Raw genomic sequence first — 450260 nt, forward strand, 5'->3', positions numbered from 1 at the left:
CGGCTCAGCGTCGGGCCGCTTTGCGCTGCGATTTCGCGGGGCGGGCGAACGCCGCAATGGGATCGTCTTCGGCGGTCGCGGCCTCAGTCTGCACCGGCGCTTTTCGAGCGGTTTTCTCGCTTGAACGCGGCTTGGCAGCCGATGACCGCGCGTGCGTCATTTCCGAATACGTCATCCAGTGCTCGGAGTATTTCGCGCTGGCGGGCAACGCGGTGATGAGAAGCGCGGCGGCGACCGGCATCAATAGAAGTCTGGGTGTTCGCATGGTTGTTACGGCTGGATTCAAACTCGCGCTCGTGGCGACGCCCGCGCCGCTTTGAACGGTTCAGTACGCCAAGATCAGTCGAATGCGCAGACGTTCGCCGTGGCGATGCCACGCAGCGTTCACATGAGCAATGAGCACTGCGCGCATGTCCCACCTGCATCGCGTGTTCACATCCGATGAGCTTCTTATGAGACGAAAAGGAGCTGTATTTAAGCAGGCTTCGTCGGTAAAAAACGCTCAGACGAATCCTAATGCCTCGACGTGCGACGATCCTTTACTTTCGATTGCCGACGGTCAGCGGCTTGTGTGTTCGATGGAAGCATCGCGCAAGCCCGCGCCAGAATCTGCGCCAGCGGCTCTCCGTCGCGATGCGCGATGCATCCAGATCGCGCCGCCAGGTGTCGTTCTCCTGATCCGTGCGCGCCTGAGTGACGAGTGTCCCGAAGTACATGGCGGTCTCCTTTGCCGATATCGATGATGGAAGGCATTCAGGATGCCGATGCTTCGTCATCCGCGAAACCCGGATGACGGCGGGCACACGACGCGGGGAGCGAACCCGCCGCGCGGAGATGGATGAAAGGAGGGGGCTTACCGGCGCGCGTCAGACCGGATGAGGCAGCGCGCGCAAGCGCTCGAGCGCGGCGCGCGATTCGTCGCGTGCGGCGCGGTTCAGCCAGCGCACCGCTTCGTCGATGGCTTGCTTGTCGTTCAACGCCGGCGCGACGCGCCGCACCACCGCCTCGCTCGCGAGCACATCATGGAGCCGCAGCAGCGCCGCTTGCGCCGCGAGCAGCTGCGGCATCGTGTGCCGATGTCCGCGCTCGAGAACCGGCGCGAAAAGCTCCAGAAGACATTGCAGTTTCGTCGCCGCTTCCTCGATGCTGCGCAAGGTTTTCGCATCGACACGCTTCATCCTGGCCGCGCGATGTTCCCGCTTGCTGAGCAGATCATCGGCGAGCGAGACGCGCTGACGCGCGAATTCCTCCAGCGTGCGATCCTCGGCACGCGCCTCCAGGCGCCGCCGCGCATCCGCGAGCGCGCGACGCAGCAGCACGTCGACGTGCGCCTTGCGCAGCGTCACGCAAGTCATCGCCGATGCCTCGCGCCGCTCCCGCCGCAGTGTGCGCACGACCGGCCCGAGGCGCGCGCAGTTCTCGTGCGCGTGCGTGAGCAGATCGCAGGCAGCCTCGAATTCATGTGGCTCCCCGGCGATATCCGCTAGACGTTTGAAGCGCTTGCGTACCACGCGCGCTTCCTTCTCGTCGAGCAGCGGCTCGAACGCCCACCACAGGGCGCGCAGTCGCCGCAGCGTCGAACGCAATCGATCGAGCAACGCGGCGTCGGCGCGCCCGGTCATCAGTTCGGTCTGCTGGAACGCTTCGCTTGCGAGCGGGGCCGTCAGCATGACGAAAGCATCCGCGACCGGCTGATCGCGAAGCGAAAAGGGATCGGACACGCGCGCCGCGGCGGGGCGGGGATTGAGCGAACTGCTGAGGCTCGCTCGTGCAAACGCTGGGTCGAAGTTCAGTGTCATCGTCTCGGTATGCACTTATGTCGCGCGGCGTTTCGTTTTGTTCGCGTTTCTGGCCGCGCGCCGGTGGTCCCGCCGGCAGTTCAATGGGTGTGCTGGCCGGAAAACATAGACATGCAGAATGTCATCCGTGTGACAGCGCAGCGAACCCTCGATGAAATCGTTCTCGCGCCGATATCGGACGACTCTGCTGCGCGTGGTGAAAGCTTTACATGAACAGTTGACACAAAAGATTCACAATTCGCCGCGTCGGCGGAACGTATGCTTGGCACCGCCACGGTAAACGCGCGAGGCGATCCATGCCGGACATCGCATTTCCTCAGCAAGGCGGCGTGTCCGAACGCGCCCGCCGCACCAGCCTCCTCGTTTTCCTTATCATACTCATCGGCGGCATCGGTTATGTCGGGATGCATCTCGCGTCCGATCTCCAATCCGTCCGGCTGAGCTCCGCCTTTCCTTATTTCCTGCTTGGCATCGCGCTCCTGATCGCGCTCGGCTTCGAATTCGTCAACGGCTTTCACGACACCGCGAACGCGGTTGCCACCGTCATTTACACGCACTCGCTCACGCCGAATGTCGCGGTGGTCTGGTCGGGCGCGTGGAATTTCCTCGGCGTGCTGGTGTCCAGCGGCGCGGTCGCGTTCGGTATCCTGCAATTGCTGCCCGTCGAGCTGATCCTTCAGGTCGGCAGCAGCGCGGGCTTCGCGATGGTCTTCGCACTGCTCATCGCCGCGATCATCTGGAATCTCGCGACGTGGTATTTCGGCCTGCCGTCGTCGAGCTCGCATACGCTGATCGGCTCGATCATCGGCGTCGGCCTGATGAATCAGCTGTTGCGCGGGCCGAACGGCACGAGCGGAGTCGACTGGTCGCAGGCGGCGGGCGTCGGCAAGGCGCTGCTGTTTTCGCCGATCGTCGGCTTCATTTGCTCGGCGCTCCTCTTGCTTCTGCTGAAGGCGCTCGTGCGCGTGCCGGCACTGTACAAGGAGCCGAAGAAGAATCATCCGCCGCCTTTCTGGATTCGCGCGCTCCTGATTCTGACCTGCACGGGCGTGTCGTTCGCGCACGGCTCCAACGATGGCCAGAAGGGCATGGGCCTCATCATGCTGATCCTGATAGGCACGGTGCCGACGGCCTACGCCCTCAACAAGGCGGTGAGCCCGGCCGAGACGCAGAACTTCGTCGCCGTGGCGCACGAGGCATCTGTGACTTTCGCGAAATACCTGAACGGCGCCCCGCCTTCCGCCGATGCGCGCGAGGACACGCAATCCTATGTGCGCACGCGCCAGCTTTCAACGGCGACCTTGCCCGCCGTGAAGCAGCTCACCGATATCATCGCGAATCAGGTCGGCTCGTCGGGGTCGCTTGCGGCGGTGCCGCAGAACATGGTCGATAACGTGCGCAACAACATGTACCTCGTTTCCGAGGCGATCCGCCTGATGGAGAAGGCGAACGCGCCCGTCTTCGCGCCGGCGGACCGTGCGGTGATCGACAACTACAAGAAGCAACTCGATCACGCGACGAAGTTCATCCCGACGTGGGTGAAGGTCGCGGTGGCGATCGCGCTCGGGCTCGGCACGATGGTCGGCTGGAAGCGGATCGTCGTGACCGTGGGCGAGAAGATCGGCAAGCAGCATCTGACGTACGGGCAGGGCGCTTCGGCCGAAATGGTCGCGATGCTGACTATCGGCGCCGCCGACCTCTACGGTCTGCCTGTCTCGACGACGCACGTGCTGTCTTCGGGCGTTGCCGGAACAATGGCGGCCAACGGTTCGGGGCTGCAATGGAACACCGTGCGCAGCCTCGTGCTCGCGTGGGTGCTGACGCTGCCCGCGTCGATAGCGCTGGCCGCCGCGTTGTACTGGGTCTTCAGAAATTTCTTCTGAGGCGCTGACGCTCAGGCGTTCGCCGGGCGGCCGGTCTTGACCGTTTCGAGCGCCTTGATCGCTTCGACGAGGCGCTTTTCCGTGGCGGCGTCGAGCAGTGAAAGGGCGGCACGCAGCAGTTCGCTCTTCTTAACGCGCACGCCGTTTTTCAGGCACTTCTCCTTCAGCGTGGCGATCTTTGCGTAGTCCGACTTGGGCATAGTGAAGCTGTCGCGCACGACCTTTTCCTTCTTCACGCGCTTCGCTTTCGGCTCGGACTTCGGCTGGCTCTTCACGGTTTGATTCGTGGCGGCAGCTTCGGCTGCGGGCGTCTTCGCGGATTGCTTCGCGGCCGGCGTTTTCGCTGCTTGCTTCTTCGCTGCTTGCTTCTTCGCGCTCTTCGGTGCCGTGGCCGGGGCTGTCACGCTCGCTTTGGGCTTCTTCGCGGTTGCGGTTGCGCTGGCTTGCGGTTTTTTGGCACCTTTGCCTTCGGGCTTCGCCGGCGCCTTGTCCGCGGCGCCCTTCGGGAAATGGAACGCCTTCTTCGTCGGCGCCTTGACTTGAGGTGTGCTCATTCGTTCTCTCCTGTCTGTGGAGAAAACAGTATATACGGTTTATGATCGCGTGCGCCGTGCGGCGCGATCCGTGGTCGCGTCTCGAAACGCTTTGCGCTTCAACGGGATGGGCGCGCGGCCTTCGAGACGAACAGGAAATCGGTATGTTGTAAGAACTCGAACAGCAAGCCTCAGGGGTCGCTCGGGCCCCCCCGACACAGCGCACCGGGCAATATAGCCAGATGCGTGCTGGAATCCAGCGCGTCGCCACCGGAATGTCAACGACACTGCGCCAGTACCGGGGTGTATGGTTCGACACCTGCTTGCACCATTTGCGGGATGCTCTGGCGAAGGCAACGGAGCGTTACGAAAAATGCGTCCCTTCAGTGCTCGTCCAATTTGATATGGATTACATACAACGCTTACCGGCGATTCCCGACATCGCTCGCGCAGCAAGTTAATATATCGAACATCAGCAACCCCTTTTCCCCGCTTCACGCGGGGTTTTTTTCGGGATAACGAATCATGAGAGATGATCAAGGGCGCGATGTAGCAGTCCTTAATGGAATGACGGATCACGGCGGAACCATTATCGAAGCCGCCGAAACGTTCACAGTGAAAGGCGCGCGCGTCGCGCTCGATGGGCATTTGACAGAGTGCCCAAAATGCAGCGGCACATTCCCGATCCTCGCGAGCGGCAGCATGACCCATCGGGGCAGGCGTGTCGCCCACCTAGGCGACAAGACCGCGTGCGGTGCAACGCTGATCGCGGGGTAATACATGGCAGAAGAGGTACAGATGCATGTGCTCGGGTTGCACTGCGACGCGCTGCCCGAGCCGGATTATTTCGGCACGCCGTTCCTCACGCCAACGCGCATTCGCGGCACCGAAGGGCTGAGTGAACTCTTCGAATATGTCGTCACCGCACGTATATCGGACGGGCGCCAGGACTTGCTTACGACCGACCAGAACTTCGACATTGCGGCGATTGTCGGGGCCGAAGCCACGGTATCGATCGAAGTCAACGGCAACCTCGGCGCGTACACGCGTGAGATCACCGGCCTTGTCAGTGCGGCGCGCATCGTCGGTCCCGATGGAAGCTCGATGATCTACGAGTTGACTCTGCGCCCGTGGCTGCACCTTGCCACGCTGAACCAGACGAGCCGGGTGTTCCTCGGCATGAACGTCGTCGAGGTCACACGCGAGGTGCTGAACGGCTACGCGTACCGGGTCGATTACCGCATCAGCGCGTGGGAATTCTCGAATGGCATGTTTCCCAAACGGGACTACCAGCGCCAAGCCTTCGAAAGTGATTACCAATTCTTGTGCCGCTTATGGGAAGAATGGGGCATCTGGTTCTGGTTCGAGCACACCGAGGGCTTTCATCGTCTGGTCCTGTCGGATTCGATGAGCACTCATCGGCGTCACGAGCTTGCCTACGAGACACTGCGCTTTCACGCTGCGTCGGACAACTGGCTTGACGAAGAGCACATCGACCGGCTTTCGTTGACCAGCGAGATAACCACCGCGCACGTGGCGATCAAGGACTACGACTACACACGCTCAGGCGGCGTGCGGGCCTTTCCCCCGATGGAGCACTTCGCGGAGGATCAGCGCGATCTGAACTACCCCCGCGCTGAACACTATGACTGGGGCAACTTCAGTCAGCCGCTCGAAGGCGGGCTCGCGAACGCCCCGAACGACCCCCTCGCCGAAGCCCAGTATCTCGCACACGTGCGGCTCGATGCCCTGCGCTGCGCGGGCGCACGCGCGCATGGGCATGGACATCTCACGGGACTCATTCCGGGCCGGTACTTTCAACTCATCGGCTACCCGCAGAAAAAGGCCAACGCCGAGTATCTGGTCGTGTCCTGTACGCTCGACATTCACGAAGTCCATACGCGTTCAGGCACGCAACCGCTCGTCTGCGATGCCGACTTCGAACTGCAACCGATGTCGGTCTACTTCCGCGCGCCGCAGAAGACCCCCAAACCGCGCATCAGCGGCCCTGAACATGCCGTCGTCGTCACCGCGGACGACCAGTACGAACACTGGCTCGATGCGATGAACCGGGTAGCGGCCGAGTTCTTTCAGATACGCCGCGCGCGCCGCGAAGCCGGTGTTGGCGAAATCGGTGAACACGCCGTCGACGCCCAGCCGGAAGAACGTCAGATACTCGGCGTTCGGATCGCCGTTGTAGCTGGCCGCGAGATACTTCTTTTCGTTGCGGAACGTGAAGACGTGCACGAAGAGCCCGGCCTTGTGCGCATCGCTGATGACGCTCGTCGGCGTTTGTATCGCCGCCTGCGAGGTCGAGCCGGCGAAGGGCGTGCCGTCGGGATTCGTCGCGGGGAAGGGCGATATCCTGAGCGGCACGATCTGCGGCTTCCACGGGCCGATGCCGTCCGCATAGGTTTTGATCTGCGCGAGGCCGGCGGGCGTGAGCATCGCGTCGAACCAGCGCGGGTCGCCGGCGACGGTCCAGTCGAACGGACGGCTGTCGGTGATTTCGTTGTAGATGACGGCGCCCGTGCGGTAATCGACATCGTAGCCGTCGATCAACTGCACGATCTTCGTGTTCAGGCCGTGCGAACGCATGTACTGGAGGCTGCCCGGCTCGAAGCTCTGCACGAACACGGCCGCGCCGCGGCTGTTTAGGCCGTTGTCGTTCAGGATCCTGATGAGCGCGTCCTCCAGCGGATGACTGCCTGCCGGCCCGCAGCCGTTCGCGATCGCCTGCGCATTGTTCCAGGTCGGATTCTTCGTTTCGGGATACACGGCGATCGCGCGGCCGCTCGCCGCGCTCCTCGCCTTCGCAATGTCGATGATCTGCTGGAACGTGAGAATCGGATACTTCCCATTGAATTCGGCGGGGCGCTCGTTCGCTGCATCGTAGGTCGTGCCGCCCAGGAGCGTGCCGAGTTCGGCGGCGGTGAAATCCGTGATCGACCAGTCGCCGGTGTGGTCCTCGCCATCGACGACCAGCGATCTCAGCACCGATTTCGGATCGGCGGGGTTGGTCAGGTCGGTCAGATACTGAGACGGGCCGCTGCCGGGCGTGCTCGCCCATTTCACGTTCACGAGCACGCCAGGCACGTTGCGCTTTCTCGCGGCGACCGAAGCGTTCGTCTTCGCGACTTCCGCGACGTTGGTGTTATCGGAGAGCCACGGATTGTGCCGGGCGACGAGCACGCAATCCTTCGACAGATGCAGGTCCTCTTCGAGCGCGTCCGCGCCGCTGTCGGCGGCGAGTTCGTACGAGGGCAGCGTTTCCTCGGGGCGCAGCCCCGGTAATCCGCGATGACCGATGACGAGCGGCATCCGGCCGTCGAATGTCGAGAACGCGGCCGGCGCGCCCTGCGCGGGTGCCGATGTCGCGGTTCCGTCGCCATGACAGGCGGCGAGCGCGAAAGAGAAGACCAGAGCGGCCCGCGCCGCGATCGAATGCCTGCGATGCTGTCGCCCGAGCTTCATTTCGCTTCCCGTCAGCTTCGAATTGTCCCCGCGCATTATTACGACCGCCGGGTGACGTTTGTATGACTAAGGAAGCGAACCCTTACTTGTCGGGCGTGCTGCTTTCCGAATCGAAGAACGCCGGCGCGCGCCGGTCATTGCTTGATCGTGCCCGTCGACTGCGAGCCTTGCGACGGGCCCGTCGACATGCCTTGCTCACGCTGCTGCATCAACGTGCCGCTGCCCGACGTGCCGGACTGGACGCCGCCTTGCGATGAATCTCCGGCGCGCGGGGCCGGCACGGGCTCGTTCTTGCCCGGCTGCATCTGCTGCTGGCGCTGCATCAACTGATCGCGCGACATTTCCTGCGAAAGCGCGGCAGTGCTGGCGAGCGCGAGTAGCGCGCCAGCGATCACGGTGGTGGTTCTCATGTCCGTCTCCTTGGGGGCGACGCGACGCGCGCCGCTTACTTGCTGGTCAGCATCGAACGTGCCGCACCGGAGCACATAGGACTGGCCTTATTTACGTCCCAAACGACGGCAAAACGACCGCAAACGGATAGCATATTCATCCGGCGATCAAGGGAAACGGATCTCCTGCGATTCGCGATCCAAATGATCAAAGCCGCCCGAATCCGGTTCGAGAGGCTGAGTGCCACGGAGTATGTCATGTTGATTTCACTGAACGGTTTATTGGAATGGCGCGATCGCTTGCCGGAACAGTCGGGCGAGGAAGCCAACATGATTCGCGCGTTGATTGCATGCCGCGAAGCGGAATTGCGCACGCGTATCGCCGATTTGATCGCGACGGTCAGCCAGTCCGAAAACTGGAGATTGCAGCGCTGTGCGGCTATTGCGCGGCGTGTCGAGCAGGCCGGCGTTGCGCATCTCGAATCGGTTCACGACTTCTTTCGAATTCGCAGCGCGGGTGAGCGGCACATCGACGCGCCTGCCGTGCTTTTCGATTTTTTCGCGGATGAGCGAGCAGCGGCCGACGATCTGCGTGTCCCGATGCAAATGACTGTCAGTATGCAGGTTCCGCCCGCGCCGTCTGCGCGCATCGCGAACCTGCACGGACTGATGGGCAGCCTGGAATCGCGCGTCTCCAAGACGCCGGGGCTGGCGTGCGGCGTTCAGGGAATCAGGCTCATGCGCATGGTCGCGTTGATGTCGCAGGCGCGTTCCGCCCGGATCGAGAAAATGACATTGAGCGGCGCGCAGGCGGTTTATCACCACTCGTGACATTCAAATAGTTTCACCCGGCGTTTTAAATTTTTCGTCGCGTGATTTTGCGTCGATTTAGTCGAGGTTTCCGGAAGCCGTATGGAACGTTTTTAGCGCTTCGTTTGAAACGCAGAACGTCTCGCCTATACTTGAATCACCAGCTGATTCGATCAGCGACAATGCGAAATCGTTCGTTATGCGGAGCAATCCCGGGCTGCATTCACGAAATTCGAATAACGCGTGTTGCGGTTCTGATTTTTCGTCCATCATTCATGAAGGCTGATCCTTGAAGAAAGGGATTAGCCAGGGAGCCATCGTGAAAAGCCTCCTGAGCAGAAGAGGTAGCTTGCTCGACAATGCGCCATCGTTTCTCGCGCGCCAAAGGGTGAACAGCCCAATCCGTTTTGCCGCGCCGGAGATCAATGCCGAAGACGTGTCCGCGGACGAGGACGAAGGCGTTGCAACGCCTTCGTCTCCCACTCGGGTGACGCCTCTGCGGCCGGCCGCCGTTCCGACAACGCAATCGGGCGTGCAGACGTTGCAGGCCACGCAGAACACCGAAGTCGAATGGCTCGTTCAGCAGGGCTCGCTCACGACCTTTCGCACGTTTCGGAGCTTTGCCTATTCCGCGAGCCTGCTGTTTTATCCGCGCGAACTGATCTATTACGCCGTGCTGTATCACGAGGACGCCGTATGGCGCGTGCTCAAGGCCGGCGACAGCGAGGCGGCCGAGCCGGCGTTTCGCCATTTCGTCGAACAGGCGATGCGTCTCGCCGACGCCGAGATGCGGCGCGCGCATCTCGAAGCGCAGAACGAGCAGTTCTCGCGTCTCATCGCGGAGTCGGAGGCACATATCGAACGCGTGCGTGTCGACTTGCAACGGGGCAACGGGCAGGATCAGCGAGTCGCGTTGAAGCAGCAGGAAATCCGCAAGGAGCTGGCGCAACTGGAAGGGCAGCGCGCGGCGGCCCAGGCGCAACTGAACAAGTTGCAGCGTCAACTTCATCAGTTGAACGCAACTGTCAATGACAGGGTTCCTCACCTGCCACCCGTGCGGTCACGATAAACCTTGCGGGAATCATAAGAAGAATGTCCCGCCATATCGCGTAAAATCGCCCCTTCGCGCAGCTAATCGAGTCGTTCGGCATACTCCGCGCTGACTTTCGATATATAGCTGCTGAGCCCGCGCCCGGCGCGGGCGAGCCGCTTCATTTCCTCGACGCGCGTGCGACCGGGCACGCGATAGTCATACAAGTAAGTCCCGCCGTTGACGAAGCGCACCTTGATGCCGTCGCGCAGGATGTCGAATGCTTCGACGCCCGAATTGCCGGCGAGATTCCGATAGGGTTGCATGGTGTCTTCATGCTCGATCACACGCAAACGATTGCGTGTTCGAAGCAGGCCTCAAGTTTCGTTGGCCGGGACCGTTAAAGGTGTCATGGATAAAGATCAATTCCCGTTCCTCGACTCGGACGATCCGCACTTTCAGCACGCACGCGCGCTGAGCCTCTCGGTCGGTGCGATTCGCCGCGCGCAGGGCAAGTGCAACCCGAACGACTTTCCGGTCGGCTCGCTCGAATGGCACTTCGCCATCGAGGACTTCGCGGGCGACGTTCTCCGCGCGCTGATGGACGAGACCGAAGGGGTCGACATTCAGGTCGGAGAGCGTCCCCGCGACTGAGCGGACGCACGCGCCCGGCGTCATCCTGGCCGCCGTTCGGCGGCGATACCCCATTCGTTACAGCTTTACGCCGCCTGATTCGGGCGCGTCCACGCCGCCGGGCGGAATCGCTCCGGTCGCGCTGAGGTTGCTCGCGCGATCGTTCGACCAGTACGGCTCGCGCCCATAGTGCTGATGCACAGTGCTCGCCCAGACGCGATCCGCCATCGACGGCCACGAATCCTTGTCGAATCCCGGCGAGTTGCGCACTTGCTCTGCGGTCGCGTCGATCCGGAAGCAGCGGTTGTCGGTGTCGAGCGTGAGCGCGCTCCAGGGCACGGCAAGCAGCTTGTCGCCGATACCGAGAAAGCCGCCACTCGACAGCACTGCATACGCGATGCGCCCGTTCGTCACGTCGAGCATGATTTCCTTCAGCGAGCCGACGTCGTGTCCGTCGCTGCTTATCACCGAATTGCCGTCGAGTGTGCTCGCGGCCATCACATCGGGTCCGGGGCCCGCGGCCGTTGCCGCGCCCTTGCCGACGATCTTCGCTCCGCCCGAAGACGGCTCCATCGATTGACTCATGATCCGCTCCTTTTCGACCGGTTGTGTGGATGCGTAAAGGCGTTTCCCTTCGCGCATTCGAATCAGCAACGGCCGTACCCATGGGCGTCACGGGCGTTTCATGGGCGTCTGTTAAGCTCGGAGTTCGTTCAATCCGCCCGCTGCCCATGATCGCTTTCGAGGAATTGCTCGCCGTCGCGTACAGGAAGGAGCGCATGCTGAGCCGCAGGCTGGCGAAGGGCGCTGCGATCTCCGAGCATGCGGCGCTCGTCAGGACGTTGGAAAGGGCGGCAGGCGGGCAATCCTTGCGCGATTTCGTCGATGCGCGCCGCGCCGCGCAAACCCGCAACGCCGATGCCCAGCGCTCGCGCGAGGTGCGACGCGCCGAGCGGGCGGGCCGAGCGAAGGCGCGAAAGACCGGCGCCGAGACGAGCGGATGGCGCGGCTGGTTCGACGGTTCCGCGCTGCCGAATCCCGGGCGGCTGGGAATGGGCGGCGTGCTGATCGGGCCGGCCGGAGAAACGTTCGAGATCGGCGTTGCCGCAGGCATGGGCGACAGCAGCGCGGCGGAATATCTGGCGCTCATCGCGGTGCTCGAAGCGGCGCTGCGGGAAGGCGCCGCGGATGCCGTGATCTACGGCGACAGCCGCGTCGTGATCGACGACATGAGTGCGCCGGACGGTGCGAGCATCCGCTCGCTCGCGCATCACGCGGCGCGCGCTCGCGCGCTCATCGCGCAGATCGGCGAAGTGCGGCTGCAGTGGATTCCGCGTGCGCGCAATGTCCGCGCGGACGCGCTTTCGCGCCAGGCGCTCGATCCGGCGCGCGCGGCGGGCCGGGCGGCATGACTCCGGCTTGAACGAAGCGTGAGCCGGCGGCTTCGATACTCACTTCAATTCGCGCACATCCGCCGTCGGCGTATCGCCGAACGCATCGCTCAATAGATAATCGATCACCTTGCGCGCCGACTGCCCGGGCGTGGCGAGGTGGCCGTCGCGCTTGAGCGCGTCGAAGCGTTCTCGCATCGGGAAGCGCTCGAGATTCGTGCCGCGGATTTCCGCCTGCATGTCGGTGTCCACGACGCCGGGCGCGACGCTGCAGATGCGCAACGCGCGATTGCTGTCGAGCGCGACCGCGCGCGCGTGGTGGTCGAGCGCCGCCTTGGTCGCGCAGTACACGCTCCAGCCGGGATAGGCATTGCGCGCCGCTCCGCTCGAGATATGAACGATGCGCGTGTCTGCCGCCTGCGCGCTCGCCTGCACGACGGCCGCGGCGAGCATCATCGGCGCGGCGACATTCACGCTGACCGCGCGCGCGACGGCGGCCGGTTCCTGATCGGCAAGCGCGCCGACCGGCGCAAGCATTCCCGCGTTATTGATGAGCAGCACGCGTTCCGCGCCCGAGACGAAGCGGGACAGGGCATCGCCGGACAGCCATTCGCTGACTGCCGTCAGATCGGCGAGATCCAGTTCGACCTCGTGCAGCTTGCCGGGATGGCGCGCGGCGAGTTCGCCGTTGCGCTTGCGCGAGATCGCGAGCACTTCGACGCCTTGCGCGAGCAGAAGCTCCGCGAGCGCGGCGCCGAGCCCGCGGGTATGACCGGTGAGAATGGCGCGGGTCGAGACGGACATGGGCTTGATCGGATGGTTGATGTCGCCTCGATTCTAGCGACAAGCGTGCTCGCGCGTTGACTACGCTCAAGAGCGCCGATCCGGCAAGACGGAGAAACGTGAAAATCGGAAGTTCGTTGGTTCCTGGACACAGAAGCGGGAGGCGACGCATTTTTGACTGACAAGCTCTGTAACAGAACTGACAATCGTTCTTGAATCGAGAACCGCCGGAGACTTCCATGCCCCTTTGCCCGAAAGCGCCACGAGCCGCGTCCATGATCTCCGAAGCGGGTCGTCCCGCCGCGCGCTCGCTGACGTTTTCGATGGCGGTGTGCGCGACGTTCATCGGCCTGCCTGGCGCGGCGTGGGCGCAAAGCTCGGTGCAGCTCTACGGCGAGTTGGATGCGGGCGTCGCCTATGTGAACAACGTGGGCGGGCATTCGCAATATCGTCTGACGTCCGGCACGATCGACGGCAGTTACTGGGGCCTGCAGGGTTCCGAGGATCTGGGCGGCGGCGCCCGCGCGATCTTCCGGCTCGAGCGCGGCCTCTCCGTCGCAACGGGCGAAGGCCTCAACGATCATCCGATGTACGTCGGCATCGGCACCGATACCCTCGGCACCGTCACTTTCGGCCGTCAGTACGATTCGATCCACGACTATTTCCAGACCTTCACGCTGACCGGCAACACCGGCGGCACGGCGTTTGCGCATCTGCTCGACAACGACAACGCCAACAACTCGTTTCTTGCCTCGAACTCCGTCAAGTACACGAGCGGAAACTACGGCGGCTTCAGCTTCGGCGGCCTCTACGCGTTCTCCAATCAGGCGGGCGCGTTTGCGAACAACCGCGCGTACAGTGTCGGCGCGAACTATTCGGCGGGCGCCTTCAACGCGGGCGCGGCGTATCTGCACAACAACGGACGCGGCAACACGACGAGCGGCGCCTACGATTCGCTCGCGCTGCCCGGCTCGGCGAACACGGTCTTCAACGCCAACGTCGAGCGGCAGAACACGTTCGGCGTCGGCATGAGCTACGAGATCGGCGAATTCACGTTGGGCGGCGCGTTCTCCCGCGCGATCAACTCCGGCGTCACCAATGCCGACACCGGCGACCTGCTGCCGTCGCTCGCGCTCAACAACTATGAAATCAACGGCATCTACAAGCTGACGCCGGCCATCCAGTTGTCGGGCATGTATGTGTACACCAATGGCGGCGGCGCGCACTGGCACGAAGGTGCGCTCCAGGTCGACTATCTGCTGTCCAAGCGCACGGATATTTATCTCGAGTCGATCTATCAGCGCGCATCGTCGGGCGCGCCGGCGGTGATCAACACGAACGATCCGTCGAGCGGCCGCAATCAGCTGATGCTGAGCACGGGCATTCGGCATCGCTTCTGACGCTTCAGAACGCGTAGCGCGCGTGCTAACTTAGCGGTCTCGTGTCCGCCGGTTCGCAGGTGTCCCATGTCGCTCCAGACTTTCTCGCTTTTCCTGCCGGCGTGTTTCGCCATCAATATGGCTTTCGGGCCGAACAACGTGCTGTCGCTGTCGAACGGCGCGCGCGACGGCGTGCGCGCGTCCGTGCTGGCGTCGTTCGGGCGGCTCGTCGCGTTCGCGATCATGATCGCCATTGCGGGACTCGGACTCGGCGCGCTGCTGCTCGCGTCGCAGACGCTCTTCACGGCAATCAAGCTCGCGGGCGCCGCCTACCTCGTCTGGATCGGCGTGAAGCTGATCCGCTCGGGGCCGTCGCTCGTCGTGAAGGAAGAGGGCGCGCCGCGCGGCCCCGTGAGTCTCACGCGGCTCACGAAGCAGGAATTCTGGGTTGCCGCCGGCAATCCTAAGGCGATACTCGTGTTCACCGCGTTTTTCCCGCAGTTCGTCGACCGCAGCGCCTACGCGACGAGCTTCACGATCCTCGGCGCGACGTTTCTGCTGCTCGAACTGGTGGCAATCGTCATCTACGCCGCGTTGGGCGCGCGCCTCGGCTCGCTGTCGCGCGGCGCGCGCGGCTTTACGTGGTTCAATCGCGTGAGCGGCGCGCTCATGATCGGCTTCGGCGTGATGCTGGCGTTCGTGCGTCGGCCGGCGAGCTGAATGTCCGCGCTTTCGGCATCGAGTTAATCGCACGGGTTATTACATTGAGTTATCGCGAATAGCGGCGCATTAAGTCTTCAGGGCTATCCCCGAGTGACCCGAATCAAAAATGACAACACAATGCGTCACTCGCGAATCGCAATAAGCTTGCGATTTGCTTAAATCAACTGACACGCATGGAAGCGATCCTTCTGTGCGTGCGAATCCGCAACGGTCGAATTCACGCCACACGCGAGAAGCCGATCGCGGAAAACGGAAGCTCGATGAAACCTCAATTCCCCGCACGCCTGGCGACATTGCGTCGCGCGCCTGTCTGCCGCCCCTTCCTCGCTATCGCCTTCCGCGCCACTTCTGCGCTACCGCCATTTCCTGCCTGTCAGCAAGCGAGCGTCTGCAATTTGCGATAATCACGCGTTTTGCCCACGGATAATCGCCCGCGTACTCATCCGATGATCGCGCGGGGAATTCGCGCGACTCGCTCGTACTGTCATCGAAAGTAATCGGCGCATTGCAATTCGCCGATTCGCTCATCGCTGTTTGAAGGATCTTTTCCGATGCTTAATCAATCGTCCGGCCCCTCGCAGACGCGCTCGTTCTCGACCGTCTTCCTGATCGAAATGTGGGAGCGCTTCGGCTATTACGGCATGGCCGCGCTGCTCGTGCTGTTCATGATCGACAAAATCGGTTTCGCCGACGATCACGCCAACCTGACCTGGGGCGCGTTCACGGCGCTTGTGTTCTCCGCGCCGTCGATTGGCGGCTGGATCGGCGACAAGGTGCTCGGCGCGCGCCGCACCATGACCGCGGGCGCGATCGTACTCGCGCTCGGTTACCTGATGCTTGCGCTGCCGGTCGACACGCTCGGTTTCATGTACGCATCGCTCGGCGTGATCGTGGTCGGCAACGGACTCTTCAAGTCGAACGCGGCGAATCTCGTGCGCCGCATCTACGAGGGCGACGATGCGCGCATCGACAGCGCGTTCACGATCTACTACATGGCGGTGAACATCGGCTCGACCTTCTCGATGCTGGCGACGCCGTGGATCAAGGACCACTGGGGCTGGCACACCGCGTTCGCCGTGTGCTGCGGCGGCATGGTGCTCGGTCTCCTCAACTTCGCGCTGATGCGCAAGACGCTCGCGCACGTCGGCTCCGCACCGGACGATGAGCCGATCCGCTGGAGCCGCGTGTTGGCCGTCGCGGCGGGTAGCGTGGCGCTCGCGGCAGCGACCATGTTCATCCTGCAGCACAAGGCGGTGGCGGTCGCGTGCGTGTACGCGGCGGGTGTCGCGATTCTCGCGATCTTCGGCTACATGCTCACGAAGTGCGACCGCAGCGAGCGCGCGGGCCTCGTCGCCGCGCTGATCCTGACACTTCAGGTGATCCTTTTCTTCGTCTTCTATCAGCAGATGTCGACTTCGCTCACGCTGTTCGCGCTGCGCAACGTCGATCCGTCGTTCTCGATTGACGGCGTCGAACTGTTCACGTGGAGCGCGGCGCAGTTCCAGGCGCTCAATCCGATCTGGATCATGCTGCTGAGCCCGATTCTCGCGTTCGTCTATACGCGGCAGGCGCGCCGCGGCCGCGATATTCCCGTGGCGGCGAAGTACGCGCTGGGCTTCGTCGTGGTGGCGGTCGGCTTCTTCGTGTTCGGGCTGAGCGGACGTTATGCCGTGGAAGGGCGTGTGTCGTCGTGGTTCATGGTGGCGGGCTACGGCCTGTATTCGCTCGGCGAACTGCTCGTGTCGGGCCTCGGCCTCGCGATGATCGCGCGCTATGTTCCGGCTCGCATGAGCGGCTTCATGATGGGCGCGTATTTCGTCGCGACGGGCGTGTCGCAGTATCTCGGCAGTGTCGTCGCGAATTTCGCGCGCATGCCGTCCGGTAACCTGGAGCCGCTGCAATCGCTGCCGCTCTACACGCAGCTCTTCTTCGGACTCGGCTGGCTCGCCGCGGGCGGCGCGGCGGTTGCCGTGGCGCTGTTGCCGCTGCTCGGCAGGCTGTCGCGCGCGCATCAACGCGCGGCAGAGGAGGCTGTCAAAACCGGCGCGGCGGAGCGCATGCAGCCGGCGGCGACGTTGGGTGCAAACAACGTTTGACTTTGCAGAATACTTCGGTCTATAATTTCTTTCTCAGACGCGGGGTGGAGCAGTCTGGCAGCTCGTCGGGCTCATAACCCGAAGGTCGTAGGTTCAAATCCTACCCCCGCAACCAGTTTCATCAAGCAAAGAGCCCGGTACAGCCGGGCTCTTTGCTTTTGTGCGCCTTTCGTACGTATTCTCGCCGTAGCGATCAGATCGATGCGGCCGCATCGGCAAAAGCCCGCATGGGCACAAGCGCATCGCCCAAAAACGCTCCCATAACACTCTCATAGCGCTCCAATAGGGCTCCAAATGGCGCCCAAATGGCGCCCCATAAGCACGAAAAGCCTGCATGAGCATTGACTCATGCAGGCTTTTTGCGATCTTGCCAACCTTCATCGATCGGGGCGCATTCGTGTTTTGCGCCTCTCCGCGAGCTTTCACGCGACCTGCGCGCGAAACCGCGACCGGCCGATTCAGGCTGCGATGCCGATGCCGGTTCTATCCGGACAGACGAGGGCGGAACGCCCCGCGTCGATCAATAGAACTTCTTCGGCAGTTGCGCGCGACGGATCTGCTTGCGCAGACGAGCGACAGCAGCAGCTTTCTTGCGCTTGCGCTCGGTGGTCGGCTTTTCATAAGCCATGCGCGACTTGAGCTCTTGAATCAGGCCCGTGCGTTCGACGGTACGGCGAAAACGACGCATGGCGACGTCGAAAGGCTCGTTCTCTTTCAACAGTACTTTAGTCATTGAAATCTCGGTTGATCTGGCCCTGCCAGAATTTGGGGCAAAGCGCAATTGTACACTTTTTGAGAGTCACCCTGCACGTACTTTGTACGAAAGCATATACATGCGGACTCGGGATTCACATCGTAGGTCGTTGAATCGAGACGACAATCCCGAAATACCCGCGCTCAGAAGCCGCGCGGGCGCACGGGACGCGAATCGGGCGTGGCTTCGCGCGCGTCCGGCTGGTCGATCATCACGTCCGATCGAGCGAGCGCGACGCACGGCAGAATCCAGCCTTCGGCCTTTTCTTCGGCGGTGAGGCCCGGCCATTCGATGCGATACGCGATCTCGCCATCGACGAGCCGGCACATGCACGCGCGGCAGGTTCCGTTGCGGCACGATCGCGGCAACGTCAAACCCGCCCGCAACGCGGCTTCGAGCAGTGTCTCGCCGTCCTTCACCGCGACGAAGTGCCCGGCCGGCTCGATGACCATCGCGAACGCGCGCGGCTCGTCCGTCACGCTTCCACCTCGACGCCCGCGCGGCCGTTGGTGAGATCGCGCAACTCGACGGCGGCCGGCTCGCGCGCCGCGGCGGCCATCCGCACGACGAGCCGCACGGTCATGCCGTATTCGCTCTGCACGAGTTCAGCTTCGTTTTGCTCGATCCAGCGCCGCACGCGCGCTTCGTCGGCATAGTCGATTTCGATGCGCAGCAAGCCGCGCTCGATGCGCTCGACGCGCTCGGCCAGTTGCATCGCGCTGGCGATCGCATCGGTGTAGGCGCGCACGAGCCCGCCCGCGCCGAGCTTGATGCCGCCGTAATAGCGCACGACGGCGGCCAGCACGCCATCGACCTCGTGATGACGCAGCACTTCGAGAATCGGGCGCCCGGCGGTGCCGGATGGCTCGCCGTCGTCGGACATGCCGGATTGCCCGCCCGCGAGCAGCGCCCAGCAGACGTGCGTCGCGCCCGGATGCTCGGCGCGCAGGCGCTCGAGTTCGCGCATGGCTTCATCGCGGTCCGCGACGGGAATCGCGAGCGCGATGAAGCGGCTCTTGCGGATGTCGATTTCGGCGCTGACGGAAGAGGCGAGGGTATAGGTGGGCAAGGCGTGGACCGCGTGAAATGCAAATGCTGAATCTTAGCCGTTCAGCGCAATGGATCCGTCCGCGACGTCCGTGGCACCGTTCAGCGCGCGTTGCATCAGCACGGAATCGACCCATCGGCCGTGCTTGAAGCCGACATCGCGCAGCACGCCGACATGCTCGAAGCCGAGCCGCGCATGCAGCGCGATCGAACCGGCGTTGCCGCTGTTGCCGATCACCGCGATCATCTGACGCCACGGTCCGCGCTCGCACCTTTCGATGAGCGCCGCGAGCAGCGCGAGACCGATCCCGCGCCCGCCGTTGCCATCGGCGACATAGACCGAGTCCTCGATGGTATGCCGGTAAGCCGAGCGCGGCCGATAGGCCGACGCGTACGCGTAGCCCGCCACGACGCCATCGAGTTCGGCGACGAGATAAGGCAAGCCCGCCGCGATGATCGCCGCGTGGCGCGCGCGCATGTCGTCGACGGAAGGCGCAACTTCCTCGAACGTCGCGAGCGCGTTCCTTACGTAATGCGAATAGATGTGCGTGATTGAGTCGAAGTCGCCGGGCGCGGCGTCGCGCACGAACGGAACGAACGGCACGAACGGACGGGCGGTGTTGAGTGTGACCATGATGCGATGTTCCGGCAGAAGAAAGGCGAATATGAAGCGCCGATTTTCGCACGGCGCGCCATCGGCAAAAAAAGGGCCTGCGGGCCGTGCGGAAGCCCACTAAAAGGGTGAGTTTTCGGGCAAAGAAATCGTTGAACCGGGGGATGCGCGCCCCCTACACTAAGTCGTTTGTCCGAGACTGCGCGAGGACGGCTTTGAAACGAGCCGGCGGCGTCGAGCAGGGAGAAAAAAACGCGCGCGCGGCAGGTCTCGCGCCGCGGACCATAACAGGCAATGAACAAAATTCAACGTGGGGCGCTGGCGGCGCTTCTGATCGTTATCGTGGTGATTGCGGCGCTGGCGCCGGCGGGGATCGGCTTTTTGTTCGCACAGCGCAGTCAGCGGCATGAGGAAGCAGAGCGTCTGAACACGTTCGCCGAGGCCGCGCTCTTTCGCGCCGAGGACGTGACGCGGCGTCTGTCGGGCGCGCTCGGGGAGATCGGCAAGGTGGCCGCGGCGCCTTGCTCGCCGCATTATCTGCAAGAGCTGCGGCGCATCGCGCTCACACACGAGCAGGTGCGCGATGCGGGCGCCTACGATCACGACGGACGCTGGCAATGCTCGTCGCTGCTCGGCGCGGTATCGGCCGGCCCGCCCGACAGTCTCACGCTGCCGGCGCCCGACTGGCGCTCGCGCGACGGCGAGATGGCCTGGTACGGTCTCTCGCGTCTGCCGGGGGCCAAGGATTCGCTCGTGATGGGCCGCGACGGTGTCTATGTCGCCGCCGATCCCTCGCTCTATGTCGACAGTCTCGACGCGCCCGGCGATCCCGCGAGCGGCGTCGCCGTCATCAACACGGACGTGAGCCGCGTGATCGCGACCACGCCGGCCACGGACACCGCCGCCATACTCGCCGTCTATCGCACCGCGCCGCCCGTGCGCGACTGTTCGCCGTACGTCGTGCGGCGTTCCGCGTCGATGCCGCTCGCGGTCGTCGTGAGCGCGCCGCATCAGTCGGTGCGCCAGCGCTTGCGCACGCTGCCGTGGGGCTGGCTGCTCGGCGGTCTCGCGGCGGGGCTCGTGCTCGCGAGCTGGGCGGCGCTGTTCTTCGTGCGCCGGCTTTCTCCGCGCGGCCAGCTGAGCGATGCCGTGCGGCGCCATCAGTTCATCGTCGCGTATCAGCCGATCGTCGATCTCTCCACGCGCCGTTGTGTCGGCGCGGAGGCGCTCGTGCGCTGGAAGTATCACGACCGCATCGTGCGGCCCGATCATTTCATCCCGCTCGCGGAGCATCGCGGGCTGATCCAGGCGATCACCGATCAGGTGCTCGACACCATCCTCCTCGAACTCGGCGAGTTTCTTAAGCGCTACCCGGAGTACTACGTGTCGGTGAACCTGTCCGCGCCCGATCTCACGACGCACCGCTTTCTCGACGTGCTCGGCCCCGCGATCGCGCGGCAGGGCGTGCGGCCCGAGCAGATCCGCATCGAGGCGACGGAGCGCAGCTTTCTCGATGCCGACGCCGCCAAGGAAGTCATCAGCGCGTTCCGCAAAGCGGGCCACGCCGTCTATCTCGACGACTTCGGCACGGGCTACTCGAGCCTTTCGCATCTGCAGACCTTTCGCATCGACGGCCTGAAGATCGACAAGTCCTTCGTCGATACCGTCGGGCAGGATGCGGCGTCGAGCAGCGTCGCGTCGCACATCATCGACATGGCCGCGACGCTCGACGTCCAGGTGATCGCCGAGGGCATCGAGCACGAGGAGCAGGCGGCCTATCTCCAGGCGCGCGGCGCGCAGTTCGGGCAAGGCTGGCTCTTTTCGGCGCCGCTTTCAGCCGCGGAGTTCATCCGCTATGCGGGCAAGACGCGCGGCGCTTGATCGGCACCGAATCGTCCTCATTTAGGATGTTTCCAGACGAGGCCCGACCATGAACGACCAGACAGCCACCGTTTTCCTGCGCGACGTGCGGCATCCGCTGCTCGCGCTTCATCGCAGCGTGCTGGCGCATCTGCGTGCGCGGCACGAGACCGAGTTCGGGCCGGTGTCGCCGGGCGAGTTTCTGCAGATCGTGATCAACGGCTCGGCGTATCGCTGGCTCACGCCGTTCTCGACGCTGATCGCCGCCATCGACGATGTCCTCGACGACGACGAAGCCACCGCCGATGACCGCATCGGGCATGCGCGGGCCGTCGTCGACATGTTCAGCGCCGGCACGCGCGATCCCGTGTTCGCGGAGCAGTTCCTGCCCCTGCTGCAGGACAGCCCGGACATCGCCGTGGCGAACGGGCAGCTCGCGCAGCTCGTGCGTGGCGTGGCGCAGAAGTAGGCCGCCACGTTCTATCGAAAATGCGACCTGAAAAGCGCAAGTTTCGTCCGGCGCGCGGATGCGGGTTTTCCTGCCTGTCGCGCGCGGGCAGCGTTGCGCGGCGGGCGCCTGCCCCCGTAGCCGCTCGCCCAGGTCGCGTGCTGCATCGCAACAAAGAAGGTTCTTCACATTTGAGCGATTGATTTTCGCTTGCGAGTATCGCCGCCAGTCGACGGAGCGCCACTGACACGCGCTCCGCTTCTTTCAACGAAAGACGATGGAGGCGCTTCTTGATTCTGCACGGCTTCGGTCCGCTCCTTTGGGCGGGCGCCAAAGAGACGCTCGCGCTCGCGGTGCTATCTCTCGCGGTATCGGTGCTCCTCGGCCTGGCGGGCGCATCGGCAAAACTCTCCCAACACGCGCTGTTGCGCGGCATCGCGACCGCGTACACGACGCTCATCCGCTCGGTGCCCGATCTCGTCCTGATGCTGCTGCTCTTCTACAGCATCCAGATCGCGGTCAACAATCTCACCGATGCATTCGGCTGGGATCAGTTCGACATCGATCCGTTCACGGCCGGCGTGCTCACGCTCGGCTTCATCTACGGCGCGTATTTCACCGAGACGTTTCGCGGCGCGTTTCTCGCCGTGCCGCGCGGTCAGCTGGAAGCGGGCAGTGCCTACGGCATGAGCGGCATGCGCGTGTTCGGCCGCATTCTCTTTCCGCAGATGATGCGTTTCGCGCTGCCGGGCATCGGCAACAACTGGCAGGTGCTCGTGAAGGCGACGGCGCTCGTGTCGATCATCGGTCTCGCGGATGTCGTGAAGGCCGCGCAGGACGCGGGCAAGAGCACGTTCAACATGTTCTTCTTCATCCTGATCGCGGCGCTCATCTATCTCGCGATCACGAGCGCGTCGAATCTCGTGCTGATGGCGCTGGAAAAGCGCTATTCCATCGGCGTGCGGCATGCCGAACTCTGACCCCTGCTAGCGAGCGAAAGACATGATCCAGATCCTCGCCGAATACTGGCGCCCGTTCCTGTACTCCGACGGCATGCGCGCATCGGGCCTCGTCGTCACGTTGTGGCTGCTCGCCGTATCGATCGTGCTCGGCTTCTGCGCGGCGGTCCCGCTCGCCTGCGCGCGCGTGTCCCGAAACCGCTGGCTGTCGACGCCCGTGCGCATCTACACCTACGTGTTCCGCGGCACGCCGCTCTATGTGCAACTGCTCTTGCTCTACACGGGCATGTACAGCCTCGAATTCGTGCGCACGCAATCGTTGCTGGAAGCGTTCTTCAAAAGCGGCTTCAACTGCGCGATCCTCGCCTTCGCGCTCAACACCTGCGCCTACACGACCGAAATCTTCGCGGGCGCGATCCGCGCGACGCCCCACGGCGAAGTGGAAGCCGCGCGCGCCTACGGCATGAGCACGTTCACGATGTATCGCCGCGTGATCCTGCCGTCCGCGCTGCGCCGCGCCTTGCCTTTGTACAGCAACGAAGTGATCCTGATGCTGCACGCGACGACCGTCGCCTTCACGGCCACCGTGCCGGACATCCTGAAGGTCGCGCGCGACGCCAACTCGGCGACCTATCAGTCGTTCGAATCGTTCGGCATCGCGGCGCTGCTGTATGTGGCGATCTCGTTCGCGCTCGTCGCGGCCTTCCGGCGCGCGGAGCGGCGCTGGCTCGCGTACCTGCGGCCGGCTGGCGCGGCGCGCGCGTCGCGCGCCGGGTGAACGGAAGCACTGAGCGGTAGAATTCGAACCCATGGAAGAGACTGTGTCATCACCCGAGGAGAAAGCGTTGGAGCCCACCGCCAAAGACGTCGCGACGAAGCTCGTCGCCGAGGACATTCACAAGCGCTACGGGGACAACGAAGTGCTGAAGGGCGTCTCGCTCGCCGCGAAGGCGGGCGATGTCATCAGCATCATCGGCGCGAGCGGCTCGGGCAAGAGCACGTTCCTGCGCTGCATCAACTTTCTCGAGCGGCCGAATTCCGGACAGATCATCGTCGACGGTGAAGCGGTGCGCACGAAGACCGATAAAGCCGGCAATCTCGAAGTCGCGGATCACAAGCAGTTGCAGCGCGTGCGCACCAAGCTCGCGATGGTCTTCCAGCACTTCAACCTGTGGTCGCACATGACGGCCATCGAAAACGTGATGGAAGCGCCTATCCACGTGCTCGGCGTGTCGAAGAAGGAAGCGGAGGACCGCGCGCGCGAGTATCTGGAGAAAGTGGGCCTGCCGCCGCGCGTCGAGAAGCAGTATCCGTCGCATCTGTCGGGCGGGCAGCAGCAGCGCGTCGCGATCGCGCGCGCGCTCGCGATGCATCCCGACGTCATGCTCTTCGACGAGCCCACGTCCGCGCTCGATCCCGAACTCGTCGGCGAAGTGCTGAAGGTGATGCAGCGTCTCGCGGAAGAAGGCCGCACGATGATCGTCGTCACGCACGAGATGGGCTTCGCGCGCAACGTGTCGAATCACGTGATGTTCCTGCATCAGGGACGCACGGAAGAAGAAGGCGCGCCTTCGGACGTTCTGACCGCGCCGAAGAGCGAGCGTCTGCGCCAGTTTCTTTCGGGCAGCCTGAAATAACGTGACGCGGCAGGTTGCGATCGTCGCGCTCCCGCCCGTGTCGATGAGCGGCATCGGGCCGATCATCGACAGTCTTGCGCTCGCCAACGAGATCGACGGGCATCGTCTCTACGAATGGCGCATCTGTTCCTGGGACGGCCGCCCGGTGCCGCTTTCCGGCGGCGCGCAACTGCCAGCCGACTGCGCGTTCAACGACGCCGTGCGCTGCGACTGGCTCATCGTCGTGTCGGAGCGCTATCAGCAGTTCGCGGACTACCGGCTCTTTCTCGCGAGTCTCGCGCGCGTGGCGCCGCGCACGCCGCTCGTCAGCGGCATCCATCACGGCGTGTGGTGGCTCGCGATGGCCGGTCAGCTTTCGCAATATCGCGTCGCGGTGAACTGGGAAACGTATCAGCAATTCACCGAACAGTTCGAGCGCGCGATCGTCAGCCAGCAGATCTTCGAGATCGATCGCGACCGCGCCACATGTTCCGGCGGGCAGGCGAGCATCGATTTCATGCTCGCGATGATCGCGCGCGATCACGGCCCGGATCTCGCGGAGCGCATCGCGGATTCGCTCGGCATCGGCACGTTGCGCGCGGGCACCGAGCGTCAGCGCATTCCGTTCGTCACCGCGCCGGGCGAGCGCCATCCGCGTCTGAACGATGCGCTTCAACTGATGGAAGCGAACATCGAAGATCCGCTCGCCACCGATGAAATCGCGAATCTCGTCGGCATTTCGCGCCGGCAACTGGAGCGGCTCTTCCGGCAATATCTCGGCGCGATGCCGTCGAAGTATTACCTCAATCTGCGGCTGACCAAGGCGCGCACGCAGTTGCAGCGCACGAGCAAATCGGTGGTGCAGATCAGTCTCGCGTGCGGGTTTTCGTCGGCGGCGCATTTTTCCAATGCGTACCGCGACCGCTTCGGCGTGACGCCGCGCGAGGAGCGCCGCAACTGGATCGAGAAGCAGCGCGGCGGCGCTATCGACGAGCCGCGCGGCGGCGCGCTGATCGAGCCGCCCGGCGCGTGAGTAGTGTCGCAAAAACCCCATCGAAGCATGTCGCGAACGCGCAAGACGGAACGCGCGCGATTGCCTAATATCGAACCAATCACAAAACCGCTGCACGAACCTGACGAGGAGTCGCTCATGACCGACATCAATGTGAATCGCGGTACGTTCGACGAGGTAATGGTGCCGGTGTTCGCACCGGCCAATTTCGTGCCCGACCGGGGCCGCGGCTCGCGCGTGTGGGATACCGACGGCCGCGATTACGTGGATTTCGCCGGCGGCATCGCGGTGACGGCGCTCGGCCACGGCCATCCGGAACTGCTCAAGGTGCTGCACGAGCAGGGCGAAAAGCTCTGGCACATCGGCAACGGCTACACGAACGCGCCGGTGTTGCGCCTCGCGAAACGCCTGACGGATCTCACCTTCGCCGACCGCGCGTTCTTCGCGAATTCCGGCGCCGAAGCGAACGAAGCGGCGCTGAAGCTCGCGCGCCGCTATGCGATCGACAATCACGGCGAGGACAAGATCGAGATCATCTCGTTCACGCAGTCGTTTCATGGGCGCACGTTCTTCACGGTGAGCGTCGGCGGCCAGCCGAAGTATGCGGAAGGCTTCGGCCCGCAGCCGCAAGGCATCCGTCATCTGCCGTACAACGATCTGCCGAAGGCGCTCGAAGCGATCGGCCCGAAGACCTGCGCGGTGATCGTCGAGCCGGTGCAGGGCGAAGGCGGCGTGCTGCCCGCCGATCCCGCGTTCCTCAAGGGCCTGCGCGAAGCGTGCGACAAGCACGATGCCCTGCTGATCTTCGACGAAGTGCAGACCGGCGTCGGCCGCACGGGCACGTTCTACGCGTACATGCAGTACGGCGTGACACCCGATATCCTCACGAGCGCGAAGGCGCTGGGCAACGGCTTCCCGATCGGCGCGATGCTCACGACGAACGAGATCGCCGCGCACTTCAAGGTCGGCGTGCACGGCACGACTTACGGCGGCAATCCGCTCGGCGCATCGATCGCGGAGAAGGTCGTCGAACTGATCAGCGATCCGCAAGTGCTCGAAGGTGTGAACGAGCGCAGCCGCGCGATCAAGGCGCATCTCGAACGCATCAACCAGCGCTTCGGCCTGTTCAGGGAGATTCGCGGGCGCGGCCTGCTGATCGGCGCGGAGCTGAACGACACGTACAAGGACCGCGCGAAGGACGTGCTCAATGCGGCCGCGGCGAACGGCGTCATCATGCTGATCGCGGGGCCGAACGTGCTGCGCTTCGCGCCGTCGCTCATCATGCCGATGGCCGATCTCGACGAAGGCTTCGCGCGCATCGAGAAGGCGATCGAGCAGGTCGTCGGCGTGGCAGCCGTCAAGTAACGAACAGGAACCGACGATGCTCTTCGTTCGTCCCGCAAGACTCTCCGATCTCGACGAGCTCGAACGCATGGCGCGCGCCGCACAGCCCGTGCTGCACTCGCTGCCGCGCGACCGGCGCGCGCTGGAAACGCGCGTCGCGCTTTCGGAAGACTCGTTTCGCGCCGAAGTCGAATTTCCCGGCGAGGAGTTCTATCTCTTCGTGCTCGAAGATTCGCAGACGGGCCGGCTGCTCGGCACATCGAGCATCGTCGCGTCGGCGGGCTATTCCGAGCCGTTCTACGCGTTTCGCAACGATGCGCTGATCCACGCGTCGCGCGAGCTCAAGGTGAATCGCAAGATCCACGCGCTCACGATGTCGCACGAGCTGACCGGCATGAGCCGCCTGACGGGCTTCTATATCGATCCGTCGTTGCGCACGGGCAATGGCGAAGCGGCCGCGCATCTGCTGTCGCGCGCGCGCATGATCTACATCGCCGCGAACCGCAAGCGCTTCTCCAGCGAAGTTTTCTCGCTGATGCTCGGCGTCACCGACGATGCCGGCGCCTCGCCATTCTGGGATGCGGTCGGCCGCAAGTTCTTCGGCCGCGACTTCGAGCAGGTGGAATCGGAATCGGGCGGACGCAGCCGCACGTTCATCGCGGAAGTGATGCCGAGCTATCCGCTCTACGTGCCGCTGCTTCCGGGCGAAGCGCAGCGCGTGCTCGGCGAGCCGAACGAAAGCACGCTGCTCGCCTACGACATCCATCTGGAAGAAGGCTTCGAGCCGGACCGCTTCGTCGATATCTTCGATGCCGGCCCGGTGCTCACGATCGCCGTCGACAAGAGCGCGTCGGCCAGCTCGGGCGAGTTGCGCGCCGTGCACGAAGCGGCGGCATCGGGCGGTGCGCCGTACCTCGTCGCGGCGGGCGGGGCGCACGAGTTCCGCTGCATCGTGACGGATCTCGCGGGAACGCGCGCAGACGGCGCCGCGCTTAACCCCGCCGCCCGCGCGGCGCTCGGCGTGGAGGACAAGGACACGGTGCGTTGCGTGCCGTTGCATCAGGCATCGGGAGAACTGCAATGATCGTCGTGCGTTGCACGCAGCCGGGCGATGTCGACGCGCTCGTCGCGCTCGCTCAGGAAACGGGTCCGGGGCTCACCACGTTCAAGCCCGATCGCGGCGCGCTCGCGGCACGCGTCGAACGCGCGCGCCGCACGCTGACCGGCGACGCGCAAGCCTTCGAAGCGGGTTACTTCTTCGTGATGGAAGACACCGCGACGGGCGATGTCGCGGGCGTGTGCGGCATCGAAACCGAAGTCGGTCTCGAGCAGCCGTTCTACAACTATCGCGTGTCGACGGTCGTGCATGCGAGCCAGGACATGGGTGTGTGGACGCGCATGTCGCTGCTCAATATCTCGCACGATCTGACGGGCTATGCGGAAGTGTGCTCGCTCTTCCTGAGCCCGCGCTATCGCACGGCGGGCGTGGGCGGCTTGCTTTCGCGTTCGCGCTTCATGTTCATCGCGCAGTTCACGGACCGTTTTCCGCAGCGCCTGTGCGCGGAGTTGCGCGGCCATTTCGACGAGAACGGCGAGTCGCCGTTCTGGAACGCGGTCGGCTCGCACTTCTATCAGATCGATTTCAACGAAGCGGATTACCTGAGCTCGCACGGCAAGAAGTCGTTCGTCGCCGAGCTGATGCCACGCTATCCGGTGTATCTCGACCTGTTGCCCGAATCCGCGCAACACGCGGTCGGCGTCACGCACAGGGACACGGCGCCCGCGCGCAAGATGCTCGAAGCGGAAGGGCTGCGTTACGAGAATCACGTCGATATCTTCGATGCGGGTCCGGTGCTCGAATGCCATATCGCTGACTTGCGCACGGTGCGCGAGAGCGTGATCGCGAACGTGAAGATCGGCGATCGGCCGGCGACGGACAGCGGCGCGAAAAGCCTCGTATCGAACACGCTGCTCGAAGACTTCCGTTGCGGCGCGACGACCGGCGCGGTGGAGAACGGCTTCTTTTTACTGACGCGAGACGAAGCGGCTGCATTGCGCGTGCAGGAAGGCGACAACGTGCGCGTGCTGACTTCTTATCCGCGCGCGAAACAAGAGAGATGACATGAACCATTTGTACATCGGCGGTGACTGGCAGGAAGGGAAGGGCGCGGCCTTCGCGTCGCGCAATCCGGGCACCGATGAAACCGTGTGGCAAGGCAGGAGCGCGTCGGCGGAAGACGTGGACCGCGCGGTGTCGTCGGCGCGGCGCGCGTTTGCATCGTGGTCCGCGCTTTCGTTCGATGAACGCGTCGCGATCGCGAAGCGCTTCGCCGCGCTGCTCAACGAGCACAAGGACGCGCTCGCCCACGCCATCGGGCGCGAGACCGGCAAGCCTTTGTGGGAAGCGCGCACGGAAGTGGCGTCGATGGCCGCGAAGGTCGATATCTCCGTGCAGGCGTACCACGAGCGCACCGGCGAGAAGCGCGCGCCGATGGCCGATGGCGTCGCGGTGCTGCGGCATCGTCCACATGGCGTCGTTGCCGTGTTCGGGCCGTACAACTTTCCGGGGCATCTGCCGAACGGGCATATCGTGCCGGCCTTGATCGCCGGCAATACGGTCGTGTTCAAGCCGTCCGAGCTTGCGCCGGGCGTCGCGGCGGCGACCGTCGCGTTGTGGATTCAGGCGGGCTTGCCAGCGGGCGTGATCAATCTCGTTCAGGGCGAGAAAGATACCGGCGTCGCGCTCGCGAATCACCGGCAGATCGACGGGCTTTTCTTCACCGGCAGCTCGGATACCGGCACGCTGTTGCACAAGCAGTTCGGCGGCCGGCCCGAGATCGTGCTCGCGCTGGAGATGGGCGGCAACAATCCGCTCGTCGTCGCGAACGTCGAAGATATCGACGCCGCCGTGCATCACACGATTCAATCGGCGTTTCTGTCGGCGGGGCAGCGTTGCACGTGCGCGCGGCGTCTCTTCGTTCCCGACGATGCCTTCGGCCAGCGCTTCATGCAGCGTTTCGCCGACGTGAGCGCGAACATCGGCGTGGGCACATACGACGACGAACCGCAGCCGTACATGGGCGCGGTGATTTCGGCGCGCGCGGCGGCGCGTCTCGTCGGTGCGCAGGCGCGTCTCATCGAAGCCGGCGCGCGGCCGGTGCTCGAAATGAAGCAGCGCGCGGCGAATCTCGGCTTCGTGTCGCCCGCGATTCTCGACGTGACGAACGCCCGCGGCGTGCCCGACGAAGAGCACTTCGGGCCGATGGTGCAGGTCACGCGCTACAAGACCTTCGACGAAGCCATCGAGCGCGCCAACGACACCGCGTACGGCCTCTCGGCGGGCCTCCTCGCCGACGACGAAGCCGCATGGAAGCACTTCCAGCGCACGATCCGCGCGGGCATCGTCAACTGGAACCGGCCGACCAATGGCGCGTCGTCAGCGGCGCCGTTCGGCGGCATCGGGCGTTCGGGCAATCAGCGGCCGAGCGCGTATTACGCGGCGGACTATTGCTCATATCCGATGGCGTCGGTCGAAAGCGCGCAATTGCAGATGCCGGCGAGCGTATCGCCGGGACTTACGTTCTGAAGAGCGGGAATGAACATGCTTGCAACCGAAGCAAATTTCGACGGGCTGGTCGGCCCGACGCACAACTACGCGGGACTTTCGTTCGGCAACGTCGCGTCGCGCAGCAACGAGAAGTCGGTGGCGAATCCGAAGGCCGCCGCGAAGCAGGGCTTGCGCAAGATGAAGCAGCTCGCGGATCTCGGTTTTCATCAGGGCGTGCTGCCGCCGCTCGAACGTCCGTCGGTCAGGCTGTTGCGCGATGTCGGCTTTTCGGGCGACGACGCCACGGTGATCGCCCGCGCCGCGCGCGAAGCGCCCGAGCTGCTCGCGGCGGCGAGCTCCGCATCGGCGATGTGGACGGCGAATGCCGCGACCGTGAGCCCCTCGGCGGATACGGACGATGGGCGCGTGCACTTCACGCCGGCGAATCTGGCCGCGAAGCTGCATCGCGCGATCGAGCACGGCGAAACGCGCCGCTCGCTCGCTGCGATCTTCGCCGATGAAGCGCGCTTTCGCATCCATCACGCATTGCCCGGCACGCCCGCGCTCGGCGACGAAGGCGCGGCGAACCATACGCGCTTTGCGCGCGAGTACGGCGAGAAGGGCGTCGAGTTCTTCGTGTACGGACGCAGCGAGTACGGCCAGGGACCGCAGCCGCAGCGTTATCCCGCGCGCCAGACGCTCGAAGCGAGCCGCGCGGTTGCTCGCCTGCACGGTCTTTCCGACGATGCCACCGTGTTCGCGCAGCAATCGCCCGATGTGATCGATGCCGGCGTGTTCCACAACGACGTGATCGCCGTCGGCAACCGCACGACGCTCTTTTGCCACGAGCGCGCGTTCCTCGATCAGCACAAGGTCTATGACGAACTGCGCGCGAAGCTCGATGCGCACGGCACGCCGTTCACCGCGCTCGAAGTGCCGGCGAGCGAGGTGAGCGTGGAGGACGCGGTCTCGTCGTATCTCTTCAACAGCCAGTTGCTGTCGAGCGCGGACGGGCGGCAAGTGCTCGTCGTGCCGCAGGAATGCCGCGAGAACGCACGCGTGGCGGCGTATCTCGATTCGCTCGCGTCGCGCCAGACGCCGATCGACGAAGTCCTCGTCTTCGATCTGCGCGAGAGCATGAAGAACGGCGGCGGTCCGGCCTGCCTGCGTCTGCGCGTCGTGCTCAATGATGCCGAGCGCGCCGCGGTCAACCCGCGCGTATGGATGAACGACGCGCTCTTCACGCAACTCGACGCGTGGATCGACCGGCACTATCGCGACCGCCTCGCGCCTGCCGATCTCGCCGATCCGAAGCTGCTCGCGGAATCGCGCGCGGCGCTCGACGAACTGACGACCCTTCTCGGACTCGGTGCCGTCTATGACTTCCAGCGCTGATTCGTCCTTGCTCGAAGACTTTCTTGCGTTCACGCTGGCGGGCGAGCGTCCGGCGGCGGGTTCGGGCAACGCGGCATCGGGCGTGCGCTGGACCTGGCAAGGCGCAGGCGTGTTGCTGCTCGAACCGGCAGCTAAGCCTGCAATGGAGCCGACGCACAGCGTGCTCGCATCGGCGGGCGTGCATGGCGACGAAACCGCGCCCATCGAAATGTTGTCTGCGCTGGTCGCGGATATCGCCCGTGGAAACGCGCCGCTTTCCGCGCGCATGCTCGTGATCCTCGGCAACGTCGATGCGATGCGCGCGGGCGAGCGCTATCTCGATGACGATCTGAATCGCCTTTTCAGCGGCCGTCACGCGCGTTTCGAGACGAGCCGCGAAGCGCCGCGCGCAATCGAACTGGAAACCGCCGCGTTGAATTTCTTCAATGGCGCCGCGCATCCGAAGTGGCACATCGACATGCACACGGCGATTCGCGCCTCGGTGTTCGAGCAGTTCGCGTTGTTGCCGCACACCGGCGCGCCGCTCGCACGCGCGATGTTCGACTGGCTGCGCGATGCGCGTCTGCAGGCGGTGCTGTTGCATCGCGAGAAGGGCAACACGTTCACGCACTTCACGGCGCAGGAAGCGGGCGCGCTCGCGTGCACGCTCGAGCTCGGCAAGGTGCGGCCGTTCGGACAGAACGATCTCGCGCGTTTTGCCGCATCGGATGCGGCGTTGCGTCGCCTGATCGCGGGCGAACCGGCACGGGAGAACGCACCCTTGCGCGTGTTCAGCGTCGTCGCGCAGATCGACAAGCACAGCGAGCACTTCGTGCTCAACGTCGCGAGCGATGTGCCCAATTTCACCGCGTTTCCCGCGGGCACCGAACTCGCGCGCGACGGCGATTATCGCTATCGCGTGTCGCACGACGAGGAGCGCATCGTGTTTCCGAATCCCAAGGTGAAGCCGGGATTGCGCGCGGGCCTGATGGTCGTCGACACGACCGAGGCCACGCTCGCATCGCTCGACTGACAGCGCCTTCATCCGCTCACGCGAGTCGTCGGCTTGCATGAGCGCGACACCGGCTTGCCAAATCACATCCCTGTTCCGTTCGCCGCTGTCGCGCTGCGCGCGCGCTACAATCGCGCCCCGTGTTTGATGCGACGCATCAATCCACGCGCGCCGGTTTGAACGTGGATTTTTGTGCCGCGATGCTTCATCGGCTGCGCGAGGCGGCATCAATACACAGGGTTCGAACTGCAAATGGAAGGAGATGGAAGTTGAAGAAATCGCATCTGATCAGCCGCAAGCTCGCCGCGTTCGCGGTGCTGGGCGCAACCGTCGCCATGGGCGTCGTGGCGCTGAACGCGCAAGCGGCCGATAACATGAAGGAATTGCGCTTCGGCGTGGAAGCGTCGTATGCGCCGTTCGAATCGAAGTCGCCGGCTGGCGAGCTGCAGGGCTTCGATATCGACATCGGCAATGCGGTGTGCGCGAAGCTGAAGATGAAGTGCGTATGGGTCGAAAACTCGTTCGACGGCCTGATTCCCGCGTTGCAGGCGCGCAAGTTCGACGGCATCAACTCGGACATGACGATCACCGATAAGCGCAAGCTCGCCATCGACTTCACCGATCCTATCTACACGATCCCGAATCAGCTGGTCGCGAAGAAGGGCAGCACGATCCAGCCGACCGTCGACGGTCTGAAGGGCAAGCGCGTCGGCGTGCTGCAGGGCTCGATCCAGGAGACGTACGCGAAGGCGAAGTGGGCGCCCGCGGGCATCGATGTGGAGTCGTATCAGGCGCAGGACCAGGTCTATGCGGATCTGGCGTCGGGCCGTCTGGATGCGGCGTTCCAGGATGCCGAGGCAGCGTCGAAGGGCTTTCTGAAGCAGCCGCAGGGCGCGGGTTTCGCGTTCGCGGGCCCGGCTGTGTCGGATGACAAATTGCTCGGCTCGGGCGTGGGCTTCGGCGTGCGCAAGAACGACAAGGCGCTGAAGGAAGCGATGAATCGCGCGCTCAAGGAGCTGAAGGCCGATGGGACCATCGATCGCTTTGCGGCGAAGTATTTCGATGTGAAGGTGGTGTTGAAGTAAGGCGGCGCGCTGAAAGCGAAAAGCCCGCGCGGAGCGATCCGGCGCGGGCTTTTTTTGTTATAAGGCGCGGCATGTCGTTCAACTCGACGGCGCAATCACCACCGTGCACGTCGTCCCCGCGCTCAACAGCACGCCATCCGGCACCTCATCAATATGCACGCGCACCGGCACGCGCTGCGCGAGCCGCACCCAGTTGAACGTCGGGTTCACATCCGCGAGCAGTTCGCGGCTTTGCGGATTGTCGCGGTCATAGATGCCGCGCGAAATGCTTTCCACATGCCCCTTCAGCTCGCCGCCGCTCATCAGGCGGATCGACGCCTTGTCGCCGATGCGCACATGCGGCAGCTTCGTTTCCTCGAAGTAGCCGTACACCCAGAACGAGTGACTGTCGACGATCGCGAGCTTGGCCGCGCCCGCCGTCGCATAATCGCCGCGGAACACGTTCAGATTCGTGACATAACCGTCGACCGGCGAGAACACCTTCGTGCGCTCGAGATTGAGCTTCGCCGCATCGAGCGCGGCCTGCGCCTGCTGCAACTGCGCTTCGGCGGTCGATGCGGTCTGCATCGCGTTTTCGCGCGCTTCCTTCGACACGACCTGACTGTCCATGTCGGCGCGGCGCGCGGCATCCGCGCGGCGCATGCGCAGCTCGGCCGCGCGCGCCGCGACGTTCGCCTGCGCCTGCTCGACCGCGATCTGATAGTGCGACGGATCGATCTCCATCAGCAGATCGCCTTTCTTCACGAACTGGTTGTCGCGCACCGGCAGCTGCACGACCGCGCCCGACACGTCCGGCGCCACGTTGACGACATCCGCGCGCACGCGTCCATCGCGCGTCCACGGCTCGTCCATGTAATGCACCCACAGCATGCGCCCGATGACGAGCGCGACCGCGAAGATGGCGATCGTCAAAACCAGGCCAATGATTTTCCTGAGAATCATGATGCAACTCTTTTTCAGCTTGTATGAATGTGATGTTCAGCGATACGCGACGAGCCCGAGCGTGCCGCAGATGCACACGAGCAGGCTCGCGCGAAACAGCGCCGGATGCCAGACCACGCGATAGAGGCCGGTCATCGCGAGCACGCGGTCGACGATCCACGTGATCATCGCGCCGGCGATGAAGAGCAGGAGGATCGTCGGCACATAGGCTTCGAGGATCGCGACGTTACGCGGCAGCATGGGGCGCTCCTTCGGGCGTGTGTTTCCGGGCAGGCGCAAATTGCGCGAACGGGGATTCGTGATCGAGCAGCGCCGTGCGAACGAAGTGCAGATGACTCGCGATGCGCTGCAGCCGGTGCCGCTCCTCGCGCGGCGGATCGAGCCGCGCGAGCAGGTCTCGCGTATCGGCGATCGCGCGTTCCGTCGATGCGAGCGCGAGGTCGAAACGCCGTGCCTTCGGCCGATCGAAAAGCCGCGCGACGGCATCGAGCGTTGCATCGACCGAGCGGCGCCACGGCATCGACGCGGCATGGTGCGGCTCGCCCGACAACCCGGCAATTTCGCGCCGCAAGTCGATGACCGCATTGCCGAACTCGAGCACCGCGAAGAGCCATTGCAGCGCATCGCGTTGCAGATCCGGCCGGCCCTCGGCGAGCGCGTTGATCTGCGCGAGCAGATCGCGCGTGCGGCTTTCGAAGTGCGTCGTGAGACTGGCGAGCCGTCCGCGGCGCGCGCTCACCACTTCGCGTCGCAAGTCGCCGAGCAGCAGATGACGCAGCCACGGGGCATCGGTGGGCAGCAGCACGGCGAAGGCGATCGCCGCGACGATCATCGAAAGAACGAGCGCGAGCGCATCGTTCATGAAGCCGGTCGGATCGTAGTGGACGAGATTGTCCGGCCCCGCGAGAAAGCAGAAGAAGATGCAAAAGCCGATGCCCACACCCGCGAGCGCGCGCCGCGTGGTCAGATACGCGCCGAACATGAGCGCGGGCGCGAGCGCGGCGCACATCATCGCGAAGCCGTCGATATGCGGAAACACGCCGAACACGACGGTCATCCCGGCAATCGCGGCGAGCGTCGTGCCGACCGCCATTTGCGCGGACATCAGCGCCGGGCGCGGCGAAGAGGACGCCAGCGCGCACACGGCCGCCGCGTTGAGGACCATCGTGCCGCCGCTCGGCCACGCGGTCTCGATCCAGAACGCGGAAAGGATGAACATCACGACCGCGCCGCGCAATCCGGAGATCGCCGCCGCGAGCATGTTGGTTTTCGGCACGTAGCGCGCGATCCAATGCTCGCGCTCGTGCGACGGCGATGTCAGCGATGCATAGGTTTCGGCGTACGCGAGCATGTCGTCGACGAAGCGATAGAGCAGTTCGGACGCGGTGTCGAACTCCAGTTGCGCGAAGTCTGGATTCGTCCCGAGCGCGGTGCGCGCCGCGCGCACGCGCTTGGGCAGCGCCGCCTTGTATTCGCGCAATTGCGCGGCGGCGTGCGCGGCGTCGCCGGCGTTTCGAACCGGCTCGCCCGATACGGAAAAGAGCGGCGGCACTTCGCGAAAGAACGGCTCGAGCGCGGCGATCGTCGTCGCCGACGCGTTCTCGCGCAGCCGGTTCATCAACTGATGCAGCGCGTGAAAGCGCGTCGATGCGCTCATGAATTCGCTGTTCAGACGCGCGAGCCGCCCGCCGCGCATGCGCGACTCGGGATTCTCGAACACGGCGACACTGCGCGCGGCCTCGAAGCCGACGATGTCCGACACGAACGCGAGATTGGTCCGCTCGATCTGCGCGCGCTCCATGTTGCCCGACAGCGCGCGGCACACGTACTCGACGAACTGCGAGAAGCGGCGGCGCACGGTGGTGCGGACCTGCTCGCCCGCATGCTGCGGAAAGATGAGCGCGCTGACCGCGCCGGAACACACGATGCCGAGCGTCACTTCGCCGACCCGCGTGAGCGCCGACAGATACGCGCCGTCCGGATGCTGCGCGGCCGGAATGCCGATCAGCGCGGCGGTGTAGCCCGCGAGCACGAAGCCATACGAACGGAAATTGCGATTGCGCGCCGCGCCCGCCGTGCAAATGCCGACCCACAGCGCGGTCGCCGAGAGGAACAGCACCGGCTGCTGCGAGAACAGGCTGATGAAGATCATCATCACGACGAGGCCGACCATCGTCCCGCAGAAACGATAGAAGCTCTTCGCGAGCACCATGCCGCTTTGCGGCTGCATCACGACGAATACGGTGGTCATCGCGGTGCGCGGCTGCTGCATGTCGAGGCGCATCGCGATCCAGAGCGACAGGAGCGCCGCGAGCACCGCCTTGAAGATGTAGATCCACGCGAGGCCGTCGGTGCGCGCCCAGTCGGCGAACGCCTGCACGAGCGGCCCGCGCGATAGCTTGTCGAGAGTGGTGGAAGGAGTGGACATGCGCGTTGCCTTACTTCTGCGCGCTCTGGGCTTCACCGGCACGGCTGAACGGCCCGATGTGCTTCGACGGCGCGAGCGCGGTCTGTTCCGGCCCGTTCGACGGATCGTCGATGCCGCCGCCGAGCGCCGACGTGAGCGTGGCGTAAGACGCGAGCCGTTGCGCGCGCACGCGCGCCTGACCGTCCTGCGCCTTCAGCAATTGCGTCTGCGCAATGAGCACGTTCAGATAATCGGTGAGCCCGCGCTTATAGCCTTCGTTCGCGAGATCGTAGTTCTTGCGCGCGGCGGCGACCGAGCGGCCGGACGCTTCGAGCTGCGTGTCGAGCGAATGCACGCGCACGACCTGATCGGCGATGTCCTTGAGCGCCGCGACGAGCGTCGCGTTGTAGTGATCGACGGCCTGATCGTATTGCGCCGATGCCGCGCCGAGTTGCGCGCGCAGGCGGCCGCCTTCGAAGATCGGCAGCGAGATCGCCGGGCCGAAGCTGTAACCCGATGCCTTGCTGGTCAAAAAGCTCAGCAGCGCGCCGCCCGCGAAGGCCTGCGTGAGCGAGGCCGCGAGATTGATGTTCGGATAGAAGCCGGCCTTCGCGACATCGATGCCGCGCGCCTCTGCCGCCACCATCCAGCGCGCCGCGACGATGTCCGGACGATGGCCGACCAGTTCCGCAGGCAGCGCGGACGGCAACGGCAACGGCGTCGCCAGCGACAACTCCGGGCGCGTCAGCGCTTCGCCCGCGCCCGGACCTTCGCCCGCGAGCGCGGCCAGTCGATGGCGCGCGAGCTGGATCTCTTCCTTGTAGACATCGACCTGACGCTCGTATTCGGGCAACGGCGTTTCCGCCTGGCTCACTTCGAGCTGCGTGCCGAGGCCGCCCTTGAGACGGCGCCTCGCGAGATCCGCGATGCGCTCCTGTTGCTGGAGCGTGTCTTGCGCGATATCGAGCAGCGCGAACGACTGCGAAAAGCCGATGTACGCGCGCACGATGTTCGTTTCCAGTTCGAGCTGCGCGGCGCGGGCATCGGCGGCGCGCACGTGGGCGACATCGAGCGCGCGCTCGGCGTTGTTGTCGTCGCGGCCCCAGAGATCGAGGTTGTAGGAGAGCGTGAGGCCGGCGGTGTTGTCCCAGGTCGTCGTGTCGGCGAACGGGCCAGGGCCGTAGAAATCGTTATTTGGCCAGTTCTTGCGAGAGACGCTCATCGCGCCGTTCACGTGCGGCAAAAGCTCGGAGCGCGCGACGCCCGCCTGCTGCTGCGCCTCGCGCACGCGCGCCGCGGCCATTGCAAGCGTCGGGCTGCCGCTGGTCGCACGCGCGATCCAGGCGTCGAGCTGCGGGTCGCGGTAGGCGCGCCACCATGACTGCTCTGGCCACTGCGCGTCGGCATTGGCTGCGCGAATCGCGCTGCCGGCATCGAGCGTGGAGGCATCCTTGAGCGAATCCTGCGGCGCGATCTTGCCCGTGCTGGCGCACCCGGCAATTGTTAATATTGCTGTAAGAACCGCGGCTGAAGCAGTCTTACTGAATACTCGCCCTCGCACGATTCACTCCCAAATTCGAATTAGATTCCAGGAAGTGATTATATTTTTGCGAAGATTGTCGAATAACCAGTAAGAATGCAAAGCATTCTTACGGAAGATGTGATAATCGTCGTTGCCGATCGTGCAACAATTCACTACATATATAGTTCTTGAAGTCGGGAAAACGCCATGGACACGCTCCAAAACATGCGCGTATTCGTGCGGGTCGTCGAAGCGGGCAGCTTCACCGCGGCCGCGCAGCATCTCAATACGACGACGGCTTACGCCTCGCGAGCCGTCTCGGATCTCGAAGCGCATCTGCGCACACGGTTGCTGAATCGCACGACGCGGCGTATCGCGCTCACCGAGGCGGGCGAGCGCTATCTGCAGCGCTGCGAACAGATCCTCGCCTATGTCGATCAGGCGGAAGCCGAGGCGAGCGACGCCCACGCGCGTCCGTCCGGCAAGCTGAAGGTGCATTCGATGACGAGTTTCGGCCAGCACTACATCGTGCCGATGATCTCGCGCTATCAGCAGCGCCATCCGTCGGTGCAGGTCGATCTGACGCTCGCGCAGCGCGTGCCGGACCTGCTCGACGAAGGCTACGACGTGTCCGTCGTGCTCGCCTCCGATCTGCCCGATTCCGGGCTCGTCTCCGCGCGGCTGGGCTCGGTGTACAGCATCGCGTGCGCGTCGCCGGCGTATATCGAGAAGCACGGCGCGCCGCACGTGCTGTCCGATCTCGTGCGCCACACCTGCCTGCATTTGATGACGCCGGTGTTTCCGCCGGACCGCTGGGTCTTCGACGGCCCGAACGGTCAGGAGACGGTGAGCCTCGGCGCGTCGACGTTCACGGTGAATGTCGCCGAGGCGATGGTCGCGGCGATCCGCGAGAGCATGGGCATCGGCGTGCTGCCCACATCGTCCGCGCTGCCGGGGCTGCGCGCGGGCACGCTCGTGCGCGTGCTGCCGCAATACACGATGCAGGAACTGAACGTCTACGCGCTCTATCCGTCGCGCCAGTATCTCGACGCGAAGATCCGCACGTGGGTGGAGTTTCTGCGCGAGGCGCTGCCCGACACGCTCGCCGCGGACGCCGAATCGCTGAAGGAATTCGTCGTCACCTGAGAACGCGCGTGAAGGCGCGTTCCGTTACGAAAAAAGTCGCGGCGCAACACTTGCTTACTCATGAATCGTCCGCAGCTTGCTATTTTCAGCACTGTTCAATCGCATTTTTTACGGGGATAAGTCACATGAGTACGCCACTCCTGCTCGCACTCGCCGCGCTTATGGTGCTGATCGCCGTTCCGGCGTCGCGCGATCTCTTCAACGCCATGCGCGCGCAGTCGGAACGCGACCCGAAGCGGCGTCTGGTGCCGGTGCGCATCGACGACGATCGCGACGCGCGCGCACGCCGCACGCGCGATCCGTACGACCGCTGAGCGTTCTTCAGACGGCGTTCAAAGCAGCGTTTCCAGTGGCTCGATGAGCCGCGGCTCGTCGTTGGTCGCGCGATTCACATCGGTCGATACGCGATGCCACACGAAGTGCGACGCCGGCACGCCGTCCGCCCCGACGAGCGCGCCGAGATCGTCGAGCGATTGCACCCGGATCGAGCCAGCGAAGCGCTGCGGCGGGCGAAAACACGAGCGGGCGGCGGTCGTGCACGTCGACCAGACCCTCGTCGGCGGCGGCCGTCACAATGACGAAGCCCGCGCCGGGCGCAGCGGCGTCTTCGTCGCGCAGGATGCTGGTAAGCGCGGCGAGATACATCGGCTCGCCGTCGGCGCGCTGAATGAAGTAGGGCTGCTTGAAGGGCTTTGCGGCCGGATCGCCCGGACGCGGCTCGACGCGCCATTCGAACCAGCCATCGGCCGGCACGAGAATGCGCGCTTTCTTCCACAGATGCTTGAAATACGCGCTCGTCGCCGCCGTCTCGACGCGCGCGTTGATGCATTGCGGCAGCTTCTTCTGAATGGCCCACGGCGGACAATAGCCCCAGTGCACCGCGCGGATGGTTTCGTCGGGATAAACGGCGAGCGGATGCGTGCCGGGTGAGAGGTTATAGCCGGGGCGTCTGTCGGCGGCATCCACGAGCACGAACGGATTTCTCAGATGCAGGCGTTGCGCATAATGCATCGGCAGTCGGTACTGGCTGATTCGGCCGCACATGGCATTCCTCCGCTAGGTCCAACACGGTTCCGTGCTTCTTTTTCGTCGATGCTCAGATTTCGACGACCTTGTCCCACGCGAAATCGGGATTTTCCCACCGTTGCTCGCGTCGGCTGAAGTAGCCGCGGGGATTGCACACGACGCGCGTGCCGTTCACCACGTAATCGAACGACGTATGCGTATGCCCGTGTATCCACAGCGACGCGGGCGCGCGAGCGAGCGTCGGCAAATGATTGACGAAGCCCGCCGAAACGAGATCCTGCGCATAACGCGGCGCGAGGCTTTCGCGCATCGGCGCGTGATGCGTGACGACGATCGTCTGGCCCGCGAACGGCTTCGCAAGTTCGGCTTCGAGCCACGCGCGTGCCTGCTCGTGCAGCGCGAGCGAATCCTCGGGCGCGAACTCGCGAGGCTCGCCGTCCGGCTCGGGCCACGCAAGCTGAATGAGGCCCTTGTAGTCGAGCATGACTTTCGTGCACGCTTCCTTGGCGCGCTCGATATCGGCTTCGCCCGAGCCGAACAGCGCGAAGTCCGTCCAGAGCGTCGTGCCGAGCACGCGCCACGCGCCCCGGCGATCGACCAGCGAGGCGTTGTTCAGATAGTGCACGTTGTCGACGCTGCGCGCGGCATCCAGCATTGCCGCCTCCATCGCGCCGAACTCGGCGTCGTAGTACTCGTGATTGCCGGGCACGTAGATGACGGGCACGTCGGGATCGAAATTCTCCGCCGCCCAGCGCAGGCCTTCGGCGTGGTTGTGAATGTCGCCCGCCAGCACGACGAGATCGGCCTCGGCATAGGGAATCGCCAGCGGCTCGTCGCATTCGAGATGCAGGTCCGACAGCACGCGAATCTTCATGCGGCGTTCTCCTTGGCAGGGAACGCGTTCGAGCGGACGACCTTGCCGGGGTTCATCAGGTTGTCCGGATCGAGCGCGGCCTTGATCGCCTGCATGAGGCGCACCTCCACCGGCGACTTATAGTGCATTGCTTCATCCACCTTCAACTGGCCGAGCCCGTGTTCGGCGCTGATGCTGCCGCGATGCCGGGCCACCTGGTCGTACACGAGCGCATTGATCGGCGTCTGATATTCGTTGAGAAAGCGCTTCTGATCGACGCCCTCGGGCGCCTGGACGTTGTAGTGCAGATTGCCGTCGCCGAGATGGCCGAAGGTCACCATGCGCGCGCCGGGCACGGCCTTCGCGATGATCGCATCGGTTTCGTCGATGAAGCGGCCGATGCTCGAAATGGGCACGGCGATGTCATGTTTGATGTTCAGGCCTTCCTCCGCCTGCGCGAGCGGAATATGCTCGCGCAAGTCCCAGAACGCCTGCGATTGCGCGAGATTCTCCGCGACGACCGCATCTTCGACGATGCCTTTTTCCAGCGCTTCTTCCATCAACCGTTCGAAGAGGGCGCGGGCGTGCTCGTCGCTTTCGCTGTCGGAGAGTTCGAGCAGCACGGTCTGCGCGTGCGGCTCGCCGAACGGATAGCGCAGTTGCGGGAAGTGCCGCCCGACGAGGCGCATCGAGAAATCCGACATCAGTTCGAAGCCAGTCAGGAGCGCGCCCGCGTGATGCTGCGCCATCGAAAGGAAATCGAGCGCAGCGTGCGGCGATGCAAGGCCGGCGAGCGCCGTGACCTTCGCGACCGGCGCGGGATGCAGCTTCATGACGGCTGCCGTGATGATGCCGAGCGTGCCTTCCGCGCCGATGAAGAGGTCGCGCAGATCGTAGCCGGTGTTGTCCTTGCGCAAGCCTCGCAGGCCGTCCCAGAGTTCGCCCTGCGGCGTCACGACTTCGAGGCCGAGACACAGTTCGCGCGTGTTGCCATAACGCAGCACGCCGGTTCCGCCGGCGTTCGTCGACAGATTGCCGCCGATCGTGCAGCTGCCTTCCGCCGCGAGACTCAGCGGAAAGAGGCGCTGTTCGCTTTCGGCGCGCGCCTGAATTTCGGCGAGCACGACGCCCGCTTCCACGGTGATCGTATTGTTGTGCGGGTCGATGCCGCGAATGCGATTGAGCCGCTTCAGGCTGATGACCGCCTGTGCGCCGCTCGCGTCGGGTGTCGCGCCGCCGGCGAGACCGGTGTTGCCGCCCTGCGGCACGATCGCGATGCGATGCTCGCGCGCGAGCCGCACGACGCCGGCGACCTGCGCGGCATCGGCGGGCAGAAGCACGGCGCACGCCTTGCCGCGATAGCGCTTGCGCCAGTCGACGAGATAGGGCTCGGTATCGTGGGCGTCGGTCAGGACATGCGCCGCGCCGAGCAGTTCGGTGCAGGCGGTGATAAAGGCTTGAGATGCGGTCATGGGCAGAAAAGCAGGGATTCCGGTAGAGCGTAGTCCACAGTATCGCGCAGGGCCGCCGCGCGCGAAGCCTCGTCCGAATGGCATAGGCACGTGCGACATGCGCCGCTTCGCATCATTCCGTGCTACAAAGCATCACGTCCCGTTGCTACGGACGTCGAAAAAGCGAACGAACTAGCTTTTTTTCGCACGTGCGTTCATGCGGGCCGTCCGCTTGAACGGCGCGACGTAACCCAGCGCGCAGACGAAGAAGGCGAGCGCGAGCAGCGCTTCGAGCCAGGCGAGCGATGCGGAAAGCCCCGCATCCGTCATGCCCCGCACGACGCCTTCGGCGAGATAGAGCAGCACGAGCATCGAGGCCCATTGCAGCGTGTAGAGATTCCTGCGCGCGACACCGGGCAGCGCGCACGCGAGCGGCAGCGCCTTCAGCGCGAGCGCCCATGCGCCGGGGCGCAGCGGCGCGAGCCACAGTTCCCACAGGAGCGCGAGCGCGATCAGCGCGACGAGGCTCGCGAGCGCGCCCGGCGCGAATACGGCGTTCGGCCGCGAGCCGGAAGCGGCGGGCGCGTTCATTGGCCGGGTCATGCGGCGCGGGCGCCGCGCACGAGATTGAGCGCGGTGCGCGCGAGCCGTGCGCCGAGCGCGATGGCGAGCGCTTTCTCGTCGGCGGAAATGCCGTGGCGCTGGTTGTCGTCGCCGCCCGCGCGCGCATGATGCGACGCGCCGTAGGGCGTGCCGCCGCTTTGCGTCGTGGTGAGCCGCGATTCGGTGTACGGGATGCCGACGATCATCATGCCGTGATGCAGGAGCGGCAGCATCATTGAGAGCAGGGTGCTCTCCTGGCCGCCGTGCAGGCTGCCGGTCGACGTGAAGACGCTTGCCGGCTTGCCCGCGAGCGCGCCGGAAAGCCACTGCGGCGTGGTGCCGTCGAGGAAGTATTTGAGCGGCGCGGCCATGTTGCCGAAGCGCGTGGGCGAGCCGAGCGCGAGTCCGGCGCATTCTTCGAGATCGCGCAGTTCGGCGTAGGGCGGGCCGTCGGCGGGAATGTCGGGCTGGGACGCTTCGCAGACGGTCGAGACGGGCGGCACGGTGCGCACGCGCGCCTGCATGCCGGGCACGCTGTCGACGCCCTGGGCGATCGCGAGCGCAAGCTCGCGGGTCGCGCCATGGCGGCTGTAATAGAGCACGAGGATGTCGTTCATAAGGCTTTTTTAGTGAACGGCTATTATAGGTATTGGGCGATTTTCGTGGCGAAGCACGGCTTCGCGCGCCGGAGGTCGCCACGACGGGAGAATGCGTTTGCAGCACCTTTCCATCGATTTCGCAGCGGTCAAGCGGCTCGCCAGCTTCGTCGCGCGGCGCATCGGCGAAGACCGCGTCGCGCAAGTGGCGGGCAGCCTCACATTCACGAGCGTGCTGTCGCTCGTGCCGCTCGCCACGGTTGCGTTCGCGCTCTTCACCGCGTTCCCGATCTTCAGTTCGTTCCAGGCGTCGCTGCAGGATTTCCTCGCGGTGCACCTGATGCCGCCGCAGATCAACGACCAGATATTCAAGTATCTGAACCAGTTCGCGTCGAAGGCGAAGGGGCTCACGACCGTCGGCATGATCATCCTCTTCGTGACCTCGGTCATGACCATGATGACCGTCGAGTCCGCGTTCAACGTGATCTGGCGCGTGAAGAAGGCGCGCCCGATCGCGCAGCGCGTGCTCGTTTACTGGTCGATCATCACGCTCGGGCCGATTCTCTTCGGCTGCAGCCTGTCCATCTCCTCCTATGTGTTCGCGCATTCGGTCGCATACGCGGGCTCGCACAATCTGATGCCGCCGATCGTCGAATGGGCGTTGACGGGCGTGTCGCTGCCGCTCACGGGGCTCGCCTTCACGATGATTTACGTGTACATGCCGAACTGCAAGGTCGAATGGCGCGATGCGATCGTCGGCGGGTTGATCGCGGCGATCGCGTTCGAGTTGGGCAAGCGCGGCTTCGGCTCCTACGTGCGCAGCATTCCGACCTATACCGCCGTGTACGGCGCGTTCGCCGCGCTGCCGGTGTTCCTGCTGTGGGTCTATCTATGCTGGATGATCGCGCTCGTCGGCGCGATGGTCACGTCCGCGCTGCCCGCGATTCGCACGGGGCAGTATCATCGGCGCGATTTTCCGGGCAGCGATCTGCTCGATGCGCTCGAAATCCTCGCGCGGCTCGTCGAGGCGCGCGACGAGGGCAAGCCCGGCTACACGGCGCTGCAGTTGTCGAGCATGGCGCGCTGCGATCTGGATACCTCCACGCGCCTGATCGCGCGGCTCGATGCGCTCGGCTGGATCGGCCGGCTGGAAGATTCGCGCATGCCGCGCTATGTGCTGATCGCCAATCCGAATCAGATCACGGTGACAATGCTCTTCGAGCAATTCGTCATCGACCGCGCCGAGTTGGAGTATCAGTTGAAACTGGATGCGGCGCAGGTGGATTGCGGCGCGCTCATGAATGCGCTAGCGAACGAGAAGCTGGAGATCACGCTCGGCTCGCTGATCGCTGCGCGGGCATCGGCGCTGACGAACGCGCGCCTGCGCGAGCATCCGCGCTCCTCGATGCCGGAGCAGCCGGCGTGAGCGTCCGGCTTGCGCGTATCAAAGCGAAATCTTGCCGACGCAGATGTCCTTGAACATTACCCAGTCGCCCATCAGGCTGTAGACGGGATGACGGAACGTCGCCGGGCGGTTCTTCTCGAAGAAGAAATGGCCGATCCATGCGAAGCCGTAGCCGCACACGACGGCTGCCGGCAGCCAGAGCCAGTCGCCGGTGGCGATGGCCATCGCGACGCAGCCGATCACGCCGAGCGAGCCGATGAAATGCAGTCTGCGCGAGACCGGATTGCGATGCTCGTCGAGGTAATAGGGATAGAACTCGGCGAAGTTCGCGAAATGCTCTCCGTGTGCGGTGTGCGCCATGACGGCCTCCGTGACGATGCCTTGCTGGTCTCGCGCGGGCGGTGCGCGCCCGTCTGACGATCAGACCAGCAAGATTCATTCTGCGACTGCCATGCGCGCCGTGCAAGCGGGCGTGGCGCGGTTTCGCGGCCCGCCGCACAGGCGGTTCAGACCGCGCTGGCCTTCTATTGCGTTTTGGCGCAGCCGAGCGCGAACGCGAAAAGCGTGTCCAGCGTCGCATCGGGCTGCTCGGACATGAGCGCGTGCCCGGCATCGAGTTCGACCGTGCGCACCTGCGCTCCAGCCGTCGTCAATGCGCCGATCAGCGGGCGGGCGGCGCGCGGCGGCGTCATCACGTCGCGCTTGCCGCTCACGATGCAGACCGGGCAGCGCACGGCGGCCGCGCGCTCGAGCGCATCGGCGTAGGTGTTGCAGGCGCTGAAATCGGTATGGAAGAGCTGCGCCTCGCCGCGCAGGCTCACACGCTCCATGAGCCGCTGATTCACACCTAGCAGCCAGAAGCCCGGCGCGGGACTCGAAGGCTTCGCGGCGATCGTCGAATGTGACCACTGATTGACCATGGCGATCGCCTCGGGCTCGTGCTCGCGGGCGGCATCGAGCAGCGTATCGGAGACGGTCATCGGCGCGGCGGTCGCGAGGAGCGCGAGACCCATCGCTCGGGCGGGATAGCGGCCAGCCGCCTCGAGCGCGATCAGCGAGCCCATGCTGTGGCCGACGAGAATCGCCTGCCGCACGTTCGCCGCATCCAGCACGGCGATCACCCAGTCGGCGAGCGCGCCGATGGTGGAGAGCGCGGGCCCGTCGCTGCGCCCGTGCCCCGGCAGGTCGAGCGCCAGCACACCGAAGCCGTGGTGCGCGAAATAGCGCGTTTGCAAGGCCCACACGCTGTGATCGTGCTCCGCGCCGTGGATGAACACGATGGCGGGCCGCGCGGCGTCGAAAGACTTGCCGCCGGTATAGGCGTAGGCGGCGCGGCCGTTCAGATCGAGCATCATGCGCGGCTCCCGAGCGGCGCGGCCGCGCCTGCGTCCTGACCGCTTTCGGCGGCTTTCTGGGCGGCCTTCAGCCCGCGCTTGAGATCGTCGATGAGATCGTCCGGGTCTTCCAGTCCGATCGACAGGCGGATGCACCCCGGCCCGATGCCCGCGGCTTCGAGCGCGGCGGCATCCATGCGGAAGTGCGTCGTCGAGGCAGGATGGATCACGAGCGAGCGCGCATCGCCGACATTCGCGAGATGCGAGAACAGCGTCAGCGTTTCGATAAACTTACGCGCCGCCGGCACGCCACCTTTGAGATCGAAGCTGAACACCGCGCCCGCGCCGCGCGGCAGCAGGCGTTCGGCGAGCGCGTGATCGCGATGCGTCGGCAGTTCGGGATAGGCCACGCCGTCGACCGCGGGCGAGCCCAGCAGGAAGTCGATCACCTTGCGGGTGTTGGCAACGTGCCGATCCATGCGCAGCGGCAAGGTCTCGATGCCTTGAAGCAATTGCCACGCGGCTTGCGGGTGCAGGCATGCGCCGAAATCGCGCAAGCCTTCGCGCCGGGCGCGCAACAGGAACGGCGCGACGGTGCTCTCTTCGGCGAAGACCATGCCGTGAAAGCCGTCGTACGGCTCGGTGAACTCCGGAAAGCGTCCGCTCGCGGCGAAGTCGAACATGCCGCCGTCGACGAGCACGCCGCCGATCGTCGTGCCGTGCCCGCCGAGAAACTTGGTCGCGGAGTGATAGACGAGGTCCGCGCCGTGCTCGAAGGGGCGCAGCAGATAGGGCGTCGTGAATGTGGAATCGACGAGCAAGGGCACGGCATGCTCATGCGCGATCTCCGCGACGCCCGCGATATCGAGCACGTCGAGCCCCGGATTGCCGAGCGTCTCGCCGAAGAAAAGCCGCGTGTTCGGCCGCGCCGCCGCGCGCCACGCATCGAGATCGTGCGGCGGGACGAAGGTCGTCTCGATGCCGAAGCGCCGCAGCGTGTAATGCAGCAGGTTGTGCGAGCCGCCGTAGAGCGCGCTCGATGCGACGATATGCGAGCCCGCGCCCATCAGCGTGGCGATAGCGAGATGCAGCGCCGCCTGGCCGCTCGCCGTGCCGATCGCGCCGACGCCGCCTTCGAGCGCGGCGACTCGCTCCTCGAACACCGCGACGGTCGGGTTCGAGATGCGCGAATACACGTGCCCCGAGCGTTCCATGTTGAAGAGCGCGGCGGCGTGATCGGAATCGCGGAAGGTGAACGAGGTGGTCTGATAAATCGGCGTCGCGCGGGCGCCGGTGGCGGGGTCGGGTGCGGCGCCCGCGTGCAGCGCGAGCGTGTCGAAACGGTTGGCTGGCATCATAGGCGGCCGGCGCGGTTAGGCGGGCGGCATGCGGCGGAAATGAGGGTCAATCATCGTAACATCGGGCGCGCGCCGCAAAACCTAGGGCGAACGCGTGGCCGCCGATCGCGCAAAGCCTTGTCCGTTCGGCCGATGCGCGTGCCAGAGCCATCGCGCGATGTCTATAGAAGAATTAGACACTTAGCCATTCGGCACTGCAATTGGCGCGCAACGTGTCTTCTACTTTCGCTTTTGGCTCGCACTACCACATCGCAAGATGCAAGCGACGCCCTGAGAAGGGCCATCGGTTTCGGTAGTCTGAAAGATCCAGCTTGTGAACAGGGTCGGTGAGTGGGTGCTTCGTGAGATGACTCCGCGTCGTAGTTGTGAATCGCCGGTGTATAGGACTTATCTAGTAGTTGGTTATCCGAAGTATCGGTATAAAACTATCTTCCAAGGCGATTCGAGGACCCCGCTTCATGTCGATGCTGGCAGTCAACCACCTGACGCCGGTGGTCGGAATCGACGTCCACATGGTGATCGTGCCGCCGGCGCCCAGCCCCATTCCGCTGCCGCATCCGCACGTGGGCGTGGTGCTCGATCTGCGCGAATACGTCAATGCGGCGATGGCGGTCATCGGCAGCATCGTGTTCAGCTTCGTCGAGGAACAGGCCGAGGCCTTCGTGCAGGCCCACGAGCAGCAGATCGAGCAGCTCATGCGCAGCGATCTCGTGCAATCGGGCATGGGCGCGGTGAACGCCGTCATGAGCAACGACGCCGTGCAGGCCGGCATGGGCGCGATGAACAAGCTCAACGCGCTGCAGAACAAGCTCAACGACGCGCTGGGCGGCAACGTCGGCCAGGGCGGGGGCGGCGCGCCGATCTTCATCAACGGGATGTTGCGCGCGACCGCCGGCACCCACACGTTTCACGTGCCGGGTCTGCATTTCCCACTGGGCGCGAGCTTCGCGGCATCCGATGCGAAGGGCCCGTCGCAGGATTCCGAATCCTTCATGGGCAGCCGCACGGTGCTGGCCAATGGCGATCCGATGTCGTTTCTCGCGCTGCCCGCGCTCAGTTGCTGGTGCGCGGGCATGCTGCCGATGTCGCACAACAGCGCGCACACCGACCGCAAGTACATGTCGCTGCCCACCTCGGTGATGCTGCCGATCCCGGCCGAGCGTCCGGTGCTCGTGGGCGGGCCGCCCGTGATGAACATGATGGCGGTGGCCGCTGCGCTCTTCAAGGCGTTTCGCGGCTCGAAGCTCGCGAAGAAGCTGTTCGCGAAGTTTCCGTCGGGCTTCATCAAGTGCGTGATCTTCGACGCGGAGCCGGTCAACTCGATCACCGGCGAAGTCGTGGTGCAGCAGAACGACTTCACGGTCGAGGGCCGATTGCCGCTGGTGTGGGACCGCTATTACGCCAGCCACGACGATTTCGCGGGCGCGCTCGGTCACGGCTGGCGCAGTCCGGCCGACATTCGTCTCGAGCTGGTGCGAGAAGGCGCGCAGTTTGGCGCGGCGGTGTATTTCGCGGATCACGCCACGGCGTTCGACGAACTGCCTGCGCAGTCGGGCTGGACGGAGCGTGTCTACGATCGCCAGCATGGGCATGCCCTCTTTATTGAGGATGACGAAATTCGTATCCGCACCCGCGCCGGAATCGAGTACGCGTTCGCCTTGCCTCGGCAGTGGCGCGAACGCGTGCCGAGCGTCGCGGAGGGCCGCACCTTCGGCCTGCCGCTCGCGCGCCTGTCGGATCTGAACGGCAACGCGTGGCACATCGAGCGGCGTGTCGAGCCGCGCGACGGCAGCCTGTCGATCCGCTTCATCGAGCATGGCGGCGAGCAGCCGACGGGTCGCGAAGTGCTCGCCGGCCCCGGCAGCGTGAGGGGCTGCATCGGCGCGGTGGTCTTGCGCGATGCGCAGGGCGGCACGCACCCACTGGCGACGTATCGTCAGGACGAGCAGGGCAACCTGGGCGCGGTGCGCGACGCGCACGACGTGCCCTACAGCTTCGAGTACGCAGGCCCGCACCAGATGGTGCGTCACACGGACCGCAACGGCCTGTCGTTCTACTACAACCACACGCGCCATGTGGACGGCATCTGGCGCGTCGATCACGCGTGGGGCGATGGCGGCCTGTACGACTATCGCTTCGAGTATGACCTGGCGCATCTGGAGACGCGCTTCACCGACTCGCTCGGGCATGTGACGGTGCTGCAGTACAACGACCAGCAGTGGCCGGTGGCGCGCATCGACGGATTGGGCGGCGTGCGCAGCTACCAGTACGACAGCCAGGGGCGAACCATCGCGGAAGTCGATCCCGGCGGCCACACCACGCAGTGGGAATACGACGCGTACGGCAATCTGCTGACGCATCGGCTGGCGGACCGCACGGTGGTGCGCACGGAGTACGACGCGGATCATCGTCCGGTGTCGATCACCGATCCCGAAGGCGGCGAGTGGCAGCAGTCATGGGATGCGCAGGGAAACCTGATCGCGCAGACGACGCCCTCGGGTATCGCAACGGCCTTCGCCTACGATGCGCGCGGCCAGCTCCGGCAGGTCACCGATGCCGCGCGGCGCACCACGACGCTCGACTACGACGGCTGCGGCCACCTGTCGAGCCTGAGCGATGCGTTGGGCCGCATCACGCGCTTCACGCACGATGCGCGTGGCAATCTGCTGCGCCGCGAATCGCCCGGCGAGGAGTCCACGCGTTATGTGTGGGACGCGAAGGACCGCCTGGTGGCGTGCGAACTTCCGGGCGGGCGGCAGGTGCGCTGCGAGTACGACCGTGAGGACAATCTGATCCGCTACACGGATGAAGCGGGGCAGATCACGCGCTTTGGCTACTACGGGCAAGGGCAGTTGCAGACGCGCACGGACCCGGACGGCAGCCTCACGCGGTATCACTACGATACGGAAGAGCAGCTCATCGGCGTGAGCAATCCGCTGGGCCAGACCTGGCAGCTCAGGCGCGACGCGGCGGGGCGGCTGATCGAGGAGATCGACTACTACGGGCAGTCGCGGCGCTATGCATATGATGCGTCGGGCCACCTGAGCCGCACGGTCGATCCGCTGGGCACGGTGCTGGCGATCGCGTGCGATCCGCTCGGGCGCATCACGCGTCGAAGCGCGGACAGCGGCGCGGTGGAGGAATATGCGTACAACCGTCGCGGGCAGTTGATCGAAGCGCGCAATGCGCATGGCGTGGTGGCACGCGCGTATGACGTCGATGGCCGGATCACCTGCGAGACGCAGCAGCAAGACGGGACGCTTGGCACGGTGGAATACGTGTACGACGCGGCCGGGGAACTGGTCACGCAGCGGCGTGAATTGCGTTCATCGGCGAGCGAGGCGGCGTATCGTCAAACGCTGACGTACGGTTACGACGCGTTGGGGCAGGTACAAACGCTGAAGATCGGCGCGCACGAGCCGATTCGCTTCACGCATGACATGGCGGGTCGGCTGAGCGGGCTGCGGCTGAGCGCGCAACTCGATCAGCTGTACGAGTACGACGGCGCGGGACGGCTTGCACGGCAGACGGCAAGGGCGGCGGGGCAGCGCGATGCGCAGGTGGCGTACGAGTACGACCCGAGCGGCAATCTGGTGACGCGCAGCGATAGCCGGCTCGGGGTGGATCGGTATCGCTACGATCCCTTGGGGCGGATTGTCGCGCATACGGATCCGGCCGAGCGCGTGCGTCACTTCGTGTACGACGCGCAGGGCGATCGTTTCCGCACGGTGCGCGAGGATCGGGACGGGCGCGAACTGCGTCAGGCCGATGGCGCGCATTGGTGGATGGATGCGGCGGGGCAACTGACCGAGCGTCACGATCGCGAGCTGGGCGTGCAGCGTTTCGAGTGGGATGAGTTTGGACGCTTGGCGCGGTTCGAGAACACGTCCAACGAGCGCTGGACGTATCGCTACGATGCGCTGGGGCGACGGATCGGCAAGCAGGCGGCGGAGGGGCGCATCGCGGGGAGGACGCATCGCGAGCAGGGTTCGCGCACGCACTTCCTGTGGGACGGCGATGTGATGGTGGGCGAGGTGCGCGAGGCGCCGGCCTGTGCTGGACAGGCTCGGTTCTATGCGTATCATGAAGGCGGCTTCGAGCCGCTGGCGATGCAGGGGTTGGAGCGGCAGGCGGATGGCGCGGGTAGTGGGCAGGTGGTTGAGACGGGGTTATTCTTTTACGAGAATGAACCCAATGGTGCGCCGAGCAGGCTACGAAACGAAGCAGGCGAGGTCGTCTGGGAGGCGCATTATGGTGTGACCGGTGGGGTGGATTGGGTTGAGGCGCGAGGCGTCGAGCAGCCGATTCGGCTGCAGGGCCAGTACTTCGATCAAGAATCGAACCTGCATTATAACCGGTTCCGTTACCACGATCCGCAGACGGGCATATTCATCAGCCAAGACCCGATCGGACTTATCGGCGGAGAAAATCCATATGAATTGAGCCCTAACGTATTTGGATGGATTGATCCGCTAGGACTTTGGAAAGGTCAGCCCCGTGGTAAGGGTGGCCGCTTTGGTCATGGTAAGGACCCTAATTCCAAGAAAAATCAAAAAGGATGCGGCAAAAGCAATCACGGAAATTCGCGGAACAGTAGCGTTGATGCCACGCTTTATGGCAAATATGATAAGGATGGAAACTTTCTGAAATGGGGCATTTCGCAAGATACCAAGACGCGATATACAAGCACAGAATTGAACGGCGGCTACGTTATTGAGTACAGGAAGGGGCCGAGGGATAAAATACTTGATTTGGAGCGAGCGTTGACTGAACGCTTTCCAGGACAAGATAATCGCGAAAGCTGGGCCGGGAAAATTGGACCGGACTCTACTATTGGATCATGGCTATCTAAGCCGTTGTAGCGTTGCGATCCATGTTATTCGGACGAAGACTGGAAGGAGGACTGGTGATTGAGATAAGCGGCCAATATGGTGACCCGCAGTGCGCACCACTTTTTTTCCCTCTTCAAAGGGAACTAAATGATTTATTTAAAAAATATTGCATTGGTGATTATTTCGATTCTCTGGAAAAGCTTTCTATAGTATTCAGAGTTTCTGGGGAGATAACAGACTTTGAAGGGGATGGGCCGGAAAAATTTAAATTTATCAGGAAGAAGTCTGAGTTTACTATAGATCTCACTTTCCCTAGATTTAAGTGGATGGATAAAAGCGAGATGGAGCTGAGGTTGTTGATTAAAGGTGGGTTGGTCGGCTGTTTTAATATTTTTATTAACAAGTCTATCGAATTTAAAGAGATAAAAAATAAAAATGGTTTGTTGCAGGATATTGGCTTCGTTCTGAAGGATTTCGTGCCGTTAGATTAGCTTGAATATCTGCCCCTAAAAAATAACAGTACAACCGCTATCGGTACTACGATCCGCAAACGGGCATCTTTATTAGCCAGGATCCGATTGGGCTCGCCGGTGGTCTCAATTCGTATCAATTTGCGCCTAATAGGTTTGGGTGGGCAGATCCTCTAGGACTCACAGAAGCTTGGATATCCAAAGATTTATATTCAAAGCTATCCGAGGTTGAGCGAGCCGTATTTGAGGATGCTTTGAAGAGGGGCATGGTCACTCGTGCCGAAGGAGTTGCTGGTATAAAAAGACTGAAAAACAAGATTTTCCAAAAGAAATCCTACGATTTTGAATTGAAAATCACAGGGCAGAATGGTAACAAGAGATTATATGGAAATCTTGAGGAAGCAGAGCTGAAGTCAAAGAAGGGATGCGGGAAAAAAAGAAAATAAGTATGAGTGTATTTCGTGCATTTGATAAAAATCATCAGTGATTTTATTGTGAAAAATGACGAATTAGATATTGTGAAAAATTGACGTCATAGTGACGATATTTTTTTGACTTATTGAAAAAAGGATGTTTGCTCGAAAAGCTTAATGTGTTCTTTCTGGATTATGCTTTTGCGACACCGGATCGAGACGGATTTATTGTGACGGTTAGTACGGGCGAAGAAGAGAATGTATTTGTTTCAGAGAAGAATGAATTTTCGTTGTACGCAATAAGATCAATATCCGTTGTTGAGAATGGGGATATTTATTTTCATGTTGTTTTGAATTTAAAGGATGAGCGAAAAGAAGTATTTTTTTGACACTGTATTTAAATAGCAATCTTTCTTTGTATGGCAGTGATTTGAGAAGATAAAGCATTTTTAATGCTACCGATTCCGTTACCACGATCCGCAGACCGGCATCTTCGTTGGCCAAGATCCGATCGGGCCTGTTGGAGGATTCAATCCATACGAGTTTGCACCTAATGTATTTGGATGGATTGATTGATCCGTGGGGACCTGCAAAGGCTTGGATATCCAAGCATACATATTCGAAGCTTTCCAGAGGAGAGTGGGAAGCATTTGAAGCCGCGCTGAGTAAGGGGATGATTGCTCGCGCTGAAGGGGCGACTGGTATAAAGCAGGTGAAAGGCAAGAAGTGCCGAGGTTGCGAATATGAATTCGAACTAAAGGTCCTTGGTGCGCGTGGGGATAAGAGGTTGTACGGAAGTGCGGAATATGTCGAGCTAAAACCTAAGAAGGGATGCGGGAAAAGAAGAAAGTAAGCATGATGGTATTTCGGGATTCGATAGGCAGGCATGAGATAAAACTATGTCAACATAGTGCTTGAAGTTCGCAATGTTAATAGTAAATCGTTCTTTTTGATCACGTGCCTAAACGACCACCTCGCCCTATGCGACATAATCGCAACGAAGTGAAGGCTAGAGAACGAAAAACAGATGAATTGCATAGGGCCGCGAAGAGCAGTCCTTTGTCTTTTTCGAGTGTTGGACACCCTCACGGCCCACGCTTCGTGGCCCGCCATGCTTCGTGCAACGGCCCGTCCGCCCCCGCCTGCCTTTCTTTTTGCAGGCCTTTCCGATAGCATCGAACCATGGTTTCATCATCGTTTGAGCATTTGAACAGGCATTTCGCGAGGAGACAGTCATGCGAGTCAGCGACATTCTGAAGGTGAAGGGCAATACGCTGTTCACCGTGACACCCGATACGCCGCTCTCCGACGCGATCGACACGATGGCGGCGCACGACATCGGCTCGCTCGTCGTGATGGAGTATGGCGATCTCGTCGGCATGCTGACCTTCCGCGAGATCATCCTGACCTTGCACAACAACAGCGGCTCGGTCGGCACCACGACGATCCGCAAGATCATGGACGACCATCCGCTCACCTGCACGCCGGAAACGGATGTCAACGAAGTGCGCCGCATGATGCTCGAGCATCACGTGCGCTATCTGCCGGTCATGGACAAGCGTCAGTTGATGGGCGTCATCTCTTTCTATGACGTGGCGAAGGCCGTCGTGGAAGAGCAGGGCTTCGAGAATCGTATGCTGAAGGCGTATATCCGCGACTGGCCGGAGCAGCAGGAAGAGGCTCGCTGAGATTCGCTATCATGCCGCGAGGCTTCGTGCTTCGCGGCGAGACGGTCGGACCAATGCCTTGCGCAGAACTCATCATCCGCAGCGCGCCCCAATGGCGCGCTTTTTTTCGTCTGGCCCAAAGGCTCGATGCTGAGTTCCGGCCCGGTTTTCGTTCCATTCGGATTCGATCGCGGTACAGGCGCGATCAACGCCGAACTTCATTATTCCGTAAGACATGAGTGACAAACCGTTGCGCGCCGCGTCGCGCACTTCCCAACGTTCGCACGCCGAGGGCGAAAGCCAGTTTCGCCTGTTGCGCGAGCGCCGCTTCGCGCCGTTCTTCTGGACGCAGTTCCTCGGCGCGATGAACGACAACGTTTTCAAGGTCGGCTTCACGTCGCTCGTGACGTTTCAGGCCGCGCGTTTTTCCGGGGTCGATCCGAAGACCGCCGCGTTTCTCATTTCCGCGATTTTCATCGTGCCGTTCGTGCTCTTCTCGGCGACGTCCGGCCAGATCGCCGACAAGTACGACAAGGCCGTGCTCGCGCGCCTCGTGAAGAGCTTCGAGATCGTCGTGATGCTGATCGGCGGGGCGGGCTTTCTGCTGCACAGCGCGCCTTTGCTCTATGCCTGCACGTTCCTGATGGGCGTGCATTCAACCGTCTTCGGGCCGGTGAAGTATGCGTATCTGCCGCAGCATCTCGACTCGCATGAACTCGTCGGGGGCAATGGGCTCGTCGAGATGGGCACCTTCGTCGCGATCCTGATCGGCACGATCATCGGCGGGGCAGCGGCGGGGGCGTCGGAGCATGGCGCGATGCTGCTCGCGGTGGCGTGCATCGCGTTCGCGATCATCGGGCGTGTCGCGTCGGCGTTCGTGCCGAAGTCGGAGGCGTCGCAGCCGGATCTGCGCATCAACTGGAATCCGTTCTCGGAGACGTGGCGCAACCTGAAACTCGCGAAGGCCGACCGCACCGTTTTCCTGAGCCTGCTCGGCATTTCGTGGCTGTGGTTCGTCGGCGCGACCTTTCTCACGTCGTTCTTCAATTTCGCGAAGGACGTGCTGTGGGCCGATCCCGACGTCGTGACCATTCTCCTCGCGACGTTTTCCATCGGCATCGGCACCGGATCGCTGCTGTGCGAACGGCTTTCGAAGCGCCGCGTCGAGATCGGGCTCGTGCCGCTGGGTTCGATCGGCATCAGCGTGTTCGCGATCGATCTGTTCTTCGCGAGCCATCGCATCGCGCCCGCCGGACACCTGCTCAACGTCGGCGAATTTCTGCTCGCGCTGCCGCACTGGCGCATTCTCGCGGACCTGTTCCTGCTCGCGATGTTCGGCGGCTTCTACAGCGTGCCGCTCTATGCGCTGATCCAGGCGCGCAGTCAGCCGACGCATCGCGCGCGCATCATCGCGGCGAACAATATCCTCAACTCGTTCTTCATGATCCTCTCGGCGCTGATGGCGCTCGCGCTCACATCGTTCGGCGTCGGCATTCCGGGCCTGTTTCTCGCGACCGCGCTGCTCAATGTCGTGGTCGCCGTGTACATCTATTCGCTCGTGCCGGAGTTCCTGCTGCGCTTCATCGCGTGGATTCTGGTGCACACGTTCTATCGCATCCGTCTCGTCGATGCCGGGCGCATTCCGTCGCAGGGCGCGGCCGTGCTCGTGTGCAATCACGTGAGTTTCGTCGATGCGCTCGTCATCATGGCCGAGAGTCCGCGGCCGATCCGCTTCGTGATGGATCACCGAATCTTTCGCACGCCGTTCGTCGGATGGCTGTTCAGGCACGTGAAGGCGATTCCGATCGCGCCCGCGCACGAGGACGCCGACATGCTCGAACGCGCGTATGCGGCGGCGGGGCGCGCGCTGGAAGAGGGCGATCTCGTCTGCATCTTTCCGGAAGGCAAGCTCACGCGCACGGGCGACATCAATCCGTTCCGGCACGGCATTTCCGAGATCCTGCGACGCCATCCGGCGCCCGTCGTGCCGATGGCGCTGCGCGGCCTCTGGGGCAGCGTGTTCTCGCGTCACGAAGACGCACAATGGCCGCGTCCGATCCATAAAGGCGCGATGACGCGTCTGACGCTCGCGGTCGGCGAGCCTATCGCGCCCGAAGACGCAACGCCGCAGCATCTTCAGGAAGTCGTGACCGCGCTGCGGGGCGCAAGGCGCTGAGCGCGATGGCGCTGGCATAATATCGGTTTCCCCGACACTTTTTTTCAGGTCGACGCTCATGTCCGGCAATACCCTTGGCACGCTTTTCACCGTCACGAATTTCGGCGAGTCGCATGGTCCGGCGATCGGCTGCGTGATCGACGGCTGCCCGCCGGGCATGGCGCTCACGGAAGCCGATATCCAGGTCGAACTCGATCGCCGCCGCCCCGGCACCTCGCGTCATGTCACGCAGCGGCAGGAACCGGATCAGGTCGAGATTCTCTCCGGCGTCTTCGAAGGCATGACCACCGGCACGCCCATCGCGCTGTTGATCCGCAACACCGATCAGCGCAGCAAGGACTACGGCAACATCGCGCAGACGTTCCGCCCGGGTCATGCGGATTACACGTACTGGCAGAAATACGGCGTGCGCGATTATCGCGGCGGCGGGCGTTCCTCGGCGCGTTTGACCGCGCCGACGGTCGCCGCTGGCGCAGTCGCGAAGAAGTGGCTGCGCGAGAAGTTCGGCCTGGAGACGCGCGGCTGCATGAGCGCGCTGGGCGAGATCGAGATTCCGTTCGCCGACTGGCAGCATGTGCGCGAAAACCCGTTCTTCTCGCCGAACGCCGAGATCGTGCCGCAGCTCGAGGAATACATGGACAATCTGCGTCGCGACGGCGATTCGGTCGGCGCGCGCATCCAGGTGACCGCGACGGGCGTGCCGGTCGGTCTCGGCGAGCCGCTTTATGACCGGCTCGACGCCGACATCGCCCACGCGATGATGGGCCTGAACGCGGTGAAGGCGGTCGAGATCGGCGCGGGTTTCGCGAGCGTCGCGCAACGCGGCTCGCAGCACGGCGACGAGATGACGCCCGAAGGCTTCGCGACGAATAACGCGGGCGGCATTCTCGGCGGCATTTCGAGCGGGCAGGACATCACGGTGACGATCGCGATCAAGCCGACGTCGAGCATCCGCACGCCGCGTCAGTCGATCGACAAGGAAGGCGCGAGCGCGACCGTGGAAACCTTCGGCCGTCACGATCCGTGCGTGGGCATCCGCGCGACGCCGATCGCCGAGGCGCTGCTCGCGCTGGTGCTGATGGATCACGCGCTGCGCCATCGCGCGCAATGCGGCGATGTGGTCGTCGGCACGCCGAAGATCGCGGCGCAAGCGCCCGCCAAATAAGTCGCAGCATAAAAAACGGGCGCCGGTCTCAACGACCGGCGCCCGTTTTCATTTGGCGACGCGGAAAATCACATGTTCGGATAATTCGGCCCGCCGCCGCCTTCCGGCGTGACCCACACGATATTCTGCGTCGGGTCCTTGATGTCGCAGGTCTTGCAGTGCACGCAGTTCTGCGCGTTGATCTGCAGGCGCTCGCTGCCTTCGTCGGACTTGACGAACTCGTACACGCCCGCGGGGCAGTAGCGGCCTTCCGGTCCGGCATAGGTGCGCAGGTTCACGTTGACCGGCACGCTCGCATCCTTCAGCGTCAGATGCGCGGGCTGGTTCTCTTCGTGGTTCGTGTTGGAGATGAACACCGACGAGAGACGATCGAACGTGAGCTTGCCGTCCGGCTTCGGATAGACAATGGGCTTGCACTGCGACGCCGGCTTCAGCATCTCGTGATCCCAGTGCTGATGATGCAGCGTCCACGGCACGTTGCCGCCCATCACCTTTTGCTCCAGGCCGACCATGAACGTGCCGAGGTACAGGCCCTTGCTCATCCACTGCTTGAAGTTGCGCGCGCGGTGCAGTTCGGTCTTGAGCCAGGACGTATCGAACAGTTCGGGGTAGGCGGTGAGCTCATCGTTCTGACGGCCCGCCTGCACGGCTTCGAATGCGGCCTCGGCGGCCATCTTGCCGGACTTGATCGCCGCGTGGCTGCCCTTGATGCGCGATGCGTTCAGGAAGCCCGCGTCATCGCCCGCGAGCGCGCCGCCGGGGAACGTGAGTTTCGGCAGCGACATCAGACCGCCGGCCGTGATCGCGCGCGCGCCGTAGGAGATGCGCTTGCCGCCTTCGAGGAACGCGCGAATCGACGGATGCGTCTTGTAGCGCTGGAATTCCTCGAACGGCGAGAGATACGGATTCGAATATCCGAGCCCGACGACGAAGCCCACGACCACCTGGTTGTTGTCCATGTGGTAGAGGAACGAGCCGCCATAGGTATCGGGTTCGAGCGGCCAGCCGGCGGTGTGGATCACGAGGCCGGGCTTGTGCTTGACCGGATCGATCTCCCACAGCTCCTTGATGCCGATGCCGTACACCTGCGGATCGGAATTCTGGTTGAGCCTGAACTTCTCCATCAGCTGACGGCCCAGATGCCCGCGCGCGCCTTCGCAGAAGAGCGTGTACTTCGCGTGCAGTTCCATGCCGAGCTGGAAGTTCTCGGTCGGCTCGCCATCCTTGCCGACGCCCATATTGCCCGTCACGACGCCGCGCACCGCGCCGTCATCGGCGTACAGCACTTCGGCGGCCGGAAAGCCCGGGAAAATCTCGACGCCGAGTGCCTCGGCCTGCTGCCCCAGCCAGCGCGTGACGTTCGCGAGACTGATGACGTAGTTGCCGTGGTTCTTGAAGTTGTCGGGAAGCAGCCAGTTCGGCACCTGCTTCGCGTCGTTCTGCGACAGGAACAGGAAGCGGTCTTCGGTCACTTCGACATCGAGCGGCGCGCCTTTTTCCTTCCAGTCGGGGATGAGTTCGGACAGGCCGCGCGGGTCCATCACCGCGCCGGAGAGGATGTGCGCGCCGATCTCGGAGCCTTTCTCCAGGACGCACACGCCGATCTCGACGCCTTTTTCCTCCGCCAGTTGCTTCAAACGGATGGCCGCCGACAAACCGGCTGGTCCGCCGCCGACGATGACGACGTCGTATTCCATCGATTCGCGGGGACCGTATTGCTCGATGAGGCTCGCCGGGGTCATCAATGCTCCTATGTGCCGTTAGAATGCCCTTTCGGGATCGCGTATTGTCAGGGAAGGTCAGGCGCGCTGCAACCAAAGCTCGCCATTTTAGCACGATCGTACTATTATCGCGGCACCCGTGCTATCGGTGTCAACGCTGACAGCCCGCATCGGCGCAAGCGCGCGCCAGCCAGGGCTTATCCAACCATAGAACAAGGAAGCACAATGGGCCGTTCGATCAACCTGGAAGGCAAGGTCGCGCTGATCACCGGCGCGTCCAGTGGTTTGGGCAAGCGTTTCGCGCAGGTGCTGTCGCAGGCGGGCGCCAAAGTGGTGCTCGCCAGCCGCCGAACGGAGCGTCTTAAGGAGCTGCGCGCCGAAATCGAGGCGTCGGGCGGCGCGGCGCATGTCGTGTCGCTCGATGTGACCGACTACCAGAGCGTGAAGGCAGCGGTCGCGCACGCCGAGACGGAAGCGGGTACCATCGACATCCTTGTCAATAACTCGGGCGTGTCGACCACGCAGAAGCTGACGGACGTGACGCCCGCCGACTTCGAATTCGTCTTCGGCACGAACGTGCGCGGGTCGTTTTTCGTCGCGCAGGAAGTGGCCAAGCGCATGATCATGCGCGGCAACGGGGCGGCGAAGCCTGCTTACCGGATCATCAACGTGGCGTCGGTGGCCGGCTTGCGAGTGTTTCCGCAGATCGGCCTCTATGCGATGAGCAAGGCCGCCGTCGTGCAGATGACCAAGGCGATGGCGCTCGAATGGGGCCGCCACGGCATCAATGTGAACGCGATCTGCCCGGGCTATATCGACACCGAGATCAATCACCACCACTGGAAGACCGAGCAGGGGCAAAAGCTCATTGCGATGCTGCCGCGCCGCCGCGTGGGCTCGCCGGGCGATCTCGACGGCCTGCTCCTGCTGCTCGCCGCCGACGAATCGCAGTTCATGAACGGTTCGGTGATCTCGGCGGACGACGGTTTCTCGCTCTGAGGGACCGGTTTCTTCACACTGAACACTGAATACAGGTAAAGCAGTCAATGAGCACCGACCACGACTTTCACACCGTCATCGACTTGTCCATGCCGATCCGCTGGGGCGACATGGACGCCTTCGGCCACGTCAACAACACCGTCTATTTCCGTTACATGGAGCAGGTGCGGATCTCGTGGTTCGAGCAGGTTGGCATCGCGGGCGGCAACGGCGAGGGGCAGGGCCCGGTGATCGTGAACGCGTCGATGGAGTTCCTGAGGCAGCTTCATTATCCCGGCGATGTGATCGGCCGGATGTCCGTCGGCAAGCCGGGGCGCAGCAGCTTCGATACGCGCTTCGAGCTGTATCGCGCCGATGCACCCGGCGTGCTCTACGCGCGCGGCGCGGCGAAGATCGTGTGGATCGATTATGCGGCGGGCAAGTCCGTGCAGATTCCCGATCTGTTGCGCCAGACCTTCGAAACCGGTTCGCCCATCGCGCTTTAATCGCGTCTTTCAGGTGCCGAGCAGCCGCTGCAGCAGTTCGGTGGCATTGCCCGTGTCGTATTTCCTCATGAGCCGCGCGCGGTAGATATCGACCGTGCGCGGGCTGATATCGAGCACGCGTCCGATCTGCTTGCTCGTCTTCCCCGTCACCAGCTGCGCGGCGATTTCCCGCTCGCGCGGCGTCAGTTCGATCGCGACGCGCCGCGTCGAGCTCAGGTCCTCGAAGGTCCAGACGCCTGCCGCGTGCGGCGCGCCCTGATCGAGCGCGCGCCCGTTCACGTGACACCAGAACAGCTCGCCGTTTCTGCGCCTCATGATCCGGTCGTCGCTGTACGTGCCTCCCTTGCTGATATGCGCGGCGATGCGCTCGCCTATGCGCGCGAACTCGTCGGACGATGGATACAGCACCTCGAACGACTTGCCGATGAGCGCCTCGCGCGCGAAGCCGAAGATCGCGCAGACCTGCTCGTTGCAGTCTTCGATGGTCCGCTCGCGCGAAAGCACGAGCCCGACGGGCGCGAGATGAAACGCGGTTTGATAATCCAGTGCACGCATGTGATATCGGGCGCGCGGCGCGTGAGTTTCGCGGCGAAATGCCGCCGGGAACCAAACGCGCGCGGGCAATGACTTATGTATTTTTGCGTATTGTGCCGGATCGACCGGCCAGCGTACTCTTGTGCGACGCCAAAAGGCCGCCCGACGCGCTGATGAGCGCACCGCGGCGGCACTAATAAGCCGATTTTCAGTTGGTTTCAAACATGGAAGGGACACTCAGATGAACAAGGTCTATCCCAGCGCGAAGGCGGCGCTCGAGGGCATCGTCAAGGACGGGCAGACATTCGCCGTCGGCGGTTTCGGGCTGTGCGGCATTCCCGAGGCGCTCATCGCCGCGCTGCGCGACTCGGGCGTCAAAGACATCACCTGCATCAGCAACAACGCGGGCGTCGATGGCTTCGGCCTCGGTTTGCTGCTCGAGACGCGCCAGATCAAGAAGATGATTTCGTCGTACGTCGGCGAGAACAAGGAGTTCGAGCGGCAATATCTCGCCGGCGAACTGGAGCTCGAATTCACGCCGCAAGGCACGCTCGCCGAGAAGCTGCGCGCGGGCGGCGCGGGCATTCCGGCGTTCTTCACGAACACCGGTTTCGGCACCGTGATCGCCGAAGGCAAGGAAACGCGCCAGTTCGGCGAGAACCACTACGTGCTCGAGCATTCGCTGACGGCGGATGTCGGTCTCGTGAAGGCGTGGAAGGCCGACAAATCCGGCAACCTGATCTATCGCCGCACCGCGCGCAACTTCAACCCGATGTGCGCGATGGCCGGCAAGATCACCGTCGTGGAAGTGGAAGAGATCGTCGAGACGGGCGAACTCGATCCGGACGCGATCCATACCCCCGGCATTTTCGTGCAGCGCATCGTGCTGAATGCGCATCCGGAAAAGCGCATCGAACAACGTATCGTCCGCGCGAAAGGAGAGTAATCATGGCTTGGACTCGTGACCAGATGGCCGCGCGCGCGGCGCAGGAACTGCAGGACGGCTTCTACGTGAACCTCGGCATCGGCCTGCCGACGCTCGTCGCCAACCACGTGCCGGAAGGCATGGAAGTGTGGCTGCAATCGGAAAACGGGCTGCTCGGCATTGGGCCGTCGCCGTATGAGGACGAAGTCGACGCCGATCTCATCAACGCCGGCAAGCAGACCGTGACGACGCTGCCGGGCTCGTCTATCTTTTCGTCGGCTGATTCGTTCGCGATGATCCGCGGCGGCCACATCAACCTGGCGATCCTCGGCGCGATGCAGATCAGCAAGAAGGGCGATCTCGCCAACTGGATGATCCCCGGCAAGATGATCAAGGGCATGGGCGGCGCGATGGATCTCGTCGCCGGCGTGAAGAAGGTCGTCGTGCTGATGGAGCACGTCGCGAAGGGCGACCAGCACAAGATTCTCGAAGAGTGCACGCTGCCGCTGACGGGCGTGGGCGTCGTGAATCGCATCATCACGGATCTCGGCGTGATCGATGTCGTCGACGGCGGGCTCAAGCTCGTCGAGCTGGCAGACGGCGTGACGGTCGAGGAAATCCAGAAGAAGACGGGCGCGCCGCTCGATGTCACGAGCGTGAAGTGACGCTGAAGTGACGTCGCGGTGACATGAGCGCCGTTCTCACGGCGTGAGCGCGAATCAGGGCGGGCGAGGCTTTTCAAGCCTCGCCCGCTTTGTTTTTGCGCGCTCGGCCGTATCTGCATTGCGCGAGCGGGGTCGTCCGTTCGGCCAGCGGCGCTCGATCAGACCCGAGGGGCTTTACAATCGTTTCGACACTTGCCACCAGGGACTCTCCATGACCGCATCCATCGTCGTCGAAGCAGTTCATTCGGATCTGAGCGAGCCGCGCCAGCGCTTCGTGCAATGCGCGAGCCCGGCGGGTCTGCATCGCATCGCCTATACCGAGTGGGGCGATCCGGCGAATCCGCGCGTGCTCCTCTGCGTGCACGGCCTGACGCGCTCGGGCCGCGACTTCGACAAGCTCGCGCAGGCTTTTTCGCACGACTATCGCGTGGTGTGCCCGGATGTGGTCGGGCGCGGGCTGTCCGAGTGGCTAGCCGATCCGCGCTATTACGGCGTGGCGCAGTACGTCGCCGATATGGTCACGCTGATCGCGCGGCTGAACGTGGAGACGGTGGACTGGTTCGGCACGTCGATGGGCGGGCTCATCGGCATGGCGCTCGGCGGGCTGCCGAACACGCCGATCAGGAAGATGCTGCTCAACGATGTCGGGCCGCATATCGAGCCGATCGCGCTTCAGCGCATCGGCGAATATCTCGGCAAGGCGCCGCGCTTCGCGTCGCTCGACGAAGGCGTGCGTCACGCGGCGGCGCTCGCGGCGTCGTTCGGACCGTTGACCGACGAAGAGTGGACGAGCATCAACACGCCGCTTCTGCACGAACGCGATGGCGCTTGGGGTTTTCGCTACGACCCGCGCATCGCGCAGCCCTTCGCGTCGGCCACCGACGAGCAGAACGCGGCCGGCGAGGTTTTCCTTTGGCAGTCGCTGGCGTCGATCAGGACGCCGGTACTCGTCGTGCGCGGCGAAACATCGGATCTGCTGTCGCGCGAGACGGTCGCGCAGATGGTCGAAAAAGGCCAGGCCGTGACGAGCGCCGAGGTTGCCGGCGCTGGGCATGCGCCGGCCTTTCTTGCTGAAGATCAAATCGCTATCGCCAGGGGGTTCTTTCTCGAAAATGGCGGCAGCGGGGCATAATATTGGGCTGGGCGTGCGTCGCCCATGCCTGTTTTTTCATCATTCATCGATCAGGAACACACAATGGCAGTCATTCGTCATCACGTCGGCCCGCGCCTGTCCGAGATCGCGATCCACAACGGCACTGTGTATCTCGCCGGCCAGATCGCCGAGGACACCGGCCAGGACATCACCGGCCAGACGCGCGAAGTGCTCGGTCACGTCGACCGCTTGCTCGAAGAAGCGAACAGCGACAAATCGCACCTGTTGTCGGTGCAGATCTATATCTCCGACCTCGTGCATTTCGACGGCATGAACGCCGTGTGGGACTCGTGGGTTGCCGAGGGCAGCACGCCGCCGCGCGCCACGGTCGAGGCGAAGCTGGCCAATCCGGCATGCCTCGTCGAAATCGTCGTGGTGGCGGCACAGCGCAGCTGATGCGTTGGCTGGCATGAAGTAGTGGCATCGCCCGTATGACCGAGACCGCCGTTCCCGCCGAAACGCTGCCCGAGCCGTCCATCGACGACGCGCTCGCGTTCGTGCGCGAGCACGCGAAGGACGCGCGTGTCTCGACGGGCGAACTGCTCGCCGATCACGCGGCGGGCACCGCGCGCATCATGCAGACGCTCAACGTCGATTCGCACGCGGTGGCAGCGGCGGCGCTCTTCGTTCTGGCGCCGCATCTCGACGATCCCGAGAAGGTCATCGGCGAGCGCTTCGGTCCGGAAGTGCAGCGGCTCGTCGGCGATGTGAGAAAGCTGTTGCGGCTGGGCTCGGTCAGCTCCCGCGCGACGCTCGCGGAACTGCCCGAGAACACGCGCGATGCGCAGGCCGCGCGCCGCGCGCAGGTCGAGGCGCTGCGCAAGATGTTGCTGGCGTTCGCGCAGGACATCCGCGTCGTGCTCATCAGGCTCGCGTCGCGCGTGCAGACGCTGCGCTATCACGCCGCGCACAAGATCGATCCGTCGCCGGACGTGCCGCGCGAAACGCTCGAGATCTATGCGCCGCTCGCCAATCGGCTCGGCATCTGGCAGTTGAAGTGGGAACTGGAGGATCTGTCGTTCCGTTTCGAGGATCCGGTCACCTACAAGCGCATCGCGAAGCTGCTGGACGAAAAGCGCGTCGAGCGCGAAACCTATGTGACCGAGGCGATCGCACGGCTGCAGAAGGAGCTCGACACCGCGCACATCAAGGCCGATGTGAGCGGGCGGCCGAAGCACATCTACAGCATCTGGAAGAAGATGCGCGGCAAGCAGCTCGACTTCACCGAGCTGAACGACGTGCGCGCGTTTCGCGTGATCGTCGGCGACATCAAGGATTGCTACACGGTGCTCGGCATCGTGCACAACCTGTGGCAGCCGGTGCCGCGCGAGTTCGACGATTACATCTCGCGTCCCAAGCCCAACGGCTACAAGTCGCTGCATACGGTCGTGATCGGCGACGATGGCCGCGCGTTCGAAGTGCAGATCCGCACCTATGAGATGCATCAGTTCGCCGAATATGGCGTGGCCGCGCACTGGCGCTATAAGGAAGCGGGCACGCGAGGGTATGCCGGGCAGGTGACGGCGAGCGAGAAATACGACGAGAAGATCGCGTGGCTGCGCCAGCTTCTCGCGTGGAAGGATGACGTCGAGGGCGAGGGGGAAGGCGAACAGCGGGGCTGGCAGCATCTGCGCGACGCCACGCTCGACGACGACCACATTTACGTGCTCACGCCGCAGGCGCGCGTGATCGCGTTGCCTCAGGGCGCGACTGCCGTCGATTTCGCGTATCACCTGCACAGCGAGCTTGGGCATCGCTGCCGCGGCGCACGCGTCGACGGCGCGATGGTGCCGCTCAACACGCCTTTGCAGAACGGGCAGACGGTCGAGATCGTCGCGGTGAAGGAAGGCGGGCCGTCGCGGGACTGGCTCAATCCGCAGCTCGGCTATCTGCACAGCGCGCGGGCGCGGCAGAAAGTGCGGTCCTGGTTCCTCGCGGCGGACGCAGCGGAGAATATTGCCGCCGGACGGACGATCGTCGAAAAGACTCTTCAGCGCGAAGGGAAGACTTCGGTCAGCCTGGACCAGCTCGCGACGAAGCTCGGTTTCAAGACGCCGGAAGACCTTTACGCGGTCGTCGCGAAGGAAGAGTTCAGCCTGCGCAACATCGAGCACGCGCTCTCCGACACACCACCGCCCGAGCCCGAGCCGGAAGCGCCCGAGCAATTCGAGAAGCGCAGCAGCGGGCAGAGCGTCGCGCATGGCGCCTCGACGGGCGTGCTCGTCGTCGGCGTCGACGCGCTGCTCACACAGCTCGCGCGCTGCTGCCGTCCGGCGCCGCCCGATCCGATCGCCGGCTTCGTCACGCGCGGCAAGGGCATGTCGGTGCATCGCACCGATTGCGCGACCTTCAAGCGCATGGCGCAGCGCTCGCCCGAGCGCGTGCTGCACACGACATGGTCCGCCGACGTGATGAACGGTCGCGGTTCGTCGGTGTATCCGGTGGATCTGGCGGTGGAATCGGCCGACCGGCAAGGTTTGCTGCGCGACATTTCCGAAGTCTTCGCGCGCGAGAAGATCAATGTGATCGGCGTGAAGAGCCAGAGCCGCAGGAACATCGCGTATATGCAGTTCACTGTCGAAGTGTCGAATGCGGCGCAGATTCAGCGCGCCTGCACCCTGCTCGGTGAAGTGCAGGGCGTAATCCGCGCGTCGCGGAGGGCGTAGTCAATACGAGCGTTGAACGGATCGGCGAATATTTTCGATTTTTCTGAAGATAAGCACTTGCCAAGTTCAGAAACGCTCCATATAATCTCACTTCTTTCAGGCTCGTAGCTCAGCTGGTTAGAGCACCACCTTGACATGGTGGGGGTCGTTGGTTCGAGTCCAATCGAGCCTACCAACGAAATCGAAGCTTCGGCGAATGCAAGTTCGCCAGAGTTTCAAACCGCAAGAAGCGCTCAGCGCAAAAGGCGAAAAGAAAATGGCACGTCGAACGTTGACCGAAACAACTTCGGAGCGACGCTAGTCGAGGACCTAATTCGCCTTCTGCCAAATTGTTTCGCGGTATGTGTGAAAAGTGAATGCGGCCCCTCGATAGCGGGGCCGCATTTTTTTTGCCTTTCGATTTTCGATGTGAAATCGCGCGGCAATGCTTAATCGAAATCGCCCGGCGTGTGCCGGCGTCTTGGAGAACGATATGGTATCGGTACGTTTGCCTGATGGGTCGGTCCGACAATACGACCACCCGGTGACCGTCGCGGAAGTCGCGGCTTCGATCGGCGCGGGCCTTGCCAAAGCGGCGCTCGCCGGCAAGCTCAACGGCGAGCTCGTCGATACCTCGTTTCTGATCGACAAGGACTCGTCGCTCGCGATCGTCACCGACAAAGACCCCGAAGGCGTCGATGTCGTGCGTCACTCGACCGCGCACTTGCTCGCATACGCGGTCAAGGACCTGTTTCCCGAAGCGCAGGTGACCATCGGGCCGGTCATCGACAACGGCTTCTATTACGACTTCTCGTATCACCGTCCCTTCACGCCCGAAGATCTCGAGAAGATCGAAAAGCGCATGCAGGAGCTCGCGAAGAAGGACGAGCCGGTGTCGCGCCGCGTGGTGTCGCGCGACGAGGCGGTGGAGTACTTCAAGAGCATCGGAGAGAAGTACAAGGCGGAGATCATCGAGTCGATTCCGGACAGCGATGAAATCAGGCTCTACGGGCACGGCAACTTCATCGACCTGTGCCGCGGCCCGCACGTGCCGTCCACCGGCAAGCTGAAGGTCTTCAAGCTGATGAAGGTCGCGGGCGCATACTGGCGCGGCGACTCGAAGAACGAGCAGCTTCAGCGCATTTACGGCACCGCGTGGACCAAAAAGGAAGATCAGGACCAGTACCTGCACATGCTCGAAGAAGCCGAGAAGCGCGATCACCGCAAGCTCGGCAAGCAGCTCGACCTGTTCCATCTGCAGGATGAAGCGCCGGGCATGGTGTTCTGGCATCCGAAGGGCTGGTCGCTGTGGCAGCAGGTCGAGCAGTACATGCGCCGTCGCGTGAACGAGGCCGGCTACCTCGAGATCAAGACCCCGATGGTGATGGACCGCTCGCTGTGGGAGGCGTCGGGTCACTGGCAGAACTATCGTGAAAACATGTTCACGACCGAATCGGAAAAGCGCGACTACGCGATCAAGCCGATGAACTGCCCGGGCCACGTCCAGGTGTTCAATCACGGCCTGCGTTCGTACCGCGATCTGCCGCTGCGTTACGCGGAATTCGGGTCATGCCATCGCAACGAGCCGTCGGGCGCGCTGCACGGCCTCATGCGCGTGCGCGGCTTCGTTCAGGACGATGCGCACATTTTCTGTACCGAAGACCAGTTCATCGCGGAATCGATCGCGTTCAACACGCTGGCGATGAGCGTCTACAAGGATTTCGGGTTCGATCACATCGACATCAAGCTGTCGCTGCGTCCCGAGCAGCGCGCGGGCACCGACGAAACCTGGGATCGCGCGGAGCAGGGCCTGCGCGAAGCGCTGACCGCGTGCGGCCTGCAGTGGGAAGAGCTCGCCGGAGAAGGCGCGTTCTATGGTCCGAAGATCGAGTACCACATCAAGGACGCGCTCGGCCGTTCGTGGCAGTGCGGCACGCTGCAGCTCGATATGGTGCTGCCGGAGCGCCTCGGCGCGGAGTACGTGGCGGAAGACAACAGCCGCCGCCGTCCGGTGATGCTGCACCGCGCGATCGTCGGTTCGATGGAGCGCTTCCTCGGCATTCTGATCGAGCACCATGCTGGTGCAATGCCGCCGTGGCTCGCGCCGATCCAGGCCGTTGTGCTGAATATTGCCGAAAGTCAGGCTGAATATGCCGGTAATCTGGCCCAATCGTTGCAAAAACAAGGGCTTAGAGTGGAGTCCGATTTGCGCAATGAGAAGATTAGCTATAAAATACGCGAGCACACGCTGCAAAAGGTTCCGTATTTGCTGGTCGTCGGGGACAAGGAGCGTGATGCGCAAACCGTAGCCGTGCGTGCTCGTGGCGGTGTCGATCTCGGCGTGATGCCGGTCGACGCATTCCTCGAACGTCTGCAGCAGGAAGTGCGGGCGTTCAAGTAAGTCACTCGCAGCGCGGCTTGTTTTTTCATTTTTAGAGGAAACGTAACATCGCTACTGATAAGTCGTCACATCGCATCAACGGTGAAATTACCGCACCGGAAGTGCGCTTGGTCGGAGTGGACAACGAGCCGCTCGGTATCGTGAAACTGGCCGAGGCTTTCCGTCAGTCGGAACAGCTCGATGTGGATCTCGTCGAAATCGCGCCGCAGGCCTCGCCGCCTGTCTGCCGTTTGATGGACTACGGCAAGTTCAAGTATTCGGAAGCGAAGAAGCAGCACGAGGCGAAGTTGAAGCAGAAGATCGTGCAGGTGAAGGAAGTCAAATTCCGCCCCGGCACGGACGACGGTGACTACAACGTCAAGCTGCGCAACCTCACGCGCTTCCTCGAAGACGGCGACAAGACGAAAATCACGTTGCGTTTCCGCGGTCGCGAAATGGCGCACCAGGAAATCGGCATGCGCATGCTCGAACGCCTGAAGACGGATCTGGACGAATACGGCCAGGTCGAGCAGATGCCGAAGATGGAAGGGCGCCAGATGATCATGGTGCTTGCCCCGAAAAAGAAGGGTAAGTAACCGTAGGCAGTAAGGTGATGGATCGCGCGCCGTCGAAAGGCGGTTGGCGCGGCATTGCCGGCAGTTTCAGATCGGCGTCATTCACGTGACGCGGGTCATGAAAAGCGGCGGTTCTTCACTGAGCCGTTCGCACACAAGTGGAGCGTGGGTTTCGAAGGGCGGGAAGCGGTCTTGGCCAGCATGGAAGGATCAACCGCACACCCATGACCATCTAATAAACTGGAGTTGTTTCATGCCGAAGATGAAGACCAAGAAGAGTGCTGCAAAGCGCTTCGTGGTGCGTCCGGGCGGTACCGTCAAGCGCGGTCAAGCGTTCAAGCGCCACATTCTTACCAAGAAAACCACCAAGAACAAACGCCATCTGCGTGGCGCCACGGCCGTTCATGATTCCGATCTGAACTCCGTCCGCGCAATGCTGCCGTTCGCCTAACCTCAACTGACACTCCAAGGAGAGCAACATGCCTCGAGTAAAACGTGGGGTTACCGCACGGGCCCGTCACAAGAAGATCATCCGTCTGGCCAAGGGTTACCGCGGCCGTCGCAATAACGTCTATCGCATCGCCAAGCAGGCGGTCATGCGCGCAGGCCAGTACGCCTACCGCGATCGCCGCAACAAGAAGCGTGTGTTCCGCGCACTGTGGATCACGCGTATCAACGCGGCGGTGCGTCAGCACGACATGACCTACAGCGTGTTCATCAACGGCCTGAAGAAGGCTTCGATCGAACTCGACCGCAAGGTGCTGGCTGACATGGCTGTGTTCGACAAGGCTGCTTTTGCTGCGATCGTGAAGCAGGTGAAAGCCGCCGTTGCAGCCTAATTGCGAAATTAGTACTGCGTGGTTCGCCTGAGCGTCATCGAGCGGTAGACGGTGGCGCGAAGGCAGAAAACGGGGCTCTCACCGAGCCCCGTTTTTGTTGGTCGGACGGTTTTGCTTATTTTCGCGGTCCGCATGCGCGAAGCACTGCGTGGATGAGCAAAACCGAACCTCAGTTTGAATTCGACGTTAAAAGATGGGATCAATGGATCTGGACCAGATTGTCGCCGACGCGAAAAGCGCCTTTGAACACGCCGCCGATACCACCACGCTCGAAAACGAGAAGGCCCGGTTTCTCGGCAAGTCCGGCGCGCTGACCGAATTGCTGAAGGGCTTGGGCAAGCTCGACCCGGAAGCGAAGAAGACCGAAGGCGCGCGCATCAATCAGGCGAAGCAGCAGGTCGAGGCCGCGCTGAACGCGCGCCGTCAGGCGCTCGCGGATGCGTTGCTCAACCAGCGTCTCGCGGCGGAAGCCATCGACGTCACGCTGCCCGGCCGCGGTGCGGGCGCGGGCACGCTGCATCCGGTGATGCGCACGTGGGAGCGCGTCGAGCAGGTGTTCCGCACGATCGGCTTCGACGTCGCCGACGGTCCCGAGATCGAAACCGACTGGTACAACTTCACCGCGTTGAACAGCCCGGAGAACCATCCGGCGCGCTCGATGCAGGATACCTTCTATGTCGACGGCAAGGACGCCGATGGCCGGCCGCTCCTGCTTCGCACGCACACGAGCCCGATGCAGGTGCGCTACGCGCGCATGAACAAGCCGCCTATCAAGGTGATCGTGCCGGGCCGCACGTATCGCGTCGACAGCGACGCCACGCACTCACCGATGTTCAACCAGGTGGAAGGCCTGTGGATCGAAGAGAACATCAGCTTCGCGGACCTGAAGGGCGTCTACACCGATTTTCTGAAGAAGTTTTTCGAGCGCGACGACATTCTCGTGCGCTTCCGTCCGTCGTACTTTCCGTTCACGGAGCCGTCCGCCGAGATCGACATGATGTTCGAACACGGCAAGAACGCGGGCAAATGGCTGGAAATCTCCGGCTCGGGTCAGGTGCATCCGACCGTCATTCGCAACATGGGCCTCGACCCGGAGCGCTATATCGGCTTCGCGTTTGGCAGCGGCCTCGAGCGTCTGACGATGCTGCGCTACGGCGTGCAGGATTTGCGTCTGTTCTTCGAGAACGATCTGCGTTTCCTGCGCCAGTTCGCGTAACGCGACTGCTTTGCCTGCGACGTTCGGCGCTCATGAGATGCCGGACGAGAGACTCCAAACATTTCGAACGTAGACACACATGCAATTCCCAGAATCCTGGCTCCGCAGTTTCGTCGATCCCAAGCTCTCCACCGACGAACTCGCGCACGCGCTGACGATGGCCGGCCTCGAAGTCGAAGACCTGCGCCCGGTCGCGCCGCCGACCACGAAGATCGTCGTCGGGCAGGTGCTCGAAGTCGCCAAGCATCCCAATGCCGACAAGCTCAACGTGTGTCAGGTCGACGCCGGCACGGGCGAGCAGCTGAACATCGTGTGCGGCGCGCCGAACGTGTCGCCGGGCATCAAGGTGCCGGTTGCGCTGATCGGCGCGATGCTGCCGCCGGCCGAAGCGGGCGGCGAGCCGTTCGCGATCAAGCCGACGAAGCTGCGCGGTGTCGACAGTCAAGGCATGCTGTGCTCGGCGCGCGAACTCAAGCTGTCGGAAGACCACAGCGGTTTGCTGATCCTGTCCGCCGATGCGAAGGTCGGCCAGAACATTCGCGAGGCGCTCAATCTCGACGACACCGTGTTCGAGATCAAGCTCACGCCGAACAAGGCGGACTGCCTGTCGGTGTTCGGCGTCGCGCGCGAGACCGCGGCGATCACCGGCGCGCCCTTGAAGCAACTGGAGATGCCCGCCGTCGAGACGAAGCTCGACGAAAAGCTGCCCGTGAAGGTGCTCGCGCCCGACCTGTGCGGCCGCTTCTCGGGCCGCGTGATCCGCGGCGTGAACGCGCACGCGAAGACGCCGCAGTGGATGGTCGAGCGCCTCGAGCGCGCGGGCCAGCGCAGCATTTCGGCGCTCGTCGATATCTCCAACTACGTGATGCTCGAGCTCGGCCGTCCGACGCACGTGTTCGACCTCGACAAGATCCACGGCGCGATCGAAGTGCGCTGGGGCAAGAAGGGCGAGTCGCTCAAGCTCCTGAATGGCAATACCGTCGAGCTCGATGAAACCGTCGGCGTGATCGCGGATGACCGTCACGTCGAAAGCCTCGCGGGCATCATGGGCGGCGACAGCACGGCCGTCTCGCTCGACACGACCAACATTTATCTCGAAGCCGCGTTCTGGTGGCCGGACGCGATCCGCGGCCGCGCGCGCAAGTACAACTTCTCGACCGATGCCGCGCATCGCTTCGAGCGCGGCGTCGATTATTCGACGACGGTCGAGCACATCGAACGCATCTCGCGCCTGATTCTCGATATCTGCGGCGGCGAAGCCGGTCCGGTCGACGATCAGATCGTCAACGTGCCCGATCGCAACCCGGTGTCGATGCGCGTGTCGCGCGCGCACCGGATCATCGGCGTGGAAGTCGGCGCGGAAGAGATCGCGCGGATTTTCGAGCGCCTGAACCTCGCATTCGAACGCGATGGCGACACCTTCAAGGTCACGCCGCCGCCGTATCGCTTCGATATCGAGATCGAGGAAGACCTGATCGAGGAAGTCGCGCGCATCTACGGCTTCGAGAAGATTCCGGCGCGTCCCCCGGTCGCGCGCAGCGAGATGCGCATCACGAACGAAACGAAGCGTTCGATCCACACGCTGCGCCATGAAGTGGCCGCGCGCGATTATTCGGAGACGGTGAACTTCAGTTTCGTCGATGCCGAGTGGGAGAAGGACTTCGCCGGCAACGACAACCCCATCCGGCTGCTGAACCCGATCGCGAGCCAGCTCTCGGTCATGCGCACGACCACGTTCGGCAGCCTGATCGAAGTGCTGCGCCACAATCTGAACCGCCGCGCCGAGCGCATTCGCGTGTTCGAGGCCGGCCGCGTGTTTCATCGGGATGCGTCGGTGAAGGCGGGCGAACTGGCTGTCGAAGGCTTCGCCCAGCCGAAGATGATCGGGGCTCTAGCCTATGGTCCGGTGATCGAGGAGCAATGGGGCGCGGCGTCGCGCAACGTCGATTTCTTCGACGTGAAGGGCGATGTCGAAGCGCTCTTCGCGCCGGTCGTGCCGCGCTTCGTGAAGGCCGAGCATCCGGCGTTGCATCCGGGACGCTCCGCGCGCATCGAAGTGGCGGGGCGCGCGGTCGGCTGGATCGGCGAGCTGCATCCGCGCTGGCTGCAGAAGTACGACCTGCCCAATGCGCCGATCCTCTTCGAAATCGATGCCGAAGCGCTGATGGATCGTGCGCTGCCGGCGCCGTCGGAAGTGTCGAAATTCCCGCCCGTGCGGCGCGATATCGCGATTGTCGTAGATCAACACGTGGCGGTTCAGGCGCTTCTCGACGAGCTCGAAAACGCGCGCTCGGAGCCCGCTTGCAGGCACGTCACGAGGGTTGCGCTTTTCGATGAATTTCGTCCAAAATCAAGTACTTCCGGTGGCTTGGGAGCGCATGAGAAAAGTCTTGCCTTCCGTGTAACGTTGCAAGATACTGGCGGCACGCTTCAGGACGAAACGGTCGATACGGCTATTAAAACGCTGGTGGATCGCCTGGCTCGAGTACACGGCGCGCGGTTGCGCGGATAGCCTGCAGTTGGCCCGTCCGTCTCAATCGCCAAGTCTTAATGCGTCAAGCGCCGTTTTACCGATATGAACCAAATGAACTCGAGTGATTTCGAAGCCCTTCTTTCGGCGCAGCGTAGCGCCATGACCCGAGATACCCTGACCTCGAGCGCGTCCAGCGACACGCCGACGCTCACCAAAGCCGAACTGGCCGAGATGCTGTTCGATCACGTCGGTCTGAACAAGCGCGAAGCCAAGGACATGGTCGAAGCCTTCTTCGAAGTCATTCGCGATGCACTGGAGAGCGGCGAAAGCGTCAAGCTCTCCGGCTTCGGCAACTTCCAGCTGCGCGACAAGCCTCAACGTCCGGGCCGCAATCCGAAGACGGGCGAGGCCATTCCTATCGCCGCGCGGCGGGTCGTCACGTTTCATGCAAGTCAGAAGTTGAAGGCGCTGGTCGAAACGGGAGCGGAGACGGATCTCACTCGCTGATCTCCACACGGCGCGCGGACATCCGCGCGCCGCGTTGCTTGCCCACCGCGCTTCAATCGACATCACTTATAACGATGGTTGATCGACGATGGAAAAAGTCGTCTTGCCTCCGATCCCCGCCAAGCGTTACTTCACGATTGGCGAAGTCAGCGAGTTGTGCGGCGTCAAGCCTCACGTGCTGCGCTATTGGGAGCAGGAGTTCACGCAACTGAGGCCGGTCAAGCGTCGCGGCAACCGCCGCTACTATCAGCATCACGAAGTCCTGCTGATCCGGCGCATCCGCGAGTTGTTGTATGAACAAGGCTTCACGATCAACGGCGCGCGCAACCGGCTCGATTCGCAGGGGCGCGCGAGCGGCGAAGAAGCTGAGATGAGCGAAACGGAGGCCGCGGCGCAAGCGCAGCCAGCCGTCGATGTCGATCAACTGCGCAAGGACATTCTTCAGGTAATCGACCTGCTGGGCGGATGAGCGCCGCCGCTATCCACTCCACGATGCCGCGATTCGTCGCGGCATTTTTTTTGCCCGCGTTTTCGCGGCGCCGTCGCTCTGCATGCGTTCGATGGCGGCAGTAGCATAGTCTCTTGCTCTTTCCTCGTTGCCGCGCCGGGTGTGCCCGCCGCGGTCTTGTCACGTCGATTCAGGAGGGCTTATGCGAGTGCTGCTCGTTGGCGCAACCGGTATGTTGGGCACGGAGATCAAACGGATTCTCGAAACCTCGCACGAAGTGATCGCCGCGAGCCGCAAGGGCTCGGAGGTATCGGTCGATTTGTCGGACAAGGCGAGCATCGTCGCGATGTACGGCAAGGTGGGAAAGGTCGGCGCGGTCGTGTGCGTCGGCGGCGCGGCGAAATTCGCGCCGCTCGCCTCGCTCGGCGACGACGACTACGCATTCAGCCTCGCCAACAAGCTGATGGGACAGGTCAATCTCGTGCGCTGCGCGATCGGTCATGTGGATGAAGGCGGATCCATCACGTTGACGAGCGGCACACTGGCTCAGCAGCCGATGGTGGGCAGCTCGGCGGTGAGTCTGGTCAATGCGGGCATCGAAGGTTTCGTGCGCGCGGCCGCGCTCGAACTGCAGGGCAAGATGCGTGTGAACGTCGTGAGTCCGGGATGGGTCGCCGAAACGCTGACGTCGATGGGCAAGGATGCTTCGGAAGGCATCGCGGCGGCGGACGTCGCGAAGGTGTACAAGCGTGCCGTCGATGAAACGATGACCGGGCAGACGCTGCTCGCGGCTAAGACTTGATTCCGGCGCGGAAGCACTTCTTCGGACCGGCTGCTTGCGATGCCGGCAGAGCCATTTTCACCGACCAGTACACAATGCTCGGCCCGACGCCCCAGGGCGGATAGATGCGCCAGTCGCCGACGCCATGGTGAAAGAAGTAGAGCGCGAAGAAGCCGCCGCGCTTGGGCGCGCTCACGCACACATAGCGGCTGCCCCCAGGATAGATTCGACCGAAGCGGGTGACACGCGCACGGCTGCCTGGATCGAACCATCTTGCGACTTCGGCACGCAAGGCGGAACCGGCTCGATCGGATCGGGTGCGCCGCGATTGAGCGGGCGCTGGGACAGACAAAGACATGGGGCGCCGTTCCTTATGTGTCACCTTAAGATTAGGACTTAAATCACTGACACACAAGTGTTTTTTCGCGTTTTACGTCTGAATATACGACGCTGGACGCCGGCGAAAGTGTCAGACGTTCAAGCCCATCATCGCGGTCGTGTTGGTCAGGGCTTCGTCCTGTGCGCGGACCTTGAGCATGGCGTCGGCGAGGCGGTAGTAGAACTGAGCGCGTTCTTCGAGCAATGCGGACGACGCGTCGATCGGAAGCGCTTCGTCGGCCATGTCGCCCATTAGCGCCTGAGCCGCGAAATAGTCGCGTAGCGACATGCCGTAACTGCCGTTGCCGGGAAACGCGCGCGGGTTGTTGAGCTTGTTATACGCCATTGTTTTTGCTCGTCATGTTCTGTACGACGACCCGAATGGGCAAAAGAAAAAAGGCTCTCCGGCCAGAAGCCGGAGAGCCTTTAATATCTGGTCGGGGCGAGAGGATTTGAACCTCCGACCACCTGCACCCCGTTTTGTTAATCCTGATTTTTCGGACATTCCCGCGTCTTTCCTTAAAGCTCGTTAATTCACGTATAACCAGTGATTTAAACAAGCTTTCTCTTTCCAAACGTTCCCGCTCTTTTCGGGTGATTCTTCGAGGTGGTGGCGGTACGGAAGCAGAGAGTCAGCGATGAAGGTCTACACGGTCAGGGAATTTGAGGCAATTACGGCGGCGCGCAAGGGCGAAACCATCAGGGAGCCGGGCGGGCTTGTCGGCAAGGTGCATGTATCGAAGGTGGGTGGCGTGACCTTGTCATTCGTCTTCGAGTACAAATTCGCGGGCACCAAGCGCCGGTTCGGTTGCGGCACTTGGCCCACGGTCAAGCTTGTCGACATTCGCCGCACACATACCGATCCGCGCGCACTGGTCAACAGTGGCGTCGACCCGCGTGAAGGGCGGGATGCGGTCAAACTCGAGAAGCAGGTTGCCGTCGAAACGCGGATTGAAGAAGCGCAAGCCGTGTTATCGCGCCCGACCTTCGAACAGCGCTATGACGAATGAAAGCGTGCCGCGCTTTTCAAGCGCAAGGACGGCGGCGCGGAAACTGACCGGGCATTTCAGAAGGACGTTATTCCGGCCGTCGGCGCGAAGGTGCTTGAAGACGTGCGGTGCTCTGACCTGATGGCGGTTCTTGACGGCATTATTGCGCGCGGTGCGAACCGGATGCTAGGCGACCGGCTCGAACTGATATTGCGCGCCGATGCCGGAAATGTCCTCATGCTGCCGATTAACACTGCGTGACCACTTGCCCGACACTCCCGAACGTTTCCAGATGTGGCGCATTGACACGATAGGCGCGGCGGTTCGGTTATAGACCCCGAGCCCCTTTGCGCGTCTTGCTCGGCTTAGGTTGTGTGCGCGGCCAACAACATTCAAGCCCCTTGACTCCGCTTTGATGCGGTCAAGGGGCTTCGTCGTTAGATGCTTTTTGGTATTCCTGCAAAGACCCGTACGAACGGGTCTGTGTGTTATTGATCCGGTTTTGCGCAGCAGTTTTCAGGGCATCCGATGCTCAACTGGATAAATGCTGATCGGCCTTCTGATCGATAACTGTTTGGATTGCCAACAGAGCCAACTTCGCTCTTTATCTCAACTGGCGCAATCGACAACCCAAGATCCAAAGCAAGCTTCGCTGTTTCTATCGCTCGACGGCGTGCAAGTGCATTTGCATCACTTTCGGTCGGCATCGCATCACCGGAAATCGAAAGCCATTCCTGAAGAGGATACTTCGAAAGCATCTCGGTTGCCCACGCTCGAAAGAGCTGCACCTGATCAGCAGGGATTTCAGAGCGATCCTTATCGAATGGTATAGAAAAATATTGTGCAGGCCGATTCGTTGATCCATTACACGCTGCATGGGACTCCATGCACAGTAACGCGAAACCGAGTATGGCCGTTTTAAGGCATCTTCTCATCATAGGTAACGAAGGCAGCAAGGGAGTCAGCATTTTTTAGCGCCAGTTCTTGGTTGCTTTGCCCCCAAAGAGCAAGCGGAGTTGAGATTACATACCGTGGATCACCGCTACCGAAGGTGTCAACGAAATGAGTTACTTCGTGGATAAGCGTCGAAACTCTTGAATCTTGAAATTCTCTGAAGTCTGTAAGCACGTTGCAAAACTGAAGACCAATCGCGATCCGTCTATTCTGAATATTTGGGCAGCACACGTGTGCAGCCTCACCGTCTAAATTATTCAAGTTTGGGGCACGACCTAGCGCACGGTCTTCGTCCGAACCTGATCGAATCAGATGAGTCGGTTTCAACTCCAACATGATGCTGCTTACCTTCGAAAAACCATCTAGAAGATAAGCTCTCGTAGCCTCATCATCTCGCCCAAACCACTTCCGCATTCGTTCCTTTGTCTTGCTGTCGTTGCGCCGAAGATCATCCAGACGCCTTCTTAAAAGAACATTCGACCATTCAATCAGGCGCTTCGCCATTTCGCGAAACTCGCTGTTGGTCATGTTCGGGCAAATGCGCTCGGTGTCGACATACACGTCTACGGACGAACCCTCGACCGTGTTCGTCACCGACGAATGCACTTCAAAAAGTTCTCTCGTCATTAGTCTGCTTCCCCAATTTTTATCGTGATTTTTTCGGCGGAGCTAGTCCTGATGCGCTGCGTCTTTCCTGATTGGTCTGTTACCCCTTCCACAATCACCCCGCTAGGGCTAGTCAAGCGATAGAACACGTTCGCAAGCGGTCGACCAGTTGCGCGGTCGCGGAGCACGTACGCTTCATCGAAGACGGAAGCGACCGACGGAGAACTTATAAAAGCTGTAGGCGTTGCTGCGCCACTGCTGGGTTCTCCACCGCCCGTAATGAGAAATTCCCAATTTCCCGAGAGCACACGGTTTTGTCCACACGGGCACAAAACCCGATCCATGTGCTTGACGGTTGGGAGCCCATCATCGAGCCAAGTGTCCGCCGTTCCTAAAATGGGAAACGCCCCTTTGCAGGTTCCGCATGTTGCGAGGTCATTGCGTCGGGCCAGTGTCTGACCATTTGAGGCATACCATGAAGAAGAGCCGCCCATGACGCGGCCCCCTGTGGTCGTCAAATCGTCTTTTGCGACGAGTCTGTCAGTCATGTAGATCCCGCAGCGTAGTCAGGCGCACGTAGGTAGGATCGAACAGGCCGGGAATAATGCGGTCGTGACGAATGAAGAGGCCCGATCGATCCTGAAGCGACTCAACAATTCGGTCGCCGTTGCTCAGGCGACTGCCGACCAACGCAACTGACCTGTCAACGTTATCGGCTGCCGCGCAAGCCCCATCGACGATGGTTGCTTCACTGCCATCATCATAGGTAACCGTATCGCCAACACGCGCGAGCCGATGACCAACGATCGTACCGGTGCCCGTTGCGCGCGTTACCAGTCCACAGCGCTCGGTGCGGGAACCAAGCGTCGCGAAGAAATTGATCCTTCCGTTATCCTCTGAAATCTCGATATCTTCTGTCGTTTCGTTATGCTTGCTTTCTTGCACAGATCAATCTCCCGCTTTTCGATGCCACCCGAATGGGTGGTCTGGCAAGCATAGCGGGTCTCAGATGCAAGCTTGTCAAGAGATGTCATGCGGATTTCGGCCATTCCGCGAGCGGAGTTCGTTCGCGATCGCTTGGCCTTCGTGCCATTTGTCTCGGCTCGTACAGATGCGATTTGCGAAGTAGTCGATAGGCGTGAGCCGCACAACCGGATCACGTCGCCGTGACGCGCTGTCGAGCCTCACGATGTGCGCGGGGGGCGTGTTTATTCGGCGTTGCTCAGTGTCGGCGCTGCGAATTGCCGTGATACTCGCATCGGCGTTCGCCGGGATCGTCACGCACGATAATGGCGCATTCGGCAAGTAGCGCGGGTCGGACCGGTTTTCGTTCCTTTGTCTTCCCACAATGCCCCCATCGTCTGAAAGGGCATTTTGCGGGCGTTCCGGACGTTTTCGAGCGTGCCCGCCGTCGTAGTGGCAGTAGGGTGGCGGTATGGCGCTGTAAGCAAAAAAGGACTTAGCCCTGTTGAGAGCTAAGTCCTTGATTTATCTGGTCGGGGCGAGAGGATTTGAACCTCCGACCACCTGCACCCCATGCAGGTACGCTACCAGGCTGCGCTACGCCCCGAAAGAGCGAAAGTATATCAGAGAGAAACGAATAGTAGAACTGCTTCGACGAATTTCGGTGATGCACTTACCAAATTCACTCGCAACGCGTCAGAGCGTCAACTCCGAGCGCGTATACGGCGAGGTTTGAATTTGCACCGGGTGCTCGCGATCCGTCGAACTACGGCCACGAGCCGCCTCGCGCGCGAAGCGCTGCCTCCTGCGAAACCGCAAGGCCAGCAGCAACGACACTACACAGGGAACCAGATAAGTGAAGACCCGGTCGGCCCATGCCGTCTTCGATGCGAGGCTTTCGTACTCGGTCCGTTCGTGGAAGGATGCGGATGCGAAGACCATCGTCAGGACGAAATCCAGCAGCATCGCCGTGAAGCACAATGCCAGGAAAAGCAGCGCGCCGTTCCACTTCAACGAGCCTTGACTCGCATTCAACGCACGGCAGATGAAGAGCGTCAGGCCGAGCAAGGTCAGGCTGAATGCCAGCGGAAGCCAGGGAAAATCCATACGCATATGCCTCGCGTGCGGGTAATGGGAATGAACCCGGCGGCACGCAAGAGCAGAGTCTGTCGCGTCTCGACGGCCGGTCCGGAAGCGGGCGCGATGATTACACGCAGACGAAGACGAAAGAATAAGAGTTATCCTAATCACATTGGCCGATCGGCCAGCGATTCCGAGAGGAAGTCGATGAAGGTCCGCACCTTCGTCGTCATATATTTACGGCTCGTGTAGACCGCGTACACGGACGGCGCGAACGCGGTGTAGCTCGGCAGCACGCGTACGAGCGAACCCGACGCCAGCTCGGGCTCGACGATCCACGCTGGAAAGTACGCGAGCCCGAGGCCGGCGCGAACGAGCTGCAGCGCCATCGACGTATCGTTGGTCTTCAGCACGGCCTGGTTCTTCACGGTGAACGTGCCGTCCGGACCCGTCAGCGTCACGGAATCGATGCTCGTGTAAGTCGGCAAGACGAAGCGATGCCGCGCGACATCGTCCGGATGACGCAGCTTGCCATGCTGTTCGAGATACGCGCGCGAGCCCGCAAGCACGAAGGGCATCTTGCACAGCGGCCGCACGATCAGCGAAGGCGAGGGCTCGGAGGTTGCGCGTATCGCCATGTCGTAACCTTCCTCGACCAGATCGACGAAGCGGTTCTCCAGGCGCAGATCGACGAGCACGCCCGGATAGCGCGCCTGATACGCGACGAGCAGATCGGCGAACTTGCGATTGGCGAACCAGCCCGGCGCGGTGACCTTGAGCACGCCCTGCGGCTGCGCCGTCTGCACCCCGACGGCGGCTTCGGCGGCCTGCAGGATGTCGAGCGCCTCGCTGCACTGCTCGTAGTAGACGTTGCCGGCTTCCGTGAGGCTCAGGTGCCGCGTCGTCCGGTTCAGGAGCCGCACGCCCAACTGGCGTTCCAGATTGGCGACGTGCTTGCTCGTCATCGCGGTCGAGATGTCCAGCCGCTCCGCGGCCTTCACGAAGCTGCCTGCCTCCACGACCTCGCGGAATACGCGCAAGCTGGTCAGAGCATCCATCGATCATTTCCTGTTGGGAAACAAAACGCCAATGTTAGCCGGATTTATCGACGGACGATGTCTGCATAGACTGGCCGCAATCCTTCTTCACGGAGTTTTGCCATGTCCACTCAGGTTCGTTCCGTTTCGCCCAGCGTGCCCGCGATGGCGAGCCACGCGCATGCGCTCTTGCGCATCGTCGCGTCGTATCTGCTGCTTACGCACGCGAGCGCGAAGCTCTTCCACGTTCCGCACATCGCCATGTTCGACGGCCTGCCGCTCTTTTCGCTGCTCGGCGCGGCGGGAATCATCGAACTGGTGGGCGGGGTGCTCGTGCTCTTCGGCTTCCTGACGCGTGCGGCGGCGTTCGTGCTGTCGGGCGAGCTGGCGTTCGCGTATTTCATCGGCCACGCGCCGAAGGGCAACTTCTTCCTGCCGCTCCTGAATCAGGGCGAGCCGGCCGTGCTGCTCTCGTTCATCTTTCTGTTCATCGCGGCGGCGGGGCCGGGCGCGTGGAGCATCGACAGCCGGCGTTGAAGCCTATTTCGGCCACTCGTCGAGCTCGTCGTTGAACAGCGAAGCGACGACGCCGCGCAGCCACATCGTGCGCGCGTCGTTGTGAAACTTGCGATGCCAGTGCTGCTTGAGATCGAAGCGCGGCAGCGGGAGCGGCGGCTCGGCGAGCGTGATCGACGCATGTTCGGCAACATACGCGAAGCCGATCGCATGCGGCACCGTCGCGATCAGATCGGTGCGCGACAAAATGAACGGCAGGCTCATGAAGTGCGGCGTCTCGAGCACGGCGCGGCGCCGCACGCGCTCCTTGTCGAGATAGTTCTCGAGAATCTCCTGGCTGCGGCCCTCGGCGCGCACGACCGCATGGCCGCATTCCATGAAGCGTTCGAGCGTGAGCGGCGCGTTCGCGAACGGATGATCGCGCCGCATCAGGCAGATGAAGCGGTGCGAGAACAGCCGCTGCTGAAAAAAATTGTTGCCGCGCAAGTCGGGAAAATAGCCGACGGCGAGGTCGATATCGCCCGTTTCGAGCCCGCGCTCGACATCCCCGTGCGATGCCGACACCGAGCGCAGATTCGCGTTTGGCGCCTCTTTCGCGAACGCCTGCAAGAGCCGCGGCAGGAATACGATTTCGCCGACATCCGATAACGCGATCGAAAAGGTATCCGCGCTCGCCGACGGATCGAAGTGCTGCCGGTCGAGCAGGCCGCGCTCGATGCGCGCCAACGCCTCGCGCGCGGCGGGCACGAGCGCGATGGTGCGCGGCGTCGGCTCCATGCCGCGCGATGTGCGCACGAACAGCGGATCGTTGAAGTATTCGCGCAGCCGCGCGAGCGCCGTCGACACACGCGGCTGGGACACGCCGAGCCGTTCGGCGGCGCGGCTCACGTTGCGCGTCTCCTCGATGGCGACGAGGTACGGGATCAGATTCAGATCGAGGTCGGTCATGGCGTCATGCTCCTTCCACGTCAATGCAGGCCGTCACCCACGCCGCGCAACCATGTCGGACACGCGCTGCGCGGCTTCCTGCAGCGGCTCGAGAAACGCCTTCACCATCTGCTTCGCGTTCTTGCGCTGCGCATTGCCGCTGATATTCAGCGCCGCGATCACACGGCCCTGCCGGTCGCGGATCGGCGCGGACATCGAAATCAGTCCTTCCTCGAGTTCCTGATCGACGATCGCCCAGCCCTGGCGGCGCACGAGGGCGATGGCTTCCTTGAGCGCGCTCTTGTCGACGATCGTGCGCGGCGTGCGCGCGACGAGTGCGCTCGAATCGAGCACTTCGTCGAGGCGCGATTCGTCGAGCGCGGCGAGCAGCACGCGGCCCATCGACGTGCAGAACGCAGGCAGGCGGCTGCCGATGGACAGGTTCTGCGTGATGATCTTGTGCGTCGGCACCCGCAGCACGTAGACGATTTCCGCGCCGTTCAGCACGGCCGCGGAGCAGCTCTCGTGCACCTGCTCGACGAGATCTTCCATCACCGGCTCGGCGAGATTCCAGAACGGCATCGAGGTCAGATACGCGAAGCCGAGATCGAGGATCTTCGGGGTGAGCTGAAAGAGACGTCCGTCCGCTTCGACATAGCCGAGCGACTGCAGCGTCAGCAGGATGCGGCGCGCGCCGGCGCGCGTGAGGCCGGTCGCGGCGGCGACATCGGTCAGCGTCTGCGCGGGACGAGTCGCATCGAACGAGCGGATCACCGCGAGTCCGCGCGCGAACGACTGGACGTAAGCGTCGCCGGGACGCGATTGCGCGTCGTGCGGCTCGGCATCCGGATTGAGCGTGGCTGAATTCTTCATAGGGCAGATCGTGAAGGGCGCGAACGGCCGGCGACTCCGTGAAAACCCGCAGTTCGCACATGCTTCGTTGACACGACAACGAATGCGGGACTACCATGCCGATGTTCGCTAAACGAATCCATGTTCGCATGACGAACATTTTGACGCAAGTCTGATTTCGAGCAGGTAAACCCCGAGTTCGGGACGGGCGCACGAAGGCAAATCGGCGTCCAGACTGGAGAAGAACGGCAATGATCAACAAGATTTTCGATTCGCTCGCTTCGGCCGTCGCCGACGTCCACGACGGAGCGACCATCATGATCGGCGGTTTCGGCACGGCGGGCATGCCGTCCGAGCTGATCGACGCGCTCATCGAGCAGGGCGCGCGCGAGCTCACGATCGTCAACAACAACGCCGGCAACGGCGACACGGGCCTGGCGGCGTTGCTGAAGGCCAAGCGCGTGCGCAAGATCATCTGCTCGTTTCCGCGCCAGACGGATTCGTATGTGTTCGACGCGCTCTACCGCGCGGGCGAAATCGAGCTGGAACTCGTGCCGCAGGGCAATCTCGCGGAGCGCATCCGCGCGGCGGGCGCGGGCATCGGCGGTTTTTTCACGCCGACGGGCTACGGCACCAAGCTCGCGGAAGGCAAGGAAACGCGCGTGATCGACGGCAAGCACTACGTGCTCGAAGCCCCGCTGCACGCCGACTTCGCGCTCGTGAAGGCATACAAGGGCGACCGCTGGGGCAATCTGGTCTATCGTAAGACTGCGCGCAACTTCGGGCCGATCATGGCGAGCGCGGCGAAGACCGCGATCGTGCAGGTGTCGAAGGTCGTGCCGCTCGGCGAGCTGGACCCCGAAAACATCGTGACGCCGGGCATTTTCGTGCAGCGCGTCGTGGAAGTGCCGCAAGCGGTGCATCAAGCCGAACTCGCAGCTTAAGGATTCGAAGCCATGAAGAAACTCACTCGTGACGAAATGGCCAAGCGCGTGGCCGCGGATATTCCCGAAGGCGCGTATGTGAACCTCGGCATCGGCGTGCCGACGCTCGTCGCCAATCACCTCGCGGCGGACCGCGAAATCTTCCTGCACAGCGAAAACGGCCTGCTCGGCATGGGCCCAGCGCCCGCGAAGGGCTCCGAAGACGACGAGCTCATCAACGCGGGCAAGCAGCACGTCACGCTGCTTACGGGCGGCGCGTATTTCCATCACGCGGATTCGTTCGCGATGATGCGCGGCGGCCATCTCGATTTCTGCGTGCTCGGCGCGTTCCAGGTATCGGCGAAGGGCGATCTCGCGAACTGGCACACCGGCGCGCCCGACGCGATTCCCGCAGTCGGCGGCGCGATGGATCTCGCGATCGGCGCGAAGCAGGTTTACGTGATGATGGAGCTGCTCACGAAGCAGGGCGAAAGCAAGCTGGTCGATGTGTGCACGTATCCCGTGACGGGCGTGGAATGCGTCAACCGCGTATACACCGATCTCGCCGTGTTCGACGTCACGCCGGAAGGCCTGGTCGTGCGCGAGATCGTGGAAGGCCTGTCGTTCGAAGAATTACAGAAGCTGGCTCAGGTGCCGCTGCAATACGCGCCGCTGTCCGAAGCCGCCTGAACTACGAGACCGAGACATACAGAACAGAACTGGAGTTGATCGATGAAAGAAGCTTTCGTATGTGATGCCATCCGCACGCCGATCGGCCGTTACGGCGGATCGCTCGCGTCCGTGCGCGCCGACGATCTGGGCGCGGTGCCGCTCGCCGCTTTGGTCGAGCGCAACAAGGAAGTGGACTGGGACGCCGTCGACGAAGTGATCTACGGCTGCGCGAATCAGGCGGGCGAAGACAACCGCAACGTCGCGCGCATGTCGGCGTTGCTGGCGGGCCTGCCGGTCGGCACGCCGGGCTCGACGATCAACCGCCTGTGCGGCTCGGGCATGGACGCGATCGGCGTCGCGGCCCGCGCCATCAAGTCGGGCGAGACGAGTCTGATGATCGCGGGCGGCGTCGAAAGCATGAGCCGCGCGCCCTTCGTGATGGGCAAGGCGACGAGCGCGTTCTCGCGTTCCGCCGAGATCCACGATACGACCATCGGCTGGCGTTTCATCAATCCGCTGATGAAGAAGCAGTACGGCGTGGATTCGATGCCCGAGACCGCCGAGAACGTCGCGGACGATTACAAGATCAGCCGCGCCGATCAGGACGCGTTCGCGTTGCGCTCGCAGCAGAAAGCGGCGCGTGCCCAGAAGGACGGCACGCTGGCGCAGGAAATCGTAGCGGTCACGATTCCGCAGAAGAAGGGCGATGCGCTCGTCGTCGATAAAGACGAGCACCCGCGTGAAACGAGCCTCGAAGCGCTCGCGAAGCTGAAGGGCGTCGTGCGTCCGGACGGCAGCGTGACGGCGGGCAACGCGTCGGGCGTGAACGACGGCGCGGTCGCCATGCTGATCGCCGACGAAGAGAGCGCGAAGCGTCACGGCCTCACGCCGCGCGCGCGCATTCTCGGCCTTGCGACCGCTGGCGTGCCGCCGCGCGTGATGGGCATCGGTCCGGGTCCGGCGTCGCAGAAACTTTTGAAGCGTCTCGGCATGACCATCGACCAGATGGACGTGATCGAGCTGAACGAAGCGTTCGCATCGCAAGGTCTCGCGACGCTGCGCATGCTCGGCGTCGCCGACGACGATCCTCGCGTGAACCCGAACGGCGGCGCGATCGCGCTCGGCCATCCGCTCGGCGCATCGGGCGCGCGTCTCGTCACGACCGCGAGCTATCAACTGCAGCGCACCGGCGGCCGCTTCGCGCTGTGCACGATGTGCATCGGCGTGGGCCAGGGCATCGCGATGATCATCGAGCGAGTCTGATCACATGTTCGAAGCGACCGGACGTCTGACCGATCTGATCTGCGGCAACGAAGCGGCCAACGCCGTCTGGTCGCCGCGCGCGACCGTGCAGGCGATGCTCGACGTCGAAGCCGCGCTCGCGCGCGCTTCGGCGCTGCATGGCGTGATTCCGTCGAGCGCGGTCGAGGCGATCGTCGCCGCGTGCAACGCGGACAACATCGACGCCGATGCGTTGATGGCCGGCGCGCAAGCGGGCGGCAATCTCGCGATTCCGCTCGTCAAGCAGCTGACGGCCGTCGTCAAGGCGCACGATGCCGAAGCCGCGAAGTACGTGCATTGGGGCGCGACGAGTCAGGACATCATCGATACCGGCGTCGTGCTGCAGTTGCGCGCGGCGCTCGATCTGATCGATGCCGATTTGCTCGCGCTTTCCCATGCGCTCGTTACACAAGCGCAAGCGCATCGCGCAACGCCGATGATCGGCCGCACATGGCTGCAGCAGGCGCTGCCGATCACGCTCGGTCTCAAGTTCGCGCAATGGCTCGATGCGGTGACGCGTCATCGCCAACGCCTCGGCGAGCTGAAAGCGCGCGCGCTGGTGCTGCAGTTCGGCGGCGCGGCGGGCACGCTCGCCAGCTTGCGCGACAAGGCGTTGCCGGTTGCCGGGTCGCTCGCGCAAGACCTGAAGCTTACGCTGCCCGCGCTGCCGTGGCACACGCAGCGCGATCGCATCGCGGAAGCAGCGTCGTTCCTCGGCATGCTGACGGGCACGCTCGGCAAAATCGCACGCGACATCTCGCTGATGATGCAGACCGAACTCGGCGAAGTCGCCGAGCCGGCGGCGGCAGGCAAGGGCGGTTCATCGACGATGCCGCACAAGCGCAATCCGGTTGGCTGCGCGGCGGTGCTGACCGCGGCGACGCGCGCGCCGAATCTCGTCGCGACGATCTTCGCGGGCATGGTTCAGGAGCACGAACGCGCCTTGGGCGGCTGGCAGGCCGAATGGGAAGCGCTGCCCGATCTCGCGCGTCTGACGGCGGGCGCATTGTCGAGCGTGCTGGGCATCGTGCCGGCGATGGAAGTCAACGTCGCGCGGCTCGCGCACAATCTCGGCGCGACCAACGGACTCGTGCTCGGCGAAGCGGTGATGCTCGCGCTCGGCGATGCGATCGGCCGGCTGGATGCGCACAAGCTCGTGGAAGGCGCGTCGAAGGCATCGGTCGCGAACGGCACGTCGCTCTTCGACGCGCTCGCCGCGAACGAAACCGTCACGCGCCATCTGTCGCAAGATCAACTGAAGCAATTGCTCGATCCGGCGAACTACGTCGGTCAGGCGCAGGCGTTCGTCGCCGCCGCCATCGCAAGCGCTGACCCGAAACAACAGGAGCAGTAAAAACATGCCTCTTGCCGAAGTGAACGGAACGCGGATTCACTATCGCATCGATGCCACGGCGGGCGACAACGCGCCGTGGCTCGTGCTGTCGAATTCGCTCGGCGCCGATGTCTCGATGTGGACGCCGAATATCGAGGCGTTCGCGCAGCACTATCGCGTCGTGCGCTACGACACGCGCGGTCACGGCCACTCCGACGTGCCGCCGGGACCGTACACGATCGATCAGCTGATCGGCGACGTGATCGGCCTGATGGATCATCTGAAAATCGAGCGCGCGAACTACTGCGGCTTGTCGATGGGCGGCCTCACCGGCATCGGCCTCGCGGCGCGCCATCCGGAGCGCTTCTCGCGCGTCGTGCTGTCGAACACCGCCGCGCTCATCGGCTCGGACGCCGTGTGGACGCCGCGCGCCGCGAAGGCGCGCGAGCCGGGCGGCATGCCCGCGCTGACCGACGCCGTGATCGCGCGCTGGTTCACCGCGCCGTTCATGGAGCGCGAGCAGCTCGCGCTGTCGAATATCCGCGATGTGTTCCGCCACACCTCGGGCGACGGCTACGCGTCGAACTGCGAGGCCATCCGCGATGCCGACCTGCGCGGCGAAGCGAAGACCATCAGGCTGCCGGTGCTCGTGATCGCGGGCACGCACGATCTCTCGACGACGGCGGAGCAGGGCCGCGAGCTCGCGGGCTACATCGAAGGCTCGCGCTATGTCGAACTGGATGCGGCGCATCTGTCGAACATCGAGAAGCGCGATGACTACACGCGCGCCGTCCTCGACTTCCTCGGAGAACAACAATGACCGACGACGAACGTTACGAAGCCGGAATGAAGGTGCGCCGCGCGGTGCTGTCCGACGCGCACGTCGACCGGTCGCTCGCCAATCGCACGGAACTGACGACCGAGTTCCAGAACTTCATCACGCGTTATGCGTGGGGCGAGATCTGGACGCGCGACGGCTTGCCGCGTCACACGCGCAGCCTCCTCACGATCGCGATGATGGTCGCGTTGAACCGCAGCGAGGAGCTCGCGCTGCACTTGCGCGCCGCGAAGAACAACGGCGTGACGCAGGACGAGATCAAGGAAGTGCTGTTGCAGACGGCGGTCTACTGCGGCGTGCCGGCGGCGAACTCGGCATTTCACCTCGCGCAGAAGATCTTCGACGAGGAAAGCAAGGCGTAATCGCATCGCCGCGCAGCAAGCAGGCGCTGAAGCCGTCTCTCGGGAAACCGGAGACGGCTTCTTCGCTTGTGCGCCTCAGAACGCGTAATACGGCCCCGCGCCCGCGGGCGTCGGCCGCCCGGCGAGCGCCGTGAAGATGCGGCGTCCGTAGAAGAACGGCAGACCCCAGTCGAAGTAGCTGCCAGCCGGTCCGGCGAGGTTGTCGAAGGCGAAGTTGCCGGTGCCGAACAGCGCCGTCGACGTGGCGACCGTGAAGCTGACCGCGCTTTGCGCGCCGCTTGGCGAGCGGATCGTCGCGGCGAAGGTCTGCGGCGTCGCCGGGCAATACCAGACGCCGCATCGGGCGAGTGTCGTCGACGGGAAGAAGACGCCGTTCGAGCCGCTGTCGATGAAACTCGTGCCGTACTGGCTGCCGCCGAAGTCCGTCGTCACATAGCCCGACACCGAATTCGACTTGAGCACGGTCGCCGAACCGAGCAGATTGTTCGACTGCGAGCCGATGCCGAAGGTCATCGTCCCGGTCACGGCCGATGCACCGCCATCCGGCACGTCCGGCAGCTCGATCAGCACGCCGTTGTTGTCGGTGGCGAAGTTAGCGACCGGGTTCGTCACCTGCAACGCGACTGCCAGCGTGCTCGCGCTGCAATTCCCCGAGATGCAGCTGTAGTACCAGCGCGGCATGGCGGACACCGCGCAGCCCGCGCCGCAATCGGCGGTGAACGGCCCGACGCCGAGGATGCCGTTGCCGCGCAGGCTCGACGCGGTGAGCATAGGCAGGCCCGACTGGTTGCAGTCCTGCGCGGCGTTGCCGGCGGCGGCATCGGCGATCAGTTGCACGGAGGTCGCGCGCGCGACCTGGCCCGCGAGCCGCACATCGGCCCGGCGCACCGCGCCCCAGGTATAGCCCGAGCCGAACACCGCGCATTCCGCGACGATCGCGTTCTGGTTGCCGCCCGCGACGAACGGAAGCGCGATGGAAGGATCGAGCGCGGACGCCAGAATCCTCAGGCCGTGCGAGCCGGTATCGACCTGAATATCGTCGATGGTCTGACACGTGTTCGTGCCGGGCACGCAGACCGTCACGCTGGTTTGCAGCATGTTGCGCGTGCTGGTGGGCGTTCTGGCGACGTGGATGATCTGGACGTTGGGCGTCGTCGATTGCGGCACGACGGTATCGCCGAGCGACGCCGATGCCGCGCTGGCGGGTGCGGCGGCGGGCGCGCTTGCCGTCACGGGCGCGCTGGTCTGCGCAGGCGGCGTGGCGGGTCCGCCGTCCGAGCCGCCGCCTCCGCCGCACGCGTGAAGCAGCGCGCAGAAGGCGAGCGCGGATATCAGTAGGAGGGTGCGTGTCGTCTTGGTCTCGCCCCTACTGGATGTCCGTTTCGCCGACGCCCGGCGGCAGTTCGCTCGCGAGCCATGCGCGGCCGCTGAACTCGCGCAGCCGTACCCGGTTCTCGACGACGAGATCGCCTTGCGCGACGCGCACCGTGTGCAGACCCGCATCGGCTATCGACGCGCTCGCGCCTTGCCTGAACGTGTCGAAATGCGCGCCGAGCAGCGACTGTACATCGGGCATCGCGGGTCCGCGCCAGGAGACGGCGTACACGCCGCCGTCCGAATCGACGTACTGACGCACGACGATACCGTGTGCATCGGTCGTTTCGTGATAACGCACGGGGCCGCCCTGGGCCTGATGCATGACATCGCCCTGCGACCCGCTCCCGGCGCGCCCGGCCGCGCCGAGTTGAGCGTGGACGGATGTCGCCGCTCCGAATGCGAGAATCGCCAGATTCGTCGCGATCACGTAGTGAGGAATTCTGATTTTTATCATTGCATCTCTCATGTAATTAGGACTCTTCTTATTTTTCGAGATGCAATTTTAGGATGAAGGTCGGACAGAGCAATACCTGGCCGTGCGTATCCGCTACGCGCTCCGAGGTGCGGCCAAAACCGACAAATTCCTTACTAATCAGGATGTTGCAAAAAATGAGAGCGCAAATTGCCGTTGTTCGAGATTGTCATAAATTGTCAATTTGATGCGCGCGGGCTTAAATAGGAGATGCGAACGCGTCATTTGCTGCATGCGGTCCATTTGTGCGGGGCCGAAAGCAATTTCCCGAATGTGCGCGAAGCACGCGCCCCGATGGAACCCGTTCATCCTGTCTTTTTGCACGGCGCGGCGCCGGACCGGTAAAATAACGGGTTGATCCACGGAAGAACGCCCGTGGCGTAGCGGAAGGACTTCTCCAAATGACAGATTTTCGTGTAACGAAGCGGATGGCTGCGCTCTTCGCGGTGGCCGGAATCGTGGCGGGATGCGGCTCGACCAATCCCAACGCGTTCAACTACAAGAGCGATCAGCGTTCGAAACAGGTGTCTCTCGCCGTTCCGCCGAATCTGCTCGACGAGGCGGCCGATCAGCGTTCGCTTCCGCCGCAGGGCGGCCAGGCCACGCTCTCCGATCTGCAGCAGATTCAGAAGGTCGCGCCGAACACGCCCACGGTGGTTCCACCCGTGTCGGGCATGCACATCCAGCGCGAGGGCACCGAGCGCTGGCTGGTCGTCGACGGCAAGACGCCCGATCAGGTATGGCCGCAGATCCGCCGCTTCTGGCAGGAGCAGGGCTTTCTGCTGGTCGTCGATCAGCGCGACAAGGGCGTGATGGAAACGGACTGGAACGAAACCCATCCGCAGATTTCCGACGGCCTGATTCGCGACACGCTCGCCAAGGCAACCGGCAACTCCTATGTCACCGCCGAGCGCAACAAGTACCGCACGCGGCTCGAGGCGGCGCCCAGCGGCGGCACGTATGTGTTCATCAGCCAGAAGGGCATGCGCGAGGCGCTCACCGGCGTGAACAACGATTCGAGCCAATGGCAGGCGCGCCCGAACGATCCGGCGCTCGAAAACGAGTACCTGAAGCGCCTGATGTCCTCGCTCGCGATGGCTGATCAACGCACGGCCTCGGCTGGCGCCACGTCGCTCGACGCGCCGGCGGGCGGCGCGGGTGCTGCTGCAGGTACGCAAGCCGCGAAGGGCGGCGATTCGAAAGCCGCATCGGTGGCGGCGCAGAACGTCGCGAACACGGGCAACTCGCCGATCAGAAACGAGGTCGTGCCCGAAGCCACGACCTCGCAGCTGACCTTGCCGGACGCATATGACCGCGCGTGGCTGCGCGTGGGCATCGCGCTCGATCGTGCCAACTTCACGGTGGACGACCGCGACCGCAACAAGGGCGTCTACTACGTGCGCTACGTCGATCCGACGGACAAGTCGTCAGCCGAGCAGGGCTTCTGGAGCCAGGTGTTCCACGGCCGCAAGGAAATGAAGGCGAAGCAGTATCAGGTCAACGTGCGCGCGGTCACCGAGCAGCAGACGCGCGTCGCGATCGTCGACGACAAGGGCGAAGTGGACTCGTCGCCGCAAGCGCGCCAGATCATGGCCTTGCTTGCGGACCAGATCAGCTGATCGTTTGATTGCGGTCGAACCGTGGCAAAAACCGCCTCCATCGCGAGGCGGTTTTTTTGTGCCTTCATCGTTGCGCCCGTCGCGCAAACGATTTTTTTCAGCATGCGCGGAAATGCGAGGCTCACGGGCGAATTGCGCAGACAATTCTTTCTATCCGGAAATGTGCGCAAAAGCTTATAAAAACGAGCGTGTGGACAGTACATTGCATCAATGGCGCAAAACGCAGCTTCCGCGACCTTGCGACGCGGCTCTCCGCGTGTCTCACCCAACACAAACAGAATGATTGGTTCGCTGCGTGCGAACCCCGATGGCCCCGTCGCCTATCCTCGTAGGGCGACGGTTTTTGCCCGCGTTTCTCTTGGAACGCGGGCTTTTTCTTTGACGCCGCGATCGAGCGGTTTCGGCGGCACGCGCCGGGCGCGGTTATGCTCGTGCTTTCATCGTTTCATGGAAAACAGGAGAAACCTTATGTCGGAAGTTGCCGTCGTCGCGCTATTCGTCGCCAAGCCGGGCAAGGAAGAGGAGTTGAGGCAAGTGCTGGAAGCCAACGTCGAGCCGACGCGGAAGGAGCCGGGCGCGCTGCAATACGACTTGCACCGCGACATCAAGGAGCCGCGGCGCTTTATTTTCGTCGAGCGCTGGGAGAGCGAGGCCGCGCTCGCGAAGCACGGCGAATCCGCGCATATTCAGGCGTTTCGCGCGAAATCGCCGGATTTGTGCGAGCACGGTGAGGTCCGCGTCGCGAGCAAGATTCTCTGACGAACCTCAGGCCGCCGTTAGTGCGTTTCCTGCGGCACGTCGAGGATCAGGATGATGGTCCAGTCGGCTTCGCCGTCGTGATGATACTGGCGCTCGGCGACGATGAACGGCTGCTGCTTGCCGGCCGGCCCGAGAAAGAGCACGTCGCCTTCCATCGGCAGGCATTCGACGGGCGGCAGCGCCAGATACGCTTCCTTGTTCGCGTTGCGCGGCATCAGCTTTTCGATCTTGCGCGATGCCGCTTCGGTCCATTCGATATCGAGCTGGATATTGCTCATGCTGTCGTTCGCACGTTTCGTGCGCTCCACGGTTGAATCGTTTAAAAGACGATGCGCAATGTAGCACACGCCGTGCACCGTTCATGAGGCGTCGCCCACGAAAAAACGGCCCGAAGGCCGTTTTTTCGTCACGAGTCGAAACGCGCGGAACGTTCAGATTTCCTCGTACAGCGGCAGCGTCAGAAACTCGGTGAACTGCGACGATGTCGACATCTCTTCGAAGATCTTCGCCGCGCGCTCATACGGCTTCGTGTCCGCGCCCGACGCGCTCACGGACTGCTTCACCTTCTCCAGTTCGTCGATGGTGATGTCGCGCACCATCGACGCCGTGACCTTGCGGCCGTCGTCGAGCTTGCCCTTCGGCGAGCGGATCCATTGCCACACTTGCGAGCGCGAGATCTCCGCGGTCGCGGCGTCTTCCATGAGATTGTGGATCGGCACGCAGCCATTGCCGGCGAGCCAAGAGCCGAGATAGTGAATCCCGACGTTCACGTTGTTGCGCAGACCCGCTTCGGTGATCGGATCTTCCGGGCGGAAATCGAGCAGATCGTGCGCGGTGACCTGCACATCGGTGCGCTGCTTTTCGATCTGGTTCGGCTTGTCGCCGAGCACCTTCACGAACTCTTCCATCGCGACCGGCACGAGCCCCGGATGCGCAACCCAGCCGCCGTCGTAGCCGTCGCTCGCATCGCGCGCCTTGTCGGAGCGCACGCCACCCATCGCCTTGTCGTTCGCGGCGGGATCGTTCTTGATCGGAATGAGCGCCGACATGCCGCCGATCGCCGGCGCATTGCGCTTGTGGCAGGTCTTGAGCAGCTCGAGCGCGTAGGCGCGCATGAAGGGTGAGGTCATGGTGATCTTCGCGCGGTCGGCGAGGCAGAAGTTCGTGTCGTTCTTGAACTTCTTGATCGCGGAGAAGATGTAGTCCCACCGGCCCGCATTCAGCCCGGAACTGTGCTCGCGCAGCTCGTACAGAATCTCGTCCATTTCGAACGCCGCGAGAATGGTCTCGACGAGCACTGTCGCGCGAATCGTGCCGCGCGGGATCCCGACGCCTTCCTGCGCCGCGACGAAGATGTCGTTCCACAGGCGCGCTTCCAGATGGCTTTCCATCTTCGGCAGATAGAAGTAGGGGCCGCTGCCGCGCGCGATCAGTTCCTTCGCGTTGTGAAACAGGAAAAGCGCGAAATCGAAGACGCCGCCGGACACGCGCTGACCGTCGACGGTCACGTGCTTCTCATCCAGATGCCAGCCGCGCGGACGCACGATCAAGGTCGCGATCTTCTCGTTGAGCTTGTACGACTTGCCGTTTTGTTCGAGCGAAATCGTGCGGCGCACCGCCTCCTTGAGGTTGATCTGGCCGACGATCTGGTTGTCCCAGTTCGGCGCGTTCGAATCCTCGAAGTCGGTCATGTACGAGTCCGCGCCGGAGTTGAGCGCGTTGATGATCATCTTGCGCTCGACCGGACCGGTGATCTCGACGCGGCGACATTGCAGGTCCTTCGGCAGCGGCGCGACCTTCCAGTCGCCTTCGCGGATCGATTTCGTTTCATCGAGAAAGTTGGGGCGCTCGCCCGCATCGAGACGCTTCGTGCGCTCGACGCGCGCGGCGAGCAACTGCTGGCGGCGCGGCTCGAACTGGCGATGCAGTTTCGCGACGAATTCCAGCGCCTCGGGCGTCAGGATGGTCTCGTAGCCGGGTTTGATATCGGCCGAGATTGCCATGCCTTTCGGAAGCGAAAGCGGATTCGATGGATGCGTCATGGTTTTCTCCTTGGTCGGTCAGACGGTTTTGCTGGTAGTTCGCTTGCAAGCGATTAAAAAAAGTTGAAGGCGTCAGGCGTCGCGCGGACGGCGCGCGCTGCCCGCGCGGCGGCTCGCGAGCGGGATGTCCTGCCGCGCGCATCCGCCTTCGATGAATGCGATGAGTTCGTCCATGCCGCGCCCGCTGCCGTTCGGCGCGACGCCGAGCTCCTCGACAGGCAGCGCCGCGCGGTTGATCCAGAAGGTCGTGTAGCCGAACCACGTCGCGCCGGCGACGTCCCAGCCGTTCGACGACACGAACACGATATCGCGCGCGGCCGCGCCGAACGCGTGCGTGCCGAGCGCATACGTGGCGGCGGCGGGCTTGTAGGCGCGCACGGCATCGACGGACAGCACGTGATCGAAAAGACCGGTCATGCCGGCGCTCTTCACGGCGATATCGAGCATCGGCGGATTGCCGTTGGACAGGATCGCAAGAGGAATGTCGAAGCGCTCGCGCAGTTGCCGCAGCGCGGGCACGGTGTCGGGGAACGCGGAAAGGCACGCATATTCGTCCATCAGACGCTTTTCGGCGGCGCGGGTCAGTGCGTCGGCGAGATTCAGCCTGGCTGCCGCATGGCGCAGCGCATCGATCGTAATGTTCCAGAACGGCTCGTAATGCGCCCCCGCCGGATCGGCGAGCGTGCGCAGTTGCGTGTACTCGATCTGCTTCTGACGCCAGAGCTGCGAGAGCGCGTCGCCGTGGCCGGGAAAAAGCTGCTCGGCGGCCGCGACGACCGAATGGACGTCGAACAGCGTGCCGTAAGCGTCGAAGATGACTGCGCGGGGAGGGCTGGAAAATCCGGTGGACGATGCGTGTGTCGTTATGGCCGACATAGCCGTGCGCTCCATTAGAGGTCGGGATCGATTGTATTCGTGATCGAAGTGATGGAAAAAGCACCGCCGAATCACTTGATCTTTTACTTTTACTTACCTAATCTGTGCGCCAATACCCGTATTGACGACGAACACGCATGGATCGATTCAAGCAGATTGAGACTTTCGCGGCGGTGGCGGCAAAAGGCAGCCTGTCCGCGGCGGCGCAGGCGGAGGGCATCGCGCCGGCGGTCATCGGACGCAGGCTGGATGCGCTCGAGGAGCGGCTCGGCGTGAAACTGCTCGTGCGCACCACGCGCAAGATCACGCTTACGTTCGAAGGCTCGGCGTTTCTCGAAGATTGCCAGCGCATCCTCAACGACATGCAGAACGCGGAGGCGAGCGTGTCGGCGGGCGGCGTGAAGGCGAGCGGGCATTTGCGCGTGTCGGCGCCGGCGGGTTTCGGGCGGCGCCACGTCGCACCGCTCGTGCCGAAATTCACGACGCTGCATCCGGATGTGTCGGTGAGTCTCGATCTGACCGACCGCATGGTCGACCTCGTCAACGAAGGCTTCGACTGCGCGGTGCGCCTGGGCGAGTTGCCAGATTCGTCGCTCGTGTCGCTCAGGCTCGGCGAGAACCGGCGCGTGTGCGTCGCGTCCCCGGACTATCTGAAAAAGCGCGGCGAGCCCGCGGATCTCGCCGCGCTCGGGCATCACAATTGCCTCGCGCTCGGGGCATCGGCCAATCAGCAGCGCGGATGGGTGTTCCAGCAGGACGGCAAGGTCGTGACGATCAAGGTTTCCGGCACGATGGAGTGCTCGGACGGCGCGGTGCTCCACGAGTGGTGTCTCGAAGGGCGCGGCCTCGCGTGGCGCTCGTGGTGGGAGGTCGGCGAGGATATCGGCGCGGGGCGACTCGTGAGCGTGCTCGATGCGTTCGCCGCGCCGCCGATCGGCATTCACGCGGTGTTTCCGCAGAGAAGGCACTTGCCGTTGCGGGTGCGGTTGTTTCTCGATCTGCTCAAGCATACGTATAACGCGACGGGGTATTGGGGGTAAGACTTCGGGTCAGGGGAAGTTTCGGATTCCTACGCGGGTGTCATGGGCCGGCGTGCCATGCCGATGTGACGAGGCGACACATCGACGCGCACACGCATCGAAATTGCTCAGCCTCCTTCCCCCTTACTACAATAGAACCACGCACACACACGTATCGGGGAGGACGCCATGTTCAAACACATCCTCGTGCCGACCGACGGCTCCGAGCTATCGCAAAAGGCCATCGACGGCGCGATCGATCTCGCGCAATCTGTCGGCGCGCGCATCACGGCTTATGCGTGCCTGCCTCAATATCCGTACTCTCCCTTCGCCGATGTCGCCGTCGAGCCGCCCGACGACTTCCACGCGCGCGCCGAGAACGAAGCGCGAGAGCACCTGCGCGAGGTCGAGCGCGCCGCAGAAAGCGCGGGCGTCCAATGCACGAGCGTGACGAGCATCGAAGCCGCGCCGTATATCGGCATCATCGATGCGGCGGAGCAGAACGGCTGCGACGTGATCCTGATGGCCTCGCACGGACGGCGCGGTCTCGGCAGCCTGCTCATCGGCAGCGAGACGCAGCGCGTGCTCACGCACACCAAAATTCCCGTCATCGTGTACCGGTGACACCCAAACGGAAGCGCACCACGATGCGCTTTCGTTTGAGCGGCGGCCGTGGCGCGTTACTGCATGCGCCACGGCCGCCGCCTTATTTACCGCTCTCCCTGATTCAGCCTGCTATCAAGCGACCTTCTTGTCGAAGAACTGCTCGTCTTCCGTCGAGCCGTGCAGCGCGGTCGTCGATGCTTCGCGCTCGACCGTCTGCGTGACCGCATCGAAATAGCCCGTGCCCACTTCGCGCTGATGCTTGACCGCCGTGAAGCCCTTGTCGGCGGCGGCGAACTCGGCCTGCTGCAACTCGACGAACGCGCTCATTTGCGAACGGGCGTAGCCGTGCGCGAGGTTGAACATCGAGTAGTTCAGCGCGTGGAAGCCGGCGAGCGTGATGAACTGGAACTTGTAGCCCATCGCGCCGAGCTCGCGCTGGAACTTGGCGATGGTCGCGTCGTCCAGGTTCTTCTTCCAGTTGAACGACGGCGAGCAGTTGTACGAGAGCATCTTGTCCGGGAACTGCTTGTGGATCGCCTCGGCGAACTTCTTCGCGTATTCCAAGTCCGGCTTGCCGGTTTCGCACCACACGAGATCCGCATAGGGCGCGTAGGCGAGGCCGCGCGACACCGCCTGCTCCAGACCCGGCTTCGTGCGGAAGAAGCCTTCCACGGTGCGCTCGCCGGTCAGGAACGGCTTGTCGTTGTCGTCGATGTCGGACGTCACGAGATCGGCGGCTTCCGCATCCGTACGGGCAATCAGCAGCGTCGGCGTGCCGCAGACGTCCGCCGCCAGACGCGCGGCCGACAGCTTCGCGACGTTCTCGCGCGTCGGCACGAGCACCTTGCCGCCCATATGGCCGCACTTCTTGACCGACGCCAGCTGATCTTCGAAGTGCACGCCCGCGGCGCCGGCTTCGATCATCGCCTTCATCAGCTCGAACGCGTTGAGCACGCCGCCGAAGCCTGCTTCGGCATCGGCCACGATCGGCGCGAAGTAATCGATATAGCCTTCATCGCCCGGATTCTTGCCTTCGGACCACTGGATCTGATCGGCGCGCGTGAGCGTGTTGTTGATGCGCTTCACGACGAGCGGCACCGAGTTCGCCGGATACAGCGACTGGTCCGGATACATCTCGCCCGCGACGTTCGCGTCGCCGGCCACCTGCCAGCCCGACAGATAGATCGCCTTGAGGCCGGCCTTGACCTGCTGCATCGCCTGATTGCCGGTCAGCGCGCCGAGCGCGTTGACGAACGGCTCCTCATGGATCGACGCCCACAGCCTTTCGGCGCCGCGCTTCGCGAGCGTGTGCTCCGGCTGCACCGAGCCGCGCAGACGCACGACGTCTTCCGCCGAGTAGGTGCGCTTGATGCCTTTCCAGCGCGGATCGCTTTCCCATTGCTGTTGGAGTTGCTGAGCTTGTTGTTGACGTGAGGTCATGGCGTTTCTCCTTGAGATCGGACTGAACGACGAATGGTGAATCGATGTTCCTTGACGACTTGAGCTCCGGTGCGCTGGATTCGGCAGCCTGCGTTTGCTCAACTCTTATATAAGAGTCTAGGCAAATGCCGACTTGCGAAACACCCCTTGGAAGGAGATTTTCGGATTATTTTTTTCATTGAAATTCAATTAGATAGAGGTTCCATATCGTATCGCGGAATGTCTTTTCCTATCTTGCAATGGACTCAATGGTGCCGCGCAGCACATCTTTTGCGACGCAAAAGGCCATTGCGCATCGTGAAATATGGAGACGGGACGAAAAAAAACCGACGCGCGAGGCGTCGGTTTTCCTTGAGACGTGAGAAGCGGCGCTGAAACCGCTTCCTGAAGGCGCTGCTTAGCTGCCGCGGCGCGGGGCGCGCGGGCCGTCGTTGCGGCGCGCGCTGTAGCCGTCACGCTGGCCGAAGCCGCCTTCGCCACGGTTGCCGCCGCGATAGCCGCCATCGCTGTTGCCGCCGCGATAGCCGCCATCGCTGTTACCGCCGCGATAGCCACCGTCGCTGTTACCGCCGCGATAACCGCCGTCACGATAACCGCCTTCGCGCGAACCGGCGTTCGACTTGTTGCCGTAGCCGCTCGCGTTGCCCGAACCGTAGCCACGGCCACCGCCGTTGCCGCCGCCGTTACCGCCGAAGCGACGACCGCCGCCATTACCGCCCGGACGGCCGCGTCCGCCGCCGAAACCGCCCTTGGGCGGCGCCTTGCGCGGCTCGAAGCCCGCGACGACGTTCACCGGCAGCGGCGAGCGCACGAAACGCTCGATGCGCTTAAGCGCGCCCATTTCGGCGTAATGCACGAGGCTCACCGCGGTGCCGCTGCGGCCCGCACGACCGGTACGGCCGATACGGTGCACGTAGTCTTCCGCGAACTTCGGCAGGTCGTAGTTGAAGACGTGCGTGATGCCCGGAATGTCGATACCGCGAGCGGCGACGTCGGTCGCGACCAGCACGCGCACGCGGCGCTCGCGCAACGCGCGGATCGTGCGGTTGCGCGCGCCTTGCGGCAGATCGCCGTGCAGCGCGGCGGATTCGAAACCCGCGTCGGCGAGACGGTTGGCGATGAGATCGGCATCGCTCTTCGTCGCGGTGAAGACGATCGCCTGATCGAGGCCGTCGTCGCGCAGCAGATGATCGAGCAGACGATCCTTGTGATCGCGGTCATCGACGTAATGCACGGTCTGCGCGATGTTGCTCTTCGCTTCGAGCTTCTGCACGATCTCGATGCGCTCGGGGTCCTTCAGCAGACGGCCGGTCAGCGACGTGATCTTGCTGTCGATGGTCGCCGAGAACAGCAGCGTCTGGCGCGATTCGGGCGTTGCGTCGACGATCGTCTCGATGTCTTCGATGAAGCCCATGTCGAGCATGCGGTCGGCTTCGTCGAGCACGAGCATGTTCAGCTCCGACAGATCGATGCGGCCGCGCTCCAGATGGTCGATCAGGCGGCCCGGCGTCGCGACGAGAATCTCGGGGTTTTTCGCGAGCAGCATCAACTGCTGGCCGTATGCGACGCCGCCGAGAATGCTGACGGTGCGCAGGCGGCGCAGGTGCTTGCCGTACGTCGTCGCGGCGGTGGAAACCTGCATCGCGAGTTCGCGTGTCGGCGTGAGCACGAGCAGGCGCGGGCGCGCGACCGGCTGCGGGCGGCGGCCGCGCGGCGCGTTCGGGTCGCGCGGCGCACGCGGCTGCTGCGCTTCCTGCTTTTGCAGTTGCGCGAATTTTTCGATGGCGGGCAGCATGAACGCCGCGGTCTTGCCCGAACCGGTCGGGCTGGAAACGAGCAGGTCGCGGCCGGAGAGCGCTGCGGGAATCGCGCGCTGCTGCACGGGCGTCGGGGATTCGTAGCCCGCTGCGGTCAGCGCGGACACGATCTCGGCGGAAAGGCCGAGCGATTCGAAAGTGGGGCCGGCGGGCTTTTCGACTGCGGGAGCGGCCGGGGCGTCGGTCGTGGGGGTGATGCCAATATTTGCTGCGAGGTTGTCCAACGGGCTAGCGGTGAAGCTCGAAGTCATGTCGATCCTTGAAACGGGGAATGAGGCGTCGGCGCCAATCGGCATACCCAAGTCGTTGGATTCAGCGAGCGAAGAAACAGCGGGCAAATCGAAAAACGGGGGCCACTCGCGCGAACGTGCGGCGAGTATCTTTGTTAGAAGCTGTATCGGATACGGCAGACCCAATGAATCGGCGGGTGCTGACGTCAGCCTGATGCATGACGGGCCGTGGAACAAACTGCGTGCAAATGCAGCGCAAAGGCCTGGCAGGGAGGGGACAGTTTCTAAACTGGATTGGGGCGAAACGCTACGGAGCGCCTTGCTGCGCGAGCCTCTGCTGAAAAGCAGGCAACTCACAGTTGAGCGCTGGCCGCTAGTATAGCCGAATTTGCTGCACTGCGCCACACTTTGACGCATGACCGCGCCATCTTCGGGAATCGGACGGCGCGGCGCCTTTTCATACCGCGGTGCTGCGTCCGACCGGTAGGTCAGGCCGCTTCGCCGCGCTTGAGCGAGTCGACGAGCTCGACGTAGCGCGTCTTCGCTTCATCGGCGGGCGTGCCTTGCAGCGCGGCCCACGCTTCATATTTGTACTTTCCGGCGATGTCGGTGAAACCGGGCTTGTCGCCCTGCACGTCGCCTACGCTCGCCTGCTTGAACAGCGCATAGAGGCGCAACAGCGTGAGATTGCCGGGTCGCTCGGGCAGCTGGGTCACATCGGTCTGGGCTTGAGCGAATTGCTGGTCGATATCGGTCATGTCTTCTCCGTTATTGTCGATACAGGACCGGACGATCTTAGCAAGCGTGGCGCGCGCATCTTGTCGAGGCTTTCCTCAAACCGAGCGTGCCTTCCAGACGCGTTCCGGATCGGCTCGCGCGCGCGGATCGTGCGAAAGCGGCGCATCTCCCGCATTACAATACCGCCTATGACACGCACCGTTCTGCTCGCCCTCGACACTTCGACGGAGTTCTGCTCCGTCGCGCTCCTGCTCGCCGACTCCGCCTCCGCCACCGTTCAGTCCGCCGTCGCGCCTCAATACGTGAACGGCGATACGCGCGTCTGGTTTCGCCACGAGGCGACCGGCGCGGTATCGAGCACACGCCTTTTGCCCGCCGTGCGCGAACTCTTCGACGACGCTGGTCTCGCCCTCGCCGATTGCGCCGCGATCGCGTTCGGCGCGGGCCCGGGCTCGTTCACCGGTCTGCGCACCGCGACGGGCGTCGCTCAGGGGCTGGCGTTCGGCCTGAGCGTGCCGGTGGTGCCGGTGAGCACGCTGCTCGCGTGCGCGGAAGCGGCGCGGCTCAACGATGCGGCGATCCCCCCGCGCGTGCTCGCGGCACTCGATGCCCGCATGGACGAGGTGTATTGGGCCGACTTCGACTTCGATGCCGCCTCGGGCGACTGGCGCACGCTGCACCCGGCCGCGCTCGATGCGCCCGGCGCGCTGCCGCTGCCGGACGTGCCGTTCGCGCTCGCGGGCAACGCCGCCGCTGCGTTCGGCGATCGCCTGCCGGCGCTGGCCTCCGCCGCGCAGGTGGATCGCGAAGCGCTGCCGCATGCGCTGCCGGTCGCGCTCATCGGCTTGCGCGCCCTGCGGGCGGGGAAAGCGGTCGCACCCGAACTCGCCGCGCCGGAGTATGTCCGCGACAAGGTTGCCCAAACCACGGCCGAGCGCATGCAGGCCCGCGAGGAGGCGCTTCGGTGAGCGGCGTGCTGCTCGCGGATCGGTATCTCACGCCGATGACCGAAGCCGACCTCGACGAAGTCGCCGCGGTCGAAAAGCTCGCCTACGAGTTTCCCTGGAGCCGCGGCAACTTTCAGGATTCGCTGCGCAACGGCTATTACGGCGTCTGCCTGCGGCATGTGACGGGCACGCTGATCGGCTATTGCGTGCTGATGCCCGTCGTCGACGAGATGCATCTGCTCAATCTGTGCGTCGCGCCGTCGGCGCAGCGCGCGGGCGCGGGCCTCACGCTCTTGCGCGAAGCGGTGCGCATCACGCGCGCCGAAAAGCTCGAAGGCGTGCTGCTCGAAGTGAGGCCGTCCAATCCGCGCGCGATCCAGCTTTACGAGCGCTTCGGCTTCGCGGCCATCGGGCGCCGCAAGAACTATTACCCCGCGCGGCATCGTTCGCGTGAGGACGCAATTGTCATGCGTCTGTCGTTACCGAAGGAGAGTGCGCATGGCGCTCGATGAATCGCTGGTTGAGGAGTTGGGTATCGGGCCGGTCTGGGTCCGGCGTGGGGCGGCGGCGCCGCGCGAGCCGGAAGCGGAGGCTGGCGCGCCTGCGCAGCCCGTCATGCAGACGGAAGCTCGCGCGCCTGAGGCTCGTACGCCCGAAGCGCCGACGCCAGTGGAAACTGGCGCGCCTGCGCAGCCCGTCATGCAGACGGAGGCTCGCGCGCCTGAGGCTCGTACGCCTGAAGCGCCGACGCCAGTGGAAACCCCGCAAGAGCCGACGCCGTCCATCCCGGCACGCAGCGAGCCGCCGAAAGACACCACGCCCGATTTCGACGTACCGCCGCTCGACGCCTACGACGACCTTCCGTGGACCGACGACGCACCCGCCCATGCCGAACCCGTCGCCGCCGAAGCCCCGAGCGATGTCCACACGCTCGACTGGGACGCGCTCGCCGCGCGCGTCGCGAACTGCGAGCGCTGCCGGCTGTGCGAACGCCGCACGAACACGGTCTTCGGCGTCGGCGATCGCGAAGCCGACTGGATGCTGATCGGCGAGGCGCCGGGCGAGAACGAGGACAAGCAGGGCGAGCCCTTCGTCGGCCAGGCGGGCAAGCTGCTCGACAACATGCTGCGCGCGCTCGCGCTGTCGCGGCAATCGAACGTCTATATTGCCAATGTCATCAAGTGCCGCCCGCCCGGCAACCGCAATCCCGAGCTCGATGAAGTCGCGCGCTGCGAGCCGTATCTGCAGCGGCAGGTCGAGCTCGTGAAGCCGAAAGTGATCGTCGCGATGGGGCGCTTCGCCGCGCAAAGTCTTTTGAAGAACGAAGCCAGCATCGCATCGATGCGCGGGCGCGTGCACGAATATCGCGGCGTGCCGGTCATCGTCACGTATCACCCGGCCTATCTGTTGCGCAGCCTGCAGGACAAGGCGAAGGCGTGGGCCGATCTCTGCCTCGCGCGCAACACGTATCGCGAGGCGCTCGCCGCGCTCGGCGTCGAGCAGGGAGCGGAGAAGGGCGGCCACTGATGACGGTCTCGGCGACCGACCTGTCGCGTCTCGTCGACCGCTTCGACGACGTCACGGTTCGTGATCTCGCCTGGCTGCTCTTCGCGCCGGATCTGCTGCGCGAGGGCGACGCTACTCTGGCGCGGCCCTTCGCGACATCCGCCGAGCGCGACGCGACGCTCGCGTGGCTGACGGCGCTCGATGCCGCGCCGCAACCGCTGCACGATCACGCGCGCAATCCGAAGTTCACGCGGCTCGGCATCTATGCCGAGAGCCTCATCCGATATTTCCTCTCCCACGGACCGGCGGCGCGCCTCATCGCGGCGAACGTGCCATTGCGGCGGCAGCGGCGCACGATCGGCGAATGCGATTTCCTGCTGGAGTCGGCCGACGGCGCCCGGCTGCATTGGGAGCTCGCGGTCAAGTTCTACCTGCATATCGGCGGCATCGACGGCGCTGCGTCACGCGCGGCGCGGCTGTCCGACTATGTCGGGCCGAATCTCCAGGATCGCTTCGATCTGAAGCACGCACGGCTCGTCACGCATCAGCTCGCGCTGACCTCGCGCGCGGAGTTCGCGGCGCTCGGCTTCGAAGGTCCGTGGCGCCCGCAGTTGTTCATCAAGGGTCGGCTCTTCTATCACGGGGTCGAGGGCGAACGCATCGAGCCCGCGCCCGAGATCGGCGAAAGCCATTTGCGCGGCTGGTGGCTGACGGCGTCGGAGTGGCGCGCGGCGCACTCGGGCGCTTCGGACATCTCGAACGATGAGCGCGCGTGGGTCGTGCAGCCGCGCATGGCCTGGCTTGCGTCGCGCAAGCTCGATGCGGCCGCCGCGGAAACGCTCGTCGCCGAATCGGCTGCGATTCACACGCGTCTCGAAGGCACGGTCGCGCCCACGATGATCGCCGCCTACATACGCGATGAAGCGGGCGGCTGGATCGAGGAATCGCGCGGCTTCATCGTCCCGGACGACTGGCCGGAGGAAGCGCGCGCGTTCGCCGCATCGGTTCAATAACCGCGCCGCTCACCACCAGCGGAAGAAGTGATGCACCGGCCCGACGCCATGACCGACGTCGAGCCGCACGCTCGCCTCGATCGCACCGGTGAGATAGCGCTTCGCTTCGGCGGTGGCGCTCGCCAGATCATCGGTTTGAGGAATCAGCGCCGCGATAGCCGACGACAACGTGCAGCCCGTTCCATGCGTATTCTTGAGCGGCACGCGCGCGCCGCCGAGCCTGAGCGATCCGCCCGCCTCGATGAGCCAGTCGGGACTGTCCGTCGATGCGAGATGGCCGCCTTTCATCAGCACGGCTCGCGCGCCGAGCGCACGCAATGCTTCGCCCTGACGGACCATCGCGTCTTCATCGGCGGCGCTTTCGGTGCCTAGCAGCGCCGCCGCTTCAGGCAGGTTCGGTGTGACGAGCGTCGCGAGCGGCAGCAATTCGTCTCGCAGCGCGGCGACCGCCTCCGGCGCGAGCAGCGCGTGATGGCTCTTCGAGATCATCACGGTGTCGAGCACGACATGCTTCGGCCGATGACGCCCGATCGCATCCGCGACCGCGCGCACGATGCCCGCGTTGGCCAGCATGCCGATCTTCACGGCATCGATGCGGATATCGTCGAACACGGCGTCGAGCTGCGCGGTGATGAACGCGGGTTCCGGCGCATGCACCGCCGTCACGCCGCGCGTGTTCTGCGCGGTGAGCGCGGTGATGACGCTCGCGCCGTATGCGCCGAGCGCGGAGAAGGCCTTCAGATCGGCCTGAATGCCCGCGCCGCCGCCCGAGTCGGAGCCGGCGATCGTGAGCACGTTGGGGATGGTTTTCGTTGCGGCCATATCGGATTCAGGTTCGTGTGCGGGCGATGGTCGCGCGCAATGCCGCGGCCGCCTCGCGCGGATCGGCGGCCTTGCAGATCGCCGACACGACAGCGAGACCGGCCGGTCTGGCGCGCATCACGTCGGCGGCGTTGTGCGCCTGGATGCCGCCGATCGCGACGGTCGGAAAGCGCGTGGCGGCGCGGATTTCAGCGAGGCCCTCGATGCCGCACGGCGTGGAGGCGTCGGTCTTGGTCGGCGTCGCATACACCGGTCCGGCGCCCAGATAGTCGATCACGCCCGCGAGCTGTTCCGCGTCGGCGGTTTCGTCGAGATTCGACACCGACAGCCCGATCAGCGCATCCGGTCCGAGCAGTCGCCGCGCAACATCGGCGGGGAGGTCGCGCTGGCCGATATGCACGCCATCGGCGCCGACGGCGAGCGCGACATCGACGTGATCGTTGATGACGAACGGCACGCCGCGCGCCCGCGTGATCAGCAGAAGCTCGCGCGCGAGATCGAACCACGCGCGCTTGTGCCATTCCGGCGCGCGCAACTGCACGAGCGTCGCGCCGCCTTCGAGCGCCGCGCGCGCGACCGCGAGCGCCGCGTCATGCCCGCCGCACTGCACGGGATCGAGCACGAGATAGAGCGAGAGATCGAACGAAGCGCGCATGGTCAGCCGGAAACGATATCGCGCTGCACGAGCGTCTTTTCGAACGCTTCGGCATCGACGGATGCGAGCCGGTCCAGATACGCGACGGCGAAGCTGCCGGGCAGAGCGGCCTCGCGCGCGGCGAGCTCGCCCGCGATGGTCGAATAGGCGATTCCCGCGACGGTCGCGGCCCAGAACTCGTCGCGATCCGACGCCGTGCCGACGAACGCCGCAACGGTCGCCGACAGCGCGCAGCCGACGCCCGTCACGCGCGTCATCAGGGGCGAGCCGTTGGACAGCGCGATCACGCGCCGGCCATCGGTCACGTAGTCGGTCTCGCCCGTCACCGCGACGACGGCCTGCGTCTTCAGCGCGAGGACCTGCGCGGCATCGAGCGCGGCGTCGGTGGCGGCGGTGCTGTCGACGCCGCGTGCGCTCGCCGCGCCGCCCGACAGGCTGATGATCTCGGATGCGTTGCCGCGAATCACCGCGGGCTTCGAATCGAGCAGATCGAGCGCGAACTCGGTGCGAAACGCGAGCGGCCCGACCGCGACCGGGTCGAGCACCCAGGGCTTGCCCGCGCCGCTGGCGGCATCGACGGCGGCGCGGATCGCGCGGCTCTGCGGCACGTCGAGCGTGCCGAGATTGACCGACAGCGCATTCGCGATGGGCGCGAACTCGCCGACTTCCTCGCGCGCGACGACCATCGCGGGCGCGGCGCCGATCGCGAGCAGTACGTTCGCGGTGAAGTTGGTGACGACGAGGTTCGTCAGGCAATGCACGAGCGGCGCGCGTTCGCGCACGCGGGTGACGAACGAGAAGAGGTCGGCGGCGAGCATGATGTCGGTCGAAAGAAAACGAAAGCGCGGAAAGCGCGCGGCGTCAGTGACGCGCTTCGCCGATCAGCGCGACGGAATCGAACGCGCGCTGATTGGCCTGATGCCGACGCATCACGAAGTACATCATCAGGCACACGAACGAGCCGAACAGCACGATGACGAACTGGATCGGCATGTCGAGCCACACGAGCACCGCGTAGAGACACAGCATCACGAGCACCGAGAGGTTCTCGTTGAAGTTCTGCACGGCGATGGAGTGCCCGGCGGACAGCAGCACGTGGCCGCGATGCTGGAGCAGCGCGTTCATCGGCACGACGAAGAAGCCTGACAGACCGCCGACGATCATCAGGAACACATACGCGATCAGCAGATAGCCCGGGAAGTGCATCTTGCCGAAGTAGATGCCCCAGTGCGCGGGAAAGAGATGGCGCGTGTAGAAGGCCATCAGCATGACGGCGAGCCCCATGATGATGCCGACCGGCAGCACGGTGAGCGAGCGCTTGAGCGGCACGCGTGCGGCCGCGAGCACGGCGCCCGCCGCAACGCCGACCGCGATCACCGCCTGCAGGATGGCGGCCTGGGAGAGCGTCATGCCGAGCGAGACCTCGGCCCACTTCAGCACGATGAACTGCAGGGTCGCGCCGGCGCCCCAGAAGAGCGTCGTGACGGCGAGCGAGATCTGGCCGAGCTTGTCGCGCCACAGGACGAGAAAGCAGTCGGCGAAATCGGTGATGAGCTTGAGCGGCCGCGTTTCCTGCTTCGGATAGCGCGCGCCGGTGTCGGGGATGCGCAGGTTGAAGATCGCGGCGACTACGTACATGAGCATGATGACGAGCATCGCGGCTTCGGCGGGCGTTTTGATGCGCGGAATGTGCAGCGACAGCAGATGACCCGCGATATGCGGACTGATGAGCGCGCCGCCCATCACGGTGCCGAGAATGATCGAGCCGACCGTCGTCCCTTCGATCCAGCCGTTGGCCGCGACGAGCCGGTCGGCGGGCAGGAGTTCGGTGAGAATGCCGTATTTTGCCGGCGAGTAAGCGGCAGCGCCGAAACCGACGATGCCGTACGCGAGCAGCGGATGCGCGCCGAAAAGCATGGTCACGCAGCCGACGACCTTGATCGAATTGGTCACGAACATCACGTGACCCTTGGGCCGGGAATCGGCGAAAGCGCCGACGAAAGCCGCGAGAATCACGTAGGACAGGACGAAGAACAGCTTGAGCAGCGGCGTCATCCAGTTCGGGGCGTGAAGGTCTTTCAGCAGTGCGATGGCAGCGATCAGTAGAGCGTTATCGGCCAACGATGAGAAAAACTGCGCGGCCATGATGGTGTAAAAACCTTTTTTCATCTGATCCGAAGCTTTCCTCACTGCGGGTGATCCGCCCCGGGCGCCTGTTGAGCGCGCGGGCTTATGCCTTTCGAAATGGGTTGTGCGCACGGCTTTATAACACGAAAATAGGCGCATTCTGACTAGCAGTAATCTCGATCGCGCGAGAAATCACACGCTCGTGCGCGATTTTCCTCATAAGATACTGATTCGCAAGGCGGTCTCGGAGAGCGCAGCAGGACGCGTCCCGCTGTCGTATGCTCACCTTTTCGACCGCATTCACTGCAATTCCACACACGCTCATGCCGCGCCCCCTTTCTGCAACGATCCATACCGCTGCGCTCGCCAACAACCTCGGCATCGCACGCAAGTACGCGCCGAAATCCAAAATCTGGGCCGTCGTCAAGGCCAATGCTTATGGCCACGGACTCGCCCGGGCGTTCCCGGGGCTGCGCGCGACGGACGGCTTTGGCCTTCTCGACCTCGAAGAAGCCGCGAAGTTGCGTGAATTGGGCTGGGCGGGGCCGATTCTTTTGCTCGAAGGCTTTTTCCGGCCCACCGACATCGACGTGATCGACCGCTACAGCCTGACCACGGCGGTCCATTGCGACGAGCAGTTGCGCATGCTGGAAATGGCGCGCCTGTCGAAGCCGGTCAACATCCAGTTGAAGATGAACAGCGGCATGAACCGCCTCGGCTACACGCCCGAGAAGTTCCGCACGGCGTGGGAGCGCGCGCGCGCCGTGCATGGCGTCGGCCAGATCACGCTCATGACGCATTTCTCGGATGCCGACGCTCCGCGCGGCATCGCGCATCAGCTCGAGGCGTTCGAGCGTGGCGCGGAGGGCATCGCGGGCGCGCGCAGCCTCGCGAACTCGGCGGCGGTGCTGTGGCATCCGGACGCGCATTTCGACTGGGTGCGGCCCGGCATCATGCTGTACGGGGCATCGCCGTCGGGCGTGACCGCGGATATCGCCAATACCGGTCTGAAACCCGCGATGACGCTCCAGTCCGAGCTGATCGCCGTGCAAACGGTCGACGCGGGCAGCAGCATCGGCTACGGTTCGGCCTTCACGGCGGGTCAGTCGATGCGCATCGGGGTGGTCGCGTGCGGTTACGCGGACGGCTATCCGCGCGTGGCGCCGGAAGGCACGCCGGTGATCGTCGATGGCGTGCGCACGAAGCTCGTTGGCCGCGTGTCGATGGACATGCTCACCGTCGACCTGACGCCGTGCCCGAATGCCGGAATTGGCTCCCGGGTCGAGCTGTGGGGCGCGAACCTGCCGATCGACGATGTGGCGAGCGCGGCCGGCACCATCGGTTATGAACTCATGTGCGCGATCGCGCAGCGCGTGCCCGTGCGCGCGGAATAACGCGTAGTCTCTGCGCGACAAGAACGACATCAAATCAAGGCTTTAAGTGGCAAAAGCAGCGAAGGCGAAGACGCTCTATACCTGTAGCGAATGCGGCGGGCAGGCGCCGAAATGGACCGGCCAGTGCGCCGCGTGCGGGGCGTGGAACACATTGCTGGAAACGGTGGAGCAGGCGGCATCGGCGCATCGTTTCCAGGCGCTCGCGAAGAGTTCGCCGGTGCGCAAGCTCGCGGAAATCGAGGCGTCGGACGTGCCGCGCTTCACAACCGGCGTCGGCGAATTCGACCGCGTGCTGGGCGGCGGTCTCGTGCCGGGCGGCGTCGTGCTGATCGGCGGCGATCCGGGCATCGGCAAATCCACACTGTTGTTGCAATCGCTCGCCGAAATCGCGCGCGACCGGCCCGCGCTCTATGTGAGCGGCGAGGAATCCGGCGCGCAGATCGCGTTGCGGGCGCAGCGGCTCGGCCTGATCGGCGGCGCGAGCGCGGCCGGCGATCTCGCGCTGCTCGCGGAAATTCAGCTCGAAAAGATTCAGGCCACCATCGACGAGCAACGGCCCGAAGTCGCCGTCATCGACTCCATCCAGACGATCTATTCCGAAGCGCTAACCTCCGCGCCCGGCTCGGTCGCGCAGGTGCGCGAGTGCGCGGCGCAACTGACGCGCATCGCGAAGCAGACGGGCACGTCGATCATCATGGTCGGCCACGTGACGAAAGAGGGCAGTCTCGCGGGGCCGCGCGTGCTCGAACACATCGTCGATACGGTGCTGTATTTCGAAGGCGACACGCATTCGTCGTTCAGGCTCGTGCGCGCGTTCAAGAACCGTTTCGGCGCGGTCAACGAGCTCGGCGTCTTCGCGATGACGGAAAAGGGCCTGCGCGGCGTCGCCAATCCGTCGGCGCTCTTTTTGTCGCAGCACGAGCAGAGCGTCGCCGGATCGTGCGTGCTCGTCACGCAGGAAGGCTCGCGGCCGCTGCTCGTCGAAGTGCAGGCGCTCGTGGACACCGCGCATGTGCCGAATCCGCGCCGGCTCGCGGTCGGTCTGGAGCAGAACCGGCTCGCGCTGCTGCTCGCCGTGCTGCATCGGCATGCGGGCATCGCGTGCTTCGATCAGGACGTGTTCCTGAACGCGGTCGGCGGCGTGAAAATCACCGAACCCGCGGCCGACCTCGCCGTGCTGCTCGCCATCCACTCCTCGATGCGCAACAAGCCGCTGCCGAAGGGCCTCATCACGTTTGGCGAAGTGGGGCTGGCGGGCGAGATCCGTCCGTCTCCGCGCGGTCAGGATCGTCTGAAGGAAGCGGCGAAGCTCGGCTTCTCGATGGCGCTGATTCCGAAGGCGAACGCGCCGAAACAGACGATCGACGGCCTCAAGGTGATTGCGGTGGACCGTATCGAGGAGGCGATCGACCGCGTGCGCGATCTCGAATGATCGTGTGATCGGACCCCTCGTAACGAGTCGTAAAAATCTCGTTGCGTAATGTAACCCAAGCGACGCGTGGTTTTTCTATCCTTACGAGGCTACGACCCGGCCAACTTCGCTAAAGGCATGTAAAGAAGCGAGGTGGCCGGAAGGATCGAGAGGACCATGCTTTGAAACACGCAAAATCAACCCGGCCGAAGCCCGTCGCGTTCCATCTGCGCGGGTGCCGCGTCTCCGCGCCGCTGCAGCAGCCATGGGGCAGCGGTTGCCGGATCGTCGAATGGATCGACGAGCAAGGCCAGATCTCGCGCCGCGTCGTTGCGGCCGATGTGACCGAAGATGAAGTCGTCGCGACCATTCGTCAGCATGTGACAGGGCGCAAGCACGTGCTCGTCGACGACGAGCGCCAGCCGCGCCAGGTCTTGCCGCGGCGTTAGACGGTCCGGAAAAGCGGATGCGCCGCCGCTTCCGCGGGCGTGAGCACGGGCGCGACGCAGCAATCGAGCGGGTCCAGCAGCGCCATCCATTCGTCGCGCGTGCGCTCGCGAAACTTCGCGGCCAGTTCCGCCGATAGTTGCGCGGCGTCGGCGCCGCCGATCGCCTGGCCGAGGCTCCAGTGCCGCGTGGCCCAGTCGGGACGGCCGAGCGCATCGCACAAGGTCTGCCAGAACTTCAATTCGAGCGCGCCCACCGCGACGAAGCGGTCATCGCGCGTGCGATAGACGTCGTAGCACGGTGCGCCGCCGTTCAGCAAACCGGCGCCGGCGCGCGTGCTCGCTTCATTGGCATTGGCGAGCGCGATATGCGCCATCACGTTGTGCGCGTGTATCGCGTGCGTCATCGAGACGGTCAGGCAGCGGCCTTCGCCGCCGCGCGCGACGTGCCACGCCGCCGCGAGTATGTCCATCACGGCCGAAAGCGCGCCGCCGAGCAGATCCGCAAGCTGGAAATTCGGCGCGATTGGCCGGCCGTCGCGTGCCGCGAGTTGGTCGAGCACGCCCGCGTAGGCGATGTAATTCAGGTCGTGACCGGCCTTGTTCGCGAACGGCCCGTCGTTGCCGTAGCCCGTGATCGCGCAGTAGACCAGCTTCGGATTCGCCTCGCGCAACACGTCGTAGCCGACGCCCAGCCGCGCCATCACAGAAGGGCGAAAGCTCTCGACCAGCACGTCCGCGCCGCGCGCGAGCTCGATCAGCTTCGCTCGGCCTTCCTCCGTCTTGAGATCCAGCGTGAGCTGCCGCTTGCCGCGATTGACGATGCGATAGAACGCGCTCGGCGTGCCGCTTTGCCGGTCGGCTTCGCTTTGCAGCATCGTGCGCGTGTAGTCGCCTTCGCCCGGCGGCTCGATTTTGAGCACATCGGCGCCGAGCTCGGCGAGCCTCAGTGTTGCGACGGGGCCGGGCAGCAGCCGCGTCAGGTCGAGCACGCGCAGGCCGGTGAGGGAAGGTGTCAAATCGATGATCTCCGTTATGAACCGATCTGTTATGAACCGATCTGTTCGAGTTCCTCGTGTGCTTCGAGCCATTCCATTTCTAGCGTTTCGAGGCGCGCGTTGACTTCGCCCTGGCGACGAACCGTCTCGGTCAGCTTCGATTTCATCGCGACCTCGTAGCTCGCCGGATCGGCGACGAACGCATCGAGTTCTGCTTTCTCCGCGTTGAGCTTGTCCATTTCCTTCTCGATCTTCGCGATGCGCGACTGCAGCGGCTTCTTCAAATGCGCGAGCTTCTGCCTTTCCTGCGCCTCCTGCCGACGCTGTTCCTTGCGATTGAGCCCGTTGTCCTGCGCGTCGCCGGACGAAGCCGAACTCGCTTCCTTCGCCGCCGCGCGCGTTTCGGCGGCGTGCTGCAGCAGCCAGTCGCGGTAATCGTCGAGATCGCCGTCGAACGGGTTCAGGCGATGCTTCGCGACGAGCATGAAGGTATCGGTCGTCGCGCGCAGCAGATGCCGGTCGTGCGACACCAGGATCAGCGTGCCTTCGAACTGTGCGAGCGCCATCGTCAGCGCGTGGCGCGTTTCGAGATCGAGGTGGTTGGTCGGCTCGTCGAGCAGCAGCAGATTCGGCTTCTGCCAGATGATCAGCGCGAGCGCGAGCCGCGCCTTCTCGCCGCCGGAGAAGGGCGCGATCTTCGCGGTGGCCATATCGCCGGAAAAATTGAAGCTGCCGAGAAAATCGCGCAATTCCTGCTCGCGCGTGTCGGGCGCGAGGCGCGCGAGATGCTGGAGCGCGGAATCGTCGGGACGCAGCGTTTCGAGCTGATGCTGCGCGAAATAGCCGATCTGCAGGCCCTTGCCCTGACGCACACCGCCCGACAGCGGTTCGAGCGTCTGCGCGAGCGTCTTGATGAGCGTCGACTTGCCCTGGCCATTCGCGCCCAGCAAACCGATGCGCTGACCGTTCTGAATCGACAGCGTCACGCCCTCGACGATCGGAATCTCGCCGCCTTCGTCGTTGTGATAGCCGCAGCGCACGCTTTCCATGACCATCATCGGATTGGGCGCGGCATCGGGCTCGCGGAATTCGAACGTGAAGGGCGAGCTCGCATGCGCGGGCGCGATCAGCTCCATCTTCTCCAGCGCCTTGACGCGGCTTTGCGCCTGCTTCGCCTTGGTCGCCTTGGCCTTGAAGCGGTTGATGAAACTCTGCAGATGCGCGACGGTTTTCTGCTGCTTCTCGTACGCGCTCTGCTGCAGCGCGATTTGCTGCGCGCGCAGCACTTCGAACTGGCTATAGTTGCCGCCATAGCGCTTCACCTGACGATTCTCCAGATGCAGCGTGACGTTGCAGACCGAATCGAGAAACTCCCGGTCGTGCGAAATGACGACGAGCGTGCCCGGATAACGCCCGAGCCAGTCTTCCAGCCAGACGATGGCGTCCAGATCCAGGTGGTTGGTCGGTTCGTCGAGGAGCAGCAGGTCGGACGGGCACATCAGCGCCTGCGCAAGATTCAGGCGCATGCGCCAGCCGCCCGAAAAGCTCGACACCGGCTCGCGGGTCTGCTCCAGCGTGAAGCCGAGGCCGAGCAGCAGCGTTTCGGCGCGCGCGGGCGCGGTGTAGCCGTCGGCGTCCGCGAAGGCGGCGTGCGCTTCTGCTTCGGCGGCGCCGTCATGCGCGGCGGAGGCCGACGCGATGCGCGCTTCGATCGCGCGCAGGTGCGTGTCGCCGTCGAGCGTGTAGTCGAGCGCGCTGCGGTCCACGGCGGGCGTTTCCTGCGCGACATGCGCGATGCGCCACGACGGCGGCATCGAGAAATCGCCGCCGTCCGCGTGCAACTCGCCGCGCAGCACGGAAAAGAGCGTGGACTTGCCCGCGCCGTTCGCGCCGATAAGACCGGCTTTCTCGCCCGGATTGAGCGTGAAGCTCGTCTCTTCGAAAAGCGGCTTGGTGCCGCGGGACAGGCTGAACTGATTGAAACGGATCACGTCGGAATGGCGGCGAAAAGGGCGCGGCTTTGAAGGAATGCGCTATTTTAGACCGGACGCATCGTCGGCTGAGGGTCGGCCGTTCGGCCAATGGCGGACGAACGCGTGTCGCGGTAGCATCGCCTATCTTCCATCGACTTCATTTCGCGGAGCGTGCGATGAGCGCAGCCACCGACGGCATCTACGGCTTCTCGGCCGAAACACTCGACGGCGCGGCCGTCAGCCTCGACAAGTACCGCGACAAGGTGCTCCTCATCGTCAACACGGCGAGCGAGTGCGGCTTCACGCCGCAATACAAGGGCTTGCAGGAGATCTACCAGCAACTCGCGGCGCGCGGCTTCGAGGTGCTCGGCTTCCCGTGCAACCAGTTCGGCAAGCAGGAACCGGGCGATGCCGGGCAGATCGGCAGCTTCTGCGAGAAAAACTACGGCGTCACGTTCCCGATGTTCGCGAAGATCGAGGTGAACGGCTCGAACGCGCACCCGCTCTACAAGTATCTGAAGGACAAGGAGCCGGGCCTGCTCGGCATCGAGGCGATCAAGTGGAACTTCACGAAGTTTCTCGTCGACCGCAACGGCCGCGTGGTGAAGCGCTACGCGCCGCAGACGAAGCCCGAGTCGATCGTGGAGGACATCGAAAAGCTGCTGTGAACGTGCTGAACGTGCCTCGGCGCGCTCAGAGAATCGGCGAGAAGAGCCGCGCGACGTGCATCGCCATGCGCCGCCAGAACGCCTTGCCGCGATAATCGCTGCCGTCGATCTCGAATGACTGCGCGAAGTCCGCGAGCAGCATCGCTTCCACCTGGCTCGCGAACGCGCGATCGACCGTGAGCACCGTGATCTCGAAGTTCAGCCGAAACGAGCGGTTGTCGAGATTCGCGCTGCCGACGGTCGCGGCTATATCGTCGACGAGCACGACTTTCTGATGCAGAAAACCCGGTTTGTAGCGGAAGATGCGCACGCCCGCCTGCACGAGGTCGTACGCATAGAGCCGCGACGCGGCGAACACCACGCGATGATCGCGCCGGCTCGGAATCAGGATGCGGACGTCCACGCCGCGCATCACCGCGAGCCGCATCGCCGAGAACACGGCTTCGTCGGGAATCAGGTAGGGCGACGTGATCCAGATACGCTCGCGCGCCGCGTTGATCGCCTCGACGAAAAAGAGCGAGCAGGTTTCCTGCTTGTCGGCGGGGCCGCTCGACAGCACCATGCAGTGCATGTTTTCTTCTGAATGCGGCGCGGGGCCGAGCTCGGGCAGCCGCTGCGTCGCCCAGTACCAGTCCTCGGTGAAGACGAACTGGATGCTCGCCACCGCCGGGCCGCGCACTTCCACATGCGTATCGCGCCATGGCGAGAGCCGCGGATTGCCGCCGAGATATTCGACGCCCACGTTGTGCCCCCCGATGAACGCGCGCTTGCCGTCGACGACCACGATTTTCCGATGATTGCGGAAATTGATCTGGAAGCGATGCACGAACTTGCGCTGGGCCGCGAACGGATGCGCCTCCACGCCGCCCGCGCGCAGCGCGTACACGTAGCGATGCGGCAGATCGAAGCTGCCGATGCTGTCGTACAGGAAGTACACGCGCACGCCCGCCTGGGCCTTTTTGATGAGCGCGTCCTTGAGCATTTCGCCGAGGGCGTCGGCGCGCACGATGAAGAACTGCACCACGATATAGCGCTCGGCGGCCGCGATGGCTTCGAGGATCGCGGCGAACGTGGCGTCGCCGTTGACGAGCACGCGCACCGAGTTGCCGCGCAGGAACGGCATGCCGGAGAGGCGCTGCAGCGTGCGGATCGTCGGATTGCCGAGATAGGTGGCCGGTCCCGGCGCGAGCTCGCCGCGCACGCCGGAGGAATCGACGAGCGGAGCGGTCTCGGGGGCGTCGCTGCGATCGCCCGAATCCCATTCGGCGGGCTTCGAGCGGCTGCGCAGGATCTCGACTTCGAGCCGCCGCTCGTCGATATAGCCCGCGAACTTGCTGCGGCCGAGGAACAGATAGGGGATCAGCGTGAAGTAAGGCATCGCGACGAGCGACACGGCCCACGCCACCGCGCCCTGCGATGTGCGGGTGTTGATGACGGCATGGATCGCGGCGATCACGCCGAGCACATGCGCGGCCATCACGAGCGTGCCGAGATGTAGCCAGTCGGATGCTTGCATAGACGCGGAAGTTGGGAAGCGATGCGCTAATGGCGATTCGCCATATTACCCAAGCCTTCCGCGCGAAGTGTTAGCGAGCGTCACAGCAACGCTCGCCCGGACAGCCGGTCAGGCGGGCAGGTCGGCGGCCTGGATCAGGAACACGTTGTCATCGCCGGCGCTCGTCGAGAGCCACACGAGATCGAGTCCGCCCAGCGCAGCCTCGACATTGTGCCGCTCGTTGCCGATCTCGACGACGAGCACGCCGTCTTCCGTCAGCCACTTGCCCGCGTCGCGCACGATGCGCCGCACCACGTCCATGCCGTCCGCGCCGCCCGCGAGCGCGAGCTCGGGCTCGTGCCGGTACTCTTCAGGCAGCGCCTGCATGGCCTGCGCGTTGACGTACGGCGGATTGGTGATGATGACCTCGTAGCGCCCCTGCGGCAGCGGCGCGTACAGGTCGCCTTCGTAGAGACTCACGCGCTCGTCGAGCCGGTAATCGTCGACATTGCGGCGCGCGACGGCCAGCGCATCCGGCGAAATGTCGACGGCATCGACATCGGCGTTCTCGAACGCCTGCGCCGCGAGAATCGCGAGGCAGCCCGAGCCGGTGCACAGCTCGAGCACGCGCGTGACCTGATCCGGATCGGCGACATACGGCTGCAAACCGTCCTGCAGCAGTTCGCCGATGAACGAGCGCGGCACGATCACGCGCTCGTCGACATAGAAGCGGCGGCCGTGCATCCACGCTTCCTGTGTGATGTACGCGGCGGGAACGCGCTCCTTCGCGCGGCGCTCGAGCACTTTCATCACGGCGTCGATCTCGTTGTCGAGCAGGCGCGCGTCGAGGAACGGATCGAGGGTGTCGAGCGGGAGATGCAGCGTATGCAGGATCAGATACGCGGCTTCGTCGTAGGCATTGGTCGAGCCGTGGCCGAACGACAAACCCGCTTCGGTGAAGCGCGAGACGCCGAAGCGCAGCAGGTCGCGCACGGTGGTGAAGGGCAGCGCCATCGAAGGCTCCTTTTTATTGTGGGATTGAGTTCAGGCGATCAGTGCTTCGAGCACGCGGCGGTACACGTTCTTCAACGGCTCGATGAACTTCACTTCGACATGCTCGTCGATCTTGTGGATCGTGCCGTTGGGCGGGCCGAACTCCACGACCTGATCGCAGATCCGCGCGATGAAGCGTCCATCGGACGTGCCGCCCGTGGTAGACAGCTCGGTGCGCACGCCGGTTTCATCGAGAATGGCTTTTTCGAGCGCGTCCGAGAGCGCGCCGCGCGGCGTGAGAAACGGCAGGCCGCTCACGATCCACTTCAGATCGTAGTCGAGGCCGTGCCTGTCGAGAATCGCGTGCACGCGGCTTTGCAGGCTTTCGACCGTGCTCGCCGTCGAAAAGCGGAAATTGAACATCAGGTCGGCGTGGCCGGGAATGATGTTGGTGGCGCCGGTGCCGGAATGCAGGTTCGACACTTGCCAGGTCGTCGGCGGGAAATATTCGTTGCCGTCGTCCCATTTTTCGGCGACGAGATCGGCCAGCGCCGGCGCGAGCAGATGCACCGGATTCTTCGCGAGATGCGGATACGCGATATGCCCCTGCACGCCCTTCACGACGAGCTTGCCGGTCATCGAGCCGCGCCGGCCGTTCTTGACCATGTCGCCGAGCGTGGCGTTCGAAGTCGGCTCGCCGACGATGCAGTAGTCGAGCCGCGTGCCGCGCGCCTTCAGCGCTTCGACGACCTTGATCGTGCCGTCGGTGGCGGGGCCTTCCTCGTCGCTCGTGATGAGAAACGCGAGCGTGCCGCGATGTTCCGGATAGTGCGCCACGAACTCCTCGCTCGACACGACGAACGCCGCGAGCGATGCCTTCATGTCCGCCGCGCCGCGCCCGTAGAGCTTGCCGTCGCGATGCGTCGGCGTGAAGGGCGGCGAGCTCCATTGTTCGAGCGGGCCGGTGGGCACGACATCGGTATGGCCGGCGAACGCGAGCAGCTTGCCATGGGCGTCCGTGCCGCGCTTCACGGCCCACAGGTTCGTGACGCCGCCCGATTCGATCGTTTCGCATTCGAAGCCGATCGCGGCGAGCCGCTCGATCATGAGCGCCTGACAGGCCTGATCGTCGGGCGTGACGGATGCGCGTTCGATCAGCGCTTCGGTGAGTGTGAGAGTGCCGGACATGGTCGATTGAAGATAAAAAATGCCGGCGCTGCGGCCGGCACTCGTGGCGTTCGCGCGATGGCCGAAGAGTTCGCAGCCATCGCCCTGTATCACGCAAAAAGCGTTTCGTACTGCTCGGCGGAAAACCCGAGCGTCCTCACGCGCCCGTTCACGACGACGACAGGCCGCTTGATGATCGACGGCTTGTGGATCATCAGCGCGATCGCGCCGGAAGTCGTGTCGGCTTCGGCCTTGTGCACGTCCGACAGGCCGCGCCATGTCGTGCCGCGCTTGTTGATGAGCTGATCGAGCGGCACATCCTTGAGCCAGTCCTGGATCAGCTTGTCATTCACGCCGGCCTTCTTGAAGTCGTGAAACTCGAATGGCACGCCATGCTCTTCCAGCCATACGCGCGCCTTCTTCACGGTGTCGCAATTCGGAATGCCGTAGACGACGGTCGTAGCGGACCCGCGCGCCACGATCAGTCGCCTCGCAGCAGTTCGTTGAGACCCACCTTCGCGCGCGTCTTCGCATCGACCTTCTTGACGATCACGGCGCAGTACAGGCTGTGCGAACCGTCCTTCGACGGCAGATTGCCCGCGACCACGACCGAGCCCGCCGGAATGCGGCCATAGCTCACTTCGCCGGTTTCGCGGTCGTAGATCTTGGTCGACTGGCCGAGATAAACGCCCATCGAGATGACCGAGTTCTCTTCGACGATCACGCCTTCCACCACTTCCGAGCGCGCGCCGATGAAGCAGTTGTCCTCGATGATGACGGGGTTCGCCTGCAGCGGCTCCAGCACGCCGCCGATGCCCACGCCGCCCGACAGGTGCACGTTCTTGCCGATCTGCGCGCACGAGCCGACGGTGGCCCACGTGTCGACCATCGTGCCTTCGTCGACATAGGCGCCGATGTTGGTGTACGACGGCATCAGCACGACATTCTTCGCGATGAACGAGCCGCGGCGCGCGATGGCCGGCGGCACGACGCGAAAGCCGCCCGCCGCGAAGTCTTCGGCGGTGTAGTTCGCGAACTTCGAGGGCACCTTGTCGTAGAACTGCGAGTAGCCGCCCGCGGGCATCGGTGCGTTGTCTTCCAGGCGGAACGACAGGAGCACGGCCTTCTTGAGCCACTGATTCACGACCCATTCGCCGTCGCGCTTCTCGGCAACGCGCATTTGGCCTTTGTCGAGCTGTTCGATCGCGTGCGCGACGGCTTCGCGGACTTCGGCGGGCGCGGCCTTGGGCGAAAGCTCGGCGCGGTTGTCCCAGGCGGTATCGATGATGCTCTGAAGTTGTTGCGACATAGTTGGTATCAAGGATGGGTAGTTGGGCCGGCTACGTTTTCAGGACCGATGTCAGGACCTGAGCGCGCGGCAGAATTCGACGATGCGGCGGGCTCCTTCGACACATTCCTCGGTCTCGGCCACGAGCGCGATGCGCACGAAGCCCTCGCCGGGATTCGTGCCGTGCGCCGCGCGAGCGAGAAAAGAGCCCGGCAGAACCGTCACATTATAGTCGGCGTACAGGCGCGCCGCGAACTCGGTATCCGTGAGCCCGGTGCCCGCGACGTTCGCCCAGAGGTAGAACGCGGCGTCCGGCAGGCGCACGTCGAGCACATCGGCGAGCATGGGCGTGACCGTCTGGAATTTTTTCAGATACTTCGCGCGGTTGTCGCGCACGTGCGTTTCATCCTGCCACGCGGCGACGCTCGCGCGCTGAAACACCGTCGAGAGCGCCGCGCCGTGATACGTGCGATAGAGCAGGAAGTCCCGCAGGATCGACGCGTCGCCCGCGACGAAGCCGGAGCGCATGCCCGGTACGTTCGAGCGCTTCGACAGGCTCGACAGCATCACGAGGCGCTCGAAGCCGCGATTGAGCAGCCGCGCCGCTTCCAGCCCGCCGAGCGGCGGATTGGTTTCGTCGAAATAGATCTCCGAATAGCATTCGTCCGACGCGATCACGAAGCCGTGCCGGTCCGACAGCGCGAAGAGCTCGCGCCAGTTTTCGAGCGTGAGCACCGCGCCGGTCGGATTGCCCGGCGAGCACACATAGAGCAGTTGCGTGCGCGCCCAGATGTGATCCGGCACCGCCGAGTAATCGCACGCGAAGTTGCGCGCCGGGTCGCTGTTGACGAAGTACGGCTCGGCGCCCGCGAGCAGGGCCGCGCCTTCGTAGATTTGATAGAACGGGTTCGGACAGAGTACGATGGGCGGTTCGGCGGCGTCCGTGCTGCGGCTGTCGATCACGGTCTGGGCGAGCGCGAACAGCGCTTCGCGCGAGCCGGAGACGGGCAGCACTTCGGTTGCCGCATCGACCGCTTCGAGGCCGTAGCGCTCTTTCACCCACGCCGCGATCGCCGTGCGCAGCGGCTCGCTGCCGAGCGTGGCCGGATAGGAGGCAAGGCCGTCGAGCGAATCGATCACCGCATCGCGAATCAGCGCGGGCGTCGGATGCTTCGGCTCGCCGATGCCGAAGCTGATCGGCGTGAATCCGGCGCGCGGCTCGATGCCCTTGAAGAGCGCACGCAGCTTTTCGAACGGATAAGGCTGAAGTTTCTTGAGAAGTGGATTCACGGCGTGACCGGTAAGCAGTGAGCGATGCGCGCGAGGCAGAAGGTGCCTGCGAGCGCGGCCTCGGAAGACATCGAACGGACGTGAAGCAAGCGGACGATTATAGCGCGCGGCCCCGGCTCGCAAGCGGGCGGCGGCGCGCGGCATGAAGGACAAGTACGAATGAACAAGCTCGAAAAGGGCGCGATGGGCGGAGCGCCGGCATGACCCGCGGGCTCCGGAATGCCTGGCCGACGCTCGCGATCATGATCGGCGCGTCGGTGTGGGGCCTCGTCTGGTACCCCATGCGCATGCTCGCCGCCATCGGCCTGACCGGCACCGCGGCCAGCGCGACGACGAGCGGCGCCGCATGCATCTTCGTGCTGCTCCTGAAGCGCCGCTCGATCAGCACGCTGTCCTGGCACTGGCTGCTCGTCGCGCTCGGCGTGGCGGCGGGCGTCACGAACATCGGCTTCGTGTGGGGCGCGATCCACGGGCAGGTGATGCGCGTGCTGCTGCTCTTCTATCTGACGCCCGCGTGGACCGCGATCTTCGCGCACTTCATCCTGAAGGAACGTCTCACGCGCGCCGACGCCGCGCTGTCGCTCCTCTCGCTGATGGGCGCCGTGACGATGCTCTGGTCGCCCGAGATCGGCATGCCATTGCCCGCCGATCTCGCCGAATGGGCGGGCCTCATGGGCGGCATGGGCTTCGCGATGAGCAACGTGCTCGTCGTCAAGGTCACGCGCACCTTGCCCGCCATGAAACCCGAGATGCGCACCGCGGTGATCTTCGGCGGGGCGGCGCTCGTCGCCTCCGTCGTCACGCTGTTCGAGCCGATGCCCGCGCCGCCGGCCGCCTCGCAACTGCCCATGGCGACGTTCATCGTGATCGGGCTGGGCGTCGTGCTCGCGGTGAACAACATGATCGTGCAGGTGGGCCTCGCGCGCGTGCCGGCCAACCGTGCATCGATCATCATGCTGTTCGAGCTCGTCGTCACCGCGCTGTCGTCGTGGCTTTTCGCGGGCGAAGTGCCCGGCCCGCGCGAATGGGCGGGCGGCGCGTGCATTGTCGCGGCGTGCGTGCTGTCGGCGTGGGTGCATCGGCAGGGTGCGTCGCGTTCGCCTCCCGCGCCCGAAGCGCTCGATGTCGTCCGCGACGCGCCGGAAAGCAAAAAGAAATCGACTCGCGCGATGGTATGATGGTGCCCACTTCGCCGGGCCCGTCACGCAGTGATGCAGCGCGTGGCCGATTGCGATCGACGGGCCGCGCTGCGGCCTGTCTGCCATATATCCTCCGTCACTCATTCAAAACAGCGATATCGCCGTGCGTCTGACCTCGATAAAACTCGCTGGCTTCAAGTCTTTCGTCGATCCCACGCATTTTCAGGTCCCCGGCCAGCTGGTCGGCGTCGTCGGGCCGAATGGCTGTGGCAAGTCAAACATCATCGATGCCGTGCGCTGGGTGCTCGGCGAATCGCGCGCTTCCGAATTGCGCGGCGAATCGATGCAGGACGTGATCTTCAACGGATCGACAGCGCGCAAGCCCGGCAGCCGGGCAAGCGTCGAACTCATCTTCGATAACGGCGACGGCCGCGCCGCCGGTCAATGGAGCGCGTACGGCGAGATCGCCGTGAAGCGCGTGCTCACGCGCGACGGCACCTCCAGCTACTACATCAACAATCTGCCCGCGCGCCGCCGCGACATTCAGGACATCTTCCTCGGCACGGGTCTCGGCCCGCGCGCGTACGCGATCATCGGGCAGGGCATGATCGCGCGCATCATCGAGGCGAAGCCGGAAGAGCTGCGCGTGTTTCTCGAAGAAGCCGCGGGCGTGTCGAAGTACAAGGAGCGCCGCCGCGAGACGGAGAATCGTCTGCACGATACGCGCGAGAACCTGACGCGCGTCGAAGACATCATCCGCGAGCTTTCGACCAACCTCGAGAAGCTCGAAGCGCAGGCGGTCGTCGCGACGAAGTACAAGGAGCTCCAGGCCGAAGGCGAAGAGAAGCAGCGCCTGCTGTGGCTGCTGCGCAAGAAGGAAGCGGGCAACGAAGCCGAGCGTCAGCAGCGCGCGATCCGCGAGGCGCAGGTCGAGCTCGAAGCGCAGACCGCGCGTCTGCGTGAAGTCGAAGCGCAACTGGAAACGCTGCGCGTCGCGCATTACAGCGCGAGCGACGCAATGCAGGGCGCGCAAGGCGCGCTCTACGAAGCCAATGCCGAAGTGAGCCGTCTGGAAGCGGAGATCCGTTTCATCGTCGAGTCGCGCAATCGCGTGCAGGCACAGATCGCGGCGCTCACCGCGCAGCGCGAGCAATGGCAGGTGCAGGCGCAAAAGGCGCGCGACGAAATCGACACCGCGACCGAAGCGCTCGCCGAAGGCGAAGAAAAGGCTGCGATCGCGCAGGAAAACGCGGCCGCGAAGCACGATGCGCTGCCCGCGCTCGAAGCCCGCTGGCGCGATGCGCAGGCACAACTGAACGAAGAACGCGCGGGCATCGCGCGCGCGGAACAGGCGCTGAAGCTCGAGGCGGCGCATCAGCGCAACGCCGATCAGCAGCTTCAGCAACTGCAGCAGCGCCAGGAACGCCTGAAGAACGAAGCGAGCGGGCTCGACGCACCGGATGAAGCGCATCTCGAAGAGTTGCGCATGCAGCTCGCCGAGAACGAGGAAATTCTCGCCGAAGCACAGGCGCGCCTCGCCGATGCGCAGGAAACCGTGCCGCGTCTCGACGCCGAACGCCGTGCGGCGCAGGAACGCGTGCAGAAGGAAAGCGCGCACATCCATCAGCTCGAAGCGCGCCTCGCCGCACTGAAAGCACTGCAGGAAAGCGTGCAGACCGAAGGCAAGATCCAGCCGTGGCTCGACAAGCACGAGCTCGGCGCGCTGCCGCGTCTGTGGAAGAAGCTGCACGTCGAGGCCGGCTGGGAAGCGGCGCTGGAGTCCGTGCTGCGCGAGCGGCTCGCCGCGCTGGAAGTATCGAACCTGGATTGGGTCAAGGCCTTCGCCACCGATGCGCCGCCCGCCAAGCTCGCGTTTTATTCGCCGCCCGCCGCGGGCAAGCCGGTCGAGACGCCGCAAGGACTGCGTTCGTTGCTGTCGCTCGTGCGCATCGACGATCCGGGCCTGCGCGCCGTGCTGAACGAATGGCTCGCCACGACCTTCGTCGCGGATGACATCGCGCAGGCGCTGGCATCGCGCAATCAGTTGCCGGATGGCGCCGCGTTCGTCGTGAAGGCGGGGCATATCGTGACGCGCGTGGGCGTGCAGCTTTATGCGTCGGATTCCGAGCAGTCGGGCATGCTCGCGCGCGCGCAGGAAATCGAAAATCTGACGAAGCAGGTGCGTGCTCAGGCCTTGCTGTCAGACGAAGCGAAGGCCAACGCCGTGCGGGCGGACGCCGCGCACACGCAGGCGTCGCAGGCGCTCGCGGAAGCGCGCGCCGCCGCCGAGCGCGCGACCCAGCGCGTCCACGCATTGCAGATGGACGTGCTCAAGCTCGCGCAGGCGCACGAGCGCTACACGCAGCGCAACACGCAGATCGGCGAGGAACTGGAAGAGATCGCCGCGCAGGTCGATGAGCAGCGCGCGCTGCGTGCCGAATCGGAAGCGGCGTTCGAGCGTCACGACGGCGAGATCGCGCAATTGCAGGCGCGTTTCGAAGATAACCAGCTCGCGTTCGAATCGCTCGACGAGGAACTCACGAACGCGCGTCACGAACTGCGCGAACTGGAGCGCGCGGCCAGCGACGCGAGCTTCGCCGTGCGCGGGCTCGCCGCGAAGATCGACGAGTACAAGCGCAATATCGAGACGGCGCACGAGCAGAGCGAGCGCATCGCGGGCACGCTGGAAGACGCGCGCGCCGAACTCGAGACCATCAACGAGCAGACCGCGCAAACCGGCCTGCACGACGCGCTCGAAGTGCGCGCGGCGCGCGAGGAATCTTTGCATGCGGCGCGCGTCGAACTGGACGATCTCACCGCGCGTCTGCGTCAGGCGGACGAGCAGCGCCTCATGGCCGAACGCTCGCTGCAGCCGCTGCGCGACAAGATCAACGAATTGCAGTTGAAGGAGCAGGCCGCGCGCATCAGTGGCGAGCAGTTCGTCGAGCAGTTGCAGGCGGCGGGCGTCGATGAAGCCGAGCTCGCCGAGAAGCTCACGCCGGACATGAAGCCTTCGTATCTGCAGGGCGAAGTCACGCGCCTGAACAACGCGATCAACGCGCTCGGCCCGGTCAACATGGCCGCGCTCGAAGAGTTGGCTGCGGCGACCGAGCGCAAGCACTTCCTCGACGCGCAGTCGGCGGACCTGAACGACGCCATCGGCACGCTGGAAGACGCGATCTCGAAGATCGACCAGGAAACGCGCGCGCTCCTGCAAGGCACGTTCGACGAGGTGAACCGTCACTTCGGCGAACTGTTCCCGCGTCTCTTCGGCGGCGGCCAGGCGAAGCTCATCATGACCGGCGACGAAATCCTCGACGCCGGCGTGCAGGTGATGGCGCAGCCGCCCGGCAAGAAGAATTCGACCATTCACCTGCTCTCGGGCGGCGAGAAGGCGTTGACGGCCACGGCGCTCGTGTTCGCGATGTTCCAGCTGAATCCCGCGCCGTTCTGTCTGCTCGACGAAGTGGACGCGCCGCTCGACGACGCCAACACCGAGCGCTTCGCGAATCTCGTGCGCGCGATGTCGGCCAAGACGCAGTTCCTGTTCATCTCGCACAACAAGATCGCGATGGAAATGGCGCAGCAGCTGATCGGCGTGACGATGCAGGAGCAGGGCGTGTCGCGCATCGTCGCGGTGGATATGGAAGCCGCGGCGGGCTTCGCGCAGAACGGCTGAAGCGTCGCGGTTCGCAAAAGTTTTGATTGAGTGTGGGGCCGGACGGCGATCCGGCGGCGTGCGTCAAGGCGCGGAGTGGCGCGCATCGGCCAGGCGGCGGCGAGAAGCCGGAACGCGGCGCGATGCGTGCGACAGATCGCGCGGCGCTTCGTAACGTAAAAAGAATGATGGAGCCTGCATGGACGAGTTGACACTCGGTTTGATTGGAGCCGGAGCCGTGGTGGTGGGCGGCGTGGTGGTGTACAACGCGTGGCAGAGCGCGAAAGTGCGGCGCAAGATGCCGCGCCCGATGCCCGACGAAGCGGCCGATGCGCTCGCGCGCCAGGAAACCGACGACGAACAGCCGTTTATCGAGCCCGTGCGCCAGCCGCGCCGCGAGCCGGTGGCGGGCGAGGGTGACGCCGAGACGCGTGACACGCGCCTCGAGCCGAGCTTCGGCGCTGCGAGTGCCGCGACGGCGCCGCCGCCCGTCGCACCGGCCGATACCGCCGTCGACCTTCAGGCGGAGGCGACGTCCGCCAACGGCGATGCCGAGGAAGCCGAACCCGAAAACGAAGAAGAGCGCGCCGAACCGGTCATGCCCGCCGCCACGACGATTTCGTCGGCGCCGCCGGCGGCGGTCGATCGCCGCATCGATTGCGTCGTGCCGATCCGCCTCGCCGCGCCGGTTCCGGGCGATCGCGTGATTCCGCTCGCGCAGCGTCTGCGCCGCGCCGGCACGAAGCCCGTGACGATCGAAGGCAAGGCAGAAGGCGAGACCGCGTGGGAATTGCCGCGCAACGGCGTGCGTTACGAGGAACTGCGCGCGGCCGCGCAGCTGGCGAACCGCAGCGGTCCGCTGAACGAGCTCGAGTTTTCGGAGTTCGTGACCGGCGTGCAGCGCCTCGCCGATGCCATCGACGGCGCGCCCGAGTTCCCGGACATGATGGAGACCGTCGGCATGGCGCGCGAGCTCGATGCCTTCGCCGCGCAATGCGACGCGCAACTTTCGATCAACATCCTCTCCGACGGCGCGCCGTGGTCCGCGAACTACGTGCAGGCGGTGGCGTCGCAAGACGGATTGCTGCTGTCGCGCGACGGCACCCGCTTCGTGAAGCTCGATGCGAAGCAGAATCCCGTCTTCATGCTCCAGTTCGGCGACACCAATTTCCTGCGCGACGACCTCACGTACAAGGGCGGCCAGATGATCACACTGGTGCTCGACGTGCCCGTCGCCGACGAGGACATCCTCCCGTTCCGGCTGATGAGCGACTACGCGAAGTCGCTGTCGGAGCGCATCGGCGCGCGCGTCGTCGACGATCAGCGCCGGCCGCTGCCCGAATCCGCGCTGCTCGCCATCGAAAAGCAGTTGATGACGCTTTATGGGAAGCTGGAGCAGGCGGGCATTCCGGCCGGCTCCCCCGCGACGCGGCGTCTTTTCAGCCAGTAGGGTTCGGGCGCGCGCGTTTTGCGACGCGCGCTTGCCGGCAGGGAATCGCGCCCCATCCGGGGCGCTTTTCTTTGCATGCGCGCCGCCGCACCGACGCCCGCACTTAGGCCATTCGGTCGATGCCACGATTTACCGATCTTCTGAGACAATCGGACGGCCGGTTATCGGATTTACGCACTATCGATCTACCTTATTCATTCATTCGAAGCCGCATGTCCGCAAAAACGAAAGCCGAATCCGCCGCTACCGCCAAGTCGGGAGCCGCCGTGCCCAGCGCCGACCGTCCGGCCGAGCGCGCGGCGTGGCTGCGCTCGGAACTGGAGCGCGCGAACTACGCGTACTACGTGCTGGATCAGCCGGATCTGCCCGACGCCGAATACGACACGCTCTTCAAGGAGCTTCAGGGCATCGAGGCCGACCATCCCGATCTGATCACGCCGGATTCGCCGACGCAGCGCGTGGGCGGCGAAGTGGCCGAGGGCTTCACGCCGGTCGTCCATGACGTGCCGATGCTTTCGCTCAACAACGGCTTCGCGGACGAAGACATCGCCGCGTTCGACAAGCGCGTGTCCGATGCGCTGGGTCACGCGAGCGTCGAATACGCGTGCGAACTCAAGTTCGACGGCCTCGCAATTTCCCTGCGTTACGTCGACGGCCATTTCGTGCAGGCCGCGACGCGCGGCGACGGCGCGACGGGCGAGGACGTCACCGCGAACGTGCGCACTATCCGCTCGATTCCGCTGACCCTGAAGGGCAAGACCGTGCCGAAGCGGCTGGACGTGCGCGGCGAAGTGCTGATGTTCAAGCGCGATTTCGAGCGCCTGAACGCGCGTCAGCGCGACGCGGGGCAGCGTGAATTCGCGAATCCGCGCAACGCGGCGGCGGGCGGCTTGCGCCAGCTCGATTCGAAGATGACCGCGCAACGTTCGCTGTCGTTCTTCGCGTATGGCATCGGCGTGCTGGAAGGCGCGGAGATGCCCGCCACGCACGCCGCGCTCCTCGACTGGTACAAGGAAATGGGTCTGCCGGTGAACGCGGAGCGCGCGGTCGTTGAAGGCGCGGACGGCCTGCTGGGTTTCTTCCGCAAGATCGGCGAGAAGCGCGAGACGCTGCCCTACGACATCGACGGCGTCGTCTACAAGGTCGATCGCCGCGACGAGCAGGACAAGCTCGGCTTCGTGTCGCGCGCGCCGCGCTTCGCGCTCGCGCACAAGTTCCCGGCGCAGGAAGCGCTGACGCAGCTGCTCGCTATCGACGTGCAGGTCGGCCGCACCGGCGCGATCACGCCGGTCGCGCGGCTCGCGCCCGTGTTCGTCGGCGGCGCGACGGTCACCAACGCGACGCTGCACAACGAGGACGAGGTGCGTCGCAAGGACATCCGCATCGGCGATACGGTCACCGTGCGCCGCGCGGGCGACGTGATTCCCGAAGTCGTCGGCGCGATCCTCGAACGCCGTCCCGCCGACGCGCGCGAGTTCGTGATGCCGACGGAATGCCCGGTCTGCGGCTCGAAAATCGAGCGACTGCCGGACGAAGCCATCGCGCGCTGCACGGGCGGGCTCTTCTGCCCGGCGCAGCGCAAGCAGGCGCTCTGGCACTTCGCGCAACGCCGCGCGCTGGATATCGACGGGCTCGGCGAGAAGATCATCGATCAGCTCGTCGACCAGAATCTCGTGCGTACACCGGCCGATCTCTTCAATCTCGGCTTCTCGACGCTCGCCGCGCTCGACCGTTTCGCGGACAAATCCGCGCAGAATCTCATCGATTCGCTGGAGAAGGCGAGCAAGACGACGCTCGCGCGCTTCATCTATGCGCTCGGCATCCGGCACGTCGGCGAATCGACGGCGAAAGATCTGGCCAAGCACTTCGGCTCACTCGATCCGATCATGGCGGCGTCCGTCGAAGAGCTGCTCGAAGTCAATGATGTCGGGCCGATCGTGGCCGAGGCCATTCACAATTTTTTCAGCGAAGAGCACAACCAGCACGTGATCGAGCAGTTGCGCGCGAAGGTGTCGTGGCCGGAAGGTCCGCCCGCGCCCAAGGCGCCGCAAGGCGTGCTCGCCGGCAAGACGGTCGTGCTGACGGGCACGCTGCCCACGCTCGCGCGCGAGGAAGCGAAGGAGATGCTGGAGTCGGCCGGGGCGAAGGTGGCCGGCTCGGTATCGAAGAAGACCGACTACGTCGTGGCGGGCGCGGAAGCGGGCAGCAAGCTCGCGAAAGCGGAGGAACTCGGGGTTCCGGTGCTGGACGAAGACGGCATGCGCAAGCTTTTGGAAGGAGTCACTCCATGATCCGAGAAATCCTGAAGATGGGCGATCCGCGGCTTTTGAGGATCGCGCAGCCAGTCGAGCATTTCGACACGCCGGAACTGCACACGCTCGTGCAGGACATGTTCGACACGATGCGTGACGCCAACGGCGCCGGACTGGCTGCCCCGCAGATCGGCGTCGATCTGCAGGTGGTGATCTTCGGCTTCGGGCACAACGAGCGCTATCCGGATGCGCCGTCGGTGCCCGAGACGGTGCTCATCAACCCGATCATCACGCCGAACGGGCACGACATGGAGGAGGGCTGGGAAGGCTGCCTCTCGGTGCCGGGCCTGCGCGGCGCGGTGCAGCGTTTCTCGATGATCCGCTACCAGGGCTTCGATCAGTACGGCAACGCGATCGAGCGGCTCGCCGAGGGCTTTCACGCGCGCGTCGTGCAGCACGAGTGCGATCATCTGATCGGCAAGCTCTATCCAATGCGCATCACCGACTTCTCGAAATTCGGCTTCACGGAAGTGCTTTTCCCGGGGCTCGATCCGGTGCGCGACGAATAAACGCGCGTTTCGAATCGTGCGGGAATGACGCAGCAGGCCGCTTCGCGAGGAGCGGCCTTTTTGTTACGCCAACGTTTTCGGATTGCCGCTGATATCGGGCTGACGGAACAGGGTGACATGCTCCGGATTCGCGGACGCCTGCAGGCGCCCGTCGGGCAGGCGGGCGATCACCATCTCACCGACGCCGGGACTCATCACGACAACTTCGTCGCGCAGGGCGAGCAGGGCTTCGAGCCGTCGTCGGCCGCTGATGATCTCCAGACCGGTTCCCGTCTCACGAACGATGATCTCAACTGACATGGCGATTCTCCCTCGATGCCGTTCAATGCTGCCGATCCTGCTGCCGTCCACCCGGTTTGCGAGGCCGCGCGCGGCGCGCATCCGCCTGACAGGTGTAACGGATCGATGATTGATTTTCTTTAGCCAAAAAGCGGCCAAAAAGGAAAAGGCACGATCTGGACTGCATCGTGCCCAATTGCTTGCTGAAACGTCGTTTTTTTGCGACGCAACAGAAGCCCGCACGGACGTACGTGCGGGCTTCGAACCGCGTTCAGAACGTCTCGTTCGGGGCGAGATAGCGCCATTGGCCCGGCGGCAATGCGCCGAGCGTGACGCGGCCCATGCGGATGCGCTTCAGACCGACGACTTCCAGACCGACCAGCTCGCACATGCGGCGGATCTGCCGCTTTTTGCCTTCGCGCAGCACGAAGCGAAGCTGCTCGCCGTTTTGCCAGCTCACCTGCGCCGTCTTGAGCGGCACGCCGTCGAGTTCGAGGCCGTGGCGCAGCAGCGCGAGCTTTTCGGCGGGCAGGTGCTGATCGACGTCGACGGTGTGCTCGCCGAAGCGCACGCGCACGAGATATTCCTTGTCGACTTCCGAGTGGCCGCCGATCAACTGCTTCGCGATGCGGCCGTCCTGCGTGAGCACGAGAAGGCCGGTGGAATCGATATCGAGACGGCCTGCCGGCGCAAGCGTGCGCAGATGCCCCGGCGTGAAGCGGATGCCGGAGTGGTCTTCGTCCCAATGATTCGCGGGGTTGATCAGCGTAACCGCCGGCTCGTAGCCGTCTTCCGCCTGACCCGACACATAGCCGACCGGCTTGTGCAGGAGAATCGTGACGAGTTGCGACTGCGCGGAGCGCGCCACGGGCAAGATCTCGATGTTTTGCGTCGGACGGATGCGCGTGCCGAGCGTGTCGATCACTTCGCCGTCGACGAGCACCCAGCCTTTTTCGATCCATTCGTCGGCTTCGCGGCGCGAGCAGAGGCCGAGTTCGGACATGACTTTCGACAGGCGCACGAGGCCGTCGTGGTGATCGCGATGCTTCGGCGCCGATTCGGCGGCAGGCGCTGACGGTTTGGCCGCCGGTTTGCGTGCTTCGGCGCGTTCGTCGCGCTTCACGAACGGGCGATCGCTCTCGTCACGGCGCGCGGGACGCGCTCCAGAGGCGCGATCCTGTCGGAATCCGCGATCGTCGCGCGAATCGTCGCCACGCGGCTTGAACGAGCGGCGCTCGTCGCTGCCCGATGCGCGTTCGCCGCGCGGCGCTGGACGGTCTCCGAATGACTTGCGCGGTCCGCGCTCGCCGAACGCGGGACGCGAATCATCCCCACGCGGCTTGAACGAGCGGCGCTCGTCGCTGCCCGATGCGCGATCGCCGCCGCGCGGTGCCGGACGGCCTTCGAACGACTTGCGCGGTCCGCGCTCACCGAACGCGGGACGCGAATCATCCCCACGCGGCTTGAACGTGCGGCGCTCGTCGCTGCCCGGTGCTCGATCGCCGCGCGGCGCCGGACGGTCTCCGAACGACTTGCGCGGTCCACGCTCGCCGAACGCGGGACGCGAATCATCCCCACGCGGCTTGAATGGGCGACGCTCATCGCCGCCCGATGCGCGATCGCCGCGCGGTGCCGGACGTCCTTCGAACGACTTGCGCGGTCCGCGCTCGCCGAACGCGGGACGCGAATCATCCCCACGCGGCTTGAACGAGCGACGCTCATCGCCGCCCGATGCGCGATCGCCGCGCGGCGCCGGACGGTCTCCGAACGACTTGCGCGGTCCACGCTCGCCGAACGCGGGACGCGAATCATCCCCACGCGGCTTGAATGAGCGACGCTCATCGCCGCCCGATGCGCGATCGCCGCGCGGCGCCGGACGGTCTCCGAACGACTTGCGCGGTCCACGCTCGCCGAACGCGGGACGCGAATCATCCCCGCGCGGCTTGAATGAGCGACGCTCAGCGTTGCCCGAATCACGCTCGCCGCGTCCGGGCGCGCGACCTTCCGCGCTCTTTCTCGGGCCAGAGCCCGGGCGCGAATCGTCGCCGCGCGGTTTGAACGAGCGCGACTCACGCGGCGCATCGCTGCGCTTGTCCGCGGCGGGCTGGCTCGCGCGCTTCGGACGCGCGTCTTCCGGCGCCGGAGCGCGAACAGGCTTGCGCCCAGTGGAAGTGCCGGAGCGAACCGGCGATCGCGTCGCCGACGTGGGACGCGGATGTTTGGCTGTCAGTTTGACGCGCATAAAGTCTCAGGCTGCGATCGCGCGCAGCAGTTCGGTTTCGACCTGGATCTGGGTGCGGTTGTTCGACAGGCTTTTGCCGTCGATCAGGAACACGTCCTCGACGCGCTCGCCGAGCGTGTTGATCCGCGCCGCCTGCACGCCGATCCGGTGTTGCGCGAGCACGCGCGCGATCGAATAAAGAAGGCCCTGCCGGTCGTTGGCCGACACGGACAGGATGTAGTACTGGCCGCGGTCGTCGGGACGCAGGTCGACGCGCGGCGTGATCGGAAACGTGCGCACGAGCCGCGATACGCGGCCCTTCGACGGCTCCGGCAGAATGCGCTCGTCCGCGAGCAAACCGGCCAGTTGCTGCTCGACGAGATTGGCGATATCGCGATAACTCCCGTCGTGATCCGGATGCGCGACGAGGAAGTTATCGAGCGCGTAGCCGTGGCGCGTCGTCGTCACGCGCGCATCGAGCACGGAGAGGCCGTTCTTGTCGAAATACGCACAGATGCCGGCGAAGAGATCGGGCCGGTCCTTCACGTAGACAAGCACCTGCAGCGCCGCGCCGATGGGCGAGGGCCGAGCGCGCACGATCGGTTCCTCGCTCTCGACGTGCCGGTAAAGCACACGCGTCTGCCACGCGATATCGGCCGGATCGTGACGCAGGAAATAGCCGACATCGAGCTGGTCCCACAGGCGCCTTTGCGCATGCTCCGGCACGGTTTCCAGCCGCAGCAGCGCGAGCGCCGCTTCCTGCCGCGACTTGAGCTCCGAATGCGTGTCCGGCTGGGCGCCGCCGAGCACCGCCTGCGTCGCGCGGAAGAGGTCTTCGAGAAGCTTGCCCTTCCAGTTGTTCCAGACCTTCGGACTCGTGCCGCGGATATCGGCCACCGTCAGAAGGTAGAGCGCCGCGAGCCGCCGCTCGGTCTTCACCACCGATGCGAACTGCTTGATGACTTCCGGGTCGCTCGTGTCCTGCTTCTGCGCGACCTGGCTCATCGTCAGATGCTGCTGCACCAGCCAGACGATCAGCTCCGTATCTTCCTGGCCGATCTCGTGCTCGCGGCAAAAGCGCCGGGCATCTGCCATGCCGAGCGTGGAATGATCGCCGCCGCGACCCTTCGCGATATCGTGAAACAGCGCCGCGACATAGAGCACCCATGGACGCTCGAAGTTGCCCATCAACTGGCTGCAGAACGGATACTCGTGCGCGTGCTCGGCGATCGCGAAGCGCCGCAGGTTGCGCAGCACCATCAGGATGTGCTGATCGACGGTGTACACGTGATAGAGGTCGTGCTGCATCTGCCCGACGATGCGCCGGAAATTGAGCAGATAACGCCCGAGCACGCTCGTCTGGTTCATGAGCCGAAGCGCGTGCGTGATGCCTTCGGGCTGCTTCAGGATCTCCATGAAGAGACGCCGGTTCTCCGGATCGCGCCGCCAGTCGCGGTCCATCAGGTCGCGCGCGTTGTAGATCGCCCGTAACGTGCGCGCCGAGAGACCCTTCACGCCGCGCGTCTGCTCGTAGAGCAGGAAGGCTTCCAGAATGGCGTGCGGCTCGCGCTCGAAGACATCGTCGCGGGCGATTTCCAGCATGCCCTGCTTCTCGACGAAGCGCCCGGAAATGACGCGCGTGATGCCGCTCGTCGACGGAAAAAGCTGCGCCTCGACGTTCTGGATCAGGATGGTGGCGAGCTGCGTGACCGCCTTCGCCGCCCAGTAGTAGCGGCGCATCAGCTGCTCGCTCGCGCGCTTGGCGGTGGTCGCCTCGAAGCCGAAGCTTTCCGCGAGCGGCGTTTGCAGATCGAAGACGAGAATGTCCTGGCGGCGCTTCGCGATCACGTGCAGTCGCGCGCGCAGCGCCTTCAGGAAGCCCTCGTTGCGGCGCAGTTCGCGCGCCTCGCGCTCCGTGATGAGACCGCGCGTATCGAGCTCGCGCCAACTGCTGCCGAAGCCTGCCCCGCGCGCGATCCACAGAATGAGTTGCAGATCGCGCAGGCCGCCGGGGCTTTCCTTGATGTTCGGCTCGAGGCTGTATGGCGTGTCCTGAAACTTCGCATGACGCTGGCGCATCTCCAGCACTTTGGCCTGAAAGAAGGCGCGCGGATCGAGCGTCTCGCGATAGCGCGTGGAAAACCGCTGGAAAAGCTGCGGGTCGCCGCAGATGCGCCGCGCTTCCAGCAGCGAAGTCTGCACGGTGATGTCGTTGCCCGCCTCGGCGATGCACTGCTCGACCGAGCGCACGCTGCTGCCGATATCGAGCCCCAGATCCCACGCCATGCCGATGAAGCGCTCGACGCGGCCGTTGAGTTCGGCGTCTTCCTTTTGCGGCGAGACATCGGGCAGGAGCACGAGAATGTCGACGTCGGAATAGGGCGCGAGCTCGCCGCGCCCATAGCCGCCTACCGCGACGAGCGCGGCGTCATCGGGCATGTCGCAGGCGGTCCAGGCGCCTTTGAGGGCGTCGTCGGTGGCGCGCGCGAGGGCGTGCATCAGCGGCTCGACGTTCGACGCCGCCTGAAAGCGTTCGATGAGCGCCGCCTTCGCCACCTTGTAGGCGGCGCGCAACGTTTCACAAGGCGTGGCGACGGCGGCGGTGACGCTCATGGATTGAAAAGGGCGAGGGACGATCAAGGATGCGCCCGCGTGCGGACACGCCGGGCGCCGGAAAATGCGGAATCAGGCGGTGGCCGCGATCAGTTGCGACGGCGCCTGCGTGCCCGCCGAGACGGTCAGCACTTCATAGCCGGTCGGCGTGACGAGCACCGTGTGCTCCCATTGCGCCGACAGGCTGCGGTCGCGCGTCTTGACCGTCCACTGATCAGGCATCGTGCGGATTTCACGGCGCCCGGCGTTGATCATGGGCTCGACGGTGAAGATCATGCCCGCCTGCAGCTCGATGCCCGTCCCCGGGCGGCCGTAGTGCAGTACTTGCGGCTCCTCGTGGAAGACCTGGCCGATGCCGTGGCCGCAATATTCGCGCACCACGCTGTAACCTTGCGCCTCGGCGTGCTTCTGGATGGCGGCGCCGATATCGCCGAGATGCGCGCCCGGGCGCACCTGATCGATGCCGAGCCACATGCAGTCGAAGGTGGTCTGCACGAGACGCTTCGCCAGAATCGAGCCTTCGCCGACGATGAACATGCGGCTCGTATCGCCGAAATAGCCGTTCTTGATGACGGTGATGTCGATATTCAGTGCGTCGCCGTTCTTGAGCACCTTCTCGCCGGGGATGCCGTGACAGATCACGTCGTTCACCGAGATGCACGTGGCCTTCGGGTAGGGCGGATAGCCGGGCGGCTGATAATTCAGCGGTGCGGGAACGGTGCCCTGTTCCTTCACCATATATTCGTGACAGAGACGGTCGAGCTCCTCGGTCGTCACGCCGGGGGCGATATGCGGCGTGATGAAATCGAGCACTTCGCTGGCGAGCCGGCAGGCGACGCGCATCTGCGCGATATCGTGTTCGTTTTTCAGCGTAATGGACATGACTTGGCTCGGAAATGCAGGTATGCGGCCGTGAGCCGCGAAAGCGGCATTATCGCACCATAAGAAATGCGCCGCACCCGGATAGTTGGGGACGGCCAGCGTGGCGGCAAGGGAATGCGCGGTGAAGCGCCGAAATCCAGTTCGGTCGTGCGGCTTGAGCCGACCAATCCTCACATGCTATACTCGCAGGCTAAGTCGCAATCCATATTGCCGTCATGATTTTGCAAGAGACTTTGCAAGACAATCACGACGCAAGCGCGAATCAAGCAAGCGCAAGCAAGCGCGGATCGCGGCTTGGAAACTGAATGTTCAAGTCGATACGCAAGCCGGCGCACCCAGGGTGTCCCACACGTCAGCAAAGGCGAGGGATGCGGCAGCCGGCTTAAGACCCAACCCTCGCGGAGAATTTCATGGCAGTCACGATGCGTCAAATGCTGGAAGCTGGTGTCCACTTCGGTCACCAAACGCGCTTCTGGAACCCCAAGATGGCCCCGTACATCTTCGGTCATCGCAACAAGATTCACATCATCAACCTCGAAAAGACGCTGCCGCTCTACAACGACGCGCTGAAGTACGTGCGCCAGTTGGCAGCGAACCGCGGCACGATTCTTTTCGTCGGCACGAAGCGCCAGTCGCGCGACACCATCGCGCAGGAAGCAGCGCGCGCCGGTATGCCTTTCGTCAACGCCCGTTGGCTCGGCGGCATGATGACCAACTTCAAGACGCTGAAGGTCTCGATCAAGCGCCTGAAAGACATGGAAGCGGCGCTGGAATCGGGTGAAACCGAGCGCATGAGCAAGAAGGAAGCGCTTCTGTTCGAACGTGAAATGGTCAAGCTGCAAAAGTCGATCGGCGGCGTGAAGGACATGGGCGGCATTCCGGACGCGATGTTCGTGATCGACGTCGGCTACCACAAGATTGCTGTGACGGAAGCCAAGAAGCTCGGCATTCCGGTCATCGCCGTGGTCGATACGAACCACTCGCCGGAAGGCATCGACTACGTGATCCCGGGTAACGACGACGCGTCCAAGGCCGTGTCGCTGTACGCCCAGGGCGTTGCCGACGCGATCCTCGAAGGCCGTGCGAACGCGGTGAACGACGTGGTCCAGGCCGTGCGCAACGGCGAAGGCGACGAGTTCGTCGAGGTCAACGCAGAGGCGTAATCGAGCCCTGTGGCCGACAAAAAAGGGGGCTTTGCGAAAGGCCCCTTTTTTTTAGTCAGCGCGATGGAAGTGCCTCGAAGTGCCTATTTCTCTGCCGTGGGCGTGATTCAAAAGCCGGCGGCACGTATCAAACAGACTCAAGGAGCGAATGATGGCGGCAATTACCGCAAGCATGGTGGCAGAACTGCGCGCGAAGACCGACGCGCCGATGATGGAATGCAAGAAGGCGCTGACGGAAGCCGACGGCGACATGGCGCGCGCCGAAGAGCTGCTGCGCGTGAAGCTCGGCAACAAGGCGAGCAAGGCGGCATCGCGCGTGACGGCTGAAGGCATCGTCACGGCGCACGTCGAAGGCGGCGTGGGCGCGCTCGTCGAACTGAACTGCGAAACCGACTTCGTCGCGAAGAACGACGACTTCCTGGCCTTTGGCAAGACGATTGCTGAACTGGTCGCCAAGCAGAACCCGGCCGACGTGGCCGCGCTGTCGGCGCTGCCGCTGGAAAGCTCGACGGTCGACGCAGTGCGTCTCGCGCTGGTCGGCAAGATCGGCGAAAACCTGTCGATCCGCCGTTTCGTGCGTTTCGAATCCGCGAACAAGGTTGCGTCGTACCTGCACGGCACGCGTATCGGCGTGCTGGTCGAGTTCACGGGCGCGGACGAGCAAGTCGGCAAGGACGTGGCGATGCACGTGGCCGCGATGAAGCCGGTCTCGCTGTCGTCGGACGAAGTGCCGGCTGACCTGATCGCCAAGGAGCGCAGCATCGCCGAGCAAAAGGCGGCTGAGTCGGGCAAGCCGGCCGAGATCGTCGCGAAGATGGTCGACGGCTCGATCCAGAAGTACCTGAAGGAAGTGTCGCTGCTGAACCAGCCGTTCGTGAAGAACGACAAGCAGACGATCGAACAGTATCTGAAGGCAGCCAACGCGTCGGTGCAGAAGTTCGCGCTGTTCGTGGTCGGCGAGGGCATCGAGAAGCGTCAGGACGACTTCGCGGCGGAAGTTGCGGCGCAAGTTGCGGCCGCCAAGCAGTCTTAAGGCGCGCTTTTAAGGCTCACTTCAGGCGCGTGTGTTGAGATGACGCGACCACGCGTCGAGCCTGCGGTACCTGCGGCGGAACGTCCCGCCGCAAGAATTCAGCGATCCGGTTCGCACCAGCAGCGGGCGCGGCAGACTAGGGGTAAACCCTGATCTTCCGCGCCCGCCGCCCGATCCGGCCCGCTTGCGGTAAGTAATGTTTCACCCCTACAGTTCTACGTTGTTGCAACCCTCCTCGGCGCGATCGGAACCTCATATGCCCACAACCTACAAACGCGTACTCCTCAAACTCTCCGGCGAAGCCCTGATGGGCGACGATGCTTTCGGCATCAATCGCGCAACGATCGAAAGGATGGTGGCGGATGTCGCGGAGGTCGTGCGGATGGGGACGCAACTGGCCGTCGTGATCGGCGGCGGTAACATTTTTCGCGGCGTGGCCGGCGGAGCGGCCGGCATGGATCGCGCGACGGCCGACTACATGGGCATGCTCGCCACGATGATGAACGCGCTGGCGCTCCAGGACGCGATGCGCCACGCGGGCATCGAAGCGCGCGTGCAGTCGGCGCTGCGCATGGATCAGGTGGTCGAGCCGTACATTCGTCCCCGCGCGATCCGCCAGCTGGAAGAGGGCAAGGTCGTGATCTTCGCGGCCGGCACGGGCAACCCGTTCTTCACGACGGACACGGCGGCCGCGCTGCGCGGCTCGGAAGTCGGCGCCGAAGTGGTGTTGAAGGCGACGAAGGTCGATGGCGTATACTCCGCCGACCCGAAGAAGGATCCGCACGCGACGCGCTACAGCACGATCAGCTTCGACGAGGCGATCGGCAAGAATCTTCAGGTGATGGACGCCACGGCGTTCGCGCTGTGCCGCGACCAGAAGCTGCCGATTCGCGTGTTCTCCATCACGAAGCCGGGCGCGTTGAAGCGCATCGTGCAGGGCGACGACGAAGGGACGCTCGTCCACGTGTAAACTCTCGCGATATCAGGCGCCGCGCGGCACGGCAGGAAGTGCGCGCGGAATGCGCCGTTATCGCCAGTAAAACCAGGTTTGGAGGTTCAAATGAGTGTGGCTGACATTAAAAAGGGCGTCGACCAGAAGATGCAGCGGTCGATCGAAGCGTTCAAGGCCGATCTCGCGAAGATTCGCACGGGGCGTGCGCACACCGGCCTGCTCGACCATATCCAGGTCGACTATTACGGCTCGAACGTGCCCATCTCGCAAGTGGCGAACATGACGCTCGTCGACGCGCGCACGATCGGCGTGCAGCCGTGGGAAAAGAAGATGGTCGCCGTGATCGAAAAGGCGATCCGCGAATCGGATCTCGGCCTGAATCCGGCGACGCAGGGCGACCTGATCCGCGTGCCGATGCCCGCGCTCACCGAAGAGCGCCGCCGCGAGCTCACGAAGGTCGTGAAGAGCGAAGGCGAGACCGCGAAGGTCGCCGTGCGCAATCTGCGCCGCGACGCGAACGATACGCTGAAGAAGCTCGTGAAGGACAAGGAAATCTCGGAAGACGACGAGCGCCGCGCAAGCGACGAAGTCCAGAAGCTCACGGACAAGTTCGTGGCCGAGATCGACAAGCTCGTTCAGACCAAAGAATCGGAAATCATGACGGTGTGAGACCGTAGCAACGGTTTCGCCAGCCTCGCGCCTTTCTACACGAGGCTGGCTTTCACTCCTTCAGATTCCAAGATTCAGCGGCCATGACCTATACCAGCTCTACCGTTACCGTGCCCGATGTCGCGGCTGTCCCGCGCCACGTCGCGATCATCATGGACGGCAATGGCCGATGGGCGACGGAGCGGCGCTTGCCGCGCGTCGCCGGTCATACGCGCGGCGTCGATGCGGTCCGCGCGACCGTCGAAAGCTGCGCGCGTCGCGGTGTCGAATTCGTCACGCTCTTTGCCTTCAGTTCCGAAAACTGGCGCCGTCCGACCGACGAAGTGTCCTTCCTGATGCGCCTGTTCGTGACCGCGCTCGAGCGCGAGATCGGCAAGCTGCACGCGAACGGCATCCGCCTGCGCGTCGTCGGCGACACCGCCATGTTCGACGACAAGATCCGCGCGCTCATTCAGCGCGCCGAAACCAAGACGGCCCGCAATACCCGCCTCACACTGACCATCGCCGCCAATTACGGCGGACGCTGGGACATCATGCAGGCGACGAAAAAGCTGATCGCGCAATCGCTCGAGACGGGCACGCCCGCCCGCGTGGACGACGAATCGTTCGCCGAGCATCTCGCGATGGCCTACGCGCCGGAGCCGGATCTCTTCATCCGCACGGGCGGCGAGCAGCGCATCAGCAATTTCCTGCTGTGGCAGCTCGCGTACACCGAGTTCTATTTCACCGATACCTACTGGCCCGATTTCGACGCCGACGCGCTCGATCGCGCGATCGCGTCCTACGGTGACCGTGAGCGCCGCTTCGGGCGCACGAGCGCGCAGCTCGCTTCCCAATCGCAGAAGGCCGATACCCTTTCATGCTAAGAACCCGTGTCATCACGGCAATCGTCCTGCTCGCTGTTCTGGTGCCGATCACGCTGTTCGCGCCGATCGGCGCGTTCGGGGCACTGATCGGGTTCGTCGTCGTGTTCGCGGCGTGGGAATGGGGGCGTCTGCTCAAGCTGAACGGGGCGGGGCCGGTGGCTTACGCGCTCGTCGCGGGGCTCGCGCTCATTCTCAGCACGTTTCTGGGCATCAAATCCACGCCGCTATACCAGATGGCCGGGATCTTCTGGGTGCTCGCCGGTCCTTACGCCTTGCTGCGCAAGCCCGCGCTGGCTGCCCACGCGTGGCGCGCGTTCCTGCTTTTCGCGGGTATCGTCGTGTTTCTTGCCTGCTGGCACGCGGTCGTCGACGCGCGCACGCGGGGCGTCGCGTTCGTGCTATCGCTTCTGCTAGTAGTCTGGCTGGCTGATATAGGCGCATACTTCGCCGGAAAAGCGCTGGGCCGCCACAAACTCGCCCCGTCGATCAGCCCGGGCAAGACTTGGGAGGGCGCCATCGGCGGGTGGCTCGCCGTCATCGTCGTCGGCACGCTCGCCGCCGCCACCGGCTTTTATGCGCCTACCGTGTTCACGGCCTTTGTCGGGCATCTCGGCTGGGATCGCTCCTTCGTCGCACTATCCGTGCTGGTCGCGTTCAGCGTGGTCGGCGATCTCTTCGAGTCATTGCTGAAGCGCCAGGCGGGCGTCAAGGATTCGAGCGGTCTTCTGCCGGGTCACGGCGGCGTCCTCGACCGCATCGACGCACTGTTGCCTGTATTGCCGATTGCATTGCTCATGCTTGGCTAATCGGCTAGAGAAGAATTTATGCAAAAACGTCTCACATTGCTCGGCTCCACGGGCTCGATCGGCGACAGCACGCTCGACGTCGTGGCGCGGCATCCGGACCGCTTCTCGGTCTACGCGCTCAGCGCCCATCGCAACGGCGACAAGCTTGTCGCCCAATGCCTGAAGTTCCAGCCCGAAGTCGCGGTCGTCGGCGACGCCGATACGGCCGCGCGAGTCGCGGCTGCGTTGCGCGCCCAAGGTTGCAAGACCGAAGTGACGCACGGCCCGGACGCGCTGGTCGAAGTCGCCCGCGCCGCGCAGTGCGATACGGTGGTGGCCGCCATCGTCGGCGCGGCGGGCCTCGCGCCCACGCTGGCCGCGGCGCGCGCCGGCAAGCGCATCCTGCTCGCGAACAAGGAAGCGCTCGTGATGTCCGGCCAGATCTTCATGGACGCGGTGCGCGACAACGGCGCTATCCTGCTGCCGGTCGACAGCGAGCACAACGCCGTGTTCCAGTGCCTGCCGCCTTGCGCGGACAAGGAGGCGAAGCTGCACGGCGGCGTGTCGAAGATCATCCTGACGGCATCCGGCGGCCCGTTCCGCACGCGCGAGCCCGCGACGCTCGTCAACGTCACGCCCGAAGAGGCGGTGAAGCACCCGAACTGGGCGATGGGCCGCAAGATCTCCGTCGATTCCGCGACGATGATGAACAAGGGCCTCGAAGTCATCGAGGCGCACTGGCTCTTCGATCTGCCCGGCTCGCGCATCGAGGTGCTGATCCATCCGCAGAGCGTGATCCATTCGATGGTTTCCTACGCCGACGGCTCGGTGCTCGCACAACTCGGCAATCCCGACATGCGCACGCCGATCGCCCACGCACTGGCGTATCCTGATCGTGTCGATTCGGGTGTCGCGCCGCTCGATCTCGCGCAGATCGCCTCGCTCACGTTCGAAAAACCCGATTTCGCGCGCTTCCCGTGCCTCGCGCTGGCCATCCAGGCGCTCGAAGCGGGCGGCATCGCGAGTGCCGCGCTGAATGCGGCGAACGAAATCGCGGTGGAAGCGTTCCTCGAGCGCCGCATCGGCTTCATGGCGATCGGCGGTGTGGTGGAGCGCGTGCTGTCCGCGTTGCCGAACACGAGCGCCGCCTCGCTCGACGACGTCCTCGCCGCCGACGCGAACGCGCGCCGTCTCGCCTCCCGTTTCGTCGCAGAGCTCACCGCGAGCGCGCCAGGCGCCGAACCCATCGCCCATTGAGGCCGTCATGAACTTTCTGACCGAAATCGTCGCCTTCGTCGTTGCGATTGGCGTGCTCGTCGTCGTCCACGAATTCGGTCACTACAGCGTCGCGCGGCTGTGTGGCGTGAAAGTGCTGCGCTTCTCGGTCGGCTTCGGCAAGCCGCTCGTGCGGTGGGTGAGCAAGAAGACCGGCGTCGAATGGACCATCGCCGCGCTGCCGCTCGGCGGCTACGTGAAGATGCTCGACGAGCGCGAGATCGACCCCGAGAGCGGCACGAAGATTCCGCCCGAGGAATTGCCGCGCGCGTTCAATCGCCAGAGCGTCGGCAAGCGCATCGCGATCGTCGCGGCGGGGCCGATCGCGAACTTCCTGCTCGCGATCGCGCTTTTTTCCGCGGTGTTCGCGGGTGGCGTGACCGAGCCCGCGGCAATCGTCTCACAGCCCGCCCCCGACACGGCGGCCGCGCGCGCGGGCTTCGAGGGCGGCGAGGCCATTCTGTCGATGCGCGACGCGCAAGGCGGCGAGACGCAGCCGATCCGCTCCTGGTCCGACTTGCGCTGGAAGCTGCTCGACGCATCGTTCGATCACCGCCGGATCGTGCTGACCGCGAAGACGCACGAAGGCACCTTCGATTTCCCGGTGAGCGTCGCCGGCATCACCGACGCGGACGCCGACCAGGACTTCATGGACAAGCTCGGCTTCGCGCCGGGCGGCGGCACGCTGACGGTCGCGGGCGTCGAGGCGGGCAGCGCCGCGCAGAAGAGCGGGCTTACGGCAGGCGACACGCTGCGCGCGATCGACGGCCGTTCCGTCGACAACGCGACGAGCTTCATCGACTACGTGAAGGCGCACGGCGGCAAGCCCGTGACGCTCGTGATCGAGCGTGGCGCGGGCGACGGCGCCAAGCGCGAGTCCGTACAGATCGTGCCGGACCTGAAGCGCGATGCGTCGACGGGCAAGGAAGTCGGCCGTATCGGCGCCGCGCTCGCGAATCAGCTGCCGACCGTGGACGTGCGTTACGGGCCGCTCGAAAGCCTGCGTCTCGGCGTGAACCGCACGTGGGACATCAGCGTCTATTCGCTGCGCATGTTCGGGCGGATGATCGTCGGCGAGGCGTCGCTCAAGAATCTCTCGGGGCCGGTCACGATCGCGGACTACGCGGGCAAGAGCGCAAGGCTCGGCGTGACGGCCTTCGTGTCGTTTCTCGCGCTCGTCAGCATCAGCCTCGGAGTGTTGAACTTGTTACCGATTCCGGTATTGGACGGTGGGCATCTGTTATATTATTTGGTTGAGGCTGTTACCGGCAAGGCTGTATCCGATCGCTGGCAGCTGGTTCTGCAAAGGGCGGGCCTGGTCTGCATCGTCGCGCTGTCGATGATCGCCCTATTCAACGACCTCGCTCGCCTGATTCGTTTTTGATCCACTTTCACAATTTCTGGCGGCGTCTTTCGAGCGACCGCCGGAACGAATGCAGCTTTAAATACTGGGGAAGCACGTTGTTCAAACCTCATCGCTTTGTTCCTAAGACGGCTGTGGCCGCGGCATTTGCCGCAACGGGTATGGCGGCGCACGCCACCACGCCGTTCGTCGTGCAGGATATTCGGATCGACGGTCTCCAACGCATCGAACCGGGCTCCGTGTTCGCTTATCTGCCGATCAAGCAAGGCGACACCTTCACCGACGACAAGGCCTCCGAAGCGATTCGCGCACTCTACGCGACGGGCTTCTTCAACGACGTTCAGATTGCCACCGAAGGCAACGTGGTGGTCGTCCAGGTGCAGGAGCGCCCGGCCATCTCCGCCATCGATTTCGCGGGTCTGCACGAGTTCGACAAGGAAAACCTCACGAAGGCGCTGCGCTCGGTCGGTCTGTCGCAAGGCCGCTCGTACGACAAGGCGCTCGTCGACAAGGCGGAGCAGGAGCTCAAGCGCCAGTACCTCACGCGCGGCTACTACGCGGCGGAGGTGACCACCACCGTGACGCCGGTCGACCGCAATCGCGTCGCCATCCTGTTCTCGGTGGCCGAAGGCCCGAGCGCGAAGATTCGCCAGATCAACTTCGTCGGCAACAAGGCTGTGAGCTCGGGCACGCTGCTCGGCGAAATGCAGCTGTCCACGCCGAACTGGTTCTCGTGGTACACGAAGAGCGATCTCTACGCGAAGGAAAAGCTGACGGGCGACCTCGAGAACGTGCGCTCGTACTACCTGAACCGCGGCTACCTCGAGTTCAGCATCGATTCCACGCAGGTGTCGATTTCGCCGGACAAGAAGGACATGTATCTGACGATCGCCGTGCATGAAGGCGAGCCGTACAAGATCAGCAGCATCAAGCTGTCGGGCAATCTGCTCGACCGCGAGGCCGAGCTCAACAAGCTCATCAAGATCAAACCGGGCGAGCGTTTCTCGGCCGAGAAGCTGCAATCGACGACCAAGGCGATCGTCGACAAGCTCGGCGAATACGGCTATGCGTTCGCGCAGGTCAACGCGCAGCCGGAAATCGATCAGGCGAACCACACCGTGGCGCTCACGCTGCAGGTCGACCCGAGCCGCCGCGTGTATGTCCGGCGTGTGAATATCGTCGGCAATACGCGCACGCGCGACGAAGTGGTGCGCCGTGAAATGCGCCAGCTGGAAAGCTCGTGGTTCGATTCGAGCCGCCTCGGGCTCTCGAAGGACCGTATCAACCGTCTCGGCTACTTCACCGACGTCGACGTCACCACGACGCCCGTCGAAGGCACGAACGACCAGGTCGATGTCGACGTCAAGGTGGCGGAAAAGCCGACCGGCGCCATCACGCTCGGCGCGGGCTTCTCGTCGACGGACAAGGTGGTGCTCTCCGCGGGTGTGTCGCAGGACAACGTGTTCGGCTCGGGCACGAGTCTCGCGGTCAACATCAACACCGCGAAGACGTACCGCACGCTGACCGTGACGCAGGTCGATCCGTACTTCACAATCGACGGCATCAAGCGCATCACGGACGCGTACTACCGCACGTATCAGCCGCTGTACTACTCGACCGATTCGAGCTTCAAGATCATCACGATGGGTGCGGACACCAAGTTCGGCATCCCGTTCTCCGAGCAGGACACGGTGTTCTTCGGCGTCGGCGCCGAACAGAACACCATGGACGTGGACAGCAACACGCCGCAGTCCTACATCAACTACGTGAACGAGTTCGGCCGCGTAGTGAACAACTATCCGCTGACGGTGGGCTGGTCGCGCGACAATCGCGACAGCGCGCTCGTGCCGAGCCGCGGCTACTACATTCAGTCGAACGCGGAATACGGCACACCGCTCGGCAACACGACGTACGCCAAGTTCGACGCGCAGTTCCAGTATTACTACTCGTTCGCGCGGGGCTTCGTGCTCGGCTTCAACCTGCAGGGTGGCTACGGCAAGGGCCTGCAAGGTCAGACGTACCCGATCTTCAAGAACTACTACGCCGGTGGTATCGGTTCGGTACGCGGCTACTCGCCGAGCTCGCTGGGTCCGCGCGACGCGAAGACGGGCGACCCGATCGGCGGTTCGCGCATGGCGGTCGGCAATATCGAGCTGACGTTCCCGCTGCCGGGCACGGGCTACGACCGCACGCTGCGCGTCTTCACCTTCCTCGATGCCGGTAACGTCTGGGGCGATCCGAACCAGGGCGGCACGAGCGGCGGCGCGAACGGCTTGCGCTACGGCTACGGTGTGGGTCTTGCGTGGATCTCGCCGATCGGCCCGCTCAAGCTGAGCCTTGGCTTCCCGCTGCAGAAGCACGATGGCGACCAGTACCAGAAGTTCCAGTTCCAGATCGGTACGGCGTTCTAAGCGGCCCGCCGATGAACGCGAACTTCATTCATTCAGACGTAACGTGAGGAACACTTTGGGAACCGGTAAGCATTCGAAACATATGGCGCTGGCGCTTGCGTTGTCGATGGTTCTCGGCCTGGGCACGGCGATGACCGCCAGTGCTCAGGAGGCGCGCATCGCGGCGGTCAATTCGGACCGCATCCTGCGCGAATCGTCCGCGGCGAAAGCCGCGCAGTCGAAGCTCGAGCAGGAATTTTCCAAGCGCGACAAGGCGCTGCAGGACATGGCACAGCGGCTGAAGGCCATGTCGGACAACATCGACAAGAACGGTTCCTCGATGTCACCGACCGACCGCGCGGCACGCCAGCGCGATCTCTCGCAACTCGACGCGGACTTCCAGCGCAAGCAGCGCGAGTTCCGCGAGGACCTGAACCAGCGCCGCAACGAGGAGCTCGCGGCGGTGCTGGACCGGGCCAACAAGGTCATCAAGCAGATTGCCGAGCAGCAGCACTATGACCTCATCGTGCAGGAAGCGGTGTACGTGAGCCCGCGCATCGACATCACGGACCAGGTGCTGAAGGCGCTGGCCGCCGGTGCGACCGGCACCGGCTCGAGCTCGAACTGACGAGGACTGAAACGAGATGGCATCAGGCATGGCGATCACGCTCGACGAACTGGTGAAGCGCTTCGGCGGCGAGGTGGTCGGCGATGGCGCGCACGCAGTCGGGAGTCTCGCGCCCCTCGACAAGGCCGGCCCAGCGCAACTCGCGTTTCTCGCGAACCAGAAGTATTTGCCGCAGGTGGAAACGACGCGCGCGGGCGCGGTGCTGATTTCGCCCGCCGATCTCGAGAAGCTGACGAATCGCGCGGGCAGTAATTTCATCGTCACGCCGAACCCCTACGCTTATTTCGCGCGCGTGGCGCAGGCGTTCATCGACCTTGCCACGCCCAAGGCCACGCCGGGGGTGCATCCCACCGCTTATATCGATCCTGCAGCGAAGGTCGCGGCGAGTGCCGTGGTCGGGCCGCACGTGACGGTGGAGGCGGGCGCGGTCGTCGGTGAGCGCGTGAAGCTCGATGCGGGCGTGGTCGTCGGGCGCGGCGTGAAGCTCGGCGACGACGTGCATCTGTATCCCAACGTCACCGTCTATCACGGCTGCAAGCTCGGCGCGCGCGTGATCGTGCACGCGGGCTCGGTGATAGGCGCGGACGGCTTCGGCTTCGCGCCGGACTTCGTGGGCGAGGGCGATGCGCGCACCGGAAGCTGGGTGAAGATTCCACAGGTCGGCGCGGTCGATATTGCCGACGATGTGGAAATCGGCGCGAACACCACGATCGACCGCGGCGCGATGGCGGACACCGTCATCGAGGAATGCGTGAAGATCGACAACCTCGTGCAGATCGGCCATAACTGCCGCATCGGCGCGTACACGGTGATCGCCGGCTGCGCGGGCATCGCGGGCAGCACGAATATCGGCAAGCATTGCATGATCGGCGGGGCGGTGGGCATCGCGGGCCACGTGACGCTCGCGGATTACGTGATCGTCACGGCGCAGTCGGGCGTTTCGAAGTCACTGCTGAAGCCCGGCATGTACACGAGCGCGTTTCCAGCCGTGCCGCACGCGGACTGGAACAAGAGCGCGGCGATCATGCGCAATCTCGACAAGATGCGCGAGCGTATCAAGGCGCTGGAAACGGCGCTCGCCGACGCGGGCAAGCGCGCCGATCAAAGCGGCGGCGCATGAGCGCCGCGCCTCGTCGGACGAAGAACAGAACCACAAGCAAGAGCGGGCCGCGTCGCACCGCCTGAGCGACCCAGCAATCCCGGGCGGGCGTCCGGTACGGCCCGCCATCCTATATCCGCGCCCGACGCGCGCGTGAGCAGAACGACCATGAGCACAGAAAAAATCAATCTCGACATCCACAAGATCCTCACGCTGCTGCCGCATCGCTATCCGATCCTGCTCGTGGACCGCGTGCTCGAACTCGAGCCGCACAAGAGCATCAAAGCGTTGAAGAACGTGACGATCAACGAGCCGTATTTCCAGGGCCACTTCCCGACGCGGCCGGTCATGCCGGGCGTGCTGATCCTCGAAGCGCTCGCACAGACGGCGGCGCTCTTGACCTTCGCGGAAGAGCCGCACGATCCGACCAACACGCTCTACTACTTCGTCGGCATCGACGGCGCGCGCTTCAAGCGCGTGGTGGAGCCGGGCGATCAACTGATTCTCAACGTCAACTTCGAGCGGTACATGCGGGGCATCTGGAAGTTCAAGGCGCGCGCCGAAGTGGATGGCGTGACCGCCGCCGAAGCCGAGCTCATGTGTACCGTGAAGAACACGGACGCCTAAGCGCACTTGCGTGCACCCGCGTTCACCGCAACAAGCAGCACGAACAGTACAGGCGAAAATCGCATGAGCAAGATTCACCCCACCGCGATCATCGAGCCGGGCGCTCAACTCGACGAGTCCGTCGAAATCGGACCGTACGCGATCGTCGGTTCGCACGTCGTGATCGGCGCGGGCACGACCGTCGGTTCGCACAGCGTGATCGAAGGGCACACGACGATCGGCCGCGACAACCGCATCGGCCACTACGCGTCGGTCGGCGGCCGTCCGCAGGACATGAAGTACAAGGGCGAACCGACCCGCCTCGAAATCGGCGACCGCAATACCATCCGCGAATTCACGACGCTGCATACCGGCACGGCGCAGGATCAGGGCCTCACGTCCATCGGCAGCGACTGCTGGATCATGGCGTACGTGCACGTCGGTCATGATTGCCGCCTCGGCGACAACGTCATCATGTCGAGCAACGCGCAACTGGCTGGGCACGTGATCGTCGGCGACTACGCGATCATCGGCGGGATGTCGGGCGTGCATCAGTTCGTGCGCATCGGCGCGCATTCCATGTTGGGCGGCGCCTCCGCGCTCGTGCAGGACGTGCCGCCCTTCGTCATCGCAGCGGGCAACAAGGCGGAGCCGCATGGCATCAACGTCGAAGGCCTGCGCCGGCGCGGCTTCACCGCCGAGGCGATTTCGGCCCTGCGCACGGCTTATCGCATCGTCTACAAGAGCGGCCTGTCGCTCGAAGAGGCAAAGGCGCAGTTGAAGGAACTGAGCACGGCAGGCGGCGAGGGCGACGAGCCCGTCAAGGCATTCTCCGACTTCATCGCGGCGTCGCAGCGCGGCATCATCCGCTAGACACGCTGCCCGATGACCCTGATCACCAACCCGCCACGCATCGCGATGGTCGCGGGCGAGCCTTCCGGCGACCTGCTCGCGGCCTCGCTGCTCAAGGGCCTCAGGCAGACGCTGCCGGAAGGCACGCGTTATAGCGGTATCGGCGGCCCGCGCATGATGGCCGAAGGCTTCGAGGCGCACTGGCCGATGGACAAGCTGACCGTGCGCGGCTATGTCGAAGCGCTGAAGCACATCCCCGAGATTCTTGGCATCCGCAACGAGATCAAGCGGCAACTGCTTGCGGAGCCGCCTTCGGTGTTCATCGGCGTGGACGCGCCCGATTTCAATTTCGGCCTCGAGCAGCCGCTGCGCGAAGCGGGCATTCCGACGGTGCATTTCGTGTGCCCGTCGATCTGGGCGTGGCGCGGCGGCCGCATCAAGAAGATCGTGAAAGCGGTCGATCACATGCTGTGCGTGTTTCCGTTCGAGACCGCGCTGCTGGAGCGGTCGGGCGTGGCGGCGAGCTATGTCGGTCATCCGCTGGCGGACGAGATTCCGCTCGAGCCCGACGTGACGGGCGCGCGCCGCGAGCTCGGCATCGCGGAGGGCGGCCCGGTGATCGCCGTGCTGCCGGGCAGCCGGCGCTCGGAAATCTCGCTGATCGGCCCGACCTTCTTCGACGCGATGGAGCTGATGCAGCTTCGCGAGCCGGGCGTGCGCTTTTTGATGCCGGCTGCGAACCCCGCGCTGCGCGAATTGCTGCAGCCGCTCGTGGAGGCGCATCCGCACCTGTCGCTGACGATCACCGACGGCCGCGCGCAAACCGCGATGACCGCCGCCGACGCGATTCTCGTGAAAAGCGGCACCGTGACGCTCGAAGCGGCGCTCCTCAAGAAGCCGATGGTCATCTCTTACAAGGTGCCCTGGCTGACGGGTCAGATCATGCAGCGGCAGGGCTACCTGCCGTATGTGGGCTTGCCGAACATTCTGGCGGGCCGCTTCGTCGTGCCGGAAATCCTCCAGCACTTCGCGACGCCCGAGGCGCTCGCCGACGCGACGCTGAAACAGTTGAACGACGACGCCAACCGCCGTACCCTGACGGAAATCTTCACCGAAATGCACATCGCGCTGCGGCAGAACACGTCGCAAAAGGCGGCGGAAGCCGTGGCGCGGGTGCTCGACACGCGGAGACCGCGATAATGGCGGCGATACGATCGGCTCAGGCAGGCCTCGATTTCAGCTCACCGTTCGACATCATCTGCGGCGTGGATGAAGCCGGGCGCGGGCCCCTGGCCGGTCCGGTCGTTGCGGCGGCCGTGATTTTCGATCCCGCCAAGCCGCGCATCAACGGCCTCGACGATTCCAAGGCGCTGACCGCCAAAAGGCGCGAAGAGCTCTACGAGAAGATCGTCGACCGGGCGCTCGCGTATTGCATCGCGTCGGCGAGCGTCGAGGAAATCGACACCATCAACATCCTGCACGCGAGCATGCTCGCGATGAAGCGCGCGGTCGAAGGGCTTTCCGTTGCGCCGACGCTCGTGAAGGTCGACGGCAACCGCTGCCCGGTGCTCTCGATCCGCGCGGAAGCGGTGATCGGCGGCGATGCGCTCATCAAGCAGATCTCGGCGGCATCGATTCTCGCGAAGGTTACGCGCGACCGCATGCTCGTGGAACTGCACGAAATTTATCCGATGTACGGCTTCGACGCGCACTCGGGTTACGGCACGCCTCAGCATTTGAAGGCGCTGCGCGAGCATGGCCCTTGCGAGCATCATCGGCGTTCGTTCGCGCCGGTGCGCGAGGCGCATGCGCTCGTCTTCGGATCGGTGTTGCCCGAAATCGCGCCCGAGGTGCTTCAAACGTCTGCGGCACTCGACGACGATTCCGACGCGCTCGCCTTCTGAGCCTGCCGAGGCGCAATCAATTCAACGTGAAATCCATCACTTCGCGGGACAACCCGCTCTACAAGCGCATCAAGGCGCTTGCTGGCTCGACGGCGCAGCAGCGTCGCAGCGGCCACGCGCTGCTCGAAGGCCTGCATCTCGCGTCCGCTTATCTCGATGCGGCGGGACAGCCCGAGACCTGTGTCGTCACCGAAGGCGCGCTCACGCATGAAGAAGCACGAGAAATCGTCGCGCGCATCGAGGAGAAGCGCGTCGTCGTGCTGCCCGATGCGCTCTTCGGCCAGCTTTCCAGCGTCGTGCATGGCGTGGGCATGCTGTTGCTCGTCGAAAAGATCGAGGCGGCGCTGCCCGCGCGCGTCACCGAAACCTGCGTGATCCTTGATGGCATTCAGGACGCGGGCAACGTCGGCTCGATTCTTCGCAGCGCGGCGGCGGCGGGCATCGCGCGCGTGTTCTGCGCGCCGGGGACGGCGTACGCGTGGTCATCGAAGGTGCTGCGCTCGGGCATGGGCGCGCATTTCCTGCTGGATATTTTCGAGGACGTCGAGCCCGCCGGTCTGATCGCGCGGCTGGATGCGCCCGTGACCATCACGGATTCGCACGGCGCGGTCGCGCTCTACGATTGCGATTTGTCGGGCGCGCTGGCGTGGGTGTTCGGGAACGAGGGCGCGGGCGTGTCGCAGATCTGGCGCGATGCGGTGACGCATCGCGTGACAATCCCACAGCCGGGCGGCATGGAATCGCTCAACGTGGCGGCCGCGGCGGCGATCTGTCTTTTCGAGCAGTGCCGCCAGCAGCGCTGACCAGGGCCGTCAGTAGTAGGAAGGCCGTTCCGGCTTGATTTCCTGAAGGATCGTCGTGGCGATTTCCTCGATCGACTTGTGCGTCGAGGAAAGCCACTTGATGCCCTCGCGCTTCATCATCATTTCAGCTTCGTTGATCTCGTAGCGGCAGTTTTCGAGCGCCGCGTACTTGCTGCCCGGACGGCGCTCGTTGCGGATCTCGGCGAGCCGCTGCGGATCGATCGACAAACCGAACATCTTCGTCCGATGCTCGAGCAACGGAGTAGGCAGCTTGCCGCGCTCGAAGTCCTCGGGAATCAGCGGATAGTTGGCCGCCTTCACGCCGTACTGCATCGCGAGATAGAGGCTCGTCGGCGTCTTGCCGCTGCGCGATACGCCCACGAGGATCACATCGGCTTCGGCGAGATTGCGGTTCGACTGGCCGTCATCGTGCGCGAGCGAGAAGTTGATCGCCTCGATGCGGTTCTTGTATTCCTCGGTGTCGGCGTTCTGGTGCACGCGGCCCATCGCGTGCGTCGACTTCATTTCCAGTTCGTGCTCGAGCGGCTCGATGAAGGTCTGGAACATGTCGAGCACGAGCGCGTTGCAGCCCTTGACGACCTCGTTCGATGCACTGTCGACGAGCGTGGTGAAGACGATCGGCCGGCGGCCATCGAGCGCGACGGCCTCGTTGATCTTCTCGACCGTCGCATAGGCCTTGTCGATCGAATCGACGAAGGGCACGCGCACGAGCCGGAATTTTTGATCGAACTGGGCCATGATCGAATGCGCGAAGGTTTCGGCAGTGATCCCAGTACCGTCGGAGACGATGAATACGGAAGGCGGCATCGCGAAAAAACCAAATGGGGAACGAGTTGGGGCGGGCGCGCTCAAACGCTGACACGCGGATGACGCCGAAGGCGGCGCCCGCACGGCGAAGCAGAGCGCCTGTGTTACATTGGTCGCCTGCGGTGGTCACTGGCTAACCAGACGGCGTCAAAGACCTCGATTTTGCCGTGGAATTACTGACTCTGCCGAAACAAAATTGAGAATCGGCACGGTAGAATAGCGGCAACCTGTTCGATAAGCAATTGCGGACAAATTGATTCGGATTTTCGTCAAATCGCGATCGTTTCGTCGGTTTTGGCAGCAAAAACCCACGGTTTCGAGTAGATTTCCGACGTTCCCGCTTCTTTTTGCAACGCGCTCCGGCTCCGGAGGCGCGCTCCCCGAAGGTTTATCAAACAGGTTGTGCGAGATGCGCTGGTGCTTCCAATGAGCGCCTGCGCATATGAGCCCACTCGTGCGATCGTGAATTCCATCCACCTTAGGGGCTTGTATGACTAACGCAGTCAATGTTGCGAACGATGTCGCAAAGGATCAGGCGTATGTAGTTCCATTCGAGCAGTTGCGAATGACCGACGTGGAAATCGTCGGTGGCAAGAATGCGTCGCTCGGCGAAATGATCAGCCAGCTTTCCGAAGCTGGCGTTCGTGTGCCGACGGGCTTCGCCACGACCGCGCTCGCATTCCGCGACTTCCTGCAGCATAACGACCTGACCGACCGCATCGCCAAACGTCTCGAGACGCTCGACGTCGACGACGTGAAGGCGCTCGCCGAATGCGGTAAGGAAATCCGCCAGTGGATCGTCGACGCACCGCTTCAGCCGCGCCTCGAAGACGAAATCCGCCGCGGGTTCGACATTCTCCAGAACAGCTCGCCCGAAGAGCTTTCGTTCGCCGTGCGCTCGTCCGCGACCGCCGAGGACTTGCCCGACGCATCGTTCGCGGGCCAGCAGGAAAGCTATCTGAACGTGGTCGGCATCGAGGATGTGCTCGATCGCATGAAGCACGTGTTCGCGTCGCTGTATAACGACCGCGCCATTTCTTATCGCGTCCACAAGGGCTTCACGCATGCTGAAGTCGCGTTGTCGGCGGGCGTGCAGCGCATGGTGCGTTCGGACGTCGGCGCGGCCGGCGTGATGTTCACCATCGACACCGAATCGGGCTTCAAGGAAACCGTGTTCATCACGTCGAGCTACGGCCTCGGTGAGACGGTCGTGCAGGGCGCGGTGAATCCGGACGAGTTCCACGTTTTCAAGACCACGCTCGAGCAGGGCAAGTACCCGATCATCCGCCGCTCGATCGGCTCGAAGCTCATCAAGATGGAATTCACGAAGCCGGGCGAGCCGGGCCGCGTGAAGACCGTCGACGTGCCGCACGAGCAGCGCAACCGCTTCTCGATCACCGATGAAGACGTGATCGAGCTCGCGAAGTACGCGGTGATCATCGAGAAGCACTATCAGCGTCCGATGGACATCGAGTGGGGCAAGGACGGCCGCGACGGCAAGATCTTCATCCTCCAGGCGCGCCCGGAAACGGTGAAGAGCCAGGCGTCCGGCAAGGCCGAGATGCGCTTCAAGCTGAAGGGCCAGTCGAACGTGCTGGCCACGGGCCGCGCGATCGGCCAGAAGATCGGCGCGGGCCCCGTGCGCGTGATTCACGATCCGTCGGAAATGGAGCGCGTGCAGCCGGGCGACGTGCTCGTCGCCGACATGACCGACCCGAACTGGGAGCCGGTGATGAAGCGCGCTTCCGCCATCGTGACGAATCGCGGCGGCCGTACGTGCCACGCGGCGATCATCGCGCGTGAACTGGGCGTGCCGGCGGTCGTCGGCTGCGGCGACGCGACGGATATCCTGAAGGACGGCGCGCTCGTCACCGTATCGTGCGCGGAAGGCGACGAAGGCAAGATCTACGACGGCCTGCTCGAAACCGAAGTGACGGAAGTGCAGCGCGGCGAACTGCCGAAGATTCCGGTCAAGATCATGATGAACGTCGGCAATCCGCAACTCGCGTTCGACTTCGCGCAGTTGCCGAACGCGGGCGTGGGTCTCGCTCGACTCGAGTTCATCATCAACAACAACATCGGCGTGCATCCGAAGGCGATTCTGGAGTACCCGAACATCGATGCTGACCTGAAGAAGGCGGTCGAGAGCGTCGCGCGCGGTCATGCATCGCCGCGTGCGTTCTACGTCGACAAGCTGACGGAAGGCATCGCCACGATCGCGGCGGCGTTCTATCCGAAGCCCGTCATCGTGCGTCTGTCGGACTTCAAGTCGAACGAGTACAAGAAGCTGATCGGCGGTTCGCGCTACGAGCCGGACGAAGAAAACCCGATGCTCGGTTTCCGCGGCGCGTCGCGTTACATCGCGGAAGACTTCGCCGAGGCGTTCCATATGGAATGCATCGCGCTGAAGAAGGTGCGCGAGGAAATGGGTCTGGACAACGTGCAGATCATGGTGCCGTTCGTGCGCACGCTGAAGCAGGCGGATCGCGTGGTCGAACTGCTCAAGAAGTTCGGTCTCGAGCGCGGCAAGAACGACCTGAAGCTCGTGATGATGTGCGAGGTGCCGTCCAACGCGATTCTCGCCGAGCAGTTCCTGGAGCGCTTCGACGGCTTCTCGATCGGCTCGAACGACTTGACCCAGCTGACGCTCGGCCTCGACCGCGACTCCGGCATGGAATTGCTTGCCGCGGACTTCGACGAGCGCGACGAAGCGGTGCAGTTCATGCTCAAGCGCGCGATCGAAACGTGTCTCAGGCTGAACAAGTATGTCGGCATTTGCGGTCAGGGCCCGTCGGATCATCCGGACCTCGCCGAGTGGCTGGCGAAGCAGGGCATCGAGTCGATGTCGCTGAATCCGGACACGATCATCGACACGTGGCAGCAACTGGCGAAGACCTTGTCAAAATAAGTTGATGACGCACCTTTCCACTTGCTTTCGGATTGGTGCAGCGTGCTATAAAAACACCCCGGACTTTTCCGGGGTGTTTTCGTTTGGAGACCGGCGATGGAAACGAGCGGATTGATCTGGTGGATTGCGGCGGGCGCGCTGATCGTCGCGGAGCTATTCACCGGAACGTTCTATTTGCTGATGATCGCGCTCGGGATGATCGCAGGCGGCATTGCGTATTGGTTCGGCGCGTTGCCGCATGTGCAGATGGGCGCGGCGGCTGTCATCGCGTTGATCGCGGTGGCGGTGTTGCGGCGCTCGCAGTTCGGCAACTGGAAGCGGCGCAGTGACGCTTCGCGCGATGCCGCGGTCAACCTCGACATCGGCGCGACGCTCGAAGTCGATCAGTGGCGCGATGGCCACGCGCGCGCGATGTATCGGGGCGCGCAGTGGGATGTCGAGCTCGCGCCGGGCGAGACGGAGGGCGCGCGCTTCTATCGCATTACGGCGCTCGACGGAAACAGGCTGATCGTGGCCGCCAAACGCTAGTTTCATAAGGAGAAAAACAATGTACTTCGCGCTTATCGTGCTCGTCATCGCGATCGTGATCGTGATGAACACGGTCAAGATCGTGCCGCAACAACACGCCTGGGTGCTGGAGCGGCTCGGCCGCTATCACGCGACGCTCACGCCGGGGCTCAACATCGTGCTGCCGTTCGTCGATCGCATCGCCTACAAGCACGTGCTGAAGGAGATTCCGCTCGAAGTGCCGAGCCAGGTCTGTATCACGCGCGACAACACGCAGCTTCAGGTCGATGGCGTGCTGTACTTCCAGGTCACGGACGCGATGAAGGCCTCGTACGGATCGAGCAACTTCGTATTCGCGATCACGCAGCTTTCGCAGACCACGCTGCGCTCGGTCATCGGCAAGCTGGAACTCGACAAGACTTTCGAGGAGCGCGATTTCATCAACCAGAGCATCGTGAACGCGCTCGATGAAGCCGCGTCGAACTGGGGCGTGAAAGTGCTGCGCTACGAGATCAAGGACTTGACGCCGCCAAAGGAAATCCTTCACGCGATGCAGGCGCAGATCACCGCGGAGCGCGAGAAGCGCGCGTTGATCGCGGCATCGGAAGGGCGCAAGCAGGAGCAGATCAATCTGGCGTCCGGCGCGCGCGAGGCGGCGATCCAGAAGTCGGAAGGTGAACGCCAGGCGGCGATCAATCAGGCGCAGGGCGAGGCATCGGCAATCCTCGCGGTGGCGGAGGCGAATGCGCAGGCCATTCAGAAAATCGGCACGGCGATTCAAACGGCGGGCGGCATGGAAGCGGTGAACCTGAAAATCGCGGAGCAGTATGTCGGCGCGTTCGGCAATATCGCGAAGACGGGCAATACGTTGATCGTGCCGGGCAACCTGTCGGACATGAGTTCGATGATCGCGTCTGCGTTGACCATCGTGAGAGGCGAGGGCGGCGGGGTCATCAAGAAAAGCTGACGCGGAAGAGCAATCGGGGCGCTGAAAAGCGCCCCGATTCGTTTAGCGTGCCGCCGTGCGCATCAAACGCGCGCGCTCGCGATCCCAGTCGCGCTTCTTTTCGGTCTCGCGTTTGTCGTGCAGCTTCTTGCCCTTGGCCAGGCCGATTTCGCATTTCACGCGGCCTTCCTTGTAATGGAAGTTGAGCGGCACGAGCGTATGGCCGCGCTGCTCGACCTTGCCTATCAGCTTGTCGATCTGATCGCGATGCAGAAGCAGCTTGCGCGTGCGCACCGGATCCAGATTGGCGAATTTCGACGCCTCGGGCAACGGACTGATATGCGTGCCGATCAAGAAGAGCTCGCCTTGCTTGATGACGACGTAGCCTTCCTTGATCTGACCACGGCCCGCGCGCAGCGCCTTGACTTCCCAGCCCTCGAGCACGAGACCGGCCTCGTAGCGCTCTTCGATGAAGTAATCGAAGAAGGCTTTTCTGTTGTCGATGATGCTCATGAATGGAAAGTGCTCAACTCGTTTAAAATCCTGATTTTAGCAGCGCGCGGGCGGGCATTCGAACTGCCGCCATGTTCTCATGCGCGTTGCCGCCCAATTAAGCCACCGCTGCGCCCTATATGGCAGACGTCCAGAAAACCGTATTGATCCGCCATTCAGCGGAAGAAATGTTCGACCTCGTCACCGATGTCGCCGATTACCCCAATTTCCTGCCCTGGTGTGGCGGCGTCGAAATCGGCCGCCAGGACGAGAACGGCATGGAGGCGAAGATCGACATCAGCTTCAAGGGCATCAAGCAGCATTTCGCGACGCGCAATGTGCAGAAGCGTCCGACCAATATCGATATGGAGTTCCTGAGCGGCCCTTTCAAGAAGTTCACCGGCTACTGGCGCTTCACGCCGTTGCGCGCGGACGCATGCAAGATCGAGTTCGCCCTGCATTACGAATTCTCCAACGTGATCCTGGAAAAGCTCATCGGGCCGGTGTTCAGCCATATCGCGAATACGTTCGTCGATTCCTTCGTGAAGCGCGCGGATCAGCGCTACGGCAAGGCATGATGCAGATCGACGTTTGCTACGGCCTGCCCGATGGCGCGAGCTTTCTCGCACGCGTCGATCTGCGCGAGGGCGCGACGGTGCGCGATGCGATCGAGGCGAGCGGCGTGCTGCGCGCGCATCAGGATATCGATCTGACGACGCAGAAGGTCGGCGTTTTCGGCAAGCTGAAGCCGCTCGACGCGGCGCTCGCCGATTTCGATCGCGTGGAGATTTATCGGCCGCTGAAAGTGGATCCGAAGGCCGCGCGCCAGCGCCGCGTCGACAAGGCGCGCAAGGCGGGGTCCATCGAAGGGCGCAAGTGGCAGTCGAAGGATTCGCGCTGAGCCGCTCTAGTGCGCGGGCGCTTCCTTCGCGGCTGCCGGCGCGGGCTCGATCGTATGCTGTCTGACCGACCAGATCACGCCAACGAGCAGCAGCACGATCGCGAGCACTTCGGGCGTGCGCGGCCAGCGGCCGTCGTAGACGAAGGCGTAGAGCAGGGCAAAGAGCGTTTCGAACACGATCATCTGGCCTGACAGCGTCAGCGGCAGGCGCTTCGCCGCCGCGTTCCACAGCATGTTGCCGAGCCACGAGCCGCCCGTCGCGAGCGCGAAAGACACGATCCAGAACAGATGCCAGCGCGCGGCCGGCACGCTCGCCTGTACGGCGCCGGCGGGCAGCATCCAGACGATCGCGCCGAGCAGCGCGCCCAGGAGGCCCGTCACGATGCCCCACAGCACCGACCACTCGTTGCCGTCGAAATGGCGGTTCGACTGCAGATGGCGCGCGTTGACGACCGCGTACCAGGTCCACGACGCGAGCGCGCCGAGCGCACAGGCAAGACCGGTCAGGCGCGTGAGCACGCTCGTCCCATGCTCGCTGGCCGATGAGGGCGTGAGGACGTCGCCGAACACATCGAGATTGATGCACGCGATGCCCGCCAGCACGAGCAGCAAAGGCCCGACGAGCCGGCGAAGATCGACCGCGCCGTGATCGCGGCGTCCGGCGAGCGTGACGGTCACGGGCAGAATCCCGACGATCAGCGACGCAGGCGCGACGCCCACGAGTTGCACCGCGCTCGCGAGCAGCATGTAGTAGAGCAGGTTGCCGACGAGCGCGAGCTTCACGAGCGCGATGAAATCGGCGCGCGTGAGCTTGGCCGTGAGCCTGCGCGCGAACGGCAGCGCGACCGCGAGCGATACGGCGCCGTACATGAGATAGCGCCCGATGGAGAGCGTGAGCGGCGAGAAATCGGGCAAAAGCCGAGGCGCGAGAAAGATGAATCCCCAGATCGCGCCCGCCGACATTCCGTACACCACACCGCGTTGCATTTCCCGACTCCCTGCCGTTATTTCGATTGACGGCGCGAAGCGTATCACGCGAGCCCGGGCGGCCGTCTTGTCGAAAACTGCACAGTGCAAAAGCGCCGCAAAGAAGTCCGCGCGCGGCCCGAAATTTGCCTCCGCGTTAGCTAAGCTGCTGTTCGGGCAGTGAAAATGCAGGGAACTATCGGTATAATCTGCTTTTGCGCCCATAGGATTTGCCATGCGTCTGATCCAGAAAGCACTCACGTTCGATGACGTGCTCCTCGTGCCCGCCTTCTCCAGCGTTCTCCCGCGCGATACCAGCCTGAAATCCCAGCTGACTCGCAACATTTCCCTGAACATGCCCCTCGTGTCCGCCGCCATGGACACGGTCACCGAAGGCCGGCTCGCCATCGCGATGGCGCAGATGGGCGGCATCGGCATCGTCCACAAGAATCTCACCGCCAAGGAACAGGCCCGTGAAGTCGCCAAGGTGAAGCGCTTCGAGTCGGGCGTCGTGCGGGATCCGATCACGGTTCCGCCGCAAATGCGCGTGCGAGAAGTCATCGCGCTGACGCAGCAGCACGGCATTTCCGGCTTCCCGGTGGTCGAAGGCGCGCAACTGATCGGCATCGTCACCAACCGCGACCTGCGTTTCGAAGAGCGTCTCGATGAGCCGGTGCGCAACATCATGACGCCGCGCGAGCGTCTCGTGACGGTCAAGGAAGGCACGTCGCTCGCCGAGGCGAAAGCGCTGATGCACAGCCATCGCCTGGAGCGCGTGCTGGTCGTCAACGACGCGTTCGAGCTGCGCGGCCTGATGACGGTGAAGGACATCACCAAGCAGACCGAAAACCCGGACGCGTGTAAAGACGAAGACGGCAAGCTGCGTGTGGGCGCGGCCGTGGGCGTCGGTGCGGACAATGAAGAGCGCGTCGAGCTGCTGGCGCAGGCGGGCGTCGACGTGATCGTCGTCGATACCGCGCACGGCCACAGCCAGGGCGTGCTCGAGCGCGTGCGCTGGGTCAAGCAGAATTATCCGCGCGTGCAGGTCATCGGCGGCAATATCGCGACGGCGGCGGCGGCCAAGGCGCTCGTCGAGTACGGCGCGGACGCGGTGAAGGTCGGTATCGGCCCGGGTTCCATCTGCACGACGCGTATCGTCGCGGGCGTGGGCGTGCCGCAGATCACGGCCATCGCCAACGTGTCGGAAGCGCTGCGCGGCACGGGCGTGCCGGTCATCGCGGACGGCGGCGTGCGTTTCTCGGGCGATGTCTCGAAGGCGCTCGCGGCGGGCGCGAACGTCGTCATGATGGGCAGCATGCTCGCGGGCACCGAAGAGTCGCCGGGTGACGTGTTCCTGTATCAGGGCCGCCAGTACAAGTCGTATCGCGGCATGGGCTCGGTCGGCGCGATGAAGGACGGCGCGGCGGACCGCTACTTCCAGGACAACTCGGCGAACATCGACAAGCTCGTGCCGGAAGGCATCGAGGGCCGCGTCGCGTACAAGGGCTCGGTCAACGCGATCCTGTTCCAGATCGTCGGCGGCGTGCGCGCGAGCATGGGCTATTGCGGCTGCCGCACTATCGCCGAGATGCACGAGAAGGCGGAATTCGTTCAGATCACGGCGGCCGGCATGCGCGAGTCGCATGTGCATGACGTGCAGATCACGAAGGAAGCGCCGAACTATCACGTCGACTAACGTCGATTAACGTCGACTCACCACGTGGATCGATCATGAAACCGTTGCTGCGGGTCGTACTGGTCGTCAATGCCCTGATCTTCGTCGCGTTCGGCCTGCTGTTTCTGCTGACGCCGTGGGCGGCCTTGTATGGCGCGCTGCAACTGGATTCGATCCGCGTCCAGCCCGCGTTCGCCGGGCAGTTGCTCGGTCTCGCGCTCCTCGGTCTGGCGTGGCTCGCGTTTCATGCGGCAGTCGATGGCGCCTTGACGGCCCGCGCCGCTAAAGTCTCGGGTCACGTCGAGTGGCTCTCGGGCGTCGTGGTGCTGGTGTGGCTGCTCGGGCTGCATGCGCCCCAGGTCGACGGCTTCGGGCAGATCAGCGCGGCGGTGGTCGGCATCGTGCTGCTCGTGCTCGGTCTGGGCAGCGTGAGGCTGTCGTCGGCGGTGCGCCGGCGGGAGCGCGCGGCGCAGGCCGGAGCGGCGTCGGCGCGACGCGCGGAGAAGAAAGCGGTGGAGAAGCGCGAGGACGTTCGCGCGGCCGCCACGGTTTCACCGGCGCGCGTCGAGCCTGTCGATGCCGCCGTGCGGCCGTCCGCCCGCGCACCCGAGGCGACCGCCATCGACCCGGTTTCGGGCCGCGCGATCGATTCGTCGGGGCGTCCGCTAGATTCTGCGTCGCCGGTTGCGTCCGCTGCCGTGCGCGCGCATCCGGACGGCGCCGTCGATCCCGTCACGGGCGGCACGCTCGACCCGGAGACGGGACGCGCGATCGATCCGGTCACTGGCCGGCGCATCGAGCCTGTCATCAGCGGCGAGATCGATCCGGTAACGGGCAGGAGAGTGGACCGGCTCGCGCCCGATGCGGGCCATGCACCACGTTGAGGGCGCGCAGCGCATGCCGCAAGCCACGCAAGCCAGCAGCGCAGACACGCAAGACAAGCACGGTCGGCCTTCGCGCCGGCCGTCGATTTATATGCAGGCGGGCCGCGCGACGTCGCGGCCGGCAGCACAAGACACTATTCGTTCACTTAGCCTTTGGCCGCAGCCATGCACGACAAAATCCTGATTCTCGATTTCGGCTCCCAAGTCACCCAACTGATCGCCCGGCGCATCCGCGAGTCGCACGTTTATTCGGAGATCCATCCGTACGACGTCGACGAGACCTTCATTCGCGAATTCGCGCCGAAAGGCATCATCCTGTCGGGCGGACCGAGCTCGGTCACCGAGGCGAAGTCGCCGCGCGCGCCGCAGATCGTCTTCGATCTCGGCGTGCCGGTGCTCGGCATCTGCTACGGCATGCAGACGATGGCCGATCAGCTCGGCGGCAAGGTCGAACTCGGCAACGTGCGTGAATTCGGCTATGCGGAAGTTCAGGCGCTGAACCACACGGGCTTTCTCGAAGGCATCGAGGATTTCAAGGGCGGTCAGGGCGATTCGATGCTCAAGGTGTGGATGAGCCACGGCGACAAGGTCGTCGACCTGCCGGCGGGTTTCAAGCTGATGGCGTCGACGCCGTCGTGCCCGATCGCCGCGATGGCCGACGACGACCGCCGCTTCTACGGCCTGCAATGGCATCCGGAAGTCACGCACACGGTGCAGGGCAAGGCGATGCTCGACCGCTTCGTGCTGGAGCTGTGCGGCGCGAACACCGACTGGGAAATGGGCCATTACATCGACGAGGCGGTGGAGAAGATCCGCGCGCAGGTTGGCAACGAGCATGTCATTCTCGGTCTCTCGGGCGGTGTGGATTCGTCGGTGGCGGCGGCGCTGCTGCATCGCGCGATCGGCGATCAGCTGACTTGCGTGTTCGTCGATCACGGCCTCTTGCGTCAGAACGAGGCGGAGCAGGTGATGTCCACCTTTGCGGATCATCTGGGCGTGAAGGTGATTCACGTCGATGCGAGCGAGGAATTCCTGCAGAAGCTTGCGGGCGTGACCGATCCCGAGGCGAAGCGCAAGATCATCGGCGCGGAGTTCGTCGAGGTGTTCCACAAGGAATCGGACAAGCTCACCGATGCCAAATGGCTTGCTCAGGGCACGATCTATCCGGACGTGATCGAATCGGCGGGCAAGGGCAAGAAGGGCGCGCACACGATCAAGAGCCACCACAACGTCGGTGGCCTGCCCGAGACGCTGAACCTGAAGCTGCTCGAGCCGCTGCGCGAGCTCTTCAAGGACGAAGTGCGCGAACTCGGCGTGAAGCTCGGCTTGCCGCACGCTATGGTGTATCGCCATCCGTTCCCCGGGCCGGGCCTCGGCGTGCGGATCCTCGGCGAAGTGAAGCGCGAGTTCGCGGACCTCTTGCGCCGTGCGGACGCGATTTTCATCGAGACGCTGCGCAACACCATCGATAAGGAAACGGGCAAGTCCTGGTACGACCTGACGAGCCAGGCGTTCGCGGTGTTCCTGCCGGTGAAGAGCGTCGGCGTGATGGGCGACGGGCGCACGTACGAGTACGTTGTCGCGCTGCGTGCCGTGCAGACGCTCGACTTCATGACGGCGCATTGGGCGCATCTGCCGCATGAGTTGCTCGGGCATGTGAGCAACCGCATCATCAACGAAGTGCGCGGGATCAATCGGGTGGTGTATGACATCTCCGGGAAGCCGCCAGCGACGATCGAGTGGGAGTGAGGCGCATCGCGCCGCGTTGAAGGCGGGTCGGGCGCATGAGTGACGCCGCGCCCGATCGCGAGCGGAGCGAGCGACTCACCGACTCCCTCTTCTTCGCCCTCTACCCCGACGAACCCGCCGCCGCGCGCATCGCCGAACTGGCGGCGCGCTTGCGCATCGAGCACAAGCTGAAGGCGAGGGCGATTCCAGCGGATCGCCTTCACATCACCTTGCATTACCTCGGCGCCTTCGCGGGCGTTCCCGCCGATGTGCTCGCGCGAGCGCGCGCCTCGGCGTCCCAAATCGCATTGCCGCCGGTCGCAGTGACGCTCGACCGCATCGAAAGCTTCTCGGGCCGTCGCGCGAAACGCCCGCTGGTTCTTTCAGGCGACGTCACCGAACCGCTCGACGCGCTCGAACAAACCCTCGGCGCCGCGCTCGATAGCGCCGGCGTTCCCACCAAGCGCCATCCCCGCTTCACGCCCCACGTGACCTTGCTCTACGACGAGCATCGCGTTCCAAGTCACGCCATCCGGCCCATTGCATGGACCGCGCACGAATTCGCGCTTGTCCGCAGCCTCCTCGGCAAATCGCAACACGAGATTCTCGCGCGCTGGCCGCTCGCATCCTGAATTCAGAAAAGCCAACGACGGAAAGGGTTTCGAAGATTTTTCTAACGCGTTAAGGTTCGTCTATCGATATCAGAGCCTCGCGCGTTCCCATGACTCGATCCCGCCTGTTGCACATCACGCCCGAAACCCACGACGTCCAGATCGATCTCGTCTACGCGACCGATCGCAATTTCACCGGCAAGCCAATCTACAAGGCACAGCACTGCCTCTTGCTGGAGCCCGCCGAAGCCGCATTGCGAAAGGCGGTCGAGATCGCGCGCAGCATCGGCACGACGCTCAGGATCTTCGACGCCTACCGCCCGCCGCAAGCGCAAAAAGTGCTGTGGGACTTTCTGCCCGATCCCAACTTCATCGCCGAGCTGGGGCGCGGGTCGAACCATAGCCGCGGCACGGCAGTCGATCTCACGCTGGTCGACGGGCAAGGCAACGAACTCGACATGGGCACCGGCTTCGACGCAATGGTCGTCGAATCCGAGCATTTCCACGCCGGCCTGCCGGAGCATGTGCAGCGAAATCGCACGCTGTTGCTCGGCGTCATGCATGGCGCGGGCTTCACGCACATCAAAAGCGAGTGGTGGCATTACGAATTGCCGGGCTCGCGCGAACTTGCCTTGATCGACAACGAAGAAAGCGGCCCGCTGCGGCTCATGTAATCGCGATATCAACAGGACGACATCAACAGGACGACATCACATGAAAAAGGCATTGGCAGCGGTCATGCTCGCATCGGCGCTGACGGCATTCGCAGGCTTGCCGGGCGCGCAGGCGGCCACGCCGAAGGACATGTTCGTCATGGCGACGCTGCTCGATGAATTCACGTCGCTCGATCCCGGCGAGATCTACGAGCTCGTGCCGGAGGAATACGTCGCGAACACCTATGACCGTCTGGTGCGCGTCGACCTGAAAGACCCGTCGAAATTCAATGGCGATGTGGCCGAGTCCTGGACCGTGAGCCAGGACGGCCTCACGTTCACCTTCAAGATCCGCCCGGGCCTCAAGTTCCACTCGGGCAATCCGCTCACCGCCGATGACGTCGCCTGGTCGATCCAGCGCACCGCGCTGCTTGACAAGGGCGCGGCGGCGGTGCTCGCGGGCATCGGGCTCACGAAGGCCAACGCCCTGCAGAACGTGAAGAAGATCGACGACACCACGGTCTCCGTCACGACCGATCGTCGCTACGCGCCCACCTTCGTGCTCAACGTGCTCGGATCGTGGCCGGCGTCGGTGGTGGACCGCAAGCTGGTCGAATCGCATGCGAAGGGGAATGACTACGGCAACGAGTGGCTGAAGACCAACGAAGCCGGCTCGGGCGCCTACAAGCTCGTCAAGTGGACCGCGAACGACAGCATCGTGCTGCAGCGCTTCGAGGGCTACCGCATGCCGCTCGCGATGAAGCGAATCGTGCTGCGTCACGTGACCGAAGCGGCGAGCCAGCGCCTGATGATCCAGAACGGCGATATCGACGTCGCGCGCGATCTTTCTCCCGACGACCTCGACACGCTCTCGAAGAACGGCGTCATCAAGGCGACGGCCATCCCGCAGGCAACGCTCATGTATCTCGGCCTCAACAACAAGAACCCGAATCTCGCGAAGCCGGAAGTCTGGGAAGCGATGAAGTGGCTGATCGACTATCAGGGCATTCAGAAGAACGTGATCCGCACGACCTACAAGGTCCATGAAACGTTCCTGCCCGAAGGCTTTCTCGGCGCGCTGAACGAAAACCCGTATCACCAGGATGTCGCGAAGGCGAAGGCGCTGCTTGCGAAGGCCGGTTTGGCGAACGGCTTCACCGTGAAGATGGACGTGCGCAACGATTACCCGTACAGCGAAATCGCGCAGGCGGTGCAGGCGAATCTCGCGCTCGCCAACATCAAGGTGCAGCTCGTGCCGAGCGACAACAAGCAGACGCTCGGCCGCTACCGCGCGCGGGCACATGACATCTACATCGGCGAGTGGTCGGCGGACTACATCGATCCGCACAGCAATGCGCAGGGCTTCGTGTGGAATCCCGACAACTCGGATGCATCGAGCTACAAGATGCTCGCGTGGCGCAACGCGTGGGACATTCCGCAACTGACGAAGGAAACCGACGCCGCGCTCGCTGAAAGCGACACCAAAAAGCGCGCGCAACTGTACGAGAAGATGCAGCGCGAGGTGCTCGCGAAATCGCCGTTCGTCATCATGTTCCAGAAGGTGTCGCAGGTGGCGGCGCGCCCCGGCGTGACCGGCCTCGAAGTCGGGCCGATCAACGATCTCGTGTCGTACCGAAACATCAAGAAGCAGTGAGCACGGCTCCGCTGATCGACCGCATGCGAGCCGCGAGTGCGCGGCGCGGCGTCGTGCGCATCGCGCTGGCATTGTTGCGCTGGATCGCGATGCTCGCCATCACGTTCACGGGGCTGCTCGCGATCACGTTTTTCATCGGCCGAAAGATTCCGATCGATCCGGTGCTCGCGATTCTCGGCGACCGCGCATCCGCAAGCGCCTACGCGGCCGCGCGGCTGCGGCTCGGGCTCGACAAGCCGCTCATCGATCAATTCCTGATCTACGCGCGCGACGTGCTGCACGGCAATCTCGGCATGTCGCTCCTGACGGCGAATCCCGTTATCGACGATATCAGACGCGTCTTTCCCGCGACGCTCGAGCTCGCGACGCTCTCGACCTTCCTCGGCGTGGCGATCGGCGTGCCGCTCGGCGTGGCGGCGGCGGTGAAGCACAACCGCATCGTCGATCACATCGCGCGCGTGATCGGCCTCGCGGGCAGTTCTGTGCCGGTGTTCTGGCTCGCGCTGATGGGCCTGTTGCTCTTCTACGCGCGGCTGCACTGGGTATCGGGGCCGGGGCGCATCGATCCGCTCTACGACGGCATGGTGGATACGCGCACGGGCAGTCTGCTGATCGATTCGCTGATCGCGGGCGAGTGGGACGTTTTCAGGAATGCGTTCTCGCATATCGCGCTGCCGGCGAGCGTGCTCGCGTTCTATTCGATCGCGTATCTGTCGCGCATGACGCGCTCGTTCATGCTGGAGCAACTGAGCCAGGAATACGTGACGACGGCGCGCGCCAAGGGCTTGCCCGAGCGGCGCGTGATCTGGCGTCATGCGTTCGGGAACATCGCGGTGCCGCTTCTGACGGTGATCGCGCTGGCGTACAGCTATCTGCTCGAGGGTTCGGTGCTGACGGAGATCGTGTTCGCGTGGCCGGGCATCGGCTCGTATCTGACGGGCGCGCTGCTCAACGCCGACATGAACGCCGTGCTCGGCAGCACGCTCGTGATCGGCGCGACGTTCATCGCGCTCAATCTCTTGACCGATGCGCTCTATCGCGTGTTCGATCCACGGGCGCGCTGACATGGAGGACTTTGCGCAGATGAACCCTCCGCGAACGGGCTTGCGTGCCTGGCTTCTGACCGATGAGCCCGCGTCGCCGCGTCAGGCCGCGCTCGGGCGCGCGTATCGGCGCTGGCGGCGGTTCGCGTCGAATCCGTTGAGCATGTTCGGGCTGGCCATTCTCGTGTTGCTGGTCGTGGTCGCGGCGGTCGGGCCGATGCTCGTCACGCAGGATCCCTTGCAGCAGGTGCTCGCCGAGCGCCTCACGCCGCCGAACGTGGCGCACTGGTTCGGCACCGATCAGCTCGGCCGCGACATCCTTTCGCGGCTCGTGCACGGCTCGCGTCTCACGCTCGCGATCGCGATGCTCGTCGTCGTGCTCGTCGTGCCGGTCGGCCTTCTGATCGGCACCGTGGCGGGCTATTGCGGCGGCATCGTCGATACGGTGCTGATGCGCCTCACCGACGTCGCGCTCGCGTTCCCGAAGATCGTGCTCGCGCTCGCATTCGCCGCGGCGCTCGGGCCGGGCGTGCTCAATGCGGTGATCGCGCTGTCGATCACCGCATGGCCGCCATACGCGCGTCTCGCGCGCGCCGAATCGCTGCGGCTCGCGCAGGCCGATTACATTCACGCGGCGCGTCTGCAAGGCGCGTCGTCGTTGCGCATTCTGCTGCGCTACATCGTGCCGCTGTGTTCGTCGTCGGTGATCGTGCGCGCGACGCTCGACATGGCGGGCATCATTCTCGCCGTCGCGGGTCTCGGCTTTCTCGGGCTGGGCGCGCAGCCGCCGAGCCCGGAATGGGGCTACATGGTCGCGGCGGGCCGCAACGTGCTGCTCGATGCATGGTGGGTCGCGACGATTCCCGGCCTCGCGATCCTCGCGGTGAGCCTCGCCTTCAACCTGCTCGGCGACGGTCTGCGCGACGTCTTCGATCCGCGTCATGGAGGCTGACATGTCGACGCCGCTCGCGGAAATCGATCGTCTCGAAGTATCGTTCGCCGGCCACGACGGCCTACTCATGCCCGCGGTGCGCGGCGTATCGCTGACGGTGCGGCGGGGCGAGCGGCTCGGCATCGTCGGGGAATCGGGATCGGGCAAATCGCTGACGGGGCGCGCGCTGCTCGGGCTCTTGCCCCCCGAGGCGCGATGGTCGGCGAAGGCGCTGCGTTTCGAGGGACAAGACCTGCTCGCGATGCGGCCGAAAGAGCGTCGGCGGTTGTGCGGCACGCGCATGAGCATGATTCTGCAGGACCCCAAATACTCGCTCAATCCGGTAATGACCGTCGCGCAGCAGATGCGCGAAACCTTTGTGCGGCAGGGCGTGAAGGAGAGCAGGCGCGCGCTTCGCGAGCGCATCGTCGCGGCGCTGGAGGCGGTGCATATCCGCGAGCCGCAGCGCGTCGCGGATGCATACCCGCACGAGTTGTCCGGCGGCATGGGCCAGCGCGTGATGATCGCGATGATGGTCTCGGCCGGCCCGCGCCTTCTGATCGCCGACGAACCCACGAGCGCGCTGGACGTCCTCGTGTCGATGCAGGTGTTGTCCGTGCTCGACGAGATGATTGAGCGTCACGACACCGGGCTCGTGTTCATCAGCCACGACCTGCCGCTCGTGATGTCGTTCTGCGACCGCGTCGCGGTCATGTACGGCGGCCGTGTCGTCGAAACGTGCGCGGCACGCGATCTCGCGCACGCGACGCATCCGTACACGCGCGGGCTGCTCGAAGCGAATCCGCCGCTCGACAATCCACCCGACGAGTTGCCGACGCTGCGCCGCGACCCGGCCTGGCTCGATGAAAGGACATCGTGATGATCGACATCGAGCGCGCGCGCATCCGCTTCAGGACGAAGACCGGCCACGTCGATGCCGTGCGCGATGTTTCGCTGCGCGTGGAAGAGGGCGAAGTGTTCGGGCTCGTCGGCGAATCGGGCAGCGGCAAGTCGACCATTCTGCGCGCGCTCGCCGGGCTGACACCGCTCGCGGGCGGCAGCATACGCGTCGGCACGCGTGCCGCACGGCGTGACGTGCAGATGGTGTTTCAGGACCCGTACGGCGCGCTGCATCCGCGCTTCACCGTCGACAAGACCTTGCGCGAGCCGCTCGCGATCAACGGCATCGGCGACGAGGACGCGCGCATTCTCGATGCGCTCGGCGAAGTCGGCCTCGGCCCGGCATTCCGCTTTCGCTATCCGCATCAGTTGTCGGGCGGACAGCGCCAGCGCGTGTCGATCGCGCGGGCGTTGATCGTCGAGCCGCGCGTGCTGCTGCTCGACGAGCCGACGTCCGCGCTCGATGTCTCCGTGCAGGCGGAAATCCTCAACCTGCTGCGTCGGCTGCACCGCGAACGCAAGCTCACAATGATCCTCGTGAGCCACAACCTCGCGGTCATCGGCTTTCTCTGCCAGCGCGTCGCGGTGATGCGCAATGGAGAAATCGTCGAGCAACTTGGCGTGGACGCGGTGCGCGCGCGCGATGTCACGCACGAATACACGCGGCGCCTTTTACTCGCGACCGAAGGCTACACGCGCGACAGCGGAGTGCGTCTCGAAGGCGGGCAGGGTCGCTAGACATCGTACAAGCACAAATGTTGTGGCGCGGTCAACGAATGTTGCGCAAACGACGCATAAGCAGGCCGATAAGCCCGGTATATGGCCTTGCGGTGCAAACGCGCGTGCCCCGGACGAAAACCGCACCGCAGCGGCTGATAGAATAGGCTTTTGGAGTGTCGAGACGTGCCGAACAACGCACCAGCGTGGTCTTCCGGCTGCCTTCCGACTTCGAGCTAACCAACGGAAATCGTGACAGACCGCGCCCGCTCGCGGGTGAAAGCCGGTCGTAATCCCCGATGAAATTGCTAGATGCTTTGGTCGAACAGCGGATCAATGAAGCCGCTGCGCGTGGCGAGTTCAACAACCTGCCGGGCGCGGGCGCTCCGCTCCACTTCGACGACGATGTCCTCGTGCCCGAGGAAGTGCGTGTCGCCAATCGAATCCTCAAGAACGCGGGCTTCGTTCCGCCCGCCGTCGAACAGCTCCGCGCACTGCGCGGCCTGCAGGAAGAGTTCGACCGCGTGACCGACCCCGCCGCCCGTTGCCAGTTGCAAGCCAGGATGCTCGCGCTCGACATGGCGCTCGAATCGCTGCGCGGCGGCGGCTGCGTGCCGCACGAGTACCGCCGGCGTATCGCGGAGCGGCTCTCGGAGCGCGCGTCGTCCCGCGCCGCGCTCGAAACCAAGTGATCGCGACGCCGCCGGGCGCTGCGCCAGACACGCTTCCCATCGCCGATTCTTCGGGCGAGCGCGACCGCCGCTTCATGGCGCTCGCGCAACGCGCCGCCGACGAAGCCCGTCGCGCGGGCGAGGTGCCCGTTGGCGCGGTGATCGTGCTCGGCGATGAAGTCATCGCCACGGGTTTCAATCATCCGATTCGCGGACATGATCCGTCCGCGCATGCCGAAATGGCCGCGTTACGCGCCGCCGCGCAAAAGCTCGAAAACTACCGTCTGCCGGGCTGCGAACTCTACGTGACGCTGGAGCCGTGCCTGATGTGCGCGGGCGCGATCATGCACGCGCGGATCGCGCGCGTGGTGTTCGGCGCCGCCGATCCGAAGACGGGCGCGTGCGGCAGTGTCGTCGACATGTTCGCGAACGGCCAGCTCAATCATCACACGGCCGTCACCGGCGGCGTGCTCGCCGACGAATGCGGACACGCGCTCAAGAATTTCTTCGCGGAGCGCCGCAGACTCGCGCGGGAAGAGCGTGACGCACGCCGGGCGCGCGAAGCCGGCCTCTCCGATCCCACAACGAATCCAACGACAACATCGTGAAATCACGCACCATCGACCTCGTTGCGCCTTCTGGCTATCCGCACGATCCTGCGGCGGTGGACCGCGGTATCGGGAGGCTGCGCAGGGAAGGGCACCGCCTGGAGAACGTCGACGCGACGCGGCGGCGCTTCCAGCGCTTCGGCGGCACCGATGCCGAGCGCGCGGCGGACCTCAATCGCCTCGCCGATCCATCCCGCCGGTTGCCTGACATCGTACTGGCGGTGCGCGGCGGCTATGGCGCGTCGCGCATTCTGCACGGGCTCGATTATGACGGCCTGCGCAGGCTTGCCGATCAGCCGGTCGCGCTCGTCGGTCACAGCGATTTCACCGCGATCCAGTGCGCGCTCTTCGCGCAGGCCGGCGTGAAGAGCTTCGGCGGCCCGATGTTCGCGGGCGATTTCGGTGCCGAGCAGGTGAGCTCGTTCACGATGCAGCACTTCTGGCAGGCGATCTCGCATTCGAGCTTCACGATCACGAGCAAGACGCCGCAAAGCCAGTCGGTGGACGTCACCGGGATGCTGTGGGGCGGCAATCTGGCGATTCTGACATCGCTCGTCGGCACGCCGTATCTGCCGCCGGTCGAGGGTGGGATTCTGTACATCGAGGATGTGAACGAGCATCCGTTTCGCATCGAGCGGATGATTTATCAGTTGCATCAGTCGGGCGTGCTCGGCCGACAGCAGGCCATCGTGATGGGCGAATTTTCCGGCGGCCGGCTCTCGGATTACGACAACGGCTACTCCCTCGACGCGATGATCGAGCAGGTTCGTTCGGTGATCGGCATTCCGGTGGTGACGGGGCTGCAGTTCGGTCACGTCGAAAATCTGCTGACGCTGCCGTTCGGTGCAACGGCGCATCTCGTCGCCACGGAGCGAGGGTTCACGTTGAAGCTGTCAGACTATCCGCATCTGGCTTGATGATGGCTCGAGAGGCGCTCCCGGCGGGCGCCTCATTTTGGGTCCAAAAGCGCAACTAACGGTCTTTGTTTTCCCCGTTCACGATTTGTCGATATGCCGCCGCTGAGCTATGAATTGTCGACAAAAAAGTGCTGGCAATGCTGACAAAAACTTGTGAAATTGGCTGAAAGCCTTATAGATATTGGGAGACCCGCTAGCGGCCTGACGGAAATCCGCCTGAAAAACGCCTCTTCCCAAAATGAATTGTTGACAATCTTTATGTCGATTCTAAGATGCTTAACATGCAAGCGAGCACATCATGTCCGACACCAACCGTAGTGCTGCATCGAACGCTTCAGCGGCCGCTCCGAACGGGGCGAATGCCGAGTCGATCGCCGAGAACATTCGCGCCGCGATCCTCGAGCATCGTCTCGCGCCGGGCGCCAAGCTGACCGAAGCGCAACTGTGCGAGGTGTTCGCCGTGAAGCGCGGCACGGTCCGCCAGGCGCTCGCTCAACTCGCGAACGAACGGCTCGTCGATCTGGAGCCGAATCGTGGCGCGTTCGTCGCGAGTCCGTCGCTGCAGGAAGTGCATGAAGTGTTCGAAATGCGCCGCATCATCGAGCTGGCGGTGGTGGAGCGGATCGCGCAGGGTCACGGCACGCGTCGGCTGAAGTCGATCGGCGCGACGATCGGCAAGGAGCGCCGCGCCTTCGAAAGCCACGACTTTTCCTCGTGGATCCGGCTCTCCGGCGAGTTTCATACCGAGCTCGCGGCGCTTACTGGCAACACGGTGCTGTGCGAATGCCTGTCAGGACTCGTCGCGCGTTCGACGCTGATCTCGGCGCTGTACGAATCGCTCGGCAAGAGCTCGTGCTCGTTCGAGGATCACGAACAGATCCTCGCCGCGCTCGATGCGGGCGAAGCGGCCCAGGCCGCCGATCTGATGGCGCAGCATCTACGCGATGTAGAGCTGAAGATGCTGGAGCGGCCGGCGCGTGGCGCGGTCGATCTGAAGGAAGTTTTCGCAAGGCCCGCGGAGCGCGAGAAGGCGCTCGATACGTAAGGCAGCGGAACGGCAGATCGAGGAATCTGCCATCCACGGAATGAAGCAGGACTAAATAATTGGAGGCCGTGCCCCGCGCGTTGCGCTGGGCGCGCGAAGAGGTGCACGCGTAAAAATCCGCGGCGTGTATCGCATCGAACAGGACGCTCGCATGAGCGTGAAATGAAAACCGCGACAGGGCGGGCGTGCAGGGCAGGTGCCTCGCGCGCTCTTGGTTGCAGGCCCTCGAGCGAAAACGCAAATCCAAAGAATACCGCGCCGATTCGAGACGTCGGTGAAGGTATCCGATTGAAGCTTGTCACTCGAGCATTTGCAGTTTTTTCATTACGCAAGCAGCCAATGAAGGAGACGTCATGGCCCAGTTCAGTGCATCCGGCAGCTCAGCCCTGCCGCAATACGAAGAGCAGACATCACACGATCCGAATCTGCCCGCCGGTTACAGCGACCGCCTTTACAACGAGGACCTCGCCCCGCTCAAGAACCAGACCTGGGGCGCGTACAACATTTTCGCCTTCTGGATGTCGGACGTGCATAGCGTCGGCGGCTACGTGTTCGCCGGGAGTCTTTTCGCGCTCGGCCTGACGAGCTGGCAAGTGCTGGTGTCGTTGTTGATCGGCATCGGGTTCGTGAATGTGTTGTGCAATATGATCGCGAAGCCGAGCCAGGTTGCGGGCGTCCCGTATCCCGTCGCGTGCCGCGCCACCTTCGGCGTGCTCGGCGCGAATATTCCCGCCGTGATTCGCGGGCTCATCGCGGTGGCGTGGTACGGCATTCAGACGTATCTGGCATCGAGCGCATTGGTGATCGTCGTGCTGAAGTTCGTCCCGTCGCTGATGCCTTATGCCGATGTGCATAAATACGGCTTCGTCGGACTCTCGGCGCTCGGCTGGGCAGGCTTCATGCTGCTCTGGGTGCTGCAGGCCGTCGTGTTCTGGCGCGGCATGGAGATGATCAAGAAGTTCATCGACTTCGCGGGTCCGGCCGTCTACGTCGTGATGTTCATTCTCGCCGGCTACATGGTTTGGCGCGCAGGCATCAAGAACATTGGCCTGAATCTCGGCGGCGTGAAGTATCACGGCATGCAAGTCATTCCTGTGATGATCACCGCGATCTCGCTCGTCGTGTCCTATTTCTCCGGCCCGATGCTGAACTTCGGCGACTTCTCGCGGTACGGCAAGAGCTTCCGCAGCGTGAAGCGCGGCAATTTCTGGGGCCTGCCGGTCAACTTCCTGGCGTTCTCGCTCGTGACTGTGATTACGACCGCCGCGACGCTGCCGGTGTTCGGCCAGCTGATCACCGACCCGGTCGAAACCGTCGGCCGCATCGATCATCCGTCCGCCGTGATTCTCGGCGCGCTGACCTTCACGATCGCCACCATCGGTATCAATATCGTCGCGAACTTCGTGTCGCCGGCCTTCGACTTCTCCAACGTCGCACCGAAGCTCATCAGCTGGCGCATGGGCGGGATGATGGCGGCCGTCGCGTCGATCTTCATCACGCCGTGGAACCTCTTCAACAACCCGGCCGTGATTCATTACACGCTGGATATTCTCGGCAGCTTTATCGGACCGTTGTATGGCGTGCTCATCCTCGACTTCTATCTCGTGAAGCGCGGCAAGCTCGCGGTCGACGATCTGTACACGGTGTCCGAGGAAGGCAAGTACTGGTACACGAAGGGCGTGAACCGCCGCGCGGTGATGGCGCTGCTGCCGGCCGCCGTGATCGCGATCCTCTGCGTGATGCTGCCGTCGCTCGAAGGCGCCGCGAACTTCTCGTGGTTCATCGGAGCGGGTCTGGGCGCGGTGTTCTATTACTTCCTCGCGGATCGGAATCGCGCAGTTTGAACGGTGGCCTATAACGAACGATAGAACCTGAGAGAACGCTCGTCCGAGCGACCAAGAACGAAGCAGTTTTGCACCGAAGCATGGGACCAGAGTAAGCGCTAAAGCGCTAACTCTGGTCGACAGGAGAAAGCAATGCGCATCAAACTGATCAACCCGAACACCACGCAGCGCATGACCGATTCGATGGGCCGCTGCGCGCGCGAAGTCGCCGCGCCCGGCACGGAGATCGTCGCCGTCAGCCCGACGATGGGCCCGCCGTCCATCGAAGGCTATTACGACGAGGCCATCGCGTCGCTCGGCCTGCTGGCGGAAGTCGAAGCCGGCGAGAAACAGGGCTTCGACGGCTACGTGATCGCCTGTTTCGGCGACCCGGCCCTCTACGCCGCCCGTGAACTGGCGCGCGGTCCGGTGATCGGTATCGCGGAAGCGGCGATGCATGCGGCGAGCGTCATCGCGCCGGGATTTTCGGTCGTGACGACCCTGCAGCGTACCTGCGGCATGGCATGGCATCTGGCGGAACGCTACGGCATGACGCGCTTCTGCAAGAACGTGCGTGCCACCGATGTTCCCGTTCTGGAACTCGACGTGCCGGGGTCGCCCGCGCGTCAGACGATCATCGACGAATGCAGGCGCGCGCTCGACGAGGACGGCTCGGACGCCATCGTGCTCGGCTGCGCGGGCATGGCGGAGTTCTGCCGCGAGGTGGAGGACGCGATCGGGGCGCCGGTCGTGGAGGGCGTGACGGCGGCCGTGAAATGGGCGGAGGCGCTGATCGCGCTCAAACTTCATACGGCAAAACGCGGCGACTACGCGCGCCCGCTGGCGAAACGCTACGACGGCGTGCTGGGCGATTTCAGCCCGCGCTGATGGCGGGTTCAGGAAATTTGCCGGGACACATACCAATGACGTGACCCGGATTATCTGCCCTGATGTATGGGCGCGTCCGGGTCTTTTAGCTACACTGAATCGTCAACAATCCCGTAATTTCAACGCCTGATCTCTACGCCAGCCATGTCACTCGATCCGAAATACCCACGCGACCTGATCGGCTACGGCCGCCACCCGGTCCAGGCGAACTGGCCGGGACGCGCGCGCGTCGCCGTGCAATTCGTGCTCAATTACGAAGAAGGCGGTGAGAACTGCGTGCTGCACGGCGATCCGGGCTCGGAGCAGTTCCTGTCGGAGATCGTGGGCGCGGCGGCGTATCCGTCGCGTCACATGAGCATGGAGTCGATCTACGAATACGGCTCGCGCGCTGGCGTGTGGCGCATCTTGCGCGAGTTCGAGAAGCGCGGCCTGCCGCTCACGATCTTCGGCGTCGGCATGGCCATCGAGCGGCATCCGGAACTCGGGAAGGCGTTCGTCGAGCTCGGGCATGAAATCGCGTGTCACGGATATCGCTGGATTCATTACCAGGACATGTCGCCGGAGCGTGAAGCCGAACATATGCGCCTCGGCATGGAAGCCATCGAGCGCGTGACGGGCGTGCGGCCGCTCGGCTGGTACACCGGGCGCGACAGCCCCAATACGCATCGCCTGGTCGCGGAATACGGCGGCTTCCTCTACGACTCGGACAATTACGGCGACGACCTGCCGTTCTGGACGGAAGTGGAAGTCACGGGCGGCGGGAAGAAGCCGCACCTGATCGTGCCGTACACGCTCGACACCAACGACATGCGCTTCGCGACGCCGCAAGGCTTCAACACGGGCGATCACTTCTTCACGTATCTGAAAGACGCGTTCGACGTGCTCTACGAAGAAGGCGCCGAAGCGCCGAAGATGCTTTCCATCGGCATGCATTGCCGGCTGCTCGGACGCCCCGGGCGCTTCCGCGGCCTGCAGAAGTTTCTCGATCACATCGAGAAACACGATCGCGTGTGGGTTACGCGGCGTGTCGATATCGCGCGTCACTGGCGCGAGCAACATCCTTTCGAACAAGCTAACAACGGGACGGCGGCATGAAGGCGATGCAATACACACTCGACCAACTCAACACCATGCCCGCCGACACGTTCGTGACGGTGCTCGCGGGCATCTTCGAGCATTCGCCGTGGGTGCCGGAAGCGGCAGCGCTTCAGCGCCCGTTCCGGGACATCGATTCGCTTCATGCGGCGATGTCGCAGATCGTCGAGCAGGCAGGCGGCGAGAAGCAGCTCGCGCTCATCAACGCGCACCCGGAACTCGCGGGCAAGGCGGCGGTGCGCGGCGAACTGACGGCCGAATCGACGCGCGAGCAGAGCGGCGCGGGCCTCAACCTTTGCACGCAGGAAGAATTCGACAAGCTGCAAGCGCTGAATACGGCGTATCGCCAGAAGTTCGGCTTTCCCTTCATTCTCGCCGTGCGCGGCTATGACCGTCACGGCATCATCGCGAACTTCGAGGCGCGGGTGAATCACGACCGCGCCGAGGAGCTTCGCACGAGTCTCGATCAGATTTACCGGATCGCGCGCTTCAGGCTGAACGACCTGATCGCAGCGTAATCCGCATTCACCGCAACCGAACGAACCTAAGGACGAAGACAATGGCAATTCCGATACTCGATCCCAACGCGCCCGAATTCACGCGCCGCTATGTGAACCTCGCGGACCCGCGTCTCGGCGCGCAGGCGCTCGAGGCGAGCGACGATTTCTTCGCGCCGAAGGAACGCATGCTGAACCCCGAGCCGGCGGTGTTCATCCCCGGCAAATTCGACGATCACGGCAAGTGGATGGACGGCTGGGAAACCCGCCGCAAGCGCACCACGGGCTATGACTGGTGCGTCGTCAAGCTGGCGCGCCCGGGCGTGATCAAGGGCATCGATGTCGACACGAGCCACTTCACCGGCAACTTCCCGCCGGCGGCATCGATCGAAGGCGCGCATGTCGCCGAAGGCGCGCCGAACCAGTCGACGCAATGGACCGAGATCGTCCCGTCGACGACGCTGCAGGGCAATAGCCACCACTATCTCGACGTGAAAGCCGAACAGCCGTTCACGCATCTGCGCGTGAACGTCTATCCGGACGGCGGCATCGCGCGTCTGCGCGTGTATGGCCAGCCGCAGCTCGACTGGACCAACGCGGATCGCAGCCAGCTCGTCGATCTCGGCGCGATGGAAAACGGCGCGTACATGGTCGGCACGAACAACCAGCACTTCGGTCTCGCATCGACCCTGCTGATGCCGGGCCGCGGCGTGAACATGGGCGACGGCTGGGAAACGCGCCGCCGCCGCGAGCCGGGCAACGACTGGTGTATCGTCGCGCTGGCGCAGCCGGGCATCATCAAGAAGGTCGAAGTGGATACCGCGCACTTCAAGGGCAACTATCCGGACCGCTGCTCGCTGCAGGCCGCGTATGTGAAGGGCGGCACCGACAGCTCGCTCGTCACGCAGGCGATGTTCTGGCCGGTCCTGCTCGGCGAGCAGAAGCTGCAGATGGACAAGCAGCACTTCTTCGAATCGGAACTGGCGGCGCTCGGTCCGGTCACGCACGTGCGCTTCAATATCTATCCCGACGGCGGCGTGTCGCGCCTGCGTCTCTTCGGAACCCTCGCATAATGAAAAAGCTCGCTATCGAACCGTTGACGCGCGCTGCGTTCAAGCCTTATGGCGATGTCATCGAACTCGATGGCGCGAAAGAGATCCCGATCAACCTCGGCACCACGATCCGCTTTCACGATCTGTGCAACGTGGACGTGGAAGAGCAGGGCGGCCACACGCTCGTGAATCTTTTTCGCGGACAGCCGCGCGCGCTGCCGTTCGAGATCAAGATGATGGAGCGTCATCCGCTCGGCAGCCAGGCGTTCTTTCCGCTCGACGACCGGCCGTATATCGTGGTCGTCGCGCCTGCCGGCGATCTCGACGAGTCGAAGATTCGCGCCTTCGTCACGCGCGGCTGGCAGGGCGTGAACTATGCGAAAGGCGTGTGGCACCATCCGCTGCTCGCGCTCGGCAAGGTGAGCGATTTCATCGTCGTCGATCGCGGCGGCGGTGAAGGGCATAACCTCAACGAGCAGGATCTGAAGGAATCGCTGTGGCTGACTGACGAAGCGATGCGTTGAGTCGGCTTCCGCCAGCCTTTCAGGGCTGGACGGCGTTTCATCGAGGACCGGAAGCGATTCCGGTCCTCTTTGTTTTTGCGGTCCTTGCGGTCCGAACGGTCTCCACACCTCCCCCCCGATATTCCCCGCGTCCCACCCGAATCATGCGTTGAGCCTTCATTCGCCCCGCCTTACCCTCGACGGACTGCTTGCGTTGGCGCCTCGTCGCGGACGATGCGCCCCGAGCCAGAGCAACCGATACCAATGGAGACGACATCGGCATGGCGGCGAATCATGGGAGCAGAACGGACGCGAGCGATGAGTTCGACTACATCGTGGTCGGAGCGGGTTCAGCGGGATGCGCGGTGGCGGGCCGGCTCGCCGAAGAGCATGGCGTCACCGTCGCGCTGATCGAGCCGGGACCGGACGATCATCACTACACGGTCTGGACGCCGATCGGCGTCGGCAAGCTCGCGGTCAGGCCCGGGCCGCGCAACTACGGCTACATGAGCACGCCGCAGCCCGCGCTGAACAACCGGCGCTCGTTTCAGCCGCGCGGGCGCGGGCTGGGCGGCAGTTCGTCGATCAACGGCATGGTCTACATCCGCGGACATCGCAACGACTATGACCATTGGGCCGAGCTCGGCTGCCGTGGTTGGGGTTACGACGACGTGCTGCCGTACTTTCAGCGCGCCGAAGCAAACGGCCGCTTGTCCACCGCTCGCGGCGCTGACTATCACGGCGCGAATGGCCCGCTTCACGTGAACGACTTGCGAACGCCGAATCCGTTCAGCCGCCGCTTCATCGAAGCAGCCGCGCAGGCGGGCATTCCGTTCAATGACGATTTCAACGGTCAGAACCAGGACGGCGCGGGTCTCTATCAGGTCACGCAGTATAACGGCGAGCGCTGGAACAGTTCGCGCGCCTATCTGCATCGCGGTAACGCAGCCGATACGGCATTCAACAACGGGCGCGACAACCTCGCCGTGATGACAGGCACGCTTGCCTTGCGCATCGAGTTCGAAGGCCGGCGCGCAGTCGGCGTGCGTGTCGAGCGCGAGGGCGTCGAGCGCACACTGCGCGCGCGGCGCGAAGTGATTCTGAGCGCGGGTGCGTTCAACTCGCCGCAATTGCTGATGGCATCGGGCATCGGGCCGGGCGCGCATCTGCGTGCGAACGGCGTGCGGGTCGTCTGCGATCTGCCGGGCGTGGGCGAGAACCTCCAGGATCACATCGACGTGACGATCAAGAAGGTGGTGCCGACGACTGAACTCTTCGGCTACACCTTGCGCAACATCCTGCACATGATTCCGGAACTGATGCGCTACCGGCGCGAGCGCACGGGCATGTTCTCCTCGAACGTCGCGGAGGCGGGCGGCTTCGTGCGCAGCCGGCCCGGACTCGCGGAGCCGGATATCCAGCTCTCGTTCATCTGCGCGCTCGTGACGGCGCGCGGCGAGAACATCGGCAAGAAGGGGCCGCCGGGATACAGCTGTCACGCCACCAATCTGCGCCCCGCGAGCCGCGGCGTCGTGCGGCTCAAATCAGCCGACATGCGTGAGGCACCGGTCATCGATCCGCGCTATTTCAGCGTCGAATCCGACATGGACACGCTCGTCACGGGCTTGCGCCTCATCCGCAAGATATTCGCGCAGCCCGCGCTCGCCGAGGCGGGCGGGCGCGAACTCCATGCCGAAAGCTTCGGGTCGGGCGAAGGCGACGAGCGCCTGCTGCGCGACTACATCCGCGCGCACGCCGACACGCTGTTCCATCCGGTCGGCACCTGCAAGATGGGCGTGGACGACATGGCCGTCGTCGATCCGACGCTGCGCGTGCGCGGCGTGGAAGGCTTGCGCGTCGCCGATGCATCGGTCATGCCGACGCTCATCGGCGGCAACACGAATGCACCCGCGATCATGATCGGGGAGAAGGCCGCGGATCTCATTCGCGGCCGGCGCCTCGAAGGCGCTTCCAGCGCGGCCCATGTGGCGCATGCAGGCGGCGCCCGCTACTCGCTCGATACATCGAATAACGGATAAGACGAACGCAGCGCGCGGCGAGGGGCGCAAGACGCGCTCGCGTCGCCGCGCGCGCAAAGGACACGGTCATGTCAAATCAGGAACACATCGAACTCGCAAAGTCTTTTTCATCGCTGCCGCCGACGCAGGCAACAATGGCGGCGCAGGCACTCGCGTTTCAGGAGCTGCCGCCGGATGATCCCGACGAAGGAGCCGACGCGCGCCGTGGCTTCATCGGCACGATACCGGATGCGGAAGTGCGCGGCGCCTACGATCAGGTGATCTGGAGCCTCGCGGATTACGGCTTCCTCGACGAAGCGCGCGCGCCCGCGTCCGCGCATCCGGCGCTCTGGCGCCATGCGCGCATCAATACGCTGCATGGCCTTTTTCGCGTGACCGAGCGCATCTTTCAGGTGCGCGGCTTCGATGTCTCGAACGTGACGTTCATCGAAGGCAATAGCGGGCTCATCGTCATCGATCCTTTGACCTGCAAGGAGACGGCTGCGGCGGCGCTCGAGCTTTACTTTGCGCATCGTCCGAAGCGGCCGGTGGTGGCCGTGATCTACAGCCACAGCCACGCGGATCACTTCGGCGGCGTGCGCGGCGTCACCTGCGACGCGGACGTGAACGCGGGGCGCACGAAGATCATCGCGCCCGCCGGCTTCATGGAAGAGGCGGTGTCCGAGAACGTGATGGCCGGGCCCGCGATGGCTCGCCGCGCGCAGTTCCAGTTCGGGCATACGCTCGCGCGCAACGCGTGCTGCCAGATCGACTCCGGCATGGGCAAGACCATTCCGCGCGGCACGATCACGCTGATTCCGCCCACGCAGCTCATCAGCGAAATGACGGAGACGCATGTCATCGACGGTATCGAGATCGTGTTCCAGCTCACGCCCGAAAGCGAAGCGCCCGCCGAAATGCACTTCTATTTCCCGCAGGAGCGCGCGCTCAACCTCGCGGAAAACGGCACGCGTTCGCTGCACAATCTTTGTCCTTTGCGCGGCGCGAACGTGCGCAATGCGCAGCGCTGGGCGCGCTATCTCGGCGAATCGCTGGAGCGCTTCGGGCGCGAAGCCGAAGTGGTTTTCGCGCAGCACAACTGGCCGACTTGGGGCGGTGAGCGCATCGTGAGCTATCTCGAAGCGCAGCGCGACTTGTACAAGTTCCTGCACGATCAGACCGTGCGCATGATGAACCGCGGCCTGAACGCCGCCGAGATCGCGGAAGTCATGCGTCTGCCCGATTCGCTTCGCGCGCTGTGGCACACGCGCGGCTATTACGGCACGGTATCGCACAACGTGAAGGCGATCTACCAGCAATATTTGAGCTGGTACGACGGCAATCCTTCGAACCTGCACGCATTGCCGCCCGAGATGTCCGCGCCGCGCTACGTCGAATACATGGGCGGCGCAGACGCGATTCTCGATCGCGCGCGCAGGGACTTCGAAAAGGGCGAATATCGCTGGGTCGCGCAGGTGATGAATCATCTCGTCTTCGCGCAGCCGCAATTGCGCGAAGCGCGCGAACTGGGCGCGGCGGCGCTCGAACAGATGGGCTATCAGGCGGAATCGGCCACATGGCGCAACGCGTTCATGCTCGGCGCGCGAGAGTTGCGCGAAGGGCGGCGGTCGGTCACCGAGTTCGCCGGACGCAGCCGCGACATGGTCTGCGCGATCACCGAGGAAATGTTCTTTGATTACCTCGCGGTTCGCGTCGACGGCCTGAAGGCGCAGCACATGAACGCGCGCATCGACTGGCAATTCACCGATATCGGCAAGCGCTTCAGGCTCAATCTGCAGCATGGCGCGCTGACGTGGTCGGCGGTGCCGGCATCGCAGCCGCCGCATGTGACAGTCGCGATGACGCGCGACTTGCTGAACCGCATCCTCTGCGGCGAGACGGGTTTCGTCGACGCGCTGGGCGATGGCAGCATGCGCTTCGAAGGCGACGGCGCCGTCTTCAAGGCCTTGCTCGGCACGCTCGACAAGTTCGACGGCGAGTTCAACGTCGTGGAGCCGTGAGCATCGCGGGCGAACGGGTGGGATCGATCTGCGGCATGTAACATAGCGCTTCTCGATGAGCACGCAAAAGGGAAGAGCGCATGATCGATCTACGCAGCGACACCGTTACCCGTCCGGGCAAGGCCATGCTCGCCGCCATGTCGGCGGCCGAAGTCGGCGACGACGTATGGGGCGACGACCCGACCGTCATCAGACTGCAATCGTCGCTCGCGGAGCGCACCGGCAAGGAAGCGGGCCTTTTCTTCCCGAGCGGCACGCAAAGCAACCTCGCGGCCTTGATGGCGCATTGCGCGCGCGGCGACGAGTACATCGTCGGGCAGGCCGCGCACACGTACAAGTACGAGGGCGGCGGCGCGGCGGTGCTCGGCAGCATCCAGCCGCAGCCGATCGAAAACGCGTCCGACGGCTCGCTGCCGCTCGACAAGATCGCGGCCGCCATCAAGCCGATCGACAATCACTTCGCGCGCACGAAGCTGCTGGCGCTCGAGAACACCATCGGCGGCAAAGTGCTGCCGGCTGATTACGTCGTCAAGGCGACGCAACTCGCGCGCGATCGCGGTTTGTCGACGCATCTCGACGGCGCGCGCGTGTTCAATGCGGCGGTTGCATCGGACAAGCCGGTCAGGGATCTGTGCGCGCCGTTCGATACGGTCTCGATCTGCTGCTCGAAAGGACTGGGCGCGCCGGTGGGCTCGGTGCTGGTCGGGCCGAAAGCATTGATCGATGTCGCGGGGCGCTGGCGCAAGGTGCTGGGCGGCGGCATGCGGCAAGCGGGCGTGCTCGCGGCGGCCTGCCTGTACGCGCTGGATCATCACGTCGATGGCCTGGCTCAGGATCACGACAACGCCGCGCATCTCGCCGCCGGTCTCGCGCAAATCGGCGAAATCGAGGTTCAATCGCACGCGACCAACATGGTCTTCGCGCGCATTCCCGAGGCGCATTGCGCGCCGCTCGAAGCCTTCCTGAAGGAGCGCGGCATTCTCATGCAGATGCTTTATGCGTCGCGCTTCGTCATGCATCGCGATGTGTCGCGCGCGGATATCGACACGGTCATTCGCGCGGTGAAGGAATACTTCGCGCGTTGAATGAAAAATGCCCCGCTTCAATACGAAGCGGGGCATCTCACGACTCAAAGCCGCAAACTCATTCCACCGCGCCGCCCGCAAACCACGCGGCCACTTTCTGGCGCTCCGCATCCGTCATTTGCGTGACATTGCCGAGCGGCATCGCTTTCAACGTCACCGCCTGCTGATGCACGCGCTGCGCGTTCTGCTTGATCTCGGTGGGCGTATCGAGCAACACGCCGGCGGGCGCGCTGCCCATCATCGTCGGATGCGCGGAGTGGCACGTCGCGCAACGCTGCTGGATGATCGGCTGAATGTCGGACACCTTGATCGTCGGGGCGCCCGCGGCTTGCGCGACCGGCACCGACGGTGCGGGCATCGTCCATGCGAACGCGCCGAGCACCAGCACGAGACCCGCGACCGGCATGTACCACAGCACCTGGCCGCGATGGCGCATCACGAAGAACTGGCGAATGAGCGCGCCCGCCAGCATGATGAGCACGAGGATCACCCAGTTGTATTTGTGCGTGTAGGTCATCGCGTAGTGGTTCGACAGCATCGCGAACACCACCGGCAGCGTGAAGTAGGTGTTGTGCACCGAGCGCTGCTTGCCGCGCTTGCCGTAGATCGCGTTCGGCGTCTCGCCCTTCAGCATCGCCGCGACCATCTTGCGCTGGCCCGGAATGATGACGAAGAACACGTTGGCCGACATGATCGTCGCGATCATCGCGCCGGTGATCAGATACGCGGCGCGGCCCGCGAACACGTGGCACGCGATGAACGCCGCCACCAGCACATAGATGCCGACGCAGATGCCGAGGAGCTTGTCGTTGGTGCCGAGCAGGCGGCACAGCGAGTCATACACGATCCAGCCGGCCATCAGGAAGCCGAGCGCGGCGGACACCGCGACGACCGGACCCATGTCGAGCACGCTCTTGTCGATGAGGTAGGTGCTCGGGGCCATCAGATACAGCACGAAGAAGAGGCCGAAGCCCGACATCCACGTGGTGTACGACGGCCAGAACGACCAGTGCAGGTTCTCCGGCATGTCCTGCGGCGCGACGGAATACTTCTGCATGTGATAGAAGCCGCCGCCGTGGACGTGCCAGAAATCGCCGAACACGCCGCGTCGGCGCGCGTTCGGGTCCGTGGGCGGTTTCAAACTGTTGTCGAGCGCGACGAAGTAGAACGATTCGCCGATCCACGCGATCGCGACGATGACATGCAGACAGCGCAATACGAGATTGAGCCAGTCGGTGACAAAGCCTTCCATGTACTCCTCCACTACCGATTCGTTATGCGCACATCGTCATGAGATGGGGACGGGCGCGATGTGCTTGAATGTCTCTTTTATTGGGTGCCGCTCAGCTTCCACGATAGGTGCTGTACGCCCACGGCGAGACGAGCAGCGGCACGTGATAATGCGCCGAAGCATCCGCGATGCCGAAGCGCAGCACCACGCGATCGACGAAGCGCGGCTCTGGCACTTTCACGCCGAACGCGGCGAAGTAGTCGCCCGCGTGGAACACGAGTTCGTATTCACCGGTTTCGAGCTCGGCGCCTTCTAGCAGGGGCGCGTCGGCGCGGCCGTCGTCGTTGGTGTGGATGGTCTTGATCGCGCGGCGGGCGTCGCCGTTGAGCGCGAACAGCTCGACTTTGATGTTGGCGCCCGGGCGGCCGTGCGCGGTGTCGAGGACGTGGGTAGTGAGCTTGCCCATTCGCAGTTTCCTTGAGTTGTGCGAGATCCGGCTTTGCGCATCGATCCGAAATTCGGCACCGGTCGGTTCCGGTGCGTCTGCGGCGGATCGAGGCTCCACGTCAGTGGCTACATACCCGTCGGCGTTTCAGATGCGCGCCGTGTACAGCATTGTAGGAATTTGAGACGCGCTGTGCGCCCGCGATAGGAAAGATAATGCCCAACGCATGACAGCGGCGCGTAAGCCTTGGCGGAAAGGGCGCCCAGGCGCTTTCGTACGATGCCTGGAGCGATGCTACCGGCGCCAAAATTCGCGAATATATTGCGGGCCTGAAGACGACTATGGCGGCAGTCTGATTGCGTCCGATTTTTTGGCCGCGGACAGTGGCGATGCGCGCAAACTCGATGCATATTTGCGGCGTCCCGAAGACGGCGGCAGACGCTGGGTAACCGGGGCTTTTCTGGTTCCCCGATCGTCTCTGGAGAAAAAGCCGATGCAACGCACTCTTTTGGTCAAGAACGCCCACATGCTCGTCACGATGGACGAGAGCCGCCGCGAAATCGCCGATGGCGGCCTTTATATCGAAGGCAATCGCATTGTCGCGGCCGGACCGACGCACGAACTCCCGTCCACCGCCGATGACGTGCTCGACATGCGCGGCCATCTCGTCATTCCGGGCCTCGTCAACACGCACCATCACATGTATCAGAGCCTGACGCGCGCGATTCCCGCCGCGCAGAACGCCGAGCTGTTCGGCTGGCTCACGAATCTCTACAAGATCTGGGCGCATCTGACGCCCGAGATGATCAACGTCTCGACCAAGACCGCGATGGCCGAACTGCTGCTGTCCGGCTGCACGACGTCGAGCGACCATCTGTATATCTACCCGAACGGCAGCCGGCTCGATGACAGCATCGCGGCGGCACGCGAGATCGGCATGCGATTCCACGCGGCGCGTGGCAGCATGAGCGTCGGGCAGAAGGACGGCGGTTTGCCGCCCGATTCGGTCGTCGAGAAGGAAGACGCGATCCTGAAGGACTCGCAGCGCCTCATCGAGACCTATCACGACGAAGGCCGCTACGCGATGTTGCGCGTGGTCGTCGCGCCGTGCTCGCCGTTTTCAGTGAGCCGCGAATTGATGCGCGATGCGGCGGCGCTCGCGCGTGAATACGGCGTGTCGCTGCACACGCACCTGGCCGAGAACACGAACGATGTCGCGTACAGCCGCGAGAAATTCGGCATGACACCGGCCGAGTACGCGGAAGACCTCGGCTGGGTCGGTCATGACGTGTGGCACGCGCACTGCGTGCAGCTCGACAAGCCGGGCATCGATTTGTTCGCGCGCACCGGCACGGGCGTTGCGCACTGTCCGTGCTCGAACATGCGGCTCGCGTCGGGCATCGCGCCGATCCGCGCGATGCGCGATGCGGGCGTGCCGGTGGGCATCGGCGTGGATGGCTCGGCATCGAACGACGGCGCGCAGATGGTCGCGGAAGTGCGACAGGCGTTGCTGTTGCAGCGCGTCGGCTTCGGCCCGGACGCGATGACCGCGCGCGAAGCGCTCGAAATCGCGACGCTCGGTGGCGCGAAAGTGCTCAACCGCGATGACATCGGCGCGCTTGCACCCGGCATGGCGGCGGATTTCGTCTCGTTCGACCTGTCACAGCCCGCATTCGCGGGCGCGCTGCACGATCCGGTCGCGGCGCTGGTGTTCTGCGCGCCGTCGCAGGTATCGACGAGCGTGATCGACGGGAAGATCGTGGTGAAGGACGGCAGATTGACGACGCTGGACCTCGGCGCGGTCGTGGAACGGCACAACCGGCTGGCGGAGAGGTTGGCGAATAGCGCGTAACGGGCTGAGGCGGTGGCAAAGCGCAAGCGAAGACCGCGCGAAACATGAAATAGTGAGGCTTTACGCAGGTTCGGCCCGCTCACGTAGCGGGCTTTTCTTTGCCTCCGAAGATGTAATCGCGAAAGCTGCGCCTATACACGAAACAAGCGAACTCGACGCCGCAAGGGACGACTTGCCGACACCGCCGCACGGTGAAAATTTTGACGTCGTTGCGGTCGCATGATTGAGCGGTTGAGCCGTGTTCTGTGCAGTCCGTCGCGTGGTCGCGCTGGAAACAGGTTTGAAAGCCTGTGCCTGGTATCTCGATGCCATTTCGTCTGCAATCCACTTGGGTTGCTGGACCCTCAAAACCGCAAAACCGATAGCCGCGCTGCAAAACGAACGGGGCCATGCCTCAATGTCCTATCCATTGCGAGTACCGCGGCAAGGCTCCCGGTGCACTCGATGACACGCACGTCCAACAGGATCCGGACAAAAGCCCCGACAAGCGAACAGCGCCCTAAACCCCCACCGGCGGCTTGGCCGTTTCCTCCTTTGCCACCTGCGTCCCACGCGTCTCCGGCATCGCGAGCCAGACCATCAGCACCGCGAGCGCGCCCGCGCCAGCGAGACCAAAGAAGCTCATCGCGGTGCCTAAGCGATCGGCGGCAAATCCCGCCGCAGCCGTGGAAAGCGTCGCGCCGACGCCCGCCGCAAGCCCGAAAAACCCGATCGTCAGGTTGTAATGCCCACGCCCGCCGGCGACATCGGCGGCAATGAGCGGCAGCATGACGCCGAACACGGCAGCACTGATGCCGTCGAGCATCTGCACCGGCACCAGCAGATACGGGCTGCTCACGCCCGCGAAAAGAATCGCCCGTATGGGCAGCGCACAGAAGCCGAGGATCAGCACCGGCCTGCGCCCCCACTTCTGCGCTTGCCGCCCGACCCACGGCGACATCGCCGCGACGATGAACTGCGGCACGATGATGCACGCCGCGATCACGAGTTGAACGTTGTCGCCCATGTGCGCGGTCACTTCGCCGGCGGCGAGATTGAGCATCGCCGCGTTCGACAAGTGAAAGAGCACCACGCACGCCGCGAAAATCAGAAGCCGCCTGTCCTTCAGCAACTCGCGCAGCGATTCGCGCTCTTCGCCCTCGGGTGTGAGCTTGGGCTTGCCGGGTGGCGCGCGCGGCACGGCGGGCGGCGCATCGTAGTGGATCATGCGCAGCGCGACGATCGCCGGCAAGGCGAGCGCAGCCGTCAGGAAGAACACCGAGCGCAGCGACAGATACTCGCCGAACGCGCCCATCAATGCCGCGGTCAACGCGCTGCCTATCGACGCCCAGCGCGCATTGCGGCCGAGCCGGTCGCCGAGATCGGCGCGCGAGACGAGGGCGAGCGAGATCGCGGCCATCGCGGGGACGAGCATGCAGCTCGCGAAGCCGTGCAGCACTTCGGCCGCGAAAACCGGGATGAACGTCGGACTCGCGGCGAGCAAGAGCGCGCTCACGATGATCGCGATGATCGCGGAGAGCGCGGCGAATTTCTTGTTGCGCATCGCATCGACGAGCGCGCCTGCCGGCAGCTGGCTCGCCATCGCGCTGATCGTGCCGACGGAAAGCATCAGGCCGATCTCGCCCTGCGTCCACTTGTTGGCCGAGAGGTACGAAGCGATGAAAGGGCCGAAGCCGGTCTGCACGTTGGCGACGAAGAAGTTCAGCCAGTCGAGTGCGCGCAGACTGCGTGCAATTACCATGTTGTGAATCGGTTATCGATGTCGTTATCCGTTATCTGGCGAGGCGCGCACCCGAAGCCGGCGCTTGCGTCGATACGGCGCCGGATGCCGTCGCGCCCGCCGCTCCCGACGAAGCCGGAGCCGAAGCCGCGCTCGCCGTCGATGCCGGCGCGGGCACGACCGGCGACACGATCTTGATCGGCTGCTCGGGCGCGTAGGTCGGCGCGGCCTTCAGCTGCGCGTCGTTGAAATCGATCTGCAACTGCCACTGCTTGTTGCGCGAGAGCACATGCAGGTCGCCCCAGTTGGCCGCGACGTGCCGCTTGTCGCCCGCGAGCGAGCTGGACAGATCGAGCACGAGCGCCTGCGGCTGAGCCTGCGAGTCGACGAGCACGTCGACCACACGGCCGATACGGGCGCCGTTCTTCTGCGTCACCGTCGAATCGACGAGCGGCACGAGATTCGCCGGCGCCTCGTTGACGGGCTGTGGCTTGGGCACCGGATCCGCCGGCTTGCCCTTCGCCGCGGGCGGCGGCGGCAGGAAGGTGATCGGCGCGGTCTTCGAGTTCGGCGTGAAGCGGAAGGCTGTCCACGGGAAGTTGACCTTGCGGTCGCCCACGCCCATGAAGCCCGCGAGATTCACCATCAGAAGCTTCGGCTTCGCGGCCGCATCGACATACATGTCCACCGCGCGGCCCACGACCTTGCCTTCAGGGCGCTGCACCTCGGCATCGAGCAGGCCGTGCAACTGCTCGTGCTGCATGATGCGCGTCGAGATGATTTGCGGCGGAGGCGGCGGCTCCGGCGGCTCCGCCGGCGCAGCGATGACCGGCTCGGGCGGCTTCGGCCTGACGACTCGGCGCTTGGGCTTTGGCGCGGGCGCGGGCTTCACGGCGGACGCGGGCTCCGGCGCCTGCACGGCGGGCAGAGGCTCTTCGGGCTCGCCAGAGCCGGTTTCATCGGGCGCCGGGATGTAGGAATGCTCGACGATCGGCGCAGGCGTCTGCTGCGGTATCAGTCCGCACGCGGAGAGCGCGAACGCGGCGGCGATCGAGAGGCTCGCGGTGAGGCGCAGCGCGCGCAAGGCGCGCGTCACGGCGACGACGAGCGCGGCCGCATGCAGAATCAGGCGCGCGGCGGCACTGAAGGCGCCATCTGCCCGACACGCTCCCCCGAGCGCGTGAGGGCCGATCGACGGCGCATCACCCCGATGCGAGAAACCGCCTGTCATCGCAAAAGCTCCATGGTTCCGGGTCACCTGCTTGTCTGTTCGTTGTTGGATTGGTGCTGGTCAGATCGCTTCGACGCTCACGACGCGTCGTTCGTTCAGCGGATTGCATCATGCATGCAAAGAACATCATCGAGCGATGCGAACGCGTCCGCGATGTCCTGGCCGGATAACCTCACACGCCGGGCGGGCGCGTACGCGCGTTCGCCGCTTGCGCGAGCCGCGCGGCGGTGTCCGGGGCGCCCATCTTCTCGGCTGCGTCGCGCGCGCGGAAGCCGCCGGCATCGCGCGCTTCAGGATTGGCGCCGCGCGCGATCAGCAATTCGACGATCTCCACGCGGTTGAACATCGCCGCGATCATGAGCGCGGTGCGGCCGTCGGGCGATGCGCCCTCGACATCCGCGCCATGATCGAGCAACGTTTCGATCACGTCGGCGAAGCCCTTGAACGCGGCGCCCGCGATCGGCGTCTGGCCGTTGTCGTTGCGCAGGTTCGGATCGGCCTTGTGTCCGAGCAGCACACGCACGGCGTCGGCGTGGCCGTGGTAGCTCGCGAGCATCACGAGGCTGTCGCCCTTGTCGTTGCGCAGATTGGGCGGCAGGCCTTTGACGAGCAGCGCATCGAGCATCACGGCGTCGCCGCGGCGCGCGACATCGAACACTTCGCTCGCGAACGCGATCATGTCGTCGTCGGGGCCGTCGTTCGATTGCGTCGGCGGCGGGTTCGGGTTCGGGTCGTGCTGCATGATTCACTCCATTTCGATCGCGCCGCGTGCGCGGTCCTGAGTTGTCGGGATGCATTCGGCGTCGCGCCCGGTATCGTGTCGCGCGGGTGGTTTGCACGCATCCGGAATGCATTCGATCAGGCATTCGGAATGCAATACGCGTGCATGCAAAATGCAAATGCGGACGCGGGATCAACCGGGAGCATACACAGGTTTGCTTGCAGGTCGCGCATTCCGCATGGTGCGAGAGCACGGCAAGAGCACGACGCGGCAGCAAGTGCAGGCAGCACGGGCAGCACGAATCGCGCCATGCCGGTGAGCCTTCGCATGCGTGGAGCACATCGTGCTTGACGCTTCATCGCGCGTCCCATTAGGCTCGACGCGACTTTCGCCATTCACACACGCGCGCACGCGCCATCGCACATGAATTCAGCCTCGTCCCGCTCCGACGACGACACGCCAGATCGCCACGCCGCCGTGCGTCGCCGCGCACCCGCCGCCGAACGCAATCGCGACGCGATCCTGTCTATCCTCGCGCGCGTGCTGCCGCAAAGCGGCGTCGTGCTGGAGATCGCGAGCGGCACCGGACAGCACGCCGTGCACTGCGCGGCCGCGCTGCCGGGCATCGTGTGGCAGCCGAGCGATCCGGATGCGAACGCGCGCGATTCCATCGCCGCATGGCGCGCTCAAGCGGGGCTCGCGAACCTGAACGGACCGCTCGCGCTCGACGTGCTGAACGACGACTGGGGCATCGCGAACGCCGCAGCCATCGTGTGCATCAACATGATCCACATCGCGCCCTGGGAAGCCGCCGAAGCCCTGTTTCGCGGCGCGGGCGCGCGCCTCCACGCGGGGGGCGTACTGTACCTGTATGGGCCGTATCGGCGCAACGGCGCGCATACCGCGCCGAGCAACGAAGCCTTCGATCAGCAACTCCGCGCGACCGATCCGCGCTGGGGCGTGCGCGACATGGAAGCAGTCGAGGCGCTCGGAGAGAAAGCCGGCCTGACGCTCCTTGAGACCGTCGCGATGCCGGCCAACAACTTCAGTCTCGTGTTCCGGAAGACCACGTAGCGTCGGCCACGGTCAGGCTTCGCCCGGACGCGCGGCGGCGATGCCGCGCCACGGCACGGTCGCCATCAGCGAGGCCGCGACGATCATCCCGCCGCCGATCCAGCCCGCCGTGGATACATGCTCGCCGAGCCACGCGCTCGCGAAGAGTGCGCCGAACGCGGGCTCGCTGCCCATCAGGAGCGAGACGCGCGTAGGACTGCTGCGGCCGATCGCGTAGTTCTGCGCGAAGAACGCGAAGAGTGTGCACGCGCCCACGAGATAGAGCACCGAGCCCCAGAACATCCCGTGGCCGGCGAGCGCGGGCAGCGGCTGCCATTGCGACGGCGCGAAGAGCAGGGCGATCGCCACGCTCCCCGATGCCACGACGCCCGCCTGCACCGCCGTCACGGTGAGCGCGGGCAGGGGCGCCGCGCGCAGCACGCGTTTGGTCACGCAGACCGACACCGCGCGCAGTACGGCGGCCGCGAGGATGAGTCCATCGCCGAGATTGAAGTCGAAGGAGAGTGCGCCGTCGCCCGCGAGCAGCCACGCGCCCGCGAACGACACGCCGACCGCGAGCCACTCCGCCGCGCCGGGCCGGCGTTTGAGCAGCGCCCATTCGACGAGCGGCGTCAACACGACGCACAGGCTGATGAGAAACGCGGCGTTCGCGGCGCGCGTGTGCAGCACGCCGAAGGTTTCGGCGAGAAAGATTGCGAGCAGCAGAATTCCGAGGACGAGCACGCCGCGCAGCGTCGATGCGCTCGCGTGCCGCAGATGCCGCAGATTCACCGCCAGCAGGCAGAACGTGATGCCGAAGCGCAGCGCGAGGAGCGCCAGCACGGGATAAAACGCGAGCGCGGTCTTGACGATGCCGTAGCTGCTGCCCCAGACCATCGCGACGAGGAAAAGCAGCAAATCGGAAACAGGAAGCAGGCGTTGGACGGACGAATCGGTTGTCATGCGGCAGCTCCGGTGCGAGGGAACCGTCATTGTCGAATGATGCGTGTAGCGCGATAATCAGGTTCGGATGCACAGCCTTGTTGTCGCGAATGCACAAATGAATCCTGCCGATCTTTTCGAACTGATGCCGGACATGGCCGTGTTCGCGCGCGTCGTCGATGCGGGCAACTTCTCGGTCGCGGCGCGGCAATTGGGCAGCACGCCATCGACCGTCAGCCGGCGGATCAAGCGTCTCGAAGAGGCGCTCGCCACGCGTCTGCTCGAACGCTCGACGCGCAAGGTCCGCGTGACCGAATCGGGGCAGGAGGTTTACCGGCATTGCCGCGATATGGCGGCAGCCGCGTCGGGCGCGGTCGATGCGGCCGGACAGTCATCGGGCAGGCCGCAGGGGCGTGTCACACTGTCGGCGCCGACCGCTTACGCGAAATCGGTCATTCATCCGCTCGTGCCGGCGTTTCTCGCCGCGTATCCGGATATCGATCTGCAACTCGTCTTCACCGATCACGATATCGATCCGCTCGAAAGCGATGTCGATCTCGTCATCCGCGCGACGAGTCATCCGCCTCAGGGTCTCGCGGCGCGGCCGCTCGGGCGCGTGCGCTGGCTGCTGTGCGCATCGGCCGAATACTTGCGTGAGCGCGGCGCGCCTGCGCATCCGCGCGAGCTCGCGCGTCACGATTGCATCCATCTGGGCGAGACCGCCGTCGACCACCGCTGGCGCTTCACCCGGCGCGGCGAGACGGTGACGGTCGCGGTGCGCGGGCGCTATGTCGCCAATCACGCGGGCGCGCGGCTCGAAGCGGCCGAAGGCGGGCTCGGCATCGCCACGCTGCCGGACTTCGCCGCCCACGAGGCGCTCGCGTCGGGCAGCGTGCAAGCTGTCCTCGCCGACTGGGAAATGCAGGCGCGCGCGTATCAGGGGCCGGTGTGGCTGCTGTTTCCGCCGAACCGTTTTCTGCCACCGAAGGTGCGCGCGTTGATCGATCATCTGCACGCGCATCTCGGGCCGCAAGCATGACGCTTGCGCGGGAACGGCGTCCCGGCAATTCAGCGGCCACCGAAATGATCGACGCCGTGTAGACTGCGAATGGTCGTTCATTGCGCCGCAGGTGGACGCGGTGCTCCATCCGATCTCCTTTCACGGAGGCGTCGTACATGCACGCAGCGTTGCCCGAAGGCGGGCGGGAAGCCGGTTCCACCGATATATCGACCAAGCCGCCGCGCGATCTGCGCCGCGTGGACATCCACCCCGATCACTGGTATCCGCTCGCGTGGTCCCGCGAAGTCAAACGCGGCAAGGCGCACGGCGTGCGCTTCGCGGGCGATCCGATCGTCCTCGTGCGCACTGCATCGGGCAAGGTCTTCGCGCTGGAGGACCGCTGCGCGCATCGGCAGGTGCCGCTGTCGGCGGGCGTCGTCGATGGGGAATCGATCCGCTGCTGCTATCACGGCTGGACCTACGACTGCACCGGCCGTTGCACCGACATTCCCTATCTCGGCCGCGAGCGCCTGCCCAACGGCGTGCGCGCCTATCCGTGCCGCGAGTCGGGCGGGCTCGTCTTCGTGTTCACCGGCGACGCGGCGCGCGCGCAGAAGACGAAGTTTCCCGAACTCGACTCGGTCACCGATCGCGCCTACAAGACGCGCCGCTTCGGCGGCGAAGTGAAGTGCCATTACACCTTCATGCACGAGAACCTGATGGACATGAACCATCAGTTTCTGCATCGGCGGCAAATGGGCAACATGCGCGCGCGCTCGCTCGGCAGACGGCGCGGCGAAGACTGGATCGAGGTCGACTACACGTTCGCGCGCGAGGCGGGCAAGCAGCCGATCGGCGAGGCGCTCGTTTTCGGCCAGAAGCGCGGCACGAAACCGGATGACGGCCACAAGGACGTGATGACGATCCGCACCGATTACCCGTATCAGACGCTCAAGATCCGCACTAAGGACGACACGATGGTGATGGACCTGTGGATCGCCTACGTGCCGCTCGATGCCGAGCAGCGCACGAACCGCACCTTCGGCCTGTTGTCGATCCGCCGCCCGAAGATTCCGCTCGTGCTCGATGCCGCCTGGCCGCTGCTCGTGTGGTTTACCGAGCGCATCTTCACGGAGGACCGATGGATCGTCGAGCGCGAGCAGGAGGCGCATGACCGGCAGGGCGCGGACCACAATCACGAGGTCTTTCCGGTCATCAACGAGTTGCGCGCGCTCCTGATGGAGCGCGGCGTGCCGCACGCCACGGGCAAAGGCGCATGCGACACGCGGCGCGTGCATTTCATCCAGCCGGTGCAGGAGTTGCCCGCATCGTGACGTGTGCGGCGATATGCCCGTCGGGACCCCGCACGCACCCGATTGCACGCGCGGCGCCGTGGCGCTATACAGGAAGCAGAGACCACCTACGGAGGACCATCATCATGAACAGCGACCCGACCGAGCCGCGCGACGACGCATCGGGTATCGGAGAAGCGCATCCCGAAGTCGAACATTTCGATGCGGCCATTTCGCATGTCGACGAGTCCTATGCCGCGGGCAAGATGGCGGCGGGCGCGGCGAAGGGCATCCTCTACAGCATCATCGAGACGCTCGGCACGCTCGTCGGCGACCCGGACTTGCCCGCGCATGCCCGCTCGGGCTACGAAGGTCTGATCGAGACCGCACGCGAGGTGCGGGCGAAGATCGAGCACTGACGCGTTTGTGGGGCGGCGCACGCTTGCGGCGAGCCCCCTTGAGTCATATTTGCGCCTGCGCACTGTTGGCTGTATTACGAAAGCCTTGCATGCGCAGGCGCTTTCATTCGCCCGAAAAGCTTGGGCGTGTCATCGGGCAATCTAATTCCGATTCGCCCGGCCCGGGCTCCCATCTCACCCCGATAAACGACCGGCGCCTTGCAGCGCAGCACGCGCAGCGGCCTCGCGCGGCGGCCCAGCGCGTAAATCATTGCGCACAAACTGCCCGTAAACCGTGTCCGGCACGCCATGGTAGGGCCCTCTCAGTGCTGCGTTCGCGCCATCTTTCTGTCGGCGAAATGTCAGTTTCATGCCCGATTGCCGAATATCTGCGCGGCAGCAAATACTGGTTAACCAGACAGTGAAAAAAAACGACACCGACTCGCAGCTTTCTTTCGCATTCTGTCTGTAAGCCATACACTTGCCAGCGATAAAAGTTACGAGTTGAAACATATCGTCGTCGCCATTGCGGCACCGGTTCCAGGACTCGCAAAGAAGTAATCCGCCCACCGCTTGAGGAGAAAAAATGAAGGGTTTCACGATGACCAAGGCCGCAGTCGTCGCAGCCACGGCGTTCGCAGCCGCGGCGCCGGCGTTCGCGCAGAGCAGCGTGACGCTGTACGGTATCGTCGACGATTCGCTCGTCTATCAAAGCAGCCAGACGAACCTGGCGAAGACGAATCCGGGCCGCCACAACATCAAGATGGCTTCCGGCATCTGGGCGGGCAGCCGTTTCGGCCTGAAGGGCGCTGAAGACCTGGGCGGCGGCAACAAGGCCATCTTCCAGTTGGAATCGGGCTTCGACCTCAACAGCGGCAGCCAGCAGTTCACCAACGCAATGTTCGGCCGTCAGGCATGGGTCGGTCTCACGAACCCGGCTTACGGTACGATGACCCTGGGCCGCCAGTACACCTCGTACTACACGCTGCTGTCGCCGTATAGCCCGACGAACTGGCTGACCGGCTACTTCGGCGCGCACCCGGGCGATCTGGACGGCCTGGACACGATCTACCGCGCGAACAACTCGGTCGTGTACACGTCGCCGAAGCTGTACGGCTTCACGGTGAGCGGCTCGTACTCGTTCGCAGGCGTGCCCGACAGCGTGTATCAAGGCTCGACCTGGACGGCTGCGGTTCAGTATCAGCAAGGCCCGATCGGCGGTGCGGTGGCGTTCTCGCGCATCAACAACGCGGCCAACGGCGGCGGCATCTACAGCGGCAGCTCGACGACGATCAACAGCACGTCGGCGACCGACGGTTCGGGTCAGCCGGGCGTGTCGGCGGTGACGGCTGGCTACCAGCGCGCGCAGGCTCAGCAGCGCTTCGCGGTTGCAGGCGGCTACCAGTTCAACAGCGCGTGGGACATCTCGGTCACGTACACGAACGTTCAGTACATTCCGGGCGTGAACTCGCTGTTCACCGACGAAGCCGTGTTCAACACGGTCGGCTCGGTGCTGCACTGGAAGGCGACGTCGGCATGGGACTTCGCGGCGGGCTACAGCTACACGTGGGCCAGCAAGGCGAACGGCATCAACGATGCAGCTTCGTACCACCAGTTCAACCTCTCGCAGTACTACTCGCTCTCGAAGCGCACGGGCCTGTACGCACTCGAAGCGTTCCAGCGCGCCAACGGCAACACGCTGGCTGTTCCGTCGGGCACGACGCAAAACCGTCAGACGGCGGCCAATGCAACCATCGGCGATGGCTTCCAGAGCGCGCCGTCGGCATCGCGCAGCATGTTCGCGGCAGGCGTGGGTATCATCCACCGCTTCTAAGCGACGCTTCGCGGCATTACGCCAGCAGCACGAAACCGGACGCCTCGGCGTCCGGTTTTTTTTGCGCCTGCGCCTGTGCCTGAACCGGGCGACGCGTCAGATGAACATCCCGCCCGACACCTCGACGCGCTGCGCAGTCATCCAGCGGTTTCCCTCCGAGAGCATCGCCGCGATTGCGCCGCCGATGTCGTCCGGCACGCCCGCGCGTCCGAGCGCCGTGTTGTCTGCGATGAACTGATTCGTATCGTGATCGTCGCGCACGACGCCGCCGCCGAAGTCCGTCTCGATCGCCCCCGGCGCGATCGTGTTGACGGTTATCCCATGCGGCCCGAGCTCCTTCGCGAGATAGCGCGTGAGCACCTCGATTCCGCCTTTCATCACGGCATACGCCGCGAAGCCCGGCAGCGCGAAGCGCGTGAGTCCGCTCGACACGTTGACGATGGCGCCTTCCTCGTGGAGATAGGGCAGCAGCGTCTGCGTCAGAAAGAACGGCCCCTTCAGCTGGACATTGACGAGCTCGTCGAACTGCTCGGGCGTCGTGTCGATAAACGGCGCATGAATGCCGATGCCCGCGTTGTTCACGAGAAAGTCGAAGTTTTCGCGCTCGAAAGTGTTTTCGAGCGTCTTGCAAAGGGCATCGGCGAAGGCGCCGAAGGTGTCGCACCGGGCGATGTCGAGTTCGAGCACGGCCGCCTTGCCGCCCGCTTTCGCGATCTCGTCGACGAGCGTCCGCGCGGCCTCCGCGTTGCGGTTGTACGTGCCGATCACCCCGGCGCCCATTGCGCCGAGCTTCAATGCTGCGTTGCGGCCCAGTCCGCGGCTCGCGCCGGTGATGACCGCGACCTTGCCGCGCATGGTTCCATCCGCTTTTGCATTCACGGTGACTGCTCCTGTCATTGCGTGGGCGATGCTTCACTGTAGGACGGCACGCCCCGCGCGGGAAAGGCACAGTCATGCTGCGCCGCACAGACGGCGGGCGCGGCCCTTGCTGCATTGCGTGTTACAGCTTTTCGACAGATGCACTCACCGGAGAACCGCACCATGGCCAATCGTGGAAGCAAGGAAAGCCCTCCCGAGCAGCCCGCGCGCCTCGAACGTCCGTTCAGACTTTTCGCGGTGGAGCAGCGCGTGCTTGCGCAGAATGTCGACGGCAAGGTGATCGACATCGGCGGGATGGATTCGAAGAACGGGCAGTTCTGCGCCTGCATGGATTCGGGCGACATCACGACGGAGCCGAAGCGCAGCGCCGAACTGGCGCTGAAGGCGCTCGTCGGGAAGCTCTCGTTCGACTATCTCGACGGCCTCTTCACGAGCGAGCGCGAAGCCGAAGTGAGCGGGCGGCTGCAGGACTATCCGAGCGTCGAGTTCGAACTCGACGAAACCCTGCCGCGCGACATGACCGAGCGCACGCCGCCGCATCTGTTCTGAGCGGTCGCACTTCAGGCGCCCGGCGGCAGCGGGCTCTTCGCGGCGGGTTGTGCGGCGGACGGAGCGGCGGCGGCTACGCGGGGCGTGCCGCCATCGTTGCGTGTGGGGCGCGGGGGGGCCGCGGGCGGATCGATGCGCTGCGGAAACATCGCGCCGACGAGCCTGTCGACGAAAAAGAAGAACTTGTCCGACGCATAGCCCGCGACGAACGCGATCGCGAGCGGCGATACGTCCTTGCCGCCTTCGAGCAGCTTGCTGAAGAGCCCGATCGAAATTCCGACGATGATCGCGCTCGTCACATGCGCGCGGTTCGCGACCTTCGAATGCTCGGGATGGAACGTGTTGGCCGACGAATCGGCGGAAAGCTGGCGCAGGATCGCCGCGCACGCGCCGAGCCACGCGTAGAGCACGGGCAGCAGAAAGCCCGTCACCGCGCCGACGACCGAAAGGATGATGTCGTTCGCATAGAGCGCCATCGCGCGGATGTCCTGATACACCGCGATTTTCTGGAAGCCTTGTGCGACCGCGTCGAGATCGGTCGGCGCGTGTTTTTCGCCCGGCTCGGCGTTGGGTTTGGCGAGCAGCGGCAGCGTGATTTCGAGCACCCTGCGCGCGACATCCGGATTGCATTGCCAGCCGCCACCGCCACTCCCCAGCGTGCCTCGATAGAATTTCGGCGAATGCGAAGTGCGATACGCGCCCTGGAAGGTGAGCACGTTCTCTTCGGCGTCGCAGGGGGCCGTGTAGGGACTGCGGATCGCGCCGAGGCCGAGGCTCGTCGTGAACGCGCTGATGCGCGACACATCCGCGAAGAGTTGCCGGTTGTTGGTCGCGAAGCTTTGCAGCTCTTCCTTGATCTGCAGCGCGGGCTGCGAGTTTTGCAGCGCGATGACGGCGGCCGCGTCCTTGTTTCTTTCGGCCTCGGCGATTGCAACGGCGTGCGCCTGCAACTGATTGTGCAGCCTGAGCCCGGCGGCATCGTTCGCCTTGACGACCATCGCGATATCGGTCGACACCTGATTTCCGACGAAGAGCAGGCACGACAGCGAGACGACGAGCAGCGTCAGCGCGATGGCCAAATGCGTGTAGATGCGGATCGCGCGCCGTGCGCCGCGCCGGGCCTCGTCGCCGGCCGTCTCCGCGACGACCGGCGTCACCGCGTGCGCGATGCGGCTCATCGCCGCGTAGAACGCGCTCTCGATCTCCGGATTCCACGTGTGGTCCTGCTGCGCGGCGCGAGCCTTCGACATCGCTTCGATATCGTGCTCGTCGAGCGGCTTGCCGTTTTGCGCGCCGTACGAAACCAGGTCGCGGCAGTGATCGAGATCATCGACGATACGCCGGCCCGGATACTGCACCGACGCCGCGATACGGCTCATCGCGCCATAGAACGCGCTGCCGGTCGCGCGGCTCCAAATGCCCTGATCGAAGGCGGCACGCGCGCCGCGCACCGCGTCGACGTCGGTTTTTTCGAGGATCGTTCCGGTTTCAGCCGCGTGCGAGATGAGCGCCTCGCACTTGCCGATGTCCGCTGCCGCGCGCGGGCCGGGCTGGCCGTCGCTGAAGTCGCCTTCGTCGTTGTCGCTGGCGCTCGAAGGCGGCTCCTCATGGCCCGGGGCGCCATGCCCGGCGGAATCCGTGGTCGTCGTGGTGCTCATGCCGGTCTCCCTGAGGTCCGGGCGAAGCATGGGCTGCGGGCGGACTTCGATGCCGAGTCGTGCGCGTCGGGCAGATGGTTTCGCATGCAACTATCCGCGCGCGCTCTGTTCAAGGCGATGCGCTATGAGACGCGATTCGTTTGCATCGCCCACATTTGGTAAACGAATCCCGGGCATCGACTTTTCAGCGACGCATGCGCGTACTCGCGCACGCATCGCCAGACGACGCCGATGGCTGATCTATGTCCCGACCGGCAGCGCCTTCAACTGGGCGACGAGCGCCGGATACATGTCGAGGAATCCTGCGCTCCCGAGGCGCTCGAGCAGGCTCCGGTCGATCGTCTCGTTGAGCGCGGTGCCCGCCACGCGCGGCTCCTTCTTGCACACCGCCTGCAGGAAAGGGTGATGCGCGGTGAACTCGGTGTATGAATCGATCGGCTGCGATTGAAACGCCTGCGGCGGAATCGGGATGGGCTGGTCGATCAGGAGACCGTTCTGCGCCGCCTTCTGACGCAGCCATTCCGCGGGAATGAGGGGCAGCAGGTCTTCGGGCGTGCGCGGCGGCGTCACATAGCCGCCCCCGACATTCGCATGCGCGCCCGCGAACCAGCGCTGCTCGAGCGGCTGATCGGCGGGGCGCGACTCGGTGCCGGGCGTCCACAAGGTCGGCTTGTAGAGCGAGCGGAATTCGTTCGCCGCGATGGCGTGATAAGCGGCCTTGGTGCTGTTGGAGAGCGTCGTGTCGTGAAACTTGTAGTAGCTCGAAAAGCCTGGCACCGGCAGGCCGTCGAGCGGAATGCCCAGTTCCCCGACCGTATCCCATACGCCGATGAACGCGACATCCACTTCGCGCGCGAACTGCTTGCGAAAATCGACGACCGATTGATCCGAAGGCCCCACGTCCTTGTCGCGATAGATGCCGTAAGCCTGATCGATCGACTCCGGGCTCCAGTCGTTCGCGAGCCCGCATTTGCGGATCAGTCCGGCGAGGCTGCGCGCGGAATACGCGCCGCGGCTGAAGCCGAAGATGTAGATCCTCGCATCCGGCTTGTAGCGCTGACACAGCCACGCATAGCCGCTCTTGATGTTCGCGCTCAGGCCGTCGCCGAATGCGCCGCCCAGAAATTTGTTGGCGAGGGAGAAGAGCCCCTTGTCCTGCGTGCCGACGCCGGGCACATACAAGGTTTCCTGCTGGTCGGTCTCGGGCGCGAGCTTGTAGAGGAGATAGGCGTTGGTGCGGTCGTTGGGCTCGTTCCACGTGCCGTCGAAGAAGATGGCGAGGTTCATGAGCGCGGGTCTCCGTGGTCTTCCTGACTGTCCGGCACCGGTATGACAACAGGGCGCCTCGAAGTAAGGAATAGGAAATCGGAAGACGGTGCGCAAGGACGCGAACGTGCAAAGTGCCGCTCATGCCGGGGCACGCTGGATTTTGGCGGAAAGGCGAGGGTGCTGCCGGGCTTGCGTCCGCCATGGACGCAAGCGCGCGCCGCGCAGCTTTCACGCCGATGTGCGATCCTAGCCGGGCGGCCGGCATTGGGGGCCGGCCGCGCTCAATCGCGGGGTGAATCATGAAAAGAACGCCTTTCGCCACGGTCATCGTCCTCACTGCGGCGACGCTCGCCGCACCGGCTTTCGCTCGCGAAGACGGTCCGCGCTTCGCTCAGGACCGGCTCGACGCGCTCGTCGCTCAGCACAAGGAAGCGAGCCGGCATATCGCTCAAGCGCCTGCGCAGGAGAAACGCGCGCAGTCGAAAGCGCAGCACGGCGCTTCGTGACCTGAACTCGCATGCGGCCTGACGGGCACGTCGGGCCGTGACGTCCGCGACAATCCGGCGTGCAACGCGCCGGAGGGGATCGCTCGCGCCTTCATCGATCGAATCGCACTTTAAGGTATGAAATTTGCGACCGCGGCCCGGGTGCTCCGCGGCCGCGCGCCGTCGATCCTCCTTATCACCTTCACTCAGAGCCATGACAAGGAAAGCCCTATCGATCGCCATCCTCTCCGTCTCCTTTCTCGCAGCGGGTTGCGCGGGCATCGGCCCGAGCCGCCTGAAAGCGGATCAGGTGGATTACGCCCGCGCCCTCGGCGATGCGAAGAAGCGTGAAATTCTTGCCGCGATTGTCGGATTGCGCTTCGCGGACGCTCCGTCGTTTCTCACCGTGAGCAGCATCATCGCGGCCTATACGTTCGATACCAGCGGCGGCGTCACGCTCAATGCGGGCTCGGGCGCGCAGCCAAACTACGCGCTGGCGACCGGCAGCGTCTCCTATTCGAATCACCCGACCTTCACGTTCACGCCGACCACCGGCGACGCCTATGCGAGCGCCTATATCCGTCCGCTTTCGCCGACGCTTGTGATGCCGCTCGCCGAAAGCGGCATCCCGATCGACTTGCTGCTGCGCATCACCGCGCAGTCGATCAGCGGCTTGCAGAACGGGACGGCGCTGGGCGGGCCGAATTCGTCGGGGTCGCCCGAGTTTTTCCTGCTGCTGCGAGCGCTGCGCAGGCTGCAACTCGCGGGCGAACTGAACATCGAATCGCGCAACACCGATGACAAGGCTGGCAAGAACGACAAAAGCAGCAAGATCAACAACGCCGACAAAGGCGGCGTCTTCATCACGCTCGGCGCGACGCGTAGCGGGTCGAACAAGGCTGTCGTGGACGATCTCACGCTCGTGAGAAAGCTCCTGCATCTCTCGCCGAAGATGAAGACGTACGAGATTGTCTATGGGCAATCGGCGGATCAGGACCGCATCCCGATGGTCACGCGCTCGGTGCTCGGCATCCTCACCGATCTCGGCGCGCAGATCGCCGTGCCGGACGAGCAGGTGGGCAGCGGCGCGACGAAGCCGAGCATCGGGTTGATCGGCGGGGAGACGCGGCCGACCATCATCGTGAAGGTGGGCGAGAAGGTGCCGCAGGACGCCTACGTGAGCGTGCTCTACGACAGGGCGAACTACTGGATCGATCGCGGCGATTTCGATTCGAAATACGCGTTCACGGTCGTGCAGAACCTGATGGCGCTCGCGGAAGTCACGGACACAGCGAAGTCGCCCGTGGTGACGATACCGGCGAACTAGCGGCATCGGGCGCGTCACGGTCCTTCTTCTTTCCTCTTTGTTCTTTCTTCTTTCTTCTTTCTTCGATGAAGGGCCGTAGCTGGAATAGCCAGATGACCGACATTGCAAGCGCGCTGCTACCACGCGGTCGAATGTCTCTGTGCGTGGAACGCAGCGCGGCGCTACCTCGAAGCGGCGGCATGCGATCCTAGGCGGTGGCGCTGCCTTGAGGATCTAAGAACCCACGATCACTCGTTTTGCATCAAACATGCGAAATGCAAAATGCCATCGCGCATAAAGCATTTCGCATGCAAACGCAAAAGGCGACATCGCGCGAATGTCGCCTTTTTACTTTGCCGCCGAAGTGTATCGGCGGGTGCTGCTGTCGGCTTACTGGCCGAAGTAGGTGCCGAGCGTGCGCGGCTGAGCGCCGGCCGTGCGGCCCGACTGCGACGAGCCCGTGGCGACGGAGCCGTAATCGCTCGACTGCGTCGGTGCTTGGGCAAGGGTTTGCGCACTCACGCGGGTTTCCGCAGCCTGAATGTTCGACGGATACGACGGATCGCTGATGTTCGGGTTGTAGCCGGCCTTTTCCAGTTGAACCAGCTCGGCGCGCACCTGAGCGCGGGTGAGCGGTGCATCCGATTGTTGCGCGAACGACAGGGCGGGAACGGCGAGAGCAGCGGCGACAGCAACTGCGGAAATGAACGTCTTCATGGTGACAACCTCCGATTCGGATTTCTGATCATGCTGCCGGTTTCGTGTTGAGCAGCTTGTGAACGGAGTGTAAGGACGCGTTCTCCGAAGATCATTCTCGTTTCCGTTGAATGATCTTTGTCGGAATAGGAATAATCGCGTTGATCCATCGTTGCATTGCGCGAAGCTGGCTGAGCGGGGCGGCTGAGACAGGCTGTTCGCAGCGGCAATAGTGCCGCGTCGCAATATGACGTGTATTGAGTTCGCGCTGTTTCTTACCGATTTCGCAAAGATTCTTCACTGTTCCGGCGAATGATCATTCGCGGCTGTGCACCTACACTTCCGGTCGTCCGCCCTGCATCGCTCCGATCTTTAAGCGCGCCGGGCTTCATGAATACCAGGGAGAGTCGATCATGAAATCGTGGGTCAACGGCGTTATCGCAGTGGCAGTCTTGTCCGCACCGCTTGCCTCGTTCGCGCAATCGAGCGCGCCGGTGAGCCGTGCCGATGTTCGCGCCGAACTCGTTCAAGTCGAGAAGGCCGGTTACTCGCCCGCCGCGGAAGACGCGTCTTATCCGGCGAAGCTGCAGGCCGCCGAAGCACGCGTCGCCGATGTGCGCCTCGCTCAGGCACGAGCAGAAGGATACGGGGCGTCGACAGGCGCGGCGTCTCAGTCGGGCCGCGCGAGCAAGCGCGTCGATCCGCAGGGCGTGTTCTTCGGTCAGTGAAGCGGTAGAAGTATCGAGGGAATGACCGTGGTGACGTGACGCGCGACCGACCGCGCGATGGTTCATTGCATACAAAACTCGAAATGCGCTTCCCGGCGCGATGTTCGCGAACGTGAAGCAACCTCCGCCGCCGGATACCGGTGGTTTTGCCCAGTCCGTTGTACGGCTGGGCTTTTTTGCGTGCGTCGTCCGCTGCGATAAAGAGGAGTTTTCCGGGTTAACGCGATGCTATTTAGTGCGAGATAGTTGCATGTAAAATTAATCAACCGTCCGGTCGGTTAATAGTTATACTCGCTCCATCGCATCTCAAAAAGGATGGCGGAGCCCCGCATGTACACCCAATCCCTCGACCTCCCGAGCCCCACGCAAGCAGCCGACGCGTCCGCACCGGCGTTCACTCCCGAGCAAACCCGCTTCGACGCGGTGATGCAGGCCGACGGCAAGATCGAGCCGCAGGACTGGATGCCCGAGGCGTATCGCAAGACGCTGGTGCGCCAGATCTCGCAGCACGCGCATTCGGAGATCATCGGCATGCAGCCCGAAGGCAACTGGATCAGCCGCGCCCCGAGCCTGAAGCGCAAGGCGATTCTGCTCGCCAAAGTGCAGGACGAAGGCGGCCACGGTTTGTATCTCTACAGCGCCGCCGAAACGCTCGGCGTCTCGCGCGATCAGTTGGTCGCGGCGCTGCACGCCGGCAAGGCCAAGTATTCGAGCATCTTCAACTACCCGACGCCCACCTGGGCCGATGTCGGCGTGATCGGCTGGCTGGTCGATGGCGCCGCGATCATGAATCAGATCCCGCTGTGCCGCTGCACCTACGGCCCGTATGCCCGCGCGATGATCCGCATCTGCAAGGAAGAGTCGTTCCATCAGCGCCAGGGTTTCGATGCACTGCTCGCGATGATGAAGGGCACGCAGGCGCAGAAGGACCTCGTGCAACAGGCGGTGAACCGCTGGTGGTGGCCGGTGCTGATGATGTTCGGCCCGAGCGACAAGGATTCGATCCACAGCGGCCAGTCGTTCGCGTGGGGCATCAAGCGCATTTCCAACGATGACCTGCGCCAGAAGTTCGTCGATGCCACGGTGGAGCAGGCGAAGATTCTGGGCGTCACGCTGCCCGATGCGGACCTGAAGTGGAACGACGAGCGCAAGGCCCACGACTACGGCCAGATCGATTGGGACGAGTTCTGGCGCGTGGTCAACGGCGACGGCCCGTGCAACAAGGAGCGCCTCGCTACGCGCGTGAAGGCGCACGACGAGGGCGCATGGGTGCGCGAAGCGGCGCTGGCGCATGCGGAAAAACAGAAGGCGCGCTTGCACAAGCAAGCGGCGTGAAGGGATCAAGGAGACATCGACGATGAACAAGGAATGGCCGATCTGGGAAGTGTTCGTGCGCAGCAAGCAGGGACTGGATCACAAGCACTGCGGCAGCCTGCACGCGCCGGACGCGAGCGGCGCATTGCGCATGGCGCGCGACGTGTACACGCGGCGTCAGGAAGGCGTGAGCATCTGGGTGGTGCCGTCGGCGGCGATCACGGCATCGGACCCGGCGGACAAGGGTGAGCTGTTCGAGCCGGCGGGCGACAAGATCTATCGGCATCCGACGTTCTTCGTGCTGCCCGACGAAATCAATCACATGTAAGGGGCAGGCGATATGACGAAGGAACATCTCGCCTACGTGCTGCGTCTTGCCGATAACGCCTTGATCCTCGGTCAGCGCAATACCGAATGGTGCAGCCACGGCCCGGCGCTGGAAGAAGACATCGCGCTGGCGAACATCAGTCTCGATCTGATCGGTCAGGCGCGACTTCTTTATACGCACGCGGCGACGCTCGACGCGGCGCTCAACGGCACGAAGAAGACCGAGGACGATTACGCGTACTTCCGCAGCGAGCGCGAATTCGCCAACTACACGATGGCGGAGCTGCCGCACTTCGGCCCGCTCGCGGGCACGACGCGCACCGAGCGCGATTACGCGGTGACGACCGTGCGCAACTTCCTGTATTCGGCGCTGATGGTCGAAGTGTGGACCGCGCTGCAAGCCTCGAGCGATGCGCAACTCGCGGCGATCGCGGCGAAGTCGATCAAGGAGACGAGCTATCACCTGCATCACGCGCGCGACTGGCTGGTGCGTTTCGGCGATGGCACGGAGGAGTCGCATCGGCGTGCGCAAGCCGCGCTCGATTATCTGATGCCGTACACGCGCGAGTTCTTCGCGACCGACGCGATCGAACAGGCGGTCGCCGATGCGGGCATCGCGCCGCTCGCGAGCACGTTCGAAGCGGCGTGGCGTGAGCACGTGCAATCCGCCCTCGATGAGGCCACGCTCGTGGCGCCCGCCGAAGTGAAGCACATCACCACCGGCAAGCACGGCGAGCACTCGGAGCACATGGGCTATCTGCTCGCCGAGATGCAGAGCCTGGCACGTCAACATCCGGGCGCGAGCTGGTAAATGCACACCATGCAAACGATGAACACGACGATCGAACGCGCGTGGCACGTGCTCGAAGCGGTGCCCGATCCGGAGATTCCGGTGGTATCGATTCGCGAGCTGGGCATTCTGCGCGATGTGCGCCACGGCGACGATGGCGTGCTCGAAGTGGTGATCACGCCGACGTACTCGGGATGTCCGGCGATGTCGCAGATCGCGGAGGACATCGCACAGGCGATCGACGCCGCTGAACTCGGCGCGCATCGCATCGAGACGGTCCTGGCGCCCGCGTGGACGACCGACTGGATCACCGACGAAGCGCGGGAGAAGCTGCGCCGCTACGGCATCGCGCCGCCGACGGGCGCATGTAGTAGCGCAGAAAAGCCGATCCGTTTCGTGCCCCACAAGAAAGAAGTCATCGCGTGCCCGCGCTGCGGCTCGACGCACACCGAGAAGCTGGCGCAGTTCGGCTCGACGGCGTGCAAGGCGCTGTATCGCTGCATCGATTGCCGCGAGCCGTTCGATTACTTCAAGCCGTACTGAACCGATTCAACCGAATCAACTGAAAGCGAGCCGAAAAACATGGCGACTCCGCAATTCCACCCGCTGCGCATCCGCGACGTGCGACCCGAAACCGCCGATGCGGTCACCGTATCGTTCGAGGTGCCGCCCGCATTGCGCGAGGCGTTTCGCTTCACGCAAGGCCAGTTCGTGACGCTCAAGACGCATATCGATGGTGAAGAGACGCGCCGTTCCTATTCGATCTGCGTAGGCGTGACCGACTACGATCGCGACGGCGAATTGCGCATCGGCATCAAGCGCGTGCGCGGCGGGCGCTTCTCGAACTTCGCGTTCGATACCTTGCAGCCCGGCCATGAAATCGACGTGATGACACCCGATGGGCGCTTCTTCACGCACCTGAACGCCGATCACGCGAAGCATTACGTGGCGTTCTCGGGCGGCTCGGGCATTACGCCGGTGCTGGCGATCATCAAGACGACGCTGGATATGGAGCCGACAAGCCGCTTCACGCTCGTGTACGGCAATCGCAGCGTGGACGCGATCATGTTCGCCGAGGAGCTCGAGGATCTGAAGAATCGGTATATGGACCGGTTCTCGCTGTATCACGTGCTCTCCGATGATCTGCAGGATGTCGAGTTGTTCAACGGCGTGCTGGATCAGGAGAAATGCAAGGCGTTTCTGGAAACCTTGCTCTCGCCCGAAGAAATCGACGAAGCGTTCATCTGCGGCCCCGGCCCGATGATGGATGCAGCCGAAGCGGCGTTGAAGGATTCGGGCGTTGCACCGAAGCAGATTCACGTCGAGCGCTTCGGCTCGCCGCTGCCGCAAGCGGGCGTGCCGCCGATCGAGATCACGGAGAACACGCCGGCGGCGGATCTGGAGCTGATCATCGATGGCAAGAAGCGCAAGCTGCGCCTGCCGTATGAAGGCGTGAGCGTGCTCGATGTCGGCCTGAAGGCCGGACTTGCGCTGCCGTATGCCTGCAAGGGCGGTGTCTGCTGCACGTGCCGCGCGAAAGTGCTCGAAGGCGAAGTGAAGATGGAAAAGAACTACACGCTCGAACAACACGAGATCGATGACGGTTTCGTGCTGACCTGCCAGTGCCATCCGGTCAGCGAGCGCGTGGTCGTGAGTTACGACGAGCGCTAAGAGCCGTCCCTGATTCCTGTGAACGACGCGCATCGCAACGATGCGCGAAGCCGAAGCATTCCCCATCAATGCACGCCGAAGTCGTTAGCAATGCAAGCATTGCGCGGCTTCGTCGTAATCGAACATCCAACACATCGAGACTTGTCATGACTGAAGCCTTCATCTGCGATGCGATTCGTACGCCCATCGGCCGCTACGGCGGTGTTTTCAAGGACGTCCGCGCGGACGATCTCGGCGCCGTGCCCATCACCGCGCTCATGAAGCGCAACGCGTCGGTGGATTGGGCGCGCGTCGACGACGTGATCTACGGTTGCGCGAATCAGGCCGGCGAGGACAACCGCAACGTCGCGCGCATGTCGGGCCTGCTGGCGGGCCTGCCCATCGACGTCCCCGGTTCGACGATCAACCGCCTGTGCGGCTCGGGCATGGACGCCGTGGGCAGCGCCGCGCGTGCGATCAAGGCGGGCGATGGCTCGCTCTATCTTGCAGGCGGCGTCGAGAGCATGACGCGCGCGCCCTTCGTGATGGGCAAGGCATCGAGCGCATTCTCGCGTTCGGCCGATATCTTCGATACCACCATCGGCTGGCGCTTCATCAATCGTGCGATGCGTGAGCGCTATGGTGTCGATTCGATGCCCGAGACGGCGGAGAACGTCGCCGTCGACTTCGGCATCTCGCGCGATGCGCAGGACCGCTTCGCGCTGCGCAGCCAGCAGCGCGCCGCACGCGCGCAGGCCGACGGCACCTTCGCGCAGGAAATCGTCGCGGTGAATGTGCCGCAGAAGAAGGGCGAAACGATTGCGATCGATCGCGACGAGCATCCGCGCGAAACCTCGCTCGAAACACTCGCGAAGCTGAAGGGCGTCGTGCGCCCCGATGGCAGCGTGACCGCCGGCAACGCATCGGGCGTGAACGACGGCGCATGCGCGCTCATCATCGCGAATGAGGAAGCGGCAAAGCGCAATGGACTGACGCCGCGCGCGCGCATCATCGGCATGGCGACGGCGGGCGTCGAGCCGCGCATCATGGGCATCGGGCCCGCGCCGGCGACGAAAAAGCTTCTCGCGCGCAAGGGTCTCACGCTCGATCAGTTCGATGTGATCGAGCTCAACGAAGCGTTCGCATCGCAAGGCATCGCGGTGCTGCGTCAACTGGGGCTCGCGGAAGACGATCCGCGCGTGAACCCGAATGGCGGCGCCATCGCGCTCGGCCATCCGCTCGGCGCATCGGGCGCGCGTCTCGTGACGACCGCGATGTACGAGCTCGAGCGCCGCAACGGCCGCTATGCGCTGTGCACGATGTGCATCGGCGTGGGGCAGGGTATCGCGATTGCGATCGAGCGCGTCTGAGGGCCGCACCACATGACACAGGCCATCCAGACATCGGCGATCGTCGGCGTGATCGGTGCGGGCGCGATGGGTGCCGGCATCGCGCAAGTCGCGGCGCTCGCGGGACATACCGTGCTGCTCTACGATCTCGACGCGAAGGCGCTCGACAAGGCGCGCAACGGCATCGCGGCGAACGTGCAGCGTTCGATCGACAAGAAGAAGCTCGATGCCACCGCGGGACATGAAGCCATCGAACGCGTGCGCATCATCACGAGCCTCTCTGACTTGCGCACGGCTGCGCTCGTCATCGAAGCCGTCGCCGAACGGCTCGACGTCAAGCGCGCGCTTTTCGGCGAGCTCGAAAGCATCGTGACGTCCGAGTGCATTCTCGCGACCAACACGTCGTCCATTTCGATCACCGCGATCGCGGCGCCGTTGAAGCATCCGTCGCGCGTGGTCGGCATGCACTTCTTCAACCCCGCGCCGTTGATGGCACTCGTCGAAGTCGTGCACGGCCTCGCGACGTCCGATGCCGTCGCGCAAGCCGTGTACGCCACATCGGCCGCATGGGGCAAGAAGCCCGTTCATGCGAAATCGACGCCGGGTTTCATCGTCAATCGCGTCGCTCGGCCCTTCTATGCGGAAGGCCTGCGCGTGCTCAACGAGCAAGGCGCCGACGCGGCTTCCATCGATGCCGTCATGCGCGATTCCGGCGGCTTCAGGATGGGCCCGTTCGAATTGATGGACCTCATCGGCCATGACGTGAACTTCGCGGTGACGCAATCGGTGTTCAACGCGTACTTCAACGATCCGCGCTTCACGCCTTCGCTGATTCAACAAGAGCTGGTGAACGCGGGCTTTCTCGGCCGCAAGACGGGCCGCGGCTTCTATGACTACGCCGCCGATGCAACGAAACCCGCCGCGCGCATCGAGACGCACACGCGTACGCCTTCGACCATCGTGCTCGGTGAAACCTCGCCCGTGTATGACAACTTGCAGGCGCGCATTGCGCAGACGAACGCCGCCCGCAACGACATGCCCGGCCTCATCGCGCAGATCGACGATGCCTACCTGTTCCTCACCGATGGCCGCACCGCGACCGAACGCGCGCATGCGCTCGGCATCGACAACGTCGTGCTGATCGATCTCGCGCTCGACTATGCGAACGCGCCAAGCGTGGCCGTCACGCGTGCCCGTCAATGCGCCGACGATGCGTACGCCGCCGTCACCGGCGCGCTGACGAAAGTCGGCTATGCAGTCGTGCCGCTGAAGGACATCGCAGGCATGGCCGTGATGCGCACGGTCGCGATGCTCGTCAACGAAGCGGCGGACGCCGTGAATCAGGGCGTCTGCACGAGCGCCGATCTCGACCTCGCGATGGAAAAAGGCGTGAACTATCCGCTCGGTCCGCTCGCGTGGGGCGAGCGCATCGGCATCGAGCGCGTTCACGATGTGCTGATCCATCTCGCGTCACATTACGGCGAAGACCGCTATCGCGCGTCGCCACTCATTGCGAGCTTGCGTTACTCGGCCCAGCGATTTCATTGAAGCATTCGCGTCATCTTTTATCGAGCATTCATGCAGGAGACAACCGTGGTCCAATCCATTGCACAGCAGAGCGAACTGGAACCGATCGAACGCGCAAGCCGTGACGAGCTTCAGGCCTTGCAACTCGAACGCCTCAAATGGACGTTGCGTCATGCTTACGAGAACGTGCCGCACTATCGCCGCGCGTTCGATGCGGCAGGCGTGCACCCCGACGATCTGCGCGAGCTCTCCGATCTCGCGCGCTTCCCGACCACGTCCAAGACCGATCTGCGCGACAACTATCCCTTCGGGCTCTTCGCCGTGCCGCGCGATCAGGTCGTGCGCGTGCATGCATCGAGCGGCACCACGGGCAAGCCGACAGTCGTCGGCTACACGGCGAAGGACATCGACACCTGGGCCAACGTGACCGCGCGCTCGATTCGCGCGGCGGGCGGCCGCAAGGGCGACACGCTGCACAACGCATTCGGCTATGGTCTCTTCACCGGCGGCCTCGGCATTCACTACGGCGCGGAACGTCTGGGCTGCATGGTCGTGCCGATGTCGGGCGGCCAGACAGAAAAGCAGGTGCAGCTCATCCGCGACTTCGAGCCGAAGATCATTCTCGTCACGCCTTCGTACATGTTGAATCTGCTCGACGAGATGACGCGTCAGGGCATGGACCCGGCGAACACGTCGCTGAAGATCGGCATCTTCGGTGCCGAGCCGTGGAGCCAGGGCTTGCGCAGCGAGATCGAAACACGCGCGGGCATTCAGGCGCTCGACATCTATGGCCTTTCGGAAATCATGGGGCCGGGCGTCGCGTGCGAATGCATCGAAACGAAGGACGGCCCGACGATCTGGGAAGATCATTTCTATCCCGAGATCATCGATCCGGTGACGGGCGAAGTGCTTCCCGAAGGCAGCACGGGCGAACTCGTCTTCACGTCGCTCACGAAGGAAGCAATGCCGATGATCCGCTACCGCACGCGCGATCTCACGTCGCTTCTGCCGCCGAGCGCGCGTTCGATGCGACGCCTCGCGAAGATCACAGGCCGCTCCGACGACATGCTGATCATTCGCGGCGTGAACGTGTTCCCGAGTCAGATCGAGGAACTGATTCTCGCGATTCCGCGCCTGAGCGGTCAGTATCAGTTGTGCGTGTCGCGCGAGGGGCACATGGATTCGCTGTCGGTGTCCGTCGAAGCGCGCGCCGAAGTCTGCGCGACGTTGAGCGACAGCGAGCGTACCGGCTTGTCGCGCGAGCTTCAGCACCGCGTGAAGACGATGGTCGGCGTATCGACGCAAGTGCGCGTGCTCGACTCGGGCGAACTGCCGACGACCGCTACCGGCAAGGCGAAACGCGTCGTCGACCTGCGTCCCGCGACCGTCTGATTTTCATTGAAGCCGAGCGCCCCGCATATCGCGGGGCGTATCTTTTCCCACCAATTGGAGCGCGCGTTTCCAATTCCGGTGCGGCCATGCATTCTTCAGCAGAATATCTTCCGCATAAACCCTCGCAACCGTTTGCGCAAATTGTTTTGTAAGCTTCAATTGTGTCATCGTAGCGAGTGCATTTGCTCGGACCATTATTCGAGCATCCAACAGTATTCGAATAACGAACACCAAACGGGGCAGGCGGAATTTCGATGTGGATCGTCAGACTCGCGCTCAAGCGCCCGTACACGTTCATCGTCCTGTCGCTGCTGTTGCTGATCATCGGTCCGCTCGTCATCGTTCGCACGCCGACCGACATCTTTCCCAACATCGATATTCCGGTCGTCAGCGTCATCTGGTCGTACACAGGCTTGCCGCCCGATCAGATGGAGAGGCGCATCACGCTCAACTATGAGCGCGGCTTGTCGGTGGCGGTGAACGACATCGAGCATATCGAGTCGGAATCGCTGCCCGGCATCGCGGTGATTCGCATCTATTTTCAGCCGAACGCGAATGTCGACGAAGCCATCGCCGAGATCACCGCGCTTTCGCAGACCCAACTGCGCTCATTGCCGCCGGGCATCACGCCGCCGAACATCCTGCGCTTCAATGCATCGACGGTGCCGATTCTGCGGCTCGCCCTATCATCGGCGGAACTCACCGAGCAGCAGCTCTACGACTTCGGCAACAGCTTCCTGAAGACGCAGCTCGCGACCGTGCAGGGCGCGTCCGTGCCATTACCTTATGGCGGCAAGCAGCGGCAGATCATGGTCGATATCGACTCGCGCAAGCTGCAGGCGAAGAACCTCGCGCCGACCGATGTCGTCAACGCGATCAGCGCGCAGAACCTCATCCTGCCGACGGGCACGACGAAGATCGGCTCGACCGAATACTCGGTGGGCCTGAACGCGAGCCCGGGCTCGATCGAAGGCCTCAACGACATACCAATTCGCACCGGCCCCGGCGGCACGATCTATATCAAGGACGTCGCACATGTGCGCGACGGCTTTCAGCCGCAGACGAACATCGTGCGCGTGGACGGCACGCGCGCTTCCTTACTCACGATCAACAAGAGCGGCAACGCATCGACGCTCGATATCGTCGCGCGCGTGAAGAACCTGTTGCCCACGTTGCGCGGCATGGTGCCCGAGTCGCTGAAGATCGAGCCCGTGGCGGATCAGTCGCTCTTCGTACGCGCATCGGTGTCGGGTGTATTGCGCGAAGCCGTGATCGCGGCGGGCCTCACGGCGCTGATGGTGCTGCTCTTTCTGGGAAGCTGGCGCGCGACGCTCATCATCGCGATCTCGATACCGCTCTCCATGCTCACGTCGATCGTCGCCCTCTCCGCGATCGGGCAGACCATCAACATCATGACGCTGGGCGGGCTGGCGCTCGCGGTCGGTATTCTCGTCGACGATGCGACCGTTGCGATCGAAAACATCAGCCAGAACCTGGAGCAGGGCAAGGAACTGGAGCAGGCGATTCTCGACGGCGCGCAGCAGATCGCAGTGCCGACGCTCGTATCGACGCTTTCCATCTGCATTGTGTTCATTCCGATGTTCCTGCTGACGGGCGTCGCGCATTACCTCTTCGTGCCGATGGCCGAGGCCGTCGTATTCGCGATGCTCGCATCCTACTTCTTCTCGCGCACGCTGATTCCGACGCTCGCGAAGTATCTGCTGCGCCATCACGAGCATATGGGCGGCGATGTCGAATCGATGAAGGGCTCGCGCAATCCGTTCGTGCGCATTCATCTCGCGTTCGAGCGTCATTTCGAATCCGTGCGCGGCCGCTACCGGCGCTTTCTCGAAGCCCAGCTCGCGCATCCGGGACGCTTCGCCTCATTGTTCCTGCTGTGCTGTGTGTTGTCGCTCGGGCTCGCGCCATTCCTCGGACGCGACTTCTTTCCATCGGTCGATTCGGGTGTGATCGCACTGCACATGCGCACGAAAACCGGCACACGTATCGAGGAAACGGCGGCGTTGACGGATCGCGTCGATGCGCGCATCAGGCAATTGATTCCGCGCGGCGAGATTCGCTCGATCATCGACAACATGGGCTTGCCGGTGTCGGGCATCAATCTCTCGTACAGCAACACGGGCACGATCAGTTCCGCCGATGCCGACGTGCTCATCAGCCTGAATGAAGATCACGCGCCGACCGAAGGTTATATCCGCGAGCTGAGAAAGCGCCTGCCGCAGGAGTTTCCGGGGGTGACCTTCTCGTTCCTGCCCGCCGATATCGTGAGCCAGATTCTCAACTTCGGCGTGCCCGCGCCGATCGATATAGCCATCACGGGGCGCGACGTGCGGGGCAACCGCGCGCTCGCAAACCGCTTGCTGGAGAAGATCCGCCGCGTGCCGGGTCTCGTCGATGCACGCATCCAGCAGCCGTCCGACTTGCCCGCGATCAATGTCGAAGTCGATCGGACCAAGGCGCTGCAAGCGGGCTTTACGCAGCGCGATGTCGCGAACAATCTGCTGATCACGCTTTCGGGCAGCCAGCAGACGACGCCCACGTTCTGGCTCAACCCCGTGAACGGCGTGAGCTATCAGGTCATCACGACGGCGCCGCAATACGACATGAACTCGCTGCAATCGGTCGCGAACATTCCGGTCACGTCCGCGAGCGGCAAGACGAATATTCTCGGCGCGCTCGCAACGCTCTCGCGCGGCGCGCGCGATGCGGTCGTGTATCACTACAACGCGCAGACCACCATCAATCTGTATGCGACGACCGAACGGCGCGATCTCGGCGCGGTATCGGACGACGTGCAGCGGATCATCGACGAAGTGCGCGGCGAGTTGCCCAAGGGCTCGTCGATTGAGATGCGCGGGCAGGTCGAGACGATGAACGGTTCGTTCTCCGGTCTCGCGTTCGGGCTCATCCTCGCGGTCGTGCTGGTGTATCTGCTGATCGTCGTGAATTTTCAGTCGTGGCTCGATCCGTTCATCATCATCACCGCATTGCCGGGCGCGCTCGCGGGCATCGTGTGGATGCTGTTCCTCACGCACACGACGCTGTCGATTCCCGCGTTGACAGGCGCGATCATGTGCATCGGCATCGCGACGGCCAATAGCATTCTCGTCGTGAGCTTCGCGCGCACGGCGCTCGCCGAGCACGGCGATGCGGTGCGCTCCGCGCTCGAGGCAGGCTATACGCGCTTCAGGCCCGTGCTGATGACCGCACTCGCGATGATGATCGGCATGGTGCCGATGGCGATCGGCCTCGGCGAAGGCGGCGAGCAGAACGCGCCGCTCGGACGCGCGGTGATCGGCGGCCTGATGGTCGGCACGGTCGCGACATTGTTCTTCGTGCCGGTCGTGTTCTCGATGATCTATCGGCGCATGGAAGCGCGCGGCAAAGGTCCGGGCGCGATGGCCAGGGAAGCAACGCAATAAAACAATCGAACAGCAGGCGGAGTGAGCATGGAAGAGCAGGTGTCGCAACGATCGGGCAACAGGCGACGAGGGCGCGTGTGGCTCGCGATCGCGCTCGTGGTGGTCGTCGCGCTCGTCGCGCAAGGCATACTTTCACGGCGCGCGGCGCATGCGGAACTCGAACGCGATGCGAACGAACATGGCGTGCAGACGGTCGAGGTCATCAAGCCGGCGCGCATGAAGGCGTCGCAGGATCTCGTGCTCGCGGGCGATATCCGCGCGTTTTCCGATGCGCCGATCTTCGCGCGCACGAACGGGTATCTGAAACGCTGGACAGTCGATATCGGCACGAAGGTGAAAAAGGGCCAACTGCTCGCGGAGATCGATGCGCCCGAAATCAACGATCAGCTTCGTCAGGCACGCGCCGACGCGCAGACCGCGCGTGCGAACTATCTGCTCGCGAAGACCACGGCCGAGCGCTGGTCGCAGATGTTGAAGAACAACTCGGTATCGCGTCAGGAAACCGATGAAAAGCAGGGCGACATGCTCGCGAAGGAAGCGGCGTTCAATGCGGCGCAGGCGAACGTGTCGCGGCTCGAACAGCTCGTGTCGTTCCAGAAGATCTATGCGCCTTTCGATGGCGTCGTGACCGCGCGCAATACCGATGTCGGTCAACTGATCGATGCGGGCAGCGGCGCGGCGGGCCGCGAACTATTCCACATTCAGGATGCGTCGACGTTGCGCGTGTTCGTCGATGTGCCGCAGGCTTATGCGCGAATGGTGACGGTTGGCTTGCCTGCGGAGCTGCTGCTCAATGAAGAGCGCAATCGCACGTTCGAAGGCGTCACGGTGCGCACGGCGGGCGCGGTCGATCCGGTCGCGCGCACGATGCGCGTCGAGGTCGATGTGAAGAACCCCACCGGCGAACTGCTCGCGGGCGCGTATGCGCAAGTGCGCTTTCGTCTCACGAGCGCGAATCCTTCGTACACGCTGCCGGGCAACGCGCTGCTGTTTCGTCCCGATGGCGTGCATGCCGCGAGCGTCGATGCGAACAATCGCGTGAAGCTTCTGCCCATCACGCTCGGCACCGACTATGGCACGCGCGTGTCCATCGTTTCGGGATTGAACGGCGATGAACGCGTGATCGTGAATCCGCCCGATTCGATCGTCGATGGCGCGACGGTGCGGATCGGCCGTGCAGGCGCTGGTCAGGGCGCAAGTGGCGGCGCCGCGAAGTCCGAAGGAAGCGAGTCGTGATGATGCGCTCATTGCTTCGGCTCGTGGCATGGCTGACTATCGCCGCGTCGGCGGGCTGCGCGGTGGGGCCGGATTATGTGCGGCCCGAGATGACGGTGCCCGCCGCGTACAAATCGCCGATACCGCTCGATGCGCCCGCCGCATCCGCCACGTCATCGCAAGAGTGGAAGCCCGCGCAGCCCGCCGACGCCAAACCTCGCGCGCCGTGGTGGGAAGTGTATGGCGATCCGCAACTCGACGCGCTCGAAGAACGCGTCGCGGCCGCGAACCAGACGGTGGCCGCCGCCGCCGCGCGTTTTCGCGGCGCGCGCGCGGCGGCGGCGCAAGCGCGTTCGGCGTACTTCCCGACCATCACCGCGAATGCGGCGTTCAATCAGTCGCGCGTGTCTTCGAATGTGCTGTACAAGTCGAGCGCGGGCGTTACCGTGCCCGACTATCTGATCGATGCGCAGATCTCGTGGGAGCCCGATCTGTGGGGCCGCATCTCACGCGCCGTGGAAGGCGGGCGTGCTCAGGCGCAGGCGAGCGCGGCGGACCTGCAAAGCGCCATTCTTTCGATGCAGGCCGAACTCGCGACGAGCTACTTCGAATTGCGCGGCACCGTCGAGGAAGAGCGGCTGCTGCAGGCCACGCTGCAAGCGTATGAAAAGGCGCTTGCACTGACGCGCGATCGCTTCGCGGGCGGCGTCGCGGCGGAATCGGACGTTGCGCAGGCGGAAGAGCAGTTGCGCGCGACGCAGGCGCAACTGATCGATCTCGAAACCACGCGCACGAGCCTCGTCAACGCGATCGCGATTCTCGTCGGCGAGGCGCCGCCGAGCTTCACGCTCGATGTCGCGCCGCTCAATGAACACCATTCGCCGCATCCGTCGGCGGCGCTGGCCGCATTGCCGCTCAGCGTGCCGTCCGCGCTGCTCGAGCGGCGCCCGGACATCGCGGCGGCGGAGCGGCGCGTGGCCGATGCGAATGCGCGCGTCGGCGTCGCGACGGCGGCGTTCTTCCCGAACCTGCTGCTCGCCGCCACAGGCGGGCTGGAAGCGACGCGCTTCACCTCGTGGCTCGAAGCGCCGAGCCGATTCTGGTCGCTCGGGCCGCAGCTCGCGTTCACGGTGCTCGATTTCGGCGGCCGCGCCGCAGCCCGGGATGCGGCGCGCGCCGCTTACGACGAGAGCGTCGCCGATTATCGGCAAACGGTGCTGACCGCCTTCGGGCAGGTCGAGGACAACCTGAACGCGCTGGAAGTGCTGCGCCGTGAGAGCGAAGCGCAGCGCGATGCGGTCGATGCTGCCCAGCGCGCACTCGGCAAGGTGAGCAACCGCTACGAGAACGGCGCGATCACGTATCTGAGCGTGGTGGTGACGCAGGCCATCGTGCTGTCGGATCAGCGCACGGCGGTGCGCATCGAGCGGCGGCGCATGGCGGCGAGCGTCGCGCTCGTGAAGGCGCTGGGCGGCGGATGGAGCACGGCGGCGCTGCCGAGCGCGGAAGAAGTCTCGCGACGCGATTGAATTTTGCGCTATGCATGCAAAATGTCATCGCGCGTAACGCATGCAAAATGCGATTGCTGCGGTGCACGAACGATGCCCGAAGGCGGCGTCGAAGCTACACGAACAGAAACACGCCACATCCAATCAGCGCCGCGCTCCACAGCCAGTCGATGTTGATCCAGCCGCTTCGCAGGAAGCCGAGTCCGCCGCGTTCCTGAACGGACATCGCGAACATGGAGATCGCGGCGATCACCGCGAGCATCGCGCCGGTGTGCACCGTCAGCGCGAGCGCGCTGGCTTCGAACGCACCCGCCGCGACCTTGCCCGTGCAAAGCGGCAGGAGCGCCGGCACGAGCATCAGGCCGGCGCCGTGCGCGCTCGACATCACGAAGGACCATAGCGCGAGCCCCGCAAGCCCTGTGCGCATGCCGACGGTCGGACGTCCGCGATGCCCGCGCCATGCCCGCCACACGCCCCAGCCGATCAGAAGCGCCCCGCACGCGCGCGCGAGCACGTCATGGCCGACGACCGCGCCGAGCGTGAGCGCGCCCGCGAGCACGAGCGCCACCGACACCGCATGCCCCAGCGCGATCGGCACGAGAGACACGAGCGCGACGCGGCGGCTGCGGGCGTATAAGCCGAGCGCGACCGCAAAGAGCCATCCCATCGCGGGATTGAGACCGTGAAACGCGCCGAGGCCCGCGGCGGTGTAGAGGAGCGCGGGCGATGCGGCATCCATGCAAGACGGCTCGCGGCGTGTCAGGGGTAGCAGTACGAATCCGACGAGCAGTCGCCGCCTTGCAGCCGGATCTGATGCGGCCGCTGCCCCTTCGGCCAGTCGATGAAAAACTTCTCGTCGACGGCAAGTCCGCCGTTGGGATCGGCGTCGAGCTTCACCATCCAGCCCGCGATGCCTTCGGGATAGAACTGCGCATCCACTGCGCCGTAGAGCGAGTTCGTGAAATAGACGCGGCGTCCGTCGCGGCTCACTTCGACCATCTGCGGGCCGCCGTTCAGTGCGCCATTCGAAGCGCCCGGATGCGTCGCGCGCGCGACCACGCCGCCGATGCGAACCTTGCCCGTCAGCTTCGGCGCGAACGGGTCGGAGACGTCGTACTGCAGCATGTCGCCCGTGCCCCAGCACGACACGTAAAGAAAGCGGTCGTCCATCGACAGATCGATGTCGGAGACGAGCGGCGGCACCGCGCCGAAGCCCTGCAAGAGCGGCGGAAGCAAGGACGCATCGGCGGGTTCGGCGGGAATGTCGATGATCTTCTTCACCGCCCACTTGTCCTTGTCGCGATACCAGGTCCAGATCGACGACGACAGATCCTTCAGGCTGATCACGCAGTTGACGAAGCCGTAGGCCTTGGTCGGGTCGTGCGCCGGGCGCAGCTCGAACACGAGCTGATATTCGTCGCCGAAATCGATCTCCTGAATGTGCCTGCGCTTCGTGAAGTCCCAGAAATGCAGCTTGCGCCCGTACTTCGCGCCGAGCAGCAGCTCGGGCACGAGGCCATCCTCGAAGGTGTCGGGCGTGCCCCATTCGCTCGTAACCATCGTGTCGTAGCCGAGATGCCACCAGCCGTCGTACGCGAGGCGTTGCGGTCCGCGATCCACTTCCCAGCGGCCGAGCGGATCGAAGCTCTGCTGATCGAGCATCAGCACGCCGCCCGGCGCCTTGCCCTCGGCGTTGCCGAGCGCGGTGATATAAATGCCGCCCGGCCCGCAATGCACGGTGTGCGGGCGCGTATAGCCGGCCTTTTCCGCGAGCTCCTCGGGCTCGATCGTCTTCACGATGACGGGCTTCGTCGGATCGGGCTTCGTGTCGATGATATGGATGCGCGACGAGCGCAGCCCCGGCACGACGAGATAGCGCCGCTCCATGTGCGGATGCGGCGCATTGGGACACAGGCACGACGAGCACGCGTTCCAGCCGAAGTGATGCAGCTCGTCGCCGGTATCGGGCATCGAGATCTCGCCGACGATCTTCGTATAGCCGGGCGAATCGGGATCGACATCGACGACGGCGATCTTGTCCGGCGACTTGCGCTCGGGATCGAAGGTCGCGACGTAGGCCAGCGTTTCGCGCGGCGCCTTTGCCGCGAGCCGCGGGGAAGGGTAGAAGCTCGGATCCGGTTTCCAGGTCGCCATGCTGCGTCTCCCAGTTGGTTTGCCCACTTTCGAAGCACACGTGCAAAAGCACTATAGGACACATGGGCGCGGCACGCTCCCGCCGTCGCCGCTTCACTTCTATGCTTTCGTGGATAGCTTGCGCGCGCGGCGCGCGATTCGGCATGGGAAATCAGCGCGTAGAATAGAGGCATCGCCCCTTTAATGAACGAGGAGGTAGCGATGGCCGAGCCGATGATCAGCCTGATGGCGGGAGTCGTCCTGGTGCTATGCGTCGCGGTGGTTATCGTGATGCATCACCGGCACCCGCATGTCCATACTCCGAAGGCGCGCTGGCTGGATACGCATCCGCCGCGCGACTGGCGGCACAGGCATTGAACGTGCAGTGCAAGGTGAATTAAATGCATGCGGCGCCGGCGTCCACCGGCGCTTTTTTTTGCGCGAGCGTCGCGCGCGGACTCAGCGTCTTGGCCCTTTCATCGCCTCGGCTTCCATCGCGGCGTGCCATTCCTCGCTGTTCTCGATCGGGTCCATGCCTTCGTCGATGAACGCCGACGCGCGCTCCGCCACCGCGCGCGTTTCCTCCTCGGTGCCGTCGTCGGCGAGGGCGTCCTCGTCGGCGGGGGGCTCCAGCATGTCCTGCAGCATCGCCTCCAGTTCGGGCGTCTCCCACGGCTCGCCGCGCTGCCTTTTCTTCTTGATGTAATGCCGCACTTCGGCATCCTGTTCGGGGGTCAACGGAAGCCCGCGGAAGGTGCTGTTGGCGTCGAAGTCACTCATGTCCGCTCCTCTCGCGCATAGCCTGTGATGCGTTTTCAAGCGCCTTTAGTGTAACGCCGTTCGTCTGCGGGTAAAAACGTCCCAATGCTCAGCCTAACGGCGGCAGGCGTCTTTCGATCGGCGTGGCCTTGACGATGGCCGTGCTCGTCGCGGCTCGCTCGGTCACGCGCGACAGAATGTCGTCGAGATGGCCGATCGAGCGCAGCCAGAGGCGGCAGACGAAGCAGTCGTCGCCCGTCACCTTGTCGCATTCGACGAACTCGGGAATGCGCCGGATCGCTTCCTCGACGAGATGCAATTGCCCCGGCAGCGGCTGCACGCGCACGATGGCCTGCAGCGTGTAGCCGAGCGCGCGCGGATCGATATCGACGGTGAAGCCGCGAATCACGCCTTGCGTTTCGAGGCGGCGCACGCGCTCGGCGGTGCTCGGCGCCGACAGCCCGACGCGCTTCGCGAGCTCGCTGATCGCGATGCGTCCGTCGCTCGCGAGCACGCCGATGAGCTCGCGATCGATTGCGTCGATATCCGCGTGCGAGGGAGTGTTCAGGTTCTTTGCCATGACGGCCTTCGATTCAAAGGTCAAAAGGTGTACGCGCCTAATTTTAGGCATGGTTTTGGGTGCAGCGCATCGATAGACTGGAGCACATCGAAACTTGCAGGGCAGGGTCGAAATGAATACCGAACGAATCAATGCGCGCTTTGCGGGCGCATCGAATGCGAATGACCTGCGCCGCGGCGCGATCGAGATGTCGGTCGCGATGCTGATGTCGGGCACGATCGGCTGGCTCGTCGTGTCGTCGGGGCAGACGCCGTGGAACGTGGTGTTCTTCCGCTGCGTGTTCGGCGGGGCGACGCTCATCGCCGTGTGCGCGGCGCTGGGCTTTTTGAAGAAGCGCTATTTCTCGTGGCGCATGATCGGGCTCGTCGCGCTCGGCAGCGCGGCGATAGTCGGCAACTGGCTGCTGCTCTTTGCCGCGTACTCGCGCGCGTCGATCTCGATGGCGACGACCGTCTACAACACGCAGCCGTTCATGCTCGTCGCGCTGGGCGTGATCGTCCTGCGCGAGCGCGTGTCGGCGTCGACCTTCGCGTGGCTCGGCATCGCGTTCGTCGGGCTCGTGATGGTGGTGCGCGTCGAGCCCGCCGTGCTCGCGATGCCGGGGCAGTATCTCGAAGGCATTGCGTATGCGCTCGGGGCGGCCTTTCTGTACGCGATATCGTCGATCGTCACGAAGCGGTTGCAGGGCACGCCGCCGCATCTGATCGCAATGCTGCATGTGCTCTTCGGCATCGTCATGCTCGCGCCGTTCGCGCGCTTCGATCAGACGCCGGCGTCGATTTCCGGCTGGTCCGATCTCGTCGTGCTCGGCGTGGTGAACACGGGGCTCATGTACGTGCTGCTCTACGGCGCGATCCAGAAGCTGCCGACCGCGACTACAGGCGCGCTGTCGTTCATCTATCCGGTGGTGGCGATCGTCGTCGACTGGCTCGCGTTCGGGCAACGGCTCGCGTGGCCGCAAGTGGCCGGGGCCGTGCTCATTCTGCTCGCGGCGGCGGGGGTAAATCTGAAGTGGCGGATCGTGCCGGGAAAACAGCGCGCGAACGATTGACGCCACCTCGTATAGAATGGCGCCCCCTCCGACTACATCGAAATCCCGCGCCATGTGGTTCAAGAATCTTCAGCTTCACCGTCTTCCCGCTCACTGGTCCGTCACGCCGCATCAAATGCAGCAATGGCTCGCGCCGCTCGCGTTCAGCGCGGCGTCGAGCGTCGAGAACGAGCGGCGCGGCTGGGTCGCGCCGCGCGGCGACGATGAGCTCGTCTACACGGCGAACCGTCAGATGCTCATTGTCTATCGCGCCGAAAAAAAGCTGCTGCCCGCATCGGTCGTCACGCAGTTCGTGAAGGAGCGCGCGGCCGAGCTCGAAGAGCAGCAGGGCTTCAAACCCGGCCGCAAGCAGATGAAGGAACTGAAGGAGCAGGTCACCGATGAACTGCTCCCGCGCGCCTTCAGCATCCGCCGCGACACGCGCGTGTGGATCGATCCCGTCAACGGCTGGCTCGCGATCGACTCGTCATCGGCCACGCTGTGCGACGACATCATCGGCCTGCTCGTGAAGTCCGTCACCGATCTGCCGCTCGCAAGCGTGCGCACCGCGCGCTCGCCCGTGTCGGCCATGACCGAGTGGCTGCTGTCGGGCGAAGGCCCCGCGGGCTTCACGCTCGATCGCGACACCGAGCTGCGCTCGACCGGCGAAGGCAACGCGACGGTGCGCTATGTCGGCCACGCGCTCGAAACGGAAGACATGCGCCGCCATATCGAAGCGGGCAAGCAGTGCATGCGCCTCGCGATGACCTGGAACGACCGCGTGTCCTTCGTGCTGACGCCGTCGCTCACGCTCAAGCGCGTGAGCCCGCTAGACGTCATCAAGGAAGCCGCCGATCCCACCGCCGCGAACGACGACGAACGCTTCGAGTCCGACTTCATCCTGATGACGGGCGAACTCGCGCGCATGCTCGCGCACATCGCCGAAGCGCTCGGCGGCGAAGAGGACCTGCGCGCGGCGGCCTAGGAACCGCGCGTTACTCGGCGGCCGGCGCCGAAGCGAACGCGTAGCCGTTCTTGCCGTTGCGCTTGACGGTGTACATCGTGTCGTCGGCAGCGGCGACGAGCCGCCAGTAATCGCTGACGCGATCCGGAAAGCTCGCAATGCCGATGCTCGCGCGCACGATCGACAGGCCCATCTGCGCATCGGTCTCGGCGACGCACGCGATGATCCTCTGGGCGATCGAGGCGAGCTCGCCGTCGCTCGAGAACTGGCGCACGAGCAGCGCGAACTCGTCGCCGCCGATGCGCGCCACCAGATCGCCGCCGCGCACCGTCTGACGGAAACGCCGCGACACCGCGATCAGAAATTCGTCGCCGATGCGGTGGCCGTGCGTGTCGTTGACGCGCTTGAAGCCGTCGAGATCGATATACAGCACCGCGATTCGCGCCGAGCCGCGCGTGCCGCTCGCGATCGCATTCGCCGCATCCTCGAGCGCGGCGAAGAGCTTGCGGCGGTTGGGCAAGCCCGTCATCGGATCGTGCAGCGACGCCTGCTCGAATTCGTTCGAGATGCCGAGGAGCTGCCGGTTGCGCTTCGCGTACATGCCGAGCGCCGTGATGAGCACGCCGAAAACGATCGCCGACAGCGCGATCAGCGTGTGCGACACGCTCAGGATGCGCTCGCGCACATCGGCGCTCGTGCGGTCGCGCTCGGTGCGCCACCAGGCGTAAGCGGAATCGAGCGCGGCGCTCGCGTCGCCGAGCGCGGCCGTGGGCGAGAGGACGGCCGACGGCAAGGCCGGCGTGGACATCGGACTGGACGACACCAGCGCGTGCAGCGCGGCGAGGCGCGCCGCCAGTTCGATGCGCGCCTCGCGATAGGCAGCCCGGTGCTGCACGTCGTCATCGGGGGTGTTCTGCAGGGACAGCGCAGCCGCGCGGGCGGCATCCGCGCGCTCGACCGCTTCGAGCACGAGCCCGACGTATTCCTGCTGGAGCTGCGCGGAAAAGATCGCGCGCACCTGCAATGCCAGGAACAGCAGGCCGATCAGCAGGCACAGCAGCGCCGCGCCCGCGAGCGGGGTGGGGCCGGGCACGCGAACGCGCTGCAGGGCGCGCCGCACGCGGCTCGCCAGCGTCTCTTCAGGGACGGGAATACTCCTCTCGCTGACGGGTCGGAACATTGTGTCGATAGCTCACTCGATGAAAGAACGCGCCCATGCGGGCAAAGAGCCCGCCCTCGGGCTTCGCGCGCGCCTGATGCCTGCTTGCCTGTGCGGAAGGGTTGGCGCGGTTCGCCGCGGCCTGCTGCGTCGCCGGCGGATTGCGGCGGCGCTGCACGGCGGCGCTCTGCGCAGGCGCGGCGGCGGACGATGCATCTGCCTGCGAGCGGGATTGCGTCTGCGCGGACGCCGCGGCGGCCGTCGCCAGTGCAGCCGCGCCGGCTGCGCCGGAACCGTCCGAGGCATCGGTGAGTGTGATTTCGTCGGCGGCGTCGGGCGTGGGCGCGTTGTCCGCGAGCGATGGGGTGTCCACGGGCGCCGGCGGGTCGGTCGCGGCGTAGCTGTTCGTGTAGCCGGACGGCGTCATCGTCGCGGGCGTTTCGACGATGCCCGACGACTCCGTCCTCACGGCGATGGCGGGCTGATCGATGCCGAGCGTCCTGCGCGCGCTGGCCATCGCCTCGGCGTACACGCGCTGGTCGTGGTTGAACCACATGCCGTACGCGACCGTGCCGAGCACGCCGATGCCGAGCGCGCTCGCCGACGCCATCCACAGCGCGAGACGGCCGAAGCGCAGCGGGATGCGCGAGGGTGCGGGTTCGTCTGAGAAATCGATTCCAGGCTCGGGCAAGTTGATGACAGTCGGATCATTCGCAGGACTCGCGTGGTCCGCGATGCTCTCTTCGGGTAGCTTTGCGTGCTGAGGCATGACAGCGCTCTCCAGAACGTATTCGTCGGACGGCGGACCAGCGCGAACGCACGGCGGCCGCCGAGTCCACTACAGCCGGATCGCGCAATACGATGCGTCTCATCATATGAATATTCGAACGCGTCGCAGCTTCGTCGGGCATAAGAGCGGGATACCGGTCCAGCCTGCGCTGTCCGGCCCATTTTTGCCAATCAATGTAACTCGCACCACATACCGCGACAATCAGGGGCGGCGATGAGGCGTCGAAAAAGAAGTCGCGGACGCTTTCGCGCGATGCCGGCGCGGCGCGCTCCGGGGGCGCCCGACACACCGACGCGCGGCGCTTTCCCCACTTGGCGTCACGCCACGGCGATACTTATTCGCGCACTACATCAGCAGTTTCCGTTCCCGCCCCGTTTGATGGATCGCGCATGCATCATTCTTCAGAGGAAGTTCCCGCTCGTATGTGAGCTTGCGCACATACGAAGCACGGCGGCCCGTGAAACGCGCGGGCGAGCACCGTTCAGCGGGGAATCGGCGGATCGCGTCAGTGGCGCTTCGGCAACACCACGAGCGCAATGCCGCCGAGTATCGCGACGGAACTCGCCACGAGCCGCGCCGTGAGCGTCTCGCCGAGCAGCAGGACGCCGCCGGCCGCGGTGATGACAGGCACGCTCAGTTGCACCGTGGCGGCCGTCGCGGGCCTCAGGCCTTTGAGCGCCGCGTACCAGACGACGTAGCCGAGCCCCGAGGTCAACGCGCCGGATGCGGCGGCGTAGGCGAAGCCCGGCGCATCGAAGCGCGCGTGCGCGAACGCGAGCGCCGACACTGCCGCCGCGAAGGGCAGCGCGCGCAGGAAGTTGCCCGCCGTGGCGGCGACCGGATCGGCCTGGCCGCGCCCGCGCAGCGAGTAGACGCCCCAGCCGATGCCCGCGGCGATCATCAGCGCCGACGAAAGCGGATCGGGCGCGGCCAGCCCCGGCAGCACGAGCCACACGAGCCCGGCAAGCGCGAGCAGCAGGCCGGTCCATTGGATCGCGGCAAGGCGCTCGCCGATCGCGATGCCGTAGCCGATCATCGTCGCCTGCACGGCGCCGAATAGCAGCAGCGCGCCGGTGCCTGCCGCGAGCCGCACATAAGCATAGGAAAACGTCACCGCGTAGCCGATCAGCGCCAGCGCCGAAGGGAGGCTTCCCGCGCGCCGCATGCTGCCTGGGCCGCCGCCGCGCACGCACAGAATCACCCCCAGCACGAGCGCCGCCGACGCGATGCGTACGAGCGTGAAGCTGGCCGCATCGATTTGCGTGCCTTTGAGCGCGAGCCGGCACAGGAGCGAATTGCCCGCGAAGGCGAGCATCGCGACCACGGTCAGCATGACGATGCGCGCGCCGTGCGAGGGCGTGGCGGATGAGGCGGCGTTGGACGTGAGCTTGGACATCGGCAGCGCGCTTGGGGAGGGCGCACCACTGTAGCGCACGCGCGCGAGGAAGACATGCTGCGCCGCTTCAATCGGTGGTGAAGCGCTGCGGCGGCGCATCTGCCTCGATGCCGAAGCGCTCGAATTCGGAGATCACCTGCGCGCCGAAGAGCAGCAGCGTCGCGAGCGCTTCGAGGCTGAACAGCACGACGATCGCCGTCGTCAGCGAGCCATACACGACGCTCACCTGCGAGAGCGTCGCGAAGTACCACACGAGAAAGTGCCGCGTGATTTCCCAGAGCACGGCGGCGGTGATGCTGCCGAGCAGCGCGAGCCGTATCGACGGCCTGCCGACCGGCATCACCATGTAGATCGACGTGAGCACGAAGATCTCGCCCGCGAAGCCGAGCAGATAGAGCAGGAGCCGCGACACGCCCTTCAGCGACACCTCGACGCCGAGCAGATCGATGCTGCTGGTGCCCATCGCCTGCAAGCCGTTGGACACGAGCGTGACGATCAGCATGCCGACGCCGAGAAACAGGATGTAGCAGTAGGGCAGGAGCGCCGAGAGCAGAAAATGCCGGCGGCGGATCGCAACGCGATGCACGAAGATCACCGACATTGCGTTCTCCAGCACCGTGAAGGCGAGCGAGCTGAAGAAGATCATCGTGACGAGCAGCAGCCAGCCGAGCACCGCGCGATGCGCCAGAAAGTTGGCGAGCTCGCGCACGATCGCGCGCGCCTGGCCCGGCACGAGCCATTCCAGCAAATGCGTGAGCGCGTCGAGCAAGGCCTGCTGTCCGACGAATTTCGACAGCACGATGACGATCAGGATCAAGAGCGGAACGATCGACAGCAGCGCGTAGTACGCGACGGCGCCCGCGAGCAGCAGGCCCTGATTCGCGCGGAAGGCTTTCACCGTGCGTATCGCGAAGCCGAGCGGATGGCGCGCGACGCTTCTCACCTGCGGGCCCAGCACGGGGCCGAGAATCTTCGACATGGGACCTCCGCGGCGCGAGCGCTGCCCATCCCTTACGGACCGACACGCGGTACGAGCAAGTTTCGCACCTGTAAGGCATGCGCGCAGCGGAGAGGTCGAAACGCGCGCGTCAACCCGGCCGGCGGGCCTCGCTGCGCGCCGCGGCCTGCTGCGCGGCTTCCTCGAACGCAAGATCGAGGATGGCGTCGACTTCGCGCGCCGGCAAGTTGGCGGCATCGACGTTGCGCAGCCGGCAAAACAGCGCGAGCGCCTCGGCCGCGGCGGCGAAGGCAATGTTCATGTCCCGTGAATCAAGGCGTTGTTTTCTCATGCTCCGCATAACGGCAGCCGCCCGGCCGGACTTTAATGTGCGGCGGTGCAGCGCGCACGCGGTTTCACCTTCGGTTTTTGATGGATTAATCTAGGTGCATAACACGAGCCCGTCGAAGGCTTTGGAGGACATCATGGCCGCATCCCACGCAACCTCCGCCGACGACATCGCGCTCGGCGCCGACGCGGAAATCGTCAACGCCGACGAGCGCCTCTACAACCACGACCTCGCTCCCGTGCCGCGCGCGAAGCGCACCTGGACCGGCTACAGCATCTTCGCGATGTGGATGTCGGATGTGCACAGCGTCGGCGGCTATACCTTTGCCGCGAGCCTCTTTCTGCTCGGCATCTCCGGCTGGCAGGTGCTGCTCGCGCTCACCATCGGCATTCTCGTGGTCTATGTGCTGATGAACTGGGTCGGCAAACCGAGCCTCAGGCACGGCATCCCGTTCCCGGTGATGGCGCGCGTCTCGATGGGCGTCATGGGCGCGAATCTCGCCGCGCTGATTCGCGGCGTGGTCGGCATCGTGTGGTACGGGGTGCAGACATATTTCGCGTCGAAGGCCGTCGTGACATTGCTGCTCCTGTTCGTGCCGTCCGTCGCCGCGTGGCGCGACACGAGCTTCCTCAGGCTCGACCTGCTCGGCTGGGTGGGCTTTCTCTTCATGTGGCTGTTGCAGCTCATCATCTTTCAGCGCGGCATGGAGATCATCCGCAGGTTCATCGACTTCTGCGGGCCGGCCGTGTATGTCGTGATGTTCGTGCTGATGGGATGGATTCTCTATCGCGCGGGTCTCGGCAGCCTGAATCTCACGCTCTCCGGCAAGGTGCTCACCGGCGACGAACAACTGCACGCGATGATCAACGCGATCCTGCTCGTCGTGAGCTATTTCGCGGCGCTGCTCTTGAACTTCGGCGACTTCTCGCGCTTCGCCAAGAGCGAGCGGCAGATGAAGATCGGCAATTTTCTCGGGCTGCCGTTCAACTTCGTTGCGTTCGCGATCATCACGGTGATCGTCACGGCGGGCAGCGAGAAGGTGTTCGGCACGATGATCATGGACCCCGTCGAGATCGTCTCGCGCATCGAGAACAAGGTGTGGGTGGCGATCGGCAGCATCACGTTCATCATCGCGACGATGGGCATCAATATCGTCGCGAACTTCGTCTCGCCCGCGTATGACATCGCCAATCTCTTTCCGAAGCACGTGGACTTCAAGAAGGGCGGTCTGATCGCGTCGATTCTCGCGGTGGTCGTGTGCCCGTGGATCTTCGTCGACAGCCCGAAGGCGATCACGATTTTCGTGTCCGTGTTCGGCGCCGTGCTCGCGCCGATGTACGGCGTGATGATGTCCGACTACTACCTCGTGAAGCGCCAGCAGGTGAGGACCGCCGAACTCTACACGATGCAGCCCGGCGGACGCTTCTACTACGACGGCGGCTGGAACAAGGTCGGGCTCGTGGCGCTGATCATATCGGGCGTGATCTCGGTCGGCTGGGAATTGTCGACGCAGATACTCAAGCTCCTGCCGCCGAACAATCTCGGCTGGCTGATCGGCGCGGCGGCGGGTGCATTGCTCTATGTGCTGTTCATGCGCATGGCCCACCGAAAATAGAACGGCTTCATTTCAGCCATTTGCGCACGTCCTGCTCCCATTCGGGCTGACCGCAGTTCGGCGGATTCTCCGGGCCGAGCACGGTGATGTAGCCCTTGTCCTTCATGCACGCCTCGTAGGCGCGCACCTGCGTGCAACGGCCCGCGCCGGCCTTCTTCGCGGCGGCCTTGCACGCGGACATCGAGTTGTCCATGCCGCTGAAGTCGGCGTCGCCTTCGTTGTTCAAAGATGGCGGGTTCGCGCTCGCCGAGAATTCGACGGGCGTGCTGCAGGCGGCGAGAAGGAGCACGGCGAATGGAAGAAGGCGCGAGCGAAGAGGTCGGTTCATCGGCTTGAATTCCTGTCGTTGAGGGCTTATTGAAGGCGCGGGATTCGCCGCCCATTATTCTGCGCCGTCGTCGGGCGCGTCGACACATTCGCATCGAAGCGATTCAACCGCGCCGCGCTTCCCACAGCAGCCACGCCGCCGCGATGCCCATGCCGCCGAACGTGAGCGGCCCGCCCGGCCACGCATGCGTCTTGAAGATCGCGATGCCGAAGCTCGCGATCACGAGCAGCAGGAGCGGCGGCCACGAACGTCCGTCTTCGCGCAACGCGACGGCGGCCGCCGCCGCGCCCACGCTCAACGCGGTCGATCCCAGCACGGCGAAGAGCGGCAGCGCGAGCGTGGGCGCGCTGCCGACGACGGGATGCGTCCAGACCGCGTCGATGGCCATGCGCCACGCGTTCGCATCGCCCGAGGCACGCGCGGCCTCGACGAAGATGCCGACGACGACGCCCGCCGCCGTATCGAAGGCAATGTAGCTCGTCGCGAACACGAACATGGCGATGCGGCACACGACCGGCGCGATGCCCGGAAGCCCGCGCACCAGCGCCGCGATAGCGATGGCCGCGAGCGCGAAAAGCGGAATCTGCGCATAGTGCACGGCAAGCCATGCGTTGACGTCGAGCTGCATCAGATCGTGCGGATGCGGATGAAACACTTCGACGACCGCGAGCGCGATGAGGGATGCGGGGATCATCACGATATCCGCCGCAGTGGGCCAAGCATGAGAGAGGGACGCGTGCATGACTCCTCCCGATGAATCTTCCGGTTCTACAGATGCCCGCGCAGCCAGTGCCATGCCAGCGGCCCGCAGATGACGCCCCAGGTCATCGCGGCGATCACGAGCGCGACGGTCACAGCCGCGCTGCCGCAATCCTTCGCGCGTCCGGAGAGTTCGTGATGCTCGAGCGAAATGCGATCGATTGCCGCTTCGATGCTGGAGTTGATGAGTTCGACGAGCAAAACCAGCAGCACCGACGCCGCGAGCAGCACGCGCTCCGTCGCGCTCACATGAACGAACGCGGCGATCGGCAGCAGCACGGCGGCGGCGCACGCTTCCTGACGGAACGCGCTTTCCTCGCGCCACGTCGCGACGAGGCCCGCCCACGAATGACGCAGTGCAAAGACGCCGCGCAGGAGGCCGCGGCGCTTGCCATGAGCCTTCTTTGCGGATGTCGACGAGGAACGCGAGGTGGACGAAGTGGGACGGTTCATGGAGATCATGTTACCGCTTGCCCGTCGTGGGATTCCACGCGTCGAGGCGAAAACGTTTGCTGGGTCCGTAACGCACAAAGCGACCATGATTCGGCTTGTCAGGGCAATGACCGGCCCTTCATACTGACGCGCAATCGTGATGCGAAAGCGCTCACGTCCATAAGAAAAAGAGAGCCGGGGAAAACCATCATGAAGTCACGTTTTACCGCTGTTCATTTGCGCCCGGTCGAGCTCGCAGACCCGCATCTCGCGCATCTGTACATGGAGTGCGTCGATGCCGAGACGCGTCTGTCCGGTGCAAGCAGGGTCGCGGCGGTGGCCGTGTTCGAGGCACGCGAAAAGACGCTCGCGAACTTGTGGGCGCGTCTCGATACGCTCGACCCGAAGCTATGCCGTGAACTGAAGCACGCGGTGAACGACTGGCACGATATCGCGGTGAAGCTGCGCGGCGGCGAGTGATACGACTTTGAGACGCGCGAGCAGACGAACGAGACGCTGCGACATTCGCGCGCGAGGCCGCCGCCACTAACCTTTCTCCAACGACGCAACGAGCGCGTTTCGCGCTTTCGGCGGACTTCAAGGAGAAGGGCAATGAACGTCAACAATGATACGAACAATGGCGCGCGCAACGCTGCACCGATGCCGGTGGCGTTCTTCGGCATCGCGGTCGGCGCGCTCGCGCTCAGCGGCGCATGGCGCGCGGCGGCCCGCGTGTGGCCGATTCCCGATGCCGTGCCCGCGCTGCTGACGGCGCTTGCGCTCGTCGTCTGGCTCGCGCTTCTGATCGCCTATGGGCGCAAGTGGCTCGTCGAGCGCGAAGCGGCGAGCGCCGAAATGCGTCATCCGGTGCAGTCTTCGTTCGCGGTGCTCGTGCCGGTGTCGACGATGCTCGCTGCGCAAGCCGTGCAGACGTATTCGCGCGGTGTCGGGATTGCGCTGTTTGCAATCGGCGTGTCGGGCTCGCTTGCGCTCGGCGCGTATTTGCACGGACGCTTCTGGCAGGGCGGCCGCAAGCCGGAACTGACCACGCCGGCCGTCTATCTGCCGACGGTCGCACCGAGCTTCGTCGCGGGAACGGCGGCGGCGGGGCTCGGCTTCACGCAGACCGGCATGTTGTTCTTCGGCGCGGGCGTGTTTTCGTGGCTCGCGATCGAATCGATCGTGCTGCATCGCGCGGCGGTACATGAGCCGCTGCCCGAAGCGCTGCGCCCGAGCCTGGGTATTCAGCTCGCGCCGCCGGTGGTCGGAGGCGTGTCGTATCTCGCGATCACGCACGGCGTGCCCGACACGTTCGCTTACATGCTGCTCGGTTACGGGCTCTATCAGGCGCTGATGCTTGCGCGTCTCATCCCATGGATTCGTCAGAACGCGTTCACGCCTTCATACTGGGCATTCAGTTTCGGCGCAGCCGCATTGCCGACGATGGCGATCCGCATGCTCGAACGCGGCGCGACGGGACCGGTGGCGTGGATTGCGCCTGCGGCGTTCATCGCGGCGAACGTGGTGATCGGCGTGCTGATCGCGGGAACGGTGCGCGCGATGGCGCGAGGCGATCTGCTGCCCAACATGGGGGCCATCGAACGCCGCGCGGCGGCGGGCGCGCGCTGAGCGATCCCTTAAGCGCGCAACTAGCTAGCGATGCAACTATCGCCCCGACATCACAACGCCAGCACTTCACCCGCCCGCAACGCCCGTAACGCAACACCCGGCAACGCGGCGCGCAGTTCGTCGATGATCTGCGCGCCGTGCGGCGGTTTCAGATGCGAAATCAGCAGCTCGGCTTGCATCTCGACGCCGCGCAGATCGTCGGCGATGAGCCTCGGACAGTAATGATGCGCCGCGTGCGCGAGGCGGATCTGCGCATCGGGAAATGCGGTTTCGACGATCACGTAACGCAATCCCGGCAACGAAGACACCGTGGCCCAGAACTCCGGATTCGTCGTGGTGTCGCCGCTGAACGCAAGCGACGCCTGATTCGTGGAAAGTGCATATCCCATAGACGGCACCACATGGCGCGCGGGCAAAGCCGTCACGATGCGTCCATTGAGCGTCACACGCTCGCCGGTCTCCAGCGCTTCGAAACACACCCCCGGCGCCTGCGGCGAAGGAATGCGCGTGAAGTCCGGCCAGATCAGGTTATTGAAGACATGCGCGCGCAGGATATCGAGCGTCGCGCGGCTCGCGTGGACCGTCAGCGGCGCGTCGCGCGCATCGCTCACGGCGTCGATCATGAGCGGCAGATACGCGAGGTGATCCAGATGCGAATGCGTGAGGAACACATGATCGATACGCGCGAGCTCGTCGTCGCTCAACACGCCGACGCCCGTGCCGGCATCGATCAGCAGATCGTCGTCGACAAGCAGCGCCGTTGTGCCGCCGGGTTCATGCGCAGCGCCGCCGCTGCCGATCGCGCCGCTACAGCCGAGTACCCGAACGTTCATGATGCAGCCTTGCTGGTCCGCCCCGCCGGTTTCACTTCGTATCGAATGCGCTCACGCTGTCCCAGTCCTCGGGCAATTCGACGCCTCGCAGCGCATCGATACGCTTGCGATAGATCCCATACACCTGTTGTTGAGGATACTGCGCCGCGAGCGTCGCGAGTAGCGTTTCCGCCTCGTTCCACTCGCGCGCGCGATAGTGCGCGAGCGCCGCGTGCCAGCGCGCGAGCGCATCAGCATGTTCGTGCGGCGGCTGCGGCTCGAACACCGCGATCGGCGCGACGCGTCCCTTCACGCGCACGCGGTCGATCTCGCGGAACACCACGTCGGGCACCTGCGCGCGCGTCGCCTCGCCGACGATGATGTCGATATCGAAACGCCGCGTGAGCCCTTCGAGCCGCGCCGCGACGTTCACCGCATCGCCCATCACGGTGTAGGCCTTGCGCACGGACGAGCCCATGTCGCCGACGGTCATCGGCCCCGTATTGATGCCGATGCCGATCCATAACGTCGGCCAGCCGCGCGCCGTCAGCGTGCGGTTCAGATCGACGAGCGCCGCGCGCATGCCGAGCGCCGCCGCGACCGCATGGCGCGCGTGATCCGGATCGTCCACGGGCGCGCCCCAGAAGCCCATGATCGCATCACCGATGTACTTGTCGAGCGTGCCGCGATGCGCGCGTATCACCGCGGTCATCGTGCCGAGATACTCGTTCATCAGGCGCGCGAGCGCTTCCGGCTCGAGCGTTTCGGCGATCGCGGTGAAGCCGAGCACGTCGCAGAACAGCACGGTCAGCTCCGCGCGGCGGCTCGCCATGCTGTAGTCCTCGGGATGGCGGCTCATCTCCTCGACGAGCTCGGGCGGCACGTATTGCCCGAAGAGCGCGGCGAAATGGCGTTTCGCGCGCGCCTCGACGAAATAGCCATACGACATGTTGAGCACGTAGAGCGCGAGCACCGCGAGCAGCAGCGACGCCACCGGAATCGACCAGCCGGGCCGCGCGAACGCGTACAGGTCCGCTGCGACGATCGCCGCGACGAGCAGCGCGCTCAGGAGCGTCGCGCGGGCGGGCGCGCGCCACGGCCACAGGAAGATCATCGCGAAACCGGCGACGGCGAGCGCGAACGCCTGCAACGCCGGGGCGAACGGCGGCTCGAAGCGGATCGTGCCGTCGAGCATGCCGGCGATCAGATTCGCATTCACTTCGACGCCCGGATACACCTCGCCGACGGGCGTCGTGCGCTGATCCATCAGCCCCGGCGCCGTCGTGCCGACGAGCGCGATCTTGCCTGCGAGCGCGCCCGCCGGAATACGCTCTGCGAGCACATCGGCGATCGAGTAGTACGGAAAGCTGCCCGCCGCGCCGCGATACGGCACGAGCGCCGCGCCGTTTTCATCGACGGGAACGATGCGCGCGCCGCGCGGCGTCGACAGCGCGAGGCCCGCGAGCGGCGCGGCGGGATCGGCGGGATCGTCGAAAAGCGGCGCGACCGAAGCGTCGCCGAAGAGCGCGCGGATCACTTCGAGCGACAGCGCGCCGTACACGCCGTCGCGGTGTGCGGTGACGAGCGGCACGCGGCGCACGGACCCGTCGAAATCGATCACCGGATTGAAATAGCCCGCGCGCCGCGCCGCCTGTTGCAGCGCGGGAAGATTGCCGCCGTAGCTCGTCCAGTCGAAAAGCGTGAGCGGATGCGCGCCGAACGCGCCCGCGCTCATGAGGGGCGCGGGAATCGCGCCGCTCGATGCATCCTGATTCGAGAAGTAATAGCCGAGCACGACGGGATGGCCCGCGAGCGCATCGGCGAAGCGCCGGTCGTAGTCGAGGCGCGGCGCGAGTGCGTCGAGCGCGCGGCGATAACCGGCGTCGTCCGCGAGCGCGCCGCGCGCGAGCTCGTCGAGCACGGGAAGGCCCGAACTCGCGTCGGGTTCCGCGAACACCATGTCGAAGCCGAGCACCGCGATGCGCTCGCGCGCGAAGAGCGCATCGACGAGCGCCGCCATGCGCGCGCGGTCCCACGGCCAGCGGCCGAGCTCGGCGAGACTTTTCTCGTCGATGTCGAGTATCGCGATGCGCGCATCGGTCGTGCGCGGCATGAAGAGACGCACCTTCGCGTCGTAGATCATCGCGTCGAGCGCATCGACGAAGCGGATGTCGTAGCGCGCGAGTGCGTGTCCCGCGAGCGCGACGACGATCGCGAGCCCCAGCGCCCAGCGCGCGCCCGAGCGTCGCAGCACGAACGCGAGCGGCTCGCGCGTGTTCATCGCGCCGCCCGCGTCTGCTCGTCCGCGATGCCGTGCGCTTTCATCGCGGCGCCCGCTAGCGGCACGCCGCCGACGGCACCACCGGCGTGACCCGCGATGCCGGCAGCACGTGGAACGGCAGCCGCGCGTTGATGACGATCGTGCCTTCGCCCGCGCGCACGATCTGCCTGTCGACCTGATTGATCACGACGATCTGCCCGTCGTAGACGACGATCTGATCGCCCTTGCAGTCCGCGTTGCCGCCGGGCTCGAGGTTGGCGCAATCGGTGACGGAGTACTCGGTGCCGCGTATGCCGATGGTCGAGGTCGGCGTCTTCACGCGATAGTTCTCCGGCTTGCCTTCCTTCGCGACGAGCCCGTCGACCGCGCGCAATCCGCCTTTGACGAGCGAGAGAAAACTGCGGTCTTCCTGCGGCGCGTTCGCCGCGTAATGAAAATCGTCGACGCGAAACACCGAGCCGGGCTTCAGATAGACGCGCTGCCTGTCGGTGAAGATCATCACGATTTCGGACGCGACGCCGGTCTGCACGGTGTCGCCGTTGTCGATGCCGCCGCCGACCGCCGCCACGCGCTGCGCGCCGCCCGCCGACTGGATAGCGACATTGCCGACGAGCGCGGTGATCGTCGCGACCGGCTCCGCGCATGCGGCGCGCGCGGCCAGGAGCAGGAGCAGCGGGAGCAGCGGGAGCAGCAGGAGAAGGCGTCGGGCGCGCGTCATGATCGGCCTCAGAAGGACTTCGTAAGCGCGATCCAGAAGCGGTTCGCGTGGCCGGTGCCGAGCGTCGGCGGCACATGGCCGAGCGTGTGCGCGTAGGACATCGAGAGCAAATAGTCGTGCGGCGCGGTAAAGGTCGCGCCGACGCCAAGCCCCGAGAGCCGCACGTGATTGGTGCCCGGCACGACCGGATGCGCGACGATCTTGCCGTCGGCGGTATCGATGAAACCCGCCAGCGTGACGAGCACCGGCACGAGCGATTGCCTGATCGTCTGCCGCAATTCGAAGGTCGCGATATACGCTTCGTCGACGGGCGCGTCGCCGGTCGCGTAGGCGCGCACCGCATACGGGCCGCCGAGCGAGATCTGCTCCGACGAATCGAGATTGCGCGAGCTCGCCTGGCCGGTCAGCGAAAAGTAGAGCTGCGTGCCGTTGGCCTGATCGCCGATCACGTGCATGTGCGTCACCGCGAACACGAACTTCGTGAACGAGCCCGCGATCTGCGACGCGATCTGCTCCTGCTGCGGCGACTTGTAGCGCAGATTGCCCTGCTGGATGCTCGTATCGAATGTGGTGATGCTCTTTTCGAGCGTGAGATTGCCCGACAGCCCGAGCCGCCCTACGTCGCTCGTCTTGTCGCTGACGGAATCGAACGCGCCCAGGTGATCCGACAGCAGCTTGTGGTCGTAGCCGAGCGTCGTGTACACGTTTGCCGACGGCGCGCGCAACAGCGGATAGCTGACAAAGGTGGAGAACACGTTCGCGCTGCCGTAGGCGTCGAGCTCGTCGAACTGGCCGCCGACGGAGTACGTCGAGCGCGTATAGCCGATGCCCCACGCGAGCCCGCTGCCGCCCACCGGCACCGTGTAGCCGATATTGCCGTAGAACTGCCCGGTGATCGACCCGAGCAGCCGCGCGCCCAACTGATCGCCGATGCCGAGCGGATTGTTCCATTGCAGCGCGCCGATCAGCCGCGCGGTGCCGGTCGTCGTCTGGCCGTAGTTGTCGGCCTGCACGCTGCCGGACAGCGGCCGCGCCTGCGGCATCTGCAATGTCATGTCCGATGTGCCGGGCAGAAGCCCCGGCGAGATCGTCGCGTTCGCGCCCGTCGTGCCGGCGGCGTCCTGCGCGAGCAGCGTCGCGCGGGTGAGGGCGTGCTCGTCGATCACGTCGCCCGGCTTGAGCGTGTCGAAGAAGCGCGCGATGACCGGATCGCGCGTGCGCGACCGGTTGTCGATGCCGATATGCCCGTAGCGTCCCTCGCTCACCGCGATGCGCACGACGCCGTTATCGATCTGCTGCGGCGGCACATACGCGCGCGCGACCAGATAGCCGTGCCGGCGGTAAAACGCGCTCACGCGATCGGCTGCGTTTTCGAGATCGTCGAGCGAACGATCCGGGCCGATGACCGGGCGCGCGACATCGGCCAGTTCCGCCGCTGAAAAGAGCGTGTTGCCGGTGAACTCGAAGCCTTTCACCTCGAAGCGGATGCCGCCCGGCGCGCTGGATGCGGGCGGCGGCTCGGGCGCGGGCGTCACGTTCAGGCGCAGATCGGACGGCGGCGGCGGCACGGGCGCTTGCTGCTGCTGCTCGCGCAGGGTGCTGCCCGCGTTCGGCAGCGCCTGTGCGTGCACATCGCGCATGTCGCGCGCACAGGCCGCGACGAGCGTCGCGAACAGCACGGCGAGCCGCCGCGCCGCGATGCGCCGGCATCGTGCGTGAGGCCCGAAGCGTCGCACGCGGCGCGCCCTCACATACGGCATACGTGGCCGGGCCATGCGTCGTCCGGCAGGCGGCTGCCGTCGCTCGACGAATCGGTGCGCTGCCGCACGAGCGGCGCGGACTCCGGCTGGAGGCCCGGCGTCGCGTCGAAGAGATGTGGGGGATTGGCGGCGTCCGTGCGCACGGAATCGAGAATGCCGGGCAGCGCCGCCACGGTCGTCACGACCGATTCCGGCGGCTGCGGTGTCACGGGTTGTTGGGGCGGCGTGGGCGGCGCCGGGGGAACGGGCGGCGTCGGCGCGCCGGCGATGTGCAGCGTGCCGCCTTGCGTCGTGATCTTGTAGCCGGTCGGGCCGCCCGTCGCCGTGATCGTGATCGCGTAGGTGCCGCTCGGCGCGCCCGGCGCCGCGCCCGTGCTCGTCACCGTGAAGACGAAAGGTTCGTGAACGGTCGGGCTGTCCGCGAAGGCATTGCCGTACTTCGCGCCGTTGTAGCGCAGCGCGATCGTGACGTCGTTGGGGCCGAGCGTGTGCGGCGTGGCGAACGGCACGTCGATGTTGATCGCCGTCAGTGTGACCTGCTGGAGCGCGTTGAAGGCGAAGCGGTTGCCCGGTGACGCCGCGGCGCGCGGATCGGCGCCGCCCGTGTAGGCGTCGCCCCAGAGCGCGAGGTTGCCGCTTTGCAGGCCGCCGAAGGCGTCGGTGTCGGGCGAATCGGTGTAGACGAGCCAGCGGCCGTTCGGCGCGGAAAGCGCCCGCGAGCCCGCGCGATTGTCGAAGCTCGCGGCGGCGAGCGTGATGGCCGTGCCGCTCGCGCGGCTCGTGACCGGCGCGGCGAGCGTCAGCGACGGCGCCGTGAGCGTGACCGCGCCGCTCGCCGACACGCCCGTCAGTCCGGCGACGCTGCCGATGGTGAGCGGCGCGCTATCGTCGACGGCGACCGTGGCGGCATCGGCGGCGAGCGTGCCGATGCGATTGCCCGCGTTCGTCAGCCGATACGTGCCGCCGCCTTGCAGCGCGACATTGGCCGCTTCGATGGGCGCGCGCTGCGTGGTCACGCCGGCCGTCGTCATCGACAGCGTGCCGCGCGGCGCGCTGATCGGCGCATCGAGCAGAATGCCGCTCTGCGCCGCGAGCGAAAGCGTGTTGGCGCCGCGCCACGCGACGGGGCCATCGATCAGCACAAAGCCGAACGGCTCGAAGCCCGAAGGCGCGGCGGCACTGATCGACACATTGGTCGATTCGAGCACGCGCGAGAGCGTGGTGCTCTGGATCGTGCCGAAGCGCTGCCCGAAGCGGTCGCCCGAGCCGACGAGCGCAGCGAAATCGCTCGCGATGCGCCACGTTCCGGTTCGCCCCGATGCCGCCGCCGTCGTGACCTGCGCATCGGGCGCGACGCGCACCTGCGTGCCCGCCGTCTCGATAGTGCCGCCGTTGCCGCCGCCTGGCGCGGACGCGTCGAGCGTCCCGCCGACCTGCACGATGCCGCTCTCCGCGACGAGCCGGATCACGCCGTTCTGGTTCACGGCGCTACGCGCGCGGATGACGCCCGTGTTGTTCACGACGTTCGCGAAAAGCGCATCCTCGGCGCTCGCGGCGAGCCATGCCTGACCGCCATCGGCCTGAATCAGTCCGTGATTGGCGGCGAGCGCGTGCAGTGCGCCGCGTTCTACCGAGAGGCCGATCATGCTGTGATCGCCGAGCGTCACCGCGATGCGCTCGCCCGCCGCGAGCGCGGCGAACCCGCCGGGCGAGTCGATCGTGCCGGCGTTGATCGCGCGCGCGCCGATCAGCGCGACATAGCCGCCCGGCGCGCTTTTGATCGAGCCGAGATTGACGACCGCTGCACCGTCGTCGTGATGGTGATGATGCCAGCGCTCGCCGCCCGCGAAGGTGTAATGGCCGCTCATGAAATCGTTCGTCGAAAGATTGAGCGTCGACGCGAGCAGGCCGCCGACGTTCACCTGCGCGCCCGGCCCGAAAATCACGCCATTCGGATTGACGATGAAGACCTGCCCGTTCGCGTCCAGCCTGCCGAAGAGCGCCGAAGGGCGCGGCCCGGTGACGCGATTGAGCGCGATCGCATTCGCGCCGGGCTGATTGAACGTGATGGATTCACCCGGGCGCGTGCTGAACGAATTCCAGTCGATGGCGAGGCGGCCGCTGTTCTGCTGAATGGTCGTGTTCGCGCCCGCGCTCGTGACCGAGCCGGCGCCCGCGACGACGCGCCCGCCGCTCGGCCCCGCATGCGCAAGCGCGAAAGCCGCGCCGAGAAGCGTGGCCGTGCAGAGCCGCAGCGCGGGGGACGCGATGTTTGTGCGCAGAGTCTTGATCATGTCGGCCGACTCCTTTCTGTTGCGGTGCATCGTCGTCAACGAATGCAGGCGCACCATCAAGCAGTTTAGTGTTCCGAAGCATGCTTGCAACTACGCGTTTAGATGCGCCGGCTCACGCATCCGGGCAGTTGATTTGTATTAGGGATGCGATGTTTGCCGGCGCGCTCAGGCCGGCTCGTTCGCGAGCGTTCCTTCGACGAATTCGCGCAGGAACGCAACCCACGTCCGGATCTTCGCGTCGAGATACTGGCGGGACGCGTACATCGCGTAGATGGTCATCGTCTGGAGTTCCCACTCGGGCAGCACGCGCACGAGCGCGCCGCTCTGCAGCCACGGCAGCGCCGCGAGCATGGGCAAGGGCGCGATGCCGAGGCCGTTCGACAGCGCGACGGCGAGCGCGTCGGCGGAATTCACGCGCAGGCGGCCGGGGTCCAGCTCCATCTCGACCTGTCCGCGCGGGCCTTCGAAGGTCCATCGGTCGACGGGGAAGAAGGTCGTCACGAGTTGCAGGCACGCGTGGCTCGACAGATCGCCGATATCGCGCGGGATGCCCGCTTTCTTCAGATAAGCAGGCGATGCGCAGAGCACGCTCGGCATCGAGCAGATTTTCGTGGAGACGAGCGCGGAGTCGGGCAGGGTGGACGTGGTGACCTGCAGGAAGACGTCGTAGCCTTCGTCGAGCATGTCGGGCACCTGCTGCGACAGCGTCAGCTCGACGCGCACCTGCGGATGCGCTTCCAGATAGCGCGTGAGCGCGGGCACGACGTAATGCTGGCCGAAGGTGATCGGCGCATGCATGCGCAGCACGCCGCTCGGGGAAACCTGCGCGTTGCTCGCTTCGGCCTCGGAGAGATCGACGAGCTCGAGCACTTCCTTGCAGCGGGCGAGATAGCGGTTGCCGGCGTCCGTGAGCGCGACGCGGCGTGTCGTGCGGTTCAGAAGACGCGTGCGCAGATGCGTCTCGAGCTCGGTGACGGCGCGCGACGCCTGCGCCGTGGTGATATCCATATGCTGCGCCGCGACAGTGAAGCTCGATGCTTCCGCCACCCGCGCAAAGATCCTCATGCTCCGCAACAGATCCATCGTCCCGCCGTCCGTTTGACGAAGCCGGAACTATCCCACGGCGGTGCAAGGCCGCGCAACCCGCGCACGGGCGAGCGTGCTCACGCGCGTTTCCGCACATTCGTTTCAGTGTTCACATCTGTTACATGGCTTGTAACTCAGCGCGTAAAAGGCGCGGCTAACATGGATTCATGGCCGGATATGAATTCAGGATCGCATGGCGGTCTTCGTGACGGCGTTCCAAGAAGAGGAAGAAATGAACATCAAGGGCTTGGTCGGGATCGGAATCGCGCTGTCGGCAGGGCTTGCCTGCGAAGCGGCGATGGCGCGCGTGAGCGTCGGCATCAATCTCGGGGTTCCCGTCGCTCCCGTTTATGCGGCGCCGGTGTATGCCGCGCCTGTCTATGCGCCGCCCGCGCCCGTCTACGTGGCGCCGCCGCCTCCGCCCGTCGTGTATCAGCCGGCCCCGGTCGTCGTCGCGCCCGCGCCCGCCATCGTAGTGGGATGGCATGGCGACCGCTACTGGGATGGCTACCGCTACTGGGGACGCCGCGACTGGTATGCGCATCACGGCGGCGGTTACTACGGCTATCGGCACTGGTAAGCGAAGGGAATCGGGGAACGGGGCATCATCATGAAAAATTCAACTCGAACTCGAACCGGCGCGCGCGTCGCGCGCTCTTTGATCGTGCCCGCCGCGCTGGTGCTGGCGGCGGCGCTCGGCGGTTGCGTCTACGCGCCGCCTTACGGCTACGCGCCCGCGCCGGCATACGGCTACGCACCTGCTTATGGCTATGCGTATGGGCCGGGATATTACGCGGCGCCGTCGGTGTCGCTCGGAATCGGCTTCAGCGGCGGCGGAGGCGGCGGGCACTGGCACGGCCGCTGATGCGGGCGACGGCCGAATAGCATCGAGCCGCACTGGAACGTCTGTTGCTGCGCTTTCTCCGACCTCTCAGGAGAAAGCGCAAGATGGCTGAGCAAACCGTAAGCTTGCTCGCGCGAAACGCGCGCTGCGAGCATTTCATGCTGCCGCCAAACGGCTGGGTGCCGAATAACACGCGCCTGCCGGTGCTCGTATGGCGCGGCGCGATCGATCCGCACGCGGCGGACCTCGCCGCCCGTTTCGAGGCCCTGTTCGCGCAGAACGGCTGGCCGCCGCAATGGCGCGACGGTGTCTTCGATTATCACCATTTCCATTCGACGGCGCATGAGGCGCTCGGCATCGCTTCGGGCGACGCCGAGCTGATTCTCGGCGGCCCGCACGGGCGCGTGATTGCCGTCTGCGCAGGCGATGCGCTCGTCCTCCCCGCCGGCACTGGTCATTGCCTGCTGACGGCAGGACGCCGCTTTCAGGTGGTCGGCGCGTATCCGCCGGGCCAGCAATGGGATATCCGGCGCGAAGCGATCAGCGAGCCGGAGCGCATCGCGATGGAAGAGCTGCCGTTTCCGAGGAGCGATCCCGTCGCCGGAGAGGACGGGCCGCTCGCGCGTCACTGGCACTGAATCACGCCTTGCTTTCCTTCGCGCATTGCGTCCGGCGCGCGCCCATCAAGGGCATGCGCTTGACCACGCCCGTCGCGAGCGCGGTGCCGACCAGCACGATCGCGCATGCCGCCGCCATGCCCATCGAGACCCGCTCGGCGAGGAACAGCGCGCCCCACAGAATGCCGAAGATCGGGATCAGGAAGGTGACGGTGATCGCGCGGGCGGGGCCGACCACCGAGATGAGATGGAAGAACATCATGTACGCGACGCCCGTGCACGCGACGCCCAGCCCGAGCACCGAGCCCCACGCGTGGAGCGACACCGTGCCAGCCGGCCAGAAGACGATCGCGAAGGGCAGCAGCACCAGGGTCGCCGCGCTCATCGTGCCGGCGGCGACCGTCAGCGAATCGACGCCCATCAGATGCTTCTTGGTGTAGCTCGCGGCAACGCCGTAGCTGGCCGACGCCGCGAGCGCGGCGAGGGCGGCGAGTGCGGTCGTCATCGGCGAGACGGGAGCAGCGCTCGCTTCATGCGCGAACATCTGGTCCCAGACGAGCGCGAGCACGCCCGCGAAGCCGATCGCGAGGCCCGCGATACGCATGCGCGTCAACCGGTCGTCGAGCCAGAAGAAGGCGACGATCGCGCCCCAGAGCGGCGTCGTCGCGTTGATGACGGACGTGACGCCCGCCGACAGCGTGAGCTCCGCATACGCGAACAGGCAGAACGGCGCGGCGGAATTCAGGACGCCGACGACGAAGAGCGGCCACGCGCGCTCGCGCATCGTCGATAAGGCCTGGCGCGCGGTGCCGCGCAGCACCAGCATCAGAAGCAGAAACGCCGCGCCGATGCCGACGCGCAGCGCCATCAGCGGCGCGACGCCGAGATCGGTCACGCCGACGCGGATGAACAGGAACGAACCGCCCCACAGCGCGGCAAGGATGAACAGCTGAACGAGATTGACGGGATTCATGGCTGGCTTCGCAAAAGGAGTCGGAAAGCGAAGCCATCGTAGCGGCGCGCGGCCAGCCGACGTTTCCGCGCGGCGTGAAACGAAAGATGCAGCGCTGGCGCGCGGCTCGTGTTGCGCCGCCTCTTTCGGGACACGCGCCCGGCTTCGCTCTACGCCACGGATCGTAGGCGCGCGCGGGCGTGCCGGCAAACGAGCAATTCTCACCGTTATGTGAGAAAAATTGCCATGTGCCGCGCGGGCCGGGTGGCCACTATCGGGCGGGTTGCCGGCGCGCGCATTCGGTGCGACTCTTGCATCATCGGAAGGCGGTGGACGCAGTGAACGGGAGATAACCATGGAAAAGGCAAACGGCAGCGCATCCACGATCCGGACGATACCCACGGGCGATCCGCCCATCGCGCGCCGCACGGTCGCAAGCGCGATGGAAGCGGCGCTCACGCCCGGCATGACGCACGGGCAGGCCGCGAGCGTGACGCCGCTCGCGCCGGGTGCGGCGCACAAGCCGGCGATGTACGCGCCGTATCACGTGCACGGCAGCGTGCTCGAGGGCGGCGACAGCCCGACCGTGCTCGCCCAGCCCGCCGCCGCCAGGGCCGAAGGGCAGGGCAGCGAGTTCCATCCGGCGCGGCCGGTGCCGCGCCGCGCGCGCGCCGCGCTCGCGGATGCGCAGGATGTCGTCGCGGCGCGTTATCGGCAGGCAAGGGCAGGCACCGAGGATTACGTGCACGAGAACCCCTGGAGGTCGATCGCGCTGGCGGCGGTGGGCGGGCTGATCGTCGGTTTGCTGGCTGGGCGCTGAGCGTCGCATCGGCTCGCACCGGCATGATGGAGTAAGCGGGCCTTAACCTTGCTGGACTAGCGGTACCGGCACGGCGCCAATCGCCGTGCCGCGCCGATATGGAAGAACGATCGTACGATCTCTGCACCGAACGGTGCGAAGTATGGAACCCGTTGACCTCGGCGCTGGCCGGTACGCGGCGCGTTCTGATCGTGCATTCCGAATCGAACGTCGGCGATTCCTTCGCGCTCCTGCTCGCCATGCGCGGCTTCGAGGCCGTGCAGATCGGCGATACCGACAGCGCATTGCAGTTCGTCCGCACGTGGCGGCCGCAGGTGTTGTTCGTCGATACGCTCATCGGCGACGCACACGACCACGCGCTGGCGCGCACGCTGCGCGAGGCGCTGGCGAAGGAGCCGGTGGAAGGTGAAGTCCAGTTGCTGATCGCGCTGGCTGCCGATGCCGCCCGCGACCCGCGCGATACGCTTTTCGATGCGGGCTACGACGGCTTTTGCAGGACGCCGTGCCCGGTCTGGTGGATGTTCGACGTATTGAAGTGCTTCTATGCGCGCTGATTGCGCTGACGCGGGGCGGCGAATCCTGGCGATACGCTCACGATGCGCTGACGATGCGCCGCCCGCTGCGCGGCCTCAGACCGCCCGGGACGCCTTGAAATCGTTCGTTTCCAGCTCGACCGACTGACCGCCGTTGCGCTCCAGTGCGCGCCGGGCCGCGTCCTCGATCTGCACGCGTCCCCCTTCGAACGCGGAGAGGAGATCGTGCGAGGACGTTCCGCTGTTGCCGAAGTGATCGTTGAGCGCATCGAGGGAGACGCTGCACCAGACCTCGCGGCCCTCCACCTTGGCCTCGAACGCGACACGCGCTGCCGCCACGACATGACGCCGCCCGCTGAACTCTATCGTCATCCTTATCACCTCCTGTTATTCGATCGGAACACGCTAAGCGCGATCATCGCAAGCGCCGCAACGACCCGCGGCCCGCGATGGCGATGCCCTCGACTGCGCGCGGCTTGCGCGCCACGCACCGTCGTCTTGCATCATACGCCCGCCCCGCGCGAGGCGGGCGCCACGCTGACTTTGCAATGGCTGTGCCCGGGCGGCCGGCCCGGCTCGCCCTAGCGGCAGCAGAGACAGCCGCCGCGATGCTGCATGCCGTAGCTGCCGGCATCGTCGGCGCCGGACGGACTCGCGCCGCCCACGCTCGGCGCGCCGATGGTCACGCGCGCGGCGATCGCGCCGCATTGCGGGCAGGCCGCGGGTTCGTCGCGCTCGGCGATGCGGCGGACGGCTTCGAATGCGCCGCAGCGCGCGCACTCGTAATCGTAGACAGGCATGGCGTTTCCACTCGATTGCAGATTGCGTATTGATCCAGTTTAACAAGCGTGTTGCAAGCGGTTTACGTTCCCGGCCCCGATGCCCCGTGGCACCGCCATTGCTGAAAAAGAGGCGGACCTATTTTGCTCAAGGAGGCCTCATGAAACGCAATGCAACGCTGTGCGCGGCGCTCGCTTCGACCCTCATCGCCGCTATGCCGCTTGCCGCGCTCGCGCAGACCGAGGCGGCCAGCACGACGATGGCGAATGACCTGCCGCCTGTCGACAAGGCTTTCGTGCAGGCCGCGTCGGCGGCGGGATCGACGGAAATCGACGCCGCCAAGCTCGCCACGAAGCAGTCGCAGGACAAGGACGTCAAGAGCTTCGCGCATCACATGATGGTCGATCACACCAAGCTCACGATGCAGCTCAAGATGGCCGCGTCGCACGGCGTGACCGTGCCGAAGGACAACTCCGATCCGGCCGTGCTCGATTCGCTGAAGTCTTTGCACGGCAAGGAGTTCGACGCCGCGTACATTCAGAAGGTGGGTGTGGAGGGACACCAGGAAGCCGTCCAGCTCTTCCAGAAGGAAGCCCAGGAAGGGCAGAACGCCAAGCTGAAGCAGGCCGCGCAAAAGGCGCTGCCGACGATTCAGGCGCACCTGAAGATGGCGCAGGATCTCGCCGCGAAGAAGGGCGTGCAGTAACGCGCCGCGCCGCGCGCCGCCCGTGCGCGCGGCTTCGTGAATCGGTCAGCGCGCGTCCTTGCGCAGCATCCGCAGACGCGCTTCTTCCAGCGATTCGAACTTGCTGTCGGTTTCGTCGAACACCGACACCTTGCCGCGTCCGATGTCGTACACCCAGCCTTGCACCTGCAGCTTGCCGAGCGCGAGCCTTCCGGCGACCGCCGGATGGGTGCGCAGGTGCGTCAGCTGCAGGCGGATGTTCTCCTCGACCATCGCCTGGACGATGCGCTCCTCTTCCAGCTTTCGCGCCATCACCACACTGCGCGCGGCTTCGGCATTGCGCAGCCACGCGTGCACGGTCGGCATTTCATCGGCGATGGTCGCGCCCGACGCGAGACCTTTCATTGCGCCGCAATCCGAATGTCCGCAGATCACGATCTGTCGCACATTGAGCGCGAGCACCGCGTATTCGACCACCGCCGACACGCCGCCGAGCATCTCGCCATAAGCCGGCACGATATTGCCGATGTTGCGGCACACGAAGAGCTCGCCGGGGCGCGTCTGCGTGATCATTTCCGGCGACACGCGCGAATCCGCGCAGGTAATGAAAAGCGTGTGCGGGGTCTGCCGGCGCGCGAGGCTCTTGAAGAGCGCTTCGCTGTCGGGGAACACGAGGCGGCTGAAGTCGTCCGCGCCCTGCAGCAGATACAGGAGATCGGGCGTCTCGGCGCCGTCGCGTTCTTCGATCGTGGATTTGTCGGGCATGATCTCGCCTTTGGTTGTGCGGTCGCAGCGCGCGCCCCGCGCGCCGCCTCTAGCCGAAAGCTTGCGGGGTTTTGAGATGGATCGCAAGTCGGCGTTGCTCATGCCCGGCATGTGCGCGGGCGTAGTGCAGTTTTGCGGTCCGCTCCCGATGTTTTATTTCGTTTCGCGCACCATTCAATGTTTATTGACGAATTCGCTTCGCGGCTCTGTTAGCTTTACCCTGATCGAGGCCATAAATAATCGATCTTTTCCGGCGCGCGCCTCCGCCAGGTCTCAATATCAGCCGATGTCATTCGATTCAAGCATTTACCAGACCGCCGCCGCCCATTGCGCCGCCGGCCGATATTCCGATGCCCTCGCGGCGCTCGATCCCTTGCTCGCGGAACGCCCAGCCGACGCGGAGGCGCTCAATCTCGCGGCGGTGTGCTGTTATCACACGACGCGTTACGGCGAGGCCGAATCGCACTGGCGGCGAGCAGTCGCGGAAAATCCCGGGCATGTGGGCGGTTACGGCAATCTCGGTAATCTTTTTATGGCGCAGGGCCGTTTGTCCGATGCCGAAGCGGTTTATCGCGAAGCGATACGGCTCAAGCCGGATTTTGCCGAAGCGCACTATAACCTCGGAAATCTGCTGATCCGGCTCGGCCGTCCCGCGCAAGGCGAGGCGGCGCTGCGCGATGCGCTCACTCTGCGTCCGGATCTCGCCGAGGCGCATTACAACCTCGGAAATCTGTGCAAGGAGCAGGGGCGCACGTCCGAAGCGGAGTACGCGTTTCGCGCGGCAATTGCGGCGCGGTCCGATTACGCCGACGCCCTCAACAATCTCGGCAACCTGCTGCGCGAAACCGGGCGGCCGGAAGCGGCGAGGGCGATGCTGCGCCGGGCGGTGAGCGTGCGGCCGCGTTTCGCGGAGGCGCATTACAATTTCGGCCATCTCATGAGCGATTCGGGCCGATGGGTCCGGGCGCTGGCATGCTACCGGCGGGCCGCGACGCTGCAGCCCGGTTTCGCGGATGCGCATTCGCGACAGGGCGTGTCGCTGCTCGCGCTGAAGCGCCCGCGCGACGCCGAAGCGGCGTTCAGGACCGCGCTCTCGGTCCACCCGGACGACGCGAGTGCGCTGGGCGGACTCGGCGAGGCGTTGCGCGACCAGAATCGGCTGGCCGAAGCAGAAGTCGTCTATCGACACACACTTGCGCTGCGTCCCGGGGAGGACGCTGTGCGCGGTGCGCTCGGCTACGTTCTGCAGTTGCAGGAGCGGCTCCACGAAGCCGAAGCGGCCTACCGGACGGCGCTCGCGATGCGGCCCGACGCCGCCGAACTCCATTTCAATCTCGCTGTGCTGCTGAGCGCGCAGGAGCGTCCGATCGAGGCGGAACAGGCGTATCGCGGCGCGATCGCGCATCGTCCCGACTATGCCGAGGCGCACACCAATCTCGGCGGCGTCGTGCACGGACTCGGACGGCTCGCCGAAGCGGAAGCCATTCTCCGCCGCTCGGTCGCGCTTCGTCCCGATCTCGCGCAGGCCCGCAACAATCTGGGCGGCGTGCTGAAGGACATGGGCGCAATGGAAGAGGCCATCGGGCAATTCCGCGAAGCGGCGGCATGCGCACCCGATGATGAGCTCGTGCACCGCAATCTCAATTACGCGCTGACTTACGTCGCCGAGAACCCGCGCGAACTCCTCGACGAATGTCTGCGCTTCGCGGCACGCCACGAGGCGCCTTTTCTCGGGCAGGCGGTGCGGCATCAGAACGACCGCACACCCGCGCGGCGGCTGCGCATCGGATACGTGGCGCCGGATTTCAACGCACACTGCCAGTCGCTCTTCACCGCGCCCGTGTTCGCGGCGCACGATCACGAGGCGTTCGAGATCATCTGCTATTCGAGCACCGGCGTGACAGACGAAGTCACCGCCGCGATCCGCCCGACGGTCGATATCTGGCGCGACGTGCACGCGCTCTCCGACGAAGCGCTCGCGCAACGCATTCGCGACGACGGCATCGACGTGCTGGTCGATCTCACACTGCATATGTCGCGCGGGCGCCCGTTGCTGTTCGCGCGGCGGCCGGCTCCCGTGCAGGTGCAATGGCTGGGCTATCCCGGCACCACGGGCAGCAGCGCGATCCGCTACCGTCTGACCGATCCGTGGATCGATCCGCCCGGCAGGCCGGACGTGGACGCTCGCTACAGCGAACGCTCGATCCGCCTGCCCGACACGTTCTGGTGCTACGACCCGCGCGCAACCTCGCCCGATGCGTCTGGCGTCGACGACCGGCTGCCCGCCCGCGAGAACGGCCACATCACGTTCGGCTGCCTGAACAATCCGTGCAAGGCATCGGCGCGCACGCTGCGGATGTGGGCGGCGGTGCTCTCGGCGGTGCCGGACGCGCGCTTCGTCGTGCTCGCGCCTGACGGCGCGCGCGAGCGGTTGAGCGAATGCCTCGGCGCGCTCGGCGTCGATCCGGCGCGCATCGAATTCGTCGGCTATCAGCCGCGCACGGCGTACCTGCGGACCTGGCAGCGGATCGACATCGGCCTCGATACTTTTCCCTACAACGGCCACACGACGAGTCTCGACGCACTGTGGATGGGTGTGCCCGTGCCGTCGCGCGCCGGGGAGACGGCGGTCAGCCGCGCGGGCTTCAGCCTGCTGATGAATCTCGGTCTCGGCGATCTCGTGGCGCACGGCGACGCGCAATACGTCGATATCGTTTGCCGTCTCGCGAACGACCTGCCACGTCTGACCATGCTGCGCGAATCGCTGCGCGCACGCCTCGAAGCCTCGCCGATGATGAACGCGCCGCGCTTCACGCGCCATCTCGAGCAGGCGTACCGCGAGATGTGGCAGGAATGGTGCGCCTCCGCGACCTGAAGAAGGGCGGCATGGCCTCGCGCCTGACTGCGGTTTTTCCGAAGTAAAGCGCTCAAAATCTCGCATTTTTCGATCCCGGTCCTTGGGTTAGATTGTTTTCATCGAAAGCAATCAGAAAGGAACCGACATGAAATGCCCGGTATGTCCCGCCACCGAACTGCTGATGACCGTGCGCGAGGGCATCGAGATCGACTATTGCCCGCAATGCCGCGGCGTGTGGCTCGACCGCGGCGAGCTCGATCAGATCATCCGCCGCGCGGCGCAGGCGTCGCTCGCCGATGCGCAGGCGGCCAGCGACGAGTGGCGCGAGCGCGGACACGATCGCGAGCGCCGCGCGCCTCGTCACGACAGCCATCACTACGGCGATGGGCCGGGCAGGCGCGAGCACCCGCGTCGCAAGAAATCCTTTCTCGGCGATCTGTTCGACTTCGACTGAGCACGAAACCGGGAACGTCATCGCTCATTGGCGAGGCCCTTGAAACGCAGTGCGCCGCACCCGCGGATGCATCGGAAAACAGCAACGGAGAACGGCAATGGCAACGGTGAAGCAAGTCCTGAAGGCGAAGAGCGATACGACGGTCCACACCATCGACGTGGAAGCGAGCGTCTATGAGGCCGTCGCGCTGATGTCGAGGGCGGAGGTCGGCGCGCTCGTCGTGACAGTGGGCGATGTGGTGTGCGGCATCGTCACGGAGCGCGACTATGCCCGCAAGGTGATCCTGCAGGACAAGGCATCGCGCACGACGACGGTCTGCGAAATCATGACCGCGCCCGTCATGTCCGCGAGCCTCGGAACGAGCGCCGACGAATGCATGACGTTGATGACGCAGCACCGCATCCGTCATCTGCCGGTGATCGAGGGCGGGGCGCTCGTCGGGATGATATCCATCGGGGACATGGTGCGGCATCTGATCGACGAGCAGCAGTTCGCCATCGATCAGCTGGAGACCTATGTGCGCGGGCCGGGCCACGAGATGCCGACCTGCGCGCTCACGCGCCGCAGCGCGATTCCGCAGACGCTCGCGGCGCGTTTTGCGTGAGCCGACGATGCGCCTGAAGCGCCGTTCAGAAGTTGCAGACGCTGTGGCGGGTTACGCCTGCGACGCGGCGCCATTCGACGGCGTCCATCTGCCGGATGGGCAAGGGTTTGCCCGGGGCGCGGCGCCGCTCAGCGCGCGTCGAACGCGAGGCGTTGTTGCAGATTGCGCACGACATCCGCCCAATCGCCCATCCGGCGGGCGCGCACGAGCCGCGTCGACGGATACCACGCCGTGTGATGCGGCTCGCGTTCGTAACGCCAGTCGGCCATCTGGCCGTTGAGCAGCAGATAGTTGCGCTTGCCGAGCCCGCCCGCGATATGCGCGAGACTGCCGTCGTTGCCGACGAACGCGTCGAGCCGGTCGATCAGCGCGGTGGACTGCGCGAGCGACGTCGCCGGGTCGATCGTCGTGTAGCGGTCGGTATCGGCCGAGCGCGGATCGTGCAGCCAGCGCCCGCGCTCGAAGCCGCGCTGCATGACGACCCAATGGATATCGTCCGATGCGGCGAAGAGCGGATCGAGATGCTCCAGGCAAAGGCTCTTGCGCGCGTAGTTGTCCGGCGACTCGCACGACGACCAGAAGATGCCGACGCAGCGCCGTCCGCGCGCGCGATGCCGGATTTCGGCGACGATGCCATCGGCGGCCGCCGGTTCCGCCGGTTCGAGATAGCGTGCGGACGCCGCATAGCCGAGCACGGGAAAGAGCGCGGTGAAGAGGGCGAACGGGTCGGTCCACATCGTGCCATCGGACGCGCGGGTGAAGCCGGCCGCCTGCAGCGTCCGCGTCTGCCGGGCGCGTTCGTCCTCGCACACGACGGGACGATAGATGCGGTCGAAGCCGTCGCCATATTCGATCTGCACGCCCAGCGCTTGAAGCGCGCTGGCGTAGCGCGACCACTGGATCATGTCGCCGAAGCCCGATGCGATCGATTCGATCCTCATGCGCGCCGGCAAGACGCGCTGTCCGCACCAGTAGTGTTCGACGTCGAGATGCGGAAACAGCACGCGCCGCGCTTCCCGCGACGACCAGTGGCGGTGCATCGACTCGACGCCTTGCGCGATGCCATGAAGCCGCATCGCGCTGCGGCCCTGGTGATGGCCGAGCACCTGAGCCGTATGTTCGTCAACGCCTTCGGCGCTCAATTGCAGCACGCGCTCGTCTTCGCCGAGATAGTGCCAGCCGTAGACGCGCCACAGGAATGCGTTGATGGGCGGCGTGGAGGGCTTGTGCGCGTAATACTCGATCATCGCGAGCGCGACATGCTTGAGGCCGAGATGCGCCGCCGCGTCGCACAGGCAATGTATCTGGAAGCCGAATGTGTCCGACTCGTGCGTGATCCGGGCGCATAGTTCGAGCGCCGCGTCGAACTGGCCCGCGCGAAGGTGCGTGACCGCGCGCCAGTGCAGATGCTCGTCGGTGTGTCCGTCGAAGGGAGCGCGTTCATCGAGAAAGCGGAAGCAGTTCTCGATTTCGCCTGCGTAGAGTTTCGGGGAAAGCTGGTCGTAACTGTCGATCATGCTGGGCGGATGCGGGTTGACATGAGCTCTGCAACTGGCGGGCGTTATTCCGCGCGCGTGTACGGCGGAGCGCCAGATGTACGCAACCCCAACAAAAATTTCGGATTGTTCATGGGTCTTTGCGAGACGCGACAATCTTTGATGAAACCGCGCGGGTCGGATTATAGGCACCGAACCGATCCGATTTTCTTCAGATCGGTCTGAACCGAGGGCACGGAGTGCCTGTCTGCGGGGCGCGTGTCTGGTCGCCGCGAGTTTTATAATTAGCCACCTTACGAAATGTTGATAATTTATCTTATGTTAAATTAGAAATTTAGCCGACACGAACCAACCCCGGTCCTTTCAATCCATCGCTCCGGCCCGCCCCAACAGAAACTCCCGCTCCCGCGCGTTCTTCGTGAGCGACGCCGCGCGCTCGAACTCCGCGCGCGCCTCGTCCTTGCGTCCCACCTTCGCGAGCAGATCCGCGCGCACGCTCGGCAGCCAGTGATAGTTCCGGAGCGCGGGCGCATTGGAAAGCGCATCGACGATCGGCAGCGCCGTCTCCGGCCCGTACGCCATGCTCACCGCCACCGCGCGATTCAGCTCGACCACCGGCGTCGGCGCGGTCTGCATCAGCGCGTCGTAAAGCGCGACGATCATCGGCCAGTCGGTATCGGCGGCGCTCGGCGCGCGCGCGTGACACGCCGCGAGCGCGGCCTGCAGCGCGTACACGCCGCGCGCGCCGCCCAATGCCTCGGAACGTTCCAGCGCCGCGAGCCCGCGCCGGATCAAAAGCGGATCCCAGCGGCTGCGATCCTGATCCGGCAACAACACCGGTCTGCCTTCCCGATCGACACGCGCCTTCGTGCGCGACGCCTGAATCTCCATCAGCGCGACCAGCCCATGAACCTCGCTCTCCTCGGGCGTCAGTCCGGCGAGAATGCGTCCGAGCCGCAGCGCGTCCTCGCACAGCGCCGGACGCATCCAGTCGTCGCCGGCCGTCGCCGAATAGCCTTCGTTGAAGATCAGATAGATGACTTCCAGCACCGATCCGAGCCGCGCCGCGCGCGCGTCGGCTTTCGGCACCTCGAACGGCACGCGGGCCGCCGACAGCGTGCGCTTCGCCCGCACGATGCGCTGCGCGATCGTCGGCTCCGGCACGAGGAACGCGCGCGCGATTTCGTCTGTCGTGAGACCGCCGATCAGGCGCAGCGTCAACGCGGCGCGCGCATCGACGGACAGCACCGGGTGGCACGCCGTGAAAATGAGCCGCAGCAGATCGTCGCCGATGTCGTCCTCGCGCGCGGCGTCGAGCGCATCGACGAAATCCGGCGTGACGTGCGCCTCCTGCGCGTCGAGATCGCGACCGTATTCCTCATGCTTCCTCGCGTGCAGCGCGTGCTGCCGCAGACGGTCGAGCGCCTTGTTCTTCGCTGTCGTCATGAGCCACGCTCCCGGCTTTTCGGGCACGCCCGTTTCGGTCCAATGCTCCAGCGCGGCGACGAACGCGTCCTGCGCCAGCTCCTCGGCGAGCGCGACATCGCGCACGACGCGCGCCACGCTCGCAATCACCTTCGCCGATTCGATGCGCCATACCGCGTCGATGGCGCGGCGGGCGGCATCATCGGCTGCATTGTTCCGCTGCGCGGGCCCGCTCACGCCGCTTCCGGATTCATGTGCACGAGCTCCCAGATATGGCCGTCGAGGTCCTCGAAGCCGTGGCCGTACATGAAGCCGTGATCCTGCGGCTCGCGCGGCGCGCGTCCGCCGGCGGCGATAGCCTTCGCAACGATCTCGTCCACTTCCGCCCTGCTCTCGCACGACAGACACACGAGCGTCTCGGTGCTCGTGTGGGCATCGGCGATCGTTTTTTCCGTGAAGGTCTGGAAGAACTTCTCGACGAGCAGCATCGCGAAGATGTTTTCACCGATGACGAGGCACGCGGCGTCGTCGTTCGTGAACGCCGGGTCGAAGTTGAGGCCCAGTGCCTTGAAGAAGGTCATCGAGCGCTTGAGATCGCGCACGGGAAGGTTCACGAAAATCTGCTTGTGCATGGCGGAGGTCTCCTGGTTGGATCGTTACGCGGGGTGTTTCATCGTTGGCCGTCAACTGCACGACGATCCGCGCACGCCGAAATCGACACGAACTTCAGGAATAGCAAGGCCCGACTTTGCGGACTTCGATGGTGCACCACTGCGCCGCCGGGCATTGCTCGGCAATGGCGAGCGCTTCCGCATGCGTTTCGCAATCGATGAGGAAAAAACCGCCGATCATCTCCTTGGCCTCCGCGAAGGGACCGTCGATGACCCGCGCATCGCCATTGCTCGCGGTCACCCGCGACGCATCCTTCAGCGACGTCAGCGATTCGACCGCGCGCAACACGCCGCGCGCCTTCAGGCCATCGGCGAACTCCCCCATCTGGCGATACGCTTCGCGCCCTTCTTCCTGCGTGCGCTGGCCGCGCTGTTCGACCGGTTCCACCACGAGTAGCAAATAAGCCACGACGAGTCTCCGAATGTTTTGCGATGGCGTCCAAGTTAAACCGTCGCAGGCGTGTCGGCAAGGCCCGCCCCGCTCCTGTTCTCCGCATCCCGCACCATCTCGATATTGACAAGCGCCCTCGTGCCACACGATACTGCGACACATGCACGCAGCCATCCTTTTCTCCATCGCCGCGATTAAAAACCGTATGAACGCCATCCGTGGCGGGTCATCGGGACAGCGTGTGCGCTAGCGAGACAGGCAAGCAAACAAATTCCGAAGGCCCCGCCGCAAGACGGGGCCTTCTTGTTTTTGCGTGCAAGGTTTCCGTCTTCGGCTCACATCATGGAGAGCAAAGATGGAAGAGGTATCGCAGGTTTTCGCGCGTCATGGCGTCGGCCACGGCGTGGCGTCGGGCCGGCTGAGCGCATCGGGCGCGCGCGTCGTGGTCTATGTCGAAGTGCATCCGCATCAGATGGTGTCGTGGCGCCTCACGCGCGATGCCGAGCTGCGCATCGGCGATGCGTCCGCGTGCTCCCTTTGGCTCACGCGTCATGGCGATCCGTACGACTACTGGATGAAGCCCGGCGATGTCGTGCGTCTTTCGCGCGGCGAACGCGTGTGGCTGACATCCGAGAGCGATGAGCCGCTCGAGGTGTCGCTCACGTCGTATCGGGCCGCGCATCGCGGGTTCGTGTCGCGCTGGCTCGCGCGGTACTGGCCGAGCATGGCACAGCGCCATGCGAACGCGTTCTAGCTTTCAGGGCTCCACGCAACGGAAGTTCGCCGCGAGATTGATGCTGCCGCGGCCCATGTAGCGCGGATAGTTCGGATAACGGCATATCGGCCGCGTGCGTCCGTTGGTGGCGGGCGCGATGTCGCTGCCGATGAGCGTCTCGGGCGCGATGCCGTTGCTCACCCATTCGTCGAGCGCGCCGAGCTCGTCCCATGCGGGGATGAACACGCCGTTGCCGTGCTGAAAACCCGGCACCATGTAGAGCCGCATGAACGAATCGACGGTTTCCTTGCCGTATCGCTCGATGAGCCCGCGATAGAACGCGATCGTCTGATTGGGGCTGATGACTTCGTCGGCGAGGCCGTGCATTGCGATGAGCTTGCCGCCGTGCGCGATGAACGCGGAGAAATCCGGATTCATCGCGCCGACGGTGTACGCGAGCGTCGTCAGGCGCTGCCTGAAGCGGCCGGGATTGTCGAGGTCGAACGTGAGCGAGCTGAAGTTGAGATCGCGCGTGACGAAGTGGCGGATATACGCGTCGCCTTGCGCGAAGAGATAGCCGTTCGCGGCGAAGGTCGGCGGATTCAGCAGCGTCGGCGAATCGCCGAGACCGAGCGCGCCGGACAGGTCGACGCCCTGAAACACGTTGTAGCCCGGGTACGCATCGACACCGTAGGCAAGCGCATACGGCAAGGCGACGCCGTCGCGCAGCATTTCCAGCGTGTCGATCTGCGCATCGGACAGGCAACTGTCGCGCAAGGCAGGACGCTGCCCGTTCGCGCAACGCAGCGACGCGATGATCTGCGGCTCCAGCTTCCTGCACGCCTCGACATTGCCGACGATGCCGTCCGCCGCGCCGTCGAGCCGGTCGCATTCATGCACGACGGTCTCGAACACACGCCGCTGCTGCGCGAGTCCGACGAAGCCGCCCGGCTTCGCATACGACGCCTGCCCGATCTGCACCCCCATCAGCCGCACGCCCGAGAAATTGATCGCGGGCGCGTTGGCGATCACGCCGTCGTAGTCGTTCGGGAAGCGCTCGATCACGGTGAAGCCTTCGCGGCCGCCCGTCGATCCGCCGGCGAAGTAGGTTTTATCGGGCGCGCGCCCGTAGCCCATCTGGATCAGCGCGAGCGCGACATCGCGTGTCTTCTTGAGATGCCCGAAGCCGAAGTTGACGATGGCTTCGTCGTTCCCCGCGAAGTCCGCGCGCCCCGAATTGCCGACGTGGCCCGAATCCGAGCCGAAGGTCGCGTAGCCGCGCGCGAGCGGCGTCGAATCGGGCGCGAAAGGCATCGGATCGGTGCCCGAGACGATCGTGCCGTTATAGCCGCCGCCGCCCATCTGCAGCGCGCGGCCGTTCCAGCGGCTCGGCAGGTTCACTTCGAAGCGGATATCGGGCGTCGTTTCCTGCAGCGCCTTGATGAATCCCGTGATCCGGCAATACTCGCCGTTGCGGTTGCCGGGCGCGGCCGCCTTCACCACCCACGCGGACACGATGGTCGCGCCGCGCGTAGGCAGGCCGATGATCGACGCGGGCACGGACTTGCCTTCGAGGTCGTCGCAGTGCTTCGTCACGTAGGCGGCGGCGTGAGCGTCCGAGCACGCCGCGAGCGCCATCGCGACGAAAATCGCCGGCAAGCGGAACGGATCGGAGGAAAGCAGGCGCAGGAAACGGAACACGTCTTGGAAGTGGCTACTTCAAACGCCGCACAATATATAAGAACAGATTCTCGATAGCCATTCGGGTCTCCCGGTCGTTGCAGCGGCACAACCGGCTTCCCTGCCCTCGCGTGTTCTTCGTGCGGTCATTGTTGCAGTCATTCGCCGTCCCATTCGCCGCGCAGGTCGCTATTCTCGAGAAGCTGCAGCAAGGTTTCGGCCGGACGGCTCAGATGTTTCGCGCCGAACGCGATGAACTCCACTTCCGGCAACACGGGCAACTCCGCGCGATTCACCGGCGGCGCCAGTCCGCGGGCCGCGAGAAAATGCGAGCGAACCGTCAGCCCCAGGCCGCCGCGCGCCGCGGCGATGCACCCCGCGTGGCTGCTGCTGGTGCAGACCATCTGCCAGCTCGCGCCCGTCATCGCGAGCGAATCGAGCACGACGCCGCGCGTGACGCTCGGCTCCGAGACGAGAATGAGCGGCAGCGGCCCGCTCGTATCGACGACGGTGCCGGGCTTCGCGAGCCATTCGAGCCGCCCGGAAAAAAGCCGCATGCCGCGCGCATCGCCGAGACGGCGCTTGCCGACCGCGAGATCGAGTTCGCCCGCATCGACCATCTGATACAGCCGCCCCGTCATGCCAATGGTGATTTCGAGCTCGACGTCCGGATGCGTGTCGCGAAACGCGGCGAGCACGCTCGGCAGCGGCCCGAGCGCGATATCGTCCGATGAACCCAGCCGAACGCGCCCGCGCAGGCGCGGCGAACTGAATTGCGACTGCGCGTGCGCCATCGCTTCGAGGATCACGCGGGCGTGCACGAGCATGGCTTCGCCGTCGGCAGTGAGCGCGAGCGAATGCGTGTCGCGCACGAAAAGCCGCCGCCCGACGCTCTCCTCCAGACGCCGGATATGCTCGGAGACGCTCGATTGCCGCAGCCCGAGTTGCCGGCCGGCGTCGGTGAAGCTGTGCGACGCGGCCACCGTCGCGAAGGTGTTCAGCCAGACTGGATTGAGCATGCCGTATTGTGATCGTCAGAACCGATCACAGTCAATGCGGTTAGCGGTCTTCCCGATGACGCCCTAAGTCACTAAGATTTCACAATGCGCGGCGGAAACCGGTTTCAAACAGCTTTCCGATGGCTTTCGAACACGCGCGGCCCCAAGCACACTGCCCCTCACATGACCAGACAGTCTTCGCACACGGCACTTCTATGGATCGTCGCCGTGGGCTTTTTCATGCAGGCGCTCGATACGACGATCGTCAACACGGCGCTGCCTTCCATTGCGCATAGCCTGAACGCCGCGCCGCTCGCGTTGCAGTCGATCGTTGTCGCCTACACGCTCACGATGGCGCTCTTCACGCCCGCCTCCGGCTGGCTCGCCGACCGCTTCGGCACGCGCCGTGTCTATCTCGTTTCGATTTCGCTTTTCGTGATTGGCTCGCTCGCCTGCGCGGGCGCGCATACGCTCAACCAGCTCGTGCTCGCGCGCGTGCTGCAGGGCATCGGCGGCTCGATGCTGCTGCCGATCGGACGTCTCGCCGTGTTGCGCGCGGTCTCGGGCGAAGCCTACGTCTCCGCGCTCGCGATGATTTCCGTCGCTGGCCAGGTCGGCCCGATTCTCGGCCCGACGCTCGGCGGATGGTTCGTCGAGTCGTTCTCGTGGCACTGGATCTTCCTGATCAACGTGCCGATCGGCGCGGTCGGGCTGTACGCGGTGCACCGCTATCTGCCGAACGATACGCGGCACGATGCGCCGCCCTTCGACTTCGTCGGCTGCGGATTGCTCTCGATGTGCATGGTGTCGTTCTCGCTCGCGCTCGATTGCCCGGTCGAGACGCATCGCGGCGCGGTGTCGGCGGCGCTGTTCGCGCTCGCGGCGGTATCGGCGTTCGCGTATGTGCCGTACGCGCGGCACAAGCGCAATCCGCTCTTTCATCTCGCGCTTTTTCACGAGCCGAACTTCAGCGTCGGGCTGATCGGCAATCTGCTGTGCCGGATCGGATCGAGCGCGGTGCCGTTTCTGCTGCCGCTTCTGATGCAGCTGGAGCTCGGTTATAGCCCGCTGCATTCGGGCCTGATGATGTTGCCGATCGCGATCGCCGGCACGATCAGCAAGCGCTGGATCGCGCAACTCGTCAAGCGCTACGGCTACGACACGTTCCTGCTCGTCAACACGGCGCTCGTGGGCGTGTCCATCGTCGCGTTCGCGCTCTTCTCGCCGACGTTGCCGCTCGCCCTCGAAATCGCGATCCTCGCGGCGTTCGGCGCCTGCAACTCGATGCAGTTCGCCGCGATGAACAGCGTCACGCTCAAAGGCCTTTCGAAAAAGGATGCGGGCAGCGGCAACAGCCTCTTCTCGATGGTGCAGATGCTCGCGATCGGTCTCGGCGTATCGATCGGCGGCTCGCTCGTGCAGCTCTTCCAAGGGCCGTTCTCGACGTCGACCGGCTTCAAGCTGAGCTTCGTGTGCATGGGCGTGGTGACGCTGCTGTCGGGCGTCGTGTTCCGCTATCTCGATTCCGCGCCGCAAGGCGCCACGCCCGCCCGCGCCGGCACGTCCTAGCGGTTGCGGCTATTCTGTCGGTCCCATCGAACCGTTTTCTTCTGGAGTGCAACCGTGCAATACGGCAAATTCGGCAACACCGGTCTCACCGTTTCGCGTCTCACGCTCGGCACGATGACCTTTGGCCTGCAGACCGAGGAAGACGTTTCGCGCAGCATCATGGATCGGGCGGCGGATGCGGGCGTCAATTTCATCGACACGGCGAACGTCTATCCGCTCGGCAGCGGACATGATCTCGCGGGCCGCACCGAGGAGATCGTCGGGCGCTGGCTCCAGGGCCGGCGCGACAACTTCATTCTCGCGACCAAGGCCGTGCATGAGATGGGGCCGCACGCGTGGCACAAGGGCGCATCGCGCAAGCACCTGCTCGACGCGATCGACGCATCGCTCAAGCGCCTGAATACCGATTACGTCGACCTGTACCAGCTCCATAACGACGACCGCGACACGCCGCTCGACGAGACGCTCGAAGCGCTCGACATTATCGTGCGGCAAGGCAAGGCGCGTTATATCGGCGTGTCGAACTTTCTGGCGTACCGGCTCGCGCGCGCGCTCGGCCGCTCGGACGTTCTGCGGACCGCGCGCTTCGTTTCCGTGCAGCCGCGCTACAACCTGCTGTTCCGGCAGATCGAGCGCGAATTGCTGCCGCTCGCGACCGAGGAAGGCCTCGCCGTGATTCCGTACAACCCGCTCGCGGGCGGTCTTCTCACTGGCAAGCACAAATACGATGCGGGCCCGGGCGAGGGCCGCTTCACCGGCGCGGTCGGCAAGGCGGGCGCGATGTACACGGAGCGCTACTGGCACGAGCGCGAATTTCACACCATCGAGCAGATCAGCAAGATCGTCGCGCCGACGGGACGCTCGCTCGCAAGCACGGCGCTCGCGTGGGTGCTGGCGAATCCGGCGGTGAGCTCGGCGATCATCGGCGCGAGCCGGCCCGATCAGTTGAACGAGACGCTCGCGGCCGTCGACCAGCCGATCGATCCGGAGATCAAGGCGAAGCTCGACGAGGCGACGGTCGAATATCGCTTCGGCGACGCGTTGCGCTGATCCTTCAGGCGCGGGCCGCGCGCGCGCGATAGAAGCCTTCGAGCGAGTAGATCGCGAGCGCGGTCCAGATTGCGCCATAGCCGATCAACTGATCGTGGCCGAAAAACTCCTGATAGATCACGACGCCGATCAGCAATTGCAGCGACGGCGTGATGTACTGGATAAGCCCGAGCATTGACAGCGGAATGCGCCGCGCCCCCGCCGCGAAAAGCAGCAGCGGCACGGCGGTCACGGGCCCGGCCGCGGCGAGCAGCAATTTCACGCCGAGCGAAGCGTGCGCGAAGCCGCTGCCGCCATGCGCGTTCAGGAAGAACAGATAAAGCAGCGCGATGGGACACAGCAGCATGGTTTCGAGCGTGAGCCCTTCGAGCGCGCCGAGCGACGCGGTCTTGCGCAAGAGTCCGTAGCCGCCGAATGTCAGCGCGAGCGCGAGGCTGATCCACGGCGGCGCGCCGTTCACCCACGTCAGCCACAGCACGCCGAGCGCGGCGATGATCACCGCGATCCATTGCACCGGCCGCAGCCGCTCGTGCAGAAACGCCATCCCGAACAGCACGTTGACGAGCGGATTGATGAAGTACCCGAGACTCGCCTCGACGATGCGTCCGTCGTTCACCGCCCAGATATAGATGCCCCAGTTCGCGGACAGCAACACGGCGCTCGCCGCGAAGCGCGCGAGCAGGCGCTTGTCGCGCAGAACCGGCCCGAGCCACTTCCACTGACGGCGCACGGTCATCACGATGAGCAGGAAGACCATCGACCATGCCATGCGGTGCGCGAGCATCTCGACCGCGCCGATCGAATGCAGGACCTTGAAATAAATGGGAAAAAGGCCCCAGATGGCAAAGGCCGCGAATGCGTAGACGACGCCTGGATTCATTGTTCGATGCGTTGAGCGGAAATGGGCGCACGAACGATCGGCTCGTTCTCGGGCGTGCTTGCCGGCTGGCCGGAAGCGTTCCGCAAGGATTGGAAGCCGGATTTTAGTCGACGTGCGGGGTTTGGCTCCAGCGGCGTGCACGCCCTTTGCGAACTGTTTCACGAACCCTTGGACGAATTAGCGCTCGAACCCAGAGCGCGAAAGCCGCCCGAAGGGCCGTGATAGCATGGCCGGCCTCGCGATTGCTCAGAAGCTCCCCGCCTGTTTTACCGTTCGCCAATGGATAACCACACCGTTCACCAGAATTTCTTTCATATCTTGCTGGCTGTCGTGACGCTCGCGCTCGCGTGGGTGCTGCTGCCCTTCTTCGGCGCAATCTTCTGGGGCGTGATTCTCGCGATCCTCTTTCAGCCGATGCAGCGCTATCTCGCCGCTCGCTTCGGCAAGCGCCGCAATCTCGCCGCGCTGACGACGCTGGCCGCCGCGATTCTTATCGTCATCATTCCGCTCGCGGTCGTCGCGGTGACGCTCGTGCAGGAAATCGCCCTCGTGTATGCGCGGATCAAGAGCGGCGAGCTGAATTTCGGGCTGTACTTTCAGCACGTGCTGCACGCGCTGCCGGTCTCGGCGCAGCAGATGCTCGGGCGCTACGGCCTCGACGACATCGTCGGCGTTCAGCGCAAGCTGATGGAAGGCGCGGCGCAGATCAGCCAGTTTGCCGCGGCGCAGGCGCTGTCGATCGGGCAGAACACGTTCCAGTTCGTCGTGAGCTTCGGCGTGATGCTCTATCTCGTGTTTTTTCTGCTGCGCGATGGCGGCGAAATCGGCCGGCGCATCCGCCGCGCGCTTCCGCTCGATCCCGAGCCGAAGCTTCATCTGATCGCAAAGTTCACCACGGTGGTGCGCGCGACGGTCAAGGGCAATATCGCGGTCGCGGCGGTGCAGGGATTGCTCGGCGGACTGATTTTCTGGATTCTGGGCATCGGCGGCTCGCTGCTGTGGGGCGTGCTGATGGGGTTTTTGTCGCTGCTGCCGGCCGTTGGCGCGGCAATCGTCTGGGTGCCCGCGGCGCTCTACTTCTTCATGACGGGCGCGATTCTCAAGGGGCTGATTCTGGTCGTATTCTGCGTGGTCGTGATCGGACTCGTCGATAACGTGCTGCGGCCGATTCTCGTCGGCAAGGATACGAAGATGCCGGACTGGGTCGTGCTCATCTCGACGCTTGGCGGGATGGCGCTCTTCGGGATCAACGGGTTTGTGATCGGGCCGCTCGTCGCGGCGCTTTTCATGGCGAGTTGGGATTTGTTTTCGCAGGATCAGGGGAATACGTAGTGCGTACGGTATGGTTCGGGACCGGCCGCGAGATTCGCGCCAGACGTTGTTTTGCTCGCTCGCTTACCGTTTCGGCTTTATCAAATGACAAAAGGCTTTGCTCAACAAGGTTTGCCAAGCGCACTACTGTCCCAGACTCCTATCTCAACTGCTTTCTCAAGCATACCCAGCGTCAGAGGTTCTTTATCATATTTTTTCCTCATCTTCTGAGAAAAAATAAATCCAACGATTACGAAAGGATTGAAGCCCTCCCTAGAGAAATATCGATCGAATTCAAAGTCACCATGCTCTATTTTGAATACCTCAAAGAACTTCCCCATAAAGTCATCGGCATCATCCCCAGTTAAATCGAGATCTTTTTCCAGGCTGAGCTGCCGGGTCAGGGTCTTACGCTTGCCGACTTCACTCTCCGATCTGACGAAGGACTCCAGTTGATCCCATATGGAAATTGGCATTAGAAAATCCTGTCTTTCTGTCCGACAAGTCTATTATAGTGACGTACGGAATTGATGCTGATCATCGTTACATCATGTGCAGCAATAATCCAACCGACAACCGGCACGGATCTGCCAACAAATTTCCCGATATTTCGGGTCATCAGAAATTTTAACTGTCTGACGCTCCCATTAGTCACTGTCGGCAGGATTTTCCATTTTATGTCGTAATCCAAGAATCTGCGACTTAGTTTTGACGCAACAGAGGTCCCCGGAGTAGCGCCCAATGGTTTGGCCCGAGTTGGAAGCCAATTCTGGCCGGCAAGTATTGTCGCGACAGCCACCGCATCATCAACCCCAAGGACATCGCAGGTTTCATCGACCGCAACCAGAAAAAATAACTCTGCCGGAGTAAGGCCTTGATGTATGCCGTATTGATAAGTATTACCCATAATTTATAGCAATTGATCCGCAGCGCCTAATCACATAGCCCAACTCCGAAGACTGATTATCCGGCTAAAGAGCATCAACGTTTATACTAGTTTTCTTAATTTTCGCTGTGAAGTGACAACGACCAAATGGCCAAGCGCATACGCATCGATTCGCTATAGGCAAAAGAAAATGCCCGGAGGCAGAACTCTCGGGCATTGTTGAAATATGCAGTCGACTTCGGCTGCGTTAGCCAGTAGTAGAACGTCAGCGCATATTCGGCGCCGTATACCGACACTCGAACCGCTTCCTCACCGTCCCATTCTCATCGACACTTTCCAGATAAACATCGAACTGCCACAAGCGCGCCATGTGCTTGAGCACTTCGTCGCTGTCGTTCGACAAATGCCGGTTATCGGTCATGAAGTGGCGCAGCGTAAGACTCCGATCCCCGCGCGTATTCACCGAATACACTTGAATGTTCGGCTCGCGATGGTGAATATCGTATTGCCGCGACAAAGCCTGACGCACATACCGATACCCGCTGCCGTCATGAATCGCGGAGACTTCGAGCGCGTCGCGCATGTCGTCGTCGAGAATCGAGAAGAGACGCATCTCCCGAATCAGATGCGGCGACAAATACTGCGCGATAAAACTCTCGTCCTTGAAATTGCGCATCGCGTAGTGCAGCGATTCCAGCCAGTCGCTGCCCGCAAGCTCCGGAAACCACTCGTGGTCTTCGTCCGTGGGGTTTTCGCAGATGCGGCGAATATCGCTCATCATCGAAAAACCGAGCGCGTACGGATTGATGCCGCTGTAATACGGCTTCGTCACCGGCGGCTGATACACGACATTCGAATGCGAATGCAGGAACTCCATCATGAAGCCGTCTTCCAGGCGGCCTTCGTTGTAGAGCGTGTTCAAGAGCGTGTAGTGCCAGAACGTTGCCCAGCCCTCGTTCATGACCTGCGTTTGCCGCTGCGGATAGAAATACTGGCCGATCTTGCGCACGATGCGGATGACTTCCCGCTCCCATGGCTCGAGCAACGGCGCGTTCTTCTCCGCGAAATACAGCAGATTTTCCTGCGGCTCAGGCGGATACCGGCTTTCGATTTCCTCCTGCGAATGCTCCTTCCCTTTCGGCAGCGTGCGCCACAGTTCATTGACCTGCGACTGCAGATACGCTTCACGCTCACGCCGCATCGCCGCTTCCTTCGCCAGCGACAGCTTCTGCGGACGCTTGTAGCGGTCGACGCCATAATTCATCAGCGCATGGCACGAGTCGAGCAGTTCCTCCACGCGATCCAGCCCGTAACGCTCCTCGCATTCCGCGATGTAATTCTTCGCGTAGACGAGGTAATCGATGATGGCGTGCGCATCCGTCCAGAGCTTGAACAGATAATTGCCTTTGAAAAACGAGTTATGCCCGTACGCGGCATGCGCGATCACGAGCGCCTGCATCGTCATGGTGTTTTCTTCCATGAGATACGCAATGCAGGGATTCGAATTGATGACGATTTCGTACGCCAGGCCCATCTGCCCGCGCCGATAGCCTTTCTCGGTCGCGAGAAAGTGCTTGCCGAACGACCAGTGCCGATAGTTCACCGGCATGCCGACCGACGCATACGCGTCCATCATCTGCTCGGAGCTGATGATTTCGAGCTGAATGGGATAAGTGTCGAGACCGTAGCGGTTCGCGACGCGCGAGATCTCGGCGTCGTACTCCTCGATCAGCTCGACGCTCCAGTCCGACGGGCACGGCAGCGGCCGCCGTTTCTCCGAAACATTCATTCTGCCTTCCTTGTGCGCCTCATCTGTCTTCGCGGACGCATCGCGTTGCCCTGCTTCAGGCCCAAGCTGCGCGGCGGCACGATCGTCCGTGCCATCCAGCTGATACCCGCGCGTCTCATTGTGCAAATGCCGCGTCGTCATGCGGCCGCCTGCTGTTTTTCGAACAGTTCGCGGAACACCGGATAGATGTCCGCGGCCGAATCGACCTTCTTCATGGCCAGCTCGGGCGCGCCCATGGCAAGCTGAGCATACTCCAGCCAGAGATTTTGCTCCTCCGGCGCAACTTGAATATAGGCAAAATACCGGACCTTCGGCAGGATGTCTTCCGCCAGCAGCTTGCGGCACTTCGGGGAATCGTCCGTCCAGTTGTCGCCGTCCGATGCCTGCGCACCGTAAATGTTCCACTCAGTCGGCGAATAGCGCTCGTCCATGATCTTCTTCATGAGCTCGAGCGCGCTCGACACCACCGTGCCGCCGCTTTCCGTCGAATGGAAGAACGTGTCCTCGTCCACTTCCTCGGCGCGCGTATGGTGCCGGATGAACACCACCTCGATCTTCTCGTAGTTCCGCTGCAGGAACAGGTACAGGAGGATGAAGAAGCGCTTGGACAAATCCTTGCGCTGCTCGTCCATCGAGCCGGAGACGTCCATCAGGCAGAACATCACCGCCTTGCTCGACGGCGTGGGCTGCTTCACGCGATTGATATAGCGCAGATCGAACGGATCGATGAACGGAATGCGCGTGATACGGCCCTGCATGATGACGATATCCGCTTCGAGCCGCGCGATTTCCTCGGCGTCGCCGTTCTCTTCCTTCAACTGCTCGAGCTGGCGTTCCATCTCGCGCAATTGCGAAGCAAGCGGCCAGCCGAGCGCGATGCGGCGCCCGAGTGCGCTCCTCAGCGATCTCACCACATCGATATTGTTCGGCGTGCCTTCCGCCGCCCATCCCGCACGCACGTTCTTCCATGTCGGCACGGCGAGCAGTTGCGTCTTCACGAGGCGCGGCAGTTCGAGGTCGTCGAAGAAATACTGCATGAATTCATCGCGCGAGAGTTCGAAGACGAAATCGTCCTGCCCTTCGCCCTCGTTGCTCGCGCTCTTGCCGCCGCCGCCCGCGCCGCCCGGCGGACGCGGAATCTTGTCGCCGCGAATGTAATCGGCGTTGCCCGGATGGACATACTCGCGCTTGCCGCCCGGTCCATGACGGAACGAGGGCTCGGAGATATCCTTCTTGGGAATGGTGATGCTCTGGGTGCTTTGAATATCTTTGATGCTGCGATCGCGCACCGCGTCGGAAACCGCGCGGCGAATGTAACTCTTGACGCGTCGCAGGAAGCGCTCGCGGTTGGCGATGCTCTTGTTCTTGCCGGCTAACCTGCGGTCGATGATTTGGTGCAGCACATCCAGTCTCCCGCGTTATTGGCGAGATGGCGAGGCGCTGCGCGAGCCTTGAATCGTTCGCAGCGTCTCTGTCTCGCAAACTCTGTCCACTGTGCCGGCCGGACGCAATCCACGCACCCGCACGGTCAGGGACATCATAACTCCCGCGCTGCGCGGGACCGGAACCGGCGTTGAAGCGCCGTTCCGGTCTATGGGTTTCACGCCTGAGATGAAGCCAGGCGCTGGCCCTGCATACTTACTTCACGACGACTTGCGCACGCGCAGATACCAGTCGCACAGCAGGCGCACCTGCTTCGGCGTATAGCCCTTCGCGACCATGCGATTGACGAAGTCCTCGTGTTTGCGTTGCTCTTCCGCCGATCCTTTCGCGTTGAACGAAATCACCGGCAGAAGTTCTTCGGTGTTGGAGAACATCTTCTTCTCGATCACCACGCGCAGCTTCTCATAGCTGATCCACGCGGGGTTCTTGCCGCCATTCGCCGCACGCGCGCGCAACACGAAATTCACGATCTCGTTGCGGAAGTCCTTCGGGTTGCTGATGCCCGCGGGCTTCTCGATCTTCTCAAGCTCGGCATTCAATGCCGCGCGGTCGAAGCTCTCGCCGGTGTCGTGATCGCGGAACTCCTGATCCTGAATCCAGAAGTCCGCATAGGTCACATAGCGGTCGAAGATGTTTTGTCCATACTCCGAATACGACTCCAGATAAGCGGTCTGAATCTCCTTCCCGATGAATTCGGCGTAGCGCGAAGCCAGTACGTCCTTGATGAACGACAGGTACTTCTGCTCCGTTTCCGGCGGGAACTGCTCGCGCTCGATCTGCTGTTCGAGCACGTACATCAGATGCACCGGGTTGGCGGCGACTTCGGTCGAATCGAAATTGAAGACGCGCGACAGGATCTTGAACGCGAAACGCGTGGAGACGCCCGTCATGCCTTCGTCGACACCCGCGTAATCGCGATACTCCTGATACGACTTCGCCTTCGGATCCGTATCCTTCAGGTTCTCACCGTCGTAGACCTGCATCTTCGAGAAGAGGCTCGAGTTCTCCGGCTCGTGCAGGCGCGTGAGCACGGCCATCTGCGCCATCATCTTGAGCGTGCCCGGCGCGCACACCGCCTCGGCGAGCGACGAGTTGCGCAGGAGCTTCTCGTAGATCTTGATCTCTTCGCCGTAGCGCAGGCAGTACGGCACCTTCACGACGAAGATACGGTCGAGCAGTGCTTCGTTGTTCTTGTTGTTGCGAAATGCCTTCCACTCCGACTCGTTCGAGTGCGCGAGGATGACGCCGTCGAAAGGAATCGCGCCGAAGCCTTCCGTGCCCTTGAAGTTGCCTTCCTGGGTTGCGGTGAGCAGCGGGTGCAGCACCTTGATCGGCGCCTTGAACATTTCGACGAATTCCAGCAAGCCCTGATTGGCGAGGCACAGGCCGCCGGAATAGCTGTACGCGTCGGCGTCATCCTGCGAATAGGTTTCGAGCTTGCGGATATCCACCTTGCCGACGAGCGACGAGATGTCCTGATTGTTCTCGTCACCCGGCTCGGTCTTCGCGATGCCGATCTGACGCAGAATGGAAGGATAGCGGCGCACCACGCGGAACTTGCGGATGTCCCCGTTGTACTCGTGCAGGCGCTTCACGGCCCACGGCGAGAGGATGTTCTTCAGATAGCGGCGCGGAATGCCGTATTGCTCTTCGAGCACCGGGCCGTCTTCATCGTAATCGAAGAGACCGAGCGGCGATTCGTTGACGGGCGAGCCCTTCAGCGAATAGAACGGAACGCGCTCCATGAGCTGCTTCAGTCGTTCGGCGATTGACGACTTGCCGCCGCCCACCGGACCCAGCAGATACAGGATCTGCTTCTTCTCTTCCAGACCCTGCGCCGCGTGCCGGAAGTAGGACACGACGTTCTCGATCACTTCCTCCATTCCGTAGAACTCGCGGAATGCCGGATACACCTTGATGACCTTGTTTGCAAACACACGCGAAAGCCGCGGGTCGAGGCGCGTATCGACATGCTCCGGCTCCCCGATGGCCGTCAACATGCGTTCGCCCGCTGTTGCATATGTGGCAGGATCTTCTTTGCAGAGCGCGAGATACTCTTCGAGCGAGAACTCCTCCTCGCGGGTTTTTTCGAAGCGGGTCGCGAAACTGCTGTAGATATCCATGCTACCTCCTCGCCGAAGTCAGAAAGCTATGCCGTGCGCAACGCGCGTAATCGAAACGACATCGCTTGAAATCATCCTAAACCCTTTCGAATTTTTTTTCACGCACTTGCGTTGTTCATTTGCTTCGAAGTATTACTAGCTTGGTGAGTTATTTTCGTTCACCTACAATCCTCATCCCAATGTCCGTATCGTGTTGCCGCAACGTTGGTCCTGCCTGTTCGCTTCCCCGCGCTCGCCGCTACTTACGCGCTGCTTTTGTCCGCCAATGCGGCCTGCGCCTCACGCTCGCGCAACCATCGCCGTGCTGCCCGCATTCATCCATCGCACAGGTATCGATACGCGCTCGTTCTCATGAGATGCAATACATCGCAGCGTAGGCGACAGCATCAATAATCATTCCCGCTGCATGGTGTTTCCGCTTCATGCAAGCACCAGCTCCAGTTCTCCGATGCGATCGATCGCGCCGTGCAGCATCGCCGGTCCGTCGACGCGATACGCGCCCGTATAGGAGCCTGTCGTGATCGTCCAGAACGGTTCGACGGTCAGGCCCATCCGCGAGCAATGGTTGACGAGCCACGGCAGCAACTCGCGCGGGTCGCCCGCAGGATTGCCGAGCGCCGCCGGCGCGATCGATTCGCCGTCGAGCGTGAGTTCCAGGCGCGGGGTGAGAAAGTCGAAACCGGGCGCAACCACGTCGTAAGGCTCCATGCCCGAGACGACGAGCGCGCCGTTGTTCTGCGAATCCGCGAGTTGGGCGAGCGGGTCGAGATTGGGCCATTGCGCGAAACGGCTGTCCACGACTTCGAGCGCCACCGCAATGCCGCCTATCGCGTCGAATACTTCCTCGCGGGTGTAAGGGTCGTGTCGCGCGGGCAGCGCATAGGCGAAGCGGAACGCGATCTCGAGTTCCACCAGCACCCGGAAAAACGATTGAAAAGGCAGGCGCGCGGGCGAGACGTGAACGAGCGCCGTGTCGATGGGCGCGCCCGTGGCGAGCGCATCCGGCGCGCGCGCGCCGATTTTCCAGGCGCCGATGCGCGCATCCGACTCTTTCAGCATCTCGTGCTGGATGGCGTAGGCGGTAGGCGCGTCGGCCGGAATATCGGCGGGCTCCAGCGTTTCGATCAGCTGATGCCGGCGGCGGGCGTCCGCGAGTTTCGCGGCGAGTGTCGATCCGGTCATGGCGATATCCTCGTGTGAACAGTCACGCATATTCCCACCAGTGTACGGGTTACCGGATCGCCGTTGGTCGCGTGCGTGTGGAATCGCGCGCATTCCCGCCACGCGCCGCATGACGCGTTTAGAACGTTTCCCAGTCGCCGCCCGCGTCCGCGTGCGCGGGCGCCCTGGGCGCGAGCGGCGGCACGGGTGCGGCACGCTTCGCCGGCGCCGCCGCGACCGGCTTCGGCGCGACGCGCGCGCTCACCGTTGCATGCGATGCAACTTTCGTGACCGGCGCGGACGCTGCCGCGAGCGCCGCGCCATCCGCCACCTGGAACACCGCCACCGCCTGACGCAGGCGCGCGGCCTGGTCTTCGAGCGACTGCGCGGCCGCCGCCGCTTCCTCGACGAGCGCGGCGTTCTGCTGCGTCACTTCGTCCATCTGCGTGACGGCGCGCGACACCTGCTCGATGCCGCTCGACTGCTCCTCCGACGCCGCCGCGATCTCGCCCATGATGTCGGTCACGCGCTGCACGGCGCCGATGATCTCGTTCATCGTGCGCCCGGCTTCGTCGACGAGCGTCGTGCCCGTCCGCACGCGCGCCACCGAGGTATCGATCAGCTCCTTGATCTCCTTCGCCGCCGCCGACGAGCGCTGCGCGAGACTGCGCACCTCGCCCGCGACGACCGCGAAGCCGCGCCCTTCCTCGCCCGCGCGCGCCGCTTCGACCGCCGCGTTGAGCGCGAGGATATTGGTCTGGAACGCGATCCCTTCGATGATCGTGATGATGTCCGCGATCTTCGACGAGCTGCCGTTGATCTCGCGCATCGTGTCCACGACCTGCGTGACGACCGCGCTGCCCTTGCCCGCGATCTCCGACGCGTTCGCCGCGAGCGCGCTCGCCTGCCGTGCGTTGTCGGCGTTCTGGCGGACAGTGCCGGTCAGTTCTTCCATGCTCGACGCGGTTTCCTGCAGCGCGGACGCCTGCTCCTCCGTGCGCGAGGACAGATCGGTGTTGCCCGCGGCGATCTGCTGCGTCGCCGACGCGATCGATTCGCTGCCCGAGCGCACGGTCCGCACGGTCGTCAGCAGGCTCGCGCGCATCCTGGCGAGACCTTCGAGCAACTGGCCCATTTCGTCGCGCGACGTCACGACGACCTCGCGGCGCAGATCGCCGGCGGCGATCGCCTCGAAATGGCCGAGCGCGGCTTCGAGCGGACGCGCGATCGCGCGCCGCAGCGACACCCACGCGAACGCCGCCGCCGCGATGCCGAGCGCGATCGCGCCAAGGCTGAGCGCGCGGAACCACAGGAAGTGGTTCTGCGTTTCCTCGTAGCTCGTCTTCGATGCCTGCGTCAGGAACGTGCGCAGCGCGTCGTTCGCGTTGGCGAGCTCGTTATAGGTGACCTGCATCGCCTTGGCGTTCGCGATGATGCCGTCGTGATCGTTCGCCAGGATCGCGGCGATGCCCTTGTCGACGATGCCTTGCAGCGCGAGGCGCTTCTCCTGCGCGGCATCGGCGAGACGCTTTTCCTCCGGCGAGCGCGGCAGCGACGCATATTGCTTCCAGTAGCCGTCGGCGCGTTCGCGCATCAGGCGCGAGCGCTCGACGGTGGCCGCGACTTCCGACGTGCCGGCGAGCAGCGCCGCGCGATCGAACACGAGCCGCTCGCGCGCCGCGTACATTTCCGCGTTGCCGACCGCGATCGCCGCGGGCATCTGCACTGAATAGGTCGCGAGAAACGCGTCGTTGGAATGGCTCATGCCGGCGAGCCCCAACGCGCCGATCGCGATGAGCAACGCACCCAGAAACGCCATCGAGACGCCGAGGCGCGCCTTGATCGTCAAAGCCTTTTTCATTGAGTTTTCCCTTGCCGCTTGCGAGCGGGTCTCCCGGCCGGTTGACGGCCGGCGCGCGCGTTTTGCCGCACGAAACGCGCGCCGAAGACGTCCGCGCGGCCGAGGCGCGCCGTCCTTTCCGTCGATGGGCGTGCGCGCGAGGCATCGCGCGTCCGCTATCGACGTAAACGGCGCCAAAGAGACAGCACTTGAGGGAATTGTTTCGTATGAAGAGAAAACGGCGCGTCAGGCGCGCCGTTTTTCAGCGAACATTGCAAACTTATTCTGGCAGTTCGCTGCGGTGCGGAATGGAAGGCTGCGCGCCTTCCCGCGTCACCGCAATGGCCGCCGCGCGCTGGCCGAAGGCAATCGCGTCCATCGCGGCGGCCCCGCGCGCAAGCTCCGCCGCGAAGCCGCCGATGAAGGTGTCGCCGGCGGCGGTCGTGTCGACGGCCTCGACGTTCGGCGGCGCGAGATGCACGCCTTCATCGCCCGCGCCGTCGAGCATCGCCAGCACGCCTTGGGCGCCGAGTGTCACGATCACGTTGCGCGCGCCCTTCGCCTTGAGCGCCTGCGCGGCGCGGCGGGCGTCGTCGGGCGTGGAGATGGCGACGCCGGAGAGCGTCGCCGCTTCCAGTTCGTTCGGAATCAGATAGTCGATTAAGGGAAACCAGTCCGGCGGCAGCTTGCGCGCGGCGGGCGCGGGATTGAGGACCGTCGTGCGTTGCAGACGGCGGCCGGCCGCGAGCGCGGCACGCACCGTTTCCGGCGGCGTTTCGAGCTGGCACACGATGACATCGGCGCGCGCGAGCAGCGCTTCGTGTTCCTCGATGCGCGGCGGCGTCACTTCGGCGTTGCTGCCCGCGACGATGACGATCGCGTTCTGGCTGGCATCGTCGACGACGATGAGCGCGACGCCGGTCGGCGCGTTAGCGCTCGTCGCGAGCGCCGTGCAGTCGATGCCCTCGGTCTCGAGGCTGCGCTTGAGCGTCGCGCCGTTCGAATCGTTGCCGACGCAGCCGATCATCGCGACCTGCGCGCCCAGCCGCGCCGCGGCGACGGCCTGATTGCCGCCCTTGCCGCCCGGCACCTGCGCGAACGCGTGTCCGGCGAGCGTCTCGCCCGGCTTCGGAAGACGCGGCGCGCGCGCGACGAGATCCATGTTGAGGCTGCCGACCACGGTCACGCGGCCGATCGCTGCGGTGTCACCCATCTTTTCTCACATCCTGAATATCGGCCTTCGTCAGGCCTTCGCACTGCGCGGCTCGGGCGCCACCGCAGTCGATTCGCGGCGTACGAGCCGCGGCGGCACCACGCGCCGGCGCGTCGTCCCGGTCAGCTTGCCGGTGATGCGGTCGATCAGCGTTTGCGCAGCCATTTCGCCGAGCGCGCGCACCGATTGACCGACCGTCGACAAGGCCGGATAGGTATAGCGCGACAGCTCGACATCGTCGAAGCCGATGATAGAGCAATCCGTCGGCACCTTGATGCCGCGCTCGGCCGCCGCCCGCAGCGCACCGATGCCCATCATGTCGTTGCACGCGAAAATCGCGGTCGGCTTCGTGGTGTCGAGCAATTGCGAGGCCGCCGCGTAGCCGCCCGTAGCCGAGAAGTCGCTCTGCACGATTGCGTTCGGCTCGATCTCGATGCCGCGCTCGGCCATCGCGCGGATGAAGCCGTGCAGGCGCATCGCGGAGACGGCCGTAGCGACGGGCCCGGTGATGCAGCCGATCTGCGAGTGCCCGAGCTGCAGCAGGTGGCGCGTCGCGAGATACGCGCCCTTTTCGTGGTCGATCTGCACGAGGTCCGACTGCAGCCCCTCGATATTCCGATCGACGATCACGAGCGGCTCGCGCGCCCCGGCGAGACATTGCGCGAGCACCGAGTCCTCACCCGCCGATGCGATCACGAGCCCGTCGATGCGCTTTTCCTGCAGCACGCGCAGATAGCTGCGCTGCTTCGCGGGATCGTCGTCGGAGTTGCAGAAGAACACGCAATAGCCGTTCTTCGCGCAGCCGTCCTCGACGCCGCGCGCGAGCTCGGCGAAATACGGGTTCGTCGCGTTCGGCACGAGCAGGCCGATCGTCGCCGTCGAACGCGCCTTCAGCGAGCGCGCGACCGCCGACGGCACGTAGTCGAGCTCGCGGATCGCCCGCTCGACTTTCGCCCGCACGTCGGCCGACACCGGCCTCGAATTGTTCACTACGTGGGATACCGTCGTAAACGACACCCCGGCAATGGCTGCCACGTCTTTGATCGTCGCCATACATCGTCCTTCGCTATCTTTGGTCCAACTGCTCTCTTATTGGTCGTAAGGCGTGCGGCGCGACCTGCTTTCGTTCGCCGCTTGTTTCCCCGCGCCCTGCTTGCTGCTTCGGTTGCTTCAGCCGGTTGCGATCAGCCCCGCTTCCTTCTGCTCCGGTACGTATCCAGCACCACCGCCACCACGATCACCGCGCCGGTAATGATGCGCTTGGTCGGCTCGTTCGCGCCGATCTGCGCCAGTCCCGCCGCCAGCACGGAGATGATCAATACGCCGAAAAACGTGCTGATGACCGAGCCGCGCCCGCCCATCAGACTCGTCCCGCCGATCACCACCGCCGCGATCACCTGCAGCTCCAGCCCCGCGCCCGCGTTCGGATCGGCGGCTTCGAGACGCGAGATCTGGAACAGCGCCGCGAGCCCCGACAGCGCGCCCATCAACGCGAAAACGATGACCTTGTACGGCCGTGGATTCACGCCCGCGAGCCGCACCGCTTCCTCGTTCGTGCCGATCCCTACGAGATATCGGCCAAAAATCGTCCGGGTCAAGACCAGATGGGCAATTATCATCACCGCGACCGCAATCAGAAACGCGGGCGAGATGCCGAACGCGATAGGGTTCGACAGAAAATCGAACGCATCGCCAATGTACGCCGTGCGCGAGTTCGTCATCTGGTACGCGAGCCCGCGTGCGCCCTCCAGCACGCCGAGCGACACGATGAACGACGGAATCCGCCAGGCCACCGTCACGAGGCCCGTCACCGTGCCGGTCAGCGCGGCGGCCGCGAGCCCGATCAGCGCGGCAGGAAACGCGGGCCAATGCCACTTGAGCGCGGCCACGCTCACCACCGATGCCCCCAGCGCCAGCACCGAGCCCACCGACAGATCGATGCTCGCGATGATCAGCACGAAAGTCATGCCAACCGACATCACGACGAGATCCGGAATCTGGTTCGCGATCGTGCTGAACGTGTCGTACGTCAGAAAGTGCGAGCTCAGCACCGAAAACAGCGCGATCATCGCGGCGAGCGCGCCCGCGAGACCGAGGTAATTCGAAAAACCCAGGCGCGTGCCGACGCCTTTCGTGCTCTTCGGCGCATCGGCGGGCAGGTTCGCTTCGCTCATTCAATGCTCCACATTGTCTTCGGGCGCCTTCGCGTCCGGCGCGATCGGCTCGTGCAGGATCGCCTCGCGCTTCGCGTAACCGGAGAACGCCGCCGCGAGCAGCGCGTCCTGCGTCCAGCCCGCGCGCTCGAACACGCCCGTCATGCGTCCCGCCGACATCACGCCGATGCGGTCGCAAATCAGCATCAGCTCGCGCAAATCGCTCGACACGACGACGAGCGCGCGTCCTTCGCGGGCCAATGCGCCCATCAGCCCGTAGATGTCGAACTTCGCGCCGACATCGATGCCGCGCGTCGGCTCGTCGAACAGGAGCACCGAGCAGTCGCGCGCGAGCCAGCGGCCGATCACGACCTTCTGCTGGTTGCCGCCCGACAGCTCCGACACCGCCTGCGCCGGGCCGGATGTGCGGATGCGCATGGCGTCGATCTGCCGCTGCGCGAGCGCCGCTTCCTTGCGCGTATCGACGACCCCGTGCCGCGCCACCGCGCTCACATTGCCCAGTGAAACGTTCGCGGCGATGGGCAGGCTGAGCAGCAGGCCCTCGCCCTTGCGATCCTCCGTGATGAGCGCGATGCCTGCCTCGACCGCATCCGACGGCGATTGCACATGCACTTTGCGCAACGGCTGTCCGCCGCGCGCGACCGACACGCTGCCCGCGTCCGCGCGATCCGCGCCGTAAATCAGGCGCATCAGTTCAGTCCGGCCCGCGCCGATCAGCCCGCTCACGCCGAAGATCTCGCCCGCCCGCACCTCGAACGACACGTCGCGGACCACGGGCGCGCGCGTCATGCCCTCGACCTTCAGCGCGACGCCGCCGATCCTTCGCTCGCCCAGGTCGATGCGCTCGCCGATCTCTCGTCCGACCATCAGCGTGACGAGCCGCTCGCTCGTCAGCGCGTCCATCGGGCCGATGTGCACGAGCCGTCCGTCGCGCAGAACGGCTGCGCGCTCCGCGATGCGCCGCAGTTCCTCAAGCCGGTGCGAGATATACACGAGCGCCACGCCGCGCGCCTTCAGCCGCTCGACCTGCTCGAACAGCAGATCGACTTCGCGGGCGGTGAGCATCGCGGTCGGCTCGTCGAGGATCAGCACGCGGCAATCGCCGATCAGATTGCGCGCGATTTCCACCATCTGCTGATGCCCGATGCCGAGACCGCCGACGAGCGTGTCCGGATCGATCGCGTCGAGCCCCACTTGCGCCATCGCGTGACGCGCGTCCTCTGCGAGCCGTTTCCGGTCGATCCATCCGAAACCGCCCTTCCTCGGCAAGCGGTTCAGAAACAGATTCTCCGCCACCGATAAAGTCGGCAGCAGGTTCAACTCCTGCATGACCATCCGCACGCCGAGCGCCTCGGCATGCGAACGGCTTTTCGGCGCGTAGGGCTGGCCCGCGAGCGTCATCGTGCCGGTGGTCGGGTCCGTGAGCCCGCCGATGATCTTCGACAGTGTGCTCTTGCCCGCGCCGTTCTCGCCCGTCAGCGCGAGCACCTGGCCCGGGACGAGCTCGAGCGAAACGTCGGCCAGCACCGGCTCGACATACGTCTTGCCGATGCCCGTTACCGTCAGCACGTTCGCATCGTTCGATCCGGTCATGGGGCGCTTCAAGGCTTCGCTGTGCATCCTCGATGGGGGTTGCGCATGGCTTCGGATAACGGCCCGCGCCTTTTCCGGCGCGGCTCGGAGCGTCTCCCGAAGTCTGTGCACGGAAGTCTTCGGCGGCCGCGGCTCGAAACCGCGCCGTCTGCCTTCCGCACTCGTCAGTGTCTTATCGGCACGTCGGCCGTGAACTTGAGGCCTTCTTTTCCGGCTTTGGCGCGGGCGGCGCTGCAATACGTCGCAGCACGACACGATACGCCGCCTCGCGCCAGACTTACTTCGTCACGAGATCGACGGGCGTTTCCACGACCTGCGACAGCTCCGACTGCTTCTTGTGCCCGGCAATCGCCTTCAGCGCCACGTCGATGCCGAACACCGCCTGCTTCGCCGCGTACTGGTCGGCGGTCGCGAGGACGCGGCCGTCCCTGAGCATCTGCTTGATCGCGCCGATGTTGTCGAATCCGACGACCTGCACCTTGCCCGCCTTGCCCGCCGCGCGGATCGCCGATACCGCGCCGATCGCCATGTTGTCGTTGTCGCAGAGCAGCGCCTTCACGTTCGGATTCGCGTTCAGGATCTGCGAGGCGACCGCGTTGCCCTTGTCGATTTCCCACTCGCCCGACTGCAGCGCGACGACCTTCATGCCGGCCGCGTCCATCGCCTCCTTGAAGCCCGCGCTGCGCGCCTGCGAGTTCGTCGTGGTCGTCACGCCTTCGATGATCGCGACTTCATCGCCCTTCTTGAGACGCGGGGCGAGATAGTCGCCGACCTTGCGCGCGCCCTTCTTGTTGTCCGGGCCGACGAACGGCACGTTCAGATCTTTCGACTTGAGCACGTCCGGGTCGAGCCGGTTGTCGATATTCACGACGATGATGCCCGCGTCCGCCGCCTTCTTGATGACCGGCACGAGCGCCTTGGAATCGGCCGGCGCGATGACGAGCGCGTCGACCTTCGAGACGATCATCTGCTCGACGATGCGGATCTGCGCCGCGGTGTCGGTCTCGTCCTTGATGCCGTTGGTGATCAGGTCGAACTGGCTCGAGTTGTGAGCTTGATACTCCTTCGCGCCGGTTTCCATTGTCAGGAAGAACTCGTTGGCGAGCGATTTCATGACGAGCGCGACCTTCGGCTTGGCCGGCGTTTGCCCAAATGCGGATGACGATGCAAGCGGCAATACGGCGCAAGCGGCGAGCGCGACGGCCGTCGTCAGGACGCGTCGGCGGATGGTTCGGTTCATGCGGATCTCCAGTGCTTTGTTCTGGTTTGTCTGGTCATGCGAGATGCAGCGAACACGAGCAAGGCGTTCTCGTTGCGCGCCGGACGGCGGAGCGAAGCGGTGGGTAGGCGATGACGGGCGCCTGCCGCGCCCGTGTTTCCTTCATCTCCGCTTAACAAGCCGCGAGCCCCCGATCGCCTTTGCAGGCACGGTTTGAACGTTTGCTCGCCGTCGATTCTCGTTGCAGAGGCGGCGGAGGTCAATCGGGCTAACGTGTAGGGCATCCGCGAAACCGCCGGACGCGCGAGGCGCCCTGCCGCGCGATCCGGCGCGTGCGACTCAGAGATCCTCGACCGACTGCCCTTCCACCTTGTTGTCGATGATGTCGCGCGCGTAGTCGATGCCCGCGCGCGTCGCATCGATCGGGCTTTCGAAGGGTTCCTGATCGGGTACGCCGAACATGACCGAGCGGCCGCTCTCGCCATGCGCGCTCTTCGCGATCGTCACGACGATATCGAAATGGCGCGGGCCGTCGTCCGGCTCGTCGCGTTCCTTCGCGCGCCGCAAAGCCTGCACCTTGATTTCGAAGCCCTTGTAATGATCGGACAGCGGCGTGGACATGAACCGTCTCCTTTGGGTTGGACGTGCATCGCACGATCATACGTCGCGCGCCTCTTTCGTGCGGCTCGGTCGATGTCGGCGAAAGCGCGTCGTTGATGCCGGTCATGTAAGGCGCCTGCAAGCATCATTCCCGCAGCCTCCCGATTTCACCTTATCCCACACACTGGTCATATTGGCTTTGCCATAATGCGCGGGCGACATGCCGCAAAGACGCGCGCCGTCGAAAAACAACTTTTATTCAAATCAGGGAGCGTCACATGAACATTCGAGCCACCGCCCTCATTGCCGTGCTGAGCCTCACGCTCGGCGCGAACGCGGCTCTTGCTGCCAACAGCCAGCAAAGCAAGATGACCGACTGCAACAAGCAGGCGGGCGACAAGAAAGGCGACGACCGCAAGGCGTTCATGCAGAGCTGCCTGTCCGCCGCGCCCGCCGCCGCCTCCGCGGCCTCCGCGCCGATGACGCAACAGCAGAAGATGACCGCCTGCAACAGCCAGGCAGGCGACAAGAAAGGCGACGACCGCAAGGCATTCATGAAGAGCTGCCTGTCCGCCGCGCCCGCCGCCGCCGCCTCCGCGCCGATGACGCAACAGGACAAGATGACTGCCTGCAACAGCCAGGCAGGCGACAAGAAGGGCGACGACCGCAAGGCATTCATGAAGAGCTGCCTCAGCAACAAGGGCTGAGTTCGTCGAATATCGCTTCACGCCGCGCCGTTCGCGCGCGGCGTCCCTGCCGTATTTACGCTGCCTACCCGCCGTTATTGCACTGCACCCAAGCAAGTGATTCGCACCGTCGTCTTTTTCTCATAAGATGGCGCGAAGGCGGCCCCTCACGAAATACAAGAAATACGCCATCGGCCGCCGCCGTTTTCGAGCGAGGCGAGAAGCCGCGCATGGAGGGATCGGATGGCATGGAGACACAAGAACCGCTGGTTCAGGCGGTGGCTCGTGACGATCACGTTCTGGTTCGTGCCGGTGCTGATCGTCGCGGTGAATGAAGTGCGCGAGGAGATGGCGTACAACAACGTCGATCTCCAGAAGTCGCTCTCCACGTGGGAGCTGACCGACGCACAACGCGCGGCCGGCGCCGCCGCGCGCTGCCACGGCGCGCCCGACGAAGCGCGCGCCGCGGGCTGCCCCGCCGATGTCCTGCTGGCCAACGAGCCCAGGCATCAGGCCGCCCTCGATGAATACGCGCATCGCAAGGCGACGCTCGCGGATTATCTGTGGCATGCGTTCGTCGGCTACTGGATCGTGCCTGCGGCGTTCCTGCTCGTGCTCGGCATGCTCATCGGCGGAATCAGGCGCGCGCTGCGGCGTCCACCGCGCGCGACGTCGCCTGCTGAAGTAAAAACGACAAGTCATCCGTGAACGACGGCCGGGTACGGTCGTTGCTACTTCCTGTTGCGGTTTTCGTCGGACACGCTAAGGCGATGCCACGAAAATTGTGCTTTCTTCGGAATGACGTTTCGGGAGAAAACTCCGTTTCCATTTCGGTTTGGTCAAAGCTTCGTCTAACCTGATATGAGGCGGAGTACGCGGTCGAAAGTAATATGTAAATTTCCGCCGACACCGGCATTGATGGGGCCGGATTCGGAGTAAGCTGAAGCCATTGTTGCACTTGCGTGCCGCGAAGCCCGAAAACCCGCGAGTGACAAGGCTTTGGGCGCGTGGGCCGAGGTTCGCGTTTCATGTGGCTGTGCTATAACTTTGCGTGCCTCACCCTCCCGCTCTATGGGGTTTCCTACTTCCACGATGGAGAACAATGATGCAAAGACGAAACTTCATGCTCAAGTCAACTGCCGTCCTGGCGCTGGGAGGCCTCGCGCTTGCCGGCTGCACGACGAACAGGAATGCCGGCGCGGAACAGGCCGCGGGCGCTGCTGATGAGCACCGCTCGATTGACGCCGACGTCGACAGCACCATTCAGCGTCTCTACGCCACGGTCTCCGGCTCGCGCGAACTGGTCGCAAAGGCGCGCGGTGTGCTGGTGTTCCCGTCGGTGCTCCAGGCGGGCTTCATCGTCGGCGCGCAATACGGCAAGGGCTCGCTGCGCGTGGGCGGCAGCACGGTGGGCTATTACAGCACCACCTCTGGCTCGTTCGGCCTGACGGCGGGCGCGCAATCGAAGGCGCTGATCTTCCTGTTCATGACGCAGGACGCGCTCGACAAATTCCGCAATTCGGACGGCTGGTCGGCTGGCGCGGACGCATCGGTGGCGCTCGTCAAGATGGGCGCGAACGGCACGATCGATACGACCACCGCGACCAAGCCGGTCGAGGTGATCGTGCTGACCAACGCTGGGCTCATGGCCGATGTTTCGCTGGAAGGCACGAAGGTTTCGCGCCTGAAGTAGTGAGCGCGCGCCACTGGCGGCGCCTGACTGCAGAGCATGACCGCCGTGCGGCGCGATCTTCGGGTCGCGCCGCACGGCGGTTTTTTCTTGGTTTTTCGAGCGCTCAGCTCGTCGTCGCGCGATCGATCAGCTTGAAGCGCGCGCGCTTTTGCGCCCGCACGACGGCCTGATACGCATCGAGATATTGCCGCGCCATGCGATGCGACGTGAAGCGTTCCTCGAAACGCTTGCGCACGCGCTCGCGCGGCAAGGTATGCAGGCGGTTGACCGCCGCCACCGCGCCGATCTCATCCTCGACGATGAAGCCCGACACGCCCTCGTCCACCACTTCGGGCACCGCGCCGCGATTGAACGCGATGACAGGCGTGCCGCACGCCATTGCTTCGATCATCGCGAGGCCGAAGGGCTCCGGCCAGTCGATCGGGAACAGGAGCGCATGCGCGCCCGACAGGAATTCGGCCTTCTGAGTGTCGTTGATCTCGCCGATATATTCGACGTACGGCAATTCGAGGAGCGGCGCGATTTCGCGCTCGAAGTATTCGTGATCGGCGGCGTCGACCTTGGCGGCGATCTTGATCGGCAAGCCGCAGCGGCCCGCGATGCGGATGGCCGTATCGACACGCTTTTCCGGCGAAATGCGCCCGAGGAAGGCGAGGTACTTCTGCTCCACCGGCTGCGGCACGTAAAGCGTCTCAGGCAGGCCGTGATAGACGGTGGTGATCCACCTGGCCTGCGGCAGCGGATGCCGCTGCGAATCCGAGATGGACACGACGGGCGCCGTGTTGAAGGTATCGAACACCGGCTGCTGCTCGGGAAGATCGAGACGGCCGTGCATGGTCGTGATGAACGGCGTGTCCTGGCGCTTGAACAGCGAGAACGAGTAATAGTCCATGTGAAAGTGCAGGACATCGAACTCCTCGGCACGGCGCCGCACCAGTTCCATCAGCAGCATATGCGGCGCGATGCGGTCGCGGATCGCCGGATCGAGCCGCAGCGCGCGCGGCCACACGGGTTCCAGGTTGGCGCTGGTCTGCGAATCGCCGGTTGCGAATAGCGTCACCTCGTGGCCGAGCTCGACGAGCGCCTCGGTGAGGTACGACACCACGCGCTCGGTTCCACCGTAGAGCTTCGGCGGCACCGATTCGGTCAGCGGAGCAATCTGCGCAATTCTCATCGTTCTCGTCTCCATGCGGATATCGACGTGCGGCACGACTACGCAGGCCGGCCGCGGCGCGCATCGAGTATGACAGTGGAATGTAAGACCGCCACCAAGGTTTGCCCTTAGGCGTAATTCCGTCTCGCGTCACGGGTCGATGCGTGTCGCGGGTCGCGAAACGACCCCACGACGAGCGCATTATGGAGGGCAAATGCGCCCGTGACGGGCGTCTCTTGCACTTTCATCGCTCTGTTACAGGGCCGAAACATTCGATTGCGGCGGCGTTACGCTTTGGCGTCGCCGCGAAGATCCGCGAGGAAGTCGTCGCGCCACACGCCCAGATCGTGTTTGCGCAGCGCGGCCATGTTGGTCTCGTAGCGCTGCTTGCGCTCGGCGAGCGGCATCGCGAGCGCGCGCCCGATCGCCTCGCTCGTGCCGACGATATCGTGCGGATTCACCATCACCGCGCCGGTCATTTCATCGGCCGCGCCCGCGAATTGGGACAGCACGAGCACGCCGGGATCGTCCGGATTCTGCGCGGCGACGTATTCCTTCGCGACGAGGTTCATGCCGTCGCGCAGCGGCGTGACGAGCCCGATCTGCGATTCGCGAAACAGCGACATCAGCTTCCACCGGTCGTAGCGCTGGTTCAGATAGCGGATCGGCGTGTAGTCGAGCCCGGAGTAGCGTCCGTTGATGCGCCCCGCCTCGTACTCCAGATTCTGGCGGATCTGCTGATAGGTCTCGACGTCGGAGCGCGTCGGCGGCGCGATCTGCACGAGCGTGACGTTGCCGCGCCACTCCGGCGATTTCTCCAGGAAATGCTCGAATGCCCGAAAACGCTCGACGAGACCCTTCGAATAATCGAGCCGGTCCACGCTCATGATGAGCTTGCGGCCTTCGAGGCTCTGCTTCAGGTCCATCACGTCCTGACGCGCCTCGCCGCGCTCGGCCTGCTCCGCGATCTCGTCCGGAAACACGCCGATGCGGTAGACGTTCGTCCTGAGCTTCCTGCCGAACGCTTCGACGTGGCCGTCGGGCGTCACGGTGCCGTGCGCGTGCCGGATGATGTAATCGTGAAACGCGGTGCGATCGCCTTCGGTCTGAAAGCCCACGACGTCATAGCAGCACAGCGACCGGACGAGCTCCTCGTGCGGCGGAATGTTCAAGAGAATTTGCGGCGACGGAAACGGAATGTGCAGAAAGAAGCCGATGCGATTGTTGACGCCCGCCGAGCGCAGCGCCTCGGCGAACGGAATCAGGTGATAGTCGTGCACCCAGATGATGTCGTCGGGTTCGAGCAGCTTGATGAGCTTGTGCGCGAGCCACGCGTTCACGCGCCGGTAGCCCGCGTATTCGTCGCGGTCGTAGACGGCCAGATCGTTCCGATAGTGAAATACCGGCCACAGCATTGCGTTGGAAAAGCCGCGGTAGTACTGGTCGTAGTCCTTTTTCGGCAGGCCGACGGTCGCGAAGGTCACCGCGCCGTCCTGTTCGAGCTTCGGCCCCTGGTTGGCCACGGTCTCGCTCACCACGTCCCCGCTCCAGCCGAACCAGACGCCGCCGCTGTCCTTCAGCGCGCCGAAGACGCCGACGGCGAGCCCGCCCGCGGAGCCCTTGGTTTCGGTCGGCGTGGCGACCCGGTTGGATACGACGACGAGACGGCTCATATGCTTTCCTTTTCCTCTTCGACTGTTCGATTTTCAGGATAAACCTGAAATTTTCGACTGGAAAACTCCGTGCGGGTTTCTTTCGCTCCGGTCAGGACTTTTCGGCGGGCGTCGGCGCGGTGGACGCCGCAGAATGCGCGCGAGGGTCCGGCCCGGTCGGCTCGCCGCGGCTCGCGACCGGATCGGCGGCGGTGTTCGCCGTGCTTGCGGGCCGGGCCGTGCCCGCGCGTTCGAGCGGCGGCGCGAAATCGACATGATGGTCCTTGTCCGTCGACAAATCCGCCCGCGCGCGCGGCAGATACTGCGGAAACGCCGCCTGCACGAAATTCACGAGCCCTTCCCGCACGCGGCAGCGCAAGTCCCAGTTGAGCGCCGAATCGAAAGAACTGACGAGCACGCGAAGCTGCATCGCGCGATCGGTGGCGTCGGTGACTTGCAGCACCTGCACGCGGCCGTCCCACTCCGGCGCGTGCGCGAGAATGCGCTCGAGCTCCTCGCGCAGCGGCGCGATGGGCATGCGGTAATCCACGTACAAAAACACCGTGCCGATGATCTGCGAGCTGTTGCGCGTCCAGTTCGTGAACGGATTCTCGATGAACCACTGCAACGGCACGATCAGCCGCCGCTGGTCCCAGATGCGGATCGACACATACGTGCCCGTGATTTCCTCGACGCGCCCCCATTCGCCCTGAATCACGACGACATCGTCGAGGCGGATCGGCTGCGACAGCGCGATCTGCAGACCCGCGATCAGATTGCCGAGCACCGGCCGCGCCGCGATACCTGCGACCAGCCCCGCGACGCCCGCCGAAGCCAGCAGGCTCGCGCCGATCTGCCGCACGCTCGGAAACGCCATCAGCGCCGCGCCGAACCCGATGATGACGATCACCACCATCACCGAGCGCGCGAGCACCCGCGCCTGCGTGTGGATGCGGCGCGCGTTGAGGTTGTCGTCGGTGTCGAGCGGATGCGCCTGCACGATCGCCTCGCCCACCGCGCCCGCCGAGCGCGCCGCGAGGAACGTGAGCGCGCCGATCAGCGCGACGGTTTCCATATCGCGCAGCACGCCGATGAACGGCAGCGTATCGGGCGCCTCGAAGATCATGAAGCCGATGCCGAGGAAGACGAGCAGGATGAGCGCGGGCGTGTCGATGTAGCGCAAGACGACGCTCATGAGCGGATACGGCCGCGCGATGCGCGTCAGGATGCGCGCGCCGATGCGATGCACGCCGAGCGCGACCGCCACCGCGATCGCGGCGACAACGAATGCGCCGGGCCAGGTGCCGAGCGGCCGTTCGGCCAGGTCCAGGAAATGATCGAGTGAGAGCATGAGCGTCGCGGATCAGCCTCGTGAAGTGACGAGCGTCGAGGTGGATACGGCGGTCGCATCGCACGGATGCGGGATGCTGCGGATGCTTCCGGGTGGCCGTCTGGGGGCGGCCACCGTGCCTGCCGGTTCAGCAAGCGTGACGCAGGACGCGCGACGGCGCGCCGGCGTCGAAAAGGCGCTCAGCGTTCCGCCTTGCAGGGAAACGCCTTGCCGAGACCGAGCGAGACCATCGTGGTCGCGTTGTAGTCGGCCTTGTCGGGATTGTTGGCGATGTATTTGCGCACCGCGTCCGTGAGTTGCTGCGGCTTCACGTCCGCCGGCAGGCAGAAGTACTGGCCGATCTGCGGCCCGGAGGTTCCGCCGATCGCCTCGATCGTGTTGTAAATGCCGTCCGCCGCGCCTTCGATATAGGCCGCGCAGGCGGTCCGCGAGTTGGGATCCGTTTTGGTGCAGAGCTTGTTCAGATCGTTGCCGGTGAACGCGAACGCGCACACGGGCGTCGCGAGAGCACAGGCGATGACGAATTCCCGCAGCATGGTCTTCCTTTTATGTTGAGCGGCGGTTTGATTGGGGCAACGGGTTCGGAGCGACGCGCGGCCGCGCCTGACCGCCCTCGCCCCGAACCCTGAAAACGCGCGCTGCGCTATTTTGCACCGTTTGAGCCGCTTTGCGGAGCGCCGCCGCCTTGCGGCATTGAATCCAGGCGCGCCTGCAGGCCCGCGGCGACATCCCTCGCCTCGTACTTCCGGGCGAAGTCCACAGCCGTCATGCCGAGCTGATTCTTGACGCGCAGATCCGCGCCTTCGTCGAGCAGCAGCTTGCAGGTCGAAAGATGGTTGCCGCGCGCGGCCATCATGAGCGGCGTCGTGCCGTTGGGCGAGCCCGCGTCGATATAGGCCGAATGGTCGACCAGAATCTTCACGATATCGTCATGGCCGTTGGTCGCCGCGTAGTGCAGCGGCGTCCAGCCCTTCTTGTTCACTTCGGCATCCTTGGCGATCAGCAGATTCACGAAGGTGGCGTCGCCGTTGAGCGCGGCGAGCATCATCGCGTTCTCGCCGGCGGCGTCGAGCTTTTCCAGATCGGTCTTCGGGTTGTCGGCGAGCAGCTGGCCGACCTTGTCCGACTTCTCCCGCGCCGCGATCACGATGATGGGCGTGCCGGTGTCGTCGACCGTGTTCGGGTCCGCGCCCTGCGCGAGCTGTTTCTTGACAGCCGAGACGTCGTCGAACTTGACCGCCTTGATGAGCGAGTCCACGGATGCGGCCCAGACCGGCTGCGCGACGGCGCAGGCGGCCAGCAGCGCGCCGGCTACCAGACCGCGCACGGCCGCGCCCTTGCGCGATGTGCGGGAAACGTTTGGCGCGCTCGCCGCGGACAGGGTGGAAACCATCGGGGAATTGTTCATAAGAGACCTTCGGATTGCCTTGAATCAGTTTTTTCGCGCGCGGGCCGGCCGCCCTCAGGCTGGCCGCGCGATCTTGAATAGCCGGAAGAAATTGTCGGTGGTTGCCTGTGCGACCGCTTCCTCCGGCTGTTCGCGCAACTGCGCGATGAAACGTCCGACATAACTCACGTACGCAGGTTCATTCGGCTTGCCGCGATACGGCACGGGCGCGAGATACGGCGAGTCGGTCTCGATGAGCAGGCGCTCGATCGGCACGCGCCGCGCGACGTCCTGCACATCCTTCGCATTCTTGAACGTGACGATGCCCGACAGCGAGACATGGAAGTTCAGCGCGAGCGCCTTCTCGGCGACCTCCCACGGCTCGGTGAAACAGTGCATGACGCCGCCCGGCACGCCCGCGCGCTCTTCCTCCATGATGCGCAGCGTATCTTCCGACGACGAGCGCGTATGGACGATGAGCGGCTTGCCCGTAGCGTGCGCGGCGCGGATGTGCGTGCGAAAGCGCTCGCGCTGCCATTCCATGTCGGCGATGCTGCGCCCTTCCAGACGATAGTAGTCGAGCCCGGTCTCGCCGATCGCGCAGACCTTCGGATGCTTCGCCAGTTCGACGAGTTCCGCGACGCTCGGCTCTCTCATGTCCTCGTGATCCGGATGCACGCCCACCGACGCATACACGTTCTCGTACTGCTCCGCGATCTCGAGCACGGAAGGCAGCGTCTCCAGATCGACGGACACGCACAGCGCATGCGTGACCGCGTGCGCGCGCATCTTGTCGAGGACGTCGGGCAAGCGGTCGGCGAGCCCTTCGAAGTTGATGTGACAGTGCGAATCGACGAACATCCGGTGCTCCTTAATGCGTGGCTTGCGTTCCGACCCGCTGCCCGTCGAGGCGCAGGCCGAGAATGACGAGATCGCGCTCGACGCCGTCCAGCACGGCGACGCGCGGCAGCGTGCCCCACGCTTCGAAGCCGAACGCGGCGAAGAGCTTCATGCTTGCCGCGTTATGGCCGAAGACGAAGCCGAGCACGGTATCGACGTTCAGCGACGGCGCGCGGTCGAGCGCCGCGCGCAGCAGCTTCTTGCCGAGGCCCTTGCCTCGCGCGCGCTCGTCAAGATAAATGCTCACTTCGACAGTGCGCGCATACGCGGGACGGCCATAGAAATCCGAGAAGCTCAGCCACGCGATCACGTCGCCGTTTTCCTCGACGACCCACAGCGGCCGCGATTGCGGGCTGTGCGCCTGAAACCACGCGAGACGGCTTTCGACCGTGACCGGATCGAGGTCGGCCGTGACGAGGCGCGAGGCGATCGTCGAATTGTAGATGCCGACGATGGCGGGCAAGTCGTCGAGCGTGGCGTCGCGGTAGCTGGGCTTCATGGCTGTGCTGTAGTGTGCCGTCAGGCCGTATAGATCCCGCGATAACCGATGAACAGTTCCTCGAACACGAGGCGCGCGTTGAGCGGGTGATTTTCAACCGCGCGCTGCCGCGTGACGGTTTTGATGTAGCGCGCGAGCGCGGCGGCATCGGCACTTTGCGCGCAACGCGCGAGCGCCTTCGCCGCGCCGGGGAAATAACGCGGACGGCCCGCCGTGCGCTGGGCGAGCAGGTCGTAGAGCCAGCGCTGCAGCCAGCCGAGCACGAGCGGCACGGGCAGCTTCTGCAGATTCTCGCCGCAAGCGAAGGCATCGCAGTTCGGGCCGGCGGCGAGCTGTGCGAGCGTGAAGTCGCGCAAGGCGCGGTTTTCGTCGTTCGAGAGCGCAAGCGCAGCAAGCGGCGCGCCGCCCGCCTGCGCGAGCAGCCCCGCCGGATCGTCGACGCCTTGCGACGCGAGCCACGCGCTCGCTTCATCCGGCTGCGGGACACCCATCGGCCATTGACGGCAGCGGCTGATGATCGTCGGCAGCAGGCGGTCGATGCGCGCCGACACGAGCAGGAACACCACACCCGCGGGCGGCTCCTCGAGCGTTTTCAAAAGCGCGTTCGACGCCGCGACGTTGAGCGCCTCCGCCGGATAAAGCAGCACGACGCGCATGCCGCCGCGATGCGAGCCGACGCCGCAGAAATCCAGCAGCGCGCGCACCTGCTCGATCTTGATTTCCTTGCTGGGCGTGCGGGTCTTCTTGCCTTCGTCGCCATCGGCTTTTTCGGCGGCGGCATCCGCCGCGTCGCCGCTTCCGGCAGCGAGACCCGCGAGCGCTTCAGGCAGCACGGCGCGGTAATCGGGGTGATTGCCCTGCGAAAACCAGAGGCAGGCCGGGCACGTGCCGCATGGCTCGCCGTTGGCGGCCGGCGTCTCGCACAGAAGCCCCTGCGCGAGATGCTGCGCAAACTGCAACTTGCCGATGCCGGCCTCTCCGTGCAGCAGCAGCGCATGCGGCCAGTGCGCGCGCAATTGCTGTAGACGCTGCCAGTCGTCGGTTTGCCAAGGGTAGATCATCGATGAGTTTCTTAACTAAATCAGAGACTTGAAACGACTTCTTCGAGTTTCTTGCGAATCTCGCCGATAGGCCGGGTCGAATCGACGATATAAAAACGCTGCGGCGATTCCTCCGCGCGGCGCAGATACTCGTGGCGCGTGCGCTCGAAAAACGCCTCCGACTCGCTCTCGAACTTGTCCGGCGCGCGCGCGGCCGAGCGGCGCTCGCTCGCGGTGTCGGTCGGCACGTCGAAGAGCACGGTGAGATCCGGCTGAAAACCGCCCTGCACCCAGCGCTCCAGCGCTTCCAGCTTGTCGCGCGGCAGGCCGCGCCCGCCGCCCTGATACGCGAAAGTCGCGTCCGTGAAGCGGTCCGACAGCACCCAGTCGCCGCGCGAAAGCGCCGGTTCGATGACTTGCGCCAGATGCTCGCGGCGCGCGGCGAACATCAGCAGCGCTTCGGTTTCGAGATCCATCGGCTGATTCAGCAGGATGCCGCGCAGCGTTTCGCCGAGCGGCGTGCCGCCCGGTTCGCGCGTCATCACCACCTGGTGCCCGCCCGGCGCGACCTTCGCCGCGAGTTGCTGGCGGAACCAGTCGAGATGCGTGGTCTTGCCCGCGCCGTCGATGCCTTCGAACGTGATGAACTTGCCGCGCGCCATTCATTGACCCCGGATATATTTGTCGACGGCCTTGTTGTGGTCGCCCAGATTGTCGGAAAAGATGCTGCTGCCGTCGCCGCGCGACACGAAATACAGCGCGTTGCTCGCGGCGGGATTGAGCGTGGCGTTCAATGCGGCCACGCCGGGCAGCGCGATCGGAGTCGGCGGCAGGCCCATGCGCGTGTAGGTATTGTACGGAGTGTCCGTCTGCAGGTCTTTTTTCCTGAGCTTGCCGCCATAGGCGGGACCCAGGCCGTAGATCACGCTCGGATCCGTCTGCAGCGGCATGCCGATGCGCAGGCGGTTCGCAAACACCGCCGCGACGAGCGGCCGGTCCTGCGCACGCCCCGTCTCCTTCTCGACGATCGACGCCATGACGAGCGCCTCATAAGGCGTCTTGTAAGGCAGATTCTGCGCGCGCGTGTTCCACGCTTCGGAGAGCCGCGCCTGCATCGTCCGGTACGCGCGCTTGTAGACGGCGAGATCGCTCGTGCCTTTGTCGAAGAGATAGGTATCGGGGAAGAACAGCCCCTCGGCCGACGCCTTGTCCACTTCCGCCGCGCCGATGGCGCGCAGGAGGTCGGTGTCGGTCATGCCCACGGTGTCGTGCTTCAGCGCGGGATTGCTGTCGAGTTCGCCGCGCATTTTCTGCAGCGTCCAGCCTTCGATGACGGTCGCGACATATTCGTTCACGTCCCCGCGGGCGATCTTCTGCAGCACCTCGTAAGGCGTGACGCCGCTCTTGAACGCGTAATTGCCCGACTTCAACTGTGCGGACAGGCCGAGCACGCGCGTCATCAGCACGAACAGCTCCGGCTCGACGGGCACGCCGCCGCGGTTCAACTGGGCGCTCACGCTGCGCAGGCTGCTGTGGGGCTTGATGATGACGTCGAGCTCGGGCGTCGGCAGCTCCATGGGCCGGTTGGCCCACCACCAGACGCCGCCGGCGACGGCTGCCGCGAGCATCGCGGCGAGCACCGCCGCCACGACGCATTTCTTCAGAAGGGACATGCGAAACACACTTGAGATAAGACCAATATAATAACTTGCCGCCTGCGCCAGAGTCGCATTCGCCGACCCGCGCCCAAACGACAGGATTGACAGCCCGCCCGCCCATGAATTCCCAGACCACCGCCCTCACCGCCTCCGATTTCGAATCCGTCAAGACCGCCGGCGCGTACATGCCGCTCACGCAGTTCGGCGTGATCGACGTCAAGGGCGAGGACGCCGCCCCATTCCTGCACAACCAGGTCACGAACGACGTCCAGCATCTCGATGCCTCGACCGCTCGGCTTGCGGGCTACTGCTCGCCGAAGGGGCGCCTCCTCGGCTCGTTCCTGATGTGGCGCACGGCCGACGCGGTGCGCCTGCTCATCGCGCGGGACGTGCAGGCCGCCGTGCAAAAGCGCCTGTCGATGTTCGTGCTGCGCTCGAAGGCGAAGCTCTCCGACGCGACGCCCGAAGTCGCCGCGGTCGGTTTCGCGGGCGATGTGCGCGCGGCGCTGTCCGGCATCTTCGATGCGCTGCCCGACGGCGTGCATGTGAAGGTCGAAGGCCCACACGGTTCGCTGATCCGCGTGCCGGACGCGGCGCACCGTCCGCGTTTTCTGTGGGTCGGTCCGAAGGCCGATGTCGAGGCCCGGCTCGCGAAGCTCGACGACAAACTGCAGCGCGTGCCGGAGACGATGTGGGACTGGCTCGATATCCACGCGGGCGAGCCGCGCATCACGCACGCGACGGTCGAGCAGTTCGTCCCGCAGATGGTGAACTTCGACGTGCTCGGCGCGGTGAATTTCAGGAAGGGCTGCTATCCGGGCCAGGAGATCGTCGCGCGCAGCCAGTATCGCGGCACGATCAAGCGGCGCACGGCCCTCGCCCATGCCGATACCGCGACGCCCGGCGCGGAGCTCTTTCATTCCGGCGATCCCGGCCAGCCGTGCGGGCTCGTCGTGAACGTGGCGCCCGCGGAGGGCGGCGGCGTGGATTGTCTCGTGGAGATCAAGCTCGCCGCGCTCGATGACGGCACGGTGCATGTCGGGTCCGCCGATGGTCCCGCGCTCACCTTCGTGCCGCTGCCTTATGCGTTTCCGGCCGACGCCTGAGGCTTTGCGCGCATGTGTCTGATCGTCTTCGACTGGCAGCCTGCGGCTTCGCGCGAGAATGGCCGCGCGTTGCTGACGCTCTCGGCGAACCGCGACGAGTTCTTTCGCCGCGACGCCGAGCCGATGCACTGGTGGAACGACGCGCCCGGCGTGCTCGCGGGCCGCGATCTGACGGGCGGCGGAACGTGGCTCGGCATATCGCGCGATGGCCGCTTCGCCGCGCTGACGAACTATCGCGCGCCGAGCGAAGCGCGGCCGAATGCGCCGACGCGCGGCACGCTCGTGAGCGCGTTTCTCGCCGGCGAGCGTCTGGCGCCGCTCGATTATCTCGAACGCGTGGCCGAGGAAGGTCACCGTTACAACGGCTTCAATCTGCTTTGCGGCGATTTCGCACGGCGCGAGCTCGGCTGGTACGGCAATCGCGCCGAAGCGCCGCCCGCCCTGCTCGATGCCGGCGTGCATGGTTTATCCAACAGTCTGCTGAACACACCATGGCCCAAGCTCGTCGCGCAGCGCGAGGCGTTGTGCGACCTGATCCACGCCGATGAGCGCCCTTCGCTCGATGTGCTCATCGAGACCTTGCGCGATCCGCGCATCGCGAACGACGAGCATTTGCCGTCGACGGGTATTTCGATAGAACGTGAGCGCGTGCTGTCGGCGGCGTTCATCGAGACCGCGGATTACGGGACACGCAGCACGACGGCTTTGCGCGTGAAGCCGTTGGCGCGTGGCTTATCGGTCGATATCAAGGAACGCAGCGACGATGACGGTTCGCATCGCATCGTCAGGCCCGGCGCGTTCGAGCGGGCGTTCGGATTCGAGATCGCGTGATCAGCGTTTTCGGCGCGTCAAATACATGGTTGCGGCGACGAGCAGCGCGGTAGTGACATCGATTGCTCCGAGCATGGGCAAGGGATCGGACCACTTGTCCATGCTCGCCGTGCGTGCATAGTACGGCGGGCCGTTGCCGTATGCTTCGTTCAGATTCAGCGCGTTGACTGCGCCGACGAGAAGGACGGCGGCAAGCAAGACAACGCCAAGCCTGGCTTGCAGGATTGTGGTGTTCACAGCGAATCTGTTCCGATCGAATGGATGAAACGCCATTTAACAATCCGAAGCAGATTTCCTGCAGGCGAAAACTCGGATTCCTTATTCGAACACCGCCCGCAACGCCCTCACCGCGTCCGCATGCGCCTGCGCCACTTCCGGCACGAACCCGCCCATTTTGAAGAACTCGTGGATCATGCCTTCGTAGCGCATGAGCGTGACCGGCACACCCGCTTCTTCAAGTCTTGAAGCGAACGCAATGTCCTCGTCATAGAGCGGATCGTGATCTGCCGCCGCGATCCACGCAGGCGCGACGCTCCTGAAATCCGGCACGCCGCGGGCTGCATCGAGCGGTGCGAAGCGCCAGTCGTCGCGGTCGCGATCGTCGCGCACATACTGTTCGAAGAACCATTGAATCGTTTCGCCGGAGAGCAGATAGCCCTCCGCGAGCCGCTCATGCGATGCGCTCCCCTGCCACGCGCTCGTGCCCGGATAGATCAGCAGTTGCAGCCGCAGGCCGATGCCCGCATCGCGCGCGAGCACCGCGCACACGATCGCGAGCGTGCCGCCCGCGCTGTCGCCGCCGATCGCGAGCCGGCCGGGATCGATGCCGAGCGTCGGCGCCTCGCGCGCGAGCCACTGCAGCGCGTCGAACGCGTCGTGCACCGCGACGGGAAACTTGTGCTCCGGCGCGAGCCGGTAATCGACCGATACGACCGCGCAGCCCGCGTCGTGCGCGAGCTTGCGGCACAGCGCGTCGTGCGTCGACACGCTCCCGACCGTGAAGCCGCCGCCATGCAGATACAGCAGCGCGGCGGAAGGTTCGGCCCAGCTCGGTTCGGCAGGCTGGTACACGCGCACGCCGATGGTTTCGCCATCGCGCGCCGGAATGCGCATGTCTTCGACGCTGTGCATGGGCAGCGGCGCGATATCGAGAATCTGCGCGCTCATCGCGTAGGCGGCGCGCGCCTGTTGCGGCGTCAGCGTGTGATACGGCGGGCGATTGGCGCGCGCGACCATCTCCAGGATTTGCGCGATCTTCGGATTGAGCGGCATCGGCGGAAAAAGCGTCAAAGGGACACGATGATGCCACGATCCGCAAGCCGTCAGCGCGGACGTTTCAGCGACATCGGATCGGTGGGATTGCGCAGTTGCGCGATGTCGTCGAGCCGCAGTTGCACCGACGGCATGATGGACGGATGCGTGATGACGTAGAAACGCCCTTCGCGCACCGCATCGAACGTCATGTCCGCGATGTCGCTTGCCGAAAGCTTGCCGCCCTCCACCGCCTTCGTCAGTTGCCGCGCCGCGAGTTTTTGCGAGGCGGTATACGGCGCGTCGTTGGCGAGCGCGCCGGGCCGCGAGCGTTCGGCATCCGCGATACCGGTCGGCACGAACGCGGGACATAGCAGCGACACGCCGATCGACGACGCGCCCGCGAGCCGCAGGTCGTGATAAAGCGTCTCGGTCAGCGCGACGACCGCATGCTTCGACGCGTTGTAGACGCCCATCGCGGGCGCGGCGAGCAGGCCCGCCACCGACGCCGTGTTGACGATATGCGCCGGCTCGTTCTGCGCGAGCATGACCGGCACGAACGCGCGCAGACCGTTCGCGACGCCCATCACGTTCACGCCGAAGACCCATTGCCAGTCGTTCGCGCTGTTCTCCCAGACGAAGCCGCCCGCGCCGACGCCTGCGTTGTTGAAGAGCAGATGCACGCCGCCGAACGCATCGAGCGATGCGCGCGCGAGGGCTTCGACCTGAGCGCCATCCGATACGTCCGTCGCAACGCCGATCGCCTCGCCGCCGGCCACGCGCACCGCGTCGACGGTCGCGGCGAGCGCGGTGGCATCGACGTCCGCGAGCACGAGCTTCATGCCGAGCGCCGCGCCTTTCGTCGCGAATGCCCGCCCGAACCCGCTGCCCGCGCCGGTGATGACGGCGACCTTGCCTTCGAAGCGATCCACGTGCGTTCCTTTGCTTAAGGGAGAGCTAGACGAGCTTCACCAGTTGCTTGCCGAAGTTCTTGCCGCGCAGAAGGCCGAGAAACGCTTCGGGCGCATTCTCGAGCCCTTGGGCGATGCTCTCGCGAAAATGCAGCTTCTTCGTCGCGACACGTTCGCCGAGTTCCTTCAGCGCCTGCGGCCAGATATCCAGATGTTCGTAGACGATGAAGCCTTGCAGCTTGAGCCGCTGCGTGAGGATGAGCCGGGGCGCGTCCATCGGCATCGGCTTGCCGTCGTAGCCGGAGATCATCCCGCACACCGCGATGCGCCCGAACGCGTTCATGCGCGCGAGCACGGCGTTGAGCACTTCGCCGCCGACGTTCTCGAAGTAGCCATCGATGCCATCGGGCGTCGCGGCTTTGAGGTCTTCGTAAAGCTTGCCCGCCTTGTAATCGACGCATGCATCGAAGCCGAGCGTCTCGACGACATAGCGGCATTTCTCCGCGCCGCCCGCGATGCCCACCGCGCGGCAGCCGGCCGCCTTCGCCAGTTGCCCGACAACGCTGCCCACCGCGCCGCTCGCCGCCGACACGACGACCGTCTCGCCTGCCTTCGGCTCGATGATGCGATTCAACCCGTACCACGCGGTGACGCCCGGCATGCCGACCGCGCCGAGATACGCGGACAGCGGCACGCGCGATGCATCGACCTTGTTCAGGCCTTTCCCATCGGACGTGCCGTATTCCTGCCAGCCGAGCACGCCGACGACGCTATCGCCCGGCTTGAACGCGGGATTGCGCGATTCGCTGACGATGCCCACCGTGCCGCCGATCATCACTTCATTGAGCGGCTGCGGCGCGGCGTACGATTTCGCATCGCTCATGCGGCCGCGCATGTAGGGATCGAGCGAAAGATAGTGATTGCGCACGCGCACTTCGCCGTCCTGAAGCGGCGCGAGCGGTGTTTCGACCAGCTTGAAGTTCGACACCGACGCCTCGCCCTCGGGGCGCGACACGAGCAATATCTGACGGTTGATCTGTGCGTCTGCCATGCGGGTTCTCCTTCGGGTTGACGTTCAGGCGTCGCTCGGTCCCGGCGTCGCCTTCGGATCGGAGCGCATCTTCTGGCGGACGATATCGCGCCCGACCGCAAGCCGCTTCATGTATTTGAACGTGCCGAGCGCCTTCGCGACGAAGTGGCCTTCGCTGTCGCGGATTTCGCCTTCGCAATAGGCCATCGTCGTCGAGCGATGCAGCACGCGCCCGTAGCCGCGCAACTCGCCGCGCCCCGGCTGCATGAAGTTCACCTTCATCTCGACGGTGACGACGCCGATGCCGTCGCCCGCGACGCTGCGCGCGGCGAGCGCGAGCGCGGCATCGAGCAAGGTCATCGTGACGCCGCCGTGCGCGATGCCCCACGTGTTCAGGTGCGCTTCCTGAAGCGGCATGCGCACTTCGGCTTCGCCATCCTTCGCCTCGACGAGCTGCACGCCGAGGGCGTCGATGAACGGGCTTTCGATCGAGACGCCGCCCGTGCCTGCTGATGTATCGGATGTGGCCATCGCGCTCACACTTCGTAGTCGACGCACTGACGGTCTTCGCGGACCGCCGCGACGAAATCCTTCAACGCCTGGTGCTTCGGATGCACCTGATAGGCCTCGAGCGCGGCGCGGTCGTCGAAGTCGGAGACGAGCACGACGTCATACGTGCAATCGAAACCCGGCTGCGCGGTGCCGACCTCGAAATGCCCTTGACCCTTCACGATGCTGCGGCAGGTTTCGAGCTTCGCCTTGAGCTTTTGCGCGTTCTCCGCGCGGCTCGCGCCTTCGGCGCTTTCCTTGAGTTTCCACATGACGATGTGACGTAGCACGGCGGCTCCTGATATCGAACAAGACCTGAAGCGTAGCAAAAATCGCCGTGCTTCGACGACTCGCTCCTGCTTCGAAGCACGCGCAACCGTCACACGATTTCGAACAGACCCGCCGCGCCCTGCCCGCCGCCGATGCACATCGTGACCACGACGAACTTCGCGCCGCGCCGCTTGCCTTCGATAAGCGCATGGCCCGTCAGACGCGCGCCCGACACGCCGTACGGATGCCCGACCGCGATCGCGCCGCCGTTCACGTTCAGGCGCTCGTCCGGAATGCCGAGCCTGTCGCGGCAATAGAGCACCTGCACGGCGAAGGCCTCGTTCAGCTCCCACAAGTCGATGTCATCGACAGACAAGCCCGCGCGCTTCAAAAGCTTCGGCACCGCGAACACCGGACCGATGCCCATCTCGTCCGGCTCGCAGCCCGCGACCGCGAAGCCGCGGAAAATGCCGAGCGGCTGAAGCCCTTCCTTCTCCGCGAGCGTCGCGTTCATCACGACACATGCGCAAGCGCCATCGGAGAACTGGCTCGCATTGCCCGCCGTGATGACGCCGCCCGGCAGCGCGGTGCGGATCTTCGATACGCCTTCGAGCGTCGTGTCGGCGCGAATGCCTTCGTCGGCGGCGAGCGTCACTTCCTTCGTGTACAAGCGCCCCGTCGCCTTGTCGGCGATGCCGGCGAGCACGGTGATCGGCACGATTTCATCGTCGAACCTGCCCGCCGCCTGCGCGGACGCCGCGCGCTGCTGCGAACGCACGCCGTAAGCGTCCTGCCGCTCCTTCGCGATCTCGTAGCGCTTCGCGACGTTCTCCGCCGTCTGCAGCATCGACCAGTAGATTTCGGGCTTGTGCCGGTTGAGCCAGCCTTCGGTCAGCATGTGGCGGTTCATCTCGTTCTGCACGCACGAGATCGATTCGACGCCGCCCGCGACGAAGACCTCGCCCTCGCCCGTCATCACGCGCTGCGCGGCGAGCGCGATCGTCTGCAGGCCCGACGAGCAGAAGCGGTTCACCGTCATGCCGGGCACGGAGACGGGCAAGCCCGCGCGCAACGCGATCTGCCGCGCGATGTTCGCGCCCGTCGCGCCTTCCGGATTCGCGCAGCCCATGATGACGTCCTCGACGCGCGCCGGATCGATGCCCGCGCGCTCGACGACAGCCTTTGTCACATGGCCGCCGAGCGTCGCGCCGTGGGTCATGTTGAGCGCGCCGCGCCACGATTTGGCGAGCGCGGTGCGCGCCGTCGATACGATCACTGCATCGGTCATGTCGTCTTCCTCACGATGTCTTCGGAATTCACGCGGCGCACGCCCGCCGCGTTCATGTCTTGCCAGGCTCGGTCGAGCGAGCCGTTCAGATCGATCGCGCGGCACGCGTCCTCGATCACGATCACGTCGAAGCCCGCCGCGCGCGCATCGAGCGCGGACCACGCGACGCAATAGTCGGTCGCGAGTCCCGCGAGCCACACGCGCTTCGCGCCGACATCGCGCAGATAGCCTGTGAGGCCCGTGGGCGTCACGCGATCCGCTTCGACAAACGCCGAATAGCTGTCGACGTGCTCGTGATGCCCCTTGCGCACGACGAGCCGTGCATGCGGCACGTGCAGATCGCGATGCAGCGCCGCGCCTTGCGTGTCCTGCACGCAATGCACCGGCCACAACACCTGTTCGCCATAGGGCAGCGTCATCATCTCGAACGGCTCGCGGCCGGCGTGATTCGCCGCGAAAGAGACATGCGAGCGCGGATGCCAGTCCTGCGTCAGCACGACATGCGAGAACGCGCGCGCAAGGCGGTTGATGACGGGCACGACTTCATCGCCCTGTGCGACGGCAAGCGCGCCGCCGGGCATGAAGTCGTATTGCACGTCCACCACGAGGAGTGCATCTTCGACAGGTTTGATCATGGCGTTCGATTCTCAGGCGTTGAAGCGTCCATCGGCGGCCGCGAGCCCGGTCACGCGCGCAGCCGGCCGCCACGCGTCGCCATTGGCCTGCTTCACGTACTTGCGTATCGCGCGCTCGACGTTATAGAGACCGATGGTGTCCGCGTAGAGCATCGGGCCGCCGCGCCACAGCGGAAAGCCGTAACCCGTCAGATAGACCATGTCGATATCCGACGCCTTCGACGCGATGCCTTCGTCGAGAATCTTCGCGCCTTCGTTCACGAGTGAGAGAACGAGACGCTCGACGATCTCGTCATCGCCGATCTTGCGCCGCTCGATGCCGCGTTCGTTCGAATACGCGACGATCATGTCGTCGACGAGTTTCGATGGCTGCGCATCGCGTTTGCCCTGCTCGTAGTCGTACCATCCCGCGCCGGTCTTCTGGCCGAAGCGGCCCAGTTCGCACAGACGATCGGCGATGCGCGAATAGTGCAGCTCCGGCTGCTCGCGATAGCGGCGCTTGCGAATGGCCCAGCCGATGTCGTTGCCAGCGAGATCGCTCATGCGGAACGGGCCCATCGCGAAGCCGAACTTCTCGATCGCGCGATCGATCTGCGCGGGCAGCGCGCCTTCCTCGAGCATGAAAAGCGCCTGCCGGATGTACTGCTCGATCATGCGGTTGCCGATGAAGCCATCGCATACGCCCGACACCACGGCCGTCTTTTTGATCTTCTTCGCGAGCTGCATGATGGTGGCGAGCACGTCCTTTTCCGTCTTCTCGCCGCGCACGACTTCGAGCAGCTTCATCACGTTCGCGGGACTGAAGAAGTGCATGCCGATGACATCCCCGGGACGCTTCGTGAACGCGGCGATGCGGTTCAGATCGAGCGTCGAGGTATTCGATGCGAGGATCGCGCCGGGTTTCGCGATTTCGTCGAGCTGGCGGAACACCTGCTCCTTCACGCCCAGCTCTTCGAACACGGCTTCGATGATGAGATCCGCCTCTGCGAGATCGGCATAAGACAGGGTCGGGGCAATGAGCGCGATGCGCTCTTCCACCTTCTCCTGCGTGAGCTTGCCCTTTTTGACCTGCGCTTCGTAATTGCGGCGGATCGTGGCGATGCCGCGATCGAGCGCGTCCTGCTTCGTCTCCAGCAGCACGACGGGCAGCCCCGCGTTGAGGAAGTTCATCGCGATGCCGCCGCCCATCGTGCCCGCGCCGACGACGCCCACGCGCTCGATCTTCCTGACCGGCGTGCCGGACGGCACATCGGCGATCTTGGCGGCCGCGCGCTCGCCGAAGAACGCGTGCCGAAGCGCGCGGCTCTCGGGCGTCTGCACGAGCGCGAGAAAGCATTCGCGCTCGAATGCGAGACCGCGCTGGAAGCCTTCCTTCACGCCCTTCTCGATTGCGTCGATGCATTTGTGCGGCGCCGGAAAATGCTTCGCGACAGCCGCAGCGCCGTTGCGCGCGAACTGAATGAAGCCCTCGGCGTTCGGATGTTCGATCGGGCGGTCGCGCACCTTCGGATACGGGCCGCCGCGGTCGGCCGCCTGGCGCGCGAACGACAACGCGGCTTCCAGCAGATCGTCTTCGGCGAGTTCGTCGAAGAGCGCCGTTTTCGCGAGCTTCTCGGACGGCACCGGCGTGCCCGACACGATCATGTTCAGTGCCGTCTCGAGCCCGACCACGCGCGGCAGGCGCTGCGTGCCGCCCGCGCCGGGCAACAGGCCGAGCTTCACTTCCGGCAGCGCGATCTGCGCGCCGGGCGCGGCGATGCGGTAATGCGCGCCGAGCGCGAGCTCGAGACCGCCGCCCATCGCGACCGCGTGGATCGCCGCGACAACGGGCTTCGCGCTGGCTTCGAGCGCCTTGATCACGGTCATGAGCGTCGGCTCTTGCGTGGCCTTCGGCGTGTTGAATTCGGTGATGTCCGCGCCGCCTGAAAACGCCTTGCCCGCGCCGATGATGACGACTGCGCGCACGCTCGCATCGCCGTTCGCGCGTTCGATGCCATCGACGATGCCAAGGCGCGTCGAATGGCCAAGCCCGTTGACGGGGGGATTGTCGAGCGTGATGACGGCGACGCCGTCGCGGATCGTGTAGTCCACTGCCATGAAGTGACTCCTGTCGAGCGGATAACGGAATTATGGTGGGTGATGACCGCAGAATACACAAAAAAGCACGATCGTTCAAATGAAGCAGTCATGCATTTGCGCGGGACGAAAATGCAAAAGCCCCGGCTCCGCGCTGGCGGACCGGGGCCTTCAGGCATGGACGCAGTGCTAGACCGGGTTTTCCGTCGTGTTCGGCAGCACGTAATCGCAATACTGCTCGCGCAGCCGCACTTTCTGCAGCTTGCCGGTCGCGGTGTGGGGCAATGACTCGGCGAACACGACATCGTCCGGAATCCACCATTTGGCGACCTTGCCCTCGAAATGCGCGAGCAGTTCCTCGCGCGTGACTGTCGCGCCCGGCTTCAGCACCGCGACGATCAAGGGCCGCTCCGTCCACTTCGGATGCGCGCACGCGATGCACGCCGCCTCCGCCACCTGCGGATGCGACACCGCGATGTTCTCCAGATCGATCGAGCTGATCCATTCGCCGCCGGACTTGATCACGTCCTTGCTGCGATCCGTGATCTGCATGAAGCCGTCTTGGTCGATGGTCGCGACGTCGCCCGTCGGAAACCAGCCGTCGACGAGCGGGGAATCGTCGCGGCGGAAATAGCGGTCGATGACCCACGGCCCGCGTACATGCAGATCGCCGAAGGATTTGCCGTCCCAGGGCAGTTCGCGGCCATCGTCGCCGACCACTTTCATATCGACGCCGAAGAGCGCGTGGCCCTGCTTCTCCAGCGAGCGGCGCTGCGCTTCCAGCGGGCGCTGCTTCTGCTTGAAACTGAGACGCGCGAGCGTGCCCAGCGGCGACATCTCCGTCATGCCCCACGCGTGGATCACCTGCACGCCGTAGTCTTCCTCGAAGGTGCGCAGCATCGCGGGCGGACACGCGGAGCCGCCGATCACCGTGCGTTTCAGCGTCGAGAAGCGCAGGTTCTGCTGCTTCATGTGGGTGAGCAGGCCCATCCAGACGGTCGGCACGCCGGCGGAATACGTGACGCCTTCGGCTTCCATCAACTCATAGAGCGACTTGCCGTCGAGATCCTTGCCGGGGAACACGAGCTTCGCGCCGACGAGCGGCGCCGCGTGCGGAATGCCCCATGCGTTGACATGGAACATCGGCACCACGGGAAGGATCGAATCGCTCGACGATGCGCCCATCGCATCGGGCAGCGCCGCGGCGTATGCATGCAGCACGGTCGAGCGATGCGAGTACAGCGCGCCCTTCGGATTGCCCGTCGTGCCCGACGTGTAGCAGAGAAACGAAGCCTGGCGCTCGTCGAGCATCGGCCAGTCGAAGTTGCCGTCCTGCTCGCCGATGAGGCTCTCGTAGCTCATCACCGGCACGCTCATGTTCGACAGATGCTCGGCAATGCACGCGGCATCGCCGAGCGCGATCCAGCCTTTCACGTTCGGACACTCCGGCGCGATGAGTTCGACGAGCGGGCCGAAGGTCATGTCGAAGCAGACGTACGAATCGTCCGCGTGATCGATGATGAACGCGATCTGATCGGGAAAGAGCCGCGGATTGACCGTGTGGCACACGGCGCCCATGCCGCTTACGCCGTAATAGCACTCCAGATGTCTGTAGCCGTTCCACGCGAGCGTGCCGATGCGCTCGCCCTGCCCGACGCCGAGCGCGACGAGCGCCTGCGCAAGCTGTTTCGCGCGCTTCTCGCAATCGCGGTAGGTATAACGGTGGATATCGCCTTCGATGCGCCGCGACACGATCTCGTTGTCGCCGAAGTGGCGTGAGGCATGGGACAGCAGGGACGACGCGAGCAGCGGTATTTCCATCATCTGGCCGTGAAGCGGCGACGTCATAGGCGAGGTCCTCGGATGAGTCGAATGCTGGATTGGCGTCGACGATCGGGCTCCTGCAGGCCCGCGAGCGCGGAATTACAATATCGTTTAACTCAGAGGCGCTCAATATGTCGTTTTCCCCAAGCAATGCAGTGCGCGCGGCGCGCGACGAGACGCTCGCCGACGCGCATTCCATGAGCGAAATCGCCGACGCGATCCGGGTCGGCGAGCCCGGCTCGTTCGCCGCGCTCGGCACCGCTTTTCTCACGCGTCTTCCTGGCGCGCCCGTGCCCGATCCTTATCTCGTCGGAATCTCGCGAGAAACGGCCGAATCGCTCGGCTTCGATCCGCACATAGCCAGCGGCCCTGAAAAGGATGCATTCGCCGCGTACTTCGCAGGCAATCCCACGCGCGACTGGGCCAGCGATGCGCTGCCTTATGCCGCCGTGTATTCGGGGCATCAGTTCGGCGTGTGGGCGGGTCAACTCGGCGATGGCCGCGCGCTGACCCTGGGCGAGGCCGAGCATGACGGCGCGCGCCTCGAAGTGCAGTTGAAGGGCGCGGGACGCACGCCCTATTCGCGCATGGGCGACGGCCGCGCGGTGCTGCGCTCGTCGATCCGCGAATTCCTGTGCTCGGAAGCGATGCACCATCTCGGCATCCCCACGACGCGCGCGCTGACCGTCATCGGCTCGGATCTGCCGGTGCGCCGCGAGACCATCGAGACGGCGGCGATCGTCACGCGCGTATCGCCGAGCTTCGTGCGCTTCGGACACTTCGAACACTTCTATTCGAACGATCGCGTCGACGATCTCAAGAAGCTCGCGGATCACGTCATCGACCGCTTCTATCCGCATTGCCGGGACGCGGACGATCCGTATCTCGCGCTGCTCGACGAAGCCGTGCGCTCCACGGCATCGCTGATGGCACAGTGGCAAGGCGTCGGCTTCTGCCACGGCGTGATGAACACCGACAACATGTCGATCCTCGGCCTCACGATCGACTACGGTCCGTTCGGCTTCATGGACGGCTTCAACGCGCATCACATCTGCAATCACTCGGATACGCAGGGCCGCTATTCGTATAGCCGCCAGCCGCAGGTCGGATACTGGAACCTCTTTTGTCTCGCGCAGGCGCTCGTGCCGCTCTTCGGCGCGAACTTGCCGGAAGAAAACCGCGCCGAGCGCGTGGTCGAAGCGGCGCAGAAGGTGCTCGAGCGATACAAGGATCGTTTCGCGCCCGCGCTCGTCGCAACGATGCGCGCGAAGCTCGGACTCGAGGTCGAGCGCGAAGGCGACGACAAGCTCGCCAACGGTCTCTTCGAGATCATGCATGCGAATCGCACGGACTTCACGCTGACGTTCCGGAACCTCTCGAAGCTCTCGAAAGCCGACGCGAGCCGCGATGCGCCCGTGCGCGATCTCTTCCTCGATCGCGCCGCGTTCGATGCGTGGGCCGCGCAGTATCGAGAGCGCCTCGCCCACGAACCGCGCGACGACGCCGCGCGCGCCGCCGCGATGAACCGCGTGAACCCGAAGTACGTGCTGCGCAATCATCTGGCGGAACAGGCGATCCGCCGGGCGAACGAGAAGGACTTCTCGGAAGTCGAGCGCCTGCTGGACGTGCTGCGGCATCCGTACGACGAACAGCCGCAATACGAGGCCTATGCGGGCCTGCCGCCTGACTGGGCGGGCGATCTCGAAGTCAGTTGTTCTTCGTAGGTTCGCCCTCACATACAGGGCCTTCCCGGCCACATCAAAGGAACGACAGATGAGCAGAGACGACACCCCGACGAGCTACCCGCTGAAAAAAGACGACGCGGAATATCGCCGCGAATTGGACGACATGCAGTATCAGGTCACGCGCCACGCCGCGACCGAGCGCCCGTTCACTGGCAAATACTGGGATCACAAGGAGCGCGGCGTCTACGACTGCGTGTGTTGCGGCACGCCGCTTTTCGAGTCGGACACGAAATTCGACGCCGGCTGCGGCTGGCCGAGCTACTTCAAGCCGATCAACGGCGAAGTGATCCAGGAGAAGACCGACCGCTCGCACGGCATGCTGCGCATCGAAGTGCTGTGCAAGAACTGCGGCGCGCATCTCGGCCACGTCTTCGAGGACGGCCCCGCGCCCACGGGCCTGCGGTATTGCATCAACTCGGCTGCGCTACAATTCGAACCCAAGTAAGCGCGAGCCAGGCACGGGGCGCCCGGCCGCGCCCCTGCATTCAAGCCGTATCGACGCCTGCTGCTGTTCGAGCGGGCGTTCGTCACACGCGCGCCCCGCATCTCATCCGATGCCCATCACGTCCGGACGCCAATGAAATTTCTGTTCGATCTGTTTCCGATCATCCTCTTTTTCGTCGCATTCAAGGTGTGGGGCATCTACACCGCGACGGCCGTCGCGATCGCGGCGACGCTCGTGCAGATCGCCTGGGTTGCGTTCCGGCACCGCAAAGTCGATCCGATGTTATGGGTGAGTCTCGGCGTGGTCGTCGTGTTCGGCGGCGCGACGCTCGTGCTGCACAACGACACCTTCATCAAATGGAAGCCGACCGCGCTGTACTGGCTTTTCGCGTTCGCGCTGATCGTCGCGCAGATCGGCTTCAGAAAGAATCTGATCGAAGCGATGATGGGCAAGCAGATCGTGCTGCCGCATCGCGTGTGGGGGCAACTGAATGTCGCGTGGGCCGTGTTCTTCGCGCTGCTGGGCGTGGTGAACCTGTTCGTCGCGTATAACTTCACCACCGATCAGTGGGTGAACTTCAAGCTTTTCGGCGCGACGGGCTGTCTTGTCGTGTTCATCGTCGCGCAGAGCTTCTGGCTCGCGAAGTATATGAAGGAGGACGGACAATGAGCGCATCCTTCGATTTCATGAGCGCGTCGGCGGCGGACAAGATCGCGCATCTCGAAGCGCGCCTGAATGCGGCGCTGCAGCCGGAGTCGGTGCATATCGAGGACGACAGCGCCGCGCACGCGGGCCATGCCGGCGCGGCTGCGGGCAGCCACTACACGGTGACGATCGTCGCGCAATGCTTCGCGGGCCGTGCGCGCGTGGCGCGGCATCGACTGGTGTATGATGCGCTGGCCGAGGAAATGCGGCGCGGCGTGCACGCGCTCGCGATCCGGGCTTATACGCCGCAGGAGTTCGCAGAACAATTCGAATAGACACGCGCGCGCTTCACCCATACGCCTTGCCTCTTTAAATCTCGCCTCTTGAAGGCGTCTGTTTGTTCAGTTAGGAACCTCCGATGACTTTGAAAAAAACCCGCGTCTGGGTGTTGCTGGCTGCATTCGCGGCGGCGCCCGCGTTTGCGCAAAACATCGCCGTCGTGAACGGCACGCCGATTCCCACGTCGCGCGCCGATGCGCTCGTGAAGCAGCTCGTGGCGCAAGGTCAGCAGGATTCGCCGCAGCTTCAGCAGGCGGTGCGCGAGGAACTCATCAATCGCGAGATCCTGATGCAGGAAGCCACGCGCGAAGGCATCGCGTCGCGTCCCGACGTGAAGGCGCAAATCGCCGTCGCGCAGCAGACTGTGGTGCTGCGCGCGCTGATCGAAGACTTCGTGAAGAAGAACACGCCGACCGATGCGGAAATCAAGGCGCGCTATGACCAGCTCGTCAAGCAGAACGGCGGCGGCAAGGAACTGCATCTGCATCACATCCTCGTCGAGGACGAAGCGCAGGCGAAGGACCTGATTGCGAAGATCAAGGGCGGCGCGAGCTTCGAGGATCTCGCGAAGCAATATTCGAAGGACCCGGGATCGGGCAAGAATGGCGGCGATCTGGACTGGTCGTCGCCGTCGGCCTATGTGCCGGAATTCGGCGCGGCCGCCGAGAAGCTGAAGAAGGGTGAAGTGACGCCCGCGCCGGTGAAGACGCAGTTCGGCTGGCACGTCATCCGCCTTGACGACTCGCGTGAAGTCGCCCCGCCGCCGCTCGATCAGGTGAAGGCGCAGATCGCGCAGCAGATCCAGCAGGAGAAGCTGCAGGCGTTCGAGGAAGGCTTGCGGAACAAGGCGGTGATCAAGTAAGCCCACGAATTCCGCAGCTTCGCCTTTGCGGCATGCAGCGCCCCTGACTTCGCGGTCAGGGGCGTTCTCATTTGTAGTGCCTCTGTCGTTCGGCCAACCCAGGCCTTTTTCGGACAAATCGACTGTCGTCGGACCCACTCTATCCGCAAGATCGCTCCATCAAAGCTAAGGCCGGAGATGAAACGATATGAGTGACGACAAGGTTAGAACCGACCCGTCAGACGGAATGGATGCGATGGTCGTTGGCGGCTGGTCTCAACAAAAGCATGAACGACTCACGGACTATATCGTCGCGTCCCGTCTTGCGCGCGCGAAATGGGAACAAGCGTGCTACATCGACGTTTTTTGCGGTCCGGGGCGTGTCGTCGAGCGCGAAACAAATACGTTTCGGGATGGCGGCGCACTAGCGGCATGGAAAGCGTCTTGCATCGGAGGCGGCCGACCATTTTCGACTATGTACATTGCCGATCTGCGGGAGCGTTCCGTCGATCTCTGTCAGCAACGCCTCTCCGGTCTCGGCGCTTCTGTTCGCCGTTTCGTCGGACCTGCGAACGAAATGATCCACAAGATCGTGCCCGAATTGCCTCGAGGTCTTCATCTGGCCTTCCTGGACCCCTTCAATGCTGAGCATCTGGATTTCGAGATTATCCACGCACTTTCGAGCCAGCGATTCATGGATATCCTGGTTCATTTCAGTGTGATGGATATTCAGAGGAACATCGACATGGAAGCGGCAACATCCGGGGCGCGACTCGACCGAATCGCACCCGGATGGCGGCAATCGATCGATCTCAACCGTCTGCCCAAGGGCGCGTTTGTGAATGCGTTTCTCGATTATTGGAAGGAACTCGTGGAACGAACGACGAATATGACTGCGGCGGATATTATGCCCTTGATAAAAAACAGCAAAGGCGGGCCGCTATACCGCCTCATCATGCTGAGTCGCCACAGTCTTGCGGAGAAACTATGGAACGACGTAGGACGAGAAGACAAGCAGCAAAGGACCTTGTTCTAGCAAGACGAAGCTCCTACACTCCGAGCCAAACAACAACGGTAGAACGCTGCGATGGCAACAAAGACCGGAATCGAGTGGACCGAAATGACCTGGAATCCGGTAACCGGATGCGTAAAGATCAGCCAGGGTTGCAAGCATTGTTACGCGGAAAGAATGGCAAGGCGGCTCAAAGCGATGGGCAGCGCGCGCTATGAGAATGAGTTTGCGCCCACACTTCATGAAGATCTGATCGACCTGCCCCGCAGATGGAAAAAGCCGCGCACGGTGTTCGTGAATTCGATGAGCGATCTTTTTCAGGACGCCGTTCCCATTGATTTTATTCAGCATGTGTTCGAGACAATGGTGGCCACGCCTCAGCACACTTATCAGGTGTTGACCAAGCGTTCTGAACGCCTGCTCGACTTATCGCCGGAACTGCCGTGGGCTCCGAACATCTGGATGGGCGTGAGTGTCGAAGATGCCCGCGTGATCCACCGCGTCGAGCATCTTGCCGCCACCGCGGCGCAGGTCAAGTTTCTGTCCTGTGAGCCGCTGATCGGGCCGCTCGACGACCTACCCTTGACAGGAATCGATTGGGTCATCGTAGGCGGCGAATCTGGGCGCGGCGCCCGGCCGATGGAGGAAGCCTGGGTGCAATCCATCCGCCGCCAGTGCCGTGTTCATCGCACTGCCTTCTTCTTCAAGCAATGGGGAGGCGTCCGGAAGGACATGACCGGAAGACTCTTGAATGGGCGTACTTACGACGCAATGCCTCGCAAGGTGATTCCGCTTGTTCTCGCGCCGTAGCGCTCGGCGACGCAGCCCCGAGCACGAGAATGTGCAACCATCGACAAAGCCGCCCTCGGGCGGCTTTGTCGCGTTACAACCCGCTTCTCACATCATCACCCGCCCAGCTTCGCCCTCACCACCGCGCCCGCCCGCGTCAGCTTCGGCAACTCGCGGTTCTGCACTACGCTCATGAACCCCGCCCAGTCCTGCGCGAGCGCGGCCTTGTCGACGTGGTTCGTGTCGCCGAGCATGTAGCGCTCGCCCTGCGTGTACGGCAACTCCCACGCCGCGCGATGCCACGCGCGTTCCGCGAGCGCCAAGAGCCGCGGATACACCATGTACTCGAACTGCTGATCCGTGCGCATCACTTCGGCCCACGCCTGCCCCTGAATGCCTTCGATGCGCGGCGCCGGTCCCGCGCTCGTCACCTCGAACGGCTTGCCGTCGCGATCGGCCATGATCTCCGCGTTCTGCGGCAGATTGTCCGGCGCGAGCGAGAACGTCTTGAAGCTGTCCGTGCCGTGCGACCCCCAGTAATAGCCGCGCTCGTGCTGATCGAACGCATAGGGGAAATCGAAGTACAGGTAGTCCGGCAGCGCGAGCACCGTCTTGTAGCCCTGACTGCTGAGCGACTGCACGGTGTCGGATGCGCCCCAGAATATCGTGTCCCACATCGTCACCATCACGTTCGACGTCGCGAAATCCTGCGGGCCGTTCGCATGCTTGATGCCGTCCTGCCACGCGGCCATCGTGCCTATGCCGTTCACGCGCACGATCTGGCTGACCTCGCGCGCGAACATCGACGGCAATTCGTCCACGGATGCGAGCTTGCCCGATGCGATCAGCGCCGCGCACTGGGGCGAGCGTCCCCACGGCTTGTCCTGCGCCGCGAGGTTCACATGGCCCTTGCCGGCGTCGGTGCCGTCGAGCGGCTGAAAACCCGCGCCGAGCAGGATGTTCTTCGCTTCGTCGCCGCCGAAGTGCCACACCGAGAGCGGCGCGCCCGCCTCGCGATGCATCGCCGCGATTTCGCCGATCACCTTCGACGCGAAGCGCTGCGCGCCGTCCGAGCACGGATTGATGAAGCTGCGCCGGTCGTAGAACTGGACGGTCGTCGTGTTCGACGTGTCGGCGGGATCGAGCAGCCGGTAAGCGCTCGCGGCCGTCTGATTGCCCTGCGCGCGCAGACGCTGATACCGCGCCTCCATCGAGACGACCGCGGCGCGTGCATGCCCGGGCATGTCGATTTCCGGGATGATCTCGACGAAGCGATCCGCCGCATAGCGCACGAGCGCGACATACTCGGCGCGGCTCAGATAGCCGCCGCCCGAGCGGTTGTCCGGGCCCGATGCGAGCTGCGGCAGCAGACACTTCGTTTCGGTGAGATCGTGGCAACGTTTCGCGCCGATCTCGGTGAGCTCCGGCAGGCCGGGAATCTCGATACGCCAGCCTTCATCGTCCGACAGATGCACATGCAGGCGGTTGAGCTTGTACGCGCCCATCTGGTCGATCAACCGGCGCAGCGTAGCGGGCTGACGGAAGTTGCGCGCGACATCGACGTGCATGCCCCGATGCGTATAGCGCGGCGCATCCTCGATGGTCATCGCGGGCACGCTGCCGCCTCCCGCGGGCGCGAGCGACAGCAGTGTCTCTACGCCGTAGAAGACCCCGGCCGCGTCGAAGGCATCGACGTTGACGCCGGCCGGCGCGATCGTCAGGCGATAGCCGCCGGAGCGCGCGATGTCGGCGGGCAGCGCGCCGCCCACGATCTGCCCGCTCACGCGCACGGCCGCGCCGTTCAGGCCGAGCGTCGCGGCGCGCGACCTGAGCGCCGCCGCTTGCGACGCAGTCAATCCGGACACCGACAAATCGATGCCGCCAACCTGCGCCGAGCCCTCGCCCGGCGCCGAGCGCAGCGCCGCAGGCAGCGCACGCGCGGCGGTCTGCTGCGCCGATGGCAGTGCGGCTTCCGCGCGGGCGCGTTGCACCTGCGCGGGCGTCGCGGCGAACGCGGCTGCGTCGTCCGAACTCGGCGGAATGCGGTCGACGTAGCGCGTCTCGTCGTCGGTATCGTTGTGCTCGAGTACGGCGGGGGTCGCGTTGCCGTCGGCGACCACGTACGCGCGCGGCAAGAGATCGCTGTAACGCTGATACCAGTACTCACCGATGAACGGCACCTCGATGCGCTCGCCTGCCCCGAGCGTGAAAGCGCCGGCGGTCGGCGTGAGCGCGTAGAGATCGCCCGTGACATGCTTCCACGCGAACGCCGGATGCTCGACCATCAGGATGCGCCGAATGCTGTGCACGTAGAGCGTCCAGCCGCCCGCCGCGAGACTGCGGGCGCCGGTGTTCTCGAGAATCAGCTTGCCGCGCGCGCAGCTCGCCCAGTCGGCGCCGAGGTCCGCGCACTTCGTGCCGGATTTGGCGGCATCGTTCGTGTCGATCTCGACGCGCACCATCAGGTTTTCGCCGAGCGCGGCCGCGCGCGCCGTCGGCGACAGATTGGCCGAGTCCGGGTTCGAGCTGTCGCCGCACGCCGTCAAGAAACACGACATCGCGACGAGCGCCGCGCCCGCCATCGTCGATATGCGCCCCGATAAACTTAGTTTGCCTAAATGATTCGCTCCAAATTGCCTCATATCTCCTCCGTAAGCCGCGCATCGCGGCGTGCGGACGACTATACCCGCAACTTACAGCCAGTTTATTTTGAGAAAGATGCTGATCGGCAAGGTTGTCGTGGGCAGCATCGCGGCAAGCGTCAAAAACAAAACACCCCGAAGTTTCAGCTTCGGGGTGTTTTGTCCGGCGATTGAAATGATCAGCCGAGGAAGCGTCGCGCGTTCTGGAACACGCGCAGCCATGGGCTGCCGTCGGTGGTCCAGTCGTCGGGCGTCCAGCTCATCTGCACGTTGCGATGCACGCGCTCCATGTGCGGCATCAGCACGGTGAAGCGGCCATCGGGTGTCGTGACGGACGTGATGCCCTGCGGCGAGCCGTTCGGGTTGAACGGATACTGCTCGGTCGCGTTGCCGCGATGGTCGACGTAGCGCATCGCGACGAGCGCCTGGCTCTGGTCGCCCTGTTGCGAGAAGTCCGCGAAGCCTTCGCCGTGCGCGACCGCGACCGGAATGCGCGAGCCTTCCATGCCGGCGAAGAAGATCGACGGCGAGCTCTGCACTTCGACCAGCGAGAAGCGCGCTTCGAACTGCTCCGACTTGTTGCGCGTGAACTTCGGCCAGTTTTCCGCGCCGGGGATGATCGACGCCAGGCTCGACAACATCTGACAGCCGTTGCAGATGCCGAGCGCGAACGTGTCCGGACGCGCGAAGAACGCGGCGAACATGTCGGCCAGTTGCGCGTTGAAGCGGATGGTCTTCGCCCAGCCCTCGCCCGCGCCGAGCACGTCGCCGTACGAGAAGCCGCCGCACGCGACCGCGCCCGCGAAATCGGCGAGCGTCGCGCGGCCTTCGAGCAGGTCGCTCATGTGGACGTCGTGGGCGTCGAAGCCGGCGCGGTCGAACGCATAGGCCGTCTCCAGATGCGAGTTCACGCCCTGCTCGCGCAGGATCGCGACACGCGGACGCGCCTTCGCCGCAATGAACGGCGCGGCGACGTCTTCAGCCGGATCGAAGGTCAGCACCGGCGAGATGCCCGGATCGGCGGCATCGAGCAGCGTGTCGTATTCGGCATCCGCGCAGGCCGGGTTGTCGCGCAGACGCGCGATGCGCCAGCTCACCTCGCTCCACGCGCGATGCAGCTCGACGCGCGGCGCATCGAAAATCTTCTTTGCGTCGCGATAGATTTCGATCGCGCCGCTCTCGTTTGGCTTGCCGATAACATGCGAGCACGCCGACAAACCGTGTTCGCGCAGCGCGCCGAGCACCGCGTCGCGGTCCGACGCGCGCACCTGCACCACCGCGCCGAGCTCTTCCGAGAACAGCGCGCGGATCGTGCGATCGTCGCGGCGGCCGCTCGTCTGCTTCGCCCAGTCCTTGGCGTCGCCGTAATCCGATTCGTGCTCCGCGTCGAGCGTCAGCATGTCGACGTTCAGCGACACGCCCACGTGGCCCGCGAACGCCATTTCGCAGACCGTCGCCCACAGACCGCCGTCGGAGCGGTCGTGGTAGGCGAGCAGCTTGCCATCGGCGTTGAGCGCCTGGATCGCGGCGAAGAAGCGCTTCAGGTCTTCGGGATCGTCGACATCCGGCACCGCGTCGCCGACTTGCTGCGTCACCTGCGCGAGGATGCTGCCGCCCATGCGGTTGCGGCCGCGTCCGAGATCGATCGCGATCAGCACCGTGTTCGCATCGTCGACGAGCTGCGGCGTCAGATGACGGCGCACGTCCTCGACCGGCGCGAACGCCGAGATGATCAGCGACACCGGCGACACGACTTCGCGCGCACCACCGCGTGCGTCCTGCCATTTCGTGCGCATCGACAGCGAATCCTTGCCGACCGGAATGCTGATGCCGAGCGCCGGGCACAGCTCCATGCCGATCGCCTTCACGGTGTCGTAGAGCGCCGCGTCTTCGCCCGCGCTGCCGCATGCGGCCATCCAGTTCGCGGAGAGCTTGAGCTTGTTCAGCGATTCGATCGGCGCCGAAGCGATGTTGGTCACCGCCTCGCCCACCGCCATGCGGCCGGACGCCGGCGCGTCGATGACGGCGAGCGGCGTGCGCTCGGCCATCGTCATCGCTTCGCCGCGGAAGCCCGCGTAGTCCATCGTCGTGACGGCGCAATCCGCGACGGGCACCTGCCACGGACCGACGAACTGATCACGCGCCGTCGTGCCGCCGACGGAACGGTCGCCGATCGTGATGAGGAACGACTTGCTCGCGACCGTCGGATGCTTCAGCACATCGACCGCGACTTCCGACAGCGGCAGGCCGGTCACGTCGACAGGCGTGAATTGCTCGCTTTCGCGCTTCACGTCGCGATGCATCTTCGGCGGCTTGCCGAGCAGCACGTCCATCGGCATGTCGACGGGTTCCTGGCCGTCGTTGGCTTCATCGATGAGCTTCAGCTGACGCGCTTCCGTCGCCACGCCCACCACCGCCACCGGGCAGCGCTCGCGCTCGCAGATCGCCTGGAACGCGGGAAGATCGGCGGGAGAGATCGCCAGCACATAGCGCTCTTGCGCCTCGTTCGACCAGATTTCGCGCGGCGACAAGCCGCTTTCTTCCAGTTGCACCTTGCGCAGCTCGAAGCGCGCGCCCTTGCCCGCGCCATCGACGAGTTCGGGGAACGCGTTCGAGATGCCGCCCGCGCCGACGTCGTGAATCGACAGGATCGGATTGCCCTCGCCCATCTGCCAGCAGGTGTTGATGACTTCCTGCGCGCGGCGCTGGATTTCGGGATTGCCGCGCTGGACGGAATCGAAATCGAGCTCGGCGGTGTTCGCGCCGGTCGCCATCGACGACGCCGCGCCGCCGCCCATGCCGATGCGCATGCCCGGACCGCCGATCTGGATCAGCAGCGTGCCGGCCGGCAGGTCGTGCTTGTGCGTGTGCTGGTCCGAAATATTGCCGATGCCGCCCGCGATCATGATCGGCTTGTGATAGCCGCGCACGCGGCCCGCAACGTTCTGCTCGTACGTGCGGAAATAGCCGCCGAGGTTCGGGCGGCCGAATTCGTTGTTGAAGGCGGCGGCGCCGATCGGCCCGTCGATCATGATCTGCAACGGCGACGCGATGCGGTCCGGGCGGCCATACGGCTCATTCTTGTCGGCCGGATTGCGCGACGTCAGCGGCACGGCGGAATCGCGGTCGTTTTCCCACTTCTCGCGCGCATCGGGCAGATCGAGGTTGGACACCGTGAAGCCCGCGAGACCGGCCTTCGGACGCGCACCGCGCCCCGTTGCGCCTTCGTCGCGGATTTCGCCGCCGGAGCCGGTCGCCGCGCCCGCGAACGGCGAAATGGCCGTCGGGTGGTTGTGCGTCTCGACCTTCATCAGCGTGTGCGTCATCTCTTCGTGACGCCGATATTGCTCGTCGGTGCCGCGCGGGAACCAGCGCTCGGCCATGCCGCCCTGCATGATCGCCGAATTGTCCGAATACGCGACGATCGTGCCCGCGTGATTCAGCTTCTCGGTATTGCGGATCATCTGGAACAGCGACATGTCCTGCTTCTCGCCGTCGATGGTCCATTCGCCGTTGAAGATCTTGTGGCGGCAGTGCTCGCTGTTGGCCTGCGCGAACATCATCAGCTCGACGTCGGTCGGATTGCGCTTCAGCGCTTCGAACGCGCTCACCAGATAGTCGATCTCGTCTTCGGCCAGCGCGAGGCCGAGCTCCGTATTCGCGGCTTCGAGCGCCTTGCGTCCCGCGCCGATGATATCGACCGTCTGCAAGGGCTTCGCGGGCAGTTCGTCGAACAGATGCAGCGCCTGATCGCGCGAGGCCGCGACGCTTTCCGTCATGCGGTCGTGCAGCGCATCCGCGACGGCCGCGCGCGCTTCGTCCGACAGCGCCTTCTTGCCGCCGAGAAAGCCGCTTTTCATGATGACCGAGTACTCGACGCCGCGCTCGATGCGCCGCACCTTGTCGAGCCCGCAATGGTGCGCGATGTCGGTCGCCTTGCTCGCCCACGGCGAAACGGTGCCGAAGCGCGGCACGACCATGAAGGTCTCGACGTGGCCGCGCTCCTTCGATTCCTCGAACGGCGCGCCGTAGTGCATCAGCGCCTCGATGCGGCCGTTGTCATCGTCCGTGAGCGGCTCGGATGCGTTGACGAAATGCAGGAACTGGCCGCGCACGCCGACGATATTCGCGTCGATGCGGGCGAGCGTTTCGAGGAGGCGGGTCTGACGGAAATCGGAGAGGGCCGAAGCGCCGGGGAAACACGAGAAGTGGGCCATTGTGACGATGCGTCGATGACGTCTGTGTGCCGCTCGCGCGCCTCGCAAATCCAGAAATTTCGCAAATTCGGATTCGAGCACGCAAAACGGCGTGAGGCGAAAGGAAGACCGCGATTATAACCCGGAAGCGTCTCGAAATCGGTCCGGGTGGACCGTCCGGACGCCGTGCGGCAGCGGCCGCGCCACGGCGGCCGCGTCATTGCACATCCCGAAATCACCTGCGGGCGCCTGCGGACGCGGCGCACCGGGCGCGCGGCGTGCCCCGCGCGTCGCATCCAGGCGTCGCTCGCGGTCCCCCGCAAACGATTTTGGCGCTATCATGGCGCGCTTTCTTCGGGGACGGCACACGCGGCAAGCCGCCGGTCCCTGGTTTCACTCGAGGCGCGACGCGCGAGGCCTGTCCGCTCGCCCCTCGCCCCACGCAGCACAGCAATCTCGCGCCTTCGGGCACAAAAAGTCATGGATGTCATCGTCATCGGCGGAGGAATCGCCGGCATCGCCACCGCTTATCAGTTGCATGCGGCAGGCCTCAGCGTCTGCGTGGTCGAACGCCACGCGACCGTCGCGCAAGGCGCCACCTATGGTCAGGGCGGCGCGCTCCTGCCGTCGCCGCTCGACGTCTGGTATGGGCCGACGTTCATGGCGTCGAGCCGCTCGAAGCAAAGCGGCATGGTGGTCAAGACCGGCTTCGACTCCGCCGCGCGCGATTTCGTCAAACAGCTCGCGATGCTGCGCGATCCCGAGGCGTTTGCCGCCCAGTACGCGCACCTGCAAGCACTCGTCGATGTGTCGCGGCGCGTGATCGCGGACATCGAAAGCCGCCTGGAGCTCGATTTCGAGCAGCGCCGCGGCATGCTGCACGTGTTCCGGCAGGCGCGCGAGCTCGAGGAGGCGCAACCCGCCATCGACTTGCTCAAGCGTTTCAAGGTGCCGCATCGGCTGCTGACGCCCGAGGAATGCGTCGCGATCGAGCCTTCGGTGCCCGACTATCCCGAATTCGCAGGCGGCGTGCTGCTGCCCGACGAGCGCACGGCGAACTGTCCGCTCTTCACCAAGCAACTGAAGCAGGTGCTCGAGGACGACGGCGTGCAGTTCCGCATGCATCGCGCGGTCACGTCGGTGCGCCTGGACGGCCCGCGCGCCGCGGTCGAGCTCGCCGATCCGAACGAGGGCAAGGACGGCAAGAAGCGCTCCGCCGATGTCGAGCTGATCACGGCGGACGCGATCGTCGTCGCGGCGGGCACCGGCACGCCCGCGCTCGTCGGCGGCATCAAGTCGGCGGCGTCGCTCTTTCCGCTGCGCGTGCACACGCTCACCGCGCCCGTCGCCTATGAGGAGCGCGCGCCGCATCTCACTGTCGTCGATTCGATCAAGCGCATCACGATGTCGCGCGTGAACCAGCGCCTGCGCGTCGGCGGCGCGGGCGTCCTCCAGAGCGCGTCGAAGGCCGACAAGCCGCTCGACGCCGCCCTCTCCCGCCGCGCGCTCGATCTGCTCGGCCAGGGCACGCACGACTGGATTCCGGGCGCGGCGCGCGTCTCCGCCGCGCGCGCGTGGGACGGTCTGCGGCTCGTTTCCGCCGACGGCCTGCCGGTCGTCGGCGCGACGCGCCATCCGCGGCTTTTCGTCAACGCGGCGCACGGCCCGGCGGGCTGGGGCCTCGCGTGCGGGTCTGCTAAAGTGGTCGCGGATCTCGTCTCCGGCGTCACGCCCGACATTCCCGCCGATACGCTCGCCGCGCTGAGCCTCGAACGCTTCTAGCGGCGCATCGGCGATGCACGCGGCCCGCACGGCCGCGACGGGCACGCTTGCTGCAAGCGACGCCGGGTTTCCGAACGGCTTCGAGCCCCTTCCGTCCGCCGCCATGACCGCTGCCCGCTCCCCCTACTTCACCCCCAAAGACGATCCGCTCGCGCTCCTGACCTTGGCCGAGCTGCGCACGCTCGAAGCGCGCGCCGCCGCCGCGCTGCCGCCGCACACGCTGATGGCGCGCGCGGGCGCGGCCGCGGCCCAATGCCTCATCGATCTGTTCGAGCACGATCCCGACTCGCGCGCGCGGCCCGTGTGGCTCGTGGCCGGCCCCGGCAACAACGGCGGCGACGCGCTCGTGATGGCCGAGCGCCTGCATCGCGCGGGCATCGCGGTGCGGGTGTGCATGCCCGTCGAGGTCAGGCCCGACGATGCGCGCTGGGCGCTCGAAACGGCGCGCGCGGCGGGCGTGCCGATCGACGCCCAGCCGCCCGCATCGTTCGACGGCTTTGGCTGGCTCGTCGACGGCATGTTCGGCATCGGTCTCACGCGGCCGCTCGAAGGCGTGTTCGCGGAGATCGCCGCACGCATGACGCGCCGTTCGCGCCAGGCGCACGACGGCGGCCGCGTGCTCGCGCTCGATGTCCCGAGCGGCCTGAACAGCGACACCGGCGCGCCCGTGAGCGGCGGCGAGGCGGTGCGCGCGACGGACACCATCACCTTCATCGGCGCGAAGCCGGGGCATTTCACGTCGCAAGGCCGCGATCTGACGGGACGTCTCTTCGTCGCGACGATCGAGGTGGAGACGAGCGTCGCGCCGTCGATCGTGCTCAATGCGCCCGCGCTCTTTGGCGCGTGCATGCCGCCGCGCGACAACGCGACCAACAAGGGCACGTTCGGCTCGCTCGCGGTGATCGGCGGCGACACGGGCATGTGCGGCGCGCCGATCCTCGCGGCGCGCATGGCGCTCTACGGCGGCGCGGGCAAGGTGCATGTCGCGTTTCTCGGCGACGGCTTTCCGCCTTACGACGCACCGCATCCCGAACTGATGCTGCATCGCGCCGACGGCTTCGCGCTCGACAAGATGGACGCGCTGTCGATCGGCTGCGGCATGGGCACGAGCGAGCACGCGAAGAACGTGCTCGCAGGCGTGCTCAAGCTCGATGTCCCCAAGCTGCTCGATGCCGACGCGCTCAATCTCGTCGCACAGGACGACGCGCTCGCGTCCGCCGTGGCGGCGCGCGGCGCACAAGGCGATCCGTGCATCCTGACGCCGCATCCGCTCGAAGCCGCGCGGCTGCTGCAAACCGACGCGAAAGCGGTTCAGGCCGATCGCATCGCCGCCGCGCGCCAACTGGCCGCGCGCTATGCGTCGATCGCGGTGGTCAAAGGCTCGGGCACGGTGATCGCGTCGCCGGACGGCCGCGTCGCCGTGAATCCGACCGGCAACGCCGGACTCGCGTCGGGCGGCACCGGCGACGTGCTCGGCGGATTGATCGGAGCATTGCTCGCGCAGAAGCTGCCCGCCTACGAAGCCGCGCTCGCCGGCGTGTATCTGCACGGACTCGCCGCGCAGACGCTCACCGATGACGGCATCGGCCCGGCGGGATTGACCGCGGGCGAACTCGCGCCGGCGGTGCGCGGTCTCATCAACCGCCGTTTCTACGCGGAGCACGCGCGAAGCTGAGCGCGATCGCGCGCCTCGCCTATCGACGTAACGCTTTGCAAGCATCCGTTCATGCATCGTCGCTATACTCTTTTTTGATTCGGGCAACCGCGGCGTGTTTAGTCGCGTTCACCAAACACGACACGCACAGGCAAGCCGGGCCGCAATCGCACGAACGTATTCCTCTGTCACTCTCAGACTAACGGACCGCTCATGACCCAAACCTCGATGCTCAATTCGCTTCCTGCCTGGTCGGCGCTCCAGTCGCACTACGATGCCATCTCCGGCGAGCGCCTGCGCGACTGGTTCGCGCCGCAAAACGACACCACGCCCACGCGCGCCGAACGCCTGACCTTCGAAGGCGGCGGCCTTTCGATCGACTTCTCGAAGAACCGCGTCAAGGACGAAACCCTCAAGCTGCTCGTCGAGGTCGCGCAGCAGGCCGGCGTCACCGAACGCCGCGACGCGATGTTCCGCGGCGACATCGTCAATATCACGGAGCATCGCGCGGTGCTCCATACCGCGCTGCGCGCACAATCGCCCGACGCGCCCTTTTACGAACAAGTGCAAAAGGAAAAGGCCAGGATGGCCGCCTTCTCCGATCGCGTGCGCGACGGCTCGTGGACGGGCTACACCGGCAAGCGCATCCGTCATGTGGTGAACATCGGCATCGGCGGCTCGGATCTCGGGCCGAAGATGGTTGTGCACGCGCTGCATCATCTGGCGTCGAAGGAACTCGATACGCACTTCGTATCGAACGTCGACGGCGCCGATCTCTGGAACGTCCTTCAGCAAGTCGACGCCGAGGAGACACTCGCGATCGTCGTCTCAAAGACCTTCACGACGCTCGAGACCATGACCAATGCGCATTCGATGCGCGACTGGTTCCTCAAGTCCGGCTGCCCCGAAGATCAACTGTCGAAGCATTTCGTCGGCGTGTCGGCGAATCCGGAGGAAGTGGTCAAGTTCGGCATTGCGAAGGAAAACGTCTTCGAAATGTGGGATTGGGTCGGCGGCCGCTATTCGTTGTGGTCGGCGGTCGGGTTGTCGATCATGCTTTCGGTCGGTCCGAAGAACTTCGATGCGCTCCTGCAAGGCGCGGCCGCGATGGACGAGCACTTCCGCACGGCGCCGCTCGACCGGAACCTGCCGGTGCTGATAGGCATGATCGGCATCTGGTATCGCAACTTCTTCGGCTCGCAGAGCGATCTGGTCGCGCCGTATTCGCAGGCGCTGCACTATCTGCCTTCGTATCTCCAGCAACTGGAGATGGAAAGCAACGGCAAGTCCGCGCGGCTCGACGGCAAGATGGTCGACTATCCGACCGCGGCCGTGATCTGGGGCGAGCCCGGCACGAACGGCCAGCACGCGTTCTTTCAGATGCTGCATCAGGGGCCGACGCTCATTCCGATCGACTTCATCGCCGTGCTGACGCCGGAGCATCCTCTCGTCGATCATCACGCCAAGCTGCTCGCCAACTGCTTCGCGCAAAGCGAGGCGCTGATGCTCGGCCGCACGCTCGAAGAGGCGAAGAAAGTGGCGGGCCCGGGCAAGGAGGAACTCGCGACGCATCTGAGCTTCCCCGGCAATCGTCCGACCACGACGATCATGCTCGATGCGCTCACGCCGCAAACGCTCGGCGCGCTCATCGCGTTGTATGAGCACAAGGTGCTCGTGCAGGGCACCGTGTGGGACGTCAACTCGTTCGATCAGTGGGGCGTCGAGCTCGGCAAGATTCTCGGCAAGGTCGTCGAGGCCGATATCACCGCCGCGAGCGTCGATGCAGCCAAGCATGATTCGTCGACATCGGCGTTGATCGCGCGTGCGCGCAAGGCTTTGAAGCGCTGAGGCCCGCGTTGAGGCATGCGGCCCGCAGCGCATTCGCGTTGCGGGCTTCTTTACACGCTCAGGCCGTTGACGAGCCGTCCCGCTTCGATCGTCACCGTGGCGTCGCAGCGCTCGGCGAGTTCCGCATCGTGCGTGACGAGCACGAGCGTCGCGCCGTTGCGGCGGTTCATCTCGAACATCAGATCGATGATCGCGTAGCCTGTGGCGGCATCGAGACTGCCGGTGGGCTCGTCGGCGAAGAGCACGGCGGGATGCGTGACGAACGCGCGCGCGAGCGCGACGCGCTGTTGCTCACCGCCGGACAGCAGCTTGGGATAATGGCCCGTGCGCTGGGACAGCCCGACCTGATCGAGCAGCGACCGGGCACGCGCCGCGATCTCGCTGTGCGGCATCTCGGCGCGCAGTTCGAGCGGCAGCATGACGTTTTCGAGCGCGGTCAGATGCGGCATCAACTGGAACGACTGGAACACGAAGCCGACAGCGCCGCTTCTGAGCGCGGCGCGCTCGTCTTCGTTCAACGTGGACAGTTCCTTGCCGAGCAGACGAACCGAGCCCTCGCTCGCGCTGTCCAAACCGGCGAGCAGGCCGAGCAAGGTCGATTTCCCCGAGCCCGATGCGCCGACGATCGCCACGCTGCTGCCCTTCGCGATCGACAGATCGATCTGATCGAGAATCGTGAGCTCGCCCGTTGCGTCCTTCACCCGCTTGCTTAATCCCCGTACTTCGATGACCGGCTCGATATTGTTTTGCATGGACACCTTGAAAATGAACTGGCGCGGCTTGCTTCCCGCGATCGCGCTGATGGCGACATGTTCCGCGACTGCACACGCCGCCGAAGCCCAGGCGGCAACGCAAGCGAAGCCCGCGATCGTCGTGCTGGGCGATAGCCTGTCGGCCGAATACGGCCTGCCGCGCGATACCGGCTGGGTCAATCTGTTGCGCGAGCGGCTGGCAAAGGAGCGTTTCGATTATAGCGTCGCCAATTCGAGCATCAGCGGAGACACCACGAGCGGTGGACGCGCACGCCTGACGGCGGTCCTCGCACGTATCAAGCCCGCGGTTGTGATCGTCGAGCTCGGCGCGAACGATGCACTGCGCGGCGTGCCGCTCGCGACGACAGAGACGAATCTGCGCGGCATCGTCGATGCATCGCAGGCCGCGCATGCGAAGGTTTTACTCATCGGCATGTATGTTCCGCCCAATTACGGCCCGGACTATACGCAAAAGTTCCACGCCGTCTACGAGCGCATCGCGAAGGACAAGAACGTGCCGCTCGTGCCTTTCCTGCTTGCGGGTATCGCCGACAAACCGTCGATGTTCCAGGCGGACCAGATTCATCCGACGGTGCAGGCGCAGCCCTTGCTATTGGATAACGTCTGGCCAACCTTGAAACCCTTGCTGGGCGCCAGCGCCGCGCATTGAAGACGACGCCGGCCGCGACAGCTTTCCCTATCCACGCGGAACACGGCCAGGATTCAGATATCTGAGATTTTCGCGTAGCTCTTATAACCCGCTCGTCGTGTGAGCGACCTTACAAGGAGGTCACGTGAAACTTATCCCCCTTCTCGCCATGACCGTTGCGTTCTCGGCCTGTGCCGCGCAGCCGCCCGCCGGGGTGCAGCAAGTCGGCACGAGCCAGAAAGCCCCGAAGCTCGTAGCGCAATGCGTCGCCCAGAAGTGGGCCGACAAGTCTCAACAGCAAGTCGTGTCGCAGAACACACTCGCGAACGATCAGGCGGCCGATGTATACGTTCCCGGCCAGCAGCCGCCGACCGGCGCGGCGGCGATCATCCGTCCCGCACCGTCGGGTTCGGGTACGTGGGTTGGTTTCCGCGCCTCGGGCGCTGCCGGCAGCCAGGCCACCGGCGATATTCAGGCGTGCCTGTAAGCGCTTCTCGCATGCTTCGTTGCTGCGTGGTGGCTGCATAGCCAAACAAAAGCCCCGCCTTCTTTCGGAAGCGGGGCTTTTTTGTGACGTCAGCGCGGAAGATCAGTTCGACGACGGCGTCGGCGCCTGACTCAGCTTGACCTTGGAGCGCGCCTTCAACGAGTCGATATACGCTTCCATTTCCGCTTGCGCATAGACTTGCGCGACCTGCTGCTGCGCGCCCGCGAGGCGGTCGGCCGCGACCGGCGCCGCTTTCTCGATGCCGTTCACGCGATAGATGGCATAGCCGCCCGCGCCGAGATCCACGCCGACATAGGCCGGCAGCTTCGACGCGTCCGCCTTGAAGATCGCGCTCAGCGCGGCAGGCGGCAAGCCCTGCGCGTCGTTGCGCGACACCGTGACGGGCGACGTGAAGCCATCGGTCGACTTCGACTTCTGCAGGTCGGCGAGCTTCGCCTCACCTTCCTTCTTCGCCATCGACGCGGCCATCTCGGCGATCACCTTCTTGCGCACATCGTCCTTGACCGCGTCGAACGCGGGCACGGTCGAAGCCTTGTAGTCGGTCACGCGCGCGGCGATCAGCGTGTTATTGCCGACATCCGTAGCTTGCGTGTTGTTGCGGTCCTTCACCGAATCCGGCGCGAACACGCCCGCAAGGAACTTCGGATTGTTGAGCGGATTGTCCTGCGGCAGTTGCGGGTTCGGCTTCGGACCGATCGTCGCGGTCTGGATCGCCAGCTTGTACTTGTCCGCCGCGGGTTGCAGCGACTTCGACTTTTCGTAGACGAGATCGGTGAAGCCCTGCGCCTCGTCGGCAAAACCCTTTGTGCCTTGCTGCGCGGCATAGTCCTTCGCGATCGCGTCCTTCACTTCATCGAACGGCTTCGTGACGGACGGCTTCACGTCGGTCGCCTGGATGATGTGATAGCCGAAATCCGATTCGACGATATTGCTCACCTCGCCCTTCTTCAGGCCGAACGCGGCGTCGTCGAAAGCTTTGCCGCCCGCGATCTGGCCGTGCGCGAAGTAGCCGAGATCGCCGCCCTTGCTCGCGGAGCCGGGATCGTCCGAACTCTTCTGCGCGATCTGCGCGAACTGATCCGGATGCGCCTTGACTTGCGCGAGCAGTTCCTCGGCCTTCTGCTTCGCCTTCGCCTTGTCGGCCGCGCTCGCGTCCTTCGGCGCGTTCACGAGAATGTGACTCGCGCGCACTTCCGCTTCCGTGCGATAGCGCTGGATGTTGTCGTCGTAGTACTTCTTGAGATCGGCGTCGCTCGGCTTCGATGCCGCGGCGATCGTCGACGGCGACAGCACAAGGTACTGGATCGTGGCCGTTTCGGGTGTCGCGAAGTCCTTGCGGTGCGCTTCGTAATAGGCGCTCAGTTGCGCGTCGGTCGGCTGGATCTTCGCAAGGTAGTCAGCCGTGCGCAGCGACAGTCCTTGCACCGAGCGCTTCTGTTCAGCGAGTTCCGTCAGGCTCTGCGCGAGCGACTTCGACGTGAACGACGTCGACTGGATGCTGCCCGGAATCTGCTCGGTGGCGATCGTATAGCGCATGCGCTCGTCGTATTGCGCGGGCGTCATGCCCTGCATCGCGAGGAGTTGCTTGTAGCGGTCGAGGTCGATCGTGCCGTCGGGCTTTTTCAGCGACGAGATCACCGGATCGGAGAGCAATGCGCGGCGCACAGCGTCGTCCGATGCGGTCAGATGCAGGCGCTGCGTTTCGTCGGCCATTGCGCGCTGCTGCACGAGGCTGTCGACCATTGCGGCGCGCGTCTCCGGCGTGTCGAACATCTTGGCGTCGAACTGCGAACCGAGCATCGAGCGGGCACGGTCCACTTGCTGCCTGAAGGCGCTGTCGAATTCGGCGCGCGTGATCTTGTGACCGTTCACGCTGGCGACGTAAGAACTCTCGTCAAAGTAATTGCTGAAACCCTGAATCCCGACCATGCCCAGTCCGGGCACGATGATCAGGATCAGCAAGGCCATCATCAGGCGCTGGTGATTTCGGAAGAAGTCGAGCATGCGTAGCGCTGCGTTGTCAGAACAAAACGCTCGATATTACAACAGTGGCGAAGGAAAAGGCGAAAGGCGGCAGGCGAATGGTTTTTCGGGCAGATCGCATGTGTGGGAAGCACTCCTCCGGACGACGCAATTTCCCCTATATATCAACCATTTAACCTTGGATTGGGTCAATTTGCGCAATGCGTGTCACGCACGCGCCGCGCTTCGCCGCCATGCAAGCGACGATGTATGCGCCACCGATCCTTAGCACTCTTGATCGAAGACCTGAAGCATGACGCAAAACAAAAAAGTCCCGTGAGCCATGCGGCTTACGGGACTTTCCTGTTTGATTCTGGCGGAGCGGACGGGACTCGAACCCGCGACCCCCGGCGTGACAGGCCGGTATTCTAACCAACTGAACTACCGCTCCTGGGTAGCGCGCAATGAACTGAGACCTGGTGGGTGCTGAGAGGCTCGAACTCCCGACCTACGCCTTGTAAGGGCGCCGCTCTACCAACTGAGCTAAGCACCCGGTCCGCAAATTCACTCGGTTTGCGCTGCGCTGAATTCAACGGCTTCGTGTTGCGAAGCGCTGTATCCAGCGAGTCCGCTAGTTTAGCGCATCCTTCAGCGCTTTGCCAGGGCGAAATTTGGGGACTTTCGCGGCCTCGATCTTGATCGCATCGCCGGTGCGCGGATTGCGGCCCGTGCGCGCGATGCGCTTGCCCACAGCAAACGTGCCGAAGCCGACGAGCGTCACCGTGCCGCCCTTCTTCAGCGTCGCGCGCACGCCGCCGATGACCGCGTCGAGCGCGCGGCCGGCGGCTGCCTTGGAAATATCGGCCTGCAGCGCGATATGGTCGATCAGTTCCGTCTTGTTCATTGTGTTCCCCGAATCTGTGATGGCACGTTGTAATCGATCTGGTTCTGCATCGAAGCGAATGGCATCCCGATATTGTCGGATGCGGCGCTCATTTAACTTAGCCGAAACAGGCGTGTCAACGGGGGTTCAGCCTGATCCGGCGCGGTTTTGGGGGCAATTAGAAGACCTCTTCGAAAACGCAATGCGCAAAAAGAAAAACCCGCGGGGATGAACCCGCGGGTTTTAGCTTCACACACGAAACACGCGCTTAGTGCTTCACAAAGTCGCCCGAAGCCGGCGTGTCCTTCTGCGCTTCCGCGCCGACCGGTGTGGCCTTGGCTTCGTCTTCCGGCAGCGCTTCCGGCGTGCGTTCCAGCGCCAGTTCCAGCACGCGATCGATCCAGCGAACCGGCACGATCTCGATGGCGTTCTTCACGTTGTCGGGGATGTCGGCCAGATCCTTGGTGTTTTCCTCGGGGATCAGCACGAGCTTGATGCCGCCGCGATGCGCCGCCAGCAGCTTCTCCTTCAACCCGCCGATCGGCAGCACTTCGCCGCGCAGCGTGATTTCGCCCGTCATCGCGACATCCGCGCGAACCGGGATGCCCGTCAGCACCGACACCAGCGCCGTGGTCATCGCGATACCGGCGGACGGACCGTCCTTCGGTGTCGCGCCTTCCGGCACGTGGATATGGATGTCCTTCTTCTCGAAGGACTCATCCGTGATGCCGAGACGCCGCGAGCGCGAACGCACCACCGAGCGCGCCGCTTCGACGGATTCCTTCATCACGTCGCCGAGCGAACCCGTGCGGATCACGCCGCCCTTGCCGGGCATCACCGCCGCTTCGATCGTCAGCAGATCGCCGCCCACTTCCGTCCACGCGAGACCCGTGACCTGACCGATCTGGTTTTCCTTCGCAGCCAGACCGAAGTCGTACTTGCGCACGCCGAGGAAGGTGTCGAGGTTGGAACCGTCTACCTTCACCGCGCCTTCCGCCTTCTTCAGCAGCAGCATCTTCACGACCTTGCGGCAGATCTTCGAGATTTCACGCTCGAGCGAACGCACGCCGGCTTCACGCGTGTAGTAGCGAATGATGTCGCGGATGGCTTGCTCCGTGACTTCGATCTCGCCGTCCTTCAGACCGTTGTTGCGCTTTTGCTTCGGCAACAGGTAACGCTGCGCGATGCTGACCTTCTCGTCTTCCGTGTAGCCCGACAGGCGGATGACTTCCATCCGGTCGAGCAGCGGCGGCGGAATGTTCAGCGAGTTCGAAGTCGCGACGAACATCACGTCCGACAGATCGAAGTCCACTTCGATGTAGTGGTCCGCGAACGTGTGGTTCTGCTCCGGATCGAGCACTTCGAGCAGCGCGGAAGCCGGATCGCCGCGGAAATCCATGCCCATCTTGTCGACTTCGTCGAGCAGGAAGAGCGGATTGCGCACGCCGACTTTCGCGAGGCTCTGCAGGATCTTGCCGGGCATCGAACCGATATACGTGCGACGGTGGCCGCGAATCTCGGACTCGTCATGCACGCCGCCCAACGCCATGCGCACGAACTTGCGGTTCGTCGCGCGCGCGATCGACTGGCCGAGCGAGGTCTTGCCGACGCCCGGAGGCCCGACGAGGCAGAGGATCGGCGCCTTCACCTTCTCGACGCGTTGCTGGACCGCGAGATACTCGAGAATGCGTTCCTTCACCTTCTCGAGACCGAAGTGGTCTTCGTCGAGCACGCGCTCGGCGTTCGAGAGGTCGTTGTTGACCTTGCTCTTCTTGCGCCACGGCAAGCCGATCAGCGTGTCGATGTAGTTGCGCACGACGGTCGCTTCCGCGGACATCGGCGACATGAGCTTCAGCTTCTTGAGCTCGGCATCGGCCTTCTTCTTGGCTTCCTTCGGCATGCGCGCGGCGGTGATGCGCTTCTCGAGTTCTTCGAGATCCGCGCCCTCTTCGCCTTCGCCCAGTTCCTTCTGGATGGCCTTGACCTGTTCGTTCAGGTAGTACTCGCGCTGGCTCTTTTCCATCTGGCGCTTCACGCGGCCACGAATGCGCTTTTCGACCTGGAGGATGTCGATTTCGGCTTCGAGCTGGGCGAGCAAGTGCTCAAGACGCTCGATGACAGGGAACATCTCGAGGATGTGCTGCTTTTGATCGAGCTTGAGCGGCAAGTGCGCGGCGATGGTATCGGCAAGACGACCCGCTTCATCGATGCCCGACAGCGACGTCAGGATCTCCGGCGGAATCTTCTTGTTGAGCTTCACGTACTGATCGAACTGCGAGACGATCGCGCGGCGCAGCGCTTCGGTTTCCGCGCTGTCGGCGTGATCGGGCTCGAGCGGCATCACGTCGCACGAGAATTGCGTTTCCTGCTCTTCGATCGAGAGCGTTTTCGCGCGCTGCAAGCCTTCGACGAGCACTTTCACCGTGCCGTCAGGCAGCTTCAGCATTTGCAGGATGTTGGCGACACATCCCACTTCGTACATGTCCTTTTCGGTCGGCTCGTCTTTCGCCGCCGTTTTCTGGGCGACGAGCATGATGTGCTTGCCGCCTTCCATCGCGGCTTCGAGGGCCTTGATCGACTTGGGCCGCCCGACGAAGAGCGGAATCACCATATGCGGGAAAACGACTACGTCGCGCAGCGGGAGCAGCGGCAGCGTAATGCGTTCCTGCGGGAGGAGTTGGGTTCCTGACATTTCATTTCCCCATGAGTGGAATCAGTTCAGTCGTAAGTAAGGCCGTTCAGAGCTATTGCAAGCCTTTATCGGAAGGGAAAAGTCGTTAGTCAAAGATCGCGTCAGTAACGTCCACAAGATAAACCGACAAAAATAAAAGGCCGTTCACGTCGCCATGAACGGCCTTTCGCCGACACACAGCCTGCTTCAGTTCGATCCTGCTACTTTCGGTGCGTCTTCGTAGATGAGCAGCGGCTTGCCGTCGCCGTCGATCGTGTTGTCGTCGACGATCACCTTCGAAACGCCCTTCATGGTCGGCAGTTCGTACATCACGTCGAGCAACGCCTGTTCCAGAATCGAACGCAGGCCGCGCGCGCCGGTCTTGCGGCGAATCGCTTTCTGCGCGATGGCCTGCAGCGCGGCCGGACGAATTTCCAGTTCAACGCGTTCCATCGCGAAGAGCTTGTGATACTGCTTCACGAGCGCATTCTTCGGTTCGATCAGAATCTTCACGAGCGCGGCTTCGTCGAGCTTGCCGAGCGTCGCCACGACGGGCAGACGGCCGATCAGTTCCGGAATCAGACCGAACTTGATCAGATCTTCCGGCTCGACTTCGCGCAGCACTTCGCCCGCATCACGGTCCTGCTTGCTCTTCACGCTCGCGCCGAAACCGATACCAGTTTTCTCGGTGCGATCGGTGATGACTTTTTCCAGCCCGTCGAACGCGCCGCCGCAGACGAACAGGATGTTGGTCGTGTCGACCTGGATGAAATCCTGATTCGGATGCTTGCGTCCGCCTTGCGGCGGCACCGACGCCATCGTGCCTTCGATCAGCTTGAGCAATGCCTGCTGCACACCCTCGCCCGACACGTCGCGCGTGATGGACGGGTTGTCCGACTTGCGGCTGATCTTGTCGATTTCGTCGATGTAAACGATTCCGCGCTGCGCCTTGTCGACTTCGTAGTTGCAGTTCTGCAGCAGCTTCTGGATGATGTTCTCGACGTCCTCGCCGACATAACCCGCTTCGGTCAGCGTCGTGGCGTCCGCGATCACGAACGGCACGTTCAGCATGCGTGCGAGCGTCTGCGCGAGCAGCGTCTTGCCCGAGCCGGTTGGCCCGATCAAGAGAATGTTGCTCTTCGACAGCTCGATGTCGTCCTTCTTGTCGAGATGCTTGAGCCGCTTGTAATGGTTGTACACGGCCACCGCGAGAATCTTCTTCGCGCGTTCCTGGCCGATCACGTACTGATTGAGGATATCGCTGATTTCCTGCGGGCTCGGCAGGTCGGACTTGGTCAGCCCGGCCTCTTCCGCCGCGCCGGCTGCTTCGTCGCGAATGATCTCGTTGCACAGGTCGATACATTCATCGCAGATGAACACCGACGGCCCAGCGATGAGTTTTTTCACCTCATGCTGGCTTTTGCCGCAGAACGAGCAATACAGCAGCTTTTCGCTGCTGGAACCTTTTTTGTCCGCCATAAATGTGTAAGCCTCCGGACACTCTTGTTACATGATACGCCCTTCGATTCGCCCACGCAGATTCACACCCGCGAGGACGAACGAAGCGCGTTTTGGCGTTGGGCCGCATGCGCGACTTCGCACTCTTGGCCGGCTCCGTCTCCGAGGACCGGCGCGGCGCCGCTCCGGACGCCTTCAGGGACGCTTGTGAAGCACCTGGTCGACGAGGCCGTAAGCCTGCGCATCGTCGCCCGACATGAAGTTGTCGCGATCGGTGTCGCGCGCGATGCGCTCGACCGGCTGACCCGTGTGATGCGACAGCAGCTGATTCAAACGCTCCTTCAGGTACAGGATTTCCCGCGCCTGGATCTCGATGTCCGATGCCTGACCGCGTGCGCCGCCGAGCGGCTGGTGGATCATCACGCGCGCGTTCGGCAGCGCGACGCGCTTGCCTTTCGCGCCCGCCGCCAGCAGGAACGCGCCCATGCTTGCGGCGAGCCCCATGCACAGCGTCGAAACGTCCGGTTTCACGAACTGCATCGTGTCGTAGATCGCCATGCCAGCCGAGACCGAACCGCCCGGGCTGTTGATGTACAGGCTGATGTCCTTGTCCGGGTTCTCGCTTTCGAGGAACAACAACTGCGCGACGACGAGATTCGCCGACTGGTCGTTCACTTCGCCGACGAGAAACACCACGCGCTCCTTGAGGAGGCGCGAGTAAATGTCATAGGCACGCTCGCCGCGGCCGCTCGTTTCCACGACCATCGGAACGAGGCCGAGCGCCTGGGCTTCGAAATCCCGCGGTGCGTGGGACGCCAACGTGTCGAGCAATTCAGCGCGAAAGGTCATGCAATTTCCTTGTTCGGAATAGGGATACTGAACGACAAAGGAACATCCACTAAAACGGCATGCAAACGCCCAAACTTTAATGCAAAAAAGGCGTGCGAGCCGTCAGTCCGACGACTCCGCACGCCCCTTGCCTAACGCGTCAGGCTTGCGCCGTTGCGCTGGCCAGTTCCTCGAAGCTGACTTCCTTGTCGGTCACCTTGGCCTTGCCCAGGACGAAATCGACGACGTTGCTTTCCACGACGTACGCTTCCATCTCGGCGAGGCGCTGCTGGTTCGAATAATACCAGCGGACGACTTCCTTCGGGTCTTCGTAGCTCTTGGCGAATTCGTCCACTTCAGCACGGATCTGCTCGGGCTTCGCCTGCAGTTCGTTGGCCTTCACGAGTTCAGCCAGCACGAGGCCCAGCTTGACGCGGCGCTCGGCCTGCTCGGCGAACATTTCGGCCGGGATCGGCGCGTCGGCGGCGTTCGGCACGCCGCGCTGCTGCAGGTCCTGGCGAGCCATTTCGACGAGGCGCTGCTGATCCTGCTCGATCAGCGCCTTCGGCACGTCCAGTTCCGAGATCTTGAGGAGCGCGTCCATGACCTGGTTCTTCACGATCTGCTGCGTGCGGCGCTTCGCTTCACGCTCAAGGTTGTCCTTGATCTCGGTGCGCATCTTCGTGAGGTCGCCGTCTTCGATGCCGAGCGACTTCGCGAAGTCCGCGTTGATTTCCGGCAGATGCGGCCACTCGACCTTCTTGATGGTGATCGTGAATTGCGCCGTCTTTCCCGCCACGTCCTTGCCGTGGTAGTCCTCGGGGAACTTGAGGTCGAATTCGCGCGATTCGCCGGCCTTCAGGCCCGTCGCGGCTTGCTCGAATTCCGGCAGCATGCGGCCTTCGCCCAGCACGAACGCGAAGTCCTGTGCGCTGCCGCCTTCGAACGCGACGTCGTCGATCTTGCCGACGAAGTCGAGCGTCACGCGGTCGCCGTCCTTGGCCGCGGCTTGCTCGCCGCCGTCGCCGTGCTCACCGGCTTCGCCACGCGAGTGGAAGTGCACGCGCTGCTTGCGCAGGATATCCAGCGTGCGGTCGACTTCGGCTTCGGAGATGGTCGTGACCGTGCGTTCGATTTCAGCGGTCGCCACGTCGCCCAGTTGCACTTCGGGATAGACCTCGAAGGTCGCGTCGAACGCGTACTGGTCTTCCGTGCCTTCCGACTTCGGCGCGAAGCTCGGCTGGCCCGCGACGCGCAGGTTTTCGGCGCGCGTGACGTCGAAGAATTCCTTGCCGACCTTGTCGCTCAGCACTTCTGCCTCGACCTGGCCGCCGTACTGCTGCGTCACCATCTTGAGCGGCACCTTGCCCGGGCGGAAACCCGGCATGCGCACGTTCTTGGCCAGCTGGCGGATACGCGAATCCACTTCTTTCTGCACCGTGTCTTTCGGCAGGGAAATCGTCACGCGGCGTTCGAGCTTGCCGAGGTTCTCAACTACGTTAGCCATGGCTGAAATCGTCCTAGAGTAAATCGTAAATTCGGTGTTCGGTTCTTCCGCGGTTCTTAAGGCGCGGGTCCGGATGCGGGCTCTGCGCGAGCCGGCCGAAATCGACGCCTGGCGCCACAAGACGCGCAAGACGCGCCTCGCGGGAGTGCCCGGCCGTCGCCCGACACGGTGTCAGTCAACAGAGCCAAGCATTTTAGCAAACAATTCCGGCCGGTCTGTCCGACGAATTCATGAACATGGCGTTTCGGCCGGATTTGCCCCGAAAAGTGCCTGTTTTCCATGCGGATTTCGGCGTAAGTCCGCGTTTTCCCGACGCGCCCGCGCGCGCACAATTCCCGCTATCGGCACGCCGCTATTTTGCGTCGCGCGCCGCGCTGATAAGCTTGCCGGCGCATGTTTCACGCGACGAAGCCGCCGGCCGCGCAGTGCATTGCCGCAGCGCATGAAGCGCATGCAGCAAGTGCATAGATGGAGCCTCGCCGCGGCTTTTCAATCGCTCCTTCCACACCAGAACATTCGAGACACCATGCCTAACGCCACGTCTGCTGCTCCAGTAGTTGTCATCGCTCCCGATTCCTTCAAGGGCTCGCTTTCCGCGGAAGGCGTCGCGAACGCCATCGCGGAAGGCATCAGGCGCGCGCGGCCGGACGCCGATATCCGCATCCGCCCGATGGCCGACGGCGGCGAAGGCACGCTCGACGCAATGCTCTCGGCGGGCGGCGAGCGCCGCATGCTCAACGTGCGCGGCGCGGCCGCCGCGCGCCGGGATGCCGCGACGGGACTGCTCGCCGATGGCGGCGCGATCATCGAGACGGCGGAGGTCGTCGGCATCACGGATCCGGACGGCATGGCCGTGCCCGTCACCGAGCGCAGCACGCTCGGCATGGGCGAGGCGATTCGCGCGCTGCTCGATTCGGGCGCGCGCAAGTTCTATGTCGCGCTCGGCGGCAGCAGCACGAACGACGGCGGCGCGGGCCTGCTCGTCGGTCTCGGACTGAGGCTGTTCGATGCGGACGGCAAGGAACTGGAGCCGGTGCCTTCGGCGCTCGCGCGAATCGCGCGCATCGATGCGTCCGGGCTCGATCCGCGCGTGAAGGAAGCGGAGTTCGTCGGCATGTCGGACGTCGACAATCCGCTCACGGGCGACCACGGCGCGACCGCCATCTTCGGTCCGCAAAAAGGCGTGACACCGGAGCAGGTGGCGTCGATCGACGCGGTGCTCGCCCATTTCGCCGATGTGCTCGAACCCGCCATGGGCGTCGTCAAGCGCAACGAACCCGGCGCGGGCGCGGCGGGCGGGCTGGGCTTCGCGCTGCACATGCTCGGCGCGCGCTTCGAGACGGGCGCGGAAGTGGTCGCGCGCGAGATCGGGCTCGACGCCGCGCTCGAAGGGGCGAACTGGCTCATCACGGGCGAAGGCCGCTCGGACGTGCAGACGCTGCACGGCAAGGCGCCCTTCATCGCCTGCAAGCATGCGCGCGACGCGGGCGTGCCGGCGTCGCTCTTGTCGGGCGCCGTCGATTCGGCCGCGCTGCCGCGCCTCTCCGAGTTCTTCAGCGGCTGCTTCTCGCCCGCGCCCGGCCCGATCACGCTCGACGTCGCGATCCGCGATGCCGCGCGGCTGCTCGAGAACGAAGCCGAGCAGCTCACGCGCCTGAAGTTCGGCTCGAAGTAATTCCAGGAAGACGCGCGCGGATGCCTCAGGCCGCCGCGCGCTTGCCGCCGAACGCGAGCCGGTCGAGGCACCAGACGGCGAGCATCGTCGCGCCCATCAGCGGGAAAATCACGCCGAGGAAGGTTAGGCCGCCGCGCCACGCGCGCATCGGCGGACGCTTGACCGGGCGTGCCGGGGCGCCTAGTTCACGCGCGGGCCGGCGCTTCATCCACATGATGAAGCCCGAGACCGACAGCGCCGCGAGCCCGAGCGAGATCGCCGAGCAGACGATCTGGTTCGCAAGCCCGAAGTAGCGCCCCATGTGCAGCGACGTGCCATACGAGATCCATTGCGCGACGGGTCCGTAGCTCGCGTAGTCGATGTCGGAGAGCACGCGGCCGCTGTATTGGTCGACGTGCAGCGTGCGCTCGGCGCGCGGATCGGCGGGGAAATACGACACGGTGTAGACGCCCGTAGGCTTATCGGGAAGCGCGATGCCGTAGTCGTCGGTGACGCCGTGCTTCGCGGCAAGCGCGACGACATCGTCGATCGACACTCGCGCTCCCGCTGCCGCCGTACTTGCGCTGTCCGGCACCGTCGTGGCGCCGACGGCCCACGGCGTCTGATGCAGCGGCAAATCGTCCATCTTCATGTGCATCGCGTGTTCATTCGCGTCTTTCGACGGAGCGCCGGGCGCCGTCGAATGCACATGCGCCTCGCCCCACGCGCCCTTCGGATAACCGAGCGACGCCGATGTCGCCAGCGCCTTGAACTGCTTGCCCCACGATCCCGACCACGGCAGCCCGGACAGCACGAAGAAGAGCGCGCCGATGGCGAGCCAGATGCCGCCGACCGCATGCAGATCGCGCCACCACGCGCGCCCCTGCAGCGACAGACGCGGCAGCCACACCCCGCCCTGTCTCGCGTTCGCGCGATTCGGCCACCACAGCGCGACGCCCGTGCCGATCATCACGAGCGTCCAGCAGCCCGCGAGCTCCATCAGCAGCTCGCCGGTCTTGCCGAGCATCAGCCCGCGATGCAGATTGCGGATCTGCTTCATCAGCCGATGTTCGACGGAGAGCGTGCCGAGCACGGCGCCATCGTAGGGATTCACATACACGCTTTCGCTCTCGCCCGAAGGCAGCCGAAAGACGAACTCGGCGCTGCGCGTGCGATCGGCATCGATTTGCGCGAGCGTCGGCACGGCGCCGCGCGGCTCGCTCGCGGCGGCCTTCGCGAGCAGCACGTCGCGCGGAAGTCGCGGACCGTGCGTATCCGCGACGATCATCCTGTCGCGATACAGCAGCGGCTCGATTTGCGGCTGAAAGCAGTAGATCGTGCCCGTGATGGCGAGCACGATGAGGAGCGGCATCACGAAGAGCCCCGCATAGAAATGCCAGCGCCAGAGCGTGCGTCGATGCGCGATGACCTCCGCGTTCGACGTTGCCGCTGCCGTGTTCGAGTTGGGTGCAAGCATGGCGATTCTCGTTGAGTGTGTGTGTTTCAGTTGAAGTGCATCAGATGCCGATGCGTCCTTCGAGATAGAACGTGCGTCCCGCATACGGGTGGAACACGTAGTAGCGCTTGTCGAACATGTTGTCGACGCCGACGCCCAGTTCGGTTCGCTTCGTCGGCTTCCAGGTGAACTTCGCGTCGACGACCGCGTAGGTGCTCGCGCCGCCGTATGTGTTCGGATTCACATCGGTGTTCGTGAGCGTGTTGTATTGCCGGCCCGAATAACGTACCGCGAGCGTCGTGGCCGTATTCCCCGGCGTGTGATACGTCGCCGCCACATTCGCGCGCCACAGCGGAATGCGATAGAAGTACTTCCCCACCGACGCCGGATTGTTGCTGTTCGCGAGGATCTTCGATTGCGTGTACGCGGCATTCGCGATGAGATCGAGACCGCGCACGAGCACGTCCTGTCCTTCGTAGGCGAACTCGACGCCGCGCGAGCGCACCTTGTCGATGTTCTGGAAGTTCGTGATGTTGGGGATGACCGTCGTGTTGGTCTGGCTGAAGATCGTGTTCTTCACGTCGTCCTGAAAGAGCGTGAAGCGATACAGCCCGTTGCCGCGAACCCATTGCGCCGTGAGCTCCTTCGAGAGGTCGTCTTCGGGCTTCAGGTTCGGATTGTTGTTGACGATCGAGATGCCGTTGATCTGCCCTTGAAACAACTCGCCGACGGTCGGAAACCGGTACGCCCGCCCGATCGAAGCGCGCAGCGTCAGGTCCTGCGTGACATCGAACGACAGCGATGCTTTCGGCGACCAGTGACTCTCGCTCGCCTCCGCATACCCGAGCGCGGTCGACCCGACGGCGCGCGTGCCGTCGTACGCGTTCCAGTTCTCGTAGCGCACGCCGTACGTGAACGCCCAGCGCGGCAGAAAGCGCCACGCGTCCTGCGCATAGACCGCCTGCGTGCGCGTGCGTCCGCCGAACGAATTGGCGAAGGACACGCCGGGGCCGTCGCGCCACGCGTTGGTGTTCGACGTCACGTTGTCGAGAAAATAGTTGTCGTAGTGATAGCCGAACGACAGCGCGTGCGCGGCGAGACCCGAGCGCGCGGTCGGCGTCCAGCTCGTGCGCAGGTCGAGCGATTTCCAGCCCGAGCCGCTGCCGTCGGTGAGCGTGCCGGGGCCGTCGCCGGGCACGCCGGAGCTCGCCGTGCGCGCGAAGCTCTGCGTGATGTCGAAGTACGACGCGATCGCTTCCGCGTTCCAGCCCGTGTCGTTGTGCGTGCGCAGCGAAAGGCCATAGAGGAAGTTCTCGCTCGACCCCATGCTCGGCGCGAACGTCGCCGCCGGAATGATGTACTCGAATCCGCCGATGTTCACGCGCCCGCTGTACACCGGATTGCCGGCCGCGTCGCGCAGGAACGTCTGCGTGTCGCTGTTGTACTTCTGGTGCCAGTAGCCGAGCGTGAAACCTGCCTGCAGCGTGTCCGTCAGGTCGTACGCGAGCTTCACGCGCAACTGGTCCTGAAACGTGCGCTCGATGCCCTCGCTCGACGTGCCGAGCACCGCGGTGCGCGCATTGAATTGATCGTTGTAGAAGTACGCGCCGGTGACGGGCTTGTCGGCGGCGGTCGCGGGCGTCTTCGACTGCGCGAGCGTCGCGAACTGCAGCGGCTGTCCCGTGTTCTCGAGATGATCGACGCCGATCAGAAACGACAGCTTGCCAATGCGATCGCCGACTGTCGCCGTCGTGTTCGTGCCGTTGAAGTTGCGGTTCACGCCGAAGAGATCGAAGTGCTGCGTGAAGCCCTGCACTTTCGCGTCGGCTTCGAACTTCGTCGGCATGCGCGTCGTGATCGCGACCGTCGCGCCGATCGAGTTGCCCGGATAGAGCGCCGAGTACGGACCGTAGATGACATCGGTGCGCTCGATGTCGTCGGCGAAGACCATCGACCAGCGCGGCGCGAAGGTCCATGTGTTGCCGAGGAAGTTGCTGAGCAAGAGGCCGTCCGCATAGACGAGTCCGCGTGCCGTCTGCGAGTTGCTCGTGCCGCGAACGGCGATCGTCGCGTTCGGGTCCCCGATGAAGCGTTTTCGCACCGCCATGTTCGGCGCGTACTTGAGCACGTCTTCGGGCGTCGTCACGTTCCAGTACTGGAACTGGTCGGCGGTGACGGTATTGACGCTCGCGGGCAGATTCGGATCGAGCGACGACGCGCGCGGCGCCGCCTGCGCGGTGACGACGACCGGGGCGAGCGCGGCATCGGCCGGATCGGCGGACGTGCTGATTTCGGCTTGCGCCGATGGAGAGATGGGAGAGGCTGCGGCGGACAAGGCCGCATGCGCCATCAGCGATAGCGGCAGCCAGGCGCGCGCAGGCGCCACGGCACGGCGGCGCGAACGCCGTCGCGCTCGCGTTGTGAGCGTGAACATCGTGAATTCCTGAAAGATGACGGACGACCGCGCGCGCCGTCGCGCTCATGCGCGCGGCGAACGTCGAAGCGATCGGACGATGGACGGTTTCAGGAAAGGACGGGAGGCGCGCGCGGGCTCGCGGCGTTGAAGGACTTGGAAACGACGCTACCGATATCCGCGAAGGCCGGGACGCGTGTGACGCGCTCGATGCGCGCGACGTCATGCGCGGCGCCCGTGGCGATCGGCAGATTGTGCGCGAGCAGTCCGCAGTAAGAGCAGGCGTCGAAATGGCTCGCGGCGTCGTGATGGCCGGCGTGCGCGGTGTCTTCCTGCGCGGCGGCGTGGTGCCCTTCGTGCGCATCGGCCGCAGCCGTGCCGACGGCGCACAGGATCGCTTGCGGATCGTTCGCGGCATTGCGCGCGGCAAGCGTCTGACTGATGACCGGCGCGACAATGGCGAGCCACATGGCGGCGATGCCGAGCCATGCGACGAAGCGATTGCGCGCGTTGCGAGTCATGAGGGAAGTGCGTGACGAAGCGGAGGATGGAACGGAATTGTAGGCAGGCCCGCGAGATGCCGCAATCTCGCGGTTTGTAATGACCGGAATCGGAAATCTGACGCGCATGCCGTGTCCCGTTCGCCATGCTCCGGGCATCGACGCAATTTCGCAGACATCGCCAGACGAATCGGTTAGAATCTTCGGCTCCGCACATTGGACCGGTGCCGGACACGGCGGCACACGCCGTGCTGCGAGGATGGCGAAATTGGTAGACGCACCAGGTTTAGGTCCTGACGCCCGCAAGGGTGTGGGGGTTCGAGTCCCCCTCCTCGCACCACATCAAACCCCTTTCATCGGCAAAGGGGTTTTTTGTTTCGGCGGTTCGATCGTTGCACGCTCGATGCCGTCCGATTTCGAGCATCGCGATCTCGCAGCGCTCAGGCTTCAGTCAGCGAAGCCGCGCCCCGCCGGATAAAATGGGCGGCCACGCGCTCCGCGCAGATGCAACGCGCAGTCGCAACGCGCAGTCGCAACGCGCAGTCGCAAGACAAGAACAGGCAAGACCGGCCGCGACGCCCATCCTTCGAACCCCACAAGCTCCGTTCGTGAATTTCGACGACTATTGCCAACAAAAGGCCGCCCCCGATGGCTCCGGCACGTACTACGCGCTGCGGCGCGCGCCCGCTGCGAGCCAGCCGCTTCTGACCGCGCTCTACGCGCTCTATCGCGAGCTCGAGGAGACGGTGAAGGAAACCAGCGATCCGACGATCGGCCGCACCAAGCACGCGTGGTGGCAAGGCGAGCTCGGCCGGCTCGATGGCGGCGAGCCCACGCATCCGGTGACGAAGGCGTTGAAGGCACATGCCGGCGACGCCGCGCATCCCGTGCTCGACGATGCCGGGCGCGCGTCGCTCGCCGCGCTCGTCGATGGCTTCGGCATGGATCTGGATCAGGCGCGCTATCTCGATTGGCCCGGCTTCAGGCGCTACCTCGATCAGACCGGCGGCGCGTTCGCGACGGCCATCGCGCGGGCGAGCGCACGCGATCCGCAGCAGGCCGCCGCATGGGCCGCGCCGCTCGGCTCGGCGCTGTTGCTGGCCGAGCGCGTCCAGGAGATCGGCGACGATGCGCGCAATGGCCGCATCTATATTCCCATCGACGAGTTGCAGCGCTTCAGCGTGACGGCCGCGGATATCATCAATCGCAAGTACAGCGATGCATTCGGGGATCTCATGCGCTTTCAGACCGGCCGCGCGCGGCAGGCGCTCGACGATGCGCTCGCGGCCATGCCCGCTTCGGAACGCGCGACGCAACGCGTGCTGCGCGCGCAGGCCGCGCTTTCGCTCGCGCGGTTCGACGAGATCGAACGGGAAAACTTTCAGGTGCTGCATCAACGCATCTCGCTCACGCCGATCCGCAAGCTGTGGATCACGTGGAAGACGCGCTAGCGCTACACGCGCAGCACCGGCAGCGGCTCGAAGCGCTGACCGAGCACCGATGCCGAATCGATCCGCCAGCATGCACCGAGGACCGTCGCATAGACTCTTCTGAAATCGATGCCGACGGGCAGCCCGCCGTCCGCATCGAGTCGATCGAGGCGAGGCGGCGTGCCGAAAAGTCCGCCGCGCACGCTTCCGCCCATCAAGAAATGCGCCGCCGCCGCACCGTGCTCCGTGCCGCCTGCGGCATTTTCGCGCGCGGTTCGCCCGAATTCCGATCGCGTCATGACGAGCGTGCGACCCCACGCGCCGGATGCGACCGACGCCGCGCGCAGTGAAGCCAGTCCATCGGCCAACTGGGCAAGACGCGACGCATGCCGATAGCCCTGATTCTCGTGCGTGTCGAAGCCATGCAGCGTGAGATGGATCACGTTGACGCCGCGCTTTGCCGGGCGCGCTATCGCATCGCACGCAGCGGCGAACGTCGGCGCCTCGGTGACGCCGTGCGCAGGCGGAAGGCTCACGCGATCGAGCCAGCCATCGGTACGATATTCATCGACGTGCGAAGCGGTGTCCCAGATCTGCCGCGAGCGGTAATGCGACCGGTTGAGCGCGTCGTAGCCGACGCCCTGCACGATCGCCAGTTCGCGCGCGCGCCATGCGCTCATCAGCGGACGCAGCGACGGATGCAAGGCGGTGCGTTCATCCAGCATCAACGCCCGGTCTTTCGATACGGCCAGCTTGGGCCTGAGCGCGCGATAGCGCGGATCGGCGATTGGGATGACGGTGTTGAGGCCATCGTTGCCGCCGTCGAGATCGACGAGCACGAGCGACCGAATGGACGAGGAAGCATCGGCACGGCTAAAGGCGAACGTCTCGGCGACGCTGCCCGCACATCCCGCGAACGCGCCGGCAATCGAGAGGAATTGACGTCGGTTCATCGCGGTTCGCGCCGCTTACCGCTTGTAGAGATCGCGCACCGCTTCTTCGATGTGCTGCCGCAAGAGACGCCGCTCGTCGGCGGTCATCACGGTGTGGCGCGGCGGACGCGCGGGCGGTGTCTGATCGACCTGCTGGATGGGTTGCATGGCCGCCTTCGGGTCGTGATCACGGCTCGAAGCGGTCGAGCCTTTGCTCATGCGTTGCTGCGCGCGAATCATATGGCCATCTAAACGATTCGGCGAACCGGCCATGCCGCGATCGAAACCGGCGGATTGCGCATAGGCGTGAGGTGTGCTCAGTACTGCGTAGAGCGCACTGGCAAGAAGTGTCTGTCTGAAAATGCGCTCGGTGCGCACAGGTCCGCGCTGCCGCGCTCCCTTCATGTTGTTCCCTTCGTTGCTCGACAACCGGACAGCCTCAGTCTTTTCGCGCGCGTCTGCCACGGCTTGGTCGGGCCGCATGATGCGCTGGTCTAATGGAGTATCTACCGAATGGCGGGCTTAGGTAAAGCAGTGTACGCACCAAACTCTTGGGCCGTGCCACAGCCCCCGTAAATTTTGTAACCAACTGTTACACTCGCTTTTGTTACAAACTCGGCGTTTGACCAAACGCGCTAAGATGCCGCCATGGAAACCAAGAACCCCTCAAAAATTCTCGTAGTCGACGACGATCCGCGCCTGCGCGATCTGCTGCGGCGCTATCTCGGTGAGCAGGGCTTCAACGTGTACGTCGCGGAAAACGCGCCGTCGATGAACAAGCTCTGGGTGCGCGAGCGTTTCGATCTGCTCGTGCTCGATCTGATGCTGCCCGGCGAAGACGGTCTTTCCATCTGCCGTCGTCTGCGCGGCAGCAACGATCGCACGCCGATCATCATGCTCACGGCGAAGGGCGAGGACGTCGATCGCATCGTCGGCCTCGAAATGGGCGCCGACGACTACCTGCCGAAGCCGTTCAATCCGCGCGAGCTGGTCGCGCGCATTCATGCAGTGCTGCGCCGCCAGACGCCGTCCGAATTGCCGGGCGCGCCATCCGAGACCACCGAAGTGTTCGAGTTCGGCGAGTTCGCGCTCAACCTCGCGACCCGCACGCTCACGAAGAACGGCCAGGAAATTCCGCTCACCACCGGCGAGTTCTCGGTGCTGAAGGTGTTCGCGCGTCATCCGCGCCAGCCGCTCTCGCGCGAAAAGCTGATGGAGCTCGCGCGCGGCCGTGAATACGAAGTGTTCGATCGCAGCCTCGACGTGCAGATCTCGCGTCTGCGCAAGCTGATCGAGCCAGATCCCAGCAGTCCGCGCTTCATTCAGACCGTGTGGGGTCTCGGCTACGTCTTCATTCCCGACGGCGCGGCCTGATCGATCTTCGAGCGAGTATCGTCACGCTTTCTCCCCTCCACCGAGCTGAACCCGACAGACCCATGCGCATCGACAGGCGGCTACTGGCGCTCGCGTTCGGCGGCCTGTTCTGGCGAACCTTCGCGCTGATCGCGCTGCTCATCGCCGTCAGTCTGACGGCGTGGTTCCAGAGCTTTCGCGTGATCGAGCGCGAGCCGCGCGCGCAGCGCGTCGCGCTGCAACTCGTCGCCGTGGTCAAGCTCACGCGCACCGCCCTGCTCTATTCCGATCCCGATTTACGCCGCGCGCTGCTTCAGGATCTGGAGAGCAACGAGGGTGTGCGCGTGTATCCGCGCGAGACCACCGACAAATACAAGCTCCAGCCCGATGAGTCGCTCAACCGGCTCATCGAGCGCGACGTGCGCGGGCGGCTCGGCAACGAGACGATCATCGCGCAGTCGGTGAACGACATTCCCGGCGTGTGGATCAGCTTCAAGATCGACGACGACGACTACTGGGTCGCGCTCGATCGCGATCAGCTCGACACCGTCACGGGCCTGCAATGGGCCGGCTGGGGCGTGTTCGCGCTCGCGCTGTCGCTGTTCGGCGCGGCGTTCATCACGAGTCTCGTGAACCGGCCGTTTGCGCGCCTCGCGCTCGCGGCGCGCAAGCTCGGCTCGGGTCAGTCGCCCGAGCGCCTGCCAGAACGCGGCATGGGCGTTGCGGCCGAAACCAACCGAAGCTTCAACCAGATGGTGCAGGATCTCGAGCAGCTCGAAGCGGACCGCGCGCTGATGCTCGCGGGCATCTCGCACGATCTGCGCACGCCGCTCGCGCGCCTGCGTCTGGAGACGGAGATGAGCCCGTCGGACGAAGCGACCAAGCTTGCGATGATCGACGACATCGAGCAGATGGACATGATCATCGGCCGCTTCCTCGATTACGCGCGGCCGATGCAGCGCATGCCCGAAGCCGTGGATCTTTCGATGATCGCGAGCGAGTTCGCCGCGCGCTTCCAGGCCGATGACGGCGTCGTGATGCGCACCGACCTCGCGCAAGGCGCGGTGATCGAAGGCGATCCGACAGACGCGCGCCGCGTCGTCGGCAATCTGCTGGAAAACGCGCGCAAGTATGGACGCAGCGAGCACGACGACATCGCGCGGATCACGCTGCAGACGCGCGTCGCGCACGGCAAGGTCGAGCTTTCGGTGATGGACGAAGGCCGCGGCATCCCCGACGATCAGGTCGCGCTTATCACGCGCCCGTTCTATCGTGTCGATGCGGCGCGCACGCAGGCGAACGGCACGGGCCTCGGCATGGCCATCGTGCAGCGGCTCGTCACGCGCCAGCGCGGCACGCTGCGTTTGCGCAACCGCACGCCCATGCCGGGTTTCGAAGTGACGATCGACTTTCCGCCGATGAAAGGCGGCGCACGCTTCGACGGCTAAGGTTGCTGTCAGATCAGTTAGTTAAAAACTATTGAGGCGAATTTTTAATCAGGGTTAAGATGACCGGGTTAACGCGCAGCACGTCTGGCATGAAGATGTCACGCGAGCGTTACGGCGATCACGTAGTTTGGCTGGAGTTTGTCCTTTCAACGATTCAACAGGAGTTACTGCATGAAGACCGTTGGCGATAAAGTCGAAGCATTCACCGTCACCGCTGCGAAGCCGGGTTTCAACCATCACGAAGAAAACGGCCAGTCCGCTTTCGAGGAAATCACCGAGCAGTCCTTCCCGGGCAAGTGGAAGATCATCTACTTCTATCCGAAGGATTTCACGTTCGTGTGCCCGACCGAAATCGTCGAGTTCGCGAAGCTGGCGAAGGATTTCGAGGACCGCGACGCGGTTCTGCTCGGCGGCAGCGTCGACAACGAGTTCGTCAAGCTCGCATGGCGCCGCGAGCACAAGGACCTGAACAAGCTGAACCACTACGCGTTCGGCGACGTGAAGGGCGAGCTGATCGACCAGCTCGGCGTGCGCGACAAGGAAGCCGGCGTGGCGCTGCGCGCGACGTTCATCGTCGATCCTGACAACGTCATTCAGCACGTTTCGGTCAACAACCTGAACGTGGGCCGCAGCCCCGAAGAAGTCCTGCGTATTCTCGACGGTTTGCAAACGGACGAACTGTGCCCGTGCAACCGCGCTGTCGGCGGCGCAACGCTGTAAGCGTTCCTGCATGCCGCAAAGCCCGCCATTCGGCCGAGTGATTGCTCGGCGCTGGCGGGCTTTTTAACGCCATCGAATAGGAGAAAACAATGGAATTCCTGTCTGCGATCAAGGAACTGGTGCCGGACTACGCGAAGGATATTCGCCTGAACGTCGACGGCACCATCGCCCGTTCGTCGCTCGAAGGCAATGACGCGGTGGGCGTCGCGCTCGCCGCCGCCTACGCCGCGAAGGCGACGAAGCTCGTCGGCATCATCCGCAATGCGGGCGTGCTGTCGCCCGAAGAGACGAACGCCGCGCTCACGGCCGCCGCACTGATGGGCATGAACAACGTATGGTACCCGTACCTGGAGATGGCCGACAACGCCGATCTGAAGACGCAGCCCGCCGGTTTGCGCATGAACGCGTATGCGTCGCATGGCGGCGTCGACAAGCGGCGCTTCGAGATGTATGCGCTCGCGGCGTCGATCGTCGGCAAGTGCCACTTCTGCGTGAAGTCGCACTACGAGAATCTCGTGACCGAAGGCATGTCGACGACGCAATTGCGCGACGTTGGCCGCATCGCGGCGGTCGTCAACGCGGTCGCGCTGACGATCGAAGCCGAAGGGAAGTAAGTCTTTCACAAACGCCACGCGCAGTCAGCGTGGCGTTGCGTCATCCGTCGATGGACGTGCGGCGCAGCAGCACGGCCGCCTGCGCCTCGATGCCCTCTTTTCGGCCGAGATAGCCGAGCTTCTCGTTGGTCTTCGCCTTCACGTTCACGCGATCGAGGCTCAAGTCGAGATCGGCGGCGATGTTCGCGCGCATCGCGTCGATGTGGGGCGCGAGCTTCGGCGCCTGCGCGATGATCGTGCTGTCCACGTTCGCGATCGCGAAACCCGCTTCCGACACGCGCTTGAACGCTTCGCGCAGCAGCACGCGGCTGTCCGCGCCGGCGAACTCGGTCGCCGTGTCCGGAAAGTGCCGCCCGATATCGCCGAGCGATGCCGCGCCGAAGAGCGCGTCGGTGATCGCGTGCAGGAGCACGTCGGCGTCCGAGTGGCCGAGCAGGCCGCGTTCGTAGGGAATCGTCACGCCGCCGATGATGAGCGGGCGCCCTTCGACGAGCTGGTGGACGTCGTATCCTTGTCCGATTCTGAAATCCATCGATCCAAACCTTGGTTGAGTGTGAGTCAGGCGTTCGCCGAGAGGATCGCGCCCGCGAGCGCGAAATCTTCCGGATAAGTCACCTTGAAGTTGCGCAAGCTGCCCTGAACTAGCTTCGGCGAGTGCCCGAGCCATTCGATGGCGCTCGCTTCGTCCGTGAGGTCGTGGCCGTCGTGGCGCGCACGGTCGATCGCCTCGCGCAGCATGCCGAGCCGGAACATCTGCGGCGTCTGCGCCTGCCAGAGGCCGTCGCGCGATTCCGTCCGGGCGATGCGCGTCTCCCCTTCGCCCGCGGGCGACGGCACATCGGGCATGTTCGGTGCGACGCGCTTCAGCGTATCCGCAACCGGCAGTGCGAGAATGCCGCCGACCGCATCATCGCGCAGTTCCGCGACAAGTTTGCGAATCAGCTCCGGCGTGATGCCGGGGCGCGCGGCGTCGTGCACGAGGACCCAGTCGTCGTCGCGCGCGCCGAATTTCGCGAGCGCGATGAGCCCGTTGTACACCGACGCCTGCCGCGAGGCGCCGCCGCAGCGTTCCACCGCGAAGCGCAGCCCGGCGAAGCGGCGCGCGTCGAAATGAGTGTCGTCCGGTGCGAGCACGACCAACGTCTGCGAGAATTCGGAGCACGCGTCGAACGCCGCGAGCGTGTACGCGAGCATCGGACGGCCCGCGACGGTCTGGTATTGCTTCGGCATCGGCGCGCCAGAGCGGCTGCCGGTTCCGGCGCAGGGAATCAGTGAGAACAGGCGCGAAGTCACGGGCAAATGAAGTGGGCGAGTCAAAGTTGAAGCCCGGATTTTATAATAGGTCTTTCGCGACCACGTCCCGCGCACGCCGGTTCGGCTCCTGAACCCGCGTTCGCCGGTCGGCTCCATGCACACCTTATGCCTTCCAAAGCCGTCAAAGCGCAGTCCAGTTCTCCCATCGCGCTCGTGAAGCCGGGCCAGCGTTTCGCCTTCGACGGCGCGACCGGCTCGTCCGACGCGCTCGCCATCGCGCGCTATCACGCCGCATACCGCGAGAGCGTGCCGCTGCTGACGGTCGTCACGGCGAGCGCGGTCGATGCGCAACGTCTCGCCGCCGAGATTCCCTACTTCGCGCCGGACGCGCGCGTGCGCCTCCTGCCCGACTGGGAAACGCTGCCGTACGACACGTTCTCGCCGCACCAGGATCTCGTCTCCGAGCGTCTCGCGACCCTGCACGATCTCGGCGAAGGACGCTGCGACATTCTCATCGTGCCGGCGACCACCGCGCTGTATCGCATGCCGCCCGCCTCGTTTCTCGCGGCCTATACGTTTTCGTTCACGCAGGGCGAGCGCCTCGACGAAGCGAAGCTGAAAGCGCAACTGACGCTCGCGGGCTACGAGCACGTGAGCCAGGTCGTGCGTCCCGGCGAATACTGCGTGCGCGGCTCGCTCATCGATCTCTACCCGATGGGCTCGGCGCTGCCGTATCGCATCGACCTGTTCGACGATCAGGTGGACTCCATCCGCGCGTTCGATCCCGACACGCAGCGCAGCCTCTATCCGGTGCGCGACGTGCGCCTCCTGCCCGGCCGCGAATTCCCGTTCGACGAAGCCGCGCGCACCGCCTTTCGCAGCCGCTGGCGCGAGGTGTTCGAGGGCGATCCGAGCCGCTCGCAGATCTACAAGGACATTGGCAACGGCGTGCCGTCGGCGGGCATCGAATACTATTTGCCGCTCTTCTTCGAAGAAACCGCGACGCTCTTCCACTATCTGCCGGAAGGCTCGCAACTCGCCTTCGTCGGCGACATGGACGCGGCGATCAAGCGCTTCACGAACGACACGAAGCAACGCTACGACTTTCTCTCGCACGACCGCGAGCGCCCGTTGCTCGAACCGCGCCGGCTCTTTCTCACCGACGACGATTTCTTCACGTTCGCGAAGCCCTTCGCGCAGTTGAAGTTCCCGAGCACGCCGGAAGGCGGCTGGGCCGTGCCGCTGCCGGGCCTCGCGATCGACCGTCACGCCGACGAGCCCCTGCTCGCGCTGCGCCATTATCTGGAGCAGACGGAGAACCGCGTGATGCTCGTCGCGGAATCGGCGGGACGGCGCGAAACCATTCAGCAATTGCTCGCGGACAACGGGCTGCGCGGCGACTCGCGCGATACCTTCCAGGAATGGCTCACGAGCGACGGCAAGTTCACGCTCGGCATCGCGCCGCTGGCCAACGGCTTCGTGTTGCCGTCGGAGAAGCTCGCGATCGTCACGGAGACCGAGCTTTACGGCCCGCTCGCGCGCCGTGCCGGTCGACGCCGGCAGGAACAGGCGAGCAACGTCGATTCGATGGTGCGCGATCTCGCCGAGCTGAAGGTCGGCGACCCGGTCGTGCATGCGCAGCATGGCATCGGCCGATACATGGGTCTGGTGTCGATGGATCTCGGCGAAGGCGAAACCGAATTCCTGCATCTCGAATACCAGAACGAAGCGAAGCTGTACGTGCCTGTTTCGCAGTTGCACGTGATCTCGCGCTATAGCGGCGCGGACCCGGACAGCGCGCCTTTGCATCAGCTCGGCTCCGGCCAGTGGGAAAAAGCGAAGCGCAAGGCGGCGCAGCAGATCCGCGACACCGCCGCCGAACTGCTCAACCTGTATGCGCGCCGCGCGGCGCGCGAAGGCTACGCGTTCAAGCTCGAACCGCGCGACTACACCAAGTTCGCGGAAAGCTTCGGCTTCGAGGAGACGCCCGATCAGGCGGCCGCGATCGCGGCCGTCATCGGCGACATGACGAGCGGCAAGCCGATGGACCGCCTCGTGTGCGGCGACGTCGGCTTCGGCAAGACGGAAGTCGCGCTGCGCGCCGCGTTCATCGCGGTGATGGCGGGCAAGCAGGTCGCGATTCTCTCGCCCACCACCCTGCTCGCGGAACAGCACACGCAGACCTTCACCGACCGCTTCGCCGACTGGCCCGTGCGCATCGCGGAGCTGTCGCGTTTCAAGACTGGCAAGGAAGTGTCGACGGCGGTGCAGCAGATCAACGAAGGCAGCGTCGATATCGTCATCGGCACGCACAAGCTCTTGTCGAGCGATGTGAAGTTCAAGCGCCTCGGGCTCGTGATCATCGACGAGGAGCATCGCTTCGGCGTGCGGCAGAAGGAGGCGCTCAAGGCGTTGCGCGCCGAGGTCGACGTGCTCACGCTCACCGCGACGCCGATTCCGCGCACGCTCGGCATGGCGCTGGAAGGCCTGCGCGATTTCTCCGTGATCGCGACCGCGCCGCAGAAGCGCCTTGCGATCAAGACCTTCGTGCGCCGCGAGGAAGACGGCGTGATCCGCGAGGCGATGCTGCGCGAACTGAAGCGCGGCGGTCAGGTGTACTTCCTGCACAACGAGGTCGAGACCATCGACAATCGACGCGCGATGCTGGAAGCGCTCGTGCCCGAGGCGCGCATCGCGGTCGCGCATGGGCAGATGCATGAGCGCGAACTCGAACGCGTGATGCGCGACTTCGTCGGCCAGCGCGCGAACGTGCTGCTGTGCACGACGATCATCGAGACCGGCATTGACGTGCCGAGCGCGAACACGATCCTCATGCATCGCGCGGACAAGTTCGGGCTCGCGCAGCTGCACCAGTTGCGCGGGCGTGTCGGGCGTTCGCATCACCAGGCGTATGCGTATCTGCTCGTGCACGATCCGCAGTCGCTGACGAAGCAGGCGCAGCGCCGGCTCGAAGCCATTCAACAGATGGAGGAACTCGGCTCGGGCTTTTATCTCGCGATGCACGACCTCGAGATTCGCGGCACCGGCGAAGTGCTCGGCGACAAGCAGTCGGGCGAGATTCACGAGATCGGCTTCCAGCTTTACACGGACATGCTGAACGACGCCGTGCGCGCGCTGAAGGAGGGCCGCGAGCCGGATCTGAACGCGCCGCTGGCGGCTACGACCGAGATCAACCTGCACGCGCCCGCGATTTTGCCCGCCGATTACTGCGGCGATGTGCAGGAGCGTCTGTCGCTGTACAAGCGGCTTGCGAATTGCGAATCGAGCGATGCTATCGACGGCATTCTCGAGGAGCTCGTCGACCGCTTCGGCAAGCTGCCGCCGCAGGCGCATGCGCTCGTCGAGACGCATCGGTTGAGGCTGGCCGCGAAGCCGCTCGGCATCTCGAAGATCGATGCGGCCGAGCAGTCCATCTCGCTGCAGTTCGTGCCGAATCCGCCTGTTGACGGCATGAGGATCATCGAGATGGTGCAGAAGCATAAGCACATCAAGTTGGCCGGGCAGGATAAGTTGCGCATCGAGACGCGCAGCCCCGATCTGGCTGTGCGGCTTTCGACGGTCAAGGAGACGCTGCGGGCGCTGGGGGGGCCGGTTAGGCAGTCGGTTGCTGCAGCGCGGTGAGGTTTTTTGGGGGGGCGGTCGGCTGGTGCTTCTATAGACTTCCTGCTTTCGCTTCGGTCTATTAGCCACTGCCCCTGTGCGGGGCGGCAGTCACCTTGGTTTGTTTGCGGGTACGTGGAATCCTGTTTTCGCGTCGGTCTATTAGCCACTGCCCCTATGCGGGGCGGCAGTCACCTTGGTTTGTTTGCGGGTACGTGGAATCCTGTTTTCGCGTCGGTCTATTAGCCACTGCCCCTATGCGGGGCGGCAGTCACCTTGGTTTGTTTACGGGTACGTGGAATCCTGTTTTCGCGTCGGTCTATTAGCACTGCCCCTATGCGGGGCGGCAGTCACTTTCTTTGCTGCTGCAAAGAAAGTAACCAAAGAAACAGCTATCCCCATCCAAAGTACTTCACACCGGCCCCGGCACAGAAGATGGCACGTGGTCCGGCAGTAGCGAGTGCCCTCATAGGTCTAATCGGGCGTGGACCGCGCACGGTCTGACAAGCTAGAACGTTAAGGGCGCTGGTTCAGCCCAAACAACTCCGGCACAGCGCTACGCGCTGCCGATGGGTATGCAAGGGAAACCAACCTAACGCGAATGCAGTGAGATGGAAGCATTAGCAAGGAAGCACGCGCAGACCCGATTGACCGGTCGGCCGCGCAGCGGGCCGGAGCTATTTCGCGCCTTACCAGTCAGTTGAGTGGTGCGATGTGACAGACCGTGCGCGATCCAAGCCCGGTTAGGCCTGTGAGGGCACTCGCTACTGCCGGACCACTTGCGAAGTTCTGTGCCGGGGCCGGTGTGAAGTACTTTGGATGGGGATAGCTGTTTCTTTGGTTACTTTCTTTGCAGCAGCAAAGAAAGTGACTGCCGCCCCGCACAGGGGCAGTGCCAATAGACCGACGCGAAAACAGGATTCCACGTACCCGCAAAGAAACCAAGGTGACTGCCGCCCCGCACAGGGGCAATACCAATCGACCGCCACGCCCACGGGTATCCGGCGAAAACCAAAAACCCAAAAGCCCCAGCCGGCGGGCCAGCCCCCCACATTTCGGCTATGATCAAACTCTACCCGCAGGAGTCAAAAAATGTCACAGATCGCTGATCCGGCGCATCTCGAAGCTCAATCCAAAACCGAAACGCCCATTTCCCTGCCGTGGATCGAACGGCTAGTTTCCATCGACACTGTCAGCCGCAATCCGAACCTCGGCCTGATCGAAACCGTCCGGGACGAACTGCGCAAGTCGGGCATCGAAGCCACCATCACCACCGATCCCCGCGGCCAATGGGCGAATCTCTTCGCCACGATCCCGGCGCACGACGGCGAGACCAACGGCGGCATCGTGCTGTCGGGTCACACGGATGTCGTGCCCGTCGACGGTCAGGACTGGCAGAGCGACCCGTTCAGGCCCGAAGTCCGCGAAGGCCTGCTCTACGGCCGCGGCTCGTGCGACATGAAAGGCTTCATCGGCGCGGCGCTCGCGATGCTGCCGAAAATGCAGGCGACGAAGCTCGCGAAACCCATCCACTTCGCGCTTTCGTACGACGAAGAAATCGGCTGCGCCGGTGCGCCGCTGATGATCGCCGACCTGCTGAAGCGCGGCGTGAAGCCGGACGGCTGTATCGTCGGCGAACCGACGTCGATGCGCCCGATCATCGCGCATAAAGGGATCAACACGTATCACTGCTGCGTGCGCGGCTTCGCGGCGCACTCGTCGCTGACGCCGAAGGGCCTCAACGCGATCGAATACGCCGCTCGGCTGATTTGCCACATCCGCGACATCGCCGACGAATTACGCGCGAAGGGACCGTTCGACGAACTCTACGACGTACCCTTCACCACCAGCCAGACGAGCACGATCAAGGGCGGCAACGCGATCAACACCGTGCCCGCCGAATGCAACTTCGAGTTCGAATTCCGCAATCTGCCGACGATGGACCCGGAGCAGATTTTCAGGCGCATCGAATCGTACGCGCATGACACGCTGCTGCCGAAGATGCTGAAAGAGCACGGCAACGCGGCCATCGAATTCACGAAGCTCGCTTCGGCGCCGGGCCTCGACGCCACCGAGCAGGCCGCGATCACGCAGCTCGTGCGTGCGCTCACGGAGAACCAGGACAAGCGCAAGGTCGCGTACGGCACCGAAGCGGGTCTGTTCGCGAACGCTGGCGTGCCGAGCATCGTGTGCGGGCCGGGCAACATCGAGCAGGCGCACAAGGCGAACGAGTACGTGTCGCTCGAACAGCTCGCGCAGTGCGAGGCGTTCCTCGGCAGGTTCATTCACAGCATGTCCGTCGAAGCACAGGCCCGCTGATCTTTTCAGAGCAAGAAGAACCATGTCCACTGCCACGCAGCATTCCGACAATACGATCGACGGCACGCCCATTCCGACGCTCGACGAAATCGCCGAGCAGCACATGGCGCTCACGCCCTGGGTCGCGCGCACGCCCACCTTCGAGCGCCACGACTTTCCGACGCTCGAAGGCACGCCGATCACGTTCAAGTTCGAATTGCTGCAGGCGAGCGGCACGTTCAAGGCGCGCGGCGCGTTCTCGAACATCCTCGCATTGAGCGACAGCGAGCGTTCGGCAGGCGTCACGTGCGTGTCGGCGGGCAATCACGCGGTGGCGGTCGCGTATGCCGCGCAGCGCATGGAAGTGGGCGCGAAGGTTGTCATCATCAAGAGCGCGAGCCCGGCGCGCGTCGCGCTATGCCGGCGCTTCGGCGCGGAAGTGGTGTTCGCGGAGAACGTCGCCGAGGCCTTCGACGTCGTGCGGCGCGTCGAAGCGGAAGAAGGACGCGTGTTCATTCATCCGTTCAACGGCTATCGCACAGTGCTCGGCACCGCGACGCTCGGCTATGAATGGACGTCGCAGGCGCCGGATCTCGACGCGGTGATTCTGCCGATCGGCGGCGGCGGGCTGGCTGCGGGCGTATCGACGGCAATGCGTCTCGCGAATCCGTCGCTGCATGTGTACGGCGTCGAGCCCGAAGGCTCGGACGCGATGAGGCGCAGCTTCGAAGCGAATCACACGATCAAGATGGGCGCGATGCACGGCATCGCCGATTCTCTGATGGCGCCGCACACCGAGCAGTACAGCTATGAGCTGTGCCGGCGGCATATCGATGAAATCGTCACCGTGTCCGACAACGAACTGCGCCACGGCATGCTGCAGCTGTTCAACGAGTTGAAGCTCGCTGTCGAGCCCGCATGCGCCGCCGCCACGGCCGCCCTGCTCGGCCCGTTGCGCGAGCGTCTGCAAGGCAGGCGCGTCGGCGTATTGCTGTGCGGGACCAATACCGATCCGGCGACGTTCGCGAAGCATCTGGCGAGCGTCTGAAACGCACGCGGCCCCTCATCCGTCGACGAGGGGCCGCTTACTTGCTGCTTCCTTGCTGCTTCCTGCGTTACATCACCGCTGCAAGCCTTCTGCGCTCACTGCGCTGCATGAAGTAATTCGCCGCGATCACGCCGATCGTCACGAGCGCGATGAACAAGGTCGCGAGCGCGTTCATCTCCGGATTCAGGCCCAGACGCACGCGCGAGAACACGACGAGCGGCAGCGTCGTCGACCCCGGGCCGGACAGGAACGCCGATAGCACCAGGTCATCGATCGACAGCGTGAACGACAAGAGCCATCCCGCCACGAGCGCCTGCGAGATCAGCGGCAGCGTGATCGAGAAGAACACGCGCAAGGGCGTCGCGCCGAGATCGAGCGCAGCTTCCTCCAGCGAAGGATTCAGCTCCCGCACGCGCGACTCCACGATGATCGCCACGTACGAGATGCACAGCATCACGTGGCCGATCCAGATCGTGAAGAAGCCGCGATCCGGCCAGCCGAGCAGCTTCGACATCTCGACGAACAGCAGCAGCAGCGAAATGCCCTGAATGACTTCGGGAATCACGAGCGGCGCGTTGATCATGCCCGTGTAGAGCGTGAAGCCCTTGAAGCGGCCCATGCGCGCCAGCACGAAGCCCGCCCACGTGCCGATCACGACCGACGCGCACGCCGTGAAGAACGCGATGCGCAACGACAGCCACGCGGCGTTGATGAGCTCGTCATCGGTGATGAGCGCGCGATACCACTTGAGCGACGGCTCGGTCCATACGGTCACGAGCGGCGAGTCGTTGAACGAATAGACGATGAGACTCAGGATCGGGATATACAGAAATGCGAACCCGAGGCCCAGCGCGGTGATTTGCAACGGACGGCTGGGCTTGATCATCGCTTTTCCTCCAGTTGCTTCGCCTGGAAGTGCTGGAAAAGCGCCATCGGCACGAGCAGCAGCAGCACCATCGCGCAGGTGACGGCGGAGGCCATCGGCCAGTCGGCGTTGTTGAAGAACTCGTTCCACATGACGCGGCCGATCATCAAGGTATCCGCGCCGCCGAGCAGTTCAGGAATCACGTACTCGCCCACCGCCGGAATGAACACGAGCAGACAGCCCGCGATGATGCCGTTCTTCGACAGCGGCAGCGTGATCTGCACGAACGCCTTCCACGGCTTCGCGCCGAGATCGTAGGCCGCTTCGAGCAAGGTCAGGTCCATCTTCACGAGATGCGCGTAGAGCGGCATCACGAGAAACGGCAGATACGAATACACCATGCCGATATACACCGCGATGTTCGTGTGATACAGCTCGATGGGCGAATGCAGCAGGCCGATCGACATCAGGAAGTTGTTGAGCAGGCCGTTGTTCTTGAGAATGCCGATCCACGCATACACGCGGATCAGAAACGACGTCCAGAACGGCAGCATCACGGCCATCATCAGGATGTTGCGCGTGGCCGGATTCGAGCGCGCGATGTAATACGCCATCGGATAGCCGATCACGAGGCACAGCACCGTGGACACCGCCGCGACCAGCAGCGAGTTCATGTAGGTCGCGAAGTACAGGCTGTCCTGCACGAGAAACGCGTAGTGCGCGAAGTCGAGCGCGATATGCATCACGCCCTCTTCCATCGACACGAGATCCGTGTACGGCGGAATGCCGAGCTGGCTGTCCGCGAAGCTGATCTTCACGACGAGCAGGAAGGGCACGAAGAACAGCAGCAGGAGCCACAGATACGGCCCGCCGATGACGAGCGAGCGCCCGCTCACGCCCAAGCGCTTGAGCAGATTCATCATGACGTCAGCACCACGCCCGCCGACGCGCTCCAGCGCACGTAGACTTCGTCATCGAACGTGGGCGAATCGATCTCGCCGATCGCGAGGCTCGACAGATTCGCGACCACCACTTTCCCGGAATCGAGCGTCACGTGATAGAGCGTGTAGCCGCCCATGTACGCGATGTTCGTCACCTTGCCGCGGCCCCAGTTGTACGCGCCCTCGGGCGGCTTTCTCGTCAGCGCGATGCGCTCCGGGCGCACGGAGATCGTCACCGGCATGCCGAGCGGCCCGGTGATGCCGTGGCTCACATAGAGACGCACCGGCAGCTCCGCCGATTCGACGAACACGTGATCCGGCTCGTCCTCCACGACATTGCCGTCGAAGAGATTGGTCGAGCCGATGAACTGCGCCGAGAAGCGGCTGTTCGGATATTCGTAGACTTCGTGCGGCGTGCCGAGCTGCACGATCTGGCCTTCGCTCATCACGGCGAGGCGATTGGCCATGGTCATGGCTTCTTCCTGATCGTGCGTCACCATGATGCAGGTCACGCCGACCTGGTCGAGAATGTTGACGAGCTCGATCTGCGTGCGCTGGCGAATCTGCTTGTCGAGCGCGGACATCGGCTCGTCGAGCAGCAGCAGCTTCGGGCGCTTGACGAGACTGCGCGCGAGCGCGACGCGCTGCTGCTGGCCGCCCGAGAGCTGATGCGGCTTGCGCTTCGCATACTGCGCCATCTGCACGAGTTGCAGCGCGTTGTGCACGCGGTCTTTCAGCTCGCTGCCGCGCACGCCTTCCTGCTTCAGCCCGAACGCGACGTTCGACTCCACGCTCATGTGCGGAAAGAGCGCGTAGGACTGGAACATCATGTTCACGGGCCGGTTGTACGGCGGCATCTTCGCGAGGTCTTCGCCGTCGATCAGGATCTGCCCTTCGGTCACGGACTCGAGCCCCGCGAGCATGCGCAAGAGCGTCGACTTGCCGCAGCCCGAGCTGCCGAGCAGCGCGAAAAGCTCGCCCTTCTTCACCGACAGGCTGACGCCCCGCACGGCCGTCGTCTCGCCGAACTTCTTCACGACGTCGACGATCTGCACGAAGTTGTCGTCCGTGCCCGGGGCCGACGGAGAACTGCCCGGCTCGCGCCGGCCGGAATTAGGCGCTGCCTTCAACGCGCTCGACTGCTCACTCATGATTGCCTGTTCGACTCCTTGCTTCCATGCGTCCTTCGTGGCTCGCCGCGACGTGCGACACGACCACGAACAAAGCCCCCGGAGGTCCAGGGGCTTCGTCGATTCAAAAGAATAACCGGCTTACCAGTTTCATCGGCCGGACTTGAATTCCGTCCAGAGCCGCGTCTGCAGGCGCTGGATTTCCGGCGGCAGCGGCTTCAGCAGGAACAGCGTCTTGATGACATCCTGCGGCGGAAAGACGGCCGGATCGTTCGCGACGTCCTTGTCCACGTACTTGCGGGCTTCGAGGTTCGCGCTCGGGTAATACACCGCGTTCGTGATCGCGGCATGAACCTGCGGCGTCTCGATGTAGTTGATCCACTCGTGCGCGGCTTCCTTGTTCTTCGCGTCCTTCGGGATCGCCATCACGTCGAACCACACGGGCGCGCCGCCCTTCGGAATGTAGTACTCGATCTTGAACGGCTTCTTCGCCTCGATGGCGCGATGCTTCGCGATCACGACGTCGCCCGACCAGCCGTAGGTGAAGCAGATGTCTCCGCCGACCATGTCGTTGATATAGCCCGACGAGTTGAACTGCGTGATGTACGGGCGGATCTTCTTCATCATCGCGAGCGCTTCGCGATAGTCGGCCGGGTTCGTGCTCATCGGATCCTTGCCGATGTAATGCAGCGCGGCCGCAAACATCTGGTCGGGCGCGTCGAGCACCGAGACGCCGCACGCCTTCAGCTTCGAGATGTTCTCGGGCTTGAAGAGGATGTCCCAGCTGTTGAGTTCGGCGTTCGCGCCGAGAATCTGCTTCGCCTTGTCGACGTTGTAGCCGAGGCCGGTCGTGCCGTACGCCCAGGGCACCGTGTACTTGTTGCCCGGATCGGCGCCCTCGACGAGCTTCATCAGGTCGGGATCGAGATACTTGAGGTTGGGCAGCTTCGATTTGTCGAGCGGCGCGAAAATGTTCGCCGCGATCTGCTTGCCTGCGTAGTTGCTCGTCGGCACGACGATGTCATAGCCCGAGCGGCCGGTGAGCAGCTTGGCCTGCAGGGTGTCGTCGCTGTCGTAGTTGTCGTACTTCACCTTGACGCCGGTCTGCTTGGTGAAGTTGGGGATCGTGTCCTTGGCGATATAGTCCGACCAGTTGTACACGTTCAACTGTGTGTCCTTCGCCGACGCTGCGAGCGGCGTCAACATCGCGGCGCATGCGAGGGCGCCCGCCAGCTTCGCCACCGGGCTTGCCAGTTTCTCGTTCATCTCGATTCTCCCTTGTTCCGACTTGTCACGGCGTCGTGCCGCGCGGACCCGGCGCATTGTCCGATCGCCCGGTCTGGCCGCGACTCCCTTTAAAACCCCGAAAACTACCACTAAACACAAGCGCGACAAAAAATAATGCGCCGCGTGTCGCGCAAAATGTACACGCCCTCACACCATGCGCCCGCGCGGTCCTGGCATACGGTATTTACCGGCCGCCGCCGCCGCGCGCGCCGGTCTTGAAGACCGCGCATTTTAGCCCCTAATCGACCCCGGCGGCACCTCAGAAAACCACACTCATCAAAGTGACACGGACGCGTAAGCCCGATGCAATGTCATTATTCGTGATCGGTCTCCGGCCCCCGCAATGACGGGGGTCCCGAGCCTGACGAATAGCCAGCGGAACGGTTGTTGCGAGCCAATTCGACGTGCGCCGCCCAAAGCGGCGTCTCCTGAACCGGCAACGCACGCGCAGACGACCGGCTCGCCGCTGTTGCATCGCTATTCGAGGCCACTTCCCGCATGAATACGAATCCGTCCGCGCTCAGCCGGCTGTCCGCCGCGAAATCCGGCACGCAGCGGCCCGCCCGCGAGGACACGACACAGGAGCCGCGTCCGCGCGGACGCTGGACCTCGTTCGCGGGCGCGGGCGCGCTCGTTGCCGTCGGCTATATGGACCCCGGCAACTGGGCGACGGCGCTGTCGAGCGGCGCGCGCTACGGCTACTCGCTGCTCGTCGTCGTTTTGCTCGCGAGCCTGATGGGCATGCTGCTGCAATGGGTCGCGTCGCGCGTGGGCGTCGTGACCGGGCGCGATCTCGCGCAACTGTGCCGCGAACGCTACGGCCGTCGCACGACGCTCGCGCTGTGGATCGCGTGCGAAATCGCGATCATCGCGTGCGATGTGGCGGAAGTCGTCGGCAGCGCGGTCGCGCTTCAGTTGCTCTTCGGACTCTCGCTCATCGCGGGCGTGCTGATCTCGGCGGTCGCCACCTTCGCGATGCTCGCGCTGCAAAGCCGCGGCGAACGCCCATTGCAGCGCGCCGTGACGGCGCTGATCCTGTTCGTGAGCGTCTGCTTCGTGGTCGAGCTCGCGCTCGCGCATCCGGTCTGGCGCGAGGCGCTGCGCGGCCTCGCGCCGTCGCGCGAACTGGTGCGCGACGCCGGGATGCTGTGGCTCGCGGCCGGCGTGCTCGGCGCGACGGTGATGCCGCACAACCTCTATCTGCACTCGGCGCTCGTCAAGGAGCATGCGAACGCCCGCGACGACGCGGCCATCGGGCGCGCGCTGCGCGGCGTCAACTTCGACACGTTTGCGTCGCTCGGGCTCGCGTTCATCGTCAATGCGTCGCTGCTGGTGGTCGCGGCGGCGGTGTTCCACGCAAGCGGCCACACCGAGGTCGACGATCTCGCCGATGCGCACCGGCTCATCGCGCCGCTCGTCGGCAGCCATTGGGCAGGTTCCGTGTTCGCCGCCGCCCTGCTCGCCTGCGGGCTGAATGCGACCGTGACCGGCACGCTGGCCGGTCAGGCGGTGATGGAAGGCTTCCTGCGCCTGAAGGTGGCGCGCTGGGCGCGGGCGCTTCTGACGCGCGCTCTCGCGATCGGGCCCGCCCTCGTCGCGGTGGCGGGCTTCGGGCAGCACGGCTCGAACGCGCTGCTCGTCGCCACGCAGGTCGTGCTGAGCCTGCAATTGCCGCTCGCGGTGATTCCGCTCGTGCGCTTCGCCTCCGATGCGGGTCTGATGGGCCGCTGGCGCGTCGCGCGGGTGCCGCTCGCGCTGGCGTGGTCGTGCGCGGGCGTGATCGTCGCGCTGAACGGCGCGATGCTGTGGCAAGCGGTGGCTTCGGGCTGAGGTCGCCGATCTCAGGTCGTCGGCAGTGCGTGTCTGTTTGTCAGTTACTTCAACGGCTACGGCGAGGACATCCTCGACTACAACCAGCAGCATCACTGGATCGCGCGAATAGGCTACAGTATCGCGCGCTGAGTTTTTTTACGAATCTGACCACCGCGTTGCCGCCCTCTTTTTGCGGCGACGCGGTCGAGAGCTTGCCTTATGTCTTCGAATCTTCACGACCTTCCTGATAGCCCGTGTATCGGCGTGTGCTCCACGCTGTTCGACGAAATCTGCAAGGGCTGCGGCCGCACGGCGAGCGAAGTGTCCAACTGGGTGTTTCTTTCCGATGAGGAAAAGCGCGCGATCTGGGCGCGCATCACGCGCGAGGGAACGGCGATGCGGTTTCGGAACGACGGGCTGTGAGCGCTTCACCTTCGAGGCGCGCGCTGGCCGTTCGACAGAGTTGAACGCCCGTCTGCCAGCCGGATAAGATGACTATCGGCGGACCCGGAGAGCCGTATCCGCCTCCGTCATGGCGAAACCTGGGATGGGCTGCCGATGCGGGGTTGCCGGTTTCCCGACACAACAAAACCGGCACGCTTTCATGCAAAAAAAGCCGCATATGCGGCTTTTTTTGTTAGTGCGGCAGGAGGCGCGTTACTGGATCCCCTGACTCGACAGGAAATCCTCGTAATTCCCGCCGAAGTCGCGCAGCGTGCCATCGGTCTTCACTTCGATGATCCGGTCCGCCAGCCCGCTCACGAATTCGCGGTCGTGCGACACGAAGATCAGCGTGCCTTCGAACTTTTCGAGCGCGATCTGCAGCGATTCGATCGACTCCATGTCCATGTGGTTCGTCGGCTCGTCCATCAGGAGCACGTTGTGGCGGCCGAGCATCAGCTTGCCCCAGATCATGCGGCCCTTCTCGCCGCCCGACAGTACCTTCACGTTCTTCTTGATGTCGTCTGCATTGAAGAGCAGACGGCCGAGCGTGCCGCGCATCATCTGCTCGTCGTCGCCTTCCTTGCGATACTGGTCGATCCACTCGGTCAGCGTCTCGTCCTTCGGAAACTCTTCGTAGGTGTCCTGCGGCATGTAGCCGACATTCGCGTTCTCCGCCCACTTCACGTTGCCGGCGTCGAGATCGAGCGCGCCCTTGAGCGACTTGAGCAGCGTGGTCTTGCCCGCGCCGTTCTCGCCGATGATCGCAATGCGCTCGCCCGGCTGCACGCTCAGATTGAAGTTCTGGAAGATCGTGCGGTCGTACTTCTTCGTGATACCTTCCGCGACCACCGCGATGTTGTGCAGCTTCTTTTCGTAGTCGAAGCGGATGAACGGATTCTGCCGCGACGACGGCTTGAATTCCTCGATCTTGATCTTGTCGATCATCTTGAGACGGCTGGTCGCCTGACGCGCCTTCGACTTGTTGGCCGAGAAGCGGCGCACGAAGTCCTGCAAGTCGGCCACGCGCTCCTTCGCCTTCTGGTTCGCGGCCTGCTGACGCTCGCGCGCCTGCGTCGACGCCAGCATGTAGTCGTCGTAGTTGCCCGGCCAGACCTTCAGCGTGCCGTAATCCATGTCCGCCATGTGCGTGCAGACCTGGTTCAGGAAGTGCCGATCGTGCGAGATGATGATCATCGTCGAGTTGTACTGGTTGAGGATGTCTTCCAGCCAGCGGATCGAGTTGATGTCGAGATTGTTGGTCGGCTCGTCGAGCAGCAGCACGTCGGGCTTCGAGAACAGCGCCTGCGCGAGCAGCACGCGCAGCTTCCAGCCCGGCGCGACGTTGCTCATCGGGCCGTTGTGATCGTTGATGTCGATGCCGATGCCGAGCAGCAGCTCGCCCGCGCGCGCCTCGGCCGTGTAGCCGTCGTATTCGGCGAACCTGGCTTCGAGATCCGCGGCGCGCATGTAGTCGTCGTCGGTCGCGTCGGGGTTCGCGTAGATCGCGTCGCGCTCGGTCATCGCGGCCCACATTTCGGTGTGGCCCATCATGACGACGTCGAGCACGCGCATGTCTTCGTACGCGAACTGGTCCTGACGCAATTTACCGAGACGCACGTTCGGCTCGAGCGCGACGTTGCCGGAGCTCGGCTCCAGATCACCGCCCAGGATTTTCATGAACGTCGACTTGCCGCAGCCGTTCGCCCCGATCAGTCCATAGCGGTTTCCTTCGCCGAACTTGACCGAGATGTTCTCGAAGAGGGGCTTGGGCCCGAATTGCATGGTGATATTGGCGGTAGACAGCACGGCGCGTCCTTTTGAATGGGGTACGACGAAAAACCTGAGATTTTAACAGCTTTTGGCGGGGTTTTGCCCGATGGCGCGATTGCGGCGAACCGCGCCCGAATGCGGCGCGCATGCCGCATCATGAAAAAAGGGCGCAGCCGATGCGGCCGCGCCCCGTGCGTTCCGAAGACGATCCGCACGAGGCGGATGCGCCTCTCGCGTTATGTGCGCTCGGCGATGAACGCCTTCACGACGCCTGCATCCGCGGGAACGATATCGAACCTTTGTGGCAGTTTTTCAAGCCCGACGAACGCCGCCGGCCGCTCCGGCTCGCGATTGAGCGCCTCGCGGATGGTCTCGCCGAACTTGATCGGCTGCGCGGTTTCGAGAACGATCATCGGCACGCCGGGCTTCAGGTTCTCGCGCGCGACCTTCACACCGTCGGCGGTGTGCGTGTCGATCATCGTCCGATAACGCTCGAAGACGTCGCGAATGGTCTTCACGCGATCGTCGTGCCCGCTCTTGCCCGACACGAAGCCGAACGCTTTCACGCGCGCGAAATCGCCGCTCGCGGCGAGATCGAAGCCGCCCTTCTCCTCGACGTCGCGGAACAGTTGCAGCACGCGCGCCGGATCGCGGCCGAGCAGGTCGTACACGAAGCGCTCGAAGTTCGACGCCTTCGAAATATCCATGCTCGGCGACGTGGTGTGATACGTCTCCGCCGCGCCGCGCACGCGATACACGCCGGTCTTGAAGAACTCGTCGAGCACGTCGTTTTCGTTCGTGGCGACAACGAGCTGGTCGATCGGCAGGCCCATCATGCGCGCGATATGCCCCGCGCACACATTGCCGAAGTTGCCCGACGGCACCGTGAACGACACGCGCTCGTCGTTGGCTTTGGTCGCGGCGAAATAGCCCTTGAAGTAGTACACGACCTGCGCGACGACGCGCGCCCAGTTGATCGAATTGACCGTGCCGATCTTGTGCTTCGCCTTGTAGGCGTGATCGTTCGAGACTGCCTTGACGATGTCCTGGCAGTTGTCGAAGTTGCCTTCCACGGCCAGATTGAAGATGTTCGGGTCTTGCAGCGAGAACATCTGCGCGGTCTGGAACGCGCTCATCTTCTTGTGCGGCGACAGCATGAACACGCGCACGCCGGTCTTGCCGCGCATCGCGTATTCGGCGGCGCTGCCGGTGTCGCCCGAGGTCGCGCCGAGGATGTTCAACGTCTCGCCGTGCTTGGCCAGCGCGTACTCGAACAGGTTGCCGAGCAGTTGCATCGCCATGTCCTTGAAGGCGAGCGTCGGGCCGTTCGACAGTTCCAGCAGCGAAAGCGTCGTGCCGTTTTCCTCGCCGAGCGTCTTGAGCGGCGTGATCTGCACGGCGCTCTCTTCATGGCGCACGTTGCTGTAGACCTGCGCCGTGTAGGTCTTGCGCGTGAGCGAGCGCAGATCGTCGGCGGGAATGTCGTCGCTGAACTTCGACAGCACTTCGAACGCGAGGTCCGCGTACGACAGCGTGCGCCAGCGCGCGAGCTCATCGGCGCTGACCTTCGGATACTCGTTCGGCAGGTACAGGCCGCCGTCTTTGGCGAGGCCGCCCAGCAGGATGTCGGAAAACGTGTGGCGCTCGTTCGTGCCGGCGCCGCGCGTCGAAATGTAGTTCATCGTGCTTGCCTTTAGTTGAGCGCTTCCATGCGCAGCTTCGTCACCTTCGAGACCACCGTGGACAGCGCCTCGATCTCCGCGATCGCCGCGTTCACATTCTTTTCCAGCGTCACGTGCGTGATGAGGATGATGTCCGTCTCGCCCTTGTTCGCGCCGTCGACTTCCTCCGATTCCTTCTGCAGCAAGGCATCGATGGAAATGGCCTTGTCGGCGAGAATGCGCGTGATGTTGGCGAGCACGCCCGTCACGTCCGCGACGCGCAGGCGCAGGTAGTAGCCGCTCGTCACTTCATCGATCGGCAGGATCGGCGTGTTGGAGAGGCTGTCCGGCTGGAACGCCAGATGCGGCACGCGATGCTCCGGATCGGCCGTATGCAGGCGCGTCACGTCGACGAGATCCGCGACCACGGCCGAAGCGGTAGGCTCCGCGCCCGCGCCCTTGCCGTAGTACAGCGTGGTGCCGACGGCATCGCCGTGCACGACGACCGCGTTCATCGCGCCTTCCACATTTGCGAGCAGGCGCTTCGCCGGAATGAGCGTCGGGTGCGTGCGCAGTTCGATGCCCTTCTCCGAGCGCCGCGCGATGCCGAGCAGCTTGATGCGATAGCCGAGATCCTCGGCGTACTTGATGTCGATCGCCGCGAGCTTGCTGATGCCTTCCACATACGCGCGATCGAACTGCACCGGCACGCCGAACGCGATCGCGCTCATGATCGTGACCTTGTGCGCGGCGTCGACGCCTTCGATGTCGAAGGTCGGATCGGCCTCGGCGTAACCGAGCTCCTGCGCGGCTTTCAATGCGGTCGCGAAGTCGAGCCCGCGGTCGCGCATTTCCGAAAGAATGTAGTTCGTCGTGCCGTTGATGATGCCCGCGATGTACTCGATGCGGTTCGCCGTCAACCCTTCGCGCAGCGCCTTGATGATGGGAATGCCGCCCGCCACCGCCGCTTCGAACGCAACCATCACGCCCTTCGCGCGCGCGGCCTCGAAGATTTCCGTGCCGTGCACCGCGAGCAGCGCCTTGTTGGCCGTCACGACATGCTTGCCGTTCGCGATCGCGCGCAGCACGAGTTCGCGCGCGAAACCGGTGCCGCCGATCATTTCGCACACGATATCGATGGAAGGATCGTCGACGACGGCGTTGAAGTCGTCCGTCACCGCGATGCCTTCCTGCTTCGCGGCTTCGGCCTTCGCCGGCGTGCGCACCGCGACGCGCGCGATTTCGATGCCGCGTCCGGCGCGTCGTTTGATTTCTTCCTGGTTACGGCGCAGCACCGTGAAGGTGCCGCTGCCGACCGTGCCGAAGCCCAAGAGTCCTACTTTGATCGGTTCCATGCAGCGCGAGTCTATAAAAGAGAAATTAAGCGGAATGTCGTTTGCGATAGCCGTCGAGGAAGCGCGCGATGCGGTTGATCGAATCCGCGAGATCGTCGACGTTCGGCAGGAAGACCACGCGGAAATGATCCGGTGTCGGCCAGTTGAAGCCCGTGCCCTGCACGAGCAGCACACGCTCCTCGAGCAGCAGGTCGGTGATGAACTGCTGGTCGTCCTGGATCGGGTACATCTTCGGATCGAGCTTCGGGAACATGTAGAGCGCGGCTTGCGGCTTCACGCAGGAGACGCCCGGAATGGCGGTGAGCATGTCGTAGGCGAGCTCGCGCTGCTTGAAGAGACGCCCGCCCGGCACGATCAGGTCGTTGATGCTCTGATAGCCGCCGAGCGCCGTCTGGATCGCGTACTGGCCGGGCACGTTCGGGCACAGGCGCATCGATGCGAGGATGCCAAGGCCTTCCAGATAGTCTTTCGCGCGGCGGCGGTTCTCTTCGATCAGCCCGGAAATCGCCATCCAGCCCGCGCGATAACCGCACGAACGGTAGCTTTTCGACAGGCTGTTGAACGTGACCGTGATCACGTCTTCGGATAGCGCGGCCATCGACGTGTGCGTCTTGCCGTCGTAGATGATCTTGTCGTACACCTCGTCGGCGAAAATGATCAGCCCGTGCTCCCGCGCGAGCGCGATCAGGTCGAGCAGCAGCTCGTCCGAATACAGCGCGCCGGTCGGGTTGTTCGGGTTGATGACGACGAGCGCCTTCGTGTTCGGCGTGATCTTCGCGCGGATGTCGTCGAGATCGGGCATCCAGCCGTTGCTCTCGTCGCACATATAGTGGCGCGGCGTGCCGGACGACAGGCTCACGGCGGCCGTCCAGAGCGGGTAGTCCGGCGCCGGGAGCAGCACTTCGTCGCCATCGTTGAGGAGCGCCTGCATCGCCATCACGATGAGCTCGGACGCGCCATTGCCGATGTAGATGTCATCCAGCTCGACGCCCGTCACGCCCTTTTGCTGCGTGTAATGCATGATCGCCTTGCGCGCGGCGAACACGCCCTTCGAATCCGAATAGCCCGACGAGCCCGGCAGGTTGCGGATCATGTCCTGAATGATCTCGTCCGGCGCCTCGAAGCCGAACGGCGCCAGATTGCCGATATTGAGCTTGATGATGCGATGGCCTTCCTCTTCGAGGCGCTTCGCGTGTTCGAGCACGGGCCCGCGAATGTCGTAGCAGACGTTTTGCAGCTTGTTGGATTTGAGAATCGGTTTCACGCTGGCGCTCTGGGTCTTGAGTGGTGATGCGGACTGGTTTTTGTTGGTGCCGGTCAGCTGCGGCCCGGTGTTCCGCACAGCCAGCCCCGCGCGCGGGCAGCGGGCGGGCGTGGTGCAAGGAACCAAGGTTGAAGCCTGAAGGCGGCTCGCCCGGACGACTCGCTCGTTTCCGAGCGCCGAACGATGCATTTTAGACGCCGCGCCAGGTAAGGCATGGGCGATGCGGACCGGATTGCGTGTCGGAGGCGGCTTGTGGCGGCGCGCGAGCGCAACGGGCGGCGCACGAGCAAGCCCGGCAGCCGGAAAGTTATAATTTACTGATTATGGCCCAGTTCCGCAATGCACCAAAGGAACACGCCGGCCGCGGCGGAAATTGCGGTGCGCATGCACGCGCCGCCCGGTTCGCATGGCTGCGCGGACGCCGGGTCTCTCCTCTATTCCTTGCCGGATCACTGTTTTGAAACTTCACCAGGATTCCAACAGCGCGCTCAACACAATAACGAGCTACGGAGACGGTTTCGTGGCGGTCAATCTCGAAAGGCACGAAGGCAGCGTGATCATCATGCCCGAGACGCCCGTCGCGGCGTGGCCGGTGTCATCGTTCGACGCGCTCACGCCCGAGCACTTCGATGCGCTCGTCGAGGCCGCGCCTGAAGTCGTCATTTTCGGTAGCGGCTCGCGCCTGCGCTTTCCGCATCCGCGTCTCACGGCGCAGCTGGCGAAGCACCGGATCGGCGTCGAGACGATGGATTTCGGCGCGGCCTGCCGCACCTACAACATCCTGATGTCCGAAGGCCGCCGCGTAGCCGCCGCGCTTCTGATCGAAGCCTGACGACATTCCTAAGGAAACGCTAAGGAAGCGCTGGCAGACTGCCGCCGCCCGTCCGAGATCGGCGCAGCCCGGGCCGTCACGCGACGGATTTGGCGAATGTCGGACGTCCGTGCGCTACACTCCCGCCCGGCGTTCGCCTTTGCGCGGCGCTTCGGGCGTGGCGCGGACGGATTCGGCGGGCATTCACCGGGACGGTTTCGCCGCGCATATCCGGCCGCCAATGGCGCGCGCGTAGCGCGCGGCGGGCCGGATATGCGAACTTGCAGCGAAAATGCGTGCCTGAGCATGCGCGAGCGGCATCGTCGCGCTGCCCGCATTCATCGCCCATTTCGTTTCACTAGCGCCGCGCATCGCGGCATCGGACAGGTCGACTTCATGAACGATACGCCTTCGCGGCTACCGCTCACACGTCTTTCGCTCATTCTTCTGGTTCTCGCGCTCGCGATCATCTGGTTCGCGCCGCTGGGCTATCGCCATCTCGTTCCGAGCGACGAAGGCCGTTACGCGGAAATGGCGCGCGAGATGTTCCTCACCGGCGACTGGATCACGCCGCGCTACAACGGCTACAAATATTTCGAGAAGCCGCCGCTGCAAACCTGGGCGAACGCGCTCACGTTCGCGTGGTTCGGCATCGGCGAATGGCAGGCGCGGCTCTATACCGCGCTCACGGGCTTCGCGGGCGTGCTGCTCGTCGGCTACACGGGCACGCGCGTGTTCAACGCGATGACCGGCTTCGCGGCCGCGGTCATTCTCGCGACCTGCCCGTACTGGAACCTGATGGGCCACTTCAACACGCTCGACATGGGCCTCGCGTTCTGGATGGAGCTTGCGCTCTGCGCGCTGCTGCTCGCCCAGCGCCCCGGCCTGCCGACGCGCGAGGTGCGCCTGTGGATGTGGCTGTGCTGGGCGGGAATGGGCGCGGCGGTGCTCTCCAAGGGCCTGGTCGGCCTGATCCTGCCGGGCGCGGTGCTTATCCTCTATTCGCTCGTCTCGCGCGACTGGGCGCTCTGGAAGCGGCTCTACATCGGCAGCGGGCTGATCGTGTTCCTGATCGTGACCGGCCCCTGGTTCGCGCTCGTGCAGATGAAGAACCCCGAGTTCTTCAACTTTTTCTTCATCGTCCAGCAGTTCAAGCGCTATCTGACACCCGAGCAGAATCGCCCCGGCGCGTTCTATTACTTCGTGCCCGTGCTGATCGTCGGCTTTCTGCCGTGGCTGTCGATCACCTTTCAGAGCGTGCGCCACGGCCTGAAGACGCCGCGCCAGCCCAACGGCTTCGCGCCCGTCACGATGCTGCTCGTCTGGACGGCGTTCATCTTCCTGTTCTTCAGCGCGTCGCATTCGAAGCTCATTTCCTACGTGCTGCCGGTCGCGCCCGCAATCGCGCTGGTGATCGGGCTCTATTTGCCGTCGCTGACGAAGCCGCAGTACCGCATGCATCTGATCGGCTACGCGGTGTTCCTGATCGCAGCGGCGTTCGGCGCGATCTTCCTCGGCCGGGCGGGCAGCGCGAACACGCCGAACGCGCTCTATCGCGCGTTCCAGATCTGGGTCTACGCGGGCATCGCCGTCGCCTTCGTGGTGACGCTCGTCGCGCTCTGGCTCAACCGGCGCAGCGTGCTCGCGGGCGCGGCGGGACTGGGCGCGGCCTGGCTGCTGCTCGGCACCATCGCGGGCTCGGGCCACGACGTGTTCGGCACGCAAAGCTCGGGCGTGAACCTCGTGCCGCCCGTGAAGGCCGCGATGGCGAAGCTGCCGCCCGATACGCCGTTCTATTCGATCGCGAAGCTCGATCACACGATGCCCTTCTATCTCGGCCACACGATGATCATGGTCGGCGAGGCCGATGAGCTGACCTTCGGCGTGCAGACCGAGCCGCAGAAATGGGTGCCGAGCATCGACGAGTGGGTCACGCTGTGGGATTCGAAGCGCTACGCCTTGGCGCTGATGCCGCCGGGCCGCTACGACGAGCTCGCCGCGCGCCACGTGCCGATGCAGGTGCTCGCGCGCGACGAACGCCGCGTGATCGTGGAGAAGCCGCAGCCGTGAGCCCTTTCGCCCCCGAATACGCCCCCGATTGCGCCCATGTTGCGGCGCACGATCGTTCGGCATTTGCCGATATACCGAGTATCCTTGTTTCGCATTTGAAAAACGCGCGATGAACCCGATTTCCTTTATTTGCATCGTCATCGGCGTATCGTTGAACGCGTGCGCCCAGCTTCTGCTCAAAGCCGGCGTGAATGCGGTGGGCCATTTCGACTTCACGCCCGCCAATATCATCCCGGTCGGCTTCAAGATCGCGACGCAGCTGCCCATCATCGGCGGGCTCGCGTGCTATGTGCTGAGCGTCGTCGTGTGGATCGTCGGGCTGTCGCGGGTGGACGTGTCGATCGCCTATCCGATGCTCTCGCTCGGCTACGTCGTCAATGCGTTCGCGGCGTGGTATCTGTTCGGCGAAGTGCTGTCGATGCAGCGGCTCGTCGGCATCGGCATCATTCTCGTCGGTGTCGTCGTGCTCGCGCGCGGCTAGCGGGCCGCATCGAAGCTTCGTCCGGATCAATCATTTTTTAAGCGCATAGTCCATGACTCAAACAACGCGGCCGTTTCTGCCTTTCGTGAAGCCCGAGATCGACGAGGAAACCATTCAGGGCGTCGTCGACGTGCTCCGGTCCGGCTGGATCACCACCGGCCCGCAGAATCAGCAGTTCGAGGCCGAGTTGTCGGCGTATGTCGGCGGCCGTCCGGTGCGCGCGTTCAATTCCGGCACCTGCACGATGGAGATCGGCCTGCGCATCGCGGGCGTGGGCCCGGGCGACGAAGTCATCACCACGCCGATGACCTGGGTGTCGACGGCGAACGTGATCATCGAAGTGGGCGCGACGCCCGTGTTCGTCGATATCGATCCGGTCACACGCAACATGGACCTGAACTTGCTTGAACGCGCGATCACCCCGCGCACGAAGGCGATCATGCCGGTGTATCTGGCGGGCCTGCCGGTCGACATGGACAGGCTTTACGAAATCGCGCGCGCCCACAAGCTGCGCGTGATCGAGGACGCCGCGCAGGCGTTCGGCTCGACCTGGAAGGGCAAGCGCATCGGCGCGATCGGCGACATCGTCTCGTTCAGCTTCCACGCGAACAAGAACGTGACGTCGATCGAAGGCGGCGCGCTCGTCATGAACAACGAGGACGAGGCGGAGCTCGCGCGCAAGTACCGGCTGCAGGGCATCACGCGCACGGGCTTCGACGGGATGGACTGCGACGTGCTGGGCGGCAAGTACAACCTGACCGATGTCGCGGCGCGCGTCGGGCTGGGCCAGTTGCGCCAGGTCGAGCGCTTCACCGAGAAGCGCCGGCAGCTCGCGCGCGCCTACTTCGACGCGTTCGAAGGCGGCGCGGCCGTGAAGCTCGGCATCGGCCTGCCGCCGGAGAATTTCACCGACAGCAACTGGCACATGTTCCAGATCGCGCTGCCGCTCGAGAAGCTCGGGCTCACGCGCGCGGAGTTCATGGCCGAGATGAAGGAGCGCGGCATCGGCACGGGTCTGCATTACCCGGCGCTGCATCTCTTCACGCTGTATCGCGCGCGCGGTTTCAAGGAAGGCATGTTCCCGCACGCGGAGCGCTACGGCGCATCGACGGTCACGCTGCCGCTCTTCACGCTGATGAGCGCGGACGACGTGGCGTATGTCGTGAAATCGATCAATGAGATCTGCGAGCAGTTCGCGGACAACGGCAAGAGCCACGGGTAACCAAGGACAACCAGCGCAACATGAGTCATATGGATTTTCCGGCGACCTCCCCCGAGCTTTCGGTGATCATCCCGGTGTACAACGAGCAGGACGGGCTCGCCGCCCTCTTCGAGCGCCTCTATCCGGCGCTCGACGCGCTCGGCACGTCGTACGAGGTGATCTTCATCAACGACGGCAGTCGCGACAAATCGGCGGCGCTGCTCGCGCAGCAATTTCACGTGCGGCCCGACACCACGCGCGTCATTCTGCTGAACGGCAATTACGGCCAGCACATGGCGATTCTCGCGGGCTTCGAGCAGTCGCGCGGCGAGATCGTCGTCACGCTGGATGCCGACCTGCAGAATCCGCCGGAGGAAATCGGCAAGCTCGTCAGGAAGATGCGCGAGGGCTACGACTACGTCGGCACGATCCGCCAGCAGCGGCAGGACAGCCTCTGGCGCAAGAAGGCGTCGCGCGCGATGAACCGCCTGCGCGAGCGCATCACGAAGATCAAGATGACGGATCAGGGCTGCATGCTGCGCGCGTACAGCCGCCATATCATCGATACGATCAACCGCTGCGGCGAGATCAACACGTTCATTCCCGCGCTCGCGTACACGTTCGCTCAGAACCCGATCGAAGTCGATGTCGCGCACGAGGAGCGTTTCGCGGGCGAATCGAAGTATTCGCTCTACAGCCTCATCCGCCTGAACTTCGATCTCGTCACGGGCTTCTCGGTCGTGCCGCTGCAATGGCTGTCGTTCATCGGCGTGATTCTGTCGGTCGGCTCGGCGGGCCTGTTCCTGCTGCTGTTGATTCGCCGCTTCATGTTCGGCGCGGAAGTCCAGGGTGTGTTCACCCTCTTCGCCATCACGTTCTTCATGCTCGGCGTGATCATCTTCGCGCTCGGGCTGCTCGGCGAATACATCGGCCGGATTTATCAGCAGGTGCGCGCGCGGCCGCGCTATCTCGTGCAGACGATCCTCGAGGAGCGCGAAGGCCTGCCCATGACGGCCAAGCCACTTCAGGAGCCGGTGCAGCGCGTGGCCATCGCCCGCGAGGAAGACGGCCAATGAAGCCGCGCGCAGTCGTCTTCGCGTATCACGATGTCGGCGTGCGCTGCCTGCAGGTGCTGCTCGCGCGCGGCGTCGATGTCGCGCTCGTCGTCACGCACGAAGACAGCGCGAGCGAAAACATCTGGTTCGGCAGCGTCGCGCAGGTCGCGGCGGAACATGGCATCGACACGATCACGCCCGCCGATCCGAAGTCGCCCGAGCTTTACGACACCGTGGAGAAGCTCGCGCCGGACTTCATTTTCTCGTTCTATTACCGGAACATGCTGCCGGTTTCGCTGCTCTCGCTCGCGCGGCGCGGCGCCTACAACATGCACGGCTCGCTGCTGCCCAAGTACCGCGGCCGCGTGCCGACGAACTGGGCCGTGCTCAACGGCGAGACCGAAGCCGGCGCGACGCTGCACGAGATGGCGGAGAAGCCCGACGCGGGCGCGATCCTCGCGCAGACGCCGGTGCCCATCCTGCCCGACGACACCGCCGCGCAAGTCTTCGATAAAACCGTCGTCGCGGCCGAGCAGACGCTCTGGCGCGTGCTGCCCGCCCTGCTCGCGGGCGAAGCGCCGCATCTGCCGAACGATCTCGCATCCGGCAGCTACTTCGGCGGGCGCAAGCCGGAAGACGGGCGCATCGACTGGACGCAGCCCGCGCAGCGCGTCTACAACCTGATTCGCGCGGTCGCGCCGCCGTATCCGGGCGCGTTCACGGATATCGGCGCGCACCGCTTCATCGTCGCGCGGGCGCGGCTCGTGCCTGAAACGGGCGCGCCCGGCATTTCTCTCGAAAGACTCGGTGAGTTGCGGAGTTTGCCCCCGGGCCTAAGGGTGGCGGATAATGCGCTGTTTGGCGTCTGCGGCGATGGCCGCGTCGTCGCCATCCACGAGTTGCGCCATCGGCCGCTCGATACCGAAGGCGTTCCGTCAGGCGAAGCGCGCACCGTCGATCCCGCCGAATTCGGCCGAATCATTCAATCCTCTCGTCATTCATGAAAAAAGTTCTGATCCTCGGTGTCAACGGCTTCATCGGCCATCACCTGTCCAAGCGCATCCTCGAAACCACCGACTGGGAAGTCTTCGGGATGGACATGCAAACCGATCGCCTTGGCGACCTCGCGAATCACGAGCGGATGCATTTCTTCGAAGGCGACATCACGATCAACAAGGAGTGGGTCGAGTATCACGTGAAGAAGTGCGACGTGATCCTGCCGCTCGTCGCGATCGCGACGCCCGCGACCTACGTGAAGCAGCCGCTGCGCGTGTTCGAGCTCGACTTCGAAGCGAACCTGCCGATCGTGCGCTCGGCGGTGAAGTACGGCAAGCATCTGGTGTTTCCGTCGACGTCCGAGGTGTACGGCATGTGCACCGACGAGCAATTCGATCCGGAAAACTCCGTGCTGTCCTACGGCCCGATCAACAAGCCGCGCTGGATCTACGCGTGCTCGAAGCAGCTGATGGACCGCGTGATCTGGGGCTACGGCATGGAAGGGCTGAACTTCACCCTCTTCCGCCCGTTCAACTGGATCGGCCCGGGCCTCGACTCCATCTACACGCCGAAGGAAGGTTCGTCGCGCGTCGTGACGCAGTTCCTCGGCCACATCGTGCGCGGCGAGAACATCAGCCTCGTGGACGGCGGCGCGCAGAAGCGCGCGTTCACCGATATCGACGACGGCATCGGCGCGCTGATGAAGATCATCGAGAACAAGGACGGCGTGGCGACGGGCAAGATCTATAACATCGGCAATCCGAAGAACAACTTCTCGGTGCGCGAGCTCGCGAACAAGATGCTCGCGCTCGCGAACGAGTTCCCCGAATACGCGGACAGCGCGAAGAAGGTGCAGCTCGTCGAGACTTCGTCGGGCGCGTACTACGGCACGGGCTATCAGGACGTGCAAAACCGCGTGCCGAAGATCGAGAACACGATGCAGGAACTCGCCTGGGCCCCGCAAGCCACCATGGACGACGCGCTGCGCAAGATCTTCGAAGCGTATCGCGCGCATGTGGGCGAAGCCCGCAAGCTCGTCGAGCAAGCGTAAGCAAGAGGAAGAAGCGTGGCCCGCATCGTTCTCAAGATCGACGTCGATACGCTGCGCGGCACGCGCGAGGGCGTGCCCAATCTCGCGCGTCTGCTCGACAAGTACAGCGCCCGCGCGACGTTCCTCTTCAGCCTCGGCCCCGATCACACCGGCTGGGCGCTCAGACGCGTGTTCCGGCCGGGGTTTCTCAAGAAGGTGTCGCGCACGTCGGTGGTCGAGCATTACGGCGTGAAGACGCTCATGTACGGCGTGCTCTTGCCGGGACCGGACATCGGCCGTGAAGCCGTGTCGGAGATGCGCGCCATCCACGAGGCCGGTTTCGAATGCGGCATCCACACGTGGGATCACGTCTACTGGCAGGACAACGTGCGCGCGCGCGACCGCGAATGGACCGTCGCGCAGATGCGGCAGAGCCACGCGCGTTTCATCGAGATCTTCGGGGCGCCGCCCGTCACGCACGGCGCGGCCGGCTGGCAGATGAACGGCTACGCGTTCGAGCAGATCGATGCGTGGGGCATGCGTTACGCATCGGACGGGCGCGGCCACACGCCGTACATCCCCGTGCTCGACGGCCGCACGCTCAGCCACGTCCAGATGCCCACCACCTTGCCCACGCTCGATGAAGTACTGGGCGTCGACGGTGTCGACGAAAGCAATGTCGCGGCGCATCTGCTGCGTCACACGGCGAACAATCCGCACGATCAGGTCTTCACGCTGCACGCCGAACTCGAAGGCCAGAAGCTCGCACCGGTGTTCGAGCAACTGCTTGCGGGCTGGCGCGCGCAGGGACACAGCTTCGCCACGATGGGCGACTACCATGCGGCGCTGGACCGCGCGACGCTGCCCACGTACCCTGTGACGTGGGGCGAGATTCCGGGCCGCGCGGGCGAGCTGATCGTTCAGCCGGGCTGAAGCGGCGCGTGGCTGCTTCCGAGATTCGTCGTGAGTTTCATCGTTTTTCTCATCTACAAACCAAAACAACCGGAGAAACCTTCGTGTCAGTCGCAGTCGACCAGCCCGTTCCCGACTTCACCGCACCCGCGACGGGTGGCGAGTTCACGCTTTCGAGCCTGCGCGGCACGAAGGTCGTGCTCTTCTTCTACCCGAAGGACAACACGCCGGGCTGCACGACCGAAAGCCTGCAATTCCGCGACCACTATGACCAGTTCAAGGCGGCGGGCGCGGAAATCGTCGGCATCTCGCGCGACAGCGTGAAATCGCACGACAACTTCAAGGCGAAGCTGGAGCTGCCGTACACGCTGGTGTCGGACGGCGACGAAGCCATCTGCTCGCTGTTCGATGTCATCAAAATGAAGAAAATGTATGGCAAGGAAGTGCGCGGCGTGGAGCGCTCGACCTTCCTCATCGACGCGAAAGGCGTGCTTCGCCGCGAGTTCCGCGGCGTCAAGGTGCCAGGCCACGTAGAGGCCATCGTCGAGGCTGTACAAGCGATTTGAGGCACGTTATATTGGTCCGCAATGAGCGCCTGTCCTCCCCATTCCCTTTGCCTTAGCGCGAGCCGCCGTGCGCCAGCCGGCGCGGTCGGCATGGACCCCGGCTATGTGGAGTCGGCAAGGGAAAGGCGCTCTGAAGCAGAAGTGAGCCGCTGGTTCCGGTAGTCGGAACGGCGGCTTTTTTATTTGGCGTCGCACAAAAGCCACGCTTCATCGGCTCGCGCGCGGCGTGTTGCACGCAACCTCCAAGGAGCAGATCGAAACTTAGGCGAACCGGCGATTTCGACAACGAAGCGCGCCACCGGGCGCAAACTGCGGGATCCGTATCGCTTCGAGGGCGTACGAGCAGGATGCGACAGGCGGCGCACGATACACGAACCCGATTCCTTTCGAGGGAACACCATGCCTTTGCCTACCGCCCCGGCCAAGCTCGGCCATCTCCTTCCGGCTGAAGAATACAAGGCCAAAGCCCGGCCTTCGAAGCAGTCGAAAAAACAAGCCGCGGCGAGCGATGACGACGCGTACGGCGCGGTCGAGACCGTCGCCGCCGAACGTCCCGCGACCAACGCCGCGCACACGCTGCGCTCGATCGCGAGCGACGTGCTGACCCAGATTCCCGCCGAAGCACACGCGGAAGCCGTCGTGCCACCGCCCGCGCCCGGCACCGTGCCCACGCGCGGCCGAAAATCGAAACAGACCGCGGCGCTGCTGCAGCCGGCTTCCGGCGCGCGCGCCACGCCGGACCAGGCCGAAGCCCGCGCGGAGCGCGCCGGCACGCCCGTCGCGCCCGCCCCGGTCGCCGCCACGGAAGCGCGCACGCAGAGCAAACGCCGCAAGAGCGCGGCGGCCGAAACCGAACTGCGCAAGCTTTTCGTGCTCGATACCAACGTGCTGATGCACGATCCGAGTTCGCTCTTCCGCTTCGAGGAGCACGACGTCTATCTGCCGATGATGACGCTGGAGGAACTCGACAATCACAAGAAGGGCATGTCGGAAGTGGCGCGCAACGCGCGTCAGGTGAGCCGCACGCTCGACGCGCTCGTCGCGGACGCGGGCAAGATGACGGAGGGCATTCCGCTCGCGTCGCAAGGCAACCGCGATGCGCTCGGCCGCCTCTACTTCCAGACGACGCTCACCGACATCGAGCCGGTCCAGGGTTTGCCCGTCGGCAAGGCGGACAACCAGATTCTCGGCGTCGTGCGCGCGCTGCAGAAGGAGCGTCCGGACCGCCAGGTCGTGCTGGTGTCGAAAGACATCAACATGCGCATCAAGGCGCACGCGCTCGGCCTGCCCGCCGAAGACTACTTCAACGATCAGGTTCTCGAAGACAAGGACCTGCTCTATTCCGGCGTGCGCGCGCTGCCGCAGGACTTCTGGACCCGGCACGCGAAGGGCATGGAGAGCTGGCAGGACACCAAGACGGGCACGACGTATTACCGCGTGACCGGGCCGCTGTGCCCGTCGATGCTCGTCAACGAGTTCGTCTATCTCGAGCCGCAGAACGGCGAGCCGTCGTTCCACGCGGTCGTGCGCGAGCTGAACGGCAAGACCGCGCTCCTGCAGACGTTGCGCGACTACGGTCATCACAAGAACAACGTGTGGGGCATCACGGCGCGCAACCGCGAGCAGAACTTCGCGCTCAACCTGTTGATGAACCCGGAAGTCGATTTCGTCACGCTGCTCGGTCAGGCTGGCACGGGCAAGACGTTGATGGCGCTCGCCGCAGGCCTCGCGCAAGTGCTGGACGACAAGCGCTACAACGAGATCATCGTGACGCGCGCGACGGTGCCGGTCGGTGAGGATATCGGCTTTCTGCCGGGCACCGAGGAAGAGAAGATGCAGCCGTGGATGGGTGCCTTCGATGACAACCTCGAAGTCCTGCAAAAGACCGACGACGCCGCCGGCGAATGGGGCCGCGCCGCGACGCAGGAGCTGATCCGCTCGCGCCTGAAAGTGAAGAGCATGAACTTCATGCGCGGCCGCACCTTCGTCGACAAGTACGTGATCATCGACGAGGCGCAGAACCTCACGCCGAAGCAGATGAAGACGCTCGTCACGCGCGCGGGCCCGGGCACGAAGATCGTGTGCCTCGGCAATATCGCGCAGATCGACACGCCTTATCTGACCGAAGGCAGCTCGGGCCTCACGTATGTCGTCGATCGTTTCAAGGGCTGGACGCACAGCGGACACGTGACGCTCGCGCGCGGCGAGCGTTCGCGTCTCGCCGACTACGCGTCCGACATTCTGTAAGCGCGCGGCATTCGTCGCGATGAGCGGCCCGGCGGAGCAATCCACCGGGCCGCTTTATTTTGTCTGAACGTTCCGCCGCTGCAACACTTACGGCACAAACTTCATGTAAATCCTCAAGACATCTTGCTGCACGCCCGTTCGGCGGATTAGTATCGGCACACTGCCCTTTCTGGCGCGTTTTCGCTCGCCTATTGCAATGCGTCGAATCTGGTTGCTGCTTCTCGTTGCCGTGCTGCTCGCCGCGTGTGGAACCGCGCCGCAGCAGACGGCGCGCAAGCCCGCCGCCAGCACGAACGCCAACCGCGCCTACAAGCCGCCGCCCGGCTTCCCGAATTTCGTCGATCACAGCGTCGGGCGCGAGGAAATCTCCATTCAGGCGATGTCGCTCGTCGGCGTGCCGTACCGCTGGGGCGGCAATACGCCGGACGCAGGATTCGATTGCAGCGGGCTCGTGCGCTATGTCGTCGATCGCGCGGCGTCGGTCAATCTGCCGCGCACGACGGCGGAGATGAGTTCGCGCGGCGATTCCGTCGAGCCGGACGAGATCGCAACGGGCGATCTCGTCTTCTTCAACACGACCGGGCGGCCGCATTCCCACGTGGGCATCTACGTCGGCAAATTGCGCTTCGTGAACGCGCCGTCGACAGGCGGCACCGTGCGGCTCGACTATCTGACGAATCCCTATTGGGCGAAGCGCTTCGACGGCATCCGGCGCGTTGCGGCGCCGAAGGCAGCGCCGACGCCGTTCGATGCGCCGACATACATGGCATCGCCGGCGCAGACGCCCGCCCCGGCGCCAGCCTATGCGCGGCAAGCGGCGCCCGCGACGGCGAACGCTGACGCCTTCGAGCCGCCGCCCTCGTCCCTGAACGCAGCGCAGCGTCAGGCGCAGGCTGCGGGCGCGACCGCGCCTTCCGTCGCGACGATCAACGCTTCGTCCGATCCGATCCAGGCCGCCGCCGACGCCTTCGAGCCCCCGCCACCAACCTCGCGCGCCGCGCGTCAGCAAGCACGCGCGGCCGAGGCCACGGCGGAAGCCGTCGATTCCACCGAGCCGCCCGTGCGCGTGATGCGCGCGTCCACTGGCTCGCTCGCCGCGCCGCGCCCCGCTCAAAGCGACGATCCCATCGCGCGCTTCGCCACCGGCAGCAACTGACGCGCGTTGTGCGTCTCTGCTATCGTGTTCCGATCATCTTCATCGGAGCGCGGCATCATGGACTTGGGACTCGCGGGCAAGGTCGTCCTGATCACGGGCGGCAGCAAGGGAATCGGATTTGCATGCGCGAAGGCGTTCGCGAGCGAAGGCGCGAAAGTCGCGATCGTCTCGCGCGATGCCGCGAATCTCGCCCGTGCCCGCGAGCAGCTGGCGAGCGCCGGTCATCACGTCCATCTCGCCCGCGCCGATCTGCATGAGGCACACAGCGCCGAAGATGTCGTCGAGGAAGCGAGCGCCGCGCTCGGACCGATCGATATTCTCATCAACAGCGCCGGCGCCGCGCGCCGCTACGATCCGGATACGCTCGACGCCGCCGCCTACAAGGCCGCGATGGACGCCAAGTATTTCTCCTATGTCTATCCGCAGCAGGTCGTGCTGAGGCGCATGGCCGAGCGCCTGCGCAACGATCCGCAGGCCGAGCCTGGCGCGATCGTCAATATCGTCGGGATGGGCGGAAAAATCGCGACGGACATCCACATCGCGGGCGGCGCGGCCAATGCGGCGCTGATGCTCAACACCGTCGGGCTCGCCCATCACTATGCGAAGCTCGGCATCCGCATCAACGCGATCAATCCGGGCGCGACGCTGACCGAACGTGTAGAGGAAGCGCTCGAACTCGAAGCGAAACGCCAGGGCGTCACGCGCGATCAGGTGCTCGCCGATAGCCAGTCCAAGGTGCCGCTCGGGCGCTACGCGAAGCCGGAGGAAATCGCCGACGTGGCGCTCTTTCTGGCCAGCCGCCGCGCGAGTTACGTGTCGGGCGCGATCATTCCGATGGACGGAGTGTCGTCGCCGATCATCTGAAGCGCTTCGGCCCCGAAAGCGCTCGGAGCCGAAGGCAAGGTAGAACGCTTACAGGAAGCGGTGGCCGACCCACCAGCCCGCCGCCGCGAGCGCCGCGGACGCGGGAATGGTCAGAATCCACGCCCACACGATATTGCCCGCGACACCCCAGCGCACGGCGCTGAACTTCTGCGTCGCGCCGACGCCGACGATCGCGCCGGTGATCGTATGCGTCGTGGACACGGGAATGCCGAGGAACGACGCCATGAAGAGCGTGAGCGCCCCGCCCGTCTCCGCGCAGAATCCGCCGACGGGCTTGAGCTTCGTGATCTTCTGCCCCATGGTGCGCACGATGCGCCAGCCGCCGAACAGCGTGCCGAGGCCCATCGAGAGATAGCACAGGCCGATCACCCAGATCGGCGGCGCCTCTGACGTCACGGATGAATAGCCGGTCGCGATCAGCAGCATCCAGATGATGCCGATGGTCTTCTGCGCGTCGTTGCCGCCGTGGCCGAGCGAATACAGGCCGGCGGACACGAGCTGCAGGCGGCGGAAACGCCGGTCGACCTTCGAAGGCGGCGTGCGGAAATACAGCCACGACACGAGCAGCATGAAGAACGAGCCGAGCACGAAGCCGAGCAGCGGCGAAATGAAGATGAACGCGACCGTCTTGAGCAGGCCGTCCCAGTTCAGCGAAGCCCAGCCCGACTTGGCGAGCGCCGCGCCGACGAGACCGCCGATGAGCGCATGCGACGAGCTCGACGGAATACCGTAGATCCACGTAACGATGTTCCAGCCGATCGCCCCCACGAGCGCGCCGAAGATGACGTAGTGATCGACGATTTCCGGATCGATCGTGCCCTTGCCGACGGTCGCGGCCACCTTCAGGTGGAAGATGAAATACGCGATGACGTTGAACGCAGCGGCGAACGCGACTGCCTGCTGCGGCTTGAGCACGCCGGTCGAGACGACCGTCGCGATGGAGTTGGCGGCGTCGTGAAAGCCGTTCATGAAGTCGAACGCGAGTGCGACTATGACGAGCAAGGCGACTGCCCAGATGGCAAGTTGAATCGAATGCATCGGTTGGTGTTTTTTTGACCGGTCTGGAAATGCGCTGCCGGTTTTTCGTGCGGGCGCGCTGGCCTGCCGCGCGCCGCGGGTTCGGACTACTTGATCAGGCGTTTTCCAGCACAATGCCTTCGATGATGTTCGCGACGTCCTCGCACTTGTCGGTGATCGTCTCGAGAAGCTCGTAGATGGCCTTCAGCTTGATGAGCGTCTTCACGTCGTCTTCCTCGCGGAAGAGCTTCGACATCGCCGAGCGCAGCACACGGTCGGCATCCGACTCGAGGCGGTCGATTTCCTCGCAGATCTTCAGGATCTCGCTCGCGCGCTTCATGTCGGCCAGCAATTCGACGGCCTGCTGCACGCGCGTGACCGTGCTCGTGCAGATATGTGCGAGCTGGCTCGCCTCGGACGTCACGGAGCGTACGTCATACAACGAAATAGCGGTGGCGACGTCCTCCATCAGGTCGAGGATGTCGTCCATCGTGGTGATGAGCTTGTGGATTTCGTCGCGGTCGAGCGGCGTGATGAACGTCTTGTGCAGCAGATCGATGGTCTCGTGCGTGAGCTTGTCGGCGCGCTTTTCGTTCGCCTGCACGTTCTGCTTGTGGACCTCGGCTTCGTCGAGGTTGTCGATCAGGAGTTCGAGCTCGCGGCTGGCATCGACCATGCACTTCGCGTGCGCGTTGAAGATCTCGAAGAATTTGCCCTCGGTGGGCATGAAACGACCGAACATGAAATTCCCGTTAAATGGGTCAGTTTTGAGACGGACATCAAACTGACATATTGTACCTGCGCACACTACCCCGCGCACCGCGCGTGCCTGACGCGCGGTGCGCGGGTGTCGCGACAAATTGACAGTGGATGCAGTGGAGCGCTTATTCGCCGCCGTAGAAGTTCTGCGCGCCGGCGAAGTTGTCGAACTTCGTGTATTGGCCGTGGAAGGTCAGTCGTACCGGGCCGATCGGACCATTACGCTGCTTGCCGATGATGATCTCGGCGGTGCCTTTGTCGGGGCTGTCGGGGTTGTAGACTTCGTCGCGGTAGATGAAAAGAATGACGTCCGCGTCCTGCTCGATTGCGCCCGATTCGCGCAGATCCGACATGATCGGGCGCTTGTTCGGCCGCTGCTCGAGACCGCGGTTCAGCTGCGACAGCGCGATCACCGGCACGTCGAGCTCCTTCGCGAGACTCTTGAGCGAACGCGAGATTTCGGAGATTTCGGTCGCGCGGTTTTCGCCGCCGCCCGAGCCGCTCATCAGCTGCAAATAATCGACGATGATCAGACCGAGCTTGCCGCATTGCCGCGACAGACGGCGCGCGCGCGAGCGCAGTTCCATCGGGTTCAGGCCGCCGGTTTCGTCGATGAAAAGCTGCGCCTCGCTCATTTTCTGCACGGCGTGCGTGAGCTTCGGCCAGTCTTCGTCGGTGAGCCGCCCGGTGCGCATGCGATGCTGGTCGAGGCGGCCGACCGAGCCGAGCATACGCATGGTCAGTTGCGTCCCCGGCATTTCCATCGAGAACACCGCGACCGGCAAGCCGTATTCCACCGCGACGTATTCACCGATGTTCATCGAAAACGCGGTCTTACCCATCGACGGACGGCCCGCCACGATGATCAGTTCGCCGCCGTGCATGCCAGACGTCATGCGATCGAGATCGACGAAGCCTGTCGGCGTGCCGGTGACGTCGCTCGGATTGGCCGTGTGATAAAGCGTGTCGATGCGCTCGACGACCTGCGTCAGCAGCGGCCCGATTTCGAGAAAGCCCTGCGTGCCGCGCGAGCCTTCCTCGGCGATCGAGAAGACGCGCGCCTCGGCTTCGTCGAGGATCTGGCGGACTTCCTTGCCTTGCGGATTGAAGGCGTCGGCGGAGATTTCATCCGCGACCGAAACCAGGCGGCGCAGCACCGCGCGATCGCGCACGATTTCGGCATAACGGCGGATATTCGCCGCGCTCGGCGTGTTTTGCGCGAGCGCGTTCAGATACGCGAGCCCGCCCACTTCCTCGGCCTTGCCGGCCATCGTGAGCGCTTCGTAGACGGTGATCACGTCCGCCGGGCGCGTCGCCGCGATCAGCTTGCCTACGTGCTCGTAGATGATGCGGTGGTCGTAGCGATAAAAATCGCCCTGATGCATGACATCGGCGATGCGGTCCCATGCGGCATTGTCCAGCAGCAGGCCGCCGATCACGGATTGCTCGGCTTCGATCGAGTGCGGCGGGACCTTCAGCGCGTCGAGTTGCGGGTCTTTGGACGGAGCGTTCATGGGGTGGAATTATCGAACAATGGCCGTGCGTGGACAATAAAAAATGGCAGGAGCCATGAAGCTCCTGCCATTTTCATACTGCTCGCGAGGCGCGAAGCCTCGCCTGAAACTTACGCGTGCTCGCCGAGCACCGACACCGTGACGTCGACCAGCACGTCCGTGTGCAGCGCCACTTGAACCGGATGGTCGCCGACCATCTTGATCGGGCCGTGCGGCAGACGCACTTGCGCCTTTTCCACTTCCGCGAAGCCTTGCTTCTTCAGCGCTTCAGCGATGTCCGCGTTCGTGACCGAACCGAACAGACGGCCGTCGACGCCGGCCTTCTGGCCGATCTGAACCGTGAAACCGCTCAGCTTTTCGCCTTGAGCCTGTGCTGCTGCCAGCTTTTCAGCGGCGATCTTTTCGAGTTCGGCGCGGCGAACTTCGAATTCGGCGATTGCATCCTTCGTCGCGCGGCGAGCCTTCTTGCCGGGGATCAGGAAGTTACGTGCGTAGCCGTCCTTGACCTTGACGATATCGCCGAGGTTGCCCAGGTTGACGACCTTTTCCAAAAGAATGATTTGCATTTTTGGCTTTCCTTAGTGCGTCGTCTGATTAGGCCTTGTGCAGGTCGGTGTACGGCAGGAGCGCGAGGAAACGCGCGCGCTTGATTGCCGTGTCGAGCTGGCGCTGATAGTGCGCCTTCGTGCCAGTCAGACGAGCCGGCGTGATCTTGCCGTTTTCGCCGATGAAGTCCTTCAGCGTTTCCGTGTCCTTGTAGTCGATGTACTCGACGCCGGCTGCCGTGAAACGGCAGAACTTCTTGCGCTTGAAGAGCGGGTTTTGTTGCTGACGACGCTTGTCGAATTTCTTACCAGTCGGGCGGGGCATGATTAGTCCTTTCCAATGTCCTGCAATTCTGTGATGTGAAACACCAGGGTTCGCGCGTTACGGCTTTTCTTCGCCAGAAAGCCGGTGAAGCGTGTTTCGACGCCCATCGGACAGCTTTCCAGCTTGCCGCTCGCTTCGCCGGCCGCTACCGCCTGCATGGTCAGCTCGATCTTTCGGGCAATGCCCGCTTCGACGACTTCCGCTGCGTGTTGCAACGTGACGCTTGCGATCGGGATGCCGGCGGGCGTGTACCGCACCGGTTCGCGTTCCACGACGCTTGCTGTCAGTTGCAGCCGGTTCACTTAAAGTGTTCGATCCTGGTGGCTTGACAGTTCGAAACTGTCCTTAAGCCTGCGCTTCGGACGGCTGGCTAGCCGCCTTCTTGGCTTCTTCGCGCTGCACTTCCTTCATCATCGGCGACGGGCCGGTTTCGGCCTTCTTCATCTTGACGATGAGGTGACGCAGCACGGCGTCGTTGAACTTGAATGCGTGCTCCAGCTCTTCGAGCGTGGCTTGATCGCATTCGATGTTCATGCAGACGTAGTGAGCCTTCGCGAGTTTCTCGATCATGTAGGCCAGTTGGCGGCGGCCCCAGTCCTCGATGCGGTGGATCTGGCCACCGTGCGACGTGATCGTGCCCTTGTAGCGCTCGATCATCGCGGGCACTTGCTCGCTCTGATCGGGGTGCACGATAAATACGATTTCGTAATGACGCATATTCACTCCTTGTGCTGACTTGTGGATTGAAGCCACCCGGGCGTCGGACCGGTGCGGCAAGTGAGAAGCCAAAGATTATAGCTTGATGGCTCCGCTCACGCAAATGCAATTTCGAGCGTCTTTTCAAGCAGTTAGCGCCCGAGGGCAGGCTCCTGCTGTGGCTCTCCCGGAAGCGTGAGCGGGCGGCTCCAGTAACCTGGCTGCGCGTAGATTTCCTTAAGATAATCAATGAAGTAGCGCACGCGAGCGGGAACGTAGCGCTGCTGCGGATACACGGCCAGAATGTCGTAATCGGGCAGTTCGAAGTCGTCGAGGACGGTTTCCAGCTCGCCCGATTCCAGTTGCCGCTGGATTTCCCATGTCGAGCGCCAGCCGAGTCCGAGCCCTTCCGACGCCCAGCGGTGCAGCAATTCGCCGTCGTTGCAATCGAGATTGCCCGTGACGCGCACCGTCACGACTTTCCCGTTGCGCCGGAAATACCAGCCGCGGTTCTGGCCGCCCTGGAGATTGAACGCGAGGCAGTTGTGATTCGGCAGATCTTCCAGTGTTTTCGGCCGGCCGTGCTTCCTGAAGTACGCCGGCGTGCCGCACACGACGCGCCGGTTGCTCGCGAGCTTCACCGCGACGAAGTTCGGATCGACCGTTCCGCCGATGCGAATCGACAGGTCGTAACCCTCGCGCACCAGATCGACGACGCGATCGGTCAGATTGAAGGACACCTGCAATTCGGGCTTGTCGCGCACGAACGGCGGCGCGTGCGGCGCCACATGCATGCGTCCGAACGCCGCCGGCGCCGACACGATCAGATGTCCGCCCACCGCCCGCCGCCCCGCTGTGAGTTCGTTTTCCGCCTGATCCCACTCCGAGAGCAGATTCTTGCAGCGCTCGAGAAACGCCGCGCCCTCTTCGCTGACGACCAGCCTGCGCGTGGAGCGATACATCAGCTTCACGCCCAGCCGCTTTTCGAGCGCGTCGATGCGCCGCCCGAGAATCACGGGCGACACGCCCTCCTCCAGCGCCGCCGCGGCCAGGCTGCCCGCCTCGGCCACGCGCACGAAGGTTTCTATCTGCTTGAAGCGGTCCATCTCGTGTCTCCGGATGCGCGCTGGCCGCAAAGCCGCGCGACATCGTCATTCCATACTTTTTGTTCGGGAAAAAGCGACTCCAGCTGATCTTATCAAACCTTTTTCACAGAATTAAAGTGCAACGGAACCCTGCATGAATGCAGACAGAATTTTCGGATAGAGACCCCAGGAAGGAGACAACCATGCCCAAGATGAGAGCCGTCGACGCAGCCGTCCTCGTGCTGGAAAAAGAAGGAATCGATACCGCGTTCGGCGTGCCGGGCGCGGCCATCAACCCGTTCTACTCGGCGATGAAGAAGTCGGGCGGCATCAGCCACGTGCTCGCGCGCCACGTCGAAGGCGCATCGCACATGGCGGAAGGTTATACCCGCGCAGCGCCCGGCAACATCGGCGTTTGCATCGGCACGTCGGGCCCGGCGGGCACGGACATGATCACCGGGCTGTATTCGGCTCAGGCCGACTCCATCCCCATTCTCGCGATCACCGGCCAGGCGCCGCGTGCGCGCCTGTACAAGGAAGATTTCCAGGCCGTCGATATCGAATCGATCGCCAAGCCCGTCACGAAGTGGGCCGTCACGGTGCGCGAGCCGGCGCTCGTGCCGCGCGTGTTCCAGCAGGCGTTCCATCTGATGCGCTCGGGCCGTCCGGGTCCGGTGCTGGTCGATCTGCCGATCGACGTGCAGCTCGCCGAAATCGAATTCGACATCGACACGTATGAGCCGCTGCCGGTCTACAAGCCGAAGGCGACGCGCGCGCAGATCGAAAAGGCGCTGACGATGCTGAACGTCGCCGAAAAGCCGCTGATCGTCTCGGGCGGCGGCGTCCTCAACGCGGCGGCGGAAAACCTGCTCGTCGAATTCGCGGAAACGCTGGGCGTACCCGTCATTCCGACGCTGATGTCCTGGGGCGCGATACCCGACGATCACCCGCTGATGGCCGGCATGGTCGGCCTGCAGACGTCGCACCGCTACGGCAACGCGACGATGCTCGCCTCCGATTTCGTGCTCGGCATCGGCAACCGCTGGGCGAATCGCCATACGGGCAGCGTCGAGGTTTACACCAAGGGCCGTAAGTTCGTGCACGTGGATATCGAGCCGACGCAGATCGGCCGCGTGTTCGGACCGGACCTCGGCATCGTGTCGGACGCGAAGGCCGCGCTCGAACTGTTCGTCGAAGTGGCGAAGGAATGGAAGGCCGCGGGCAAGCTGAAGGACCGCAGCGCATGGGTCACCGACTGCCAGCAGCGCAAGCGCACCATGCTGCGCAAGACGCACTTCGACAACGTGCCGATGAAGCCGCAGCGCGTCTACGAAGAGATGAACCTCGCGTTCGACCGCGACACCTGCTTCGTGACGACGATCGGTCTGTCGCAGATCGCGGGCGCGCAGTTCCTGCACGTGTTCAAGGCGCGCAACTGGATCAACTGCGGCCAGGCCGGCCCGCTCGGCTGGACGATCCCCGCCGCGCTCGGCGTGCGTGCGGCCGATCCGTCGCGCAAGATCGTCGCGCTCTCGGGCGATTATGACTTCCAGTTCATGATCGAAGAGCTCGCCGTGGGCGCGCAGTTCAAGCTGCCGTACGTGCATGTGGTCGTGAACAACTCGTACCTCGGGCTGATCCGTCAGGCGCAGCGCGGCTTCGACATGGACTACTGCGTGCAGCTCGCGTTCGACAACATCAACGCGCCCGAGCTCGAAGGTTATGGCGTGGATCACGTCGCGGTGGCCGAAGGTCTCGGCTGCAAGGCGCTGCGCGTGCACAAGCCGGAAGACATCGCGCCTGCATTGAAGCAAGCGCAAGCCCTGGCCGCCGAACATCAGGTGCCGGTGGTCGTCGAGATGATTCTCGAGCGCGTGACCAACATCGCGATGGGCACCGAGATCGACGCGATCAACGAGTTCGAAGAACTCGCCGAAACGAAGGCCGACGCGCCGACCGCGATCACGCCGCTGGACTGAGCATCGCCGCCGCGCGTTCTATCGACCGGATGCGCGGCGCCCCTCCACTGACCGACCATCAGGAAAGAACAATGCCGAAATTTGCCGCGAATTTGACCATGCTGTTCAACGAAGTTCCGTTCCTCGACCGCTTCGCGGCGGCGGCGAACGCGGGCTTCAAGGCGGTCGAGTTCCTGTTCCCTTACGCGTTCTCGATCAGCGATATCCAGACGCGCCTGAAGGACAACGACTTGCGGATCGTGCTGCACAACCTGCCCGCGGGCAACTGGGAAGCGGGCGAGCGCGGCATCGCCTGCTTGCCGGATCGCGTCGCGGAGTTCCGCGAAGGCGTACCGCGCGCGATCGAATACGCGAAGGCGCTGAACGTGCCGCAACTGAACTGCCTCGTCGGCATTCCGACGGCGGGCGTATCGGCGGATCAGGCGCGCGCGACCATCGTCGAGAACCTGCGTTTTGCAGCGGAAGCGCTCAAGAAGGAAGGCATCAGGCTGCTCGTCGAGCCGTGCAACGCGTACGACATTCCGGGTTTCGCGCTGAACCGCTCGAAGGAAGGTCTGGACGTAATTCAGGCGGTCGGCTCGGACAACCTGTTCCTGCAGTACGACATCTATCACATGCAGCGCATGGAAGGCGAGCTCGCCGCGACGATCAAAAAGAACCTGTCGAAGATCGCGCACATTCAGCTCGCCGACAACCCCGGCCGCAACGAACCGGGCACGGGCGAAATCAACTACCCGTTCCTGTTCAGGCTGCTCGACGAGATCGGCTATCAAGGCTGGATCGGCTGCGAGTACAAGCCGCTCAACGGCACCGAAGCGGGCCTCGGCTGGCTGCAAAGCATTGGCGGAATGAAGGCGCACGCCGCCGCTTAAATCTGACACATAGGAGGAGCTCGAAGTATGGCAACGATCGGTTTCATCGGCCTCGGCATCATGGGCGCGCACATGGCGCGCAATCTCATCAAGGGCGGCCACTCGCTCGTCGTGAACGGCAAGTATCCGGTGCCGGACGATATCCGGGCGCAAACGAAGGTCGTCGAGGATTCGAGCGCGGTTGCGCAGGCGAGCGAGATCGTCATCACGATGGTGCCCGACACGCCCGATGTCGCCAATGTGCTGTTTGCCGATGACGGCGTCGCGAATGGTCTCACGAAGGGCAAGCTCGTCATCGACATGAGCTCGATCGCGCCGCTCGAGACGCAGGAGTTCGCGAAGAAGATCAACGCGCTCGGCTGCGACTATCTCGACGCGCCGGTGTCGGGCGGCGAAGTGGGCGCCCGCGAAGCGACGCTCACGATCATGGTCGGCGGCCCGGAGAAGTCGTTCAACATCGCCAAGCCGCTATTCGAACTGATGGGCAAGAACATCTCGCTCATCGGCGACAACGGCGCGGGCCAGACCTGCAAGGTCGCGAACCAGATCATCGTCGCGCTGAACATCGAGGCCGTGGCCGAAGCGCTGCTCTTCGCGGCACGCTCGGGCGCGGACCCCGAGCGCGTGCGCAAAGCGCTGATGGGCGGCTTCGCATCGTCGCGCATACTCGAAGTGCATGGCGAGCGCATGACGAAGCGCACCTTCAATCCGGGCTTCCGCATCGAACTGCATCAGAAGGACCTGAACCTCGCGCTCGACGGCGCGCGCAAGATGGGCCTCGCCCTGCCCCATACCGCGAGCGCGCAGCAGCTCTTCAGCGTGTGCGCGGCGAATGGCGGCAAGGCGTGGGATCACTCGGCGCTCGTGCGCGCGCTCGAGATCATGTCGAACTTCCAGGTGGCGGACGAGCCGCAGCAAGCCAAGGCTGCTTGAGCAGGCTGCAATGAGCTCGCCCAACACCTGAACCGTGGGGCGTCCCGCGTATGGGCACGCGGGACAAATGTCGCTCTGGGCTGAGGGCGGCAAGTGGGGTCCGAGAGCGGCACCCGGCGGTGCGCCGGGTAAGCCTTGGTCGGTCAGACGGTTTGTCGTCGGGTGTCCGCGTCGGATTGTTGCAAACTGCGTCCTATCCCTGATGCATGAGGGATGCTACAAATCCTTTTGTTGAAACTCAGAACTATCTGGTAGCGATCGCGACTAATGTGCCTAGACTTCGCGGGCCGTATCAACATCGTCAATCAAGGAGTTGAACAATGGGTATCCTCAGCTTTATCAAGGAAGCAGGCGAAAAACTCTTCGGCGCAGCCACGCCGAGCGCGCAGGCGGCTCCCGCTGCCGCGCCCGTGGATGTCGCCGCGCTGAACCAGAAAGCAGGCGAAGCCATCGCGACGTACATCCGCTCGCAAGGTCTCAACGCCGACAATCTCGACGTGAAATATGACGGCGCATCGCATACGGTGACCGTGTCGGGCCAGGCGCCGGATCAGGCCACGAAGGAAAAGATCCTCGTCGCCGCGGGCAATGTGCAGCACGTCGACAAGGTGGACGATCAGCTGACCGTGCCGAACGCCGAGCCGGAGTCGCAGTATTACACCGTGGTGTCGGGCGACAATCTCTGGAAGATCGCCGAGAAATATTACGGCAATGGCTCGAAGAACGATCTGATCTTCGAGGCGAACAAGCCGATGCTGAAGAGCCCGGACAAAATCTATCCGGGACAGGTGCTGCGCATTCCTGCGGCCGCCTGATACCTCTCGTAGCCTGCATGAAGAAAACGCGAACCCTGGTTCGCGTTTTTTCTTTTCAGTAGGCGTCGAAGATGCGTTGCAGATCTTTCGCGCCCGCCGATAGCGCGAGCAGCAGAAGCACACGCGCCTTGTACGGATTGAGCGTTCCCGCGCTGACGGTGCCGAGCGCGTCGTCGTTGGCCGCGCCGTTGCGCATCACGTGACCCGAGCCCACGCGCGACGCGCGCACCACCGCGACGCCCTGCTTCACCGCATCGGCGAGCGCCTGCGTGAGCGTCGCGTGCATCGAGCCGTTGCCCGTGCCGGCGACCACGATACCCTTCACGCCCGCCGCGACGAGCGCATCGACCATCACGCGCGATGCATCCGCGTAGCTCGCGACGATCTCGACCATCGGCCATTGATCGCTGACCGCGAATTCGCTCGCGGCGGTATGCGGCCGCACGACCGTGCGCTGAAACTCCACGCGTCCGTCCTGCACGAAGCCGAGCGCGCCGGCTTCGGGCGAACGGAACGCATCGACCGCGTAAGTGCTTGTCTTGGTGACATCGCGCGCGCTGTGGATCTGATTGTTGAACGCGACGAGCACGCCCTTGCCTGACGCGTCCTTCGACGCCGCGACCGTCACCGCATTGAGCAGATTCAACGGACCATCGGCGGAAAGCGCGGTCGATGGCCGCATTGCCGCCGTCAGCACGACGGGCTTCGCGCTCTTCACCGTGAGATGCAGCAGGTACGCGGTTTCCTCGAGCGTATCGGTGCCGTGCGTGACGACGACGCCATCGATATCGTCCTGCGCGAGCAATGCGTCGATGCGGCGGCTGAGCGCGGTCCACAGCGCGGCGCTCATGTCCTTGCTGTCGATGCTCGCGATCTGCTCTGCGTGAATGCGCGCGACGGAGCCGAGCGCGGGCACCGCGTCGAGCAATTTGTCGACGCCGACGACGCCCGCCTTGTAGCCCGCCGTCTTCGATGCATCGCCCGCCTGTCCGGCAATGGTGCCGCCCGTTGCGAGCACGGCGATGCGAGGTAGAGAGGATGTGTTCATGCCGGCGATTGTAAATCAGCCGGCACGCGATTCACGTTGGATTCACGCGTGCAATCACGCCGCTTCGCGAAGCTGGGCCGCGATCTGCGCTTCGTCGAGCTGCGGCGCGAACATTTCGATCAGCCGGTACGCATAGGCGCGCAGGAACGCGCCCTTTCGCAAGCCCACACGCGTCGTGCTCGCTTCGAACAGATGCTGCGTGTCGAGCGCCACGAGCTCGGTGTCGCGCTTCGCGTCGTACGCCATCGCCGCGACGATGCCAATGCCCATGCCGAGCTCCACATACGTCTTGATAACGTCGGCATCGATCGCGGTCAGCACGATATCGGGCATCGCGCCCGCGCTCGCGAACGCCTGGTCCACGTGCGAGCGGCCGGTGAAGTCCTGGTCATAGGTGACGATCGGATATTCGGCGATCTGTTCCAGCGTGATGCGCTCGCGCCCGACGAGCGGATGATCCTTCGGCACCACGACCGTGTGATGCCACGAATAGCACGGGAACGTGACGATGTCGGGATAACGGTCGAGCGCTTCCGTCGAAATGCCGATATCCGCCTCGCCGTTGATGATCATCTGCGCGATCTGCTGCGGGCTGCCCTGGCGCAGCGCGAGATGCACCTTCGGGAACACCTCCGTGAACTGGCGGATAACCTTGGGCAGCGCGTAACGCGCCTGCGTGTGCGTCGTGGCGACGACGAGATGGCCGTTGTCCTGATCCGCGAACTGGCGCGCGACGCGCCGCAGGTTCTCGGCGTCGAGCAGCATGCGCTCGATCAGCTGATGCACTTCCTTGCCCGGCTCCGTGAGCCCGGTGAGGCGCTTGCCGCGGCGGATGAAGATATCGACGCCGAGCTCGTCCTCGAGATCCTTGATCTGCTTCGACACGCCCGACTGCGACGTATAGAGCACATTGGCGACCTCGGTCAGATTCATGTTCTGACGCACGGCCTCGCGCACGAAGCGCAATTGCTGGAAATTCATGTGTACCTCTCTCGTGATGCTTTTATGTTGTTATGTCATTGCGCCGGAAACACGCGCAGCGCGCGCGGCACGGCGGTCACGCCATCGCCAATGTCGAGCTTGAGCGCGCGCCATGCCTCGCGATCCAGTTCCGCCTCGATCACGCCGCCCGCGCTGCCTTCGAGCTCCACGCGCACCGAGCCGCCCAGCGTCACGACGCGCCGCACGCCAACCACGATGCCGTCGCGATGCGCGCCATCCGCCGGATACAGCGCGATGTCATGCGGGCGCACATACGCGAGCGCGCGGCCGCTGAAATGCGCAACGGTGGCGATCGGGCTCGCGGCGCCATCGGCGATGAAGCCGGTCGCGTCGACCTTGCCCTGCAGCCGGTTCGCTGCGCCGAGAAACTCGTAGACGAACGACGTCTGCGGATGATCGTACACGTCTTGCGGGCTGCCCACCTGCTCCACCCGCCCGTGATTCATCACGACGATGCGGTCCGCCACTTCGAGCGCCTCTTCCTGGTCGTGCGTGACGAAGAGCGTCGAGATATGCAGATCGTCGTGCAGGCGGCGCAGCCAGCTGCGCAATTCCTTGCGCACCTTGGCGTCGAGCGCGCCGAACGGCTCGTCGAGCAGCAGCACTTTCGGCTCGACGGCGAGCGCCCGCGCCAGCGCGATGCGCTGCCGCTGTCCGCCCGAAAGCTCCGACGGAAAGCGTTCAGCGAGCCAGTCGAGCTGCACGAGTTTCAGCAACTCATGCACCTTCTCGCGGATCTTGGCTTCGCTCGGACGTTCGCGGCGCGGCTTCACGCGCAGGCCGAACGCGACGTTCTCGAACACGGTCATGTGGCGGAAGAGCGCGTAGTGCTGGAACACGAAGCCGACCTGCCGCTCGCGCGCGCCGACGTCCGCGACGTCTTCGCCGTGCAGCACGACCTGGCCCGCATCGGCGAATTCGAGGCCCGCGATCACGCGCAGGAGCGTGGTCTTGCCGCAGCCGGAAGGCCCGAGCAGCGCGACGAGTTCACCCGCCGGAAAATCGAGCGTGACGTTGTCGAGCGCGGTGAAATCGCCGAAGCGCTTTTGCAGATTGCGAACAATGATGCTCATGATGTTATCGGCCTCTCAATTCTGTGCGGTGGCTTTGGCTTCGGTGACGGCTTGCGACATGCGCCGCTCCGCGAGGAGCTTCAGCCCGAGCGTCACGAGCGCGAGCAGCGCAAGCAGCGACGCCACCGCGAACGCGGCCGAGAAGTTGTATTCGTTGTAGAGAATTTCGACGTGCAGCGGCATCGTGTCGGTCTGGCCGCGGATATGACCCGACACCACCGACACCGCGCCGAACTCGCCCATCGCGCGCGCGTTGCAGAGGATCACGCCATAGAGCAGACCCCACTTCACGTTGGGCAGCGTCACGCGCCGGAAGATCTGCCAGCCCGATGCGCCGAGCACGTGCGCGGCTTCCTCTTCGTCGTTGCCTTGCGCCTGCATCAGCGGGATCAGCTCGCGCGCGACGAACGGGAACGTGACGAAGATCGTCGCGAGCACGATGCCGGGCACCGCGAAGATGATCTGCACGTCGCGCGCGGCGAGCCACGGGCCGAACCAGCCTTGCGCACCGAACATCAGCACGTAGATGAGGCCCGAGATCACCGGCGACACGGAGAACGGCAAGTCGATGAGCGTGGTCAGCAACGCCTTGCCGCGGAAGTCGAATTTCGCGATGGCCCACGATGCGGCAAGCCCGAACACGACATTCAGCGGCACGGCGATCGCCGCGGTGATGAGCGTGAGCTTGATCGCGGACCACGCGTCGGGATCCTTCAGCGACTCGAAGTAATAATCGACGCCCTTTGCGAATGCCTGCACGAACACCGCGACGAGCGGCACGACGAGGAAGAACGCGAGGAACGCGAGCGCGATGCCGGTCAGCACCCAGCGCACGGCGCGCGGCTCGGTGACGGGATTGAGGCTATGCGTTTCGCGCGAAGTCGCCGTTTGCAACGGAAGAACCTTGCTCATGCCGTTTCTCCCGCAGCCAGCGCTACATTGACGGGCGCAGCACCGGTCTTGCTCGTGCGGCGCTGAAGGAACCACTGCAACGTGTTGATGAGCAGCAGCATCAGGAACGATACGCACAGCATCACGACCGCGAGCGCCGTCGCGCCGGCATAGTCGTATTGCTCCAGCTTGGTGATGATGAGCAGAGACGTGATCTCGGACTTCATCGGCACGTTACCCGCGATGAAGATGACCGAGCCGTATTCGCCGAGCGCGCGCGCGAACGCGAGCGCGAAGCCGGTCAGGAGCGCGGGAAAGAGCGACGGCAGCACGACGCGGCGAAACGTGAGCCAGCGCGTGGCGCCCAGGCACGCGGCGGCTTCTTCCTGTTCGCGCTCGAAGTCTTCGAGCACCGGCTGCACCGTGCGCACGACGAACGGCAAGCCGATGAACGTCAACGCGACGAGCACGCCGAGCGGCGTGAACGCGACCTTGATGCCGAAGACCGCGAGATACTGCCCGATCCAGCCGTTGCTCGCATAGACGGCCGCGAGCGAGATGCCTGCCACGGAAGTCGGCAGCGCGAACGGCAAATCGACGATCGCATCGACGATGCGCTTGAACGGGAACGTGTAGCGCACGAGCACCCACGCGACGAGAAAGCCGAACACCGCGTTGATGAGCGCGCCGCCGAGCGCCGCGCCGAACGTGAGCCGGTACGACGCGAGCACCCGCGGCGAGCTCACCGCGCGTACGAACTGCGCCCAGTCGAGCGTCGCGGTCTTCGCGAAGGTCGCGGCGAGCGGAATCAGCACCACGAGGCTTAAGTACGCCACCGTGATGCCGAGCGTCAGGCCGAACCCGGGAAGCGCGCTCGGCTTCTTGAATGTGAGGGTCGTCATCCTTGATTCATCCTTGTGTGCGCGCCGGGGTCGGGCGCGCATTGCCTCGGGCGCGCGGCGTCATTGGTGCGCCGCGTCGCCCGCTTCTTCTGCTTATTGCGGTTGATAGATCGAATCGAACACGCCGCCGTCCGCGAAATGCGTCTTCTGCGCCTTGGTCCAGCCGCCGAACGTGTCGTCGATGGTGTAGAGCTTCAGCTTCGGAAACTGCTTCGTGAGTTCAGCGGGCACCTTGTCCGAGCGCGGCCGATAGAAATTGCGCGCGGCGATCTGCTGGCCTTCGTCGCTGTACAGATACTTGAGATACGCGTCGGCGAGCTTGCGCGTGCCGTGCTTGTCGACGACCTTGTCCACCACCGCGACCGGCGGCTCCGCGAGAATGCTCACCGACGGCACCACGATCTCGAACTTGTCCGGACCGAATTCCTTCAGCGACAGGAACGCCTCGTTTTCCCACGCGATCAGCACGTCGCCCTGCCCGCGCTGCACGAAGCTCGTCGTCGCGCCGCGCGCGCCGGAATCGAGCACCCCGGCGTTTTTGTAGAGCTTCGTCACGAAATCCTTCGCGGTCTGCTCGTTGCCGCCCGGCTTGTGCTGCGCGTACGCCCACGCCGCGAGGTAGTTCCAGCGCGCGCCGCCTGAAGTCTTCGGGTTCGGCGTGACGATCGACACGCCCGGCTTCGTCAGATCGTCCCAGTCCTTGATGTGCTTCGGGTTGCCCTTGCGCACGAGGAACACGATCGTCGACGTGTACGGCGATGCGTTGTCCGGAAGACGCTTCTGCCAGTCCGCGCCGACGAGACCCTTGTTCGCGAGCGCGTCGATGTCGTAAGCGAGCGCGAGGGTCACGACATCGGCCTGGAGGCCGTCCAGCACCGCGCGCGCCTGTCCGCCCGAGCCGCCGTGCGACTGCTTGAAGGTCACGGTCTCGCCGGTGTCCGCCTTCCACTTCTTCGCGAACGCCTGATTGAAATCCTGGTACAGCTCGCGGGTCGGGTCGTAGGAGACGTTCAGAAACGACGTCTGCGCAACCGCGTGCGCGGTCATGCCGGTGCTCGCCGCCGTCAGCGCCGCCGCCGCGAACAGGCGCCGCGCCCCCTTGCCCAATCCCAGTCTGATGCTTTGCATTCCCCGCTCTCCGTCTTATCGAATTGACGGAATCAGTCTATCGAGGCGTCTATATGATTAGAAATAATCGTTCTTCACTTTTTTATACGTAAAGCTGCTAAGAACGATATTCCCTGATGGAAGAAGCGCAAGTCAGCCTGGAACGGGCGTTCGGAAGCCCGCCGAGCGCGAACTTAAAGTAAAGCTTGAAAAGCCGGAAATACTGTATAAAAATACAGTCACCTGTCCATTCATACAGTGCACCAGGGGCCCGAGCCAGTGACCAAAACATCAAAACTTACCGCGCGGCAGCAGCAGGTGTTCGAACTCATCCAGCGCGCGATCGACCGCACCGGCTTTCCGCCGACACGCGCCGAGATCGCGGCGGAGCTCGGTTTCAGTTCGGCGAACTCGGCTGAGGAGCATCTGCGGGCGTTGGCGCGCAAGGGCGTGATCGAACTGGCGGCGGGCTCGTCGCGCGGCATCCGGCTGCTCGGCGATGCATCGCGCATCGATCGCTCGGAGGAATTGCCGCATCAGTTGACTCTGCCGCATCCGACCATCATGCAGCTTTCGCTGCCTTTGGTCGGTCGTGTCGCGGCGGGTAGCCCGATCCTCGCGCAAGAGCACATCTCACAGCATTACGCGTGCGATCCCGCGCTCTTCTCCAGCAAGCCGGACTATCTGCTCAAAGTGCGCGGCCTGTCGATGCGTGACGCCGGCATTCTCGACGGTGACCTGCTCGCGGTGCAAAAGCGCAGCGAAGCGAAGGACGGGCAGATCGTGGTCGCGCGCCTCGGCGACGACGTCACGGTGAAGCGCTGGAAGCGCCGTCCGGACGGCGTCGAACTGATCGCCGAGAACCCTGACTATGAAAACATTTTCGTGCGCTCCGGCAGCAGCGATTTCGCGCTCGAAGGCATCGCAGTGGGATTGATCCGCTCGGGCGAGTTCTGACGGTCCGGGCTCGCGCATCGGCAACATGGCGACACGGCGGAGGCCGAAAATAAATCCGGTCTTCAAGATTTTCGAGACAAAAAATGTCTCGCTGAGCACGCAAAATAGCCTCACCAACAGCAATCGGCATGCAGTCTTCCGGCCGCCGATCGTAAGAAGATAAATATCTCCAAAGGCCACATCCGGCCCCCGCAACCGCGACCAGAGATATTTACGGGTTCATCTAAACAAGCATGACGGCCACCGTTCGCGGTGCGCCGCGGTGCGTCCTATCGTCTGGAGAGTCATCATGGAACGTTTTGCCCGTCTGCTGCCCTTCCGTCAATTCGGCCGTCTGCGCCATCTGCGCTCACTGATCGGTTGTGGCATGCCGCGCGCCGAGACCACGCCCGATCTCTTCGACGACATGCCCGCGCTGCCGTCGCGCCAGCCGGCGTTCGCACGCGTATCGTTGAACAGCGCGGTGCATGCGGAACCCGCGGAGCGGGCGCCGGTGCGCGTCTATCGCGGGCAATCGCGCGTCATTCTGGTGGGCAAGATCGACGAAGTGTCGCGCATGATCGACCGCTGCATCGCCGAGGAAAGCGCGGACCTGGCCGGCGGTACGCTGGCGTAAGGCATCGGCGAGACTTTGCGGCGGCGAATTGAGACCCAGCGCACGAACGACGCGAAGTCCCGGGATATAATCCGCGCCCGCGCGGTCAATCCTTGATTCACGTCCTGCAAGAGAGGCTTTGTCGTCGCATGACCCGCACTACCCGATCCGTCGCCACCGCGCTCGTCGTCCTGATTCTCGTCGCGGCGCTCGGTTTTATATACGCGTCGCCGTACATCGCATTGAATCGTGTGAAGCGCGCGGCCGATGCGCGCGATGCGCAGACCGTCAACCAGTACGTCGATTTCCCCGCGCTGCGTGCAAGCCTCAAGGAACAGGTCGCGGCGCTGCTGACGCGGCGCGTGGATATCCAGAAGAGCGGCAATCCGCTCGCGATCATCGGGGCGATGATCGGCGCGGCGCTCGTCGGTCCTCTGGTCGATTCGTATGCGACACCGGACGGCGTCGCGGCCATTCTGAACGGCATTCCGCCGCGCGGCGTTCCCGGCGAGCGTCCGCCGCAGGCAGGCGATGGCTCCCCGGCCACCCCGGCGAACGCGCCTTCATCCGGCGTCGCGACCGCGCAACAGCCGCCGAGGGAACCGCCGCAGACCACCGCCGGCTACAGAAGCCTGAACACGTTCGTCGTCACGTACCAGCACGGCGCGGGCGACGCGCGCTATTCGGCTATCTTCCATCGCGACGGGCTCGTGTCGTGGAAGCTCGTGGCGGTCGATCTGAACGGTTGACGCGTCAAGCGGCCCCGCGCACGGGGCGCTGCTTCAGACGCTCATGCGCTCACGCCCCGGCTTCGGCCTTGACCGGCTTCGCCGCGTACGCCGCTTCGTCTTCCGCCTCGGCCGATTCACCCGCCTGACACACGGCAACCAGAATGCTGCACTTCACGCGATCGAGCAGCGGCGTGTTGCCCGCGCCCATCCACCAGCGCGCGAGACCGCTGCGGCAACGGTGTCCCACGACGACGAGATCGACCTGAAGACTGTCCGCAAGGGCCGCGATCTCGTCGATCGGATGGCCAAACGCGAAGTGCCCCTGCGCCTGCAGGCCGCGCTCGCGCAGCCAGTCGACGCCCTCCTGCAGAATGTCGCGCGCGGCCTCTTCGAAGCGTCCGCAAGCCATATCGGTTAGCAGTCCGGCGCTCTGCGCAATGCTCGAGCGCATGTCCACCACCGCGAGCACGTGCGTCTCCGCGTTCAGGTCCAGCGCGAGATTGGCGCCCTGACGCAGTGCCTTGCGGCCCTCTCTGGAGCCGTCGTAGCACAGCAGGATTTTTCGATAGCTTTCCATCCTGACCTCCCTGGCCAACTTGCCCTTGAGCGCGACTTGCCCACGGCGTTGCTTCATCATCGTGCGTCGTCCGCTGAGTGACAACGCTGGAAAACGCTAACCGGCGCGAACACGCTAGCTCGCACCGTGCCAGATCCGCGAACACCGCGACGGACAAGCCTCTGGCACATTCGGACGGAACCGGTTCAGCGCGGGTTCAGTGCGCCAGGCACAGGTTTGACACGGGCGCGCGGCTTGCCGTTGCATGCCAAGCGCCGCCTTGGTGCATTGGATTACACTAGCCCGCTGGATTCCTCATGCGGTTTTTTCCTTTGCGGCACGAATGCATGACTGATCAAACATTGCAGCAGACCACACGCGCCGAAGCCGATGAAAGCGGCGCGCCGGCAGCCATCGAATTCAGCGAAGTCAGAAAGCACTACGGCGAGCGCACGGTCGTCGACGGTCTGTCGTTCGATGTTCGGCCCGGCGAATGCTTCGGACTGCTGGGTCCGAACGGCGCGGGCAAGACGACGACGCTCAAGATGCTGCTCGGCATCACCTCGCCCGATAGCGGCGCGATCCGGCTCGTCGGCGAGCCGGTGCCCGCTCGCGCCCGTTTCGCACGCGAGCGCGTGGGCGTCGTGCCGCAGTTCGACAATCTCGATCCCGATTTCACCGTGCGCGAAAACCTGACCGTGTTCGGCCGCTATTTCGGCCTGACGGGCGCGCGGATGGACGCGCTCGTGCCGTCGCTGCTGGAATTCGCCCGGCTGGAGAGCAAGGCCTACGCGCGCGTCGGCGAACTGTCGGGCGGCATGAAGCGGCGTCTCACGCTCGCGCGCGCGCTCGTCAACGATCCCGATGTACTCGTGATGGACGAACCGACCACCGGCCTCGATCCGCAGGCGCGGCATCTCATATGGGAACGGCTGCGCTCATTGCTCGCGCGCGGCAAGACGATTCTTCTGACTACGCACTTCATGGAAGAAGCCGAGCGTTTGTGCGACCGCCTTTGCGTGATCGAGGAAGGCCGCAAGATCGCCGAGGGACGGCCGCACGATCTGATCGAATCGGTGATCGGCTCGGATGTGATCGAGATCTACGGGCCCGATCCGCAGGCGCTCGCTGCCGAGCTCGCGCCTTTCGTCGAGCGCATGGAAGTGAGCGGCGAGACGCTCTTTTGCTACGTCGACGATCCGCAGCCCGTGCATGCGCGCGTGAAGGGCCGCGCCGACGTACGCTATCTGCATCGTCCGGCGAATCTCGAAGATGTGTTCCTGCGTCTCACGGGGCGCGAGATGGTGGATTGAATCCATGGATACGCTCGAACGAACTCGCATCGAAAGAAAGCGCGAGCCGAAGCACGCGGAAAGCTTCATGCCGCTCGCGAGCGCGTTGCCTGCGAACGCGACGCACTGGATGTCGGTATGGCGGCGCAACTATCTCGTCTGGAAGAAGCTCGCGATCGCTTCGATGATCGGCAATCTCGCCGATCCGATGATCTATCTCTTCGGTCTCGGGCTAGGTCTCGGCCTGATGGTCGGCCGCGTCGATGGCGTGTCGTATATCGCGTTCCTCGCGGCGGGCACGGCGGCATCGAGCGTAATGATGTCCGCGAGCTTCGAATCGATGTACTCGGGCTTCTCGCGCATGCACGTGCAGCGCACGTGGGAGGCGATCATGCATACGCCGCTCACGCTCGGCGATATCGTGCTCGGCGAGATCGTCTGGGCCGCGAGCAAGTCGGTGCTGTCGGGCGTGGCGATCATGATCGTCGCCGGTGCGCTCGGCTATGCGAGCTTTCCGTCGACGCTGATCGCGCTGCCTGTCATCGTGCTGACGGGACTCGCGTTCGCCAGCACGGCAATGGTCATCACCGCGCTCGCGCCGAGCTACGATTTCTTCATGTTCTATCAGACGCTCGCGCTCACGCCGATGCTCCTGCTCTCCGGCGTGTTCTTCCCGATCACGCAACTGCCCGCCATCGCGCAGCACGTCACGCAGGTGCTGCCGCTTTTTCATGCGGTGGAACTGATTCGTTCCGCGATGCTAGGCCGCCCGTTCGACGGTCTCGCGGTGCATGTGCTCGTACTCTTCGCGTATGCGGTCGTGCCGTTCTTCCTGTGCGCGTGGCTCTTCAGGCGACGCATGATGAAATGAAAAACGGCGATGGACTCGCAAGATCCATCGCCGTTTTCGCATCATCGGAAAGACGCGCTACTTGACCGGAAACTCGTGGTGCCCGCCGAAGCCGAAGCGCATCGCGGACAGCATGCGCTCGGGGAACGACTCGGCATCGCGCGAGCGGAAGCGCGTGTAAAGTGCCGCCGACAAGACCTGCGCGGGCACCGCTTCCTCGATCGCCGCCTCGATGGTCCAGCGCCCTTCGCCGCTGTCCGCGACTTCCGTCGAGAAGCGTTCGAGCGTGCCGTCGGTGGCGAGCGCGCCCGCGGTCAGATCGAGCAGCCACGACGACACCACGCTGCCGCGCCGCCATACTTCGGCGATATCCGCGAGATCGAGCGTATAGCGCTCGCCTTCCACGAGCTCCTTCGACTCCTTGTGCCTGAGGATATGAAAGCCCTCGGCATACGCCTGCATCAATCCGTACTCGATGCCGTTGTGCACCATCTTCACGAAGTGCCCCGAGCCGACCGGCCCGCAATGCATATAGCCGTTCTCGACGCGCGGATCGCGCCCTTCGCGGCCTGGCGTCGCGGGGATATCGCCGCGTCCTGGCGCGAGCGTCGCGAGAATCGGATCGAGCCGGCGCACGACCGCTTCGTCGCCGCCGATCATCATGCAGTAGCCGCGCTCGAGTCCCCAGATGCCGCCGGACGTGCCGACATCGACGTAATGGATGCCCTGCTCGCGCAACTGCGCGGCGCGGCGAATATCGTCCTTGTAGAAGCTGTTGCCGCCGTCGATGATCACGTCGTCCGCGCCGAGGATCTTGTGCAGATCGTTGAGCGTGTCCTCGGTGATCTTCCCGGCGGGCAGCATCAGCCAGACGACGCGCGGCGCGTCGAGCTTCGCGACGAGATCGCCGAGATCTTTCGCGCCCGTCGCGCCTTCGGCCGCAAGCGCTTCGGTCGCTTGCGGAGCATGGTCGTACACGACGCACGCATGTCCGGCGCGCATCAGGCGCCGCCCGATGTTGCCGCCCATGCGCCCCAGTCCCACGATGCCGATCTGCATGATGGTCACTCCTTGCCGTTGGATTTCACGCGCGCGATCTGCTTCTTCGCTTCGTCGTAGACGCGCTCCGGCGTGAAGCCGAACTTCGTCTTCAGCGCCTTCAGCGGCGCCGACGCGCCGAATGTGTGCATCACGATCTGCGATCCCAGACGGCCGACGTAGCGGTCCCAGCCGAGCGTCGCGGCCTGCTCGACGCAGACGCGCGCGTGCACGTCGGGCGGCAGCACCGATTCCTTGTACGCCTGATCCTGCTTCTCGAAGATGTCCCACGACGGCATCGACACGACGCGCGCCGCGATGCCTTCCGCCTTCAGCTTCTCGTACGCCTCGACGCACAGCGACACTTCGCTGCCGGTCGCGAGCAGCAGCACCTCGGGTTTCTTGCCGCCTTCGGTGTCGGCGAGCACGTACGCGCCGTGCTTAACGCCATCTGCCGATGCGTATTTCTTGCGATCGAAGGTCGGCAGCGGCTGGCGCGTCAGCACGATGCACGACGGCTCCTTCGGTTGCGACAGCGCCACGCGCCACACTTCGCTGACTTCGTTGGCATCGGCGGGACGCAGCGTACAGAGGCCCGGCACGCCGCGCAGGGATGCGAGTTGCTCGATCGGCTGGTGCGTCGGACCGTCTTCGCCGACGCCGATCGAATCGTGCGTGAACACGTAGATCACCGGCACTTCCATGATCGCGGAGAGGCGGATCGGCGGCTTCATGTAGTCGCTGAAGATCAGGAACGTCGACGCGTACGGCCGCAGCCCCGACAGCGCAAGCCCGTTCGCGACCGCGCCCATGCCGTGCTCGCGGATGCCGAAGTGCAGATTGCGTCCGCCGTAGTTGTCGTGCTCGAAGCTGCCGGCGCCCTCGAACTTTAGGTTCGTTTTCGTCGATGGCGCCAGGTCCGCCGCGCCGCCCAGCAGCCAGGGAATGCGCTGCGCGATCGCATTCAGCACCTTGCCCGACGAATCGCGCGTCGCAATGCCCTTCGCGTCCGGTTCGAAGGTGGGAATATCGGCGTCCCAGTTGTCGGGAAGCTTCGATTCGAGCATCTGCCACGCTTCTTTTGCCAGCTCCGGATTGGACTTCGCGTAGGCATCGAAGCGCTGCTTCCACTCGGCGTGCAGCTTCTTGCCGCGCGCGCCCATGCCGTCGGCGAAGTGCTGCATCACGCCGTCGGGCACGTAGAACTGCTTGTCTTCGGGCCAGCCGTAGAACTTCTTCGCGAGCTTGACCTCTTCCTCGCCGAGCGCCTCGCCGTGCGCGCTCGCCGTGTCCTGCTTGTTCGGCGCGCCCCAGCCGATGATGCTCTTCACGACGATGAGCGTCGGCTTGTCGGTGTGAGACTTCGCCTTGTTGATCGCGTCTTCGAGCGCGGCCGCGTCGTTGGCGTCGTCGACGTGCAGCGTGTGCCAGTTGTAGCCGTGAAAGCGCGCTTCCACGTCGTCGCTGTAGGCAAGATCCGTGTGGCCTTCGATCGTGATGCGGTTGCTGTCGTAGATCCAGATCAGGTTCGAGAGCCGCAGATGCCCCGCGAGCGACGCCGCTTCGTGCGACACGCCTTCCATCATGTCGCCGTCGCCGCAGAGCGCGTAGACGCGGTAATCGAAGATCGTGTCCTTGCCCTTGTTGAAGCGCGCCTCTTTCCAGCGCGCGGCCATCGCCATGCCGACGCTGTTGCCGAGGCCTTGCCCGAGCGGGCCGGTCGTGGTCTCGACGCCGGTCGTCATGCGGTATTCGGGGTGGCCGGGCGTCTTGCTGTCGAGCTGGCGGAAGTGCTCGATGTCGTCGAGCGACACCGCGGGCTTGCCGGTGGGCTTGCCGTCCTCGTCGAATTCCTTTACGCCGGCGAGATGCAGCAGCGAGTACAGCAGCATCGACGCATGGCCGACCGACAGCACGAAGCGGTCGCGATTCGGCCATAGCGGCGCGTCGGGATCGTAGCGGAGATGGTTCTGCCAGAGATGGAATGCGACGGGCGCGAGCGCCATCGGCGTGCCGGGGTGGCCGGAGTTGGCCTTCTGCACGGCGTCCATCGATAAGGTGCGGATGGTGTCGATCGTGAGTTGATCGAGATCTTTGGCCTGAGGTGTTGCTTGAGACATGAGCGACGACTCCTTTGCAAAGAGCGCGCTGTGGCGAAAGGCGCCGCAGCGGGCAACCAGGACCATCGAGCAAGTGTAGTGCCTTGCAGCCGGCACCGCACGGCGAGTGTTGCGGGTATTGCGAGGGGTGCGCCGTGCGCGCGGGGCGTGAGCGGCCTCACGCGGCACGGCGGTATTTTCAGGCGGAAGGCTGGCCCGCCGCACGAACGTCAATGCTGACACATTCGCGGCCAGCCCATCCGATTCTTCGTCAAATCGCTGACCGGACAGGGAATTTCAGGGCGCCGGATTCGGCTGGCGCTCGTGCAGCGCGTCGATTTCGGCCAGAATTTCCTCCGACAGTTCCACGTTCACGCTCGCGATGTTCTCCTTCAGTTGCGGCATCGACGTCGCGCCGATCAGCGTGCTCGTCGTGAACGGCCGCGTGTTGACGAATGCGAGCGCGAGTTGCGTCGGCGTCAGGCCGTGGCGCTTCGCCAGCTCGACGTAGGACGTGATCGCGGCGATTGCCTGCGGCTTGCTGTAACGCTGAAAGCGCTCGAACAGCGTGATGCGCGCGCCCGCCGGACGCGCGCCGCCTTCGTACTTGCCCGACAGCCAGCCGAACGCGAGCGGCGAATACGCCAGCAGCCCGACGCCTTCCTTGTGCGTGAACTCGGAGAGGCCCTGTTCGTAGGTGCGGTTCACGAGACTGTACGGATTCTGGATGCTGACGATCTTCGGCAGGCCCGCCTTCTCGGCCGCGCGCAGGAATTGCGCGACGCCCCACGGCGTTTCGTTCGACACGCCCACATGGCGGATCTTGCCCGCCTTCACGAGATCGGCCAGCGCGGCGAGCGTTTCCTCGATGGGCACCGTGTACTCATCGTCGACATACGGGTACGCCGGGCGGCCGAAGGTCATCGTGCTGCGGTCGGGCCAGTGCAGCTGATACAGATCGACGTAATCGGTTTGCAGGCGCTTCAGGCTGCCGTCGATGGCTTCGTTCAGGTTCTTGCGATCGAACTGGTTGCCCGCGCCGCGGATATGCCGCGGATTGTGCGGCTGGCGCGCGGGGCCGGCGATCTTCGTGGCGAGCACGATGTCGGCGCGTTTCGCGGCGTTTTTCGCGAGCCACGTGCCGATGTATTCCTCCGTGCGGCCCTGCGTCTCGGGGCGCGGCGGGACCGGGTACATCTCGGCGGCATCGATCAGGTTCACGCCCTGTGCGAGCGCGTAGTCGATCTGCTCGTGCGCTTCGCTTTCGGTATTTTGCTCGCCCCAGGTCATGGTGCCGAGCCCGATCAGGCTGACGTCGACACCCGAATCACCCAGTTTCCGAAACTTCATTTGCTCGTTCCTCTTGTTGGCATTGTGTTTGCGCGCTGTCGGCGCATTGTCGGAAACGCTGGCTGGCTGGCTTCCGGCAATCGCAAAACCTACCATAGCCGCGAAAGGTCTGCTCTCGCGGCTAGAATGGCAGGCTTCCAGTGAGGCCGTGAAGGAGCGCCCGACCGATGCCGTCCGAACGCGATCGCGACAATAAAAAGGGCTCGTCGCTCATCATCACGCTGGTCGCCGCGACTTTCTTCATGGAGAACCTCGACGGCACGATCATCGCCACGGCCTTGCCGCAGATGGCGCGCTCGTTCAACGTGCATCCCGCCGACATGAGCCTCGGCATCACGGCTTATCTCCTCACGCTCGCGGTCTTCATCCCGATTTCCGGCTGGGCCGCCGACCGCTTCGGCCTGCGCACCGTGTTCGCGAGCGCGATCGGCGTGTTCACGGCCGCCTCCGTTCTGTGCGCGACGACCTCCACCCTGCCCGCCTTCGCCGCGGCGCGCGTGCTGCAGGGCATCGGCGGCGCGATGATGGTGCCGGTCGGGCGCCTCGCCGTCTTGCGCGCGACGCCCAAGGAAGGCCTGATGCGCGCCATCGCGATCATCACGTGGCCGGGGCTCGTTGCGCCGGTAATCGGCCCGCCGCTCGGCGGCTTCATCACGACGTATTCGTCGTGGCGCTGGATCTTCTATCTGAACGTGCCGCTCGGCCTGATCGGCTTGCTGCTGACGCTGCGCTATATAGACAACGTGCGGGAGGACGCGAAGCGCCGCTTCGATCTGCCGGGCTTTGCGCTGTGCGGCATTGCGTGCACGACGCTGCTCTACGCGATGGAACTGATCGGCCGCAGCGACGTGGACTGGCGCTTCGTCGGCGTGCTGGTCGCGGTGGGCGTGGTTTCGGGCATCGGGTCGTGGTGGCATCTGCGGCGCGCGGCGCAGCCGGTGGTGGATCTGTCGGCGCTGAATGTGAAGACCTTCGCCGTGGCGATGGGCGGCGGCTCGCTCTTTCGCATCGCGATCAGCGCGGCGCCGTTCCTTTTACCGCTGATGTTCCAGGTCGGCTTCGGTATGAACGCGTTCGAATCGGGTTTGCTCACGCTCGCCGTGTTCGCGGGCAACCTCTCGATGAAGCTCGTCACCACGCCCGTGATGCGCCAGTTCGGCTTTCGGCCGGTGCTGATCGTAAACGGCGTGCTCGCCGCGCTGTCGCTTGCCGCGATGAGCCTGCTCACGCCGTCGACGCCCAAGCTCGCGATCGCCGTCGTGCTGTTCGCGAGCGGCCTCTCGCGCTCGCTGCAGTTCACCGCGCTCAACACGCTCTCCTTCGCCGATGTGCCGAAAGCGCAGATGAGCGGCGCGTCGGCGCTGTCCAGCACGCTCTTTCAGATGACGATGGGCATCGGCGTCGCGACGGGCGCGATCGCGCTGCGCATCGGCGAGTGGCTCCACGGGCACGACGCGCATTCCATCGGGCCGGAGGATTTCAGCGTCGCGTTTCTGATCGTCGCGTTCGTCGGGCTGGTGGGCGTGATGGATCTGTTCGGGCTGGCGAGGGACGCGGGCGCGCTCGTGTCGGGGCATCGGAAGCCTAAGGCGTGAAGCTTTTATGACGCGGCGTGGCTCAAGCCCGCGCCCTTCGCGCCGATAACCGCGGTATGAACTCGCATACCCTCGATGCCCTCGCTGCCCTGACCGAAACGGTCGCCGCCATCCGCCACGCACGCGGTCTCAAGAATCCCCACGATCTCCCCGAAGGCACGCACGAACGCCAGCTCGCCGCCGACGCTTTCGCCGACGACTTCCTGCGCGCGCTCGACGCCGAGCCGAGCATCGGTGCGTGGTGGCCTATCTGACTGTCATCGCATCGGCAAGGTCGCGGTATCGATCGCCGCGATCCGCATGATTCGATTCCCGGAATCGACTTCTTCTGAGTCAACTTTTGCTATTTGGCGAAACGTTTGCGTCCGGCTATCAAGTCGCGCGCACGCGCGCCGACAACTCGCATATCGCCATGACCCAATCAGGAGATGCCAGTGAAGTGGGCAGCGTCACTTTTCGCCATCGCGGTCGCCTTCGCCGCGGCCGGCTGCGCGCCGATCCCCCCGGCCAACACGGCTCAGATCGACAAGCCGGCGGCGTCCGCCGAGGTCATCCACTTCGAGATTCCCGCTGACGCGCTCGGCGCGCGCGACCCGCAACTCACCGCGATTCTCGCGAAAGCAGGCGCGCTCGCGGCCGCGCAAAAGCAGCCGACGACGATTCTCGTCACCGCGCTCGCGCAGGATTTCGCCTACCTCAACCAGGCGATCTGGAAAGGCGTGCCCGCGAAGCACGCGGTCAGGCTCAGCCTGGAAAATCTCACCGCCGGCCCACGACAGCCGTACAGCGTGTCCATCAAGCCGACGCAGGGAGGCTGACGTCATGCGCCGCATCCTGATTCTGGCCGCCGGAATGATCTTCGCGCCGAGCGCCTTCGCCGGCCCGCTCGACGTGAGCGCGCCCGCCTCCGTGCAAACGCTCGCCGCCCTCGGACCCGCCGTGCAGAAGGTCTACCCGCCCTTGCCCACGCTCGCGATGCTGCCGCCCGCCACCAGCGACGACGACGATCCGCCCGTCAAATCCGCGAGCAGGAAAGGCAGGAAAGCGCGCCGGGTCGCCGATTGCAAATGCAACGGCCCGGAACCCCGCCTCGTGGTGTCCGGCGAATCGCGCACGTATCTGAAGGACGTCGAGCATCGCATCGACATCGCGCTCGCGCAGTAATCGAAGGAGCCACGCAATGTTCCGTCCGATTCACGCGGCGCTCGCCGCTTGCCTGCTGCTTGCCGCGAGCGCTGCTCTCGCCGACGATTGCTTCGAGCAGGCCGCCGCCTATCAGGGCGTCAATCCGCTCGTGCTGCGCGCCGTGGCGTGGCGCGAATCCAAAGGCGATGCCGCCGCGATCAACCGCAACGCGAACGGCTCGATCGACATCGGCCAGTTACAGATCAACTCCATCCATTTTCCCGATCTGGCGCGCCACGGCATCCCGCATCGCGCGCTCGCCGATCCGTGCGTCAACGTGTTCGTCGCCGCGTGGCTGCTGAAGCAGAAGATGGTGAAGTACGGCAATACGTGGCAGGCGATCGGCGCGTATCACTCGGAATCGCCGAAGCATCGCGATGCCTACGCGCGCAGCATCCAGCAAATCCTCGTCGGCTGGGGCGAGTTGCAGCCCGCGATGCGCTGAGCACCGCCGGGCGCGCCCGCTCTAGCGCCGCAGCCAGTCGAGCCAGCCGAGCGCGATGGCCGCATTGACGAGCACGCCGATCGTCGCCGCGAGCGCCGCGATCATCGTCCAGAAGGCGGAGCGGCGCGACGCCTGCGCGGAGTCGCGCGCAAGCTGCGCGGCGTCGTTGGCGGAAGTCACGGACGCGAACATCGCGCGGAACTGCTCGTCCTGGCGCGTCGCCTCCTTGCGGCGCAGCCAGGCGCGCTTGAACCCGGCTTCGGGATCGGTGTCGGCGGATTCGTCGAGGTCCGCGCGGATCGAAGGCTCCCCAGCCGCCTCGTAACGGCGATAGCGTGCTTCGCGTACCGCTTGCGCATCGCTGTGCTCCTGGTTGTCGCTCATGCCGTTGATCCGCGTGGTGGACTTCGGTGATTGTGCCCCGCCTTCGCCCGAAGCGTTCGACTCAGAGCTGACTCATGCCGCCGTCGATCACGATCTCCGTGCCGACGATGAAACCCGATTCCGGCGATGCGAGATGCAGCACCGTCGCCGCCACTTCGCTCGACTTGCCGAAGCGTCCGAGCGGAATCTGGCTTTGCAGTTGCGCGCCCATTTCATCGCCGAGGCCGAGTTTGTCATGCAGCGGCGTGGTCACCGGACCGGGGCTCACCACATTCACGCGCACGCCGCGCGGCAGCAGTTCCGCCGACAGCGTCTTCGCGAACGACACGAGCGCCGCCTTGCTCGCCGCATACACAGACGACATCGGCATGCCGATATGCGCGTTGATCGAACCGTTCAGCACGATTGACGCGCCTTCGTTCAGGATCGGCACGAGCGACTGGATCTGGAAGTACGGTCCCTTCACGTTGATCGCGAAGGTTTCGTCCCATGTGGATTCGTCGATGTCGGTGAAAGGCGCGAGCTTGGCCACGCCTGCGTTGACGAAAACGGCATCGAGCCGGATGTCCGCGTCGGCCAGGCTTTGCGCGAGTTCGCGAGCCGCGGCGACGGTGCCCGCGACGTTGCGGATCGCGATCGCGTTCGCGCCGAGCGACGCGCGCGCTTGCGCCAGCGATGTTTCATCGCGCCCGGTGATGACGACCCGCGCGCCTTCCGCGGCGAATGCCTGCGCCGCCGCGAGACCGATGCCGCTGTTGCCGCCCGTAACCAGAACTGTCTTGCCTTCGAAGCGATTCATGACGTTCTCCTTGTGAACGTTGATCAGTGTGAAGGCATTATGGACAATGCTTTGCGCCTTGTTGTACGACGCTGCCGGCGCACTCGTTCGATTTCATCGAATGTCTTTCGTCTGCGTGACGCGGCCCACATATCCGCCTTGAATCGGCCGCGGCCGGCGCCTAGAGTTACGCAGTTCTCTCAGCCCGCTGACGTCGCACTTTCGACAGGAGGCGCACCATGCAAGACACCCAGGGCAATACCGACGCGCAGCCCACTCCGGAGCGGCTGCTGCAAATAGGCATGGGTTTCTGGGCGTCGAAGGCGATGCTCTCCGCCGTCGAACTGGGCGTGTTCACGCAGTTGGCGAACGGCCCGAGAGAGGCGGACGATCTCGCGCAGGCACTCGAACTGCATCCGCGCGCGGCGCTGGATTTCCTCGATACGCTCGTCGCGCTCGATCTGCTGACGCGCGAAAACGGCCGCTATGCGAATGCGAGCGACGCCGATCTCTTTCTCGATACCAACAAGCCTTCGTATGTCGGCGGGCTGCTCGAGATGGCGAACGCGCGCCTCTATCCGTTCTGGGGCTCGCTGACCGAGGCGCTGCGCACCGGCCTGCCGCAGAACGAAGCGAAGCACGGCGGCAATCTCTTCGAAGCGCTCTATAGCGATCCGGCGCGTCTGCGCGGCTTTCTCCACGCGATGAGCGGCGTCAGCATGGGCGCGGCCCAGGCAATCGCGCGGCAGTTTCCGTGGAGCGAGTACCGTACGTTCATCGATATCGGCGCGGCGCAGGGCGCGTTGCCGGTGCAGGTGGCGCGCGCGCACCCGCATCTGACGGGCGGCGGATTCGATTTGCCCATCGTCGGCCCGATTTTCGACGACTACATCGCCGCGAACGGCCTGCAGGACCGGCTGCGCTTTTATCCCGGCGATTTCTTCAAGGACCCGTGCCCGCCGGCGGACGTGCTCGTAATGGGCCATATCCTGCACGACTGGGATCTGCCGCAAAAGCTCGCGCTGCTCGGAAAATGCCACGCGGCGCTGCCGCCGGGCGGCTGTCTCATCGTGTACGACGCGATCATCGACGACGAGCGCCGGCACAACGCGTTCGGCCTTCTGATGAGCCTCAACATGCTGATCGAGACGCCGGGCGGCTTCGACTACACCGGCGCGCAATGCTGCGCGTGGATGAAGGAAGCGGGTTTCGCGACGGCGCGCGTCGAACCCCTCGTGGGACCGGATTCGATGGTGATCGCGACGAAGTGATCGCGACGAAGTAAGCGCGTCGCGGGCCGCGCGCCGCGATGCGTCGTCAGCGATCGTTCGACATGCCTTTCAGGCGATCGTTGCCCGCGTCGCGGGCCGCGTCGGCGGTGGAGAAGTTCTCTTCGGAGACCATGGCGCGCTTGACCTCGCGCGCCGCGAAATCGACGAGCGTGATGACCCACACGAAGCCGCCCGCCTGTTCCGCGGTCTGCACGAATGCGCCCAGATTGCCTTCATTCGACGATGCCATACCGACCTCCTCGTTCATGGTGATGCGCCCTGCCGGTGCCGCGGGACGCGGCTGCGCCGGCGATGCACTGCGTCGGCTGAACGGGCGCTTGCGGGCGGCAGCCGGCCGCCGTGATCAGGCCTCGAAGTCGAGACCGCCGAGCATCACCGACGGTTCCGCCTGCGAGCGCGTCGCGAGATCGACTTCGCGCGCACCCTGCCAGGCGTCGAGCTTGGCGCCGATCGCGTCGAGATAGCGCATGAATCGGGCCTCGCCGCCGGCGGCGAGCAGACGTTCGATCTCGTCGTCGTCCCAGGTCAGAAATACATTGAGCGGATACGGGAAAGCGCGCCGATGCGCGTCGCCCTCCTGTGGTGCACGCCCGGCGCTGACACGCAGGCGCGTTGGTACGAGCGGACTTTCATAAGGCAAGACTTCGACGCGCACGCCGTGATCGACGACACGCGCCACGCGCTCGACGATGCGCGGCATGAACTCGGTCTCGAACCGGAGCGCCTGTTGTCGATTCAATGCTTGTCTCCGCGAGCGGGACGCCTGCCGCGAGGCGGCGCCCGTGGCGACTCAGACGGGCGGCAGGTCTTCGAGCGATTTCTCGATCTGCCCGTCCTGCGCGCGCGCCTCGATGCCGATATGTCCGTTCGTATACGGCAGCGCGCTGACTTTCGGGCCGAGGAAAGGGTGGCCGCCGAGCGTGAAGAGCGTGCGGACTTCCTTGCCGCTCTTGATGGCGTCCACGACTTGCTGGACATCCACGATGGTGGTGGGCGCGGCCCAGTTGTTCGTGGCCGGATCGAAACTGCCCCAGCGCACGCTGGTCACGCGGTCGTTGATCCAGCGCACACCGTCGATCGCCAAAGTAGCCATATATGCCTCCAATGTCGTCGTTGGGGGGTGATTTGGAAATCGTAGCATGGTGTGACGAAGGCGGCGCACGTTTGCGCCGACCGAAACGATCGCGCGGCACGACCGATCTCCCGCGCTGCGGTAAAATCGCGGATTCCCTTTCAGATTCAAGTGGTTCGCTCGCAAGCGCGGCCGCTTTGCCCATGTCAGCCGTATCGAAGATCAGCCCCCGCCGCGTGTCCGTCGCACCGATGATGGATTGGACCGACCGTCATTGCCGGTCCCTGCACCGGCTCGTCTCGCGCCATGCGTGGCTCTACACGGAAATGGTCACGACGGGCGCGCTGCTCTACGGCGATGTCGCGCGCCATCTCGCATTCACGCCGGCGGAAGCGCCCGTCGCGCTGCAACTCGGCGGCAGCGAGCCGAACGATCTCGCGAAAAGCGCGAAGCTCGGCGAGCAATGGGGCTACGACGAGATCAACCTGAACTGCGGCTGCCCGTCCGAGCGCGTGCAGCGCGGCGCGTTCGGCGCGTGTCTGATGAACGAGCCGCGGCTTGTCGCCGACTGCGTGAAGGCCATGCGCGATGCCGTATCGATTCCGGTGACGGTGAAGCATCGCATCGGCGTGGATGCGGTCGAGGATTACGAGTTCGTGCGCGATTTCGTCGGCACCATCGCCGATGCCGGTTGCGAGGTGTTCATCGTGCATGCGCGCAATGCGATCCTCAAAGGACTGAGCCCGAAGGAGAATCGCGAGATTCCGCCGCTCAAGTACGAGTACGCGTATCGGCTGAAGCGCGACTTCCCGCATCTGGAGATATCCATCAACGGCGGCATCAAGACGCTGGATGAAGTCGAGGAGCACCTGAAGCATGTCGACGGCGTGATGCTCGGGCGCGAGGCTTATCACAATCCGTATGTGCTCGCGGGCGTCGATACGCGCTTCTATGGCGCCGACACGCCCATTCCCTCGCGCGAAGAAATCGAGGCGGGGCTCATCGGCTATGCGCGCCATGAACTCGCGCGCGGCACGTATCTCGGCGCGGTGACGCGGCATGCGCTCGGTCTTTATCGCGGCGTCGCGGGCGCGCGCGGATGGCGCCGCGTGCTGTCCGACAGCCGCCGGCTGGCCACGGGCGATCTCACGATTTTCGACGAGGCGCGGGCTCATCTGCGCGAGGCCGTGGAAGCGATCGAATCCTGATGCGCGCCTTGCGGAAAAAGATGCTCAAAGGGACTAGGCAAGCGCAATCATTGTTCGTATAATCTCGCTTCTTGATTGCTGCTGCAGTTCTGAAGCAGTCAGGATCGCGGTAACAGTGGTGGCTGTAGCTCAGTTGGTAGAGTCCAGGATTGTGATTCCTGTCGTCGTGGGTTCGAGTCCCATCAGCCACCCCACCGAGAATTCTAAGCGAGTCAACGCTTTACCGAAAAGGCACTGTGATTTTTCACAGTGCCTTTTTTGTTTTCGCTCCCGCGAAAATTCCCATTTTGGAAATCGACGTGCCTCGTATGCTCATGTGCCAGAGCCATTCGATATAGGCACGCGCGATTGCGGCTCGCAAGTGACCGCGATGCCAGAGAATGACGTGCGTTCTGGTGTGGGCAACGGGCGCATGACGAAGACCGTGAGCGGTCCGTCACGCCGAACCCTTGTCGATGGCAGGCCGCAGCCTGAAACACCGCGTGAAACCGAGAACGATACTCACGCTGAGCGCTCGCATGGCGCTCGTTCATCTGTAGCCCTTGGTCGGCCGCGCCGGGCTTCTGTTATTGAGGCCGTGTCTTTGCGCGCGCGGACGCCATGCGCGCGTATCGACCCTCGCGGATAGGAATGCTCGAGCCAATTCGCACAACACGATTACTCAGTTTCTCGTCGCCACTCAATATGATCGTGACTTGCTTGAAAATTCCGCTTGGTGTGACGAATGAGCGTTGATCGAAACGAATGAACTCCGCAGAGCGTTCAGGGAGCTTCAACTTTTCGTACCCGCTGTAGTTATCGTGAGCAATGGGACCGATGCAATACCGAGTTCCCTCTACTAGCTGAAACCTGTTGATTCCCTCGAACTCGTTCCCCCACAGAGCCGCATTAAGTTCCATTTCCAGCAATTCGGCCGTCCAATACCCTATGGGGGTGTTCCCAATGGCCGGGACAAAGAAGCAGTTGCTGAGGATGGCCGAGGTCCCTCCATACGCGCGATAAAGTATTTCACCACCCTTGGCCTCCGTCTCCAACGGCGGCTCGGAGAATCCGGCCAACATCCACGAGGGAATTGCAGACGCCTGGTCCATTACGCCTCCTTATCTCTGAGTGAAAAAACCGGGGTTAGGTTTTCCGAATGTGTCGGAAGGCATCCTCGTGGCTAAGAAGTGCTGCTAGCAGCACAGGGGGGTTTTTCAGCCGAGGTTGACGATTCTCTTACGGATAATTGCCCCTTCATGACCCAGCACAAGGCGGACGCGGCACTCGTGCGGACGTCACCGATATGACAGTAACGCATCGAAGATTTCGTCATTGGAACATTGCAAAGCCCCATACGCCCAGAACTCAAACTGTTCACCGGGCTCAGGTGAATCCGGAAAGTCATAATCAGAGCCTAATAACTTGTTGACTCTGCGAACGTAATGAACCATTTCATGCAATAGAGGAGATTCGAAGCGCCTCTTATTGTTGATGAGGTCGATGTCAGCAAGGCACTTCTCTAGCGGTACAACGCGGACCGCAGAACCAATAACCATCTTTGTATCGAATATCTCGGGTGGGTTTGAGCCGCATATCCGTGAATTTGTGTTCGTGTCTTTCATAAACTCCGCGCCGATTGCGACTTTCGGAAATTCGCCCCACGTCAATGCCTTGATTGCGCCATTCTTTGTTCCACATGCTTTGACGAATGCATCGAAAATGACCGGACGGTGCTTCTTCAAAACGGTCGGATTGAGATCGTGCTTCATATGTAGTGTGCAGCGCGGATATGTGGCCGACGAGCTAGTATCGAAAATCATGACAGGAGCTCCAATTAGTCTGCCGGAATGGGTGGCGCGTCGGTCCTAAATCCGACGACAAACTACTCGTGCTAGACGAAAAGGTGCGACCAGTTTTGAAAAACATCGTCGCCGAATCAGGACAAATAGCAGAGCGTCGCGAGGCAGCACAACGGACGCGCGAGTGCGCTTTCTGCGGCCCAGCGGCACCCCTCGGCGGCGGAGGCAACGGCGAGAGCGGAACGGTCAGGCACAAGCGTAACGACTTCAACTTACTTGTGGGATCGAACAAGAAAAAAGCCCATGTATTCGATGGGACCATTTTCGAGAAGTGTTCGCATCAATAGGACTAAAACGCTTGCCCCGTTAGCTGGATGATCAGGATTGTGATTCCTGTCGTCGTGGGTTCGAGTCCCATCAGCCACCCCACCGAGAATTCATGCAAAAAGCCCAGTCATCCGACTGGGCTTTTTGCTTATCCGGCTCGCCTCGGGCACGCGGCATGCACGTCCATATTCTCCCCTTCGCGGAGAACAATCATGCCCCGGCAACATCTCGCGATCGCCGCCCTCCTGCTCGTCACCACATTCCCAGCCCACGCCCAGACCGCCCGCCCCGACGACAGCGCATCGATGGTCAAACCGCCGGGCGCCCCCGGCGCGCCTTCCGCGAGCGCCACGCGCCCCGACAACCCCGACAACATGCCCGTGAAGCGTCCAAATCCACCGCCAAACAGCGACCGCATGCTGCATCACAGCCCCGCGAGCGACGCCATCGCAAAATAGCGCGCAAGAAGGCTCAGACCCGGCTTGGAAGCGCGCGCGACGCCACTATAATGGCGCTCGTCTCGATAATCGGAGAGAACCGCGCCTCCGGCTCCAAGCGGTCTAGCCAATGCAAAAAGTCATTCTGCCGTTCGTATCTGGTTTCCTTGCCGCGCTGTTCTTCCGCGAATCGACCCTGGCGCTGCTGCACGCAGCGGGTCTCGTCGATCCGGCCGGCTTTTCCACCACACCGTTCCTTCCGCTCGGCATCCCCGAATTCATCGCCAATGCGCTGTGGAGCTCGATATTCGGCGTGTTGATGGCGTGGCTCCTGCGCGTCGCGCCCGACCGCAGCGCGCCGTGGATCGGCGCACTCGTCTTCGGCGGCATCGTGCTGACGGCGGTGGGCGTGTTCGTGATCGACCCGGCGCGCGGCATCTGGCCGAGCGGCAATATGCTGCCGCGTCTCGCGCCGGGCTTCATCGCGAACGCCATCTGGGGCTGGGGCGCGCTCGTCTTCATGCGCGCGTTCATGGCGGGCAGCGAGCCGCGTTGATGCAGCGCTGATCGCGGCCCGGCGCCCAAATCAAAAGCGGCCCACACGGGCCGCTCTTCTCAGCATCAGTCCTTCAGAAGCCGCAGCGGGTGCGCCGCGGGCGTCCACGCGCTCTCGAACATCCGATCCACATCGGCGGCTTCCACGTCCTCGGCGCGCGCGATTCTCCAGCGCGGCTCGTTGTCCTTGTCGACGATGCGCGCACGAATGCCCTCCAGCACGTCGCCGCGCTCGAACACCGTGCGCGTGAGGTCGAGATCGCGTCGCAGCGTCTCGGCCATCGTCGAGAACTTGGCGCGGTCGACCTGCTGCAACGCGATATCGACGGAAAGCGGCGAACGCTCGCGCAGCTCGGCGGCCGTGCGCTTCGCCCAGTCGTTGCCGATGTCCGCCTCGCGCTCGAGCGACACGAGTATCGAGGCGCCGTTGCCGGCCGCGAAGTGCTTGTCGATCATCGTGCGCGCCGCGGCGAGCTCGCCCTTTTCGGGGATCGGCGCGACCTTGTACTTCGTGGTTTCGTTCTGCACGAAGCGCACGATCTCCACGCCGTCGAGAAAGCGCTGATGCCGCAGCGATTCGATGAGACCGGGCAGCGCGCCGTCGTCGAGATAGGCATCGGCCATGCGGGCATAGAGCGCGTCGGCGGCGGCGAGACTCGCGCCCGTCGCGGCGAGATAGCGGCCGATCGCGCCCGGCGTGCGCGCAAGGAACCAGCTCACGCCGACATCGGGAAAGAGGCCTATGCGCGTCTCGGGCATGGCCATCTTCGTCGACTGCGTGACGAGGCGCAGCCCGCCCGTATGATGCGCGCCCTGCGAGATGCCCATGCCGCCGCCCATCACCACGCCGTTCACGACCGCGACATACGGCTTCGGAAACGTGAAGATCGCGTGATTGAGCTTGTATTCGTCGGTGAAGAACGCGTCGATCGCGTCGCGCTCGCCCGCCTTCGCGGACTCGTACAGGAAGCGGATATCGCCGCCCGCGCAAAACGCGCGCACGTGCGGGCTATAGACGACGACAGCGCGGATCGCCTGATCGTGCCGCCACGCGCGCAATGCTTCGCTGATCGCGCGCAGCATCGGCGGCGTCAACGCGTTGAGTGCCTTCGGACGATCGAGCGCAATGAAGCCGATGCCGTTGGCGGTGTCGATACGGATGTCTTCGGTGGTCATCGTGATGAAGTGTCGGGTCGGTTCGCTGAATTGAATCGAAGTTCGGTACCCCCGGGTCGAGGCGCGTGCGCCTGCGCGAACCACGCATCGAGCGACAGGTCGACGAGCGTCGCGGCCGGCGTCTCGGGCAACGGCGCGCCGTTCAGCTTCAGCGCGACGATGCCATGCAGATTCGCCCACAGCCCTTCCGCGCACGCGGTCGGCGCGGCGTGCGGCGGCAGCCGGTCCGCCGCGCGCAGTTCGACGAACGCGTCCACGATCAGCGAGAGCGTCGCCGCGACGGACCCGGCCGCCTTGTCGGTGCGATCGGCATGATCGGCGCCGTTCGCGTCCGTGTCGCTGAAACCCGCGGGCTCCATGAACATCAGCCGATACGTCTCGGGCTCGGCCAGCCCGAATTCGACATACGCGCGCGCCATCGCGTTCAGGCGCGCGGCCGGGTCCGCGATTGTTGCGTGCGCGAGAAACGCGTCGTGCAGGTTCGCGTGGCCTTCCATGCGCAACGCCCGCGCGATCTCGCCACGGCTCTTGAAATGAAGATAGAGCGCGGCGGGCGAATAGTCGATCGCGTCCGCGAGCTTTCTCATCGAGAGCGATGCGAAGCCTTCACGCTTCACGATCTCGCGCGAGACTTCGAGTATGCGCTCGCGCAGCGCCTGGCGCTGCTCGCGTCTTTGCTCGGTGCGGCGCTCTTGCAGTCCCATGCGAGGCATTGTCGGCACCGCTTCTGTCGAAGTCAAATCGCGGCGCGGCGGCGCGCGCTCAGATGGTCATCTTGCTGTCGTCGCGGCGCCGGGATGCCGCGCGATAAAGCGGCTCCTCCGAATCGCCCAGCACAACGGACGCAAACACGATGCACAACGCAAGAATCAGGACACCGACGGCTGCCCAGATGAGCCATAGCGCGTTGGACTCGACAAGTGAGTGAAGAAAGGACTGAAGCATGATGACCCCGCGCGATTTTTATATTTGATTGCTCGAACGAAAGCGCAAGCCGTTGAGCAAGTAATGTGCCGAGCGAATCGCATCGCGTGCGGCGAATAGGAGGATGGTACTCCGTTGCGCGATCACGCGGAAGGCGCGCGACGCATCTCGCTTCGATAAAAACACGCTCGAATGGAGGTCTTACATCGCGCCGTGTAAGAGCGGAAGGTCGCCTTCGCGCGAAACGCGCCGGTCATCGCATCAGACCGTCACGCGCCCCGGCGGAAAGTGTCCGCTTTTCAGGAGCACGGGCATGCCGTTGGTCACGCGCAGATGCTCGCGCGCGACCTCTTCGATGCGCGGGCGGCCCGCATCGAACGCGCTGATCCAGCCGGTGCTGTCGTAGGTCTGCGCGCCGAAATGATCTTCCAGCGCTTCGACCGAAATCGCGCACGGCACGCGCCGGCCATCGACGATCGCAGCGAACTCGACGGTCAGGTTGGAATCGCGGTAATCGGGCGCGTCCGGGAGGAATCGAATATTCATGATTGTCTCGTTGCTTGGGCGTGGCGCCGATAAGGCGTGCATCCGACCGGGACCGACGCGAAGACGTTCAGGCGCTCCATGCTTCATTCGCGCGAGCCTGTTTGCGACACCGCAAACGATCGCACGAATCGATTCGGCGACTATGGTACTCGCGCTCGCGCCGCGCGGTCCAGCGCCGCCCTCTTCACGCGGCAAGCACGGATTCGTCGACATCGACGACGAGCAGCGAGCTCGCCAAAGGATCGGCATAGTTGAAGTCGAGCAGCCGGCTCATGTCGCGCACGCGATCGCATACGCGCTGACGCGCTTCCCCCGACAGGCGCGGATAGTCGCGCAGCACCTGCGCGTCGAAGCGATAGTGCACGCCCCACGCGATATTGCCGGGATGGTTCGCCACGCCGCCCGTGCGCCAGCTCACGAAGAGCGCGGGCGTTGCCTCCAGGCCCACTTCCGCGACGTCGGCGCCGCTCGGAAAGAGATCGATGAGGCAACTCGCGACGTCATACAGTACGGTGTGTCGAAGATGAACGGGGCGCATCACGTCGCTTGCAGCAAGCGGTCGATGTATTCGCGCGCGGCCTGTTCCACATGCGCGAGCGCCTCGCCTTCGGTCGCAAAGCGCCGCTCGGGTCCGAGATCGACGAGCGCCTCGAAACGATGCACGTCGTCAGGCCCGCCACGCGCGAGGCTCACCGAGCCGACATAGATCGGCGCGCCGCCATCGCTTTCGGTGTGCGTCTGCACGAGCCGCGCCGAAGCGCTGATGTAGAACCCTCTGTACGGCCCCGTGACTCTTTCCGCCATGTCGTGCCTCCTTATTTGCGTGCGGCGTGCGCCAGTGCGTGCGCCAGTTGTCGCCCGCGGCCCCGGCAGGCAATTCCAACCGATCTTCGAGATGAATAAGGCGCGCGAACCGGAAAATAGTTCATCGGTATGGTCGGCGCGATGAGCGCGAGCCTGCCACTGCGTGATTCGCAAGCATCGCGCCCGCGCGCGACGCCGCATCCCGGCATGCGCCCTGCCGCTAACATCCGCTTACGTGTCGCGTAAGGCGCGTATGGGACAATGCACATCTCAAAAATGCGCCCTTGCCGCGAATTCGATGGCCAGCGGCGCGCATCGCAATTCGCTCACACGAGGTAAAGATGAAGGAACACGGTCGGCGCATGCGCCGTATCTCCGCACGCGCGGCGCACGGCGGCGCTCATGCGCGCTTCTCCTGGCTGCGCGCGTCGGCGCTCGGCGCCGCTGTCGTTGCCGTGGCGAGCCTCGGCGCGTGCGCGTCGTCGAACGAGGCATCGCTCATCAATCTGCCCGACGGACAGACCGGCTACGCCGTGAACTGCAGCGGCGCGGATGCCGGATCGAGCTGGGCGAGCTGCTACGTGCTCGCCGGCCAGAAATGCGGCGCGACGGGTTACGACATCGTCTCGAAGGACAACGAGGAAGGCGGCCCGACCGGCGGCGGCATCACCAACGTGATCTCGGCGAACGTCAAGAATCGCTCGATGATCGTGCGCTGCAAGTAAGCGCACGTCAGCGCGCGTTCAATGCGCGCTCATTTTCGAGAACGCATTGAGCACGACCACGCCCGCGACGATCAGGCCCATGCCGAACATGGCGGGCAGATCGGGCGTTTGCTTGAAGAGCAGCGCGGCGACGAGCGTGATGAGCACGATGCCCGCGCCCGACCACACTGCATACACGATGCCGACGGGCAGCGCGCGCAGCGTCAGCGACAACAGATAGAACGACAGCCCGTAGCCGACCACGACGATGGCCGCGGGCAGCGCGCGCGTGAAGCCATCGGAGGCGCGCAGCGCGGAGGTCGCGATGACTTCGGTGACGATCGCGATGGCGAGGAGCACATAAGCGGTTGAGCGCATCGGCGTGGAGTCTCTCCGGGTTCTGTTCTTCGTCGATCGGCTCAGTCCCGCCCGAGCGAGAGATTGCCGAAGTTCTCGCCGAGCACGGCGCAAAGCGCTTCGACCACCATCTGATGATCGTCGCGCTGCGGCAGGCCCGACACCGCGACCGAGCCGATCACGCCCGCGCCCGCGACGCGCAGCGGAAACGCGCCGCCGTGCGTCGCGAATTCGGCGAGGTCGAGGCCGTACTTGTCGGCGAGCGTCGTGCCTGCCTGCTGCAGCGAGAGGCCGAGCGCATACGAGCTACGGCGAAAATGCTCGACGGTGCGCGATTTGCGCTCGACCCAGCGCGCGTTGTCGGGCGTGGTGTTGTCGAGCGCGGCGTAGAAAAGCTTGCAGCCGAAGGTACGCACATCGATGACGATGGCCGCGTCGCGCGCGAGTGCCATCTCGCGCAGTTGCGAGCCGATTTGCCACGCGTGCTCGGCGTGAAACTGCGGGAACACGAGTGTGCGCTCCTGATGCGCGATGGCCTGCAGAACGTGTGGAATGTCCATGAGCGAGCGGCTCCTTTTGCGTGCGTGGAATGGAGGTGGCGTGTGCGGCCTGGCCGAGCCTCGTGCCTTGCGATTTTGACATGCGAACGCCATGCGGCGATGTGCAGGTCGGCCATGAACCGGATCAATTGCGACTTCGCGTTGAGCTAGCGGGCCTTGCGTCGAGCGCATCGAATATGCGCGCTGAAAAGCAAAAAGCCCGGTTTTGACCGGGCTTTTCGATGTAATGCTGGACGGGTTGGTTGCGGGGGTAGGATTTGAACCTACGACCTTCGGGTTATGAGCCCGACGAGCTGCCAGACTGCTCCACCCCGCGTCCGTCGAAGAAAAGATTATAAGCTATCGCTTAGTTCGATGCAATGCCTCATTTGCTTCGATCGAAGAAGAAAGATGAAACGAAGAAGCGATACTGCGTCGAAGCGCCTCGGCTCGAAGCGAAGAGCGTGCAAACACGCGTGGCATAATCGTCCGCTCATCATCGTTTTTGTATCGACAACGGGTCGGATCGAGCGCGGCATGCATTCATTGCGTCGAGGCATCATCGGGAAGATCGGCGGGCTCGCAGCGATATGCGCGATCCTGCTGCTCTCGCTCGCGCCCGCCGCATCGCAGGCGCTCGAACATGCGCGCATCGAAGCGCTGCTCACATCCGTGTGCGCGTCCGATGCGCAAGCGTCGAAAGACGCGCATCGTCACGTCGAGCATGGTGTCGCCGGTCATTTGCAGGCGTGTGCCTATTGCGATCTCATCGCGCACGCACCCACGCCGCCCACATCGTCCGAACGAGCCGTCCACGCTTTTTCGTCGCGCGGCGCTTTCGATGCGCCCCTTCTCACCGACGCGCCGCGCCGCGAACTGCCCGGCACCGCGCAACCCCGCGCTCCACCCGCCCTCGCCTGAATCGCGTTCCACGCCAAGGCTCCGCTCGCCGCATGACGCGGCGCGAAGCGGCATCATCCAATCGGCCATCGCTCGACGCGCGTTGCGCTTCGGGCACGCAAGGACACATCATGCTTTCATCATCGCTCATGCGCGGCGCGCTCGCGCTGGCATTGGCAGGCACGGCGCACATCGCGCTCGCGCATGCATTGCCGAAGCTGCAGAACCCCGGCCCCGGCGCGACTGTCAGCGCGCCGCACGAAGTCGCGATCGACTTCGGTGAAGCGCTCGAACCGACCTTCAGCAAGCTCATCGTCACGAACGCGCAAGGCACGCAGGTCAACGCCGCGAAATCCACCGTCGATACGAACGACAGGAAACACATGAGCGTCGCGCTTCCCGATCTCGCACCGGGCGTCTACAAGGTGCAATGGACCGCGGTCGCCGCGGACGGGCATCGCACTCAAGGTCACTACAACTTCACCGTCAAGTGAGAACACAATGAAAAAGATCGCTGTACTCGTGGGCACGCTCGCCTGCATGTCCTTCGCCCAGGCCGCGACGCTCGAAGCACGCGATTGCTGGGTCCGCGCCATGCCGCCGAACCTGCCGTCGTCGGGCTATTTCACGGTCGCGAACAACGGCGACAAGCCCGCGACGCTCACCGCCGCGGAAACGCCCGCGTTCGGCATGGCGATGATGCACAAGTCCGAGAGCAAAAACGGCACGGCGACGATGTCGGCCGTCGATTCCGTCGATGTCCCCGCGCACGGCACCTTGAGCTTCGCGCCGAAGGGCTACCACCTGATGCTCGAAGAACCGGGCAAGCCGCTCAAGGTCGGCTCCACGATTCCCCTCACGCTTTCGTTCGCCGACAAGTCCACGCTCAACGTGAACTGCGCGGTGAAGTCGGCGGCGACGGTCGGTCACTGAGCGCATCGCGCCCAAAAACAAAGCGCGCCGGGTGTCGAGCCCGGCGCGCTTTTTTATCGGCCATGCAAAAGCGGATCAGTGCTTGCTGAACAAATCCATGATCTGCTTGCGCTCGTCGGTGGTGACTTGCGGCGCCGGGGGCGCCTGCATGCCCGCCGGACCGACGCCGCCCATCGTGGTGGCATCGCCCGCCATCGGGTTGGTGTTATCCAGTCCGATGCTCGCGACGAAGCCCGCGCCCGGCGTGCGGTCCGCGTAGAACAGCTCGCCGTCGACGGTCGTGAGGCCATCGGGCATCGGCATCTGTTGCTGCGGAATACCGCGCAGCGCGCGCCCCATGTACTCGACCCAGATCGGCAGCGCGAGCTGCGCGCCGAACTCGCGGCTGCCGAGCGTCTTCGGCTGGTCATAGCCCATCCACGCCACCGCAACGAGTTGCTTCTGATAGCCCGCGAACCAGCCGTCCTTCGCGTCATTGGTCGTGCCGGTCTTGCCTTGCAGGTCGTTGCGCTTCAGCACGTTGGTGCCCGAGCCCGTGCCTTGCGTCGCGACCGTGTGCAGCAGACTGTTCATGATGTACGCGTTGCGCGGCTCGAGCGTCTGCGGCGCGTTGCTGCCGGCCGTGAGCGGATTGGCACGCGAGATCACAGTGCCGCGCGCATCGGCGACGTCGGCGATCAGATAAGGATTGATGCGATAGCCGCCGTTCGCGAACACCGAATACGCGCCGCTCAGCTGCAGCGGCGTGACGAGTCCGGCGCCGAGCGCGAGCGGCAGATAAGGCGGCGTCTTGTCCTTGTCGAAGCCGAACTTCTGCGTGACGAAGTCCTGCGCGTAGCCCGTTCCGATATACGACAGGATGCGGATCGACACGAGGTTCTTCGACTTCTGCAGGCCGGTGCGCATCGACATCGGGCCGTCGGGCTGGTCGTCGTCCTTCGGCTCCCACGCATCGCCGCCGCCGGCCGCCGGGAAGTACAGCGGCGCGTCGTTGATGATGGTCGCCGGCCCGAGCCCCTTGTCGAGCGCCGCCGAATAGATGAACGGCTTGAAGCTCGAGCCCGGCTGACGCCACGCCTGCGTGATGTGATTGAACTTGTTCTTGTTGAAGTCGAAACCGCCGACGAGCGCGCGGATCGCTCCGTCCTGCGGCGTCATCGACACGAGCGCGCCTTCCACTTGCGGCAGTTGCGTGATCTGCCAGTTGCCCTTGTCGTCCTTCGTGAGACGCACGATCGAGCCCGGCTTGATCGCGAGCGCCTTCGATGCATTGCCGCGCAGCGCGGCCGCCACGAAGCGCAGACCCTCGCCTGCGATCGTCGCGGTATCGCCGCCGACGAACTGCGCCGTCACCTGCTTCGGGCTCGCGGCCGTGACGACCGCCGCGACGAGCTCGCCGTTGTCGGGATGATCGACGAGCGCGTCTTCGATCGCCTCGGCGCGGTCATCCGTATTCGACGGCAGGTTGATGTTGCCCTCCGGCCCGCGATAGCCATGGCGGCGCTCGTAGTCCATCACGCCCTTGCGCACGGCCTTGTACGCGGCGTCCTGATCGGCGGAATCGATCGTGGTCGTGACCGTGAGGCCGCGCGTGTAGGTCTCTTCCCTGTATTGCGCGTACATCATCTGCCGGACCATCTCCGCGACGTATTCGGCATGCACGCCGTACTCGGTGCCCGCCGACTTCGTATGGATCTCTTCGGCGATGGCCTGCTCGTACTGCTCGCGCGTGATGAAGTTCAGGTCCAGCATGCGCTTCAGGATGTACTGCTGACGCACCTTCGCGCGCTTCGGATTGACGACCGGGTTATACGCCGACGGCGCCTTCGGCAGGCCCGCGAGCATCGCCGCTTCGGCGAGCGTGATGTCCTTCAGATCCTTGCCGAAGTACACGCGCGCCGCCGCCGAAAAACCATACGCGCGCTCACCCAGATAAATCTGGTTCATGTACAGCTCGAGAATCTGATCCTTGGTCAGCGCGCGCTCGATCTTGTAGGCGAGCAGCATCTCGTAGATCTTGCGCGTGTAGGTCTTCTCGCTCGACAGGAAGAAGTTGCGCGCGACCTGCATCGTGATCGTGCTCGCGCCCTGCGATGCGCCGCCGTGCATCAGATCGGTCACGCCCGCGCGCAAAATGCCGAGGAAGTCCACGCCGCCGTGATCGTAGAAGCGGTAGTCCTCGATCGCGAGGACGGCCTTCTTCATCTGGTCGGGGATGTCCTGGAAGCGCACGAGGCTGCGGCGCTCCTCGCCGAATTCGCCGATCAGCACGTGATCCGCCGTATAGACGCGCAGCGGCACCTTCGGCCGATAGTCGATGAGCGCATCGAGCGACGGCAGATTCGGCCCCATGACGACGAGCGCATAACCGACGATGAGCGCGCCGACCACCACGCCGATGGCCGCGAGACCCGCGAACCACAGCGCGATGCGTCCGAACGGAGAGCGGCCTCGTCCGCCGCGGTCATTGCGGCCGTTGCGGCCATCGCGGCCGCCACCGCCATTGCGTCCGCCGCCGTCGCGGCCGCCCGAGTCGTTGCGTGAATCGTTGCGAGAGTCGTTCCAGCGGGGTTCGCGATCGTATCGCGAAGAATTCGATGAGTCGGGTCGTTTGATGATAGGCATGACTGGGATCGTTCGGCGCGCTGTCAAAGCGCGCGCGCTGCCGCGCTGCGATGCGCCGTTGGCGGCGCTACTGCAAAGACGGGACGAGCGGATGTGCGGGCCGGCTTCGACCGAGGGTAACAGCGCATTTTAAAGAATTCGCGCGGACCGCTACAAAACCGCCGGGATTTTTTTGTAAGTAAATGCCGCTCGTCCGGCGAAATGCCCGGGAATGCGAGGTTACCCACAGCAAGTGTTGAGAGCCTTGTGGACAACCGTATGAGAAAATAGCCAAGTCGTTGATCGCGCGCCGCTTTCGCGCGATGCTCATCGCTTGCGATGCGAGGTGGGCCGCACCCACGGCCGCGCGCAAACCGATATGATGGGCGAACGCATCGCAGGTCCCCGGCGCGTCGTTCGGGGAGCCTGCGGCAAAGCTGTCGTCCCGTTTGATGAACCGAAGCCGCGAATCGTTCCGTTACGATCGCCTTACTGTTTGCGAGCCGCACATGACGACCAAACCCAGCGAACGCATCGTTGTTTTCGTGACTCCCGCGCAGAAGCTGGCCATCAGCAAGACAGCGGACACCCTCGGCATCAGCGTGAGCGAACTCATGCGGCGCGCGGTGCTGAACTTCAACGCGACGAGCGAGCAGATCAAGGTGGCGGGTATCGTCGACCGTTTGCGCGCGCCCAAGGCCCCCGACCTGCTCAATGCCGCGCTGAAGAGCGTCGCCGCGAAAGCGGCCGCGCGCGAAGCCCGCGAAGCGGCGGCGAGCGCAACCAAGCGCGCGGCGCAGGCGCGCAGCGTGCCGCCCGCCCATCCCGCGACCGATGCCTCCGAAACCGAACTCGAGCACGACGCCGATCAAGGCGACGACGCCTCGCTGACCAACGGCACGCGCTCCGGGCGCTGACGGCCCGCCTCCCCTTTTTCACATCGTCGGCCGTGCGCGCCGTGTCATCGCGCGCCGTTACACTCCTTAACCTTCCGTTAAGTCCCGATTAAGTCGCGGCATGCTCTAATGAGCGGGTAAACCCGGCGTGCTCGTGCACTCACGCGCCGCTTGCAATCCCGCGCGTTGCGCCTCACATTCGAGCCGCGTGGTACGCAGGCGAGCACGCCGCCGTCTTCATCCAGGAGAATTACATGTCGCTTTTCGATTCCATCACGCGCACGGTCAAAGGCCTCTTGAACGACGCCGCTGACACCATGCAGGATCCTTCGCGCGACGCACGGCAGATCGTGCGCGAGCTCGACGACAGCATCGCGAAGGCGGAGAACTCGCTCATCGAGATCGAAGCGCAGGTCGCGACGCAGCAAAGCAAGCGCGACGCCGCCGCCGAGAAGGCGAAGAAGTACGAGGACGGCGCGAGGCGCGCGCTGCAGGCGGGCGACGAAGGCCTCGCGCGCGAAGCGCTCGCGGCGCAGGCGAACGCCGACACCGAGCGCGACGCCCTCGCGGCGGAACTGCAGACGCTGGAGCCTTCGGTCGAGCATCTGAAATCGCAGATCGCCGACATGCGCCAGCGCCGCAACGATCTCAACGCGCGCTCGAACATCCTTCAGGCGAAGCAGCAGATCGCGCAGGCGAAGGACACCGCGGCGACGGCGCTCGGCGGTATCGGCGGCAAGAATCTTGCGGAGGATTTCCAGAAGCTCGAGGACAAGGTCCAGCTCGCTAACGCCCGCTCCGATGCGCGCCTCAATTCCGCCGACCAGAAATCCGGCAAGGCGCTCGACGAGAAGCTCGCGGCGCTGAATCGCGGGCCTTCGGTCGAGGATCGTCTCGAAGCGCTGAAGAAGCAGTTGAATACGCCGGCGCAATAAGTATCGGCATCGGCGGCTGAAAAGTGCACGCGCGCCGCGAACTCCCGGGCAAGCGGCGCGTCGCACGAATATGCGTTACCTTGAGCAATACGAATTGCATCACCCGATCGCAGCATCGACAGGAGACGGACGTTCATCGCGTCCGGTCCGCATCATGAAGAAGATTTTGACGGCTCTGGCGTTGTCGCTGTCGCTCGCCTCCCCGCTCGCGTTCGCCGTGCCGACCGCGCAGCAGGTCGAGCAGTCGATGACGCAGGGCAACTGGCAAAAGGCCGACTCCCAGCTGAGCGAAGTGCTCGAAGCGCATCCGAAGAACGCGCACGCTCACTATCTCTACGCGCAGGTGCTCGACCGCGAGGGCCGCTACGACGACGCGCTTTCGCAACTGCAGCAGGCGAAATCGCTCGATCCTTCCTTGAGCTTCACGGATCCTTCGCGCTTCGCGGCCACGCAGGCCCGCATTCAGGCCGATGCGACGCGCGCCAATATTTCGCCGCGCTCCAATAACGGCTCGAACGCCACGGTCGCGCAGAATCCGTTCAATCCGAGCCAGAACCAGGCCGCACCCGCGCCGCAGAAACACGGCGTCGGCATGGCCGGGTGGATCGGTCTTGCGGTGCTGATCGCGGCGATCGCGCTCGTGCTGCGCTGGGGCCTGCGCCGGGCCCGCGCGCGCGACGACGGACAGGCCGAGAACGACCGCCGCGCGCAAATCAAGCGCGCAACCGAACTGCTCAACGACGTGCGCACGCTCAAGCTCGACGTGCGCCTGTCCACCGCGCCGGGGCACGAGGCATTGCTGAAAGACGTCGAAGGCGCGGAGACACAGTTGCGCGAGATGGTGGAGTCCTTGTCGAACTCGAAGAATCCCGTGCCGCCGTATGCCATCGAGGACCTGGAGAATCAGGTCGCGAGCCTGAAAGCGCGCGCCGAAGGCCGTCCCGATCCGAACGCGGCGAACTATGCACAGCCCGGCGCGCCGAACGCATCGCCGTATGCGCAGGAAGCCGAGCGCTTCGGACGCGGCCAGCAGCAGTATCCGCAACAGGGCCCGTATCCGCCCTATCCGCCGCAACAAGGTCAGCAGCCGCCCGTCATCATTCAGCAAGGCGGCGGCGGGTTAGGTGGCGGCGTGGGCGGGCTTCTCACCGGCGTGCTGCTGGGTCAGGCGCTGTCGCATGGGCGCGACCGCGTGATCGAACGTGAAGTGCCGGCCGACCGCCCGGTCCAGAACGACGGCGGCGGCCTCGATTTCGGCAACAACAATGGCGGCGGACTCGACTTCGGCAACGGCTCGAACGACTGGAACGACGGCGGCGGCGGCGGACTCGATCTCGGCAGCAACGACGACAACTGGCGCGATTCCTGACCTCGCGCCGCGCGCGAAAGTGAAAGACAAAGGCCCCGTTCGCGGGGCCTTTGTCGCTTCTGCGTGGAGAATCGGCGCATCAGCCGCCGCCGAGAAAGCGCAGGAGGCCCCAGAGAAATTTGAAGAATCCGACGATGAATTCCCAGATGCGCTCGAGCTGATCCCAGCTCGCGACGCGCAGGATGGCATGCAGGATCATGCCGTCAGCGCCGCGCGGCCGCGATGGTTCGCGCGTTCATGCGTTCGTGATACATGCATCGTGCAAAAAAATGAAGGCGGCTCGCGCCGCCTCGGACGTTATCGCAAAGACCGCATCATAACCGGTCGCTCGAAGCGGCCAGAATCAGCCGCCCCCTTTCTTCTCCGCGCTTTCGGGCGGCACTTCGTCCGTCAGCGCCTCTTCCAGCCGCTTGAAGATGCGCTTCGTCGCGCCGCGCGGCTGCAACGCGAACAGCAGCAGCGAGCGGCCCGTCACCTGATATATGTCGTCCGAGCCGAACTCCGGCAGCTCCTCGCGGATCGGCGCATTCGTGTCGATCAGACAGATCCACTCGTCGGGGCCGGGAATATCCGGCAGCGTGAAATCGACCACGTCGTGATAGGCATTCACGATCAGCAAAAGCGTCGCGTCCGAGGCCGGCTTGCGGATGCCCGTCGCCTGCGCGCGCCCGTCGATGACGAGGCCGAAGCAGCGCATGTTCGGATCGTCCCATTGCTCCTGCGTGAGTTCGTCGCCGGTCGTGCCGAGCCATCTGACATCGGCGACCTGCAGGTTCTCGTTGAATTCGCCCGTCAGAAAACGCTGGCGCCGCAGCACGGGCAGCGTGTGGCGCAGCGTCGTCAGCTTGCGCACGAACTCGGTGAGCGCGCGGCCGTCTTCGTCGATGTCCCAGTTCACCCAGCTGATGTCGTCGTCCTGGCAGTACGCGTTGTTGTTGCCCTTTTGCGTGCGGCCGAATTCGTCGCCCGCGAGCAGCATCGGCGTGCCTTGCGAGAACAGCAGCGTCGCGAGCATGTTGCGCTTCTGGCGCTCGCGCAGTGCGCGGATTTCCGCATCGTCCGTCGGACCTTCGACGCCGCAGTTCCACGACTTGTTGTCCGAATGGCCGTCGTTGTTATCCTCGCCGTTTGCCTCGTTGTGCTTTTCGTTGTAGGAAACGAGATCGTTGAGCGTGAAGCCGTCATGCGCGGTGATGAAGTTCACGCTCGCCCACGGCCTGCGCCCGCGCTTGTTGAACTTGTCGCCCGATGCGGTCATGCGCGTCGCGAGTTCCGGCGACACCCCTTCGTCGCCTTTCCAGAACTCGCGCACGGTATCGCGATAGCGATCGTTCCACTCCGCCCAGCCCGGCGGAAAGCCGCCGACCTGATAACCGCCCGGACCGCAATCCCAGGGCTCCGCGATGAGCTTCACGCTCGACAGAATCGGGTCCTGCCGGCAACTGTCGAGAAAGCCGCCGCCTTCGTCGAAGCCGTATGGCTCGCGGCCGAGAATCGTCGCGAGGTCGAAACGGAAACCGTCGACGTTCATCTCCGTCACCCAGTAGCGCAGGCTGTCGGTGACCATCTGCAGGACGCGCGGATGCGAAAGATTGAGCGTGTTGCCCGTGCCCGTGTCGTTGATGTAATAGCGCGCCTCTTCCGGCATGAGCCGGTAGTACGACGCATTGTCGATGCCGCGAAACGACAGCGTCGGGCCGCGTTCGTTGCCTTCGGCGGTGTGGTTGTACACGACGTCGAGAATCACTTCGAGGCCGGCCTCGTGCAGGCGGTCGATCATCTCCTTGAATTCCGCGACGACCCCCGGACCGCGCGCGAAATAGCGCGGATCCGCAGCGAAGAAGCCGATCGTGTTGTAGCCCCAGTAGTTGGTGAGGCCCTTGTCGAGCAGGTAGCTGTCGTTGACGAACGCGTGGATCGGCAACAGTTCGATCGATGTCACGCCGAGGCTCTTGATGTGCTCGACCACATCATCCTGCCCGAGCCCTTCGAACGTGCCGCGCATGTGCTCCGGAATCGCCGGATGCAGCTTCGTGTAACCGCGCACATGGGTCTCGTAGAAGATCGTGTGCTCCCACGGCACGCGTACGCGCGTCGCGTGCGTCCACGTGAAGCTCTGGTCGACCACCTGGCACTTCGGCATGAAGGGCGCGCTGTCGCGCTCGTCGAAGGTGAGATCGTCGCCTTCGGCGTGCAGCGTGTAGCCGAACACGGCGTCATCCCATCTCAGCTCGCCGACGTGGGCCTTCGCGTACGGATCGAGCAGCAGCTTGTTCGGATTGAAGCGATGTCCGGCTGCCGGCTCGTACGGACCGTGCACGCGGTAGCCATAGACCGTGCCCGGCTCGAGCCCGTGCACGTAGACGTGCCAGACCTCATCGGTGTATTCGGGCAGCTCGATGCGCTGCGTTTCCTGCTCGCCCTTTTCGTCGAAGAGACACAGCTCGACCCGGGTCGCATTCGCGGAAAAAAGCGCGAAATTGACGCCGTTTCCGTCCCAGGTCGCGCCGAGCGGAAACGGGGAGCCTTCGGCAATGCGGAGTTCGTTCGGCATGAGATGATGTGTTCGATTGGCGTGACGCACCGGGCGTCGGGATCGTGCGGCGTGTGCCGGCATTGCGGGGCCTCAAGCGGATCATGGGAAGCATTTCGCATGCCCGTGTGACGCGGCGGCGTGCGGCCTGTTTCATCATGCGCTTCGCGACGCCCCGATGCTCGCGCTTCGAACGCGCCGCGTGTAAAACGTTCCTGCCGGGAGCGCCGAATGCTTGGCCTTCGCCGAACCCGACACGCTCGCCATCGCAGAAGGAGAACACGCCTTGTCCACGCGCCCCGGTTCCGCCCTGACCCATTCTCCGATCAACGGCACGGCCGAAGAAAGCCGCGCGAATGGCCGCGCGCTGCGCGATGCCGTTCCTTTCGAAGCCCACGGCGCCTGGACGCCCGCGCCGGACCGGCCCGACCCGGTCGAGCGCGTGCTCGCGGGCAACGCGGGCCGGCAGGAGCGGCTCATCCCGTTGCGCATGCAGCGCATGGCCGAATCGCCGTTCGCGTTTCTGCGCGGCTCCGCGACGGTGATGGCGTGGGATCTGGCCAGGTCGCCGTCGATCGGGCACAACGTGATCATCGACGGCGACGCGCACGTCAACAATTTCGGCCTGTTTCGCACGCCGCGCCAGGACGTCGTGTTCGATCTGAACGATTTCGACGAAACGCTCGTCGGTCCGTGGGAGTGGGACCTGAAGCGCCTGACCGCGAGCATCAACGTCGCGGCGCGCGAGAACGGCGTCGATGCCGCCGGGCGCGAGCGCGCGGTACGCGCGGCGTGCGCCGCGTACCGCACGACGATGGCGGACCTCTGGCAAGTCTGCCCCTACGAGCTCTGGCAGATGCGCTCCTACGCGAGCGCGCTGCACATGGACGCGCCGACGAAGCTCGACGCCGAGGAACGGGCGACCATCGAAAAAACGGTCGATCGCGCGATGAAGCGCTCGCACGCGACGATGCTCGCGAAAGTCGCCGAGCCGGTGGGCAAGAGCTATCGCTTCAAGGTCGATCCGCCGATTCTCACGAAGCTCGACGCCGCCGAGAAGAATCATGTGATCGATGGCCTGAAGGCCTATCTGCAAACCATCGCCGGCGAATGGCGCATGATGCTCGAGCGCTATGACGTCGCGGATGTCGCGCATCGGGTCGTCGGCGTGGGGAGCGTGGGCACGCGCGCGTATCTCGTGCTGATGCAGGGCCGCGCGCTCGGCGACCCGCTCTTCATTCAGGTGAAGGAAGGCATCGTCCCCGCGGCCGCGCCCTTCGTGCCGCCGCTCGACGAGCCGTATCGGCATCAGGGACGCCGCGTGGTGCACGGACAGCGCCTGATGCAAAGCTCGTCGGACGCGCTGCTCGGCTGGACTACCATCGCCGGCCGCGATTTCTACGTACGCCAGATGAAACAGATTCGCGGTTCGATTCCGGTCGACTGGCTGCATGGCGCCACGTTCGATTTCTATGCATGGTGCCTCGGTCTGCTGCTCGCCCGCGCGCACGCGCGCACCGGCGACGCCGCGCTCATCTCGGGCTATTGCGGCAACTCGGACCGGCTCGACGCCGCGTACGCGATGTGGGCCGAGCGTTACGGCGCGCAGACGGTCGCGGACCATGCCGCCTTCTGCGCCGCGATCAGCGTGGGGCGCGTGCCGGTGGCATGACGCTCACGCGAGGTCACGCGAGCCCGCGTGATTTTCGGCGCGCGGGCGGTGCGCAATCGAATTGACTATCATTGACGGTGCCCGCGATAAAACGCGTCTCGCGGGCGCATCCATGGCATAGCCCTTGCTGCCGCCCTGCCCCGCACAACCGTCCAACTCGAACTGGAGAAGCCGCGCATGAGCATGATCGAAGAATTCAAGAACTTCGCCCTGAAGGGCAACGTCATGGACCTCGCGGTCGGCGTCATCATCGGCGGGGCTTTCTCGACGATCGTGAACTCCGTCGTCAAGGATCTGATCATGCCGGTGGTCGGCGTCGCCACGGGCGGGCTCGACTTTTCCAACCTCTTCGTGCGGCTCGGGCACATACCGCCAACCTTCAAGGGCAATCCCGATTCGTACAAGGATCTGCAGACCGCGGGCGTCGCGGTGTTCGGCTATGGCTCATTCATTACCACGCTGATCAATTTCATCATCCTCGCGTTCATCATTTTCATGATGGTCAAGTTCATCAACAATCTGCGCAAGCCGGCCGACGCCGCGCCGCCCGCGACGCCGGAAGACGTGCTGCTCCTGCGCGAGATCCGCGACGAACTGAAGAGGGCGCCGCGCGTCTAGCCGGGCAAACCCGCGCCAGACCAGCGGAACCCGCGCGCCTCGCGTGGGTCTGCCCTGATGCCACCCTGCACCCTTGGTGCGCCCACCCGCTTTTTTCTTGAGGAAAGCTGTTCGCGCGGGTAGCTGCGGGACTATTATTGAGATAGATGCTCAGAGGGATGCCAAGGCGGGCCGCCAAACGGTCATCGGCACGAATCGTGCGCCACGACGTGCACCGGCAGATTGCCGGTCACGAAACAGTTGGCCCGATTTCACCGTGACCTAATCACATCGATGCGCTATAAAAGATCGACGTGCGGCGCGCAAGACGGGAGTGGCCGCATGAGGACGCTGCGTTTCTTGCAATTCTTTTTCAGGCGAGTTTTTATGTCCTTCCCGAAAAAGCGTAAACGCGTGAAGGCCGATGGCGACGAGTCTTTTCTCGCCGTGCTTCGGCACTTCAAGCCATTCGGTCAACTCGACACGAAGATCGCGCGAGCTCGCGCCCAGGATGAGCCGGTGCTGTACGCCCACGTTCTGCCTGGGCTCGATGTCCTGCTGTGCAGCGTGCGCGGCGCTCAGCCGCCGTATCCTGCCATCGACGAGCTGCACAGGCGCTGTGTCGAATCGATCACCAACGCGCTCGAGCAGCCGCTCGACGGACTGGAGAACGGCGGTTACTGGTACGAGGCGAACGGTTTCGGCTTCCTTGTATTCGCGAGCCGTGCCCGCACGCAGATCCTGAGCGAGTTCGGCGCGACGGTCTCGGCAGGCAGGCGCCGCGGCACGCGCCGCCAGGACGCGGGCGATGCCGCTTCGCGGCCGCTGCGCTGATCCTTTCCTGACGTTTCCGGTTTCGACTTGATGCGTCCGGGCCTCAACGAAGAGGCCCGGCGCGTTTTCGTTCGCGCGTCCCGCGCGCTTCGCGCAAATCCCGACTACTCCCGCACGCTTTCCTGTCCTTTAATGGAAGCCACGCGCGAGAGCGTGATGGCGCGTGCCTTGCTGCATCGGTATTGCAGGCTTCTCGCGACACAACCGGTCGCTCGACTACAAGGAGAACACCATGTCGGAACACGTCTACAAGCAGATCGAACTCACCGGCTCCTCGCCGCAATCCAGCGATGACGCCGTGCGCGTCGCGCTCGCGAAGGCGTCGAAAACGCTGCGCAACATGCACTGGTTCGAAGTGGTGGAAACACGCGGGCACGTCGAAGAGGGCAAGATCCTGCACTGGCAGGTGACGATCAAGGTGGGACTGCGCATCGAGGATTGATGCTTTTCAGCAAAGCATAAAAAACGCGCCTCGCTGTGAAGCGAGGCGCGTTTTGTACTTTGTGGCGAACCGTTCGCTTACTTCGGCAGCGAACCGTCCACGCCTTCCACGTACCAGTTGATGCGCTGGAGTTCCGGATCGGACAGCGTCTTGCCGGCCGGCACCTTCTCCGCGCCAGACTGGTCCTTGATCGGGCCGCTGAACACATCCCACTTGCCGGCGTGCAGCTCGTCACGCTTCGCGGCGACCGCCTGCATCGCCTTCGCGGGGATCACGCCGCTGTTCAGGTCTTCGAGATCCACGGCCTTCTGCGGAATGCCGAGCCACACCGGATCGTTCTTCCACTTGCCGTCGAGCACTTGCTGGATCACGGTGTTGTAATACACGCCCCAGTGCGCGACCACCGAGCCCAGATGCGCGCTCGGGCCGAACTTCTTCATGTTCGAATCCCAGCCGAAGGCATAGACCTTCTTCTCGGCGGCGGTGTTGAGCGTCGCGTTGGAGTCGGTGTTCTGCAGCAGCACGTCGGCGCCCTGGCCGATCAGCGTTTCGGCCGCCTGCTTCTCCTTGCCCGGATCGAACCAGCTGTTGATCCAGATGACCTTCGTGTGGACCTTCGGATTCACCGAGCGCGCGCCCATCGTGTACGCGTTGATGTTGCGCACCACTTCCGGAATCGGCACCGACGCGACGAAGCCGAGCGTGTTCGTCTTCGTCACATAGCCTGCCGCGACGCCCGCGAGATACGCGCCCTGATACATGCGCACGTCATAGGTGCCGAAGTTCTTCGCCTTCTTGAAGCCGGTGGCCGTCAGGAAGATCGTGTCGGGGAAATCCTTCGCGACCTTCAGCGCGAAGTCCTGATAGCCGAAGCTCGTGGCCAGGATGACCTTGTTGCCCTTGTTGGCGAGATCGCGGAACACGCGTTCCGAGTCCGCCGATTCCGGCACGTTCTCCACGCGCGTGATCTTGATCTTGCTGCCGAACTTCGCTTCGGCTTCCTTGCTGCCCGCGTCGTGCGCGAAGGTCCAGCCGGCATCGCCCGGATTGCCGAGATAGACGAACGCGACACCCGGCGCGTCCGCGGCCTGCGCGCTCAGCGCCGCGACGGTGGCGGACAGTGCCACCGTCGCCTTGATCGCCTTCAGCCATGGTTTATTCATTGTGATTCTCCTGGTCGATGTTGTGTGTGAAACGGTCTTTGCAGGCCCGCATCAGTTTCATCGGTCAAAAATGTCGATGAAACCGCGATGCTGCGCGAGAACAACACCGCGGCATCAGCTCGCCGCGAAAAACGGCTTGCCGAGCGATGCGGGCGCGTTGAGCTTGATCGTGTTCGGATTGCGCGAGATGAGCACGAGCACGACGATCGTCGCGATATACGGCAGCATCGCGAGAAACTGTGTCGGCACGGGCACGCCGATCGCCTGCGCGTAGAACTGCAGCGCCATCACCGCGCCGAAAAGCAGCGCGCCGATCAAGAGGCGCCCCGGACGCCACGTCGCGAACACGACGAGCGCGAGCGCGATCCAGCCGCGGCCGGATGTCAACTGTTCCTGCCAGACATGCAGATAGACGATCGAGTAATAGCCGCCCGCGATGCCCGCCATCGCGCCGCCGAAGAGCGTCGCGCCGTAGCGCACGCCCACGACCGGAAAGCCCACCGAATGCGCGACCGCGGGCGATTCGCCGACCGAGCGCAGCACGAGCCCCGCGCGCGTCTTGTAGAGGAACCAGCCGATCACCGCGAACATGATGAACGCGAGATAGCCGAGCGGCGTGAGCGAAAAGACCGCGGGGCCGAGCACGGGAATGCTCGCGAGGCCGGGAATCGGCATCACGTCGATAGTCGAGCGCACCGCCGCCGACGTGTACGGCTTGCCGACATAGGCCGAAAACCCGATGCCGAAGATCGTCAGCGACAGGCCCGTGGCGACCTGATTGGCGAGCATCGTGATGGTGAGAAAGCCGAAGAGCAGCGCCATCGCGAGCCCCGCGAACACCGACGCGACGATGCCGAGCCACGGGCTGCCCGTGATCGCGGTGACGGCGTAGCCGGTGACCGCGCCCATCAGCATCATGCCTTCGACGCCGAGATTCAGAACGCCCGACTTCTCCGCGACGAGCTCGCCCGCACCCGCGTACATCAGCGGGATGGCGGCGATCACGGCGCTCGAGGCGAGATTGCTGGCTTGATTGATATCCATATTCTTCGAGCTCGTTAGGCGGCGTGATGCGCGGGCGTCCTGCGCTTGATGCGGTAATTCACGAAGAGATCGCAGCCGAGCAGGCAGAACAGCAGCAGGCCCTGGAACACGCCCGCGAGCGCTTGCGGCAATTGCAGCGACGTCTGCACCGCTTCGCCGCCGAGATACAGCAGCGCCATCAGCAGACTGGCGAGCACGATGCCCACCGGATGCAGCCGCCCGACGAACACGACGATGATCGCCGTGAAGCCGTAGCCCGGCGACCAGCCCGCCTGAAGCTGGCCAATGGGGCCGGCCACTTCGCCCATGCCCGCGAGGCCCGCAAGGCCGCCGGAAAGCAGCAGCGAGGTCCAGATCGTTTTCTTGTCGGAGAAGCCGGCGTAGCGCGCGGCGAGCGGCGCGAGACCGCCTACGTTCATCCGGAAGCCCGCGAAGCTCTTCCTCATGAAGAGCCACACGCACGGAATCGCGATCGCCGTCAGAAACACCGACGCGTTGATGCGCGTGCCCTTCAGCCACGTCCAGTGCCAGTCGCCGTAGAGGCGCGGGAAGAGCGCGTCGTCGCCGAACATCGCCGAGATCGGGAAGTTCATGCCTTCCGGGTCGCGCCAGGGGCCGCTCACGAGATAGATGAGCAACTGCGTCGCGACGTAGGTGAGCATCAGGCTCGTGAGGATTTCATTCGTGTTGAAGCGGCTCTTGAGCAGCGCGGGAATCGCCGCCCACAGCATGCCGCCGACGATGCCGCCGAGCATCATCAACGGCAGCGTCCACCAGCCTGACGAATCGCCGGCATGAATCGCGATGCCGCCCGCGACGATGCCGCCGAGCAGCATTTGCCCTTCCGCGCCGATGTTCCACACGTTCGCGCGATAGCCGACCGCGAGCCCGAGCCCGATCAGACACAGCGGCGACGCCTTCAGCACGAGCTCGGACCAGCCGTTGATGCTCGACAGCGGCTCGATGAAGAACGCGTGCATCGCGCGCAGCGGGTCCTGGCCGACGAGGCTGAAGATCAGAAAGCCGATGACGAGCGTCGCGACGGCGGCGACGACGGGCACCGCGAGCTGCATGACGCGCGAGGGCGTCGGGCGCGCTTCGAGTCGATAGGGAAAGATCATCGTTCTTTCAATGCTTCAGGAGAGAGTCGGGTTCGGCCGAGGGCGCGGGCTTGCCTTCGAAAAGGCCGGCCATGAAGAGGCCGACTTCCTCCGCGTTGGTCTCGCTCGTCTTGCGCACCGGCGAGAGCTTGCCGCGCGCGATCACGGCGAGCCGGTCGCAGATGTCGAAGAGTTCTTCCAGTTCTTCGGAGATGACGAGGATCGCGACGCCGCGCGCCGAGAGATCGAGCAACTGCTGGCGGATGAAGCCCGCCGCGCCGACATCGACGCCCCAGGTCGGTTGCGCGACGACGAGCACCTTCGGCTCCTGAAGAATCTCGCGCCCGACGATGAACTTCTGCAAGTTGCCGCCCGACAGGCTTTGCGCGAGCGCATCGCTGCCGCCGCAGCGCACGTCGAACGACTTGATGCAGCGCTCGGCGAACGCCTTCACCGTGCCCGCCCTGATCCAGCCGCCGCGCACCATGTTCTCGCGATGTGCGGTGAGCAGGCCGTTATCGGCGAGTGACATCGCCGGGACTGCGCCGCGCCCGAGGCGCTCTTCCGGCACGAACGCGAAGCCGAGGCGCCGCCGTCCGCCCGCGGTCAGACGTGCGGCGGGCTTGCCGCAGATCGACACGGCATCGGCCGCGACGTGTCTGTCGCGGATTTCCTCCGACAGCGCGGCGAGCAATTCCGCCTGTCCGTTTCCCGACACGCCCGCGATTCCGAAAATCTCGCCCGCGTGCACGGAGAACGACACATTGTCGAGCGACGTGCCGAATGGATCGGGGCTCGCGACCGACAGGTTCTTCACCGCGAGCCGTGCATCGCCGGGTTTGTGCTCGCGGCGCGTGTAGTCGGGCAGCGAATGGCCGACCATCAGTTGCGCGAGCGATGCCTGCGTTTCCTTGCGCGGATCGACGTTGCCCGTCACGCGGCCGCCGCGCATCACCGTGGCGTTCTCGCAGAGGGACTGGATTTCGTCAAGCTTGTGGCTGATATAGAGAATGCTGCAACCTTCGGACGCGAGCCGGCGCAGCACCTTGAAGAGCTTCTGGACTGCCTGCGGCGTGAGCACCGAAGTGGGCTCGTCCATGATGAGCAGACGCGGATTCTGCAGCAGGCAGCGCACGATCTCCACGCGCTGCCGCTCGCCGACCGTCAGGCTGTGCACGTGACGCTGCGGATCGACATCGAGGCCGTAATCCTTCGAGACTTCGCGAATGCGCTTGCCGAGCGCTTTCATGTCGAACTTCTCGTCGAGCGCGAGCGCGATGTTCTCGGCAACGGTTAGCGTCTCGAACAGCGAGAAATGCTGAAACACCATGCCGATGCCGAGCTTGCGCGCCGCCGCCGGGCTGCCGATCTCGACCGCTTCGCCCTGCCAGCGGATCTCGCCCTCGTCCGGGCGCACGGCGCCGTAGATGATTTTCATCAGCGTGGACTTGCCCGCGCCGTTCTCCCCGAGCACGGCGTGGATTTCGCCCGGCATGACGACGAGATTCACGCCGTCGTTCGCCTTGACGGACGGATACTGCTTGCTGATGCCGGACAACGCCAGGCGCGGTGGCGTCGTCGACGTGGAGATGGCGTCGCCCATTGATATCCAGAAATGCGCCCGGCCACCGAGCAGGCCAGGCTGGAAAAAATTACCGCGAAGCCGGTGCGTGACATCTCGATGTCGCACGAATTGGGCCGCGGGCAGAATTTACAGAATTCGGGTGATTAAGTCGACAACTCAAAATAGCCCGCCATTTTCCGCAGAGCCATTATTTGCGGGTTAGCCACACCTTGACGAAATTTTTGCGTCATATTAAAAATGATATGCCGCACCCCTACGTCGATCAGCCAGAACATATAGTGGAGATAACATGAGTCAGCAACGCGAGGCGATCGATACGTATTTATTGCGCGTCTTGCACACCCTTCTGATGGAACGCAGCGTGACCCGCGCGGCCGTCAAGCTCAATCAGTCGCAACCCGCCATTAGCGCCGCCTTGCGCCGGCTGCGCGATATCACCGGTGACCCGTTGCTCGTGCGCGGCAAGTCCGGCATGGTGCCGACCGAGTACGGACTGCGCCTGCTCGAACCCACGCAAAACGCCTTGCGCGAGATCGAGCGCATCAAGGTCCAGCAGCACAACTTCGATCCTTCGACATCCGTGCGGTGCTATCGCATCGGTTGCCCGGACTATCTGAACGTGCTGTTCGTGCCGACGGTGGTCGAGCGCTTCCGCCAGGCTGCGCCGAACGCCACGCTCGAGTTTCATTCGCTCGGCCCCGCGTTCGATTACGAACTCGCGCTCGAGGACGGGAAGCTCGATATCGTGGTCGGCAACTGGCCGGAGCCGCCCGAGCAACTGCATTTGTCGAATCTCTTCGTCGACAAGATCGTGTGCCTCGTCAGCAACACGCATCCGTTCGCCAAGCGCGGCGGACTCACGCTCGATCAGTATCTCAACGCGCCGCATCTCGCGCCGACGCCCTATTCCGTCGGCCAGCGCGGGGCGATCGATGTGCATCTCGCGCGCGAGCGGTTGAAGCGCCATGTCGTCGTCACGCTGCCTTACTTCAATCTCGCGCCTTACGTGCTCATCAAGTCGGATCTCGTGTTCACTACGACGCGGTTGTTTGCTGACCATTACGCGCGGTTCCTGCCGCTCGCGGTCGTGCCCGCTCCGCTCGATTTCCCGCCGATGCAGTATTACCAGCTTTGGCATGAGCGTTGTCACTACTCCGATGAAGTGCGCTGGCTGCGGGGGCTGGTTGCTGAAGCGACCCGGTCGCTGATCGATCAGCCTTGAGCTTTTTTCGTTTGTGAAACTTGCTTTCGTGTCGGTCTATTGGCGTTGCCCCTATGCGGGGCGGCAGTCACCTTGGTTTGTTTGCGGGTACGTGGGATCCTGTTTTCGCGTCGGTTTATTAGCGTTGCCCCTATGCGGGGCGGCAGTCACTTTCTTTGCTGCTGCAAAGAAAGTAACCAAAGAAACAGCTTGTCCCATCCAAAGTACTTCACACCGGCCCCGGCACAGAAGAAGTCTCGTGGTCCGGCAGTAGCGAGTGCCCTCATAGGCCTAACCGGGCTTGGATCGCGCACGGTCTGTCACATCGCGCCGCTCAACTGACTGGTAAGGCGCCAACTAGCTCCGGCCCGCTTCGCGGCCGACCGGTCCATCGGGTCGGCGCGCGCTTCCTTGCTAACGCTGCCATCTCACTGCATGCGCCCACCGTTGGTTTCCCTTGCATACCCGGCGGCAGCGCGTAGCGCTGTGCCGGAGCTATTTGGTGCTGAACCAGTGCCCTCAAGGTTCTAGCTTGTCAGACCGTGCGCGGTCCAAGCCCGGTTAGACCTCTGAGGGCACTCGCTACTGCCGGACCACATACCATCTTCTGTGCCGGGGCCGGTGTGAAGTACTTTGGATGGGGATAGCTGTTTCTTTGGTTACTTTCTTTGCAGCAGCAAAGAAAGTGACTGCCGCCCCGCATAGGGGCAACGCTAATAAACCGACGCGAAATTGGGATCCGGCGACCAACAACCCCAAAGTCACCTCAACGGTTTCAACCCCTCCAGCAAGGTAGGAATCAACTCACTCACAGTAGGATGAATATGCATAGCCCGCTGCAGCGTGGTGAACGGCGCATCCGCATTCATGATATCGACGAAAGTATGAATCACCTCATCCCCTTCGATCCCATAAATCGCCGCGCCTAGAAACCGCTTCGTACGCGCATCGACGAGCGCCTTCATGAAGCCATCGGTCTCACCGCGCTCCCGCGCGCGCCCCACGCGCGTCATCGGCATGGTTGCAATGAGCGCCTCGCGGCCATCGCGCCGTACATCCTCCTCGCTCATTGCCACACGCGCGAACGGCGGATCGACAAACACCGCATAAGCCATGATGCGCGTATCGGCACTGCGCGACTCTCCATCGAGCAGATTCGAAGCAATGATCTCGTAGTCATTCCACGACGTATGCGTGAACGCGCCGCGCCCGTTCACATCGCCCAGGGCATAGATGCCTTCGACCGCCGTTCGCAACTGGCCATCCACGTCGATCATGCCGTGCCGGTTCAACGCAATGCCCGCATGCTCTAGGCCCAGATCGTCGGTGTTGGGTATGCGGCCCGTTGCGAAGAGCAGATGCGATGCGTCGATGGTCTCATCGCCGCTGACGATACGCACACCGCCGCCCGCCGACGCCTCCACCCGCGCGATCTGCGCACCGAAGCGAAACTCGATGCCCTCGCGCACGAACACCTCCTGCATCGCGCGGGCGAAGTCTTCATCCTCGCGCGTCAGAATGCGGTCGCCGCGCACGAGCAAAGTGACGCGGCTGCCGAAACGCCGGAACATCTGCCCGAATTCGAGCGCGATATAGCTCGCCCCGACGATCACGAGATGCTTCGGCACTTCGGTCAGTTCGAGGATCGTCGAATTGGTCAGATACGGCACATGTGCGAGACCTTCGACCTTCGGCACCGCCGCGCGCGTGCCCGTGTTGATGACGACGAGATCCGCCTCGATGTCCTGCGTCGAGCCGTCGCCCGCCTCGATCGAGAGCGCATGCGGGCCCGTGAAGCGCGCGTGTCCCTTGAACACGGTGAGGTTCTCCGTGCCGCGCAGCCATGTCTCGATGCCCGTGCGCGAGCCGCCGATTACCTCGTCCTTGCGCGCCTTCACGCGCGCCATATCGATCACGATATCGCCGCCGATCATCACGCCGTATTGCGCCGCCGTGCGCGCGACGTGCGCGGCCCGCGCGCTTGCCACGTACGTCTTGGTCGGCGTGCAGCCGACGTTCACGCAGGTGCCGCCGAACAGATGCCGCTCGATCACGGCGGTGCGCTTGCCGCTCTGCGCAAGCCGCACCGCAAGCGGCGAGCCGCCCTGCCCCGTGCCGATGACGACTGCATCGAAGTGCTGTGACATGCCGAGTCTCCTCCGGTCGAAGACCGTGCGAATGAAGCGGATGACGAATGCAGATGCCGCAACCGAAATGCATGTTACGCGCAAGTCGATAAGCAGGCAGGCGCCCTGCCAAAGCGCCCCTGACACGGGCATGGCTCGTGCTGGATTCGTTCGGAACGTCCCGCACGTCCGTGGCGCGCGGTCCGCTCAGTCATCAGGAGACGAAGCCCGAAGGCATTCATGATCGAGACGATCTGGTTTCTCGTCGTCGGTGGCGTGCTCATCTTCATGGGCCTCGCCAGCTCGACGTTCAAGCGCCTGCCGATCAGCACCGCGATGTGCTATCTCGCGATCGGCTTCGCGATGGGCCCGGCCGCGGCCAATCTGCTGACGCTCGACCTCGCGTCCGACGCAACCGTGCTCAGGCGCATCACCGAAGTCGCGATGCTCGTGTCGCTGTTCGCAATTGGCTTGCGTCTGCGCGTGCCGCCCACCGATCGCATCTGGCTTCTGCCGATACGACTCGGCCTCGTCGCGATGGTGCTCACCGTCGCGGTGCTCACGCTGTTTTCGGTCTACGCACT

432 protein-coding genes, 8 tRNA genes and 6 pseudogenes (2 of these 446 only partly in view) are annotated in these 450260 nt (G+C 64.3%); 241 read left to right on the forward strand and 205 right to left on the reverse strand.

The genetic code is table 11. From position 1 onward, the window contains the following. Nucleotides 1-320 carry the 3' portion of a hypothetical protein gene (locus AC1Z32_RS19175; protein ID WP_483480091.1) on the forward strand. Its footprint begins 31 nt before the window's first position, so 320 of the gene's 351 nt are visible here — the last part of the coding sequence; the start codon falls outside the window, past its left edge; its stop codon occupies nt 318-320. Nucleotides 321-539: 219 nt separating this feature from the next. Here AC1Z32_RS19175 and AC1Z32_RS19180 read toward each other — a convergent pair whose 3' ends face one another. After that, the gene (locus AC1Z32_RS19180; RefSeq protein ID WP_483480092.1) at nt 540-716 is read right to left on the reverse strand and encodes a hypothetical protein; all 177 of its coding nucleotides are present in this window, start codon (nt 714-716) and stop codon (nt 540-542) included. A 150-nt stretch (nt 717-866) separates the two neighbouring features. Then, nucleotides 867-1799, reverse strand: a complete 933-nt coding sequence (locus AC1Z32_RS19185) for a CHAD domain-containing protein (protein WP_483480093.1) — start codon at nt 1797-1799, stop codon at nt 867-869. Between the two features lie 296 nt (nt 1800-2095). Between AC1Z32_RS19185 and AC1Z32_RS19190 the strand changes: the two genes are divergently transcribed. Then, complete coding sequence (locus tag AC1Z32_RS19190) at nt 2096-3682, forward strand: inorganic phosphate transporter (RefSeq protein WP_483480094.1); 1587 nt, start codon at nt 2096-2098, stop codon at nt 3680-3682. Between the two features lie 11 nt (nt 3683-3693). Here the strand turns inward: AC1Z32_RS19190 and AC1Z32_RS19195 are convergent, their stop codons facing one another. Continuing rightward, nucleotides 3694-4236, reverse strand: coding sequence for a hypothetical protein (locus AC1Z32_RS19195; RefSeq protein WP_483480095.1), 543 nt, complete (start codon nt 4234-4236; stop codon nt 3694-3696). 546 nt (nt 4237-4782) lie between these two features. On the opposite strand from AC1Z32_RS19195, the gene AC1Z32_RS19200 reads away from it, so the two are divergent. Further along, a complete protein-coding gene (locus tag AC1Z32_RS19200) occupies nt 4783-4992 on the forward strand; it encodes a PAAR domain-containing protein (protein ID WP_483481683.1) in 210 nt (69 codons plus the stop codon). A 21-nt stretch (nt 4993-5013) separates the two neighbouring features. Then, a pseudogene (locus AC1Z32_RS19205) lies at nt 5014-6261 on the forward strand (type VI secretion system Vgr family protein); the annotation flags it as partial. A gap of 33 nt (nt 6262-6294) precedes the next feature. Here the strand turns inward: AC1Z32_RS19205 and AC1Z32_RS19210 are convergent. Further along, nucleotides 6295-7689 (reverse strand): annotated as a pseudogene (locus tag AC1Z32_RS19210) (glycerophosphodiester phosphodiesterase family protein); the annotation flags it as partial. Between the two features lie 134 nt (nt 7690-7823). After that, a complete protein-coding gene (locus AC1Z32_RS19215; RefSeq protein ID WP_483480096.1) occupies nt 7824-8099 on the reverse strand; it encodes a hypothetical protein in 276 nt (91 codons plus the stop codon). A gap of 183 nt (nt 8100-8282) precedes the next feature. Here AC1Z32_RS19215 and AC1Z32_RS19220 point away from each other — a divergent pair, with 183 nt between their 5' ends. Continuing rightward, a complete protein-coding gene (locus AC1Z32_RS19220; protein ID WP_483480097.1) occupies nt 8283-8909 on the forward strand; it encodes a hypothetical protein in 627 nt (208 codons plus the stop codon). A 367-nt stretch (nt 8910-9276) separates the two neighbouring features. Then, entirely contained in the window at nt 9277-9957 is a 681-nt protein-coding gene (locus AC1Z32_RS19225) for a DUF2968 domain-containing protein (RefSeq protein WP_483480098.1), read from the forward strand. A 62-nt stretch (nt 9958-10019) separates the two neighbouring features. Here AC1Z32_RS19225 and AC1Z32_RS19230 read toward each other — a convergent pair whose 3' ends face one another. Continuing rightward, the gene (locus AC1Z32_RS19230; RefSeq protein WP_483480099.1) at nt 10020-10244 is read right to left on the reverse strand and encodes a hypothetical protein; all 225 of its coding nucleotides are present in this window, start codon (nt 10242-10244) and stop codon (nt 10020-10022) included. 85 nt (nt 10245-10329) lie between these two features. Here AC1Z32_RS19230 and AC1Z32_RS19235 point away from each other — a divergent pair, with 85 nt between their 5' ends. Further along, nucleotides 10330-10572, forward strand: a complete 243-nt coding sequence (locus AC1Z32_RS19235) for a hypothetical protein (protein ID WP_483480100.1) — start codon at nt 10330-10332, stop codon at nt 10570-10572. Between the two features lie 57 nt (nt 10573-10629). Here the strand turns inward: AC1Z32_RS19235 and AC1Z32_RS19240 are convergent, their stop codons facing one another. Next, nucleotides 10630-11136, reverse strand: coding sequence for a PRC-barrel domain-containing protein (locus AC1Z32_RS19240; protein ID WP_483480101.1), 507 nt, complete (start codon nt 11134-11136; stop codon nt 10630-10632). A gap of 146 nt (nt 11137-11282) precedes the next feature. On the opposite strand from AC1Z32_RS19240, the gene AC1Z32_RS19245 reads away from it, so the two are divergent. Next, nucleotides 11283-11963, forward strand: a complete 681-nt coding sequence (locus tag AC1Z32_RS19245; RefSeq protein WP_483480102.1) for a ribonuclease HI family protein — start codon at nt 11283-11285, stop codon at nt 11961-11963. A gap of 39 nt (nt 11964-12002) precedes the next feature. On the opposite strand, the gene AC1Z32_RS19250 is transcribed toward AC1Z32_RS19245, so the two are convergent. Next, on the reverse strand, nt 12003-12746 hold the full coding sequence (locus AC1Z32_RS19250) for an SDR family oxidoreductase (RefSeq protein ID WP_483480103.1): 744 nt from the start codon (nt 12744-12746) through the stop codon (nt 12003-12005). 254 nt (nt 12747-13000) lie between these two features. On the opposite strand from AC1Z32_RS19250, the gene AC1Z32_RS19255 reads away from it, so the two are divergent. The 4 genes from AC1Z32_RS19255 to AC1Z32_RS19270 all read left to right on the forward strand — a co-directional run bounded on the left by AC1Z32_RS19255 (nt 13001) and on the right by AC1Z32_RS19270 (nt 17038). Continuing rightward, nucleotides 13001-14125, forward strand: coding sequence for a porin (locus AC1Z32_RS19255; protein WP_483480104.1), 1125 nt, complete (start codon nt 13001-13003; stop codon nt 14123-14125). A gap of 66 nt (nt 14126-14191) precedes the next feature. Continuing rightward, complete coding sequence (locus tag AC1Z32_RS19260) at nt 14192-14824, forward strand: LysE family translocator (RefSeq protein WP_483480105.1); 633 nt, start codon at nt 14192-14194, stop codon at nt 14822-14824. Nucleotides 14825-15378: 554 nt separating this feature from the next. Next, on the forward strand, nt 15379-16923 hold the full coding sequence (locus AC1Z32_RS19265) for a peptide MFS transporter (RefSeq protein WP_483480106.1): 1545 nt from the start codon (nt 15379-15381) through the stop codon (nt 16921-16923). 38 nt (nt 16924-16961) lie between these two features. After that, nucleotides 16962-17038, forward strand: a tRNA-Met gene (locus AC1Z32_RS19270). Between the two features lie 405 nt (nt 17039-17443). Here the strand turns inward: AC1Z32_RS19270 and rpsU are convergent. The 4 genes from rpsU to AC1Z32_RS19290 all read right to left on the reverse strand — a co-directional run bounded on the left by rpsU (nt 17444) and on the right by AC1Z32_RS19290 (nt 19358). Beyond that, nucleotides 17444-17656, reverse strand: coding sequence for a 30S ribosomal protein S21 (rpsU, locus tag AC1Z32_RS19275; protein ID WP_006999077.1), 213 nt, complete (start codon nt 17654-17656; stop codon nt 17444-17446). A 164-nt stretch (nt 17657-17820) separates the two neighbouring features. Next, nucleotides 17821-18129 (reverse strand): 2Fe-2S iron-sulfur cluster-binding protein, encoded by a 309-nt coding sequence (locus AC1Z32_RS19280; protein ID WP_483481684.1) that lies wholly within the window; start codon nt 18127-18129, stop codon nt 17821-17823. 23 nt (nt 18130-18152) lie between these two features. Then, nucleotides 18153-18746: an IMPACT family protein gene (locus AC1Z32_RS19285; protein ID WP_483480107.1), complete on the reverse strand. Its 594-nt coding sequence runs from the start codon at nt 18744-18746 to the stop codon at nt 18153-18155. Between the two features lie 33 nt (nt 18747-18779). Continuing rightward, the gene (locus AC1Z32_RS19290) at nt 18780-19358 is read right to left on the reverse strand and encodes an N-acetyltransferase family protein (protein ID WP_483480108.1); all 579 of its coding nucleotides are present in this window, start codon (nt 19356-19358) and stop codon (nt 18780-18782) included. A 273-nt stretch (nt 19359-19631) separates the two neighbouring features. Here AC1Z32_RS19290 and AC1Z32_RS19295 point away from each other — a divergent pair, with 273 nt between their 5' ends. The 13 genes from AC1Z32_RS19295 to AC1Z32_RS19355 all read left to right on the forward strand — a co-directional run bounded on the left by AC1Z32_RS19295 (nt 19632) and on the right by AC1Z32_RS19355 (nt 33594). Then, complete coding sequence (locus AC1Z32_RS19295; RefSeq protein WP_483480109.1) at nt 19632-21218, forward strand: EAL domain-containing protein; 1587 nt, start codon at nt 19632-19634, stop codon at nt 21216-21218. Nucleotides 21219-21267: 49 nt separating this feature from the next. Then, a complete protein-coding gene (locus AC1Z32_RS19300; protein ID WP_483480110.1) occupies nt 21268-21666 on the forward strand; it encodes a hypothetical protein in 399 nt (132 codons plus the stop codon). 269 nt (nt 21667-21935) lie between these two features. Next, nucleotides 21936-22625 carry an ABC transporter permease gene (locus tag AC1Z32_RS19305; RefSeq protein WP_483480111.1) on the forward strand — a complete coding sequence of 230 codons (690 nt, stop codon included), beginning with the start codon at nt 21936-21938 and terminating at the stop codon, nt 22623-22625. A gap of 22 nt (nt 22626-22647) precedes the next feature. Then, nucleotides 22648-23382, forward strand: a complete 735-nt coding sequence (locus AC1Z32_RS19310) for an ABC transporter permease (RefSeq protein ID WP_483480112.1) — start codon at nt 22648-22650, stop codon at nt 23380-23382. Between the two features lie 31 nt (nt 23383-23413). Continuing rightward, on the forward strand, nt 23414-24241 hold the full coding sequence (locus AC1Z32_RS19315) for an ABC transporter ATP-binding protein (RefSeq protein WP_483480113.1): 828 nt from the start codon (nt 23414-23416) through the stop codon (nt 24239-24241). Between the two features lie 43 nt (nt 24242-24284). After that, a complete protein-coding gene (locus AC1Z32_RS19320; protein ID WP_483481685.1) occupies nt 24285-25253 on the forward strand; it encodes a GlxA family transcriptional regulator in 969 nt (322 codons plus the stop codon). A 117-nt stretch (nt 25254-25370) separates the two neighbouring features. After that, nucleotides 25371-26597, forward strand: a complete 1227-nt coding sequence (locus AC1Z32_RS19325; protein ID WP_483480114.1) for an aspartate aminotransferase family protein — start codon at nt 25371-25373, stop codon at nt 26595-26597. 16 nt (nt 26598-26613) lie between these two features. After that, a complete protein-coding gene (gene aruF / locus AC1Z32_RS19330; protein WP_483480115.1) occupies nt 26614-27660 on the forward strand; it encodes an arginine/ornithine succinyltransferase subunit alpha in 1047 nt (348 codons plus the stop codon). Beyond that, entirely contained in the window at nt 27657-28697 is a 1041-nt protein-coding gene (gene astA, locus AC1Z32_RS19335) for an arginine N-succinyltransferase (RefSeq protein WP_483480116.1), read from the forward strand. The genes aruF and astA overlap by 4 nt, the downstream gene beginning before the upstream one ends. Nucleotide 28698: 1 nt before the next feature. Beyond that, complete coding sequence (astD, locus tag AC1Z32_RS19340) at nt 28699-30162, forward strand: succinylglutamate-semialdehyde dehydrogenase (protein ID WP_483480117.1); 1464 nt, start codon at nt 28699-28701, stop codon at nt 30160-30162. A 15-nt stretch (nt 30163-30177) separates the two neighbouring features. Then, the gene (astB, locus tag AC1Z32_RS19345; protein WP_483481686.1) at nt 30178-31518 is read left to right on the forward strand and encodes an N-succinylarginine dihydrolase; all 1341 of its coding nucleotides are present in this window, start codon (nt 30178-30180) and stop codon (nt 31516-31518) included. Further along, entirely contained in the window at nt 31502-32530 is a 1029-nt protein-coding gene (gene astE, locus AC1Z32_RS19350; RefSeq protein WP_483480118.1) for a succinylglutamate desuccinylase, read from the forward strand. The genes astB and astE overlap by 17 nt, the downstream gene beginning before the upstream one ends. Nucleotides 32531-32778: 248 nt before the next feature. Next, on the forward strand, nt 32779-33594 hold the full coding sequence (locus tag AC1Z32_RS19355; protein ID WP_483480119.1) for an ABC transporter substrate-binding protein: 816 nt from the start codon (nt 32779-32781) through the stop codon (nt 33592-33594). 78 nt (nt 33595-33672) lie between these two features. On the opposite strand, the gene AC1Z32_RS19360 is transcribed toward AC1Z32_RS19355, so the two are convergent. The 4 genes from AC1Z32_RS19360 to AC1Z32_RS19375 are packed head-to-tail and all read right to left on the reverse strand — an operon-like array spanning nt 33673 to nt 38504. Next, nucleotides 33673-34536, reverse strand: a complete 864-nt coding sequence (locus AC1Z32_RS19360) for an efflux RND transporter periplasmic adaptor subunit (protein ID WP_483480120.1) — start codon at nt 34534-34536, stop codon at nt 33673-33675. Nucleotides 34537-34572: 36 nt separating this feature from the next. Further along, nucleotides 34573-34776 (reverse strand): DUF1656 domain-containing protein, encoded by a 204-nt coding sequence (locus AC1Z32_RS19365; protein WP_483480121.1) that lies wholly within the window; start codon nt 34774-34776, stop codon nt 34573-34575. Next, nucleotides 34763-36964 carry an FUSC family protein gene (locus AC1Z32_RS19370; RefSeq protein WP_483480122.1) on the reverse strand — a complete coding sequence of 734 codons (2202 nt, stop codon included), beginning with the start codon at nt 36962-36964 and terminating at the stop codon, nt 34763-34765. Before AC1Z32_RS19370 ends, AC1Z32_RS19365 begins: the two co-directional genes overlap by 14 nt. Nucleotides 36965-36974: 10 nt before the next feature. Continuing rightward, a complete protein-coding gene (locus tag AC1Z32_RS19375; protein WP_483480123.1) occupies nt 36975-38504 on the reverse strand; it encodes an efflux transporter outer membrane subunit in 1530 nt (509 codons plus the stop codon). A gap of 168 nt (nt 38505-38672) precedes the next feature. Between AC1Z32_RS19375 and AC1Z32_RS19380 the strand changes: the two genes are divergently transcribed. Beyond that, the gene (locus AC1Z32_RS19380; RefSeq protein WP_483480124.1) at nt 38673-39611 is read left to right on the forward strand and encodes a LysR family transcriptional regulator; all 939 of its coding nucleotides are present in this window, start codon (nt 38673-38675) and stop codon (nt 39609-39611) included. A 125-nt stretch (nt 39612-39736) separates the two neighbouring features. Further along, the gene (locus tag AC1Z32_RS19385) at nt 39737-39925 is read left to right on the forward strand and encodes a hypothetical protein (protein ID WP_483480125.1); all 189 of its coding nucleotides are present in this window, start codon (nt 39737-39739) and stop codon (nt 39923-39925) included. A 7-nt stretch (nt 39926-39932) separates the two neighbouring features. Here AC1Z32_RS19385 and AC1Z32_RS19390 read toward each other — a convergent pair whose 3' ends face one another. From AC1Z32_RS19390 to wrbA, 5 genes are all read right to left on the reverse strand, one after another. Then, entirely contained in the window at nt 39933-40655 is a 723-nt protein-coding gene (locus AC1Z32_RS19390; RefSeq protein ID WP_483480126.1) for an SOS response-associated peptidase, read from the reverse strand. Between the two features lie 52 nt (nt 40656-40707). After that, on the reverse strand, nt 40708-41511 hold the full coding sequence (locus tag AC1Z32_RS19395; protein WP_483480127.1) for a metallophosphoesterase: 804 nt from the start codon (nt 41509-41511) through the stop codon (nt 40708-40710). Next, entirely contained in the window at nt 41508-42962 is a 1455-nt protein-coding gene (locus tag AC1Z32_RS19400) for an FAD-binding oxidoreductase (RefSeq protein WP_483480128.1), read from the reverse strand. Before AC1Z32_RS19400 ends, AC1Z32_RS19395 begins: the two co-directional genes overlap by 4 nt. A gap of 171 nt (nt 42963-43133) precedes the next feature. Continuing rightward, on the reverse strand, nt 43134-43532 hold the full coding sequence (locus AC1Z32_RS19405; RefSeq protein WP_483481687.1) for a DUF2069 domain-containing protein: 399 nt from the start codon (nt 43530-43532) through the stop codon (nt 43134-43136). An 8-nt stretch (nt 43533-43540) separates the two neighbouring features. Next, nucleotides 43541-44161 carry an NAD(P)H:quinone oxidoreductase gene (wrbA, locus tag AC1Z32_RS19410; protein ID WP_483480129.1) on the reverse strand — a complete coding sequence of 207 codons (621 nt, stop codon included), beginning with the start codon at nt 44159-44161 and terminating at the stop codon, nt 43541-43543. A gap of 91 nt (nt 44162-44252) precedes the next feature. Here wrbA and AC1Z32_RS19415 point away from each other — a divergent pair, with 91 nt between their 5' ends. Then, nucleotides 44253-45566: a YihY family inner membrane protein gene (locus AC1Z32_RS19415; RefSeq protein WP_483480130.1), complete on the forward strand. Its 1314-nt coding sequence runs from the start codon at nt 44253-44255 to the stop codon at nt 45564-45566. Nucleotides 45567-45584: 18 nt separating this feature from the next. Here the strand turns inward: AC1Z32_RS19415 and AC1Z32_RS19420 are convergent, their stop codons facing one another. The 3 genes from AC1Z32_RS19420 to AC1Z32_RS19430 form a co-directional block, all read right to left on the reverse strand. Further along, a complete protein-coding gene (locus tag AC1Z32_RS19420) occupies nt 45585-45905 on the reverse strand; it encodes an Mpo1-like protein (protein WP_483480131.1) in 321 nt (106 codons plus the stop codon). A gap of 164 nt (nt 45906-46069) precedes the next feature. After that, nucleotides 46070-46900, reverse strand: a complete 831-nt coding sequence (locus AC1Z32_RS19425) for an alpha/beta fold hydrolase (RefSeq protein WP_483480132.1) — start codon at nt 46898-46900, stop codon at nt 46070-46072. Continuing rightward, complete coding sequence (locus AC1Z32_RS19430) at nt 46897-48234, reverse strand: O-acetylhomoserine aminocarboxypropyltransferase (RefSeq protein WP_483481688.1); 1338 nt, start codon at nt 48232-48234, stop codon at nt 46897-46899. Before AC1Z32_RS19430 ends, AC1Z32_RS19425 begins: the two co-directional genes overlap by 4 nt. Before the next feature lie 461 nt (nt 48235-48695). On the opposite strand from AC1Z32_RS19430, the gene AC1Z32_RS19435 reads away from it, so the two are divergent. The 10 genes and pseudogenes from AC1Z32_RS19435 (at nt 48696) to aroC (ending at nt 58960) form a co-directional block, all read left to right on the forward strand. Next, nucleotides 48696-53099, forward strand: a complete 4404-nt coding sequence (locus AC1Z32_RS19435) for a DUF6531 domain-containing protein (protein WP_483480133.1) — start codon at nt 48696-48698, stop codon at nt 53097-53099. A 44-nt stretch (nt 53100-53143) separates the two neighbouring features. Next, complete coding sequence (locus AC1Z32_RS19440) at nt 53144-53560, forward strand: hypothetical protein (RefSeq protein WP_483480134.1); 417 nt, start codon at nt 53144-53146, stop codon at nt 53558-53560. Between the two features lie 29 nt (nt 53561-53589). Beyond that, nucleotides 53590-53721, forward strand: a pseudogene (locus AC1Z32_RS19445) (RHS repeat-associated core domain-containing protein); the annotation flags it as partial. Nucleotides 53722-53805: 84 nt separating this feature from the next. Continuing rightward, a complete protein-coding gene (locus AC1Z32_RS19450; protein WP_483480135.1) occupies nt 53806-53985 on the forward strand; it encodes a hypothetical protein in 180 nt (59 codons plus the stop codon). 146 nt (nt 53986-54131) lie between these two features. Further along, nucleotides 54132-54341: a hypothetical protein gene (locus AC1Z32_RS19455; RefSeq protein ID WP_483480136.1), complete on the forward strand. Its 210-nt coding sequence runs from the start codon at nt 54132-54134 to the stop codon at nt 54339-54341. Between the two features lie 121 nt (nt 54342-54462). Next, nucleotides 54463-54528: a hypothetical protein gene (locus AC1Z32_RS19460; protein WP_483481689.1), complete on the forward strand. Its 66-nt coding sequence runs from the start codon at nt 54463-54465 to the stop codon at nt 54526-54528. Then, nucleotides 54506-54805, forward strand: a complete 300-nt coding sequence (locus tag AC1Z32_RS19465) for a hypothetical protein (RefSeq protein ID WP_483480137.1) — start codon at nt 54506-54508, stop codon at nt 54803-54805. The genes AC1Z32_RS19460 and AC1Z32_RS19465 overlap by 23 nt, the downstream gene beginning before the upstream one ends. A 382-nt stretch (nt 54806-55187) precedes the next feature. Next, the gene (locus AC1Z32_RS19470; protein WP_062606703.1) at nt 55188-55640 is read left to right on the forward strand and encodes a CBS domain-containing protein; all 453 of its coding nucleotides are present in this window, start codon (nt 55188-55190) and stop codon (nt 55638-55640) included. A gap of 214 nt (nt 55641-55854) precedes the next feature. Continuing rightward, nucleotides 55855-57795 carry an MFS transporter gene (locus tag AC1Z32_RS19475; protein ID WP_483480138.1) on the forward strand — a complete coding sequence of 647 codons (1941 nt, stop codon included), beginning with the start codon at nt 55855-55857 and terminating at the stop codon, nt 57793-57795. Between the two features lie 58 nt (nt 57796-57853). Then, nucleotides 57854-58960, forward strand: a complete 1107-nt coding sequence (aroC, locus tag AC1Z32_RS19480; protein WP_483480139.1) for a chorismate synthase — start codon at nt 57854-57856, stop codon at nt 58958-58960. 68 nt (nt 58961-59028) lie between these two features. Here the strand turns inward: aroC and AC1Z32_RS19485 are convergent, their stop codons facing one another. Next, the gene (locus AC1Z32_RS19485; RefSeq protein WP_483480140.1) at nt 59029-60702 is read right to left on the reverse strand and encodes an electron transfer flavoprotein-ubiquinone oxidoreductase; all 1674 of its coding nucleotides are present in this window, start codon (nt 60700-60702) and stop codon (nt 59029-59031) included. 204 nt (nt 60703-60906) lie between these two features. Here AC1Z32_RS19485 and AC1Z32_RS19490 point away from each other — a divergent pair, with 204 nt between their 5' ends. Both AC1Z32_RS19490 and AC1Z32_RS19495 read left to right on the forward strand, forming a co-directional pair. Then, a complete protein-coding gene (locus tag AC1Z32_RS19490) occupies nt 60907-61680 on the forward strand; it encodes an SDR family oxidoreductase (RefSeq protein WP_483480141.1) in 774 nt (257 codons plus the stop codon). A gap of 47 nt (nt 61681-61727) precedes the next feature. After that, a complete protein-coding gene (locus tag AC1Z32_RS19495; protein WP_483480142.1) occupies nt 61728-62165 on the forward strand; it encodes an acyl-CoA thioesterase in 438 nt (145 codons plus the stop codon). A gap of 9 nt (nt 62166-62174) precedes the next feature. On the opposite strand, the gene AC1Z32_RS19500 is transcribed toward AC1Z32_RS19495, so the two are convergent. After that, on the reverse strand, nt 62175-62720 hold the full coding sequence (locus AC1Z32_RS19500) for a helix-turn-helix transcriptional regulator (RefSeq protein ID WP_483480143.1): 546 nt from the start codon (nt 62718-62720) through the stop codon (nt 62175-62177). Between the two features lie 220 nt (nt 62721-62940). Here AC1Z32_RS19500 and AC1Z32_RS19505 point away from each other — a divergent pair, with 220 nt between their 5' ends. The 15 genes from AC1Z32_RS19505 (at nt 62941) to AC1Z32_RS19575 (ending at nt 77327) form a co-directional block, all read left to right on the forward strand. Continuing rightward, entirely contained in the window at nt 62941-63645 is a 705-nt protein-coding gene (locus tag AC1Z32_RS19505) for a CoA transferase subunit A (protein ID WP_483480144.1), read from the forward strand. A gap of 2 nt (nt 63646-63647) precedes the next feature. Further along, on the forward strand, nt 63648-64289 hold the full coding sequence (locus tag AC1Z32_RS19510; RefSeq protein WP_483480145.1) for a CoA transferase subunit B: 642 nt from the start codon (nt 63648-63650) through the stop codon (nt 64287-64289). Between the two features lie 211 nt (nt 64290-64500). Then, nucleotides 64501-65421: an alpha/beta fold hydrolase gene (locus AC1Z32_RS19515; protein WP_483480146.1), complete on the forward strand. Its 921-nt coding sequence runs from the start codon at nt 64501-64503 to the stop codon at nt 65419-65421. Nucleotides 65422-65484: 63 nt separating this feature from the next. Further along, the gene (locus AC1Z32_RS19520) at nt 65485-65838 is read left to right on the forward strand and encodes a RidA family protein (protein WP_483480147.1); all 354 of its coding nucleotides are present in this window, start codon (nt 65485-65487) and stop codon (nt 65836-65838) included. A gap of 35 nt (nt 65839-65873) precedes the next feature. Beyond that, a complete protein-coding gene (locus AC1Z32_RS19525; protein WP_483480148.1) occupies nt 65874-68108 on the forward strand; it encodes a RelA/SpoT family protein in 2235 nt (744 codons plus the stop codon). A gap of 98 nt (nt 68109-68206) precedes the next feature. Beyond that, nucleotides 68207-68283 (forward strand) — tRNA-Val (locus AC1Z32_RS19530). Nucleotides 68284-68580: 297 nt separating this feature from the next. Next, a complete protein-coding gene (gene thrS, locus AC1Z32_RS19535) occupies nt 68581-70488 on the forward strand; it encodes a threonine--tRNA ligase (protein ID WP_483480149.1) in 1908 nt (635 codons plus the stop codon). 47 nt (nt 70489-70535) lie between these two features. Next, nucleotides 70536-71063: a translation initiation factor IF-3 gene (infC, locus tag AC1Z32_RS19540; protein WP_074168877.1), complete on the forward strand. Its 528-nt coding sequence runs from the start codon at nt 70536-70538 to the stop codon at nt 71061-71063. A gap of 232 nt (nt 71064-71295) precedes the next feature. Beyond that, nucleotides 71296-71493, forward strand: coding sequence for a 50S ribosomal protein L35 (gene rpmI, locus AC1Z32_RS19545; protein WP_004191477.1), 198 nt, complete (start codon nt 71296-71298; stop codon nt 71491-71493). A gap of 28 nt (nt 71494-71521) precedes the next feature. After that, the gene (gene rplT, locus AC1Z32_RS19550; protein ID WP_008350196.1) at nt 71522-71881 is read left to right on the forward strand and encodes a 50S ribosomal protein L20; all 360 of its coding nucleotides are present in this window, start codon (nt 71522-71524) and stop codon (nt 71879-71881) included. Between the two features lie 202 nt (nt 71882-72083). After that, entirely contained in the window at nt 72084-73097 is a 1014-nt protein-coding gene (gene pheS, locus AC1Z32_RS19555) for a phenylalanine--tRNA ligase subunit alpha (RefSeq protein WP_483480150.1), read from the forward strand. A gap of 79 nt (nt 73098-73176) precedes the next feature. After that, on the forward strand, nt 73177-75609 hold the full coding sequence (gene pheT, locus AC1Z32_RS19560) for a phenylalanine--tRNA ligase subunit beta (protein WP_483480151.1): 2433 nt from the start codon (nt 73177-73179) through the stop codon (nt 75607-75609). Between the two features lie 63 nt (nt 75610-75672). After that, complete coding sequence (locus AC1Z32_RS19565; RefSeq protein ID WP_062606735.1) at nt 75673-76077, forward strand: integration host factor subunit alpha; 405 nt, start codon at nt 75673-75675, stop codon at nt 76075-76077. Between the two features lie 88 nt (nt 76078-76165). Next, entirely contained in the window at nt 76166-76546 is a 381-nt protein-coding gene (locus AC1Z32_RS19570; RefSeq protein WP_483480152.1) for a MerR family transcriptional regulator, read from the forward strand. A gap of 181 nt (nt 76547-76727) precedes the next feature. After that, nucleotides 76728-77327 carry a short chain dehydrogenase gene (locus AC1Z32_RS19575; RefSeq protein ID WP_483480153.1) on the forward strand — a complete coding sequence of 200 codons (600 nt, stop codon included), beginning with the start codon at nt 76728-76730 and terminating at the stop codon, nt 77325-77327. Here AC1Z32_RS19575 and AC1Z32_RS19580 read toward each other — a convergent pair. Both AC1Z32_RS19580 and AC1Z32_RS19585 read right to left on the reverse strand, forming a co-directional pair. Continuing rightward, nucleotides 77317-77502, reverse strand: a complete 186-nt coding sequence (locus tag AC1Z32_RS19580) for a hypothetical protein (protein ID WP_483480154.1) — start codon at nt 77500-77502, stop codon at nt 77317-77319. The two genes, AC1Z32_RS19575 and AC1Z32_RS19580, sit on opposite strands and share 11 nt — an antisense overlap. Nucleotides 77503-77775: 273 nt before the next feature. Next, nucleotides 77776-78030 carry a hypothetical protein gene (locus AC1Z32_RS19585; RefSeq protein ID WP_483480155.1) on the reverse strand — a complete coding sequence of 85 codons (255 nt, stop codon included), beginning with the start codon at nt 78028-78030 and terminating at the stop codon, nt 77776-77778. Nucleotides 78031-78322: 292 nt separating this feature from the next. Here AC1Z32_RS19585 and AC1Z32_RS19590 point away from each other — a divergent pair, with 292 nt between their 5' ends. Beyond that, nucleotides 78323-78694, forward strand: coding sequence for an Arm DNA-binding domain-containing protein (locus AC1Z32_RS19590; protein WP_483480156.1), 372 nt, complete (start codon nt 78323-78325; stop codon nt 78692-78694). A gap of 90 nt (nt 78695-78784) precedes the next feature. After that, nucleotides 78785-78934, forward strand: coding sequence for a hypothetical protein (locus tag AC1Z32_RS19595; RefSeq protein WP_483480157.1), 150 nt, complete (start codon nt 78785-78787; stop codon nt 78932-78934). Between the two features lie 227 nt (nt 78935-79161). On the opposite strand, the gene AC1Z32_RS19600 is transcribed toward AC1Z32_RS19595, so the two are convergent. From AC1Z32_RS19600 to AC1Z32_RS19630, 7 genes are all read right to left on the reverse strand, one after another. Beyond that, nucleotides 79162-79560 carry a hypothetical protein gene (locus tag AC1Z32_RS19600; protein ID WP_483480158.1) on the reverse strand — a complete coding sequence of 133 codons (399 nt, stop codon included), beginning with the start codon at nt 79558-79560 and terminating at the stop codon, nt 79162-79164. A 31-nt stretch (nt 79561-79591) separates the two neighbouring features. Next, a complete protein-coding gene (locus AC1Z32_RS19605) occupies nt 79592-80254 on the reverse strand; it encodes a M35 family metalloendopeptidase (protein WP_483480159.1) in 663 nt (220 codons plus the stop codon). After that, complete coding sequence (locus AC1Z32_RS19610; RefSeq protein WP_483480160.1) at nt 80254-80781, reverse strand: PAAR domain-containing protein; 528 nt, start codon at nt 80779-80781, stop codon at nt 80254-80256. The genes AC1Z32_RS19605 and AC1Z32_RS19610 overlap by 1 nt, the downstream gene beginning before the upstream one ends. Beyond that, on the reverse strand, nt 80774-81178 hold the full coding sequence (locus AC1Z32_RS19615; RefSeq protein WP_483480161.1) for a PAAR domain-containing protein: 405 nt from the start codon (nt 81176-81178) through the stop codon (nt 80774-80776). The genes AC1Z32_RS19610 and AC1Z32_RS19615 overlap by 8 nt, the downstream gene beginning before the upstream one ends. Nucleotides 81179-81726: 548 nt before the next feature. Then, nucleotides 81727-81803: transfer RNA gene (locus AC1Z32_RS19620), tRNA-Pro, on the reverse strand. Nucleotides 81804-81892: 89 nt separating this feature from the next. Then, nucleotides 81893-82303 carry a hypothetical protein gene (locus AC1Z32_RS19625; RefSeq protein WP_483480162.1) on the reverse strand — a complete coding sequence of 137 codons (411 nt, stop codon included), beginning with the start codon at nt 82301-82303 and terminating at the stop codon, nt 81893-81895. 140 nt (nt 82304-82443) lie between these two features. After that, nucleotides 82444-83334: a LysR family transcriptional regulator gene (locus tag AC1Z32_RS19630; RefSeq protein ID WP_483480163.1), complete on the reverse strand. Its 891-nt coding sequence runs from the start codon at nt 83332-83334 to the stop codon at nt 82444-82446. Nucleotides 83335-83436: 102 nt separating this feature from the next. On the opposite strand from AC1Z32_RS19630, the gene AC1Z32_RS19635 reads away from it, so the two are divergent. Next, a complete protein-coding gene (locus tag AC1Z32_RS19635) occupies nt 83437-83850 on the forward strand; it encodes a DoxX family protein (protein ID WP_483480164.1) in 414 nt (137 codons plus the stop codon). A 3-nt stretch (nt 83851-83853) separates the two neighbouring features. Here the strand turns inward: AC1Z32_RS19635 and AC1Z32_RS19640 are convergent, their stop codons facing one another. After that, the gene (locus tag AC1Z32_RS19640; RefSeq protein ID WP_483480165.1) at nt 83854-84777 is read right to left on the reverse strand and encodes a LysR family transcriptional regulator; all 924 of its coding nucleotides are present in this window, start codon (nt 84775-84777) and stop codon (nt 83854-83856) included. 33 nt (nt 84778-84810) lie between these two features. Beyond that, nucleotides 84811-85629 (reverse strand): IclR family transcriptional regulator, encoded by an 819-nt coding sequence (locus AC1Z32_RS19645; protein ID WP_483480166.1) that lies wholly within the window; start codon nt 85627-85629, stop codon nt 84811-84813. Nucleotides 85630-85859: 230 nt separating this feature from the next. Here AC1Z32_RS19645 and AC1Z32_RS19650 point away from each other — a divergent pair, with 230 nt between their 5' ends. From AC1Z32_RS19650 to pcaC, 6 genes are read left to right on the forward strand one after another with little or no spacing between them, the layout of a single operon-like run. Beyond that, nucleotides 85860-86552, forward strand: a complete 693-nt coding sequence (locus AC1Z32_RS19650; protein WP_062606756.1) for a 3-oxoacid CoA-transferase subunit A — start codon at nt 85860-85862, stop codon at nt 86550-86552. Between the two features lie 12 nt (nt 86553-86564). After that, on the forward strand, nt 86565-87221 hold the full coding sequence (locus AC1Z32_RS19655) for a 3-oxoacid CoA-transferase subunit B (RefSeq protein ID WP_483480167.1): 657 nt from the start codon (nt 86565-86567) through the stop codon (nt 87219-87221). A 42-nt stretch (nt 87222-87263) separates the two neighbouring features. Next, nucleotides 87264-88466 (forward strand): 3-oxoadipyl-CoA thiolase, encoded by a 1203-nt coding sequence (pcaF, locus tag AC1Z32_RS19660; RefSeq protein ID WP_483480168.1) that lies wholly within the window; start codon nt 87264-87266, stop codon nt 88464-88466. 4 nt (nt 88467-88470) lie between these two features. Further along, nucleotides 88471-89838 (forward strand): 3-carboxy-cis,cis-muconate cycloisomerase, encoded by a 1368-nt coding sequence (locus AC1Z32_RS19665; protein ID WP_483480169.1) that lies wholly within the window; start codon nt 88471-88473, stop codon nt 89836-89838. 4 nt (nt 89839-89842) lie between these two features. Continuing rightward, complete coding sequence (gene pcaD / locus AC1Z32_RS19670) at nt 89843-90637, forward strand: 3-oxoadipate enol-lactonase (RefSeq protein WP_483480170.1); 795 nt, start codon at nt 89843-89845, stop codon at nt 90635-90637. Then, nucleotides 90634-91017 (forward strand): 4-carboxymuconolactone decarboxylase, encoded by a 384-nt coding sequence (gene pcaC, locus AC1Z32_RS19675; RefSeq protein WP_061160545.1) that lies wholly within the window; start codon nt 90634-90636, stop codon nt 91015-91017. Before pcaD ends, pcaC begins: the two co-directional genes overlap by 4 nt. A 75-nt stretch (nt 91018-91092) precedes the next feature. Here pcaC and AC1Z32_RS19680 read toward each other — a convergent pair whose 3' ends face one another. Continuing rightward, nucleotides 91093-92115: a DUF3443 domain-containing protein gene (locus AC1Z32_RS19680; protein ID WP_483480171.1), complete on the reverse strand. Its 1023-nt coding sequence runs from the start codon at nt 92113-92115 to the stop codon at nt 91093-91095. Here AC1Z32_RS19680 and AC1Z32_RS19685 point away from each other — a divergent pair. Continuing rightward, nucleotides 92114-92320, forward strand: coding sequence for a hypothetical protein (locus AC1Z32_RS19685; RefSeq protein ID WP_483480172.1), 207 nt, complete (start codon nt 92114-92116; stop codon nt 92318-92320). The two genes, AC1Z32_RS19680 and AC1Z32_RS19685, sit on opposite strands and share 2 nt — an antisense overlap. 63 nt (nt 92321-92383) lie before the next feature. Here AC1Z32_RS19685 and AC1Z32_RS19690 read toward each other — a convergent pair whose 3' ends face one another. Continuing rightward, nucleotides 92384-92848 (reverse strand): DUF2844 domain-containing protein, encoded by a 465-nt coding sequence (locus AC1Z32_RS19690; RefSeq protein ID WP_483480173.1) that lies wholly within the window; start codon nt 92846-92848, stop codon nt 92384-92386. Nucleotides 92849-92986: 138 nt separating this feature from the next. Next, nucleotides 92987-93229, reverse strand: a complete 243-nt coding sequence (locus AC1Z32_RS19695) for a hypothetical protein (protein WP_483480174.1) — start codon at nt 93227-93229, stop codon at nt 92987-92989. A 38-nt stretch (nt 93230-93267) separates the two neighbouring features. Between AC1Z32_RS19695 and bamC the strand changes: the two genes are divergently transcribed. Together bamC and AC1Z32_RS19705 are read left to right on the forward strand one after the other, a co-directional pair. Beyond that, nucleotides 93268-94485: an outer membrane protein assembly factor BamC gene (bamC, locus tag AC1Z32_RS19700; RefSeq protein WP_483480175.1), complete on the forward strand. Its 1218-nt coding sequence runs from the start codon at nt 93268-93270 to the stop codon at nt 94483-94485. A gap of 468 nt (nt 94486-94953) precedes the next feature. Beyond that, nucleotides 94954-95244 carry a putative quinol monooxygenase gene (locus tag AC1Z32_RS19705; protein ID WP_062606773.1) on the forward strand — a complete coding sequence of 97 codons (291 nt, stop codon included), beginning with the start codon at nt 94954-94956 and terminating at the stop codon, nt 95242-95244. A 17-nt stretch (nt 95245-95261) separates the two neighbouring features. Here AC1Z32_RS19705 and AC1Z32_RS19710 read toward each other — a convergent pair whose 3' ends face one another. The 3 genes from AC1Z32_RS19710 to AC1Z32_RS19720 all read right to left on the reverse strand — a co-directional run bounded on the left by AC1Z32_RS19710 (nt 95262) and on the right by AC1Z32_RS19720 (nt 98162). Beyond that, the gene (locus tag AC1Z32_RS19710; RefSeq protein WP_483480176.1) at nt 95262-95522 is read right to left on the reverse strand and encodes a DNA-binding protein; all 261 of its coding nucleotides are present in this window, start codon (nt 95520-95522) and stop codon (nt 95262-95264) included. A 153-nt stretch (nt 95523-95675) separates the two neighbouring features. After that, nucleotides 95676-97286 carry a malate synthase A gene (gene aceB / locus AC1Z32_RS19715; RefSeq protein WP_483480177.1) on the reverse strand — a complete coding sequence of 537 codons (1611 nt, stop codon included), beginning with the start codon at nt 97284-97286 and terminating at the stop codon, nt 95676-95678. Between the two features lie 72 nt (nt 97287-97358). Further along, on the reverse strand, nt 97359-98162 hold the full coding sequence (locus AC1Z32_RS19720) for a haloacid dehalogenase type II (RefSeq protein WP_483480178.1): 804 nt from the start codon (nt 98160-98162) through the stop codon (nt 97359-97361). Nucleotides 98163-98299: 137 nt separating this feature from the next. Here AC1Z32_RS19720 and AC1Z32_RS19725 point away from each other — a divergent pair, with 137 nt between their 5' ends. Next, a complete protein-coding gene (locus tag AC1Z32_RS19725) occupies nt 98300-99202 on the forward strand; it encodes a LysR family transcriptional regulator (RefSeq protein ID WP_483480179.1) in 903 nt (300 codons plus the stop codon). Between the two features lie 168 nt (nt 99203-99370). Continuing rightward, on the forward strand, nt 99371-99805 hold the full coding sequence (locus AC1Z32_RS19730) for a universal stress protein (RefSeq protein ID WP_483480180.1): 435 nt from the start codon (nt 99371-99373) through the stop codon (nt 99803-99805). A 114-nt stretch (nt 99806-99919) separates the two neighbouring features. On the opposite strand, the gene aceA is transcribed toward AC1Z32_RS19730, so the two are convergent. The 3 genes from aceA to AC1Z32_RS19745 all read right to left on the reverse strand — a co-directional run bounded on the left by aceA (nt 99920) and on the right by AC1Z32_RS19745 (nt 104032). Next, complete coding sequence (gene aceA, locus AC1Z32_RS19735; RefSeq protein ID WP_483480181.1) at nt 99920-101227, reverse strand: isocitrate lyase; 1308 nt, start codon at nt 101225-101227, stop codon at nt 99920-99922. Between the two features lie 397 nt (nt 101228-101624). Beyond that, nucleotides 101625-103295, reverse strand: coding sequence for a DEAD/DEAH box helicase (locus tag AC1Z32_RS19740; protein ID WP_483480182.1), 1671 nt, complete (start codon nt 103293-103295; stop codon nt 101625-101627). Nucleotides 103296-103762: 467 nt separating this feature from the next. Beyond that, nucleotides 103763-104032, reverse strand: coding sequence for an acyl-CoA-binding protein (locus tag AC1Z32_RS19745; protein WP_483480183.1), 270 nt, complete (start codon nt 104030-104032; stop codon nt 103763-103765). Between the two features lie 168 nt (nt 104033-104200). Between AC1Z32_RS19745 and tsaB the strand changes: the two genes are divergently transcribed. The 4 genes from tsaB to AC1Z32_RS19765 are packed head-to-tail and all read left to right on the forward strand — an operon-like array spanning nt 104201 to nt 107478. Further along, on the forward strand, nt 104201-104980 hold the full coding sequence (tsaB, locus tag AC1Z32_RS19750) for a tRNA (adenosine(37)-N6)-threonylcarbamoyltransferase complex dimerization subunit type 1 TsaB (RefSeq protein WP_483480184.1): 780 nt from the start codon (nt 104201-104203) through the stop codon (nt 104978-104980). Continuing rightward, nucleotides 104977-105471, forward strand: a complete 495-nt coding sequence (gene rimI / locus AC1Z32_RS19755) for a ribosomal protein S18-alanine N-acetyltransferase (protein ID WP_483480185.1) — start codon at nt 104977-104979, stop codon at nt 105469-105471. Before tsaB ends, rimI begins: the two co-directional genes overlap by 4 nt. After that, a complete protein-coding gene (locus AC1Z32_RS19760) occupies nt 105458-106486 on the forward strand; it encodes a uracil-DNA glycosylase (RefSeq protein WP_483480186.1) in 1029 nt (342 codons plus the stop codon). Before rimI ends, AC1Z32_RS19760 begins: the two co-directional genes overlap by 14 nt. After that, on the forward strand, nt 106486-107478 hold the full coding sequence (locus AC1Z32_RS19765; RefSeq protein WP_483480187.1) for a DUF1853 family protein: 993 nt from the start codon (nt 106486-106488) through the stop codon (nt 107476-107478). The genes AC1Z32_RS19760 and AC1Z32_RS19765 overlap by 1 nt, the downstream gene beginning before the upstream one ends. A gap of 9 nt (nt 107479-107487) precedes the next feature. Here AC1Z32_RS19765 and thiD read toward each other — a convergent pair whose 3' ends face one another. The 4 genes from thiD to lplT are packed head-to-tail and all read right to left on the reverse strand — an operon-like array spanning nt 107488 to nt 111124. Further along, nucleotides 107488-108300, reverse strand: coding sequence for a bifunctional hydroxymethylpyrimidine kinase/phosphomethylpyrimidine kinase (thiD, locus tag AC1Z32_RS19770; RefSeq protein WP_483480188.1), 813 nt, complete (start codon nt 108298-108300; stop codon nt 107488-107490). A gap of 7 nt (nt 108301-108307) precedes the next feature. Further along, nucleotides 108308-108955, reverse strand: a complete 648-nt coding sequence (thiE, locus tag AC1Z32_RS19775; protein WP_483480189.1) for a thiamine phosphate synthase — start codon at nt 108953-108955, stop codon at nt 108308-108310. Between the two features lie 2 nt (nt 108956-108957). Next, complete coding sequence (gene thiM, locus AC1Z32_RS19780; protein WP_483480190.1) at nt 108958-109773, reverse strand: hydroxyethylthiazole kinase; 816 nt, start codon at nt 109771-109773, stop codon at nt 108958-108960. A 43-nt stretch (nt 109774-109816) separates the two neighbouring features. Then, on the reverse strand, nt 109817-111124 hold the full coding sequence (gene lplT, locus AC1Z32_RS19785; RefSeq protein WP_483480191.1) for a lysophospholipid transporter LplT: 1308 nt from the start codon (nt 111122-111124) through the stop codon (nt 109817-109819). A 281-nt stretch (nt 111125-111405) separates the two neighbouring features. Between lplT and alr the strand changes: the two genes are divergently transcribed. The 3 genes from alr (at nt 111406) to AC1Z32_RS19800 (ending at nt 114336) form a co-directional block, all read left to right on the forward strand. Then, nucleotides 111406-112476, forward strand: coding sequence for an alanine racemase (alr, locus tag AC1Z32_RS19790; protein ID WP_483480192.1), 1071 nt, complete (start codon nt 111406-111408; stop codon nt 112474-112476). A 46-nt stretch (nt 112477-112522) separates the two neighbouring features. Next, nucleotides 112523-113908 (forward strand): DNA repair protein RadA, encoded by a 1386-nt coding sequence (gene radA / locus AC1Z32_RS19795; protein WP_483480193.1) that lies wholly within the window; start codon nt 112523-112525, stop codon nt 113906-113908. Between the two features lie 161 nt (nt 113909-114069). Further along, entirely contained in the window at nt 114070-114336 is a 267-nt protein-coding gene (locus tag AC1Z32_RS19800) for a DUF2866 domain-containing protein (RefSeq protein WP_483480194.1), read from the forward strand. On the opposite strand, the gene AC1Z32_RS19805 is transcribed toward AC1Z32_RS19800, so the two are convergent. Together AC1Z32_RS19805 and AC1Z32_RS19810 are read right to left on the reverse strand one after the other, a co-directional pair. Then, on the reverse strand, nt 114333-115352 hold the full coding sequence (locus AC1Z32_RS19805; RefSeq protein ID WP_483480195.1) for a CaiB/BaiF CoA transferase family protein: 1020 nt from the start codon (nt 115350-115352) through the stop codon (nt 114333-114335). The two genes, AC1Z32_RS19800 and AC1Z32_RS19805, sit on opposite strands and share 4 nt — an antisense overlap. Before the next feature lie 29 nt (nt 115353-115381). Continuing rightward, complete coding sequence (locus AC1Z32_RS19810) at nt 115382-117322, reverse strand: ATP-binding cassette domain-containing protein (RefSeq protein ID WP_483480196.1); 1941 nt, start codon at nt 117320-117322, stop codon at nt 115382-115384. A gap of 158 nt (nt 117323-117480) precedes the next feature. On the opposite strand from AC1Z32_RS19810, the gene AC1Z32_RS19815 reads away from it, so the two are divergent. Beyond that, on the forward strand, nt 117481-117972 hold the full coding sequence (locus AC1Z32_RS19815; RefSeq protein WP_483480197.1) for a glutathione peroxidase: 492 nt from the start codon (nt 117481-117483) through the stop codon (nt 117970-117972). Between the two features lie 25 nt (nt 117973-117997). Here AC1Z32_RS19815 and cls read toward each other — a convergent pair whose 3' ends face one another. From cls to dapC, 6 genes are all read right to left on the reverse strand, one after another. Then, nucleotides 117998-119488: a cardiolipin synthase gene (gene cls / locus AC1Z32_RS19820; protein WP_483480198.1), complete on the reverse strand. Its 1491-nt coding sequence runs from the start codon at nt 119486-119488 to the stop codon at nt 117998-118000. Nucleotides 119489-119596: 108 nt separating this feature from the next. Continuing rightward, nucleotides 119597-120481: a 50S ribosomal protein L3 N(5)-glutamine methyltransferase gene (gene prmB / locus AC1Z32_RS19825; protein WP_483480199.1), complete on the reverse strand. Its 885-nt coding sequence runs from the start codon at nt 120479-120481 to the stop codon at nt 119597-119599. A 30-nt stretch (nt 120482-120511) separates the two neighbouring features. Next, a complete protein-coding gene (gene dapE, locus AC1Z32_RS19830) occupies nt 120512-121648 on the reverse strand; it encodes a succinyl-diaminopimelate desuccinylase (protein WP_483480200.1) in 1137 nt (378 codons plus the stop codon). 89 nt (nt 121649-121737) lie between these two features. Continuing rightward, nucleotides 121738-122106: an ArsC family reductase gene (locus AC1Z32_RS19835; RefSeq protein WP_483480201.1), complete on the reverse strand. Its 369-nt coding sequence runs from the start codon at nt 122104-122106 to the stop codon at nt 121738-121740. Between the two features lie 2 nt (nt 122107-122108). Then, nucleotides 122109-122936: a 2,3,4,5-tetrahydropyridine-2,6-dicarboxylate N-succinyltransferase gene (dapD, locus tag AC1Z32_RS19840; RefSeq protein WP_483480202.1), complete on the reverse strand. Its 828-nt coding sequence runs from the start codon at nt 122934-122936 to the stop codon at nt 122109-122111. 51 nt (nt 122937-122987) lie between these two features. Continuing rightward, nucleotides 122988-124205 (reverse strand): succinyldiaminopimelate transaminase, encoded by a 1218-nt coding sequence (gene dapC / locus AC1Z32_RS19845; RefSeq protein ID WP_483480203.1) that lies wholly within the window; start codon nt 124203-124205, stop codon nt 122988-122990. 200 nt (nt 124206-124405) lie between these two features. On the opposite strand from dapC, the gene AC1Z32_RS19850 reads away from it, so the two are divergent. The 5 genes from AC1Z32_RS19850 (at nt 124406) to def (ending at nt 133273) form a co-directional block, all read left to right on the forward strand. Then, a complete protein-coding gene (locus AC1Z32_RS19850; RefSeq protein WP_483480204.1) occupies nt 124406-125383 on the forward strand; it encodes a DMT family transporter in 978 nt (325 codons plus the stop codon). 124 nt (nt 125384-125507) lie between these two features. Next, nucleotides 125508-129023: a chromosome segregation protein SMC gene (gene smc / locus AC1Z32_RS19855; RefSeq protein ID WP_483480205.1), complete on the forward strand. Its 3516-nt coding sequence runs from the start codon at nt 125508-125510 to the stop codon at nt 129021-129023. A 178-nt stretch (nt 129024-129201) separates the two neighbouring features. Continuing rightward, complete coding sequence (locus AC1Z32_RS19860; RefSeq protein ID WP_483480206.1) at nt 129202-130452, forward strand: cell division protein ZipA C-terminal FtsZ-binding domain-containing protein; 1251 nt, start codon at nt 129202-129204, stop codon at nt 130450-130452. A gap of 212 nt (nt 130453-130664) precedes the next feature. Continuing rightward, nucleotides 130665-132743, forward strand: a complete 2079-nt coding sequence (gene ligA, locus AC1Z32_RS19865; RefSeq protein WP_483480207.1) for an NAD-dependent DNA ligase LigA — start codon at nt 130665-130667, stop codon at nt 132741-132743. Beyond that, entirely contained in the window at nt 132740-133273 is a 534-nt protein-coding gene (gene def / locus AC1Z32_RS19870) for a peptide deformylase (RefSeq protein ID WP_062606835.1), read from the forward strand. The genes ligA and def overlap by 4 nt, the downstream gene beginning before the upstream one ends. Before the next feature lie 63 nt (nt 133274-133336). Here def and AC1Z32_RS19875 read toward each other — a convergent pair whose 3' ends face one another. The 4 genes from AC1Z32_RS19875 to map all read right to left on the reverse strand — a co-directional run bounded on the left by AC1Z32_RS19875 (nt 133337) and on the right by map (nt 139268). Next, entirely contained in the window at nt 133337-133573 is a 237-nt protein-coding gene (locus tag AC1Z32_RS19875) for a hypothetical protein (RefSeq protein ID WP_483480208.1), read from the reverse strand. 250 nt (nt 133574-133823) lie between these two features. Next, nucleotides 133824-135794 carry a pseudouridine synthase gene (locus AC1Z32_RS19880; protein WP_483480209.1) on the reverse strand — a complete coding sequence of 657 codons (1971 nt, stop codon included), beginning with the start codon at nt 135792-135794 and terminating at the stop codon, nt 133824-133826. A gap of 6 nt (nt 135795-135800) precedes the next feature. Then, on the reverse strand, nt 135801-138386 hold the full coding sequence (locus tag AC1Z32_RS19885) for a [protein-PII] uridylyltransferase (protein WP_483480210.1): 2586 nt from the start codon (nt 138384-138386) through the stop codon (nt 135801-135803). A gap of 72 nt (nt 138387-138458) precedes the next feature. After that, complete coding sequence (map, locus tag AC1Z32_RS19890) at nt 138459-139268, reverse strand: type I methionyl aminopeptidase (protein ID WP_483480211.1); 810 nt, start codon at nt 139266-139268, stop codon at nt 138459-138461. Nucleotides 139269-139678: 410 nt separating this feature from the next. Between map and rpsB the strand changes: the two genes are divergently transcribed. The 16 genes from rpsB (at nt 139679) to AC1Z32_RS19970 (ending at nt 155656) form a co-directional block, all read left to right on the forward strand. Continuing rightward, nucleotides 139679-140431: a 30S ribosomal protein S2 gene (gene rpsB, locus AC1Z32_RS19895; RefSeq protein ID WP_062610837.1), complete on the forward strand. Its 753-nt coding sequence runs from the start codon at nt 139679-139681 to the stop codon at nt 140429-140431. A 151-nt stretch (nt 140432-140582) separates the two neighbouring features. Beyond that, a complete protein-coding gene (gene tsf, locus AC1Z32_RS19900; protein WP_483480212.1) occupies nt 140583-141464 on the forward strand; it encodes a translation elongation factor Ts in 882 nt (293 codons plus the stop codon). Nucleotides 141465-141720: 256 nt separating this feature from the next. Then, the gene (pyrH, locus tag AC1Z32_RS19905) at nt 141721-142434 is read left to right on the forward strand and encodes a UMP kinase (protein ID WP_062610839.1); all 714 of its coding nucleotides are present in this window, start codon (nt 141721-141723) and stop codon (nt 142432-142434) included. 90 nt (nt 142435-142524) lie between these two features. Further along, entirely contained in the window at nt 142525-143085 is a 561-nt protein-coding gene (gene frr / locus AC1Z32_RS19910; RefSeq protein ID WP_062610840.1) for a ribosome recycling factor, read from the forward strand. 83 nt (nt 143086-143168) lie between these two features. Next, nucleotides 143169-143951, forward strand: a complete 783-nt coding sequence (uppS, locus tag AC1Z32_RS19915) for a polyprenyl diphosphate synthase (RefSeq protein WP_483480213.1) — start codon at nt 143169-143171, stop codon at nt 143949-143951. After that, the gene (locus AC1Z32_RS19920) at nt 143945-144757 is read left to right on the forward strand and encodes a phosphatidate cytidylyltransferase (protein WP_483480214.1); all 813 of its coding nucleotides are present in this window, start codon (nt 143945-143947) and stop codon (nt 144755-144757) included. The genes uppS and AC1Z32_RS19920 overlap by 7 nt, the downstream gene beginning before the upstream one ends. Before the next feature lie 18 nt (nt 144758-144775). Continuing rightward, a complete protein-coding gene (locus AC1Z32_RS19925; RefSeq protein ID WP_483480215.1) occupies nt 144776-145993 on the forward strand; it encodes a 1-deoxy-D-xylulose-5-phosphate reductoisomerase in 1218 nt (405 codons plus the stop codon). A gap of 7 nt (nt 145994-146000) precedes the next feature. Beyond that, nucleotides 146001-147395: an RIP metalloprotease RseP gene (gene rseP / locus AC1Z32_RS19930; protein WP_483480216.1), complete on the forward strand. Its 1395-nt coding sequence runs from the start codon at nt 146001-146003 to the stop codon at nt 147393-147395. A gap of 77 nt (nt 147396-147472) precedes the next feature. Next, nucleotides 147473-149785 carry an outer membrane protein assembly factor BamA gene (gene bamA, locus AC1Z32_RS19935; protein ID WP_483480217.1) on the forward strand — a complete coding sequence of 771 codons (2313 nt, stop codon included), beginning with the start codon at nt 147473-147475 and terminating at the stop codon, nt 149783-149785. An 82-nt stretch (nt 149786-149867) separates the two neighbouring features. Beyond that, entirely contained in the window at nt 149868-150392 is a 525-nt protein-coding gene (locus AC1Z32_RS19940) for an OmpH/Skp family outer membrane protein (RefSeq protein ID WP_483481690.1), read from the forward strand. 28 nt (nt 150393-150420) lie between these two features. Further along, nucleotides 150421-151512, forward strand: coding sequence for a UDP-3-O-(3-hydroxymyristoyl)glucosamine N-acyltransferase (lpxD, locus tag AC1Z32_RS19945; protein ID WP_483481691.1), 1092 nt, complete (start codon nt 150421-150423; stop codon nt 151510-151512). A 147-nt stretch (nt 151513-151659) separates the two neighbouring features. Continuing rightward, nucleotides 151660-152118: a 3-hydroxyacyl-ACP dehydratase FabZ gene (fabZ, locus tag AC1Z32_RS19950; RefSeq protein WP_483480218.1), complete on the forward strand. Its 459-nt coding sequence runs from the start codon at nt 151660-151662 to the stop codon at nt 152116-152118. A 63-nt stretch (nt 152119-152181) separates the two neighbouring features. Beyond that, entirely contained in the window at nt 152182-152970 is a 789-nt protein-coding gene (gene lpxA, locus AC1Z32_RS19955) for an acyl-ACP--UDP-N-acetylglucosamine O-acyltransferase (RefSeq protein ID WP_483480219.1), read from the forward strand. Nucleotides 152971-152982: 12 nt separating this feature from the next. Continuing rightward, nucleotides 152983-154149, forward strand: coding sequence for a lipid-A-disaccharide synthase (lpxB, locus tag AC1Z32_RS19960; protein ID WP_483480220.1), 1167 nt, complete (start codon nt 152983-152985; stop codon nt 154147-154149). Further along, nucleotides 154149-154853, forward strand: coding sequence for a ribonuclease HII (rnhB, locus tag AC1Z32_RS19965; protein ID WP_483480221.1), 705 nt, complete (start codon nt 154149-154151; stop codon nt 154851-154853). The genes lpxB and rnhB overlap by 1 nt, the downstream gene beginning before the upstream one ends. A 26-nt stretch (nt 154854-154879) precedes the next feature. Continuing rightward, the gene (locus AC1Z32_RS19970; RefSeq protein WP_483480222.1) at nt 154880-155656 is read left to right on the forward strand and encodes a TrmH family RNA methyltransferase; all 777 of its coding nucleotides are present in this window, start codon (nt 154880-154882) and stop codon (nt 155654-155656) included. A gap of 9 nt (nt 155657-155665) precedes the next feature. Here AC1Z32_RS19970 and ppsR read toward each other — a convergent pair whose 3' ends face one another. Further along, nucleotides 155666-156484: a posphoenolpyruvate synthetase regulatory kinase/phosphorylase PpsR gene (ppsR, locus tag AC1Z32_RS19975; protein ID WP_483480223.1), complete on the reverse strand. Its 819-nt coding sequence runs from the start codon at nt 156482-156484 to the stop codon at nt 155666-155668. 490 nt (nt 156485-156974) lie between these two features. Between ppsR and ppsA the strand changes: the two genes are divergently transcribed. From ppsA to AC1Z32_RS19990, 3 genes are all read left to right on the forward strand, one after another. Continuing rightward, nucleotides 156975-159392, forward strand: coding sequence for a phosphoenolpyruvate synthase (gene ppsA, locus AC1Z32_RS19980; protein WP_483480224.1), 2418 nt, complete (start codon nt 156975-156977; stop codon nt 159390-159392). Between the two features lie 96 nt (nt 159393-159488). Then, entirely contained in the window at nt 159489-159920 is a 432-nt protein-coding gene (locus tag AC1Z32_RS19985; RefSeq protein ID WP_483480225.1) for an NfeD family protein, read from the forward strand. A gap of 19 nt (nt 159921-159939) precedes the next feature. After that, nucleotides 159940-160866 (forward strand): SPFH domain-containing protein, encoded by a 927-nt coding sequence (locus AC1Z32_RS19990; RefSeq protein WP_483480226.1) that lies wholly within the window; start codon nt 159940-159942, stop codon nt 160864-160866. 42 nt (nt 160867-160908) lie between these two features. On the opposite strand, the gene smpB is transcribed toward AC1Z32_RS19990, so the two are convergent. After that, nucleotides 160909-161358 carry an SsrA-binding protein SmpB gene (gene smpB / locus AC1Z32_RS19995; RefSeq protein WP_062610857.1) on the reverse strand — a complete coding sequence of 150 codons (450 nt, stop codon included), beginning with the start codon at nt 161356-161358 and terminating at the stop codon, nt 160909-160911. Nucleotides 161359-161477: 119 nt separating this feature from the next. Here smpB and AC1Z32_RS20000 point away from each other — a divergent pair, with 119 nt between their 5' ends. Then, entirely contained in the window at nt 161478-161915 is a 438-nt protein-coding gene (locus tag AC1Z32_RS20000) for a type II toxin-antitoxin system RatA family toxin (protein WP_062610858.1), read from the forward strand. Beyond that, nucleotides 161912-162238 carry an RnfH family protein gene (locus tag AC1Z32_RS20005; protein WP_483480227.1) on the forward strand — a complete coding sequence of 109 codons (327 nt, stop codon included), beginning with the start codon at nt 161912-161914 and terminating at the stop codon, nt 162236-162238. The genes AC1Z32_RS20000 and AC1Z32_RS20005 overlap by 4 nt, the downstream gene beginning before the upstream one ends. A gap of 6 nt (nt 162239-162244) precedes the next feature. On the opposite strand, the gene AC1Z32_RS20010 is transcribed toward AC1Z32_RS20005, so the two are convergent. Next, the gene (locus tag AC1Z32_RS20010; protein WP_483480228.1) at nt 162245-163225 is read right to left on the reverse strand and encodes a DMT family transporter; all 981 of its coding nucleotides are present in this window, start codon (nt 163223-163225) and stop codon (nt 162245-162247) included. Between the two features lie 214 nt (nt 163226-163439). On the opposite strand from AC1Z32_RS20010, the gene guaB reads away from it, so the two are divergent. The 23 genes from guaB (at nt 163440) to ltaE (ending at nt 188223) form a co-directional block, all read left to right on the forward strand. Further along, complete coding sequence (gene guaB, locus AC1Z32_RS20015; protein ID WP_483480229.1) at nt 163440-164900, forward strand: IMP dehydrogenase; 1461 nt, start codon at nt 163440-163442, stop codon at nt 164898-164900. Nucleotides 164901-164935: 35 nt separating this feature from the next. Then, nucleotides 164936-165763, forward strand: a complete 828-nt coding sequence (locus tag AC1Z32_RS20020; protein WP_483480230.1) for a hypothetical protein — start codon at nt 164936-164938, stop codon at nt 165761-165763. 165 nt (nt 165764-165928) lie between these two features. After that, nucleotides 165929-167512 (forward strand): glutamine-hydrolyzing GMP synthase, encoded by a 1584-nt coding sequence (guaA, locus tag AC1Z32_RS20025; protein ID WP_483480231.1) that lies wholly within the window; start codon nt 165929-165931, stop codon nt 167510-167512. 35 nt (nt 167513-167547) lie between these two features. Then, nucleotides 167548-168123: an RNA 2',3'-cyclic phosphodiesterase gene (gene thpR / locus AC1Z32_RS20030; protein WP_483480232.1), complete on the forward strand. Its 576-nt coding sequence runs from the start codon at nt 167548-167550 to the stop codon at nt 168121-168123. A gap of 89 nt (nt 168124-168212) precedes the next feature. Next, on the forward strand, nt 168213-168776 hold the full coding sequence (gene ddpX, locus AC1Z32_RS20035) for a D-alanyl-D-alanine dipeptidase (RefSeq protein WP_483480233.1): 564 nt from the start codon (nt 168213-168215) through the stop codon (nt 168774-168776). A gap of 64 nt (nt 168777-168840) precedes the next feature. After that, nucleotides 168841-170409, forward strand: a complete 1569-nt coding sequence (locus AC1Z32_RS20040; RefSeq protein WP_483481692.1) for an ABC transporter substrate-binding protein — start codon at nt 168841-168843, stop codon at nt 170407-170409. A 23-nt stretch (nt 170410-170432) separates the two neighbouring features. Beyond that, nucleotides 170433-171473, forward strand: a complete 1041-nt coding sequence (locus AC1Z32_RS20045; RefSeq protein ID WP_483481693.1) for an ABC transporter permease — start codon at nt 170433-170435, stop codon at nt 171471-171473. A 19-nt stretch (nt 171474-171492) separates the two neighbouring features. Further along, nucleotides 171493-172404 (forward strand): nickel transporter permease, encoded by a 912-nt coding sequence (gene nikC / locus AC1Z32_RS20050; RefSeq protein WP_483480234.1) that lies wholly within the window; start codon nt 171493-171495, stop codon nt 172402-172404. Between the two features lies 1 nt (nt 172405). Beyond that, entirely contained in the window at nt 172406-173263 is an 858-nt protein-coding gene (locus AC1Z32_RS20055) for an ABC transporter ATP-binding protein (RefSeq protein ID WP_483480235.1), read from the forward strand. After that, nucleotides 173263-174021 (forward strand): ABC transporter ATP-binding protein, encoded by a 759-nt coding sequence (locus tag AC1Z32_RS20060; RefSeq protein ID WP_483480236.1) that lies wholly within the window; start codon nt 173263-173265, stop codon nt 174019-174021. Before AC1Z32_RS20055 ends, AC1Z32_RS20060 begins: the two co-directional genes overlap by 1 nt. 278 nt (nt 174022-174299) lie before the next feature. After that, nucleotides 174300-174692, forward strand: coding sequence for a DnaJ family domain-containing protein (locus AC1Z32_RS20065; RefSeq protein ID WP_483480237.1), 393 nt, complete (start codon nt 174300-174302; stop codon nt 174690-174692). Beyond that, nucleotides 174692-175279, forward strand: a complete 588-nt coding sequence (gene tadA / locus AC1Z32_RS20070; RefSeq protein ID WP_483481694.1) for a tRNA adenosine(34) deaminase TadA — start codon at nt 174692-174694, stop codon at nt 175277-175279. Before AC1Z32_RS20065 ends, tadA begins: the two co-directional genes overlap by 1 nt. Beyond that, nucleotides 175273-176196, forward strand: a complete 924-nt coding sequence (gene ldcA / locus AC1Z32_RS20075; RefSeq protein ID WP_483481695.1) for a muramoyltetrapeptide carboxypeptidase — start codon at nt 175273-175275, stop codon at nt 176194-176196. Before tadA ends, ldcA begins: the two co-directional genes overlap by 7 nt. 298 nt (nt 176197-176494) lie before the next feature. Then, entirely contained in the window at nt 176495-177241 is a 747-nt protein-coding gene (locus tag AC1Z32_RS20080; RefSeq protein ID WP_483480238.1) for a GntR family transcriptional regulator, read from the forward strand. Between the two features lie 353 nt (nt 177242-177594). Further along, complete coding sequence (locus AC1Z32_RS20085; RefSeq protein ID WP_483480239.1) at nt 177595-179085, forward strand: NCS1 family nucleobase:cation symporter-1; 1491 nt, start codon at nt 177595-177597, stop codon at nt 179083-179085. Between the two features lie 132 nt (nt 179086-179217). Beyond that, a complete protein-coding gene (locus AC1Z32_RS20090; RefSeq protein WP_062611282.1) occupies nt 179218-179952 on the forward strand; it encodes an aspartate/glutamate racemase family protein in 735 nt (244 codons plus the stop codon). A 144-nt stretch (nt 179953-180096) separates the two neighbouring features. After that, complete coding sequence (gene puuE, locus AC1Z32_RS20095; protein ID WP_483480240.1) at nt 180097-181047, forward strand: allantoinase PuuE; 951 nt, start codon at nt 180097-180099, stop codon at nt 181045-181047. Then, nucleotides 181044-181565: a 2-oxo-4-hydroxy-4-carboxy-5-ureidoimidazoline decarboxylase gene (gene uraD, locus AC1Z32_RS20100; protein ID WP_483480241.1), complete on the forward strand. Its 522-nt coding sequence runs from the start codon at nt 181044-181046 to the stop codon at nt 181563-181565. The genes puuE and uraD overlap by 4 nt, the downstream gene beginning before the upstream one ends. A 41-nt stretch (nt 181566-181606) precedes the next feature. Further along, on the forward strand, nt 181607-182617 hold the full coding sequence (gene alc, locus AC1Z32_RS20105) for an allantoicase (protein WP_483480242.1): 1011 nt from the start codon (nt 181607-181609) through the stop codon (nt 182615-182617). Continuing rightward, nucleotides 182617-183120, forward strand: a complete 504-nt coding sequence (locus AC1Z32_RS20110; RefSeq protein WP_483480243.1) for an ureidoglycolate lyase — start codon at nt 182617-182619, stop codon at nt 183118-183120. Before alc ends, AC1Z32_RS20110 begins: the two co-directional genes overlap by 1 nt. Before the next feature lie 260 nt (nt 183121-183380). Continuing rightward, on the forward strand, nt 183381-185138 hold the full coding sequence (locus tag AC1Z32_RS20115; protein WP_483480244.1) for a GMC family oxidoreductase: 1758 nt from the start codon (nt 183381-183383) through the stop codon (nt 185136-185138). Nucleotides 185139-185206: 68 nt separating this feature from the next. Further along, complete coding sequence (locus AC1Z32_RS20120; protein ID WP_483480245.1) at nt 185207-187138, forward strand: alkyl/aryl-sulfatase; 1932 nt, start codon at nt 185207-185209, stop codon at nt 187136-187138. 80 nt (nt 187139-187218) lie between these two features. Beyond that, nucleotides 187219-188223, forward strand: coding sequence for a low-specificity L-threonine aldolase (ltaE, locus tag AC1Z32_RS20125; protein ID WP_483480246.1), 1005 nt, complete (start codon nt 187219-187221; stop codon nt 188221-188223). Nucleotides 188224-188281: 58 nt separating this feature from the next. Here the strand turns inward: ltaE and AC1Z32_RS20130 are convergent, their stop codons facing one another. Next, nucleotides 188282-189475, reverse strand: a complete 1194-nt coding sequence (locus tag AC1Z32_RS20130) for a urate hydroxylase PuuD (RefSeq protein ID WP_483480247.1) — start codon at nt 189473-189475, stop codon at nt 188282-188284. 91 nt (nt 189476-189566) lie between these two features. After that, nucleotides 189567-189920, reverse strand: coding sequence for a hydroxyisourate hydrolase (gene uraH, locus AC1Z32_RS20135; RefSeq protein WP_483480248.1), 354 nt, complete (start codon nt 189918-189920; stop codon nt 189567-189569). Between the two features lie 472 nt (nt 189921-190392). Here uraH and AC1Z32_RS20140 point away from each other — a divergent pair, with 472 nt between their 5' ends. Further along, entirely contained in the window at nt 190393-191751 is a 1359-nt protein-coding gene (locus AC1Z32_RS20140; protein WP_483480249.1) for an 8-oxoguanine deaminase, read from the forward strand. 499 nt (nt 191752-192250) lie between these two features. Here AC1Z32_RS20140 and AC1Z32_RS20145 read toward each other — a convergent pair whose 3' ends face one another. From AC1Z32_RS20145 to AC1Z32_RS20155, 3 genes are all read right to left on the reverse strand, one after another. Then, a complete protein-coding gene (locus tag AC1Z32_RS20145) occupies nt 192251-193492 on the reverse strand; it encodes an MFS transporter (RefSeq protein ID WP_483480250.1) in 1242 nt (413 codons plus the stop codon). 31 nt (nt 193493-193523) lie between these two features. Then, the gene (locus tag AC1Z32_RS20150) at nt 193524-194702 is read right to left on the reverse strand and encodes a hypothetical protein (protein ID WP_483480251.1); all 1179 of its coding nucleotides are present in this window, start codon (nt 194700-194702) and stop codon (nt 193524-193526) included. A 172-nt stretch (nt 194703-194874) separates the two neighbouring features. Then, the gene (locus tag AC1Z32_RS20155; protein WP_483480252.1) at nt 194875-195444 is read right to left on the reverse strand and encodes an ankyrin repeat domain-containing protein; all 570 of its coding nucleotides are present in this window, start codon (nt 195442-195444) and stop codon (nt 194875-194877) included. 402 nt (nt 195445-195846) lie between these two features. On the opposite strand from AC1Z32_RS20155, the gene AC1Z32_RS20160 reads away from it, so the two are divergent. Further along, nucleotides 195847-196497 carry a DUF938 domain-containing protein gene (locus AC1Z32_RS20160; protein WP_483480253.1) on the forward strand — a complete coding sequence of 217 codons (651 nt, stop codon included), beginning with the start codon at nt 195847-195849 and terminating at the stop codon, nt 196495-196497. A 12-nt stretch (nt 196498-196509) separates the two neighbouring features. On the opposite strand, the gene AC1Z32_RS20165 is transcribed toward AC1Z32_RS20160, so the two are convergent. Then, nucleotides 196510-197439 (reverse strand): DMT family transporter, encoded by a 930-nt coding sequence (locus AC1Z32_RS20165; protein ID WP_483480254.1) that lies wholly within the window; start codon nt 197437-197439, stop codon nt 196510-196512. Nucleotides 197440-197536: 97 nt separating this feature from the next. On the opposite strand from AC1Z32_RS20165, the gene AC1Z32_RS20170 reads away from it, so the two are divergent. From AC1Z32_RS20170 to AC1Z32_RS20180, 3 genes are all read left to right on the forward strand, one after another. Continuing rightward, nucleotides 197537-198457 (forward strand): LysR family transcriptional regulator, encoded by a 921-nt coding sequence (locus AC1Z32_RS20170; protein ID WP_483480255.1) that lies wholly within the window; start codon nt 197537-197539, stop codon nt 198455-198457. A 137-nt stretch (nt 198458-198594) separates the two neighbouring features. Then, a complete protein-coding gene (locus tag AC1Z32_RS20175) occupies nt 198595-199752 on the forward strand; it encodes a Rieske 2Fe-2S domain-containing protein (RefSeq protein WP_483480256.1) in 1158 nt (385 codons plus the stop codon). 104 nt (nt 199753-199856) lie between these two features. Then, nucleotides 199857-200129 carry a hypothetical protein gene (locus tag AC1Z32_RS20180; protein ID WP_483480257.1) on the forward strand — a complete coding sequence of 91 codons (273 nt, stop codon included), beginning with the start codon at nt 199857-199859 and terminating at the stop codon, nt 200127-200129. A gap of 174 nt (nt 200130-200303) precedes the next feature. Here AC1Z32_RS20180 and AC1Z32_RS20185 read toward each other — a convergent pair whose 3' ends face one another. Next, complete coding sequence (locus AC1Z32_RS20185; protein ID WP_483480258.1) at nt 200304-200717, reverse strand: hypothetical protein; 414 nt, start codon at nt 200715-200717, stop codon at nt 200304-200306. On the opposite strand from AC1Z32_RS20185, the gene AC1Z32_RS20190 reads away from it, so the two are divergent. Next, nucleotides 200695-201942 carry a porin gene (locus AC1Z32_RS20190; protein ID WP_483480259.1) on the forward strand — a complete coding sequence of 416 codons (1248 nt, stop codon included), beginning with the start codon at nt 200695-200697 and terminating at the stop codon, nt 201940-201942. The two genes, AC1Z32_RS20185 and AC1Z32_RS20190, sit on opposite strands and share 23 nt — an antisense overlap. Nucleotides 201943-202038: 96 nt before the next feature. Here the strand turns inward: AC1Z32_RS20190 and AC1Z32_RS20195 are convergent, their stop codons facing one another. After that, on the reverse strand, nt 202039-202797 hold the full coding sequence (locus AC1Z32_RS20195; RefSeq protein ID WP_483481696.1) for an SDR family NAD(P)-dependent oxidoreductase: 759 nt from the start codon (nt 202795-202797) through the stop codon (nt 202039-202041). Between the two features lie 186 nt (nt 202798-202983). On the opposite strand from AC1Z32_RS20195, the gene AC1Z32_RS20200 reads away from it, so the two are divergent. Further along, entirely contained in the window at nt 202984-203370 is a 387-nt protein-coding gene (locus AC1Z32_RS20200; protein ID WP_483480260.1) for a hypothetical protein, read from the forward strand. An 11-nt stretch (nt 203371-203381) separates the two neighbouring features. Here AC1Z32_RS20200 and AC1Z32_RS20205 read toward each other — a convergent pair whose 3' ends face one another. Together AC1Z32_RS20205 and AC1Z32_RS20210 are read right to left on the reverse strand one after the other, a co-directional pair. Continuing rightward, the gene (locus AC1Z32_RS20205; RefSeq protein ID WP_483480261.1) at nt 203382-205028 is read right to left on the reverse strand and encodes a hypothetical protein; all 1647 of its coding nucleotides are present in this window, start codon (nt 205026-205028) and stop codon (nt 203382-203384) included. A 240-nt stretch (nt 205029-205268) separates the two neighbouring features. Next, the gene (locus AC1Z32_RS20210) at nt 205269-206315 is read right to left on the reverse strand and encodes a DUF2235 domain-containing protein (RefSeq protein ID WP_483480262.1); all 1047 of its coding nucleotides are present in this window, start codon (nt 206313-206315) and stop codon (nt 205269-205271) included. 281 nt (nt 206316-206596) lie between these two features. Between AC1Z32_RS20210 and AC1Z32_RS20215 the strand changes: the two genes are divergently transcribed. Beyond that, a complete protein-coding gene (locus tag AC1Z32_RS20215; protein ID WP_483480263.1) occupies nt 206597-206803 on the forward strand; it encodes a hypothetical protein in 207 nt (68 codons plus the stop codon). 193 nt (nt 206804-206996) lie between these two features. Further along, a complete protein-coding gene (locus tag AC1Z32_RS20220; RefSeq protein ID WP_483480264.1) occupies nt 206997-208109 on the forward strand; it encodes a hypothetical protein in 1113 nt (370 codons plus the stop codon). A 369-nt stretch (nt 208110-208478) separates the two neighbouring features. Here AC1Z32_RS20220 and AC1Z32_RS20225 read toward each other — a convergent pair whose 3' ends face one another. Next, nucleotides 208479-208805, reverse strand: coding sequence for a DUF4148 domain-containing protein (locus tag AC1Z32_RS20225; protein WP_483480265.1), 327 nt, complete (start codon nt 208803-208805; stop codon nt 208479-208481). 392 nt (nt 208806-209197) lie between these two features. On the opposite strand from AC1Z32_RS20225, the gene AC1Z32_RS20230 reads away from it, so the two are divergent. The 12 genes from AC1Z32_RS20230 to AC1Z32_RS20285 all read left to right on the forward strand — a co-directional run bounded on the left by AC1Z32_RS20230 (nt 209198) and on the right by AC1Z32_RS20285 (nt 224048). Further along, complete coding sequence (locus AC1Z32_RS20230; protein WP_483480266.1) at nt 209198-209512, forward strand: DUF4148 domain-containing protein; 315 nt, start codon at nt 209198-209200, stop codon at nt 209510-209512. 330 nt (nt 209513-209842) lie between these two features. Then, nucleotides 209843-210847: a 1,2-phenylacetyl-CoA epoxidase subunit PaaA gene (gene paaA / locus AC1Z32_RS20235; RefSeq protein WP_483480267.1), complete on the forward strand. Its 1005-nt coding sequence runs from the start codon at nt 209843-209845 to the stop codon at nt 210845-210847. A gap of 22 nt (nt 210848-210869) precedes the next feature. Further along, on the forward strand, nt 210870-211154 hold the full coding sequence (paaB, locus tag AC1Z32_RS20240; protein ID WP_062613098.1) for a 1,2-phenylacetyl-CoA epoxidase subunit PaaB: 285 nt from the start codon (nt 210870-210872) through the stop codon (nt 211152-211154). 12 nt (nt 211155-211166) lie between these two features. Continuing rightward, nucleotides 211167-211964, forward strand: coding sequence for a 1,2-phenylacetyl-CoA epoxidase subunit PaaC (paaC, locus tag AC1Z32_RS20245; RefSeq protein ID WP_483480268.1), 798 nt, complete (start codon nt 211167-211169; stop codon nt 211962-211964). A gap of 9 nt (nt 211965-211973) precedes the next feature. Beyond that, nucleotides 211974-212486 carry a 1,2-phenylacetyl-CoA epoxidase subunit PaaD gene (paaD, locus tag AC1Z32_RS20250; RefSeq protein ID WP_483481697.1) on the forward strand — a complete coding sequence of 171 codons (513 nt, stop codon included), beginning with the start codon at nt 211974-211976 and terminating at the stop codon, nt 212484-212486. Nucleotides 212487-212525: 39 nt separating this feature from the next. After that, the gene (gene paaE / locus AC1Z32_RS20255) at nt 212526-213614 is read left to right on the forward strand and encodes a 1,2-phenylacetyl-CoA epoxidase subunit PaaE (protein WP_483480269.1); all 1089 of its coding nucleotides are present in this window, start codon (nt 212526-212528) and stop codon (nt 213612-213614) included. Nucleotides 213615-213760: 146 nt separating this feature from the next. Beyond that, a complete protein-coding gene (gene pcaF / locus AC1Z32_RS20260) occupies nt 213761-214963 on the forward strand; it encodes a 3-oxoadipyl-CoA thiolase (protein ID WP_483480270.1) in 1203 nt (400 codons plus the stop codon). Between the two features lie 12 nt (nt 214964-214975). Beyond that, nucleotides 214976-216490, forward strand: a complete 1515-nt coding sequence (locus AC1Z32_RS20265) for a 3-hydroxyacyl-CoA dehydrogenase (protein ID WP_483480271.1) — start codon at nt 214976-214978, stop codon at nt 216488-216490. A gap of 30 nt (nt 216491-216520) precedes the next feature. Then, nucleotides 216521-217861 (forward strand): phenylacetate--CoA ligase PaaK, encoded by a 1341-nt coding sequence (gene paaK, locus AC1Z32_RS20270; protein ID WP_483480272.1) that lies wholly within the window; start codon nt 216521-216523, stop codon nt 217859-217861. Nucleotides 217862-218115: 254 nt separating this feature from the next. Then, nucleotides 218116-221304, forward strand: a complete 3189-nt coding sequence (locus AC1Z32_RS20275; protein ID WP_483480273.1) for an efflux RND transporter permease subunit — start codon at nt 218116-218118, stop codon at nt 221302-221304. 27 nt (nt 221305-221331) lie between these two features. After that, nucleotides 221332-222540, forward strand: coding sequence for an efflux RND transporter periplasmic adaptor subunit (locus AC1Z32_RS20280; RefSeq protein WP_483480274.1), 1209 nt, complete (start codon nt 221332-221334; stop codon nt 222538-222540). Continuing rightward, nucleotides 222540-224048, forward strand: coding sequence for an efflux transporter outer membrane subunit (locus tag AC1Z32_RS20285; RefSeq protein ID WP_483480275.1), 1509 nt, complete (start codon nt 222540-222542; stop codon nt 224046-224048). The genes AC1Z32_RS20280 and AC1Z32_RS20285 overlap by 1 nt, the downstream gene beginning before the upstream one ends. Nucleotides 224049-224142: 94 nt before the next feature. On the opposite strand, the gene AC1Z32_RS20290 is transcribed toward AC1Z32_RS20285, so the two are convergent. Further along, nucleotides 224143-224766 carry a hypothetical protein gene (locus AC1Z32_RS20290; RefSeq protein ID WP_483480276.1) on the reverse strand — a complete coding sequence of 208 codons (624 nt, stop codon included), beginning with the start codon at nt 224764-224766 and terminating at the stop codon, nt 224143-224145. Between the two features lie 20 nt (nt 224767-224786). Further along, nucleotides 224787-226181, reverse strand: a complete 1395-nt coding sequence (locus tag AC1Z32_RS20295) for a selenium-binding family protein (RefSeq protein ID WP_483480277.1) — start codon at nt 226179-226181, stop codon at nt 224787-224789. A gap of 201 nt (nt 226182-226382) precedes the next feature. On the opposite strand from AC1Z32_RS20295, the gene AC1Z32_RS20300 reads away from it, so the two are divergent. Beyond that, a complete protein-coding gene (locus tag AC1Z32_RS20300) occupies nt 226383-226538 on the forward strand; it encodes a hypothetical protein (protein ID WP_483480278.1) in 156 nt (51 codons plus the stop codon). A gap of 81 nt (nt 226539-226619) precedes the next feature. Here AC1Z32_RS20300 and AC1Z32_RS20305 read toward each other — a convergent pair whose 3' ends face one another. Both AC1Z32_RS20305 and AC1Z32_RS20310 read right to left on the reverse strand, forming a co-directional pair. After that, on the reverse strand, nt 226620-226940 hold the full coding sequence (locus AC1Z32_RS20305; RefSeq protein ID WP_483480279.1) for a hypothetical protein: 321 nt from the start codon (nt 226938-226940) through the stop codon (nt 226620-226622). An 88-nt stretch (nt 226941-227028) separates the two neighbouring features. Beyond that, nucleotides 227029-227499 (reverse strand): Lrp/AsnC family transcriptional regulator, encoded by a 471-nt coding sequence (locus AC1Z32_RS20310; RefSeq protein ID WP_483480280.1) that lies wholly within the window; start codon nt 227497-227499, stop codon nt 227029-227031. 112 nt (nt 227500-227611) lie between these two features. Between AC1Z32_RS20310 and AC1Z32_RS20315 the strand changes: the two genes are divergently transcribed. Both AC1Z32_RS20315 and AC1Z32_RS20320 read left to right on the forward strand, forming a co-directional pair. Further along, nucleotides 227612-228550 carry a DMT family transporter gene (locus AC1Z32_RS20315; protein ID WP_483480281.1) on the forward strand — a complete coding sequence of 313 codons (939 nt, stop codon included), beginning with the start codon at nt 227612-227614 and terminating at the stop codon, nt 228548-228550. A 52-nt stretch (nt 228551-228602) separates the two neighbouring features. Next, a complete protein-coding gene (locus AC1Z32_RS20320) occupies nt 228603-229514 on the forward strand; it encodes a recombination-associated protein RdgC (RefSeq protein ID WP_483480282.1) in 912 nt (303 codons plus the stop codon). A gap of 10 nt (nt 229515-229524) precedes the next feature. Here AC1Z32_RS20320 and AC1Z32_RS20325 read toward each other — a convergent pair whose 3' ends face one another. The 5 genes from AC1Z32_RS20325 to AC1Z32_RS20345 form a co-directional block, all read right to left on the reverse strand. Next, a complete protein-coding gene (locus AC1Z32_RS20325) occupies nt 229525-230673 on the reverse strand; it encodes a diguanylate cyclase domain-containing protein (protein WP_483480283.1) in 1149 nt (382 codons plus the stop codon). Beyond that, entirely contained in the window at nt 230633-231421 is a 789-nt protein-coding gene (locus AC1Z32_RS20330; RefSeq protein WP_483480284.1) for a hypothetical protein, read from the reverse strand. The genes AC1Z32_RS20325 and AC1Z32_RS20330 overlap by 41 nt, the downstream gene beginning before the upstream one ends. A 526-nt stretch (nt 231422-231947) precedes the next feature. After that, a complete protein-coding gene (locus AC1Z32_RS20335) occupies nt 231948-232838 on the reverse strand; it encodes a DMT family transporter (RefSeq protein WP_483480285.1) in 891 nt (296 codons plus the stop codon). Nucleotides 232839-232905: 67 nt separating this feature from the next. Then, nucleotides 232906-233817 carry a YihY/virulence factor BrkB family protein gene (locus tag AC1Z32_RS20340; RefSeq protein WP_483480286.1) on the reverse strand — a complete coding sequence of 304 codons (912 nt, stop codon included), beginning with the start codon at nt 233815-233817 and terminating at the stop codon, nt 232906-232908. A gap of 109 nt (nt 233818-233926) precedes the next feature. Further along, complete coding sequence (locus tag AC1Z32_RS20345) at nt 233927-234097, reverse strand: hypothetical protein (protein ID WP_483480287.1); 171 nt, start codon at nt 234095-234097, stop codon at nt 233927-233929. Between the two features lie 163 nt (nt 234098-234260). Between AC1Z32_RS20345 and AC1Z32_RS20350 the strand changes: the two genes are divergently transcribed. Beyond that, nucleotides 234261-235739, forward strand: a complete 1479-nt coding sequence (locus AC1Z32_RS20350; protein WP_483480288.1) for an NCS1 family nucleobase:cation symporter-1 — start codon at nt 234261-234263, stop codon at nt 235737-235739. A gap of 7 nt (nt 235740-235746) precedes the next feature. Here the strand turns inward: AC1Z32_RS20350 and AC1Z32_RS20355 are convergent, their stop codons facing one another. The 3 genes from AC1Z32_RS20355 to AC1Z32_RS20365 all read right to left on the reverse strand — a co-directional run bounded on the left by AC1Z32_RS20355 (nt 235747) and on the right by AC1Z32_RS20365 (nt 237279). Continuing rightward, on the reverse strand, nt 235747-236067 hold the full coding sequence (locus AC1Z32_RS20355) for a hypothetical protein (RefSeq protein ID WP_483480289.1): 321 nt from the start codon (nt 236065-236067) through the stop codon (nt 235747-235749). Between the two features lie 103 nt (nt 236068-236170). Beyond that, the gene (locus AC1Z32_RS20360; RefSeq protein ID WP_483480290.1) at nt 236171-236761 is read right to left on the reverse strand and encodes a hypothetical protein; all 591 of its coding nucleotides are present in this window, start codon (nt 236759-236761) and stop codon (nt 236171-236173) included. Between the two features lie 74 nt (nt 236762-236835). Further along, entirely contained in the window at nt 236836-237279 is a 444-nt protein-coding gene (locus tag AC1Z32_RS20365) for a diacylglycerol kinase (protein ID WP_483480291.1), read from the reverse strand. A gap of 189 nt (nt 237280-237468) precedes the next feature. Between AC1Z32_RS20365 and AC1Z32_RS20370 the strand changes: the two genes are divergently transcribed. Together AC1Z32_RS20370 and tehA are read left to right on the forward strand one after the other, a co-directional pair. Continuing rightward, nucleotides 237469-237738 carry a hypothetical protein gene (locus AC1Z32_RS20370; RefSeq protein WP_483480292.1) on the forward strand — a complete coding sequence of 90 codons (270 nt, stop codon included), beginning with the start codon at nt 237469-237471 and terminating at the stop codon, nt 237736-237738. A 132-nt stretch (nt 237739-237870) separates the two neighbouring features. Next, on the forward strand, nt 237871-238887 hold the full coding sequence (tehA, locus tag AC1Z32_RS20375; protein ID WP_483480293.1) for a dicarboxylate transporter/tellurite-resistance protein TehA: 1017 nt from the start codon (nt 237871-237873) through the stop codon (nt 238885-238887). Nucleotides 238888-238937: 50 nt separating this feature from the next. Here tehA and AC1Z32_RS20380 read toward each other — a convergent pair whose 3' ends face one another. The 6 genes from AC1Z32_RS20380 to AC1Z32_RS20405 all read right to left on the reverse strand — a co-directional run bounded on the left by AC1Z32_RS20380 (nt 238938) and on the right by AC1Z32_RS20405 (nt 247835). Next, nucleotides 238938-239720, reverse strand: coding sequence for a 3',5'-cyclic-nucleotide phosphodiesterase (locus AC1Z32_RS20380; protein ID WP_483480294.1), 783 nt, complete (start codon nt 239718-239720; stop codon nt 238938-238940). A gap of 31 nt (nt 239721-239751) precedes the next feature. Beyond that, nucleotides 239752-241980, reverse strand: coding sequence for a CHASE2 domain-containing protein (locus AC1Z32_RS20385; protein WP_483480295.1), 2229 nt, complete (start codon nt 241978-241980; stop codon nt 239752-239754). 55 nt (nt 241981-242035) lie between these two features. After that, nucleotides 242036-242698 (reverse strand): FecR family protein, encoded by a 663-nt coding sequence (locus AC1Z32_RS20390; RefSeq protein WP_483480296.1) that lies wholly within the window; start codon nt 242696-242698, stop codon nt 242036-242038. Between the two features lie 8 nt (nt 242699-242706). Further along, nucleotides 242707-244473, reverse strand: coding sequence for a ShlB/FhaC/HecB family hemolysin secretion/activation protein (locus AC1Z32_RS20395; RefSeq protein WP_483480297.1), 1767 nt, complete (start codon nt 244471-244473; stop codon nt 242707-242709). Next, complete coding sequence (locus AC1Z32_RS20400) at nt 244446-246752, reverse strand: two-partner secretion domain-containing protein (RefSeq protein ID WP_483480298.1); 2307 nt, start codon at nt 246750-246752, stop codon at nt 244446-244448. Before AC1Z32_RS20400 ends, AC1Z32_RS20395 begins: the two co-directional genes overlap by 28 nt. A gap of 165 nt (nt 246753-246917) precedes the next feature. After that, complete coding sequence (locus tag AC1Z32_RS20405; protein ID WP_483480299.1) at nt 246918-247835, reverse strand: LysR family transcriptional regulator; 918 nt, start codon at nt 247833-247835, stop codon at nt 246918-246920. Nucleotides 247836-248070: 235 nt separating this feature from the next. Between AC1Z32_RS20405 and AC1Z32_RS20410 the strand changes: the two genes are divergently transcribed. From AC1Z32_RS20410 to AC1Z32_RS20420, 3 genes are all read left to right on the forward strand, one after another. Next, the gene (locus AC1Z32_RS20410) at nt 248071-248418 is read left to right on the forward strand and encodes a hypothetical protein (protein WP_483481698.1); all 348 of its coding nucleotides are present in this window, start codon (nt 248071-248073) and stop codon (nt 248416-248418) included. A gap of 30 nt (nt 248419-248448) precedes the next feature. Beyond that, nucleotides 248449-248703 (forward strand): hypothetical protein, encoded by a 255-nt coding sequence (locus tag AC1Z32_RS20415; RefSeq protein WP_483480300.1) that lies wholly within the window; start codon nt 248449-248451, stop codon nt 248701-248703. 83 nt (nt 248704-248786) lie between these two features. Further along, complete coding sequence (locus tag AC1Z32_RS20420) at nt 248787-249320, forward strand: cupin (RefSeq protein ID WP_483480301.1); 534 nt, start codon at nt 248787-248789, stop codon at nt 249318-249320. Between the two features lies 1 nt (nt 249321). Here the strand turns inward: AC1Z32_RS20420 and AC1Z32_RS20425 are convergent, their stop codons facing one another. Then, on the reverse strand, nt 249322-250272 hold the full coding sequence (locus AC1Z32_RS20425) for a DMT family transporter (protein ID WP_483480302.1): 951 nt from the start codon (nt 250270-250272) through the stop codon (nt 249322-249324). Between the two features lie 334 nt (nt 250273-250606). Between AC1Z32_RS20425 and AC1Z32_RS20430 the strand changes: the two genes are divergently transcribed. Both AC1Z32_RS20430 and AC1Z32_RS20435 read left to right on the forward strand, forming a co-directional pair. Beyond that, nucleotides 250607-251071, forward strand: a complete 465-nt coding sequence (locus tag AC1Z32_RS20430; RefSeq protein WP_483480303.1) for an ElaB/YgaM/YqjD family protein — start codon at nt 250607-250609, stop codon at nt 251069-251071. Between the two features lie 98 nt (nt 251072-251169). After that, on the forward strand, nt 251170-251625 hold the full coding sequence (locus tag AC1Z32_RS20435) for a response regulator (RefSeq protein ID WP_483480304.1): 456 nt from the start codon (nt 251170-251172) through the stop codon (nt 251623-251625). 75 nt (nt 251626-251700) lie between these two features. On the opposite strand, the gene AC1Z32_RS20440 is transcribed toward AC1Z32_RS20435, so the two are convergent. Together AC1Z32_RS20440 and AC1Z32_RS20445 are read right to left on the reverse strand one after the other, a co-directional pair. Then, nucleotides 251701-251976 carry a DUF1488 family protein gene (locus tag AC1Z32_RS20440; RefSeq protein WP_483480305.1) on the reverse strand — a complete coding sequence of 92 codons (276 nt, stop codon included), beginning with the start codon at nt 251974-251976 and terminating at the stop codon, nt 251701-251703. A gap of 209 nt (nt 251977-252185) precedes the next feature. Continuing rightward, the gene (locus AC1Z32_RS20445; RefSeq protein WP_483480306.1) at nt 252186-252404 is read right to left on the reverse strand and encodes an FmdB family zinc ribbon protein; all 219 of its coding nucleotides are present in this window, start codon (nt 252402-252404) and stop codon (nt 252186-252188) included. A gap of 140 nt (nt 252405-252544) precedes the next feature. Here AC1Z32_RS20445 and AC1Z32_RS20450 point away from each other — a divergent pair, with 140 nt between their 5' ends. Further along, the gene (locus AC1Z32_RS20450; protein WP_483480307.1) at nt 252545-253090 is read left to right on the forward strand and encodes a DUF4142 domain-containing protein; all 546 of its coding nucleotides are present in this window, start codon (nt 252545-252547) and stop codon (nt 253088-253090) included. Between the two features lie 45 nt (nt 253091-253135). Here the strand turns inward: AC1Z32_RS20450 and AC1Z32_RS20455 are convergent, their stop codons facing one another. Then, nucleotides 253136-253834 (reverse strand): carbonic anhydrase, encoded by a 699-nt coding sequence (locus tag AC1Z32_RS20455; RefSeq protein WP_483480308.1) that lies wholly within the window; start codon nt 253832-253834, stop codon nt 253136-253138. Nucleotides 253835-254120: 286 nt separating this feature from the next. Between AC1Z32_RS20455 and AC1Z32_RS20460 the strand changes: the two genes are divergently transcribed. The 3 genes from AC1Z32_RS20460 (at nt 254121) to AC1Z32_RS20470 (ending at nt 257749) form a co-directional block, all read left to right on the forward strand. Further along, the gene (locus AC1Z32_RS20460; RefSeq protein WP_483480309.1) at nt 254121-256709 is read left to right on the forward strand and encodes an O-linked N-acetylglucosamine transferase family protein; all 2589 of its coding nucleotides are present in this window, start codon (nt 254121-254123) and stop codon (nt 256707-256709) included. A gap of 127 nt (nt 256710-256836) precedes the next feature. Beyond that, nucleotides 256837-257145, forward strand: coding sequence for a TFIIB-type zinc ribbon-containing protein (locus AC1Z32_RS20465; protein WP_483480310.1), 309 nt, complete (start codon nt 256837-256839; stop codon nt 257143-257145). Nucleotides 257146-257242: 97 nt separating this feature from the next. Further along, a complete protein-coding gene (locus AC1Z32_RS20470) occupies nt 257243-257749 on the forward strand; it encodes a CBS domain-containing protein (RefSeq protein ID WP_483480311.1) in 507 nt (168 codons plus the stop codon). Nucleotides 257750-257877: 128 nt separating this feature from the next. Here the strand turns inward: AC1Z32_RS20470 and AC1Z32_RS20475 are convergent, their stop codons facing one another. From AC1Z32_RS20475 to AC1Z32_RS20490, 4 genes are all read right to left on the reverse strand, one after another. Next, a complete protein-coding gene (locus AC1Z32_RS20475) occupies nt 257878-259266 on the reverse strand; it encodes a glycosyltransferase family 9 protein (protein ID WP_483480312.1) in 1389 nt (462 codons plus the stop codon). A 342-nt stretch (nt 259267-259608) separates the two neighbouring features. After that, complete coding sequence (locus tag AC1Z32_RS20480; RefSeq protein ID WP_483480313.1) at nt 259609-260907, reverse strand: RNA polymerase sigma factor; 1299 nt, start codon at nt 260905-260907, stop codon at nt 259609-259611. Next, complete coding sequence (locus AC1Z32_RS20485) at nt 260904-261302, reverse strand: VOC family protein (RefSeq protein WP_483480314.1); 399 nt, start codon at nt 261300-261302, stop codon at nt 260904-260906. The genes AC1Z32_RS20480 and AC1Z32_RS20485 overlap by 4 nt, the downstream gene beginning before the upstream one ends. A 94-nt stretch (nt 261303-261396) precedes the next feature. Then, on the reverse strand, nt 261397-261750 hold the full coding sequence (locus tag AC1Z32_RS20490) for a YciI family protein (protein WP_483480315.1): 354 nt from the start codon (nt 261748-261750) through the stop codon (nt 261397-261399). A 337-nt stretch (nt 261751-262087) separates the two neighbouring features. On the opposite strand from AC1Z32_RS20490, the gene AC1Z32_RS20495 reads away from it, so the two are divergent. After that, nucleotides 262088-262486, forward strand: a complete 399-nt coding sequence (locus tag AC1Z32_RS20495) for a DUF2917 domain-containing protein (RefSeq protein ID WP_483480316.1) — start codon at nt 262088-262090, stop codon at nt 262484-262486. Between the two features lie 3 nt (nt 262487-262489). On the opposite strand, the gene AC1Z32_RS20500 is transcribed toward AC1Z32_RS20495, so the two are convergent. Both AC1Z32_RS20500 and AC1Z32_RS20505 read right to left on the reverse strand, forming a co-directional pair. Continuing rightward, nucleotides 262490-264148: a tannase/feruloyl esterase family alpha/beta hydrolase gene (locus AC1Z32_RS20500; RefSeq protein ID WP_483480317.1), complete on the reverse strand. Its 1659-nt coding sequence runs from the start codon at nt 264146-264148 to the stop codon at nt 262490-262492. Nucleotides 264149-264285: 137 nt separating this feature from the next. Beyond that, nucleotides 264286-265146 carry a LysR family transcriptional regulator gene (locus AC1Z32_RS20505; protein ID WP_483480318.1) on the reverse strand — a complete coding sequence of 287 codons (861 nt, stop codon included), beginning with the start codon at nt 265144-265146 and terminating at the stop codon, nt 264286-264288. A 162-nt stretch (nt 265147-265308) separates the two neighbouring features. Between AC1Z32_RS20505 and AC1Z32_RS20510 the strand changes: the two genes are divergently transcribed. Together AC1Z32_RS20510 and AC1Z32_RS20515 are read left to right on the forward strand one after the other, a co-directional pair. After that, entirely contained in the window at nt 265309-266694 is a 1386-nt protein-coding gene (locus tag AC1Z32_RS20510) for a DHA2 family efflux MFS transporter permease subunit (RefSeq protein ID WP_483480319.1), read from the forward strand. A 54-nt stretch (nt 266695-266748) separates the two neighbouring features. Beyond that, a complete protein-coding gene (locus tag AC1Z32_RS20515; protein WP_483480320.1) occupies nt 266749-267744 on the forward strand; it encodes an aldo/keto reductase in 996 nt (331 codons plus the stop codon). Nucleotides 267745-267748: 4 nt separating this feature from the next. Here AC1Z32_RS20515 and rarD read toward each other — a convergent pair whose 3' ends face one another. Beyond that, on the reverse strand, nt 267749-268624 hold the full coding sequence (gene rarD, locus AC1Z32_RS20520; protein ID WP_483480321.1) for an EamA family transporter RarD: 876 nt from the start codon (nt 268622-268624) through the stop codon (nt 267749-267751). Nucleotides 268625-268645: 21 nt separating this feature from the next. On the opposite strand from rarD, the gene AC1Z32_RS20525 reads away from it, so the two are divergent. Together AC1Z32_RS20525 and AC1Z32_RS20530 are read left to right on the forward strand one after the other, a co-directional pair. Next, on the forward strand, nt 268646-268846 hold the full coding sequence (locus AC1Z32_RS20525; protein ID WP_483480322.1) for a hypothetical protein: 201 nt from the start codon (nt 268646-268648) through the stop codon (nt 268844-268846). Between the two features lie 57 nt (nt 268847-268903). Beyond that, nucleotides 268904-269956, forward strand: coding sequence for an AI-2E family transporter (locus tag AC1Z32_RS20530; RefSeq protein WP_483480323.1), 1053 nt, complete (start codon nt 268904-268906; stop codon nt 269954-269956). A 101-nt stretch (nt 269957-270057) separates the two neighbouring features. On the opposite strand, the gene AC1Z32_RS20535 is transcribed toward AC1Z32_RS20530, so the two are convergent. From AC1Z32_RS20535 to AC1Z32_RS20595, 13 genes are all read right to left on the reverse strand, one after another. After that, the gene (locus AC1Z32_RS20535) at nt 270058-270411 is read right to left on the reverse strand and encodes a DUF1493 family protein (RefSeq protein WP_483480324.1); all 354 of its coding nucleotides are present in this window, start codon (nt 270409-270411) and stop codon (nt 270058-270060) included. Then, entirely contained in the window at nt 270411-270842 is a 432-nt protein-coding gene (locus AC1Z32_RS20540; RefSeq protein WP_483480325.1) for an STM2901 family protein, read from the reverse strand. The genes AC1Z32_RS20535 and AC1Z32_RS20540 overlap by 1 nt, the downstream gene beginning before the upstream one ends. A gap of 244 nt (nt 270843-271086) precedes the next feature. Beyond that, nucleotides 271087-272751, reverse strand: a complete 1665-nt coding sequence (locus AC1Z32_RS20545; RefSeq protein ID WP_483480326.1) for a SpoVR family protein — start codon at nt 272749-272751, stop codon at nt 271087-271089. Next, complete coding sequence (locus AC1Z32_RS20550; RefSeq protein WP_062604299.1) at nt 272748-274013, reverse strand: YeaH/YhbH family protein; 1266 nt, start codon at nt 274011-274013, stop codon at nt 272748-272750. Before AC1Z32_RS20550 ends, AC1Z32_RS20545 begins: the two co-directional genes overlap by 4 nt. A 240-nt stretch (nt 274014-274253) precedes the next feature. Continuing rightward, entirely contained in the window at nt 274254-276176 is a 1923-nt protein-coding gene (locus tag AC1Z32_RS20555) for a PrkA family serine protein kinase (RefSeq protein WP_483480327.1), read from the reverse strand. A 420-nt stretch (nt 276177-276596) separates the two neighbouring features. Beyond that, nucleotides 276597-277358 (reverse strand): fumarylacetoacetate hydrolase family protein, encoded by a 762-nt coding sequence (locus AC1Z32_RS20560; RefSeq protein ID WP_483480328.1) that lies wholly within the window; start codon nt 277356-277358, stop codon nt 276597-276599. Nucleotides 277359-277476: 118 nt separating this feature from the next. Further along, entirely contained in the window at nt 277477-279198 is a 1722-nt protein-coding gene (locus tag AC1Z32_RS20565; RefSeq protein WP_483480329.1) for a methyl-accepting chemotaxis protein, read from the reverse strand. A 259-nt stretch (nt 279199-279457) separates the two neighbouring features. Further along, nucleotides 279458-280390, reverse strand: coding sequence for a ribokinase (gene rbsK, locus AC1Z32_RS20570; RefSeq protein WP_483480330.1), 933 nt, complete (start codon nt 280388-280390; stop codon nt 279458-279460). 30 nt (nt 280391-280420) lie between these two features. Continuing rightward, a complete protein-coding gene (locus AC1Z32_RS20575) occupies nt 280421-281443 on the reverse strand; it encodes a LacI family DNA-binding transcriptional regulator (protein WP_483480331.1) in 1023 nt (340 codons plus the stop codon). A gap of 131 nt (nt 281444-281574) precedes the next feature. Then, a complete protein-coding gene (locus AC1Z32_RS20580) occupies nt 281575-282564 on the reverse strand; it encodes an ABC transporter permease (protein ID WP_483480332.1) in 990 nt (329 codons plus the stop codon). After that, the gene (locus tag AC1Z32_RS20585; RefSeq protein WP_483480333.1) at nt 282565-284157 is read right to left on the reverse strand and encodes a sugar ABC transporter ATP-binding protein; all 1593 of its coding nucleotides are present in this window, start codon (nt 284155-284157) and stop codon (nt 282565-282567) included. A 277-nt stretch (nt 284158-284434) separates the two neighbouring features. Further along, nucleotides 284435-285397 carry a substrate-binding domain-containing protein gene (locus AC1Z32_RS20590; protein ID WP_483480334.1) on the reverse strand — a complete coding sequence of 321 codons (963 nt, stop codon included), beginning with the start codon at nt 285395-285397 and terminating at the stop codon, nt 284435-284437. A gap of 318 nt (nt 285398-285715) precedes the next feature. Then, nucleotides 285716-285997, reverse strand: a complete 282-nt coding sequence (locus tag AC1Z32_RS20595; protein WP_483480335.1) for a hypothetical protein — start codon at nt 285995-285997, stop codon at nt 285716-285718. Nucleotides 285998-286254: 257 nt separating this feature from the next. On the opposite strand from AC1Z32_RS20595, the pseudogene AC1Z32_RS20600 reads away from it, so the two are divergent. From AC1Z32_RS20600 to AC1Z32_RS20615, 4 genes and pseudogenes are all read left to right on the forward strand, one after another. Further along, nucleotides 286255-286560: pseudogene (locus AC1Z32_RS20600) on the forward strand (PsiF family protein); the annotation flags it as partial. A gap of 30 nt (nt 286561-286590) precedes the next feature. After that, nucleotides 286591-286683: pseudogene (locus AC1Z32_RS20605) on the forward strand (PsiF family protein); the annotation flags it as partial. A gap of 222 nt (nt 286684-286905) precedes the next feature. Beyond that, complete coding sequence (locus tag AC1Z32_RS20610; protein ID WP_483480336.1) at nt 286906-287370, forward strand: hypothetical protein; 465 nt, start codon at nt 286906-286908, stop codon at nt 287368-287370. Nucleotides 287371-287767: 397 nt separating this feature from the next. Beyond that, a complete protein-coding gene (locus tag AC1Z32_RS20615; protein ID WP_483480337.1) occupies nt 287768-288355 on the forward strand; it encodes a BPSL1445 family SYLF domain-containing lipoprotein in 588 nt (195 codons plus the stop codon). A 103-nt stretch (nt 288356-288458) separates the two neighbouring features. On the opposite strand, the gene AC1Z32_RS20620 is transcribed toward AC1Z32_RS20615, so the two are convergent. From AC1Z32_RS20620 to mltG, 10 genes are all read right to left on the reverse strand, one after another. Continuing rightward, a complete protein-coding gene (locus tag AC1Z32_RS20620; protein ID WP_483480338.1) occupies nt 288459-289529 on the reverse strand; it encodes a glycosyltransferase family 4 protein in 1071 nt (356 codons plus the stop codon). Nucleotides 289530-289795: 266 nt separating this feature from the next. Beyond that, a complete protein-coding gene (gene otsA / locus AC1Z32_RS20625; protein ID WP_483480339.1) occupies nt 289796-291181 on the reverse strand; it encodes an alpha,alpha-trehalose-phosphate synthase (UDP-forming) in 1386 nt (461 codons plus the stop codon). A 91-nt stretch (nt 291182-291272) separates the two neighbouring features. Further along, nucleotides 291273-292511, reverse strand: a complete 1239-nt coding sequence (locus AC1Z32_RS20630; RefSeq protein WP_483480340.1) for a mechanosensitive ion channel family protein — start codon at nt 292509-292511, stop codon at nt 291273-291275. A 179-nt stretch (nt 292512-292690) separates the two neighbouring features. Continuing rightward, nucleotides 292691-293047: a Rap1a/Tai family immunity protein gene (locus tag AC1Z32_RS20635; RefSeq protein WP_062604311.1), complete on the reverse strand. Its 357-nt coding sequence runs from the start codon at nt 293045-293047 to the stop codon at nt 292691-292693. A gap of 107 nt (nt 293048-293154) precedes the next feature. Continuing rightward, a complete protein-coding gene (locus tag AC1Z32_RS20640; RefSeq protein ID WP_483480341.1) occupies nt 293155-293919 on the reverse strand; it encodes an ankyrin repeat domain-containing protein in 765 nt (254 codons plus the stop codon). Between the two features lie 54 nt (nt 293920-293973). Then, nucleotides 293974-294759, reverse strand: a complete 786-nt coding sequence (locus AC1Z32_RS20645; RefSeq protein ID WP_483480342.1) for a TatD family hydrolase — start codon at nt 294757-294759, stop codon at nt 293974-293976. A gap of 10 nt (nt 294760-294769) precedes the next feature. Further along, nucleotides 294770-295297: an N-acetyltransferase family protein gene (locus tag AC1Z32_RS20650; RefSeq protein ID WP_483480343.1), complete on the reverse strand. Its 528-nt coding sequence runs from the start codon at nt 295295-295297 to the stop codon at nt 294770-294772. Nucleotides 295298-295317: 20 nt separating this feature from the next. Next, nucleotides 295318-296358: a DNA polymerase III subunit delta' gene (locus tag AC1Z32_RS20655; protein ID WP_483480344.1), complete on the reverse strand. Its 1041-nt coding sequence runs from the start codon at nt 296356-296358 to the stop codon at nt 295318-295320. Between the two features lie 20 nt (nt 296359-296378). After that, on the reverse strand, nt 296379-296999 hold the full coding sequence (tmk, locus tag AC1Z32_RS20660; protein WP_483480345.1) for a dTMP kinase: 621 nt from the start codon (nt 296997-296999) through the stop codon (nt 296379-296381). Further along, nucleotides 297000-298010, reverse strand: a complete 1011-nt coding sequence (gene mltG, locus AC1Z32_RS20665) for an endolytic transglycosylase MltG (RefSeq protein ID WP_483480346.1) — start codon at nt 298008-298010, stop codon at nt 297000-297002. 104 nt (nt 298011-298114) lie between these two features. Between mltG and ygfZ the strand changes: the two genes are divergently transcribed. Both ygfZ and AC1Z32_RS20675 read left to right on the forward strand, forming a co-directional pair. Beyond that, on the forward strand, nt 298115-299101 hold the full coding sequence (gene ygfZ / locus AC1Z32_RS20670) for a CAF17-like 4Fe-4S cluster assembly/insertion protein YgfZ (RefSeq protein ID WP_483480347.1): 987 nt from the start codon (nt 298115-298117) through the stop codon (nt 299099-299101). A gap of 12 nt (nt 299102-299113) precedes the next feature. Next, on the forward strand, nt 299114-299932 hold the full coding sequence (locus AC1Z32_RS20675; protein WP_483480348.1) for an NRDE family protein: 819 nt from the start codon (nt 299114-299116) through the stop codon (nt 299930-299932). Here AC1Z32_RS20675 and AC1Z32_RS20680 read toward each other — a convergent pair whose 3' ends face one another. From AC1Z32_RS20680 to AC1Z32_RS20725, 10 genes are all read right to left on the reverse strand, one after another. Continuing rightward, nucleotides 299933-300205 carry a hypothetical protein gene (locus tag AC1Z32_RS20680; protein ID WP_483480349.1) on the reverse strand — a complete coding sequence of 91 codons (273 nt, stop codon included), beginning with the start codon at nt 300203-300205 and terminating at the stop codon, nt 299933-299935. A gap of 45 nt (nt 300206-300250) precedes the next feature. Then, the gene (locus AC1Z32_RS20685) at nt 300251-301204 is read right to left on the reverse strand and encodes an alpha/beta hydrolase (RefSeq protein WP_483481699.1); all 954 of its coding nucleotides are present in this window, start codon (nt 301202-301204) and stop codon (nt 300251-300253) included. Between the two features lie 50 nt (nt 301205-301254). Continuing rightward, nucleotides 301255-302115, reverse strand: a complete 861-nt coding sequence (locus AC1Z32_RS20690; protein ID WP_483480350.1) for an SDR family oxidoreductase — start codon at nt 302113-302115, stop codon at nt 301255-301257. A 25-nt stretch (nt 302116-302140) separates the two neighbouring features. Next, nucleotides 302141-303145 (reverse strand): NADP-dependent oxidoreductase, encoded by a 1005-nt coding sequence (locus tag AC1Z32_RS20695; protein ID WP_483480351.1) that lies wholly within the window; start codon nt 303143-303145, stop codon nt 302141-302143. 24 nt (nt 303146-303169) lie between these two features. Further along, a complete protein-coding gene (locus tag AC1Z32_RS20700; RefSeq protein WP_483480352.1) occupies nt 303170-303655 on the reverse strand; it encodes a PaaI family thioesterase in 486 nt (161 codons plus the stop codon). A 5-nt stretch (nt 303656-303660) separates the two neighbouring features. Next, nucleotides 303661-303963: a Dabb family protein gene (locus AC1Z32_RS20705; protein ID WP_483480353.1), complete on the reverse strand. Its 303-nt coding sequence runs from the start codon at nt 303961-303963 to the stop codon at nt 303661-303663. A gap of 89 nt (nt 303964-304052) precedes the next feature. Further along, complete coding sequence (locus AC1Z32_RS20710) at nt 304053-305231, reverse strand: acetyl-CoA C-acyltransferase (RefSeq protein ID WP_483480354.1); 1179 nt, start codon at nt 305229-305231, stop codon at nt 304053-304055. Then, nucleotides 305228-305866: a bifunctional nicotinamidase/pyrazinamidase gene (gene pncA / locus AC1Z32_RS20715; protein ID WP_483480355.1), complete on the reverse strand. Its 639-nt coding sequence runs from the start codon at nt 305864-305866 to the stop codon at nt 305228-305230. The genes AC1Z32_RS20710 and pncA overlap by 4 nt, the downstream gene beginning before the upstream one ends. 12 nt (nt 305867-305878) lie before the next feature. Next, nucleotides 305879-307963, reverse strand: a complete 2085-nt coding sequence (locus AC1Z32_RS20720; RefSeq protein WP_483480356.1) for a 3-hydroxyacyl-CoA dehydrogenase NAD-binding domain-containing protein — start codon at nt 307961-307963, stop codon at nt 305879-305881. A 168-nt stretch (nt 307964-308131) separates the two neighbouring features. Continuing rightward, on the reverse strand, nt 308132-309790 hold the full coding sequence (locus AC1Z32_RS20725) for a 3-(methylthio)propionyl-CoA ligase (RefSeq protein WP_483480357.1): 1659 nt from the start codon (nt 309788-309790) through the stop codon (nt 308132-308134). A 107-nt stretch (nt 309791-309897) separates the two neighbouring features. Between AC1Z32_RS20725 and AC1Z32_RS20730 the strand changes: the two genes are divergently transcribed. From AC1Z32_RS20730 to AC1Z32_RS20760, 7 genes are all read left to right on the forward strand, one after another. Continuing rightward, a complete protein-coding gene (locus tag AC1Z32_RS20730; protein ID WP_483480358.1) occupies nt 309898-311490 on the forward strand; it encodes a protein adenylyltransferase SelO in 1593 nt (530 codons plus the stop codon). Nucleotides 311491-311539: 49 nt separating this feature from the next. After that, nucleotides 311540-311956 (forward strand): peptide-methionine (R)-S-oxide reductase MsrB, encoded by a 417-nt coding sequence (msrB, locus tag AC1Z32_RS20735; RefSeq protein ID WP_483480359.1) that lies wholly within the window; start codon nt 311540-311542, stop codon nt 311954-311956. A 132-nt stretch (nt 311957-312088) separates the two neighbouring features. After that, nucleotides 312089-312625 (forward strand): septation protein A, encoded by a 537-nt coding sequence (locus AC1Z32_RS20740; protein WP_062604328.1) that lies wholly within the window; start codon nt 312089-312091, stop codon nt 312623-312625. Then, nucleotides 312622-312936 (forward strand): BolA family protein, encoded by a 315-nt coding sequence (locus tag AC1Z32_RS20745; RefSeq protein ID WP_483480360.1) that lies wholly within the window; start codon nt 312622-312624, stop codon nt 312934-312936. The genes AC1Z32_RS20740 and AC1Z32_RS20745 overlap by 4 nt, the downstream gene beginning before the upstream one ends. Nucleotides 312937-313019: 83 nt before the next feature. Further along, nucleotides 313020-313802 (forward strand): peptidylprolyl isomerase, encoded by a 783-nt coding sequence (locus AC1Z32_RS20750; RefSeq protein WP_483480361.1) that lies wholly within the window; start codon nt 313020-313022, stop codon nt 313800-313802. A 187-nt stretch (nt 313803-313989) separates the two neighbouring features. Continuing rightward, entirely contained in the window at nt 313990-314817 is an 828-nt protein-coding gene (locus AC1Z32_RS20755) for a three-Cys-motif partner protein TcmP (protein ID WP_483480362.1), read from the forward strand. A gap of 51 nt (nt 314818-314868) precedes the next feature. Continuing rightward, a complete protein-coding gene (locus AC1Z32_RS20760) occupies nt 314869-315603 on the forward strand; it encodes a DUF5131 family protein (RefSeq protein ID WP_483480363.1) in 735 nt (244 codons plus the stop codon). Nucleotides 315604-315698: 95 nt separating this feature from the next. Here AC1Z32_RS20760 and AC1Z32_RS20765 read toward each other — a convergent pair whose 3' ends face one another. Together AC1Z32_RS20765 and purL are read right to left on the reverse strand one after the other, a co-directional pair. After that, nucleotides 315699-318164, reverse strand: coding sequence for a family 20 glycosylhydrolase (locus AC1Z32_RS20765; protein ID WP_483481700.1), 2466 nt, complete (start codon nt 318162-318164; stop codon nt 315699-315701). A 239-nt stretch (nt 318165-318403) separates the two neighbouring features. After that, nucleotides 318404-322441 carry a phosphoribosylformylglycinamidine synthase gene (gene purL / locus AC1Z32_RS20770; RefSeq protein WP_483480364.1) on the reverse strand — a complete coding sequence of 1346 codons (4038 nt, stop codon included), beginning with the start codon at nt 322439-322441 and terminating at the stop codon, nt 318404-318406. Nucleotides 322442-322900: 459 nt separating this feature from the next. On the opposite strand from purL, the gene AC1Z32_RS20775 reads away from it, so the two are divergent. From AC1Z32_RS20775 to pgi, 3 genes are all read left to right on the forward strand, one after another. After that, the gene (locus tag AC1Z32_RS20775) at nt 322901-324202 is read left to right on the forward strand and encodes an FAD-dependent oxidoreductase (RefSeq protein ID WP_483480365.1); all 1302 of its coding nucleotides are present in this window, start codon (nt 322901-322903) and stop codon (nt 324200-324202) included. A gap of 103 nt (nt 324203-324305) precedes the next feature. Next, nucleotides 324306-325877, forward strand: coding sequence for an NAD(P)H-hydrate dehydratase (locus tag AC1Z32_RS20780; protein ID WP_483481701.1), 1572 nt, complete (start codon nt 324306-324308; stop codon nt 325875-325877). 192 nt (nt 325878-326069) lie between these two features. Then, on the forward strand, nt 326070-327704 hold the full coding sequence (gene pgi / locus AC1Z32_RS20785; RefSeq protein ID WP_483480366.1) for a glucose-6-phosphate isomerase: 1635 nt from the start codon (nt 326070-326072) through the stop codon (nt 327702-327704). Between the two features lie 50 nt (nt 327705-327754). On the opposite strand, the gene AC1Z32_RS20790 is transcribed toward pgi, so the two are convergent. Then, nucleotides 327755-328573, reverse strand: a complete 819-nt coding sequence (locus AC1Z32_RS20790; protein ID WP_483481702.1) for an ABC transporter ATP-binding protein — start codon at nt 328571-328573, stop codon at nt 327755-327757. Between AC1Z32_RS20790 and AC1Z32_RS20795 the strand changes: the two genes are divergently transcribed. Next, nucleotides 328455-329126: an arylesterase gene (locus AC1Z32_RS20795; protein ID WP_483480367.1), complete on the forward strand. Its 672-nt coding sequence runs from the start codon at nt 328455-328457 to the stop codon at nt 329124-329126. The genes AC1Z32_RS20790 and AC1Z32_RS20795 overlap by 119 nt on opposite strands. Before the next feature lie 124 nt (nt 329127-329250). Continuing rightward, entirely contained in the window at nt 329251-329592 is a 342-nt protein-coding gene (locus AC1Z32_RS20800; protein WP_483480368.1) for a hypothetical protein, read from the forward strand. Nucleotides 329593-329694: 102 nt separating this feature from the next. On the opposite strand, the gene AC1Z32_RS20805 is transcribed toward AC1Z32_RS20800, so the two are convergent. The 8 genes from AC1Z32_RS20805 to tig form a co-directional block, all read right to left on the reverse strand. Beyond that, nucleotides 329695-331617, reverse strand: a complete 1923-nt coding sequence (locus tag AC1Z32_RS20805; RefSeq protein ID WP_483480369.1) for a SurA N-terminal domain-containing protein — start codon at nt 331615-331617, stop codon at nt 329695-329697. A gap of 332 nt (nt 331618-331949) precedes the next feature. Further along, a tRNA-Asp gene (locus tag AC1Z32_RS20810) sits at nt 331950-332026 on the reverse strand. 26 nt (nt 332027-332052) lie between these two features. Next, nucleotides 332053-332128 (reverse strand) — tRNA-Val (locus AC1Z32_RS20815). Nucleotides 332129-332206: 78 nt separating this feature from the next. Next, on the reverse strand, nt 332207-332500 hold the full coding sequence (locus AC1Z32_RS20820; RefSeq protein WP_483481703.1) for an HU family DNA-binding protein: 294 nt from the start codon (nt 332498-332500) through the stop codon (nt 332207-332209). 226 nt (nt 332501-332726) lie between these two features. Then, nucleotides 332727-335150: an endopeptidase La gene (lon, locus tag AC1Z32_RS20825; RefSeq protein WP_483480370.1), complete on the reverse strand. Its 2424-nt coding sequence runs from the start codon at nt 335148-335150 to the stop codon at nt 332727-332729. Between the two features lie 186 nt (nt 335151-335336). Continuing rightward, nucleotides 335337-336608 carry an ATP-dependent Clp protease ATP-binding subunit ClpX gene (gene clpX, locus AC1Z32_RS20830; RefSeq protein ID WP_008349753.1) on the reverse strand — a complete coding sequence of 424 codons (1272 nt, stop codon included), beginning with the start codon at nt 336606-336608 and terminating at the stop codon, nt 335337-335339. A 174-nt stretch (nt 336609-336782) separates the two neighbouring features. Beyond that, nucleotides 336783-337436 (reverse strand): ATP-dependent Clp endopeptidase proteolytic subunit ClpP, encoded by a 654-nt coding sequence (gene clpP / locus AC1Z32_RS20835; protein ID WP_008349755.1) that lies wholly within the window; start codon nt 337434-337436, stop codon nt 336783-336785. Between the two features lie 139 nt (nt 337437-337575). Further along, nucleotides 337576-338922, reverse strand: coding sequence for a trigger factor (tig, locus tag AC1Z32_RS20840; RefSeq protein WP_483481704.1), 1347 nt, complete (start codon nt 338920-338922; stop codon nt 337576-337578). 526 nt (nt 338923-339448) lie between these two features. Between tig and AC1Z32_RS20845 the strand changes: the two genes are divergently transcribed. Then, a complete protein-coding gene (locus AC1Z32_RS20845) occupies nt 339449-340597 on the forward strand; it encodes a glycerate kinase (protein ID WP_483480371.1) in 1149 nt (382 codons plus the stop codon). Between the two features lie 25 nt (nt 340598-340622). On the opposite strand, the gene AC1Z32_RS20850 is transcribed toward AC1Z32_RS20845, so the two are convergent. From AC1Z32_RS20850 to AC1Z32_RS20860, 3 genes are all read right to left on the reverse strand, one after another. Next, nucleotides 340623-342053, reverse strand: coding sequence for a PepSY-associated TM helix domain-containing protein (locus AC1Z32_RS20850; RefSeq protein ID WP_483480372.1), 1431 nt, complete (start codon nt 342051-342053; stop codon nt 340623-340625). Nucleotides 342054-342093: 40 nt separating this feature from the next. Then, nucleotides 342094-344466: a TonB-dependent receptor gene (locus AC1Z32_RS20855; protein WP_483480373.1), complete on the reverse strand. Its 2373-nt coding sequence runs from the start codon at nt 344464-344466 to the stop codon at nt 342094-342096. 89 nt (nt 344467-344555) lie between these two features. Next, entirely contained in the window at nt 344556-344966 is a 411-nt protein-coding gene (locus tag AC1Z32_RS20860) for a DUF2946 domain-containing protein (RefSeq protein ID WP_483480374.1), read from the reverse strand. Between the two features lie 232 nt (nt 344967-345198). On the opposite strand from AC1Z32_RS20860, the gene AC1Z32_RS20865 reads away from it, so the two are divergent. Then, nucleotides 345199-345285 (forward strand) — tRNA-Leu (locus tag AC1Z32_RS20865). A 268-nt stretch (nt 345286-345553) separates the two neighbouring features. Then, nucleotides 345554-346396: a squalene/phytoene synthase family protein gene (locus tag AC1Z32_RS20870; protein WP_483480375.1), complete on the forward strand. Its 843-nt coding sequence runs from the start codon at nt 345554-345556 to the stop codon at nt 346394-346396. A 2-nt stretch (nt 346397-346398) separates the two neighbouring features. Here the strand turns inward: AC1Z32_RS20870 and AC1Z32_RS20875 are convergent, their stop codons facing one another. Further along, the gene (locus AC1Z32_RS20875; RefSeq protein ID WP_483480376.1) at nt 346399-347328 is read right to left on the reverse strand and encodes a DUF1501 domain-containing protein; all 930 of its coding nucleotides are present in this window, start codon (nt 347326-347328) and stop codon (nt 346399-346401) included. Between the two features lie 15 nt (nt 347329-347343). After that, nucleotides 347344-347772, reverse strand: a complete 429-nt coding sequence (locus tag AC1Z32_RS20880) for a hypothetical protein (protein ID WP_483480377.1) — start codon at nt 347770-347772, stop codon at nt 347344-347346. Nucleotides 347773-347955: 183 nt separating this feature from the next. Between AC1Z32_RS20880 and ompR the strand changes: the two genes are divergently transcribed. From ompR to AC1Z32_RS20900, 4 genes are all read left to right on the forward strand, one after another. Then, nucleotides 347956-348681 (forward strand): osmolarity response regulator transcription factor OmpR, encoded by a 726-nt coding sequence (gene ompR, locus AC1Z32_RS20885; protein WP_008349770.1) that lies wholly within the window; start codon nt 347956-347958, stop codon nt 348679-348681. 62 nt (nt 348682-348743) lie between these two features. Beyond that, a complete protein-coding gene (locus AC1Z32_RS20890) occupies nt 348744-350108 on the forward strand; it encodes an ATP-binding protein (RefSeq protein WP_483480378.1) in 1365 nt (454 codons plus the stop codon). A 171-nt stretch (nt 350109-350279) separates the two neighbouring features. Then, on the forward strand, nt 350280-350828 hold the full coding sequence (locus tag AC1Z32_RS20895) for a peroxiredoxin (RefSeq protein WP_050333878.1): 549 nt from the start codon (nt 350280-350282) through the stop codon (nt 350826-350828). An 89-nt stretch (nt 350829-350917) separates the two neighbouring features. After that, nucleotides 350918-351442 carry a carboxymuconolactone decarboxylase family protein gene (locus AC1Z32_RS20900; RefSeq protein WP_483480379.1) on the forward strand — a complete coding sequence of 175 codons (525 nt, stop codon included), beginning with the start codon at nt 350918-350920 and terminating at the stop codon, nt 351440-351442. Between the two features lie 40 nt (nt 351443-351482). Here the strand turns inward: AC1Z32_RS20900 and ispF are convergent, their stop codons facing one another. Then, nucleotides 351483-351974, reverse strand: coding sequence for a 2-C-methyl-D-erythritol 2,4-cyclodiphosphate synthase (ispF, locus tag AC1Z32_RS20905; protein ID WP_483480380.1), 492 nt, complete (start codon nt 351972-351974; stop codon nt 351483-351485). Nucleotides 351975-352000: 26 nt separating this feature from the next. Continuing rightward, on the reverse strand, nt 352001-352735 hold the full coding sequence (gene ispD / locus AC1Z32_RS20910) for a 2-C-methyl-D-erythritol 4-phosphate cytidylyltransferase (protein WP_483480381.1): 735 nt from the start codon (nt 352733-352735) through the stop codon (nt 352001-352003). Nucleotides 352736-352861: 126 nt separating this feature from the next. On the opposite strand from ispD, the gene mfd reads away from it, so the two are divergent. From mfd to AC1Z32_RS20925, 3 genes are all read left to right on the forward strand, one after another. Further along, the gene (gene mfd / locus AC1Z32_RS20915) at nt 352862-356338 is read left to right on the forward strand and encodes a transcription-repair coupling factor (protein ID WP_483480382.1); all 3477 of its coding nucleotides are present in this window, start codon (nt 352862-352864) and stop codon (nt 356336-356338) included. A 1071-nt stretch (nt 356339-357409) separates the two neighbouring features. Next, on the forward strand, nt 357410-358636 hold the full coding sequence (argE, locus tag AC1Z32_RS20920) for an acetylornithine deacetylase (protein WP_483480383.1): 1227 nt from the start codon (nt 357410-357412) through the stop codon (nt 358634-358636). Between the two features lie 22 nt (nt 358637-358658). After that, on the forward strand, nt 358659-359663 hold the full coding sequence (locus tag AC1Z32_RS20925) for a threonine/serine dehydratase family protein (protein ID WP_483480384.1): 1005 nt from the start codon (nt 358659-358661) through the stop codon (nt 359661-359663). A gap of 67 nt (nt 359664-359730) precedes the next feature. On the opposite strand, the gene AC1Z32_RS20930 is transcribed toward AC1Z32_RS20925, so the two are convergent. The 4 genes from AC1Z32_RS20930 to AC1Z32_RS20945 form a co-directional block, all read right to left on the reverse strand. Beyond that, on the reverse strand, nt 359731-360546 hold the full coding sequence (locus AC1Z32_RS20930) for an ABC transporter permease subunit (protein ID WP_483481705.1): 816 nt from the start codon (nt 360544-360546) through the stop codon (nt 359731-359733). Continuing rightward, nucleotides 360546-361451, reverse strand: a complete 906-nt coding sequence (locus tag AC1Z32_RS20935; protein WP_483480385.1) for an ABC transporter permease subunit — start codon at nt 361449-361451, stop codon at nt 360546-360548. The genes AC1Z32_RS20930 and AC1Z32_RS20935 overlap by 1 nt, the downstream gene beginning before the upstream one ends. Then, the gene (locus AC1Z32_RS20940) at nt 361448-362620 is read right to left on the reverse strand and encodes an ABC transporter ATP-binding protein (RefSeq protein WP_483480386.1); all 1173 of its coding nucleotides are present in this window, start codon (nt 362618-362620) and stop codon (nt 361448-361450) included. The genes AC1Z32_RS20935 and AC1Z32_RS20940 overlap by 4 nt, the downstream gene beginning before the upstream one ends. Nucleotides 362621-362749: 129 nt before the next feature. Next, nucleotides 362750-363805, reverse strand: coding sequence for a polyamine ABC transporter substrate-binding protein (locus AC1Z32_RS20945; RefSeq protein WP_483481706.1), 1056 nt, complete (start codon nt 363803-363805; stop codon nt 362750-362752). A 579-nt stretch (nt 363806-364384) separates the two neighbouring features. On the opposite strand from AC1Z32_RS20945, the gene AC1Z32_RS20950 reads away from it, so the two are divergent. After that, nucleotides 364385-365716 carry an Nramp family divalent metal transporter gene (locus tag AC1Z32_RS20950; RefSeq protein ID WP_483480387.1) on the forward strand — a complete coding sequence of 444 codons (1332 nt, stop codon included), beginning with the start codon at nt 364385-364387 and terminating at the stop codon, nt 365714-365716. A gap of 201 nt (nt 365717-365917) precedes the next feature. Further along, nucleotides 365918-366121, forward strand: coding sequence for a DUF1289 domain-containing protein (locus AC1Z32_RS20955; protein WP_483480388.1), 204 nt, complete (start codon nt 365918-365920; stop codon nt 366119-366121). Between the two features lie 234 nt (nt 366122-366355). Here the strand turns inward: AC1Z32_RS20955 and AC1Z32_RS20960 are convergent, their stop codons facing one another. The 4 genes from AC1Z32_RS20960 to AC1Z32_RS20975 form a co-directional block, all read right to left on the reverse strand. Then, complete coding sequence (locus AC1Z32_RS20960; protein WP_483480389.1) at nt 366356-367948, reverse strand: ABC-F family ATPase; 1593 nt, start codon at nt 367946-367948, stop codon at nt 366356-366358. A 200-nt stretch (nt 367949-368148) separates the two neighbouring features. After that, nucleotides 368149-369594, reverse strand: coding sequence for a threonine synthase (gene thrC, locus AC1Z32_RS20965; RefSeq protein WP_483480390.1), 1446 nt, complete (start codon nt 369592-369594; stop codon nt 368149-368151). Between the two features lie 11 nt (nt 369595-369605). After that, complete coding sequence (locus AC1Z32_RS20970; protein ID WP_483480391.1) at nt 369606-370928, reverse strand: homoserine dehydrogenase; 1323 nt, start codon at nt 370926-370928, stop codon at nt 369606-369608. 25 nt (nt 370929-370953) lie between these two features. Then, entirely contained in the window at nt 370954-372192 is a 1239-nt protein-coding gene (locus AC1Z32_RS20975) for a pyridoxal phosphate-dependent aminotransferase (protein WP_483480392.1), read from the reverse strand. Between the two features lie 457 nt (nt 372193-372649). On the opposite strand from AC1Z32_RS20975, the gene AC1Z32_RS20980 reads away from it, so the two are divergent. From AC1Z32_RS20980 to AC1Z32_RS21035, 12 genes are all read left to right on the forward strand, one after another. Continuing rightward, a complete protein-coding gene (locus AC1Z32_RS20980; protein ID WP_483480393.1) occupies nt 372650-373024 on the forward strand; it encodes an Mth938-like domain-containing protein in 375 nt (124 codons plus the stop codon). 375 nt (nt 373025-373399) lie between these two features. Then, the gene (locus tag AC1Z32_RS20985; protein WP_483480394.1) at nt 373400-375073 is read left to right on the forward strand and encodes a phospholipid carrier-dependent glycosyltransferase; all 1674 of its coding nucleotides are present in this window, start codon (nt 373400-373402) and stop codon (nt 375071-375073) included. A 109-nt stretch (nt 375074-375182) separates the two neighbouring features. Next, nucleotides 375183-375554: an SMR family transporter gene (locus AC1Z32_RS20990; protein ID WP_062604365.1), complete on the forward strand. Its 372-nt coding sequence runs from the start codon at nt 375183-375185 to the stop codon at nt 375552-375554. 52 nt (nt 375555-375606) lie between these two features. After that, entirely contained in the window at nt 375607-376776 is a 1170-nt protein-coding gene (locus tag AC1Z32_RS20995) for a DegT/DnrJ/EryC1/StrS family aminotransferase (protein ID WP_483480395.1), read from the forward strand. 20 nt (nt 376777-376796) lie between these two features. Further along, nucleotides 376797-377831 (forward strand): glycosyltransferase, encoded by a 1035-nt coding sequence (locus tag AC1Z32_RS21000; protein ID WP_483480396.1) that lies wholly within the window; start codon nt 376797-376799, stop codon nt 377829-377831. Next, a complete protein-coding gene (locus AC1Z32_RS21005) occupies nt 377828-378814 on the forward strand; it encodes a formyltransferase (protein WP_483480397.1) in 987 nt (328 codons plus the stop codon). Before AC1Z32_RS21000 ends, AC1Z32_RS21005 begins: the two co-directional genes overlap by 4 nt. Then, nucleotides 378811-379857, forward strand: a complete 1047-nt coding sequence (locus tag AC1Z32_RS21010) for a bifunctional UDP-4-keto-pentose/UDP-xylose synthase (protein WP_483480398.1) — start codon at nt 378811-378813, stop codon at nt 379855-379857. The genes AC1Z32_RS21005 and AC1Z32_RS21010 overlap by 4 nt, the downstream gene beginning before the upstream one ends. 15 nt (nt 379858-379872) lie before the next feature. Further along, nucleotides 379873-380769: a polysaccharide deacetylase family protein gene (locus tag AC1Z32_RS21015; protein ID WP_483480399.1), complete on the forward strand. Its 897-nt coding sequence runs from the start codon at nt 379873-379875 to the stop codon at nt 380767-380769. Between the two features lie 83 nt (nt 380770-380852). After that, nucleotides 380853-381314, forward strand: a complete 462-nt coding sequence (locus tag AC1Z32_RS21020; RefSeq protein ID WP_014191241.1) for a peroxiredoxin — start codon at nt 380853-380855, stop codon at nt 381312-381314. A 399-nt stretch (nt 381315-381713) separates the two neighbouring features. Further along, nucleotides 381714-383561, forward strand: a complete 1848-nt coding sequence (locus AC1Z32_RS21025; protein WP_483480400.1) for a PhoH family protein — start codon at nt 381714-381716, stop codon at nt 383559-383561. A 196-nt stretch (nt 383562-383757) separates the two neighbouring features. Continuing rightward, nucleotides 383758-384717: a C40 family peptidase gene (locus tag AC1Z32_RS21030; protein ID WP_483480401.1), complete on the forward strand. Its 960-nt coding sequence runs from the start codon at nt 383758-383760 to the stop codon at nt 384715-384717. Between the two features lie 57 nt (nt 384718-384774). Beyond that, nucleotides 384775-385581 carry an SDR family oxidoreductase gene (locus AC1Z32_RS21035; protein ID WP_483480402.1) on the forward strand — a complete coding sequence of 269 codons (807 nt, stop codon included), beginning with the start codon at nt 384775-384777 and terminating at the stop codon, nt 385579-385581. 48 nt (nt 385582-385629) lie between these two features. Here AC1Z32_RS21035 and AC1Z32_RS21040 read toward each other — a convergent pair whose 3' ends face one another. From AC1Z32_RS21040 to AC1Z32_RS21075, 8 genes are all read right to left on the reverse strand, one after another. Beyond that, nucleotides 385630-386640 carry an inorganic phosphate transporter gene (locus AC1Z32_RS21040; protein WP_062604375.1) on the reverse strand — a complete coding sequence of 337 codons (1011 nt, stop codon included), beginning with the start codon at nt 386638-386640 and terminating at the stop codon, nt 385630-385632. 94 nt (nt 386641-386734) lie between these two features. After that, nucleotides 386735-387361, reverse strand: a complete 627-nt coding sequence (locus AC1Z32_RS21045; protein WP_062604376.1) for a DUF47 domain-containing protein — start codon at nt 387359-387361, stop codon at nt 386735-386737. Nucleotides 387362-387503: 142 nt separating this feature from the next. Further along, complete coding sequence (locus tag AC1Z32_RS21050) at nt 387504-388892, reverse strand: replicative DNA helicase (protein WP_483480403.1); 1389 nt, start codon at nt 388890-388892, stop codon at nt 387504-387506. 110 nt (nt 388893-389002) lie between these two features. Next, the gene (gene rplI / locus AC1Z32_RS21055; protein WP_483480404.1) at nt 389003-389458 is read right to left on the reverse strand and encodes a 50S ribosomal protein L9; all 456 of its coding nucleotides are present in this window, start codon (nt 389456-389458) and stop codon (nt 389003-389005) included. A 28-nt stretch (nt 389459-389486) separates the two neighbouring features. Then, on the reverse strand, nt 389487-389762 hold the full coding sequence (rpsR, locus tag AC1Z32_RS21060; protein WP_007000150.1) for a 30S ribosomal protein S18: 276 nt from the start codon (nt 389760-389762) through the stop codon (nt 389487-389489). A gap of 2 nt (nt 389763-389764) precedes the next feature. Continuing rightward, complete coding sequence (gene priB / locus AC1Z32_RS21065) at nt 389765-390064, reverse strand: primosomal replication protein N (RefSeq protein WP_062604379.1); 300 nt, start codon at nt 390062-390064, stop codon at nt 389765-389767. Nucleotides 390065-390107: 43 nt separating this feature from the next. Then, nucleotides 390108-390479 carry a 30S ribosomal protein S6 gene (rpsF, locus tag AC1Z32_RS21070; RefSeq protein ID WP_014191231.1) on the reverse strand — a complete coding sequence of 124 codons (372 nt, stop codon included), beginning with the start codon at nt 390477-390479 and terminating at the stop codon, nt 390108-390110. Between the two features lie 131 nt (nt 390480-390610). Then, nucleotides 390611-391564 (reverse strand): substrate binding domain-containing protein, encoded by a 954-nt coding sequence (locus tag AC1Z32_RS21075; RefSeq protein WP_483480405.1) that lies wholly within the window; start codon nt 391562-391564, stop codon nt 390611-390613. 182 nt (nt 391565-391746) lie between these two features. On the opposite strand from AC1Z32_RS21075, the gene gcl reads away from it, so the two are divergent. The 4 genes from gcl to lysM all read left to right on the forward strand — a co-directional run bounded on the left by gcl (nt 391747) and on the right by lysM (nt 396142). Then, complete coding sequence (gcl, locus tag AC1Z32_RS21080; RefSeq protein WP_483480406.1) at nt 391747-393522, forward strand: glyoxylate carboligase; 1776 nt, start codon at nt 391747-391749, stop codon at nt 393520-393522. A gap of 71 nt (nt 393523-393593) precedes the next feature. Then, nucleotides 393594-394394, forward strand: a complete 801-nt coding sequence (hyi, locus tag AC1Z32_RS21085) for a hydroxypyruvate isomerase (protein WP_483480407.1) — start codon at nt 393594-393596, stop codon at nt 394392-394394. A gap of 27 nt (nt 394395-394421) precedes the next feature. After that, the gene (locus AC1Z32_RS21090) at nt 394422-395327 is read left to right on the forward strand and encodes a 2-hydroxy-3-oxopropionate reductase (RefSeq protein ID WP_483480408.1); all 906 of its coding nucleotides are present in this window, start codon (nt 394422-394424) and stop codon (nt 395325-395327) included. Nucleotides 395328-395647: 320 nt separating this feature from the next. Then, nucleotides 395648-396142, forward strand: coding sequence for a peptidoglycan-binding protein LysM (lysM, locus tag AC1Z32_RS21095; protein ID WP_483480409.1), 495 nt, complete (start codon nt 395648-395650; stop codon nt 396140-396142). Nucleotides 396143-396197: 55 nt separating this feature from the next. Here the strand turns inward: lysM and AC1Z32_RS21100 are convergent, their stop codons facing one another. The 6 genes from AC1Z32_RS21100 to AC1Z32_RS21125 form a co-directional block, all read right to left on the reverse strand. Next, nucleotides 396198-397190 (reverse strand): asparaginase, encoded by a 993-nt coding sequence (locus AC1Z32_RS21100; RefSeq protein ID WP_483480410.1) that lies wholly within the window; start codon nt 397188-397190, stop codon nt 396198-396200. Nucleotides 397191-397244: 54 nt separating this feature from the next. After that, on the reverse strand, nt 397245-398171 hold the full coding sequence (locus AC1Z32_RS21105) for a CysB family HTH-type transcriptional regulator (protein WP_483480411.1): 927 nt from the start codon (nt 398169-398171) through the stop codon (nt 397245-397247). Between the two features lie 35 nt (nt 398172-398206). Beyond that, nucleotides 398207-399265, reverse strand: a complete 1059-nt coding sequence (locus AC1Z32_RS21110; RefSeq protein ID WP_483480412.1) for a sulfate/molybdate ABC transporter ATP-binding protein — start codon at nt 399263-399265, stop codon at nt 398207-398209. 15 nt (nt 399266-399280) lie between these two features. Then, complete coding sequence (gene cysW / locus AC1Z32_RS21115) at nt 399281-400177, reverse strand: sulfate ABC transporter permease subunit CysW (RefSeq protein ID WP_483480413.1); 897 nt, start codon at nt 400175-400177, stop codon at nt 399281-399283. Beyond that, a complete protein-coding gene (gene cysT / locus AC1Z32_RS21120) occupies nt 400174-401058 on the reverse strand; it encodes a sulfate ABC transporter permease subunit CysT (protein WP_483480414.1) in 885 nt (294 codons plus the stop codon). Before cysT ends, cysW begins: the two co-directional genes overlap by 4 nt. Nucleotides 401059-401151: 93 nt before the next feature. Next, nucleotides 401152-402186, reverse strand: a complete 1035-nt coding sequence (locus tag AC1Z32_RS21125; RefSeq protein ID WP_483480415.1) for a sulfate ABC transporter substrate-binding protein — start codon at nt 402184-402186, stop codon at nt 401152-401154. Between the two features lie 258 nt (nt 402187-402444). Between AC1Z32_RS21125 and lexA the strand changes: the two genes are divergently transcribed. From lexA to AC1Z32_RS21140, 3 genes are all read left to right on the forward strand, one after another. Next, nucleotides 402445-403122, forward strand: a complete 678-nt coding sequence (gene lexA / locus AC1Z32_RS21130; protein WP_483480416.1) for a transcriptional repressor LexA — start codon at nt 402445-402447, stop codon at nt 403120-403122. A gap of 289 nt (nt 403123-403411) precedes the next feature. After that, nucleotides 403412-403738 (forward strand): hypothetical protein, encoded by a 327-nt coding sequence (locus AC1Z32_RS21135; RefSeq protein WP_483480417.1) that lies wholly within the window; start codon nt 403412-403414, stop codon nt 403736-403738. Between the two features lie 128 nt (nt 403739-403866). After that, complete coding sequence (locus AC1Z32_RS21140; protein WP_483480418.1) at nt 403867-404466, forward strand: DUF2939 domain-containing protein; 600 nt, start codon at nt 403867-403869, stop codon at nt 404464-404466. Nucleotides 404467-404515: 49 nt separating this feature from the next. Here AC1Z32_RS21140 and AC1Z32_RS21145 read toward each other — a convergent pair whose 3' ends face one another. Next, nucleotides 404516-405025, reverse strand: coding sequence for a universal stress protein (locus tag AC1Z32_RS21145; RefSeq protein ID WP_062604394.1), 510 nt, complete (start codon nt 405023-405025; stop codon nt 404516-404518). 326 nt (nt 405026-405351) lie between these two features. Between AC1Z32_RS21145 and nodI the strand changes: the two genes are divergently transcribed. Both nodI and AC1Z32_RS21155 read left to right on the forward strand, forming a co-directional pair. Continuing rightward, a complete protein-coding gene (nodI, locus tag AC1Z32_RS21150) occupies nt 405352-406317 on the forward strand; it encodes a nodulation factor ABC transporter ATP-binding protein NodI (RefSeq protein ID WP_483480419.1) in 966 nt (321 codons plus the stop codon). Between the two features lie 67 nt (nt 406318-406384). Continuing rightward, nucleotides 406385-407167, forward strand: a complete 783-nt coding sequence (locus tag AC1Z32_RS21155) for an ABC transporter permease (RefSeq protein ID WP_483481707.1) — start codon at nt 406385-406387, stop codon at nt 407165-407167. 57 nt (nt 407168-407224) lie between these two features. Here AC1Z32_RS21155 and gnd read toward each other — a convergent pair whose 3' ends face one another. The 3 genes from gnd to AC1Z32_RS21170 form a co-directional block, all read right to left on the reverse strand. Further along, entirely contained in the window at nt 407225-408229 is a 1005-nt protein-coding gene (gene gnd / locus AC1Z32_RS21160) for a phosphogluconate dehydrogenase (NAD(+)-dependent, decarboxylating) (protein WP_483481708.1), read from the reverse strand. Then, complete coding sequence (tkt, locus tag AC1Z32_RS21165; RefSeq protein WP_483480420.1) at nt 408211-410304, reverse strand: transketolase; 2094 nt, start codon at nt 410302-410304, stop codon at nt 408211-408213. The genes gnd and tkt overlap by 19 nt, the downstream gene beginning before the upstream one ends. 276 nt (nt 410305-410580) lie before the next feature. Then, nucleotides 410581-411633, reverse strand: coding sequence for an NADP(H)-dependent aldo-keto reductase (locus AC1Z32_RS21170; RefSeq protein ID WP_483480421.1), 1053 nt, complete (start codon nt 411631-411633; stop codon nt 410581-410583). A gap of 167 nt (nt 411634-411800) precedes the next feature. On the opposite strand from AC1Z32_RS21170, the gene AC1Z32_RS21175 reads away from it, so the two are divergent. From AC1Z32_RS21175 to AC1Z32_RS21195, 5 genes are all read left to right on the forward strand, one after another. Continuing rightward, complete coding sequence (locus AC1Z32_RS21175) at nt 411801-413228, forward strand: MFS transporter (RefSeq protein ID WP_483480422.1); 1428 nt, start codon at nt 411801-411803, stop codon at nt 413226-413228. Nucleotides 413229-413284: 56 nt separating this feature from the next. After that, nucleotides 413285-413482, forward strand: coding sequence for a hypothetical protein (locus AC1Z32_RS21180; RefSeq protein ID WP_483480423.1), 198 nt, complete (start codon nt 413285-413287; stop codon nt 413480-413482). Between the two features lie 174 nt (nt 413483-413656). Next, nucleotides 413657-414046, forward strand: a complete 390-nt coding sequence (locus AC1Z32_RS21185; RefSeq protein ID WP_483480424.1) for a hypothetical protein — start codon at nt 413657-413659, stop codon at nt 414044-414046. 4 nt (nt 414047-414050) lie between these two features. Then, nucleotides 414051-414392: a hypothetical protein gene (locus AC1Z32_RS21190; protein WP_483480425.1), complete on the forward strand. Its 342-nt coding sequence runs from the start codon at nt 414051-414053 to the stop codon at nt 414390-414392. Nucleotides 414393-414408: 16 nt separating this feature from the next. Continuing rightward, entirely contained in the window at nt 414409-414858 is a 450-nt protein-coding gene (locus AC1Z32_RS21195; RefSeq protein WP_483480426.1) for a lytic transglycosylase domain-containing protein, read from the forward strand. A 21-nt stretch (nt 414859-414879) separates the two neighbouring features. Here the strand turns inward: AC1Z32_RS21195 and AC1Z32_RS21200 are convergent, their stop codons facing one another. Both AC1Z32_RS21200 and AC1Z32_RS21205 read right to left on the reverse strand, forming a co-directional pair. Beyond that, on the reverse strand, nt 414880-415242 hold the full coding sequence (locus AC1Z32_RS21200) for a hypothetical protein (protein ID WP_483480427.1): 363 nt from the start codon (nt 415240-415242) through the stop codon (nt 414880-414882). A 61-nt stretch (nt 415243-415303) separates the two neighbouring features. After that, nucleotides 415304-416041 carry an SDR family oxidoreductase gene (locus AC1Z32_RS21205; RefSeq protein ID WP_483480428.1) on the reverse strand — a complete coding sequence of 246 codons (738 nt, stop codon included), beginning with the start codon at nt 416039-416041 and terminating at the stop codon, nt 415304-415306. Between the two features lie 218 nt (nt 416042-416259). On the opposite strand from AC1Z32_RS21205, the gene AC1Z32_RS21210 reads away from it, so the two are divergent. Further along, nucleotides 416260-417291 carry a methyltransferase gene (locus tag AC1Z32_RS21210; RefSeq protein ID WP_483480429.1) on the forward strand — a complete coding sequence of 344 codons (1032 nt, stop codon included), beginning with the start codon at nt 416260-416262 and terminating at the stop codon, nt 417289-417291. 46 nt (nt 417292-417337) lie between these two features. Here the strand turns inward: AC1Z32_RS21210 and AC1Z32_RS21215 are convergent, their stop codons facing one another. The 3 genes from AC1Z32_RS21215 to AC1Z32_RS21225 form a co-directional block, all read right to left on the reverse strand. Next, nucleotides 417338-417541, reverse strand: a complete 204-nt coding sequence (locus AC1Z32_RS21215; RefSeq protein ID WP_483480430.1) for a hypothetical protein — start codon at nt 417539-417541, stop codon at nt 417338-417340. 114 nt (nt 417542-417655) lie between these two features. Beyond that, entirely contained in the window at nt 417656-418051 is a 396-nt protein-coding gene (locus AC1Z32_RS21220; RefSeq protein ID WP_483480431.1) for a DUF5594 family protein, read from the reverse strand. 51 nt (nt 418052-418102) lie between these two features. After that, complete coding sequence (locus AC1Z32_RS21225) at nt 418103-418405, reverse strand: hypothetical protein (RefSeq protein WP_483480432.1); 303 nt, start codon at nt 418403-418405, stop codon at nt 418103-418105. Nucleotides 418406-418587: 182 nt separating this feature from the next. Between AC1Z32_RS21225 and dusA the strand changes: the two genes are divergently transcribed. Together dusA and AC1Z32_RS21235 are read left to right on the forward strand one after the other, a co-directional pair. Then, nucleotides 418588-419592, forward strand: a complete 1005-nt coding sequence (dusA, locus tag AC1Z32_RS21230) for a tRNA dihydrouridine(20/20a) synthase DusA (RefSeq protein ID WP_483480433.1) — start codon at nt 418588-418590, stop codon at nt 419590-419592. A 118-nt stretch (nt 419593-419710) separates the two neighbouring features. Continuing rightward, a tRNA-His gene (locus tag AC1Z32_RS21235) sits at nt 419711-419786 on the forward strand. A 372-nt stretch (nt 419787-420158) separates the two neighbouring features. On the opposite strand, the gene AC1Z32_RS21240 is transcribed toward AC1Z32_RS21235, so the two are convergent. Beyond that, a complete protein-coding gene (locus AC1Z32_RS21240; protein WP_483480434.1) occupies nt 420159-420683 on the reverse strand; it encodes a hypothetical protein in 525 nt (174 codons plus the stop codon). A gap of 186 nt (nt 420684-420869) precedes the next feature. Beyond that, nucleotides 420870-421394, reverse strand: a complete 525-nt coding sequence (locus tag AC1Z32_RS21245) for a hypothetical protein (protein WP_483480435.1) — start codon at nt 421392-421394, stop codon at nt 420870-420872. Nucleotides 421395-421912: 518 nt separating this feature from the next. On the opposite strand from AC1Z32_RS21245, the gene AC1Z32_RS21250 reads away from it, so the two are divergent. Then, nucleotides 421913-422158: a hypothetical protein gene (locus tag AC1Z32_RS21250; protein ID WP_483480436.1), complete on the forward strand. Its 246-nt coding sequence runs from the start codon at nt 421913-421915 to the stop codon at nt 422156-422158. 109 nt (nt 422159-422267) lie between these two features. Next, nucleotides 422268-422693 (forward strand): hypothetical protein, encoded by a 426-nt coding sequence (locus AC1Z32_RS21255; RefSeq protein WP_062604410.1) that lies wholly within the window; start codon nt 422268-422270, stop codon nt 422691-422693. 65 nt (nt 422694-422758) lie between these two features. Here AC1Z32_RS21255 and AC1Z32_RS21260 read toward each other — a convergent pair whose 3' ends face one another. From AC1Z32_RS21260 to AC1Z32_RS21285, 6 genes are all read right to left on the reverse strand, one after another. Next, the gene (locus AC1Z32_RS21260) at nt 422759-423868 is read right to left on the reverse strand and encodes an enoyl-CoA hydratase/isomerase family protein (protein ID WP_483480437.1); all 1110 of its coding nucleotides are present in this window, start codon (nt 423866-423868) and stop codon (nt 422759-422761) included. Further along, nucleotides 423865-424572 (reverse strand): TetR/AcrR family transcriptional regulator, encoded by a 708-nt coding sequence (locus tag AC1Z32_RS21265; RefSeq protein WP_483480438.1) that lies wholly within the window; start codon nt 424570-424572, stop codon nt 423865-423867. Before AC1Z32_RS21265 ends, AC1Z32_RS21260 begins: the two co-directional genes overlap by 4 nt. A gap of 58 nt (nt 424573-424630) precedes the next feature. Beyond that, complete coding sequence (locus tag AC1Z32_RS21270; RefSeq protein ID WP_062604413.1) at nt 424631-424813, reverse strand: hypothetical protein; 183 nt, start codon at nt 424811-424813, stop codon at nt 424631-424633. A gap of 240 nt (nt 424814-425053) precedes the next feature. Further along, complete coding sequence (locus tag AC1Z32_RS21275; protein ID WP_483480439.1) at nt 425054-425338, reverse strand: DUF1488 family protein; 285 nt, start codon at nt 425336-425338, stop codon at nt 425054-425056. A gap of 184 nt (nt 425339-425522) precedes the next feature. Next, a complete protein-coding gene (locus AC1Z32_RS21280) occupies nt 425523-425876 on the reverse strand; it encodes a hypothetical protein (RefSeq protein ID WP_483480440.1) in 354 nt (117 codons plus the stop codon). Then, the gene (locus tag AC1Z32_RS21285; protein WP_483480441.1) at nt 425876-426142 is read right to left on the reverse strand and encodes a hypothetical protein; all 267 of its coding nucleotides are present in this window, start codon (nt 426140-426142) and stop codon (nt 425876-425878) included. The genes AC1Z32_RS21280 and AC1Z32_RS21285 overlap by 1 nt, the downstream gene beginning before the upstream one ends. 362 nt (nt 426143-426504) lie before the next feature. On the opposite strand from AC1Z32_RS21285, the gene AC1Z32_RS21290 reads away from it, so the two are divergent. Further along, nucleotides 426505-426867, forward strand: coding sequence for a hypothetical protein (locus tag AC1Z32_RS21290; RefSeq protein WP_483481709.1), 363 nt, complete (start codon nt 426505-426507; stop codon nt 426865-426867). An 18-nt stretch (nt 426868-426885) separates the two neighbouring features. Here the strand turns inward: AC1Z32_RS21290 and AC1Z32_RS21295 are convergent, their stop codons facing one another. The 3 genes from AC1Z32_RS21295 to AC1Z32_RS21305 all read right to left on the reverse strand — a co-directional run bounded on the left by AC1Z32_RS21295 (nt 426886) and on the right by AC1Z32_RS21305 (nt 428079). Beyond that, entirely contained in the window at nt 426886-427224 is a 339-nt protein-coding gene (locus AC1Z32_RS21295; RefSeq protein WP_062604417.1) for a DMT family transporter, read from the reverse strand. Nucleotides 427225-427265: 41 nt separating this feature from the next. After that, on the reverse strand, nt 427266-427763 hold the full coding sequence (locus AC1Z32_RS21300; RefSeq protein ID WP_483480442.1) for a heme-degrading domain-containing protein: 498 nt from the start codon (nt 427761-427763) through the stop codon (nt 427266-427268). A 239-nt stretch (nt 427764-428002) separates the two neighbouring features. Beyond that, a tRNA-Met gene (locus tag AC1Z32_RS21305) sits at nt 428003-428079 on the reverse strand. A 200-nt stretch (nt 428080-428279) separates the two neighbouring features. Here AC1Z32_RS21305 and AC1Z32_RS21310 point away from each other — a divergent pair. From AC1Z32_RS21310 to AC1Z32_RS21320, 3 genes are all read left to right on the forward strand, one after another. After that, entirely contained in the window at nt 428280-428663 is a 384-nt protein-coding gene (locus tag AC1Z32_RS21310) for a DUF2946 domain-containing protein (protein ID WP_483480443.1), read from the forward strand. 110 nt (nt 428664-428773) lie between these two features. Continuing rightward, nucleotides 428774-429136, forward strand: coding sequence for a copper resistance protein CopC (locus AC1Z32_RS21315; protein WP_483480444.1), 363 nt, complete (start codon nt 428774-428776; stop codon nt 429134-429136). Between the two features lie 7 nt (nt 429137-429143). Beyond that, a complete protein-coding gene (locus tag AC1Z32_RS21320) occupies nt 429144-429575 on the forward strand; it encodes a copper chaperone PCu(A)C (RefSeq protein ID WP_483480445.1) in 432 nt (143 codons plus the stop codon). A gap of 75 nt (nt 429576-429650) precedes the next feature. Here AC1Z32_RS21320 and AC1Z32_RS21325 read toward each other — a convergent pair whose 3' ends face one another. After that, nucleotides 429651-432200, reverse strand: coding sequence for a penicillin-binding protein 1A (locus AC1Z32_RS21325; RefSeq protein WP_483480446.1), 2550 nt, complete (start codon nt 432198-432200; stop codon nt 429651-429653). A gap of 488 nt (nt 432201-432688) precedes the next feature. Between AC1Z32_RS21325 and AC1Z32_RS21330 the strand changes: the two are divergent. The 3 genes and pseudogenes from AC1Z32_RS21330 to AC1Z32_RS21340 all read left to right on the forward strand — a co-directional run. Next, nucleotides 432689-432916: pseudogene (locus AC1Z32_RS21330) on the forward strand (plasmid mobilization protein); the annotation flags it as partial. A 413-nt stretch (nt 432917-433329) separates the two neighbouring features. Continuing rightward, nucleotides 433330-434010, forward strand: a complete 681-nt coding sequence (locus tag AC1Z32_RS21335) for a PspA/IM30 family protein (protein ID WP_483480447.1) — start codon at nt 433330-433332, stop codon at nt 434008-434010. 154 nt (nt 434011-434164) lie between these two features. After that, a complete protein-coding gene (locus AC1Z32_RS21340; protein ID WP_483480448.1) occupies nt 434165-435379 on the forward strand; it encodes a tetratricopeptide repeat protein in 1215 nt (404 codons plus the stop codon). Nucleotides 435380-435722: 343 nt separating this feature from the next. On the opposite strand, the gene glgX is transcribed toward AC1Z32_RS21340, so the two are convergent. Further along, entirely contained in the window at nt 435723-437933 is a 2211-nt protein-coding gene (gene glgX, locus AC1Z32_RS21345) for a glycogen debranching protein GlgX (protein ID WP_483480449.1), read from the reverse strand. A gap of 265 nt (nt 437934-438198) precedes the next feature. Between glgX and AC1Z32_RS21350 the strand changes: the two genes are divergently transcribed. The 4 genes from AC1Z32_RS21350 to AC1Z32_RS21365 all read left to right on the forward strand — a co-directional run bounded on the left by AC1Z32_RS21350 (nt 438199) and on the right by AC1Z32_RS21365 (nt 441457). Next, entirely contained in the window at nt 438199-439584 is a 1386-nt protein-coding gene (locus tag AC1Z32_RS21350; RefSeq protein WP_483480450.1) for a DUF2252 domain-containing protein, read from the forward strand. Between the two features lie 177 nt (nt 439585-439761). Then, nucleotides 439762-440202 carry a large conductance mechanosensitive channel protein MscL gene (gene mscL, locus AC1Z32_RS21355; RefSeq protein WP_483480451.1) on the forward strand — a complete coding sequence of 147 codons (441 nt, stop codon included), beginning with the start codon at nt 439762-439764 and terminating at the stop codon, nt 440200-440202. 321 nt (nt 440203-440523) lie between these two features. Further along, the gene (locus tag AC1Z32_RS21360; protein ID WP_062604428.1) at nt 440524-441015 is read left to right on the forward strand and encodes a hypothetical protein; all 492 of its coding nucleotides are present in this window, start codon (nt 440524-440526) and stop codon (nt 441013-441015) included. Between the two features lie 232 nt (nt 441016-441247). Next, on the forward strand, nt 441248-441457 hold the full coding sequence (locus AC1Z32_RS21365) for a dodecin (RefSeq protein WP_483480452.1): 210 nt from the start codon (nt 441248-441250) through the stop codon (nt 441455-441457). Between the two features lie 77 nt (nt 441458-441534). Here the strand turns inward: AC1Z32_RS21365 and AC1Z32_RS21370 are convergent, their stop codons facing one another. The 4 genes from AC1Z32_RS21370 to AC1Z32_RS21385 form a co-directional block, all read right to left on the reverse strand. After that, on the reverse strand, nt 441535-442620 hold the full coding sequence (locus AC1Z32_RS21370) for a BMP family ABC transporter substrate-binding protein (RefSeq protein WP_483480453.1): 1086 nt from the start codon (nt 442618-442620) through the stop codon (nt 441535-441537). Between the two features lie 114 nt (nt 442621-442734). Beyond that, nucleotides 442735-443664: an ABC transporter permease gene (locus AC1Z32_RS21375; protein WP_483480454.1), complete on the reverse strand. Its 930-nt coding sequence runs from the start codon at nt 443662-443664 to the stop codon at nt 442735-442737. Between the two features lie 14 nt (nt 443665-443678). Beyond that, the gene (locus AC1Z32_RS21380; protein WP_483480455.1) at nt 443679-444785 is read right to left on the reverse strand and encodes an ABC transporter permease; all 1107 of its coding nucleotides are present in this window, start codon (nt 444783-444785) and stop codon (nt 443679-443681) included. A 7-nt stretch (nt 444786-444792) separates the two neighbouring features. Beyond that, on the reverse strand, nt 444793-446367 hold the full coding sequence (locus AC1Z32_RS21385) for an ABC transporter ATP-binding protein (RefSeq protein WP_483480456.1): 1575 nt from the start codon (nt 446365-446367) through the stop codon (nt 444793-444795). Between the two features lie 271 nt (nt 446368-446638). Here AC1Z32_RS21385 and AC1Z32_RS21390 point away from each other — a divergent pair, with 271 nt between their 5' ends. Next, complete coding sequence (locus AC1Z32_RS21390) at nt 446639-447571, forward strand: LysR substrate-binding domain-containing protein (RefSeq protein WP_008349998.1); 933 nt, start codon at nt 446639-446641, stop codon at nt 447569-447571. A 740-nt stretch (nt 447572-448311) separates the two neighbouring features. Here the strand turns inward: AC1Z32_RS21390 and AC1Z32_RS21395 are convergent. Then, nucleotides 448312-449697 carry an FAD-containing oxidoreductase gene (locus AC1Z32_RS21395; protein ID WP_483480457.1) on the reverse strand — a complete coding sequence of 462 codons (1386 nt, stop codon included), beginning with the start codon at nt 449695-449697 and terminating at the stop codon, nt 448312-448314. 219 nt (nt 449698-449916) lie between these two features. On the opposite strand from AC1Z32_RS21395, the gene AC1Z32_RS21400 reads away from it, so the two are divergent. Further along, nucleotides 449917-450260, forward strand: the 5' end (the start) of a protein-coding gene (locus AC1Z32_RS21400) for a cation:proton antiporter (protein WP_483480458.1). It continues 970 nt past the right edge of the window; 344 of the gene's 1314 nt are visible here — the first part of the coding sequence; its start codon is at nt 449917-449919; its stop codon lies off the right edge, out of view.

The sequence above is a fragment of the Caballeronia sp. 11_S32 genome, from assembly GCF_056930355.1.

Coding starts and splice junctions, on each gene's coding strand:
- AC1Z32_RS19180 (WP_483480092.1), bottom strand. CDS start 716: ATGTACTTCGGGACACTCGTCACTCAGGCGCGCACGGATCAGGAGAAC.
- AC1Z32_RS19185 (WP_483480093.1), bottom strand. CDS start 1,799: ATGACACTGAACTTCGACCCAGCGTTTGCACGAGCGAGCCTCAGCAGT.
- AC1Z32_RS19190 (WP_483480094.1), top strand. CDS start 2,096: ATGCCGGACATCGCATTTCCTCAGCAAGGCGGCGTGTCCGAACGCGCC.
- AC1Z32_RS19195 (WP_483480095.1), bottom strand. CDS start 4,236: ATGAGCACACCTCAAGTCAAGGCGCCGACGAAGAAGGCGTTCCATTTC.
- AC1Z32_RS19200 (WP_483481683.1), top strand. CDS start 4,783: ATGACGGATCACGGCGGAACCATTATCGAAGCCGCCGAAACGTTCACA.
- AC1Z32_RS19215 (WP_483480096.1), bottom strand. CDS start 8,099: ATGAGAACCACCACCGTGATCGCTGGCGCGCTACTCGCGCTCGCCAGC.
- AC1Z32_RS19220 (WP_483480097.1), top strand. CDS start 8,283: ATGATCAAAGCCGCCCGAATCCGGTTCGAGAGGCTGAGTGCCACGGAG.
- AC1Z32_RS19230 (WP_483480099.1), bottom strand. CDS start 10,244: ATGCAACCCTATCGGAATCTCGCCGGCAATTCGGGCGTCGAAGCATTC.
- AC1Z32_RS19235 (WP_483480100.1), top strand. CDS start 10,330: ATGGATAAAGATCAATTCCCGTTCCTCGACTCGGACGATCCGCACTTT.
- AC1Z32_RS19240 (WP_483480101.1), bottom strand. CDS start 11,136: ATGAGTCAATCGATGGAGCCGTCTTCGGGCGGAGCGAAGATCGTCGGC.
- AC1Z32_RS19245 (WP_483480102.1), top strand. CDS start 11,283: ATGATCGCTTTCGAGGAATTGCTCGCCGTCGCGTACAGGAAGGAGCGC.
- AC1Z32_RS19250 (WP_483480103.1), bottom strand. CDS start 12,746: ATGTCCGTCTCGACCCGCGCCATTCTCACCGGTCATACCCGCGGGCTC.
- AC1Z32_RS19255 (WP_483480104.1), top strand. CDS start 13,001: ATGATCTCCGAAGCGGGTCGTCCCGCCGCGCGCTCGCTGACGTTTTCG.
- AC1Z32_RS19260 (WP_483480105.1), top strand. CDS start 14,192: ATGTCGCTCCAGACTTTCTCGCTTTTCCTGCCGGCGTGTTTCGCCATC.
- AC1Z32_RS19265 (WP_483480106.1), top strand. CDS start 15,379: ATGCTTAATCAATCGTCCGGCCCCTCGCAGACGCGCTCGTTCTCGACC.
- rpsU (WP_006999077.1), bottom strand. CDS start 17,656: ATGACTAAAGTACTGTTGAAAGAGAACGAGCCTTTCGACGTCGCCATG.
- AC1Z32_RS19280 (WP_483481684.1), bottom strand. CDS start 18,129: ATGGTCATCGAGCCGGCCGGGCACTTCGTCGCGGTGAAGGACGGCGAG.
- AC1Z32_RS19290 (WP_483480108.1), bottom strand. CDS start 19,358: ATGGTCACACTCAACACCGCCCGTCCGTTCGTGCCGTTCGTTCCGTTC.
- AC1Z32_RS19295 (WP_483480109.1), top strand. CDS start 19,632: ATGAACAAAATTCAACGTGGGGCGCTGGCGGCGCTTCTGATCGTTATC.
- AC1Z32_RS19300 (WP_483480110.1), top strand. CDS start 21,268: ATGAACGACCAGACAGCCACCGTTTTCCTGCGCGACGTGCGGCATCCG.
- AC1Z32_RS19310 (WP_483480112.1), top strand. CDS start 22,648: ATGATCCAGATCCTCGCCGAATACTGGCGCCCGTTCCTGTACTCCGAC.
- AC1Z32_RS19315 (WP_483480113.1), top strand. CDS start 23,414: ATGGAAGAGACTGTGTCATCACCCGAGGAGAAAGCGTTGGAGCCCACC.
- AC1Z32_RS19320 (WP_483481685.1), top strand. CDS start 24,285: ATGAGCGGCATCGGGCCGATCATCGACAGTCTTGCGCTCGCCAACGAG.
- AC1Z32_RS19325 (WP_483480114.1), top strand. CDS start 25,371: ATGACCGACATCAATGTGAATCGCGGTACGTTCGACGAGGTAATGGTG.
- aruF (WP_483480115.1), top strand. CDS start 26,614: ATGCTCTTCGTTCGTCCCGCAAGACTCTCCGATCTCGACGAGCTCGAA.
- astA (WP_483480116.1), top strand. CDS start 27,657: ATGATCGTCGTGCGTTGCACGCAGCCGGGCGATGTCGACGCGCTCGTC.
- astD (WP_483480117.1), top strand. CDS start 28,699: ATGAACCATTTGTACATCGGCGGTGACTGGCAGGAAGGGAAGGGCGCG.
- astB (WP_483481686.1), top strand. CDS start 30,178: ATGCTTGCAACCGAAGCAAATTTCGACGGGCTGGTCGGCCCGACGCAC.
- astE (WP_483480118.1), top strand. CDS start 31,502: ATGACTTCCAGCGCTGATTCGTCCTTGCTCGAAGACTTTCTTGCGTTC.
- AC1Z32_RS19360 (WP_483480120.1), bottom strand. CDS start 34,536: ATGATTCTCAGGAAAATCATTGGCCTGGTTTTGACGATCGCCATCTTC.
- AC1Z32_RS19365 (WP_483480121.1), bottom strand. CDS start 34,776: ATGCTGCCGCGTAACGTCGCGATCCTCGAAGCCTATGTGCCGACGATC.
- AC1Z32_RS19370 (WP_483480122.1), bottom strand. CDS start 36,964: ATGTCCACTCCTTCCACCACTCTCGACAAGCTATCGCGCGGGCCGCTC.
- AC1Z32_RS19380 (WP_483480124.1), top strand. CDS start 38,673: ATGGACACGCTCCAAAACATGCGCGTATTCGTGCGGGTCGTCGAAGCG.
- AC1Z32_RS19385 (WP_483480125.1), top strand. CDS start 39,737: ATGAGTACGCCACTCCTGCTCGCACTCGCCGCGCTTATGGTGCTGATC.
- AC1Z32_RS19390 (WP_483480126.1), bottom strand. CDS start 40,655: ATGTGCGGCCGAATCAGCCAGTACCGACTGCCGATGCATTATGCGCAA.
- AC1Z32_RS19395 (WP_483480127.1), bottom strand. CDS start 41,511: ATGAAGATTCGCGTGCTGTCGGACCTGCATCTCGAATGCGACGAGCCG.
- AC1Z32_RS19400 (WP_483480128.1), bottom strand. CDS start 42,962: ATGACCGCATCTCAAGCCTTTATCACCGCCTGCACCGAACTGCTCGGC.
- AC1Z32_RS19405 (WP_483481687.1), bottom strand. CDS start 43,532: ATGAACGCGCCCGCCGCTTCCGGCTCGCGGCCGAACGCCGTATTCGCG.
- wrbA (WP_483480129.1), bottom strand. CDS start 44,161: ATGAACGACATCCTCGTGCTCTATTACAGCCGCCATGGCGCGACCCGC.
- AC1Z32_RS19415 (WP_483480130.1), top strand. CDS start 44,253: ATGCGTTTGCAGCACCTTTCCATCGATTTCGCAGCGGTCAAGCGGCTC.
- AC1Z32_RS19420 (WP_483480131.1), bottom strand. CDS start 45,905: ATGGCGCACACCGCACACGGAGAGCATTTCGCGAACTTCGCCGAGTTC.
- AC1Z32_RS19425 (WP_483480132.1), bottom strand. CDS start 46,900: ATGATGCTCGATCTGAACGGCCGCGCCGCCTACGCCTATACCGGCGGC.
- AC1Z32_RS19430 (WP_483481688.1), bottom strand. CDS start 48,234: ATGCCAGCCAACCGTTTCGACACGCTCGCGCTGCACGCGGGCGCCGCA.
- AC1Z32_RS19435 (WP_483480133.1), top strand. CDS start 48,696: ATGTCGATGCTGGCAGTCAACCACCTGACGCCGGTGGTCGGAATCGAC.
- AC1Z32_RS19450 (WP_483480135.1), top strand. CDS start 53,806: ATGGTCACTCGTGCCGAAGGAGTTGCTGGTATAAAAAGACTGAAAAAC.
- AC1Z32_RS19465 (WP_483480137.1), top strand. CDS start 54,506: ATGTATTTGGATGGATTGATTGATCCGTGGGGACCTGCAAAGGCTTGG.
- AC1Z32_RS19470 (WP_062606703.1), top strand. CDS start 55,188: ATGCGAGTCAGCGACATTCTGAAGGTGAAGGGCAATACGCTGTTCACC.
- AC1Z32_RS19475 (WP_483480138.1), top strand. CDS start 55,855: ATGAGTGACAAACCGTTGCGCGCCGCGTCGCGCACTTCCCAACGTTCG.
- aroC (WP_483480139.1), top strand. CDS start 57,854: ATGTCCGGCAATACCCTTGGCACGCTTTTCACCGTCACGAATTTCGGC.
- AC1Z32_RS19485 (WP_483480140.1), bottom strand. CDS start 60,702: ATGACCCCGGCGAGCCTCATCGAGCAATACGGTCCCCGCGAATCGATG.
- AC1Z32_RS19490 (WP_483480141.1), top strand. CDS start 60,907: ATGGGCCGTTCGATCAACCTGGAAGGCAAGGTCGCGCTGATCACCGGC.
- AC1Z32_RS19495 (WP_483480142.1), top strand. CDS start 61,728: ATGAGCACCGACCACGACTTTCACACCGTCATCGACTTGTCCATGCCG.
- AC1Z32_RS19500 (WP_483480143.1), bottom strand. CDS start 62,720: ATGCGTGCACTGGATTATCAAACCGCGTTTCATCTCGCGCCCGTCGGG.
- AC1Z32_RS19505 (WP_483480144.1), top strand. CDS start 62,941: ATGAACAAGGTCTATCCCAGCGCGAAGGCGGCGCTCGAGGGCATCGTC.
- AC1Z32_RS19510 (WP_483480145.1), top strand. CDS start 63,648: ATGGCTTGGACTCGTGACCAGATGGCCGCGCGCGCGGCGCAGGAACTG.
- AC1Z32_RS19515 (WP_483480146.1), top strand. CDS start 64,501: ATGACCGCATCCATCGTCGTCGAAGCAGTTCATTCGGATCTGAGCGAG.
- AC1Z32_RS19520 (WP_483480147.1), top strand. CDS start 65,485: ATGGCAGTCATTCGTCATCACGTCGGCCCGCGCCTGTCCGAGATCGCG.
- AC1Z32_RS19525 (WP_483480148.1), top strand. CDS start 65,874: ATGACCGAGACCGCCGTTCCCGCCGAAACGCTGCCCGAGCCGTCCATC.
- thrS (WP_483480149.1), top strand. CDS start 68,581: ATGGTATCGGTACGTTTGCCTGATGGGTCGGTCCGACAATACGACCAC.
- rpmI (WP_004191477.1), top strand. CDS start 71,296: ATGCCGAAGATGAAGACCAAGAAGAGTGCTGCAAAGCGCTTCGTGGTG.
- rplT (WP_008350196.1), top strand. CDS start 71,522: ATGCCTCGAGTAAAACGTGGGGTTACCGCACGGGCCCGTCACAAGAAG.
- pheS (WP_483480150.1), top strand. CDS start 72,084: ATGGATCTGGACCAGATTGTCGCCGACGCGAAAAGCGCCTTTGAACAC.
- pheT (WP_483480151.1), top strand. CDS start 73,177: ATGCAATTCCCAGAATCCTGGCTCCGCAGTTTCGTCGATCCCAAGCTC.
- AC1Z32_RS19565 (WP_062606735.1), top strand. CDS start 75,673: ATGAACCAAATGAACTCGAGTGATTTCGAAGCCCTTCTTTCGGCGCAG.
- AC1Z32_RS19570 (WP_483480152.1), top strand. CDS start 76,166: ATGGAAAAAGTCGTCTTGCCTCCGATCCCCGCCAAGCGTTACTTCACG.
- AC1Z32_RS19575 (WP_483480153.1), top strand. CDS start 76,728: ATGCGAGTGCTGCTCGTTGGCGCAACCGGTATGTTGGGCACGGAGATC.
- AC1Z32_RS19585 (WP_483480155.1), bottom strand. CDS start 78,030: ATGGCGTATAACAAGCTCAACAACCCGCGCGCGTTTCCCGGCAACGGC.
- AC1Z32_RS19590 (WP_483480156.1), top strand. CDS start 78,323: ATGAAGGTCTACACGGTCAGGGAATTTGAGGCAATTACGGCGGCGCGC.
- AC1Z32_RS19600 (WP_483480158.1), bottom strand. CDS start 79,560: ATGGAGTCCCATGCAGCGTGTAATGGATCAACGAATCGGCCTGCACAA.
- AC1Z32_RS19605 (WP_483480159.1), bottom strand. CDS start 80,254: ATGACGAGAGAACTTTTTGAAGTGCATTCGTCGGTGACGAACACGGTC.
- AC1Z32_RS19610 (WP_483480160.1), bottom strand. CDS start 80,781: ATGACTGACAGACTCGTCGCAAAAGACGATTTGACGACCACAGGGGGC.
- AC1Z32_RS19625 (WP_483480162.1), bottom strand. CDS start 82,303: ATGGATTTTCCCTGGCTTCCGCTGGCATTCAGCCTGACCTTGCTCGGC.
- AC1Z32_RS19630 (WP_483480163.1), bottom strand. CDS start 83,334: ATGGATGCTCTGACCAGCTTGCGCGTATTCCGCGAGGTCGTGGAGGCA.
- AC1Z32_RS19635 (WP_483480164.1), top strand. CDS start 83,437: ATGTCCACTCAGGTTCGTTCCGTTTCGCCCAGCGTGCCCGCGATGGCG.
- AC1Z32_RS19640 (WP_483480165.1), bottom strand. CDS start 84,777: ATGACCGACCTCGATCTGAATCTGATCCCGTACCTCGTCGCCATCGAG.
- AC1Z32_RS19645 (WP_483480166.1), bottom strand. CDS start 85,629: ATGAAGAATTCAGCCACGCTCAATCCGGATGCCGAGCCGCACGACGCG.
- AC1Z32_RS19650 (WP_062606756.1), top strand. CDS start 85,860: ATGATCAACAAGATTTTCGATTCGCTCGCTTCGGCCGTCGCCGACGTC.
- AC1Z32_RS19655 (WP_483480167.1), top strand. CDS start 86,565: ATGAAGAAACTCACTCGTGACGAAATGGCCAAGCGCGTGGCCGCGGAT.
- pcaF (WP_483480168.1), top strand. CDS start 87,264: ATGAAAGAAGCTTTCGTATGTGATGCCATCCGCACGCCGATCGGCCGT.
- AC1Z32_RS19665 (WP_483480169.1), top strand. CDS start 88,471: ATGTTCGAAGCGACCGGACGTCTGACCGATCTGATCTGCGGCAACGAA.
- pcaD (WP_483480170.1), top strand. CDS start 89,843: ATGCCTCTTGCCGAAGTGAACGGAACGCGGATTCACTATCGCATCGAT.
- pcaC (WP_061160545.1), top strand. CDS start 90,634: ATGACCGACGACGAACGTTACGAAGCCGGAATGAAGGTGCGCCGCGCG.
- AC1Z32_RS19685 (WP_483480172.1), top strand. CDS start 92,114: ATGTTGCGCGTGCTGGTGGGCGTTCTGGCGACGTGGATGATCTGGACG.
- AC1Z32_RS19680 (WP_483480171.1), bottom strand. CDS start 92,115: ATGCTGCAAACCAGCGTGACGGTCTGCGTGCCCGGCACGAACACGTGT.
- AC1Z32_RS19690 (WP_483480173.1), bottom strand. CDS start 92,848: ATGATAAAAATCAGAATTCCTCACTACGTGATCGCGACGAATCTGGCG.
- bamC (WP_483480175.1), top strand. CDS start 93,268: ATGACAGATTTTCGTGTAACGAAGCGGATGGCTGCGCTCTTCGCGGTG.
- AC1Z32_RS19705 (WP_062606773.1), top strand. CDS start 94,954: ATGTCGGAAGTTGCCGTCGTCGCGCTATTCGTCGCCAAGCCGGGCAAG.
- AC1Z32_RS19710 (WP_483480176.1), bottom strand. CDS start 95,522: ATGAGCAATATCCAGCTCGATATCGAATGGACCGAAGCGGCATCGCGC.
- aceB (WP_483480177.1), bottom strand. CDS start 97,286: ATGACGCATCCATCGAATCCGCTTTCGCTTCCGAAAGGCATGGCAATC.
- AC1Z32_RS19720 (WP_483480178.1), bottom strand. CDS start 98,162: ATGTCGGCCATAACGACACACGCATCGTCCACCGGATTTTCCAGCCCT.
- AC1Z32_RS19725 (WP_483480179.1), top strand. CDS start 98,300: ATGGATCGATTCAAGCAGATTGAGACTTTCGCGGCGGTGGCGGCAAAA.
- AC1Z32_RS19730 (WP_483480180.1), top strand. CDS start 99,371: ATGTTCAAACACATCCTCGTGCCGACCGACGGCTCCGAGCTATCGCAA.
- aceA (WP_483480181.1), bottom strand. CDS start 101,227: ATGACCTCACGTCAACAACAAGCTCAGCAACTCCAACAGCAATGGGAA.
- AC1Z32_RS19740 (WP_483480182.1), bottom strand. CDS start 103,295: ATGACTTCGAGCTTCACCGCTAGCCCGTTGGACAACCTCGCAGCAAAT.
- AC1Z32_RS19745 (WP_483480183.1), bottom strand. CDS start 104,032: ATGACCGATATCGACCAGCAATTCGCTCAAGCCCAGACCGATGTGACC.
- tsaB (WP_483480184.1), top strand. CDS start 104,201: ATGACACGCACCGTTCTGCTCGCCCTCGACACTTCGACGGAGTTCTGC.
- AC1Z32_RS19760 (WP_483480186.1), top strand. CDS start 105,458: ATGGCGCTCGATGAATCGCTGGTTGAGGAGTTGGGTATCGGGCCGGTC.
- AC1Z32_RS19765 (WP_483480187.1), top strand. CDS start 106,486: ATGACGGTCTCGGCGACCGACCTGTCGCGTCTCGTCGACCGCTTCGAC.
- thiD (WP_483480188.1), bottom strand. CDS start 108,300: ATGGCCGCAACGAAAACCATCCCCAACGTGCTCACGATCGCCGGCTCC.
- thiE (WP_483480189.1), bottom strand. CDS start 108,955: ATGCGCGCTTCGTTCGATCTCTCGCTCTATCTCGTGCTCGATCCCGTG.
- thiM (WP_483480190.1), bottom strand. CDS start 109,773: ATGCTCGCCGCCGACCTCTTCTCGTTCGTCACCCGCGTGCGCGAACGC.
- lplT (WP_483480191.1), bottom strand. CDS start 111,124: ATGAAAAAAGGTTTTTACACCATCATGGCCGCGCAGTTTTTCTCATCG.
- alr (WP_483480192.1), top strand. CDS start 111,406: ATGCCGCGCCCCCTTTCTGCAACGATCCATACCGCTGCGCTCGCCAAC.
- AC1Z32_RS19815 (WP_483480197.1), top strand. CDS start 117,481: ATGAGCGCAGCCACCGACGGCATCTACGGCTTCTCGGCCGAAACACTC.
- cls (WP_483480198.1), bottom strand. CDS start 119,488: ATGCAAGCATCCGACTGGCTACATCTCGGCACGCTCGTGATGGCCGCG.
- prmB (WP_483480199.1), bottom strand. CDS start 120,481: ATGGCGCTGCCCTTCACCACCGTGCGCGACCTGCTGCGCTTCGGCGTC.
- dapE (WP_483480200.1), bottom strand. CDS start 121,648: ATGTCCGGCACTCTCACACTCACCGAAGCGCTGATCGAACGCGCATCC.
- dapD (WP_483480202.1), bottom strand. CDS start 122,936: ATGTCGCAACAACTTCAGAGCATCATCGATACCGCCTGGGACAACCGC.
- AC1Z32_RS19850 (WP_483480204.1), top strand. CDS start 124,406: ATGACCCGCGGGCTCCGGAATGCCTGGCCGACGCTCGCGATCATGATC.
- AC1Z32_RS19860 (WP_483480206.1), top strand. CDS start 129,202: ATGGACGAGTTGACACTCGGTTTGATTGGAGCCGGAGCCGTGGTGGTG.
- ligA (WP_483480207.1), top strand. CDS start 130,665: ATGTCCGCAAAAACGAAAGCCGAATCCGCCGCTACCGCCAAGTCGGGA.
- def (WP_062606835.1), top strand. CDS start 132,740: ATGATCCGAGAAATCCTGAAGATGGGCGATCCGCGGCTTTTGAGGATC.
- AC1Z32_RS19875 (WP_483480208.1), bottom strand. CDS start 133,573: ATGTCAGTTGAGATCATCGTTCGTGAGACGGGAACCGGTCTGGAGATC.
- AC1Z32_RS19880 (WP_483480209.1), bottom strand. CDS start 135,794: ATGCGCGTCAAACTGACAGCCAAACATCCGCGTCCCACGTCGGCGACG.
- AC1Z32_RS19885 (WP_483480210.1), bottom strand. CDS start 138,386: ATGAGCGTCACCGCCGCCGTCGCCACGCCTTGTGAAACGTTGCGCGCC.
- map (WP_483480211.1), bottom strand. CDS start 139,268: ATGTCCATTACGCTGAAAAACGAACACGATATCGCGCAGATGCGCGTC.
- rpsB (WP_062610837.1), top strand. CDS start 139,679: ATGGCAGTCACGATGCGTCAAATGCTGGAAGCTGGTGTCCACTTCGGT.
- tsf (WP_483480212.1), top strand. CDS start 140,583: ATGGCGGCAATTACCGCAAGCATGGTGGCAGAACTGCGCGCGAAGACC.
- pyrH (WP_062610839.1), top strand. CDS start 141,721: ATGCCCACAACCTACAAACGCGTACTCCTCAAACTCTCCGGCGAAGCC.
- frr (WP_062610840.1), top strand. CDS start 142,525: ATGAGTGTGGCTGACATTAAAAAGGGCGTCGACCAGAAGATGCAGCGG.
- uppS (WP_483480213.1), top strand. CDS start 143,169: ATGACCTATACCAGCTCTACCGTTACCGTGCCCGATGTCGCGGCTGTC.
- AC1Z32_RS19920 (WP_483480214.1), top strand. CDS start 143,945: ATGCTAAGAACCCGTGTCATCACGGCAATCGTCCTGCTCGCTGTTCTG.
- AC1Z32_RS19925 (WP_483480215.1), top strand. CDS start 144,776: ATGCAAAAACGTCTCACATTGCTCGGCTCCACGGGCTCGATCGGCGAC.
- rseP (WP_483480216.1), top strand. CDS start 146,001: ATGAACTTTCTGACCGAAATCGTCGCCTTCGTCGTTGCGATTGGCGTG.
- AC1Z32_RS19940 (WP_483481690.1), top strand. CDS start 149,868: ATGGCGCTGGCGCTTGCGTTGTCGATGGTTCTCGGCCTGGGCACGGCG.
- lpxD (WP_483481691.1), top strand. CDS start 150,421: ATGGCGATCACGCTCGACGAACTGGTGAAGCGCTTCGGCGGCGAGGTG.
- fabZ (WP_483480218.1), top strand. CDS start 151,660: ATGAGCACAGAAAAAATCAATCTCGACATCCACAAGATCCTCACGCTG.
- lpxA (WP_483480219.1), top strand. CDS start 152,182: ATGAGCAAGATTCACCCCACCGCGATCATCGAGCCGGGCGCTCAACTC.
- lpxB (WP_483480220.1), top strand. CDS start 152,983: ATGACCCTGATCACCAACCCGCCACGCATCGCGATGGTCGCGGGCGAG.
- rnhB (WP_483480221.1), top strand. CDS start 154,149: ATGGCGGCGATACGATCGGCTCAGGCAGGCCTCGATTTCAGCTCACCG.
- ppsR (WP_483480223.1), bottom strand. CDS start 156,484: ATGCCGCCTTCCGTATTCATCGTCTCCGACGGTACTGGGATCACTGCC.
- ppsA (WP_483480224.1), top strand. CDS start 156,975: ATGACTAACGCAGTCAATGTTGCGAACGATGTCGCAAAGGATCAGGCG.
- AC1Z32_RS19985 (WP_483480225.1), top strand. CDS start 159,489: ATGGAAACGAGCGGATTGATCTGGTGGATTGCGGCGGGCGCGCTGATC.
- AC1Z32_RS19990 (WP_483480226.1), top strand. CDS start 159,940: ATGTACTTCGCGCTTATCGTGCTCGTCATCGCGATCGTGATCGTGATG.
- smpB (WP_062610857.1), bottom strand. CDS start 161,358: ATGAGCATCATCGACAACAGAAAAGCCTTCTTCGATTACTTCATCGAA.
- AC1Z32_RS20000 (WP_062610858.1), top strand. CDS start 161,478: ATGGCAGACGTCCAGAAAACCGTATTGATCCGCCATTCAGCGGAAGAA.
- AC1Z32_RS20005 (WP_483480227.1), top strand. CDS start 161,912: ATGATGCAGATCGACGTTTGCTACGGCCTGCCCGATGGCGCGAGCTTT.
- AC1Z32_RS20010 (WP_483480228.1), bottom strand. CDS start 163,225: ATGCAACGCGGTGTGGTGTACGGAATGTCGGCGGGCGCGATCTGGGGA.
- guaB (WP_483480229.1), top strand. CDS start 163,440: ATGCGTCTGATCCAGAAAGCACTCACGTTCGATGACGTGCTCCTCGTG.
- AC1Z32_RS20020 (WP_483480230.1), top strand. CDS start 164,936: ATGAAACCGTTGCTGCGGGTCGTACTGGTCGTCAATGCCCTGATCTTC.
- guaA (WP_483480231.1), top strand. CDS start 165,929: ATGCACGACAAAATCCTGATTCTCGATTTCGGCTCCCAAGTCACCCAA.
- thpR (WP_483480232.1), top strand. CDS start 167,548: ATGAGTGACGCCGCGCCCGATCGCGAGCGGAGCGAGCGACTCACCGAC.
- ddpX (WP_483480233.1), top strand. CDS start 168,213: ATGACTCGATCCCGCCTGTTGCACATCACGCCCGAAACCCACGACGTC.
- AC1Z32_RS20040 (WP_483481692.1), top strand. CDS start 168,841: ATGCTCGCATCGGCGCTGACGGCATTCGCAGGCTTGCCGGGCGCGCAG.
- AC1Z32_RS20045 (WP_483481693.1), top strand. CDS start 170,433: ATGCGAGCCGCGAGTGCGCGGCGCGGCGTCGTGCGCATCGCGCTGGCA.
- nikC (WP_483480234.1), top strand. CDS start 171,493: ATGAACCCTCCGCGAACGGGCTTGCGTGCCTGGCTTCTGACCGATGAG.
- AC1Z32_RS20055 (WP_483480235.1), top strand. CDS start 172,406: ATGTCGACGCCGCTCGCGGAAATCGATCGTCTCGAAGTATCGTTCGCC.
- AC1Z32_RS20060 (WP_483480236.1), top strand. CDS start 173,263: ATGATCGACATCGAGCGCGCGCGCATCCGCTTCAGGACGAAGACCGGC.
- AC1Z32_RS20065 (WP_483480237.1), top strand. CDS start 174,300: ATGAAATTGCTAGATGCTTTGGTCGAACAGCGGATCAATGAAGCCGCT.
- AC1Z32_RS20080 (WP_483480238.1), top strand. CDS start 176,495: ATGTCCGACACCAACCGTAGTGCTGCATCGAACGCTTCAGCGGCCGCT.
- AC1Z32_RS20085 (WP_483480239.1), top strand. CDS start 177,595: ATGGCCCAGTTCAGTGCATCCGGCAGCTCAGCCCTGCCGCAATACGAA.
- AC1Z32_RS20090 (WP_062611282.1), top strand. CDS start 179,218: ATGCGCATCAAACTGATCAACCCGAACACCACGCAGCGCATGACCGAT.
- puuE (WP_483480240.1), top strand. CDS start 180,097: ATGTCACTCGATCCGAAATACCCACGCGACCTGATCGGCTACGGCCGC.
- uraD (WP_483480241.1), top strand. CDS start 181,044: ATGAAGGCGATGCAATACACACTCGACCAACTCAACACCATGCCCGCC.
- alc (WP_483480242.1), top strand. CDS start 181,607: ATGGCAATTCCGATACTCGATCCCAACGCGCCCGAATTCACGCGCCGC.
- AC1Z32_RS20110 (WP_483480243.1), top strand. CDS start 182,617: ATGAAAAAGCTCGCTATCGAACCGTTGACGCGCGCTGCGTTCAAGCCT.
- AC1Z32_RS20115 (WP_483480244.1), top strand. CDS start 183,381: ATGGCGGCGAATCATGGGAGCAGAACGGACGCGAGCGATGAGTTCGAC.
- AC1Z32_RS20120 (WP_483480245.1), top strand. CDS start 185,207: ATGTCAAATCAGGAACACATCGAACTCGCAAAGTCTTTTTCATCGCTG.
- ltaE (WP_483480246.1), top strand. CDS start 187,219: ATGATCGATCTACGCAGCGACACCGTTACCCGTCCGGGCAAGGCCATG.
- AC1Z32_RS20130 (WP_483480247.1), bottom strand. CDS start 189,475: ATGGAAGGCTTTGTCACCGACTGGCTCAATCTCGTATTGCGCTGTCTG.
- uraH (WP_483480248.1), bottom strand. CDS start 189,920: ATGGGCAAGCTCACTACCCACGTCCTCGACACCGCGCACGGCCGCCCG.
- AC1Z32_RS20140 (WP_483480249.1), top strand. CDS start 190,393: ATGCAACGCACTCTTTTGGTCAAGAACGCCCACATGCTCGTCACGATG.
- AC1Z32_RS20145 (WP_483480250.1), bottom strand. CDS start 193,492: ATGGTAATTGCACGCAGTCTGCGCGCACTCGACTGGCTGAACTTCTTC.
- AC1Z32_RS20150 (WP_483480251.1), bottom strand. CDS start 194,702: ATGACAGGCGGTTTCTCGCATCGGGGTGATGCGCCGTCGATCGGCCCT.
- AC1Z32_RS20155 (WP_483480252.1), bottom strand. CDS start 195,444: ATGCAGCACGACCCGAACCCGAACCCGCCGCCGACGCAATCGAACGAC.
- AC1Z32_RS20160 (WP_483480253.1), top strand. CDS start 195,847: ATGAATTCAGCCTCGTCCCGCTCCGACGACGACACGCCAGATCGCCAC.
- AC1Z32_RS20165 (WP_483480254.1), bottom strand. CDS start 197,439: ATGACAACCGATTCGTCCGTCCAACGCCTGCTTCCTGTTTCCGATTTG.
- AC1Z32_RS20170 (WP_483480255.1), top strand. CDS start 197,537: ATGAATCCTGCCGATCTTTTCGAACTGATGCCGGACATGGCCGTGTTC.
- AC1Z32_RS20175 (WP_483480256.1), top strand. CDS start 198,595: ATGCACGCAGCGTTGCCCGAAGGCGGGCGGGAAGCCGGTTCCACCGAT.
- AC1Z32_RS20180 (WP_483480257.1), top strand. CDS start 199,857: ATGAACAGCGACCCGACCGAGCCGCGCGACGACGCATCGGGTATCGGA.
- AC1Z32_RS20190 (WP_483480259.1), top strand. CDS start 200,695: ATGAAGGGTTTCACGATGACCAAGGCCGCAGTCGTCGCAGCCACGGCG.
- AC1Z32_RS20195 (WP_483481696.1), bottom strand. CDS start 202,797: ATGCGCGGCAAGGTCGCGGTCATCACCGGCGCGAGCCGCGGACTGGGC.
- AC1Z32_RS20200 (WP_483480260.1), top strand. CDS start 202,984: ATGGCCAATCGTGGAAGCAAGGAAAGCCCTCCCGAGCAGCCCGCGCGC.
- AC1Z32_RS20205 (WP_483480261.1), bottom strand. CDS start 205,028: ATGAGCACCACGACGACCACGGATTCCGCCGGGCATGGCGCCCCGGGC.
- AC1Z32_RS20210 (WP_483480262.1), bottom strand. CDS start 206,315: ATGAACCTCGCCATCTTCTTCGACGGCACGTGGAACGAGCCCAACGAC.
- AC1Z32_RS20215 (WP_483480263.1), top strand. CDS start 206,597: ATGAAAAGAACGCCTTTCGCCACGGTCATCGTCCTCACTGCGGCGACG.
- AC1Z32_RS20220 (WP_483480264.1), top strand. CDS start 206,997: ATGACAAGGAAAGCCCTATCGATCGCCATCCTCTCCGTCTCCTTTCTC.
- AC1Z32_RS20225 (WP_483480265.1), bottom strand. CDS start 208,805: ATGAAGACGTTCATTTCCGCAGTTGCTGTCGCCGCTGCTCTCGCCGTT.
- AC1Z32_RS20230 (WP_483480266.1), top strand. CDS start 209,198: ATGAAATCGTGGGTCAACGGCGTTATCGCAGTGGCAGTCTTGTCCGCA.
- paaA (WP_483480267.1), top strand. CDS start 209,843: ATGTACACCCAATCCCTCGACCTCCCGAGCCCCACGCAAGCAGCCGAC.
- paaB (WP_062613098.1), top strand. CDS start 210,870: ATGAACAAGGAATGGCCGATCTGGGAAGTGTTCGTGCGCAGCAAGCAG.
- paaC (WP_483480268.1), top strand. CDS start 211,167: ATGACGAAGGAACATCTCGCCTACGTGCTGCGTCTTGCCGATAACGCC.
- paaD (WP_483481697.1), top strand. CDS start 211,974: ATGCAAACGATGAACACGACGATCGAACGCGCGTGGCACGTGCTCGAA.
- paaE (WP_483480269.1), top strand. CDS start 212,526: ATGGCGACTCCGCAATTCCACCCGCTGCGCATCCGCGACGTGCGACCC.
- pcaF (WP_483480270.1), top strand. CDS start 213,761: ATGACTGAAGCCTTCATCTGCGATGCGATTCGTACGCCCATCGGCCGC.
- AC1Z32_RS20265 (WP_483480271.1), top strand. CDS start 214,976: ATGACACAGGCCATCCAGACATCGGCGATCGTCGGCGTGATCGGTGCG.
- paaK (WP_483480272.1), top strand. CDS start 216,521: ATGCAGGAGACAACCGTGGTCCAATCCATTGCACAGCAGAGCGAACTG.
- AC1Z32_RS20275 (WP_483480273.1), top strand. CDS start 218,116: ATGTGGATCGTCAGACTCGCGCTCAAGCGCCCGTACACGTTCATCGTC.
- AC1Z32_RS20280 (WP_483480274.1), top strand. CDS start 221,332: ATGGAAGAGCAGGTGTCGCAACGATCGGGCAACAGGCGACGAGGGCGC.
- AC1Z32_RS20285 (WP_483480275.1), top strand. CDS start 222,540: ATGATGCGCTCATTGCTTCGGCTCGTGGCATGGCTGACTATCGCCGCG.
- AC1Z32_RS20290 (WP_483480276.1), bottom strand. CDS start 224,766: ATGGATGCCGCATCGCCCGCGCTCCTCTACACCGCCGCGGGCCTCGGC.
- AC1Z32_RS20295 (WP_483480277.1), bottom strand. CDS start 226,181: ATGGCGACCTGGAAACCGGATCCGAGCTTCTACCCTTCCCCGCGGCTC.
- AC1Z32_RS20300 (WP_483480278.1), top strand. CDS start 226,383: ATGGCCGAGCCGATGATCAGCCTGATGGCGGGAGTCGTCCTGGTGCTA.
- AC1Z32_RS20305 (WP_483480279.1), bottom strand. CDS start 226,940: ATGAGTGACTTCGACGCCAACAGCACCTTCCGCGGGCTTCCGTTGACC.
- AC1Z32_RS20310 (WP_483480280.1), bottom strand. CDS start 227,499: ATGGCAAAGAACCTGAACACTCCCTCGCACGCGGATATCGACGCAATC.
- AC1Z32_RS20315 (WP_483480281.1), top strand. CDS start 227,612: ATGAATACCGAACGAATCAATGCGCGCTTTGCGGGCGCATCGAATGCG.
- AC1Z32_RS20320 (WP_483480282.1), top strand. CDS start 228,603: ATGTGGTTCAAGAATCTTCAGCTTCACCGTCTTCCCGCTCACTGGTCC.
- AC1Z32_RS20325 (WP_483480283.1), bottom strand. CDS start 230,673: ATGTTCCGACCCGTCAGCGAGAGGAGTATTCCCGTCCCTGAAGAGACG.
- AC1Z32_RS20330 (WP_483480284.1), bottom strand. CDS start 231,421: ATGCCTCAGCACGCAAAGCTACCCGAAGAGAGCATCGCGGACCACGCG.
- AC1Z32_RS20335 (WP_483480285.1), bottom strand. CDS start 232,838: ATGTCCAAGCTCACGTCCAACGCCGCCTCATCCGCCACGCCCTCGCAC.
- AC1Z32_RS20340 (WP_483480286.1), bottom strand. CDS start 233,817: ATGTCGAAGATTCTCGGCCCCGTGCTGGGCCCGCAGGTGAGAAGCGTC.
- AC1Z32_RS20345 (WP_483480287.1), bottom strand. CDS start 234,097: ATGAACATTGCCTTCGCCGCCGCGGCCGAGGCGCTCGCGCTGTTTTGC.
- AC1Z32_RS20350 (WP_483480288.1), top strand. CDS start 234,261: ATGGCCGCATCCCACGCAACCTCCGCCGACGACATCGCGCTCGGCGCC.
- AC1Z32_RS20355 (WP_483480289.1), bottom strand. CDS start 236,067: ATGAACCGACCTCTTCGCTCGCGCCTTCTTCCATTCGCCGTGCTCCTT.
- AC1Z32_RS20360 (WP_483480290.1), bottom strand. CDS start 236,761: ATGATCCCCGCATCCCTCATCGCGCTCGCGGTCGTCGAAGTGTTTCAT.
- AC1Z32_RS20365 (WP_483480291.1), bottom strand. CDS start 237,279: ATGAACCGTCCCACTTCGTCCACCTCGCGTTCCTCGTCGACATCCGCA.
- AC1Z32_RS20370 (WP_483480292.1), top strand. CDS start 237,469: ATGAAGTCACGTTTTACCGCTGTTCATTTGCGCCCGGTCGAGCTCGCA.
- tehA (WP_483480293.1), top strand. CDS start 237,871: ATGAACGTCAACAATGATACGAACAATGGCGCGCGCAACGCTGCACCG.
- AC1Z32_RS20380 (WP_483480294.1), bottom strand. CDS start 239,720: ATGAACGTTCGGGTACTCGGCTGTAGCGGCGCGATCGGCAGCGGCGGC.
- AC1Z32_RS20385 (WP_483480295.1), bottom strand. CDS start 241,980: ATGAACACGCGCGAGCCGCTCGCGTTCGTGCTGCGACGCTCGGGCGCG.
- AC1Z32_RS20390 (WP_483480296.1), bottom strand. CDS start 242,698: ATGACGCGCGCCCGACGCCTTCTCCTGCTGCTCCCGCTGCTCCCGCTG.
- AC1Z32_RS20395 (WP_483480297.1), bottom strand. CDS start 244,473: ATGGCCCGGCCACGTATGCCGTATGTGAGGGCGCGCCGCGTGCGACGC.
- AC1Z32_RS20400 (WP_483480298.1), bottom strand. CDS start 246,752: ATGATCAAGACTCTGCGCACAAACATCGCGTCCCCCGCGCTGCGGCTC.
- AC1Z32_RS20405 (WP_483480299.1), bottom strand. CDS start 247,835: ATGGATCTGTTGCGGAGCATGAGGATCTTTGCGCGGGTGGCGGAAGCA.
- AC1Z32_RS20410 (WP_483481698.1), top strand. CDS start 248,071: ATGAACATCAAGGGCTTGGTCGGGATCGGAATCGCGCTGTCGGCAGGG.
- AC1Z32_RS20415 (WP_483480300.1), top strand. CDS start 248,449: ATGAAAAATTCAACTCGAACTCGAACCGGCGCGCGCGTCGCGCGCTCT.
- AC1Z32_RS20420 (WP_483480301.1), top strand. CDS start 248,787: ATGGCTGAGCAAACCGTAAGCTTGCTCGCGCGAAACGCGCGCTGCGAG.
- AC1Z32_RS20425 (WP_483480302.1), bottom strand. CDS start 250,272: ATGAATCCCGTCAATCTCGTTCAGCTGTTCATCCTTGCCGCGCTGTGG.
- AC1Z32_RS20430 (WP_483480303.1), top strand. CDS start 250,607: ATGGAAAAGGCAAACGGCAGCGCATCCACGATCCGGACGATACCCACG.
- AC1Z32_RS20435 (WP_483480304.1), top strand. CDS start 251,170: ATGGAAGAACGATCGTACGATCTCTGCACCGAACGGTGCGAAGTATGG.
- AC1Z32_RS20440 (WP_483480305.1), bottom strand. CDS start 251,976: ATGACGATAGAGTTCAGCGGGCGGCGTCATGTCGTGGCGGCAGCGCGT.
- AC1Z32_RS20445 (WP_483480306.1), bottom strand. CDS start 252,404: ATGCCTGTCTACGATTACGAGTGCGCGCGCTGCGGCGCATTCGAAGCC.
- AC1Z32_RS20450 (WP_483480307.1), top strand. CDS start 252,545: ATGAAACGCAATGCAACGCTGTGCGCGGCGCTCGCTTCGACCCTCATC.
- AC1Z32_RS20455 (WP_483480308.1), bottom strand. CDS start 253,834: ATGCCCGACAAATCCACGATCGAAGAACGCGACGGCGCCGAGACGCCC.
- AC1Z32_RS20460 (WP_483480309.1), top strand. CDS start 254,121: ATGTCATTCGATTCAAGCATTTACCAGACCGCCGCCGCCCATTGCGCC.
- AC1Z32_RS20465 (WP_483480310.1), top strand. CDS start 256,837: ATGAAATGCCCGGTATGTCCCGCCACCGAACTGCTGATGACCGTGCGC.
- AC1Z32_RS20470 (WP_483480311.1), top strand. CDS start 257,243: ATGGCAACGGTGAAGCAAGTCCTGAAGGCGAAGAGCGATACGACGGTC.
- AC1Z32_RS20475 (WP_483480312.1), bottom strand. CDS start 259,266: ATGATCGACAGTTACGACCAGCTTTCCCCGAAACTCTACGCAGGCGAA.
- AC1Z32_RS20485 (WP_483480314.1), bottom strand. CDS start 261,302: ATGCACAAGCAGATTTTCGTGAACCTTCCCGTGCGCGATCTCAAGCGC.
- AC1Z32_RS20495 (WP_483480316.1), top strand. CDS start 262,088: ATGGAAGAGGTATCGCAGGTTTTCGCGCGTCATGGCGTCGGCCACGGC.
- AC1Z32_RS20505 (WP_483480318.1), bottom strand. CDS start 265,146: ATGCTCAATCCAGTCTGGCTGAACACCTTCGCGACGGTGGCCGCGTCG.
- AC1Z32_RS20510 (WP_483480319.1), top strand. CDS start 265,309: ATGACCAGACAGTCTTCGCACACGGCACTTCTATGGATCGTCGCCGTG.
- rarD (WP_483480321.1), bottom strand. CDS start 268,624: ATGAATCCAGGCGTCGTCTACGCATTCGCGGCCTTTGCCATCTGGGGC.
- AC1Z32_RS20525 (WP_483480322.1), top strand. CDS start 268,646: ATGGGCGCACGAACGATCGGCTCGTTCTCGGGCGTGCTTGCCGGCTGG.
- AC1Z32_RS20530 (WP_483480323.1), top strand. CDS start 268,904: ATGGATAACCACACCGTTCACCAGAATTTCTTTCATATCTTGCTGGCT.
- AC1Z32_RS20535 (WP_483480324.1), bottom strand. CDS start 270,411: ATGCCAATTTCCATATGGGATCAACTGGAGTCCTTCGTCAGATCGGAG.
- AC1Z32_RS20540 (WP_483480325.1), bottom strand. CDS start 270,842: ATGGGTAATACTTATCAATACGGCATACATCAAGGCCTTACTCCGGCA.
- AC1Z32_RS20545 (WP_483480326.1), bottom strand. CDS start 272,751: ATGACGACGCGGCATTTGCACAATGAGACGCGCGGGTATCAGCTGGAT.
- AC1Z32_RS20555 (WP_483480327.1), bottom strand. CDS start 276,176: ATGGATATCTACAGCAGTTTCGCGACCCGCTTCGAAAAAACCCGCGAG.
- AC1Z32_RS20560 (WP_483480328.1), bottom strand. CDS start 277,358: ATGACCGGATCGACACTCGCCGCGAAACTCGCGGACGCCCGCCGCCGG.
- AC1Z32_RS20565 (WP_483480329.1), bottom strand. CDS start 279,198: ATGAAAAAGGCTTTGACGATCAAGGCGCGCCTCGGCGTCTCGATGGCG.
- rbsK (WP_483480330.1), bottom strand. CDS start 280,390: ATGGGTGACACCGCAGCGATCGGCCGCGTGACCGTGGTCGGCAGCCTC.
- AC1Z32_RS20575 (WP_483480331.1), bottom strand. CDS start 281,443: ATGGCGACGATCAAAGACGTGGCAGCCATTGCCGGGGTGTCGTTTACG.
- AC1Z32_RS20580 (WP_483480332.1), bottom strand. CDS start 282,564: ATGAGCGAAGCGAACCTGCCCGCCGATGCGCCGAAGAGCACGAAAGGC.
- AC1Z32_RS20585 (WP_483480333.1), bottom strand. CDS start 284,157: ATGACCGGATCGAACGATGCGAACGTGCTGACGGTAACGGGCATCGGC.
- AC1Z32_RS20590 (WP_483480334.1), bottom strand. CDS start 285,397: ATGAACCGAACCATCCGCCGACGCGTCCTGACGACGGCCGTCGCGCTC.
- AC1Z32_RS20595 (WP_483480335.1), bottom strand. CDS start 285,997: ATGTCCACGCCGCTGTCCGATCATTACAAGGGCTTCGAAATCAAGGTG.
- AC1Z32_RS20610 (WP_483480336.1), top strand. CDS start 286,906: ATGGCATGGAGACACAAGAACCGCTGGTTCAGGCGGTGGCTCGTGACG.
- AC1Z32_RS20615 (WP_483480337.1), top strand. CDS start 287,768: ATGCAAAGACGAAACTTCATGCTCAAGTCAACTGCCGTCCTGGCGCTG.
- AC1Z32_RS20620 (WP_483480338.1), bottom strand. CDS start 289,529: ATGAGAATTGCGCAGATTGCTCCGCTGACCGAATCGGTGCCGCCGAAG.
- otsA (WP_483480339.1), bottom strand. CDS start 291,181: ATGAGCCGTCTCGTCGTCGTATCCAACCGGGTCGCCACGCCGACCGAA.
- AC1Z32_RS20630 (WP_483480340.1), bottom strand. CDS start 292,511: ATGCTCTCACTCGATCATTTCCTGGACCTGGCCGAACGGCCGCTCGGC.
- AC1Z32_RS20635 (WP_062604311.1), bottom strand. CDS start 293,047: ATGCTGCGGGAATTCGTCATCGCCTGTGCTCTCGCGACGCCCGTGTGC.
- AC1Z32_RS20640 (WP_483480341.1), bottom strand. CDS start 293,919: ATGAACAATTCCCCGATGGTTTCCACCCTGTCCGCGGCGAGCGCGCCA.
- AC1Z32_RS20645 (WP_483480342.1), bottom strand. CDS start 294,759: ATGTTCGTCGATTCGCACTGTCACATCAACTTCGAAGGGCTCGCCGAC.
- AC1Z32_RS20650 (WP_483480343.1), bottom strand. CDS start 295,297: ATGAAGCCCAGCTACCGCGACGCCACGCTCGACGACTTGCCCGCCATC.
- AC1Z32_RS20655 (WP_483480344.1), bottom strand. CDS start 296,358: ATGATCTACCCTTGGCAAACCGACGACTGGCAGCGTCTACAGCAATTG.
- tmk (WP_483480345.1), bottom strand. CDS start 296,999: ATGGCGCGCGGCAAGTTCATCACGTTCGAAGGCATCGACGGCGCGGGC.
- mltG (WP_483480346.1), bottom strand. CDS start 298,010: ATGTCCCTTCTGAAGAAATGCGTCGTGGCGGCGGTGCTCGCCGCGATG.
- ygfZ (WP_483480347.1), top strand. CDS start 298,115: ATGAATTCCCAGACCACCGCCCTCACCGCCTCCGATTTCGAATCCGTC.
- AC1Z32_RS20675 (WP_483480348.1), top strand. CDS start 299,114: ATGTGTCTGATCGTCTTCGACTGGCAGCCTGCGGCTTCGCGCGAGAAT.
- AC1Z32_RS20680 (WP_483480349.1), bottom strand. CDS start 300,205: ATGGCGTTTCATCCATTCGATCGGAACAGATTCGCTGTGAACACCACA.
- AC1Z32_RS20685 (WP_483481699.1), bottom strand. CDS start 301,204: ATGCCGCTCAATCCGAAGATCGCGCAAATCCTGGAGATGGTCGCGCGC.
- AC1Z32_RS20695 (WP_483480351.1), bottom strand. CDS start 303,145: ATGGCAGACGCACAGATCAACCGTCAGATATTGCTCGTGTCGCGCCCC.
- AC1Z32_RS20700 (WP_483480352.1), bottom strand. CDS start 303,655: ATGGCCACATCCGATACATCAGCAGGCACGGGCGGCGTCTCGATCGAA.
- AC1Z32_RS20710 (WP_483480354.1), bottom strand. CDS start 305,231: ATGACCGATGCAGTGATCGTATCGACGGCGCGCACCGCGCTCGCCAAA.
- pncA (WP_483480355.1), bottom strand. CDS start 305,866: ATGATCAAACCTGTCGAAGATGCACTCCTCGTGGTGGACGTGCAATAC.
- AC1Z32_RS20720 (WP_483480356.1), bottom strand. CDS start 307,963: ATGGCAGTGGACTACACGATCCGCGACGGCGTCGCCGTCATCACGCTC.
- AC1Z32_RS20725 (WP_483480357.1), bottom strand. CDS start 309,790: ATGACGTCGCCGCTTCACGGCCAGATGATGGAAATACCGCTGCTCGCG.
- AC1Z32_RS20730 (WP_483480358.1), top strand. CDS start 309,898: ATGTCGTTTTCCCCAAGCAATGCAGTGCGCGCGGCGCGCGACGAGACG.
- msrB (WP_483480359.1), top strand. CDS start 311,540: ATGAGCAGAGACGACACCCCGACGAGCTACCCGCTGAAAAAAGACGAC.
- AC1Z32_RS20740 (WP_062604328.1), top strand. CDS start 312,089: ATGAAATTTCTGTTCGATCTGTTTCCGATCATCCTCTTTTTCGTCGCA.
- AC1Z32_RS20745 (WP_483480360.1), top strand. CDS start 312,622: ATGAGCGCATCCTTCGATTTCATGAGCGCGTCGGCGGCGGACAAGATC.
- AC1Z32_RS20750 (WP_483480361.1), top strand. CDS start 313,020: ATGACTTTGAAAAAAACCCGCGTCTGGGTGTTGCTGGCTGCATTCGCG.
- AC1Z32_RS20755 (WP_483480362.1), top strand. CDS start 313,990: ATGAGTGACGACAAGGTTAGAACCGACCCGTCAGACGGAATGGATGCG.
- AC1Z32_RS20760 (WP_483480363.1), top strand. CDS start 314,869: ATGGCAACAAAGACCGGAATCGAGTGGACCGAAATGACCTGGAATCCG.
- AC1Z32_RS20765 (WP_483481700.1), bottom strand. CDS start 318,164: ATGGCGGGCGCGGCGCTCGTCGCGATGTCGTGTTTCTTGACGGCGTGC.
- purL (WP_483480364.1), bottom strand. CDS start 322,441: ATGGCCCACTTCTCGTGTTTCCCCGGCGCTTCGGCCCTCTCCGATTTC.
- AC1Z32_RS20775 (WP_483480365.1), top strand. CDS start 322,901: ATGGATGTCATCGTCATCGGCGGAGGAATCGCCGGCATCGCCACCGCT.
- AC1Z32_RS20780 (WP_483481701.1), top strand. CDS start 324,306: ATGACCGCTGCCCGCTCCCCCTACTTCACCCCCAAAGACGATCCGCTC.
- pgi (WP_483480366.1), top strand. CDS start 326,070: ATGACCCAAACCTCGATGCTCAATTCGCTTCCTGCCTGGTCGGCGCTC.
- AC1Z32_RS20795 (WP_483480367.1), top strand. CDS start 328,455: ATGGACACCTTGAAAATGAACTGGCGCGGCTTGCTTCCCGCGATCGCG.
- AC1Z32_RS20805 (WP_483480369.1), bottom strand. CDS start 331,617: ATGCTCGACTTCTTCCGAAATCACCAGCGCCTGATGATGGCCTTGCTG.
- lon (WP_483480370.1), bottom strand. CDS start 335,150: ATGTCAGGAACCCAACTCCTCCCGCAGGAACGCATTACGCTGCCGCTG.
- clpX (WP_008349753.1), bottom strand. CDS start 336,608: ATGGCGGACAAAAAAGGTTCCAGCAGCGAAAAGCTGCTGTATTGCTCG.
- clpP (WP_008349755.1), bottom strand. CDS start 337,436: ATGACCTTTCGCGCTGAATTGCTCGACACGTTGGCGTCCCACGCACCG.
- tig (WP_483481704.1), bottom strand. CDS start 338,922: ATGGCTAACGTAGTTGAGAACCTCGGCAAGCTCGAACGCCGCGTGACG.
- AC1Z32_RS20845 (WP_483480371.1), top strand. CDS start 339,449: ATGCCTAACGCCACGTCTGCTGCTCCAGTAGTTGTCATCGCTCCCGAT.
- AC1Z32_RS20850 (WP_483480372.1), bottom strand. CDS start 342,053: ATGCTTGCACCCAACTCGAACACGGCAGCGGCAACGTCGAACGCGGAG.
- AC1Z32_RS20855 (WP_483480373.1), bottom strand. CDS start 344,466: ATGTTCACGCTCACAACGCGAGCGCGACGGCGTTCGCGCCGCCGTGCC.
- AC1Z32_RS20860 (WP_483480374.1), bottom strand. CDS start 344,966: ATGACTCGCAACGCGCGCAATCGCTTCGTCGCATGGCTCGGCATCGCC.
- AC1Z32_RS20875 (WP_483480376.1), bottom strand. CDS start 347,328: ATGAACCGACGTCAATTCCTCTCGATTGCCGGCGCGTTCGCGGGATGT.
- ompR (WP_008349770.1), top strand. CDS start 347,956: ATGGAAACCAAGAACCCCTCAAAAATTCTCGTAGTCGACGACGATCCG.
- AC1Z32_RS20890 (WP_483480378.1), top strand. CDS start 348,744: ATGCGCATCGACAGGCGGCTACTGGCGCTCGCGTTCGGCGGCCTGTTC.
- AC1Z32_RS20895 (WP_050333878.1), top strand. CDS start 350,280: ATGAAGACCGTTGGCGATAAAGTCGAAGCATTCACCGTCACCGCTGCG.
- AC1Z32_RS20900 (WP_483480379.1), top strand. CDS start 350,918: ATGGAATTCCTGTCTGCGATCAAGGAACTGGTGCCGGACTACGCGAAG.
- ispF (WP_483480380.1), bottom strand. CDS start 351,974: ATGGATTTCAGAATCGGACAAGGATACGACGTCCACCAGCTCGTCGAA.
- mfd (WP_483480382.1), top strand. CDS start 352,862: ATGCCTTCCAAAGCCGTCAAAGCGCAGTCCAGTTCTCCCATCGCGCTC.
- argE (WP_483480383.1), top strand. CDS start 357,410: ATGTCACAGATCGCTGATCCGGCGCATCTCGAAGCTCAATCCAAAACC.
- AC1Z32_RS20925 (WP_483480384.1), top strand. CDS start 358,659: ATGTCCACTGCCACGCAGCATTCCGACAATACGATCGACGGCACGCCC.
- AC1Z32_RS20935 (WP_483480385.1), bottom strand. CDS start 361,451: ATGATGAATCTGCTCAAGCGCTTGGGCGTGAGCGGGCGCTCGCTCGTC.
- AC1Z32_RS20940 (WP_483480386.1), bottom strand. CDS start 362,620: ATGAGTGAGCAGTCGAGCGCGTTGAAGGCAGCGCCTAATTCCGGCCGG.
- AC1Z32_RS20945 (WP_483481706.1), bottom strand. CDS start 363,805: ATGTTGACGCCGCTCGCAGCGTCGGCGAAGGACACACAGTTGAACGTG.
- AC1Z32_RS20950 (WP_483480387.1), top strand. CDS start 364,385: ATGAATACGAATCCGTCCGCGCTCAGCCGGCTGTCCGCCGCGAAATCC.
- AC1Z32_RS20955 (WP_483480388.1), top strand. CDS start 365,918: ATGTCTTCGAATCTTCACGACCTTCCTGATAGCCCGTGTATCGGCGTG.
- thrC (WP_483480390.1), bottom strand. CDS start 369,594: ATGAACTACATTTCGACGCGCGGCGCCGGCACGAACGAGCGCCACACG.
- AC1Z32_RS20970 (WP_483480391.1), bottom strand. CDS start 370,928: ATGGAACCGATCAAAGTAGGACTCTTGGGCTTCGGCACGGTCGGCAGC.
- AC1Z32_RS20985 (WP_483480394.1), top strand. CDS start 373,400: ATGAACGATACGCCTTCGCGGCTACCGCTCACACGTCTTTCGCTCATT.
- AC1Z32_RS20990 (WP_062604365.1), top strand. CDS start 375,183: ATGAACCCGATTTCCTTTATTTGCATCGTCATCGGCGTATCGTTGAAC.
- AC1Z32_RS20995 (WP_483480395.1), top strand. CDS start 375,607: ATGACTCAAACAACGCGGCCGTTTCTGCCTTTCGTGAAGCCCGAGATC.
- AC1Z32_RS21000 (WP_483480396.1), top strand. CDS start 376,797: ATGAGTCATATGGATTTTCCGGCGACCTCCCCCGAGCTTTCGGTGATC.
- AC1Z32_RS21005 (WP_483480397.1), top strand. CDS start 377,828: ATGAAGCCGCGCGCAGTCGTCTTCGCGTATCACGATGTCGGCGTGCGC.
- AC1Z32_RS21010 (WP_483480398.1), top strand. CDS start 378,811: ATGAAAAAAGTTCTGATCCTCGGTGTCAACGGCTTCATCGGCCATCAC.
- AC1Z32_RS21025 (WP_483480400.1), top strand. CDS start 381,714: ATGCCTTTGCCTACCGCCCCGGCCAAGCTCGGCCATCTCCTTCCGGCT.
- AC1Z32_RS21030 (WP_483480401.1), top strand. CDS start 383,758: ATGCGTCGAATCTGGTTGCTGCTTCTCGTTGCCGTGCTGCTCGCCGCG.
- AC1Z32_RS21035 (WP_483480402.1), top strand. CDS start 384,775: ATGGACTTGGGACTCGCGGGCAAGGTCGTCCTGATCACGGGCGGCAGC.
- AC1Z32_RS21040 (WP_062604375.1), bottom strand. CDS start 386,640: ATGCATTCGATTCAACTTGCCATCTGGGCAGTCGCCTTGCTCGTCATA.
- AC1Z32_RS21045 (WP_062604376.1), bottom strand. CDS start 387,361: ATGTTCGGTCGTTTCATGCCCACCGAGGGCAAATTCTTCGAGATCTTC.
- AC1Z32_RS21050 (WP_483480403.1), bottom strand. CDS start 388,892: ATGAACGCTCCGTCCAAAGACCCGCAACTCGACGCGCTGAAGGTCCCG.
- rplI (WP_483480404.1), bottom strand. CDS start 389,458: ATGCAAATCATTCTTTTGGAAAAGGTCGTCAACCTGGGCAACCTCGGC.
- rpsR (WP_007000150.1), bottom strand. CDS start 389,762: ATGCCCCGCCCGACTGGTAAGAAATTCGACAAGCGTCGTCAGCAACAA.
- rpsF (WP_014191231.1), bottom strand. CDS start 390,479: ATGCGTCATTACGAAATCGTATTTATCGTGCACCCCGATCAGAGCGAG.
- AC1Z32_RS21075 (WP_483480405.1), bottom strand. CDS start 391,564: ATGGACCGCTTCAAGCAGATAGAAACCTTCGTGCGCGTGGCCGAGGCG.
- gcl (WP_483480406.1), top strand. CDS start 391,747: ATGCCCAAGATGAGAGCCGTCGACGCAGCCGTCCTCGTGCTGGAAAAA.
- hyi (WP_483480407.1), top strand. CDS start 393,594: ATGCCGAAATTTGCCGCGAATTTGACCATGCTGTTCAACGAAGTTCCG.
- AC1Z32_RS21090 (WP_483480408.1), top strand. CDS start 394,422: ATGGCAACGATCGGTTTCATCGGCCTCGGCATCATGGGCGCGCACATG.
- lysM (WP_483480409.1), top strand. CDS start 395,648: ATGGGTATCCTCAGCTTTATCAAGGAAGCAGGCGAAAAACTCTTCGGC.
- AC1Z32_RS21100 (WP_483480410.1), bottom strand. CDS start 397,190: ATGAACACATCCTCTCTACCTCGCATCGCCGTGCTCGCAACGGGCGGC.
- AC1Z32_RS21105 (WP_483480411.1), bottom strand. CDS start 398,171: ATGAATTTCCAGCAATTGCGCTTCGTGCGCGAGGCCGTGCGTCAGAAC.
- AC1Z32_RS21110 (WP_483480412.1), bottom strand. CDS start 399,265: ATGAGCATCATTGTTCGCAATCTGCAAAAGCGCTTCGGCGATTTCACC.
- cysW (WP_483480413.1), bottom strand. CDS start 400,177: ATGAGCAAGGTTCTTCCGTTGCAAACGGCGACTTCGCGCGAAACGCAT.
- cysT (WP_483480414.1), bottom strand. CDS start 401,058: ATGACGACCCTCACATTCAAGAAGCCGAGCGCGCTTCCCGGGTTCGGC.
- AC1Z32_RS21125 (WP_483480415.1), bottom strand. CDS start 402,186: ATGCAAAGCATCAGACTGGGATTGGGCAAGGGGGCGCGGCGCCTGTTC.
- AC1Z32_RS21135 (WP_483480417.1), top strand. CDS start 403,412: ATGGAACGTTTTGCCCGTCTGCTGCCCTTCCGTCAATTCGGCCGTCTG.
- AC1Z32_RS21140 (WP_483480418.1), top strand. CDS start 403,867: ATGACCCGCACTACCCGATCCGTCGCCACCGCGCTCGTCGTCCTGATT.
- AC1Z32_RS21145 (WP_062604394.1), bottom strand. CDS start 405,025: ATGGAAAGCTATCGAAAAATCCTGCTGTGCTACGACGGCTCCAGAGAG.
- nodI (WP_483480419.1), top strand. CDS start 405,352: ATGACTGATCAAACATTGCAGCAGACCACACGCGCCGAAGCCGATGAA.
- AC1Z32_RS21155 (WP_483481707.1), top strand. CDS start 406,385: ATGCCGCTCGCGAGCGCGTTGCCTGCGAACGCGACGCACTGGATGTCG.
- tkt (WP_483480420.1), bottom strand. CDS start 410,304: ATGTCTCAAGCAACACCTCAGGCCAAAGATCTCGATCAACTCACGATC.
- AC1Z32_RS21170 (WP_483480421.1), bottom strand. CDS start 411,633: ATGAAGTTTCGGAAACTGGGTGATTCGGGTGTCGACGTCAGCCTGATC.
- AC1Z32_RS21175 (WP_483480422.1), top strand. CDS start 411,801: ATGCCGTCCGAACGCGATCGCGACAATAAAAAGGGCTCGTCGCTCATC.
- AC1Z32_RS21180 (WP_483480423.1), top strand. CDS start 413,285: ATGAACTCGCATACCCTCGATGCCCTCGCTGCCCTGACCGAAACGGTC.
- AC1Z32_RS21185 (WP_483480424.1), top strand. CDS start 413,657: ATGCCAGTGAAGTGGGCAGCGTCACTTTTCGCCATCGCGGTCGCCTTC.
- AC1Z32_RS21190 (WP_483480425.1), top strand. CDS start 414,051: ATGCGCCGCATCCTGATTCTGGCCGCCGGAATGATCTTCGCGCCGAGC.
- AC1Z32_RS21195 (WP_483480426.1), top strand. CDS start 414,409: ATGTTCCGTCCGATTCACGCGGCGCTCGCCGCTTGCCTGCTGCTTGCC.
- AC1Z32_RS21200 (WP_483480427.1), bottom strand. CDS start 415,242: ATGAGCGACAACCAGGAGCACAGCGATGCGCAAGCGGTACGCGAAGCA.
- AC1Z32_RS21205 (WP_483480428.1), bottom strand. CDS start 416,041: ATGAATCGCTTCGAAGGCAAGACAGTTCTGGTTACGGGCGGCAACAGC.
- AC1Z32_RS21210 (WP_483480429.1), top strand. CDS start 416,260: ATGCAAGACACCCAGGGCAATACCGACGCGCAGCCCACTCCGGAGCGG.
- AC1Z32_RS21215 (WP_483480430.1), bottom strand. CDS start 417,541: ATGGCATCGTCGAATGAAGGCAATCTGGGCGCATTCGTGCAGACCGCG.
- AC1Z32_RS21225 (WP_483480432.1), bottom strand. CDS start 418,405: ATGGCTACTTTGGCGATCGACGGTGTGCGCTGGATCAACGACCGCGTG.
- dusA (WP_483480433.1), top strand. CDS start 418,588: ATGTCAGCCGTATCGAAGATCAGCCCCCGCCGCGTGTCCGTCGCACCG.
- AC1Z32_RS21240 (WP_483480434.1), bottom strand. CDS start 420,683: ATGGACCAGGCGTCTGCAATTCCCTCGTGGATGTTGGCCGGATTCTCC.
- AC1Z32_RS21245 (WP_483480435.1), bottom strand. CDS start 421,394: ATGATTTTCGATACTAGCTCGTCGGCCACATATCCGCGCTGCACACTA.
- AC1Z32_RS21250 (WP_483480436.1), top strand. CDS start 421,913: ATGCCCCGGCAACATCTCGCGATCGCCGCCCTCCTGCTCGTCACCACA.
- AC1Z32_RS21255 (WP_062604410.1), top strand. CDS start 422,268: ATGCAAAAAGTCATTCTGCCGTTCGTATCTGGTTTCCTTGCCGCGCTG.
- AC1Z32_RS21260 (WP_483480437.1), bottom strand. CDS start 423,868: ATGACCACCGAAGACATCCGTATCGACACCGCCAACGGCATCGGCTTC.
- AC1Z32_RS21265 (WP_483480438.1), bottom strand. CDS start 424,572: ATGGGACTGCAAGAGCGCCGCACCGAGCAAAGACGCGAGCAGCGCCAG.
- AC1Z32_RS21270 (WP_062604413.1), bottom strand. CDS start 424,813: ATGCTTCAGTCCTTTCTTCACTCACTTGTCGAGTCCAACGCGCTATGG.
- AC1Z32_RS21275 (WP_483480439.1), bottom strand. CDS start 425,338: ATGAATATTCGATTCCTCCCGGACGCGCCCGATTACCGCGATTCCAAC.
- AC1Z32_RS21280 (WP_483480440.1), bottom strand. CDS start 425,876: ATGCGCCCCGTTCATCTTCGACACACCGTACTGTATGACGTCGCGAGT.
- AC1Z32_RS21285 (WP_483480441.1), bottom strand. CDS start 426,142: ATGGCGGAAAGAGTCACGGGGCCGTACAGAGGGTTCTACATCAGCGCT.
- AC1Z32_RS21290 (WP_483481709.1), top strand. CDS start 426,505: ATGCGCCGTATCTCCGCACGCGCGGCGCACGGCGGCGCTCATGCGCGC.
- AC1Z32_RS21295 (WP_062604417.1), bottom strand. CDS start 427,224: ATGCGCTCAACCGCTTATGTGCTCCTCGCCATCGCGATCGTCACCGAA.
- AC1Z32_RS21300 (WP_483480442.1), bottom strand. CDS start 427,763: ATGGACATTCCACACGTTCTGCAGGCCATCGCGCATCAGGAGCGCACA.
- AC1Z32_RS21310 (WP_483480443.1), top strand. CDS start 428,280: ATGCATTCATTGCGTCGAGGCATCATCGGGAAGATCGGCGGGCTCGCA.
- AC1Z32_RS21315 (WP_483480444.1), top strand. CDS start 428,774: ATGCTTTCATCATCGCTCATGCGCGGCGCGCTCGCGCTGGCATTGGCA.
- AC1Z32_RS21320 (WP_483480445.1), top strand. CDS start 429,144: ATGAAAAAGATCGCTGTACTCGTGGGCACGCTCGCCTGCATGTCCTTC.
- AC1Z32_RS21325 (WP_483480446.1), bottom strand. CDS start 432,200: ATGCCTATCATCAAACGACCCGACTCATCGAATTCTTCGCGATACGAT.
- AC1Z32_RS21335 (WP_483480447.1), top strand. CDS start 433,330: ATGTCGCTTTTCGATTCCATCACGCGCACGGTCAAAGGCCTCTTGAAC.
- AC1Z32_RS21340 (WP_483480448.1), top strand. CDS start 434,165: ATGAAGAAGATTTTGACGGCTCTGGCGTTGTCGCTGTCGCTCGCCTCC.
- glgX (WP_483480449.1), bottom strand. CDS start 437,933: ATGCCGAACGAACTCCGCATTGCCGAAGGCTCCCCGTTTCCGCTCGGC.
- mscL (WP_483480451.1), top strand. CDS start 439,762: ATGAGCATGATCGAAGAATTCAAGAACTTCGCCCTGAAGGGCAACGTC.
- AC1Z32_RS21360 (WP_062604428.1), top strand. CDS start 440,524: ATGAGGACGCTGCGTTTCTTGCAATTCTTTTTCAGGCGAGTTTTTATG.
- AC1Z32_RS21365 (WP_483480452.1), top strand. CDS start 441,248: ATGTCGGAACACGTCTACAAGCAGATCGAACTCACCGGCTCCTCGCCG.
- AC1Z32_RS21370 (WP_483480453.1), bottom strand. CDS start 442,620: ATGAATAAACCATGGCTGAAGGCGATCAAGGCGACGGTGGCACTGTCC.
- AC1Z32_RS21375 (WP_483480454.1), bottom strand. CDS start 443,664: ATGGATATCAATCAAGCCAGCAATCTCGCCTCGAGCGCCGTGATCGCC.
- AC1Z32_RS21380 (WP_483480455.1), bottom strand. CDS start 444,785: ATGATCTTTCCCTATCGACTCGAAGCGCGCCCGACGCCCTCGCGCGTC.
- AC1Z32_RS21385 (WP_483480456.1), bottom strand. CDS start 446,367: ATGGGCGACGCCATCTCCACGTCGACGACGCCACCGCGCCTGGCGTTG.
- AC1Z32_RS21390 (WP_008349998.1), top strand. CDS start 446,639: ATGAGTCAGCAACGCGAGGCGATCGATACGTATTTATTGCGCGTCTTG.
- AC1Z32_RS21395 (WP_483480457.1), bottom strand. CDS start 449,697: ATGTCACAGCACTTCGATGCAGTCGTCATCGGCACGGGGCAGGGCGGC.